This window comes from Streptomyces sp. Z423-1 (assembly GCF_013009255.1).
GTDB classification, from domain to species: Bacteria; Actinomycetota; Actinomycetes; order Streptomycetales; family Streptomycetaceae; genus Streptomyces; species Streptomyces gossypiisoli.
This window is the reverse complement of the sequence record NZ_CP053109.1, coordinates 7,093,127-7,432,500: the sequence shown is the minus strand read 5'-3', so window position 1 is coordinate 7,432,500 and position 339,374 is coordinate 7,093,127. Positions and strand designations below refer to the sequence as shown.

The window sequence follows — 339,374 nt, the reverse complement described above, 5'->3', positions numbered from 1 at the left end:
TAATCGGGTTCTGCGGATTCGAATTCAGGCATGCGGGCACGCCCGAATCGACCCGCTGAGGGGTTGCTCGCTAGGTAGTGGGTTGGCCGCTCCGGCTGCTGACGATCGCAGTACCCGGTTCAGCGGCTCGGGCCACATTACGCACCTTCCGAGTGCGCGTCAACTTGGGCGGCGCCTCGGGACATGGGCCCGATAGGGGCTCACCGTCGGGTCGTTGGCGATCCAGAAGCGCCAGGGGTGGATGTCCCCGTCGCCTCCGTCGCCGGCCACTCCGGTGCGTGGGCCGTTGCGTACCTGGTCAGAGGTGACGGGGGTGCCGGTCAGTATGCGGAGCGGCGTCTCGCCGCAGGCGCAGGCGTCGGTGCCGTCCAGGGTCCGGTCCACGTCCAGGGCGGTGGCCAGACGGGCGGGACCTTTGGCCAGTTCCTTGTCATTGCGGGCCGAGAGCCGACGGGTGCGGGCCAGCTCGGCGCCCTCGATGATCTCGCCGGCGCGGAGCAGAACGGCGCTCGCCGTGCCGTCCGGGCCGCAGACCAGGTTCATGCAGTGCCACATGCCGTAGGTGAAGTAGACGTACACATGTCCGGGCGGGCCGAACATCACGTCGTTGCGGGGTGTGCGGCCGCGGTAGGCGTGGGAGCCGGGGTCGTTCGGGCCGTCGTAGGCCTCGACCTCTGTCAGGCGCAGCGCGATCGGACCGTCCGGGGTCGTGCGTACGAGGATGCGGCCGAGGAGGTCGGGGGCCACTTCGAGTACGGGCCGGGCGAAGAACTCTCGGGGCAGGGGCGTACGGTCGGGGGTCGCGATCATGCCGTCCGAGGGTAGTGCAGACGGGTGGGTGCGGTGGGGTGGTCAGTGGGCGTTCGTCTTGCCAGGGTGGGGTCCCGGAACCGGCCGCGGCCGGATCGCGTTTGTAGTGATCAGAGACGTAGTGAACGTAGTGATCGAGGGAGAGACATGGCGTTCAAGAAGCTGCTCGCGAGTCTGGGGGCCGGTGGGGCTTCGGTCGAGACGGTGCTGACCGAGGTCAATGTCGTTCCGGGCGGCGTGGTCCAGGGTGAGGTGCGGATCCAGGGCGGGTCCGTGAACCAGCGGATCGAGGCGCTGTCGGTCGGGCTGCAGGCCAAGGTCGAGGTCGAGGGCCAGGACACGGAGTACAAGCAGGACGTCGAGTTCACGAAGGTGCGTCTCGGCGGTGCCTTCGAGCTGCAGGCGAACGCCGTGCACGCGGTGCCGTTCGGGCTGGACATCCCGTGGGAGACGCCGATCACGATGATCGACGGTCAGGCGCTGCGCGGGATGGACATCGGTGTGACCACCGAGCTGGAGATCGCGCGTGCGGTGGACTCCGGTGACCTGGACCCGATCAACGTGCATCCGCTGCCGGCGCAGAAGGCGATCCTGGACGCGTTCATCCAGCTGGGCTTCCGCTTCAAGAACGCGGACATGGAGCGCGGTCACATCCGGGGTACGCGGCAGAAGCTGCCGTTCTACCAGGAGATCGAGTTCCTGCCGCCGCAGCAGTACCGGGGGCTGAACCAGGTCGAGTTGAGCTTCGTGGCCGACCAGCAGGCGATGGACGTGGTGCTGGAGATGGACAAGAAGCCGGGTCTGTTCAGCGAGGGCAGCGACACGTTCCGGTCGTTCCAGGTGGGGCTGCACGACTACCAGGGCACCGACTGGGTGGCGTATCTCAACCAGTGGCTGTCCGAAGTCGGCAGCAAGCGCAACTGGTTCTAGGCTCGGAACCCACTGAACCATCCGATCAGGAGGTATCGAGGTGACCGAGCTCAAGAGGCGGCCGCTCCCCCACGACTTCCATCCGCCGGTGCCGTCGTTCACGGTCACGAGTGAGGACGTGCGGGAGGGTGCGACCCTCAAGGACGCTCAGGTCCACGCGGCCGGCAACACCTCTCCGCAGCTGCGGTGGGAGGGGTTCCCGGCCGAGACCAAGAGTTTCGCGGTGACCTGCTACGACCCGGACGCCCCGACGGGGAGCGGGTTCTGGCACTGGGTGCTGTTCGACATCCCGGTCTCGGTGGCGGAGCTGCCGGCGGGTGCGGGCAGCGGGAAGTTCGAGGGCCTGCCGGAGGGCGCGGTGCACGCGCGCAACGACTACGGCACGAAGGACTTCGGCGGTGCCGCGCCGCCGCCGGGGGACGGGCCGCACCGGTATGTGTTCACGGTGTACGCCGTGGACCAGGAGAAGCTCGGTCCGGACTCGGACGCCAGTCCGGCCGTCGTGGGCTTCAATCTGCGGTTCCACACGCTGGCGCGCGCCCAGCTCATCGGTGAGTACGAGGTGCCTGCCGAAGCCTGACGTTCACCGAACGTTTGCCCGTCTCTGGTCTGGGAGTGATCGGAGGCGGGCATTTTTGTGGCCGGGGGGCTGCGAGGTCAGACCTCGTGGGAGCAGCGGATATTGCGTTGTCCATCTCGGCGTGCACGGCCAGAGTTGATCCCAGCCCGCCAAGGGGTGGGCCGGTGCACACGGGAGGTGGGCTGGTATGCGGGACACGCTGGTACTGAACGCGAGCTTCGAGCCGCTGTCGACGGTGACGTTGAACCGAGCCGTCGTTCTGGTGCTCCAGGACAAGGCCGTCGTCGAGCAGGCCCACCCCGAACTGCGTATGCGCGGAGCCGCGGTCGACATACCGGCGCCCCGGGTCATCAGGTTGTGCAGGTATGTGCGGGTGCCGTTCCGAAGACAAGCGCCGTGGTCGAGGCGGGGTGTGCTGGTGCGGGACCGGCACAGGTGCGCGTACTGCGGGCGTCGGGCGACGACCGTGGACCACGTGGTGCCGCGGTCCCAGGGGGGTCAGGACACCTGGCTGAACACGGTGGCCTCGTGCGCGGAGGACAACCACCGGAAGGCGAATCGGACGCCGGAGGAAGCGGGGATGCCGTTGCTGCGGGCGCCGTTTGAGCCGACGCCGGCCGATGCGATGCTCTTGGCTTTGGCGCAGGACGACTATGAGGCGTTGCCTGAGTGGTTGGCCTCCGCTGCGGCTTAGGGGTCCTTTCAGAAAGCCGGATGCTTGCGGGCGAGGGTCATGCAGTGTGCGAGCTGAAGGAAGGCGTCATGCATGTCGTCTCGGGTTTCCCAGCGGGTCCGTAAGCGGCGAGGGCCGTGGAGCCAGGCGATGGCGGACTCGGCAACCCATCGCGCACGGCCCAGGCCCGAGCCGTGTGGCTGTCCGCGCCGGGCGATCTTCGGGACGATGCCGCGCTCGCGTAGACGGCGGCGGTAGCTGTCGTGGTCGTAGCCACGGTCGGCATACAGCGCGCGGGGCTTGCGCCGGGGCCGGCCCCGCTTGCCCCGCACCGGCGGCACGCCGTCGACCAGCGGCAGGAGCTGCGTGATGTCGTTGCGGTGTCCGCCGGTGTGCGATACCCGCAGCGGGGTGCCGTGCGCGTCGGTCAGCACGTGGTGCTTCGAGCCCGGCCGTGCACGGTCAACCGGACTCGGGCCGACTTTTGGGCTGCTTCGCCCCCGCTTGGCCGGCACGTGCGAGGCGTCAACGGTGACGCGGGAGAAGTCCAGGCGGTCCGCCGCCCGCAGCCGGTCCAGCAGCACCCGCTGGAGTTTCTCCCACACTCCGGCCTCCTGCCATTCGGCCAGCCGACGCCAGCAGGTAGGACCCGAGCCGAACCCCAACTCCTGCGGCAAGTACTCCCATTGGATACCGGTGTACAGGACGAACAGCACGCCCTGGAGCGTCTTGCGGTCATCGATGCGCTTGCGCCCCGGGTACCGGAACCGCCGCTCATGCTTCGGCAGCAGCGGCTCGATCACCGCCCACAGTTCGTCGCTGACCTCCCACGGCTTCCGCCGCGTCATGGTCACCCCCACAAAGCACGGGATCACGTCCATGTCCACCGTGCCACAAGAAGATCTTTCTGCAAGGACCCCTTAGACCGTAGGGCTGGCTGTTGTCCTTTGGCTGCCGGTTCGTTGTGGCTGATCGCGCAGTTCCCCGCCCCCCTGAGAGGTGAGTGCGGGAACCTGCGTTTCTCCGTGCCCCTGGGGCGTGTTTCGAAAGTCCCGTCTGGCCCGCGGCGCCTGGCACGGCGCCTCGCTGCGTTGTCGGGGTCGCCCGCGTACGCCCAGTACGCGGGCGACCCTCCGCCTTGCGATGCACCGCACCAGACGCCGCGGACCCCGTCCTCCGGGCGGACGACGCTACTTTCGAAACACGCCCTAGTCGATCGACGGCCTCTCCCGGCGTTCCGTGCCCGAGCCGGTGCCGTTGCCCGTGGAGTCCGAACCGCCGGGCTTGGGGGCGAAGTTGCCCATCGCGCCGGAGAGGCCCTTGAGGGCGTCGCCGATTTCGCTGGGGACGATCCAGAGCTTGTTGGCGTCGCCTTCGGCGATCTTCGGCAGCATCTGGAGGTACTGGTAGCTGAGCAGCTTCTGGTCCGGGTCGCCGGCGTGGATGGCCTCGAAGACCGTACGGACGGCCTGGGCCTCGCCCTCGGCGCGCAGCGCGGCGGCCTTGGCCTCACCTTCGGCGCGCAGGATCTGGGACTGCTTCTCACCCTCGGCGCGCAGGATCTCGGACTGCCGCACACCTTCGGCCTGGAGGATCGCGGCGCGCTTGTCGCGGTCGGCGCGCATCTGCTTCTCCATGGAGTCCTGGATGGAGGTGGGCGGCTCGATCGCCTTGAGTTCGACGCGGTTGACGCGGATGCCCCACTTGCCGGTGGCCTCGTCGAGGACGCCGCGCAGGGCCGCGTTGATCTCCTCACGGGAGGTGAGGGTGCGCTCCAGGTCCATGCCGCCGATGATGTTGCGCAGGGTGGTGACCGTCAGTTGCTCAATGGCCTGGATGTAGCTGGCGACTTCGTAGGTGGCGGCCCGCGCGTCGGTGACCTGGTAGTAGATGACCGTGTCGATGTTGACGACCAGGTTGTCCTGGGTGATCACCGGCTGCGGCGGGAACGGGACGACCTGTTCGCGCAGGTCGATGCGGTTGCGGATGGTGTCGATGAATGGGACGACGATGTTGAGGCCCGCGTTCAGCGTGCGCGTGTAGCGGCCGAAGCGCTCCACGATGGCGGCGCTGGCCTGTGGGATGACTTGGATCGTCTTGATCAGGGCGATGAAGACCAACACCACCAGAATGATCAGGACGATGATGACCGGTTCCATCGTCGCTCCCCGTACCCTTCTCCGCCTCGGCGCTCTTGGAAGATCTTATGCTTGTCCAAGATCTTGCTGGTCGAGTCTGACAGACCGTCGCGCACCTCGTGGGGTGTTCGGTCACCTTGCGTCGTGCGAGGTCATATGACGATTGCCGTGGCTCCCTCGATGTCCACGACGTCCACTTCCTGGCCTGCCTCATAGCTGCGACCGGCGTCGAGGGCGCGGGCCGACCAGACCTCTCCGGCGAGCTTGATGCGGCCGCCCGAGCCGTCGACGCGTTCCAGTACGACGGCCTGTCTGCCCTTCAACGCGTCAACTCCGGTGGCGAGTTGGGGTTGTTGGGCGCGGTGCCGTTTGGCGATGGGGCGTACCACCGCGATGAGGGCGGTGGAGACGACGGCGAAGACCACGACCTGTAAGACGGCGTCTCCGCCGAAGAGGCCGGCGGTCGCCGAGGCCGCGACGGCGCCCACCGCGAGCATGCCGAGTTCGGGCATCGTGGTGATCACGAGCCCGATGCCGAGCCCGGTAGCCGCGACCAACCACCACACCCACGCGTCGATTTCCACACGGTCATGGTAAGACCGCGGAACGTGCGCGGACAGGGCGCGATCCGGTTTGGAACGGGCTTCTTACCCGTGTCCGCGTGGGGACTTCACCGGTTCAGGACAGCGGCAGGCCCTGGGCGGTCCAGCGGTCGCCGACCTGTTCGACGACGAGCGGGAGGCCGAAGCAGAGGGAGAGGTTGCGGGAGGTGAGTTCGAGCTCCAGCGGGCCGGCGGCGAGGACCTTGCCCTGGCGGATCATGAGGACGTGGGTGAAGCCGGGGGCGATCTCCTCGACGTGGTGGGTGACCATGAGCATCGAGGGGGCGATCGGGTCGCGGGCGAGACGGCCGAGACGGCGTACGAGGTCCTCACGGCCGCCGAGGTCGAGGCCTGCGGCGGGTTCGTCGAGCAGGAGCAGTTCGGGGTCGGTCATCAGGGCGCGGGCGATCAGGGTGCGCTTGCGCTCGCCCTCGGAGAGGGTGCCGAAGTTGCGGTCCAGGTAGTCGGACATGCCGAGGCGGTCGAGGAAGGCGCGGGCGCGCTGCTCGTCGATCTCGTCGTACTCCTCGTGCCAGGCTGCCGTCATGCCGTACGCGGCGGTCAGCACGGTCTGCAGGACCGTCTGGCGCTTGGGGAGCTTGTCGGCCATGGCGATGCCGGCCATGCCGATGCGGGGGCGCAGCTCGAAGACGTCGACCTTGCCGAGGGTCTCGCCGAGGATGGTGGCGGTGCCCTTGCTGGGGAAGAGGTAGCTGGACGCGACATTGAGGAGGGTGGTCTTGCCGGCGCCGTTGGGGCCGAGGATCACCCAGCGCTCGCCCTCCTTGACCGACCAGGAGACCTGGTCCACCAGAGCCCGGCCCTCGCGGACCACGGATACGTCCTGAAGCTCCAGAACATCGCTCATGAGCGCGTTGTCTCCCCTTGCAGTGTGGCCGGTCTCGGCTGTCGCGTACGCCTGTGGCTCGGGGGCCGCACCGGTGGGCGCAGCCCTCAACGAAATCTACGCCACCGGTCGGTCGGTCCATTCCCTCGGCCCGGTACTTAGGGTGGAGGCATGCTTTCGGAACCGCGCTCTGGACGCCTTGCCGCTTGGGGAAATGCCCTTCTTGCCGGACTTGTTTCGCCGGATGACGCCGTGCTCGCCATCGTGGGCGAGGATGCCGTGCACCGGGTGGAGGGGCTGCCGGGTGAGTCGGCGCCCGTCGGGCTCACGCTCGCGCTGGGGCGGCTGCGGGCGCTCGGGGTGACCGGGCTGCGGGTCGCGCTGCCGGCGCCGGGGCACCCGCTGGGGCTGAGCGGGCCGCCGGAGTTCAATGCGCGGGCGCTGGAGGCCGAGGAGGCGGTGATCTGCCACGGGGGTGCGCTGGGGCTGGTTCCCGAGGTGTACGAGGCCGGGCCCGATGGTGATGTGCATGTCGAGGTGGTGTGGCACTGCCTGCCGGTGCGGGAGGCGCCGCCTGCCGATGTGCCGTCGCTCGGGGAGGCGGAGCGGGAGCTGGCGGAGGCGCTCAGGGAGGCGACCGAGGTGCTGACGCGGCTGGATGTGGCCGGGTCGGGACCGGTGGCGGAGGCGGCGATCGATGCGTACCGGGCGCGAGCCGAGCGAGGGCAGGAGCTGCTGGCGCCGGGGTATCCGGGGCGGGCGGTGCGGGTGCTGGAGCTGGCGCAGCGGGTCGGGGTGCTGATCTCGGTGGCGTACGAGAACGGGCACGGGGGTGCGGTGAGCGCCTCGGAGATGGCTGCCCGGGCGGAGGTGCTGCGGCCGGTGGAGCGGACGGCTCGGCGGGCGCAGGTCGCGGCGTACAACTCCGTGGTGGAGGAGCGGGAGCGGGGGATGCGGTGATCGTCGGTTGCCTTGGTGACCGGCTCACATGAAACCGGGGAAGGGCTCCGCGAGTCGCCCATGACTCGCGGAGCCCTTCGGTGGCCGGTCGGCGTCAGGCGGTGGGGACGTGGGTCGGGAGCTTGCCCACGTGGTCCGGGCCGACGGCCGATACGGCGGAGATTCAGCGGTTGATGCCGAGGTTGCCGAAGGCCGGGTTCAGCACACCGACGACGTTCACGCTGTTGCCGACGGCGTTCACCGGAACGTGCACCGGGGCCTGGACGAGGTTGCCCGAGATGACACCCGGCGAGCCCACAGCCTTGCCGGTGGCGTGCGATCCGTCGGTGGCGGAGGCCATACCGGCACCGGCGGCCACCAGACCACCGGCCACCATCGTCACGGCCGCTGCCTTCTTCAGGTTCTTCACTTCGTAAGCCCTTCTGATGCGATTGCCACGGCCAGTCGCCGCAGCACGCACTGAAGAACGCCGGAGCCGCACGGAGGATGCGCCATCCGGGGGACATTCCCACGACGGTATGAATCTCAGCTCGGAACGGAACCCTCCGTATTGCCGTACGGAGTGCTTTTATGCCTGTTTCAGCCAGTCACGCCGTGGCGTACGGCCCACAGGGCGGCCTGCGTGCGGTCCGCCAGATCGAGTTTCATCAGGATGTTCGAGACATGGGTCTTGACGGTCTTCTCGGAGAGGACCAGCGCGCGGGCGATCTCGCGGTTGGAGCGGCCGTCCGCTATCAGGCCGAGCACCTCGCGCTCCCGCTCGGTGAGCGAACCTGGCCTGCCCTGGCCGGAGTTGGCCTCCTCCTGGGACAACAGGGCGCCCGCCACCTCGGGTTGGAGCAGGATGTGCCCGGCGTGCACCGAGCGGATGGCGCCGGCGAGCGCGTCGGGGTCGACGTCCTTGTAGACGTACCCGGCGGCGCCGGCGCGCAGGGCCGGGACCACCGTGCGCTGCTCGGTGAAGCTGGTCACGATGAGCACGCGCGCGGGGTTGCCCAGTTCGCGGAGTCGACGCAGCGCCTCGACGCCGTCCATGCCGGGCATCTTGACGTCCATCAGGACGATGTCGGGCTTCAGTTCCTCGGCGTGGGCGACGCCCTCGGCGCCGTCGGCGGCCTCGCCCACGACCTCGATGTCGTCCTGCACTTCGAGGAACGTGCGCAAGCCCCGGCGGACCACCTGGTGGTCGTCGACGAGCAGCACCCTGATTGCGTCAGCCACCGGGGACCTCCATCTCGATCGTGGTGCCCTTGCCGGGCGCCGACTCCACGGTGAGCGTGCCGCCCACGCCGCCCGCCCGGTCCCGCATGGAGACCAGGCCGAGGTGACGTCCGGCACGACGTATCGCGCGCGGGTCGAAGCCGCCGCCGTCGTCCGTGACGCGCAGGACGGCGCCGCTGCCGCGCCTGGCCAGGGTCACGTCGACCCGGTCGGCCCCGGAGTGCCGCAGGGCGTTGTGCAGGGCCTCCTGGGCGACGCGCAGCAGGGCCTCCTCCTGGGCGGCGGGCAGGGCGCGCACGCCGTGCGCGGTGAACGTCACGCGCGCGGTGTGGGCGCGGTCCAGGACCTGCGTCTGGGTGCGCAGGGTGGCGACGAGGCCGTCCTCGTCGAGGGCCGCAGGGCGCAACTCGACGACGGCGGCGCGCAGTTCATCGGCGGCCTCGGCGGCGAGCGCGGCCACCTGCTGCAGTTCGCCCTTGGCGCGCGCCGGGTCGCGGTCGATGAGGGCGGTGGCGGCCTGGGCGGTCAGGCGCAGGGAGAAGAGCTTCTGGCTGACCGCGTCGTGCAGCTCGTGGGCCAGGCGGGAGCGCTCCTCGGCGATGGTGAGCTCGCGGCTGCGTTCGTAGAGCCGGGCGTTGGTGAGGGCGATCGCGGCGTGCTGGGCGAGGATGGACAGCAGTTCCTCGTCGTCGGCGGTGAAGCCGCAGGTGCCCTCGGGCTTCGGACAGTTCTTGTTGGCCAGGAAGAGGGCGCCGATCACCTCGTCGCCGTCACGGATGGGCAGGCCCAGGAAGTCGGCCAGGTCGGGGTGGGCGGAGGGCCAGCCCTCGAAGCGGGGGTCCGCGCGGACGTCGGCCAGGCGCTGCGGCTTCGCGTCCCGGAGCATCGCGGCGAGGATGCCGTGCTGGCGGGGCAGCGGGCCGATGGCCTTCCACTGGGCGTCGCTGACCCCGTCGACCACGAACTGCGCGAAGCCGCCGTGGTCGTCCGGCACGCCCAGCGCGGCGTACTGCGCGTCGAGCAGCTCGCGGGCCGAGGCGACGATCGTCTTGAGGACGTCACGCACCTCCAGATGCCTGCTCATGGCCAGCAGCGCGGAGCTCACCGCGGCGAGGCCGGACCGGGGACCTTGACTCATGGCTTCCACGCTACCGGCGGGGTGTGACAGCGCGGATCGGACCGGTGACGGCAGCCGCCTAGGCCGCTGGGCCTAGTCCCGAGGTCGTGGACCTGCGGCTTAGGTCGAAGGGACCCGTCGCTTTGCGGCCCGCGTCCGAGGCGGGGCGAGGTCGGCGGTTCCTAGGTTGAGGGCAGCCGATCAAGCGGTGTCGAGGACGAGGGGAACGTGTCATGCCGGTAGCGATCATCACGGGGGCGTCGAAAGGGCTGGGGCGGGCGCTGGCCGAGGCCTTGGCCGCGCGCGGGTGGGACCTGGTGCTGGACGCCAGGGGCGAGCGGGCGCTGAAGGAGACGGCGGCGGCGCTCGCGGCGCACGGGACGCGGGTGGAGGCCCTCTCCGGGGATGTCACGGACGCCGGGCACCGGGCCGAGCTGGTGGCAGCGGCCTGGAAGCTGGGCGGTGTCGATCTGCTGGTGAGCAACGCCAGCGCGCTGGGCGCCGAACCCCTCGTACGGCTGGACCAGCTGCCCCTGGACGGGCTGCGGCGGGCGCTGGAGGTGAACGTGGTGGCCGCGCTGGGCCTGGTACAGGAGGCGCTGCCGCTGCTGCGGGCGTCCCAGCGGGCCGCGGTGATCGCGGTCAGCTCGGACGCGGCGGCCGAGGCGTACGAGACGTGGGGCGGCTATGGGGCGTCGAAGGCGGCCCTGGACCAGCTCGCGGCGGTGCTCGCGACGGAGGAGCCCGGGCTGCGGGTCTGGGCGGTCGACCCCGGGGACATGGCGACGGAGCTGTATGCGGCGGCCGTACCGGAGGACGACGATCCGCGGCCGGAGCCGGCGAGTGTGGTGTCGGCGTTCCTGCGGCTGCTGGACGAGCGGCCGGCGAGCGGCCGCTACGGGGCGCCGGCCCTGCTGGAGGGGACGCGATGACGTCGGCTGTCGGCGTCACGGAGCCCGTCCGGGAGTGGGGGAAGGTCCCTCAGGAGCTGTCCGCGCGCGTGCCGGCCGAGCAGCGCGGGCCGGGGCTGGACCGGGATGCCGTACGGCTGCTGGTGTCGCGTGGGACTGAGGTCTCGCACCACGCGTTCGCGGAGCTGCCGCGGCTGCTGCGGGCGGGTGATCTGCTGGTCGTGAACACCTCTCCGACGCTGGCGGCGGCGGTGGACGGGTGGATCGGGCACGCGCGCGTGGTGGTGCATTTCTCGACGCGCGGCGATGACGGACGGTGGGCCGTCGAGCTGCGGGATCCGGATGAGAAGGGCACCACGCGCGCGCGTGCGGGCGGTCCGGCGGGTACGGAGGTGCGGTTGCCCGGGGATGTGCGGCTGGTGCTGGAGGAGCCGCTGAGTGCGCGGGGCGAGCGTTTGTGGTGGGCCCGGGCGGCCGGGGAGGGGGTGCGCGAGCTGCTGGGTGCGTACGGGCGGCCCATTCGCTACTCCTACACGGAGCGGGATCAGCCGCTGTCCGTGTACCAGACGGTGTTCGCGCTGCCGCCGGCCGACGGGGCGGGCAGTGCGGAGATGCCGAGTGCGGCCCGGCCCTTCACGCATCGGATGGTGGCGGAGCTGGTGAGCAGGGGTGTGCAGTTCGCACCGATCACGCTGCACACCGGGGTGGCCTCGGCGGAGGCGCACGAGCCGCCGTACCCCGAGCGGTTCGCGGTGCCGGAGGCGTCGGCGCGGGTCATCAACGCGGTGCGGGCCGGGGACGGAAGGGTGATCGCGGTGGGTACGACGGCCGTACGCGCCGTGGAGTCCGCCGCGGGCCCCGACGGGGTGGTCCGGGCGGCCGAGGGGTGGACGGACCTCGTGGTCACTCCGGAGCGCGGGGTGCGGGTGGTGGACGGGCTGCTGACCGGGCTGCACGAGCCGGAGGCCTCGCATCTGCTGATGCTGGAGGCGGTGGCCGGCGCGGCGGCGATCGATCGGGGGTACGAGGAGGCGCTGCGGCACCGCTACCTGTGGCACGAGTTCGGGGACGTGCATCTCCTCCTTCCGGAGGAGAGCGGTCACACTGTGCATTGCGCCAGCAACTGCTGGTGAGACTGTTACGTCGCCGATGTGAGGCCGCGCATAGGGCGCAGATCACGTACGAAGGGCCATAGGAGACAAAGAGACCCGGAGCGAGCGGGAAAGACGTTCTGGTCTGTCCTGATTTGCCCCTACCTGATCCACTACCCGGGATCGTAGGTCACACCTTTGCCAGTGGTTTTTGCGGCCGCTAAGAATGGCTGCCGTCGCTCAGCGCCGCGGGTTGTCTGCCCGCGGCGTTCGTGCGGGAAGCACCTGTCCCCCGCCGGACGTGAGCGACCTCCGCGCTATTCGAAGAGGTCCATCAGCCATGCCCAAGAACAAGATCGCCCTCGCCGGTGCCGCCGCGCTCGGCGCCGCCGCCCTCGCGTTCTCCACGGTGCCCGCGGGCGGACAGACCACGACCGCCGAGGCCGCCGCCCCCGCGCAGGTCGCCTACAGCTCCGAGCCGATCAAGGACGTCAAGGCCGAGGTCACCGACCAGCTCGCCGGTGCCAGCCTGAAGATCGAGGCCATCGCGGCGCAGAAGAAGGCCGCCGCCGAAGCCGCCGCGAAGAAGAAGGCCGCCGCCGAGAAGAAGGCCGCCGCGCAGGCCGCCGCCGAGAAGATGGCGGAGCTGCGGCGCGAGGCGAAGGCCGCCGCGAACCGGTCCGTCGAGCGCATCGAGTTCCAGACGGTTGCGGCGAAGACGGTCGCCGCGAAGAAGTCCTACGGCAACAACCTCGACGGCTGGATCCGCGAGGCGCTGTCCATCATGAAGGCCCAGGGCATCCCGGGTACCTACAACGGCCTGCACCGCAACATCATGCGGGAGTCCTCGGGCAACCCGAACGCGATCAACAACTGGGACATCAACGCCCGGAACGGCATCCCGTCCAAGGGCCTGCTCCAGGTGATCCCGCCGACCTTCAAGGCGTACCACGTGCCGGGCACCTCCTGGAACATCTACGACCCGGTCGCCAACATCACCGCCGCCGCCAACTACGCGGCCGACCGGTACGGCTCGATCGACAACGTCTTCAGCGCGTACTGAGGTCGCGTACTCAAGGTGACGAACGGCGCGTGCTGAGGCGGGCGCGGACCTCTGTGCGCCGTACGCCGAAGGGCGGCACCCTCCTGACGGGGTGCCGCCCTTCGCGTCGTACGCATCGTGATTACTTCCGCATGACCTCGGGCTCGTGGCGGCGCAGGAAGCGGGCCACGAAGATGCCGCAGATCACGCCGAGCGCGAGCAGGGCGACCATGTCCATGGTCCACGCCCCGACCGTGTGCTCCCACAGGGGGTCGGTGTCGGCGCCCTCCTGGGGCGGGCTGATCTTGTTGAAGTCCAGCGTGGCGCCGGCCGCGGCGACCGCCCAGCGGGACGGCATCAGATACGAGAACTGGTTGACGCCGACCGTGCCGTTCAGGGCGAACAGGCAGCCCGTGAACACGACCTGGATGATCGCGAACATGACCAGCAGCGGCATGGTCTTCTCGGCCGTCTTCACCAGCGACGAGATGATCAGGCCGAACATCATCGAGGTGAAGCCGAGCGCCATGATCGGCAGGGACAGCTCGACCATCGTGGCGCTGCCCAGGATCAGGCCCTCCTCCGGCAGCTCCCGGCTGGAGAAGCCGATCACACCGACCAGCAGGCCCTGGAACACGGTGATCATGCCCAGCACGAACACCTTGGACATCAGGTACGCCGAGCGGGACAGGCCGGTCGCGCGCTCCCGCTCGTAGATGACCCGTTCCTTGATCAGCTCACGGACCGAGTTGGCGGCACCGGCGAAGCAGGCGCCGACCGCGAGGATCAGCAGGACGGTGGTGGCCGTGCCGTTGGGGATGATCCGGCCGGTCCGCGGGTTGGGATCGTTGGGCAGCAGGCCGTTGTCCGGCTCGATGAGCAGGCTCACCGCGCCGAGGACGGCCGGCAGGATCACCATCAGGGCGAGGAAGCCCTTGTCGGAGGCGATCACCGAGACGTAGCGGCGCACCAGCGTGACCCACTGGGACATCCAGCCCTGCGGCTTGGGCGGCTTCATCGCCTGCATGGCCGGCATCTGTACGGCCTGCGGGGCGACGGCGTCGATGTCCGCGGCGTACATCTGGTAGTGCTGCGAGCCCTTCCAGCGGCCCGCCCAGTCGTAGTCGCGGTAGTTCTCGAAGGCGGAGAAGACGTCGGCCCAGGTGTCGTAGCCGAAGAAGTTCAGCGCCTCCTCGGGCGGGCCGAAGTAGGCGACCGAGCCACCCGGGGCCATCACCAGGAGCTTGTCACACAGTGCCAGCTCGGCCACGGAGTGGGTGACCACGAGGACCGTACGGCCGTCGTCGGCGAGGCCGCGCAGCAGCTGCATGACGTCGCGGTCCATGCCCGGGTCGAGGCCGGAGGTCGGCTCGTCGAGGAAGATCAGCGACGGCTTGGTCAGCAGCTCCAGGGCGACGGACACCCGCTTGCGCTGGCCGCCGGACAGGGAGGTGACCTTCTTGTCCTTGTGGATGTCGAGCTTGAGCTCGCGCAGCACCTCGTCGATGCGGGCCTCGCGCTCGGCGGCCGTGGTGTCGGCGGGGAAGCGCAGCTTGGCCGCGTACTTGAGGGCCTTCTTGACGGTCAGCTCCTTGTGCAGGATGTCGTCCTGCGGGACCAGACCGATGCGCTGGCGCAGCTCGGCGAACTGCTTGTACAGGTTCCGGTTGTCGTACAGGACTTCGCCCTGGTTGGCGGGCCGGTACCCGGTGAGCGCCTTCAGCAGGGTCGACTTGCCGGAGCCGGACGGGCCGATGACCGCGATCAGCGACTTCTCCGGGACGCCGAAGGAGACGTCCTTGAGGATCTGCTTGCCGCCGTCGACCGTGACGGTCAGGTGGCGGGCGGAGAAGGACACCTCACCGGTGTCGACGAACTCCTCGAGGCGGTCGCCGACGATCCGGAACGTCGAGTGGCCGACGCCCACGATGTCGGTCGGGCCGAGCAGTTGGGAGCCGCCCTTGGCGATCGGCTGACCGTTGACGTACGTGCCGTTGTGCGAGCCGAGGTCCCGGATCTCCATACGGCCGTCGGGCGTGGCGTGGAACTCGGCGTGATGGCGCGAAACTTGCAGGTCGGAGACGACCAGGTCGTTCTCCAGGGCACGGCCGATACGCATCACGCGGCCGAGCGAGAACTGGTGGAACGTGGTCGGGCTGCGGTCGCCGTAGACCGGTGGTGCCCCCGCCGCACCGCCGGGCACCTTCTGCGCGTACTGCTCGGCCGGGCCCTGCTGCTGCGGGAACGGCTGGGCGGGCTGCTGCCGGCCCGCTTGAGGGGCCTGCTGCTGCGGCGCCTGCTGGGACCAGCCCGGATTCGCGCCCTGCGCGGCGAACGGCTGCTGCTGCGGCTGGCCCTGTGGCGCGACGGTGGCCGCGGCGCCCGACAGGCTCAGCAGCGGTCCGTCGGTCGCGTTGCCGAGGTGGACGGCCGAGCCGGGGCCGATCTCCAACTGATGGATCCGCTGGCCGTGCACGAACGTGCCATTGGTGCTGCCATGGTCCTCGATGACCCAACTACGGCCGTTGAAACTGACCGTGGCGTGCCGCCAGGAGACCCTGGCGTCGTCGAACACGATGTCGCCCTGCGGATCGCGTCCGAGTGTGTAAGCCCTGGACGGGTCGAGCGTCCAGGTTTGTCCATTGGTTTGCAGTACGAGTTCCGGCACTCCATGCCCCACTGAGTTGTCCCCCGAATTACCCCCGTCGCAGGGAGTCTAGGGATGTCGAACATCGGGGGGAACTATTTCAGGAGCGGCCCCTTGACCGAAAGTCGGGCCTTGTGAAGACCGCGTACGGGCGCAATCCCGTGCGCCGTTGACGGGGTTGAAACCGGCGCGGAGAGTGGTAATCCCACGCGAGGGGGACAAGCGCGGCGGCGACGCCGCGCCGCGGATCCGGGGGGTCTGCCGTGAGCGTCGAGAAGGCCGGGTACGGCACGAGGCTGCCGTGGGTCGACATCCTGCTGTCCGCGATCGCCTCCGTGAGCTGGGCGTTGATCGGGATGGCGGGTACGGCGGCGCTCGGACTGCGGCTGCTGGAGGCGGACTCGGCCGGTTCACTGGGGCCGATGACCGCGGCGGTGGTGGCCCTTGGGGCGGGTGGTTCGGTGACGCCGTCCGGCGATGTGTCCGCTTTCGGGCTGACCGGCGCGGAGGCCGGCACGGCCGTCGAGATCACGCCATTGGGCGTGAGCCTGGTCGGCGCCCTTCTCCTGTCCTGGTTCTTTCTACGATCCCTGCGTGCGGCGGGAGTTGTGGTCTCGGCGGCCGAACTCCTCGCGCGCGCGGGCGCGGTGGTCATGCTGTTCGTGGCGACGCTGGGCGGGCTGGCATGGGCCGGGCACGACGTCATCACCATCGACGGGGGCGCGCTCGGCCTCGACGACCTGCCCGGCGGTTCGGGCTCCGGGGGCATCGAGATACCCGGACTGGGTGACGTCGGGGACATCGGGGGGCTGCTGCCCGACCGGGTCGGCGACCTGATCGACGCGGAGGCGGCGGTGGGCTTCAGCGTCGACACGGCGCCCACGCTGCTCGGCGGGCTGGGCTGGGCCACCGGAGTGCTGCTGATCGCGCTGCTGGCTTCCCGCCGCACTCCCCTGCCGCGCGGCTGGGAGGCGGTGCACCGGGTCGTACGGCCGGCCGTGTCCGCGCTGGTCGCGGTGCTCCTGGTGGCGGTGGTGGCGGGGCTCGCGGCGGCGGCGTACGCGGCGATCGGCGACGACCGTCCCCGGCGGATCGCGGGGGCGGCGTTGCTGGGCGCGCCGAACGGGGTGTGGCTGGGCGTTCCCATCGGCCTGTTCGTGCCGTGGCACGGTCAGGCGTCGGGGGTGCTCACCCGATTCCTGCCGGATCCGCTGGACGACCTGCTGGTCGACTCGGACCAGCCGGTGACGCTCGGGCGGCTGGCGGAGCTGGACGGGCGGGTGTGGCTGCTGGTGGTGGCGGCGGTGCTCATGATGCTGCTGGCGGGGTTGTTGCAGGCGGTGCGCACTCCGGTGGGGGTGCGGGCGCCGGTGGGGGCTGGTGCCGGGGGCGTACGGGGTTCGGGTGCCCTCGGCTTTGCCGGGCGGTGTGCGCTGCGGCTGGGGGTTGTGACCGCGTTGGCGTTGCCGTTGCTCGGGTGGCTGGCGGAGGTGTCCGTGGATGCCTCGCTGTCCGTGCTGGGGTTCGACGCGTTCGGGGCGGGGATCGAGCTGCGCGGGCCCCTCGGGATGGCGCTGCTGCTGGGCGCGCTGTGGGGCACGGGAGCGGGGGCCGTCGGGGCGCTGCTGGCGTACGCGAGTGGAGCGGCGGGGCGGAGGGTGGCGCCGCTGGCACTCAGTGACGTGGCGGTGGGGGTGGGGGTGCCGGGGTATGCGGGGACCTCTGGGCCGTATGTGCCGAGTACGCCGTACCGGCCGCCGAACCCGGACACCAATCCGTACCTGCGGCTGCCGGACGGGGTGCGGGAGCCGGAGGATGCTCGGCCGCCTAGTGGGGCCGATGGGGTGGCTGGGGGCGGGGATGTACGGGGGCCGGGGAGCGGGGGCGTACGGCCACCTGGGCAGGCGCGTGAGTACGACGCGCTATGGGCACCGGGGCGGGCGCGCGGGCACGACGGGCCACGGGCACCGGGGCGGGCACCCGAGCACGACGCGCCACGGCCACCCGGACGGACACCCGAGCACGACATGCCACGACCGCCCGGACAAGCACCCGAGCACGACACGCCACGACCGCCCGGACAGGCACCCAAGCACGACGGGCCACGGCCGCCGGGGCGGGCGCCGAGGGGCGGTGTGTACGACGCTCCGACCGTCGCCCGGCCGTTCGAGCCGCCGCCTCCGCCAGGGCCGCGGGGGACGCCGGGGGCCCCGTCGTCCGGAAGGCGACCGTCGGATTCCTCCTCACCGCCGGACGGCCCGCCGCCTCCTGGGTCCCCGCCGGAGCCGCCACCTCCGGGCCCTCCACCGCCGGGGCGGCCGAAGCGTGGCCGGTGAGGCGGGTCGTGGGGGCGAAGCCGTGGTCGACCTGTCAGGCGTTCGCCACCGGAGCGACATCCAGGGTTATTGAGTGTTCCGTGTCCGCCAGGCGGACCTCGGGGGCGATCGGCACTCCGTGCCGGTTACCGTTGGAACACCATGAGCGCTTCGCAGACCTCTGACGCCCCGACTCTCCTTGTCAAGATCTTCGGCAGGGACAGGCCGGGCATCACGGCCGGACTCTTCGACACCCTCGCCGCCTACTCCGTCGACGTGGTCGACATCGAGCAGGTCGTGACGCGAGGCCGGATGGTGCTGTGCGCGCTCGTGACCGAGCCGCCCCAGGACCTGGAGGGCGAGCTGCGAGCGACCGTCCACAGCTGGGCGGAGTCGATGAAGATGCAGGCCGAGATCATCTCCGGGCACGGCGACAACCGGCCGCGCGGTCATGGCCGGTCCCTGGTGACGGTGCTCGGGCATCCGCTCACCGCCGAGGCGACGGCCGCGATCACCGGGCGGATCACCAAGGCCGGCGGCAACATCGACCGTATCTTCCGGCTCGCCAAGTACCCGGTGACGGCGGTCGAGTTCGCGGTGTCCGGCGTGGAGACCGAGCCGCTGCGCACCGCTCTGGTGACGGACGCTGCGGCACTCGGCGTGGACGTGGCGGTCGTGGCGGCGGGACTGCACCGGCGCGCTCAGCGTCTGGTCGTGATGGACGTGGACTCGACCCTCATCCAGGACGAGGTGATCGAGCTCTTCGCCGCCCATGCCGGGTGCGAGAAGGAGGTCGCCGAGGTGACGGCGGCAGCGATGCGCGGGGAGCTGGACTTCGAGCAGTCGCTGCACGCGCGCGTGGCGCTGCTGAAGGGGCTGGACGCGTCGGTGGTGGACAAGGTGCGCAGCGAGGTACGGCTGACGCCGGGTGCGCGCACGCTGATCCGCACGCTGAAACGACTCGGCTACCAAGTGGGCGTCGTCTCGGGCGGGTTCACCCAGGTCACCGACGACCTCAAGGAGCGGCTGGGTCTCGACTTCGCGCAGGCCAACACGCTGGAGATCGTCGACGGCAGGCTGACCGGCAGGGTCACCGGCGAGATCGTCGACCGGGCGGGCAAGGCGCGGCTGCTGCGCCGGTTCGCCGCGGAGGCGGGCGTACCGCTGTCGCAGACGGTGGCGATCGGCGACGGCGCCAATGATCTCGACATGCTGAACTCGGCTGGTCTCGGGGTCGCCTTCAACGCCAAGCCGGTGGTGCGCGAGGCGGCGCACACCGCGGTGAACGTGCCGTTCCTGGACACGGTCCTCTATCTGCTCGGGGTCACCCGCGAGGAGGTCGAGGCGGCGGACGCGCACCAGGACGACTGAGCCTTCCTGCGCTGTCCTCCCCACGCTCGGACCCGAAGGGCCCGGCACCCTGTGGTGTGCCGGGCCCCTGGTGTGCGCGGTGGGTCACTCGGACGGGGCCCAGTAGTCCAGCAGGGTGGCCACGCCCGGTTCCAGGGACTTCCATGAGCCGGTGAAGGACAGCACGGCGAACGCTGCGGCCGGGAAGCCGCGGCGGCTCATCCGCTCGCGGGCGTCGCCGTCGGCCGAGCCGGACAGCACCTCGGCGAGGCCCTGCACGCCGGGGTTGTGGCCGATCAAGAGGACGTTCTGCGCGTCGTCGGGAGTCTCGTTGAGCACGGCGATCAGCTCGCCGGGCGAGGCCTCGTAGATCCGCTCCTCATAGACGGTCTTCGGCCGCTGCGGGAACTCCTGGACGGCGAGCTTCCAGGTCTCTCGGGTCCGGGTCGCGGTGGAGCAGAGGGCCAGGTCGAAGGGGATGCCGGAGTCGGCCAGCTTGCGTCCGGCGACAGCGGCGTCCTTGCGGCCCCGCTCGGCGAGCGGCCGCTCATGGTCGTTCACCTGTGGCCAGTCGGCTTTCGCATGCCGGAAGAGGACAATCCTGCGGGGTTCAGCGACGCTCATGAGATCCAGCTTCGCATGAAACAGGCCATGGGGCGCAGGGAGTTGACGGGCGGCTTGGGGCGTGCTCAGCGCGATATCAGCTGATGGGCGCGCTCGACGAGGTGGGCGATCGCCGGCTCGCCGCTCGCCGCGTGGGCCTCGGAGGGGTTCAGAATCAGCGCCAGCAGGACGACGAAGGCGAGCGTCGGCAGGGCGAGGGCCCACCAGGGCAGGCGGCTGTCGACGCGGCCCGTGGTCGCCGGGCGGGGCCGGGTGTGCGTGCTGGCCGACATGCTGCCTCCGTGGGTCCGTCCTCGATGGTGGTGGCCCGCGTCCCGTGGCCACGTTTCGAAGCTACGGAATCAAGAGCCGCCAACCCATCCGGTGATCCACCCACTTGACCCTGACCCTCGCCCCCTAGGGGATGGGGGGGGCTAGCCCCACCAAGGCCCGCAAGGCAGCGGGGAAGCCGTCACGGCGCGGCGATGGACGCGATGATGGCGATGATCACGAAGATGGCGAGGAACGAGCCGAAGACGAGCAGCATCTTCTTCTGGCCGTTGCGGGGGTTCGGGTCGAGCACTGGCATACCGCAAGTCTCCCACCCCGCGCCCGCGCCGGATCCGCGGGGGTCAGGGAGCTGCCTCGTCCTCCACCGTGCGGTTGCGGCCCGCCAGCAGGCCCACCGCCATCTGGGGGACCATCAGCGCGGCCATCAGGGCGAGCGGCACGCCCCAGCCGCCGCTGTGCTGGTAGAGGACGCCCACCAGCAGCGGCCCGGGGATGGAGATCAGATACCCGGTGCTCTGCGCGAACGCCGACAGCTGGGCGACGCCCACGCCGGTGCGCGCACGCATCCCGACCATCGTGAGGGCCAGCGGGAAGGCGCAGTTGGAGACGCCGAGCAGCACGGCCCAGGCCCAGGCGCCCCCGGCCGGCGCGAAGTAGAGCCCGGCGTATCCGGCGAGTCCGCAGACGCCCAGCGCGAGCGCGATCGGGCCCTGCTGGAGCAGCCGGGTGGCCAGGCGCGGGATGACGAAGGCCAGCGGCACGCCCATCACCATGGTGACGGCGAGGAGCAGTCCTGCCGTGCCCGCGGGGACGCCCGCGTCGCGGAAGATCTGCGCCATCCAGCCCATCGTGATGTACGCGGCGGTGGCCTGGAGCCCGAAGAAGACGGCGAGCGCCCAGGCGGTACGGCTCCGGGTGATCCGCAGCGCGGGAGCCGAGGCGGCCTCCTCGCGCGCGTGCGGCTCACGTCCGGGCGTCTGTGCAGCGGAGGCCGGGCCCTCGTCCCGTACGCCCCCTCGGTCCCGTACGAACGTAAGCCACGGCAGCACGGCCGCGGCCGCCAGGGCCGCCCACACGGCGAGGCCCGACTGCCAACTGCCGCCCAACGCCTCCGTCATGGGCACGGTCACCGCGGCCGCGAGGGAGGTGCCGAGGGCGAGCGCCATCGAGTACAGGCCGGTCATGGAGCCGACCCGGTCCGGGAACCAGCGCTTGACGATGACCGGCATCAGCACGTTGCTGACCGCGATGCCCATCAGGGCGAGGGCGCTGGCGGCCAGGAACCCGGCCGTGCCGCCCGTGTACGGCCGTATGAGCAGGCCCGCGGTGATGGCCGCCATGCCGGCGCAGACCACCGCGCCCGACCCGAAGCGGCGGGCCAATCGCGGTGCCATGACGCCGAAGACGGCGAAGCAGAGCGGCGGCACGGAGGTGAGCAGTCCGGCCACGCTGCCGCTCATGCCGAGCCCGTCGCGGACCTCCTCCAGGAGCGCGCCGAGGCTGGTGATGGCGGGGCGGAGGTTCAGGGCTGACAGCACGATGCCGACGACGACCAGTCGCGTGGTCCACGCGCGCGGGGGCGACGTCCCGGCCGCCGTACGGCTCCCCGCGCGTGTGGGCGAGGCTTCCGTCGCGCTCCGCGGCTCGTCCGTGGCCGTACTGCGGATGTCGGGGTGGTGCTGCGTCCGGGTTTCCTCGCCTGCCATGCTGCCCATCATAGAATCATGGGATGATTGGTTGTCCATCCCGGTGCGGTCCGCGGCCGGCGTTCCCGTGCGAAGGTGAGCCATGCCTCTGAGCCATCCCCGCCGTTCGGCGCTGTCCGAGCAGGTCATCGCCGAGCTGCGCAACCAGATCGCGTCGGGGGAATGGCCGGTCGGTTCCCGCATCCCGACGGAGCCCGAGCTGGTCGAGCAGCTCGGGGTCGCCCGCAACACCGTCCGCGAGGCCGTCCGGGCGCTGGCGCACAACGGCCTGCTGGACATCCGCCAGGGCTCCGGCACGTACGTCGTGGCCACCAGTGAGCTGGCCGGCGTGATGCACCGCCGCTTCGCCGGCGCCGACCCCCGGCACATCGCCGAGCTGCGTTCCACGCTGGAGTCGGCCGCCGCGAAGCTGGCCGCCGAGCGGCGCACCGAGAAGGACCTCAAGCAGCTCGACGCGCTGCTGCTGCGGCGGGAGGAGGCCTGGGAATCGGGTGACGCGGAGGCGTTCGTCGCGGCGGACACCACCTTCCACCTGGCCGTCGTGGCCGCCTCCCACAACGACGTGATGACCGCGATGTACGCCGACCTGGGCGAGGTGCTGCGGGACTGGCTGCGCGAGGACGTCGGCGAGGAGCTGACCCCGGAGACGTACATGGACCACGGCCGGCTGCTGGACGCCATCCGCGCGGGGGACGCCGGGACGGCGGCGACGGAGGCGGCGAGCTATCCGTTCCAGTGCCGCCCGGGCCGGTTCAGCTCCCCCGGTTCTGGTGGCTGATCCACACCGAGCGGACTTCCTTCCAGCAGCGGCCCGTCAGGCGCACGGTCATCGCGGGCTCGGTGTCCACGGGCGCGCTGTCGGTGTCCAGGTCCCACCACCGGTCGCACTCGATGTGCAGGCGGACACGGTCGACGTCCACATAGGGGTTGTGGCAGTGGGCGACCACATGGGAGCCCTCGATCCGGGTGCGGCACGCCGCCCCGAACGGCGGCGGAGCCTTCGCATCCCCAGCCCCCGCGCGCGTGTGCGGCATCGCGTCGTACGGCGCGGACAGGACGAGGGCCACGGCGACGGTCACTGAGGCCAGGCAGCGGTACAGGCGCACAAGGGGGACCTCCTCGGCCGTGCTGGGGAGGGACGCGTGGGGAACGCGTACTCCAGGGTGCCCAGTCGCCCCCTGTCCCGCCCGGCCGGATAGGCCGAACGGGGGACACGCCAAGGCCCGCACCCAGCCGGATGCGGGCCCTTGATGAGCGGTGATCAGGCGATCAGCAGGTGATCGATCGATCAGGCGCCGATGGCGTGCAGACCGCCGTCCACGTGGATGATCTCGCCGGTGGTCTTCGGGAACCAGTCGCTCAGCAGGGCGACGATGCCGCGGCCGGCCGGCTCCGGGTCCTGCAGGTCCCACTCCAGCGGGGAACGGGTGTCCCAGACGGCGGCCAGGTCGCTGAAGCCCGGGATGGACTTGGCGGCCATCGAGCCGAGCGGGCCCGCCGAGATGAGGTTGCAGCGGATGTTCTGCTTGCCCAGGTCGCGCGCGATGTAGCGGCTGGTGGCCTCCAGGGCGGCCTTGGCCGGGCCCATCCAGTCGTACTGCGGCCAGGCGAACTGGGCGTCGAAGGTGAGGCCGACGACCGAGCCGCCGTTCTGCATCAGCGGCAGGCAGGCCATGGTGAGCGACTTCAGGGAGTACGCCGAGACGTGCATGGCCGTGGCGACCGACTCGAACGGCGTGTTGAGGAAGTTGCCGCCGAGCGCATCCTGCGGCGCGAAGCCGATGGAGTGGACGACGCCGTCCAGACCGCCGAGTTCCTCGCCGACGACGTCGGCCAGGCGCCCGAGGTGCTCGTCGTTGGTGACGTCGAGCTCGATGACCTTGGTGGGCTTGGGGAGCTTCTTGGCGATGCGCTCGGTCAGCGTGGGCCGCGGGAACGCGGTGAGGATGACCTCGGCGCCCTGCTCCTGGGCCAGCTTCGCGGCGTGGAAGGCGATGGAGGCCTCCGTCAGCACACCGGTGATCAGGATGCGCTTGCCCTCGAGAATTCCGCTCATGGTGATCAGTGACCCATTCCCAGTCCGCCGTCTACGGGGATGACGGCTCCAGTGATGTACGAGGCGTCGTCCGAGGCGAGGAACCGCACCGTCGCGGCGATCTCCTCGGGCCGCGCGTACCGGCCGAGCGGCACCTGCGACACGATGTTCGCGCGCTGCTCGTCGGTCAGCGCCTGCGTCATGTCGGTGTCGACGAAGCCCGGCGCGACGACGTTGAAGGTGATGTTGCGCGAGCCCAGCTCACGGGCGAGGGAGCGCGCGAAGCCGACCAGCGCGGCCTTGGAGGCGGCGTAGTTCGCCTGCCCCGCCGAGCCGAGCAGCCCGACCACTGACGAGATCAGGACGACCCGGCCCTTCTTGGCGCGCAGCATGCCGCGGTTGGCGCGCTTGACGACCCGGAAGGTGCCGGTGAGGTTGGTGTCGATGACCGAGGTGAAGTCGTCCTCGGACATCCGCATCAGGAGCTGGTCCTTGGTGATGCCGGCGTTGGCGATCAGGACCTCGACGGGGCCGTGCTCGGCCTCGATCTCCTTGTAGGCCTGCTCCACCTGTTCGGGGTCGGTGATGTCGCACTTGACGGCGAGGCAGCCCAATTCCGTCAGGGCGGCCGGCGGCTCACCCGAGCGGTAAGTGATCGCGACCTTTTCACCGGCGTCGGCGAAAGCGCGGGCGATGGCGAGGCCGATGCCCCGGTTGCCTCCGGTGACGAGAACCGAGCGGCTCAACGGATCACCCTTTCGATAGCGGTCTGGTACCCCGCCCGAGCACCCGTGGACAGCAGCGATGACAGGCGGCTTCACCGAAAACCTATCGGTCCGCCCGCGCCACGGGACATTCGGGCACCGACAGTGGCGCGGGGGCGCCGCTGTCGAATCCCTACAGAATGCGCGTACGGCGGACTGAAACATGTGGTCCGCTAGACCGCTCCCGCGACATGATCGGACCCGACAGGCGACGACAGCAGGGAGACATCGGTGCCTCATACCATCGACGAAGCCTTCAGGGCGCTTCCGCTACGCGCCCTCGCCGACGCCGCGCTCGCACGCGCGCGTGCGCTGGGGGCGGAGCATGCCGACTTCCGGCTGGAGCGGGTGCGCAGCGCGTCCTGGCGGCTCAGGGACGGCAAGCCGTCCGGGTCGTCGGACACCACCGACCTCGGGTACGCCGTGCGGGTCGTGCACGGCGGGACGTGGGGGTTCGCGTCCGGTGTGGACCTGACCATGGACGCCGCCGCGCGGGTGGCGAGCCAGGCCGTGGCGATGGCGAAACTGTCCGCGCAGGTGATCAAGGCGGCCGGGTCGGACGAGCGCGTGGAGCTGGCCGACGAGCCGGTGCATGCCGACAAGACGTGGATCTCGTCGTACGAGATCGATCCGTTCACCGTGCCCGACGAGGACAAGTCGGGGCTGCTGGCCGAGTGGAGCGAGCGGCTGCTCGCCGCCGACGGGGTCGACCATGTGGACGCCTCGCTGCTCACCGTGCACGAGAACAAGTTCTACGCCGACACGGCCGGGACCACGACGACGCAGCAGCGCGTACGGCTGCACCCGCAGCTGACCGCGGTGTCGGTCGACGAGTCGACCGGCGAGTTCGACTCCATGCGCACCATCGCACCGCCCGTCGGACGCGGCTGGGAGTACCTCACGGGCACCGGCTGGGACTGGGACGCCGAACTCGACCGGTTGCCCGACCTGCTCGCCGAGAAGATGCGCGCGCCGAGCGTGGAGCCGGGCCTGTACGACCTCGTCGTCGACCCGTCCAACCTGTGGCTGACCATCCACGAGTCCATCGGGCACGCCACCGAACTGGACCGCGCGCTCGGCTACGAGGCCGCCTACGCCGGCACCTCCTTCGCCACCTTCGACCAGCTCGGGAAGCTGCGCTACGGCTCGGAGCTGATGAACGTCACCGGTGACCGCACCGCCGAGCACGGCCTCGCGACCATCGGCTACGACGACGAGGGCGTCGAGGCGCAGTCCTGGGACCTCGTCAAGGACGGCACCCTGGTCGGCTATCAGCTCGACCGCAGGATCGCCCGGCTGACCGGGTTCGAGCGGTCCAACGGGTGCGCCTACGCCGACTCCCCCGCGCATGTGCCGGTGCAGCGGATGGCCAACGTGTCGTTGCGGCCGGATCCGGCCGGGATGTCGACGGAGGACCTCATCGGGGGTGTGGAGCGGGGCATCTACGTCGTCGGTGACCGGTCCTGGTCGATCGACATGCAGCGCTACAACTTCCAGTTCACCGGGCAGCGTTTCTTCCGGATCGAGAACGGGCGGCTCGCGGGGCAGCTGCGGGACGTCGCCTACCAGGCGACGACGACCGACTTCTGGGGTTCCATGGCCGCTGTCGGGGGGCCTCAGACGTACGTCCTGGGCGGCGCCTTCAACTGCGGCAAGGCCCAGCCGGGGCAGGTCGCGGCCGTGTCGCACGGCTGCCCTTCGGCCCTCTTCAGGGGCGTCAACATTCTGAACACCACCCAGGAGGCCGGTCGATGAGCGCCCCCAGCATCAAGCCGCACGAGATCGTCGAGCGTGCCCTGGAACTGTCCCGGGCCGACGGCTGTGTCGTGATCGCCGACGAGCACTCGACCGCCAACCTGCGCTGGGCGGGCAACGCGCTGACCACGAACGGCGTCACGCGCGGACGGACGCTCACCGTCGTCGCGACCGTCGACGGCAAGGAGGGCACGGCGTCGGGTGTGGTGTCGCGGTCCGCGGTGACCGTGGACGAGCTGGAACCCCTGGTGCGGGCCGCGGAGGCGGCCGCGCGGGGCGCCGGGCCCGCCGAGGACGCGCAGCCGCTGGTGACGGGCGTGCCGGAGTCGCCCGACTTCACGGACGCGCCCGCCGAGACCTCGTCCGCCGTGTTCGCCGACTTCGCGCCGGCGCTGGGTGAGGCGTTCGCACGCGCGCGTGCGGGCGGCCGCGAGCTGTACGGCTTCGCCAACCACGAGCTGACCTCCAGCTACCTCGGTACGTCGGCGGGGCTGCGGCTGCGGCACGACCAGCCGAACGGGACGCTGGAGCTGAACGCCAAGTCGCCCGACAGGACCCGCTCGGCGTGGGCCGGCCGGTCGACGCGGGACTTCAAGGACGTCGACCCGGCGGCGCTGGACGCCGAGCTGGCCGTACGCCTGGGCTGGGCCGAGCGGCGCGTGGAGCTGCCCGCCGGGCGGTACGAGACGCTGCTGCCGCCGACCGCGGTCGCGGACCTGCTGATCTACCAGATGTGGTCGGCGTCGGGCCGGGACGCGGCGGAGGGCCGGACGGTGTTCTCCAAGCCGGGCGGCGGCACGCGTGTGGGTGAGCGGCTCACCGAGCTGCCGCTGACCCTGCGCAGCGACCCCAACGAGCCGGGCCTCGAGGCCGCGCCCTTCGTGCTCGCGCACTCCTCCGGGGACGACTCGTCGGTGTTCGACAACGGTCTGCCGCTGACGCCGACGGAGTGGGTGGCCGAGGGTGAGCTGAAGCATCTGCTCACCAGTCGGCACAGCGCGGGGCTGACCGGGCTGCCGCTGGCGCCGGGGATCGACAATCTGGTCCTGGAGAACGGCGGCGAGGGCCGCTCCCTGGACGAGATGGTCGCCGGCACCGAACGCGGGCTGCTGCTGACCTGCCTGTGGTACATCCGCGAGGTCGACCCGGCGACTCTGCTGCTGACCGGCCTGACCCGGGACGGGGTGTATCTGGTGGAGAACGGGGAGGTCACCGGCGAGGTGAACAACTTCCGGTTCAACGAGTCGCCGGTCGGGCTGCTGGGCCGGGCCGCCGAGGCCGGGCGCACGGAGAAGACGCTGCCCCGGGAGTGGAGCGACTGGTTCACCAGGGCCGCGATGCCGCCGCTGCGGATCCCGGATTTCAATATGAGCTCTGTCAGTCGGGGCGTATAACCTCGTAGGCGGTGGTCACCCGGCTGCCCGAAGATCATCCAAGGAGACACGAGAACCGTGACGGACATCGTCGACGAGCTCAAGTGGCGGGGGCTGTTCGCCCTCTCCACCGACGAGGAAGCACTGCGCAAGGCGCTCGCGGACGGTCCCGTCACGTTCTATTGCGGCTTCGACCCGACCGCGCCGTCCCTGCATGTGGGGCACCTGGTGCAGGTGCTCACCGTGCGCCGGTTCCAGCAGGCCGGTCACCGGCCGCTGGCGCTGGTGGGCGGCGCGACGGGCCTGATCGGGGACCCGCGCCCCACGGCGGAGCGCACGCTGAACGACCCGGCGACGGTCGCAGGCTGGGTCGAGAAGCTGCGCCGCCAGATCGAGCCGTTTTTGTCCTTCGAGGGTGAGAACGCGGCCGTGATGGTCAACAACCTCGACTGGACGGAGAACCTCTCCGCGATCGAGTTCCTGCGGGACATCGGCAAGCACTTCCGTGTCAACAAGATGCTGACGAAGGACTCCGTCGCCCGGCGCCTGGAGTCCTCGGAGGGCATCAGCTACACCGAGTTCAGCTACCAGATCCTGCAGGGCATGGACTTCCTGCAGCTCTACCGGCGGTACGGCTGCACGCTCCAGCAGGGCGGCAGCGACCAGTGGGGCAACCTCACGGCCGGTCTGGACCTGATCCACAAGCTGGAGCCGCACGCCAACGTGCACGCGCTGGCGACGCCGCTGATGACCAAGGCGGACGGCACCAAGTTCGGCAAGACCGAGGGCGGCGCCGTCTGGCTGGACCCGGAGATGACGACGCCGTACGCGTTCTACCAGTTCTGGCTGAACGTGGACGACCGGGACATCTCGACGTACATGCGGATCCTGTCCTTCAAGTCCCGCGAGGAGCTGGAGGAGCTGGAGAGGCAGACGGAGGAGCGTCCGCAGGCGCGGGCGGCGCAGCGCGCGCTGGCCGAGGAGCTGACGACGCTGGTGCACGGCGCCGACCAGACGGCCGCCGTGATCGCCGCGTCGAAGGCCCTCTTCGGGCAGGGTGAGCTGGCCGAGCTGGACGAGCGGACGCTGGCGGCGGCCCTGTCCGAGGTGCCGCACATCCAGGTCGCCGAGCCGGCGCCGGTGGTGGACCTGTTCGCCGAGGTCGGCCTGGTGCCCAGCAAGTCGGCGGCGCGCCGCACGGTGAAGGAGGGCGGCGCCTACGTGAACAACGCGAAGGTCGGCTCCGAGGACGCCGTGCCGGCCAAGGAGGACCTGCTGCACGGGCGCTGGCTGGTGCTGCGCCGCGGCAAGAAGAACCTGGCGGCGGTCGAGGTCACGGGCGCCTGAGCGGACGTACCGAGGTGCGAGCGGGGCGGCTCTCCCGGCAGCGGAGGCCGCCCCGTTCGTCGTACGTCGTCTCAGGCGCGTCGCTTGCCGCCCTTGAGCTGCATGTACGCCATGTCGCCCAGGAAGACGAGGATGATCGCCGCAACGAGCTGGAAGATGTGACGGCTCCAGTCGATGCCGGGCGTCTCGTCGACACCGAAGCCCCGCGCGATGGCGTTGCCGGCGATGGCGCCGATCATGCCCAGAATGGTGGTCAGCCAGAGCGGGATGTGCTGTTTGCCCGGGATGACCGCCTTGGCGATCAGACCCAGCACGAATCCCACGATGATCGCCCACAACCAGCCCATGGCTGCCTCCTCGTACGGCTCGACGTGAGCATTACACCCAGTCTCGGCCCCTGGGCCGTCCGGCGCATGTCGGGTACGGCCGTACGCGCGATGCCCGACGGCGTTCGCCCAGGCCGGAGGGGACCCGGTCTCGTGGGCGGCGCAGCGGCGGCGTACCGTGGAGGGTGTCCGGCCCCGGTTCCGGCCGGGTGCAATGCGGAGCTGGTACGGGCCGGGGAGAGTCCGAGGCGGGCGGATGGTGGAGCGTGATGCGGAATAGGCATGGCGACGGCAACGGCCAGGTGTTCCGGATCACCGGAGCCCGGCAGAGCCTCCAGGAGGACATCCGCGGCCGGCAGCGGCGGTACGTCATCTCGATGTCGGTCCGTACGATCTCGGTGATCCTCGCGGCGACCCTGTGGAATGTCGAACGGCACGTCGCGATCGTGGCGCTGGTGCTGGGCGCGGTACTCCCCTATATCGCGGTGGTGATCGCCAACGCCGGGCGGGAGAACGCGCCGTCGCTGCCGTCGACGTTCGTCAGCGTGCCGCCTCCGCCGATGCTTGCGCCGCCGAGCGCGGACGACGGCGGTTTCACGGAATCCGTACCGGAGGAGAAGGTGGGCGATCCGGCCAAGGAGCGGTCCGAACAGCGGACGTAAGGCCTGCGGATCAAGCCTTCGTTCAGGACTATGGAAAAGCTCGGATCAATCATGTTGTTCAGGTGCCCGGCAACGGGTTACCCGTGACATACTTCGTAGGCGCTCCGCATCCCCCGTCGGAGCGACAGACCGACGCCGGGCAGCTCCCCCCGTGGCTGCTCGGCGTCGCCTTTTCTGTGCAGTGGTGAGACGAACCTGTGAGTGACGAGACCCCGATCTGCTCCGCGAAGGGCTGCCGCGCCGACGCCGTGTGGGTGCTGGCGTGGAACAACCCGAAGATTCACACGCCTGAGCGACGCAAGACGTGGCTCGCGTGCGAGGAGCATCGCGAGCATCTTGCGCAGTTTCTCGGGGTGCGGGGGTTCTTGAAGGACGTGGTGAAGTTCGACGACTGGCAGGAGCCCGAGGCGTCCTAGCCCGCCGACGAACTCCTAGGGCCTGTTGTTTCCAACAGGCCCTAGCCGCCGATCGCCGACATCGGCCTCTCCGGCTGCACAAAGCTCGGGTTGTCCAGGCCCGCGCCCGCCTTCTTGCCCCACATCGCCAGTCGCCAGATGCGGGCGATTTCCTCGTCGGGGGCGCCCGAGCGGAGGGCGGCGCGCAGGTCGGTCTCCTCGGTGGCGAACAGGCAGGTGCGTATCTGGCCGTCGGCCGTGAGGCGGGTGCGGTCGCAGGCCGCGCAGAACGGGCGGGTGACGGAGGCGATGACGCCGACGCGGTGCGGGCCGCCGTCGATCAGCCAGCGTTCGGCGGGGGCCGAGCCGCGCGCCTCGTCGCCCTCGGCGGTGAGGTCGAAGCGGGTGCGCAGGGAGGTCAGGATGTCCCCTGCGGTGATCATGCCGTCGCGCTTCCAGCCGTGCTGGGCGTCCAGGGGCATCTGCTCGATGAAGCGCAGTTCGTAGTCGTGCTCCACCGCCCAGGCCAGCAGGTCCGGGGCCTCGTCCTCGTTCAGGCCCGGCATCAGGACCGAGTTGACCTTCACCGGGGTCAGGCCCGCCTCGCGGGCGGCGTACAGGCCCTCGATGACGTCCTTGTGGCGGTCCCGGCGGGTGAGGGCCTTGAACACATCGGGGCGGAGGGTGTCCAGCGAGACGTTGACCCGGTCCAGGCCCGCCGCCTTCAAAGCGGCCGCGGTGCGCTTGAGGCCGATGCCGTTCGTCGTCAGGGACATCTGGGGGCGCGGCTCAAGGGCCGCGACGCGCTCGACGATGCCGACCAGGCCGGGGCGCAGCAGGGGCTCGCCGCCGGTGAAGCGGACCTCCTCGATACCCAGGGTGGTGACCGCTATGTCGATCAGCCGGACGATCTCGTCGTCCGTGAGCAGGTCGGGCTTGGCCAGCCACTGCAGGCCCTCCTCGGGCATGCAGTACGTGCAGCGCAGATTGCACCGGTCGGTCAGCGAGACCCTCAGGTCGGTGGCCACCCGGCCGTAGGTGTCGATGAGCACGTGGCCCCCTCCCTCGTGGCGGATCACTTGCAGCGGAGCACATCTCTCTCCGGAGCACATCTTTCTCCGACATCTGCGAGCCTACGTGACCCCACCGACAACGCCTAAGGCACGATCCCACGAGGTAAGACGCGGCCGCGTCGTAGGGACCCACAGGGAGTCCCACGACGCGGCCGCTTCGGGGGGCGTGCTCAGTGGGCGCCGGTGCCGGTCAGGGACCGGACCTCCAGCTCGGCGTACTTGCCGGTGTCGGGCTCTTCCTTGGACAGGACCGTGCCGAGCCAGCCCATGAAGAAGCCGAACGGGATGGAGATGATGCCCGGGTTCTTCAGCGGGAACCAGGCGAAGTCGACGTCGGGGAACATCGCCTTCGGGTCGCCGGAGACGACGGGCGAGAACAGCACCAGGCCGACGGCGACGATGAGGCCGCCGTAGATCGACCACAGCGCGCCCTGGGTGGTGAACTTCTTCCAGAACAGGCTGTAGAGGATCGTCGGCAGGTTGGCGGAGGCCGCGACCGCGAAGGCCAGGGCGACCAGGCCGGCGACGTTCAGGTCGCGGGCGAGGGCGCCGAGGAGGATGGAGACGGCGCCGATGCCGATGGTGGCGAGGCGGGCCGCCCGGACCTCCTCCTTCTCGGTGGCCTGGCCCTTCCTGATGACGTTCGCGTAGATGTCGTGGGCGAACGACGAGGACGAGGCCAGGGTCAGACCGGCGACCACGGCGAGGATCGTCGCGAAGGCCACCGCCGAGATGGTGGCGAGCAGGATCGCGCCCCAGGCCGAGTCGACGCCGCCCAGGTGCAGGGCGAGCAGTGGTGCGGCCGTGTTCCCGGACGGGTTGGACGCGATGATCTCTTCCTGGGAGATCAGCGCGGCGGCACCGAAGCCGAGGGCGATGGTCATCAGGTAGAAGCCGCCGATGATGCCGATCGCCCAGTTCACGGACTTCCGGGCGGCCTTGGCGTTGGGCACCGTGTAGAAGCGGATCAGGATGTGCGGCAGGCCGGCGGTGCCGAGCACCAGGGCGACGCCGAGGGAGATGAAGTCCAGTTTGGAGGTGCCGGTCGCGCCGTACTGGAGGCCGGGCTCCAGGAAGGCGGCGCCCTTGCCGCTGTTCTCGGCGGCCGAGCCGAGCAGGTCGGAGATGTTGAAGTTGAACTTCAGCAGCACCAGGAAGGTGATCAGGAGGGTGCCGCCGATGAGCAGCACGGCCTTGACCATCTGGACCCAGGTGGTGCCCTTCATGCCGCCGATGGAGACGTACATGATCATCAGGACGCCGACGAGGGCGACGATGAGGATCTTGCCCGCGTCGGAGGTGATGCCGAGCAGCAGCGAAACCAGGACGCCGGCGCCGGCCATCTGGGCCAGCAGGTAGAAGATCGACACGACGATCGTGGAGGTGCCGGCCGCCGTACGGACCGGGCGCTGGCGCATGCGGTAGGCGAGGACGTCACCCATCGTGTAGCGGCCGGAGTTCCTGAGCGGCTCGGCCACCAGGAGCAGGGCGACCAGCCAGGCGACCAGGAAGCCGATGGAGTACAGGAAGCCGTCGTACCCGAAGAGGGCGATGGCGCCCGCGATGCCGAGGAAGGACGCGGCGGACATGTAGTCGCCGGAGACGGCGAGGCCGTTCTGGAAGGCGCTGAAGGAACGGCCGCCCGCGTAGAAGTCGGCGGCGTCCTTGGTCTGGCGGCCCGCCCAGACGGTGATGAAGAGGGTCGCGACCACGAAGAGCGCGAACAGGGTGATGATCAGCGGCCGGTGCTCGCTGGCCTCGTTGGCCGCAAGGGTCATCGCGGGGCTCATGCGCCGCCCTCCATACGGGTCTTGATGGCCTCAGCCTTGGGGTCGAGCTTGGCGCCTGCGTGCCGCGCGTACCACCAGGCAATGAGGAACGTGGTGACGAACTGGGCGATACCGAAGACGAACGCGATGTTGATGTTGCCGAACAGCTTGGTGCCCATGAAGTCGCCCGCGTAGTTGGAGAGCAGGACGTACAGCAGGTACCAGACGATGAAGGCGACGGTCAGCGGAAAGGCGAAGGAGCGGTAGGAGCGGCGCAGTTCACCGAACTCCGTGCTCGTCTGCACCTCGACGAACTCCTCGGTCGAGGGGAGTCGATGTTCTGTTTTCGAGGGGGGCGGTGCGTCGGTGGCCACGGAGTCTCCTCGCGTTGCGGGTGCTGTGCTGTTGGTAAGTGATGTGGATCACGTGAACCGGGCGGCGATGCCAGTGGCCGGGTTCGTGATCCGACAGGGGGCTCGATCGTGCTCGGGCTCCCTGTTCAACGTCACGGCGCCACGCGAGGACCGGTTCAACCGCCGTGAGTTCTTTCAGAAGTCATCGCCGGAAAACTGTGAAGTCATCGCCGGAAGTGATTGCTGGCCAGCGAGGTCGAGGGATAGCTTCACCCTGCAACACCCGTCATGTACCTGCCCGAGCACCACCTGTGCCTCGGGCCGGTTTCGTTTCCGGATGATGTGGAGACCCCATGGCTCATCTGCGTTCCAGACGCCGGCTCGCTCTCGCCGTTCCCGTCGTGCTGTCGCTGACCGCCTCGCTCGGCTTCCTGCCGGCGGCCGCCTCGGCCGCCCCGCACGCGGATTCCGCCGCCCAGTCCGCGGACGCGCCCAAGCTGGCGTACGTCGTCAACACCAAGACGGACCGCCACACCATCGCGTCGGTGAAGAAGGCGATCGCCACGGCCGGCGGCACGGTCGTGACCACGTACGAGAAGATCGGCGTGATCGTCGTGCACTCGGCGAACCCGGACTTCGGCGCGCAGATACGCAAGGCCCGCGGCGTGCAGTCGGCGGGTGCCACGCGCACCGCTCCGCTGGTCGCCGCGGGGACGACGGACCAGGACGGGGCCGACTACCTGACGGCCGCGGAGGCCGCGAAGGTGGAGGCGGCCGCCACGGCCGGGAGCGAGCCCCTCGAAGCCGACCAGTGGGACCTGCGGGCGATCGGCGCCGACAAGGCCGCGCAGATCAACCCGGGCAGCCGCAAGGTCACCGTCGCCGTGATAGACACCGGCGTCGACGACACCCACCCCGACCTCGCCCCGAACTTCTCCGCGGGCCAGTCCGCCAACTGTGTCGGCGGCGTCGCGGACACCAGCGAGGGCGCCTGGCGGCCGTACACCGCGGACGACTACCACGGCACGCATGTCGCCGGTGAGATAGCCGCGGCCCGCAACGACATCGGCGTGGCCGGCGTGGCGCCGGGCGTGAAGGTCTCCAGCATCAAGGTGAGCGACCCGCACAACGGGCTCTTCTACCCGGAGAGCGTGGTGTGCGCGTTCGTGTTCGCGGCCGACCACGGCGTCGAGATCACGAACAACAGCTACTACGTCGACCCGTGGCTGTACAACTGCATGGACGACCCGGACCAGCGGGCGATCGTCGACGCGGTCAACCGGGCCCAGCTGTACGCCCAGAGGAAGGGCACCCTGCACCTGGCGTCGGCGGGCAACTCCAACCACGACCTGGACTCCGACGCCATCGTCGACGACAGCAGCCCCGACGACTCCACCCCGGTCGAGCGCACCATCGACCCGCACGAGTGCTACGACGTGCCGACGCAGCTCCCGGGGATCGTCACCGTCAGCGCCACGGGCGTGCAGAACCTCAAGTCGTACTACTCCTCGTACGGCAAGGGCGTCGTCGACGTGGCGGCGCCGGGCGGCGACCGGCTCTACCAGATCCCGGACACGCCGTCGAAGAACGGCCGCATCCTGTCGACCATGCCGAACAACCAGTACGCCTTCCTCCAGGGCACCTCGATGGCCTCGCCGCACGCCGCGGGCGTCGCCGCGCTGCTGAAGTCCGAGCACCCGTGGGCGAGCCCGGCGCAGCTCCAGTGGCTGCTCAAGGCGCAGGCGGACAAGACGGCCTGCCCCGAGTCGTACGACCAGAACGGTGACGGTACGCAGGACGCGGTGTGCGAGGGCGGCACACGCGTCAACGGCTTCTACGGACACGGCATCGTCAACGCGCTGCGCGCGGTCGAATAGTCGCTCAGGCGGCGGCGCGGCCGACCACCGGCCGCGCCGCCGTCCGCCCGGAAACTTCCCGCGCGGTCCACTCGTACCGCTCGGTACCGCTCGTACCGCGAACGAACTGGAGACACGCACACCATGACAGTGCCTCATCCCCGCTACCGTCGTGCCCTGGTGATCCCGGTCGGGATGGCCATGGCGACGGCTCTCGCGTTCCTGCCGAACGCCACGGCGTCCGCGGCGCAGCCCGCCGCCCAGGTGGCCACCGACGCCACCTCCCTCAGCTATGTCGTCAACGTGCGTCCCGGGAAAGGCTCCTCGGGGCATGTGAAGAAGGCGATCGCCGAGGCCGGCGGAACGATCGTCATGTCGTACGACCAGATCGGTGTGATCGTTGTGCACTCGGCGAACGTCGAGTTCGCCCGAACGATCAGGAAGGTACGCGGGGTGCAGTCGGCCGGCGCCACCCGGACGGCGCCGCTGCCCGCGCAGTCCACGACCGACGTGGGGACGCCGAAGGTGCTCACGGCCGAGGACCTGGAGGATGTGGAGGCCGTCGAGGGGCAGGATCCGCTCCAGCCCCTGCAGTGGGACCTGCCGGCCATCAAGGCGGACCGGGCGCATGAGAAGTCGCTCGGCAGCGATCGGGTGACCGTCGCCGTCATCGACACCGGCGTGGACGACACCCACCCGGACATCGCGCCGAACTTCGACCGCGAGGCGTCCGTCAACTGCGTCACGGGCAAGCCGGACACCACCGACGGTGCCTGGCGGCCCGGCGCGGCGGAGAGCCCGCACGGCACGCACGTGGCCGGGGAGATCGCGGCCGCCAAGAACGGCATCGGCATGACGGGCGTGGCGCCGGGCGTGAAGGTGTCCGGCATCAAGGTGTCGACCACCGCCGGCTACTTCTACACGGAGGCCGTCGTCTGCGGCTTCGTCTGGGCCGCCGAGCACGGCGTGGACGTCACGAACAACAGCTATTACACCGACCCCTGGTACTTCAACTGCAAGAACGACCCGGACCAGAAGGCGCTCGTGGAGGCCATCACCCGGGCCTCGAAGTACGCGGAGAAGAAGGGCGCGGTCAACGTCGCCGCGGCCGGCAACGAGAACTACGACCTCGCGGCCGACGAGATCACCGACCCGGTCTCCCCCAACGACTCCACCCCCACCGAACGGGTGATCGACCCGTCCGAGTGCTACGACATACCGACCCAGTTGCCGGGCATCGTGACGGTGGCCGCGACCGGCGCGAAGGGCCTGAAGTCCTCCTTCTCCAACCACGGTTTCGGCGTCATCGACATCGCCGCGCCCGGCGGCGACTCGACGGCGTACCAGAAGCCGGAGCCGCCCGCGACCAGCGGCCTGATCCTGGGCACGCTGCCCGGCGGCAAGTGGGGCTACATGGCCGGTACGTCGATGGCGTCGCCGCATGTCGCCGGGGTCGCCGCCCTGATCAAGTCGACGCATCCGTACGCCCCGCCCGCCCTGGTGAAGGCCCTGCTGTACGCCGAGGCGGACGGCACGCCGTGCACGGACCCGTACGACATCAACGGCGACGGCAAGGTCGACGCGGTGTGCGAGGGGCCGAAGAACTACAACGGCTTCTACGGCTGGGGCATGGCGGACGCGCTGGACGCCGTGACCAAGTAGGGCGTGACCAAGTAGGGCGTGACCAAGTAGGGCTGGGGCGCCGGGAGGTGTTTGCTACGGCCGGCCGGGCCGGACGGGGTCATCCGTTCGGCCCGGCCGCTGCTCGCCGCGACCACCGGGACCGGCATCCGGGGCACCCTGCGCCGTGTGCCGCACGCCGAGCGTGCCCCGGGTCAGCAGGAACTGCGCGGCGATGTACGTGAGCATGATCCAGAAGTCCGGCCCGGGCAGCTGTGGCCAGTCGGCGACGCCGGTGGCGATGAGGGTGTCGGAGAGCATGAAGAGCGCGCCGCCGAGCCCGGCGAGCAGGCCGAGCCGGGTGAGGGCGCCGTACGCCATGGCGGTGAGCAGCGCGCTGTAGGCGGCGACGGGGACGCGCAGGCCGGCGGGCAGGTCGGGCCAGAGCAGGGCGACGGTGCCGGTCAGGGCGGCGGCGTAGCCGAGGGCGATCAGGCCCGTACGCGCGCGTGGGGCGGTGTTGCGCCGGCCGTGTGCCCTGAAGAGGGCGAGGTAGCACACGTGCCCCACGGCGAAGGAGGCCATCCCGGCCAGGAAGGCGGGCTCGGCGTCCGACAGCAGCAGCGTGTCCCCGCCCCAGCCGAACAGCAGGGCGACGACGAGCAGTCGGGGCGCGCCGCGCAGGGCGGCCCAGGCGGCGAGGAGGGGCATCAGGAGCGGCTTGGCGACGGCGTGCCCGGGCTCGAAGCCGACGGCGAGCGAGGCGAGGTCGACGACGACGGCGAGGCCGAAGGCGGCGAGGAGTGTCCGGGGAGTCCTCACGCCGCCGCGCTCTCCCCGGCCGGTTCCGGCGACGGCGCGGTCGAGGGTGCCTGCGCGGGCTGCCAGCCCGGCCCGCGGAAGAGGCGTCCCGCGCGCTCACGCCAACCGCGGGCGGCTCTCAGGTTCTTGGCGATGGCGACGTACTCATGGGTGGCGACCTTCAGCGGGTTGTACGTGGTGATGTTCTTGGTCAGTCCGTACACCGGCCGTTCGGTCTCGGCGACGAAGGAGCCGAAGAGGCGGTCCCAGACGATGAGGATGCCGCCGAAGTTGCGGTCGAGATAGCCGCCTTGGGAGGCGTGGTGCACCCGGTGGTGGGACGGCGTGTTGAACACGAACTCGAACCAACGGGGCATCTTGTCGATCCGCTCGGTGTGGATCCAGAACTGGTAGACGAGGTTCGCGGACGAGCAGAACGCCAGAGCGGCCGGATGGACACCGAGAGCGATCAAAGGCACGTAGAACGGCCAAACGGTCAAGGACGTCCACGGCTGGCGCAGCGCGGTGGTCAGATTGAACTTCTCGCTCGAATGGTGGACCACGTGACAGGCCCACAGGATGCGGATGACGTGGTGACCGCGGTGCGACCAGTAGTAGAAGAAGTCCTGCGCCAGCAGCATCAGCGCAACGGTCCACCACAGTACGGGCACCCGCAGCGGCGTCAGCTCGTAGATGGCCGTGTAGATGGCGACGATCGGGATCTTCCACAGCAGGTCGAAGAAGAGGCTGCCGAGTCCCATGGTGACGCTCGTGGCGGCGTCCTTGGCCTCGTAACCGGCCGCGTCCTCGTCCGGGTGGAGGCGGACGCTGATCATCTCGATGACGGTGAGCAGCACGAAGGCCGGTATGGACCAGACCACGACATTGGGGAGGTTCGGCATGCGTGCACCGTAGAACTGGTGGTCGGCCACGGCTAGAGGTTGTTACCGACAAGTATTACCGGCGGTACGCGCTTGCTTGTTGGCGATCTCCACCAATGGCCGGAGCCTTCGGCCGGGCACCGACTCAGGCTCCCGCCGCCCCCAGCAGACTCCCCGCCGCATACGTAACCCCCATGGCCACCGCCCCACCGCCCACATTCCGCACCATGGCCCGCCCCGGCTTCGCCGCCCCCAGGCGCGCGCTGCTCCACCCCGTGCAGGCCAGCGCCACCAGCACCGACCCCACCGTCACAAGCAGCCGCCAGTCCGCGGGCGGCAGCACCATCGCCAGCAACGGCAGCAACGCGCCCGCCGTGAACGCGAGGAAGCTCGCCCACGCCGCGTGCCAGGGGTTCGTCAGCTCGTCGGGGTCGATGCCGAGTTCCACGCGCGCGTGCGCGCGCAGGGCGTCACGTTCCGTCAGCTGGACCGCCGCTTCACGGGCCACGTCCCGGGACAGTCCGCGTTCCTCCAGAAGGTCCGCCAGTTCCTCCAGCTCCGCATCCGGCTGATCCCTCAGTTCCCGTCGCTCCAGGGCCAGGGCGGCCATCTCGGAGTCGCGCTGGGTGGAGACCGAGACATACTCCCCGGCAGCCATCGACATGGAACCGGCGAGCAGGCCCGCGAGGCCGGCCGTGAGGAGGGCGGAGCGGTCGTCCGTCGCGCCGGCCACGCCGACGACGAGGCCGGCCGTGGAGACGATGCCGTCGTTGGCCCCGAGGACCGCCGCTCGCAGCCAGTTGAGGCGTTCGCCGAGCGCGCCCCCATGGGCCTCGCCGTGCGTGGGTTCCGTCACGGTCGGAGGATGCACCAAGGACAGTCGCGGGTGCGCGCCGACCCGCCCTGGCCCCGCAGACGTCCGCGTCTCGAACAGGCAGGCGGACCAAGAGACCTGACGGACAGCGGTGTCGGTCCCGGCCCGTATCCTCAATGACCATGCTCGAAGACCGCACGCCCGCAGCGTCCTTCCCGACAGCCTGGCCGACCGCGTATCCCCACGGATACGCGGTCGTTGACGTGGAGACCACAGGGCTGGCGCGGGACGACCGGATAATCTCCGCGGCGGTCTACCGGCTGGACGGGCGTGGTGAGGTCGAGGACCACTGGTACACGCTGGTGAATCCGGAGCGCGACCCGGGCCCGGTGTGGATCCACGGGCTGACGAGCGAGGCGCTCGAAGGGGCGCCGCTCTTCGAGGACATCGCCGAGGAGTTCGCGACCCGGCTGGAGGGCCGGGTGCTCGTCGCGCACAACGCGGTGTTCGACTGGCAGATGATCGCCCGCGAGTACGCGCGCGTGCGGCGCGAGGCGCCGGTGCGGCAGCGACTGTGCACCATCGCCCTGTCCAAGGCGCTTCAGCTGCCGCTGCCCAACCACAAGCTGGAGTCGCTGGCCGCGCACTTCGGCGTCGTACAGCGGCGGGCGCACCACGCGCTGGACGACGCGCGCGTGCTGGCGGAGGCGTTCCGGCCGAGCCTCAGGGCCGCGGCGGAGGGCGGAGTGCGGCTGCCGCTGCACGAGTGCCGGCCGCTGACCGAGTGGGTGGAGCGGCCCGCCGCCCGGATCGGGCAGCAGGCGGGCGGATACGGCGGCTATCGGCCGGGCAGTTGGCGTCCGTCCCGCAAGAGACCCGCCTGCCCGTATCCCAACCCGGGGCGGTACGAAGAGGGCAAACGCCTCAAGCAGGGCATGCGGGTCGCCTTCTCCGGGGACACCTCCGTCGAACGCGAGCTGCTGGAGGACCGCGCCATCGAGGCGGGGCTGCATGTCGCCACGAGCCTGTCCCGGCTGACCAGCCTGCTCGTCACCAACGACCCGGACGCGGGCACCTCGAAGGTCGTCAAAGCCCGGCAGTACGGCACGCCGGTGGTCGACGAGGCGGCGTTCGGGCAGCTCCTGAGGGATGTGGAACCGGCGTCGGAGGCATGACCGTACGGACGGGTGATTGGTGTGCGACTCGCCCGGCGCCCGCTCGCCCGTGCCTCGGGAACGGCTCACCCTGTGGCGCATGGCGACTTGTGAAGTTTGCGGCAATAACTACGGAATGACCTTCGAGGTGCACGCGCAGGGCGCGGTCCACGTCTTCGACTGCTTCGCCTGTGCGATCCACCGCATGGCACCCATCTGCGAGCACTGCCGGGTCCAGATCATCGGGCAGGGCGTCGAGGTCGAGGGCCACTGGTACTGCGGTGCACACTGCGCCCGTGCGGAGGGGAAGGTGGGCATCGTCGACCGGGTCTGAGCCCCGGGGGCCCGTCCCCGCGTCTGAGCCCCGGGGGCCCCGTCCCGCACCCCCACGCACCGCGCCCCACGGCCCGAGATGTACGGTCGTGGGGTGTACCGCTTCCTGTTGTCCCGGCAGTGGGTGATCCTCACCCTTGTCGTCCTCGCGCTCATCCCGACGATGATCGAGCTGGGCTTCTGGCAGCTGCACCGGCACGAGCGCAGGGTCGCGCTGAACAACGTGATCGCTGAATCGCTGGCCGCCGAGCCGGTCCCGGTCGAGTCGCTGACCTCGCCCGGAGCCGAGGTCGAGGACGCCGACCTGTACCGGCGCGTGACCGCGCAGGGGCGTTTCGACACCGCGCACGAGGTCGTCGTACGCCGCCGTACGAACGCGGACGACGCGGTCGGCTACCACGTGCTGACCCCCTTCGTCCTCGACGACGGCAAGGTTCTGCTGGTGAACCGTGGCTGGGTGCCCTCCGACGGGCTGAGCCAGACCGCGTTCCCGAAGATCCCGGCGCCGCCGCAGGGTGAGATCACCATCACCGGGCGGCTGATGCCCGACCAGACGACCGCCGAGAGCGGCATCAAGAACGTCCAGGGCCTGCCGGACCGCCAGATCATGCTGATCAACAGCGGGCAGGAGGCCGAGCGGCTCGGCAAGCAGGTCCTCGGCGGGTACATCGAGCTGACCGCGCCCGAGCCGCAGGGCGACACGCCCGAGCTGATTCCCGCCCCGGATCACGACAGCATCGGCAACCACATGGCGTACGCCATCCAATGGTGGCTGTTCGCCGCGGGCGTCCCCGTCGGCTGGGTGGTCCTGGCCCGCCGCGAGGCCCGGGACCGCGCACAGGCGGCGACCGAGCAACAGCGGGAGCAGACGGCACCGGCGCCGGCGTAGTACCCGTCACCTGTGCGGCACCGGCGCCCGCGCAGCCAGCGCCAGCCCCGCATGCCGCGCCACGTCAGTGCAGCCTCGCCGGCCCGCGCTGGTGCAGCCCGGCGCCACGCCTGCCGCGCCCGCGCCGGTGCAGCCCCGCGCCACGCATTCCGCACCCGCGCCGGGTGCAGCCCTCCCAGGCCCCACCCCGCCCATGCAGCCCGCCACCCAGGCCCCGCCCCCGCCCATGCAGCCCACGCCACTACGCCTCACCGGCGCTGTGCGCCCCGCCACCCATGCCGCACCGGCACCTGAAGCCCCGCGCCACCCACGCCGCACCCACCCCACAACCGCGCAGCCCCGCGCCACCCACGCCGCACCTGCACCCCACCCCCAACCCCCACACCCGCGCAGCCCCACTCCCCCACCCGATCCGCCCCGATTGCCCGACCGGCCCGCGGGAACCCGCACTCCGTGCACCCGCCCACCAGGATCTCCGCCGAGGACATCGCCAAGAGCCGTATCGAGGACTACGCCCTCATCGGCGACGAGCAGACCGCCGCCCTCGTCGGCAGGGACGGCTCCGTCGACTGGCTGTGCCTGCCCCGCTTCGACTCGGCCGCCTGCTTCGCCAAGCTGCTCGGCGACGAGGAGAACGGCCACTGGCGGATCGCCCCCAAGGACGCCGAGGACGCCGACGGCAGCCCGCACGCCTGCACGCGGCGTGCCTACCGTCCCGGCACGCTGGTCCTGGACACCGAGTGGGACACGCCCCAGGGCTCGGTCCGGGTCACCGACCTGATGCCGCAGCGCGACCGCGCACCCGACCTCGTACGCATCGTGGAGGGCCTCAGCGGCCGCGTGACCGTCCACAGCACTCTCCGCCTGCGCTTCGACTACGGCTCGATCGTGCCGTGGATGCGCAGGTCCGACGGCCACCGGGTGGCCGTCGCGGGCCCGGACTCGGTGTGGCTGCGCAGTGAGCCGCCCGTGGTCACCTGGGGCGAGAACTTCGGCACCCACTCGGAGTTCACGGTCGGCGAGGGCGAGAAGGTCGCGTTCGTGCTCACCTGGCACCCCTCCCACGAGCCGCGCCCGCCCCTCGTCGACCCGCACAAGGCGCTGCGCGGCAGCATCGCGGACTGGCAGGCCTGGTCGGCCCGGTGCCGCTACCACGGCCCGCACAGGGACACCGTGCTCCGCTCACTGATCACCCTGAAGGCCCTCACCTACGCCCCGACCGGCGGCATCGTCGCCGCCCCCACCACCTCCCTGCCGGAGGAGATCGGCGGCGTACGCAACTGGGACTACCGCTACTGCTGGCTGCGCGACTCCACCCTCACCCTGGGCGCGCTGCTGATGGCCGGCTACCACGAGGAGGCCGAGGCCTGGCGTGACTGGCTGGTGCGCGCGGTCGCGGGCGCCCCGGCGGACATGCAGATCATGTACGGGCTGGCCGGCGAGCGACGGCTGCCCGAGTACGTACTGCCGTGGCTGACCGGTTTCGCCGGTTCCACTCCGGTCCGGATCGGCAATGACGCCGTACGGCAGCTGCAGCTGGACGTGTACGGCCAGGTGATGGACTCGCTGTCGCTGGCGCGGACGTCGGGGATGGCCGTCAAGCCGCACATGTGGCAACTGCAGTGCGCCCTGATGGAGTTCCTGCGGTCGGCGTGGCGGCAGCCGGACGAGGGGCTGTGGGAGGTGCGCGGCGGCCGCCGTCAGTTCGTGCACTCCAAGGTGATGGTGTGGGTGGCCGCCGACCGCGCGGTGCGCACCATGGAGCGGCATCCGGAGCTGAAGGGCGATCTGCAGGGCTGGCGGGAGTTGCGCGAGGAGGTGCATCGCGAGGTGTGCGAGCGGGGCTATGACCCCGAGCGGAACACCTTCACGCAGTACTACGGCTCGCGCGAACTCGACGCGGCTCTGCTGCTCATCCCGCGCGTGGGCTTTCTCCCGCCCGACGACCCGCGCGTGCAGGGCACCATCGAGGCGGTCCGCGCCGGGCTCGGTCACCACGGCTACCTGCGCCGTTACAGCACCGATCAGGCGGTCGTCGACGGGCTGCCCGGCAGTGAGGGCACATTCCTGGTGTGCTCGTTCTGGCTGGCGTACGCGCTGCACATGGCGGGCCGCAGGGAGGAGGCCCGCGAGCTGTTCGAACGGCTGGTGCGGCTGACGAACGACGTGGGGCTGCTGGCCGAGGAGTACGACCCCGTGGCCGGCCGCCAGCTCGGCAACTTCCCGCAGGCGTTCAGCCATATCGGCCTGGTGAACACGGCCCTCGCCCTGTTCGGGGACGAGGGGGCAGGATAGGGCCCATGGATCTTGGGCTGAAGGACCGGGTGTACGTCGTCACGGGGGCCACGCGTGGACTGGGCAACGCCGCCGCGCGCGAGCTGGTGGCCGACGGTGCGAACGTCGTCGTCACGGGGCGGGACGAGAAGCGGGTCGCCGACGCGGCGGCGGAGCTGGGGCCGAACGCACACGGGGTGGCCGTGGACAACGCCGACCCGCAGGCGGCGGCGCGGCTGATCGGTGCGGCGCGGGAACGGTTCGGCGGGTTCGACGGGATTCTGGTGAGCGTGGGCGGTCCGCCGGCCGGGTTCGTCGCCGACAACACCGACGAGCAGTGGCAGGCCGCGTTCGAGTCGGTGTTCCTGGGGGCGGTACGGCTGGCTCGTGCGGCGGCCGCGGAGCTGGAGGCCGGGGGCGTCATCGGGTTCGTGCTGTCGGGGTCGGTGTACGAGCCGATTCCGGGGCTGACGATTTCGAACGGGCTGCGGCCGGGCCTGGCCGGGTTCGCCAAGTCGCTGTCGGACGAGCTGGGTCCGCGGGGCGTGCGGGTGGTGGGCCTGCTGCCGGGGCGGATCGACACCGACCGGGTGCGGGAGCTGGACGCGCTGTCGGCGGATCCGGAGGCCACCCGGGCGGCCAGTGAGTCGCGGATTCCGCTGCGGCGGTACGGGATGCCGGAGGAGTTCGGGCGTACGGCGGCCTTCCTGATGTCTCCGGCCGCGTCGTACCTGACCGGAGTCATGGTGCCGGTGGACGGTGGCGCCCGGCACGGCTTCTGAGCTCTGAGGGCGTCAACTGACCCTTTCCGCGCGGTGCCTGACGCCCTTGAGCCGTACCTCCGCCGGCAGCGACGCCAGCCCCGCCGAGGTGCGGGCGTGGGCGAGGGCCTGGTCCGCCAGGTGGTTCAGCGCCTCCCCCGGGTCCACGTGGGGTTCCAGCAGGATCCTGGCGCGGGCCGCGGGGGCGGTGCGACGGCCCGTGAGGTGGACGTGGGCGCGCGCGACGCCGTCCAGGGCGGTCGCCTCGGTGGCGAGTACGCCCTCCAGGGCGCGGCCCCGCAACAGGGCGCCCTCGCCGTCGCCGGTGTCGACCAGCACCTCGGCCAGCCGGCGTCGGCGCACCACCGCGACCAGCCACCACAGGGCGAGCAGGACGAGGACCGCGAGGGCGGCGAGGACGGCCGGCCACCACCAGCCGGCGTCCCGCCACCGGGTCCGCTCGGCATCGCTGAGCAGTACGTCGCTGCGGCTGTCGTGGATCCACCAGGACGGCGCCTCGACCCCGAGCCCGACGGCCAGCACCGCACCGCCCAGCACGACCAGCACGAGTCCTGCGACGCCGAGCAGTACCCGGTTGACGGTCCTGAGCACCGTGGTCACCCCTTCCGGCCGGGCCGCCGGACGTGCACCGACAGCGCCGGGCGGCGGGACAGGCCCAGTGCCCTGATCGCGTCGGCGAGCGCCTCGTCCAGGTCGGCGCGTACGTCGTCCAGTTCACGGAAGTGCGAGACCGCGCGCACGTCGGCCCGCCGGCGGCGCATCCGCACCCGTACCGACTGCACCCCGGACACCTCCATGGCCCGGTCGCGCAGGACCGTCGCGGCGGCGCCCCGCTGCAGTCCGGCGCGTACGTCGGGGTGCGTGCGCCGCATCGGCAGGACGTCGCGCAGGCCGGGTGTGGCGGCGAGCGCGATCAGCCAGAGGCCGAGGGCGGCGGCGACGCCCGCGCCGACCAGGACCCAGGTGTCGTCGAGGGGGCGTTCGGCGAGTTGCCGGGCCAGTTCGCGGCGCCAGAACATGGCCTGCTGGTCGGCGCGTACGGCTGCGATGTCGTAAAGGAAAGCGCCGGCCACGACCAGCAGCAGCGTGGCGACGACGGCCGCGGGGACGCGGCGGGCCGACCAGAAGCGGTGGGTCCTGCCGTCCTCGCCGTCGAGTGCGGGCCGCGGCTCGTAGGCGGCCGCCGACTCGGACTGGCCCAGCTCCGGTTCGGCCTTCTCGATCACCGGCAGTCTCTGTGTGGTGCCCTCGGAGCCCTGGGGCTCGCTCATCGGGTCCTCCCCTGTGCCGCGTGCGCCGCCAGGTGCAGCCGCTCCACCTGGACGGCGACCTCCGGAACCTCCATTCCCACCAACGCGCCTACCCGCTCCACGACATGGCGACGCACCTGGCCGCACCGGGAGCCGATGTCGCTGGGGTAGTCGAGTTCGAGATCGACGTGCACCCGGGCCACATCGTGGTGGACGACGACCGTGGCGTGCGGGCGGGCCGCGTCCTGCGGGAGCTTCCCGAGCGCCTCTCGGGCGGCCTGCGCGGCGATCTTGGCGACCACCCGGTCGGCGATCGTGGTCTGCCCGCGTTCGCCCGCCCGGGTCACGGCGTCCGCTCCGCGTGGTTCGTCGCCCCCGCTGCTCACGGACGTCACCGCCGCCGGTCGCGGGTGCGGAAGAAGTCGCCGGCTTCCAGATCCCCTTCCAGGAACCGGCCGACGACGAACCCGACGGCGCCCAGCGCCGCCACCAGCAGGAACGCGCCGAACCCGCCGAAATACCCGGCGAAGCCCAGCGCCATTCCGGCGATCATGCCGATCACGGCCCTGCTCATCGTGCGCTCCTCAGCTCGTAGCCGTGCGAGTCATGTCCGGGCCCATCAGGGATGCATTCGATGCCATTCTGGTCCATTACGGTCTTCGAGTGACGGTACGTCACTGAATCCGGGGCTCCGGTTCCTCTTCCTCCTCCTCCGGAAGCTTCACGTCGCTCACCGCGATGTTGACCTCGACGACCTCCAGGCCGGTCATCCGCTCCACGGCCGCGATCACGTTCTCGCGCACGGCCCGCGCGACGTCCGCGATCGACACCCCGTAGTCGACGACGATCTCCAGGTCGAGCGCGGTCTGCACCTCGCCGACCTCGGCCTTCACGCCGCGTGTCACGGACTTCGACCCACCGGGCACCCGGTCCCGTACGGCACCGAAGGTGCGGCTCAGTCCGCTGCCCATCGCGTGGACGCCCACGACGTCGCGGGCGGCGAGCCCGGCGATCTTCTCCACGACCCCGTCGGCGATGATGGTCCTGCCCCGGGTCCCCGGATCCCCGCCGCCCCGCCTGACGGGCTTGCGGGTCTGCACCGACGGCTCGGTCTCCCCTTCGGAGGTCTGCGTCCGGTTCCGGTCCATCTCGGTCATCGCCGTGCGTCCTTCCGTCGTCCTGCGACCACGGTAAGTGAGGCTGCACGAACCCGCGCCGGGAATGCGGCAGGCTGGAGCAATGACGGCGGACCGATGGACGCAGGCAGTACGACAGCAGCTGGGCCTCGGCAGACTGCTCCCGCTGGGCGGCCCGCGCGACGGCGCGTGGATCGCCGAAGGAGCGGCCGGGACGGTCCTGCGGCGCGCGGGGAACGCGGTGCCGGGCGTGCGCCTGGGCGCGCTCCGGATCACCCTTGCCGACCCGGACGCCGCCCACGCCCCCGCCGTACCGCCCCCACCGACCGCCCTGCCACCGGGCCCCCTTCGTCTGACCGCCGACTGCGCGGTCACGGCGGCCGAGCCGCTGCCGACGACCGCCGCCCGGCTGCGTACGGTCCTGGCGGCGACCGCGGCGGCACGGCTGGGGCTGACGGTGGCGGAGGTCGACCTACGGGTGACGGCCCTGCTGGACGAGGAGACGGAACCCGACGTCGTACGAGCACCCGAGCCGCCTCACGCACGGCCGCCCGCGGACGGCGACACGGCCACCGTGGCCGCCGCGGCCCTCGCGGTCCCGGGCGTGACGCACCTCACGGACATACTCGGCCGGGCGGTGCACATCGAGGAGAGCCCGGGCGAGGCCACGCTGCCGCGCCGGCATGTCCGGGTGGAACTCGCCGTCGGCGCGGACCACCGGACCCTGGAGGTGGCCCGGCATGTCCGCGCACAGGTGGGATCGGCGCTGAAAGATCACCCGTCAGTGGCCGTACTGATCACGACGGTGAGTTGAGGGCGTCACTCGCCCAGGCCTGCGAGATCCCGCAACCTCCGTGCCTGAGCCGCGCGCTCGGCGACGCGCTGTTCCTCGTACGTCCTCTGCCCCGCGCCGCGCAGCAACGCCTTGGTCTCGATCACCGCGTCGCGCGGTGCGGCAAGGAGCGCCGCCGCGAGGTCGCGGACCGCACTGTCGAGCTCGGCCGCCGGTACGGCGACATTCGCCAGCCCGGTGTTCACGGCCTCGTCCGCGTGAACGAAGCGTCCCGTGGCGCAGATTTCGAGCGCGCGGGCGTAGCCGACGAGCCCGACCAGCGGATGCGTGCCGGTCAGGTCCGGGACCAGGCCCAGGCTGGTCTCGCGCATGGCGAACTGCACGTCGTCGGCGACGACGCGCAGATCACAGGCGAGGGCGAGCTGGAAACCCGCGCCGATGGCATGCCCTTGGACGGCGGCGACAGAGACGATGTCGCTGCGCCGCCACCAGGTGAACGCCTCCTGGTACTCGGCGATGGTCGCGTCCAACTCCTCGTCGCCGCCACGCGCGAGGTCGATGAAGGACGGCTCGCCGTCGAAGCCCTCGGGAGTGAAGGCCTGCCGGTCGAGGCCCGCCGAGAAGGACTTGCCCTCGGCGCGCAGCACGACCACCCGGACGGTGCCGGGCAGCAGCCGACCGGCCTCGGTCAGCGCCCGCCACAGAGCGGGGCTCTGCGCGTTGCGCTTGGCCGGGTTGGTCAGCGTCACCGTGGCGATCGCGTCGTCGACGGTGAGCCGTACGCCGTCCTTGTCGAGTACCGGGTCGAGCGAAGCCATGGGGCGCCTCCGATGGGTGCGGTCATCGTGAGTGCCGAACCGAGGCACTCATAAGTGACTGCACAGTAACCACCCAGCCGATCACCGGACCGACCGGGTGGCCACCATCGAAGCCGAGGGGCGCGCCCGGGGGTCAGGCCGAAGCGGCCTTCTTACCCCGCGTCGCCCCGCCACGCCCACGGAGCGTGACGCCCGACTCGCTGAGCATGCGGTGCACGAAGCCATACGAGCGGCCGGTCTCCTCGGCCAATGCCCGGATGCTCGCACCGGCGTCGTACTTCTTCTTCAGGTCTGCCGCGAGCTTGTCGCGCGCGGCGCCGGTCACCCGGCTGCCCTTCTTCAGAGTCTCGGCCACCCGTGCCTCCTCATGGGAAGTGCGCTCTGGTCCCCTCATGATCACCCCTCTGGGGCTTCATGGCCACCCATTCGGCAAGGTCCGTGGATGAGGGTTTTGACGACAGGAGCGCATCCCCACAAGTGGAATCAGTGGTTCCGTCGAGTGGTATGCATACGGCCGAACGGGTTGATCCACGAAGGGGCAGGTCAGCGACCCCACACGACGAGCCCTTGTCGATAAAGGGATTCACCGGGAATTGGGTGTAGGACACACCCGGGTACGAGGAGATCTCACACAGATGATGGATCACGGCTAGGCCGAATGATCCATACGCAGTGGATCAACCATTCGATCAAGCCACACTGACCGATGGGACTGGGTTACGAGGGATCTGAGGTTTCAGAGGATCTGGGGATCTGAGGGTCGGGGATCTGGCGATGTGAGGGTCTGGGGAAGTGGGGATCAGGGATCAGGGGATCAGGCGAGGGCGACCAGATCCGCGTAGTCCGCGCCCCACAGGTCCTCGACGCCGTCCGGCAGCAGGATGATCCGCTCCGGCTGGAGTGCCTCGACCGCGCCCTCGTCGTGGGTGACCAGGACGACCGCGCCCTTGTAGGTGCGCAGCGCGCCGAGGATCTCCTCGCGGCTGGCCGGGTCGAGGTTGTTGGTCGGCTCGTCGAGGAGCAGCACGTTCGCCGACGACACGACCAGGGTGGCGAGGGCGAGGCGGGTCTTCTCACCGCCGGAGAGGACACCGGCCGGCTTGTCGACGTCGTCGCCGGAGAACAGGAACGAGCCGAGCACCTTGCGGACCTCGACCAGGTCCATGTCGGGCGCGGCGGAGCGCATGTTCTCCAGGACCGTGCGGTCCGGGTCGAGGGTCTCGTGCTCCTGCGCGTAGTAGCCCAGCTTCAGGCCGTGGCCGGGGGTGACCTGCCCGGTGTCGGGCTTCTCGACGCCTGCGAGGAGGCGCAGCAGCGTGGTCTTGCCGGCGCCGTTGAGGCCCAGGATCACCACGCGGGAACCCTTGTCGATCGCCAGGTCGACGTCGGTGAAGATCTCCAGCGAGCCGTACGACTTGGACAGCCCCTCGGCGGTCAGCGGGGTCTTGCCGCAGGGCGCGGGCTCGGGGAAGCGCAGCTTGGCGACCTTGTCGGACTGGCGGACATCTTCGAGGCCGGACAGCAGCTTCTCCGCGCGGCGGGCCATGTTCTGCGCGGCGACCGTCTTGGTGGCCTTGGCGCGCATCTTGTCGGCCTGCGCGTTCAGCGCGGCGGCCTTCTTCTCGGCGTTGGCGCGCTCGCGCTTGCGGCGCTTCTCGTCGGCCTCGCGCTGCTGCTGGTAGAGCTTCCAGCCCATGTTGTAGATGTCGATCTGGGCGCGGTTGGCGTCCAGGTAGAACACCTTGTTGACGACCGTCTCGACCAGGTCGACGTCGTGGGAGATCACGATGAAGCCGCCGCGGTAGGTCTTGAGGTAGTCCCGCAGCCAGATGATCGAGTCGGCGTCGAGGTGGTTCGTGGGCTCGTCGAGCAGCAGCGTGTCCGCGTCCGAGAACAGGATCCGGGCCAGCTCGATACGGCGGCGCTGACCGCCGGAGAGCGTGTGCAGGGGCTGGCCGAGCACCCGGTCGGGCAGGTTGAGCGCGGCGGCGATGGTGGCGGCCTCGGCCTCGGCGGAGTACCCGCCCTTGGTGAGGAACTCCGTCTCCTGGCGCTCGTACTGCTTCAGCGCCTTCTCGCGGGTGGCACCCTTGCCGGTCGCGATGCGCTGCTCGTTCTCGCGCATCTTGCGGATCAGTACGTCGAGGCCGCGCGCGGAGAGGACGCGGTCGCGGGCGAGTATGTCGAGGTCGCCGGTGCGGGGGTCCTGCGGGAGGTAGCCGACCTCGCCGGAGCGGGTGACGGCGCCCGCGGCGGGGATGCCCTCGCCGGCCAGGACCTTGGTGAGGGTGGTCTTGCCGGCGCCGTTGCGGCCGACCAGGCCGATGCGGTCGCCCTTGGCGACACGGAAGGTGGCGGACTCGATGAGGACGCGCGCACCGGCGCGCAGCTCGATACCGGAGGCGGAGATCACGGACAGACTCCAGGGCGGGTTGGTGGCGGGACAGGCGGCTGCGGACGTTCCCGCCGTCTAATGCGCGAGGAGAATGGCCATGGGGCCAGTCTAACGGGGTGGTGCAACCAGTTTTTGCGGGTTCGTGTGTTCGGGGGGTGGAGTGGGTGTTCGGGGCGGGGTGGGTGCGGCGGGGTTGGGGGCGGGGCTTTGGGGCGTGAGGGTGGGTGCGTGGGCGGGCGGGGGCAGCGGGGGCAGCGCGGGGGCGGGGCTTCGGGTTGTGGGGCGGGTGAGCGGGCGGGGGGTACGGGTCTTGCGGGCCGCAGGCACGAAAGCACGAGCGGGCGTGGACGAAGCTTCGGCCGCGAGGACGGGCGCACGGGCCGCGGCCACGGGTCTCACGGGCCGCGAGCACGAAAGCACGAGCGGGCGTGGACGAAGCTTCGGCCGCGAGGACGGGCGCACGGCCGCGGCTACGGGTCTTACGGGCCGCGGGCACGGGAGCACGGGTGGCGGGTGCGTGTCTTCTGGCGCGGGGACGGATGCGCGGGTGGCGGGTGCGTGTCTTCGGGCGCGGACGCGGTGTTCGGTTCAGCGAACCGGGATCTCGTTGCCGAGTGGGGTGCGGTGGGGGGTGATCCGGCCCAGGTCGTCGATGGGGACGAGTTGGGTGGTCCAGGCGGCGCGGCGGCAGGGCTGGGCGACGAGCAGGGCTCGGCCCCGGTGCAGCGCGCGTTCCGGCCGGAACACGCATCCCTTGCGGGCGGGCAGCACCCAGCGCAGGTCGCCGTCGGAGGTGCGGTACGCCGCGATGCGGCGCGGGGTGACGACGGCGAGGATGCCGCGGCCCAGGAGGCGCAGGACGCCGGTGCCGCCATGCGCCGGAAGCCAGTCGGCGACTGCGGGGAGGGCGCGGTGCCAGCGGACGGAGGTGCCGTCGGTGTCGGTGTCGGTGACGAGTCCGTCGTCCCAGAGCGTGATCGCCTCCCCGCGCGCGGGGAGCACGGTCAGGGGGCGGCGGCCCTCGCGGGTGTAGCGCCAGCGGACTCCTCCCGTGGCTCGGTCGTACGCCTCGACGGCCGCCCTCTGGATGCGCAGGTGCGGGGTGAGGTGCTGCACGCGCGCGTGCACGGTGAGGCGGTCTCCGTAAGGAGCCGGGCGGGCCTGGTGGGCGGCGGCGAGGAGAGCGGCCGTGAGGAGGAGGGCGGAAATGGCTGTGAGGAGGCGGCGGGGTGTGCGGGGCGCGGGCCCGGGGACGGCGGGCTTCCTGTCCGGGGAGAGGGGATCGGTCAGCATCACCTCGGCCGGCAGAACGACCACTGGGCTCCCCTCGACAACCGTTCGACAACCGTGCTCGCGGATAGGCGCAGAGCCTAGTCAGGGGTGCGGAGTGCCGTCGGGAGGTGGCGGTCCCGCGGTGGGTGCGTCGCCCGTCCTGCAGTGGGTGCGTCGCCCGTTCGGACGCTCGTCCGGCGCCGGGCGTCCGAGGCCCGGTGAGGATGGCGTCAGGGGGACAGTGCGGCCGAGGACGATACCTCCATGCAGTTCGACGACGACGCCCGGCTGGACACGTCCGAGGTGCGGGACGTACGCGGCAGCCGGATCCCCGGCGGAGGAGCGACCGTCGGCGGCGGCCTCGCCGGTCTGCCGGCGCTGCTCCTCGGGCTGGGGCTTCTGTGCAGGTCAGGTGGCGTTGTCAGTGGCGGGTGCCAGGATGAATGACGCGGGCGGATCCGGCAGACGGATCCGCTTGCGAATCCAGCAGTCCACCTGTGAATCCACCAGTGCACCTGTGAATCCACTCAATCCACCAGCCACATCCGACTGATTTTCCGGCCCTGACGCACAAAGGAGCGATCGGCATGGCAGGCACGAGCGGTCGCGGTCCGAGTATCTACCCGACGCTGATGTACGCGGACGCGAAGGCGGCGATCAAGCAGCTCACGGAGGCCCTGGGCTTCACGGAGCTGGCCGTGTACGAGGGCGAGGGCGGCATGGTGACGCACGCCGAGCTGGTGCAGGGCAACGGCGCGGTGATGATCGGCTCGAAGGGCCGCGGCGGGCTCTACGACACGGTGATGAAGGACGCGGGGCCGGTCGGGGTGTACGTCGTCGTCGACGACGTCGACGCACACCACCAGCGGGCCGTGGACCACGGCGTGGAGATCCTGATGCCCCCGACGGACCAGGACTACGGCTCGCGGGACTACATGGCCCGCGACGCCGAGGGCAATGTCTGGAGCTTCGGCACGTACGCGCCCCGGATAACCGACTGACCCGCGCCCCGCACCGGCGACCGACCGGCCTCAGCTGCCGCCGGTGTGCACCTGGAAGGCCGCGCGGCGCACGGCCTTGGCCAGCGCGGGGTCGGGGTGCGCCGCGGCCAACGCGACCAGGACCTGCACGGTGCGCGGGTGACCGACGGCACGCACCTCGTCGAGCAGGGCGGGCACGGTCGGCTGCACGGCGGACTCCAGATGCCGTACCAGGAGCGGTGCCTCGCCGTGGTCGGCGACGGCGGCGGCCGTGTCGACCCACAGCCAGGTGGCCTCCTCCCGGGTGAGCACCTCGTGGGCGTCCTCGGGATCGGCACCGTCGTGCTCCGCGAGCCACAGCAGGGCGTAGGGCCGCAGGGTCGACTCGTCGAGCACGGCGCGTACGTCGGGCTCGGCGGGGGCGCCGACGACGCGCAGCGCCTCGAAGGCCAGGCCGCGCAGCAGGGCGTCCTCGCCGCGGGCGGCGTCGAGGAGTTCGGTGACGGCGCTGCCGACGGGACGCGCCGCGAGCCAGGCGCGGTACTCGGCGCGGGCGGCATTGGGCCGTAGCTGGGCGCAGCCGCGCAGCATGTCCTCGGCGGCGGCCTCGATGTTCCCGGCGGGGCTCTGCGCGGCGACGCAGATCTGCTCCAGCTTGACCCAGACCGCCCAGCTGCCCAGCGGGGTGAGGGTGGCCTGTCCGGCGCCGTAGGTGAGGGCGCCGACCGAGGCGAGGGCGTGCAGGGCCCAGTCCAGGAGCGGGGCCAGTTCGGCGTCCTTGGGCCCGGCTTCGGCGGGCTCGGCGCCCTCGGGCCCGGCATCGGCGGACACGGCGTCGGCAGGGGACGCGGTGCCCGGGGCCGGGGGGCTCGCGGGTTCGCGCTGGGGGCCGTAGGGGATTTCGCAGCGTTCGGTGCGCAGTTCCCCGACGCGCTGTTGGAGGAGGTCGAGGAGTTGCTCGACGGGGACCGGGCCGGCCGAGAGCTGGAGGAAGGAGAGCACCTGAGGCATCGCCGAGACGACCTCGGCGACGGCGGCGGGCTCGTGGCCGGCGGGTTCCGGGTGGGCGAGCGACCAGGCGTCGAAGAGGGCGACCCAACCGCGCAGGACGGCGGTGTCGTCGCGGTCCCAGGCGCGCAGCCGCCAGCCGGGGCGGGCGCTGTCGCCGTGCACCTCGACGAGCCCGGCGAGGCGGGCGGTGTCCCACTCGGCGCGGACCTGAGCCGATGTCAGGCCCAGTTCGCGGCCCGCCCATTCGGCGGTTGCGTCGGCGAGGGTGGCCTTGCCGTCGGAGGTCGCGTTGCCCTTGCCCGGGCGCAGGGCGGCGTCGGCCCAGCGGGCGACGCGGGCCGCGCCGGCCAGCCTGGAGCGCGCCATTCCGGCCAGCTCCGCGGGGGCCGGTGTGCCCTCCGGGGGCCGGGGGGCGGGGCGACGCGAGCGCCGCTGGTTCATCGCTCGGGGGGCGGCGGCCAGGGGTCGCGGGCGGACGAGTCGGAGCCTGGAGTCGCGCGGGATACGGGACGTCACGGGTGCAGTCTTCCGGTTGACGGTCCGAAAACCCAAACGGAATGTCACGCGGGGCGACGGGAGTGGCCAATGGACGGGCTCTGTGAGGAGGTGCCGGCCGAAATCCGGACAGTGGTACGGCGTTAAACGGAACCGTGGGGCGGGGCTGGTGGGTGTGTGCGTGGGGAGGAGGGCGAGGGTGTCGCGAGGGCGGTGGCCCCAGGTTCGTCACCGGGGCGCGAGAGGGTGGCCGGGGCCCTGTCGCGGCGGCACGGCAAGACGGTGACCGGGACACCGCCGCAGCCGCACGGCAACACGGTGACCGGGACCCCGCCGCAGCCGCACGGCAACACGGTGACCGGGACACCGCCACAGCCGCACGGCAACACGGTGACCGGGACACCGCCGCAGCCGCACGGCAACACGGTGACCGGGACACCGCCGCAGCCGCACGGCAAGACAGCAGCCGGAACCCCGCCACAGAGCCGCACGACAAGACGGCAGCCGAGACCCCGCCGCGGCAGCACGGCAAGACAGTGGCCGGGTCCCCGTCGTGGTGGTACGGCGAGAGGGCCGTCGCAGCGTCCGGTCCCGCGGCGGCGGGCGGGCCTGGGTGTCCGTCGCGGCTCAGCCAGCCCTCACATCAGAGGCGTCAGGAAGCGGCGCAGGGCTTCCTCGTAGCCGGGCGGGTCGGCGTTCCACATGGCGTTGTGCGGGGCCTGCTGGACGGTGTGAAGGGCGACCAGGTCGGGGCGGTGGTCGGCGAGGCGGCGGGAGAAGGCCCAGGGGGCCACCGTGTCGTCGGGTCCGTGGAAGATCAGCGTCGGGACCGTCAGCCGCTCGGGATGGGCGGCCTCGTCGATGCGGTCGCCGTACAGGCCGGTGCGGCCCTGGGCGGCGCGGACGGCCAGCGGCAGCAGCGGGCCCGGGGTGCGCCGGGCGGCGGCGAGGGCGCGCAGGGTCGCCTCCCAGTTGAGGACCGGGGAGTCGAGGACGAGCCCGCGGATGCGGTCCCGTGCCGAGGAGTGCGCGGCGGCGCGCAGGGCCATGGTGGCGCCGGTGGACCAGCCGTAGAGGACGACGCGTTGGGCGCCGTGGCTCGTGGCGTGGCGGATCGCGGCGTCCAGGTCGCGCCACTCGGTCTCGCCGAGGTGGTTCAGCCCGTCGGCAGGGCGGGGGGCGCCGGGGTCGCCGCGGTAGGAGAGGTCGAGTACCGGGAAGCGCAGGCCGTGCAGGAATTCCATGAGGTTCATGGGGTGCTCCAGGGTGGTGCCCAGGCCGTGCACGGTGATGACCCAGGTGTTCCGGGCGCCGGGCACGAACCAGGCGGGCAGGGGCCCGAGTTCGCCGGGTATGTCGACGTCGGTGTGGTCCAGGCCGAGCGCGGTGCCGGGGTCGCCGATGTGCAGGCCCGGGGTGAGCCAGACCTTGTCGCCGGGCTCCAGGGTGCCGTGGGTGACGCGTTCCAGACGGCGTACCACGGAGTCGGCGGCGTGCGGGGCCGACTCCAGGACGGGGCCGACGACCGCGTGGGAGCCGTTGCCGGCGAGGCCGTAACTGCCGGGGCGCAGGGAGGCGAGGGCGCGGGTGAGGGTGACGCGGCCCGCGGCCGTGCCGTGCACGGTGAGCCGCGGCTCCGTGGGCAGGGGCCGACCGGGTGGCGCCTTCAGCGCGGCACCACTGGCGAACCGGCCGGCGGCCACGGCTGCGGCGCCGGCCACCGTCATGGCGGTGACGGCAGCGGCCGTCGCTTTGACAGTGCGCACGGATCCAGTGTCCTGTCCGACCCGCCCGGCGGCCAGCGGGAGGGCGGACGGGGTATCAATGCCTCACCCCCGCCGCCCGTACCCGGAAGCCGCTCCGCACCTACCCCCGCTGCCCATACCCCCGAAGCCGCTCCCCCGCCTCTCTCAACTGTTCCTCCGACAGCAGGGACGGCGACAGGCCCGGCACGGAGGACGCCGTCAGCCACAACTGGCACATCCACTCCAGTTGGGCCGTGCGGTCGTAGGCCTGGGTCAGGGTCGTGCCGTAGGTGATGGTGCCGTGGTTCTGGAGGAGGCAGCCGGAGCGGTCGGCCAGGGCGCGGAGCATGTTCTCGGCCAACTCGTCGGTGCCGTACGTCGCATAGGGGGCGACCCGGACGGGCCCGCCGAGCGCGCCGGCCATGTAGTGGATCACCGGGAGTTCCGGGACGAGCGTGGAGACGGCGGTGGCGTGCACGGCGTGGGTGTGGACGACGGCGCGGGCGTCGGTGGTGCGGTAGACGGCGAGGTGCATGGGCAGTTCGCTGGTCGGTACGAGTGTGCCGCGCACCTGCCGCCCGTCGAGGTCGACGCCGGTCATGTCGTCCGGCGTGAGCCGGTCGTAGGGGACGCCCGACGGGGTGACCAGGATCGTGTCCCCGACCCGGACGGAGACATTGCCGGACGTTCCGACGACCAGTCCGTCGGACACGGTCCGGCGGGCCGTGGCCACCAGGTCCTCCCATGCCCGGGCCTCCTCGCTGGGCGCACCGCTCCCCCGGGACTCCGGCGCATCCCGAGCGCCTGTGGAGACGCCCCGCGCATCCCGCTGATCCCGCTGATCCCACCGCTGTTCAGCCATGCCGCGATCCTGCCAGGCGGTCCCCCGGCACGTCCTGGCGCGTCCCGGCGCGGACGCACTGTAGGGGGGAGGCGGCACCTCCGGCAGGGCGCAGATCATCCTTCGTCCCCTTCTGCTCCCGCTTGGCCGGAGATCGATGAGCTTTCAACGATCTTCCACTACGCTCTCGGTGGATTTGCCATGCACGTCGCCATTCCGGGGGGAACATGGCTCGTGACCGCGAACCGTCCCGCCGTCGCGGCCGCACCCTCGCGGCCTCGGTGACGGCGCTCGCGATAGGAGGGACCGCGCTGGCCGAGGTTCCGGCCCGCGCGGCGAGCAAACCGAAGGGACACGATGTCTCCTCGCACCAGAAGAACGTCGACTGGCAGCGGGCGAGGGCGAAGGGCGCGCGGTTCGTCTACGTGAAGGCGACCGAGTCCACCACGTACCGCAACCCACCACCACCCACTGGTGGGACACCTGCACCGGCGGTAGCCGCGCCTTCGGGCGCGACCACGCCCTGTGGATCGCCCGGTACGACTCGGCGACGGCGGGCACACTGCCCGCGGGGTGGTCGTTGTGGACCTTCTGGCAGTACGACAACAGCGGCAGCCTGCCGGGTGACCAGAATCTCTTCAACGGGTCGATGACCCAGCTGTAGCGGTTCGCGAAGGGCGCCTAGCCGTGCGGGGCGGGGGCCCGGCGGTGGGGCACAGGGGCCGTCGATTCCGGGGGGTACGGCGGCCCTCGCCTAAGGACACTCGGAAGCCCCCCTCAGTTCACCTTTCGTTCACCTAGGTTACCTACGGTCGTCCAGCCAATGACCTCGAACGATTGCCTGGGTAAATGGAAGGCATCTCGCTGATCCTCGCGATTGTGGTGGTAACCGCACTCGCGTTCGATTTTACGAACGGTTTCCACGACACCGCGAACGCGATGGCCACCACCATCTCGACAGGTGCCCTCCGACCCAAGGTCGCGGTGGCCATGTCCGCCGTCCTCAACCTGGTCGGCGCCTTCCTGTCCGTGGAGGTCGCGAACACGATTTCCAAGGGCCTGGTGGACGAGAGCGGCATCCGTCCCGAGGTCATCTTCGCCGCCCTGGTCGGCGCGATCCTGTGGAACCTGCTGACCTGGCTGGTCGGCCTGCCGTCCTCCTCCTCGCACGCCCTGATGGGCGGCCTGATCGGCGCCACCGTCGCCTCGGCCGGTGTCGGCGCGGTGCACGGCGACGTGCTCGTCACCAAGGTGCTGATCCCGGCGATCGCGGCCCCGCTGGTCGCGGGCGTCGCGGCGATGCTCGGTGCCCGGCTGACGTACCGGCTGGGCAAGAAGGCCGAAGACACCCAGGCCGCCGCCAAGGGCTACCGCGCCGGCCAGATCGCCTCCGCGGGCCTGGTCTCCCTGGCCCACGGCACCAACGACGCGCAGAAGACCATGGGCATCATCACCCTCGCCCTGGTCGCCGGCGGCACCCTCGCCCCCGACTCCGACCCGCCCATGTGGGTCATCCTCTCCGCGGGCCTGGCCATCGCGCTCGGCACCTACCTCGGCGGCTGGCGCATCATCCGCACCATGGGCAAGGGCCTGACCGACCTGCAGCCGCAGCAGGGGTTCGCCGCGCAGACCAGCGCCGCGACCGTCATCCTGGCCTCCTCCCACCTCGGCTTCTCCCTCTCCACCACGCACTCGGTCTCCGGCGCGGTGATGGGCGCGGGCCTGGGCCGCAAGGGCGGCGTGGTCCGCTGGTCCACCGCCACCCGGATGTTCGTCGCCTGGGGTCTGACGCTCCCGGCCGCCGCGCTGGTCGGCGCGATCGCCGAGTGGGTGACCGGCTTCGGCTCCTGGGGCACCGCCGTCGTGGCCGTCTTCCTGGTCGGCTCCAGCGCCGCGATCTGGAAGATCTCCCGCCGCGAGGTCGTGAACCACACGAACGTCAACGACACGGACGAGGAACCGGCCGGCGTGGTGACGGCGGCGATGGCCGCGGTCACGCCGCCTCCGACCGGCGCGCCGGTGGACGACCTCGCCACCACGATCCCCGCACAGAAGACGGCCGCGGAGCCGACGCCCTCTCAGGCCACCGTCTGAGCACCCGGTTACTGAAGGAAAGCAGCAGCAGATGAAGATCGACTGGGCGGCCCTCGGCTCCGTCTTCGGCGTCAGCCTCGTGGTCACGGTGGCCCTGGTGGGCCTGTTCACCCTCGGCATCACCGGCCTGTCGCGGCGCGAACGCGCGGCGCGGCAGGGCGAGTCGGCGGCGCTGGCGGTGACCGGCGCGTACGCCGCGTTCGCGGCCTGCGTGGCGGCTGTGGGATACGGGATCTATCTGATCGTGGCCTGACGGCCGTCGGCGATCCGCGCCCTGCACGGTGCCCCCAACAGGGGGCACGGGCAGGGCGCTTCGGCGTGCGCCGACGAAGGAGTAGCGCACGTACGCGAGTACCAGTGCCGCATGTGTCGTGTGGGCCTCAGCACACTTGCCCCGCCGCAGGTCAACGGCAAGTTGACGGCTGTTCCGGCCCCGTGGTGGACTGCCGGAGCCATGTACGGCGGCAGGAGAGGAAGCCGGTGCGAATCCGGCGCGGTCCCGCCACTGTGACCGGGGAAGGAACTCCCCGGGAGCCAGGAACTCTCACCGCCGGTCTCGTCGAACCAGGGCGTGGACACCCTGAGTGAGGACATAACGCGATGCTCGGCTGCCCAGTGAGGTCCAGAACCAGGTCTCTGCCCGACCGCACGGCCGGCTGAGCCCCATGCGTGCCGATCGCGTTTTCGCGTACGGCGCCGCCGCCGGCCTCCTCGGCGACCTGATCCTCGGCGATCCGCGCCGTGGGCACCCGGTCGCCGCGTTCGGGCGGGCCGCCGCCGCCGTGGAACGGGTGTTGTGGCGCGACCACCGCGCGTGGGGTGCGGCGCACACCGCCGTGTGCGCCGGTGGCGCCGTCGCGCTCGGTGTCCTCGCCCGCAGGGTCGTACGGTCCTCCCCCGCCGCCTCCGTCGCCCTCACCGGACTCGCCACCTGGGCCGTCGTCGGGGGGACTTCGCTGGCCCGGGAGGCGCGGGCCGTCGGGCGTGCCCTGGAGGCGGGGGACGTCGAGGGGGCGCGGGCTCGGCTGCCGCATCTGTGCGGGCGGGATCCGCAGGCCCTGGACGCCGACGGGATCGCCCGGGCCGTGGTCGAGTCGGTGGCCGAGAACACCTCCGACGCGGTGGTGGGAGCGCTGGTGTGGGGGGCCGTCGGCGGGGTGCCCGGGCTGGTCGGCTTCCGGGCCGTCAACACGCTGGACGCCATGATCGGGCACAAGTCGCCCAGGTACCGGCGGTACGGGTGGGCCTCCGCCCGGCTCGACGACCTCGCCGGGTGGCCGGGGGCCCGGCTGACCGCCGTGCTGGCCGCCCTCGCCGGACCGGATCCGCGCGCGGCCGTACGGGCCTGGCGCGAGGACGCGGACAAGCATCCCAGCCCCAACGCCGGGCCCGTGGAGGCGTCGTTCGCGGGGGCGCTGGGGGTACGGCTGGGCGGGACCCTCTCGTACGGAGGGCGGATCGAGCACCGGCCTGTGCTCAACGGCCGAGGACGCGCGGTCGGGGTCGGCGACATCGAGCGGGCGGTACGGCTCTCCCGGCGCGTCGGCTGGCTCGCGCTCGGCGTGTGCGCGGGCGCGGGCGCGCGGATGCTGAAGAAGGGGCGTACGTCATGAGCGGGGGACTGCTGGTCGCCGGTACCACCTCCGACGCCGGTAAGAGCGTCGTCACCGCCGGGATCTGCCGCTGGCTGGTGCGGCAGGGCGTCAAGGTCGCGCCCTTCAAGGCGCAGAACATGTCGCTCAATTCGTTCGTCACCCGCGAGGGTGCCGAGATCGGACGGGCGCAGGCCATGCAGGCACAGGCGTGCCGCGTGGAGCCGACCGCGCTGATGAATCCCGTGCTGCTCAAGCCGGGTGGCGAGCAGAGCAGCCAGGTGGTGCTGCTGGGCAAGCCCGTCGGGGAGATGAGTGCGCGCGGGTATCACGGGGGGCGGCAGCAGCGGCTCCTCGGAACCGTGCTCGACTGTCTTGCCGAACTGCGGGGCACGTATGACGCGGTGATCTGTGAGGGGGCCGGCAGCCCGGCCGAGATCAATCTGCGCCGGACCGACATCGTGAACATGGGGATCGCCCGGGGCGCCCGGCTCCCCGTGCTCGTCGTCGGCGACATCGACCGCGGCGGGGTCTTCGCGTCCTTCTACGGGACCGTGGCGCTGCTGTCGCCCGAAGACCAGGAGTTCGTCGCCGGGTTCCTCGTCAACAAGTTCCGAGGGGATGTCTCCCTGCTGGAGCCGGGGCTGGACATGCTCCATTCGCTCACCGGGCGGCGGACATACGGGGTGCTGCCGTACCGGCACGGGCTCGGGATCGACGAGGAGGACGGGCTCCGGGTCTCCCTGCGCGGGACCGTGCGGGAGTCCGTCGTCGCGCCGCCCGTCGGCGAGGACGTGCTGCGCGTCGCCGTGTGTGCCGTACCGCTGATGTCCAACTTCACGGACGTGGACGCCCTCGCCGCCGAACCCGGTGTCGTGGTGCGGTTCGTGGACCGGCCGGAGGAGCTGGCCGACGCGGATCTCGTGGTGATACCGGGGACGCGCGGGACCGTACGGGCGCTGGAGTGGCTGCGCGAGCGGGGCCTCGCGGCGGCCATCGCCCGCAGGGCCGCCGAGCGCAGGCCCGTGCTCGGGATCTGCGGCGGCTTCCAGATCCTCGGCGAGCACATCGAGGACGACGTGGAGAGCCGGCGCGGGCAGGTCGACGGCCTCGGGGTCCTGCCCGTCCGGGTGCGGTTCGCCCGGGAGAAGACCCTCACCCGACCCGTCGGCGAGGCTCTCGGCGAGCCCGTCGAGGGGTACGAGATCCATCACGGCGTCGCCGACGTCACGGGCGGCGAAGCCTTCCTCGACGGCTGCCGGGTCGGGCAGACCTGGGGCACGCACTGGCACGGCTCGCTGGAGTCGGACGGTTTCCGGCGGGCCTTCCTGCGCGAGGTGGCGGCCGCCGCGGGCCGCCGCTTCGTGCCGGCGCCCGGCACCTCCTTCGCCGCGCTCCGCGAGGAGCAGCTCGACCGGCTCGGCGACCTGATCGAACAGCACGCGGACACGGACGCGCTGTGGCGGCTCATCGAGTCCGGCGCGCCGCAAGGACTGCCCTTCATTCCACCGGGAGCGCCCGCATGAGCACTGTGTTGTTGTTGTCGACCGCCGACACCGATCTGCTGGCGGCCCGTGCCTCCGGCGCCCCCTACCGGATCGGCAACCCGACCCGCGTCGACGTCGGCAGCGAGCTGCCCGCGCTGATCGAGGGCGCGGACCTCGCCGTCGTACGACTGCTGGGCGGCAAGCGGGCCTGGGAGGACGGGCTGGCGAGGCTCAAGTCCTCGGGGATTCCGACCGTGTTGCTCGGCGGCGAGGCCGTGCCGGACGCCGAGCTGATGGCGGAGTCGTCCGTGCCCGCCGGTGTCGTGGCGGAGGCGCTGCGCTATCTCGTCGAGGGCGGGCCCGCCAACCTCACCGAGCTGGCGCGGTTCCTGTCGGACACCGTGCTGCTGACGGGTGAGGGGTTCGTCGAGCCGCAGAAGATGCCGGAGTACGGGGTCCATGGCTCCCGTCCGCTCGAAGAGGGCCGTCCGACCGTCGGCGTGCTCTTCTACCGGGCCCATGAGCTCAGCGGCAACACCGCCTTCGTCGACACCCTGTGCGACGCCATCGAGGCACGGGGCGCCAACGCCCTGCCCGTGTACTGCGGTTCGCTGCGGGGCGCGGACGCCGGGCTGTACGACATCCTCGCGCGGGCCGACGCCCTGGTCGCCACCGTCCTCGCAGCGGGCGGCACGCACGCCTCGCAGGCCTCGGCGGGCGGAGATGAAGAGGCCTGGGACATCGGGCAGCTCGCCGAGCTCGACGTCCCGGTGCTGCAAGGCCTGTGCCTCACCTCCTCGCGGGCCGCCTGGGACGAGTCGGACGCCGCCCTCTCCCCCATGGACGCGGCGATGCAGGTCGCGATCCCGGAGTTCGACGGGCGGCTGATCACCGTGCCGTTCTCGTTCAAGGAGCAGGGACCGGACGACGTACCGGTGTACGTCGCCGACCCCGAGCGGGCGGCGCGGGTGGCCGGGATCGCCGTACGGCATGCGCAGCTGAAGCACAAGCCGAACGCGGACAAGAAGCTCGCGCTGGTCTTCACCGCGTACCCGACCAAGCACTCGCGCGTCGGCAACGCGGTCGGCCTCGACACGCCCGCGTCGGCGGTACGAGTCCTGGACGCACTCAAGCAGGCCGGGTACGGCCTGACCGGATACCCGGACAACGGCGACGAGTTGATCCACCGGCTCATCGCGGCGGGCGGGCACGATGTCGAATGGCTGACCGAGGAGCAGCTGGCCGCCGCCCCGGCGCGTGTGCCGCTCGCGGACTACCGGGCGTGGTTCGACACGCTCGACCCGGAGCTGCGCGAGGCGATGGTGGAGGCGTGGGGCGAGCCGCCGGGGTCGCTGTACGTCGACGGCGACGACATCGTCCTCGCCTCCCTCCAGTTCGGGAACGTCGTCGTCATGATCCAGCCGCCGCGCGGCTTCGGCGAGAACCCGATCGCGATCTACCACGACCCGGACATGCCGCCGTCCCACCACTACCTGGCGGCATACCGCTGGCTCGAAAGCTCCTTCGGCGCCGACGCCATCGTGCACATGGGCAAGCACGGCACGATGGAGTGGCTGCCGGGCAAGGGGCTGGGGCTGTCGGGCGGATGCGCCCCGGACGCGGTCCTCGGGGACCTGCCCCTGATCTACCCGTTCATCGTCAACGACCCCGGTGAGGGCACCCAGGCCAAGCGGCGCGGGCACGCCACCGTGGTCGACCACCTGGTCCCGCCGATGGCCAGGGCGGACACGTACGGCGATCTGGCCAAGCTGGAGCAGCTGCTCGACGAGTACGCGCTCGTGTCCGACCTGGACCCGGCGAAGGCCCCCGCGGTCCGCGCGCAGATCTGGACCCTCGTCAAGGCCGCCGAGCTGCACCACGACCTGCATGTGGACGAGCAGCCGGACGACGACGAGTTCGACGAGTTCGTGATGCACATCGACGGCTATCTGTGCGAGATCAAGGATGTGCAGATCCGGGACGGTCTGCACATCCTGGGCGGCGGGCCGGTGGGTGAGCCGCGCGTGAACCTCGTCCTCGCCGTGCTGCGGGCCTCGCAGGTGTGGGGCGGGCAGGCGAACGCGCTGCCGGGGCTGCGGGCCTCGCTGGCCGCGCACTTCGGGTTCGGCGAGAAGGAGTTGCTCGCCGAGCCGGGCGCGGCCGTGAAGGTGCCGGTCGAGCTGACGGAACTCGTCGAGGGTCCGTCGCGTACGGCCGCCGACGCGATCGATCTGCTGGAGCAGCTGTGCCGGCGGATCGCGGAGGGCATGGAGGCACGCGGCTGGGCGGCGTCCGAGAGCACTGCCCTCGTACGGGAGGTGCTCGGCACCGACCTGCCGGACGCCGTCGCCGTCCTCACCTTCGCCTGCACCGAGGTCGTCCCGCGCCTCGCCCGCACCAGCGACGAGATCGGCCACATCCTCAAGGCCCTGGACGGCGGTTACGTCCCGGCGGGCCCGTCGGGTTCGCCGACCCGTGGCCTGGTCAACGTCCTGCCGACCGGCCGGAACTTCTACTCCGTCGACCCCAAGGCGATTCCCTCCCGGCTGAGTTGGGAGGTCGGGCAGTCGCTGGCGGACTCGCTGGTGCAGCGGTACCTCGCCGACAACGGGGAGTACCCGAAGTCCGTGGGCCTCACGGTCTGGGGTACGTCGGCCATGCGCACCCAGGGCGACGACATCGCCGAGATCCTCGCGCTGCTGGGCTGCCGCCCGGTGTGGGACGACGCCTCGCGCCGGGTGACCGGCTTCGAGGTGATCCCCCTGGCCGAGCTGGGCCGACCGCGCGTCGACGTCACGGTCCGGATCTCGGGCTTCTTCCGGGACGCGTTCCCGCATGTCGTCGGGCTGATCGACGACGCGGTGCGGGCGGTGGCCGAGCTGGACGAACCGGCCGAGTCCAATTACGTACGGGCGCACGTCGAGGCCGACACCGCCGAGCACGGTGACCGGCGGCGGGCGACGGCTCGTATCTTCGGGTCGAAGCCCGGGGCCTACGGTGCCGGGTTGCTGCCGCTGATCGACGCCCGGAACTGGCGTTCCGACGCCGACCTCGCCGAGGTGTACGCCGTCTGGGGCGGCTACGCGTACGGGCGCGGGCTCGACGGGCGGGCGGCGCGCGGGGACATGGAGACGGCGTTCAAGCGGATCGCGGTGGCGGCGAAGAACGTGGACACGCGCGAGCACGACCTCGTCGACGCCGACGACTACTTCCAGTACCACGGCGGCATGGTCGCCATGGTCCGGCACCTCACGGGCGCCTCCCCCGAGGCGTACGTCGGTGACTCGGCCACCCCCGACCAGGTCAAGACCCGCACCCTCGGCGAGGAGACCCACCGGGTCTTCCGCGCCCGCGTGGTCAACCCGCGCTGGATGGCGGCCATGCGACGGCACGGCTACAAGGGCGCCTTCGAGATGGCGGCGACCGTCGACTACCTCTTCGGCTACGACGCCACCGCCGGGGTCGTCGACGACTGGATGTACGAGAAGCTCAGCGCCGAGTACGTCTTCGACCCGGAGAACCGGGACTTCATGAAGAAGTCCAACCCATGGGCGCTGCGCGGTATCACCGAGCGGCTGCTGGAGGCCGCCGACCGGGGGCTGTGGGCGGAGCCGGACGCGGAGACGCTTCAGCGGCTCCGCGCCACGTACCTGGAGCTGGAAGGCGACTTGGAGGGCGACGACAAGTGACCACCCCGTTTCCGTTCACGGCCGTCGTCGGCCAGGACGATCTGCGGCTCGCGCTGCTGCTGAACGCCGTGTCGCCGGCGGTCGGCGGTGTGCTGGTGCGTGGTGAGAAGGGCACCGCGAAGAGCACTGCCGTGCGGGCGCTTTCGGCGCTGCTGCCCGAGGTCGCCGTCGTCCCCGGATGCCGGTTCTCCTGCGACCCCGCCGCTCCCGACCCCGCGTGCCCCGACGGGCCGCACGAAGCGGGTGCGGGGGCCGAGCGGCCCGCCCGCATGGTCGAGCTGCCCGTCGGTGCCTCCGAGGACCGGCTCGTGGGTGCGCTCGACATCGAGCGGGCGCTCGCCGAGGGCGTGAAGGCCTTCGAGCCCGGGCTGCTGGCCGACGCGCACCGCGGAATCCTGTACGTGGACGAGGTCAACCTCCTCCACGACCACCTGGTCGACCTGCTGCTGGACGCGGCCGCGATGGGTGCCTCGTACGTCGAACGGGAGGGCGTCTCCGTACGGCATGCCGCCCGTTTCCTGCTCGTCGGGACCATGAACCCGGAGGAGGGCGAGCTGCGGCCGCAGCTGCTCGACCGGTTCGGGTTGACCGTCGAGGTCGCGGCCTCGCGGGAGCCCGACCAGCGGGTGGAGGTCGTGCGCAGGCGACTCGCGTACGACGACGATCCGGCCGGGTTCGCGGCCCGCTGGGCGGACGAGGAGGCCGCCGTACGGGCGCGGATCGTGGCGGCGCGGGAGCTGTTGCCGTCCGTGCGGCTGGGCGACGGGGCGCTGCGGCAGATCGCGGCGACCTGTGCGGCCTTCGAGGTGGACGGCATGCGCGCCGACATCGTGATGGCGCGGACCGCCACCGCGCTGGCCGCGTGGGCGGGGCGGACCGATGTGCTGGCGGAGGATGTACGGCAGGCCGCGCTGCTGGCGCTGCCGCACCGGCGCCGGCGCAACCCCTTCGACGCGCCGGGGCTCGACGAGGACAAGCTGGACGAGACGCTGGAGGAGTTCGGGGGTGACGAGGATCCGGATCCCGGCGGCCCGGACGGGCCCGGTGGTGGGGGTGGCGGTGAGCCGGCTCCCGGCGACGGGCCGCAGGGCGGGGACGCGGCTGCGCGGCCCGAGTCCGGTGAGGGCGATCAGCTGCCCGGTGGAGGCGGCGAGCAGTCCGCCGTAGGGGCTGCGGAGCCGTTTCGGACCAAGGCGCTGAGCGTGCCGGGGATCGGTGAGGGTGCCGCCGGGCGGCGTTCGCGGGCGCGGACCGAGCACGGGCGGACGACGGGCGCCCGGCGGCCGCGGGGCGCCCTGACCAAGTTGCATCTGGCGGCGACCGTGCAGGCCGCGGCGCCGCATCAGCGGGCGCGGGGGCGTTCCGGGCCGGGGCTGGTCGTCCGCAGGGACGATCTGCGGCAGGCGAATCGGGAAGGGCGCGAGGGGAATCTCGTGCTGTTCGTGGTCGACGCCTCCGGGTCCATGGCGGCTCGGCAGCGGATGAGTGCCGTGAAGGGGGCCGTGCTGTCGCTTCTGCTGGACGCGTATCAGCGGCGGGACAAGGTGGGGCTGGTGACCTTCCGGGGTGCCGGTGCCGACGTCGCGCTGCCGCCGACCTCGTCCGTGGACGCGGCGGCGGCTCGGCTTCAGTCGTTGCCGACGGGGGGTCGTACGCCGCTCGCGGCGGGTCTGCTGCGGGCGCACGACGTGCTGCGTGTGGAGCGGTTGCGGGATCCGGCGCGGCGGGCGCTGGTCGTGGTGGTGACCGACGGGCGGGCCACCGGTGGGCCGGAGCCGGTCGCGCTGGCCGGGCGGGCGGCTCGGTTGTTCGCCGCCGAGGGGGTCGCCTCGGTGGTCGTGGACTGTGAGTCGGGGCCCGTGCGGCTGGGGCTCGCGGGGCAGCTCGCGGGTGAGCTGGGCGGTACGGCGGTGACGTTGGACGAGTTGCGGGCCGACTCGATCGCCGGGCTGGTGAAGGACGTGCAGAGGAGGGCCGCGTAATGCCGCAGGGACAGCCGAGTGTCGTACCGGACGACGGACTGACCACCCGTCAGCGGCGGAACCGGCCGCTCGTCGTGGTGCACACCGGGATCGGCAAGGGCAAGTCGACGGCCGCCTTCGGGCTGGCGCTGCGGGCCTGGAACCAGGGGTGGCCCATCGGGGTGTTCCAGTTCGTCAAGTCGGCGAAGTGGAAGGTCGGCGAGGAGCGGGCGCTGCGGGTGCTCGGGGACTCCGGTGAGGGCGGGACCGTCGCCTGGCACAAGATGGGCGAGGGATGGTCCTGGGTGCAGCGGGACTCCCAGATGGACAACGAGGAGAAGGCCCGGGAGGGCTGGGAGCAGGTCAAGCGGGATCTGGCCGCCGAGACGTATCAGCTGTACGTGCTGGACGAGTTCGCCTATCCGATGCACTGGGGGTGGGTGGACGTCGACGAGGTCGTGTCCGTGCTGCGGGACCGGCCCGGGACACAGCACGTGGTGATCACGGGGCGGAACGCGCCCGAGAAGCTCGTCGACTTCGCCGATCTCGTCACCGACATGTCCAAGGTGAAGCATCCGATGGACGTCGGGCAGAAGGGGCAGAGGGGCATCGAGTGGTGACGTCCTCCGTCCCTCGGCTGGTCATCGCCGCGCCCTCTTCGGGGAGCGGCAAGACCACCGTTGCCACGGGGTTGATGGCCGCGTTCGCCGCGCGGGGGCTCGCCGTGTCCGCGCACAAGGTCGGGCCGGACTACATCGACCCCGGATATCACGCGCTCGCGACCGGGCGGGTGGGGCGGAACCTCGACGCGTACCTGTGCGGGCCGGAGCTGGTCGCGCCGCTGTTCGCGCACGGGGCGCGCGGGTGCGATGTCGCTGTCGTCGAGGGTGTGATGGGGCTGTACGACGGGGCCGCGGGGGAGGGTGAACTGGCGTCCACCGCCCATGTGGCGAAGCTGCTGCGGGCGCCGGTGGTGCTGGTCGTCGACGCGTCGTCGCAGTCGCGGTCGGTGGCGGCGCTGGTGCACGGGTTTGTGTCGTGGGATCCGGAGGTGTGGGTCGGGGGCGTGGTCCTGAACAAGGTCGCGTCGGATCGGCACGAGGAGCTGTTGCGGGGGGCGTTGGAGTCGGTCGGGGTGCCGGTGCTGGGGGTGCTGCGGCGGGTGGCTCAGGTGGAGACGCCGTCGCGGCATCTGGGGCTGGTGCCTGTTGCCGAGCGGGGGGCTGCCGCCGTGGAGGCGGTGGCGGCGATGGCTGCGCAGGTGGAGGCGGGGTGCGATCTGGAGGGGTTGCTCGGGCTGGCGCGTAGTGCCGGTGCGTTGTCGTGTGCTGCGTGGGATCCGGTTGATGCCTTGGTTTCCTCGCCCCCGCCGCCCCTACCCGTTCCCATCACCAGGGGCTCCGCCCCTTCGGCCCCGCCAGGGGGCTCCGCCCCCTGGACCCCCGGTCGGCCTGGACGGCCTGGTCCTCAAACTCCCCCAGAGGGGGGACCCCCAGACGGGCTGACAGTCGCCGTCGCCGGTGGGGTCGCGTTCACCTTCTCCTACGCCGAGCATGCCGAACTGCTTGCCGCTGCCGGGGCCGAGGTCGTCGTGTTCGATCCGCTGCGGGACGAAGAACTGCCCGAGGGCACGGGCGGATTGGTCATCGGGGGCGGGTTCCCCGAGGTGTATGCCGGGGAGTTGTCGGCCAACGAGCCGCTGCGCAAGGCCGTTGCCGCGCTCGCGGAGCGGGGTGCGCCCGTGGCGGCGGAGTGTGCCGGTCTGCTCTATCTGTGCCGGGAGCTGGACGGGCGGCCGATGTGCGGGGTGCTGGACGCGTCCGCGCGGATGTCGGAGCGGCTGACTCTCGGCTACCGGGACGCCGTCTCCGTGAGCGACAGTGTGCTCGCGGGGGCGGGGACGCGGATGCGGGGGCATGAATTTCATCGGACCGTCGTCGAGCCGGGGGCCGGGGCGGCACCCGCCTGGGGCATGCGGGCCCCGGTCCGGCGGGTCGAAGGTTTCGTACAGCAGGGCGTGCACGCGAGTTATCTGCACACGCACTGGGCGGCCGAGCCCGGTGTCGCCCGTCGGTTCGTGGAGAGGTGCCGGACGTCATGAGCAGCAGGCTGATCGGAGTGGGGGTCGGGCCGGGCGATCCGGAGCTGGTGACCGTGAAGGGCGTCAACGCCCTGCGCGCCGCCGATGTCGTGGTCGTACCCGTCATGGACACCGGGGAGATGGGGCGCGCCGAGGCGACCGTGCTGCACTACGTCCCCGAGGAGAAGGTCGTCCGGGTGGTGTTCGCGCTGAACGAGCGGACCGACCGGGCGCGGCGTGAGGCGGCGTGGGACGCGGCGGGTGAGCGCGTCGCCGGGCTGCTGCGGCAGCACGGCTCCGTCGCCTTCGCGACCATCGGGGACCCGAACGTGTACTCCACGTTCACCTACCTCGCCCAGACCATCACCGAGTTGGTCCCGGGCACCGTCGTCGGGACCGTGCCCGGCATCACCGCCATGCAGGACCTCGCCGCGCGGTCGGGTGCCGTGCTGACGGAGGGGACCGAGCCGCTCACGCTGGTGCCGGTGACCGCCGGGACCGCCGTGCTGAAGGACGCGCTGAACGGGCCCGGAACCGTCGTCGCCTACAAGTTCGGGCGGCAGGCCGGTGAGGTCGCCGAGGCGCTGCGCGAGAGCGGGCGGCTCGAAAAGGCCGTGTGGGGGTCGGCCCTTGGACTGCCGGAGGAGTCCATCCGGCCCGCCGGTGAACTCGACGGGGCGCCACTGCCGTACCTCTCCACGCTCATCGCCCCCGCGCGGCGCGACGGCGGGCGGGGCGGGAAGCTGTGACGCCCGGGAGACGGGCTGCAACGCCCGGGCGATCACTCGGCGATGCCCACCACCAGCCACATGAACGCCGCTCCCCCGACGGTGCACAGCAGTGTCGGGCCGGCGGGGTGTTTGTGGTGGGCCTCGGGGAGGATCTGGGCGGCGGCCAGGTAGAGCAGTGCTCCGCCGAACAGGCCGAGGTAGCCGCCGAGTACCGGCTCCGGGATGCTCAGCAGCAGGGTGCTCGCCGCGCCCACGACCGGGGCGACCGCGTCCGCGAACAGCATCGCGATCGCCCGGCGGCGGGCGTTGCCGTACAGGGTCGTGATCGTGAACGTGTTGAAGCCGTCCGCGAAGTCATGGGCGACGACGGCCAGCGCGACCGCCACGCCCATGCCCTCGCCGATCTGGAACGCGGCGCCGATCGCCACGCCGTCCATGGCGCTGTGCACGACCATCGCGCCGGCGGCGGTCAGGCCCACCTCGGGAGTGCGGTGGTGCTCGTCGCCCCCGTGCGCGGCCGGCAGGCGTTCCACCAGATGGGCGAGGAGGAAACCGGTCACGAACAGCAGCAGGGCCGCGGGTACGCCGAACACCTCCGTGCCCGCCGCGTCCAGCGCCTCCGGCAGCAGGTCCAGGCCGACCACGCCCAGCATCAGGCCGCCGGCCAGGCCCAGCACGAGGTGACGGCGGTCCGTCACGCGCTGTGCCGTCCAGCCACCCGCCAGCGTCATCAGGAACGCGCCCAGCGCGACGTAGACCGCCATGTGCCCTTGCTATCCGACCAGAGCGCGGTCGTGCACATCCGGCCGCACGCGCGTTGACTTCCGTAGGAGAGGATCCGAACCCATGGCCGAAGCCCCCACCGGCAAGGTGACCTTCGTCGGTGCCGGCCCCGGCGCCGCCGATCTGCTGACGTTCCGTGCCGCGCGCGCCATCGCCGAGGCCGACGTCGTGATCTGGGCGGCGAGCCTGGTCCAGGCGGAGGTCCTGCAGCACGCCCGCGAGGGCGCCGAGATCCTCGACTCGGCGACGATGTCGCTGGAGGACGTCGTCGCCGTGTACCGAAAGGCCCGCGCCGATGGGCTGAAGGTCGCCCGCATCCACTCCGGCGACCCGGCCCTGTGGGGCGGTACGCAGGAGCAGCTCGACCGGTGTGCCGAGATCGGCATCGCGACCGAGGTGGTGCCCGGCGTCTCCTCCTTCTCCGCCGTCGCCGCCCTCGCCCAGCGCGAGCTGACGATCCCCGAGGTGGCGCAGTCCGTCGTGCTCACCCGGCTCGGCGGCGGCAAGACGCCGATGCCGCCCGGTGAGGAGGTCCGCGAGTTCGCCCGGCACGGCACCACGATGGCCGTCTTCCTTTCGGCGGCCCGCAGTGGGCAGTTGGTGCGGGAGCTGCTGGAGGGCGGCTATCCGACGACCACGCCGGTCGTGGTCGCGTACCAGGCGACCTGGCCGGAGGAGCTGGTCGTGAAGTGCACGATCGGGACGCTGGAGGAGACGGTGAAGGAGCACAAGCTCTGGAAGCACACCCTCTTCCTGATCGGCCCGGCCCTCGACGCGCACGGCACCCGCTCGCACCTCTACCACCCCGGCCACTTCCACGGCTACCGCAAGGCCGACCCCCAGGCCCGCCGGGCCCTGCGGGAGCGGGGTGCGAGCACATGATCAGGGTCGTCGGTACGGGGACGGGGGCGCCGTTGCCGGACGACGTGGCCGCCGGTGCGGAACTCGTCGTCGGCGGGCGGCGCCATCTGGAGGCGGTACGGCTGCCGGAGGCGGCCGAGCGGATCGTGCTCGGGCCGCTGGCGCCCGCCCTCGACACCATCGCGGAGTACGTCGAGAAGGACCGGCCGGTCGTGGTGCTGGCGTCGGGGGATCCCGGGTTCTTCGGGATCGTGCGGGCGCTCGCCGAGCGGTTCGGGGCGGAGTGGCTGGACGTCCGGGCGGGTGTCCCGTCCGTGGCGGCCGCGTTCGCGCGCGTCGGGCTGCCCTGGGACGACGCGGTGGTGGTCAGCGCGCACGGGCGGGAGCTGCGGACGGCGGTGAACGTGTGCCGGGCGCGCCCGAAGGTCGCCGTGCTGACCGGGCCGGGGTCCGGTCCGGCGGAGCTGGGGGCGGCGCTGGCGGACAGTGAGCGCGTCCTCGTGGTCGCCTCCGCGCTGGGTGATCCGGCGCGGGAACGGGTGGAGCGGGTGACGCCCGCCGAGGCCGCGGCCCGGGACTGGGGGGCGGCGGTGAGTGTCGTGCTGTGCCTGGACGAGCGGCGGGCGCTCGGGGCCGTGCGGACCGTCGCGGGTCCTGCCGAGGGGCCCGCCGGGTGGGCGCTGGACGAGGGCGCGTTCACGCACCGGGACTCGATGATCACCAAGTTCGAGGTCCGCGCGCTGGCCCTGGCCCGGCTCGGACCGCGCCTCGGTGATCTGGTCTGGGACGTCGGGGCGGGGTCCGGGTCGGTGGCCGTCGAGTGTGCGCGGCTGGGCGCCGCGGTCGTCGCCGTGGAGAAGGCGGCGGACGGTGTGGAGCGGATCCGGGCCAATGCCGGGGCGCACGGCGTCGACGTGACGGTGGTGCACGGGGAGGCGCCGGGGGCGCTGGCCGGGCTCGACGATCCCGACGCGGTGTTCGTCGGGGGCGGGGGGCGTGAGCTGCCCGCCGTCGTCGCGGAGTGTGCGCGGCGGGCGCGGCGCACGGTGGTCGTCGCCCTGGCCGCGCTGGACCGGGTGCCGGGGGTGCGCGAGGCGCTCACCGACGCCGGGTTCGAGTGTGACGGGGTGCTGTTGCAGTCGTCGCGGCTCGCGCCGCTGCCGGGGGAAGTGACCCGGCTGGCGGCCACCAACCCTGTTTTTCTGCTGTGGGGCGTCCGGCCCCCGGCTCGTACCGAAGGAGACGCTCAGTGATCGGCCTCATCTCCGCCACGGCGGCGGGAGCGGCGGCGCGGGACCGGCTGGCGGCGGCGTGGCCGGAGCGGACGCGGGTGTACGAGGGTCCCGTGGGGGACGCCGTGCGGGCCGCGTTCGGGGAGTGCGAGCAGCTGGTGTGTTTCCTGGCCACGGGTGCCGTGGTGCGGCTGGTCGCCCCGCTACTGGGTGACAAGGCGTCCGATCCCGGGGTGGTGTGCGTCGACGAGGGCGGCCGGTTCGCGGTGTCCCTGGTGGGCGGACACGGCGGCGGCGCCAACCAACTCGCCCGGGAGGTGGGCGAGTTGCTGGGTGCCGAGCCGGTGGTGACCACGGCGACGGACTCCGTCGGCCTGGCGGGCCTGGACACGCTGGGCCTGCCCGTGGAGGGTGACGTGGCCGCCGTGTCCCGCGCCCTGCTGGACGGCGAACCGGTCGCCCTGCGCGCCGAGTCGGCGTGGCCGCTGCCCGCGCTGCCGGTCGCGGCGGACGGCTCGTACACCATCCACGTCACCGACCGTGCCGTGCAGCCCGCGGCGCGCGAGGTCGTCCTGCGCCCGCCGTCCCTCGTCGTCGGCGTCGGCGCGTCCAGGGGCGCCCCCGTCGACGAGGTGCTCGCGCTGATCGAGGGCGCCTTGCGCGAGGCGGGCCTGTCCCCTCGTAGCATCGCCGAACTCGCCACCGTCGACGCCAAGGCCGGGGAACCCGGGATCGTCGCCGCCGCCGAACACCTCGGCGTCCCGCTCATCACCCACTCCGCCGAACGGCTGGCGGCGGTGGCGGTCCCCAACCCCTCCGACGCCCCCCTCGCCGCCGTGGGCACCCCGTCCGTGGCGGAGGCGTCGGCGCTGATCAGCGGCGGTGAACTGCTCGTCCCCAAGCGGAAGTCGGCGATGGCGACCTGCGCGGTCGTACGGCGGCCCGCGCGCGGCCGGCTCGCGGTGGTCGGGCTCGGGCCCGGCGCCCGCGATCTGCTCACCCCGCGCGCCGAGGCGGAGCTGCGCCGGGCGTCGGTGCTCGTCGGGCTCGACCAGTACGTCGACCAGATCCGCGATCTGCTGCGCCCCGGCACCCGGATCCTGCAGTCCGGGCTGGGCGCCGAGGAGGAGCGGGCGCGGACGGCGGTCGCGGAGGCGCGCGAGGGGCACGCCGTCGCGCTGATCGGCAGCGGTGACGCGGGGGTGTACGCGATGGCCTCACCGGCGCTGGCGGAGGCGAGCGACGACATCGACGTCGTGGGCGTCCCCGGGGTCACCGCCGCGCTCGCGGCCGGTGCGATCCTCGGGGCGCCGCTCGGGCACGACCACGTGTCGATCAGCCTGTCGGACCTGCACACGCCGTGGGAGGTCATCGAACGGCGGGTGCGGGCGGCCGCCGAGGCGGACATCGTCGTGACGTTCTACAACCCGCGCAGCCGGGGCCGCGACTGGCAGCTGCCCAAGGCGCTGGCGATCCTCGCCGAACACCGCGCGCCGACGACGCCCGTCGGCGTCGTACGCAACGCCTCCCGGCCGGACGAGTCCAGCAGGCTGACGACCCTGGCCGCGCTCGATCCGGCGACGGTCGACATGATGACGGTCGTGACCGTGGGCAACACGGCCACCCGGGAGATCGCGGGGCGCATGGTGACGCCGCGCGGCTACCGCTGGCAGCAGGAGGAGGCCCGGTGAACCGTGTGGTCCACCCCATCGAGCAGGAGTCGTTCCGGCGGCTGCGCGCCCGACTGGACACCTCGCACTTCCCGCCGCTCACGCGGGCGGTGGTGGAGCGGGTGATCCACTCCGCCGCCGACCTCGACTACGCGACCGACCTCGTCATGGCCGAGGGCGAGTTGTCGTCGGCGCATGCCGCGCTGCACTCCGGCGCCCCCGTCGTCGTGGACGTCGAGATGGTCGCCGCCGGGATCACCCGGCGCGACACGGTCTGCCGGCTGAGGGACGCCAAGTCCGGGCCGGGGCTGACGCGTTCGGCGCACGCCATGCGGCTGGCGTACGAGGACGTCGGTCCCGGCGCGATCTGGGTGATCGGCTGTGCCCCGACCGCGCTGGAGGAACTGCTGACCCTGGACGCCGATCCCGCGTTGGTGATCGGGCTGCCCGTCGGTTTCGTCGGTGCGGCCGAGTCCAAGGCGGCCCTGCGGGAGAGCGGACTGCCCGCCGTGAGCAACGTGTCCGAGAAGGGCGGTTCGGCGGTCGCCGCGGCCGCGCTCAACGCCCTGCTGTACCACCCCACGTCGTACGAGGAGAAACCGTGACCACCCCGCCGCCCGCCCTGCTCATCGCCGGCCACGGCACCCGGGACGACGCCGGAGCCGAGGCGTTCCGCGACTTCGTACGGGAGCTGGGGCGCCGCCACCCCGACCTGCCCGTCGCGGGCGGCTTCATCGAGCTGTCCCCGCCGCCGCTGGGCGACGCCGTCACCGAGCTGGTGGAGCGGGGCGTGCGCCGCTTCGCCGCCGTGCCGCTGATGCTGGTGTCCGCCGGGCACGCCAAGGGCGACATCCCGGCCGCGCTGGCCCGCGAGAAGGAGCGGCACCCCGGGATCTCGTACACCTACGGCCGCCCGCTGGGCCCGCATCCGGCGCTGCTGTCCGTGCTGGAGCGGCGGCTGGACGAGGCGCTCGGCACCGAGGGGCGCAGGCCCGGGGACCGTGCCGATGTGACCGTGCTGCTGGTCGGACGCGGCTCCACCGACCCCGACGCCAACGCCGAGGTGCACAAGGCGGCCCGGCTGCTGTGGGAGGGGCGCGGGTACGCCGGGGTCGAGACGGCGTTCGTGTCGCTGGCGGCGCCGGACGTGCCGAGCGGGCTGGACCGGTGTGTGCGGCTGGGCGCGCGCCGGATCGTCGTCCTGCCCTACTTCCTCTTCACCGGCATCCTGCCGGACCGGGTGCGGCTGCAGACCGAGGGCTGGGCGGCCGCGCACCCCGAGGTGGAGGTGCGCTCGGCGGACGTCATCGGTCCGGAGCCGGAGCTGCTCGATCTGGTGATGGAGCGGTACGAGGAGGCCGTGCGGGGCGATCTGCGGATGAACTGCGACTCGTGCGTCTACCGCATCGCGCTGCCGGGCTTCGAGGACAAGGTGGGCGCGCCGCAGCAGCCGCACTACCACCCCGACGACGACGGCCACCACCACGGGCACGGACACGGGCACCACCATCACCACCACGGCACCCACTCCCATGCCCACTGACGGGCACGACCTGCGGCATCACGGCGACGCCGAGGTCCGCGACGACGGCGCGGCACTCGTCGACCTCGCCGTGAACGTCCGCGCGGACACTCCCCCGGCCTGGCTGCGGGAGGTGATCGCCGGCTCCCTGGGCGGGCTCGCCGCCTATCCGGACGGCCGGCACGCGCGGGCCGCGGTGGCGGCACGGCACGGGGTCGGCGTGCAGCGGGTGCTGCTGACGGCGGGCGCCGCCGAGGCGTTCGTGCTGCTGGCGCGGGCGCTGAAGGTACGGCAACCCGTCGTCGTCCACCCCCAGTTCACCGAGCCGGAGGCCGCGCTGCGGGACGCGGGGCACACCGTCGACCGGGTGCTGCTGCGCGCGGCGGACGGCTTCCGGCTGGATCCGGCGGCCGTACCGGAGGACGCCGACCTGGTGGTGATCGGCAACCCGACGAACCCGACGTCGGTACTGCACCCGGCGGCCACCATCGCCCGACTCGCCCGTCCCGGACGGACGTTGGTCGTGGACGAGGCGTTCATGGACGCCGTGCCGGGCGAGCGGGAGGCGCTGGCCGGGCGGACGGACATCCCCGGGCTGGTCGTGCTGCGCAGCCTGACGAAGACATGGGGTCTGGCCGGGCTGCGGATCGGGTACGTCCTCGCGTCCCCGGAGACCATCGCGGACCTGGAACGCGCTCAGCCGCTGTGGCCCGTCTCCACGCCCGCGCTGGCCGCCGCCGAGGCCTGCGTGGCGCCGAGGGCCCTGGCGGAGGCGGCGCACGCCGCCCACCGCGTCGCCGCCGACCGGGCCCATCTCGTCGCCGGGCTGTCGCGGATCGCCGGGCTGCGGGTCGTCGCCCCGGCCGAGGGCCCCTTCGTCCTCGTACGGCTGCCCGGAGCCGCCGCCGTCCGCCGGCGACTGCGCGATCTGGGGTTCGCGGTCCGGCGCGGGGACACCTTCCCGGGGCTGGACGAGGAGTGGCTGCGGCTGGCGGTGCGGGACCGGGCGACGGTCAACTCGTTCCTCCGGGCGGTTGAGACGGCGCTGACACCGGCGGACCGCTGATCCGCTCGCGGGTGCCGTCCGGGAAGCGGATCTCTACGGTGCCGTCGGCGCCGACGGTCGCCCTCGTGCCCGAGGTCACGGTCACGGGGTCCAGGTCCGGGTCGGCGCTCAGCACCACCAGCGTGACCAGCAGGCGGGCGCCCGCGTCCCGTTGGAGGCAGGGCGTCGCGGAGCGGTGACCGACGGCGTTGGTGCCGACGGCGTGAGCGACCGTGCCGTCGGCATCGCCCCAGCCGTGCAGGCCGACGACAGCGCTGGTCAGCCCGTCGGCACGGCGGGCCAGCGCCCAGCCGGGCCCCGTTTGACCGGTGGGCGGCACTGCGTCATCGGCGACCGCCCAACCGCCCTCCCGCACCGGCGAGTCGGCGGACGGGTCGAGCCTGTGCACCCGCACCTCGAACGGCCCGTGCACCACACTCACCGTCTCGATCCGCCGCCCCTCCCCCGCACGGTGCCAGGAGGCGGCGCGGCGACCCTCGACGCCGAGCGGGTGGATACGTCCGCGGGGGGACGGGGTGCCGTCCGGGGCGAGCACGGCGATGTGGTTGTCCGGACCCGGCCCCGGAGTCTCCGGCGCGGCAGCGCTGGCGTAGGCGAACTTGGCGTAGTGGGGGCTGTCCTCGTCGGTCGCGGGCGGCGGCGGGAGCCGGTCGCTGCCGTGGTTGACGAGCCGTACGATCCCGTCGGCGGCGGTGGCGTGCAACAGCCAGCCGGGGGCGGGCAACGGCAGACAGACGTCCGTGGTGTCCACGGGGGCGGGCTCTTCGGGCGCCGTCCACACCGGATGGTCGGCGGGCAGGAGCAGGCCGAGGAAGGCCTTGCTCGCCCAGTAGGGGGAGGCGGGGCCCGAGTAGCGCTGGGTCACCCCGAGGAAGGGCCGGTACCAGCCGAGGGTGAGCAGTCCGCGCTCGTCGGGGACGCCGCGCTCGGCGAAGTGCTTCAGGGCACCCGAGGCGAGGCGGCGGGTGCGGCCGGGCGGCAGCGGGGTGGCGTCGGCGAGGGCGCCCGCCCACAGGGGGGCAGTGGCCGCGAAACGGTAGGTGAGGGAGCGGCCCTGGTGGACGGGGGCGCCATCGGCGCCGAAGAAGTGCTGGTGGGCGGCGAGGAAGGCACGCAGTCGCGAGCGGTACTTGTCCACGCGCGTGGCATCTGCCCGTGGCCCGGCGATCCGCGCCCACAGGACCGGATACAGGTGCAGCGCCCAGGCGTTGTAGTAGTCGAACTTCCGGCCGTCCCCGTCGGTGTACCAGCCGTCGCCCCGGTACCAGTCGTGCAGGCGGCCGAGCCCGGCGTCGATCTCGGCGCGGCTGTGCGGGGCACCGACCGAGGCGAGGAACTCCTCGGCGATGACCTGGAACAGCCGCCAGTTGGAGTCGTTGGCACGAGCGCCGACGAATCCGCCGAGCCAGTCGGTGACCTGCTCGCGTACGCGGTCGTCGAGCCGGTCCCACAGCCAGGGACGGGACTCGTGCAGCGCGATGGCGACGGACGCGGCCTCGACCATCGACTGGGCACGGTCGGTGATGGGCGGCCAGCGCTCGTCACCGTGCGGATCGGTACCGGCGGCGAGCCCGACGGCGTACCGCTCGACGAGCTCCGGCCCGACACGCCCGTGCGCGCCCGCGATCCGGAAGGCGGCGAGCAGAAAGGACCGCGCATAGCCCTCCAGCCCATCGGACCAGGGCCCGGAGTGACTGGGCGGCCCGGGCAGCCGGTACTGGGCGAACTTGGGCGAGGCGTAGGGCAGCAACCCATCGAGCAACCGGTCGGCCATCGCTTCCCAGTGGGCGCGGGTCCACCCGGTGATGGGCGAAAGGTGGGGGTCGGGATCGGGCATGCGGGTCCTCCATCTATCGGGGCCAAGGAAGGCGCCCCTCCAGGGGCGCGGGGCTGTGTCGATATGCGGCTCCGCCGCGTGGGCGCGACCAGCCACAACTCACCCGCAGGCCCGCGACGGCGCACAGACACTACGGCGCACGACGATGTGTGTCCCCAGCAGATGATGACTCCCGGCCGCGCTGTCGGGATCGCGAAGAGCAATCCGCACGGCAGCCCGCCCCAGCTCCTCCGCCGGCGTCCGCACAGTAGTCAACGGCGGATTGAAGTCCTCAGCCAGCGGAATGTCGTTGTACCCGACCACGGAGATGTCATCCGGCACGGTCAGCCCCGCCTCCGCCACGGCCCGCAACACCCCCGCCGCCACCATGTCGTCCCCGGCGAACACCGCAGTGAACTCCCGCGTCTCCTCAAGCAGCGCGCTCATCGCCCGCAACCCCGCCGCCCGCCCCAGCCCACAGTCCACGACATACGCGGCCTCCGGCGGCAAGCCGTACTCGGCCAGCGCGGCCCGATACCCCGCCACACGCGCATCCAGCGCCGTATTGCCAGGCAGTCCCCCGAGAAAGGCGATCCTGCGATGACCGGCGGACAACAGATGGCCGGTGATCGCCCGCGCCCCCGCCTCGTTGTCGAACTCCACGACGAGCGCCGGGACATCGGGCCCCGGCGCCGGCCGCCCGCACAGCACCAGCCGCGCCCCCGAGGAGTCCAGCGCATGCGCGTAGTGCGCGACCCGCTCGCGATAGGCGTCGTCCTCCACCACCCCGCCGACCAGGATCACCAGCCGCGCCCCCTCCTCCCGCATCAGCTGCACGAACTCCATCTCGCGCTGCGCGTCCCCACCGGTCGCGCCGACCACGCACAGCCAGCCCCGGTCGGCTGCCTCGGCCTCCACTCCCTCGGCGACCTGGGCGTAGAAGGGGCTGGTGACTTGGCGGACCACGACCGCGGCCATCTTCCGGCCGCCACCCACCAGTGCCCGCGCATGCGCGTTGGCGACATAGTCGAGGTCACGCGCGGCACGCAGCACGCGGGCCCGGGTCGCGGCGGGCACCGGATGGTTGCCGCTGAGCGCACGCGACGCCGTGGCCATCGACACGCCCGCCCGCTCGGCGACCTCCCGGATCGTGACCCGTCCCTTGCCTGTCATGCCGTTCCCCATCCCCCATGTCTCCTGTTCCGCCGGCGGAGCGTCATGTGTTGGCCGCGAAGTCCTGCGCGAACTCCTCGGCCATTCTGTCGCCGCCCCGTTGCCGCCAGCGCTTCACCACCGCGTCCCATTCGGACAGCGCGAGGCGGCCCGCGACGATGCCGGTGACGGTGTCGTCGAGGAGGGCCTTGAGGGTGGTGCCCTGGGCGTTCTTCGTGCGGGACTGCAGGCCGAAGGAGGCGTTGCGGATGGCGCGCGGGACGACCTTCTCCTGCCAGGCGTGCAGGGCCCGTACGGCGTCGGGCATGCCCGGCACGAACAGCACCTGGGGGCCCTCGGCGAGGTACTTCAGCGGCAGGTTGGTGTTGTTCTCCACCTCGCCGAGCCTGGTCGGCCTCGGTGAGCCGTCGGCCGCGCGGGTGAAGTGGGTGCCTTCGACGCCGTAGTGGACGAGCTCCCACTCCTCGCTGCCGAACGGGGCGGCGAGGTAGTCGAGGATGCGCAACAGCAGCTCGATGCGCTCCTTCTTCGCCTTCTTCAGCACCGTGTAGCCGAAGGAGCGGCGGGCGGCGACGATACCGCCGGGCTCACCGCCGACGCCGTAGGGGAGGGCGGCGGCCGGGGTCATCCCGTCGGGGGCTTCCTGGTACTTGGGCAGGTACGCGCCGAAGCCGTCCTGCATCGAGCCGACGGTGCCGTTGTAGTAGAGCGTGGTCAGGTCGATCTGCGAGATGGACGTGGCGTCGGGGTGGTACGAGCCGTTCTTGCGCAGCTGCGCCTGGAAGGCGATCGCCGCCTTGTAGCGTTCGTCGGCGCAGCCGGGCAGGAACGTGCCGTCCTTGGTGACGTCCCACTCCTGGGGCGCGTTGTGGGCGGCGGAGTGCACGGCGTTGCCGAACAGGGATCCTTGGGCGGCGCCGAGCGCGTACGTCCGCCCGCTCGTCGCCCGCTTCGCCACGGCGGCGAAGTCGTCGGCGGTCCAGCCCTCCGTCATCCCCGCGTCGGTGAACAGGCCCTGGTTGATCCAGAGGGTCGAGCCGGGCAGCGGGCGTTCCAGTGGGATGCCGTGGATGCGGCCGCCGATGCGGCCCATGTCCTGCCAGGCGTGGGTGGGGATGTTCGCGAGGTTGGGGTAGGCCTCGATCGCGTCGCCGGACAGGAACGGCGTGAGGTCCTCGGCGCGCCGCTGCACGAACTCGGCCTCGCGGGGCAGCACGAACCCGGCGAAGAGATTGATGATGTCCGGCAGGGAGTCGGCGTCGCCCGCCATCACGGTGGCCATCTTCTTCTGGTAGTCGGCCTGGGAGACGATGGTGTACTCGATCTTCACGCCGAGGGCCTTCTCGACGGCGGCCCAGAAACGGTTGGCGGAGGCCGGTTTCGGGGGTGTGCCGAAGGAGACCGACATGACCTTGACGGTGGAGCCGTCGCCGGGGGTGCGGGCGACCGACTTGACCAGGTCGGAGGGGTAGGCGGTGTAACCGGCCTGGACGCCTGCGTCGGTGGGCGCGAGGTCCGGCTCGGGTCCCGTCGCGGGCTTGTACGTCGGCCAGGGGGCAAGCTTTTTGCCGGCGTTGGAGACATCGCTGTCGCCGGAGTTCGTGGAGCAGGCGGTCAGCAGGCCGGGGACGGAGAGGGCGGCACCGCCCACCGCCATGGAGCGCAGGAGGGTTCGTCGGGACATGCGGGGCATGGGTGAATCACCTCGTGTCGGCTTGGGTCAGCTCTTGATGGCGCCGGTGAGCACGCCCTTGGTGAAGTACTTCTGCAGGAAGGGATAGACGAGCAGGATCGGTACGGTGGCGATCACCAGCACCGCCATCTGCACGGTCTGCGGTGCGGTGATGGTGGCCTCGCCGGTGGTGGCGTCGGTGAGTCCGGATCCGGCCACCACATAGGTGCGCAGCACCTGTTGGAGGGGCCAGTGGTCGCTCTCCAGGTAGAGCGAGGCGTAGAACCAGGAGTTCCAGTACGCCACCGCGTAGAAGAGGCCTACGACGGCCAGCGCGGCCTTGGACAGCGGCAGGACCACCGACCACAGCACCCGCCAGTCCCCCGCTCCGTCGAGCCGTGCGGCCTCGTACAGCTCCTCGGGGATGCCCTGGAAGAAGCCGCGCAGGACGACGAGGTTGAACACGTTCACCAGGACGGGCAGCACCAGCGAGGCGTAATTGTCGAGCAGGCCCAGCTCCTTGACCAGCAGGAAGCTGGGGATCATGCCGGGCGGGAAGAGGAACGTGAACAGGATGAGCAGCAGGACGGGCCTGCCGCCGAGGACGCCGGGGCGGGACAGCGCGTAGGCGAGGGTGACGGTGCAGGCGAGGCTGAGCAGGGTGCCGACGAAGGTGACACCGGCGCTGACCCCGAGGGCGTGGGTGACGATGCCGCCGTCGAGGATGTCGCGGTAGGCGTCCAGGGACGGCTCGGTCGGCCAGAGCACCCAGCCGCCGTTCTCGACCACCTCGTCGGTGGAGGCCAGCGAGGTCGAGACGATCACCAGGAACGGCACGCACACCAGCAGCACGACGGTGGCGAGGGCCAGGACCTTGCCGGCCTGGGTGATCGGCCGGGGCTTCTCCATCCAGCCCGGCCGTGCGGATGCGGTCACTTGTAGACCCCCTGTTCGCCGAGGCGGTGGGCGACCTTGTTGGCGGCGTAGACGAGGAGGGCGCCGATGACGCCCTTGAACAGGCCCGCGGCGGCGGCGAATCCGTAGTCGCCGCCGACGATGCCCTGGTAGTAGACGAAGGTGTCGATGATCTCGGCGGCCTCGGGGCCGACCGCGTCGCGTTGCAGCAGCATCTGCTCGAAGCCGACGGAGAGGATGTCGCCGAGCCGCATGATGAGCAGCAGCACGATCACCGGGCGGATGGCGGGCAGCGTGACGTGCCAGAAGCGCCGCCAGGGGCCCGCGCCGTCGATGGCGGCCGCCTCGTACTGCTGCTCGTCGACCTGGGCCAGCGCGGCGAGGAAGATGATCGTGCCCCAGCCGGCGTCCTTCCAGATGACCTGGGCGACGACGAGCGGTTTGAAGGCGTCGGGGTTGCCGATGATGTCGACGGTGTGCAGTCCGGCGCCGCTCAGGGTGCTGTTGAGCAGCCCGGTGTCGCCGAGGACCTGCTGGAAGAGCGCCACCACGATCACCCATGAGATGAAGTGCGGCAGATACGCCACCGACTGCACGAAGCGGCGTACCGAACTCCAGGTGAGGGTGTGCAGCAGCAGGGCCAGGGCGAGCGGCACCGGGAAGTAGAAGACCAGCTGCAGGACGGCGATCCAGAGGGTGTTGAGGACGGACGCCCAGAACGCGCCGTCCTCGAACATGCGCTGGAAGTTGGCCCGTCCGACCCAGGGGCTGCCCCAGAGGCCGTCGAACGGGACGTACTCCTTGAACGCGATGACGTTGCCGACCAGTGCGCCGTAGTGGAACAGCAGGAAGTAGGCGAGGCCGGGGAGCATGAGCAGGAACAGCGTGCGACTGCAGCCGTGAAAACCTTTTCGCCGGACAACGGCCACGGTTCCCCCCTCACTGCCTCGGATACGGTGTGAGGGAAGCTAAAGCGCTTTCACGACGTCGTCAACGGTTCTGACACAGAAACGGAATTGGCCCAGGTCGACGCCGGGCGTCGACCTGGGCCAGCTCGTGAAAACGCTTCCTGTGACGTCCTATGACCTGGCCAATGACCTTGCGTCAGCTCCGGCTGCGGCGGCGGGTCAGGGTGACCGCTCCCCCACCGGCCACGAGCAGCGCGAGGGCCCCGCCCGCGATGTACGGCGTCATCGCGTTGCCGCCGGTTTCCGCAAGGTTGTCCTGTGCCGGGGCGCCCTGGGGCTTGACGTCGGAGACGGGGTCGGTGCCCGGGGCAGCGGGCTCACTCTCCGGCTCGGTGGGCGCCGGGGGCGTCTCGCAGGTCGCCTTCGCCAGGGTCACGCTGCCCTGCACCTCGGCGACGTTCAGGTTCAACGGGTTGACGGCGACGGTCAGTTCGAGGGCGGTGGCGGCCGCCGTGCGGGAGGTCGTCTCCCGCTTCGACAGGTCCAGGCGCACCTCGCCCACGCCCGGCACCGTCACGTTCGTCGTGCCACCGGCGGTGAGCGTCACCTTCTTGCCGAGCACCGTCACGGCGCCGGCCACGTTCGACTCGGCGACCGGCGCCTTCCCCGCGGCGCACGTCGCGGTCGAGGTGACGGTCTCGACCTCGATGAGCGACAGCAGCGGCAGACCGGGCACGTGCAACCGGGCGTTGGCCAGCCGTGTGCTGCCCTGCGCCTTCTCGTCCGTCACGGTCGCCTTCGCCTGCGCCACGTCCGCGCGCAGCACGCTGAACGGCTTTCCGCCGTCGACGCCGTCCAATTGCGCTGTGAGCGCGGTCTTTTCGGCACTCTGGGGCGCCTGCACCTCGTTGAGGGTGACCGCGAGCGGAACGTTGACGGTCTTGTTGAGCAGGGACACGTCCAGTCCGGTGCGCAGCACGAGCGCGCTCGCGCGCCCCTGGTCGCCGGTCGCGTACGCGGAGCCCGCACCGGCCAGGACCGCGGGACCGGCGGCGAGGAGGGTGGCGGCCACGACGGCGACCGGACGGCGTGCGGGCATACGGAAGTTATTGCTGTTCACGGTGGTGGGACTCCCCAGAAGAGTGACACTTGGGACCCGGAAAGAATTACGCACCAAGAGTGAACGGGCGGCGATCCCGCGTTACTTCACTCCATAGTGGGGTTTCTGTGAACGAGTTCGAATTTCCGGCACGTACGTTCCCCACGGTCGTCGGCCGACAGGCGACGCGGCACGAGCGCTCCTATGCTGAGGTGAAAGGGCCTTCGGCCCAGGTCGCGGGCCTCTCCTCGTGCTGCTGGGAGTCAGCCCATGACGCGCTCGTGCAGACGGCTGCGCAGGGGGGCCGTGATCACCGCGGCGGTGGCGACACTCGTGGTTCCGCTCGGCGGCGGAACCGCACTCGGGGCGCCTGATTCCGCCCCGGCCGTCGTCGGCCAGCCCTCGCCCTCCCCGTCGCCCTCGCCCTCGGACGACTTCCGAAGGCTCACCCCCGAGGTGAAACGGCAGGTCGACAGGGCCGTGGAGAGGGTGATGCACGAGGCGAACGTGCCCGGCGCGACCGTGGGGCTGTGGACCCCCGACAAGGGCAGCCATGTGCGGTCCTTCGGCGTCGCCGACAAGGAAACCGGCCGGCGGATGTCGCCGGACCTGTACATGCGGATCGGCAGCGAGACCAAGACGTTCACCGTGACGGCGCTGCTGAAGCTGGTCGACGAGGGCAGGATCAGCCTCGACGACATGATCGGCGAGTACGTCGCCGACGTGCCCAACGGCGACCGGATCACCCTGCGTCAGCTGGCCGGGATGCGCAGCGGTCTCTTCAACTACTCGGAGGACCAGGACTTCTTCAAGGCGCTGACGTCCGATCCCGAGCGGTCGTTCACCCCGCAGCAACTGCTCGACTACGCCTTCCGGCACCCGGTGCTGTTCCAGCCGGGCGAGGAGTTCTCCTACTGCAACACCAACCTGATCCTGCTCGGTCTGGTCGTCGAGCGGGTCAGCGGCCGGCCGCTGCAGGACTACATCCGGGAGAACATCCTCGAACCAGCCGGCATGGACCGCACGATCTTCCCGACCGACGCCGCGTTCCCGCGGCCGCACGCCCAGGGGTACACGAACCAGACCGCGGACGGGAAGGTCGCGAACAGCACCGACTGGAACCCCTCCTGGGGCTGGGCGGCCGGCGCGATGATCTCCACGCTGGAGGATCTGCGCACCTGGGCGCCCATCGTCGCCACCGGCGTCCTGCCCGACGGCGACACCCTGATCAGCCCCGTCACCCAGAAGCAGCGGCTCGACACGCCGCCCACCGCGATCCCGGGCGCCGGGTACGGGCTCGGCATCTTCGACGTCCAGGGCTGGCTCGGGCACAACGGCTCGCTGCCGGGTTACCAGTCCCTGACCATCTACCTCCCCTCGGCCCGGGCCACGATGGTCGTGCTGCTGAACACGGACATCGACCACGACGGCACCGAACCCAGCACACTCCTCGGCGAAGCGATCACCAAGATCGTCAGCCCGGAGCACGTGTTCAATCTGCCGGCACAGCCCACGGGCCGCTGAGTCATGACCGAGTACAGCTAGGGCCTGTCCGGCGTGCCGACGTCGCGGGGCCTGGCACGCCCATCTGCCGCGTTGTCGTCACTCCCCGACGCTCCGCGTCGACTCCCTCCTCAGCCTTGCAGCTGCACGCACCAGACCCCGCTCACCTGCACTGATCAGGTGCCGTTCCTTGCAGCCGGCCTGATCCGCCGGACAGGCCCTAGCCGACGACGCGCCCGTTCAGCACCACCCGCCGCGGGGCCGTCAGCACCCGTACGTCCGTCCGTGGGTCCGTCTCGAACACGATCAGGTCGGCCGGTGCCCCCTCCTCGAGCCCCGGACGGCCCAGCCACTCCCTGGCCGCCCACGTCCCGGCGGACAGTGCCTCCACCGCCGGGATCCCGGCCGTCACCAGTTCCACCACCTCGGCCCCCGCGAGCCCGTGCGCGAGCGAGCCGCCGGCGTCCGTGCCGACGTACACCGGGATCCCGGCGTCGTAGGCGGAGCGCACGGTGTCGTAGCGGCGCTCGTACAGTCGCCGCAGGTGGTCCGCCCAGCGCGGGAACTTGGACTCGCCGCCGGCGGCGAGCTGGGGGAAGGTCGCGATATTGACGAGGGTGGGGACGATCGCCACTCCTCGGTCCGCGAACAACGGGATCAGGTCCTCCGTCAGGCCCGTCGCGTGTTCGACGCAGTCGATGCCCGCCTCGACCAGGTCCTGCAGGGAGTCCTCGGCGAAGCAGTGGGCGGTCACACGGGCGCCCAGGCGGTGGGCCTCGGCGATGGCGGCCTCCACCGCGTCCCTGGGCCAGCAGGCCGACAGATCGCCGAGGTCGCGGTCGATCCAGTCGCCGACCAGCTTGACCCAGCCGTCGCCCCGGCTCGCCTCCTGGGCGACGTAGGCGACCAGGTCGTCCGGCTCGATCTCGTGGGCGTAGTTGCGGATGTAGCGGCGGGTTCGGGCGATGTGGCGGCCGGCGCGGATGATCTTCGGCAGGTCGTCGCGGTCGTCGATCCAGCGGGTGTCCGAGGGGGAGCCGGCGTCGCGGATGAGGAGGGTGCCGGCGTCGCGGTCGGTGAGGGCCTGCTTCTCGGCGACGTCCTGGGGGACCGCGCCATGCTGATCCAGGCCGACGTGGCAGTGGGCGTCGACCAGGCCGGGGAGGGTCCAGCCCTGCACCGTGCGCACGTCGCGGGCCGTGGTGGGACGGTCGTACGAGATGCGTCCGTCCACCACCCACAGCTCGTCGCGGATGTCTTCCGGGCCGACGAGGACGCGTCCCTTCACGTGCAGCACTTCGCTCATGTACCGCACCCTAACGCTGCCTAACCGGCGTTGTTCTCCTCCACGTTTGCCATGGCCGGGTCGAGGAGGCGGGACAGGAAGTGGCGCGTGCGCTCGTGCTGTGGGTTCGTGATCACCTGCTCGGGCGTGCCGTCCTCCACGATCACCCCGCCGTCCATGAAGACGACCCGGTCCGCCACCTCACGCGCGAACGTCATCTCATGGGTGACGACCATCATCGTCATGCCGTCCTGGGCGAGCATGCGCATGACGGCCAGGACGTCACCGACCAGCTCCGGGTCGAGGGCGGAGGTCGGCTCGTCGAAGAGCATGACCTCCGGGCCCATCGCCAGCGCCCGGGCGATGGCAACGCGCTGCTGCTGGCCGCCGGACAGGGACGAGGGGTACGCGCTCGCCTTCTCGGTGAGGCCCACGCGCTCCAGGTTCTCCGCGGCCACCTTCGCGGCCCGGGCCTTGTCCCGCCTGAGCACCCGGCGCTGCGGCAGCGTGAGGTTCTCGGTCACCGTGAGGTGCGGGAAGAGGTTGAACTGCTGGAAGACCATGCCGATGCGGCGGCGTACGGCGTCGATGTCGACGTCGGGGTCGGTGAGCTCGGTGCCGCCGACGACGACCTGGCCCTTGGTCGGCTCCTCCAGCAGGTTCACGCAGCGGAGCAGCGTCGACTTGCCGGAGCCGGAGGGGCCGATGACGCACACGACCTCGCCCTGGGCGATCTCCAGGTCGATGCCGCGCAGGACGTGGTTGTCGCCGAACGACTTGTGCAGGTCGCGGATCTCGATCTCGGGTCGGCTCATTTCACGGCCTCCTGGGCCTTCGCCTCCATACGGCGTACGACGAAACCGAGCGGGATCGTGACCAGCAGGTAGCACAGGCCGGCGACCAGGATCGGCGTGGAGTTGGCGGTCTGGCTGGCCAGGTCGCGGCCGAACTTGGACAGCTCCCGCTCCTGAAGGGTGACACCGAGGAACAGCACCAGCGAGGAGTCCTTGAAGAGCAGGACGAGTTCGTTGGTGAGCGGCGGGAGGATGATCCGGAAGGCCTGCGGGATGATGATCGAGACCATCGCGCGGGCCGGTGAGAAGCCCAGCGAACGGGCCGCCTCCATCTGGCCCTTGGGCACCGCCTGGATGCCCGCGCGGAACGTCTCCGCCATGTACGCCGCCGCCACCAGGCCGAGCGCCAGGGCGACCTTGCCGTAGGTACCGCCGGGGATCTCGGTGCCGGGGAAGGCGAGTGGGACGGCCACGCCGATGAAGATGAAGATCAACAGGGCGGGCAGGCCACGGAAGATCTCGATGTAGACGCCGGCGACCCAGCGGTAGGGGCCGACGGACGACAGCCGCATCAGCGCCAGGACCATGCCGAGCACCAGGCCGACGGCGAAGCCGGAGACCGTGTAGAGCACGGTGTTCTTCAGCGCCAGCGTGATGACCTCGGGGAACATCCGCTCGGCGATGGCGCCCTGGGCGAACTGGTTGGCCAGCCGGTCCCAGTCGGCGCCGACCGCGAGGGCGATCAGGGCGCCGACGAACACGACGTACTGCACACCCCGCGACACACTGCGCTTCTGGCGCCGCGTCAGCCCCTTCCTGCGGGGCTGGGCCTCGGCCTTGGTGACGTCGGTCATGAGGCGGCGGGCGACGGGGAGGCGGCGGACTCCTCGTAGGGGCCGATCCACTGCTCGTACAGCTTCTTGTACGTGCCGTCGGCCTTGGCGTCGGCGATCGCCTTGTTGATGGCGGCGAGCAGCTCGGTGTTGCCCTTCTTCACCGTGAAGCCGTACTGCTCACCGGTGTTGACCTGCTCGGCGACCTGGAAGGCGGCGGCGTTGGCCTTGTCCTTGAGCCAGCCCTGGACGACCGGGTAGTCGATGACGACGGCCTCGACCTGGCCGGTGCGCAGGCCGTTGAGGACGGCGTCGGAGGACTCGAAGGAGACCGGGTCGAGGCCCTGGCTCTTGGCGTAGTCCTCGCCGGTGGTCTGCGCCTGGGCGCCGACCTTCTTGCCCTTGAGGCCGGCGAAGGAGGTGATGCCGCTCTTCTTGTCGACCAGCACGCCCTGGGTGGCCTCGAAGTACGGGTCGGAGAAGTCGACGTTCTTCTTGCGCTCCTCGGTGATGGTCATGCCGGCGGCGGCCAGGTCGCACTGGCCGGCGTTGAGGGATCCGCCGGTCTTGAAGTTCTCGAAGGGCTGGTCGACGATCTGCTGCCGCACGCCGAGGTCCTGGGCGACCAGGTCGACGAGGGAGACGTCGAAGCCCTGCACCTTGCCGTCGATCTCCGACTGGAAGGGCGGGTACGGCAGGTGGGTGCAGGTGGTGAGCTGACCGGCCTCGACGAGTTCGACCCCGCCGGCGGCGGTCTTCGTACCACTGCCGCCGTCACCGTCCGAGGAGCAGCCGGCGACCAGCACCAGCCCGGCCGTCGCGGTGGTGGCGGCCAGTATGCGGGCCCGGCGCCCGAGGACCGTGTTCACGGGGAACCTCCTGTGAGGAAACTTTGAAGTTCTGATTATAAGGAAAGCTTTGGGTCACTCAAAACAAACCGATGGCGGAGAGGCTGTGCGGCCTAAGAAGTCGCAAGCGGCGGGGGGTTGTGGTCCGGCGGTTACGCTCGACTGCGTTCGATCCCGTGACCGAAGAGAGCACCGCCGTGACCCATCCCTTCCTGGACCTCCCCCCGCTGAGCGCCGCGCACTTCGCCGCCATCGAGGACCGGGTGGCCCGGCTGCTGGACACCCGGCAGGACGTCGTGATCATGCAGGGCGAGGCGCTGCTGCCGCTGGAGGGCGCGATCCGGGCCACCGCGGGTCCGGGGACGGTGGCGCTGAACGTGATCACGGGTCCGTACGGGCAGACCTTCGGCGACTGGCTGCGGGACTGCGGGGCGACGGTGCACGACCTCGCGGTGCCGTTCCACACGGCGGTCACGGCGGCGCAGATCCGTGCGGCCTTCGCCGAGCACCCGGAGATCGACTTTGTGTCGCTGGTGCACGCGGAGGCGGCGACCGGGAACACCAACCCGGTCGCGGAGATCGGTGCGGCGGTACGGGAGCAGGGTGCCCTCTTCTACCTGGACGCCGTCGCCTCCGTGGGCGCCGAGCCGGTGCTGCCGGACGCGTGGGGTGTGGACCTGTGCGTGATCGGGGCGCAGAAGGCGATGGGCGGGCCCGCCGGGGTGTCGGCGGTGTCGGTGAGCGAGCGGGCGTGGGCCCGGATGGCGGCGAACCCGCGGGCGCCGCGCCGCTCGTATCTGTCGCTGCTGGACTGGAAGGAACGCTGGGTCGACGCCGGCCGCAAGGCCCTGCTGCACGCGCCCGCCCAGCTGGAGATGCTGGCGCTGGACGCGTGCGTCGAGCGCATCGAGGCGGAGGGGCTTACGACGGTGATGTCCCGGCACGCGTCCGCCGCGGCGGCGACCCGTGCGGGGGCGCTCGCGCTGGGCGGGGGTCTGGAGCCGTACGTCCACGAAGCGACGGAGGCGGCACCAGTGGCCACGACCCTGCGGGCGCCGTCCGGCGTCGTGGCCTCCGAGCTGGTCGCCCGGGCCCTGGCCGCCGACCCCGCCCTCCCGCTGGCGGCGGGCGGTGGCGCCCTGGCCAAGGAGATGATCCGCGTCAACCACTACGGCCCGGACGCGACCCCGGACGCGGTCCAGGCAAGCCTGGCGGCACTCGGGGCGGCCCTGTCGGAGAAGGGATCGGCGGTAGACCTGGAGGCGGGCCGCCGGGCGGCGGAGGAGGCCTGGCGGTAGGGGCGCGCGGAGGGCGCTTGGCGGTACGGGCGCGCTGGAGGGGGCGTGGCGGTAGAGGCGCACCGGAGTGGACGTGGCAGTAGAGGCGCACCGGAGGGAGCGTGGCGGTAGAGGCGCACCGGAGTGGGCTGGCGATAGGGGCACGCTGAAAACGGCCTGGTGGTAAGGACGCGCTGGAAAGGCATGGCGCTAGAGGCGCACTGGAGAGGGCTGGTGGTAGGGGCGCGCTGGAGAAGGCCTGGCGGGAGAGGCGCACCGGAGAGGGCCGGGCGCTTGAGGCCCGCTGGAAAGGGCCGGGCGCTAGAGGCGCACCGGAGAGGGCCTGGCGGTAAAGGCCCGCTGGAGGGGGCCCGGCGGTAGGACCCCCGGCACCAGGAGCCGCCCGTCGAAAGCCGCGGCGTTCGACGGGCCGTCGACGTCGGCCTGCGTTGCTTGAATCCATGGCGTTGTCAGACCCTGCTGCCATGCTCGCCGCATGACGACCAACACTCCCTCCACGCCCCGCCCCTCCCCGACGGTCGCCCCGTCCCGCCCATGACCGCTGATGAGCGCGCCATGCTGGAGAGCTGGCTCGACTTTCACCGGGCCACGCTGGAGCTGAAGTGCCGCGGGCTGGACGACGCCCAGGTGCGGCTCACCTCGGCCGAGCCCTCGTCGCTCACCCTGCTCGGGCTCGTGCAGCACCTCGCGGAGGTCGAGCGGAACTGGTTCCAGCGCGTGCTCGCCGGTCTCGACGTACCGCCGGTGTACGAGGAGGAGAGCGGGTACGCCCTGCGTCCGGACCGCGGTCTGGACGAGGCACTCACCATCTGGCGCCGGGAGATCGCGCGCGGCCGGGAGATCTCCGCCGGGCGATCGCTGGAGGACACCGGGCGGCTGACCGACGGTCCGTTGACCGGCGTGGAGGTGAGCCTGCGCTGGGTGCTCATCCATCTCATCGAGGAGTACGCCCGGCACAACGGTCACGCCAACATCCTCCGCGAGCGTATCGACGGGGTGACCGGAGCCTGAATTCACGGCGATTAGCGAGCCTTCTCCGGTCATCATTCCGTAATATAATCCAGCGCAGCTTCCCGTATTCTTCTGCCCGCTTTTCCCAACCCTAAACACAAAAATTTCACGAGCACCGAACGGTCCAATTCGGTCAGATCTCGTAAGCGTTACACAGATGTGACGCGCTCCACATCGCGACCTTTATGCCCGATATGACAGGGGCAAACTCGGGCATTTCGCCGCCCCTCGCACGAACACCCGCGCCCGCGCGATAACACATGGGAGGGCCATACGTAACCCCCTCCGGCCATGCATTTTCAATTCTTGGTCGGTAAATTCAATTCGCATGACTGCCGCACAAGCAGACCTACTCATAGACCGCCCCGGGGTGGCCGACGGGGCCGCTTTCTGGCGGCTCGCCAAGGAATCCGGAACGCTCGACCTGAACTCCGCGTACAGCTATCTGCTGTGGTGCCGCGACTTCGCCGGTACGTCGGCCGTGGCGCGGACGGCCGGCGGCGAGGCCGTCGGGTTCGTCACCGGGTACCTGCGGCCGGACCGCCCGGAGACCCTGCTCGTCTGGCAGGTGGCCGTCGACTCCGCGCACCGCGGACACGGGCTCGCGGCACGCATGCTCGACGGACTGACCGCCCGGATAGCCGCCGAGCACCGGCTGACCTCCGTCGAGACCACGATCACGCCGGGCAACACCGCCTCCGAGCGGCTGTTCGCCTCGTACGCCGCGCGGCACGGCGCCCACGTCGAGTGCGAGGTGCTGTTCGGCACGGAACAGTTCCCGGACGGCCCGCACGACCCCGAAGTCCTCTACCGCATCGGCCCGCTGACCCGTCTGCCGAAGACGTCGGACTGACCCGTACGCACAGGCCTCGGCCCTCGCTACGACCCCCACATCGACCAGTCACACAGAGGAGCGAATCCCCGTGACCATCACCCAGCCCGACCTCAGCGTCTTCGAAACCCTGGAGTCCGAGGTGCGCAGCTACTGCCGCGGCTGGCCCACCGTCTTCGACCGTGCGCGCGGCAGCCGTATGTACGACGAGGACGGCCACGAGTACCTCGACTTCTTCGCCGGTGCCGGCTCGCTCAACTACGGGCACAACAACGCCGTCCTGAAACGGGCCCTGCTCGACTACCTGGAGCGGGACGGCGTCACCCACGGTCTCGACATGTCGACCACCGCCAAGCGCTCCTTCCTGCAGACCTTCCAGGACCTGGTGCTGCGGCCGCGCGACCTGCCGTACAAGGTCATGTTTCCGGGGCCAACGGGCACCAACGCCGTGGAGTCCGCGCTGAAGCTGGCGCGGAAGGCGAAGGGCCGCGAGGCGATCGTGTCGTTCACCAACGCCTTCCACGGCATGTCCCTGGGCTCCCTCGCCGTGACCGGCAACGCCTTCAAACGCGCCGGTGCCGGCGTCCCGCTCGTGCACGGCACGCCGATGCCCTTCGACCACTACCTCGACGGCAAGGTCCCGGACTTCCTGTGGTTCGAGCGGCTCCTGGAGGACCAGGGCTCCGGCCTCAACAAGCCCGCCGCCGTGATCGTCGAGACCGTGCAGGGCGAGGGCGGCATCAACGTGGCCCGCCCCGAGTGGCTGCGCGCGCTGGCCGAGCTGTGCGAGCGCCAGGACATGCTGCTGATCGTCGACGACATCCAGATGGGCTGCGGCCGCACCGGCGCCTTCTTCTCCTTCGAGGAGGCGGGCATCGTGCCCGACATCGTCACGGTGTCCAAGTCCATCAGCGGCTACGGGCTGCCCATGGCGCTGTGCCTGTTCAAGCCCGAGCTGGACCTGTGGGAGCCGGGCGAGCACAACGGCACCTTCCGCGGCAACAACCCCGCCTTCGTCACCGCCACCGCCGCCCTGGAGACGTACTGGGCCGACGGCTCGGCCATGGAGAAGCAGACCCGTGCGCGCGGCGAGCAGGTCGAGCAGGTGCTGATCTCCATCACCGAGGAGAACCTCGCCGACGTCAAGGAGTACCGGGGCCGCGGCCTGGTGTGGGGCCTGGAGTTCCACGACAAGGGCCGCGCCGAGCGCATCGCGCGCCGCGCGTTCGAACTCGGGCTGCTGATCGAGACGTCCGGCCCGGAGAGCGAGGTCGTCAAGCTGCTGCCCGCACTGACCATCACGCCCGACGAGCTCGACGAGGGCCTGCGCGTCCTCGCCCGCGCCGTACGCGAAACCGTCTGAGAAAAGGAGCTGTTCAACACCGTGATCGTCCGTTCGTTCCAGGACATCGAAGGCACCGACCGGCATGTGAAGGCCGCGTCCGGTACCTGGGAGAGCAAACGCATCGTCCTCGCCAAGGAGAAGGTCGGCTTCTCGCTGCACGAGACGATCCTGTACGCGGGAACGGAGACGTCGATGTGGTACGCCAACCACATCGAGGCCGTCGTCTGCGTGCAGGGCGAGGCCGAGCTGACCGACCACGAGACCGACCGGACGTACACGATCACGCCCGGGACGATGTACCTCCTCGACGGCCACGAGCGGCACACGCTGCGCGTCAAGGAGGACTTCCGCTGCATCTGCGTGTTCAACCCGCCGGTGACCGGACGGGAGGACCACGACGAGAACGGCGTCTACCCCCTGCTCACCGAACCCGAGGAGGTGTGACCGACCATGACCACCACCGTCACCGATCTGTACCCCAGCCGCGGCACCACCGAGGTGTCCACCCCCCGCAAGGACCCGGTCGTCTGGGGCACGCCCGGCACGCCGGGGCCGATCGACGTCGCCGATCTGCAGGCGTACGAGCGTGACGGCTTCCTCGCCATCGACGAACTCATCACCGAGGACGAGGTCGCCGTCTACCACCAGGAGCTGAACCGGCTGATCAACGACCCGGCGATCCGGGCCGACGAGCGGTCGATCGTCGAGCCGAAGTCCAAGGAGATCCGGTCCGTCTTCGAAGTGCACCGGATCAGCGAGGTGTTCGCCGCGCTGGTGCGGGACGAGCGGGTCGTCGGACGGGCGCGGCAGATCCTCGGCTCGGACGTGTACGTCCACCAGTCGCGGATCAACGTCAAGCCCGGTTTCGGGGCGAGCGGCTTCTACTGGCACTCGGACTTCGAGACCTGGCACGCCGAGGACGGACTGCCGAACATGCGCACGGTGTCCGTCTCGATCGCGCTGACCGAGAACTACGACACCAACGGCGGGCTCATGATCATGCCGGGGTCGCACAAGACGTTCCTCGGGTGCGCGGGGGCCACGCCGAAGGACAACTACAAGAAGTCGCTGCAGATGCAGGACGCGGGCACGCCGTCGGACGAGGCGCTGACCGCGATGGCCTCGCAGTACGGCATCAAGCTGTTCACCGGCAAGGCCGGTTCGGCCACGTGGTTCGATTGCAACTGCATGCACGGGTCGGGCGACAACATCACGCCGTTCCCGCGCAGCAACGTCTTCATCGTGTTCAACAGCGTGGAGAACGAGGCGGTCGAGCCGTTCGCGGCCCCGATCCGCCGACCGGAGTTCATCGGGGCGCGGGACTTCACGCCGGTGAGGTGAGACCACTTCCCGGCTGACCGGAACAACCGCCCGCAAGCAGTCGGACCCGCCGCCACCCGAAGGCATGCGGGTCCGACTGCTTACGGCTGTCACCGGCGTGCTACGGCTGTCCACGGGCAAGTGGGGCCGGGAGTAAGACAGAAGGACTACAACCGGGTGGCGCCCTCCGGCCACAGCACCGCACCGGTACACCGGTCCGGTGGACGTACGCGACCACGTCCGCAGTCCCGCCGTACCCCCACGCCGGTTTCCCGTCCCACACGGCGATCAGCTCATCCACCGAACACACCAGCGCCTCACTGCCCGCCATATGCGCATCAGAGGTCGACTCCGTCATCCCGGTTTCATGGACGTCGGCCGCGCGGGCGTACAGCTCGTCATAGACGGTGTGATGCCACTCCGGCAGGCTCGCCCGGTGTCCGGAAGCGGGCACGACGACTTCGAGTTGTCCCCCGTGCTTGAGGACGGCTTCGGCGAACCAGGAGTCAGGGCCGTCCGCGATGCACGAGACAGCCGTCAGGTCGGCGGCGTGGTATTCGCGTACTGCCTCGTCGAGCATCGTGCGCACCTGCCGCTCCACATCCGCGTTCAACTCGCGGTGCCCGGTGATCCCTACGCGCATGCCGTGGTCCCTCTCTTACAGGTAGACGCCGTGTAGGCGCTCGTCGAAGTCCCGCACCACCATGGGCGGGGCGGCGGTGGTGAGGGTACGGCGCACGGCGCGGGCGCGCTCCACGATTCGCCCGGACCGGTACGTCAGGCCGGCGTCGAGGGCGCGCGAGGCGAAGGCGAACGCCGCGTCCAGCCTGCCGACGGCGAGGTAACCGGCGGCGATGTCCAACACCAGCAGGGCGCGCTGCTTGGCATGGCCGGTGGCCAGGGCCTCTACGTCATCACTGATCACCCAGTCCGACAGACCGAGCCGTGCGCCGCACGTGACCCGGCAGGCGGCCACCTTTTCGGGGGTGAAGGAGAACACCCACGGCCACGGCGACGGCTCCTCGGACTCCTTCAACGCCTCGGCTGCGGACCGGCTCGCGGTGAGGGCTTTGTCGGCCGCACGCCGGTCCCCGGCCGCCGCGTGGCCGAGGGCTTCGACGCTGGACAGCCACGCATCCGCTACGGCCGGACGCAGGTCCCCGAGCGCGCGCCGTGCCCGACTGGCCTGGTTCAGTGCTTCCACGCCGTTACCGGCGTGCGCCTCGAACTGGGCGAGCGTGCCCCGCTGGTAGGCGGCCAGCAAGGGATTCCCGGCCGTCTTGGCGGCCTTGATTGCTGCGCCGTACCCAGGAACGGGCTGAGCCGTTGTCGCGCTTGTCCCAGGCGAGCCAGCCCGCGAAGGAAGCGGCTTCGCTGCCCACCGCTGCCAGCCGTGCCCGGTCGCTGTCCCCGCTTGCGGATCGGGTGATGCTCTGGATCAGCCGGATATGAGACTCGACGGTGTCATACAAGTCACGGGACGGGGTGGAGCCGTCGAGCCGTCTGTAGGCGCTGGTGGACAGGCGCAGGGCGGCGGCCTGCCCGCCGCCACTGTCGGCGGCATCAGCGGCAGGAGGAGGAGACAGGACCGAAGTCGCCGCGGCTGCGACGACCCCGCCTAGAAGAGTCCTGCGGTGCATGTCGTCTGACCCGTCTTTCACCTGCGCCTGCGGCGGCCGTCCGCGAGGCCCACCAGCGCCGGCGGTATGGCGAGGTGTGCGGCTGCCGCCTCCAGAATGTTCGTGCTGTAGTCGCCTTGGCCCTTTTCTCCAGGCGGGAGACGGCGGACTGTGACAAGCCCAGGGCCTGCCCCAATGCCGTTAGCGTCATCTGCTGTGCCTTGCGGGCCAGTTCGATGACGCGCCCGTAATCCCCGGCCCGGGACGCATCCCGGATCGGCCCTGTCGGCACGGGGCCCCGCAGCGCATCCCGGTCCTCGAAGAGGCGAAACTCCGTGATGGGGCTCCACTCGTTGAGCATGGCCTAACCCTTGCGCACGGCCAGCTTGATCCGCCTACGCGAAGGGAGGAAACCAGAGGCGCATGCCGAGCTGCCGAAAGACGTCTGCGTTATCCCGGACCGTCCACCAATTCCTGCGGGTGAATTGCAGAGAGATCGACTGGCCAGGGTGGCGCTTGCCCAGAGCCGAGCAGATCTCTGTCAGGTCGGGTGGGAAGGCCAGGACGCCCGTCACGGCGAAGGCTTCGTAGACGACGAGTGCGTACCAGTCGACGCCGGGGATGCTTCGCACAGTGTGCTCGTTCGGCCAGTCGGAGACAGGGTTGGCGAGGTACTTGACCTGTATGTACTCGCCATCGGTTGATATCAGGTCGTAGTGCGCCTGCACCCGGGACTGGGCAAGCCGGGCCCCCCAGAGGGCCGCGACCAGGTGCTCGGCGAACTCAGCCAGGGGATCCCGGTTCGACTGGCCGAGTCCCAAGGTCCCCAGCAGGGTCTGGCGCGCCAACCGGTAGGAGTCCAGGGCGCTCAGCAGCCCGGGTACGACGGCGCCGTTCGGAACGGGAGGAAGAACGCTGTCGGACACGCAGCCACGATTCCGTACCTTGGCCGCGGGGAGCAACACTCTTCCGTACCCCGGCGGGGCGCTCGCTCTCCGGCGGGACGGAACTCGAAGACCCCGCCTAGGCGGCACCCGTGAGGCGCGGCCCGCGCAGGCTCAGCGGAGCTTGGTGGGGTCGAGGACCTGGTCGGGCGGCGGCGGGGTGGTGTCGACGGGCTTGTCGTGGTCGGTGAAGGTGAGGTCCACGGGCTCGTTGCCGCCTGCGATCGTGCCCCTCAGGATGTAGGGCTTGCCCTCCTTGGCGATGTAGACGGTCGCGGTCTGGGTCGTGGTCCTTTCGGCGAGCACGGCGACCGGCCGGCCGCCCACGGTGGCATCGGCTTCGCGGGTGGAGTTTCCGTCAGATACAGGGCTCAGTGCCTCGATCAGGCCGTCGAAACCGTTGCATATGCGCCCAAGAGTCTCCGACATCATTCTGGGGGGCTTGATCCAGCGGCCCTTGAACAGCGCGACCATCTCCTCGGCCTGCTCGGCTGTCATCCCGCGGCTGAAGGTGGCCCGCCAGTAGTCCTCCTCAGCCTTGACGTGGACGAGTGAACCCTTCTTGATGATGTGCATGGTGCCCAGGGAGTTGCCCACCGTGCCGTTGCAGGAGCCGCGGACGTCCATGGCCAGGTCGACCTCTACTTGCCGGCCGTCGCTGTTGGCCTTGCCGGTGATGCGCATGCTCGTGGCGTTCTTGACGGCTTCCCGAGCCTGATTGTCGATCTGCTCGGGCGTCATGGTGTCGAAGGGGTGCTTCGTCTTGGTCGCCGACGCGGTGCTCCTCGCGCCGGCCTCGGCACTGTCCTGGCTGCAGCCGGTGATGATCACGGTGGTGGCGGCGCACAGCAACGCGGTGGCGGCGCGGTTGGCGATGTGGTGCTTCACGTGCGGGTTTCCCTCCCCTGTTGAGCCTCGCTGACTGTATGCGGTCAAGGCACGGCATGTGCAGGGGGGAGCGTTCGTGAAGTGAGCCCCCCATCACTGAGCCCGGGCTCCTTACGACGAGGGGCCCGGGCTTCGGTCATCCCGCGGGTCAGTCGGACAGCACGTCCAGGATCCGGTCCACGTCGGCGGGTGTGTTGTACAGGTGGAAGGACGCCCGCAGATTGCCCGCCCGGTTGGAGACCTGGACGTCCGCGCGGGCCAGTTCGGGTACCCGGTGCCCGAGTCCCGGCACGGAGACGATCGCGGAGCCGGGGGCGGAGACGGGCTCGTGGCCCAGCTCGCGCAGCTCCGCGCGGAAGCGGTCGGCGAGGGCGAGGTCATGGGCGCGTACGGCGTCCACGCCGAGTTCCTCGATCAGTTCGAGGGACGTGCGCAGCCCGGCGTAGCTGAACAGGGCGGGGGTGAGGTCGAAGCGCCGGGCGGAGTGGGCGAGTTCGGTGACCGGGCCGTAGCAGCTGTCCATCGGGACCTCCCCGGCGACCCAGCCCGCCAGCACCGGCGTCAGCCCGCCGAAGTCCTCCGGTACGACGAGGAAGGCCGCCCCGTGCGGGCCGAGCAGCCACTTGTAGCAGGTGGCGGTGGTGAAGTCGTACGCACTCGCGTCCATCGGCAGCCAGCCGGCGGCCTGGGAGAAGTCGATGTACGTACGGGCTCCGTGCTCCCGGGCCGCCTCGCGCAGCGCGGGCAGGTCGACGATGCGTCCGTCGGCGGACTGCGCGGCGCTCACCGCGACGAGCGCGGTGCCCGGGCGGACGGCCTCGGCGATCCGCTCCAGCGGCACGGCCCGCACCTTGAGGTCGCCGCGCACATGGAACGGGTTCAGGACGGAGGTGAAGTCGTCCTCGGCGGTGAGGACTTCGGCGCCCGCGGGCAGTGAGGCGGCGATCACGCCGGTGTGCGCGGCGACCGAGGCTCCCGCCGCCACTCTGCCGACCGGTACACCGGCCAGCCGGGCGAAGGCGGCGCGGGCGGCCTCCACGTCGTCGAACAGGGGGTCGAGGGATCGGCCCTCGGCCCGCAGCCGCACCGCGTCGTGCAGCGCGGTCACGGTGCGGGCCGGCAGCAGCCCGTTGCTCGCGGTGTTGAGGTATGTGTTCTTCGGGGCGAACTCGGCGCGGACGAGGCTCTCGAAGGTCTCCATGGCTCCACTGTGCGGCCCGACGAACCCCCAAGTCCATTGCGTATTTCTACGTGGATTCCCTAAGAGACGCTTATATACCCGGCCTGACCTGGGACTTCGCCCTTCACTGCCGCGGCGGCACCGCGCACCCGTCGGGCCCGCACGCCTCCGCGCCCCCGTCCTCGACCAGCGTCAGCGGCGACCGCTCACCCCAGGCCTGTGTCAGCGCCCGCTCGAACACCTCGGCGGGCTGCGCCCCCGACACCCCGTACTTCCGGTCGAGCACGAAGAACGGCACCCCGGTGGCCCCGAGCTGCGCGGCCTCCCGCTCATCGGCACGCACCTCGTCGGCGTACGCCTGCGGATCGGCGAGCACCTTGCGCACCTCGGCCTCGTCGAGGCCGGCGCCGACGGCGATCTCCACGAGCCGCTCGTCGTCGTTGAAGAGGGACCGCTCCTCGGCGAAGTTCGCCCGGTACAGCCGCTGGACCAGCTCGTCCTGGCGGCCGTGCTCCTTGGCGAGGTGGAGCAGCCGGTGCATGTCGAAGGTGCTGCCGTGGTCACGGCCCCGCGTCCGGTACTGCAGCCCCTCGGCGGCGGCCTGCGCGCCCAGGTTGTCCTCACCGGCCTGCGCCTGGGCCTCGCTCATGCCGTACTTCTTGGCGAGCATCGTCAGCACGGGCTGCACGTCGTCCTTGGCCCGTCCGGGGTCCAGCTCGAAGGACCGGTGCACCACCTCGACCTGGTCACGCTGCGGGAAGGCCGCGAGCGCCTTCTCGAAGCGGGCCTTGCCCACGTAGCACCAGGGGCAGGCGATGTCGCTCCAGATCTCGACGCGCAGGGTCACGGCTCTCTCCAGGTCGTACGGCCGCGGAGGCTCTCTCCGACGGACAGATGAAACGTTGATATGTGAACGTTCAAGAGCCCGCGTTCATTCCGCCCGCTCAGCTTCCGTCCCGCAGGTCCCGCGGCCAGACGGGCCGGAACTCGATGTGGTCGTACGTCACCACGCACCCCTCCCCCATCGGCGACTGCGTCATGAACCCGACCAGCGCCGTCCCCGTCTCCTTCTCCCCGCCCAGCGTGAACAGCCGGACGAAGGTCCACCGCTCACCGTCACGGGAGGCGTGAAAGGCGAAGGCGCGCCCGGTGCGGCTGACCCGCAGCCAGACGGAACTGCCGTCCACCGTGAAGGAGTTGGCGTCGTCGGAGTGCCCCCGGGTGACCACCGTGCAGACGGTGGGCACGTCCGGGGAGTACTCCAGACAGAGCTTGGCCCACTCCCGCTCCCCGACATGGACGTACAGCACCCCGGCGTCGAAGGCCGCGCCGAAGCCGACCGTCACGCGGGCGATCAGCTGGAAGTCCCCTTCGGGCGCCCCCAGCAACCGAGGCGCGTCGGAGACGGGCTCCAGCGCCTCCCCGGTGGGCGGCACGAACCGGTCCTGCCGGGGCCCGGCCCAACCGGTGAGCACGCCGTCCTCGTACGACCAATGCCCGTCGGGCCCGTAAGTACGGAGGGAAAAGGGTATTTCGGGAAGCTCAACGTCCATAGCCGGATTCTCTCAGCGGGAGGCGGGCAACATCAGGGGCGCGGGGAACTGCGCGACCAGCCACGTCGAACCCGCAGCCCGCAGACCACCGCACCCCCTACGTCGCTTCCCGCGGAGCGCTACCGCTCCAGATGCCCGTTGAACCGCCGAGGCAGCCCCAGCGGATTCTCGTCCCGAAGCTCCGGCGGCAACAACGCCTCCGGCGCCCCCTGATACACCACCGGCCGCAACCACCGCTCAATGGCCGTCCCACCCACCGACGTCGACGTCGACGTCGTCGCCGGGTACGGCCCCCCGTGATGCTGCGCGGGCGCCACCGCAACCCCCGTCGGCCAGCCGTTCACCAGCACACGCCCGGCCAGCGGCGTCAGCTCCGCCAGCAGCTCCGGCCCACGCCCCTCCCCCGCGGCCTCCGCCGCCGACAGATGCACCGTCGCCGTCAGGTTCCCCGGCAGCCGCGACAGCACCGCCGTCGCCTCACCCTCGTCCTCATAGCGGGCCACGACAGTGACCGGCCCGAAGCACTCCTCCAGCAGCAGGTCGTACGCCCCCTCCCGCGCCAGCTTCTCCGCCGGCACCGTCAGGAACCCCGGGCTCACCGTGTGCTCGCCGCCCGCACCGGGCGTGACAGGCGACTCCACACCGTCGAGCGCGGTCCGCTCGGCGACCCCGGCGACGAAGTTGTCCCGCATCCGGTGGTCGAGCAGCACCCCCGCCTCGGTGTCGCTGACCGCGTCCGTCAGCGACTTCACCAGCCGGTCCCCCGCCGCGCCGGACGGCGCCAGCACCAGCCCCGGCTTCACACAGAACTGCCCGACGCCCAGCGTCATCGACCCGGCAAGGCCCGACCCGATCTGCTCCGCCCGCTCGGCCGCGGCCGCCTCGGTGACCAGCACCGGGTTCAGGGAGCCCAGCTCGCCGTGGAAGGGGATCGGGACCGGACGGGCGGCCGCCGCGTCGAAGAGGGCACGCCCGCCGCGTACCGAACCGGTGAACCCGGCCGCCGCGACCAGCGGGTGCTTGATCAGCTCCACGCCCGCCTCGAAGCCGTGCACGAGGCCCACCACTCCCTCGGGGATGCCGTGCTCCCCGGCGGCCCGGCGCAGCACCTTTGCGACCAGCTCGGACAGAGCCGGGTGGTCGGGGTGGGCCTTGACGACGACCGGGCAGCCCGCGGCCAGCGCGCTGGCGGTGTCACCGCCGGCAACGGAGAAGGCGAAGGGGAAGTTGGAGGCGGAGTAGACGGCGACGACGCCCAGCGGGACCTTGTAGCGGCGCAGGTCGGGGATGGGCGGGGTGGCCGTGTCGTCGGGGTGGTTGATGACGACGTCGAGGAAGGCGCCCTCGTCGACGATGTCGGCGAAGGCCCGCAACTGGTAGCAGGTGCGCGCGAGCTCGCCGGTCAGCCGGACCGGGCCGAGCGCGGTCTCGGCGTCGGCGGTCTCGACGAGTCCGTCCCTGGCCGCCTCCAACTGGTCCGCGGCGGTGCGCAGGAAGGCCGCCCGGACCGCGCGGTCGGCGAGGGACCCCCGGGCGTCGTACGCGGCACGTACGGCGGTGTCCACCTCCTGGGCTGTGGCCTCCACCGCAACCTGCTCACGCTGCTTCCCGGTACGGGGGTCGACACTCCAGACTGGTGCTGCTGCCACCGCGGGTTCCTCCACATGTCTTGCCGCAGTACGTACGTCGTTCACCATGCCATCCACCAGCGCTGTTCGATATACTGAACGCTGTCTTCGATGGTGAATATGATGCGGAGACTATTTCCCGTCCAACGAAGGGGTCAAGGGCGATGTCGGCAGGCGAGACAGGCGGCGGGGCGCAGGTCAAGTCCGCGGTGCGGACCGTTGAATTGCTCGAGTACTTCGCGGGAAGTCCCGGTATGCACTCGCTGGCCGCCGTGCAGGAGGCGGTGGGCTACCCCAAGTCGAGCCTGTACATGCTGCTGCGCACCCTCGTCGAGCTCGGCTGGGTGGAGACGGACGCGACCGGCACGCGGTACGGCATCGGTGTACGGGCGCTGCTCGTCGGCACGTCGTACATCGACGGCGACGAGGTGGTCGCGGTGGCCCGGCCGACCCTGGACCGGCTCTCGGACGACACCACGGAGACCATCCACCTGGCCCGCCTGGACGGCACCAACGTCGTCTACCTCGCCACCCGCCAGTCGCAGCACTACCTGCGCCCGTTCACCCGGGTCGGCCGCCGTCTGCCCGCGCACTCCACCTCGCTGGGCAAGGCGCTGCTCAGCACCTACTCCGACGAGCAGGTGCGCAAGATGCTGCCGGAGACCCTGCCCGCGCTGACCGAGAACACCATCACCGACCGGGAGAAGCTCATCGAGGAGCTGCACCTGGTGCGGGAGCAGGGGTACGCCGTCGACCGCGAGGAGAACACCCTCGGCCTGCGCTGCTTCGGTGTGGCGATCCCCTACCGCACCCCGGCCCGGGACGCCATCAGCTGCTCGATCCCGGTGGCCCGGCTCACCCCCGCGCACGAGCAGATGGTGAAGGACGCCCTGTTCGACGCCCGCGACCGGCTGACGCTCGCCACGCGGAGGCTGTGAGCAGCGTGCTGCACCCCCGAAGCTTTCTGAGGAGCGGATGAGAAACCGGACGGAAGGGAACGTTCCGGCCGGTGCCGCTCGTCTGTAGAGCGGGATGAACAAGACGATCAGGCGCGCGTCCGTCTTCACACTGCTCCTGGTGCTGGTCCTGCTGGTCAGGGCCACCTGGGTGCAGTTCTACGAGGGCCAGGCGCTCGCGGACGACAAGAACAACCGGCGGAACGCGATCGAGCTGTACAGCGAGCCGCTCGGCAACATCATCGTGGCCGGCGACTCGGTGACCGGCTCGGCCAGGACCACGAGCGGCGACCTGAAGTACAAGCGGACGTACCGGGACGGCGCGCTGTACGCGGCGGTGACCGGCTACAGCTCGCAGGTGTACGGCGCCACCCAGCTGGAGGGCATCTACCAGGACCTGCTGGACGGCACCGACACCCGGCTGAAGACCGTGCTGGACACGGTCACCAACAAGCGCGCCGACCCCGGTGACGTGATCACGACGATCGACCCGGACGCCCAGCGGGCGGCGTACGAGGCGCTGGGCGACAAGAAGGGCGCCGCCGTCGCGATCGACCCGAAGACGGGCAGGATCCTGGCGGTCGTCTCGACTCCGTCGTACGACCCGTCGGAGATCACCGCGGGCAACTCGGAGGTGTGGACGCAGCTCACCAAGGACGAGGACAAGCCGATGACCAACCGGGCGCTGCGCCAGCCGCTGCCCCCGGGCTCCACGTTCAAGCTGGTGGTCGCGGCGGCCGCGCTGGAGGACGGGCTGTACTCGTCGGTGGACGAACGCACGGACAGCCCCGACCCGTACCCGCTCCCGCTGTCCTCGGACAAGCTCACCAACGAGAACCCGAACGCGCCCTGCGAGAACGCCTCGATCCGGGTGGCGCTCCAGTACTCCTGCAACAACGTCTTCGGCAAGATGGCCGTCGACCTCGGCCAGGACAAGGTCCGTGCGATGGCGGAGAAGTTCGGTTTCAACGACGACGAGCAGGACGTTCCGGTGCGCGCCTACGAGAGCGTGTACCCGAAGGACATGGACAAGGCGCAGACCGCCCTGTCCGGCATCGGCCAGTTCGACGTCACCGCGACCCCGCTCCAGATCGCCATGGTGTCCGCGGCCATAGCCAACGGCGGCAAGCTGGTTCAGCCGCACATGGTGTCGCAGATCACCGACCACAGCGGCGATGTGCTGGAGGACTACGACGCCAACGCCTCCACCAAGGAGATCGTCAGTTCCTCCACCGCCGAGCAGCTGCAGTCGGCGATGCAGACGGTCGTCGAGAAGGGCACGGGGTCGAACGCGCAGATCTCCGGCGCCACCGTCGGCGGCAAGACGGGTACGGCCCAGCACGGCGAGAACAACAGCAAGACGCCGTACGCCTGGTTCACCTCCTACGCCAAGTCCGACAGCTCGGACAAGGAGGTCGCCGTGGCGGTGGTGGTCGAGCAGTCGGACGCGGCGCGGTCGGAGGTCAGCGGCAATGGGTTGGCGGCGCCGGTGGCCAAGGCTGTGATGGAAGCGGCGTTGCAGTAACGCCCCAAGGGGCGCGGGGAACTGCGCGACCAGCCACAACGGACCCGCACTGGCCGCGCAGCGTCCCTCACTTGACGCCGAGGATCTGCTCGATCGGGTCGATCGCGAAGTACACCAGGAACAGCGCCGAGGTCCCCCACAGCAGCCAGTGGACCTCCTTGGCCTTGCCGAGCACCGTCTTGATGACGACGTAGGCGACGAAGCCCGCGCCGATGCCGTTGGTGATGGAGTACGTGAACGGCATCACGGCGATGGTGAGGAACGCCGGGATGGCGATCTCGTACCGGTCCCAGTCGATCTGCTTGACCTGGGTCATCATCAGGAACCCGACGGCGACCAGGGCCGGGGCGGCCGCCTGGAGCGGGACGATGGTGAGCAGCGGGGTGAAGAACAGGGCGAGGGCGAACAGGCCGCCGGTGACCAGGTTGGAGAAGCCGGTGCGCGAGCCCTCGCCGACGCCCGCCGCCGACTCGATGTAGGACGTGGCGGAGGACGCGGACGCGGCGCCGCCCGCGACGGCCGCCGCGCCGTCGATGAGCAGGACCCGGCCGAGGTTCGGGACCTTGCCGTCCTGGTCCAGCAGTCCGGCCTCCGTGCTGATGCCGACGACCGTGCCCATGGTGTCGAAGAAGTCGGACAGGACCAGCGTGAAGATCAGCAGCACGACGGTGATGACACCGACGCCGGGCTCGCCGAACGCGCCGAACAGGTTGAAGTCGCCGATCAGTCCGAAGTCGGGGGCGTCGACGACCTGGTCGGGCCAGGCGGGTGTGGTCAGGCCCCAGGCCTTGATGTCGGCGAGGGAGTTGATGACGATCGCGACGATCGTCATGGTCACGATGCTGATCAGGATGGCGCCCTTGACCTTGCGGGCGAGCAGCCCGACGGTCAGCAGCACGCCGAGGCAGAAGACGAGGATCGGCCAGCCCGTGAGCGTGCCGGAGCCGCCCAGCTGAACGGGCACGGTGGTGTTCGCGGCGTCCGGGATCCGGCTGACGAAACCGGCGTCGACGAAGCCGATGAAGGCGATGAACAGGCCGATGCCGACGCTGATCGCCTGCTTGAGGGGCCCCGGGATGGCGTGCATGACGGCCTCGCGCAGGCCGGTCACCACCAGGACGCAGATCAGCAGGCCTTCGAGGACGATCAGGCCCATCGCGTCGTCCCAGCTCATCAGCGGGGCGATCTGGAAGGCGACGACGGCGTTGAGGCCGAGTCCGGCGGCGAGCGCGAGCGGCAGATTGCCGCCGACGCCCATGATGACGGTCATCACCGCGGCCACCAGGGCGGTGGCGGTGGTGAGTTGGACGGGGTCGAGCTGGGCGCCGTACTTGTCCTCGGCGCTGCCCAGGATGATCGGGTTCAGGACAAGGATGTAGGCCATCGTGAAGAACGTGGCGAAGCCGCCGCGTATCTCCCGGGCAAAGGTGGAGCCCCGCGCGGATATCTTGAAGAACCGGTCGACGCCGTTGGCCGCCGGTGGCGGGGCACTTGGCCGGTCGGCCACCCTCTGCGTTTCGGACATGGCGGATGCTCCTTGGTGCCTGAATGATCTGTGTGCGGATGCTGGCTGGATTGTTCCCGCGTTGAACCGGTTTCAGGTTTTCTCCGTGTTACGGAATCGAGTTCGGCCTGCCATACGGCGTTCGAAGCCCCGTACGAGACGCAGGTAACGCTGATACAGTTCCGGATCTCACCCCGGCGTACGGCTGTTCGATGCCGGGTCGACGCTTCGAGGAGAGACAGCCCGTGGGCACAGTCGTCGACGACGCCGCCTCCGTGGAGTTCCATGCCTTCTTCGAGCGCCACCACGCCGAACTCGCCCGTCTCGCCCATCTGTTGACCGGCGAGGCGGACGCCGCCGACGATCTGGCGGCGGACGCGCTGCTCGCGATGTGGCACCGCTGGGACCGGGTACGCGCGGCCGAGCATCCGGTCGCGTACGCGCGCGGGGTGGTCGCCAACCTGGCCCGCACCAGGATCCGCAGCACGGTGCGCGAGCGGCGGCGGATCGCCCTGTTCTGGTCGCAGCGCGAGGAGAAGGTGGAGAACCCGGACGTGGCGGGTGCGGTGGACGTCCAGGCGGCGCTGCGCCGGCTGCCGTTCCGCAAGCGGGCGTGTGTGGTGCTGCGGCACGCCTTCGACCTCTCGGAGAAGGACACCGCGCTCGCCCTGGGCATCTCGGTGGGTACGGTGAAGAGCCAGACGTCGAAGGGAATGGCCGAGCTGCAACGATTGCTCGGTCCGCAGGCGGCTCGGCGGAGAGTGCACGCGGCCATGGCGACGCGCACCGGTGAGGCGGGAGGAAGGAACCGATGACGATGCAGCGGGACGTGCACGACGAGCTGCGCGCCCGGCTGCACGAGGCGGCCGAGGCGCACCAGCCCGACCGCGCGCGCATGCTGGCCCGGATCGAACGCGGGATGACCCAGGAGGCCCGCCGCGCCGGTGGCCACCGGGGGACACTGCCGCCGGTGTTCGGCTGGCTGCGGGTGACCGGCGCGACGGCCGCGGTCGCGGGTGTGCTGGCGGTCGGCGGCTACGCGGTCGCCTCCGCCGTGAAGGACGAACCCGCCGCCCCGCAGGGCAAGGTCGCGGCCACCGCGACGCCCACCCCGTCGCCGGACGCGACGAGCCGGCCGCCCGCTCTTCCGGTGGACCCGACGCCGAGGACCTCCCCGGAGTCCGGGGAGTCCCGGGAGGAGGAGACCGGTTCACCGTCCGCCCCCGCCCCGCCCATCACACAGCCGCCGGCCGCCGGTGTCGAGGACGGCCCGCTGTGGTCGGACGGCTCGGTGGACCCGCACAGCAACGACTTCTGGGCGCAGAGCAACGTCACCGTCAAGTCCCGCGAGCAACTGACGCGGCTCACCGTGCAGTTGCGGATCGCCCAGACCGGCGGGGTGTCCTCGACGGGCGCCTGGCGGTCGCTGCCGGAGCAGGACTTCGACCTGACGGTCGGCGAGCAGGACGGCTTCCTCGTCTACACCTGGGTGCTCAAGGAGGGCCGTACGGTCCCGGCGGGCGAGTGGGTGTTCGCGGGGCAGTACGACCACGAGCGCGGCGGCCGGGACGCGAGGGACGACCGCTACACGGCGACGGCGACGGCGGGCGACCGGGAGCTGTCCGTGGCGGGCGACTTCGCGGCTCAGGACGACGACTCGTCCGAGGGCGATTCGTGACGGCCGACGCCCGGCTCGGGAAGCCCGCGTCCCCGTGAAGAAGTTTCGAAGACGCGGCAACCCTTTCTCCACCGGTGGCGACCACAAGGGGCAACAGTCACCACCCAGTTGAGGAAGCGGTACATGACTGCACCAGCACAACAGCGCGTTCGGCACCGGCGCCGGGTCACCCGGCGGCGGGCCGTGATCGGCGGAGTGGCCGCGCTCGCCGTCACCGGCGCGGCCTTCGCGACCACGTCGCTGCTGTCCACCGCCGGCGCTGCGTCCGCCTGGCCGACCGCCAAGGGCACCAAGGCCGTGAGCAGCACGATCTCCGTCTCGGGCACGTACGACGGCGGGTACAAGCGTTTCCACGGGAGTGGCGCACTGGGCGGGTCCGGCCAGGACGAGGGCCAGGACCCGATCTTCAAGCTCAAGGACGGCGCGGTCCTGAAGAACGTGATCCTGGGTTCCCCGGCCGCCGACGGCATCCACTGCATGGGCAGTTGCACGCTGCAGAACGTGTGGTGGGAGGACGTCGGCGAGGACGCGGCCACCTTCAAGGGCAAGTCGGCGTCGGCCGTGTACACGGTGTACGGCGGCGGCGCGAAGAAGGCCGACGACAAGGTCTTCCAGTTCAACGGCGCGGGCAAGCTCGTCGTGACCAAGTTCCAGGTGTCGGGCTTCGGCAAGCTGGTGCGCACCTGCGGCAACTGCTCCACGCAGTACAAGAACCGCTCGGTGATCATCAACGACGTCGATGTCACCGCGCCGGGCACGTCGATCGTCGGGATCAACGCCAACTTCGGCGACACGGCCGCCCTGCGCAAGGTGCGGATCCACGGCGACAGCGGCAAGAAGATCAAGCCGTGCACGCGCTTCCAGGGCAACAACACCGGCGCCGAGCCCAAGGTACTCGGCACGGGCCCGGACGGCACACACTGCCGGTACACCGCCTCCGACCTCACCTACAAGTGAGCCTCAACGCCCCCGCCGGTGACGGCGGGGGCGTACGCGCCCCTGGGGGCGCGAGCGAAAAGCTTTCGAAATTTTCGCTCCCCGGCCATCCCATACGCAGCGATTGACCCACTGTCCCGCACCGGTGACACTCCGAGGGCACGTCATCCAACAGAATCCCCCAGACTCCCACAGGACGTCCCATGAGCCGCCGTCGTGCCGCCTTCCTGCTCCCGTTCCTGGCCCTCCTCCTCGCCCTGCTGCACGCCCCACCCGGTGCCGCCGACCCAGGAGACCCCCGCGTGAAAGACCCGAAGTACGCCGGTTATCTCTTCGCCTACTTCACCGGCGAGGGCACCGCCGACGGCGAGCAGATCCGTTACGCCCTCAGCCGCGGCAACGACCCGCTGCACTGGCGGGAGCTGAACGCCGGTAAGCCGGTGCTCACCTCCACCATCGGGGAGAAGGGCCTGCGCGACCCGTTCGTGATCCGCTCCCCCGAGGGCGACAAGTTCTACATGATCGCGACCGACCTGCGCATGTACCGCAACTCCAGCGGCAGCTGGGACCACGTCCAGCGGCACGGCAGCAAGTCCATCATGGTCTGGGAGTCGACCGACCTGGTCCACTGGACCGACCAGCGCCTGGTGAAGGTGTCCCCGGACAACGCGGGCAACACCTGGGCGCCGGAGGCCTACTGGGACGACTCGCTCGGTGCGTACGTCGTCTTCTGGGCGTCGAAGCTGTACGCCGCCGACGACCCGGACCACACCGGATCGACGTACAACAGGATGATGTACGCGACGACGAAGGACTTCCGCACCTTCAGCGAGCCGAAGGTCTGGAGCGACCCCGGTTACTCGGTGATCGACTCGACCGTCGTCGAGCACAAGGGCACGTACTACCGCTACACCAAGGACGAGCGGAACCCCAGCTCCTCCAGCCCCTGCTCGAAGTTCATCACGGGCGAGAAGTCGCGCACGCTCACCTCGACCGCCTACGACTTCGTCTCCGACTGCATAGGCAAGGGCGCGATGGACCGCGGCGAGGGACCGACGGTCTTCAAGTCCAACACCGAGGAGAAGTGGTACCTGTTCATCGACGAGTACGGCGGCCGCGGCTACCTCCCCTTCGAGACGACCGACCTCGACTCGGGCCGCTGGACACCGTCGACGAACTACCAGCTGCCCGCCAGCCCCCGGCACGGCACGGTCATCCCGGTGACGCAGCAGGAGTACGACCGGCTGCTCGCCGCGTACCCGGTGAGCCCGGCGTCGGTCGTGGACGCGACGGCGAAGGACCAGAAGGGGTACGCGATCGTCACCGAGTCGGCGTCGAAGGTCGTGCTGCCGATGCAGCCCGACGCGGATCTGCGGCGCCTCGCCCCGAAGCTGTGGGTCGGTGAGGGCGCCGAGGTCAGCCCCCGCTCCGGCACCCGGCGTGACTTCCGCAAGCCGCAGACGTACACGGTGACGGCCGCCGACGGCACGCAGCGCACCTGGACGGTCGAGGCGGTCCGCACCCGCAGCCCGCTGCTGCCCGGCCTGAACGCCGACCCCGACGTCAGGTACATGGACGGCCGTTACTGGATCTACCCGACCACGGACGGCTTCCCCGGCTGGAGCGGCACGCAGTTCAAGGCGTACTCGTCGAAGGACCTGGTCCACTGGAAGGACCACGGCGTCATCCTCGACCTGGGACCGGACGTCTCCTGGGCCGACCGTAACGCCTGGGCGCCCGCGATCGCGGAGCGAGACGGCACGTACTACTTCTACTTCTGCGCCGAACAGCAGATCGGCGTGGCGGTCGCCGATTCCCCCGCCGGCCCGTTCAAGGACGCCCTCGGCAAACCTCTCGTGCCCAAGGGCCAGTTGAGCGGCCAGATGATCGACCCGTCGGTGTTCACCGACGACGACGGCACGTCGTATCTCTACTGGGGCAACGGCCGCGGATACGTCGTGCCGCTGAACGACGACATGGTGTCCTACGACCCGGCCGAGGTACGGGACATCACCCCGGCGAACTTCCGTGAGGGCGCCTTCGTCGTGAAACGGCAGGGAACCTACTACTACATGTGGTCCGAGGACGACACCCGCAGCGAGAACTACCACGTGGCCTACGCGACGGGCCCGTCCCCGCTCGGCCCGTGGACCAAGCGCGGCACGATCCTGCAGAAGCGGCCCGAGTACGGCATCCTCGGCACCGGCCACCACTCCGTGGTGAACGCCCCCGGCACCGACGACTGGTACATCGTCTACCACCGCTTCGGCCTGAACGGCCCCGGTCGGCCGGGCGGCGACGGCACACACCGCGAGACCAGCGTCGACCGCATGGAGTTCGCGGCCGACGGGACGATCAAGCCGGTGGTGCCGACGCTGGAGTCGATCAGGCCCGTACGGCGGTAGCAGTCACCGGACGGCGTCGAGCCACGCGAAGACCTCGTCCTGCATCCGGTCGGTGAAGACGTGGCCCGGCTCGGGCCACGTCTTCAGCCGCATGGGCTCCTCTGCGGGGTCCCGGCCGACGTCGTTCGTGAGGCCGAGGCCGAGGCCGCCGGCGATCTCGTTCAGGCGGGCACCTGCCCGAAGCGGACGCGCGGGGCGCGGTGGGCTCGCCGGCCGCCCCGGCGCATCTCAGCACGCCTCCGGAGGCCGCCAGTCGCCGAGCCAGGTCGCACGGTTCGCGGACTCGGCCTGCTCGTCGGCGAGCTGGGGCCGGTTCTCGGGGACCGTGACGACGGCGCCGGGTCCGGTGTTGCGGTACTCGGCGAAGCGCTGGTCCTGCCAGGGGTGGGCGTCCCGCATGTTGGCATAGGGCGCGACCGCGTCGATGCCCGGGCCCAGCCAGGTGTCGCGCACCGTGAGCATCGGACGGGCGGTGGTGCTGGAGCTGGGCACCCACGGGCGGGCCAGCTTGTAGTAGCCGTCCGGGGCCTCGCTGCTGACGCGGCCGCGCGTCACGAGGTAGCCGTGCGGGTTGGCGGCCTCCGTGGAGGGGGCGAAGACGAAGCCGTACGGGGCGCCGGACAGGTCGGTGCGGTTCAGGGTGCGGAAGTGGCAGTGCTCGAAGACGGCCGTGGCCCGGCCGAAGACGAAGTCGACGTCGCCCTCGACATAGCAGTGCGAGAAGAACTGGCGGGCGAAGACGCTCGCCGCGTTGGAGTCGGAGTACAGGGTGTCCTGGTGGCCGAGGAAACGGCAGTGGTGGAAGGCCGAGCGGTCGCCCTGCACCTTGATGGCGACGGCCTGGGTGCCGCTGATCTCGGGGTGCTCCTCGCGCAGGAAGTCGTTGGCGAAGGTGATCCGGTGGGCGGTGAAGCCGTCGCCCCGGACGGTGGTGGTGGCCGAGCCGGTGGTGCCGTAGGTCCCCGAGCCGTCGGGCTTGGGCGTGCCGGCCGCGTTGTCGTAGACGATGACGACGTCACGGGGACCGTCGCCGGCGCCGAGCCAGGTCATCTCCGTGCGGGAGCGGTCGACGGAGACCGTCTCCCGGTAGGTGCCCGGCGCGATGACGAGGGTCCAGCCGCTGCCTCCGACGGCGGTCACGGCGGCCTGGACGGAGGTGAAGTCGCCCCGGCCGGACGGGTCGACGTACAGGGTTCGCGCGTTCAGGCGCGCGGACGGGGCGCCGTAGCGGCCGAACGGGCGGGGTGCCGCGGCGGCTCGCGCGGGGGCCTGCGCGAGGCCGAGTGCGGCGCCGGCACCGGCGGTCGCCAGCAGGAAACCCCTTCTGGACAGGGAAAGCGGGAGGCGGCGGGGTGAGGCCATGTGGGCGTTCCTTCGCAGTGCGAGTCGTTCTGGGGGTGTCGGGTTCTTCCTCGCCGTGGGGGGTGCGGGGCCGGGGCGGCGGGTGCGCCCCGGCCCGGGGGCGCTCAGGTCAGCACAGGCGGCCGGCGCCCGCGCGGTGGTCGACGAGCCACGGGATCGCTCGCGGCGAGTGGACCTGTGTGCGCAGGGTCGGCTTCCAGCCGGCGCCGGACTGCAGGGTCTCCTCGGGGATCTCCGCGTTGTGCACGGCGATCAGGTCGGTGAGCCTGCCGTTGACGTAGTTGTTCTCGGCGGTCAGCGGCGCCTCCTTCCACTTCTTCAGGATCTTGGCCGCGCTGACCCCCCGCGCCAGCGAGAAGGCGTTGTCCGTGGCGTGCAGCCGCGACTCGATGCCGATGCCGAAGACGTAGCCGAACGGCTGGTCCTTGGTCACCACGAAGTGGTTGTTGTACGAGTCGACCTGCCCGAACCGCACGCGCGGCGCGCGCTCGACGATGCCCTCGAAGCGGTTGTGGTGCAGGGTGACCTTGAGCTTGCCGGCATCGTCCGCGGCGGCGCTGTCGCTGTTGCCGATCAGCATGGTCTTGTCGTGGTCCTCGAAGGAGTTCCAGGACACGGTCACGTAGTTGGCGCCGCGCACGATGTCGAGCAGCCCGTCGTGCTGCTGGTAGACCTTGCCGAAGTACTTCGGCAGGGAGCTGTCGGGGTAGCGGCCGTCGGTGAGGGTGTTGTGGTCGACCCACACATGGGTGGAGCCGTAGACGACGACACCGTCGTACTCGGAGTTCCAGGCGCCGGTCCCGTTGTCGTCGGTCGGGTCCCACTGCGGGAAGCAGTCGATCGGGGCCTCGATGGTGAGGTTGCGCAGAATGACGTTGTCCACGCCCTTGATCTGCAGGCTGCCGCCGAGAATCCCGGCGTTCTCCCCGACTCCGACGATGGTGGTGTTGGAGGGGACGCTCACCTTGATGGCCTTGCCCTGGTTGTCCGCGGACGCGTCCCGCAGGTCCTCCTGCTCCCCGCTGACCGGGGTGTCGTGGCCCCAGACGGCGGGGTCGTAGTCGGCGAGGTACTGCTGGAAGTCGTAGCCCTCGGCCTCGAAGGCCTCGCAGCCCTGGGCCACGGCGTCGATCATCCCCTTGACCTTGATGATCTTCGGGGCGTCACCGCCGGCCTTCAGGGCCGCCTTGAACTCCTCCCAGGTGGTGACGGTGTGGACGTGCTCGGCGTCCGCGGCCGAGCCACCCGTCGTGCCCGTGCCCTGAGAGGCCCAGCCGTCCTTCGCGGCGAGTACCTCACGGCCGAGGTCCCGGCCGCCCGCCTGCGCGGTGGTACCGGTCAGGGACAGCACCAAAGCGGTGCATCCGACGAGCGCGGCGGCCCTCACTGTGGCATGCCCATGCCACCTCTGTGCGTTCATGATGCGGCTCTCCTTGTACAGGAATGGGGGTGGGTCAGGCGGTGGCCTCGGGCCAGGTGATCCAGGACTCCGGGATGTCGTCGTCCAGCCGGCGCACGTCTCGCGGCGCCAGCACCCGGGTGCGCAGCAGTTCCCGCACCACCAGCCGCGCCACGGCGATCGCGCCGGGCGGGTTGAAGTGCGTGTTGTCCTGCTCGGTCTCGGTCCAGTTGAAGTACTTCTTCGTCTCCTCGACGCCGAGCTCCTGCCACAACGCGATGGACAGGGCCTGGATGTCGAGCAGCGCCACGCCCTCCTCCGCGGCGAGCGCCCGCATCGCCGCGGGGTACTCGCCGTGGGACGGCCGGGCGTTGCCGTTCGCGTCGAACCTGCGGCGTTCCACGGACGTGGCCAGCACGGGGCGCGCGCCGCGTGCGCGGGCGCCGGCGATGTACAGCCGCAGGTGGTCCTGGTACGTCGTCCAGGGCTCGGTGTAGCGGGTGGGGTCATCGCGCTTGGCGTCGTTGTGGCCGAACTGGATCAGCAGGAAGTCGCCGGGGCGGATGGCCGCGAAAATGGCGTCGAGGCGGCCCTCGTCGACGAAGCTCTTCGAACTCCGGCCGTTCACGGCGTGGTTGGCGACCTTCAGGTCGTGGTGGAGGAAGAACGGCAGTGCCATGCCCCAGCCGGTCTCGGGGGCGGCGTCGGCGTACTTCTGGGCCGCGGTGGAGTCGCCGGCGATGTAGAGGGTGCGGGGGCGCGGGGGGCCGCCATAGGAGGGGGCGGTGGCGTGCGCGGGGGACGCGGCGGCGACGGGGATGGCGGCGATGAGCGCCGCGGCGGCGACCTGTCTGCGGGTGAGAGACACGAAGGTGACCTTTCGGAGCGGTGGTTCGGGTTCTTGCGTTCCGACCTCTTGCTTCGGGGTGTGGGGGGTTGGGGGCCGGCGGCGGGGCGCGATCGGTGTCCGCCGCCGGCCCGGTCCGGTGGGGGGTGGAGGAATCAGCGGGCCGGGGTCAGGCCTTCTGCTCGTTCCACTCCTTCTGGGCCTCGTTGAGCTGCTCGGCCATCGTGTCCAGGAAGTCCTTGGCGCTCATGTCGCCGAGCAGGACCTTCTGGAAGCCGGGCTCGTTGTCGGCCTTGGAGATGGTGTTCCAGTCCGGCAGGTAGTACGGCAGCTGGACGATGGTGGTGGAACCGTCGTTGAGGGCCTCGGCGGCGAGCTTGGTCGGCTCGGCCTTGGAGATCCAGGCGTCCTTGGCGGCTTCCGTGTTGGACGGGATGGCGCCGGCCGACTCGTTCCACTTGGAGTTGGACTCGTGCGAGGCGGCGAACTCGATGAACTTCCAGGCGGCCTCCTTGTTCTTGGAGGTCTTGAACAGGCCGAGACCGTCGACGGGGTTGGAGACCTGGACGCGCTTGCCGCCGGGACCGGTGGGCTGCGGGATGCCGCGGAACTTGTCGGTGCCGAGCGCCTTCACGTGGTCCTGATAGGAGCCCAGGTTGTGGTTGAGCATCCCGATCGTGCCGGAGTCCCACTGGGCGACCATCTTGGTGAAGTCGTTGTTCAGGTCGGCGGCCGGCGTGTACCTCTTGTACAGGCTGGCGTACTTCTCCAGCGCTTCGACGTTCTTCGCGTCGTTGACCGTGGTCTTCTCACCGCTCGCGTCCCAGAAGGACGTGATGCCGGACTGCCCGTACATCGCGTCCAGCGCCTGCGCGATGGAGCCCGCGCCGCCGCGGATGGTGTAGCCGAACTCGTTCTTCTTGACGTTGGTCAGCTTCTCGGCGGCCTCGTAGAACTTGTCCCACGTGGCGGGCGCGTCCAGGCCCGCCTTCTCGAACAGGTCGGTGCGGTAGTAGAGGGTGCCGTTGTTCGCTGAGGTCGGGATCGTGAACGTGTGCTCGTCGGAGCCGCCGGCCACCTTGACCGACTCGACCATGTCCTCGTTGAGCTTGCCGTTGAGGGAGGACTTGGCCAGACGGCCCTCCAGCGGCTCCAGCGCGTCCTGCGCCGCGATGCCCGCGAGCATGGCGGCGCCGACGCCGCCGACGTCGGGCAGGCCGCCGCCCTGGATGGCGGTGTCGTACTTCGACTGCACCTCGGTGGAGGGGATCCCGACGTACTCGACCTGGATGTCCGGGTTCGCCTTCTCGAAGTCGGTGATGATCTCCTTCCAGATGTCGGTGCGGACACCGCCGTTGTTGTCCCAGAAGACGATCTTCCCGGTGCCGCTGCCCTCGGCCCCCTCACCACCCCCGCCGCTGCCGTCGTCGCCGCAGGCGGTGGCGGTCAGGGCGAGCACGGCCCCCAGGGCGACGGCAGCCGACGTCCGGCGCCTTCCTGTGCTGGTGCTGCGATTGCTGATCTTCATTGGTCGGCTCTCTTCTTCTGGATCCAACGGAGAGGTGCGGGTGTGGGGGTCAGTGCCGGTCGTACGGCGCCCAGCCGTCCGACCCGTTCAGGTAGTGGGCGACGGTGTACGACCGTGCCTCGGCGTCACTCAGCTGCGGCCGGTCCTCCGTCACGGCCGCACCGGGCCCGTAGTTGCCGTACTCGGCGAACCGTGCGTCCTTCCAGGAGAAGCCGCTCATGTCGGTCCACGGCGAGGCCTTGATCGCGGCCGGCAGCTCCGTGTCCCGGATCAGCACCTGAGCGATCGCGTCCGGCTGGCCGCCCGGGTGCCAGGGCCGCCCCAGGTGGAACGATCCGGCGGGTGCGTCGCTCACGATCCTCGACCGGGTGATCAGGAACCCATAGGGGTTGTCCTTCCAGGTCGAGGCGGCGGTGATGTAGCCGTTGTTCGTCGTCGATCCCCGGCTCAGCGCCCGGATCACCGACTGCTCGATGACCGTGGTGGCCCGCCCGTAGACGAAGTCGACGTCGCCCTCGATGTACGAGTCGCGGATGTAGACCCGGCTGACGGTGGTCAGCCTGGGGCTGTCGGTCATCAGGGTGTCCTGGTTGCCCAGGAAGGCGGTGTCCTCGAAGACGATCCGGTCGCCGGTCGTCTTCACCGCCAGCGCCTGCTCGCCCCTCAGCTCGTGCGCCGCCTCGTCGAAGTCGTTGCTGAAGGTGAGGTGGCGCGCGGTGACGTCGTTCGCGGCGATCCGTACGGTCGCGCTCCCGGTGGAGCCGCCGTACTCGGCGGGTGTGTCGTAGACGATGACCGTGTCTGAGCGGTCCTGTCCAGTCCCCTGCAGCAGGATCTTCGGCTTGTCCGCGGGAACGACCACCTTCTCGCGGTACGTGCCGGGCGCGACCGCGATGGTCACGGGCACGTCGTTGCCGGCCGGCACGGCGTCCACGGCCGACTGCACGGTCGGGTACGCACCGGGGACGTGCAGCGTCACCGCGTCGCCGATCCGCCGCTGCGGGCCGGAGAACCGCTTGACCAGCGCGGGGACGGCCGCGGCCGGGTCGAGGCGGTAGTCGTAGAACGCCCGCGGATCGAAGGCGTCACCCCAGGCGTCGTGCCGCCCCGTGGTGTTCGTCAGGATCGAGCCGCGCTGTACCAGCTCGGCGGTGGCATCGGCCTGATAGGGGTGCTGGACACCGTCGTAGTAGCTGTTCTCGATGACCATCTCGGTCCGGCCGCGCGCCCAGCTGCCGTACGTCCACTGCGGATCGCCGTCGGCCACCTGGTTCGAGAAGTAGTTGTTGTACAGATGCGCGTAGGCGCAGTTGTCGGCGGACGGATTGCGCTGTTTCGTTCCCGTGAACCAGTTGTGGTCGATGGTGATCTGGGTGGTGACGTTGTCCGTCCAGCCGATGCCGAACGCCTTGTTGTGGTCGGCGAACTGGTTGTAGGAGACGGTGATGTACTCGCTGTCCTTGCGCACGTCGAGCAGCCCGTCGCCCATGTGCGTGAAGCGGTTGTGGTCGATCCAGACGTGGTGGACGGAGTCCATCTGGATGGCGTCGAAGTCGGTCGTCTTGCCGTCCCAGTCGCCCTCGACGTAGGAGTCCCGGATCGTCAGATTGCGGATGATGACGTTGTGGGTGCCGGGTTTGAGGTGCAGCTCGCCGTGCACGATCTCGCCGGTGTCGCCCACGCCGATGAGGGTCTTGTCGGACGCCACCACGATGTCCGAGCCGAAGGGTTCGACGGCGATCGAGCCCTTGACACGGATGACGTACGGTTCCTCGGCCGCCGCGTATCGGGCCAGCGAAGCCTGGTCGGTGACGGTGACGACCTTGCCGCCCGCGCCTCCGGTGGTGCCGCCGGCGAGGGAGGCGAACCCGTGCGGCCGGTCGGTGAAGCGGTCGGCGGTCGTGGTGGCCGGCGTGGTCGGCGCCGTCTTCTCGGTGGGGGCGGCGGCCTTCGCCTCCCCCACCGTCCCCAGGGCCAGGGCGGCGACCAGGCCGAGCACGGCGGCCATGGTTCTGCCAGATCCCGGCAAGCGCTTGCTACGGAGGTGCGTCATTGCGGCTCCCAACAGGCGGGGTGTGATGGGTTACAGGGGTCTGATCCGGAAGTGCGTAAAGGTCGCCGCGCCGGCGTGTCCCGGACCGGCGGGCGCGAGGGCGAACAGGCCGAGCAGGGCACCGACCCAGCGCCACGGGGTGGCGGCGAAGACCTGACCGGAGGGACGGAAGCCGTCCCCGACGTCGTAGGAGAAGCGGCAGCGCGCCCCGGCGCCGATCTCGATGCGCAGCCGGGCCCGCCCCTCGGGGGCGAGGCGCGGATGGTCGGCGTCCCGTTCCCTCCCCCGCTGCCCTGAAGGCGTGGGAGGTGCCCCCATCGCGACCGCCTCGGCGAACCGGTGCACCAGGTGCACGGTCCCGTCCGCGCCCCGCTGGAGCCCGATCCAGCCGAACGCGTCCCCGAGGACCGCGAGTCCGGCCCGCGCCCCCGGCTCCTCGCTGTCGAGGCACAGGTCGACCTCGACCGTGCAGGGGGTGCCGGGCAGCCTCTGCGTGAGCACGTTCGGCAGTGTGCGCAGGTCGTGCGCGTCGGCCGAGCGGACGCAGGTCAGTCGCAGCCCGTCCCCGGAGTGCTGGGTGGCCCAGCCGTCCTGGGGATTGGCCGTCCACTGCCACTGGCGGCCGTGGCGGCCGCCGGGGAAGTCGTCGTCGGTGGCGGGCGCGGCGGGCGGCTGCGGCGGCAGGTCGGGCCGCTGGTGCACGGCGACGGGGGCGCCGTCGTCGCCCAGCACCGGCCAGCCGTCCGGGCCCCAGCGCATCGGCTGGAGGTGGACGACCCGGCCGTAGGCGCCGCGCTGCTGGAAGTGCAGGAACCAGTCCTCGCCGGACGGGGTGCGCACCCAGCCGCCCTGGTGCGGCCCGTTGACGTCGGTGTCCTTCTGCTCAAGTACGACCTTCTCCTCGTACGGCCCGAAGAAGCCGCGCGAGCGGAAGGCGCCCTGCCAGCCGGTCTCCACTCCCCCGGCGGGGGCGAAGATCCAGAACCAGCCGTCGTGCCGGTAGAGCTTGGGGCCTTCGAGGGTGAACCAGCCGGGAATGCGGTCGCCGTCGACGATCACCTTGCCGTCGTCGAGGAGTGCGGTGCCGTCGGGGTGCATGCGGTGGCCGGTGAGGCGGTTCTTGATGCCGGAGCGGGACTTGGCCCAGGCGTGGACCAGGTAGGCCTCGCCGGTCTCGTCGTCCCACAGGGGGCAGGGGTCGATCAGGCCCTTGCCCTCCTTCAGGAGGTGGGGGCGGGTCCAGGGGCCCCGGATCGCGGGGGCGTTGATCTGGAAGACGCCCTGGTCGGGGTCGCCCCAGAAGATCCAGAAGCGGTCGTCGTGATACCTCAGCGAGGGTGCCCAGACGCCGCAGTCGTGGCGGGGCCCCGCGAACTCCTCCGCCGGTTCGAGGCGTTGCAGGGCGTGCCCGACCAGGGTCCAGTTGACCAGGTCGCGGGAGTGCAGCAGCGGCAGGCCGGGGGCGCGGCCGAAACTGGAGGCGGTCAGGTAGAAGTCGTCGCCGACGCGCACGACGTCCGGGTCGGACCAGTCGGCGTCGAGGATCGGGTTGCGGTACGTGGCATCGGTCTGCTCGGCGCTCACGGGCTCACCGCCTTCCGGACGAGGGTCGCGGCCTGCTCCCGGTCGAGGCGGCCGTCGGCGACGACGGTGACGATCCGGCGGACGGCGGTCTCGCCGGGCGCGACCGGCAGCCGCTCGTCGTACGCCAGGGACGAGCCGACGCCCGGGTACTCGGCGGTGCGCACGAACCACGGGTCGTGCCTGGTCCGCTCGGTGGCCCCGGCGAAGACGAGCGTCCAGCCGCCCCCGACCAGCGCGAGCCAGTCGGCGCGCCTGCCGTGCACCCCGGCCTCGCCCTCGGTGCCGGCCGTGAAGACGTCCGGGGCCTCGGCCTCCTTGCGCGCCCGCCAGAAGAACCCGCCGTACGCGGCGCCCGGGCGCCCGTTCGTCGCCGGGCTGCCGATCGACAGCCGGCCCTGCGTGACGTTGGTGAGGGAGAAGGTGAAGTCGAGCGCCCAGGCGGTGTCGGTGAGTTCGGTGGCCGCGACCGTGCGGCGCTCGCGCAACAACTCGGTGCCCGCCGCCACCCAGCGCAGCTCCTCGACGAAGCCGTCGGGGTCGCGCAGCTGGAAGGCGCTGTGCCGCTGGGAGCCGTGGTTGTCCAGTTCGGTCGGGCCCTGGTCGCGCACGAAGGTGCGTCCGCCCCAGAAGTTGTGCCCCTCGACGTCGGGGACGGCGACACCGACGCCGAGGTGGTGTGCGTGGTCGGCGGGGCCGAGTTCGGTGACCGCCGTGCCGGCCAGGGTGGTGACGGGGTGCAGATAGGGCCGCGGGGACAGGCGCGCGGGCAGCTCGGGCCGGGTGACGTACCGGCCGACCGGTCGGCCCGCGACGCGCAGGACAGCGGTGTCGTCGCTGGTCATCGGGTGCTCACCTCTTTCCGGCGTGCGGGCGGGAGCGCCCAGGGGGCACCTAGCTCGGAGTACAGGGAGAGGGTGTCGGCGGCGGCCGCGACGAGTCCGTCGATGCCGGGCACGACCCGGCGGTTCTCGCCGGGGATCCGGTGCCAGGCGGTCTCGGGCAGCGGGGCCGGGTCGGGGGCCTGCCGGATCGCCTCGACGACCCTCATGAAGGCGCCCGTCTCGTCCGGGGTGACGAGGAGGTCGGCGCCGGTGGTGAGGTGCGCGACGAGGTTCTCCAGCAGGTCGGTGCGGCCGTACTCGAACTCCTCCGGGCCGTGGTCGGCGCGCTGGAGCAGCACGCGGTCCTGCTTGTACCACAAGGTGATCCGGCCGCTGCTGCCGTGCACCAGGACGTACGGCTCGTCCGCGCGCTCGGCGCACAGGGTCACGGCGACGGTGACCGGGTGGCCCTGGGCGGTGGTGATCCGGACGCAGGAGGTGTCGTCGGACTCGATGGCGTTGGCGCGCAGCAGCTCGGTTTCGATGCCGGTGACGTCCTCGGCGCGGCTGCTCCCGCCGAGCGCGAGGCCGGTGGCGACGGCGTGCGCGAGGGGGTTGGTCAGTGCCCCGTCGACCACGTCGGCGCCGTTCAGCCGCCGCTTGCCCGCCCAGGGCGCCCGGCGGAAGTAGTCCTCGTCGCGCACCCAGGCCCCGGCCCCGCCGAGCCCGACCAGCTGGCCGATCACGCCCCGGTCGACCAGTTCGCGGATGGCGGGCAGGGCGTGCGAGCCCAGCGACTGGAACCCGATCTGGCAGGCGACACCGGCCTCGGCGACCCCGTCGGCCATGCGGCGGTACTCGGCGTAGGAGGGGGCGGGCGGCTTCTCCAGCAGGATGTGCACGCCCCGCTCGGCCGCCGTGAGCGCCAGGTCGGTGTGGGTCGGGATCGGCGTGCAGATGACGGCGATCCGGGCGCCGGTGGACTGCAGCAGGGCACCGAAGTCGGCGGACTGCTCGGGGAGCCGGCCGCCGAACTCCTCCTCGGTCAGCGGGGTCAGCTCGCAGATGCCGACCAGCCGGACCAGGCCCTTGCGCTGCAGGCGGCGGATGTTCTCGACGTGCCAGCGGCCGTGGCCGCGGGCACCGGCGAGGACGACGGGCAGGGGTGTGCTCATGGGATCCTCCCCGCTCCCGCGCCGCGGGCCACCGCTCGGTCGGCCGCCGCGGCGCTGTCGATCGCTGTGTGCAGGGTCGGCGTCCAGCCGACGTCGGCGGTCAGATCGCGCTCGCTGCCCGAGTTGTAGGCGTTGTGGATGGCGAGCAGGTCGACCGGATAGCCGTTGAAGAGGGTGCCGGTCTGGTGCAGGGCGCTGCCGTTCCAGCTCTTGACCAGGTCGGCGGCCTCGACGTGGCCGGGTGTGGTGAAGGCGTTGTTCTCGGCGTAGACGGCGGACTCGGTGCCGATGCCGAGGGAGTAGCGGTAGGGCGTGCCGTCGGGGACGACGTACCGGTTGTTGTAGACGTGCACCTGGCCGAAGCGGACGCGTGGGGCGCGCTGGACGACCGAGGTGAACTCGTTGTGGTGCAGGGTGACGCGGAGCCTGCCGCGGTCGCCGGTGGCCGAGTCGCTGTTGCCGATGAGCATCGCCTTGTCGTGGCCCGCGAACCGGCTCCAGGAGACGGTGATCAGGTCGGAGGCGTTGGTGATGTCCAGCAGGCCGTCGTGGCGCAGGTAGTTCCGGGCGAAGTAGGTGGGCTCCGCCGCGTCGGGGTGGCCCTTGTCGGACAGGGTGACGTGGTCGATCCACACATGCGTGGCGCCGCGCAGCCAGATGTTGTCGTAGGCCGTCTTCCAGTCGCCGAGGCCGCCGGTGTTGGGCTGCCACACGGGGAAGCAGTCGTAGGCGTCGCGCAGGTCGAGGTTGCGGATGATGACATTGTCCGCGCCCTTGAGCTGGAGGCTGGCGCCCTTGAGGACCGCCTTGTCGCCGAGCCCGACGAGGGTGGTGTTGGAGCCGACGGTCAGCTCGACGCGTTCGGCCTGCTTCGCCGCCGAGGCCCGGCGGGCCTCCTCCTGCGGGCCGCTGGGCCTGGCCGAGCCCCAGGTGCGGGGGTCGTAGGCGGCCAGGTACGTCTTCAGGCTGTAGCCGTCGGTGGCGTAGTCGGCGCAGTCGAGCGGGCGGCCCTGGTCGTCGGTGTTGGCGTCGATCGTGCCCACGACCTTGATGATCTTCGGGGTGTCGCTGCCGCCGTCCAGGGCGCGGACCAGTTCGGCGCGGTCGGTGACGGTGTACACGTGGTCGTCGTCGGCCGCGGACCCGCCGGTGGTACCGGTGCCGTGCGCGGCCCAGCCGTCGTGGGCGGGCAGGGTGTCGCGGCTGATGTCCCGGGCCTCGGCGTGCGCGGGCACGCACAGCAGCCCCAGCAGACCGGCCGCCATGGCGAGGTGACGTGCTCTCATCATCCCTTCACCGCCCCCGCGCTGAAGCCGGTGATCAGCCACTTCTGGATGAAGGCGAACACGATCACCACGGGCACGGCCGCGATGATGCCGCCGGCGGCGAGGGCGCCGAGGTCGACGCTGTCCGCGCCCATCAGGGTGTTGAGGCCGACCGGGATGGTCTGCTTCTGCTGGTTGTTGAGGAACATCAGGGCGAACAGGAAGTGGTTCCAGGAGTGCACGAAGGCGAAGGAACCGACGGCGATCAGTCCGGGCCGCAGTAGCGGCAGGACGACGATCCGGAAGGCCTTGAACCGGTTGCAGCCGTCGACCCAGGCGGCCTCTTCCAGGGAGTACGGCACGTTCTTGATGAAGTTGCTGATCAGGATCATCGACAGCGGCAGCTGGAAGACCGTCTCGGCGATGATGACGCTGCCCAGCGAGTTGATCATCTGCAATTCGGCGAAGATCTCGAACAGCGGGACCAGCAGCAGCGCGCCGGGCACGAACTGGGAGCACAGCAGCGCCAGCATGAAGAGCTGCTTGATCCGGAAGTTGAACCGGGCGAGGGCGTAGCCGCCTGCCAGCGCGACCAGGGTCGTCATCACCAGCGTGGCGATGCCGACGAGCACGCTGTTCTGGAAGTAGACGCCGAAGCTGCGCTCCGTCCACACCTTCTCGAAGTGGTCGAAGGTCATCGGCCACGGGACCAGCGAGGTGGAGCCGGCCGGGCGCAGCGAGAACAGCAGGATCCAGTAGAACGGGATCAGAGTGAAGACGAGGTAGATGCCGAGCGGCAGGTAGATCTGCCAGCGGGGCGCCTCGTCCCAGGCGCGGCGGGACGTACGCACCGGCCGCGGCGGTTCGGGAGCGGCGGGCGCGGGGGCGGGCGCGGCCTTGGCGGCCACCTTGGTGCTCACTTGTTCTCGCCTCCGAACTTGCTCAGCCGCAGATAGACGATCGAGCAGAAGAGCAGGATCACGAACGCGACCGTGGTCAGGGCCGACGCGTAGCCGAAGTTGTGGGACTCGACGCTGGTGCTGGCGACGTACAGCGGCAGCGTCGTGGTGACGCCCGCGGGTCCGCCGCCGGTCAGCGTGTAGAGCAGGTCGACGTTGTTGAACTCCCACACCGCGCGCAGCAGCGTGGACAGGATGATGGCGTCCTTCAGGTGCGGCAGGGTGATGTGCCAGAACTGCTTGATCCGGCTGGCCCCGTCGACCTCGGCGGCCTCGTAGAGGTCCTTCGAGACGGACTGGAGGTCGGCGAGGATGAGGATCGCGAAGAAGGGCACACCGCGCCACAGGTCGGCGACGATCGCGGCCCAGAACACCGTCCCGGTGTCCGACAGCCAGCTGGTGCCGTAGGAGCCGATGCCGACGTCGGCGAGGTAACGGGTGATGCCGGTCTGGGAGTTGTACAGCAGCACCCAGATCGCGGAGGTCAGCACGCCGGAGACGGCCCACGGGGAGAAGACCAGGGCGCGTCCCAGGCCCCGGCCGACGAAGGTCTGGTTGACGATGAGGGCCAGCGCGAGGCCGAACAGCAGTTGCAGACCCACCTCGACGAAGACCCACTTGGCGCTGAAGACGAGACTGTCCCAGAACAGCGGGTCGTCGGTGAAGATGCGGACGAAGTTGTCGAAGCCCGTGAATCCGTTCCGCCACGGCTTGGTGGGGTTGTACTCCTGCAGGCTGTAGTAGAAGACGCTGAGCACCGGGTAGGCGATGAACCCCAGCATCAGGACGGCCGCCGGGGCGATCAGCAGGTACGGCAGTCTGCGCGGCGTGGCGGAGGTACGGCGCCGCCTCGGTGGCGCGGGCGGTTTCGCCACGGCTGCGGCTTGGGCCATGACTGTTCTCCGTTCTCGGTTCTCGTGCGGCGTGCGGGAAGCGCTTTCTCCGGGTGCATGGTTGTGCGAGGTCGTGCTGCTGTGGGTCAGCCGGCGTACGGGTCCTGCACCGTGCCCGGGCGGGCCAGGAACTCGAAGTCGCAGCCGGTGTCGGCCTGGGTGATCTGTTCGTTGTAGAGCGCGCCGTAGCCGCGCTCGTACCGGGTGGGCGGCGGCGTCCACTCCGCCCTCCGGCGCACCAACTCCTCGTCGTCCACGTTGAGTTGGAGGGTTCGCGCCGCGACATCGAGGGTGATGGAGTCGCCGGTCCTGACCAGGGCCAGCGGTCCGCCGATGTACGACTCGGGCGCCACGTGCAGCACGCACGCGCCGTAACTCGTACCGCTCATCCGGGCGTCGGAGATCCGCACCATGTCCCGTACGCCCTGCTTCAGCAGGTGGTCGGGGATGGGGAGCATGCCGTACTCGGGCATGCCCGGACCGCCCTTGGGCCCGGCGTTGCGCAGCACCAGCACGCTGTCCGCCGTGATGTTCAGGGACGGGTCGTTGATGGTCCGCTGCATCTGCTTGTAGTCGTCGAAGACGACCGCGGGACCGGTGTGCTTGAGCAGGTGCGGTTCGGCGGCGATGTGCTTGATGACGGCGCCGTCCGGGCAGAGGTTGCCGCGCAGCACGGCGACCCCGCCCTCGCTCGCGACCGGGTTGTCGCGGGGCCGGATGACGTCGTCGTTGTGGACCTGGGCGCCTTCCAGTTGTTCGCGCAGGGTGTCGTACGAGACGGTCGGCCGGTCCAGGTGGAGCAGGTCCGGGATCCGGGAGAGGAACCCGGGCAGGCCGCCGGCGAAGTGGAAGTCCTCCATGAGGTACGTCTGTCCGCCGGGCCGTACGTTGGCGAGCACCGGCACGGTGCGGGCGATGCGGTCGAAGTCGTCGAGGGTGAGCCTGACGCCCGCCCGGCCCGCCATGGCGATGAGGTGGATGACGGCGTTGGTGGAGCCGCCGAGGCCCAGGACGGTGGTGACGGCGTCCTCGAAGGCGTCGCGGGTGAGGATGTCGTTCAGCGTGCGGTCCTGGTGGACGAGTTCGACGATCCGCAGGCCCGCCGCGGCGGCCATCCGGTCGTGCCCGGAGTCCACGGCGGGGATGCTGGACGCGCCCGGCACGGTCACGCCGAGCGCCTCCGCGGCGGCGGTGAGGGTGGATGCCGTACCCATCGTCATGCAGTGACCGGGCGAGCGGGCCAGCCCGCTCTCCAGCTCGGCCATCTCACAGTCGCCGATCAGGCCGGCCCGCTTGTCGTCCCAGTACTTCCACATGTCGGTGCCGGAACCCAGCACCTCGTTGCGCCAGTGGCCGGGCAGCATGGGCCCGGCGGGCACGAAGACCGTCGGCAGGTCCACCGAGGCGGCGCCCATGAGCAGCGCGGGTGTCGACTTGTCACAACCGCCCATCAGTACCGCCCCGTCGACCGGGTACGACCGCAGCAGCTCCTCGGTCTCCATGGCGAGGAGGTTGCGGTAGAGCATCGGGGTCGGCTTCTGGAAGGTCTCGCTGAGCGTGGAGACCGGGAACTCGAGCGGGAAGCCCCCGGCCTGCCACACCCCGCGCTTCACAGCCTGAGCGCGGTCTCGGAGATGCACATGGCAGGGATTGATGTCGGACCAGGTGTTGAGGATCGCGATGACGGGCTTGCCCAGGTGCTCCTCGGGCAGGTAGCCGAGCTGGCGGGTGCGGGCGCGGTGGCTGAAGGACCGCAGGCCGTCGGTGCCGTACCACTGGTGGCTTCTGAGCTCTTCGGGACGCTTCCTGTCGGTCATATCGACCACCCGGCGGCGATGGCGGCGACCTCGGCGCGCTCGCTCTCGGGCAGCGGCTTGCTCGGCGGGCGGACCTCGCGGCGGCACAGCCCGAGGGAGGCGAGGGCCTCCTTGACGACGGTGACGTTGTTGGCGGAACCGTTCGCGGCACGCAGTTCCTCGAAGCGGCGGATCTGTTCCCAGACCTTCATCGCGGCCGGGTAGTCGCCGGATCGAAGCGCCTCGATCATGTTCAGCGAAACGGACGGGGCGACGTTCACCAGGCCGGAGGTGAAGCCGGTGGCGCCCGCGGAGAAGTAGGAGGGGGCGTACGGCTCGGCGAGGCCGGCCACCCACACGAAGCGGTCCAGTCCCGCGTCCCGGGCGAAGGCGGCGAACCTCGCCGCGTCCGGGACGGCGTACTTGACGCCGATGACATTGGGGCAGGCGTCGGCGAGTTCGGCGAGGCGGGCGCCGTGCAGCTGGGCGTTGCGGATGTACGGGACGACGCCCAGCTCGGGGACGGCCTCGGCGATCGCGCGGTGGTAGTCGACCCAGCCGCTCTGCGAGACGTAGGGATGGACGGGCTGATGGACCATCACCATCTGGGCGCCCCGCTCCCGGGCGTACCGGGCGGTGGCGACGGCGGTGGGCACGTCGTGGCCGACGCCGACCAGGATCACCGCGCGGTCACCGGCCTCGTCGATGGTCAACTCGGTGACCAGTTGGCGCTCTTGGGGTGTCAGGGCGTAGAACTCGCCGGTGTTGCCGTTGGGGGTGAGGGTCCTGATCCCACCGTCGAGCAGACGACGCAGCAGGGCCCGGTGGGCGTCCGGGTCGACGGAGCCGTCCTCGGCGAACGGGGTCACCGGGATCGCCACCACGTCGGCCAGCGCCGCCCGCTGGGTCTCGAACGTCGTTGTCATTCCTGACCGTCCTCTCCCTGGGCCTCGGTCTCCGCTTGGGGGAAGGCCCGCTCGACGAACGACGCGATGTGCGCGTGGAGGGCGCGCGCGGCGCCGTCGGCGTCCCCGTCCAGGGCCAGGCGCAGGATCTCGCGGTGCTCAGTGGCCTCCCGCTCCCAGGACGGGTCGGCGGCCCAGGCGACGGCGGAGACGAGGGCCGCCTGGTCGCGGACCTCGTCGAGCATCCGGCCGAGCAGGGGGTTGCCGCAGGGCACGTACAGGGCGCGGTGGAACTCCCGGTTGGCCAGCGACCGTTCGGCGGTGTCGGTGGCATCGTCGGCCCGGGTCAGCGCGTCGCGCGCGGCGTCGAGGGAGGCTCCGCGCCGGACGGAGCGCCGCAGGGCCTCCGGCTCCAGCAGCAGCCGCACGTCGTAGACCTCGCGTGCCATGTCCGCGTCCACCATGCGGACGGTGACGCCCTTGTACTGGCTCATCACCACCAGCCCGGTCCCGGCGAGCGTCTTGAGCGCCTCCCGCACCGGGGTCTTCGACACCCCGAACTGCGCGGCGAGCTCGGTCTCCACCAGGGCCTGACCAGGCGTCAGCTGCCCGGTGAGGATGCGGCGTTTGATCTCCTCCAGCACGTACTGCGTGCGGGAGGGGATCGGCGTGGGCACAGAGGTCATGCGCGCCTCTCGGATCTCGCGTCTCGTATGGATCGCGTATCGGATCTCGCGTATCGCGTCTCATATATGACGTACGAAGTACGACGCGTTGAAGGTAGGAGCGCGTCTGTGTTTCGTCAATGCTTCTGACAAAAGAAGTGGAAGTTGCTGTGCCGCCGCGACGCCGCCGTCAGATCCGGTGGACGGCGCCCTCCCGGGCCGTGCCGGTGGGCCCGCCGAAGGCCGCGGCGGCGCGGGCGGTCGCCGCTTCGGGGGTGAGCGTGGGTCCGACGTGCGTGACGAGCAACTCCCGTACACCTGCCGCGCGGGCGGTCGCGCCGGCGTCCTCGGGGGTCAGATGAACCTGTTCGCCTTCGCGATGCTCGTCGATGTCCGCCTCGCACAGGAAGAGGTCTGCGTCCCGGGCGAGTTCACCGAGTCCGGCGCACGGGCCGCTGTCCCCGGAGTAGGCGAACACCCGACCGTCGTAGGTGACTCGCAGCCCGTAGGCCTCGACGTCGTGCGCGACGGCACGGGAGGTGAGGTGGAGCTCGCCGTACTGGGCGGTGTGCCCGTCGTGCAGCGGCCGGAAGTCGAAGACGCGCTCAGGAAGGCGGTGTCGGTGCGCCCGAAGAACCCGGCGAGACGCCGGGCGCAGTCGCGTGGGGCGTGGACGGGGATGGGCGCGGGCGGGGTGAGACCGCCGTACGCGAGGCCGTAGAAGGCGGACAGCAGGTCCGCGTTGTGGTCGGCATGGAGATGCGAGACCCAGATGGCGCTCAGCCGCGCGGGATCCGTGTGCTGCTGCAACGCGGCGAAGGTCCCGGGCCCGGCGTCCACCCACACCTCAGCACCGGCACCGCGCACCAGATACCCCGAGCAGGGCCGACGGGGCTGCGGGTGCGGGGAGGCGGTGCCGAGGACGGTGAGCGCGAAGGACATGCGAGGAGCGTACGCACACCACGGACACGCCGACCGCGGCCCCCGTCCGCCCGCTCACCGCGCATACGTCCACCCCGAACCCGGCCGCCCCACTGACCATCCACGCGTCGCCCCTGGCCCGGTCTGCGCGTCCCCGCCGGTCCCGTCCGCCCACGGTTCACCGCGCACTCACCCACCTCGGGCCCGTCCGCCCCGCGTCCACCCCGGACCCAGCCACCTCCCGCTCACCGCCCGCGAGTCACCCTGGTCCCGTCGGCTCGGCATCACCGTCCGCGCGTCCCCGCCAGTCCCGTCCGCCCCCGCTCCCCGCGCACTCACCCACCTCGGGTCCCGTCCCCTTGGCGGCGTCACCGTCCGCGCGTCCTCGCGCTGGGGGGCCGCCCGATCGGCCTCAACGTCCGCCTAGCGACCCGGGCCCCCCTCGCCCGGCCTCACCGCCCCCGCGCCCACACCCGGCGCCCGCCCGCTCGACCTCAACGTGCGCCCAGCAACCAGGGTCCGCCTCGCTCACGTCACCGCCCACGCGTCCACACCCGGGACCCCGCCCGTTCGACCGCACCATCCGCGCCACAACCCACGCACCCGCCCGCTCAAGCACACCATCCGCGCCACAACCCACGCACCCGCCCGCTCAAGCACACCACCCGCGCCACAACCCACGCACCCGCCCGCTCAAGCACACCACCCGCGCCACAACCCACGCCCCCGCCCGCTCAAGCACACCACCCGCGCCACAACCCACGCCCCCGCCCGCTCAAGCACACCACCCGCGCCACAACCCACGCACCCGCCCGCTCAAGCACACCACCCGCGCCACAACCCACGCACCCGCCCGCTCAAGCACACCACCCGCGCCACAACCCACGCACCCGCCCGCTCAAGCACACCACCCGCGCCACAACCCACGCCCGCTCAGCCTCATGCCCCGCGCCTCCACCCCGGATCCCGCCCGCTCAACCCCACCGCCCGGTCCAGCAGGGGCGCATCCTCCGGGACCGTGATGATCGGGCCGAAGAGGGTGTCGTCGCGGATGGGTTCGTCGGCCGCCGCGAGGAGGAAGTCGTAGGACGAGCGCAGTGCAGCCGGGTCGGGGTCGTACGGCTGGCCGGTCGCGCGGGCGAGGTCCCAGGCGTGGATCACCAGCTCGTTGATCGCGACCGCCCCCGCGACCGCCCCGGGCAGGTCCACGCCGCCCGCGCGGGTCATGCCGGTCCAGGCGGCGGGGTCGCGCCAGGTGTCGGCGAGTTCGTCGAGGACCTTGGGCAGCTCCTCGCGCCAGCCGGGGCCGATGTCCGGCACGGTCTCGTCCGGGCTGGTGTCGGTCGTCGGGCCGAGGGCCTTGCGGCCGGCGTCCCGGAAGGCGACGGTCAGCCCCACCAGGTGACCCAGCAGGTTGCGCACCGCCATCCGCGGGCAGGGCGTCGGGTCCGCGAGCTGCTCGTCGGTCACCCCGGCGGCGATGTGCGCGACGATCCGGGTCTGGGGGCCGAAGTCGAAGGGGGTCGGGTCGGTGGTCGTCATCGGTACTCCTCAGGTATGGCGTCTTGGGAGGTAGACCGACAGCGGCGCCGGAAGTCATCGGTCGTCCGTGCCGTTTTCTACGGCACCTGCCCGATCCGTTCCGCCATGCCTTAGACCCACGATCACCAGGCATGACCGGCATGGATGACAGCACCGCCCGCCCGACCGGCGGCCCAACCCCGCCCCAGCCCCGCCCCGCCCTCCCCCGCATCCTGCGCAACCGCACCGCCACCCTCTACCTCACCGGCACAGTGATCTCCGGCCTCGGCACCTCCGCCCTGTGGCTGGCCACCGGCGTCTGGGTCAAGGACCTCACCGGCTCCGACGGCCTCGCCGCGCTGACCCTGCTCGCCATGTGGGCGCCCACCCTCGCCGGTCCCCTCCTCGGCACCCTGGCCGACCGCGTCCGCCGCAAGCCCCTGCTGGTCGGCACGAACCTGCTGATGGCGGCGCTCCTGCCCACCCTCCTCACGGTGGACTCCCCGGGTGACGTGTGGCTGCTGTTCGCGGTCCTGTCCGTGTACGGCGCGGCGGGCGTCGTCCAGGACGCCGCCGAGTCGGCACTCGTCGCCACCGCGCTCGACCCCGACCTGCTCGGCGACTTCAACGGCCTGCGCATGACCGTCACCGAGGGCATGAAGCTGATCGCCCCGCTGGCCGGAGCGGGCGTCTACGCGGCGTACGGCGGGCCCAGCGTGGCCCTGCTGGACGCGGCCACCTTCGTGCTCGCCACGGGCCTGTACGCCGCTCTGCGCGTCCGGGAGCGCCCGCCCACCGGTGGCCGACGCGCACGCACGTCCGAGGGCGTCCGCCACCTCTGGACCCACCCGCGCCTGCGTCCCCTCGTCCTCACCGGCGGCACCACCATGCTCTTCGCCGGTGTCAACGGCGCCCTGCTGTACGCCGTCGTCGAGCGCCTGGGCCACGCCCCGGAGTACGCCGGTGTCCTCGCCGCCCTCCAGGGCCTCGGGTCGGTCGCGGTCGGCCTGGCCTCCGGCCCCGCCCTGCGCCGGCTGGGCGGGCGCCGGTTCGCGGCGGCCGGGGTCGCGCTCACCGGCGCCGCGGTGGCGCTGCGGGCGGTGCCGTACGACCCGGCGGCCTGGGCGGGCAGCGTGGCGATCGGCGCCGGGCTGCCCTGTGTGCTGATCGCCGCCCTGACCGCCGTACAGCACGGCACACCGGACGCCCTCCTGGGCCGTACCGCCGCCACGGCGAGCACCCTGATGTTCGCGCCGAACGTGCTGGGCCTTGCCGTGGGGGCCGCCCTGGTCGAACTGCTCCCCCACCAGCCGCTGCTCGTGCTGCTGGGCGCGGCCCTGCTCCTGACGCCGCTTCAGCTGCCGTTCAGCGCCGCCCGCACCGCCGCCAGGTCGCCGTCCGACGCCAACCCGGCGTGATACAGCCGCAGTTCCGTGGCACCGAGGGCACGCGCGCGTGCGGCGTCCGCGGCCAGGGTGCCGGGGCGGCCGCCCATCCCGGAGACCACGGTGAAGTTGGCGGCGAGCACGGCACCGTCCCGGCCCTGTTCGGCGAACGGCGTCAGCAGGCCCGCCCCTCCCGTGCACGGCACGACCACGCCGTCCGCGACGGACAGGATGTGCGCCGGGTCCACGCCCGCGTTGGCGCCGCAGTGGTACGACACCGGGTCCGCGTGCAGCAGGACCTGGAAGCCGTCGGGTGCGGCGGCGCGGACGGCCGCGACCGCCGCCTCCTGAAGGGTGCGTGCGGTCGCGTCGCGCCACGCGCGCGTGACGGTCGCCTTGGTCTCGCCGAGCAGCTTCTCGACGCCCGCCCAGCCCCCGTCCGAGGGCGCCCCCTGCCACACCGGTTCCAGTGCGATGCGCACGGCGTCCGCCAGTTCGTCGGGATCGAGGCCCTGTGCGGCGTAGCCCGCCCGGCAGTCGGGGCAGAAGCACAGCGACATCAGGTACTGCCCGGCATCCCCGAGGCCGACGCCCGCGGTCTTGTCGTGGGCGTGCAGATGGGCGAGGCCGTACCAGCCGAGGGACTCCAGCTCGGTGCCGCGCGCGCCGGGCCGTACGGCGGCCTCGGCGGCCAGTTCCACGAGGTACGCGCGCGTGGCGGGCTGTGCGATGCAGGGCGCCCAGGGGTAGCGGTCGCCGTAGGCGTTGACGACGGAGGTGTCCGGGTGCTCGGCGCCGAGGCGGGAGTTGTGCGCGAGGACCACCCAGGTGTGCACCTCCAGGCCGGCGTCCGCGAGGGCGGCCGCCGCCTCGCCGTACGCGTCGCCGGGCGCCCAGTCCCCGGCCGGGTACGGGCGCAGGGGGCGGCCGTCCCAGCGGGCGTCCGTGGGGTAGAGCACGGCGGCGTGTTCGGCGGTGACGATGCGGTGGCGGGGGTGGCGGGGGGTGAGGGCGCGCGTGGAGTGGTAGGCGGCGGCGAGCGTCACCTGTTCCACGCCGAGCGCGGCGATCCGTTCCGGTGCCTCCGGGTCCCCGTTGACGTCCCAGGGGTAGACGAACGCCGACGCCTTCACGCGTCCTCCTCCAGCAGCGCGTACCCACGCTCGATCACCTGAGCGAGCTGTTTGACATGATCCTCGCTCGGTTCGTGCAGCGGGGACCGTACTTCGCCGACATCGAGCCCGCGCAGCCGTACGCCCGCCTTGACGAGGGAGACGGCGTAGCCGCGGCCCTGGGCGCGCAGTTCGACGAACGGCCGGTAGAAGCCGTCGAGCAGGCGGCGGACGGTGCGGTCGTCGCCGGAGTTCAGGGCGGTGTGGAAGGCGAGGGCGATCTCGGGGGCGAAGCAGAACACGGCCGAGGAGTAGAGCGGGACGCCGATGGCGTGGTAGGCGAGCTGGGTCTGCTCGGCGGTCGGCAGTCCGTTGAAGTAGAGGAAGTCGCCGGGGACTTCGGTGCGTACGGCGCTCACGATCCGCTGCATGAGGTCCAGGTCGCCGAGGCCGTCCTTGAGGCCGATGATCCCGTCCGTGCGGGCGAGGTCGACGACGGTCTCGGGGGTGAAGACGGCGTTGTCGCGCTGGTAGACGACGACGGGCAGGGCGGTGGCCGACGCGAGCTGCCGGTAGTGCCGCAGCAGGCCCTCCTGCCCGGCGAGCACGAGGTACGGCGGCATGGCGAGCAGCCCGTCCGCCCCGGCCCGTTCGGCGAGCCGTGCGTACCGTACGGCGAGGGCGGTCCCGTATCCGGCGCCCGCGACCACCGGCACGCGCCCCGCCGCCTCCTCCACCGCCGCCCGGACGCAGGCCTCGAACTCCTCCGGTGTGAGCGCGTGGAACTCGCCGGTGCCGCAGCACGCGAAGACGGCGGCCGCCCCGGCGTCGACCCCGCGGCGGACGTGGGCCCGGTAGGCGTCGAGGTGCAGGGAGCCGTCGGGCCCGTAGGCGGTGACCGGGAAGAACAGCGGCCCGCTGGGGACGCTGAGGCGGGCGGCGAGCGGAGCTGGCGTCACGGGCTCTCCAAGGTCCATACTCATGTTCTGCGTCCACATTCCTGAACGCACTCACGCTAAGGTGAGCTCCCGGGAGGGGTCAACCCGGTCAACCCCCAGTACACCAGCGGATTTCCCTACCTCGGCGCGCCCCTTGACTGGCACGGTCTCGCTCCTTAGCGTGTCCACGAATGTGAATGCCGTGCATACATACGGCCGTTCACCCAAGGAGACCCCGCAAGGAGACCCGAGGATGCCCGCTCCCCGCACCGTTCTGCTCACCGGCGCCGCCGGCGGGCTCGGCACCCTGATGCGGGACCTGCTCCCGGCGCACGGGTACGCGCTGCGCCTGCTCGACCTGCGCCCCATCGAGGGCTCACCGGACGCGATCACCGCGGACCTCACCGACCGGGCGGCCCTGCGCGAGGCCGTGCGGGGCGTCGACGCGATCATCCACCTCGCGGGCATCTCCTTGGAAGCCCCCTTCGAGAAGATCCTCAAGGCGAACATCGAGGGCACGTACAACCTGTACGAGGCCGCCCGCGAGGAGGGCATCGGCCGCATCGTCTTCGCCTCCTCCAACCACGCGGTGGGCTACACCCCACGCCCCCAGGGCGACACCCCTCTCGACGAGAGCGCGCTGATCCCGGTCGACACCCCGCACCGCCCGGACACCTTCTACGGCCTGTCCAAGTCCTTCGGCGAGGACCTCGCGCAGTTCTACTGGGACAAGTACGGCATGGAGACCGTCTCCGTCCGCATCGGCTCCTGCTTCCCGGAGCCGACCAGCGTGCGCATGCTCTCGGTGTGGATGAGCCCCGCCGACGGCGCCCGCCTCTTCCACGCGGCCCTGACCGCCGAGAACGTCGGGCACACGGTCGTCTACGGCTCGTCCGCGAACACGCGCCTGTGGTGGGACCTGTCCACCGCGCGGGCGCTCGGCTACGCACCGCAGGACGACTCGGAGCCGTACGCCGAGAAGCTGATCGCCGAGCAGGGCGAGCTGGACCCGGCCAATCCGGCCCACGCCTGCCTGGGCGGCCACTTCGTGAACGACCCGCCGATCTGGCCGTACTGATTCGGCCAGGACGGCGCACAGCGAGCGCCTGGCGGGAGCGGGCGGGCACCGAACGGGCCCGCCCGCTCCCGCATTCGGGCATCCGCGCTGCCCGTTCTCACGCCGCCGCCCTCGGACGCGCAGGTCCGAGACGGGCAGGCGCCGCGGCAAACGGTCACAAACGGGCAGTATCGGATCGGCAACAGGCCTGTTCAGTCCCGCAGCACCGCTGTAGAACTTCCCCCACGGGCTCCCCCGAGCCCGAACGGGCAGTACCGGTTCGAACGCCTCCCGACGATCGAGCCATGCACACAGCACGGAAGCGGGTGTCGACAATGACGACGGCGAGGGCGGCGCAGACCGCCGAGGAGCGCCAGCGCGAGATCGTGCGGGTCGCGCGTGCCACCGGCTCGGTCGACGTCACCGCGCTGGCCACCGAGCTCGGCGTGGCGAAGGAGACCGTCCGGCGGGACCTGCGCGTGCTGGAGGACCACGGCCTGCTCCGCCGCACCCACGGCGGCGCCTACCCCGTGGAGAGCGCCGGCTTCGAGACGACACTCGCCTTCCGCGCCACCAGCCACGTGCCCGAGAAGCGCCGGATCGCGGCCGCGGCGGCCGAGCTGCTCGGGGACGCCGAGACGGTCTTCGTCGACGAGGGCTTCACCCCACAGCTCGTCGCCGAGGCCCTGCCCAGGGACCGGCCCCTCACCGTGGTCACCGCGTCCCTGCCGGTCGCGGGCTCGCTCGCCGAGGCCGAGAACATCTCGGTCCTGCTGCTCGGCGGCCGGGTCCGCTCGGGCACGCTGGCGACCGTCGACCACTGGACGACGAAGATGCTCGCCGGCTTCGTCATCGACCTGGCGTTCATCGGCGCCAACGGCATCTCCCGCGAACACGGCCTGACGACCCCCGACCCAGCGGTCAGCGAGGTCAAGTCGCAGGCGATCCGGTCCGCGCGACGCACGGTGTTCGCCGGCGTGCACACCAAGTTCGGAGCGGTCAGCTTCTGCCGGTTCGCCGAGGTCGGCGCCCTGGAGGCGATCGTGACGAGCACCCTGCTCCCCGCGGCCGAGGCCCACCGCTACTCACTGCTGGGCCCGCAGGTCGTCCGCGTCTGACCTCGGGTCCGCCGCCCCCACCTCCCCACGCACCGCCCCACGCACCGCATTCGAAGATCCCCCGTCCGACCGACCCACCTGCAGGGCACCTCCATCCCATAGCAGTCCTCTTTGCCCCCAAATGTTCAGGAGAGCCGCATGCGAACCCAGAGCCGAAGCACGCCACGCAGACTGCTTGCCGTGGCCGCCGTAGGAACGCTGATCAGTTCACTCGCCGCCTGCGCGGGCGCCGGCGGGTCCGGATCCTCCGACGGCGAGTCCCTCAACGTCCTGATGGTGAACAACCCGCAGATGGTGGAGCTGCAGAAGCTCACCGCCGACCACTTCACCAAGGACACCGGGATCGCGGTGAACTTCACCGTCCTGCCCGAGAACGACGTCCGGGACAAGATCAGCCAGGACTTCGCCAACCAGGCGGGCCAGTACGACGTCGCCACCCTCAGCAACTACGAGATCCCGATCTACGCCAAGAACGGCTGGCTCCACTCCCTGGACGAGTACGTCAAGAGCGACACCGCCTTCGACCAGGACGACATCCTCACGCCGATGACACAGGCCCTCACCGCGGAGGACGGCAAGCTCTACGGCGAGCCCTTCTACGGCGAGTCCTCCTTCCTGATGTACCGCAAGGACGTCTTCGAGAAGGCGGGCCTGACCATGCCCGACAAGCCCACCTGGCAGCAGGTCGCCGACCTCGCCGCCAAGGTGGACGGGGCCGAGGCAGGCATGAAGGGCATCTGTCTGCGCGGCCTGCCCGGCTGGGGCGAGGTCATGGCGCCCCTGACCACGGTCGTCAACACCTTCGGCGGCACCTGGTTCGACGAGGACTGGAACGCGCGGCTGGACTCCAAGGAGTTCAAGGACGCCACCCAGTTCTACGTCGACCTGGTCCGCGAGCACGGCGAGGCGGGCGCCGCGCAGTCCGGCTACGCCGAGTGCCTGAACAACATGACCCAGGGCAAGACGGCCATGTGGTACGACGCCACGGCCGGCGCCGGCTCCCTGGAGGCCTCCGGCTCCCCGGTCAAGGGCAAGATCGGCTACGTTCCGGCGCCGGTCGAGAAGACCGACAGCTCGGGCTGGCTCTACACCTGGGCGTGGGGCGTCCAGAAGGCGTCCAAGAACGCCGAGAACGCCTGGAAGTTCATCTCCTGGGCCTCCGGCAAGGACTACGAGAAGCTCGTCGGCGAAGAGGTCGGCTGGGCCAACGTGCCGGCCGGCAAGCGCGCGTCGACCTATGACGTCCCGGAGTACCGCGAGGAGGCGGCCGCCTTCGCGGACGTCACCCGGGACGCCATCGCGAACGCCAAGCCCGAGGACCCGGGCGTGCAGCCCCGGCCCGCGCCCGGCATCCAGTTCGTCGGCATCCCCGAGTTCACCGACCTGGGCACCAAGGTCTCCCAGGAGATCAGCGCCGCGATAGCCGGCCGGCAGTCCGTGGACAGCGCGCTGAGCAAGTCGCAGAAGCTCGCCGAGGCCGTCGGAAAGAAGTACCAGTCATCATGACCGTCACGACTCCCCCCACCCGGGTCGCCGCCGCCCCCGCGCGGCCGGCGGCCCGGCGGCCGAACCGTATGCGCGCGTGGGCCACCCGCGCCCCGCTGCTGCCCGCGCTGATCTTCATGATCGTCGTGACGCAGCTGCCCTTCGTGGCCACCCTGGTGATCTCGTTCTTCGACTGGAACGCCCTCTACCCGGACCAGCGCCACTTCGCCGGCTTCGCCAACTACGCGGAGGTGCTGAGCACGCCCGCACTGCGCAAGTCGGTGTGGACGACGGTCCTGCTGACGGTCACGGTCGTGCTCGTCAGCCTGGTCCTGGGCCTGGTGCTGGCACTGCTCCTCGACCGGAGGTTCCGTGGCCGGGCCGTCGTGCGCACGATGCTCATCGCCCCGTTCCTGCTGGTGCCGATCGCGGCCGCGCTGCTGTGGAAGCACGTGCTGTTCAACCCCGAGTACGGCCTGTTCAACGGCATCCTGCACTGGATCGGAGGGGACGGGGCGGTACAGCCGGACTGGATCTCCGAGATGCCGCTGATGGCGGTCGAGGCCTCGCTGATCTGGCAGTGGACGCCGTTCATGACGCTGATCCTGCTCGCCGGGCTGCAGAGCCGTGACCCGCAGCTGCTCGAGGCGGCCCGGGTGGACGGCGCCAACGACTGGCAGGTGTTCGTCCACATGACGCTGCCGCACATGCGCCGCTACATCGAACTGAGCGTGCTGCTCGGCTCGATCTACATCGTGCAGAACTTCGACGCGGTGTACACCATCACCTCCGGCGGCCTGGGCACCGCGAACCTGCCGTACACCATCTACCAGACCTTCTACCAGGCACACGAGAACGGCCTCGCCTCGGCGGCCGGGGTCATCGTCGTCATCGGCTCGCTCGTCCTCGCGACCTTCGCCCTGCGTGTCGTGTCGTCCCTGTTCCGTGCGGAGGTGTCCCGCTGATGACCGCCACGCTCACCACCGCCGCCCCGCGACCGTCCCGGGCCCGCGCCCGGCTTCAGGGCGCCGCCCTGGGGATCACGGCCTGGCTGGCCGGAATCCTCTTCGTACTCCCCATCCTCTGGATGGTCCTGACGTCCTTCCACTCCGAGGCGGACGCGGCGACCAACCCGCCCTCCGTCGCCGCCTCGCTCACCCTGGACAGCTACCGGCAGTTCTTCGGCGTGGGCGGCGGCGCCAGCCCCTGGCCCTCGCTGATCAACTCGGCGACGGCCTCGGTGGCCTCCACGCTGCTGACGCTCCTCCTCGCGCTGCCCGCCGCGTACGCCCTGTCCATCCGCCCGGTGAAGAAGTGGACGGATGTCCTGTTCTTCTTCCTCTCCACCAAGATGCTGCCGCTGGTCGCCGGCCTGCTGCCGATCTACCTCTTCGCGAAGAACGCCGGCCTGCTCGACAACATCTGGGCGCTGGTCGTCCTCTACACGGCCATGAACCTGCCGATCGCGGTGTGGATGATGCAGTCCTTCCTCTCCGAGGTGCCCGTCGCGATCATCGAGGCCGCGCAGATCGACGGCGCGCGACTGCCGACGATCCTGTGGCGCGTGGTCGCCCCCATCGCCCTGCCGGGCATCGCGGCGACATCCCTGATCTGCTTCATCTTCAGCTGGAACGAGCTGCTGTTCGCCAGGGTGCTCAGCGGCGTGGTCGCCGAGACCGCCCCCGTCTTCCTGACCGGCTTCATCACCAGCCAGGGCCTGTTCCTGGCCAAGGTGTGCGCCGCGTCGCTCGTCATCTCCCTGCCGGTGCTCGCCGCGGGGTTCGCCGCCCAGGACAAGCTGGTCCAGGGTCTGTCGTTGGGAGCCGTGAAATGAAGGCCGCCGTCATCGAGTCCGTGGGCAGGGCCGTCGTCGCCGAGGTACCGGACCCGACGCCGGGACCGCGCGACGTCGTGGTCGAGGTCGCGGCGTGCGGCCTGTGCGGCACGGACCTGCACATCCTGCAGGGCGAGTTCGCACCGAAGCTGCCGATCGTGCCCGGTCACGAGTTCGCGGGCGAGGTGGTGGCCGTGGGCACCCAGGTCACCGAGGTGTCGCCCGGCGACCACGTGGCCGTCGACCCGTCGCTGTACTGCTACGAGTGCCGCCACTGCCGTACCGGCCACAACAACCTCTGCGAACGCTGGGCCGCGATCGGCGTGACGACGGCGGGCGGCGCCGCCCAGTACGCGGTGGCGCCGGTGGCGAACTGCGTCAGGCTCCCCGAGCACATCCGCACCCAGGACGCGGCACTGGTCGAGCCGCTGTCCTGCGCGGTACGCGGTTACGACGTCCTGCAGTCCCGCCTGGGCGCCCACGTCCTGATCTACGGCTCGGGCACGATGGGCCTGATGATGCTGGAGCTGGCCAAGCGCACGGGCGCGGCGAGCGTGGACGTGGTGGACGTGAACCCCGCGCGGCTGGAAACGGCCCGCAAGCTGGGCGTGTCGGCGTCGGCGGCCAACGCCGACGAACTGGACCGCCCGCAGGGCTGGGACGTGGTGGTGGACGCGACCGGGAACGCGGCGGCGATCCAGGACGGCCTGGACCGGGTCGCGAAGGCGGGCACGTTCCTCCAGTTCGGTGTGGCGGACTACGCGACGCGCGTGACGATCGATCCGTACCGCATCTACAACCAGGAGATCACCATCACCGGCTCGATGGCGGTCCTGCACAGCTTCGAACGCGCGGCGGAGCTGTTCGCGGGCGGTGTCCTGGACCCCGAGATCTTCATCAGCGACCGCCTGCCCTTGACCAGCTATCCGCAGGCCCTGGAGCAGTTCGCGTCCGGTGTCGGCAGGAAGATCGTCGTGGTGCCATGAGGTTTTCCTCGCCCTAAGGGGGCTCTGCCCCCTGGACCCCGCTCCTCAAACGCCGGAGGGCCGAGACACCCAGCCCGTCCGGCGTTTGAGGACGAGGCCGTTCAGGCCGAAGGGAGTCTGGGGGCGCAGCCCCCAGCAGGGGTCGAAGGGGACGGAGTCCCCTGGGGATGGGACGGGTAGGGGCGGCGGGGGCGAAAACCATCGGCCCGCCCCGACCCGCCGGTGACCCGATCGGCCGCCCGGTAAGGGAACGGTAAAGCGGCCCCGGTCGTTCACGGGGCATGACAGCTATGACCCCCGGCTCGAACATCCCTCTTTCCACCGCCCGCGTGACGGTGGACGTCGCCGCCCCGGTGCGGCTCGACGTATCGGGCCTGCTGCTCACCGCCGACGGCAAGGTGCGCTCCGACGACGACTTCATCTTCTACAACCAGCCCTCCGGCCCGGGCGTGACCTACCGCTCGGGCGGCGGCACCGCCCCGGATGCCATCACGGTCGACACCACCGCCCTCCCCCCGGGCATCGAGAAGATCGTCGTCACCGCGAGCCCGGACGCCGCCGGCCAGACCTTCCAGGGCATCGAACCGACGGCCACGATCCGCAACGCGGACGACAACAGCGTCCTGGCCACGTTCACGCCCCCGCAGCTCGGCACGGAGACGGCACTGGTGGTCGTCGAGATCTACCTGCGCAACGGCGCCTGGAAGGCCCGCGCGGTCGGCCAGGGCTACGCCAACGGCCTGGCCGGCATCGCCACGGACTTCGGCGTGACGGTGGAGGAACCGGCCGCCCCGGCCGCCCCGGCCCAGCCGGTCACCCCGCCCCCGGCGCCGATGCAGCCCCCGGTGGCCCCGCCCGCCCCGACCATGAGCCCCCACCTCACCACGCCCGCGCCCGCCGCACCCCCGGCGGCCCCGCCGGTCCCCGCCGCCGCCCCCGGTGCCGGGAAGATCAACCTCGACAAGGGCCGGGTCAGCCTCCAGAAGAACCAGACCGTCTCCCTGGTCAAGGGCGGCCGCCCGCTGCTCTCCCAGGTCAAGATGGGCCTCGGCTGGGAGCCCGCGTACCGCGGCCGGGACATCGACCTGGACGCCTCGGTCATCGCGTACGGCCCGCAGCGCAACCACATCGACAGCTGCTACTTCGGCAAGCTCCAGATCGTGAACGGCGCGATCCGCCACTCCGGCGACAACCTCACCGGCGAGGGCGGCGGCGACGACGAGGTGATCACCGTCGACCTCGGCCGCATCCCGCAGGAGGTCACCGGCCTGGTCTTCACGGTCAACTCGTTCTCCGGCCAGAAGTTCACCGAGGTCGCCAAGGCCTACTGCCGCCTGATCGACGCGGGCAGCGGCGAGGAACTCGTCCGCTTCGACCTCACCAACGCCGAGCCGCAGACCGGCGTGATGATGGCCAAGCTGATCCGCCAGTACTCGGGCGAGTGGGAGATGACGGCCATGGGCGACTTCGTCAAGGCCCGCACGGTCCGCAACATGGTCAAGCCGGCGGCGCAGTCGCTGTAAGGAGACGCCGGTCGGAGCAGCGTCCGAGCGCCGTGCCAACCCGAGGTTCCGCGTCCTCAGGGTGGGCACGGCGCACTCTTGCGTTGCTCGCCCTGGCCCTGGCCGACGCGGAGAAGGCGGGCGCGACGAACGTCGAGTTCCTCAGGGGCGCCGTCGGGGCGGGACGCCGCTCACCGCACCGCCCGCAGTCCCTCCGTCAGCAGGGACAGATACCGCCGGATGTCCCTGCCCTCCCCGTCCGCCAGCTCCGACGCCGTCGCCACCCCGTGCGTCAGCCGGAGGATCTCGATCGGCTCGACGTCCGCCCGGAGGCTGCCGTCCGCCTGCGCCGCCCGCACGAGTCGCTCCGCCGCTCGCCTGAGGCTGGTCCCGCAGGCGGTGGCCACGGCCGAGTCGTCGTCGGTGACGGCCGAACCCAGCAGCGACTTCAGGCCACGGACCTGGATCATGCCCAGGCCCAGTTCATTGAGCCACTCCACCAGCGCCTCACCCGGCGGCAGCTCCCGCGCGATCACGTCGGCGCGCAGCGCGAGCGCCTCGATCCGATCGAGGTAGGCGGCCTCCAACAGCGCCCGGCGTGTGGGGAAGTGCCGGTAGAGCGTGCCGGACCCGACCCCCGCCCGCTTGGCGATGTCATCGAGCGACGCGCCCTCCCCATGCTCGGCGAAGGCCTCCACCGCCGCCTTCAGCAACCGCTCATAGTTGCGCCGAGCGTCCGCACGCATGGGCTTGACCTGCGCCATCCAGCAACTCCTCGCATACCGGAGACTCTCCCCGCATGCTACGTCGCACTACTCCTGTTCCATGTAGTGCGCCAACAGCCCCATGCAGGCGAACACCCCCAGCCCCACGGCGATGCCCCAGGCGAGTCTCCCGGTGATGCGCTCGGTGAGGGTCGACGACATCTTCTCGTGCCCGTTGGCCCGGCTGATGCTCTCGACCGTCCGCTGCACCTCCCGCCGGTCCGCCTCGCTCAGCTCGCCGAAGGACTCGAAGAAGCCGCAGTAGAGGACCTCACCCGTCTTGTCGTCGAGGATGAGCGCCGAGTCCGGGGCGTCCGCGTTCTGCTTGCACGCCTTGCCGGGCTGCGAGTAGTGCACCCGGTACGGCGAGTTGGGCTCCTTGACCGCCTGGTACACCACGAGGCTGACCACCCCGACGACGACGGCCGGCACACCGACGCAGAACGCGACGAAGGCGACCATGGCGACGCCCAGCCCGGCGTTTCCGGGCGGCAGTTCGGACCGGTCCGGCATGCCTGTCACCTCTCCCCCTCGGGTGCTGCCCACGGACGGTCTACCCGCCGCCCGTGGGCCTCATCCGGCGCGTGGCCCTCAACCGACCGCCACCCACGGCCAGTCGGCGTCCCGCGCTGCCTCCAGCAGCAGCACCATCCGGAACGCCGCGTCCGACAGCCCGCCGAACGTGTGCCTGTTGCCCTTCCCGGACGGCCCGTGGCCCGCCCGGTACCCGGCCAGGTTCCAGGTGTAGACCGGAATGTGCGCCGGGACCTGCTCGGTCGGGTCGCCGTGGCGGCTGGAGGCGTACTGCTCGTCGGTGACGATCAGCACCCGGTCGTGCTTGCGGTAGTGCCGGCGTACCGCCTCGGTGGTGTCGGTGCCGCCCAGGTCGCCGAACCGCTCCAGCACCTTGAGCACCGACTCCCCCTTGCGGAACGGCACCGGGTTGCTGCTCGTGCCGAACTCGACGAGATCCGCGTCCGCCGCCCGCAGCGCGAGCGCCGTGCCGAAGATCGCCGCCGCGTCGGCCCGGTTGAGCTCCGACCGGTCGGACAGCCGCGAGTAGAACATCGAACCCGAGCGGTCGACGAGCACCAGCGTCCGGCCGGGCAGCGCGGGCACGTTGGCCAGCGCGTGGCCGAGCGCCTGCTCCAGCGGGTACGACCAGCGCAGCGACGGTGCGTGCTGGTACGCGGCGAGGTACCGGAACGGGAACTGCTGCGAACGCGCCACCTCCGCCGGGTCGCTGATCTTCGCCGCGACCCGTGCGGCCACCTCGTCCGAGACACCGGCCTCGTCGAAATTCCTCAGGTTGCGAACGAGCGCCATCGAACCCATGGACGGAATCACGGCCTCCCAGGCCGCCTTGTCCATCGGCCCCTGCAGCCAGCCCGCCAGCGCCTCCCAGGTCATCCCGGCCGCCGCGAGCCGCTCTGCGCCGCCCTCGGACGTGACCACCGCGCGCCGCTCCTCGACCGGCAGCGCCATCAGCTCGCGGTGCGCGACCAGCGTACGGTTCGACGCGGGCGGTACGGCCGTGTCCGGGTTGTACCGGCGGTCCAGGGCGTACTGGAACAGCTCGCCCTGCCACGGCTTGGCCGGGTCCGGCGCCGCGTGCACCAGGTTGAGGATGTCGCCGAAGCGGTAGCCCTTGGACGCGGTGTCGTACTTCAGCAGCGACTTGCCGCTGTAGAGACGTCGTACGGCGTCGGCGATGCCGCGCTTGACGGGCTTGGGGACGGCACGGCCGTACACCGACGTCCAGTACGCGAGCAGCTCACCGGGCTCGTCGGGGCGCTGGAGCACGGAGTCGACGACCTGACGGTTCGACGGGCCCTCGGTCGCACCGGCCTCCAGTCGCGCCTTCACGTACTCGGCCGCGCCCACGATCGATGCCGTACGGAGGTTGCCCGCGCCGCGCAGCCAGCCGAGCAGGCCGGCGGTCCACTCGGGGTCCGTGACGGCGAGCTCGCGTACGAGCGTCGCGAACCGGTCGTCGCGGTCGGCACCGGTCTCGTAGAAGGTCTGCTGCGAGACGAAGTGGGAGACGGACAGCAGGAAAAGCTCGGAGCGCGCCTCGCGCTCACGGCCCCGGCCGCCCTGGAAGGTACGCAGGACACGCCCCGTCGACGTCACCCGCGAGGTCGGCTGCGCCTTGGCGGCCTTGGTGTTGAATCGCGCCATGGTGAATTCCCCCGAATTCTTTCCGTGTTTCGGAGGGATGCGCAGCGAAAGGAGGTGTGCCCGAGATCGAAATCGGCGACGGTGCTCATACCCTGGCGCGTCTGCCCATTCCGCCACATCGACCCTGAGTCGATGACGGGATTCGAACCCGCACGGTCTCCCACCAGGTCCCGGAAGTATCCGCTGCCTGCGCACCGGGCACCCACCACAAGCTGCGCCTCCCGAGATCAAACCGGCGGCGGCATGGATTCTTTTCAGAGAAGTAGCCGCCGCCTTCGCACCGGGAGGTGCGTGACGTTGTGATTTCACTGTAGGAGGCGCAGCGCGGGCCCGGCGAGTGAATTAATCAGCGCCGCTGGCGCTTCCAGGGGCCGGTGATGGCCAGCAGAATGCCGGGCTCCTGGATGTTCGCGTACAGCGTCCTCCCGTCGGGCGAGAAGGTGACGCCGGTGAACTCGCTGTACTCGGGCTCCTCTTCGGTGCCGATGTTCAGGTCGTTGCGGGCGATGGGGTAGGTACGGCCGCTGTCGGTGGCGCCGAACAGGTGCTGGATGCCGTCGCCGTCCTCGGCGATGACCAGGCCGCCGTACGGGGAGACGGTGATGTTGTCGGGGCCGTCGAAGGCGCCATCCGCCGACGGATCTGCCGGGTCGGGGTTGACGCCGAGCAGGACCTTCAGCGTCAGCGTGCGGCGCTTGGGGTCGTAGAACCAGACCTGGCCGTCGTGCTGGACGGGGCTCTCCTCACGGGCGTACGAGGAGACGATGTACGCGCCGCCGTCGCCCCACCACATGCCCTCCAGCTTGCGGGCACGGGTGATCTCGCCCTCGCCGAACTGCTCCCGCACGGAGACCGTCCTGGCGTCGCGGTCCGGGACGTCGACCCAGTCGACGCCGTAGACGGTGCCGACCTTGGTGGCGCGGGAGAGGTCGTCGACGAAGTGGCCGCCGGAGTTGAAGCACTTGGGCGCCTGCAGGACACCGGCGTCGTCGGCGAGGGTGCGGAGCTTGCCGTGGCCGTACTCGAAGCCCTTCGGCGGGGTCCAGCGGTAGAACAGGCCGTTGGGCTCGTCGGCGTCCTCGGTGAGGTAGGCGTGGCCGCGCTTGGGGTCGATGACGACGGCCTCGTGGTCGTACCGGCCGAAGAACTTCAGCGGCTTGGGGTCGCGGTTGGCGCGCCGGTCGCAGGGGTCGACCTCGAAGACGTAGCCGTGATCCTTGGTCATGCCGTTCTCGCCGGCCCGGTCGGAGTTCTCCTCGCAGGTCAGCCAGGTGCCCCAGGGGGTGGAGCCGCCGGCGCAGTTGTTGGCGGTGCCGGCGATGCCGACCCACTCGGCGACCCGGCCGTCGCGGCGCACCTCGACGACCGTGCAGCCGCCGGGGGCGGCGGGGTCGTAGACGAGACCGTCGATGAGCGGTACGGGGTACTCCTGTTCGTCGCGCGGGCCGTCCATCTCGTGGTTGTTGACCAGGAGGGTGGTGCCGCGCGGGCCGGGGAAGGTCGCGGTGCCGTCATGCTCGGCGGGAGTGAACTCGCCCGACTCCAGCCTGGTCCTGCCCGCGTAGGTGAGGATCTGGTACGAGAAGCCGGCGGGCAGCGCGAGGATACCGTCGGGGTCGGGGACGAGCGGGCCGTATCCGACGCCGCCGTGCTGGGCCGCGGACTCCTCGCCCGTGGTCTCCGTCTCGGTGGACGCGAGGGCGCCGGGGGCGCTGGCGAGCGCGCCGACGCTGCCCGCGAGTGCGACACCGGCGCCGGTGATCGCGGTGGTCCTGGCGAAGTCCCTGCGAGTGAGCGACATGCTGTCTCCTGTGACGGGGCGAGTGCCGTGGAGGGTGGCGGACCTCGGGTCGGCGCAACGCTGTCGCCCGCCCGTGAACCCCACTTGAACACCGAGCGACACCGCAGGGCTCGCTTCCATGAATCCGTACGCCCCGTCCAGCGGGCCGGAAACCGTCCGGGCAACCGCCCCCGCAACGTCAGAGACCCGTCAAGCCCCGTGCTGCGACCGCGCCTTGAACGCCGCCTTCCGGGCCTCCTTGGCGATCTTCTTGTCCGGGTGGATCCGCCCCATCGCCTCCAGGACGTCCGCGGTGGCCGGATGGTCCACCCGCCAGGCCGCCGCGAAGAACCCGCTGTGTTGTTCCGCGAGGCCCTCCACCAGGCCGCGCAGTTCCTCGGAGTTGCCCTCGGCGGCGAGTTGCGCGGCCAGGGTGTCCACGGTGAGCCAGAAGATCATCGCCTCGGACGGGGCGGGTACGTCCGTACAGCCGTGCTCCGTCAGCCAGACCCGGGCGAGACCGCCCAGCTCGGGGTCGTCGAGGACGTCCCGCAGGGCGGGTTCGGCGTCGGGGCCGACAAGGGAGAGGGCCTGCTGGCAGCGCAGCCTGCGCAGCGGGGCGCCGGAGTCGGCGCCCCGGGCGGCGGCGAGCAACTCCCGTGCGGCGACGAGCGGTTCGCGGCGGGCCAGCCACTGCTCGGTCTCGGCCTGCGCGGCCCGCGGCCCGAAGGCGGCCGTTCCGTCGAGCAGCGCGTCGGCGCCCTTGTCGGCCAGTTCGCCCACGGCGGGCGCGTCGAAACCGGCTTCCAGCAGCCGCGCCCGCAGCCCGTACAGGCCGAGCGGCGTGAGCCGGACCATGCCGTAGCGGGACACGTCGGTGTCGTCGACGGCGCCCGGCTCCTCCCCGGTGCCCTCGGCGCCCTCGGCGCTCCCGGAGTCCGCGGCGCCCCCGGTGTCCCCCGTGTCCGCCATCAGCGTCTCGTCGACCGGCTGGTAGTCCACCAGCCCCACCGGCTGCAGCACCCGGAACTGGTCGTCCAGCCGCATCATCGCGTCGGACACCTGCTCCAGGACGTCGTTGGTGGGCTCGGCCATGTCATTGGGCACGATCATCGACGCGGCCAGCGCGGGCAGCGGCACCGCCGCCCCGCCGGGGCCGTCCTCGCTGACGGTGAGCAGGTAGAGGTTGCCGAGCACGCCGTCGAGGAACGCGGACTCGGCCTCGAAGTCCCAGTCCAGCGCGGACGTGTCGACGCGGCCGCCCTCGTCCATCGCCTCGGCCGGCTCGTCGAGGTCGGGCACGCTCGCGTCGGCGAGCACCGTCTCCAGGGCGCCCAGCCAGACGCCGAGCACGTCGTGCGGGGAGCCGCCGGTGAGCTGCGCCAGCTCCTCGCCCGCCCTGACCGTGCCGGCCTCCTCGTCGACGACCTCGACCAGTCCGGTGTCCACGGCGACCCGCCAGGCATCTCTGGCCGGCGCCGCCGCGTCGTCCCCGCTCAGCCCGAGCACCTCGGCCGCGGCCGGCAGCTGCTCGTCGACCAGTGCGCCCCCGGCGTCCACGCGGGTCTCGGGCCCGGCCCAGCGGGCGAGCCGGGCGGCCCGGGACAGCAACGGCGTGGACAGCGCGTCGCGCGCCAGCTCAGCTTCGGAGGTCAGCCGCACCGGCGGCAGGGGGGAGCTGTCTGACATCGGGGAGATCTCCTAGGGCGCCTGGAAGGCCGTACGACCGTCTGGACGTCGTACGACCCCGGAAGTCGTCGTACGACTCGGCCACTCAGCCTAGACGGATTTCAACCCATGCCGCCCGGTTCATCTCCCCGTCGGGCGCCGTACATGGCCGAAACCTTGACAAGTGGCCTGAGTACACAGGAAATTGACGCGCGTAGAAGTTGGGGGGACAAGTGTTCACTCCGTCCACGGTTTCTACGCGCGTCGTCACTGTTTTCCGTTCCACCCTCGTCCCGGCGCTCACGTACGTCCCCGGAGGGATCCCGTTGCCGAGCAAGTCTTCCGCGCGCCTTGCCGCGCTCACCGTCGCCGCCGTCTGTTCCGCGGCGTCCACCGTCGTCGTCGCCTCGCCCGCGCACGCGGACGCGGTGCGCATCCATGACATCCAAGGCAGTACGCGGACATCGCCGTACGCCGGTCAGCAGGTCACGGACGTGGCCGGAATCGTCACCGGCGTGCGCACCTACGGTTCGTCGCGCGGTTTCTGGATCCAGGACCCGAGCGCGGACGCCGACCCGGCCACCAGTGAGGGCATCTTCGTCTTCACCGGCTCCACCCCGAAGGTCGCCGTCGGCGACTCGGTGACCGTGTCGGGAACGGTGTCCGAGTACGTCCCGGGCGGCACCTCCTCCGGCAACCAGGCGCTCACCGAGATCACCCGGCCGACGATCACCGTCGTGTCCAGCGGCAACCCCGTCCCGGCCGCCACGGTGATCGACGCGCGGTCCGTGCCGAACGCCTACGCCCCGGCGGGCGACCCGGCGGCGAAGGGTTCCATCAACGGCCTGCCGCTCCAGCCGGAGAAGTACGCCCTGGACTACTACGAGTCCCTGGAGGGCATGAACGTCCAGGTCGCCGACACCCGCGTGGTCGGCGCCACCGACCCGTACACCGAGCTGTGGGTCACGGTGAAACCGCGCGAGAACGCCAGCCGCCACGGCGGCGCGGTCTACGGCTCGTACACCTCGCAGAACACCGGCCGACTGCAGATCCAGTCCCTCGGCAAGGCCGCCGACTTCCCGGACGCGAACGTCGGCGACATGCTCACCGGCACCACGACCGGTCCGCTGGACTACACCCAGTTCGGTGGTTACACCCTGGTCGCACGCGAGCTCGGCACCCTGGAGCAGGGCGGTCTGGAGCGCGAGACCACCCGCAAGCAGCGGCGCGGCGAGCTGGCGGTGGCGACGTACAACGTCGAGAACCTCGACCCGGCCGACGCCACGTTCGACGCGCACGCCGCCGCGATCGTGCGCAACCTCCAGTCGCCCGACATCGTGTCCCTGGAGGAGATCCAGGACAACAACGGCTCGAAGAACGACGGCACGGTCGCCGCCGACCAGACGATGTCCAAGCTGATCGACGCGATCGTCGCCGCGGGCGGCCCGCGCTACGACTGGCGCTCCGTCGACCCGGTGGACGGCGAGGACGGCGGCCAGCCCGGCGGCAACATCCGCAACGTGTTCCTGTTCAACCCTCAGCGGGTGTCCTTCACCGACCGCCCGGGCGGCGACGCGACGACCGCCACCGGCGTGACCAAGGTCCGCGGCAAGGCGGCGCTCACCGTCTCCCCCGGCCGGATCGACCCGACGGACGCGGCCTGGGAGGACAGCCGCAAGCCGCTGGTCGGCGAGTTCGTCTTCCGGGGCAGGACGGTCTTCGTGATCGCGAACCACTTCGCGTCGAAGGGCGGCGACCAGTCGCTGCACGCCCAGTACCAGCCGCCGACCCGCACGTCGGAGTCCCAGCGCCACCTCCAGGCGACGGTGGTGAACGCGTTCGTGAAGCAGATCCTGGACACCCAGAAGAACGCGGACGTCGTCACGCTCGGCGACATCAACGACTTCGAGTTCTCCGACACGGTCAAGATCCTCGAAGGCGACAGCGAGCTGTGGTCGGCGATCAAGTCGCTGCCCAGGAGCGAGCGTTACTCGTACGTCTACCAGGGCAACAGCCAGACCCTGGACCAGATCCTGATCAGCCCGTCGATCCGGCGCGGCTGCGACTTCGAGTACGACAGCGTGCACATCAACGCCGAGTTCCACGACCAGATCAGCGACCACGACCCGCAGGTGCTGCGGTTCCGCCCGTAACCGTCCGTAACGCCCGTGGTCAGGGCCGGCTGAACACGCCGTTCAGCCAGCCCTGCCACGCCGCTTCGTCCGCCTCGGCGTCGGCGCCCGGTGCGAAGTCGTGCACGGACATGCCGACCCGGTGGCCCCAGTGGTTGCGTCCGAAGAAGCGGAGCATCGCGTCGTCGGTGCGCAGCCCGATGAAGTACGGGTTGCGGAAGTCGACCACGGCTTCGAGGAGTTGCCCCTCGGGCCCGCGTGCCTGGACCCGCGCGCCCTCGGCGGTGTCGTCCGCCAGCCCGAGCGCCCGCGCGACGGTGGCCAGGGCGTCGGGCGTGCCGGACGCCTCGGGTCCGTCGAAGGTGGCGAAGGCGACGACCGGCCGGCCGCCGAACGTCGTGAGGTACTCGCGCAGGGTGTGCAGGTAGAAGTCGGTGTGCTTGCTCGCGCCGTCGTACTGGTTGTCCCAGTCGTCGACGAAGATCCCGCTGTGCACGTACCGCACCCAGGCCCGCCGCCCGTCGTCGCGCGGCTCGACGGTGTAGTCGAGCTGGTTGAGGGTCTGCTCGGAGATGCCCTCGACGTCCGCGACGCGGTTGGTGTACCGGTGCGGCGGGTCCCAGGCGATGACCTCGGACCCGAAGGGTCCCTTGCCGCCCTTCCGCGGCTCGGGCGCCTCCATCGGCCACAGCCAGCCGCCGGTGCCGGTGGTGATGGCCTCCCACACCTGCTCGGGCGTGGCGTCGACCTCGAACTCTCGGGCGATCTCGAATTCCTTGGACATGGTTGGCTCCTGAGTGGCGGCGGTACCGGCGGTACTAGCTGTCGAGTTCCGGGGCAGAGGGCTGGGGTTTGACCGTGGGGTGGAGGGCCACGACGATCCGGTGGTCCCGGCCGCCCTCGGCGTCCGGGGCGTCGTACTTGTGGATCAGCGCGGTCACGCCCGCCGTCAGCTCCTCGACGAACGCCGCCCGGTCGGCGGCCGAGGCGAACCGCACCTCGCCGTCGAGCGCGTACGTCGCGAGCCGCTTGCGGGCCTTCGCCGCGCCCGAGATCAGCGTGCCGACGTCCCGCACGAGCCGCGCGCCGAGCGCGAGCAGCCAACGCGCGGAGAGCTGGTCCCGGAAGCGGTCCGGGTCGGGCTGTACGGCGGCCAGGGCGAGCGGTGAGATGACGTACGACGCGGCGGTCGCCCGCATCAGCCGCTCGGTGATGTTGCCCTTGCGGCGCTCCCCCGCGAGCTCGACCAGGCCGTGCCGCTCCAGCGCCTTGAGGTGGTAGTTCACCTTCTGACGGGGCAGCCCGATCTGGCCGGCCAGCATCGCGGCCGACGCGGGGCCGTCCGCGAGCCGGGCGAGCAGCCGGGCCCGGACGGGGTCCAGACAGACGGCTGCGGCCTCGGGGTCCTCGATCACGGTCACGTCCAGCATGCCTCCACCCTCTCACCGAAAACTTTTTTTGTCCAGGCGATTGGAGTTTTCGGTGAGGTGGCATGAAGAAGGCTGGCCGGTACGTCCACCGACCAGCCTTCGATCTCGACGGCGATCAAGCGCCGACCATCGCTCCGGTCACCTACCGCCCGCAGTGCCGCCGCCGCAGCACCGCCGCCGCGACGATCACCGCACCGGCCACCGCCCCGGCGACCAGCACCGGCCGGGGATGCCGTAGCCCGGCCTGGGCGACCGTACGCACCGGTCGCGGCATGCCACCGTGCTCCACGGCCTCACTCGCCCGGGCGGCCCTGCCCTGCACCGCGTGGCTCGCCTTCGCGGCCCTGCCCTGCACGGCGTGCGTCGCCTCGACGGCCCTGCCCTGCACCGCGTGCCCCGCCTGAGCCGCCTTGCCCTGAACGGCATGGCCGGCGTGGGCGGCGGAGCCGCGCAGCTGGACGGTCATGGCACCGGCCTTGTCCTTCAGGTCGGCGGCGCGCGCCCTGGCGCGGCCCTTGACGTCCGCCTTCGTCGCCAACTCCTCGATGGTGTCACCGAGTTGGCTGCGGGTCTGCGCGATCTGCCGGCGCAGCTCGTCGGGCCCCTTGGCGCCGGTTCCCCGCGTCGTCCTGTCTGTCATCGATGTGCCCTTTCCCTGATCTCCTCGACATCGGCCCTGACGCTGCCGAGGGTCTCCTCGGGCGTGGGGGGTGCCGCGCGGCGCAGCTGGGCACGGCCGGTCGCGGCCAGTAGTCCGGCGAGCGCGAAGAGCACGCCGGTGACGATCAGCGCCGCGGCCCAGACGGGCAGCGTCAGCGAGAGCGCGGCGGCGGCCGTGGCGGCCAGGGCGAGCAGCCCGGCGTAGGCGACGGCGCCCGCGGCGCCGAAGAGTCCGCCGCCGCGACCCGCGCGCCGGCCCTTCTCGGCCAGTTCCTCCTTGGCGAGGTGCACTTCCTGCCGTACGAGCTGGGAGAGTTGTTCGGTTGCCTGGCCGACGAGTTCGCCCACCGAGTGGTGCTCCTCGGCCACGGGCTTGGTGTCCGGGATACCGGTCACGGTGTTCCGCCTCCTCTCGGTTCGGAACACCGGGTACCCGCACCCGCCCCCGCTACCCGTGCTCCACGTCCCCGCGACCGCGCCGGCCGAGCCGCGCCAGCTGGGTCTGGAACCAGTCGAGGCGGGCCTGCAACAGGGCGGCTTCGGCGACGAGTTCGGGTACGCCGAGGCCGGCGGGCAGCGACGCGGGCGGCAGGCCGGTTCCGCCGGGGCCGGTCGGTGATCGTTCGGATGCCCCGGAAGCGGCCGCCGGGCCCGCCCCGAACGCCGCGCCCGCTGCCGCCCCCGCACCCGCCACGACCCGCAGGCCCTCCCCGGCCAGCCGGGCGAAGGAGGCGAGGGAGACGGACGTACGGCCGCGCAGGCAGCCCGCGCAGGACGGGGCCAGGGCGCGCCAGCCGGGCCTGCCCCAGCCCGCGTCGGCCAGCGCGGCCGCGGTCGTACCGCAGCCGCAGGGGCCGACGGTCGCCGTGCGGACCCTCTGGCGGGCGTAACGGAAACCGCGTTCGAAGCGGATGTAACGGCCGAGGACCAGCACGTCCAGGAGCACGGCCGTCCGGTTTTCGGCGGTGCACAGCAGCCCCTCGGCCACCGAGCGCTCGTGCACGCAGTGGAACCCGCAGTCGCAACGGCGGTACGGTACCGCGTGCCGCAGACCGTAGACGCAGGACGCGTCCGCCACGACTCCGTACGGCAGCGCGCCGCCGAGCGACACACCGGTGAACCCGGCCCGAGTGCCGTCCTGCGACAGCACCGGGTGGGCGATCTTGTAGCCGGTCGGCGGCTCCGTCGGACGTTCCTCCGGAAGCCGCAGCCTCATCGGGCGGCCGGCACCTCTTCGGGCGCGGGCTCCGCCAAGTCCTTGATCTCCACGGGGAGTTCGAGTTCCTCCTCGTGGGCGACCGGCTGCTCCTCCGCGACTCCGGTGACGAGTGCCTTGCCGAGCTTCATGACGCCTCCCAGGACCAGGTGGTGGTGGACCGTCCCGGCCATGGTGACCCATGAGGGGCGGGGTTGCCCATAGCGCCTTGCGCTCCGCGGCCGTCACCTCATCGCAGGAAGGCTTATGAATACCTCGTAGGAAATTTAAGTGGATCTACACAATGCCCCTGCCGACACTACTCCCATGACGAACACCCCCTCCCCCGTCCCCGCCCCGCCCTTCGGCCGCACCCTCTGCGCGATGATCACGCCCTTCACCGAGGCGGGTGCGCTCGACCTCGACGGCGCGCAGCGGCTCGCCGACCGGCTGGTGTCGCGGGGCTGCGACGGGCTGGTGCTCAACGGCACGACGGGCGAGTCACCGACCACGTCCGACGCCGAGAAGGCAGTGCTCGTCCGGGCGGTCCGGGAAGCGGTGGGGGATCGCGCGTCCGTCGTCACGGGCGTCGGCACCCCCGACACCCGCCACACGATCGAGCTCACGCTGCAGGCCGAGCAGGCGGGCGCGGACGGCGCCCTGGTCGTCACCCCGTACTACAGCCGGCCCCCGCAGGACGCGGTGGAAGCACATTTCCGCGAGGTGGCGGACGCGTCCGGCCTGCCGCTCATGCTGTACGACATCCCGGGCCGCACCGGCACCCGCATCGAACCGGAGACACTGATCCGGCTCGCCGAGCATCCCCGCGTCGTGGCGGTCAAGGACTGCTCGTACGACGTCCTCGGCACCCAGAAGGTCCTGTCCCGTACGGACCTGGCGTACTACGCGGGCTGCGACGAACACATTCTCGCCCTGTACGCGGTGGGCGCGGCGGGCTGCGTCAGCACGGTGGCGAACCTGATCCCCCGTCACGTCCGTTCGCTGTACGACGACTTCGACGCGGGCGACACGGCCGGCGCGGCCCGCCGCCAGTTGCAGGCCGTGCCCCTCATCGAGGCGATGATGTCGGCGGGCCTGCCCGGCACGGTCACCGCCAAGGCGCTGCTGTCCGCGCTGGACCTGCCGTCGGGCCCGGTCCGCCCACCCCTGCGCCCGGCGGGCCGCGAGGCGACGGACGGTCTGCTGGCGGCGTACGGGGAGCTGGCGACGTACGAGGAACGGACGGCGGACGGGCGACAGCCTGCATGACTGGGCGAACAGCCTGTATGACTCGCGACAGCCTGTATGACTGGGACAGCCTGTATGACGGGCGACAGAGCGCATGACGGCGACAGCCTTCTGCTGGACCCGCGATTGCGCGGTGTGACCACGAAGGCCCGGGGCCCCCGCCGCTCACCATGTCTCCATGATCTCCACGCGGTGGGGGCCCCGGGCCTCGGTGCTCGCGGCGGGGCGGATCAGCCCGCAGCGTTCTCCGTGGTGTGCTCGTCGCCGAGCAGCCGGAAGTGCTCCAGCACGTCCTCCATCGGGTCGTCGACCTGGCCGAGGTTGACCAGGCCGATCCGCGGGCCGTTGTGCGAGGCCTGGTTGGTCTCGTCGGCGTGCGCGACACCGGCCGGGAGCCAGCACATCGTCGCCAGGGTCACCACACCGGTCACCCGACGCGCCGCGATCCTCGCCCGCTCGTTCGTCATTGCTCAGTCCTCGTCTCACCGTTTCGGCATCTGATCGGACACTGGGTCCACCGGATTCATCTGCCGGGAGCCGTCCGAGGTAACGGACGGTAATCCTTTTAAGTGATCGTCGAGCGACGGCGGACGTCAGTTGTGGCTGTGCAGCACGTCGTTCAGCCCGCCCCAATCGGCGTTGTTCGGCCGGGCCTCGACCGTGCCGGTGACGGAGTTGCGGCGGAAGAGGATGTTGGAGGCGCCGGACAGCTCGCGGGCCTTGACGATCTGGCCGTCGGGCATGGTGACCCGGGTGCCGGCGGTGAGGTAGAGGCCCGCCTCGACCACGCAGTCGTCACCGAGCGCGATACCGATACCGGCCTCGGCGCCGACGAGGGAGCGCTCACCGATGGCGACCCGCTCCTTGCCGCCGCCGGACAGCATGCCCATGGTGGACGCACCGCCGCCGATGTCGGAGCCGTCGCCGACGACGACGCCCTGCGAGATACGGCCCTCCACCATCGAGGTGCCGAGGGTGCCCGCGTTGAAGTTGACGAAGCCCTCGTGCATGACGGTGGTGCCGGCGGCGAGGTGGGCGCCGAGGCGGACGCGGTCGGCGTCGGCGATCCGGACGCCGGCCGGGGCCACGTAGTCGGTCATGCGCGGGAACTTGTCGACACCGAAGACGCTGAGGTGCAGGCCGCGGGCACGGGCGGCGAGCCGTACGGTCTCCAGGGTGTCGACGGCGACCGGGCCGAGGGAGGTCCAGGCGACGTTGGCGAGCAGGCCGAAGATGCCGTCGAGGTTCGGCTCGTTCGGCTTGACCAGGCGGTGCGAGAGCAGGTGCAGGCGCAGGTATGCGTCGTGGGTGTCGAGCGGCTTGTCGTCGACGGAGGAGATGACCGTCCGGACCGCCACGACCTCCACGCCGCGTACCTCGTCCTTGCCGACGGCCGCGACGCCGTGCTCACCGAGCAGCTCGGCGGTGCGCGCCTCGTCGAGGCGCTCGGTACCGGCCGGTCCGGGCTCGGCGGCCAGCTCGGGGGCGGGGAACCAGGTGTCGAGAACAGTGCCGTCGGCGGCGATCGTGGCAAGGCCGGCGGCCACGGCGCCGGTGGTGCGAGGAGCAGTCGTGTCGGTCATGAGGGCAACCTAACCGGCGCGGGGCCACGGATGCGAACCAGCGAGGGGATGTCTCAGGTGGCGGGCGCGGTGGTGGGCCCGCCGCCAGTCCGGATCACCCTCCCCAGGACCTCCCGCGCCCACCCCTCCTCGTACGCCACCCCCGTCACCAGCACCTGCAGACAGATGCCGTCCATCAGCGCGAGCAACGCCCGAGTGGTCGCCGGGTCGGTGCGGCCGGCCAGGTGTTCGCTCACGTTCTCGGCCCACTCCGCGGCCACCGGCCGCAGCGCCGGGCGGCGCAGCGCGGCGAGGTACAGCTCGCACTCCAGCTCCACGCCCGCTCGGTCGCCCGCGAGCCACTCCCCCAGCAGGGCGGCGAGCTCGGCGGCCAGGTCGGTCCCCGGATCGGTCAGCGACTCGCGCCCGGCGACCAGCTCGGCGAAGCCCTCGTTCGCCTGCCGCAGCGCCGCGACCAGCAGGTCGTCCAGGGTCTTGAAGTGGTACGTCGTCGAACCGAGCGGCACATCGGCCTCCGCGGCGACGGACCGGTGGCTCAGCCCGGCGATCCCCTTGGCGCCGACCACGCGGATCGCCGCGTCGATGATGCGCTGCCGCCGCTCGGGGTCGTAGCGCCGGCCCATCAGTGCGCACCGCCCAGGTTGAGCACCACGACTCCCAGGACGATCAACGCGATCCCGGCGGCCTTGGCCACGGTCATCCCCTCGCCGAGGAACAGCATCCCGATCACCGCGATCGCCGCGGTGCCGACGCCGGACCAGATCGCGTACGCCGTGCCGACGGAAATCGTTTTCAGGGTCTGGGCCAGCAGCGCGAACGCGACCACGTACCCGAGGGCGGTGATCAGCGAGGGCCACAGCCGGGTGAAGCCGTGGCTGTATTTCATGGCGGTCGTGGCGGCGACCTCTGCGGCGATGGCTCCGGCGAGCAAGAGGAATCCCATGTGTACGAGGGTACACAACGATGTGTACAGCCGTACATAAAGGCTCACAGGCTGGTGACTCGAACCAATGCGGAAACGCTTTCCGAATCAGCCTGCTCAAGCGCCACACCGTCCACTAATGTTTCAGCGCTCACATACCGGCCAGTCGCGGCCGTGCCCTTCCCCGCGCGCCCCTGGAGGAATCGCGCATGCCCGAAAGCACCACCCCACCCCCGCAGCAGCCGTGGGAGAACAACTGGACCCCGGACACCTCCCGGGTCCCCGGAACCCGGCGCCTCTGGCTGGCGGGCGCCCTCGCCATGGCCACGGTCGTCGTCTGCGTGACCGCAGTGATCGTCATGGAGACGCACCCTGACGACATGTCACCCAAGAGCGCGCCACCCGCCCCCACGGACGGCGCGACCATACCCGGCCTGATCTCCTTCGCCAGCCCCTCCGCCACGGGCACGACCCCACCCCCCGGCAAGAGCGGCCTGTCGTCCGCCCAGCCCTCGCGGACCGCGTCCGGGCAGCCGAGCCCCACCCCCACCGCGAACACACCGCCCACGTCCCCCGCCCCCGGCGCCACGTCCTCCAACAACCCGAAGCCGCCCGCGAGTTCCGCGACCTGGCGCTTCGTCAACTCGGTCAACTACCCGGATCGCTACTGGCGCGTGAGCGACGGTCGGGTCACCCTCGACACGATCACCTCGTCCTCGGCCCGCCAGGACGCCACCCTCAAACTCGTCAAGGGCCTTGCCGACGCCTCCTGCTACTCCTTCGTCACGGCCGACGGCGACTACCTCCGCCACCGCGAGTTCGTCCTGCGGGCCGAGGGCCACGACGGCTCCGGGCTGTTCCGGCAGGACGCCACGTTCTGCCCCCGCTCCCTGGGCTACTCCGACGCGATCGCCCTGGAGTCCGTCAACTACCCCGGCCGCTTCCTGCGCCACTGGGACTTCCGGCTGCGCCTGGACCCGTTCCAGCACAACGGCCAGTACTACGCCGATACGGCCTTCCGCCTGGTGACCGACGTGACCGGGACGGGGAACGACCACGGGTACGACAGTGGCCCCCGGCGGTATACCGGGGGCCACTGAAAGGACGTACGAGAACCAACCTGCGAGCAGGCTCAGACGTTGAACCCGAGCGCCCGCAGCTGCTCCCGCCCATCGTCCGTGATCTTGTCCGGGCCCCACGGCGGCATCCAGACCCAGTTGATGCGCAGTTCGCTGACCAGGCCGTCCGTCGCGGACTTGGCCTGGTCCTCGATGACGTCGGTGAGCGGGCAGGCCGCGGACGTCAGGGTCATGTCGACGGTCGCCACATTGGAGTCGTCGATGTGAATGCCGTAGATCAGGCCGAGGTTGACGACGTCGATGCCCAGCTCGGGGTCGACGACGTCCATCAGGGCCTCGCGGAGCTCCTCCTCCGAGGCCGGTTTCATCTCCACGGTCTCGCTCATGCCGTCTTCCTTTCGGCGTCGGCGCCCAGCGCCTGGGCCGTCGCGTCCTTCCACGCCATCCAGCTCAGGAGGGCGCACTTCACCCGGGCCGGGTACTTGGAGACTCCGGCGAACGCGACCGCGTCCTCCAGGATGTCCTCCATCGCGTCGTCCGGTTCGATCTTCCCCTTGGACTGCATCAGCTCCAGGAAGGTCTCCTGGATCTTCCGCGCCTCGGCAAGCTCCTTGCCGACCAGCAGGTCGTTCAGTACGGACGCGCTCGCCTGGCTGATGGAGCAGCCCTGGCCCTCGTACGAGACGTCGCTGATCGTCGTACCGTCGTACTTCACTCGGAGAGTGATCTCGTCACCGCACGTCGGGTTCACGTGGTGCACCTCGGCGTCGCCATCCCGCAAGCCCCGCCCGTGCGGGTTCTTGTAGTGGTCCAGGATGACTTCCTGGTACATCGAATCCAGCTTCATGCGATCGCTCGTCCCGTCAGCCGAAGAAGTTCCGTACGTGCTCCAGGCCGTCGACCAGTGCGTCGATCTCGGCCGGCGTGGAGTACAGATAGAACGACGCTCGCGTGGTCGCAGGAATTCCGTACCTCAGGCAGACCGGGCGCGCGCAGTGGTGGCCCACGCGGACCGCGATGCCCTGCTCGTCGAGAACCTGGCCCACGTCGTGCGGGTGGATGTCACCGAGGGTGAAGGAGATCGCGGCTCCGCGGTCCTCGGCCGTGGTCGGGCCGATGATGCGCAGGTCGGGGACCTCCGCCAGCCGCTTGACCGCGTACTCGGTGAGCGCGTGCTCATGGGCGAGGATCTTGTCCATGCCGATCGAGTTGAGGTAGTCGATCGCCGCGCCCAGGCCGACCGCCTGCGCGATCGGCGGCGTACCCGCCTCGAACTTGTGCGGTGCCGGGGCGTACGTCGACGAGTGCATCGACACCGTCTCGATCATCTCGCCGCCGCCGAGGAACGGAGGCAGGTCCTCCAGCAGCTCCTGGCGGCCCCACAGCACGCCGATGCCCGTCGGGCCGCACATCTTGTGGCCGGTGAAGGCCACGAAGTCGGCCTGCAGAGCCTGCACGTCCAGCGGCATGTGCGGCGCGGCCTGCGAGGCGTCGACGCACACCAGCGCGCCCACCTCCTGCGCGCGGCGCACTATCGCCTCGACCGGGTTCATGGTGCCGAGGATGTTGGACACCAGCACAAAGGAGACGATCTTCGTCTTCTCCGTGATGATCTCGTCGATGTTGGACAGGTCGAGCCGGCCGTCGTCGGTGAGGCCGAACCACTTCAGCTTCGCGCCCGTGCGCTGCGCCAGCAGCTGCCACGGCACGATGTTGGAGTGGTGCTCCATCTCCGTGATGACGATCTCGGTGTCGGAGTCCACCCGGTAGGGCTCGTCGGCCCAGCCGAGCATGTTGGCCACGAGGTTCAGCGACTCCGAGGCGTTCTTGGTGAAGATCACCTCGTCGCGGCTGGGCGCGTTGATGAACTCCGCGACCTTGTCGCGCGCGCCCTCGTACAGCGCCGTGGCCTCCTCGGCGAGCACATGCACACCGCGGTGGACGTTGGCGTTGTAGCGCTCGTAGTACTCACTCAGGGCGTCCAGCACCTGACGCGGCTTCTGGGAGGTCGCCGCGTTGTCCAGGTACACAAGCTTCTTGCCGTCGTGGATCAGTCGGTCCAGGACGGGGAAGTCCTTGCGGATCGCCTCGGTGTCGAGGAGGCCCGGCAGCTGTGTCACGCGGATGCGCCACCCTTCGTGTATGCCTCGTAGCCCTCTTCCTCCAGCTTGTCGGCGAGCTCGGCGCCGCCGGACTCCGCGATGCGGCCGGCCGAGAAGACGTGGACGTAGTCGGGCTTGATGTAGCGCAGGATGCGCGTGTAGTGGGTGATCAGCAGGGTGCCGACCTCGCCCGTCTCACGGACGCGGTTCACACCCTCCGACACGACCCGCAGCGCGTCGACGTCCAGGCCGGAGTCGGTCTCGTCGAGGATCGCGATCTTCGGCTTGAGCAGCTCCAGCTGGAGGATCTCGTGGCGCTTCTTCTCGCCGCCGGAGAAGCCCTCGTTGACGTTGCGCTCGGCGAAGGCCGGGTCCATGTTGAGGCGCTCCATGGCCTCCTTGACCTCCTTCACCCAGGTGCGCAGCTTGGGGGCCTCGCCGCGGATCGCGGTGGCGGAGGTGCGGAGGAAGTTGGAGACCGAGACGCCGGGGACCTCGACCGGGTACTGCATCGCCAGGAACAGGCCGGCGCGGGCGCGCTCGTCGACGGACATCTCCAGGACGTCCTCGCCGTCGAGGGTGACGGTGCCCTCGGTGATCGTGTACTTCGGGTGACCCGCGAGGGAGTAGGCGAGGGTCGACTTGCCCGAGCCGTTGGGGCCCATGATGGCGTGCGTCTCGCCCTGCTTCACGGTGAGGTCGACGCCCTTGAGGATCTCCTTCGTGGCGTTGTCGGCCTCGACGGTGACGTGCAGGTCTCGGATTTCAAGCGTTGCCATGGGTGCCTCAGGACTCCTGGGTGAGGGAGACGAGAACGTCGTCCCCTTCGATCTTTACGGGGTATACGGGGACGGGGCGCGTCGCGGGGAGGCCGGACGGCTTGCCGGTGCGCAGGTCGAAGGACGAGCCGTGCAGCCAGCACTCGATCTGGCAGTCCTCCACCTCGCCCTCGGAGAGCGAGACGTTCGCGTGCGAGCAGATGTCGTAGATCGCGAACACCTCGCCCTCGGTGTGCACGATGGACACCGGCGTGCCGTCGAGTTCCACCCGCTTCGGGGTGTCCTCCTCCAGCTCGCTCAGCGCGCACGCGCGTACGAACGTGGTCATGCGACCGACGCCTCCAGCTCCTCTTCGATCTTGGCGATGAGCCGCTCCTCGATGTCCGGGACGCCGATCTGCTGGACCAGCCCGGCGAAGAAGCCGCGGACCACCAGTCGGCGGGCCTCGTGCTCCGGGATACCGCGGGCCATCAGGTAGAAGAGCTGCTCGTCGTCGAAACGGCCGGTGGCGGACGCGTGACCGGCGCCGACGATCTCGCCGGTCTCGATCTCCAGGTTCGGCACCGAGTCGACCCGCGCGCCGTCCGTCAGGACCAGGTTGCGGTTCATCTCGTACGTGTCCGTGCCCTCGGCCTTGGCCTCGATCAGCACGTCGCCGATCCACACCGCGTGCGCGCCGTCGCCCTGGAGCGCGCCCTTGTAGGCGACGTTCGACTTGCAGTGCGGGGTGTTGTGGGTGACCAGCAGGCGGTGCTCCTGGTGCTGGCCGGCGTCCGTGAAGTACAGGCCGTACAGCTCGGCCTCGCCGCCGGTGCCCGCGTAGGTCACGCGCGGGTGCAGCCGTACGAGATCGCCGCCGAAGGTGACGACGACCGACTTGAAGCCGGCGTCGCGGCCGACGAGGGCGTTGTGCTGGGCCACGTGCACGGCCTTGTCGTCCCAGTCCTGGACGGAGACGACGGTCAGCTTGGCGCCGTCGCCCAGGATGTAGTCGACGTTGGCGGCGAGCACGGCGTCACCGGTGTGGTCGATGACGACGACGGCCTCGGCGAAGGCTCCCAGCTCGATGACCTGGTGGGCGTAGGCGATGCCGCCCTGGCCGTGCACGGCGATGCGGATCGGCTCGGTGAGGACCGTCTCCTTGGGGACGGTGACGACCCCGGCCTTCTCGAACGCCGAGTACGCCTGGGCGGCGATGCGGTCCACCGGGGTGCCGGCCTTGCCGAGCCGCGCGTCGTCGCGGCCGACGGTCTCGACGGTGACGCCCTCGGGGGCCTCCACCTCGACCTTCACGCCCTCGCCGGTGGCGACGGCGGTGCCGTCGTGCAGGCCGCGCAGGCGCTCCAGCGGGGTGAACCGCCACTCCTCCTCACGGCCGTGCGGGACCGGGAAGTCCGCCACGTCGAAGGACGGGGGCGCGCTCATGCGCGAGACGACGGTCGACTCCGCGGCGACCGCGATCGAGCCGGCGGTGGTGGAGCCCACCGGGATGTTCTGAGCCTCAGCCATGGCTGTCGGTCTGCTCTCTTTCCTACGTTTTGCGATCTTCGGCCCGCCCCGGAGAGGCGGGCCGCCTGCTGCTGGACCGGAGGGCGGGTCTTAGCCGACCGCGCCTTCCATCTGCAGCTCGATCAGCCGGTTGAGCTCAAGGGCGTACTCCATGGGCAGCTCCTTGGCGATCGGCTCGACGAAGCCGCGCACGATCATCGCCATCGCCTCGTCCTCGCTCAGACCACGGCTCATCAGGTAGAAGAGCTGGTCCTCGGAGACCTTGGAGACGGTCGCCTCGTGGCCCATGGACACGTCGTCCTCACGGACGTCCACGTACGGGTACGTGTCGGACCGGGAGATGGTGTCGACGAGCAGAGCGTCACAGAGCACGTTGGACTTCGCACCCGGAGCGCCCTCGCCGATCTCGATCAGACCGCGGTAGGACGTACGGCCACCGCCACGCGCCACGGACTTCGACACGATGTTGGACGAGGTGTTCGGCGCCATGTGGACCATCTTGGCGCCCGCGTCCTGGTGCTGGCCCTCGCCCGCGAAGGCGATGGACAGGGTCTCGCCCTTGGCGTGCTCGCCCATCAGGTAGACGGCCGGGTACTTCATCGTCACCTTGGAGCCGATGTTGCCGTCGACCCACTCCATGGTCGCGCCCTCGTAGGCCACGGCGCGCTTGGTGACCAGGTTGTAGACGTTGTTCGACCAGTTCTGGATGGTCGTGTAACGGCAGCGGGCGTTCTTCTTGACGATGATCTCGACGACCGCGGAGTGCAGCGAGTCCGACTTGTAGATCGGCGCGGTGCAGCCCTCGACGTAGTGCACGTAGGCACCCTCGTCGACGATGATCAGGGTCCGCTCGAACTGGCCCATGTTCTCGGTGTTGATCCGGAAGTAGGCCTGGAGCGGGATCTCCACGTGCACGCCCGGCGGGACGTAGATGAAGGAGCCACCCGACCACACGGCGGTGTTCAGCGACGCGAACTTGTTGTCACCGGGCGGGATGACGGTCCCGAAGTACTCCTTGAAGAGCTCCGGGTGCTCCTTCAGCGCGGTGTCGGTGTCGAGGAAGATGACGCCCTGCTCCTCCAGGTCCTCGCGGATCTGGTGGTAGACGACCTCCGACTCGTACTGCGCGGCGACACCGGCCACGAGGCGCTGCTTCTCCGCCTCGGGGATGCCGAGCTTGTCGTAGGTGTTCTTGATGTCCTCGGGCAGGTCCTCCCAGGACTCCGCCTGCTTCTCCGTGGAGCGCACGAAGTACTTGATGTTGTCGAAGTCGATGCCCGACAGGTCCGAGCCCCAGTTCGGCATGGGCTTCTTCTCGAAGAGCTTCAGGCCCTTGAGGCGGAGCTTGGTCATCCACTCCGGCTCGCTCTTCTTCGAGGAGATGTCCCGGACGACGTCCTCGTCCAGGCCGCGACGTGCCGAAGCGCCGGCCTCGTCGGAGTCGGCCCAGCCGTATTCGTACTTGCCCAGGCCCTCGAGTTCGGGGTGGGCAGTCTCCGTGGGGAGAGTCATGCGGGGTTCCTCCCGGCCGTGCTTGCGGTGTTGTGGGTCTTGGAAGTCTTGGGGATGAACGTCGTGCAGACACCGTCGCCGTGCGCGATGGTGGCCAGCCGCTGGACATGCGTACCGAGCAGCTCGGCGAAGATCTCGGTCTCGGCCTCGCACAGCTGCGGGAACTGCTCGGCGACGTGGGCGACCGGGCAGTGGTGCTGGCACAGCTGCTCGCCGGTGGGCGCGCTGCGCGCCGTAGCAGCGTACCCGTCCACGCTCAGGGCCTTGGCCAGCGCTTCCGTCCGCTTCTCCGGTGCGGCCGCCTCGACCGCCTTCCGGTACGCGGCTGCCTGGGCGGCGATCCGGGCGCGGGCGAAGGCGGCGACCGCCTCGCTGCCGCCCTCACGCTCGGCGATCCAGCGCAGCGCGTCGGCGGCGAGCTTGTCGTACGACTGGTCGAAGGCGTCCCGGCCGCAGTCGGTGAGGGCGAACACCTTGGCGGGCCGGCCGCGCGTGCGCGCTCCGTACACCCGCTGCTCGCGTGCCTCGACGACATCGTCGGCGACCAGCGCGTCCAGGTGCCGGCGTACGGCCGCCTGGGTGAGTCCGAGCCGTCCGGCGAGTTCGGCGACGGTCGACGGGCCGTGGTCCAGGATGGACCGCGCGACCCGGTTGCGCGTGGAGCGCTCCCCGGTCGCGAGCTCCTCCTGAGGGGTCCCCGTGGGGGTCACCCGAGCCTCGCCGACGTTTTTCACAACGCCATTGTTGCGTAATTCCTCAGAGGCAGGCAAGCGGCGTCCTGCCCGCCGGACGGTGCCCTGCGTCACTTAGGTATACCTAAGCTGACCTGCGGAAACGATCTTTGATCGATCATCGTGCCTAGTCGGAGGGGTTCCAGGTCACCGGCCGGATCCGGCCCCCGCCCCCCGCGGGCGCGGGCCGCGAACCTAGACTCTGGACCCATGCGAAGTGAGCCCGTGGTCCAGGTGCAGGCCCTGGTGAAGCGGTACGGCGACAAGACCGCGGTGAACGGCCTGGACCTGCAGGCCCGGGCGGGCGTCACCGCCGTGCTCGGTCCCAACGGGGCCGGCAAGACGACCACGGTCGAGACCTGCGAGGGGTATCGGAGGCCGGACTCGGGCACGGTGCGCGTCCTGGGCCTCGACCCGGTGCGGCAGTCCCGCGAGCTGCGGCCGCGGGTCGGCGTGATGCTCCAGTCGGGCGGCGTCTACTCCGGCGCCCGCGCGGACGAGATGCTCCGCCATGTGGCCCGGCTGCACGCGCACCCGCTGGACGTGGACGCCCTGATCGAACGCCTCGGCCTCGGCAGCTGCGGCCGGACGACGTACCGCCGCCTCTCCGGGGGCCAGCAGCAGCGGCTGGCGCTGGCCATGGCCGTCGTCGGCCGCCCGGAGCTGGTGTTCCTGGACGAGCCGACGGCGGGTCTTGACCCGCAGGCCCGCCGGGCCACGTGGGACCTGGTACGGGACCTGCGCGCGGACGGCGTCTCCGTGATCCTCACGACCCACTACATGGACGAGGCCGAGCAGCTCGCCGACGACGTCGCGATCATCGACGCCGGCCGGGTCGTCGCCCAGGGCTCCCCCGAGGAGCTGTGCCGCGGCGGCGCCGAGAACACCCTGCGCTTCACCGGCCGCCCCGGCCTCGACATCGCCTCCCTGCTCAAGGCGCTCCCCGCGGACTGCGCGGCCGCCGAGCTGACGCCGGGCTCGTACCGGGTCGTCGGCAAGGTCGACCCCCAGCTGCTGGCGACGGTGACGTCGTGGTGCGCCCAGCACGGGGTGATGCCGGACCGGATCTCGGTGGAACGGCACACCCTGGAGGACGTTTTCCTGGAGCTGACCGGCAAGGAGCTGCGCTCGTGACCACGACGGCCGAAAAAGGCACGTACGCACCCAGGCCCGGCGCGGCTCCCCTCCCCCGCATGATCGCGGCGCAGGCGGCGCTGGAGACGAAGATGCTGCTGCGCAACGGCGAGCAGCTGCTGCTGACGGTGATCATCCCGACGCTGCTGCTGGTGCTCTTCAGCACCGTCGACATCGTCGACACCGGCGAGGGAAAGGCCGTCGACTTCCTCGCCCCCGGCATCCTCGCGCTCGCCGTGATGTCGACGGCGTTCACGGGCCAGGCCATCGCGACGGGCTTCGAACGCCGGTACGGCGTGCTGAAGCGGCTGGCGTCCTCCCCGCTCCCCCGCTGGGGCCTGATGACCGCGAAGACCGCGTCCGTGCTGGTCGTCGAGGTGCTCCAGGTGATCCTCGTGACGGTGATCGCCCTCGCGCTGGGCTGGTCGCCGCAGGGCAACCCGTTCGCCGTGCTGCTCCTGCTGATCCTGGGTACGGCCGCCTTCTCCGGCCTCGGTCTGCTGATGGCGGGCACGCTCAAGGCGGAGGCGACGCTGGCCGCCGCGAACCTCGTCTTCCTGCTGCTGCTCGTCGGCGGCGGGGTGATCGTCCCGCTGGACAAGTTCCCCGACGCGGCGCAGAGCGTGCTGGGCCTGCTGCCCATCTCGGCGCTGTCGGACGGGCTGCGGGACGTGCTCCAGCACGGGGGCGGGATGCCGTGGGGCGACCTGGGGATCCTGGCCGGGTGGTCGGTGGTGGGCCTGGCGGCGGCGGGCCGGTTCTTCCGCTGGGAGTAGCGCACGCCGACCGGGGCCGGGGACCCTCGTGAACGCGTGCACAAGCGGCCCCCCTACGATGGTGCGCGTGCCAAAGCTGACCCGCGCCGACGCCACAGCGGCGTTGCGCAACCCCCTCGCCTTCATCGCCGCCCGCTGGACCCCCACCACCAGGACGGTTCAGCGAGCGGCTCTCGCCGCCCTCGTCATGTCGGTGGTCATCGTGGTGACCGGCGGCGCGGTCCGGCTGACCGGTTCCGGCCTCGGCTGCCCGACGTGGCCGAAGTGCACGGACGACTCGCTCACCGCGACCCGCGAGATGGGCCTGCACGGCGTCATCGAGTTCGGCAACCGCATGCTGACGTACGTGCTGTGCGCGGCGGTCGGCTGGGCGATCATCGCGGCCCGCGCGCAGAAGCCGTGGCGGCGCAGCCTGACCCGGCTGGGCTGGGCACAGTTCTGGGTCGTCATGAGCAACGCCGTGCTCGGCGGCATCGTGGTGCTGGTGGGCCTCAACCCGTACACGGTCGCCGCGCACTTCCTCGCCACCACGGCGCTGATCACCGTCGCCGCGCTGATGTGGCAGCGCATCCGGGAGGGCGACGGGGAGGCGCGGCCGCTGGTCGGCAAGGCCGTGCGGCAGCTGGTGTGGTGCCTGATCGCCGCGAGCGTCCTGCTGATCATGGTCGGCACGGTGGTCACCGGGGCAGGCCCGCACGCGGGTGACTCCAGCGACGTACCGCGCATGCCGGTGGACTGGGAGACCGTCAGCAAGGTGCACGCGGTGCTGGCGTGGATCGTGGTGACGCTGACCTTCGCACTGTGGTTCGTCCTCAAGGCCGTCGACGCCCCGCGCGGCCCCCTGAACCGCACCCGCGACCTGTTCCTGATCCTGCTCGCCCAGGGCGTCATCGGCTACGTCCAGTACTTCACGGACCTCCCCGAACTCCTGGTCGCCCTGCACATGCTCGGCTCCTGCCTGGTGTGGATCGCGGTCGTGCGCGTGGCCCTGTCCCTGCGCGAACGCCCGACGGACACCCCGACCGACGCACCTGCGCCTCAGGAGTACGCCGCCACCAGCGCGTCGATGGCCGGCCCCAGGTAGCTCCGCGTCAGCTCGCCCCGCCGCGCGGTCCACTCCGGGGCGGGCGGCGCGGGATCGCCGTACCGCCGCCCGCGGATGTCCTCGACCACCTCCGCGGGCGCCCCGAGGCCCGGCAGCACCTCAAGCGCCTCCCGCTTGGAGATCAACCGCCCGTCCCGCAGCGTCACGGCCGCCCGGGCGAAGGTCGTCAGCCCTACGTCGACCCAGGCGTCCCGCGTCCACAGCGGCGACCGGCGTACGGCGGGCCGCCAGAAGTCCCGCTGGTCGCGTACGACGAAGCCGTTCAGCTCGTGGTCCGGGACGGGTGGGAGCACGTCCGCCGGCGGGACGCCGTACAGCACGCGGCCGAAGGCGTGCAGTTCCCGGCGGCTCACGGGGGTGACCGGGCGGCGCATCAACCGCCGGTGCGCCCAGGTGAGGTGCGGCCGCCGGGAGTCGGCCGACGCACCGGGCGTCAGATAGCTGCAGTGCAGCTTGGCCGCGAGGGGCTCGGCACGCAGGCGGCTGTGCAGCGTCGCGACCCGCCATGCGGTGACCGGCGTCACAGGTCCCGGCAGCAACGCGATCAGGTCGAGATCGCTACGGCCCTCCTGGTAATCGCCACCGGCGAGCGAACCGTGCGCCCAGACGGCGAGCGGCTCCAGCGGCCCGAGCTCGGCGAGGAACCGGTCGAGTAAGTCCTGGGTCGGCATCCGCCCATTCTGTGCGGCTCAGTCCAGCCCGTACACCCTGCGCGCGTTCCCCGCCGCGATCAGGCCCGCGACCCGTTGGGCGTCCGTCAGGGACCAGGCGCCCTCCGTCACCCAGGTGCCCAGCACGCGGGCGAGGGCCTCGCGGAACAGGCGGGCGCCCACGACGTGCAGCTCGGGCAGGCCCTGGGCGCCGCTGGAGAAGAGGATCTTGCCGAAGGGGGCCAGTTCCAGGATCTCGGCGAGGACGGTGGCGGCGCGGGCGCCGGTGCGGACCAGGGCGGCGCCGGAGTCGGCGTAGACGTGCGGGAAGACGCCGGCGAGGTGGGCGGCGTGGCGGTGGTACGGGTAGCCGTGCAGCAGGATCAGGTCGGTGCCCATGCCGGCCGTCGCGCGGACGAAGTCCGTGAGCAGCACGGGGTCCGTACGGTCGATGCGCAGGCCCGGTTCACCGAGCCCGGCGTGCAGCTGGAGGGGCAGGCCGGAGGCGACCGCGATCCACAGCAGATGCCGCAGCAGCACCGGGTCGCTCAGCTCGCCGCCGACCCGCCGACCGGCCAGCCAGCGGCCCGCCGCGCCCCGCACCTCACCCGCACCCGGCGGCTCGGGCGCGAGCGCGAGGCCGTGCCGGACGCCCGCGACCGAGGTGAAGGCGACGGCGTTCGCCGCGGCCCCGTGCACCGACTCGGCGAGGTTCGCCAGGAACGACTCGACGGTGCCGGAGGTGTCGGCGACCTGCTCGGCCAGCAGTTCCAGGCGGACGATCTCACGCGCATCGGCGGTCGCGGTCGAGGCCATCTCGGCGGGGCTGGTCAGGTCGCCGGGCAGTCCGGTGTCGATGAGGTACGTCGTGATGCCGCTGCCGCGCAGCAGCCGCCGGGCCGCCTCCAGTACGCCGAGTTCGCGACGCCGGGCGAGATAGCGGGCGGGCGGGCAGTGCGGTTCCAGGCCGAGCAGCGGGGGGCACCAGCGGCGTACCGCGAAGCCGGTCTGGGTGTCGAAGAGGGTGGTGCCGGGGGCGGGCGGGCCCTCGGTGCGGGCCAGCTGGGCCTCGAAGGTGCCGAGGCCCAGCTCCGTTCTCAGCACGCCGTGGCAGTACTGGTCCACGAGGGACGGCGTTTCGATCATCCGGACTCCCGGGACTGGACCACGTACTCCTACGAGTCCTAACGGGTGAACCGGGTGTCAGGTGTTGCGTTCTCCGCGCCCTCGGAAGAACGTCCGGGAAATACCCGCGAAAGGCTGGGAAAGCCCGGGGAGGGAGTGCCGCTCAGCCGCCGATCTGGATCCCGGCCATCCGCTTCCACTCGTACGGGCCGGTCTTCACCTTCGCCGCGAACTCGCCGTCGAACGCCTCGTGCGCCGTGAGGCCGGACTTCTCCACCGCCTTCTCGGCGGTCGCGTACGTCGGTGCCACCAGGTCGCCCCAGCCGCCGTCCTCACCGACCAGCACGATCCGGGCGCCGCGCTGCCCGAGATAGGCGACCTGGGCCTCCGCCCCTCCGTGGGCCTTGGCGAAGGCGTTGATCTGCTTGGCGAGCCGGGCCACCCGGCGCTCGTCCACCTGCTGCGTGTCTCCCATGGCCAGGATGCTACCGGCGAGTAGCCCATAGGGAAAGGGAGGGCCGCTAGCGCAGGAAGGGGTCCACCGCCACCGCCACGAACAGCAGCGACACATACGTGATCGACCAGTGGAACAGCCGCATCTCCTTCAGCTTCGCGCCCGTCACCTCGGCCTTCGCCCGGTTCTGCAACGCGTGCGCCTCCCACAGCCACCAGCCGCCGGCCACCAGCGCGACCAGGGTGTAGAACCAGCCGGTGTAGCCGAGCGGGGTCAGCAGCAGCGAGACGGCGACCATGACCCAGCTGTAGATCACGATCTGCTTGGCGACGACCTTGTTGGACGCGATGACCGGCAGCATCGGCACGCCGACGCGCGCGTAGTCGTCCTTCACCTTCATCGACAGCGGCCAGTAGTGCGGCGGCGTCCAGAAGAAGATGACCAGGAAGAGGATGAGCGGCGCCCAGGTCAGCGAGTTCGTCACCGCCGTCCAGCCGATCAGCACCGGCATGCAGCCCGCGATGCCGCCCCACACGATGTTCTGCGAGGTGCGGCGCTTGAGGATCATCGTGTAGACGACGACGTAGAAGAGGAGCGCGCCGAGGGCGAGCCAGGCCGACAGCCAGTTGACGGCGAGGCCGAAGAGGAGGGTGGAGGCGATCGCCAGGGCGATGCCGAAGGCGAGGCACTCGCGCGGACTGACCATGCCGGTGACCAGCGGACGCTGCGAGGTGCGGTCCATCAGCGCGTCGATGTCACGGTCGATGTACATGTTGAGGGCGTTGGCGCCGCCCGCGGAGAGGTACCCGGCGATGCAGGTGACGAGCACGAGACCGAGGTCCGGCACACCCTGCTCGGCGAGGAACATCACCGGCACGGTGGTGATCAGCAGCAGCTCGATGATCCGCGGCTTGGTCAGCGCCACGAACGCCCTCACACGAGCCCCGAACGGCCGGTGACTCGGGCTCTCGCTCGTCCCGATAAGCCCCGCAGGACGGGATTCAACGGCCGTCACGCACACCCCTGACAGAGACATCCCAGCAAGCCCGAACCGTGTGAAGTACCGGTAAAGGCTCGCGCGTACCACGCCACTGTAGACGTTGCCCATACCGCGACCTTCGCGGGGGTGGGGTCGTGTTGGACGGCGTGCTCCGAGGTGCGCGGAGGGCGTCGATTGAGCAGTCGGATGAGCGGCTGCGTATTCACCTGCCGAATACGGAACGACCCGGTCGGGAGGCGGATCCACGACACTCCCGGCAGTCTGGAATGACTCGAAAAAACGCACGTTCTTACGGGGGTAGGCTCGACAACGGCCGGTGGGCGCCCAGTGCACCGGCAGCCGGTGTACGCGCAGGACACCGGCCTTCGACATGTGGAGAGGAGCCCTGACCCAGGGTGAGCACCAAGCCGACCACCACAGACCTCGAGTGGACCGAGCTGGACCAGCGGGCCGTCGACACCGCCCGCGTCCTGGCCGCCGATGCCGTACAGAAGGTCGGCAACGGCCATCCCGGTACGGCGATGAGCCTGGCGCCGGCCGCCTACACCCTCTTCCAGAAGGTGATGCGGCACGACCCGGCGGACGCCGACTGGGTCGGGCGGGACCGTTTCGTCCTGTCCGCCGGTCACTCGTCCCTGACCCTCTACACCCAGCTGTACCTGGCCGGCTTCGGTCTGGAGCTGGACGATCTGAAGGCCTTCAGGACGTGGGGTTCGAAGACCCCGGGTCACCCCGAGTACGGCCACACCGTGGGCGTCGAGACCACCACCGGCCCGCTCGGCCAGGGGGTCGCCAACGCGGTCGGCATGGCGATGGCGGCCCGCTACGAGCGCGGTCTGTTCGACCCGGACGCGGCCCAGGGCGAGTCCCCGTTCGACCACTTCATCTACTGCATCGCCGGCGACGGCTGCCTCCAGGAGGGCATCTCCGCCGAGGCCTCCTCCCTCGCCGGCCACCAGAAGCTCGGCAACCTGATCCTGCTGTGGGACGACAACCACATCTCGATCGAGGGCGACACCGAGACCGCCGTCTCCGAGGACACGGTCAAGCGGTACGAGGCGTACGGCTGGCACGTGCAGCGGATCGCCCCCAAGCCGGACGGCGACCTGGACCCGCACGCGATCTACAACGCGATCGAGGCGGCCAAGAAGGTCACCGACCGGCCGTCCTTCATCGCGATGCGCTCGATCATCGCCTGGCCCGCCCCCAACGCCCAGAACACCGAGGCCGCGCACGGCTCGGCGCTCGGCGACGAGGAGGTCGCGGCCACCAAGCGGGTCCTCGGCTTCGACCCGGAGCAGAGCTTCGAGGTCGCGGACGAGGTCATCGGCCACACCCGGCAGGCGATCGAGCGGGGCCGGCAGGCGAGGGCCGAGTGGGAGAAGTCGTTCCAGGAGTGGCGCGACAACAACCCGGAGCGAGCCGCCGAGTTCGACCGGATCAGCAAGGGCGAGCTGCCCACCGGCTGGGAGGAGAAGATCCCGGTCTTCGAGGCGGGCAAGGGCGTCGCGACGCGTGCCGCGTCCGGCAAGGTGCTCCAGGCGCTCGGCGCGGTGATCCCGGAGCTGTGGGGCGGCTCGGCCGACCTGGCCGGCTCGAACAACACGACGATCGACAAGACGTCGTCGTTCCTCCCGGCGGACAACCCGCTGCCCGAGGCCAAGCCGTACGGCCGCACGATCCACTTCGGTATCCGTGAGCACTCCATGGCCGCGGAGATGAACGGCATCACGCTGCACGGCAACACCCGTGTCTACGGCGGCACCTTCCTGGTGTTCTCCGACTACATGCGCAACGCCGTACGCCTGTCGGCGCTGATGCACCTGCCGGTGACGTACGTGTGGACGCACGACTCCATCGGCCTCGGTGAGGACGGTCCGACGCACCAGCCGGTCGAGCACCTGGCGTCGCTGCGCGCGATCCCGGGTCTGAACGTGGTCCGCCCGGCGGACGCCAACGAGACCGCGATCGCCTGGCGCGAGATCCTCAAGCGGTACACCAAGGAGTTCGGCAAGGGCGCCCCGCACGGCCTCGCGCTGACCCGCCAGGGCGTGCCGACGTACGAGCCCAACGACGAGGCCGCGCGCGGCGGTTACGTGATGTTCGAGGCCGAAGGCGGCGAGCCGCAGGTCATCCTCATCGCGACCGGTTCCGAGGTGCACGTGGCCGTCGAGGCGCGCGAGCGGCTCCAGGCCGACGGAGTGCCGACCCGCGTGGTGTCGATGCCGTCCGTGGAGTGGTTCGAGGAGCAGGACCAGGGGTACCGGGACAGCGTGCTGCCGCCGTCCGTGAAGGCTCGTGTCGCGGTCGAGGCGGGGATCGGCCTGACCTGGCACAAGTACGTCGGGGACGCCGGTCGCATCGTTTCCCTGGAGCACTTCGGGGCTTCGGCCGACGGCAAGGTCCTCTTCCGCGAGTACGGCTTCACTGCCGAGAACGTGGCCGCGGCGGCGCGGGAATCGATCGCCGCCACCCAGCGCTGACGCTCATATACGACACGTAGGAGATGCATTTTCCATGACAGACGCACTGAAGCGCCTCTCCGATGAAGGCGTCGCGATCTGGCTGGACGACCTGTCGCGCAAGCGGATCACGTCCGGCAACCTCGCCGAGCTGATCGACCAGCAGCACGTCGTGGGCGTCACCACCAACCCGACGATCTTCCAGAAGGCGATCTCGTCCGGTGACGGGTACGAGCAGCAGCTCGCCGACCTCGCGGCCCGCAAGGTCACCGTCGAGGAGGCCGTCCGCATGATCACCACGGCGGACGTCCGGGACGCCGCCGACATCCTGCGCCCCGTCTTCGACGCCACCGGCGGCAAGGACGGCCGGGTGTCGATCGAGGTCGACCCGCGCCTCGCGCACAACACCCGCGCCACCGTCGCCGAGGCCCGGCAGCTGGCCTGGCTGGTGGACCGGCCGAACACCCTGATCAAGATCCCGGCCACCAAGGCGGGCCTGCCGGCGATCACCGAGACGATCGGCAACGGCATCAGCGTCAACGTCACGCTGATCTTCTCGCTGGAGCGCTACCGCGAGGTCATGGACGCCTACCTCTCCGGTCTGGAGAAGGCGAAGGCGAAGGGCCTCGACCTCTCCCTGATCCACTCGGTGGCGTCCTTCTTCGTGTCCCGCGTGGACACCGAGATCGACAAGCGGATCGACGCGCTCGGCACCGACGAGGCCAAGGCGCTGCGCGGCAAGGCCGCCGTCGCCAACGCGCGGCTCGCCTACCAGGCGTACGAGGAGGTCTTCGGCTCGGACCGCTGGAGCGCGCTGGACAAGGCGGGCGCCAACAAGCAGCGTCCGCTGTGGGCGTCGACCGGTGTGAAGGACAAGGCGTACAAGGACACCATGTACGTCGACGACCTGGTCGCCCCGAACACCGTCAACACCATGCCCGAGGCCACCCTGCTGGCCACCGAGGACCACGGCCGGATCACCGGCAACACCGTCGCCGGGACGTACGAGCAGGCCCGCGCCGACCTCGACGCGGTCGAGCAGCTCGGGATCAAGTACGACGACGTGGTCCAGCTTCTTGAGGACGAGGGCGTCGAGAAGTTCGAGGCGTCCTGGAACGACCTGCTGGCCTCGACCGAGGCCGAGCTGAAGCGACTCGCCCCTGCGGAGGGCTGAAACCTTGTCGAGCAGCAACCCGCTGCGTGACCCCGCAGACCGACGGCTCCCGCGTATCGCGGGGCCGTCGGGCCTGGTCATCTTTGGCGTCACGGGCGATTTGTCACGAAAGAAGCTGATGCCCGCGGTGTACGACCTCGCGAACCGGGGTCTGCTGCCGCCGGGCTTCTCGCTGGTCGGGTTCGCCCGCCGCGAGTGGGCCAACGAGGACTTCGCGCAGGAGGTCCACGACGCCGTCAAGGCACACGCCCGTACGCCGTTCCGCGAGGAGGTCTGGCAGCAGCTCATCCAGGGGATGCGCTTCGTGCAGGGCACCTTCGACGACGACGACGCCTTCGAGCGGCTGCGCGCCACCATCGACGAGCTGGACAAGGCGCAGGGCACGGGCGGCAACTTCGCCTTCTATCTGTCGGTGCCGCCGCGCTCCTTCCCGGTGGTCATCCAGCAGCTGAAGAAGCACGGGCTGGCCGACCAGACGAGCGGCTCGTGGCGCCGCGCGGTGATCGAGAAGCCGTTCGGGCACGACCTGAAGTCGGCCGAGGAGCTGAACAAGGTCGTCCACGAGGTCTTCGCCCCGGACCAGGTCTTCCGGATCGACCACTACCTGGGCAAGGAAACCGTCCAGAACATCCTGGCGCTGCGGTTCGCCAACACCATGTTCGAGCCGATCTGGAACCGGTCCTTCGTGGACCACGTGCAGATCACCATGGCCGAGGACATCGGCATCGGCGGCCGGGCGGGGTACTACGACGGGATCGGCGCCGCCCGTGACGTCATCCAGAACCACCTGCTGCAGCTGCTCGCGCTGACCGCGATGGAGGAGCCCGCCTCCTTCGACGCGGACGCGCTGGCCGCGGAGAAGACCAAGGTGCTGGGCGCCGTGCGGCTGCCCAGGGACCTGGGCCGCGACACCGTGCGCGGACAGTACGCGGCGGGCTGGCAGGGCGGCGCGAAGGTCATCGGCTACCTCGAAGAGGACGGCATCGACCGCGCGTCCAAGACCGACACCTACGCCGCGATCAAGCTGGAGATCGACAACCGGCGGTGGGCCGGCGTGCCGTTCTACCTGCGCACCGGCAAGCGCCTCGGGCGCCGCGTCACCGAGATCGCGGTGGTCTTCCAGCGCGCCCCGCACTCCCCCTTCGGCACGACGGCCACCGAGGAGCTGGGCCAGAACGCGATCGTCATCCGCGTCCAGCCCGACGAGGGCGTCACCGTCCGCTTCGGCTCCAAGGTGCCGGGCACCTCGATGGAGATCCGGGACGTCTCCATGGACTTCGCGTACGGCGAGTCCTTCACGGAGTCCAGCCCGGAGGCGTACGAGCGGCTGATCCTGGACGTCCTGCTGGGCGACTCCAACCTCTTCCCGCGCACCGAGGAGGTCGAGCTGTCCTGGCAGATCCTCGACCCGATCGAGGAGTACTGGGACAGCAACGGCAGGCCCGCTCAGTACCCGGCCGGAACGTGGGGGCCCGTCGAGGCGGACGAGATGCTCGAACGAGACGGACGGAGCTGGCGCCGGCCATGAAGATAGACCTCACCGACACGACGGCCAGCAAGGTCAACAAGGCGCTTGTGCAGGGCCGCCGCGCCATCGGCACACCCGCCGTCGGCATGGTCCTCACCCTGGTCGTCGTCACCGACGAGGAGAACGCCTACGACGCCCTGAAGGCCGCCGGCGACGCCTCGCGCGAGCACCCCTCGCGCATCCTCGTCGTCATCAGGCGCGTCTCGCGCACCCCCCGGGACCGCACGCAGTCCCGCCTCGACGCCGAGGTGCGGGTGGGGGCGGACGCGGGCATCGGCGAGACGGTGATCCTGCGGCTGTACGGCGATGTGGCCGACCACGCGCAGTCGGTGGTGCTGCCGCTGCTGCTGCCGGACGCCCCCGTGGTCGTCTGGTGGCCGGTCAACGCGCCTCTCGACCCGGCGAACGACCCGCTCGGCGCGCTGGCCCAGCGCCGGGTCACCGACACCTACGCCGCCGAGCAGCCGGTACGGGAGCTGTCCGCCCGCGCCGACACCTACACGCCCGGCGACACCGACCTGTCGTGGACCCGGATCACGCCCTGGCGCTCGATGCTGGCGGCGGCCCTCGACCAGGTCGTCTGCGAGGTGCGCGGCGTCGAGGTGGAGGGCGAGGAGTTCAACCCGAGCTGTGAGCTGCTGGCGATGTGGCTCGCGGACCGGCTGGACGTCCCCGTCCGGCGCTCGCTGTCCGCCGGGCCCGGTCTCACGGCGGTCCGCATGGACACCGACTGCGGCCCCATCGCCCTCGACCGCGCCGACGGCTCGCTGGCCACCCTGTCCATCCAGGGCCAGCCGGACCGTGCGGTGGCGCTGAAGCGGCGGGAGACGGCCGAGCTGATCGCGGAGGAGCTGCGGCGGCTGGATCCGGACGACACCTATGCGTCGGCGCTGCGGTACGGGGTGGACCGGCTGAACGCCTCGGCGTCGGCCGCCGTGGCGGAGCCGCCCGCCAAAGGAGAGGCCGAAGGAGAAGCTGAAGGAGAAGCCGAAGGAGACGGCGTCGGCGACGAGCCGGAAGCCGTCCCGGCTCCCGTCGAAACCGCTGCGAAAGCGCCCGCGAAGGACGCGGCGGCGCCGGCACCGGTGAAGAAGGCGGCGGCGAAGTGAGCACACCGCAACTGGTCGTCCACCGCGACAAGGACCTGATGGCGCAGGCCGCCGCGGCCCGGCTGATCACGAAGATCGTGGACGCCCAGGCCTCGCGCGGCACCGCGTCCGTCGTCCTGACCGGCGGCCGCAACGGCAACGGCCTGCTGGCCGCGCTGGCCGCCGCGCCCGCCCGGGACGCCATCGACTGGGCCCGCCTGGACCTGTGGTGGGGCGACGAGCGCTTCCTGCCCGAGGGCGACCCGGACCGCAATGTCACCCAGGCCCGCGAGGCGCTCCTCGACTCCGTCCCGCTGGACCCGAGGCGCGTGCACGCCATGCCCGCGTCGGACGGCCCGTACGGTTCGGACGTGGACGCGGCGGCGGCCGCCTACGCCGAGGAACTGGCCGGGGCGGCGGTCCCGGAGAACCACGCCCCGGTCCCGACGTTCGACGTCCTGATGCTGGGCGTCGGCCCGGACACCCATGTGGCGTCCCTGTTCCCGGAGCTGCCCGCGGTGCGGGAGACGGACCGCACGGTGGTCGGCGTCCATGGCGCCCCCAAGCCCCCGCCGACCCGCATCACCCTCACCCTCCCCGCGATCCGGGCGGCCCGTGAGGTGTGGCTGCTGGCAGCGGGCGAGGACAAGGCGAACGCCGCGGCCATGGCCCTTTCGGGCGCAGGGGAGATCCAGGCTCCGGCAGCGGGCGCGTACGGCAGGCAGCGCACCCTGTGGCTGCTGGACGCGGCGGCGGCCGCCCAGCTGCCGCGGTCGCTGTATCCGCCGGCTTCGCCCTGACGGCACGGCATGAGAACGCCGGGCCCTCTGCGCACGACGGGCCCGGCGTTCTCATGCTTCAGGGTGCCTCGGGGAACTCGTGGTCCCGCCAGTCGCCGGGGTTGTCGTGAATCTCCTTCAGGAGGTCGGCGAAGACGTCACCGTCGAAGAGCAGCCCGCTGGGGTGCACGGCGACAGGGGCCGACGGATCGCCCACCGGGCACCTACTTGACCGACCCCGCCATCACCCCCTGCACAAAGTGCCGCTGGAACGCGAAGAACACCGCCACCGGCACGATCAGCGAGACGAAGGCGCCGGGCGCCAGGACGTCGATGTTGCTGCCGAACTGGCGGATCTGCGACTGGAGTTCCACCGTCAGCGGCTGCGAGGAGCTGTCCGCGAACAGCAGGGCCACCAGCATGTCGTTCCAGACCCACAGGAACTGGAAGATGGCGAGGCTGGCGATGGCCGGGCGGCCCACCGGCAGGACGAGGCGGGTGAAGATGCGCCACTCGCTGCCGCCGTCCATCCGGGCGGCCTCCAGCATCTCCTTCGGCATCTCGGCGAAGTAGTTGCGCAGCAGGAACACCGCGAACGGCAGGCCGTAGGCGACGTGGAAGAGGACCACGCCCGGGATCGTGCCGAACAGGCCCAGCTGGCCGAAGAGTTTGGCCACCGGCAGCAGACCGATCTGGACCGGCACCACCAGCAGCGCGACCACCAGCAGGAACAGCGGCTCGCGGCCCGGGAAGTCCAGCCAGGCGAAGGCGTATCCGGCGAGGGCCGCGATGACGACGACCAGGACCGTCGTCGGCACCGAGATCAGGACCGTGTTCCAGAAGGCCTGCGTGATGCCCGCGTTCTCCAGCAGTGCCGAGTAGTTGTCGAAGGACAGCTGGCCGGGGCTGGTGAACACCGTCCACCAGCCGCCCTTCGCGGTGTCCTCGGCGGACCGCAGCGACGACAGGAACAGCCCGGCCAGCGGGGTGAGCCAGATCAGGCCCACCACCACGAGGACGGCCTGGACCAGGCTGTTGCCCAGGCTTCGTCGGACGGCGTTCATCGCTGGCTCCTTCGGAAACGGCGGACGTTGAAGACCATCGCGGGGATCACCAGAAGGAGGAGCAGAACGCCCAGCGCGCTGCCGAGGCCCTGATCGTTGCCGCCGCCGAAGGACACCAGCCACATCTGTGTCGCCAGCACGGTCGCGTCCTGCTGCACCGGGCCGGGCGCGATGATGTAGACGAGGTCGAAGACCTTCATCACGTTGATCACCAGCGTCACGAACACCACCGTCAGTACCGGCGCGAGCAGCGGCACCGTGATCTTCCGGAAGATCTGCCACTCGTTGGCGCCGTCCATCCGCGCCGCCTCCAGTGCGTCCCTCGGCAGCGTCGACAGCCCCGCGCCGATCAGCACCATCGCGAAGCCGGTCCAGATCCACAGGTACGCCCCGATGATCGCGGGCGTCACCAGCGTGGGCCCGAGCCAGGAGATGCCGTCGTAGGGCGGGGAGAAGTTCGCGGCGGGCAGCCGCAGCGTGTACGAGCCCGGCTCCAGGCCCGCGAAGCGGAAGGAGCCGTCGGACGCCGTGGTCGTCGTCCCGGCCGTCTTCCCGTCACGCACCGCCTCGACCGTCATCTCGGGCAGCCCGCTCTCCTGCCGGTCGACCCGGCCCTGCTGCCCTCCCCCACCGGGCGTGAAGTCCAGGTACACGACCCCGCGCAGCTCACCGGCACCGGCCTTCTGCTCGGCCGCCGGGTACGCGGGCCGCGCACCGGCGGGCAGGTCACCCGGCAGCACCCCCACCAGGCCGAGCGCCACCGTCTGCCCCGGCGACACGCCCGCCGTCGTCCGGTACGCCCCGTCCGCCTCCTTGCTCATGCCCTGCCCGTCACGCGCCCGCGCGGTCGGATACGTCGACGTGCCCTGGAAGGCGTCGTGGACGGAGACGACGGCGGCGTTCAGCACGCCCTTGTCCGGGTCCTCGTCGTAGGCGAGCCGGAAGATGATGCCGGCCGCGAGGAAGGACACCGCCATCGGCATGAACAGCAGCAGCTTGAACGCCGTCGCCCAGCGGACCTTCTCCACCAGCACGGCCAGGATCAGCCCCAGCCCGGTCAGCAGCGTCGGCGCCACGACGACCCAGATCGCGGTGTTGCGTACGGCCTTCAGCGTCGCCGGGTCGCGGAACATCTCGGTGTAGTTGTCGCCGCCCACGAACCGGGTGCCGGACGCGTCGAAGAAGCTGCGGCCGACGGAGAACAGCACGGGGTAGACGACGAGCGCGCCGAGCAGGAGCAGCGCGGGGAGGACGAAGAGCAGGGCGACGACCAGTCCCCGCCGCCGCGGGCGCCGGTCAATGCCGGAACCCGCGGCGGCCGGACGGCTCGCCTCTTTCACCAGCGTGGCTGCCATGTCAGCCCCGGTACGCCTTCGCCGCCGCGGCCTCCAGCTCGGCCGCCGTGCCCTTCGGGTCGGACGGGTCGCGCAGGAAGTCCTGAAGGATCTTCCACTCGCCGGCGCCCTTGGTGCCGCCGAAGGCCGCCGGTGCCTGGTCGGACATGTCGAAGCGGACCGAGTCGCCCGCGCCGACCAGCGACTTGGCGGTCGCGCGGGTCACGTCGTCGCCGTAGGAGGCGAGGTCGAGCTTCTTGTTCGGCGACAGGAAGCCGCCCGCCTCTGCCCACACCGCCGCGGCCTCGGGGGTGGCGAGGTACTCCAGGAGCTGCATCCCGGCCTCGGCGTTCTTGCCGTCCTTCAGGACGACGGCCGCGTCACCGCCGCTGACGACCGGCGCGGTGCCGCCGCCGACCGCGGGGAAGGGGAAGAAGTTCGCGTCCTCGCCGATGGTCCTGCCGAACTGGTCCTTGGCGACCCCGGCGACGAAGTCCCCCTCGTAGACCATGCCGGCCTCGGGCTTCGGCCCGAACACCTTCTCCACCGAGCCCGGGAAGTCGGTGTTGAGGGCCCCCTTCTGACCGCCCGCGATCAGCTGCTTGTCCTTGAACAGCTTGCCGAGCGTCGTCAGCGCGTCGACCACCGAAGCGTCCGTCCACTTCAGCTGGTGCGCGGCGAGGGCGTCGTACTTCTCGGGCCCGGCCTGGGAGAGGTAGATGTTCTCGAACCAGTCGGTGAGCGTCCAGCCGTCCTGGCCTGCGACCGAGAAGGCGGCGAGCCCGGAGTCCGAGATGGTCCGTCCGGCCTTCAGCATGTCCTCGTACGTCGTCGGCGGCTCGACCCCGGCCTGGGTGAGGGCGTCGGGGCTGTACCAGACGGTCGACTTGTGGGCGGCCTTGAAGTACAGGCCGTACAGCGTGCCGTCGACGCTGCCGTAGGTCTTCCAGACGCCCGCGTAGTTGGCGTCGACGGCGGACTGGGCGCTCTTGGACAGGGGCTGGAGCCAGCCCTCCTTGGCGAACTGCTGGAGCACGCCGACCTGCGGGACCATCACCACGTCGGGGGCGTTGCCGCCCTCGATCTTGCTGCCGACGACAGTGGAGACGTTGTCCCCGGTGGACACGAACTGGGTCTTCGCGCCGGTCTTCGCGCTGAAGGCGTCGAGCACCTTCTGGAAGTTCTCCTGCTCGCTGCCGGACCAGACACCGGCCACAGTGACCGTCTGGCCGCTGAGCGCCTTGTCCCCGCCGCCGGCCGTGACCGGGCTGCCGCCGCCGCAGGCGGTCGCGCCGAGTGCCAGGACGAGGGCGGTGCAGCCGGTGAGCAGGGTGGTACGTCGTCGCATCATCGTTGATGTCCCTTCAGGGGGTGGGAGTTGACGAGGGGTCGGTGATCCACCAGGCGGCGGTGGAGCCGGGCAGCACCCCGGCGTCCGGGCAGGGCCCGCTCGCCAGCAGGGGGATGCCGGGGACGGGGGCCGGTACGGGCGCGGTGCCGAAGTTGACGGCGCAGACCAGGTCGTCGCCGCGGGTGAAGGCCAGGACGTCCGGCGGGGTGTCCAGCCAGCGCAGCGTGCCCTCGCCCAACTGGGGCAGTGAGGCGCGCAGTTGGAGGCCGTCGCGGTACAGGTGCCAGAAGGAGCGGGTGTCGGCGAGGGCCCGGTCGGTGGCGTGCCCGGCGAACCACTCGGGCTGCGGCAGCCACGGCTTGACGCCCTCGACGCCGGAGGTGAACCCGAACGGCGAGGCCTGTCCCGACCAGGGCAGCGGCACCCGGCAGCCGTCGCGGATCCGGGCCCGGCTGCCGGTGCGGCGGAAGATCGGGTCGGTGAGCACGTCGTCGGGCAGGTCGACGACCTCGGGCAGCCCCAGCTCCTCGCCCTGGTAGATGTACGCGGCTCCGGGCAGCGCCAGCATCAGCAGCGCGGCGGCGCGGGCGCGGGCGGAGCCGAGACCGCTGCCCTCGGGGGCGGGTTCGCCGTAGCGGGTGACGGTGCGGACCTGGTCGTGGTTGTTGAGGACCCAGGTGACCGTGGAGCCGGTCCCGGCGATGTCCTGCATGGCCTCGGAGATGACCTTGCGGAAGGCGTCGGGGTCCCAGGGCGCGCCGAGCAGGTCGAAGAAGAAGGCCTGGTGGAGTTCGTCCGGGCGGACGTACAGGGCGTGCTCGCGGGCGGTCGGCACGGACACCTCGCCGACCAGCAGCCGCTCCCGGCCGTCGCGGGCGGCGTACTCGTCGCAGATGGCGCGCCACTGCCGCCACACGTCGTGCACCTCGGGCTGGTTCCAGGCGAGCGGGTTGACCGAGTCGCGGGTGCGGGCGTCGGCCTCCGGGTCCGGGGAGTCCGGCAGGTCGGGGTGCTTGAAGAGGCCGGCGGCCACGTCGATGCGGAAGCCGTCGACGCCGCGGTCGAGCCAGAAGCGGAGGATGCGGTCGAACTCGGCGCCGGTCTCGGGGTCGCGCCAGTTCCAGTCCGGCTGCTCGGGCGTGAACATGTGCAGGTACCACTGGCCGTCGGGGACCCGGGTCCAGGCCGGGCCGCCGAACATGGCGTGCCAGTTGTTGGGCGGCTCGGCGCCGTCCGGGCCGCGGCCGTCGGCGAAGTGGAAGCGGGCGCGGGCCGGGCTGCCGGGCGGCGAGGCCAGCGCCTCGCGGAACCAGCGGTGCTCGCTGGAGCAGTGGTTCGGCACGATGTCCAGCAGCACCTTGATGCCGAGCCGCCGGGCGGACCGCACCAGGAGGTCGAACTCGGCGAGATCGCCGAACAGCGGGTCGACGTCGCAGTAGTCGGCCACGTCGTACCCGTGGTCGTGCTGCGGCGACGGGTAGAAGGGGCTCAGCCAGATCCCGTCGACCCCGAGCTTCTTCAGATACGGCAGCCCGGCCCGGACCCCGGCGAGATCGCCGACGCCGTCCCCGGTGCTGTCGAGAAAGCTGCGGACGTACACCTGGTAGATCACGGCGTCGCGCCACCAGCGATACCTACTCTGCATGCATGCATGTTAGGTATCCATGACGTGAAGGTGTCAATGAAGTGACCATAGCTGCCAGCCCTGCTGGGGTACAAAATCCGGACTTATTGGGGCGCCAGGTGGCCAGATGAGATGCCCGCGTTACCTAACAAGTAACTAGTGGCTGGATATCGCGGCCAGCTCGCGCGCCAGCCGTCGCACCGCGCCCTCGGGCGTCTCGCGCCCGGTCATCGCGTCGTGCACGACCGCCTGCACCACCAGGCTCACCTGGTCGTACCGCGGGCTCTTGGGGCGCGGCGCCGCCGCGAGGACACTCGCGCGCAGCGTCGGCAGATAGGGGAAGTCCCGCACCAGCTCCGGGTCCTCGTACAGCGCCGCCCGTACGGGCGGCAGCGCGCCGCGCGTGAGCACCTGGCGCTGGACGGGCTCACTGGTGAGGTACGCGATCAGACGCGCGGCCGTGTCGGGGTGCCGCGCATGGCTGCTGACGGCCAGGTTGGAGCCGCCGAGCACACTCGTGCCCGGCCCGTCCGGTCCGGGCAGGGGCACGGCGCCGACCTTCCCGGCCAGCGGGGACCCCTCGGCCGAGGCGGCGGCGTAGGCGTAGGGCCAGTTGCGCAGGAACAGCAGACGGCCGTCGAGGAAGGCCTGCTTGGACTCCTCCTCCTTGTACGTCAGCGCCTGCTCGGGGATCCAGCCCTCACGGACGCCGCGGGCGAGGAAGCCGATGCCCTCACGGGCCGCGTTCGAGTTCACGGTGACGCGTTCGCCCTCGTCGCCGAGGATCGTGCCGCCCGCCGAGTACACGGCCTCGGCCGCGTTGACGGTGAGGCCCTCGTACGGCAGGAACTGCCCGGCGTAGCCGTCGAGGCCGTACTTCCGGGCGATGGTCCGCGCGGCCCGTTCCAGTTCGGCCCAGGTGCGCGGCGGCGGGACGCCCTCCTTGGCGAGGACGTCCTTGCGGTACAGCAGCAGCCCGGCGTTGGTGACGTACGGGACGGCGTACAGCCGCCGGTCGTACGTCGCGGTGTCGACGACCCGGGGCAGGAAGGTGCCGAGCGGGAAGCGGTCCCGGGGCAGCGGGCGGATCCAGCCGGCCGCCGCGAACTCGGAGGTCCAGGCGACGTCGATGTTGAGGACGTCGAAGCGGCCGCGGGCGTCGCGCAGGTCGGTGATCATCTGCGCGCGGGTCTCGTCGGCGGAGTCCGGCAGCTCGACGAGGGTGACCTGCTCGGCGGGGTGGGTGCGGTTCCAGTCCTGAAGCAGGGGGCCGAGATAGCCGGTGAGGTCTCCCGCGGTGGCCAGGGTGAGCGGGCCACGACCGCCCGCGGTGCGGTCGTCGGCACGGGCGCCGGAGGCGACGTAACCGGTCAGCACCACGACGAGAACGAGGAGGCCCCTACCGGCGGCGCGTATCCACCGCATAGGTTCCTCCCTGTACACCGGCACCGGGCCCCTTCGCCCGGAGTCAGACGCCATGTATACCTGTTAGGTATGGGCGATACTAGGGCGTGGAGCACAATACGCAGACGCGGGGAGGAGAGCACGAGTGCGCCTGCCCCTGCTGGCACTCCTCGCGCGCGGCCCGGCCCACGGCTACGAGCTCAAGCAGGACCTTGAGCAACTGCTGGGTGCCGCGTACCCTCAGCCGAACATCGGCCAGATCTACGTCACCCTCGGCCGCCTGGAGAAGTCGGGACTGATCGAGGGCGAGGAGGTCGAGCAGTCGAGCCGGCCCAACAAGAGGATCTACCACCTCACCGACGCCGGGCGTGAGGCGCTGCACGCCTGGTACGAGGAGACGGCGGACGAACCGCGGGTCCGGGACGAGTTCTTCATGAAGCTCGCGCTCGCCCCGCAGACCGGGCTGGCCGACCGGATCGCGCTGATCAACAAGCAGCGGCGGCAGTATCTGAACACCATGCGCAGCCTGTCGAAGCTGGCCGCCGCCGAGAACCGGGACAACCGCATCGCCCAGCTGCTGATCGAGGGCGCGATGCTGCATCTGCAGGCCGACCTCGACTGGTTGGAGCGCTGCCAGGAGGAACTGGAGGAGCCGGAGTGAGCGAGCACCACCCCACTCCTGCGCTGCGCGCCGAAGGCCTGGTCAAGACGCACCACGGCGAGGGTGCCCCGGCGCATGCCGTGCGCGGGGTCGACCTGTGTGTGGCGCGGGGCGAGTTCGTGGCCGTGACCGGCCCGTCCGGCGCGGGCAAGTCGACGCTGCTGCATCTGCTCGGCGGACTCCAGCGCCCCGACAGCGGCAGCATCTGGCTGGACGGCACGTGCACGGACTCCTACAGCGAGGCGCGCTGGGCGGTGGAGCGCCGGCGGCGCATCGGGATCGTCTTCCAGTTCTTCAACCTGGTCTCCAACCTGTCGGTCGCGGACAACGTCGAGCTGCCCGCCCTCCTCGCCGGGGTCCCGCCGAAGCGGGCGCGCGCCGAGCGGAAGGCGCTGCTGGCCGAGCTGGGGCTGGACGGCAAGGAGCGCAGCATGCCGGGCGAGCTGTCCGGCGGCGAGCAGCAGCGGGTGGCGCTGGCCCGCGCCCTGGTCAACCATCCGCCGCTGCTGCTGGCCGACGAGCCCGCGGGCAGCCTGGACAGCCGGGGCACCCGCGAGGTGATGCGGCTGCTGTCCCGCTTCCACCAGCGTGGCCAGACGATCCTGCTGGTCACCCATGACGCCCGGCTGGCGAGCGCCGCGGACCGGGTCATCAGCTTCTTCGACGGGCGCATCGCGGACGACGCGGAGCTGACCGGCACCCCGTCACGCCGGGTGGGGGCGTCCGGGGTGCTGGAGCTGAGGGACTGAGGCGGAGGCATGCGAGCGACCCTGCGCTGGGTGCACTCCGATCTGCGCGCACACCGCGGCGAGGCGCTGTTCATCGTGCTCGCGACCGCCGGTGTCGTCGCCTCGCTGCTGCTGGCGACGGCGCTCTTCGGCTACGCCACCAACCCCTGGCAGCGCGTGTTCACCCAGTCCCGGGACGCGCACGTATGGCTGCACACCACGCCCTCCGCCGACGCGGGCAGGCTCTCCGGCCTGGACGGCGTCGAGTCCGCCGCGGGCCCCTACCCCACCGAGTCCGCCACCGTCGCCGCCCGCGGCATCCGCGCCTCGGTCGAACTGCGCGGCACGACCGCCAAGCCCGCCACCGGGCGCCCGCTCCTCACCTCGGGCCGCTGGCTGGACGGCGCGCACCCCGACGGCGTGGTCCTGGAGAGCCGCCTGGCCCGCGCCCTGCTCGCCCAGCCCGGCGACGTCCTCGCCCTGCCCGGCACCGCACGCACGCTGACCGTCGCCGGGATCGCCGACAGCGCCGAGCCGCGCTACCGCCCCGGTGAGCGCCCGGGCCTCGTCTGGGCCCTCCCGTCCGCCGTACGTGCCCCGGACGGCGAGGTGACGGGGCTGCGCCTGACGGATCCGGACGAGACGGGCTACGCCGTCCAGCGCGCCGTCACCGTGCTGGGGGCCGGTGCGGTCAGCGAGGTCTCCACCTGGCAGCAGGCCCGGTCCGAGGCGCAGGGCGACATGCGGCTGCTCGGACAGGTGCTGGGCCTGTTCGGGCTGGGTGCCCTGCTCGCCGCGGGACTGGCCGTGCACGGGGCGATCGGCACCCGGATCCGGGGGCATCTGCGGGACATCTCGGTGCTGAAGGCGATCGGCTTCACGCCCGGGCAGGTCGTCCGCGTCTTCCTGCTCCAGCATGTCGCGTACGCCCTGCTCGGCGCGGTGGCCGCGGCCGCGCTCACGGAAGGCCTGGGCAGCCGGATCCCGGGCCGCCTCGGGGACGCGGTCGACGTGTGGCAGGGGCTGCCGGGGCGAACAGCCGCCCTGGTCGGGATACCGGTGGGGGCGGTGCTGTTCATCGCCGCGACCACCGGGCTCGCGGCCTGGCGGGCGGGACGGGTGCCGCCGGTGCCCGTGCCCCGGACCGCCGCCCCGGCGGCCGGACGGCTGTCGGGCCTGGCGCGCGGCGCGCTGGGACTGCGGCTGCCGCCGGCGCTGGTGCTGGGCTGGCACAAGGCGTTCGCCCGCCGGCCGCGCACCCCGGCGACCGTCGCCCGGCTGGCGCTGCCGCTGCTGCTGATCGTGGTGGCGATGAGCGCCTGGAGCACCATCGACCGCTTCCACACCAGGCCCGAGCAGGTCGGTATCGCCGCCGCGCTGACCGTCCGCCCGGGCGGCGAGGTCGGCGACCGCGAGGTCCGCGCCCTGCTGGAACGCGATCCGCGGATCGCCGCCGCCCACCCGGGCGTCGAGGTGGCGGCCCTGGTGCCGGGCCAGACGGGCACGATCGCCCTGCGCGGTCTCGGCACCCGCCAGGACCCCTACCCGTACGCCCTGGCCGAGGGCCGCCCGGCGCACGACCGGGACGAGGCGGTGGCCGGGCAGGGACTGCTCGACCTGCTCGACGTGCGCGTCGGCGACTGGGTGCGGATGACCGTGGGCGACCAGCCGCAGATCCTGCACATCGTGGGCCGCAGCATCGAGCCGGAGAACGCCGGCCGGGTCATCTCCACCTCGCTCGACACCCTCCGCGAGAACGACCCCGAGCTGCGCCCCACCCGCTACGAGCTGCGCCTGCGGCCCGGCGCCGACCCGCACGAGGTCGCGCGCGATCTGGCGACGGCGGCGGGCGGGCACCTGGACGTGCACGCCGTGCCCAATCCGGCGGACGGGCTGTCGTCGCTGCGCGGGGTGGTCCTCGGCCTGATCGCGGTGCTGGCCCTGATCGGGATCGTCGACCTGCTGACCGTGATCGGCGGCACGGTCCGTGAGGGCGAGCGGGATCTGCTGGCGCTCAAGGCCGTCGGCCTGTCCCCACGGCAGATCACCGGGGTGACGGTCACGGCCACCGTCTGCACCGCACTGACCGCGGTGCTGCTCGGCACGGCCGTGGGGCTGCCCCTCGCGCACTGGCTGATCGACGCCCAGGGCAGATCCAGCGGCATCGGCGCGGGGATAGCGCAGGGGCCGTCGCCCGGCCTGCTGCTGCTCTTCGGTACGGCCGCCGTCCTGGGCGCCGCCGCCCTCGCCGCCCTGCCCGCGGCCCGCGCGGCCCGTCGCCGGCTCGCCGACACGCTCAGTGCGGTGGCCTGAGCGCGGCCCCCGGCGACGCCGTCAGACGGTGACCGCGGTGACCCGCCGATAGCTGCTGCCGTCGCGCTCGCGCACGAGCAGACCGGTGTCCACGCAGTAGCGGCGCAGCGCGGAGGTGTCGTCGTGGACGGTGCGGAACGCCTCGTTGACCTCGCGCTCGGTGTAGCTGCGGTCGGCCGCGAAGAGGGTTCCCGTCAGGTGCTCCAGCAGTTCGCGGCGTACGACCGGACGGACCGGGATCGACGTCAGCCGCCCGTGGGCGAAGAACCCGGTCAGACGCCGGGGCACACCGGATGGCGCCGGCTCGGCGGGGCGGGCGCGGCGGAAGACCGCCGGGTCGGCCCGCAGGGAGCCGTCGGGCAGGCGCTCCACCAGGCCCACCGAGATCAGGCGCCCCAGGTGTTTGCGCCCGGCGGGAGAGTCCTCCTCGCGGGGCGGCAGGTCCTGCAGCACGATCCGGGCGTACAGCTGCAGCCGTTCCGGGTCGGCGAGCGCGGCCAGGAGCTGGTCCATGGTGTGTGTCCTTCCGGCGGGTGACGGGCCGGAGCAGTGTCACCCGCCGGAAGCCGGCCACGCATCCGCTTTTCGGCGGTTGGGGCTCAACGGCCGCGCAGCTCCCGGTACTTGGCGACCAGGGACGTGGTGGACGCGTCCAGGCCGGGCACCTCGGCGCCCTCGGTCAGCGCGGGCTCGACGCGCTTGGCGAGGACCTTGCCGAGCTCGACGCCCCACTGGTCGAAGGAGTCGATGTTCCACACCGCGCCCTGCACGAACACCTTGTGCTCGTAGAGGGCGACCAACTGGCCGAGCACGGACGGGGTCAGCTCGCGCGCGAGGATCGTCGTCGTCGGGTGGTTGCCCTTGAACGTCTTGTGCGCGACCAGTTCCTCCGGCACGCCCTCAGCGCGCACCTCCTCGGGCGTCTTGCCGAAGGCCAGTGCCTGGGTCTGGGCGAAGAAGTTGGCCATCAGCAGATCGTGCTGCGCCTTCAGCTCGTCGCTCAGCTCGGCGACCGGCTCGGCGAAGCCGATGAAGTCCGCCGGGATCAGCTTGGTGCCCTGGTGGATGAGCTGGTAGTAGGCGTGCTGCCCGTTGGTGCCGGGCGTGCCCCAGACGACCGGCCCGGTCTGCCACTCCACCGCACGGCCGTCGCGGCCGACGTACTTGCCGTTGGACTCCATGTCGAGCTGCTGCAGATACGCCGTGAACTTCGACAGGTAGTGCGAGTACGGCAGGACGGCGTGCGACTGGGCGTCGTGGAAGTTGCCGTACCAGATGCCGAGCAGGCCCAGCAGCAGCGGCACGTTGGACTCGGCGGGCGCGGTGCGGAAGTGCTCGTCGACGATGCGGAAGCCGTCGAGCATCTCCCGGAAACGGTCCGGGCCGATGGCGATCATCAGCGACAGGCCGATCGCGGAGTCGTACGAATACCGGCCGCCGACCCAGTCCCAGAACTCGAACATGTTGGCCGTGTCGATGCCGAACTCGGCGACTTTCTCGGCATTCGTCGACAAAGCGACGAAGTGCTTGGCGACGGCGGCCTCGTCACCGAGGGCGTCCAGCAGCCACGTGCGCGCGGAGGTGGCGTTGGTGACCGTCTCGATGGTGGTGAAGGTCTTGGACGCGATGATGAACAGCGTCTCGGCCGGGTCCAGGTCGCGGGTCGCCTCGTGCAGGTCGGCGCCGTCGACGTTGGAGACGAAACGGACGGTCAGCTCGCGGTCGGTGAAGGCGCGCAGCACCTCGTACGCCATCGCCGGGCCGAGGTCGGAGCCGCCGATGCCGACGTTGACGACATTGCGGATCCGCCGGCCGGTGTGCCCGGTCCACTCCCCCGAACGGACCCGCTCGGCGAAGTCGGCCATCTTGTCGAGCACGGCGTGCACGCCCGGCACGACGTTCTCGCCGTCGACCTCGATCACCGCGTCCCGGGGTGCGCGCAGCGCGGTGTGCAGGACGGCGCGGTTCTCGGTGGTGTTGATCCTCTCGCCGCGGAACATGGCGTCCCGCAGCCCGAAGACGTCGGTTGCGGCGGCCAGCTCGCGCAGCAGCCGCAGCGTCTCGTCGGTGACGAGGTGCTTGGAGTAGTCGATGAACAGGTCACCGACCTGGAGTGTGTAGCCGGAGCCGCGCCCGGGGTTCGCCGCGAACAGATCCCGCAGATGGGTGTCCGCGAACTCCTCATGGTGCTTGGCCAGAGCGGTCCACTCGGGTGTCTGATTCAGCCTGGTACGGCCGTCTGCGTTCATGGTCCCAACCTACAGCGACCTGAAGACCGACCAAGCAGGTCCGGCCGGGCACCGCGTGGTGCCCGGCCGGTTCCAACTGCTAGATCTCGCCCCGCAGTTTGGCGAGCGCCTCGGCGAGGATCGCCTCGCCGTCCGCGTCGCTGCGCCGCTCCCGTACATACGCCAGATGCGTCTTGTAGGGCTCGGTGCGCGGCGGGTCCGGCGGGTTGTCCCGGTCCTGTCCGGCGGGGAAGCCGCAGCGCGGGCAGTCCCAGGTGTCGGGAACCTGCGCGTCGCTGGCGAAGCTCGGCTGGGTCTCGTGCCCGTTGGAGCACCAGAAGGAGATGCGCAGACGCGGCGCGGACTCGCCGCGCTCGGCCTCGCCCATCGGCCCCGCCCCGACCCGGCTTCCTCGGATCGCGTTGCCACTTGCCACGGTCGTAACTCCCTGCGTGATGGTGCCGCGAAGCGAGTCGGCGTTCCGCTTCGCTGCGAGCGCCTCAGTCTACGTAAGGCCCAACGCGCGTCCAGTGATTGGAGTTACAGCCCCCACACATAGACGCAAGCCCCATGATAGGCCGCGCTCAGCTGCGCGTACCGAACATGGGGCGTTACGTGCGAAACGCGTGGGCGGCTCAGCTGTTGATCTTCATCAGGATGCCCAGCACGACAATGCACGCGAACCACAGCAGACCGACCACCACGGTGATCCGGTCCAGGTTGCGCTCGGCGACGGAGGAGCCGCCGACGGACGACTGCATGCCGCCACCGAACATGTCGGAGAGGCCGCCGCCCTTCCCCTTGTGCATCAGCACCAGCAGCATCAGCAGCAGGCTGAAGACGATCAGGGCGATGGAGAACCCCATAACCACGGCTGGACCAACTTCCTCGGATTCGGATGGACGACGGGGACACAGCGACCACCCGCTGTGTCCCCGCAAGGGTACGACGGATCGCCGCTACCGCATACTCACTGGTCGACTCACTGATCGCGGAAGCGCACGATCTTGACGAACTCGTCCGCGTCCAGCGAGGCCCCGCCGACCAGCGCGCCGTCGATGTCGGCCTGCGCCATGATCTCGGCGACGTTGCCGGACTTCACGGAGCCGCCGTACTGGATGCGGACCTTGCCGGCCACCTCCTGGGAGTACAGCTCGGCGATCTTGCCGCGGATGGCGGCGCAGACCTCCTGGGCGTCCTCGGCGCCGCAGACCTTGCCGGTGCCGATGGCCCACACGGGCTCGTAGGCGATCACGATCGTCTCGGCCTGCTCGGCCGGGATGCCCTTCAGACCGCCCTCGACCTGGGCGAGGGTGTGGGTGACGTGGTTGCCCGCGTCGCGGACCTCCAGCTCCTCACCGACGCACATGATCGGCGTGATGCCGTTCTTGAAGGCGGCCTTGACCTTGGCGTTCACCAGCTCGTCGGTCTCGCCGTGGTACTGGCGGCGCTCGGAGTGGCCGATCGCCACGTACGTGCACCTCAGCTTGGCCAGCATCGGGCCGGAGATCTCGCCGGTGTAGGCACCGCCGTCGTGCACCGAGATGTCCTGGGCGCCGTACTTGATCTTCAGCTTGTCGTGCTCGACCAGGGTCTGTACGGAGCGCAGGTCGGTGAAGGGCGGCAGGACGGCGACCTCGACGGCCTCGTAGTCCTTGTCGGCCAGGGCGAAGGCGAGTTTCTGGGTGTGGGCGATGGCCTCCAGGTGGTTGAGGTTCATCTTCCAGTTGCCCGCCATCAGCGGCGTACGGGTGGTCATCGAGGGTCAGTCCTCCAGTGCGGCGAGGCCGGGGAGCGTCTTGCCCTCGAGGTATTCGAGGGAGGCGCCGCCACCGGTCGAGATGTGGCCGAATGCCTGCTCGTCGAAGCCCAGGGTGCGCACGGCCGCGGCGGAGTCGCCGCCGCCGACCACGGTGAAGCCCGGGGAGTCGATGAGGGCCTGGGCGACCGCCTGGGTGCCCACGGCGTAGTCGGGGTGCTCGAAGACGCCCATGGGGCCGTTCCAGAAGACGGTGGCGGCGTCGGCGAGCTTCGAGGCGTACAGCTTGCGGGTCTGAGGACCGATGTCCAGGCCCTCCTGGTCGGCCGGGATGGCGTCCGCGGCGACGGTGGTGGGGTTCGCGGGGGCCTTGGTCTTCAGGTCCGGGAACTCGGGGGCGACCAGGACGTCCACCGGCAGGACGATCTCGACGCCGTTCTTCTCGGCGCGCTCCATGTACTCGGTGACGGCCGGGATCTGGTCCTCCTGGAGCAGGGAGATGCCGACCTCGTATCCCTTGGCCTTCAGGAACGTGTACGCCATGCCGCCGCCGATGAGCAGGCGGTCGGCCTTGCCGAGCAGCTGGTCGATGACGGCGAGCTTGTCGGACACCTTGGCGCCGCCGAGCGCGACGACGTACGGCCGCTTGACGTCCTCGGTGAGCTTCTTCAGGACGCCGACCTCGGTGGCGATGAGGTAGCCGGCGTAGTGCGGCAGCCTCTTCGGCAGGTCGAAGACCGAGGCGTGCCCCCGGTGCACCGCGCCGAAACCGTCGCCCACGTACACGTCGGCGAGGGCGGCGAGCTGGTCGGCGAAGGCGGCGCGCTCGGCGTCGTCCTTGCTGGTCTCACCGGCGTTGAAGCGCAGGTTCTCGACGACCGCGACCTGGCCGTCGGCGAGGCCGCCGACGGTGGCCCGCGCGGAGTCGCCGACCGTGTCGGTGGCGAACGCGACGTCGGCGCCGAGGAGTTCACCGAGCCGCGCGGCGGCCGGGGCGAGCGAGAAGGCGGGGTCCGGGGCACCCTTGGGGCGGCCCAGGTGCGAGGCGACGACCACGCGGGCGCCCGCCTCGGCCAGTGCCTTGACGGTGGGCAGTACGGCGCGGATACGGCCGTCGTCGGTGATGGTGGTGCCGTCCAGCGGCACGTTGAGGTCGGCGCGGACGAAGACCCGCCGGCCGGCCACGCCGTCGGCGAGAAGCTCGTCGATCGTCTTCATGAGGGGGCTCCTGGGAAGGGCGCTCTCGCTACGAGAGGGCTGGTCGATCTGTACGTGAGTCAGGGCTCGGGCGACGCGGCGTGCGCTGCCCGAGCCCTGCCTCACATCGAGGTGCCTGTGGGTGCTGCTCAGAGCTGGTTGCCGACGAAGACCGTGAGGTCGACGAGGCGGTTCGAATAGCCCCACTCGTTGTCGTACCAGCCGATGACCTTCACGTTCTTGCCCTCCTGGACCATGGTCAGGGAGGAGTCGAAGGTGCAGGACGCCGGGGCGTTGACGATGTCGGAGGAGACGATCGGGTCCTCCGTGTAGTCGAGGAGACCCTTCAGCTCGCCCTCGGCGGCCTTCTGGAAGGCGGCGTTGACCTCTTCCTTGGTGACCTCGCGGCCGAGCTCGACGACCAGGTCGGTGACCGAGCCGGTCGGGACCGGGACGCGCATGGCGATGCCGTCCAGCTTGCCCTTGAGCTGCGGCAGCACCAGGGAGGTGGCCTTGGCGGCACCGGTGGTGGTCGGGATGATGTTCTCGGCGGCGGCGCGGGCGCGGCGCAGGTCCTTGTGCGGGAAGTCCAGGATGCGCTGGTCGTTGGTGTACGCGTGGACCGTCGTCATCAGGCCCTTGACGATGCCGAAGTTCTCGTCGAGGACCTTCGCCATCGGCGCCACACAGTTGGTGGTGCAGGAGGCGTTGGAGATGACGTGGTGGTTCGCCGGGTCGTACTTGTCCTGGTTGACGCCCATCACGATGGTGATGTCCTCGTCCTTGGCCGGAGCCGAGATGAGGACCTTCTTGGCACCACCGGCGAGGTGCTTGGCGGCGTCTTCCTTCTTGGTGAAGATGCCGGTCGACTCGATGACGATGTCGACGCCCAGCTCGCCCCACGGGATGTCGGCGGGGTTGCGCTCGGACAGCACCTTGATGGTGTGGCCGTCGACGGTGATCGTGTCGGCGGTGTGCGTGACCTCCTGCTTGAGGCGGCCCAGGATGGTGTCGTACTTCAGCAGGTGAGCGGTGGTCGCGGTGTCACCCAGGTCGTTGACAGCCACGATCTCGATGTCTGCACCCTGCTCCAGCAGCGCGCGGAAGTAGTTACGACCGATGCGGCCAAAGCCGTTGATGCCTACGCGGATCGTCACGAACCGATCTCCTCGTTGGTACGCCGGCCGTTGATGCCGGCGAGCTGTATGGGATGTCCCCGACCGCCTACGACCCTACCTCCCCGAGGCCCCGGGAGTGACATCGAGATGGCCCATACACGGCAGTGCGGTCCGTACCCGCCAGTAGGGGTACGGACCGCCCGGGCCGTGCGACCCGATCACCCGATTTCACTACGGACAGTGGGCGGTCGTTGACCTGGTGTTCAGTCGTCGAGCGCGGTGAGCGCCTCGCCGATCAGGTCCCTGCGGTCGGCCGCCGCGGTGACGTGTTCCAGGCCGAAACCGAGCAGCACCGTGTCGTCGGTGGTGACCGCTCCATATGTCTTGAACAGTTCCCCGGACAGACCCCAGTCCTTGACCACCGCCGGGCTGCCCGCGGGCGGTCCGGCGGTGCTCCAGGCGCCGAGCGAGGTCTCGAAGCCGTCGGTCTGTCCCGCCGTGCCGCCGATGACGACGGCGGCGTTGTCGGCGAGGACGCCGTGGCCGCCGGAGCCGGGGTCGGTGACGTAGCTGAGGGAGACCTCGACCGTCTTCCCGGCGTACGCGGACAGGTCGAACTCGACCTGCTGCCAGCCGTCGGAGGCACCGGTGAAGCTGTTCCAGGAGCCGCTGGTCCCGGTGGGCGTGCAGCCGCCCTCGCCGAGGGTCAGATACCGCTTGAGCGCCGGGTGCGCCTGGATGAAGTAGCCGGCCTCGCACTCGGTGGGTACGGCGGTGCCGGTGGCGCCGTTCTTCTCCGGGAGCGTGGTCCAGTCGTCGGCCCCGGCCGTGTGCGCCTCCAGGACGGCGTGGTCGTAGCCCTCCTCCGTGTTCCACAGCAGCCGGGTGCGCAGGGTCGGGGCGTCGGCCGCGCTCACCGAGGTGAGGTCGATGGTGCGGGTCAGACGGTTCCAGGCGTAGTCGGAGTGCGTGACGGCCGCCATGGACGCGCCTTCGTACGGGCCGTACGGGTTGACGGTCCCCGGGTACTGGCCCGCGCCGGCGCTCTCGAACTGCGGGAACGTCTCCACGGGCAGGGTGTCGGAGGTGACGCCGAACGATCCGGCGGTGTCCAGCGGGTTGCCGGGCGCGTCGCCGAGGGTTCCCGTGACGCCCGCCAGCCTGCCGGTGCCGGTGAAGCCGGTGACGTCCGGCAGGGACGTACGGGTGTGGGCGCCCAGGTAGTACTGGCTGAAGTCGTTCGACAGGGTGCCCCCGCCGAGGTCGACCGAGCCGCCGGCCGTCTCGCCCGCCTCGATCAGCTTGCCGCCCTCGTTGAGGTAGGCGCGCAGTGCGAGCTGGGTGGCGACGCCCGGGCGGGCGGCGCCGGTGTAGTGGACGACCGTGTCGAAGTGCTTCAGCACCCCGAGCGCGTCCGGCGCGCCCTGGGTGGCGACGTCCCAGACGACGGCCCGTTCCCCGTTGGCCTTCAGCGCGTCGACGTACGTCTGCGCCTGGGTGGCGGGCGCGCCCTCCTCGGCGACGACGAGCACATCGGCGCGCGGCCGTTCGGCGACCGTGTAGGTGAAGTGCTCGCTCTCGGTGCGCTTTCCTGACTTCGTCCTGCCGGTGAACCAGACCTCGACCGTGTCTCCGGGGTCGCCGTCGTCGACCTTCGCCCGGTACTCGTCGAAGTAGAGGTTGTCCTCACCGCCGTACGTCTCGCCGCCCCGCCAGGGCCGAAGCCGCATGTCGTGCGTACGGCCGCCGTTGACGCGGTACTTGAGCTCCTTGTCGCGCACGGACTTGCGTACGACGACGGAGACCTCCTGGTCGGCGTCGCGCGCGTACGACGTGGTGAACGGCGCGGGCGTGAAGTCGGGGGCGTCGATGCCGACCGAGGACCTGGGCTGGTCGGGGCGGGCGGCGGACTCGGCGACGGAGAGCGCGAACGGGATGTTCTTCTCGAACTCCTGCTGGATGAGCTTCTCGTCGTCCGGGAAGGTGAAGATCGACGCGCAGTCGGCGGCCTCCCAGGCGTCGTCCGGGTCGGCGTTGGAGACGGTCTGACAGGTCGACATCTCGGGCGTGAACATGGCCGCGCCGTGCAGGTTGGCCGCGTGGCCGTCGGTCTCGCCGTTGGTGGTGTACAGCTCGGAGGAGAGCTGCGGGTGGTAGCCGGGGACGGCCGGGTTCTCGGGCGTGCCGGCGAGGGACTCGTAGAGGACGTCGTCCGGGGTGGGCGTGGCGACCTGCCAGCCGACGCCGTAGAGGATCAGCTCGGCGGCGGAGTGGTAGTTGATGCCGTACTCGAAGCCGATGCGCTGGAAGAAGGCGTCCAGCGCCTTGGTCTCCGGCTCGGAGTTCGGGCCCGGGCCGCGGTAGGTCTGGCTGGTGGGGTAAGGGGACGAACCCTCGTCGTCGTAGCCCCACTTGTAGGCGAAGTTGCGGTTGAGGTCGACGCCGTCGCCGATGGTGTAGTGGCCGTCGCCGTTGTTGTCGCGCATGTTCTTGCGCCACTGGCGGTCGCCGTCGGGGTGGTGCGTCCAGTCGTAGCCGTCGGGGTTGGCGGAGATGACGAACCACAGTTCGGTGGTGTCGACGATCTTCTTGATGCGCTTGTCGGTGGCGTAGTTGTCCAGGTAGTGGTGCATCAGCCGCCGGGTCATCTCCGGGGTGATCCACTCGCGTGCGTGCTGGTTGGACAGATAGAGGACGGAGGGCTTGGCGCCGTCCTTGGTCTTTCTGGCGTTCTTGGTGAGCTTGAGGGCGAGGATGTCCTGGCCCTGGAGGGACTTGCCGATGGAGACCACCTTGGTCAGGGACGGGTGCTCCTGACCGGTCCTGAGGATCTCCTCCTTGAGGTTGCCCTTGCCGCTGTACGGCCGGAAGACGCCCTCGCCCGCGGCGGTCACGCGTGCCTGTGCCTGCGCCGAGAGCCTGTGCTCCTTGAGGTCGATGCCCTGCTTCTGGAGCTTGGCGGCCTGTTTGTCGGTGAGGTAGACCTCGACGGTGGCGGTGCCCTTGTCGGGGATCTGTTCGCCGAGTTCGTGACTGTCCTGTCCGGTGGCCAGCAGCAGGGGTACCTGCTGCTGGGTGACGTCGGCGCGGAAGACCTTGACCTCTTCGGTGTCGGGGTCGGATGCCTTCTCGTCCGCCTGGGCCAAGGGTGCCAGGGTGAGGCCGCCCAGCAGGAGCGCGCCGGCGGCGAGGATCGATCTCGCTCTTCGTCTCATGAGCCCCCCTTGCGGTGGTTCGCCACGGTGGCGAGTGGATGCCAGGCTCATGACAGGGCATGGTCAAGTCAAGACCGCCTCATGACACGCGAACGCCGGTGTCGACCACCCAGGTGGGCGTCTTCACCGGCGTCTTGATGGGCCTTCAGGTCTCCCCTGGCCCCAGGTCACCCCGACCCTTCGGGTCGCCCCTGCCCGGGCAGGGTCACCCCGCGAGGTTGTCGGCCAGTTCCTCGGTGAGGTTGGCCTCCGTGCCCGGGATCCCCAGGTCGGACGCGCGCTTGTCGGCCATGGCGAGCAGGCGGCGGATACGTCCCGCGACGGCGTCCTTGGTCAGCGGCGGGTCGGCCAGCGCACCCAGCTCCTCCAGCGAGGCCTGCTTGTGTTCCATGCGCAGCCGACCGGCCGCGGCGAGGTGCTCGGGGACGTCGTCACCGAGGATCTCCAGGGCGCGTTGGACACGGGCACCGGCGGCGACGGCCGCGCGGGCGGAGCGGCGCAGGTTGGCGTCGTCGAAGTTGGCGAGCCGGTTGGCGGTGGCCCGGACCTCGCGGCGCATCCGCCGCTCCTCCCAGGCCAGCACCGACTCGTGGGCGCCGAGCCGGGTGAGCAGCGCGCCGATCGCGTCACCGTCCCGGACGACGACCCGGTCCACGCCCCGCACCTCGCGGGCCTTCGCGGCGATCGACAGGCGGCGGGCGGCGCCGACCAGGGCGAGCGCGGCCTCGGGGCCCGGGCAGGTCACCTCAAGGGAGGAGCTGCGACCGGGCTCGGTGAGCGAACCGTGCGCCAGAAACGCGCCGCGCCAGGCCGCCTCGGCGTCACAGGTGGCCCCTGAGACCACCTGCGGGGGCAGGCCCCGGATCGGGCGGCCCCGGCCGTCGACCAGGCCGGTCTGCCGGGCCAGCTGATCGCCACCGGCGACGACCCGGACGACGTACCGCGAACCGCGCCGCAAGCCACCCGGAGCCATCACGATCAGTTCCGAGCTGTGCCCGAAGATCTCCAGGATGTCCCGCTTGAGCCGCCGCGCCGCCATCGCGGTGTCCAGCTCCGCCTCGATCACGATGCGCCCGCTGACCAGGTGAAGGCCGCCGGCGAACCGCAGAATGGCGGAGACCTCCGCCTTCCTGCAGCAGGTCCGGGTGACGGGGAGCCGGGAGATCTCATCCTTCACCGCTGCCGTCATCGCCATGGGCCGATCCTTCCATGCATCCGAAAAATACGGTCGTACGCGGCGGCCAGCAGCTCCGGGTCGTGCCGCGGACTCCCGTCCGTCCGGGCCACCGGCGCCAGCTCGACCGCGGCCCCGAAACGCTTGGCGGCGTCGGTCAGCAAGTCGCGGTCGGGCACGGCGGCCTCGTCGGCCAGCACCACGTCCAGGGCGAGTTTAGGGGCGTGTCGTCCCAAAACCTCCAAATGACGCTGCGGGGAGAAGCCCTCGGTTTCTCCGGGCTGCGGGGCGAGGTTCAGCGAGAGTACCCGGCGGGCCTTCGTCTCGGTCAGGGCGTCCAGCAGCTTGGGCACGAGCAGGTGCGGGATGACCGAGGAGAACCAGGAGCCGGGGCCGAGCACCACCCAGTCCGCGTCCAGCACCGCCTCGACGGCCTCCGGCACGGCGGGCGGGTCGTTCGGCACCAGGTGCACGGACTGCACCTCGCCGGGGGTCAGGGCGACGTTCGCCTGTCCCCGGACGGTGTCGATGTCGTCGGGCCGCTCCCTGTCGTGCCCCCTGACCAGCGCCTGGAGCTCCAGCGGCACGGCGGACATGGGCAGCACCCGCCCGTGCGCGCCGAGCAGCTTGCCGACCAGGTCGAGGGCGAGGACATGGTCGCCGAGCTGCTCCCACAGGGCGACGATCAGCAGGTTGCCGACCGCGTGGTCGTGCAGTTCGCCCTTGGACTGGAAGCGGTGCTGGATGACGCGGGCCCAGGTCTGGCCCCAGTCGTCGTCGCCGCACAGCGCGGCCAGTGCCTTGCGCAGATCGCCGGGCGGCAGCACGCCCAGCTCGTCGCGGAGCCGGCCGCTGGAGCCGCCGTCGTCGGCCACGGTGACGACGGCGGTGAGGTCGCCGGTGATCCGGCGCAGCGCGGCGAGCGAGGCGGACAGTCCCATGCCGCCGCCGAGGGCGACCACCTTGGGCTGGGTGCCCCGGCGGCGCGCCCGGCCGCCCCGGGACTCGGCGAGCCGGCCGCCCCGCCCCTCGGGGGTGACCCTGCGCAGCCGGCTCAGCCGCAACGTACGTCCCGTCATTCCCGTCCCATGTCCCGGTGCACGACCACCGTCTCCACACCCTCGGCCGCCAGGCGCGCGGCGAGCTTCTCCGACATCGCGACCGAGCGGTGCTTGCCGCCGGTGCAGCCGACCGCGATGGTCACGTACCGCTTGCCCTCGCGCCGGTAACCGGCCGCGATGAGCTGGAGCAGCTCGGCGTACCGGTCGAGGAACTCCTTCGCGCCGGGCTGGTTGAAGACATAGCCCGACACCTCGTCGTTGAGGCCGGTGAAGGGGCGCAGCTCCGGGACCCAGTGCGGGTTGGGCAGGAAGCGGCAGTCGACGACGAGGTCGGCGTCGACCGGCAGGCCGTACTTGTAGCCGAAGGACATGACGGTGGCCCGCAGCTCCGGCTCCTCCTCGCCCGCGAACTGGGCGTCCATCTTGGCGCGCAGCTCGTGCACGTTGAGGCTGGAGGTGTCGATCACCAGGTCGGCGTCGCCGCGCAGCTCGCGCAGCAGCTCCCGCTCGGCCGCGATGCCGTCGACGATCCGGCCGTCGCCCTGGAGGGGGTGCGGGCGGCGCACCGACTCGAAGCGGCGCACCAGGGCCTCGTCCGAGGACTCCAGGAAGACGATCCGCCGGGTGACCCCGCGGGTGTCGAGGTCGGCGAGGGACTCGCGCAGGTTGTCGAAGAAGCGCCGGCCGCGTACGTCGACGACGACCGCGATCCGCGCCACGTTGCCCTGCGAGCGGGCACCGAGCTCCACCATGGTGGGGATCAGCGCGGGCGGAAGGTTGTCGACCACGAACCAGCCGAGGTCCTCCAGGCACTTCGCGGCCGTCGAGCGTCCGGCTCCGGACATGCCCGAGATGATCACCAGTTCGGGGATGGCCGCTTCGGGCACCCCGCCTGCTTCGCTGCCCGTACCCACCTGTGCTCCGTCGCCCTGAGGCGCGTCCTGCCGGGTGCCATCCTCGTCGGTCACCTTGTGAGTTTCCTCGGTTTCCTGATCTCGCTGGGCTGTGGACTGCTTGTCGTACTCGCTCATCTCTCCTGCCCCCGTCGCTCGTCCGGGGCGCCCGTGGGCACGGGCTCCCCTGGGGTACCCGCCGTCGTCTCGGGTGCCCCGTCCTCCACGTCATCCATGATTTCTCCAGTCGCCGTGTTCACGGCGGGTGCGGCCGGAGCCGTCCGGGCGAGCGCCACGGCGATCGTCTCGGCCGTCTTGCGACCTATGCCCGGCACCTCGCAGATCTGGTCGATGGTCGCGGCGCGCAGCTTCTTCACCGACCCGAAATGCTTGATCAGCGCCTGTTTGCGGGTCTCGCCGAGCCCCGGTACGTCGTCCAGGGGGCTGGAGCGGATGCGCTTGGCGCGCTTGCTGCGCTGGTAGCTGATCGCGAACCGGTGCGCCTCGTCGCGGACGCGTTGCAGCAGGTAGAGGCCCTCGCTGGTGCGGGGCAGGATGACCGGGTCGTCCTCGCCGGGCAGCCAGACCTCCTCCAGGCGCTTGGCGAGGCCGCACACGGCGATGTCGTCGATGCCCAGCTCGTCCAGGGCCCGCTGGGCGGCGGCGACCTGCGGCTGCCCGCCGTCGACGACGACCAGCTGCGGGGGGTAGGCGAAGCGCTTGGGGCGGCCGTCGTCCTCGGTGAGGGAGCTGATGAGGCCGTTCGTGTCCCCGTTGGCGCCGCCGTCCCCATTGGCGCCGCCGTCGACGGTGGCGCCGTCCGTGTGGCCGCTTGTGAGGCCCGGCTCACCGTCGGCCCACTCGCCCGTCTTCTCCTTCTCGGCGAGATAGCGCCGGAAGCGGCGGGTGATCACCTCGTGCATCGAGCGGACGTCGTCCTGCCCTCGGAAGCCCTTGATCTGGAACCGGCGGTACTCGCTCTTGCGCTGCAGCCCGTCCTCGAAGACGACCATGGAGGCCACCACGTCGTCGCCCTGGAGGTGCGAGATGTCGTAGCACTCGATCCGCAGCGGGGCGCTGTCCAGGTCCAGGGCGTCGGCGATCTCCTCCAGCGCGCGCGAGCGCGTGGTCAGGTCGGAGGCGCGCTTGGTCTTGTGCAGCGCGAGTGCCTGGAGGGCGTTGCGCTGCACGGTCTCCATCAGGGCCTTCTTGTCGCCGCGCTGCGGGATGCGCAGCGAGACGTTCGAACCCCGGCGCACGGTCAGCCACTCCTGTACCGGCTCCACCGGGTCGGGCAGCGCCGGGACGAGGACCTCCTTGGGGACCGCGTCGCCGGTCTCCTCCCCGTACAGCTGCTGCAGGGCGTGCTCCACCAGGGCGCCCGTGGTGATCTCCTCGACCTTGTCGGTGACCCAGCCGCGCTGGCCGCGCACGCGGCCGCCGCGGACGTGGAAGATCTGCACGGCCGCTTCCAGCTCGTCCTCGGCCACGGCGATCAGGTCGGCGTCGGTCGCGTCCGCGAGCACGACCGCGTTCTTCTCCATGGCCTTCTTCAGGGCCTCGATGTCGTCACGCAGCCGGGCCGCTCGCTCGTACTCCAGCTCCTCGGCCGCCTCCGCCATCTGCTTCTCCAGACGGCGCAGGTACGTGCCCGTGCGGCCGGTCATGAAGTCGCAGAACTCCTCCGCCAGCTCCCGGTGGTCCTCGTCGGAGATCCGGCCGACGCAGGGCGCGGAGCACTTGCCGATGTAGCCGAGCAGACAGGGGCGGCCGGTGCGGTGGGCGTTCTTGAAGACGCCGGTCGAGCAGGTGCGCACGGGGAAGACGCGCAGCAGCAGGTCGACCGTGTCCCGGATGGCCCACGCGTGCGCGTACGGCCCGAAGTAGCGCACGCCCTTCTTCTTGTGGCCGCGCATCACCTGCACGCGCGGGTACTGCTCGTTCATCGTCACCGCGAGGTACGGGTAGCTCTTGTCGTCGCGGTACTTGACGTTGAACCGGGGGTCGTACTCCTTGATCCAGGAGTACTCCAGCTGTAGTGCCTCGACCTCCGTGGACACCACCGTCCACTCCACGGACGCGGCCGTGGTGACCATGCTCCGGGTGCGCGGGTGCAGGCCGGCCAGATCCTGGAAGTAGTTGGCCAGACGCTGGCGCAGGCTCTTCGCCTTTCCGACGTAGATCACCCGGCGGTGCTCGTCACGGAACCGGTACACCCCTGGGGAGTCCGGGATGTCTCCCGGCCTGGGGCGGTAGCTGGAGGGATCGGCCATGTCTCACACCCTACTGGCGAGCAGTGACACTCCGGCGGGCCTGTGGACAACGCCCACCGCACCGCCGGGAGATCCGGTGGTCGATCAGTCGTGGGGCACCGGTCGAACCTCGGCCACGAGCGCACCACGGTTGGGCTTCAGGTGTTGTCGAGGCATGGTCAACACGCTTCAATGCGGAGGAACTCGGGACCGTGAACGGCGTCGTAGGGATGTGCAGATGGCCCGACGCCGCCCGGGTGACCCGGACGACCTGCGCGAACGGACTGAGCGACCGTTGTGCTCCAGCACAGAAAGGCCCCTGCATGCCGCACGCCACACCGCACGCGGACGTCGTCCCCGCGGAACCGGACACGGAGCTGGACACACAGCTGGACACACAGCTGGACTCCGAACTGGACACGGCCCTGCGCGGCGGCCCCTTCCACGTCGCGCTGCGCGCCGCGATAGCCGCTCGCGGACTGCCGTTGCAGCGGGTGCAGCACCATCTGACGCGGTACGGCGTGAAAGTGGGCGTCACGAGCCTGAGTTACTGGCAGCAGGGCGCCCGCCGCCCCCAGCGCCCCGAGTCGCTGCGCGCCGTCCGGGCCCTGGAGGAGATCCTCCAGCTCCCGGAGGAGTCACTGATCCGGCTGCTCGCCGAGACAGCCGCCGACCGCGCGTCCGCGCGCCGCCCCGAGGGCCGCTCCTACCGGTCCCTCGTCGAGGCCTCGGGCGTCCTGGAACGGCTCCTCGCCGAGCTGGGCGCACCGCTCGACGGCGGGCTGCACATGCTCGGGCACCACGAGCGGGTGCGGATCGGGGCGCGCCGCGAACTGCTGGGGTGCGAGTCGCACCACGTCGTGCGCGCGCACCGGGACGGCGTCGACCGCTTCGTGGCCGTCCACCACGGCGACCCCGGGTGCGCGCCGGACCGCATGACCGTGCACGCCCTGGAGAACTGCCGCACCGGACGCGTCCGTTGGCACCACGAGACCGGCGTCCTGGTCGCGGAGCTGCTCTTCGACACCCGGCTGCGGGGCGGCGACACCTTCCTCTTCCGCTACGGCGTCGAGGACGGCACGGGGGGCGTGTCACGTGAGTACGTCCGCGGCTTCGGGCCGGCCGGCGGCCAGTACGCCCTTCAGGTGCGGTTCGACGAGAACGCCCTGCCGGTGCGCTGTCACCGGTTCACCCAGCAGTCGGCGGCGGCTCCGCGCAGCGGGCACCAGGATCTGCCGCTGACCGGACGGCATCACTCGGTGCACCTGGTGGAGCCGCGGGTGCGGGCAGGGATCGTGGGGATCGGGTGGGAGTGGGGCGGTGCCGGGTGAGGGGTGGGTGGTCGAGTGACGGGTGGCCGGGTGGCCCGGTGAGGGGCGGGTGGTGGCTGGCCGGGTGACGTAAACGTTTGCGCAAGCGTTTACGTGAGCCGCTGAATGGGATACGGTCCCCGCCAGGAAAGGGGACAGCATGGCGACGATGGCGGACGTGGCGCGCAGCGCCGGGGTCTCTGTGGCGACCGTCTCGCACGTGCTGAACGGCACCCGGCCGGTCCTCCCGCAGACCCGCCAGGCCGTCCTGGACGCCATCGACCACCTCGGCTACACCCCGAACACCCTGGCCCGCTCCCTGGTGACCGCCCGCACCCGCTCGATCGGCCTCGCGGTGTCGGCCATCAGCAACCCGTACTTCACCGAGATCCTCCAGGGCGTCGAGGCGACCGCCCTGGAGCAGGGCTACAGCCTCCTCATCGCCGACCCGCACGACGACCCGGAGCACGAGCGCAAGGTCGTCCAGCTGCTGCACGAGCGGCGCGTGGACGGCCTGATCGTCGCCCCGTCCTCGTACCCCCGCGAACTGCTCTCCTACCTGCACCGGCACAAGGTGCCGACCGTGCTCCTGGACCGCGTGGTCGACGATCCGGCGAGCGGCACGCCGCGCTTCGACCAGATCTGCGCGGAGAGCACGGAGCCGGTGGCGAGCCTGGTCACGCACCTCACCGAGCTGGGCCACCGCCGTATCGGGTTGGTCGCGGGCCGCCGTGGGTTGAGTACGACCGCCGAGCGGATCACCGGATACCGGCACGGTCTTGCCGCCGCCGGGCTCCCCCACGACGAGCGGCTCGTCGTGCACGGCGACTCCGAGTCGGCCGGCGGCGCGGAGGCCACCGCCGCTCTCCTCTCGCTCGCCGCGCCGCCCACGGCCCTGGTCACCGCCAACAACGCCATGACCATCGGCGCCCTGCGCGCGCTGCGTGAGCGGGGTCTGTCCGTGCCCGGCGACATCGCGCTGTGCTGCTTCGACGACTTCGCCTGGGCGGATCTGTTCTCACCGCGGCTCACCGCGATCGCCCAGCCCAGCAAGGACCTCGGCGCCCAGGCCGTGCGGGTCCTCCTGGAACGCCTCGCCGCTCCGGACCGGCCCGCCCGGACCGTGCGGCTGCCCTGCACCTTCGTCCACCGCACGTCCTGCGGCTGCCCCGAGAAAGGACCCGACTCGTGATCGTCGTCGCCGGTGAGGCCCTGATCGACCTGGTACCGCAGGGCCCGGGCGCCCTCGCCGGACTGCGGCCCGCCCTCGGCGGCGGTCCCTACAACACGGCCGTGGCTCTCGGCCGGCTCGGTTCCCCCACGGCCTTCTGCTCCCGTACCTCCTCCGACGCCTTCGGTGAAGCCCTGCTCGACGGGCTGCGCAAGGCCGGCGTGGACGTGTCGGCCGTGCAGCGCGGCCCGGAGCCGACCACGCTGGCGGTCGCGACGATCGACGGGAACGGCTCGGCGGCCTACTCCTTCTACGTCGACGGCTCCGCCGACCGGCTGTTCACGGCCCCGGACCGCCTCCCCGCCGGCACCCGCGCGGTGTCCTTCGGCACCTGTTCGCTGGTTCTGGAGCCGGGGGCGAGCGCCTACGAGAACCTGATGCGCACCGCGGCCGCGCAGGGCGCGTTCACCGCGCTCGACCCCAACATCAGGGCCGGGCTGATCCCCGACGCGGACGCCTACCGGGCCCGGTTCCTGGGCTGGCTGCCCTCGGTGACGCTGCTGAAGCTCTCCGAGGACGACGCGGGGTGGCTGGGCGGTACGCCGAGCGAGTGGCTGGCGGCGGGGCCCTCGGCGGTGGTGATCACCCGGGGTGGCGATGGGCTGACCGTCTTCACCCGGGACGGTGGGGAACACTCCGTGCCGGGTGAACGGGTCGAGGTGGTGGACACGATCGGCGCCGGTGACACGGTCAACGCGGCGCTGCTGCACGGCCTGTCCGCCTGGAACGCCCTGTCCTCCGAGGCCCTGGCCACGCTCGACGCCGACGCCTGGACCCGCCTGCTGCGGTTCGCGGCCCGCGCGGCGGCGATCACCTGCTCGCGGGCGGGGGCGGAGCCGCCGTATGCGTCGGAGCTGGGTGAGCTGTAGAGGTCGGTCGGCACCACTGGGTCATGGGCGGTGCCCTACGGGAGTTCCCGCAGGGCACCGCCCATTGACGTAGCTCTCGGCAAGCGGCCCTCAGGCCTGCCGAGGCCCTCAGGCCTTCCGAGCCCGCGTCGCCTTCTTGGCGGGCGTGACCTTCTTGGTCACCGCGGCCGCCTTCTTCGTCGACGTGTTGTTGACCGCCTTAGCCGTCGCCGTCTTCCTCGCCGGCGTCCTGGCCGCCACCGTCTTCTTGGCGGCAGTGTTGCGCGGGGCCGGCACCGCGGCGGCGTCGCTGATCCGGTCGGCGCCGAGGATCTCCCTCAGGAACTTGCCGGTGTGGCTGGTGGACACCGCGGCGACCTCCTCCGGCGTGCCCTCCGCCACCACGAGGCCACCGCCCGCGCCGCCCTCGGGGCCCATGTCGACGACCCAGTCGGCGGTCTTGATCACGTCGAGGTTGTGCTCGATGACGATGACCGTGTTGCCCTTGTCGACCAGGCCGGACAGGACCCTCAGCAGCTTGCTGATGTCCTCGAAGTGCAGGCCGGTGGTCGGCTCGTCGAGGACGTAGACGGTGCGTCCGGTGGAGCGCTTCTGGAGCTCGCTGGCGAGCTTCACGCGCTGGGCCTCACCACCGGAGAGGGTGGTCGCCGACTGGCCGAGGCGGACGTAGCCGAGACCGACGTCGTTCAGCGTCTTGAGGTGGCGGTTGATCGCCGGGACGGCCTCGAAGAAGTCCATGGCTTCCTCGATCGGCATGTTCAGGACCTCGGAGATGGACTTGCCCTTGTAGTGGACCTCCAGGGTCTCCCGGTTGTAGCGGGCGCCGTGGCACACCTCGCACGGGACGTAGACGTCCGGGAGGAAGTTCATCTCGATCTTGATCGTGCCGTCGCCCGCGCAGTTCTCGCAGCGGCCGCCCTTGACGTTGAAGGAGAAACGACCCGGCATGTAGCCGCGGACCTTCGCCTCGGTGGTCTCGGCGAACAGCTTGCGGATGTGGTCGAAGACGCCGGTGTACGTCGCCGGGTTCGACCGCGGGGTGCGGCCGATGGGCGACTGGTCGACGTGCACGACCTTGTCGACGAGGTCGTCGCCGTCCACGCGTGTGTGCCGCCCGGGCACGTTCCGCGCGCCGTTCAGCTCGCGGGCCAGGTGCGTGTACAGGATGTCGTTGACCAGCGTCGACTTGCCGGAGCCGGACACGCCCGTGACCGCGGTGAACACACCCAGCGGGAAGGACACATCGATGTCCTGGAGGTTGTTCTCCCGGGCGCCGTGCACCGTGAGCCGGCGGGACGGGTCGCGCGGCCGCCGGATGTCCGGCACCGGGATGGACTTCTTCCCGGCGAGGTACTGGCCCGTCTGCGACTCCTCGTTGGCGAGCAGCTCCTTCAACGAGCCGCTGTGCACGACCTTGCCGCCGTGCTCGCCCGCGCCGGGGCCGATGTCGACGACCCAGTCGGCGACCTTGATGGTGTCCTCGTCGTGCTCGACGACGATGAGCGTGTTGCCCATGTCGCGCAGCCGGACCAGGGTCTCGATCAGGCGGTGGTTGTCCCGCTGGTGCAGGCCGATGGACGGCTCGTCGAGGACGTACAGCACGCCGACGAGGCCGGAGCCGATCTGCGTGGCCAGGCGGATGCGCTGGGCCTCGCCGCCGGACAGGGTGCCGGCCGCGCGGTTCAGCGAGAGGTAGTCCAGGCCGACGTCGACCAGGAACCGCAGGCGTTCGTTGACCTCCTTCAGCACGCGCTCGGCGATCTTCTTGTCGCGCGCGCTGAGCTTCAGCTCGCCCAGGAACTCCGCGCAGTCGCTGATCGACATGGCGGAGACCTCGGCGATCGACTTCTCCATGATCGTGACCGCGAGGACGATCGGCTTCAGGCGCGTGCCCTCGCAGGTGGGACAGGGCACCTCGCGCATATAGCCCTCGAAGCGCTCGCGGCTGGCGTCGCTCTCGGCCTCGCTGTGCCGGCGCTTGACGAAGGGGACGGCGCCTTCGAAGGGCGTGGTGTACACCCGCTCGCGGCCGTACCGGTTGCGGTAGCGGACCTCGATCTGTGTCTTGTGGCCGTACAGCAGGGCCTTCCTCGCGCGCTGCGGCAGGCCCGCGAAGGGGATGTCGGTCCGGAATCCCAACGCGTCCGCGAGGGCGCCGATCAGGCGGCCGAAGTAGTCCTTGGTGTGCCCGTGCGACCAGGGGTGGATCGCGCCCTCGTCGAGGGACTTGTCCTCGTCCGGGACGATCAGCTCGGGGTCGACCTCCATGCGCGTACCGATGCCGGTGCACTCGGGGCAGGCGCCGAAGGGCGAGTTGAAGGAGAAGGAGCGCGGCTCCAGCTCCTCGAAGGACAGGTCGTCGTACGGGCAGTACAGGTGCTCCGAGTACATGCGCTCGCGCTCGGGGTCGTCCTCGGGGAGGTCGACGAAGTCGAGCACGACCATGCCGCCGGACAGGCCGAGGGCGGTCTCCACGGAGTCCGTGAGCCGGCGCTTGGCGGAGTCCTTGACCGTGAGGCGGTCGACGACCACCTCGATGGTGTGCTTCTCCTGCTTCTTCAGGGTGGGCGGGTTGGAGAGCTGGACCGTCTCGCCGTCCACCCGCGCACGGCTGTACCCCTTGGTCTGGAGATCGGCGAAGAGGTCGACGAACTCCCCCTTGCGCTCGCGCACCAGCGGCGACAGCACCTGGAAGCGGCTCCCCTCCGGCAGCTCCAGGACCTTGTCGACGATGGCCTGCGGCGACTGGCGCGAGATCGGGCGGCCGCACTCGGGGCAGTGCGGCTTGCCGATGCGCGCGAAGAGCAGACGCAGGTAGTCGTAGACCTCGGTGATGGTGCCGACCGTCGAGCGCGGGTTGCGCGAGGTCGACTTCTGGTCGATGGAGACCGCCGGGGACAGGCCTTCGATGAAGTCGACGTCCGGCTTGTCCATCTGGCCCAGGAACTGGCGGGCGTACGAGGAGAGCGACTCCACGTAGCGCCGCTGGCCCTCGGCGAAGATGGTGTCGAAGGCCAGGGAGGACTTGCCCGACCCCGACAGGCCCGTGAAGACGATGAGCGAGTCGCGTGGCAGGTCGAGCGAGACGTTCTTCAGGTTGTGCTCGCGCGCGCCACGGACGATGAGACGGTCGGCCACGCCGGTCCGCACCTTTCTTGAGAGAAGTGACAGGGGCGGGGCCCCCGTGCGTTCTCAGACTAGGGGGAGCCACTGACAACGCCGGTCGGATTCCCGGGTTGCATAACAATCCCCGGCCCTCCAGCATGCCCGACGCCACCGTCGACCATATAGCACGCGCATTCGATTAACGGCCGGGGTTCACCACCTTCACCCGAAGGTGTGGCGGGGCTAGGGTCGGCATCATGACTGATCACGCGCGTGACCTGGCGTCTGTACGGGACGCGACGGAACGGCTGCTCACCGCAGTGGCCAAGATGGACAACGCGGCCGTGACGGAACCGTCACGGCTCCCCGGCTGGAGTCGCGGTCATGTACTCGCCCATCTGGCCCGCAACGCGGACGCCCTCGTGAACGTCCTCGAAGGCCGTCCCATGTACGTCTCCGGCGAGGCCCGGGACGCCGACATCGAGCGGGACGCCCCGCGCCCCCTCGACGACCAGCTCGCCGACGTCCGGGAGAGCGCGGCCGGCTTCCAGGAGGCGGCGGCCGTGCCCGCCGACTGGTCGCGCACGGTGGAGCTGCGCAACGGCGTGACCGACTCCGCGTCCCGGGTGCCGTTCCGCCGCTGGGTCGAGGTCGAGCTGCATCACGTGGACCTCGGCATCGGCTACGAGCTGGAGGACCTGCCGGCGGAGTTCACGGAGCGGGAGATCGACTTCCTCGCCGACCGGTTCACCGGCCACCCCGACGTACCGCACACCCGTCTGACGGACGGCACGCGCGCGTGGAGCACGGGCCGGGCGGGCGAGGCCGAGATCACCGTCACGGGCTCCCCGGCCGACCTGCTGGGCTGGCTCGCCGGGCGCCGGGACGGCTCCGGGCTGACCGTCGAGGGCGGACCGCTGCCGTCGCTGCCCCCGCTGTAGCGGCGCCGCTGCCCTGCTCGCCGTACGCCTTCCGCCCTAGACTGACCGGTATGACGTACAGCGGACAGGTGACGGTCGGCGGCCCGGCGGACGTGCACGAGCTCAAGGACCTGATGATCACCAAGATCGCGGTGGGCCCGATGGACAACAACACCTATCTGCTGCGCTGCCGGGCCACCGACGAGCAGTTGCTGATCGACGCGGCCAACGACGCGGACGCGCTGCTCGGCATGATCGGTGACGACGGCATCGCGTCCGTCGTCACCACGCACCAGCACGGCGACCACTGGCAGGCGCTCGCCCAGGTCGTCGCGGCCACGGGCGCCCGCACCTACGCGGGCCGCGACGACGCCCCCGGCATCCCGGTGCCGACCGATGTCCTGGTCGACGACGGGGACACCATCCGGGTGGGGCGCGTGGAGCTCACCGCGCGCCATCTGGTCGGGCACACGCCGGGTTCGATCGCCCTGGTCTACGACGACCCGCACGGGCATCCGCACGTGTTCACGGGCGACTGCCTCTTCCCGGGCGGGGTGGGCAACACCCGTAAGGACCCGAAGGCGTTCGCCAGTCTGATCCACGACGTCGAGACGAAGATCTTCGACGTGCTCCCGGACGAGACGTGGGTCTACCCGGGGCACGGCAACGACACCACGCTCGGCGCGGAGCGGCCGCATCTGCCGGAGTGGCACGCGCGCGGGTGGTGAACCCCTAAGGTCCAGGGGCGCGAGTTGGGCATCACGCGCCCCGTGTGAATGCTCTGCACACGCCGGTGCCTTGCGCGCGCTCCCCACACGCGTGGTTGCGCGGTCAACTGGAAGCAGCCCCGCGCGGGACGACAGCACCCGCGCGGTATGGGCCGCCGGTCCCTCGATCCCCGCCCTCGGCCGGCGGCCCAGGCAACCCGTCCGCTCGGGGCAACTCCCTTACGGGGCTAGGCCCGGAGCAGCGCCGCGACCCGCTCCACCCCGAACACGTACCCCTGCACGCCGCATCCCGCGATGACCCCGTCGGCGCGCAGCGAGACGTACGAGTGGTGCCGGAACGACTCCCGCTGGTGGATGTTGGAGATGTGGACCTCCAACACGGGCATGCCGTCACAGGTGTTGAGCGCATCCAGGATGGCGACGGACGTGTGCGAGTAGGCGCCGGGGTTGATGACGATCCCGCAGTGGTTGAGCCGCGCTTCGTGGATCCAGTCCACCAACTCGCCCTCGTGGTTGGACTGCCGGAAGTCGATCGTGCCGCCGTGCGCGGCCGCCGCCTTCGCGCACAGGGCCTCGACGTCGGCCAGGGTCTCGGAGCCGTAGATCTCGGGCTGACGCTGGCCGAGCAGGTTCAGGTTGGGGCCGTTGAGGATCATGATCGGGGCGTTGGCCAGGGTGCGGGGCACGGTTCCTCCGGTCCAGGGGTCGGGCGGTCCGTCGATGACCGCTGCTCAGACCCCGGTTTATCACGATGCATGGACCACGCGATCTCCATAGTCTCCGTTCATGACCACCATCTCGTACCCTCCCAAGCCCTCCCCCGGCGACCGCATCGCCGTCATCTCGCCCGGCGCGGGCCTGCCCGGGCTTTTCCCGCGCCCCTTCGAGCTGGGCCTGGAGCGGCTGCGCAAGGACTACGAGCTCGAACCGGTCGAGTACCCGGCGACCCGCCAGATGGGCTCCACGCCGCAGGAGCGGGCCGACGACATCCACGCCGCGTTCGCCGACCCGGACATCAAAGCGGTCATCGCCTCGATCGGCGGTGACGACCAGATCACCGTACTGCCGCTGCTGGACAGGGAGTTGATCCGCGCGAACCCGAAGCCGTTCTTCGGGATGAGCGACAACACGAACCTGCTGATGTTCCTGCGCAACACCGGAATCGTCGGCTATCACGGCGCGACCGTGATGACCGCGCTGGGCCGCCCGGTCGCCATGGACTCGCTCACGGCGGAGTCGCTGCGTGCTGCCCTGTTCACGTCGGGTGAGTACGAGTTGAAGCCCGCCGACCGCTGGAACGACGTCAACCGCGACTGGGCGGACCCGGCGACCTTCGACGCCGAACCGGAGACGCGGCCCGGCAACGGCTGGGCCTGGGTGAACCCCGACCGAGTGGCGGAGGGCCGCAGTTGGGGCGGCTGTCTGGAGATCCTCGGCTGGCTGCTGATGGCCGACCGGGAGATCCCACGTGACCTCTCGGAGTTCGACGGCGGGGTGCTGCTGCTGGAGACCTCGGAGGAGATGCCGAGCGGCAGGGAGGTCTTCCGTACCCTGCGGAACATGGGCGAGCGCGGGCTTCTCCAGCGCTTCTCGGCGCTCCTGATGGGCCGTGCGAAGACGTGGTCCTTCGTACGCCCCAACAGCCCGGAAGATGCCGCCCGTTACGCCGCAGAGCAGCGTGAGGCCGTCCTGCGCGCCATGCGGGCATACGCCCCCGACACCACGATCGTCTTCGACGTGGACTTCGGGCACACCGATCCACAGCTCGTGATCCCGTACGGCGGCCTGGTGCGCGTCGACGGGCCCGCCCGGCGCATCACAGTCACGTACTGACGGGGACGATCACTCCCGCGCGCCCCCGTAACTCGCGGTCACTGTGGGTAGTTGACGCGGCATGCACGACGTACGCACAGTAAAGACGCCCTCCATGCTGCGGCTCGCGGCCGCCTCGCTCGCCGGGACGGCCATCGAGTTCTACGACTTCTTCGTCTACGGGACCGCGGCGGCGCTGGTCCTGGGGCCGCTGTTCTTTCCCACGTTCTCGCCGCTGGCGGGGACGCTGGCCGCCTTCGCCACGTTCGGCGTGGGCTTCGTGGCGCGGCCGCTGGGCTCCGTCCTGTTCGGGCACATCGGGGACCGGCACGGGCGGCGACCGGTCCTCGTCGGCTCGCTGCTGCTCACCGGTGCGTCGACGGTCGCGGTCGGCTGTGTACCGTCGTACGACACGATGGGTGTGGCCGCCCCCGTGCTGCTGCTCGTCCTGCGCTTTCTGCAAGGGCTCGGGCTCGGCGGCGAGTGGGGCGGGGCCGTACTGCTCACCGCGGAGCACGCGCCGGCCGACCGGCGTGGACTGTGGTCGAGCTTCCCGCAGGTGGGACCCCCGGTGGGCTTCGTACTCGCCAACGGCGCGATGCTGACGCTGTCGGCGACGCTGACCGACGCCCAGTTCGCCGCATGGGGCTGGCGGGTGCCGTTCTGGGCCGCCGGGGTGCTGGCCCTGGTGGGGCTGTGGCTGCGGTCGTCGCTCACCGAGAGCCCCAGCTTCCTCGCAATCGACGACTACGCGCGCGTGCCGCTGGCCGAGGTCGTGCGCGACCACTGGCGGCTGGTCCTGCTGACCGCCGGAGCGCTCGCCGTCGGGTACGCGATCTTCTACGCCGTGACCACCTGGTCGCTCGCCTACGCCACGGAACGGCTCGGGGTGAGCCGTACCGTCATGCTGACCTGCGTCATGGCCGCGGTGGTGATGAAGGGGGCGCTGACGCCGCTGGCGGCGGTGCTCGGCGACCGCTACGGGCGGCGGCCACTGTGTCTGATCGGGTGTGCCGCGGCCGCGCTGTGGATGTTCCCGATGGTCGCGCTGCTCGCGACCGGCGCCCCGCTGCTGATCTTCCTCGGCTTCCTGGTCGCGCTGGTCTCGTTCGTCACGATGTTCGGGGTGATCGCCGCGTATCTGCCGGAGCTGTACGAGCCCCGGGTGCGCTGCACGGGCGCCGCGGTCGGCTACAACCTCGGCGGCGTTGTCGGGGGCGCGCTCACCCCGATCGCGGCGACGGCGCTGGCCGAACAGGGCGGCCGGGTGCCATGGAGTGTGGGCGCCTATCTGACCGGTATCGCGCTGCTCAGCCTGGGGTGCTTCGCGTTGCTTCCGGAGACGCGGCCCGTGCGGGTGCGCGCGGCGGAGGCGAAGGCTGAGGCGGCTGCGGGCTGACGTACGGCTCGCGCCCTGGTTCGCGACCCGGTGAGTGACCACTTCGGCGTGGTGCACGGCGGCGAGGACCGCGCCCGCGACGACGACCGTCATCGGTACGACGACCGCACGTGGCACATCCCGGCCCCAGATGAAGATCAGCGCAGCACGGAAGCGGTGCTCGGCACTTCACCGAGCACCGCTCCGGCGACGGTTGTCGCTCTGTCCGGGGTGGTCAGACGTCGACGCTGTCCTTCGAAGCATCTTCGCTGCGCTCCTGCGCCGCCTCGGCCGCCGCCTGCTTCCGGGAGGCCATCAGGCTGGTGATCGTGGTGACGACCAGGACCGTGCAGATCACGCCGAGCGAGAACGGGATGCTGATCTCCGGGACGTGGACCCCGGACTCGTGCAGCGCGTGCAGCACCAGCTTGACGCCGATGAAGCCGAGGATGATCGACAGGCCGTACGACAGGTGGACCAGCTTCTTCAGCAGTCCGCCGATGAGGAAGTACAGCTGCCTGAGGCCCATCAGCGCGAAGGCGTTGGCGGTGAAGACGATGTACGGGTCCTGTGTGAGGCCGAAGATCGCCGGGATGGAGTCGAGCGCGAACAGCACGTCCGTGGTGCCGATGGCCAGCATCACGACCAGCATCGGGGTCATGACCCGCTTGCCGTTCTGCTGGATCCACAGCTTGGTGCCGTGGTAGCTGTCCGCGACCCCGAAGCGGCGCTCGGCGGCCTTGAGGAGCTTGTTCTCCTCGTACTCCTCGTCCTCCGCGTCGGCCCTGGCCTCCTGGATCAGCTTCCAGGCGGTCCAGATCAGGAAGGCGCCGAAGAGGTAGAACACCCACGAGAAGCTCGCGATGATCGCGGCACCCGCGGCGATGAAGACCGCGCGCAGCACCAGGGCTATGAGGACGCCGATGAGCAGCACCCGCTGCTGGTACTGCGAGGGCACGGCGAACTTCGCCATGATCAGGACGAAGACGAAGAGGTTGTCGACACTCAGCGACTTCTCGGTGATGAAGCCGGCGAAGAACTCACCGGCGGGCTGGCCGCCGCCGAAGACGAGCAGGCCGAGGCCGAAGAGACAGGCCAGGACGATCCAGACGACGGTCCAGGTCCCGGCTTCCTTGATCGATACGTCGTGGGGCTTGCGTCCGATGAAGAAGTCGACCGCGATGAGCGCGGCGAGTCCCACGATGGTCAGGACCCAAAGGGTCACGGAAACTTCCACTGCGCCTCCGGCAGTACGTAACGGCAAACAGTCAGTCAGCGTCGTCGCTGCCGGAGGTCTCTTCCACCCATAAGTGGGCCGACGCCCCGGGATCTGGCCTGATCCGTATTGACGGGTACGCCGCAGTAGTCAGGGAGTACTCCCCTCCGCACGAAGAACAGTACCCCAATCACAAAGGAAAGGTAAAGCACTTGGCAAAGAAAGGCCCAAATCCCCTGATCAGCCTGGCTTTACCGATGCTTGGTACGTGCTGCGGCGACCTGGTCGAGCACCCGCTGGAGCACCTGACTGCCGGGCGGCACCAGCGACGGCTCGTACGTCCAGGCGTGCCCCACCCACGGGTCGGCGAGATGGTCGTCGGGCACCGGAGTCAGTCGCAGCAGCGAACGCCACAGCGGGTCGAGCAGCGGCCCGTACGCGGCGGCGTCCTCACGGTCCGCGACCATCATGAGGTGGACGCCGACGGCCGGGCCCTCGTCGGCCAGGTAGCGCAGCTGCGTGACGGCCCGGTCGTCGAAACCGTGCGGGAAGTCATTGACCACCAGCAGGTTCTGGGACGTGTCGAAGCCCGGCGGGAGGGCGTCGGCCGCGCCGCCGCGCACCGCCATCTGCACCAGGTCGACCCGCTGGGTGAGCTTGCCCAGGACATCCGCCACCCCCGCGGCACCGACCGCGGGCGGGGCCGCGAGCACCCCGCTCTGCACCAGCGGTACCAGCGTCTGCGCTCCCGAACCGGCCGGGTCGATGACGTACACGGTGAACTCGCCCGTCGGATGGACGGCGAGCAGCCGCGCCACATGGGCCACCGCCGCCTCCATCGCCACGCGCCGCAGGTCGTGCGCGTCGTGGAACGAACCGTCGACGGACCCGGCACGACCGCTGTCGATCCACAGGCCCCGCTCCAGCGGCAGCCGGACCAGCATCGGTATCCGCACCTCGGCGCACTCCGGCAGATGCAGGTCGCCCAGGCGCAGGGCCATGGGCATCTCCATCGGCACGCGGTAGCCGTGCCAGACGGGGTTGTCCCAGCGGGCGTACGCCGGTGGCAGGGCCGGTTCGACGACGTCGGCCTCGGCGGCGAGCTGGGCGACGTCCCGGTCGAGGGCCTGCCGGGCGTCGTCGACGAGCCGGCCGTGCCGGGCGCGGGCCTCCTCACGCGCCGCGTCGGCCTGCCCGCCGATCCGGCTGCGCGGGTCGGACAGGACCTGCTCCAGCTCCTTGTCCATGCGCGACTCGGCGAAGTCGACGGCGCTGCGGTACGCGGCGGTGGTGCGGGCCAGGTCCTCGAACATGCCCCACACCTGGTTGTAGAGCCGCTCGTCCATGGACCAGCCGGTCGCGTCGCCCGCGACGGGCTGAGCGGGCAGACCGGGCACCGTAGGGGGCGCGGTCGGTGGAGGCGGGGGCGGTGCGGAGTTCCGGCGGCGGGGGTGGTTGTAGTCGATCGGGCCGCCCGCGGTGGGCGCGGACGGCTGGGTGAGGGCGGAGGGGTCGCTGGAGGCGGAGGGGGCGGCTGGCGTGGAGCCTGCGGGGTAGTCCGTACGTGCTCCCGTCGTGCCCTGCGGCGTCTGGGTGCCGTAGGGCGAGCCGCCGTGGTCCGCGCCCAGGGTGGGTGCGGCCGCCTGGCGGGTGCGGTCGCCGTCCGCCGTACGGGGCGGGGGCGCCGCCACCGAGCGGGCCATGCCCTGGGTGATGGCGTCGTGGATGGCACCGGCGAGTTGGTGGGCCTGGGGCAGGCCCTGGTCGGTGAAGAGCTCGGCGAGGCCGCCGGCGTAGCCCTGGCCGACGGCGCGCACCTTCCAGGCGCCCTGGCGGCGGTAGAGCTCCAGGGCGACGACGGCCGTCTCGGTTTCCAGGCCGGTGATGGTGTAGCTGGCAACCTCGGTACCGTCGAGTCCGGTGACCGCGACGAAGGGGGCGGCCACGGCGCCGAAGCGGGCCGGTCCCCCGGCGCCGGCGGGCAGGGCGAGCAGCACATGGACGCGGTGCACGGCGTCCGGCATGGCGTCCAGGTCCACCGCGAGGCGGTGGGCGGCGGCCGCCTGGCGGGGCACCTCCAGTCCGGGCAGGGTGGGTGCGCCCGGGTGGGCCACCCGCTCCGTGTCCGTGACCTTGCCCTGCTCGTCGCCGATCGTGGCCACGGCCACGATCGGCTTGCCGGCCGAGACCCTGATCTCCAGACGGGCCTGGGAGAGCGGGTGGTTCTGCCCCCGCACCAGCTCGGCCGTCATCGCCTCAATCCCCCTGTGTGGCTGTTGTTGTGTGCCGCTCGCCAGGTACGCCGTCTCAGAGGAGCGGCAGGACCGACGGCATCAGGTCCTGGAAGGTGCGGCCGTTGGCCGGGGTGCCGAGGGCCGTCATGGACCAGCCCGCGCCCGCGCGGTGCACCTTCGCCATGATCTGGGCCGTGTAGGCGCCGCCGCCGGCGAGCGTGTAGCGGGCGAGTTCCTGGCCGTTGGTCTCGTCGACGAGGCGGCAGAAAGCGTTCTGAACCTCTTGGAACGTCTGGCCCGTGAAGGAGTTCACGGTGAAGACGATCTGGTCGATGTGGACCGGGAGGCGCTGCAGATCGACGAGGATCGCCTCGTCGTCGCCGCCCTGGCCGACACCGCCGACGAGGTTGTCGCCGGTGTGGCGCACCGAGCCGTCGTCGCTCACCAGGTGGCGGAAGAAGACGACGTCGACCGGCTGCTTGTCCGCGAACAGGACGGCGGAGGCGTCAAGGTCGATCTCCCGGGTGCGCGAGCCGAACAGGCCGCGCCGCGGGGCCGCCTGCCAGCCGAGACCCATACGCACCGCGGTCAGGCTGCCTCCGTCGTTCTTCTGCAGACTGATGGCCTGACCCTTGGTCATGTTGACGGTCACGCGCTGATTCCCCTCTCGAGCATTCCCCTGTTGCCGCGAAGTCGCGGATGACCAGCACCCTACGCAGGGGCACTGACAGTGACGCACTCCCGTCCGTACTTTGTGTCGGTCTTGCAACACAGCGCGTTCCCGGCGACGTCACAGCGGTCCCGTCGGCCCATCAGGCCAGGCCGGCCTCCCTCATCTGGCGCAGTTCCTTCTTCATCTCGGACACCTCGTCGCGCAGCCGTGCCGCGATCTCGAACTGCAGGTCCGCGGCGGCGGCGCGCATGCGCTCCGTCAACTCCTCGATCTGCTCGGCGAGTTCCGCGGCCGGGCGGTCGGTCGGCACGGTCTCCTTGGCCTTGCCCTTGGCGCGCTTGGTGGGCTTGACGTCCTTGACGGCGTGATCCTTCAGGGAGGGCACGGGGGCCCTTGTCCCGCGGCCGTCCTTGCGGGACTGGCGGTAGCCCGTGCCGAGCAGCTGCTCGGTGTCGACGTCCTCGCGCGCGATCTGGGCGACGATGTCGTTGATCTTCTTGCGCAGTGGCTGGGGGTCGACGCCGTTCGCCTTGTTGTACGCGATCTGCTTCTCCCGGCGGCGGTTGGTCTCCTCGATGGCCTTCTCCATCGCCGGGGTGATCTTGTCGGCGTACATGTGGACCTGGCCGGAGACGTTGCGCGCCGCGCGGCCGATGGTCTGGATCAGCGAGGTACCGGAGCGCAGGAAGCCCTCCTTGTCGGCGTCGAGGATCGCCACCAGGGAGACCTCGGGCAGGTCGAGGCCCTCCCTGAGGAGGTTGATGCCGACCAGGACGTCGAATTCGCCGGAACGCAGTTCACGCAGCAGTTCGACGCGGCGCAGCGTGTCGACGTCGCTGTGCAGATAGCGGACCTGGATGCCGAGCTCCAGGAAGTAGTCGGTGAGGTCCTCGGCCATCTTCTTGGTGAGCGTGGTGACCAGGACGCGCTCGTCCTTCTCCACGCGGGTGCGGATCTCGTGCACCAGGTCGTCGATCTGGCCCTCGGTGGGCTTGACCACGACTTCCGGGTCGACCAGGCCGGTGGGGCGGATGATCTGCTCGACGACGCCGTCGGAGCGGGACATCTCGTACTGGCCCGGGGTGGCCGACAGGTAGACGGTCTGGCCGATGCGCTCCTGGAACTCCTCCCACTTCAGCGGGCGGTTGTCGAGGGCCGAGGGCAGCCGGAACCCGTGCTCCACGAGGGTGCGTTTACGGGAGGCGTCGCCCTCGTACATGGCGCCGATCTGCGGCACGGTGACGTGCGACTCGTCGATGACGAGGAGGAAGTCCTCGGGGAAGTAGTCCAGCAGCGTGTTCGGCGGGGAGCCGGGGAGGCGGCCGTCGAAGTGCATCGAGTAGTTCTCCACGCCGGAGCAGGTGCCGATCTGGCGGAGCATCTCGATGTCGTACGTCGTCCGCATCCGCAGTCGCTGGGCCTCCAGGAGCTTGCCCTGCTTCTCCAGCTCGGCGAGCCGCTCCCCCAGCTCCTTCTCGATGTCGTTGATGGCCCGCTCCATGCGCTCGGGGCCCGCGACGTAGTGGGAGGCCGGGAAGACGTACAGCTGCTGGTCGTCGCTGACGATCTCGCCCGTGAGCGGATGCAGGGTGCACAGCGCCTCGATCTCGTCGCCGAACATCTCGATGCGGACGGCCAGCTCCTCGTAGACCGGGAAGATCTCGATGGTGTCGCCGCGGACCCGGAAGGTGCCTCGGGTGAAGGCCATGTCGTTGCGCGTGTACTGGATGTCGACGAAGCGGCGCAGCAGCTGGTCGCGGTCGATCTCGTCGCCGACGCGGAGCGGGACCATGCGGTCGACGTACTCCTGCGGCGTACCGAGGCCGTAGATGCAGGACACCGAGGCGACCACGACGACGTCACGGCGGGTGAGCAGCGAGTTGGTCGCCGAGTGGCGCAGGCGCTCGACCTCCTCGTTGATCGAGGAGTCCTTCTCGATGTAGGTGTCCGACTGCGGGACGTAGGCCTCGGGCTGGTAGTAGTCGTAGTACGAGACGAAGTACTCGACCGCGTTGTTCGGCAGCAGCTCGCGGAACTCGTTCGCCAGCTGGGCGGCCAGCGTCTTGTTCGGCGCCATCACCAGGGTGGGGCGCTGGAGCTTCTCGATCATCCACGCGGTGGTGGCGGACTTGCCGGTGCCGGTCGCGCCGAGGAGCACGACGTCTTTCTCGCCGGCTTCGATGCGCCGGGCGAGGTCGGCGATGGCCGTCGGCTGGTCGCCGCTCGGCTGGTAGGGGCTGACGACCTCGAAGGGCGCCACCGTGCGTTCGATGTTGGAAACGGGCCGCATGGAATCCACCGTACGACCCCCCACTGACAACAGGCTTCGATCAGCGGTTTTGCGGTGTGCGGGAGCCGCTGCGGGCCGGGTACCGGCGGGTGCGGAGCGTGAGCCGGCGGGTGTGGTGCGGCAGCGAGGCGTGGGCGGGAACGCCGGGCTTGGGTTCGGGGCGGGGCAGGGCGGGCCTGCCCATGACCATCAGCGGGTCGAACAGGACGACGACGGCCGCGAGGAGCAGCAAGGCGAGCGGGCCGATCAGCATCGGGGCGAGCAGCGCGGCGGGCGAGTCGCCCGTGGCGGGGTCGGCGGTGCCGTGCAGGTGGACGCGGAGGGCGGCCATGCCCGTGTAGTGCATGCCGCTGACCGCGAGCCCCATGACGAGGCTGGCGCCCACGCTCCACAGGAACCCTCTGACCTGTCCGGCCGCCCACAGGGCGGCGGTGGCGGCGACCATGGCTATGAGGACGGAGGCGGCGACGGTGAGCGTGTTATACTCCAGCTTTCCGTTCAGCCGCATGCCGGCCATGCCCAGGTAGTGCATGGACGCGATGCCGAGGCCGGTGACGGTGCCGCCGGTGAACAGGGCTGTGCCGGACGCGCCCCGATAGCCGACGATGAAGATCCCGATGCCCACCATCAGGATGGCGACGCCCAGGCTGGCGTACGTCATCGGCTTGTCGTAGTGGATCGCGGCCTCCCGGACCGTGAATCCCATCATCGCGATGAAGTGCATGGTCCAGATGCCGGAGCCGATCGCCATGGAGCCCAGGGCGAGCCAGCCCGGGCGCCAGGAGCCGGCCACGAGCAGGGACCTGGTGGTGCAGCGCAGGCCGAGGGCACCGCCGAGGCAGGCCATGACATAGGCCGCCAGCGGTGTGACGAGGCCGTAGCTGAATCCATCGACCGTGCCCTGCATGCGCGGCTGCCCTTCCGCCCCGTTCCGTCCCGGAATTCCGTGAAATGCTCCCCCTCCCAGAACCGCCCGAGCGGTCAGGGTTGAGGCAGAGAGTATGACTCGCACCGGAATGGTCGAACGACTTTCCGGCAAAGAAACACGCCTCTGCCCCAGTTGTGCGGCACCGGTGAGCGGCCTCGGGCAGCTCTAGGCAAACTGTGTCCGTCCTGTATCCCTCCGGCGTTGGCCCTCCGCACGCGCTGGGGGGCAGTGACGTTCCGGCGCCGGTTCGGGCGGGCGTTGTCAGTGGCGGGTCGTACGGTGGGCGCATGGACAGCCATGGGCAGTACGAGCAGCAGGTCGTGTGGGCCGTCGTCGCCAGTGACATCGGTCCGCTGCTGCTGGCCGCGACCGGCGAGGGCCTGGTCAACGTCGTGTTCCACGCCACGGACCCGGTGCGCGACAAGGCGCTGGCCCGGCTGGCGTCCCGGCTGGGCGCCGACCCGGTCGAGGCACCCGGCTCCCCGCTGCTGGCTGAGGCGATACGTCAGGTCCGGGCCTATTTCGCGGGTCGGCGCCGCGACTTCGAGCTGCCGCTGGACTGGTCGCTGATCTCGGGCTTCAACCGCCAGGTGCTGCGCGAGCTGGCGTCCGGCGTGCCGTACGGCACGGTCGTCGGGTACGGCGATCTGGCCGACCGGGTCGGTCAGCCGGGCGCGGCCCAGGCGGTGGGCACGGCGATGGGCGCCAACCCGCTGCCCGTGGTCGTGCCCTGCCACCGGGTCGTGGAGAGCGACGGCGGCATCGGCGGCTTCGGCGGCGGTCTGGAGGCCAAGCGGAAGCTGCTGGCGTTGGAGGGCGTGCTGCCCGAGCCGCTGTTCTGAGACCGAGCGGCCCGGGCATACGGCTCAGGCGTAGTGGCGTGCCTCGAAGAAGTTGCCGTCCGGGTCACGGAAGTAGAAGTTGCGCCGGGCGTTGCCGCGGGCGCCGAAGGAGTCGTGGCCGATGTCCGTCAGGGGGACCGAGCGTTCCTGAAGGCGGTCGCGCAGGGCGTTGAAGTCGTCCTCGGACAGTGCGAGGCAGACGTGGTTCACGGGGTGCCCGGAGCTGTCCGGCGCACCGGGGAGCATCGTCATCCGCTCCGCCGCGGTGAGCGGCATCAGGTCGATGATGGTGTCGTCGTTGACGCGCACCGAGGGGAAGGGCACCTGGCCCGCGGCGAACTCGGTGAGCCTGACCGGCTCCAGGCCGACCGCCTTCTCGTAGAAGTCGGCGGCGGCGACCGGGTCACGCACCCAGAGGACGACGTGGTCAAGACGTGTCGTGTTGTCCGTCATGCCCCCAGGCTGGTGTCGTCCCGCAGCGGCCGCAAGGGTTTGACGGGGCACGCCGCCCGCCAGAGATGAGGGAAGACCAACAGAAGGAGGCAGGCGCGTGACGCTGGTGGTGTCCGAAGAGGTGAGGGAGGCGGTCGACGCACGCCGGCCCGTGGTGGCCCTGGAGTCCACGATCATCGCGCACGGGCTGCCGCGTCCACGCAATCTGCGGGTGGCGCTGGAGCTGGAGGAGGCGGTACGGCAGGAGGGCGCCGTACCGGCCACGATCGCCGTGCTGGACGGACAGCCGCGGGTCGGCCTGGACAAGGAGCAGCTGGAGCGGATCGCGAACGAGGACGGCATCCGCAAGCTCGGCCACCGTGATCTGCCGCTGGCCGTGGCCGCCGGGGCCAGCGGGGCGACCACGGTGTCCGCGACCGCGCTGCTGGCGGCACTGGCGGGCCTACGGGTGTTCGCGACGGGCGGGCTCGGCGGGGTGCACCGGCAGTGGACGGTGACGCAGGACGAGTCGGCCGACCTGAGTCTGCTGGCGCGCACGCGGATCACGGTGGTGTGCGCGGGCGTGAAGTCGATCCTGGACGTGCCGGCGACGCTGCAGCGGCTGGAGACGCTGGGCGTGGCGGTGGCCGGGTACGGCACGGACCGCTTCCCCGGCTTCTACCTCTCGGACTCCGGGCACCCCGTGGACTGGACCCTGGACAGCCCGCAGCAGGTGGCCGACGTCATGCGGGCCCAGGACGCCCTCGGCGGGCCCGAGTCGGCACTTGTTGTGGCCAACCCGGTGCCGGAGGCGGAGCAGCTGGATCCCGAGCTGCACGCACGCGTGCTGGCCGACGCGCTGCACGCGTGCGAGGCGGAGGGCATCACCGGCCAGGCCGTCACGCCGTTCCTGCTCGACTATCTGGTACGGCACACCGAGGGTGCCTCGCTGAGCGTCAACCTGGCGGCGGTGCGCGGCAACGTACGGCTGGCGGCGCGGATCGCGGCGGCCTGGGCCAGGGCGTGAGCGGGTCGGGGCACGGCTCGCCGAGCGGCGCTTGCTGGTCGCCGGGGATGTGGTGACGGACGTCGTCGCCCGGCACCGGGGACCACTGGCAGGGGGCACGGACACGGCCGCCGAGATCCGGACGCTGCCCGGTGGCGCGGGCGCCAATGTGGCCTGCTGGGCGTCCCATTGGGGATGCGCTGACGTGCGGCTGCTCGGGCGGGTGGGCTCGGAGTCGGTGGCGTGGCACGAGCGGGCGCTGGCCGCGGCGGGGGTGCGTGCCCATCTGGTGGTCGACCCGCAGGCGCCGACCGGGACGGTGATCTGCCTGGTGGACTCGGGCGCCGCGGCTGAGCGGACGTTCCTCACCGACAGTGGTGCCTCGTTGCGGCTCGATCCCGGTGACTGGTCGGACGTGCTGCTCGACGGCGTGGGGTGGCTGCATCTGTCCGGCTACCTGCTCTTCTCCGAACCGGGCCGGGCGCTGGTGGCCACGGCCTTGACGTCGGCACACGCGCGTGGGGTGCCGGTGAGCCTGGATCCGGCGTCGGCCGGGTTCCTCGCGGAGCTGGGAGTGGACCGCTTCCTGACGTCCGTCGACGGCGTGGCGGTCCTGCTGCCCAGCCGGGACGAGGCCTGCCTGCTCACCGGGTTGCCGGACGCGGCCGACGCGGCGGCGAAGCTGAGCCGCCATGTCCCGCTCGTCGTGACCAAGCAGGGCGCGGACGGTGCGCTGGTGGCCCGTTCCGGCACCGTACGCGCCCGCGTCCCCGCCGTACCGGCGACGCCCCGGGACACGACGGGCGCCGGTGACGCGTTCACCGGCGCGTTCCTCGCCGCCCTGCTGGCGGGCGCCGGGCCGGAGGCCGCGGCCGCGGAGGGATGCGTGGCGGGGGCACGAGCGGTCGAACAGGTGGGCGGCAGGCCTCCCGTGGGCCCGGCGTCCGGTGGACGCGGGACCACCATCGGCTGAGCCACGCAACTCCGCACGGCCAGGCACTGCTCGCCCTGCGGCGCCGAACACAGTCAGAACCCTCCGGCTGGGACCGGAACCGCCGTGCACCCGAGGAGCATCGACGACGAGGGGACCAACTCCCGTTTGTCCACAGCCGGAAACCAAGCGGAACGCGGGGTTTCCACAGGCTTACCCGCTGCTCATGCGGTCCTGGCACACTGGCGCGACAGGCGCAGGATTGCGGCGCGAGAGGATCCATACAAGGAGATCCAGATGTCCATGGCAGGGAATCTGCGGAGGGTCACGGGCCTCGGCAGGGTCGGTGGCCTCCGCAAGGTGGCTCGGCTGGCCCGGCGAGGCCGACGGGTCGACCTGAGCCACCCCGCGCGGTCCCCGCTGGGCTCGTCGGTGGTCAACTGCGTGGCCTACGAGGAGGGAGGCCGGCTTCCCCTCGGCGGTGACCTCGTCGACACCGTCGAGCGGGTACGCAAGAGCGGTGCGGGTTTTGTCTGGCTGGGTCTGCACGAGCCGACGGACCAGGAGTTCGCCGGGATCGCCGAGCTCTTCGACCTGCATCCGCTGGCGGTCGAGGACGCGATCGAGGCGCACCAGCGCCCGAAGGTGGAGCGGTACGGCGAGACGCTGTTCGCGGTGTTCAAGACGGTCTGCTACGTCGAGCACGAGGAACTCACGGCGACCAGCGAGGTGGTGGACACCGGCGAACTCATGGTGTTCGTCGGCCATGACTTCGTCATCACGGTGCGGCACGGCCGGCACGGCTCGCTGGGCCCGTTGCGCGAGGAGCTGGAGGCCAACCCCGACCAGCTCGCCAAGGGCCCGTCCGCGGTGCTGCACGCGGTCGCGGACCACGTCGTCGACGACTACCTCAGCGTCATCGACGCGGTGCACGCCGATATCGAGCAGGTCGAGACGGACGTCTTCGCGGAGAACGGCGCACGCGCCGATCCGGGCCGCATCTACCAGCTCAAGCGGGAACTTCTGGAGCTGAAGCGGGCCGTGGTCCCGCTGAACCGGCCCCTGCTGGATCTCGCCGACCGGCCGATGCGGGTGGTGGAGCCGGAGATACAGGCCTACTTCCGCGACGTGTCCGACCACCTGATGCGCGCGGCGGAACAGCTCGCCGGTTTCGACGAGCTGCTCAACTCGATCCTGCAGGCCCACCTCGCCCAGGTCACGGTCGCGCAGAACGAGGACATGCGGAAGATCACGGCATGGGCCGCGATCGTCGCCGTACCCACGATGGTCTGCGGGATGTACGGCATGAACTTCGACCACATGCCCGAGCTGCAATGGAAATACGGCTACGGCATGGTCATCGGCGTCATATCCGTGGCCTGCTTCGCCCTGTACCGCGGCTTCCGGCGCAACGGCTGGCTGTGACCGCCCGGGTGTGGGTAAGGCGGGCCGGCGGTCAGCGGCTCGCGCTCTTGGCGTAGACCCGTTCCGCCCAGGCGCCGACCTGGTCCTCCGTCAGATGCTGGGCGAGATCGGCCTCGCTGATCATGCCGACCAGGCGCTTGTTCTCGATGACGGGCAGCCTGCGGATCTGGTGGTCCTCCATCTCCTGGAGCACCTCGCTGACATCGGCGTTCGCGTCGATCCAGCGCGGTGTGCCCTTGGCCATCTCGCCCGCGGTGACCTTGGACGGGTCGTGGCCCATGGCCACACAGCCGACCACGATGTCGCGGTCGGTGAGGATGCCGCAGAGCCGTTCGTTCTGGTCGCTGATGGGCAGGGCCCCGACGTTGAGCTCACGCATCAGCTGGGCGGCGCGGTCGAGGGTCTGGTGCGCGGGGATCCACTGGGCGCCCCGGTGCATGATCTCTCCGGCAGTGGTCATGGAGTACCTCCCGGTGCCGGACGGCCGGCGCGGCGCGGGACGCACCGCTGGTACCGGCGCCCTTCATTCTCGTCGGGTTGCCCGGCGCACGCACCCGGGGCGGCGGTCAGGCGGAGAAACCGGTGATCTTCCGCAGGGCCACACGGATGATCACGCGGACCTCGTCGTCCTTCTCCGCGGGCGGGTCGATGCCGAGGTACTTGTGCGAGAGCTCGTACGGGAGCGCGGCGGAGGTTGCGCACGCACCTTCTGGCGGCCGTCGGTGGACGTGGTTGAAGCCGTCATGCCGACCGGCGCTCCGGTCAGCCGCTCCACGCCGGGCGGCGCGGGTCGTCGGCGCGGACGAGGACGTCGGCGGTGCCGGCGGGGTCGGTCTCGTCCTCGTAGCGCTCGAAGGCGGGGAGGGTCCAGTGCTCGGCCTGCGGGGTGCGGCGGCGCAGGGCGCCCGGGGAGAGGAGGAGATGAACACTCAGGTCGAAGGGAAACCAGTGACGCAGAAGGAGAGGGCCGTGCAGCAACAGCAGGCCACCGGGCGGCAGTTGGACGTACGGGCTGCGGGTGGCGCGGTCGGTGACCGGGTCCAGAAGGTCGGGCAGCACGCGCCCGTCGCCGCCGGGTTCGAGGGGGCCGAACACCTCGCGCCACAGGGCGCCGGTGTCGAACCAGCCGTCGTAGTAGGCGTCCACGTCCTGGTGCCCGTGCTCCAGACGGACGGAGGCCGGGCGCAGGAAGCCTTCCGTGCCGACGACCAGCGAGGGGCGGCCGCGTATGCGCAGGGCCTCGTGGACACGTGCGGCGAGGTCTCCCGGGGCGGCCGCCGGGGCGCCGTCGAAGGCGATGCGTGGCCAGGGGCTGCCGTCGGCCGGCTTCAGGTCGAGCAGGCGTTCGGCGAGGCGGTCGACGAGCCGGTCCCAGGTGATCGCTTCGAGTCGCACATGACCATGATTACGGATGCGGGGGTGGTGGAGGACATGCCCAAGGGACGGGGGCGTGGAGGGCGTGGGGCCGTGGGAATGAAGCGGATATGGCAGTGCCTGTGACTCCCTCGTCCTCCGGCGGGGGCGAGATCAGATCCCTCACCGGCTCCCGTACCGTTCCTGTCGTCATCCAGTCACTGAAGAAGAAGCGCTGTGCCAAGTGCCGGCGTGGGCCGCTGTCCCTGCTGGTCATGGAGGACGGGGTGCCGCGGTGCCTCGACTGTGCCGACCTCGGACATCTGGTGTTCCTGCCGCGCGGCGACACCGCGCTGACGCGCAGGGCGCGGGAGGAGAGTTCGCTGTCGGTGATCGTCGTGCGGTTCAATCGGCGCAAGAGCCGGTACGAGCGGCAGGGCGTCCTCGTGGAGGAAGCGGGGCTCGCCCGGGCCGAGGAGCGGTGCCTGGCGGACGCGGAGGCCCGGCGGCGGCGCCGGGCGCGGGACGCACAGCGCAGGGCGGTGGAGGACGCGCGGTTCGCGGAGGCGTTCGCGGCGGAGATCCTGCGGCTGTTGCCCGGGTGCCCACCGGAGCGGGCGCGGGCGATCGCGGCGCACGCGTCCCTGCGGGGCAGTGGGCGTGTGGGGCGGACGGCGGGCGGGCGGGCGTTGACGGAGGGTGCGGTGACGTCGGCGGTGTTGGCGGCGGTGCGGCATGTGGACACTCCGTATGACCAGCTGCTGATGAGTGGGGTGCCCAGATACGAGGCGCGGCGGAGGATCGCGGCGGCCGTCGAGTCGGTGCTGCGGGAGTGGCGGGAGGAGCGGCTCGACTCCGTCGGGTGACGTGGGCCGAGTGCGGGTCGGGTGCGGGTTGCCTGCCGGGGCGGGGCCCGGCCTGGACGCCCGCGTATGGAGCTGCGGCGTTGAGACATGGTCCGGGTCGGTGGGCCGGGATTCACTGGTGGGGAGTGGGGATGACCGGAGTGCTGGGCGGGGGCCCGGGCGGAGGTGGGAGGAGTGGGTGACGTGATCGACGGACCGTACTTCGTGCTGACGGTCGCGGGGCTGGTCGGGGCCGGGCTGGTGGCCGGGGTGTTCTGTGCCTTCTCGACGTTCGTGATGCAGGCGCTCGCCGCGCTGCCGCCCGCGCAGGGCGTCGCCGCGATGAAGGCGATCAATGTGACGGCGTTGCGGCCCGGCTTCATGATCGTGTTCCTGGGGTCGACGCTGCTGTGCGCGGTGATAGCCGTGGTGACGTTCGTGCTGTGGCCGGACGAGGGGGCCGTGGAGCTGCTGGTCGGCAGCGCGCTGTATCTGTTCGGGTGCTTCGGGGTGACCGTGCTCGCGAACGTGCCGCGCAACAACGCGCTGGTCACAGTGGACGCGGGCACCGCGGAGGCGGCCGCGTACTGGCCGACGTACGTGCGCGAGTGGACGGCGTGGAACCACGTCCGGGCGGTCGCCGCGGCCGGCGCGGTGGTGGCGTACGCGCTGGCCCTGGCGTGAGCCGCCGGGCGGGGCTCTGCGCAGGTGGCCGACGGGACGTATCGTGGCCGAAAGGGTGCCGCCGATGACGCACGGCCCGTCGTACCCCTATGCAAGGAAAACCGGCCATGGCCGATCCCAAGGGTTTCATGACCACCCCCCGCCAGGACTGGCCCCGCCGGCCGGTCGAGGAGCGGGTGCGGGACTGGAACGAGGTCTACGTCCCGGGGGCACTGCTCCCCATCATCAACCAGCAGGCGGACCGCTGCATGGACTGCGGCATACCGTTCTGCCACGACGCCTGTCCGCTGGGCAATCTGATCCCGGAGTGGAACGACCTGGTCTCCCGGGACGACTGGCGGGCAGCGAGCGACCGGTTGCACGCCACGAACAACTTCCCCGAGTTCACGGGGCGGCTGTGTCCGGCGCCGTGCGAGGCGGGATGCGTGCTCGCCATCAACCAGCCGGCGGTCACCATCAAGAACGTCGAGTGCGCGATCGCCGACCGGGCCTGGGAGGAAGGCTTCGCGCCGCCGAGTCCGCCGGAGCGGCTGAGCGGGCGGACGGTCGCGGTGATCGGTTCGGGGCCCACGGGGCTGGCGGCGGCGCAGCAGCTGACGCGGGCGGGGCACACCGTCGCCGTGTACGAGAAGGACGACCGGCTCGGCGGGCTGATGCGGTACGGGATCCCCGAGTTCAAGATGGAGAAGCACCATCTGGAACGGCGGCTGGAGCAGATGCGGGCCGAGGGGACCAAATTCCGTACGTCGACGGCGGTCGGGCGGGACATCGGGGCGGCGGAGCTGCGGTCGCGGTACGACGCCGTGGTGATCGCGACCGGGGCGACGGCGTGGCGTGAACTTCCCGTACCGGGGCGCGAGTTGGCCGGTGTGCATCAGGCGATGGAGTATCTGCCGCTGGCCAATCGGGTCTGTGAGGGCGATCTGGAGGTCTCGCCGCTGTCGGCGGCCGGGAAGCATGTCGTGATCGTCGGGGGTGGTGACACGGGGGCGGACTGTCTGGGGACGGCGGTACGGGAAGGTGCGGCGTCGGTGACGCAGCTGGACATCTACGCGCAGCCGGGGGCAGAGCGGGACGAGGATGCGGAGCCCTGGCCGACGTACCCGAAGATCTACCGGCTCTCGGCGGCGCACGAGGAGGCGCGGGATCTGCGGACCGCGCCGGCGGCGGATGCGGACGCGCGGTTGTTCGCGGCGTCGACGCTCCGCTTCACCGGGGACGCGGAGGGGCATGTGCGGTGGCTGCACCTAGTCGAGGTGGATGCGCAGCGGCGGCCGGTGTCCGGCACCGAACGCACACTGCCCGCCGACCTCGTACTGCTCGCGCTCGGCTTCTCCGGGCCCGACCGGGAGGACGGGCTCATCGACCAGCTGGGTCTGGAACTGGAGCCGCGCGGCACGATCACACGGGACGCCGGGTTCGCGACGAACGTCCCCGGCGTGTTCGCCGCGGGGGACGCGGCGCGAGGGCAGTCGCTCATCGTGTGGGCGATCGCGGAGGGGCGGGCGGTGGCGGCGGCCGTCGACCGCCATCTGACGGGGAGTTCGGAGCTACCGGCGCCTATTGGGCCGTATGACCGGCCGATGGTGGTGTGAGGGGCGACCGGCGGTTCGGGGGGCTGACGGGCTACGGGGCAGGCGGGTTCAGTCCCCACCCCGCGCCACGGCAACCGGCGTTCAGCCCCGTCTCCCCCACCCCCGACCGAGTCAGCTGCGACGCTTGTCCGTCCCCGCCACCTTCGCCGTCGACAGCGCCACCCGGTTCCACGTGTTGATCGTGCAGATCAGGGCGATGACCTGGGCCAGCTCCTGGTCCCCGAAGTGGGCCGCGGCCTCGGTGTAGACGTCGTCGGGGACGCCCGCGTCGGCCACCAGGGTGACGGCCTCGGTGAGGGCCAGGGCGGCCCGCTCCTTCGGGGTGAAGAAGTGGCGGGCCTCGCGCCACACGGCGACCATGTGCAGGCGGTCCTCGCTCTCACCGGCCTTGCGGGCGTCGTTGGTGTGCATGTGCAGGCAGTACGCGCAGTGGTTGAGGTGCGAGGCGCGGATCTGGATGAGTTCGACGAGGGCGGGGTCGAGGCCCTCACGAGCCGCCACGTCGAAGCCGATGAGGGCGCGGAAGGACTTCGGGGCGGACTTGGCGAAGTCGATCCGGGTCCGCTCGGCCTCGGCGGCGGCGATGGCGGCATCGGGGGCGGCGGGCGGCGCGTCCGTCGTGTTCATCGCGTTCATCCTGTTCATCGCGTTCGTCGTGTTCATTGCGTTCATCGAGTTCATCGAGTTCGTCGCGTTCGTCGCGTTCGTCGTCATGTCCCTCAACCTACGGCCCGCAAAGACCCGCTGTAGGGTGCACTTCCATGGCAGAAGCGTGGGTCAATTCCGCCCAGCGCATCGGCGCCGACCTGCACCTGGAGCTGGCCGGCCCGGGCGGCCGCCGCGCCGCCCTCATCCGGGCGCTGCGGGACGCCGTACGCAGCGGCCGGCTCGCCCCCGGCACCCGCCTGCCCCCGTACCGCTCGCTCGCCGCCGACCTCGGTGTCGCCCGCAATACGGTCGCCGACGCCTACGCGGAACTCGTCGCCGAGGGCTGGCTGACCGCCCGTCAGGGCTCGGGCACCCGCGTCGCCGACCGCGCCGAGCCCCTCAAGGGCAGCACCCGGGTCGCGAAGAAGACGCCCGCACGCGCGCGTGGCCCACGACACGACCTCCGGCAGGGCACCCCGGACACCTCCGCTTTCCCGCGCGCGGACTGGCTCGCCTCCTACCGGCGGGCGCTCCAGCAGGCGCCCAACGAGGTGTTCGGCCCGGGCGACCCGGCGGGCCGCCGGGAATTGCGCGAGGCGCTCACCGAGTACCTGGCACGCGCGCGTGGCGTCCGCACCGAGCCCGGCCGGATCGTGATCTGCTCCGGCTTCGCGCACGCCCTGCGGCTGCTGTTCGGACAAGGCGGGAGCGGCGTCCTGCGCGGCCCGCTGGCGGTGGAGGCGTACGGGCTCGGCTTCCACCGCGAGTTGCTGACAACGGCCGGCGTACGGACGGTCCCGCTCCCCCTGGACGAGGACGGCGCCCGCGTCGACCTGCTCACGCGCGAACGGGCCGTCCTGCTCACGCCGGCCCACCAGTTCCCGACCGGCGGCCCACTGCACGCCACCCGCCGCGCCGCCGTCATCGACTGGGCACGCGCGCGTGGGAGCGTGATCCTGGAGGACGACTACGACGGGGAGTTCCGCTACGACCGCAAACCCGTCGGCGCCGTCCAGGGTCTCGACCCGGAGCGGGTGATCCACATCGGCTCGGTCAGCAAGAGCCTGTCACCGGCACTGCGGCTGGGGTGGATGGCCCTGCCGGAGCGGTACGTCGACGGCGTCCTCGCGGCGAAGGGCGAGCGCGAGGGGTGGGCGAGCGTCCTGGACCAGCTCAGCCTCGCCGACTTCATCGCCAAGGGGTCGTACGACCGTCATGTGCGGCGGATGCGGCAGCGGTACCGCAGCCGCCGGGACCGTCTCGTCGCCACGCTCGCCGAGCACGCCCCGCACATCGAGGTGACCGGCGTCGCGGCCGGCCTGCACGCGGTGCTGCGGTTGCCGCCCGGCACCGAGCGCTCCACGGTCAAGGCCGCCGCCTGGCAGGGCGTCGCCCTCGACGGCCTCGCCGCGTTCCGGCATCCGCGGACGGACATGACCGCACGGGACGGCCTGGTCGTCGGCTACGCGACCCCCTCGGAACACGCGTACGGGGCGGCACTGGACGCGCTGTGCGACGTACTGCCGCCCCCATGACCGCCTCGGGCGTAAGCGCTTATGCACCCCCGCCCACCGGCTGCCCCCGCGAGGGACATAAACGCTTACGCATCCCGCCCACCGGGCCGCCCCCGCGAGGGACATAAACGCTTACGCATCCCGCCCACCGGGCCTGCCCCCGCGAGGGACGCAAACGCTTACGCACCCCGCCCACCGGCCGCCCCCCGTGAAGGACGTAAACGCTTACGCTCCACCCCACGGCGCCGCCCCGCCGCTACGCCTTCCGCCCCACCGCCCCGTACCCCGGAATCACCCCGTCGTCCTGCCCCGGCACCGGCTCCCCCAGCTCCGGATGCCACTCGGGCACCACCACGACCCCCGGCTCGACCAGTTCGAGCCCGTCGAAGAACCGGGCGAACCCGTCCCGCGACCGCAAGGCCAGCGTGACGCCCGCCGCCTTGAGCTTCTCGGTGGCCCGCGCCGACTCCTCCGGCGTGAAGTCGGCGGTGGCGTGGGTCATCATCAGGTAGCTGCCGGACGGGAGTTCGGCCAGCAGCTCGGCGACCAGCTCGTGCGCGCCGTCCTCGTCGGCGACGAAGTGCAGCAGTGCGACCAGGGAGAGGGCCACGGGCCGGTTGAAGTCCAGGGCCTTCCTGGCCCCCTCGATGATGGTGGCCGGTTCCCGCACATCGGCCTGGAGGTACTCGGTCACGCCCTCGGGCGTGCCGCGCAGCAGAGCCTCCGCGTGGGCCAGCACGATCGGGTCGTTGTCGCAGTAGACCACACGCGCGTCCGGCGCGACCGCCTGCGCGACCTGGTGGAGGTTGGGCTCGGTGGGGATGCCCGTGCCGATGTCCAGGAACTGCCGTACGCCGTTTCCGGCCAGCCAGCGCGTGGCCCGGTGCATGAAAGCGCGGTTGACCCGCGCCATCACCGGCACGCGCGGGTCCAGGGCCAGCATCTGCCGGCCCATCTCCTCGTCGACGGGGTAGTTGTCCTTGCCGCCGAGATACCAGTCGTACATCCGTGCGGGATGGGGCTTGCTGGTGTCGATGCCGGTCATGAGGCGCTCCGTAAGCGTCGGATGCGATAAGTGATCAAGTCGGTTCCAAGATAAGGAAGTTGAGCCATAAAGAAAGAGCACGAAGAGTACGTCAACGAGCCAAAATCGGTCAGGACAACAGGAAGTCCGCTTCCCCCGCCTTCGCGCCCTCGATGAACGCGGTCATCTCGTCGGAGGTGTAGATCAGCGCCGGTCCGTCCGGGTCGGTGGACTGCCGGACGGCGATACGGCCGTCGGCGAGCTTCATCGCCTCCAGGCAGTTGCCCCCGTTGCCGCCGCTCCACGGCTTGTGCCAGCCCTCGCTGCCCAGTTCCCGGGCGGGCATGCCGTTGTAGATCCGCTCGGCGCGGATCCGCGGCTTGGGCTGGGACGTGATGCGATCCATTCACAGCTCCTTGCGGAGATCCTCGAGGATCTCCTTCGTGCGATGTGCCGTAGCGGCCTGCGCCGCCATGCGGTCCATGACCTCGAGATGGGTCGCCACCTCTGCGCGCGCGTCCAGGTAGACGGCGCCGGTCAGGTACTCGCTGTAGACCATGTCCGGAAGTTCGGGCACGGCGAATCGGAACAGCACGAAGGGCCCGTACGTGCCGGGGTGCGGCCCCGTGGCGAACGGGACGACCTGCAACGTCACGTGGGGCAGCTTCGTGGCGTCGAGCAGTCTTTCGATCTGGGCACGCATCACCTCCGGGCCGCCGACCGGTCGGCGCAGCACGGTCTCGTCCATCACGGCCCACACCCTGGGTGCGTCCTGACGGGTGAGCAGTTCCTGGCGTTGCATACGCAGTGCGACGTATCGCTCGATGTCCTCGGGCCGGGTCTGGCCGACGGCGCCCGATTTCAGGACACCGCGCGCGTAGTCCTCGGTCTGCAGGAGTCCGGGCACGAAGTGGGGTTCGTAGCTGCGGATGAGGGAGGCGGCGCCCTCCAGGCTGACGTGCATCGAGAACCAGCCGGGCAGGATGTCGTGGAACCGCTGCCACCAGCCGGGTTTGTTGGCCTCCTCGGCCAGTTGGACGAAGGCGTCGGCCTCGTCGTCGGGGACGCCGTAGGCCTTCAGGAGCAGTTGGAGGTACGGGATCTTGAGGGCGACCTCGGCCGTCTCCATACGGCGGATGGTGGCGGGGGCGACACGCAGCACACGGGCGGCTTCCTCGCGCTTGAGACCGGCGCGTTCACGCAGGTCGAGCAGGCGCCGACCGAGGACGACCTGGCCGACCGTCGGTGCCGACCGCGGCTCGCTCACGCTCCACCTCCACTCACCCAGTCACCGAACGCTGACAGCCCAGCGGCGCCATTCGAAGATCTATTCGAAGGTCGGTGCCGACCTCCGGGATCTCAACTGGCGCCGCGTCACATGCTGTTGCGAGCAGTGTGCCACGACCCTTCACCGCGTCACACAGCACTCTGCAATTTTCAGAGTGACACTTGCCAAGTTGTTCGCGGCGGGGCGATAGTGGCAAGCGTGATTCCGTCCGTGCCCTTAGGAACAGACGCCGCCGCAGGCCGTTCCGGCCTCGGTGCAGCAGCGGCAGCCGGCCCCTCGGGGTCCGCTGCCGAGCGCCGGTTCCGGTTCGAACTGGCCGCACACCCGGGTTCTCCCGCGCAGGCCAGACGTCTGACGCGGACCCGGCTGACCGGCTGGGCGGTGTGCGAGGACACCTGCGACACGGCCGAACTGGTGGTGTCGGAGCTGGTCACCAACGCGATCCTGCACACCGCGAGCGATGCCGTCGTCTGCGAGCTGCACGACGGCGACGACGTGGTGCGCATAGCCGTGCGCGACCAGGGGTGCGCCGCGGGTGGTCCCCACCCGTCCTCGGACAGGCCCGAGGAGGAGCAGGGGAGGGGACTGCTCCTCGTCGACGCGCTGGCGCACGCCTGGGGCGCTCAGGAGCACGGCCCCGGGCTGCTGGTCTGGGCGGAGCTCCCGCGCCAGGCCGACGCGCCCCGGGGGGACCTCGGCTGGGGCGCCCGTCCCAAGCCGGGTCCGTCCGGCGGCTCGGGCGAGGACGACGAGGCGCACGCGCGCGTGTGCCGGCCGGCGCACGGTGGGATGGGGACCGAATGGGTGTGACGGCTGCCTACGGCGGCGGACAGGTCCTCGCCCTGGACACGCTCGTCCGCCTGAGCCGCGGGCTGCGCACACCGGACGTACCGCGGCTGCGGCTGTCCGTGCCCGACGGCATGACGGCTCCGCTGGGCTGCGACGCGGTGCAGGTACCCGCCCGCTACGGCCCGCTCGTCCTGCCCCGCCTCCCGCGCGTGGGGTGCGTGTACGCCGACGACGCGCACTGGTGGTGGCTGGTCCCGTCCGACTCGGACTACGCCCTGGAGTGGCCCGCCCCCGCGCGCTACGCCACCGGCGCGATCGCCCCCGAGACCCCCCGCCTCATCCACCGGCCCGACGGCACCCTCCCCTACACCCCACCGATCCCGCTCTACCTGGCCCTGTGCCGCCTCATGGGGACGGCACCGAGCTGGTCACGGGCGGTCACGGCGTAGGGCTTCGCGGGGGCGCACCCGCGCACCCAACCCGCACGATGCGCCCCGACAGGGGGCGCACCGACCTGCGGCATCCACCCCCACAGGGGCACACCCACCCGGCGCAACCCCACCCCCACACGCCCCCACCCCACGGCCCACACCCCCGCGCACCCCGGCGTGCGCCCCCACCCCCACCCTGCGCCCTGCCCAGTCGCCGACCGTGCCGCGATAGTGGCCGTTCGTGCGGGTTCGGGGGAGGCAGACGGTGGGGACGAAGGGCGGCGCGGACGAGCCGGAGGTGTCCGAGTCGGAGCGGCTGCTCTTCGGCGGCCCGCTGCGCTACGACATGGGCTGGAACCAGCACGCGGACGCCTTCCTGGAGCTCACCTTCCGGGCCATGATCACGCGGATGCCCGCCCTGCTCGCCGCCAGCCTGCGGCTGGCCCGGCAGGCCGACCGCAGTGCCGCCCGGATGGTGCTGGCGGCCGAGGCGGGCCAAGGTGTGGCGCAGGCGGTGAGCCTGTTCGCGGTGAACAGCGTGCTGAGCCGGCTGATGGGCGCCGGCCCGATCGAGGACCGGCTGCGCGACGCCGCCCCCGCGCTGGTCGCCATCGCCGTCGTCCTGCTGCTCGGCGCGCTGCTGCGGGCGGCGTCGACGTACGCCACCGGACGGCTGGAGCCGAAGGTGGAGCGCGTCGCGACCGAGCTGTACCTGGAGCGGGCCGCGGCCGTGGAGCTCGCGGCGATCGAGGACCACGCGTTCCACAAGCTGCTGGACACCGCGCAGTACGGCGCATCCTCGGCCCGCCGGATGATCATCTACGGCACGCGCGTGGTGAACGCCATGATCTCGCTGGTCGCGGCGGCCGGCGTGCTCACCGTGCTGCATCCGCTGCTGCTCCCGCTGCTGGTGACGATGACGCTGCCCAGTGCGTGGAGCGCGCTGACGATCGCCCGGCGCCGCTACGCGTCGTTCCACACCTGGGTGCAGCACGCGCGCGCGGGACACCTGATCAGCGGCCTGCTGACGGAACCGGCGGCGGCGCCCGAGATCCGCGTGCACGGCGTGGGCCCGTTCCTCCTGCGGCACTTTCGCGCGATGTCGGAGGCGGCGGAGGCGGAACAGGCCCGGCTGGCGCGGCTCGCGGCCCGGACCGGCCTGATCGCGGCGGCCTGGACGGGCCTCGCGACGGTGTCGACGTACGTCACGCTGGGCGGTCTGCTGCTCTCGGGGGCGATGTCGCTGGCGGTCGCGGGCACGGCCGTGATCGCCATCCGGACCGGCTCCGCGAGCCTGGAGACGCTCGTCCTGGAGATCAACCAGCTGCACGAGGAAGCCCTCTTCGTGGGCGATCTGGAGCGCCTGTACGTGGAGGCCGCCGCACGTGCGATTCCGGTCGGCGGCGCGGCCCTGCCCGAGAATCCGCGCGAGGTCCGCTTCGAGAACGTCACCTTCAGCTACCCGGGTGACGCCACCCGCCCCGCGCTCGACGACGTCTCCCTGACGCTGCCCCTCGGCCGGATCGTCGCACTGGTCGGCGAGAACGGCTCCGGCAAGAGCACCCTGGTCAAGCTGCTCGCCGGGCTGTACAAGCCGGACCGGGGCCGGATCCTGTGGGACGGCGTCGACGCGGCGACCGCGGACCGGCATCTGCTGGCCGAGCGGATCGCGATGGTGGCGCAGGACTTCAAGCGATGGCCGTTCACGGCGCGGGTGAACGTCGCCGTGGGCCGTCCCTCGGTGCCGGTGGCCGAGGAGCGGCTGGCGACGGCGATCGTCGAGGCGGGCGCCGAGGACGTGGTCGCGGATCTGCCGCGTGGTCTGGACACGCTGCTGGCCCGCAACTTCAGCGGCGGGCACGAGCTGTCCGGCGGGCAGTGGCAGCGGCTCGGCATCGCCCGGGCGGCGTACCGGCGGGGCAGCATCCTGATCGTGGACGAGCCGACGGCCGCCCTGGACGCCCGGGCCGAGCTGGAGGTGTTCGACAAGATCCGCGCGCTGGCCGGGACCGGCCAGACGGTCGTGCTCATCACCCATCGGCTGGCGTCCGTACGCCATGCGGACCTGGTGCACGTCCTGGACGAGGGAAAGCTCGTGGAATCGGGAACTCCGGAGGAACTGCTCGCCAAGGGCGGCGTCTACGCCGAGCTGTACGGGTTGCAGGCGCAGCAGTTCGCGGTGCGGGCGCCCGCGCCTGAGGCGGGCTGACCCTGCCGGCTCACTCCGTGCCGTCGCCACCCCGGACGATCACCAGGAACGTGTCCGTCGCGAGGTCCATCACGACCTCGGCGGGCAGGCCCTCCGACCGGCGCGCCTGCGCGAACTCCTCCGCAGGCCACGACCCTCGCGGCCCGCCTGCGGGAAAGCGTTCGAGCACCATTCGCCCGTTCACCATCCTGCACCTCCAGAAAAGCGTCGTACTTGTAGGAGTTAACGCCTTCCGAAGGGAAATCGCCTCGCCAAGTGACGCGACTGAGACGTAGTTGACACTCGTTCACCGTCAAACGTGAGGAGCCTCTCACCGCCTCCACGTTGACCGTTACCCTCCGCTTCACTCCCCGTACTCGTCGTGATAACGGATCCGCTCACTGCCCGCGGGCGCGCCGAAGGCCGACGCGCGCCCCTCGGGTTCCTCCCACTCCTCCTGCCGGCCCAGCGCGGTGAGGTCCAGGAAGCTGGTGGTCGAGCCGAGCCCGTCCAGCCCGCGCTCGTACGTCGAGTAGGTGTGGAACACCCGGTCCCGGTCCCGCAGGAAACAGCTCACGCCCGGCCGCTCGACGAACTGCCCCTCGTGCTCCAGGGTCGCCTCGAAGTCGCGGTTGAAGTCGTCGCCGGACGACGAGTACCAGGGCAGCGTCCAGCCCATCCGCGCCTTGAACGGCAGGATCCTCGTGTACGGCGCCCTGGAGACGGCCGCGAACGTCGTCCCGCGCGCGTGCAGATGCGCCAGATGCCCGACCTGGTCGAGGAACGCCGAGCAGCTGCGGCAACCGGTCTCCCACTCGGGCGCGAACATGAAGTGGTAGACGATGAGCTGGTGCCGCCCCTCGAAGAGGTCGAGCAGGGTGGCCTTTCCGTCGCCGCCCTCGAACACGTACTCCGTGTCGACCTCCACCATCGGCAGCCGCCGCCGCTCGGCATTGAGCGCGTCCCGCGCGCGCGTGGCGGCCTTCTCCTTGAGAAGCAGTTCCTGACGCGCCCTGCGCCACTCCTCACGCGAGGCGATCTCCGGAAGCGACATGGCCCCTCCTGTGCAACGGTCCCGTTGCGGGTGGTGACCGATGGACGGGACGGATCTCATCGCGGTTCCACGAAGATTTTTTGGCGGGGTTCCCAGGGGCAGGTCAACGAGGTCGCCGCCTCACGTGTCGTACTCCTGGATACGTCGACCATGGCTCCGGTCCAGCAGTGCGGGCATCCGCTCGCCCAACTCCCGTACGACCGCCCCCACGTCCAGCGTCAGCAGCTCACGGTCGCGCATCAGGACGCGCCCGTCGACGATGGTCGTGCGGACGTCGGACGAGCGGGCGCTCTGCACCAGGGTCGCGGCGAGGTCGTGCACGGGCTGGGTGTGCGGGCCGGTGAGGTCGACAAGGACGATGTCGGCGCGCCGGCCCGGGGCGAGGGAGCCGATGGCGTCGCCCAGGCCGACCGCGCGGGCGCTCTGCAGTGTGGCGTGATGCAGGGCCTGACGCGCGGTCAGCCAGCGCGGATCGCCCTCGGTGGACTTCTGGATCAGGGCGGTGAGCGCCATCGACTCCCACACGTCGAGGGAGTTGTTGGAGGCGGCGCCGTCGGTGGCGAGCCCGACGGGGACGCCGATCGCGCGCAGGGCGCGGACGGGTGTGGTGGTGGGCCAGCCGAACTTCAGATAGCCGCGGGGTGCGGTGGCGACGGCGACACGACCGCCCGCGCGCTCCAGCAGGGGCAGGTCGCGGTCGATGATGCCGGTGCCGTGCGCGATGAGGAGGTCGGTGTCGAGCAGTCCCGTACGGTCCAGGATCTCGATGGGGGTGACGCCGTGGCGGGCGAGGCTGGTGTCGGTCTGGTCGCGGTTCTCGGCGGCGTGGATGTGCACGGGGAGGCCGTGGGCGCGGGCGAGGTCGGCGGTGGCGGCGAGGTCGGCGTCGTCGACGGTGTAGGGGGCGTGCGGGGCGAGGGCGGTGGTGATACGGCCGCCGGCGCGCCCCCGGTGTCGTAGCGCGAAGTCGAGACTGCGCTGCCGCCCTTGAGCCCCCTGCGAGGAGAAGTAGGCCTCGCCCAGATGGGCCCGCATCCCGCACTCCTCGACGACGGCGGCGACCGCGTCCATCGTGAAGTAGTGGTCGGCGAAGCAGGTGACGCCGCCCCGGATCATCTCGGCGCAGGCGAGCCGCGCGCCCAACTCCACGTCCTTCTCGGTGAGGTTGGACTCGACGGGCCAGACGACGTCGTTGAACCACGCCTCGGTGGGCAGATCCTCGGCGAGGCCGCGCAGAGCGACCATGGGGGCGTGGGTGTGGCAGTTGACGAGCCCCGGGAGGGCGACCTGGCCGACGGCGTCGATGCGCTCGACGGCGGGCAGGTGCCGTACGGCATCGGCGGTGGTGACGGACTCGACGACTCCGCTTCGTACGACGACCGCGGCGTTCTCCTCGAACCCGAGCCGCTCTTGATCGTCGTGCACGAGGACGGCGCATCCGGTGATGACGAGGTCGGCGGGAGCTTCTGCGGGAGAAGGCGTCATCACGCCAACGTACGACGCGGTCGCCGGGTCGCGTGAAGTGAACGGCGCATCCTGTCGCGGGTCTGTCCAGGAACCGCACGCACGGGCACGCTGGCTTCACCACACACCGCCGTCCGGCCTCTGAAAGGAGCCCGGCATGCTGCTCGGCACCTGGAACCTGGAGAACCTGTACCGGCCCGGCGGGCCGTTCGGCCCCAAGGACAAGGCCGCCTACGAGACCAAGCTCGCCGCCCTCGCCGACGTGATCGCGGAACTCGACCCGGCCCTGCTCGGCGTGCAGGAGGTCGGGGACCCGGACGCGCTGGCCGACCTGGCCGGGATGCTGCCCGGCAGCTGGCACATCGCGCTGTCCGAGCACGCCGACAGCCGGGGCATCCGGGTCGGCTTCCTCAGTCGTACGCCGCTGGTGGTGCTGTCCGACACGACGGCGTTCCCGGCGCAGCTGCGGCCGGTGCAGGCGGACGACTCGGGGCCGGGCGTGGCGGAGGCGGGCCGGGGGCTGCTGGCGGTGCGGGCCGGTGAGCTGTCGGTGGCGGTCGCCCATCTCAAGTCGAAGCTGCTGACGTACCCGGAGGGCCGTTTCCACCCCCGCGACGAGGGCGAACGCGCCCGGTACGGCGCCTACGCCCTCTACCGGCGGGCCGCCGAGGCGACGACGCTGCGCGCGCTGGCGGACAAGCTGCTGGCGGGCGACGGGCGGGCGCGGGACGTGGTGGTGCTGGGCGATCTGAACGACGAGGCCCAGGCGGCGACCACCCAGATCCTGCTCGGCCCGCCGGGTTCGGAGATCGGCACGGCCGGCTTCCGGGCGGACGACAAGGGCGACGCGGCCCGGCTGTGGAATGTGGCGGCGCTGATACCCGCCGAGCAGAGGTTCTCGCGGGTGCACTCCGGGCGGCGTGAGCTGATCGACCACGTTCTGTGCAGCCACCGGCTGGTCAAGCGGGTGACGGCGGCGGGGACGGGGCTTCCGGGGGCCGGTGCGCCTCAGCTGCCGTCGGTGGGGGCGGATCCGGCGGAGCGGCGGGGCGCGGCGGGGTCGGATCATGCGCCGGTGTGGGTGCGGGTCGGGAGCTGAAGGGGCCTCGTTGCAGGGGGCGTCGGGGCTGAGCGGTGGAGGTCGGGAAGGTCGCGCCTCAATCGTCGCGCCTCAATCGTCGCGCCTCAACAAGAGAAGCCCTGCATAAAGGAAGCCCTCAATAAAATGAAGGGGCGTCAGACGGCGACGGGCAGCTCCGGCTCGCGCAGGCCGAGGCGGCGGCGGCCGGACTCCAGTTCGTCGAGAAGCTCGGCGAGCCGCTCGGTGTGGCGCGGCGTGAGCCGGCCGGTGTCGTCGAGGTGGACGGCGCAGGCGGTGGTCGTGTCGACGAGCCGTTCCAGGGTGCCGGCGACCTCGTCGGCGCCCTCGGTGTGCCGGGCGAGCGCGGGCAGTTCGGCGGCGGCGAGGGCGATGGCGCCGCGGGCCTCGGCGAGCGTGCGGTAGGCCTCGCGGCGGAGGGTCCAGCGGGCGGCGCGGTCGTCGGACTCGCTCAGCACATGGGCGAGATAGGCCTGGGCCGCACTCCCGGCCGCGGCGAGCCGCGCCCGCACGCCCCCGCCGCGCTGCCCCGGCATCGGCAGATGCCCGACGACGAGCACGATCGCGCAGGCCAGCAGGGTCTCCCCGATCCGGCTCACGGAGGCCTGCGGTTCGCCGCCGACCATCACCAGGGCGAGGACGAGCACGGTCACGACGGCGGTCTGGGCGGCGAAGTGCCGCGTGGCGACGGGGATGAGGGCACCGCTGACGGCGACGAGCGCGACGAGCCCCTCGGGCCGGGGCAGCAGGGCCGCGAACCCGGCGAAGACGAGGGCACCCAGCACGGTCCCGGCGGCACGGCACAGGACACGGGAGACGAGCGGCCCGAGGTCGGGCTTGACGAGGAAGACGACGGTGGCGGGGAGCCAGTACCAGTGCTCGTGGGGCCCGTACCACTGGGCGTGACGCAGGGCCTGGGCGATGGCGGCACCGGCGCCGAAGCACAGGGCGACGCGCAGCCCGTACTCCCGGCCGCCGACGCCGACGACGGCCCGCAGCAGGGCCCCGGCCGTACGCCGCCGGGTGTGCAGGTCGCCGCCCTTGCCCTGGTCGAAGACCTCGGCGGCGTGCAGCAGGGCGTCGTCGAGGGCGCGCAGGGCAGGCATCGACCGGGTCGGCGCGGGGAGCGGCCCGGTGTGCGTGTTCCCACGGACGGCGGCGGCCAGCCGCCGGGGCCCCGCGGAGGCCCGCCCGCTTGGGCTCACCCCCGCCCAGGCGAGGGCGGTGGCCGCTTCGGCGAGGGGCAGCGCGGCGGCGTACTGCGCGTGCAACCGCCGCTCGACGGCGGAGGAGGCGTACCGCCGCAGCCGGGGCCCGGTGAGGGCGTCCTGGGCGTGGTCGAGGGCGGCGGTGAGGGCGGCACGCCGGTTGGTGGCGTGCTGCGTACCGACAGCGTCGAGCAGGTCGCCGATGGCGTCGTACACGTCGGCGACGGCTTCCCGTTCCCCGTCGAACCGGTAGTCCCCCGCGAGGGCGCCGGGCGTGGGAAGGAGCAACCGCAGCGCGAGCAGCCACCCGGCCCCCGCGACAAAGGCGAGCGCCCGCAGCCACCCCGGCTCGGGCAACGGCATCCCGGCGCCGACCGCGCACGCGACGAGGACCTGCGTACCGGCCGCGGAGGCGACGGGCCCGACGGCACTGATGCTCCCGGCGACGAGCCCGAGCCCGGTGAGGAGCAGCGTCTGCGCGACGACACCCGTGTGCTGCCCGGCGTACGTCCCGACGAGCAGCCCCACCGCACCCGCGAGCGCGGGCACCCCGAGCCGCCGGACGGCCGCCCGCCGGCTGCCGGGCCGGTCGTTGATCCCGGCGAGCATGGCGGCGACGGCGGCGACGACACCGACGGAGGGGTGCCCCACGACCACGGCGACAAGAAGCAGCGGCCCCGCGGCCAGCGCCCCTCGCCCGACCGCACTCCACGGCACGGGGCCACGCTGGGCACGGAGGACGTGGGCGAGCCAGGGCGGAAGGGCGCGGTCGAGGCGGCGGTACACGGGGCTCCTGTCGGGCGAGGCGGGGGTGAGTGCCTTCGGGCGACGGTGGCCGGGCTGCGAGGTGTGCTGCCTACCGTAGATCGCGTTCTTGGAGGGAGTGGAACGCTCGTATTACCGCGATGTGACGATGCTTGGACGGGCCGCGTTCTTTATGAACGGAATCGCTTTGGTGGACTCTCCTGCGGCCGTCAGCCGTGCGCGCAGGGCGTGCGCGACACCGGCAGCCCCGGCCGTCACCCCGGCTGACATGGTCAGCATCGCGGCGAGAACGGCAAGCGCGCTAATCCCCGGCCGGCACCGGGAGCTTTCCCGACCAGATCTCACGCATGAGTGCCCGGCGCTCGGCGGCCGCGGGCCATCGCTGGAAGCCGTGTGAGGGAACGCGGTGGACGCAGTCGATGCCGTAGCGGTGGAGGAGTTCCACGTCGGCATGTTCCGGCGGCTCGGGGAAGAGGGCGGTGAGGCGCTGGGCGGGGGAAGGCTGTGGGGAGCGTAGTCGAGGAGCTGTGCCAGAGCCTGTCGTACGTGGCGGTGTTCGGCAGTGCTCTTCGCCTCGATCACCTCCGCCTCCCCTGCGGCATCGAGGTACATGTCACTCATGCCGGACGGGCAGAAGAACCGCCCGGCCGTCACACCGCGAGCCGCGAGGAACTGGCGGTACTCACGGACGAGTCGGGCCTCCCGACGGTCGACGACGACCAGGCGCCGGCTCCGCCGATAACCGGTGCGGCTGGTGCGCAGTTCCTCCAGGGCGGCGATGCGTACGGGATCAGCGTCCTGGACAGTGGGCGGTTGGGATACTGGGGGCTGCTCCACACTCGGCGTGATCAGGAAGTCCTCGAGAACCGACCGCGCCTTGTCACCTCGAAGGACCATCTGGCCGGGGAACTTATGGTTGGGCTTGTACCCGATGGCCGCGTTCAGTTCTTCGTACGGAATGTCGGCGGGGACCACGTCCAGAAGGCTGTACACGGTGCGCCAGCTCGCACCGCCGTCCTGGGGCGGCCAGAGCAGATCCGCGAGTTCGCGGTTGTGGAAGATCGCTCCGACCTCGCCGATCGCGCGGACTTGGTTCTGCCCCGTGAACAGGACGACATCGCCGGTGCCGACGTCTGCGAACTTGCTGTCGTGTGCGGAGGTCGCACCCTAGAACCTGGCATGGCCCTCCGGGTGAAGGGACCGGAGCTTCGCCCGTTGTTCGGCAGTGAGCAGACTGTCGTGGCTTGGCGCAGTGAAGTCCACTTGCCGGTCCACGGTGTCCGCCCAGTGGCGCCGCGTCTCGGAACTGCCGTACGACGGGGATATGAGCACCCGCACCATGCGTCCTTCCTCGCCTAGCGATCAGTCGCCCGGGATGGCGTCCCGCTTCGTGGTGTAGCCGATCAACGTTGGGGCGTACGCCCCGGGGCGTGTGTCGATAGGGATTCCGCTCCCTGCCCGGCAGGCGGGCCACCATGCAACTCTCCCTGGTAAACGGCCAGTTCAACCAGGAGGTGCATGATGGCCCTGTCCCAGCATGACTTACTTCGGCTGCTGGAGTCACTGCGTTCGGCGGACGGACTCGAACTCGTCCGTTTCGTGGCCGAGCGGATGCTGCAGGAGCTGATCGAGGCCGAGGCGACGTCGAGGATCGGTGCGGAGTGGAACGAGCACACCGAGACACGCACCGCGCTGCGCAACGGGCACCGCGACAAGACGCTGACTACGCAGGCCGGTGACCTGGACCTGGCCATACCCAAGCTGCGCTCGGGCAGCTTCTTCCCGAGCCTGCTGGAGCGTCGCCGCCGCATCGACCAGGCTCTGTTCGCCGTCATCATGGAGGCGTACGTGCACGGAGTGTCCACCCGTTCGGTCGACGACCTGGTCAAGGCGCTGGGTGCGGACAGCGGGATCTCCAAGAGCGAGGTCTCACGGATCTGCGCGGACCTGGACACCCAGCTGACCGCGTTCCGCGGCCGGCCCCTGGACCACACCCGCTTCCCCTACGTCTACCTCGATGCGACCTACTGCAAGGCACGGGTCGCGCACCAGATCGTCTCGCGGGCCGTGGTGATCGCCACCGGCATCACCGAGGACGGCGGCCGCGAGGTGCTGGGGTGATGGTCGGCGACAGCGAGACCGAGGTGTTCTGGACCCAGTTCCTGCGTCACCTGCGCGAACGCGGTCTGGGCGGTGTCCGACTCGTACTGGGCGATCACCACTCGGGCCTGGTCAAGGCGATCCGCAAGGTCATGATCGGCGCGGCCTACCAGCGCTGCCGGGTTCATTTCCTGCGCAATGTCTTCGGCGTGATCCCCAAGGACGCCGCGGAAATGGTCGCCGCGACGATCCGCACCATCTTCGCCCAGCCCGACCAGGACGCCGTCCGCAACCAGCTCGACACGGTCGCCGACATGCTGGGCGCACAGTTTCCCCAGGTCAAGCAGATGCTCCTGGACGCCAAGGACGACCTCACCGCCTTCGCGGCCTTCCCGGAACGGCACTGGAAGAAGATTCAGTCCACGAACCCGCTGGAGCGGATCAACCGCGAGATCAAACGCCGCGTCGATGTCGTCCAGGTCTTCCCCAACGACGACGCTCTCCTCCGACTGGTCACCGCCGTGCTCTTCGAGATGCACGACGAGTGGATCGCCTTCCCCCGCCGCTACCTACCCGAAGGCAGCATGGACCAGATCTACCCCACCGAAGCCGGCGAAAGCGCCCCCGCACTCCCCAACACCACCAACACGACCGACGATTGATCGCCTACACCACGTCAAGGGACACGACCTCGCCCGGCCTTCAGTCGTCCCATCCGGAACAGCTTCCTCGAAGATCGCCTCGGCTTGCCCGATCGCTTCGGTCAGAGTGTCCCGATCACTTCCTGCGGACAGTGACGCGATCACACCGTCCACGGTCCGCAGTCCAGCCCGCTCCAACAACCGCTTCTCATTGGTCACCCACTCCCCCCGCGCCGCCAGCACCGCATGCCCGGTCTGTACGGCCGCCGTGGCGATGGCGCCGGTGGTCTCCGTGAGGTGGCCGGCCGGTGCGTGGTTGGACTGTGCGTACGCGAGCGTGGCGCGGGCGGTGCCGTACCAGCGGTGGCTCGCCGTGCGACGTAGCTCCTCCGGGTACGACGCCGGCCGCGGCAGCTCACCGCGCAGCACCTCGTTGATCGCCAGCTCCGCGACCACCAGGTAGCTGGGAATCCCCGCGAGATGGAACAGCAGCGGCTCCACCCGGAACCGACCCTGCTCCGCCTCCGCCAACTCCCGCTCGACCACGTCGAGATCACGGTAGTGGACGTCGACGCGCCGCCCGTCGATCGTCAGCCACGCGCCCCCGTTGAACACGCCCCCGCCCCAGCCGCCGACCTCCGACACCTCGCCCTCCCAGCCGAGGGCGCGGAGGTCGGCCGGGTCGAAGGGGCCGCGGTAGTAGACGGCCAGGTCCCAGTCGCTGTCGGGTCTGTGGGTGCCCTGGGCGCGGGAGCCGCCGAGGGCCACGGCCCGGACGGTGGGGAGGGCGGCCAGGCGGTCGGCGGTGGTGTTGAGGAACGTGGTGTCGTCGGGGGTGGGCATGCGCGCAGCGTACGGAGTCGAGTGGTGGGGCTTCACCGCAATTACGCCCGGGACAGCGGCGAAGCTTCACGCAATTACGCCCAGCTGCTGGCAGCGGCGAAGTCTCACCCCGTCCCCGAACCTCGGCACGCGAAGCCCTGGCACGCGAAGCCTCCGCACGCGAAGCCTTAGCGCGCGAAGGCCTCACCCCGTCGCCGCCACCCCGAAGTCCGCCCCGGAGATACCGCCCAACCCCTCCACGATCCGTAGCAACGGCCCGCAGAGCGGCCAGTTCGGCGCGCATCTCCTCCGCCTCCGGCCACGCCGCCTCGTGGTCGGGCGGGGCCATGTCCGCCGGGCAGCGGGCTTCGTAGGCGGCCAGGCGGGGGTGCCAGGTGGTGGTGAAGGGGCGGATGGTGTCGTTGATCAGGGTGTACGCCAGGTTCTGGACCGTCGGAGCGCCGGACTCGGCGCCACGCTCCAAGCCGATGCTGTACGTGTGCAGGGTCGCCCGTGTGAAGTCGATCAGGGATTTCAGCGACGTCAGCGCCTCACGCAGGCTGCCCGTGCCCGGTGCCAGTTCCTGCACCCCGATACGCGTGACCAGCTCGACCTGGATGTCGAAGGCGGCCATCCGCTCCGACTCGCTGGGCGCTGTCATGGGTGCCTCCCTCCGGCTGCCGGGGAAGGCCAGCGTAACCGGGGCCGCCGGGTCGCGGCGGGCGCACAGCGTACGCAGAGCCGCGTGCCGCAGGGCCTCGGTACGGGCGGGGGCCGGGTCGTGGTGGTGCCAGGCGTGCTGGGTCACAGCATGCAGCGACCAGCCGTCGTCCGCGGCGGGGGTGAGCAGGCTGCGGGCGCGCAGCTCGCGGACACCGTTCGCCGCTCGGCGACGGGCGACGATCCGGGGCACGCGGTCGGCGGCGGCCAGGACGTGTGCCGCGTCGTCGGCGGTGAGCGGCAGGGGGTGGAGGGCGGTCGCGCAGCGCAGGACGTCGGCGGCGTCCGCGGTGTCCACGTCCCGTACCACGGTGCTCGTCACGTCCTCGTCGGCGAGTGTGTCGAGCAGCGATCTGCCCCGGGTGTGCAGGCGGTCGTAGAGCGTGCCAGGGTGGTGACCGGCGCGGACCGCCCGGCCCAGCAGCCCGAGTGCGAGGGGGTGACCGTCGACCGCGCCGGCGAGCGCCTCGTCGCCGCCGACGAGCACGCGCGCGTGGGGAGCGTCGAGCGGTCCCAGGTCGATCGGCGTGCCCAGGGCGTCGTAGGCGCGGCTGCGCAGGGTGAAGAGGGTGTGGCCGAGGGGATGGGGTGCCGCCATCGCCGCGATCTCGCGGGCGGCGAGCCGGTGGGCGGGGGCCGCGTCCACGATCCAGAGGAACGGTTCGCCGATGGCGTCGAAGTATCCGTGGAGGTCGCGGTGCCCAGGGCGCGTACCGATGCGTCGTACGACTCCCCGTTCACCCAGCACACGCCACCGGGGTACGCGGCCTCGAAGCGAAGGGCGTACTCCTGTGCCAGCAGGGTCTTGCCGATGCCCGCCATGCCCCGGATCTGCACGGCATGCGCCGACGCGCGGCCGGTGACGAGCGGCGCGGCGTGGGCGTGCAGGGCGGAGTGCACCTGCCAGAGCTCGGAGAGCCGTCCCAGGAACTCGGGGCCGACTGCGGGCTGCCGAGCAGCCAGCGTCGTACGCGGTGTTCCTTGAGGGTCATGGGACCGTCGAGGCGCGCCACATGCGCGCGTACGTCCGGCACGAGGGCGGTGAGGTCGTCCGCCGAGGCATGCCGTGCGTCGCGCAGTTCGACGGGGTGGATGTGGTGCGTCGTCGGCTCCGGATTGACCACCATGACGCGTCGCCGCGGGTTGCCCTCCCCAAGTCCCGCCAGGTAGGCGGTGGTCAGCTCCCACTGGCAGGCCTCGCGCTCGGGGTAGCCGGTGGAGTAGAACGCCAGCAGTGCCTTGGAACGCGACAGTTCGCGGCGGATGGTGTCGCTGATGCCGGCGAAGGACTCGACTCCGGTCTCGTCCGTGAACACCTCCAGGCCGCCGTCGCGCAGCGCCCGCACGAGCGGACGGACTCGCTCCGCATCACCGCGGCTGTAGCTGAGGAAGACGTCCCACACGACGACTTACCCTACTGTGGGTACCGGGGAGGGCGATCATGGCACACAGGCAGCGCAGGCGGCGTCGACCGGCGGGTCCGTCACAGATCACGGCCAAGCTGACGATTCCGTTCGTCGGTGAGATCTCCGGTACGGGTAGCCTGCCGACGCGGAGCGCAGCGCGGCCTGGGAGCTGTACCTGGAGCTGATCACGCGCGTGTCGGTCGAGGAACTCGACGGGGACGAGGGCCTGCTGCGCGAGGCGCTGTCCTCGCTGTACACCTTCTTCAACACCACCCGCGAGATCCTCCGCCGCTACGGCCCGGAGGTGGCCCCTCCCCTCGCGCCGGGCCATGTGAGCTTCGGCGTCCTCGCGGTGACCGTCCTCAACCGGGTGCTGCGCCCCCTGCTGACGTCCTGGCACCCTCGCCTCGCCGCGTACGAGTCCCAACGCCCGCCCAGCCGGGACCCGGTGGCCCATGAACGCCAGTGGGAACACGCGGCCGACCTCCGCGCCGAGATCGCCGCGGTCCGCCGGACCCTGGCGTCGCTCGCCGAACGTTGCAGGCCGTGGCCGGAGTGGGCGACCTGATCGACCTTCCGGCCCCGCGCCCGCCGCGCCTGCCGGGGTCACCCGGGGATGGTGGACAGGGCGGATTGAGCACCCCCCCCCAGGTCAGAGGGGTTCTGACAGTCCACGGGACTGAAGACCGGAGGCGCCTCGCCTGCGCGGCGTGAACTCCGCGTGGAACCGCACCACCGGCGATATTCGGGTGCGATCGGCGCACCGGGGCCCGCATGATCGGTGAACGACAACCAGGCAACCAGGCAACCAGGCAACCAGGCAGGCATCATGCCCAAGCGCGTCACCGTCCCCCACCCGAGCCGTGTCGCGCTACGCCGTGCCGCGGCGACCGACGCCGACGCCGCGGCCCACGTCTGGCTGCGGTCCTTCGCCGCCGCGCTGCCGACCGTCGTTCGGCCGCGCTCCGACGACGAGGTGCGGACGTACTTCCGGGAGGTGGTGGTGCCGCTCGGGGACACATGGGTGGCCGAGGCCTCGGAGGGCCTGGTCGGCGTCATGGTGCTCGACGGTGACCAGCTCTCCCAGCTCTACCTCGATCCGGACTGGCGCGGCCGGGGCATCGGTGACCGGTTCGTGGACCTCGCCAAGCAGCGCCGACCACACGGCCTGACCCTGTGGACCTTCCAGGTCAACACCCCCGCCCACCGCTTCTACGAACGTCACGGCTTCGTCGCCGTCGAGTACACCGACGGCAGCGGCAACGAGGAGCGGGAGCCGGACGTCCGGTACGTGTGGCGGCCCGCGACGCCGCTCGGACCAACGGCTCACTCGCCAGGCGGCGTCAACGGCCTTCCCCACACCCGCCGCTTGGCCAACGGCCGCGCATAACTCCCCACCCGGCTCGTCGTCAGCCCCAACCCCACCAGCGACTCCGCCAGCTTCACCGCCGACGCCACCCCGTCGACCACCGGCACCCCCAGCTTCTCCCCCACCACCCGCTGCAGCCCCGTCATCCCCGCACAGCCCAGCACCAGTACCTCCGCCCCCGCCGCCCGCGCCCGCTCGGCGGCGGCCAGGAACGCCGTCTCCGTACGTTCACCGTCCGCCAGCTCCAGCACGCCCAGCCCCGTGCCGACGACGGCGACACAGTTCCGCCCCACCCCCGCCAGCTCCAGGCTGTCCTCGATCTGCCCGCACGACCGTTCGAGCGTCGTGACCACGCCGTACCGCCGCCCGATCAGGCACGCCATATGCGCGGCCGCCTCGGTGATGTCGACGACCGGCACGTCCACCAGTTCCCGCACGCCCTCCCGCCCGTGCTCCCCGAAACCGGCCATGACGACCGCGTCGTACGGCGGTCCGTCGTACGTGCGCAGCGCGTCCAGCACGGCCGCCGCCGACAGAAAGCTGTCCAGCCAGCCCTCCGCCGACTCGGGCCCCCATGCGGGGGTCAGCCCGGTCACGGTGGTGCCCGGGCCTGCGGCGGCCCGGGCACCTCGTACGATCTCCTCGGTCATCTCCTGCGTGGTGTTGCAGTTGGTGACGACGATGCGCACTCCGCTCAGCCCTCCACCTCGGCACGCTCGCGCCGGCAGAGCAGCACGTACAGCCCGGCCGCCAGCGCCGTACCGATGAACCAGGAGTACGGCGCCACGTCACCGAACGTCTTCACCAGCGCCAGCACCGCCGCGACCCCGGCCGCCGGAAGGAAGGCCCACAGCGCCTTTGGGTTGAAGCCCTTGCGGTAGTAGTACGGCGATCCCGGCTCGGCGTTGAAGAGCTGGTCGACGTCGACCCGGCCGCGCTTGACCCAGTAGTAGTCGACCATGATCACGCCGAACAGCGGGCCCAGGAAGGCGCCGAGGCCGCCCAGGAAGTAGTTGACCACCGTCGGGTTCGAGAAGAGGTTCCACGGCGTCACCACCAGCGCCGCCACCGTGCTGATCATGCCGCCGACCTTGAAGGTGATCTTCTGAGGCCAGACGTTGGCGAGGTCGTACGCCGGTGAGACGAAGTTGGCGACGATGTTGACGCCCATCGTGGCGATGGCGAACGTCAGCGCTGCCAGCACCAGGACCCAGGTGTTGCCCACCTTGGCCACCAGCTCCGCCGGGTCGGTGATGGCCTCGCCGAAGACCTCCAGCGAGCCGGCGGTGACGATGACCGACACGACCACGAAGGCGGTGGAGTTGATCGGCAGGCCCCAGAAGTTGCCGCGCCTGACAGTGCGGTAGTCCGGAGCGAAGCGCGAGAAGTCGCAGAAGTTGAGCATCAGCGTGCCGTACGTGGCGAGGATCAGCCCGATGGCGCCGAACCACTGCCGCCACTGCTCGCCCACGGAGACCGGGTGCGGGGTGGACGTGAGCGAGATGGTCCAGTCGGCCTTGGCGAGGATCCACACGGCCAGCGCGATCATGACCAGCCAGATGGCCGGACCGCAGAAGTCCTGGAACTTGCGGACCGACTCCATGCCCTGACTGATGATCAGCGCCTGGATGAGCCACAACGACACGAACGACACCCAACCCAGAGCGTCCAGCCCCAGGAACGAGCTCCGCGTCCAGGACTCCAGCCCGGGCCAGGCGGCGAGCAGCATCACGTTCACCGCGACGGAGGCCAGGTAGGTCTGGATGCCGTACCACATGATGGCGATGACGGCCCTGATCAGCGCCGGGATGTTGGCGCCCCAGACACCGAAGCTGATGCGGCTGACGACGGGGAAGGGGACGCCGTGGCGCTGTCCGATGCCGCCCATCCAGTTCATGCCGATGTAGATGAGCACGAAGCCGACGAGCAGGGACGTGAAGACCTGCCACACGTTCATGCCGAGCACGAGCAGGCCCGCCGCGAACGTGTAGTTGCCGAGGTTGTGGACGTCGGACATCCACAGGGCGAAGAGGTCGAAGACCTTCCAGTTGCGCTTGCCGGCCGGGGCGAGGTCTTCGTTGGTGAGGCGGGGGTCGGGGACGAACGGTGGCGTGCCGGTGGCTTCGGCACGGTCGGCGAGGGACACGGGGCCTCCACGGACGAGGGGACGGAGGGGCCATGCGTACGGGCACGGAGCTGAGGCTTGGCTCGACGCGACGGTTCGTTCGGCAGTTTGGTATACCAAACTGCGGACATAGTCCCGCCGTCAACAGTTCCGGCGGATATCGCTGCTGTTAACGCTCCGTAAAAGACACCCGGAGTCGGCGAAGATGGCCCCATGACGAAGATCGAACCCCTCGGAGCGGTGCGCGAACGTGTCCTGGCCGGGCTGCGGCAGGACATCATCGCGGGCCGCCTGCGCCCCGGGGACCGGCTGGTCGAACGCGAGCTGGCCGAACGCTTCGAGGTCTCCCGCGTCCCGGTCCGGGAGGCCATCCGGGCGCTGGTCGCCGAGGGCTTCGTCCTGTTCGAGACCCCGCGCCGCGCCGTCGTACGCCGGCTGACCCCGGTCGATGTCCGGGAACTCTTCGAATTGCGCGAGGCGTTGGAGGTGTACGCGGCGGGCCTCGCCGCGTCCCGCGCGACACCCCAGGCGCTGACGGAGCTGCGCGAGCTGCTGCGGAACGCCGCCGACGCCACCGAGGCCGGGGACGCCGAGACGATCACCGACATCAACACCCGGTTCCACGACCGCATCCTGGCGATGGCGGGCAACAGCCTGCTCATCTCGGTCATGGAACCGGTCGACGGCCGCCTGCGCTGGCTCACCCGGCAGAACGAGGAGTGGCCCCAACTCCTCACCGAGCACCGCGAGCTGTACGAGGCGATCGCCTCCGGCGACCCGGACCGGGCGCGCACCCACGCACTGAGCCACGTACGGGCCAACTACCGCTCGACGGTACGGCACCTGTTCGGGGAGGAACACGACTAGGACCTGCGCGTGCCGGCCCCCGCGACGCCGACGTGATCCAGACGGCCGGGGGCCTAGGTGTATTGCCCTGTGAGGTTGGGGACGCGGCTGGAGGGTGGCTGGCCTTTCAGCGCGGGTGTCCGCGGTGGTGATTGTAGGTGTGCAGCCACTCGTCGAACGCCTGGCGTCGTTCGGCCTCGGACCGGTAGGGGCGGGCGTAGGCCCACTCGTCCAGCAGGGTGCGGTTGAAGCGTTCGACCTTGCCGTTCGTCTGTGGCCGGTAGGGCCGGGTTCGTTTGTGGGTGATCCCGGCCGCTGCCAGCAGGTCGCGCCAGTTGCGGGAGCGGTAGCAGGAGCCGTTGTCGGTCAGTACCCGTTCCACGGTGATGCCGGCCTGGATGAAGAAGGCGTGGGCGCGGGTCCAGAAGGCGGTGGCGGTCTCCTTCTTCTCGTCGGCGTGGATCTCGCTGTAGGCCAGGCGGGAGTGGTCGTCGACGGCGGTGTGCAGGTAGCTGTAGCCGGCGTTCGTGCGGTTCTTGCGGCCTGCGGCCCGGCCGAGGACTCTGTGGCCGCCGCCGTCGGGGATGTTGCCGAGCTTCTTGATGTCGACATGGACCAGTTCGCCGGGCCGGTCGCGTTCGTAGCGGCGTATGACACGGCCGGTGGCCCGGTCCAGGTGGGCAAGGCGGGCCAGGCCGTAGCGGGCCAGGACGCGGTGCACCGTCGAGGGCACCAGGTGCAGCAGGTGCGCGATGCGGGCCGGTCCCCACCGGCGCAGGATGCGGACCTTGATGATCCGGCGCTCGGTGCGGGTCGGGGTGCGGCGCGGGCTGGTGCGCGGACGACTGGAGCGGTCGGCCATGCCGGCCTCGCCGAGCCGACGGTAACGGTCGACCCACCGCTGGGCCGTGGTCGGCGAGACCTGGAAGCGTTCTGCGGCCCGTCGCAGGCTCCAGTTGTCGTCTACGACGCAGCGGGCCAGGCGCAGGCGGCCGGTCTCGGTCAGGGGTGCATTACGGTGGGGCACGAGGGCCTTTCTGTTGCTGGTGCAGATGTCGCAATCCACACCAGGCCAGAAGGCCCTCACCCATTTCAAGATCACACGGCAGTGATCGCTGTCACCAACCTCCGTGGGCAGAACACCTAGGGCGTGTTTCGAAAGTAGCGTCGTCCGCCCGGAGGGCGGGGCCCGCGGCGTCTGGTGCTGGGGGTACCTCCCACGCCGTTCAGACAGTGGGGGAGCATCGCAAGGCGGAGGGTCGCCCGCGTACTGGGCGTACGCGGGCGATCCCGACAACGCAGCGAGGCGCCGTGCCAGGCGTCGCGGGCCAGACGGGACTTTCGAAACACGCCCTAGCGGGCCGCGTACCGGTCCGTCGCCGCCACCAGCACCTCCGTCATTCCCGGCGCACCCGCGTTGTGCCCGACCTCGTCGACCAGCACCAATTCGCTGCCGGGCCAGGCGTGGTGCAGCCGCCAGACGATGCCGAGAAGGTTGCCGAAGTCGAGAGCGCCCTGGACGAGGGTGCCGGGGATGCCCTTCAGCAGATGCGCGTCGCGGAGCACTACCCCCTCGTCGTTGCCCTCGCCCAGGAAGTGGTCGTTGCCCCAGTAGTGCGTGACCGTCCGGGCGAAGCCCATGCGGAACACCGGGTCCTCGTAGCGCGGCACGGAACGCGGCGGCGCGGGAATGACCGCCGTCTCCCAGTCCGTCCAGGCGCGCGCCGCCCGCTCCCGCACCGCCGCGTCCGGGGACTGCAGCAGCCGGTTGTAGGCGGCGGCGAGGTTGCCGTCGCGATCGTCGTCCGGCAGTTCGCCGACAAACCGTTCGAAAGCCTCCGGGAAGATCTTGCCAAGGCCCCTGGTCATCAGGGCCACTTCGGCGTTCGACCCCGTCGCGACACCGGTCAGCACCAGCTCGGACACCACGCCGGGATGCGTCTGGGCATACCGCAACCCCAGCACCGACCCCCACGACACCCCCCACACCAGCCACCGCTCGATCCCGAGATGCCGCCGCAGCAGCTCCAGATCGGCGATGGCATGGGCCGTCGTATTGACGCTCATGTCGGTGTCGTACGCACTCGCGCTCGGCGTCGAACGCCCACACCCGCGCTGGTCCAGCAGCACGATCCGGTACGCCGCCGGGTCGAAGTAGCGCCGGAAGTTCGGAGAGCACCCTGAGCCGGGCCCTCCGTGCAACATCACCGCGGGCTTGCCTTGCGGGTTCCCGCAGGTCTCCCAGTAGACACGGTTGCCGTCACCGACGTCGAGCATGCCCTGGTCGTACGGTTCGATCTCCGCGTAGAGGCCCATCGGGGCACCGTAGCGTCGCTACGACGGCCCCGTCCCGTCAATTTCGCACGGCCAGCCCCGCCGTACGCGCCGCCCTGCGCAGGACGTCCCGCAGCATCTCCGGGGTGAGGCGGCCGGTGAAGGTGTTGCGCTGGCTGACGTGGAAGCAGCCGAACAGGTCGAGGGCGGTGAGTTGGTCGGGGGCGGCGGGTGCGGCCGGTACGGCGGGTGCCGCCGGTACAGCGGGTGCCGCCGGTACGGCGGGTGCGGCGAGGGCCGCAGGCCCGTCCGGGTCGGCGGATGGGGCGGGTGCGGCGGGTGCGGCAAGCCTCACCTGTGCGCCGTGCGCGAAGGCGGGCCTCGGTCTCGGCACCGTCCAGCCCGCCGCCGCGAACGCCGGCAGCGCCGCCTGCCAGCCGAAGGCGCCGAGCACGACCACCGCCCGCAGCGTCGGCCGCAGCAGGCCCAGTTCCTGGACGAGCCAGGGGCGGCAGGTGTCGCGTTCCTCGGGGGTGGGCTTGTTGGCGGGTGGCGCACAGTGCACGGGCGCGGTGACACGGACGCCGTACAGCTCCAGGCCGTCACCGGCCGACACGGACGTGGGCTGGGACGCGAGCCCCACGTCGTACAGCGCCTCGTACAGTACGTCTCCGGACCGGTCGCCGGTGAACATCCGTCCGGTGCGGTTCCCGCCGTGCGCCGCCGGGGCGAGGCCGACGATCAGCAGCCGGGCGTCCGGCGGGCCGAAGCCCGGCACCGGCCGCCCCCAGTACGTCCAGTCGGCGAAGGCGGCGCGCTTGGTATGGGCCGCCTCCTCACGCCAGGCGACCAGCCGAGGGCACGCCCGGCAGCCCGCGATCCGCTGATCGAGGCCGCGGAGACCGGCGGGGGCGCTGCTGTCCATGCATCCACCTTGACATCCTCTGCCCCCGTGGGCGGGGCAGAATCCCATCCGTTTCGCAGTGCGGCCCGGTGGGTGGTTGACGCTTCTAAGACCGGGTAACCCCGAGGTCTCCACGTCCTGACACCGCATGTCCTGCGGCGTGTTCGATGTTCCGGGCCGCATTGGTATCCGCGTTCTCAACGAATCCGCAGCCGTCTGCCTTGCAGACGAATCGGGACTGCGATTCACGGCTGCCGGGGGCGATGAACCCGCAGGCCGAGCAGCGCCAGGAGGTGTTCGGGGCGGGGACCTTGACCAGGACTCCGCCCCGGTCGGCCAGCTTGTATTCGAGGAAGGTGACGGTTCGTCCCCATGCCTCGCCGCTGATCGACCGGTTCAGCCCGGCTCTCTGCCGGACGTTCGTGCCGGGGGCTTCCACGGTGCCCTTGGCGGACTTGACCATGTTCGTGATGGCCAGGTCTTCCACCCCGATGACGCCGAAGGTCCCGGCAAGCTCAGTGGTGGTCTTGTGCTGCCAGTCAAGGGCGCGGCGCGTGGCTCTTGCGCGGAGCTGCTTGATCTGGTCGTACGTGTGCTTGAGGCGGCTGCTGTTGCGCTCACCCGGCTTGCGGTGGGCGCGCCTGCGTTCCCGCTGCTGTTCCAGCCGCTTGAGCCGCTTGGCCTCACCAGGGGTGAGCCACGGCTCGTGTTCGCGGAAGGTGCCGTCTGAGAGCGCGAGGGGCTTGGCGATGCCCCGGTCGATGCCGGTGATCGGCCCCTCGTGCGGCTTGGGCTCGTCCACCTCGGTCTGGACGCGGAAGACGATGTGCCAGCCGTTCGCTTCCTTCACCAGCCGCGCCCCGGTGACCTTGTTGTGCTTGTCCGCGCGTTTGCCGTACGGCAGGGCTTTGGTCCACCGGAACTTCACCAAACCGACCATGGGTACCCAGCACTGGCCCCAGTGCCGGGACAGGCGGGCGATCCGAAGGTCACGGCCCTGGGGGATGTCGATGGCGCGGCGTACGGTGCGTTTCTTGAAGGCCGGCGCTTCGGCGCGGCCTTCCCAGCAGTTCACCCACGCCCGGTGACACGTCTTGAGGACCTGCTGGGCTGCCTGCGCGGGGACGGCCCCCAGCCAGGGAATGTCCTTGCGGGCCTGGCGTATCGCCTGGTCCATACGGCCGAGGGAACGCTGACACTTCGGCGTCATCTGCCACAGCTCGTGCAGCAGATTCCACATGGCGCGGGCGCCGTGGCCCTGGCCATCGACCTGGGCGAGCTGATCGGGGGTGAGGTAAAGCCGGGCCTTGTGGCCACGCTGACGCTTCAACTTCCCTCCCCAGTCACCTCGTTGGCCGATTCGCTGAACATACTGGCATTGGTGCATGTCACCGCGATAGGAAGCAGCAGTTGACGCGCTGCGAAGAGATCATGCGCGACGTGTGCACGGACTTCGAAGCCGAGTTGAAGCAGTTCAACGGCGAACGCGATCACGTACGTCTCCTGATGCACTACCCGCCGAAAGTCGCTCTCTCGAAGCTGGTCAACAGCCTCAAGGGCGTCTCCTCACGGCGGCTCCGCTTCGAGTACACGGGCGAGGTGAACCGGGCGATCATGCATGGGCGGTTCTCGTCCCGCTCGTACTTCTCAGGGAGCTGTCGGCGGGGCACTGACCGTCGTACGCCAGTACATCGAGAACCGACGGCGCCCCGTCTGACCCGGCTGAGGTGGACAGCGCAGACCCGTGCCTCAAGACGAGGTCAGAGCAATCTTGGGATGGCCTACCCCCCCGGGGGGGGAGCCCCCCCCGTGAACGCGGGAGCACTGGCCAAGATCATTGGTAGGTCCGTGGCGTACGCCTGTAGTGGTGTCGGCTCAGGGCGGGGCAGCGTCCGGTGGAAAAGCCGTCCAACGCACCCTGCCCGGGGGACTAAGGTCGATGGCATGGCTTCCGATCGCATGGACAAGGCAGGCAGCGGCGGGACCAGCCGGAACGCCCCGGACCCGGCCGTGGCCCCGGCCGACGGACGTGCCCCCGAGACGCCCCCGGCCCGGGAGACCGACGGCCGAGAGGCACCCGGCGCCCCGCAGCCCGACGATCCGGGCGCCGACGCCCTGTCCGCCACCGCCTCGCAGACCGACGCCCCGCCGACCGTGCACCCAGGCGCCGTCGACCCGAAGGTCGCCGCAGCGATCGCCGCCGCCGAGGCGGCCGGTCCGGCGAGCGGCGAGACCGTCCGCATCGACAGCTGGATCTGGTCCGTACGGCTGGTCAAGACCCGCTCCCAGGGCGCCGCGGCCTGCCGGGGCGGCCATGTGCGGCTGAACGGCGAGCGGGTCAAGCCCGCCCATGCGGTGCGCGTCGGCGACGAGGTACGGCTCCGGCATGAGGGCCGGGAGCGGATCGTCGTCGTCAAGCGGCTGATCCGTAAGCGGGTCGGCGCCCCGGTGGCCGTCCAGTGCTACATCGACAACAGCCCGCCGCCCCCGCCCCGCGAGGCCGTCGCCCCCGCAGGCATCCGCGACCGCGGCGCAGGCCGCCCGACCAAGCGAGACCGCCGCGAACTGGAACGCCTGCGCGGCCTGGGCGGACCGGGCGGCTTGAGCGGTCCGGGCGGGCTCGGAGATCCCGGAGTTCCCGGCGGACGGGGCGGTCCGGGTGGGCTCGGGGGCCCGGGTGGCGGCTCTGGCCGACCGGGTGGCCGAGGTGGCCGCCCCGGAGGACGCTGACCTCCGAACATCGGCGGAGCAGCGTGGAGGGCGGCCTGGGTGCTGCGAGGGTGGCCGATGGTTCTCGCCGCCCCACTCCGACGGCGACCAATGCATCCCGCCGACCCACTGCGAGGGCCCCCAGGGAGCGCCTCGCCGACCAGGAAGACGCCCGCCCGTGCGGCCCCTCGCCCCCCCACGACGATGACAGCCGACGGGCACGTCGCCCCACCGGTCGCCACCGCCGCTGTACGGTCCGCCGCGGTCGGTGCCCCGCCGGTCACGACCGCCGCCGCAGCACCCTCAGCACCTCAGCGCTCTGCCCCGCCCCCGTACCGTCCGCCGCGGTCGGTGCCCCGCCGGTCACGACCGCCGCCGCAGCACCCTCAACAGCTCCGCGTTCTGCCCCCGCCGTGCCCAGGCGATCAGGGCCAGCGGCACCAGCAGGATCACCGGTGTCGCCGCGTTCTGCCCGCCGAAGACTGTCAGCTGCACGATGAAGGCACCCACCATCAGCGCGCCCAGTGACATCGCCGCGACGGACTGGAGGAGCGGCACCAGCAGGGCGACCGCGCCTGCCAGTTCGAGGATGCCGACGGTGTACATCCCCGCGTTGCCCCAGCCCATGTCGGCGAAGATCTCGGTGGCCGAGGAGTGTGCGATCAATTTGGGCAGCGCGCTCGCGATCGCGTAGAAGAGCGCGAGGACCACCTGGAGGGCGCGCAGGGCGATTCGGGCCCGGCGGCCCCGGGCGGTCGGGGACTCGGCCACGACGGCGGACGACGAGGCGGGCGCGACGGACACGTTGGACGCGACGGAGGCTACGGAAGCGGTGGTCTCGGACATGGGGGTCTCCTGTGTGAAGCGGTCCGTGATGCTGTCACAGAGGTAGACCCGCCCCCGGTCCCGAACTCATCGCCGTGCGACGGGAATTCTCGACCACCCACAGGTCCGGCAACCAGCGCCGCTCCTCCCCGTGCTCAGGCCGTCGGCCCCGGCCCGGCCACTACAGCCCGCACCCATATCCGATCCTCCGTCAGATACTCGTCCACTCTCAGCCCCACCTCCCCCAGCGCCGCCTCGAACTCCTCCTTCGTCAACAGCCTGGCCCGGAACGTCTGTGTCCAGGTCGCGTCCGGGAACTCGTACTCCGCGTGTACCGAGTTCGTGCCGTCCCCGACCGGCTCCGACGACACGATCCGCAGCGTGAAGCCGCTGGGATCGACCCGTTCGCGCGGCACATTCGTGTGGTAGTCCTCGCCCTCCCGCTGAATCAGCACACAGCCGCCGTCCGCGAGATGCCGCACGCACGTCCGCAGCAGGCCCCGCCGCACCTCCTCGTCCGCGGTGTGCACGAGGAACGACGCCAGTAGCACCGCGTCGAACCTCTCCCCGAGGTCGAGCTTCTCGATCGGGCTGCATATCGTGCGTGCCCCGCGGACGCGTTCCAGCATCTCGGGGGACTCGTCCACCGCCGTGACCGTGCAGCGCCGCTCCAGCAGCGGGTGCGTCATACGGCCGACCCCGCTGCCCAGCTCCAGAATGTGCGCCCCGGCGGGCACCGCGCCCGCGATGATGTCCGGCTCGTCCCCCACCGGCAACCGTGAGTACAGCTCGACCGCGCAGCCGTCCGGCGTGATCGCTCCCGGCCCCGTCCCCTGATGTCCCGCTCGCATTTTCAGCCCCATGCCCGCCCAACGGCCCGTCCCCGCACGGCCGTTCCCACCCACCCCCAGTTCACCCGTTCGAGTGACCTGATTCCCGCGCCGCCCTGTCAGCAGGCCGCTGTCGTTCCGGGAGGTCACCAGGCGGGCCCGAGCCCCATCGCTGGAGAACACCCGCGCCGAAGAGTACTTTTCAAGCAAGGAGTGATGATCCCAATGCGTACGGGCAGTGAGCCGATGACCGCGCGAAGTGCGCTGCGGATGCGCTTCTGGCTGAGTGTGTGGGGGCTGGCCTGGGCGATCTTCGGAACCATCGCCTTCACACTGGCCGGCCGCCCCGGCTGGGCGATCGCCTGCGGCGTGCTCTGGCTGGTGATCACCATCGATCTGATCGTCGTCGTCCGGCACATCCGCCAGGGCCCGCACTTCCAACCGGGCCGGGACATCCCGCCGTACCGGCCCGTGGACGACCACGCACCGTACCGGCCCCCGGACGACCGCGCACGGTAGCCGTCTCCCGCCCCGGACGACCGCGCTCCGTAGCCCGTTTCCCGGCCCGCCCGGACGACCGCGCACCATAGCCCGTCCCCCGGCCCGCCCGGACGACCGCGTTCCCTAGCCGTCTCCCGGCCCGCCCCGGATCCCCCGCCCCCGGTCCCCCGTCCTTCGGCTCACCCGTCGAAACGTGCCGCCTTCAGATACTCCGGGTTCGGATCCAGCGCGGCCGCCAGCCGGAAGTGTCGCTTGGCCTGTTCCGGCCGCCCCTGCCGCTCATAGGTGCGCGCGAGCGCGAAATGCGCGAACGCGTTGTCCGGCTCGCGCTCCAGTACGATCGTGAACTCCAGCTCCGCGGGCCGCAGTTGCGCGGCGGCGAAGAACGCACGCGCGCGCAGCAGCCGGGCCGCGGTGTTCTCGGGGTGCGCGGCGATGACTGGGTCGAGCAGCTTCACCGCGCCCCGCGGATCGCGCGCGGCGAGCAACTGCTCGGCGGCGCGGTAGTCGATGACATGCGTCTCCGGCGAACGTCCGGTCGAACCGCTGGTCTCGGGCACGGCAAAGTCCTTCCCTTACTGGCCGGATTCAACGCCCGCTCCCCAGGCCCGTATTCCCGAGCGACTCATGGCCATTCCGGCTTCCCGAGCGGCTCATGGCCGTTACAGCTTCCCGAGCGACTCGTGGCCGTTACAGCTTCCCGAGCGACCCATGGCCGTTGCAGCCAGGACAGCTACGTCGCCGCTACTCCCCGGGCGACTCCCGAGACGACCCCTGGGACCCGTGCGCCCGGCGCACCAGTTCCGCCCACACGTCCTTCACGCGCCGCTGCAGCTCCGGCAGCGGTACGTCGTTGTCGATCACGATGTCCGCGATCTGCAGGCGCTTCTCGCGCGTCGCCTGAGCCGCCATACGCGCGCGTGCGTCCTCCTCGGTCATGCCCCGCAGCCGTACGAGCCGGTCCAGCTGGGTCTCAGGGCTGGCGTCGACGACGATCACGAGGTCGTAGAGCGGCGCCAGGCCGTTCTCGGCGAGGAGCGGGACGTCGTGGACAACGACGGCGTCCTGGGCAGCCCCGGCCTCCAGCTCGCGGGAGCGGGCCCCCACCAATGGGTGCACGATCGAGTTCAGGACGGCCAGCTTCTCCGGGTCGGCGAAGACGATCGAGCCGAGTCTGGGCCGGTCCAGGCCGCCGTCCGGCGCGAGCACCTCCTCGCCGAAGGCCTCGACGACCGCGGCGAGACCGGGAGTACCGGACGCTACGACCTCCCGCGCGATGCGGTCCGCGTCGATCAGCACGGCCCCGCACTCCACGAGCAGCCGCGACACCTCGCTCTTGCCGGCGCCGATCCCACCGGTCAGGCCAACCTTCAGCATGAGCGGAAGCTTAGGCCCTGCCGGTGACAACGCATCCCACCGGGACGTACGACCACCGGCCGCCCTGGCCTGCCCCTCAGGTGTCGCCTTCAGTTGTCCCCTTCACGCTCCGCCAGGAACCGCTCGAACTCCCGCCCGATCTCGTCCGCCGACGGAATCTCCACCGGCTCGGCGAGCATGTTGCCCCGGGTCTCGGCGCCCGCGACGGCGTCGTACTGGTGTTCCAGGCCCTGGACGAGGGCGGTGAGTTCCTCGTCGCCCTCCTGGATCTGCCGCTCGATCTCCGTCTGGGTGCGGTACGCCTCCGTGCGCAGGGAGTGCGCGATGCCGGGCAGGACCAGCCCCGTGGCGGCCGTGATGGCCTCCAGGACGGTCAGCGCCGCGTCCGGGTACGGGGAGCGGGCGATGTAGTGCGGGACGTGCGCGGCGACGCCCAGGACGTCGTGCCCGGCCTCCATGAGGCGGTACTCGACGAGCGACTCGGCGCTGCCGGGCACCTGAGCCTCGTCGAAGGGGCTGCGGTAGCCCGGCACGAGGTCGGTGCGGTTGCCGTGCGGGGTGAGGCCCACCGGGCGGGTGTGCGGGACGCCCATGGGGATGCCGTGGAAGTTCACGGCGAGGCGGACGCCGAGGCGCTCCACGATCTGTCCCACGGCGGCCGCGAAGCGCTCCCACTCCACGTCCGGCTCCGGGCCGGACAGCAGCAGGAAGGGCGCTCCGGTGGCGTCCTGGACGAGCCGCACGGTCAGCGTGGGCTCCTCGTAGGCGGTCCAGCGGTCGCGTTTGAAGGTCAGCAGCGGACGGCGGGCTCGGTAGTCCACGAGCCGGTCGTGGTCGAAGCGGGCGACGACCTGGTGGGGCAGCGAGTCGAGGAGCCGGTCGACGATCTGGTCGCCGGTCTCGCCCGCGTCGATGTATCCGTCGAAGTGGTAGAGCATGACAAGTCCCGCCGACTCCTGGGCCAGCGCCATGTCGACGACGGCCAGGCCCTTCGGCTCCCACGTGTACAAACCCTGCGGATCAAGCACTGTGACCGCTCCTCCTCGTGTCCGTACGCCACAACGCCCTTGCGGGCGTGGGCATTCCCGGAGGAGGGACCCATGATCTTGAGGACGGGAATGGACAACGCCCCCAAGGGGCGCGGGGCTGTATCGATATGCGGCTGCGGGCTGTATCGATATGCGGCTCCGCCGCGTGGGCGCGACAAGCCCCACCGGCCCGCGGCCGCAGCACAACCCAGCGCCTGGGCAACGCTGAGGGGCCGTACCTCGAAAGGTACGGCCCCTCAGTCAACGGCTAAGCCTCAGCGGCCGGCGTTCAGCTCTGCCCACCCGCCAGCTTCTCCCGCAGCGCGGCCAGCGCCTCGTCCGAGGCCAGAGCGCCGGACTGGTCGCCGCCCTCGGAGGAGTACGAACCGCCGGTCGCGGCCGGAGCCGCAGCCTCGCCACCCTCGGCCGCGGCAGCGGCGTCGGCCTCGCGGGACTTGATGACCTGCTGCTGGTGCTGCTCGAAGCGGGACTGCGCCTCGGCGTACTGGCGCTCCCACTCCTCGCGCTGCTTCTCGTAGCCCGGCAGCCAGTCGTTGGTCTCCGGGTCGAAGCCCTCGGGGTAGATGTAGTTGCCCTGGTCGTCGTACGACGCGGCCATGCCGTACAGGGTCGGGTCGAACTCGACCGAGGCCGGGTCGGCACCGAAGGACTCGTTGGCCTGCTTCAGCGAGAGGCTGATGCGACGGCGCTCGAGGTCGATGTCGATGACCTTGACGAAGATCTCGTCGTTGACCTGGACGACCTGCTCCGGGATCTCCACGTGGCGCTCGGCCAGCTCGGAGATGTGGACCAGACCCTCGATGCCCTCGTCCACGCGGACGAACGCACCGAACGGAACCAGCTTCGTGACCTTGCCGGGCACGACCTGGCCGATCTGGTGGGTGCGGGCGAACTGCTGCCACGGGTCTTCCTGGGTCGCCTTCAGCGACAGGGAGACACGCTCGCGGTCCATGTCGACGTCGAGGACCTCGACGGTGACCTCCTGGCCGACCTCGACGACCTCGGACGGGTGGTCGATGTGCTTCCAGGACAGCTCGGAGACGTGGACCAGACCGTCGACGCCACCCAGGTCCACGAAGGCACCGAAGTTGACGATCGAGGAGACCACACCGGAGCGGACCTGACCCTTCTGGAGGGTGGTGAGGAACGTCTGGCGGACCTCGGACTGGGTCTGCTCCAGCCAGGCACGGCGGGACAGGACCACGTTGTTGCGGTTCTTGTCCAGCTCGATGATCTTGGCCTCGAGCTCCTTGCCGACGTACGGCTGGAGGTCGCGGACGCGGCGCATCTCGACCAGGGAGGCCGGGAGGAAGCCACGGAGGCCGATGTCGAGGATGAGGCCACCCTTGACGACCTCGATGACGGTACCGGTGACGATGCCGTCCTCTTCCTTGATCTTCTCGATGGTGCCCCAGGCACGCTCGTACTGGGCGCGCTTCTTCGAGAGGATCAGGCGGCCTTCCTTGTCCTCCTTCTGGAGGACCAGGGCCTCGATCTCGTCGCCGACGGCGACGACCTCGTTCGGGTCGACGTCGTGCTTGATCGAGAGCTCGCGGCTCGGGATGACACCTTCGGTCTTGTAACCGATGTCGAGCAGGACCTCGTCCCGGTCGACCTTCACGATGACGCCGTCGACGATGTCGCCGTCGTTGAAGTACTTGATCGTCTCGTCGATCGCTGCGAGGAAGGCTTCCTCGTTACCGATGTCGTTGACCGCTACCTGCGGGGTGGTGGCGGTGGTCTCGGTGCTGCTCGTCATGTGGGAAAGGGCTCCGGTACGGACATTGAAGTCGTAGGTACTGCTTACGCCGGGAGCCCGTTTCGCTCTGCAGAAGCCGGACAGCCAAGGAAGCGCCCCACCAGATACTGGTGATGGCGCCTCGACAACCGAGGGGACATACAACAGATGCGAGCGCAGCCTGCTACGTCTGAGGTGCGCAGGCCCGCAGCGCAACTTGTAGCATACGGGGGCAGCCGGACAGGGTCAATGCGCGAAGCCGCACACCCGGGGCGGATCGCCCCATACCCGGCACAAAACCTGTCTCCTGAGGCCACGCAGGCCCTGGCGCGCCCCTCCAGTGACACCGCCGGGACGGGTTGGACGGAAGAGTACGACGAGGGAGCCGATCATCCAAGAGCCTGAAGCGTCCGAGCCCGAAGCCACCCGGCGTGCCGCGGATGTCACCGAGAGCGCCCGGGCCAACCGGGGCTGGTGGGACCGCAACGCGGACGAATACCAGATCGAGCACGGCACGTTCCTCGGCGACGACCGTTTCGTGTGGGGCCCCGAGGGCCTGGACGAGGTGGAGGCGGAGCTGCTCGGCCCGCCGGAGGACCTGAAGGGCAAGGACGTGCTGGAGATCGGCGCCGGCGCGGCCCAGTGCGCGCGCTGGCTGGCCGCGCAGGGCGCCCGCCCGGTCGCCCTGGACCTCTCCCATCGCCAGCTCCAGCACGCGCTGCGCATCGGCGGAACGTTCCCTCTGGTGTGCGCCGACGCGGCCGCCCTGCCCTTCGCGGACGCCTCCTTCGACCTGGCCTGCTCGGCGTACGGGGCGCTGCCCTTCGTGGCTGATCCGCGGCTGGTGCTCCGGGAGGTGCGGCGGGTACTGCGGCCCGGGGGCCGCTTCGTCTTCTCCGTCACCCACCCCATCCGCTGGGCGTTCCCGGACGAGCCGGGCCCGGAGGGACTGTCCGTCTCCGGGTCCTACTTCGACCGCACGCCGTACGTGGAGCAGGACGAGGACGGCCGTGCGGTGTACGTCGAGCACCACAGGACGCTCGGCGACCGGGTGCGGGACATCGTGGCGTCCGGCTTCCGGCTCGTGGACCTCGTGGAGCCGGAGTGGCCGGCCTGGAACACCTCCGAGTGGGGTGGCTGGTCGCCGCTGCGCGGCGGTCTGATCCCGGGCACGGCGATCTTCGTGTGCGTACGAGACTGAGCGCGTGATCCGTTACGACGCCCTGGACGCGCTGCCCGTACGCACCGCACTGCCCGCCCTGCGCGAGGCCCTGGACGGGCACGGCACGGCCGTCCTCGTCGCTCTCCCGGGGACGGGTAAGACGACGCTGGTGCCGCTCGCGCTGGCGGGGCTGCTCGGCGAGGGACCGGCCCGCCGGGTCGTCGTGGCCGAGCCGCGGCGGATCGCCGCGCGGGCGGCGGCGCGGCGGATGGCATGGCTGCTGGGCGAGCAGGTCGGCGAGAGCGTCGGCTACACCGTGCGCGGGGAACGGGTCGTCGGGCGGCACGCGCGCGTGGAGGTCGTCACGACCGGTGTGCTGCTGCAGCGGCTCCAGCGGGACCAGGAGCTGAACGGCGTCGACGTGGTGGTGCTCGACGAGTGCCACGAGCGGCATCTGGACGCGGACACGGTGGCGGCGTTCCTGTGGGACGTACGGGAGGCGCTGCGGCCGGAGCTGCGGCTGGTGGCCGCGTCGGCGACGACCGACGCGGAGGGCTGGGCGCGGCTGCTCGGCGGGGCTCCCGTGGTCGCGGCGGAGGGTGTCGCTCACCCGGTCGAAGTGGTGTGGGCGCCGCCGGCGCGTCGGGTACGGCCGCCGCACGGCATGCGGGTCGATCCGGCACTGCTCGCCCATGTGGCGTCGGTGGTGCGGCGGGCGTTGGCCGAGCGGGCGGGGGACGTGCTGTGTTTCCTGCCGGGGGTCGGGGAGATCGCGAGAGTCGCCGGGCAGCTGGGGGATGTGGGCGGCGTCGATGTGCTGCAGGTGCACGGGCGGGCACCGGCGGACGTGCAGGACGCGGTGCTGTCGCCGGGGGCGCGGCGCCGGGTGGTGCTGGCGACGTCGGTGGCCGAGTCGTCGCTGACGGTTCCGGGGGTGCGGGTCGTCGTCGACTCGGGGCTGGCGCGGGAGCCGCGGGTGGATCACGCGCGCGGGCTGAGCGCGCTGACGACGGTACGGGCCTCGCAGGCGGCCGGGCGGCAGCGGGCGGGGCGGGCCGGGCGTGAGGCGCCCGGGGTGGTGTACCGCTGCTGGGCGGAGGCCGAGGACGCGCGTCTGCCGCGGTTCCCGGCGCCGGAGATCCAGGTGGCCGATCTGACGGCGTTCGCGCTGCAGGCGGCCTGCTGGGGGGATCCGGAGGCGTCCGGGCTGGCCTTGCTGGATCCGCCGCCGAGCGGGGCGATGGCGGCGGCGCGGGCCGCGCTCGCTGGAGTGGGCGCGGTGGACTCCGCCGGCCGGGCCACGCCTCGGGGTGTGCGGCTGGCTCGGCTGGGGTTGCACCCTCGGCTGGGGCGGGCGCTGCTGGACACCTCCGGCGCGGGCGCCGAGGTGGTGGCTCTGCTGTCCGATGAGCCGCCGCGGGAGTACGGGGACGACCTGGGGGCCGCTTTGCGGGCTGCTCGACGTGGGGGTGACGCCTACGCCACACGGTGGCGAGCGGAGGTGCGGCGGCTGCGGGCCGCCGTCGGGGAGTTTTCCCCACCACCCACCCATGAAATCGGCGAGGACCGCTTGGTCGGTCTTGTTGCCGCGCTCGCCTTCCCCGAGCGCGTTGCCAAGGCCGACGGCGGTTCCTACCTCATGGCCTCCGGGACCCGGGCAGAGGTCGGTGAGGGCACCGGGCTGCGTGGCGCCCAGTGGATCGCCGTCGCGGTTGCCGATCGCCCCGTCGGCAAGGGGCACGCGCGTGTGCGGCTGGCCGCTGAGGTCGACGAGGACATGGCCCGGTCGGCGGCCGCGTCGCTGTACTGCGAGAGCCAGGAGGTGCACTGGGCCGACGGTGACGTGGTCGCACGGCGGGTCGAGCGGCTCGGGGCCGTGGAGTTGGCGGTACGGCCGCTGTCCGACGCCGCCTCCGGCCTCGTACGCGATGCGCTGCTGGAGGGGCTGCGGCGGGAAGGGTTCGGGCTGTTGCGGTGGTCGCGGGAGGCCGACGTACTGCGGCAGCGGCTTGCCTTTCTGCGGCTGCGTCTCGGGGAGCCGTGGCCGGAGGTGTCCGACGAGGCGTTGCACGCGCGCGTGGAGGAGTGGCTGGAGCCGGAGCTGAGCCGGGCGCGGCGGCGGAGTGATCTGGCGCGGATCGATGCCGGGGAGGCGCTGACCCGGTTGCTTCCCTGGGCCTCCGGGGAGGCGGCGCGGCTTGATGAGCTCGCCCCGGAGCGGATCACCGTACCGAGTGGGTCCAGAATCCGGATCGACTACACGGATCCCGGACGGCCCGTCCTCGCCGTGAAGTTGCAGGAGATGTTCGGACTGCAGGAGTCGCCGACCCTCGCAGGAGTCCCCGTGCTCGTGCATCTGCTCTCCCCCGCAGGCCGCCCCGCCGGCGTCACCGCCGACCTCGCCTCCTTCTGGCGGGACGGCTACAAGGGCGTACGGGCGGAGTTGCGCGGCCGCTATCCCAGGCATCCGTGGCCCGAGGACCCTGCCACCGCCGAGCCCACCCGGCACACCAACGCGCGGCTCAGGCGCTGACCGGTGCCGGTTGCGTGGCCTGCTCGGGGGCCGGGTCGCCGGGGCGGCGGCCACGGGCCTCCAGGTACAGGGCGAGGGCGAGGAGGAGTACGCCCAGGGTCAGAAAGCCCCAGGGCAGGTACGAGGTCATCAGCAGGACCAGGGTGCGGTTGGACTTGACCAGGTCGACCGTGTGGTCGATGTAGTCCTCGCGCATCTTCACATGGCCGGCGAACGCCGTGACCTTGTCGCGCCCGCCGAGCAGGGTGCCGCCGCGGAGTTCCTCCTTGTGGATCTCCTCACCGTAGACGGGGGCACCGGTGAGCGGTTCCACCCAGAACTTGCGGATCGTGGTGTACCAGCGCGTCGTGCCGGTCTGGGCGACGGACTCGGGGGTGATGCCCTCGACGGGCATGGCCTTGGGGAACGGCACCTTCGTCCAGGGGATGGTCTGTTCGAAGTAGTAGACCTCGACGCCACGGAAGGTCTGTGTGCCTTTGTAGTGGATGGGCGCGGTGATGCGCGCCTGTGCGTCGAAGTATTCGTAGTTTCGTTTTTCGGTCAGGAACGGCCATTTGAACTCGATGCCCTCACGCCGCACAGGGTCGCCGTCGACCATCTCGCCGGTGGCGTGGACGGGTTCCTGGGTGTGCGCGTCGAAGATGTACCGCTCGGGGATCTTGGAGACCATCTTGCCGTCGGGGCCCTGCACATAGGACAGGCCGTCCCAGACGACGACGTCCCGTCCCGCCGTCCGCTCGATCCGTTCGGAGGCCTCCACGTTGCCCTTGAGGGTCTGCACGATGGTCACCTTGGGGACCTTGCGGGCCTGCATGGTGCCGTAGTCGAGCAGGGTGGCGTCCTTCGCCTCCAGGACCATGTCCTGGTACTGGTTCGGCGGGATCTTGGCGAGGCGCGGGAAGGCGTACCAGCGCAGCAGTGGGGACAGCGCCGCGAAGAACACGGCGAGGGCGAGCAGTATGAGGCTGGTCCTGCGGCGCATCTCGGTCTCCCTCCGCCCGGGTTACGGGTGTGCCGGCACCGTCGTCAACAACGGTTTCGGGGACGTCTCGCCGGTCGGTGCGCCCATGGCCGTGATCGTGAGGACCAGGGCGAGGGCGACGGCGAGACCGGTCACGGCGGCGATCAGGGCGCGCATGCCTGCCTCCGGGCCAGCTGGAACTGATACCTCGTCAGGTCCGGCACCGTAGCAACGGGCGGGCGAGATGAGAACACGTCGCACACGACAGCGGCGGCTCCCCCCTTCCGGAGGGCGCCGCCGCTGTCGTGCCAGGAGGCCGAAGGGCCGTCCGAGGAGTTACGTGCTGGGGTCGGCCGACGGGGTCGCGCTCTCGGACGCGCTGGGCGACGGTGCCGGCTCGGCGGCCTCCGTCACCTCCAGCGGGACGTCGAGCGTCGCGCCGCCCTCGGTGGTGAGGCGGAGCATGTACGTGCCGACGGTGTCGTCCGCGTACAGCTTCGGCAGCTTCAGCAGGCCGTTCGCGTCCGTCTCCAGGTCCGTCAGGGTGCGTACCGGATCGCCGTTCGCGTCCTCGAAGTACGGGCCCTTGTCGTTCTCGGTCGGGTCGAGCACCGACTTGATCAGCGTGGCGGTGACCGCCACCCGGTCCGCCACGGCGCCCTGGTACGTCGCCTTCACCTCGACCCTTTCGGCGAACTCGCCGCCCGCCGTACACGTCAGCTCGGTGTCGCCGGTGCGGGCCAGGGCGTCGGCGGCGCGGGCGGTGACGGTCGCGACGTAGTCGACGCCGGGGATGGAACGGCCCACGACGGTGGCCCGCACGGCGAACGAGCCGGTCTTCTCGCCCGCCTGCAGCGCCGGCGCGACGGCCACGCCCGCGGCGCCGGTGACGACCGTGGCGACCTTCTCGCCGCCGGTGAAGGTGGCGTCGGTGGGGCCCACGATCGTGAAGCGGACCCGCACCTTCGCGACGCCCTTGCCGTCCTTGCTCTCGGCGCGGGTGCTGACCCGCTCGGCGAACGCGTCGCCGGCCATCGCGGTGAGCTGCGCGGTGCCCCCGTCCTCCAGGTGGTGCACCGTGTCGGTGGGGGTCGGCGGGGTGATGGGCGGGGTGATGGGCGGGGTGATGGGCGGCGTGGGCTTCGGGGTGGTGGTGCCGCCGCCCGACGGCGGGGTCGGGTTCGGGCTGGGCGAGCCGGTCTCCGGCTTCTGTGGCGGCTTCTGCGACGGCTTCTGCGTCGACGGGCTCGACCCGGCGGAGTTGTCGCTGCGGTTCCCGGGCAGCGCGCCGGAGCCGTCGGGGATCTCGTGCGTGCCCTTGCGGTAGTACTCCAGCCAGGACAGGACGGTGTTGAGGTATTCCGTCGAGTTGTTGTAACTGAGGATCGCGCTGCGCAGATCGCCATCGACGGACAGGTCCCAGCCGAAGCGGCACAGGTAGTGGCCGGCGGCGAGGGCGGCGTCGTAGATGTTGTTCGGGTTCTCCACGCCGTCGCCGTTGCCGTCGCGGCCCGCCCAGGCCCAGGTGGACGGGATGAACTGCATGGGGCCCACGGCCCGGTCGTACGTGCTGTCGCCGTCGTACGCGCCGTTGTCGGTGTCGCTGATGTGCGCGAAGCCGTTGCCGTTCAGCGCCGGGCCGAGGATCGGGGTGATCGTGTCGCCGTTGGCGTTGACGTTGCCGCCGCGCGCCTGGCCCGACTCGACCTTGCCGATGGCGGCAAGGAGTTCCCAGGGCAGATTGCAGCCGGGCTTGGCCTGGCGCAGTTCGGCCGCCGCCTTCTGATAGGCGTCGAGGACGGTCGCGGGTATGCCCGCGGCGGTGTCGCCCGTGACGGTCGGGTCGGCGGTGGGGTCGACGGTGGGCACGGGGCTGGGGCTGTCCAGCGGCGGCAGGTCGGTGTAGTACGGCGAGTTACCGGTCGCGCTGTCCGCGGGGGGCGTGTCGGACGAGGGCTGCGTGCCGGTGGTGGTCTGTCTGCCGGCGTCGTCGGTCTCGGCCCCTGGGGCCTGGGAGGCGACCAGTGCCGCCGCCACGGCCGCGGCCACGGCGGTGTTCGTCGCGCCCTTGCGCAGCCTCCTGCCGAAATGCGCCGCCATGAAGAGAACCCCTCCCGTGGGCGTCCGAGTCGCCCGCATATGCCCTGTTGCTACTGCTCTGTTGAAGCTGTTTGTTGCTATTGCTCTGCTGATACTGCCCTGCCGGCGGTTGCACGCACTCCCCAGTCCGTCAACCCAGGTGACCCTACGACAACTTCGTTCGCCGCGCACCGTCGCTCATACTGGACGTCAACATCCGTCTTGGGGAGCACCGTTGCCGTTCACCCTCAGTCACGCGGCCGCCGTGCTGCCCGTCATCCGTCCCGACGGAAGGGGCCGCGGCCCGTTGGTTCCGTCCGTGCTCGTCGCGGGTTCGTTCGCGCCCGACATGACCTATTACGTGGCGAGTGTGCTCTCCGGTGCGATGGAATTCGGTGACGTGACGCACTCCTTCGCGGGTGTGTTCACCATCGACGTGCTCATCGCCTGGGCGCTCGTGGGGGTGTGGCTGCTGGTGCGCGAACCCCTGGTGGCGCTGCTGCCGCGCGGGCGGCAGCAGCGGGTGGCCCCGCTGCTGCGCTGCGGGGCGGCACGCGCGCGGGTACAGCCCTCCCTGGTGGCGTGGTGGTACGTGTCCGCCGCGATCGGCGCGCTCACACACGTCGTCTGGGACGCGTTCACGCATCTCGACCGGTGGGGGATGCGGCTGTTTCCGGTGCTGGGCCGGGAGATCGCGGGCTCGCCGCTGTACTGGTACCTGCAGTACGGGGGTTCCGCGGTGGCCGCGGTCGTCATCGCCGTGTTCGTGGTTGTCGGGCTACGACGGGTGCCGGCAACCGAGCCGGTGGGGGTGCCCTTGCTGTCGGTACGGGACCGGTGGCTGGCCTTGGTCCTGATCGGCGGCTGTGCGGCGGTCGCGGCGGCGCATCGGGCGGCGCGGTGGTGGGCGTACTGGGGGTCCTCGGCGAAGCCCTGGGAGCTGATCCCGACGCTGTGTTTCGGCGCCGGGGCGGGGCTGGTCGTGGCGGTGCTGGCGTACGCCGTGGTCGTGCGGGTGCGGCGACCGGCTCTCGTGCCTAGCGATTCCGAAGGGGCCGGCAGGGAGCGGGACCGGAGTCGTCAGGGGGCTTGATCGCTCCGGGGACGGTGCCCGTCGGACGGTACGGGTGGGGCAGCAGGGTGAGGCAGAGGGTCAGGTAGTCGCGGGCCAGGTCGGCCCACAGGCGCCATGCGGCGGTGTCACGGGGGCGTAGGGAGGCGGGTTTCCGGCTCTCCCAGTGGGCGGCGACGCGGCGGCGGAGGTCCACCGCGGCGTGGCACAGACTCGTCGCCGGGCCGGTGGGAATGCGGGCGGTGCTTGCGCCGACAGCGTGGGCCGGAGGCGGGGCCTGAGCCGGGGCCGTTCGGCGGCTGAGCATGCGTATACCCATGGCGGCATCTTGACGGGCGCGGGCGGCGGGGGGCTTTTTCGCGGGGGCCACGCGAGTGAAGGGCCCTCCGGGGTTCGGCGGGGGGTGGCTGGCCGGGGGGTGAGCGGGGCGGCCGCCGTTGCGGCGGAGAAACAGCGGAGAAGAGAGAGGCAGCGGCTTCCAAGGACCGCAGTGGCGGGCAACAGGAGCCCTCGGCATCCCTGCCGAGGGCTCCCTGCGTCGCCCGGAGCGGACAGCGGCTGTCCGCCGGAGGCTAGGGCGTGTTTCGAAAGTAGCGTCGTCCGCCCGGAGGGCGGGGTCCGCGGCGTCTGGTGCTGGGGGTACCTCCCACGCCGTTCAGACAGTGGGGGAGCATCGCAAGGCGGAGGGTCGCCCGCGTACTGGGCGTACGCGGGCGATCCCGACAACGCAGCGAGGCGCCGTGCCAGGCGTCGCGGGCCAGACGGGACTTTCGAAACACGCCCTAGTGTGCGGCCGACTCCCAGTCGGGGCCGACGCCCACCGAGACATCCAGAGGCGCCCTGAGGTGGACCGCGTCCGCCATTTCGCGGCGGACCAGTTCCTCCGCCGCCGCACGCTCGCCGGGAGCGATCTCCAGGACGACTTCGTCGTGGACCTGGAGGAGCAGGCGGGACTTCAGATCGGCCTCGCGCAGCGCCCGGTCCACCTTCAGCATGGCGATCTTGACGATGTCGGCCGCCGTGCCCTGGATGGGCGCGTTGAGGGCCATCCGCTCGGCCGCCTCGCGACGCTGGCGGTTGTCGCTGTTGAGGTCGGGGAGATAGCGCCGACGCCCGAAGAGCGTCGCCGTGTAGCCCGTCGCCCGCGCCTCGTCGACCGCCCGGCGCAGATAGTCCCGGACCCCGCCGAACCGCTCGAAGTACGCGTCCATCAGGGCGCGGGCCTCGGCCGCCTCGATGTTCAGCTGCTGGGAGAGGCCGAAGGCCGACAGCCCGTACGCCAGGCCGTACGACATCGCCTTGATCTTGCGGCGCATCTCCGCGTCCACCGCCGTCGGCTCGACCGCGAACACCTGCGAGGCCGCCGTGGTGTGCAGGTCCTCGCCGGACGTGAACGCCTCGATCAGGCCGGCGTCCTCGGACAGGTGGGCCATCACGCGCAGCTCGATCTGGCTGTAGTCGGCCGTCATCAGCGACTCGTAGCCCTCACCGACGACGAAGCCGCGGCGGATCGCCCGGCCCTCGTCCGTGCGGACGGGGATGTTCTGCAGGTTCGGGTCCGTCGACGACAGGCGGCCGGTCGCGGCGACCGTCTGGTTGAACGTGGTGTGGATCCGGCCGTCCGTCGCGATCGTCTTGATCAGGCCCTCGACCGTGACGCGCAGCTTCGCCTGCTCACGGTGGCGGAGCATGATCACCGGCAGTTCGTTGTCGGTCTGGGTCGCCAGCCAGGCCAGGGCGTCGGCGTCCGTGGTGTAGCCGGTCTTGGTCTTCTTCGTCTTGGGCAGGGCCAGCTCGCCGAAGAGGACCTCCTGGAGCTGCTTGGGCGAGCCCAGGTTGAACTCGTGCCCGGCCGCCGCGTGTGCCTCCTTCACGGCCTGCTGCACCGCACCGGCGAACATCTGTTCCATGTCCTCCAGGTGGGCGCGGTCGGCCGCGATGCCGTTGCGCTCCATCCGGGCCAGCAGGGCCGACGTCGGCAGCTCCATGTCCCGCAGCAGGTCCGCCGCGCCGACCTCCTCCAGCCGGCCCTCGAAGGTCTGGCCCAGGTCGAGGATCGCGCGGGCCTTGATCATCAGCGCCTCGGCCTCGGCGCCGTCGTCCGCGCCGAAGGCCAGCTGGCCGTCGGCAGCGGCGGCGGGGGCCAGCTCGCGGTGCAGATACTCAAGGGACAGCGCGTCCAGGTCGAAGGAACGGCGGCCCGGCTTGACCAGGTAGGCGGCGAGCGCGGTGTCCATGGTGACGCCCTCGATGGTCCAGCCGTGCTCGGCGAAGACCCGCATCGCGCCCTTGGCGTTGTGGAAGACCTTGGCCCGGCCGGCGTCGGCCAGCCAGGCCGCGAACGCCTTCTCGTCGGCCTCGTCCAGCTCGGCCGGGTCGAACCAGGCGGCCGCTCCCTCGGGCGCGGCGAGCGCGATCTCCGCGACCGAGCCCGTGCCCAGCGCCCAGGTGTCGACGGTGGCCACACCCAGCGGGCCCGAGCCGTGCTCGGCGAGCCACGGGGCCAGCTCCCCCGTGTCCAGCACCGAGCCGTCCAGCTCCACGCCGTCCGTCACGACCGGGGTCGTCTCGGCCTCCTCGGCGCCCGGGTCGACGCCGAAGAGCCGCTCGCGCAGTGAGGGGTTCCTGATCTCCAGGGTGTCCAGCACCATCGCGACGGCCTTGCGGTCGTACGGCACGCGCGCGAGGTCGGCGACCGTACTGGACAGCTCGACCTGCCGCTCCAGCTCGGTGAGCCGGCGGTTCAGCTTCACCGCCTCCAGGTGGTCGCGCAGGTTCTGCCCGGCCTTGCCCTTGACCTCGTCGACGCGCTCGACCAGCTCCGCGAACGAACCGAACTGGTTGATCCACTTGGCGGCCGTCTTCTCGCCGACGCCGGGAATGCCCGGCAGGTTGTCCGACGGGTCGCCGCGCAGCGCCGCGAAGTCGGGGTACTGCGCGGGCGTCAACCCGTACTTCTCGAAGACCTTCTCCGGGGTGAACCGGGTCAGCTCCGAGACGCCCTTCGTCGGGTAGAGCACCGTCGTGTGCTCGGAGACGAGCTGGAAGGAATCGCGGTCGCCGGTGACGATCAGCACCTCGAAGCCCTCGGCCTCGGCCTGCGTGGTGAGCGTGGCGATGACGTCGTCCGCCTCGTACCCCTCGATCGCGAAGCGCGGGGCGTGCATCGCGTCGAGCAGCTCGCCGATCAGCTCGACCTGGCCCTTGAACTCGTCCGGGGCCTTGGAGCGGTTCGCCTTGTACTCCGCGAACTCCTCCGAGCGCCAGGTTTTGCGGGAGACGTCGAAGGCCACCGCGAAGTGCGTGGGCGCCTCGTCGCGCAGCGTGTTGGCCAGCATCGACGCGAAGCCGTAGATCGCGTTCGTCGGCTGGCCCGTCACGGTCGTGAAGTTCTCCGCGGGCAGCGCGAAGAACGCGCGGTAGGCCAGTGAGTGCCCGTCCATGAGCATCAGGCGCGGGCGGCTGCCGCCGGGGTTGCTGTCGGTCTGCTTCGATGCTGTCTCTGCCACGCCCCCGATCCTGCCACGCCCCACTGACAGTCGGCCCCGGCCGCCCGCTGCGCACCCGGAGCGACGGGGGGCGCGGGGCGGGGGCGGGGGGCCACGGCCATCGGGCAGCGCCCGGCTCGCCCTCGGGCTCCGGCGGGTGCAACCGCCCCGGTTCCAGCCCCGGGCTCCGGCGGGTGCAACCGCCCGGTTCCGGCCCCGGGCTCCGCCAGGCACAACCCGCCCGCCCCCCTCGGGCCTCGCCAAGGCACAACCGCCCGACCCCCCCTCGGGCCCCGCCGGGTGCAACCGCCCGTGTTCCACCCCCGGGCTCCGGCAGGGATATCCGCCGGGCTCCACCCGGCCTCCGTCAGGCACAACCGCCCGGGCGCCACCCCGACCTCCGTCAGGCACAACCGCCCGGGCCCCACCCCGACCTCCATCAGGCACAACCACCAAACCCCACCCCGCCCTCCATCAGGCACAACCGCCCGGGCCCCACCCCGACCTCCATCAGGCACGTCGCCTGGCTCCCCCACCCTCCGTTCGTCCACGTCGCCTGGCTCCCCCACCCTCCGTTCGTCCACGTCGCCTCGCTCCCCACCCTCCGTCGTACACGTCGCCTCGCTCCCCACCCTCCGTCGTACACGTCGCCTCGCTCCCCACCCTCCGTCGTACACGTCGCCTCGCTCCCCACCCTCCGTCGTACACGTCGCCTGGCTCCCCCACCCTCCGTCGTACACACCCCCCCGACCCCACCCCCGCATCGCAACCGTTGCCGCGCCCAGTGGTCGCGCAAGGCTTGCCGGTGCCCTCCGTCCAGCCCGGCCACCCCCGTTGTCACTGCCGCGTGCGAGGATCGGAGACATAGCTCACACATGCAGGCGAAGGAGAGCGCGCGATGGCAACGAAGCCGCCCAAGGCCGACCCGGTTCAGGACGCGCCGCAGGTCGCCGAGCCGCAACACGCGGCGGCCGGGCTGCCCGCCATCGGGCACACCCTGCGCATCGCCCAGCAGCAGATGGGCATCAAGCGCACCGCGCTGACCCTCCTCAGCGTGAACCAGAAGGACGGCTTCGACTGCCCCGGTTGCGCCTGGCCGGAGCCGGACCACCGGCACAGGGCGGAGTTCTGTGAGAACGGCGCGAAGGCGGTCGCCGAGGAGGCCACCCTGCGCCGGGTCACCCCGGAGTTCTTCGCCGCGCACCCGGTGGCGGACCTCGCCCGCCGCAGCGGCTACTGGCTCGGCCAGCAGGGCCGGCTCACGCACCCCATGTATCTCCCCGAAGGGGCAGACCACTACGAGCCGGTCACCTGGGAGCACGCCTTCGGCATCATCGCCGAGGAGATCACCGCCCTCGACTCCCCGGACGAGGCCGTCTTCTACACCTCGGGACGGACGAGCAACGAAGCCGCGTTCCTCTACCAGCTCTTCGCGCGCGAGCTGGGGACGAACAACCTGCCCGACTGCTCGAACATGTGCCACGAGTCGTCCGGCTCGGCGCTCTCGGAGACCATCGGCATCGGCAAGGGCAGCGTCCTGCTGGAGGACCTCTACAAGGCCGACCTGATCATCGTGGCCGGCCAGAACCCCGGCACCAACCACCCGCGCATGCTGTCCGCACTGGAGAAGGCCAAGGCGAACGGCGCGCGGATCATCAGCGTCAATCCGCTGCCCGAGGCCGGCCTGGAGCGGTTCAAGAACCCGCAGACACCCAAGGGCCTGGCCACCGGGTCCTCGCTCACGGACCTGTTCCTGCAGATCCGCATCGGCGGCGACCAGGCCCTGTTCCGGCTCCTCAACAAGCTGATCGTGGAGACCGACGGCGCCGTCGACGAGGAGTTCGTACGCGACCACACGCACGGCTACGAGGAGTTCGCCGCGGCCGCCCGCGCCGCCGACTGGGACGAGACGCTCACCGCGACAGGCCTCGAACGACGCCAGATCGAAGAAGCCATGGGCATGATCCTCGCCTCCCAGCGCACCATCGTCTGCTGGGCCATGGGCCTCACCCAGCACAAGCACGCGGTGCCCACGATCCGCGAGGTGGTCAACTTCCTCCTGCTGCGCGGCAACATCGGCCGCCCCGGCGCGGGCGTGTGCCCGGTGCGCGGCCACTCGAACGTGCAGGGCGACCGCACCATGGGCATCTTCGAGCGCCCGGCGCCCGCCTTCCTGGACGCCCTGGAGCGCGAGTTCGGCTTCGCTCCCCCGCGCGAGCACGGCTACGACGTCGTACGCGCCATCCGCGCCCTGCGCGACGGCGAGGCGAAGGTCTTCTTCGCCATGGGCGGCAACTTCGTCTCCGCCTCCCCCGACACCGAGGTCACCGAGGCGGCGATGCGGCGGGCCCGCCTCACGGTGCATGTGTCGACGAAGCTCAACCGCAGCCACGTCGTGACGGGCGCGCGGGCGCTGATCCTGCCCACCCTCGGCCGCACCGAGCGCGATGTGCAGGGCAGTGGCGAGCAGTTCGTGACCGTCGAGGACTCCATGGGCATGGTGCACGCCTCCCGCGGCCGCCTGGAGCCCGCGAGCGCGCACCTGCTGTCCGAGCCGGCGATCGTCTGCCGTCTGGCACGCCGCGTGCTCGGCGAGGACAGCCGGGTGCCGTGGGAGGAGTTCGAGAAGGACTACGCCACGATCCGTGACCGCATCGCGCGCGTGATCCCCGGTTTCGAGGACTTCAACGCGCGCGTGACCCGCCCCGGCGGCTTCGCCCTCCCGCACGCCCCGCGCGACGAGCGCCGCTTCCCGACGGCCACCGGCAAGGCCAACTTCACCGCCGCGCCCGTCGAGTACCCGCAGCTGCCCGAGGGCCGGCTGCTGCTGCAGACGCTGCGCTCGCACGACCAGTACAACACCACGATCTACGGCCTCGACGACCGCTACCGGGGCATCAGGAACGGCCGCCGGATCGTCCTGGTGAACCCCGAGGACGCCAGCGAGCTGAAGGTCGCCGACGGGCAGTACGTCGATCTGGTCAGCGAGTGGACGGACGGCGTGGAGCGGCGGGCGCCCGGCTTCCGGGTCGTGCACTACCCGACCGCACGGGGCTGCGCCGCCGCCTACTACCCCGAGACCAACGTCCTGGTCCCGCTGGACGCCACCGCCGACGTCAGCAATACCCCGGCCAGCAAGTCCGTCGTCGTCCGTCTGGAACAATCGGCGACCGACTGAGCGTTTGCTCAGCCAGATGCGTCCGAAAGATGCGTCCGACGACGAAGACGACGAAACGGAGCCGGTCCCCATGGGCGAGCAGCAGCAGGTGAAGTTCCCGCAAGAGGTCATCGACGAGTACGCGGCGCTCGGCGTCGACCTGCCCGCCCTGTTCTCCGCCGGACATCTGGGCACGCGCATGGGCGTGCAGATCGTGGAGGCCTCGGCGGACCGCGTCGTCGGCACGATGCCGGTCGAGGGCAACACCCAGCCGTACGGTCTGCTGCACGGCGGCGCGTCCGCCGTGCTCGCCGAGACCCTCGGCTCGGTCGGCTCCATGCTGCACGGCGGCAGCTCCAAGATCGCCGTGGGCGTCGACCTGAACTGCACCCACCACCGGGGTGCGCGCTCCGGCCTGGTGACCGGCGTGGCCACGCCCGTGCACCGAGGGCGCTCCACGGCGACGTACGAGATCGTGATCAGCGACGAGGCCGGTCGCCGCGTGTGCACCGCCCGCCTGACCTGCCTGCTGCGGGACGTGAACCCGGGCGACGCGGACCACATACGCACGGCGGGCTGATCCGGCCCAACTCCCTTGCCATTGCCGAGAAACACCCCGCGCCGTAGCGTCGGCACATGGCAACGGGCGGACCCACCCGATCGGCAGCCCTCGGGCTGGCCCTGCTGACCGGCGCCCTCCTCACCGGATGCGCCGGCTCAGCCACCGGAGAAGCCTCGGGAGAGGCCTCCAGACCGGCCTCCGGACCGGCCTCCGCGTCGCCCTCCCCGCGCACCACCCCGCCCGCCGAGGTGTGCGCCCGGATCATCGCGTACTGGTCCCGGGAGGTCCTCGACGGCGACAGCTACGGCGACTACCAGTCGATGGGCCTGTCCAACGGCCAGTACGAGATCCTCCGGGCCGTCGTCGACGCCGCCCGCGCCGAACGCAGGCGTCAAGGCCGGGCGGCGGCAGAGCAGTTGATCAACCGTCAGGCCCGCGAGCGCTGCACGGAGCGCTACCGCGACGGCGGGCCCACCGGAGGGCCGTGGACGTGAGCGGCGTCGGTCCCATCGAGCCGGGCGAGGGCACACACCCATGGGAGCCCCGCCCACCCTGCCCGCCGCCCGGCCTCCGCGCGGGCGCGCCGCACAGTTCCGTGCCCGCCACCGCCGAGCCGTCCTCGCGACCACCTCCGCCACCGCCCTCGCCGCCGTCGGCGCCTACCTCTACGTCACCCGCCCGGAGACACTTCCCCCACCGGCTCCGCCGCCGCCCTCCCAGACGGTCCGCGTCACCTACCTCGGCCTCCTCGACCCCCTCGGCGCCGGGGCCACGCCCACCGGCTTCCGCTTCACGGTGGCGGTGACCGCGCGCTCCGGCCCACCGGTCACGGTGACCCGGATCAGTCAGCCGTACGAAGGTCTGTCCCTGACGGCGATTCCCCGCCCGCCGTTCCGCACCCGGACCGAAATCCCCCACAAGATCGAGATCATCATGAAGGTCACCGATTGCGGAAAAGTGCCGCAGAACGCCGGACTCCCTTTCCTGGATGTAACGCTGCGTAATACGCGCGCAATAGAAGCACACAGTTTCATCCTGGGTGAGCGCTATGCCCAGGACCTCTCACAGGCCCTCCAAGTAGCCTGCAGCAACGAGTTCTTGCCATCACCAAAACCCGATAACACTCCTGATAAGGGGCGAGGAGTCCTGCGCGTCTCATAATGCGGACTGCGCGAATCGGCCGGAATTCCGCGCTTCCACCCGCTCAGTACCGCTCTGCATTACGTCGTGTCATAACAAGAGCGTCACAGCCTTCGTCAGACTCTCCTCCACGTTCCCTGCACACGCTTAGAGTCACGGCCAGTCACCGCGCCGTCGTCTTCGACGTCAATGGGCGTCTCATCGGCCCCAGCGCTCGACTCGGCGTCTTCCATCGGGAAGAGCCGCGCCAGGGAAAGGACTGATCGTGCGTCAACGTTCGTTCATCGCCATAACCGCCGCGCTGGCGGCGGGAGCGCTCACTCTCACCGCCTGCGGTTCGCGCGACGGGGACGGTGGCTCGGACTCCAGTGGCGGTGGCACCACCGTCGTCATCGGCGTCGACGCCCCGCTGACCGGCGACCTGTCCGCGCTGGGACTGGGCATCAAGAACTCGGTGGACCTGGCCGTCAAAACGGCCAACAAGGAGAAGTTCGTCGAGGGCGTCACCTTCAAGATCGAAGCCCTCGACGACCAGGCCCAGCCGTCCTCCGGCCAGCAGAACGCCACCAAGTTCGTCGCCAACAAGGACGTGCTCGGCGTGGTCGGCCCGCTGAACTCCTCCGTCGCCGAGTCCATGCAGAAGGTCTTCGACGACGCGAAGCTTGTCGAGGTCTCGCCGGCCAACACCAACCCGGCCCTGACCCAGGGCCCGGACTGGCAGACCAAGAAGGAGCGGCCGTACAAGTCGTACTTCCGCACCGCGACCACGGACGCCATCCAGGGCCCGTTCGCCGCGCAGTACGTCTACAACGACGCCAAGAAGAAGAAGGTCTTCGTCATCGACGACAAGAAGACCTACGGCGCGGGCCTCGCCGCCACCTTCTCCGCGGAGTTCAAAAAGCTCGGCGGCCAGATCGTCGGCACCGAGCACATCGACCCCGAGACCAAGGACTTCTCCGCGGTCGCCACCAAGGTCAAGAGCTCCGGCGCCGACGTCGTCTACTACGGCGGCGAGTACCCGCAGGCCGGCCCGCTCAGCAAGCAGATCAAGGCCGCCGGCGCCAAGATCCCGCTGGTCGGCGGTGACGGCATCTTCAGCGCCGAGTTCGTCAAGCTGGCCGGCTCCAGCAGCACCGGCGACCTCGCCACCTCCGTCGGCGCCCCGATCGAGGACCTGCCCTCCGCGAAGGAATTCGTCGCCAACTACAAGGCCGAGGGCTACAAGGAGGACTACGAGGCGTACGGCGGCTACTCCTACGACTCGGCCTGGGCGATCATCGAGGCCGTCAAGAAGGTCGTCGACGACAACAACGGCAAACTGCCCGAGGACGCCCGTGCCAAGGTCACCGAGGCCATGCAGGGTGTCTCCTTCGACGGTGTGACCGGCAAGGTCTCCTTCGACGAGTTCGGTGACGCGACCAACAAGCAGCTCACCGTCTACTCCGTCGAGAACGGTGCCTGGAAGTCCGCCAAGTCCGGCACCTACGAGGGCTGACCCCCACCCGCACCACTCCCTTGAGAGCCGCGCGGGGCGCTGCACCACTGGCGCCCCGCGCGGACTCGCATCAGCCCCCTGTCGTCGAATCATCCGAACGTCTCGGAGGACATGCGGTGAACGAACTGCCGCAGCAGCTGGTCAACGGCCTGCTACTAGGATCCATGTACGGGCTGGTCGCCATTGGCTACACGATGGTCTATGGCATCGTCCAGCTCATCAACTTCGCCCACGGCGAGATCTTCATGATGGGCGGCTTCGGCGCCCTCACCGTCTGGTTGTACGTGCTGCCCGACGGCACGGCGATGTGGGTCGCCCTCCCACTGATGCTCATCGGAGGCATACTCGTCGCCGTCCTGGTCGCCGTGGGCGCGGAATGGCTCGCTTACCGCCCCCTGCGCGGGGGTCCACGCCTCGCGCCGCTGATCACCGCGATCGGTCTCTCCCTCGCCCTCCAGCAGGCAGTCTGGGTCTGGTACCCCGACGCCCGCTCCGCGATCACCTTCCCGCAGATCGAGGGCGGACCCTTCGAGATCGGCAGTGTCACCATCCAGACCGGCGACATCTTCCTGCTGCTCGCCGCACCGATCAGCATGGCGATCCTCGCCTACTTCGTGATGAAGACCCGCACCGGCCGCGGCATGCAGGCCACCGCGCAGGACCCGGACACCGCCAAGCTGATGGGCATCAACACCAACCGCATCATCGTGGTCGCGTTCGCCCTCGGCGCCACCTTCGCCGCCGTCGGAGCCGTCGCCTACGGCCTCAAGTACGGCGAAGTCCAGTTCCGCATGGGCTTCATCCTCGGCCTCAAGGCCTTCACCGCCGCCGTCCTCGGCGGTATCGGCAACATCTACGGCGCCATGCTCGGCGGCCTGGTCCTCGGCGTCGCCGAAGCCCTCTCCACCGCCTACATCTCCGACATCCCCGGCATGGACCAGTTCGGCAGCCAGTCCTGGGCCAACGTCTGGGCGTTCGTACTCCTCATCCTCGTCCTCCTGTTCAGGCCCCAGGGTCTGCTCGGCGAGCGCGTCGCGGACAGGGCGTGATCCACCGATGACCACACAGACCACCGCACCGGAAACCCCCCGCAAGGTCGACACGGGCAAGCACGCCGGTCTCATCGGGATCCCCCCGCAGCTCGCCCGCGCCCTCGCCACCGGCGGCGGCGCCCTCACGGTCGTCTCGACGTTCCTCGCCTGGACCTGGACCTCCGAATTCCCCGGCGACCTCACCGTCTACGGCTACCCCGGCGGACTGCAGGTCCTCGTCCTCATCGGCGGCGCCCTCACCGCACTGTTCGGCCTCGCCTCGTACGGCGTCAAAGGCCTGCGCTGGCTCACCCCCGCAGGCGCCGACAGCGCCCTGAAACTGTCCGCGCTCGGCGCCTTCGCCACCGCCTGGTACACGGTCCTCGCGATCAGCTTCCAGCTCGGCGGCCTTATCAACCTCGAACCGGGCGGCTGGGTCGTAACGATCGCCACCCTCGCCGCCGTACTCGGCGCCCTCGCCCTGCCCTTCGACTGGCCGGCATCCGAACCAGGCGACCCCGAGGACACCGTCCTGGAACAGATCGGCCAGCAGCTGCGCCACCTCGGCGCCGTCCTGAAGGCCACCTTCGCCTCCGGCACGGCCACCCCCGCACGCAAGCTGCCCGCGTACGCCGAGATCCTCCTCATCGTCGCCGCACTCGCCCTCGGCCTGACCGTCTTCACCTACGGCATCGGCACCGAGTACGACGAGCTCTTCGTCGGCTTCCTCATCACCGCCGGCTTCGGCTTCGCCGCCGCCGCCAAGGCCGGTCTCGTGGGCCGCGTCTCGGCGCTCACCGCCAAGCACCGCAACGTGACGATGATCGGCGCGTTCGTCGCGGCCGCCGCCTTCCCCTTCACCCAGTCCGACGACCAGTACGCGACGATCGGCGTCTACATCCTGATCTTCGCCACCGTCGCCCTCGGACTGAACATCGTCGTCGGCCTCGCCGGCCTCCTCGACCTCGGTTACGTCGCCTTCCTCGGCGTCGGCGCCTACACCGCGGCCATGGTCTCCGGCTCGCCCTCCTCCCCGTTCGACATCCAACTGCCGTTCTGGGCCTCGGCACTGCTCGGCGCCGCCGTCGCCATGGTCTTCGGCGTCATCATCGGCGCCCCCACCCTGCGACTGCGCGGCGACTACCTCGCCATCGTGACCCTCGGCTTCGGTGAGATCTTCCGGATCACCGTCCTCAACATGGACGGCACCTCCGGCCCCGACATCACCAACGGCTCCAACGGCATCTCGTCGATCCCCAACCTCAACATCCTGGGCTTCGACTTCGGCGCCGAACACACCATCGCCGGCTTCACCATCGCGCGGTTCGCCAACTACTTCCTGCTGATGCTGCTCATCACGCTGGTCGTCGTGGTCGTCTTCCGCCGCAGCAGCGACTCCCGCATCGGCCGCGCCTGGGTCGCCATCCGCGAGGACGAGACCGCCGCACTCGCCATGGGCATCAACGGCTTCCGGGTCAAGCTCATCGCCTTCGCACTGGGCGCCGCCCTCGCGGGCCTCGCCGGTACGGTCCAGGCGCACGTCACCTACACCGTGACGCCCGAGCAGTACCAGTTCGCCCACGTGGTCCCGCCCAACTCGGCGTTCCTGCTGGCCGCGGTCGTCCTCGGCGGCATGGGCACCATCAGCGGGCCCCTCGTCGGCGCCGCACTGCTCTACCTCATCCCCGCCAAGCTCCAGTTCCTCGGCGACTTCCAGCTCTTCGCCTTCGGTCTCGCACTGGTCCTGCTGATGCGCTTCCGCCCCGAGGGCCTCATCCCCAACCGGCGCCGCCAGCTCGAATTCCACGAAGACACGGAAGCACCCACAGTCCTCAGCAAGGCAGGGGCCTGACCCATGACAACCGACACCATCACCACCGGTGAGGCCGTCCTCGACGCCCGCGGCGTCACCATGCGCTTCGGCGGCCTGACCGCCGTACGCAATGTCGACCTCCAGGTCAACAGCGGCGAGATCGTCGGCCTCATCGGCCCCAACGGCGCCGGCAAGACCACCTTCTTCAACTGCCTGACGGGCCTCTACATCCCCACCGAGGGCGAAGTCCGCTACAAGGGAACCGTCCTGCCGCCGAAGTCCTTCAAGGTCACGGCGGCAGGCATCGCCCGCACCTTCCAGAACATCCGTCTGTTCGCCAACATGACGGTCCTGGAAAACGTGCTCGTCGGCCGCCACACCCGCACCAAGGAAGGCCTCTGGTCCGCGCTGCTGCGCGGCCCCGGCTTCCACAAGGCGGAGGCCGCCTCCCGCGAACGCGCCATGGAACTGCTGGAGTTCGTCGGCCTCGCACCCAAGGCGGAACACCTCGCCCGCAACCTGCCCTACGGCGAACAGCGCAAGCTCGAAATCGCGCGCGCCCTGGCCAGCGAACCGGGCCTGCTGCTCCTCGACGAGCCCACCGCCGGCATGAACCCGCAGGAGACCCGCACCACCGAGGAACTGGTCTTCGCCATCCGCGACAAGGGCATCGCCGTCCTCGTCATCGAGCACGACATGCGGTTCATCTTCAACCTCTGCGACCGCGTCGCCGTCCTCGTCCAGGGCGAGAAGCTCGTCGAGGGCGACAGCGCCACCGTGCAGGGCGACGAACGCGTCATCGCCGCCTACCTCGGCGAGCCGTTCGAAGGCGCACCAGGCACCGCCGAGGTCGCGGAGGTCGAGGCCGCCGAGGCACACGCCGACACCACGTCCGGCAAGGAGAACGACCGATGACCGCACTGCTCGAAGTCGAGGACCTCCGGGTCGCGTACGGCAAGATCGAGGCCGTCAAGGGCATCTCGTTCAAGGTCGACGCCGGCGAGGTCGTCACCCTCATCGGCACCAACGGCGCCGGCAAGACCACCACCCTGCGCACCCTGTCCGGACTGCTGAAGCCGGTGGGCGGCCAGATCAAGTTCAACGGCAAGTCGCTGAAGAAGATCCCCGCCCACCAGATCGTCTCCCTCGGACTCGCCCACTCCCCCGAGGGGCGGCACATCTTCCCGCGCATGACGATCGAGGACAACCTGCGCCTCGGCGCGTTCCTCCGCAACGACAAGCCCGGCATCGAGAAGGACATCCAGCGCGCCTACGACCTCTTCCCCATCCTCGGGGAGCGGCGCAAGCAGGCCGCGGGCACCCTCTCGGGCGGTGAGCAGCAGATGCTGGCGATGGGCCGCGCCCTGATGTCCCAGCCCAAGCTGCTCATGCTGGACGAGCCGTCGATGGGCCTCTCGCCGATCATGATGCAGAAGATCATGGCGACCATCGCCGAACTGAAGGCGCAGGGCACAACGATTCTGCTCGTCGAGCAGAACGCCCAGGCGGCCCTGTCCCTGGCCGACCACGGCCACGTCATGGAGGTCGGCAACATCGTCCTGTCCGGCACGGGCCAGGACCTGCTCCACGACGAGTCGGTACGGAAGGCGTACCTGGGCGAGGACTAGCAGCCCCTTCGGCACGTACGACGAGGCCCGCGCCCCCGGTTGCTCACCGGGGGACGCGGGCCTCGTACGTGCCGCTACCGGGCACTCATCCCTTGTCGGAGGCCTTGGCCGCCTTCTTCTCGGCGGCGTCCTGGATGACCGCCTCGGCGACCTGCTGCATGGACAGACGCCGGTCCATGGACGTCTTCTGGATCCACCGGAACGCGGCCGGCTCCGTCAGCCCGTACTCCGTCTGCAGGATCGACTTCGCCCGGTCGACGAGCTTGCGTGTCTCCAGCCGCTGCGAGAGGTCGGCGACCTCCTTCTCCAACTCCTTCAGCTGCGTGTACCGGGACACCGCCATCTCGATCGCCGGTACGACGTCACTCTTGCTGAACGGCTTCACCAGGTACGCCATCGCACCGGCGTCCCGGGCACGCTCGACAAGGTCGCGCTGCGAGAAAGCGGTGAGCATCAGCACCGGCGCAATGGACTCCTCGGTGATCTTCTCCGCGGCGGAGATGCCGTCGAGCTTCGGCATCTTCACATCGAGGATCACCAGATCGGGCCGGTGCTCCCGGGCCAGCTCCACGGCCTGCTCACCGTCACCGGCCTCGCCGACGACCGTGTAGCCCTCTTCCTCCAGCATCTCTTTGAGGTCGAGCCGGATCAGGGCCTCGTCCTCGGCGATGACGACACGGGTCGTCAGCGGAGGCACGTGCGACTTGTCGTCATCGGGCACGTCAACGGGCTGGGGCGACTCGGGGGCGGTCACGGGGGCTCCTTGGTCCAAGGCAGGGCAGATACTGCTCCCAAGAGCCTACCCAGCTGCGGTATGGTGGACGGGCAGCGGGTCGACGAAAACCTTCGATTCGCAGGGCTCCGGTAGTCCAATCGGCAGAGACGATACCCTCAAAAGGTATTCAGTGTGGGTTCGAGTCCCACCCGGGGCACTTTTCCTTCGATTCCAAGGTCAGATCATCAGAAGCGGATGTCCACGTTCTCGTGAACATCCGCTTTTTGCTGCACGCCCTTACGATCACTCCCGCACAGTGGCCGCATGTACGACACGGGAACACGCAAGCGGGCACTCGCGCTAGTGGCACAGGGCCGCAGTCTCAACTCGGTAAGTCGTGAGACGGGCATCTCACGCGCGGCGATCCGCTCTTGGCAGGTCCGCTTGGAGCCGCTGCCTCGCATGCTGCCACCGGACCCGGGACCACCCGCCGATGAATGCGCGTACGCCTACCTACTGGGCCTCTACCTCGGCGACGGTTGCATCAGCGCCCACCCCAGAAGCGGTCACTACCTCCGTATCGTGTGCGCGAACGCATGGCCCGGACTCATCCAGGAGTGCCGCGAGGCTATTTCGAAGGTACGGCCTGGTGTCGGCGTGTACGCCCTTCCCAAGCAGGGCTGCGTCACAGTGACCAGCTACCACCGGTACTGGCCTGCACTCTTCCCCCAGCATGGCCCCGGCAAGAAGCATGAGCGCCACATCGCCCTCGAACCCTGGCAACAGGGAATTGTCGACGCCCACCCCTGGGCACTCATCCGCGGCCTCATTCACTCCGATGGCTGCCGGATAACCAATTGGACGACTCGCATGGTCAGGGGTGAGCGCAAGCGCTACGAGTACCCGCGGTACTTCTTCACCAACGTGTCCGCCGACATCCGCCGCCTCTACACCGACACCCTCGACAAGCTGGGCGTCGAGTGGACCTACTGCACCCGCAACGGCACCCCGTTCAACATCTCCGTCGCCCGCAAAGCCTCCGTAGCCCTCATGGACACCCACGTAGGCCCCAAGCACTGACAGCCAGACCCCGCCTACGACGTCTCCCCGATGTGGTGCACCCGCACCATGTTCGTCGTCCCCGGCATCCCAGGCGGCGAGCCCGCCGTGATGACCACCGTGTCGCCCGGCTCGCAGCGGCCGTACTGCGTGAGCAGCTCGTCGACCTGGGCCACCATCGCGTCCGTCGAGTTCACGTGCGGGCCGAGGAAGGTCTCGACGCCCCACGTCAGGCTCAGCTGGGAGCGCGTCGCGGGCTCGGGAGTGAAGGCGAGGAGAGGGATCGGGGAGCGGTAGCGGGACAGGCGGCGGGCCGTGTCGCCGGACTGGGTGAACGCCACCAGGAACTTCGCGCCGAGGAAGTCGCCCATCTCCGCCGCCGCGCGGGCCACCGCGCCGCCCTGCGTGCGGGGCTTGTTGCGTTCGGTCAGGGGCGAGAGGCCCTTTGCGAGCAGGTCCTCCTCCGCCGCCTCGACGATCTTCGCCATCGTCCGGACCGTCTCGACGGCGTACTTCCCGACGCTCGTCTCGCCGGACAGCATCACCGCGTCCGTGCCGTCGATGACGGCGTTGGCGACGTCGCTCGCCTCGGCGCGCGTGGGCCGGGAATTCTCGATCATGGAGTCCAGCATCTGCGTCGCGACGATCACCGGCTTGGCGTTCCGCTTGGCCAGCTTGATCGCGCGCTTCTGGACGATCGGGACCTGTTCGAGCGGCATTTCCACGCCCAGATCGCCGCGCGCCACCATGATGCCGTCGAAGGCCGCCACGATGTCGTCGATGGCGTCGACGGCCTGCGGCTTCTCCACCTTGGCGATCACCGGGAGGCGGCGCCCCTCCTCGTCCATGATGCGGTGGACGTCCTCGATGTCCCGGCCGCTGCGGACGAAGGAGAGGGCGATGACGTCGAAGCCGGTGCGCAGGGCCCAACGCAGGTCGGCCTCGTCCTTCTCGGAGAGCGCGGGGACGGAGACCGCGACGCCGGGGAGGTTCAGCCCCTTGTTGTCGGAGATCATGCCGCCTTCGACGACCGTGGTGTGGACGCGGGGTCCGTCGACCTCGGTGACCTCCAGGCACACTTTGCCGTCGTCGACGAGGATGCGCTCGCCGGGGGCGACATCGCCGGCGAGGCCTTTGTACGTCGTCCCGCACGACTGCCGGTCGCCTTTGGCGCCCTCTTCGACGGTGATGGTGAAGGTGTCGCCGCGTTCAAGGAGTACAGGTCCTTCGGTGAAGCGGCCGAGCCGGATCTTCGGGCCCTGAAGGTCGGCGAGGAGCCCGACGCTGCGGCCCGTCTCGTCGGAGGCCTTGCGTACGCGCTGGTAGCGCTCCTCGTGCTCGGCGTATCCGCCGTGGCTGAGGTTGAATCGGGCGACGTCCATTCCGGCGTCGACCAGGGCTTTGATCTGGTCGTACGAGTCGGTGGCGGGGCCCAGAGTACAGACGATCTTTGCTCGGCGCATGATGCGAGCCTAGGCCTTACCGGCGGGTAGATATTTGGTCGGGCGTGACTACTCAACAACCTTTGGGTGAAGGGGTATTGACAAGTGTTGAATTGTGCGGAGGAGTGCTCTGATGAGCATTCGCGCAGACTCGCACATTAACGGCCTGCATTCGCACGGGCCGATTTTCGAATTACCGCCGCCCCCCCCACGCCCGTCAAAGCCGCGGCGGCACCATCGTGAAACGGGCGTTGACCTGGGCGTGGACGTGTTGCCGCTGGGGTTCGAGATCGAGGGGTGCCGCGGCCGCGTCCTCCGCGGCGGCCGAGTAGGCCACGGAGCGCATACGTCCCCCGGGTGCCGATGGATAGGGCTGTGGGCTCTCGGCGCCGATGTCGGCGAGTTCCACCAGGGCCGAGAGGGCCGTACCGAGCGCCTCGGCGTATTCGCGGGCGCGTTCCACCGCTTCGCGAACGGCCTGCTGGCGGGCCGTGCGGTGGGCGGGCGAGTCGGGGCGCAGCGCCCACCAGGGGCCGTCGACGCGGGTGAGGTCGAGGTCGGCGAGGTGGGAGGTGAGTTCGCCGAGGGCGGTGAAGTCGGTGAGTTCGGCGGTGATGTGGACGATGCCGTGGTAGGTGCGGATGCGTTCGCCGCGGCCGTGCTTGGTGAGTTCCGGGGTGATGGAGAAGGCGCCGGTCTCCAGTCGTTCGACGGCGTCGCCGTAGGACTTGACGAGGTCGAGGGCGGTGGCGTTGCGGCGGGTGAGGTCGTCGAGGGCGGAACGCCGGTCGCGGCCGCGGGCGGTGACGGTGATGCCGATGCGGGCGATCTCGGGGTCGACTTCGAGGTGGGCCTCGCCGCGGACGGCGATGCGGGGGGCGTCGGGGGTGCCGTAAGGGACGGCGGGCGGCTGGGGTCCTTCGTGGGGCGAGGTGGGTGAGGTCATACGTCCCACTGTGTCACCGCTCGGTGGGACGTGGAGCTGGTCGGTCATCAGATCGCAACGTGCTGGACCTGTTGGGGACGGTCATGTCCGGGTCAGAATCTACGCGCGTTGTCACTTGTTCGATGTTTGACTGGGAGAGCTCCACATGCCGTTCAACCGCCGGAAGTTCCTGAAGAAGTCCGCCGTGACCGGGGCGGGGGTGGCGATCGCCGGCACGGCGGCGGCACCGGCGGAGGCAGCGCAGACGCAGGCACAGGCGCAGGCACAGGCACAGGCGCGCAAGAAGCGTCCCAAGCGGTACTCGTTCACCGTCATGGGCACCACCGACCTGCACGGCCACATCTTCAACTGGGACTACTTCAAGGACGCGGAGTACTCCGATGCCAAGGGCAACGTCCAGGGTCTGGCCCGGATCTCGACGCTGGTCAACCAGGTGCGCGAGGAGAAGGGCCGCCGCAACACGCTGCTGCTGGACGCGGGCGACACCATCCAGGGCACCCCGCTGACGTACTACTACGCGAAGGTCGACCCGATCACCGCCAAGGGCGGCCCGGTGCATCCGATGGCGCAGGCGATGAACGCCATCGGATACGACGCGGTGGCGCTCGGCAACCACGAGTTCAACTACGGCATCGAGACGCTGCGCCGGTTCGAGGAGCAGTGCCGGTTCCCGCTGCTCGGCGCCAACGCCGTCGACGCGAAGACGCTGCGGCCCGCCTTCCCGCCGTACTTCATGAAGACGTTCCGGGTGCCGGGCGCCCCGCCGGTGAAGGTCGCCGTGCTCGGGCTGACGAACCCGGGGATCGCGATCTGGGACAAGGCGTATGTGCAGGGCAAGCTGGTGTTCCCGGGTCTGGAGGAGCAGGCGGCGAAGTGGGTGCCGAAGCTGAGGTCGATGGGCGCGGACGTGGTGGTGGTCTCCGCGCACAGCGGCTCCTCGGGCACGTCGTCGTACGGTGACCAGCTGCCGTATGTGGAGAACGCCGCCGCCAACGTGGCCCGGCAGGTGCCGGGCATCGACGCGATCCTGGTCGGTCACGCGCATGTGGAGATCGAGGAGCTGCTGGTCACGAACGAGCAGACCGGCAGGACGGTCGTGCTGTCCGAACCCCTGTGCTATGCCGAACGGCTGACGTTGTTCGACTTCGAACTGGTCTTCGCCAAGGGCAGGTGGCAGGTCGAGTCGGTCCGGGCGTCGCTGCGGAACTCGAACACGGTGGAGGACGACCCGCGGATCACCAGGCTGCTGTCGGACGAGCACGCGAAGGTGGTGGAGTACGTCAACCAGGTCGTCGGCACGGCGAAGGAGACCCTGACGACGGTCGAGGCCCGCTATCAGGACGCCCCGATCATCGACCTGATCACCAGGGTGCAGGAGGACGTGGTCAGGGCGGCCCTGGCGGGTACCGAGTACGCGTCGCTGCCGGTGCTCGCACAGGCGTCGCCGTTCTCGCGGACGAGCGAGATCCCGGCCGGCGAGGTGACGATCCGGGACCTGTCGAGCCTGTATGTGTACGACAACACGCTGGTCGCCAAGCTGATGACGGGCGCGCAGCTGCGGGCGTACCTGGAGTATTCGGCGGAGTACTTCGTGCAGACGGCGGCCGGCGCGCCGGTCGATGTGAGCACGCTGACCAACGCGGGCGGCCGTCCGGACTACAACTACGACTATGTGTCGGGGCTGACGTACGAGATCGACATCGCTCAGCCGGCCGGTTCGCGGATCAGGAACCTGGCCTTCGACGGTGCCGCGTTGGACGACGCCCAGCAGTTCGTGCTGGCGGTGAACAACTATCGCGCCAACGGCGGTGGCGCGTTCCCGCATGTGGCGGCGGCGCGGGAGCTGTGGTCGGAGTCGACGGAGATCCGCACCCGGATCGCGGAGTGGGTGACCGCGAAGGGTGTGCTGGACCCGAAGGAGTTCGCGTCGGTGGACTGGAAGCTCACGCGGGACGGCACGCCGGTGTTCTAGGGACTTTCGCAACAGGCCCTAGCCCTTCGCCGGCGTCAGGTCCCGTCCCGCAGGGGGGGTGAGCTGCCCCGGGTGCCGGGCGGGCGGGACCTGGGTCCGCTGCTGTTCCAGGCCGAAGGTGGTGAACGCGGTGCGGTGCGGCAGCGGGTACGGTTCCTTGCCGGTCAAGGCGTTGAGGATGGTGGCGCTGCGCCAGGCGGCGAGGCCGAGGTCGGGGGTGCCGACGCCGTGGGTGTGGAGTGCGGTGTTCTGCACGAAGACCGCTCCGGTGACCGAGGGGTCGAGGACGAGGCGGTGTTCCTCGTCGACGCGCGGGCGGTCGCGGCTGTCGCGGCGCAGATAGGGTTCGAGGCCGGCGAGGAGGCGGGTGAGGGGGCGTTCGCGGTAGCCGGTGGCGAGGACGACGGCGTCGGTGGTGAGCCGGGAGCGGGTGCCCTGCTGGAGGTGTTCCAGATGGAGTTCGACCTTCGTGGTGGCGATCCGGCCGGCGGTGCGGACGGTGACGCCGGGGGTGAGAACGGCGTCGGGCCAGCCGCCGCCCAGGTTGCGCCGGTAGAGCTCGTCGTGGATGGCGGCCATGGTGCCGGCGTCGATGCCCTTGTGGAGTTGCCACTGGGCGGCGACGAGCTGCTCGCGGACCGGCTCGGACAGGGCGTGGAAGTAGCGCGTGTAGTCGGGGGTGAAGTGCTCCAGGCCGAGCTTGGAGTACTCCATGGGCGCGAAGGCCTCGCTGCGGCCGATCCAGTGCAGCCGCTCCCGGCCGGCCGGGCGGTGCCGCAGCAGGTCGAGGAAGACCTCGGCGCCGGACTGCCCCGAGCCGACGACGGTGATGTGCTCGGCGGCGAGCAGGGTGGCGCGGTGGTCGAGGTAGTCGGCGGCGTGGATCACGGGCACGCCGGGTGCGTCGACGAGGGGCCTGAGCGGGTCGGGGACGTAGGGCTCGGTGCCGATGCCGAGGACGATGTTCTTCGTGTACGTACGGCCGAGGGACTCGGCCTCCGTGCCGGTGTCGAGCTGGGTGAAGTCGACCTCGAAGACATCGCGTTCGGCATTCCAGCGGACGGCGTCGACGCGGTGGCGGAAGTGCAGTCCGGGGAGGTTCTCGGTCACCCAGCGGCAGTAGGCGTCGTACTCGGTGCGCTGGATGTGGAAGCGCTCGGCGAAGTAGAAGGGGAAGAGCCGTTCGCGGGTTTTGAGGTAGTTGAGGAAGGACCAGGGGCTGGCGGGGTCGGCGAGGGTCACCAGGTCGGCGAGGAAGGGCACCTGGACGGTGGTGCCGTCGATGAGCAGGCCGGGGTGCCAGTCGAAGGTGGGGCGCTGTTCGTAGAAGACGGCGTCGAGTTCGGCGAGCGGGTGGGCGAGTGCGGCGAGGGAGAGGTTGAACGGGCCGATGCCGATGCCGACCAGGTCGCGGTGGTCCTGGGGTTCGTGGAGGGCCGGGTGCGGGGCGGCGGTCGGGTTCGCGTGGGGAGTGGTCGGCGCGTTCGCGTCGGGGGTGGCCGGTGGCGTGGTCGGCGGGTTCGTCGGGCGGGTCATCGGGGGGTGTGTCCTTCCACCAGTTTCAGGAGGGCGGCCAGGTGGTCTGGCCTGGTGTGGGGGTTGAGGAGGGTGGCCTTGAGCCAGAGCCGGCCGTTCAGGCGGGCGCGGCCGAGGACCGCGCGACCGTCGCCGAGGAGTCTTCGGCGTACGGCGGCCACGGCCTCGTCCGTGGCATCGGCGGGGCGGAACAGGACCGTGCTGATGGTGGGCCGGTCGTACAGCTCGAAGTCCGGGTGCGCGGCGATCAGCCGGGCCAGCTCATCGGCGCGCTCGCGCACCTGGTCGACGAGCGCTCCGAGCCCGCTCCGGCCAAGGGTTCTCAGCGTGACGGCGATCTTGAGGATGTCCGGGCGGCGGGTCGTGCGCAAGGAACGGCCCAGCAGGTCGGGGAAGCCGGCCTCGGTGTCGTCGTCGGCGTTGAGGTAGTCGGCACGCTGGTGCAGGGCGGTCAGGTCGCGGGCGTTCCGGACGGTGAGCAGACCGGCGGCGATCGGCTGCCAGCCGAGTTTGTGCAGGTCGAGTGTGACGGTGTCGGCGGCGTCGAGCCCGGTGAGCCGGTTCCGGTGCCGCTCGCTGAACAGCAGCCCGCCGCCGTAGGCGGCGTCGACGTGCAGTCGCGCCCCGTGCGCGCGGCACAGGGCGGCGATCTCGGGCAGCGGGTCGATCAGTCCGGCGTCGGTGGTGCCCGCGGTGGCGGCGACGAGCAGGGGGCCGGGCAGGCCGGTGAGGGCCTCGTCGAGGGCGGCCGGGTCGAGGGTGCCGGCCGGGGCGGGGACGGTGACGGGTTCGGGCAGGCCGAGCAGCCAGGCGGCGCGGGTGAGCGAGTGGTGGGCATTGGCCGCGGTGACCAGGTGGACGCTGCCGCCGTGGGCCTCGCGGGCGAGCAGCAGGGCGAGTTGGTTGGACTCGGTGCCGCCGGTGGTGACGAGGCAGTCGGCCGCGCCGGCCGCCTCGGCGAGCGCCCGCGTGACCAGGGCTTCCAGTGCGGAGGCGGCCGGGGCTTGGTCCCAGGAGTCGAGGGAGGGGTTGAGGGCGGTGGCGGCGAGGTCGGCGGCGGTGGCGAGGGCGAGGGGCGGGCCGTGCAGATGGCCGGCGCACAGCGGGTCGGCCGGGTCGGCGGCGCCCTCGGCGAACGCGTGCACGAGGGCGCGCAGGGCGTCCGGGTCGCCCTCGTCCGGCAGTACGTCGCCCAGCGCGTCCCGCATCCGCGCGGTCACCGCCTCCGGGCCACCCGCCGGGAGCGGACCGCCGCGTGCCCGGCGGCCGGCGTCCAGCGCGTCGAGCACGGTGTCGAGCAACGGCCGCAGGGCGCCCGGGCCGTCGGGGCCTGAGGCGAGGGGCGGCGTGGGCATGTACCCAGCTTGTACGCGGCGGGGGCTACGCGCCCGAAACGTGCGGGTAGAACGACCCGAAGGGGGTAATGAGCGGGGCGTTTGCCGGTTCGTCGGTGTTGGTGTTGGTGCGGGCGTCGCTGGGGGCCGGCGCCCCCAGGCCCCCGCTTCGGCCCTGCACGGGACTTGTCCTCGAACGCCGGACGGGTTGAGGGATGCGGTCCGGCGTTTGAGAGACTAAGCGCCCCGTACCCGCAACGCCCTCGCCAGATCGTCGAGTTGGTCGGTCAGCTTCCGCCGCAGCGCCGGCGTCGGCTCCGTGTCGCTCAGGCACTCCTCGCCCAGGCGCAGGTTCTCGGTGTCGACGGCGTGGGCGGGGAAGGCCCATCTGCCGGCGGCCTCGGCCATGGCGGGGCCGCGGCGGGCGGCCAGGGCGACGGCGTCCTCGTAGTAGCGCGGCACGTACTCCCGGACCAGCTCGGCCTGTTCGGGCTGCCAGAAGCCCTGGGCGGTGGCCGTGAACAGGTAGTTGGACAGCTCGTCGTGCGCGAACATCGCTTCCCAGGCCGTCTGCTTGGCCCGCGGGTCGGGCAGGGCGGCACGGCAGCGGGCGGCGCCCTCCTGGCCGGTGGCGCTGGGGTCGCGGTCGAGTTCGGCGGCGATGGCGGTGTCGTCCGTGGCGCCGAGGACGGCGAGGCGGCCGAGGATGCGCCAGCGCAGCTCGGGGTCGAGCTCGGGTCCGCCGGGGACGATGCCGTCGGCGAGCCAGGCGGCGATGGTGTCGGGGTGGGCGGCGACGTCGATGAAGTGGCGTACGGCGAGCAGGCGCAGGCCGGGGTTGTCGCCGTCCTCGGTGCGGCGCAACAGGTCGCGGCAGAGGGCGGAGAGGGTGCTCAGGGCGGCGGGGCGCTCCTCGGGGGTGAGGTAGCGGTCGGTGATCTGGCGGGTGGCGAAGCCGAGGACGCCCTGGACGAGGGCGAGGTCGCTCTCGTGCGGGAGGTGGGCGCGGGCGGTTTCCAGGTAGGCGGTGGGCGGGAGTTCGGCGTCGCGGACGGCGTCCCTGAGGGCGTTCCACACGACCGCGCGGGTGAGGGGGTCGGGCAGGCCGGACAGTTCCTCGCGCACGGTCTGGAAGGACCGGGGGTCGAAGCGGACCTTGGCGTAGGTGAGGTCGCCGTCGTTGAGGAGGAGCAGGGCGGGGCGCTTGCCGATGGGGTGGCCGTCGGGGTGCGGGACGTCGAGGTCGAGGCGTGCGCGCAGGGTGAGGCGGCCCTCGTCGCCGAGGTCCTGGTCGTAGAGGCCGACGGCGATGCGGTGGGGGCGGCTGCCGGTGTGGTCGACGGTGAGGGTGCAGGTGCCGTTGTCGCCGGTGGTGACACGGGGGGTGAGGGTGTCGACGCCGGTGGTGCGCAGCCAGGCGTCGGCCCAGGCGTGCACGTCGCGTTCGGTGGTGGCGGCGAGGGAGTCGATGAAGTCGGCGAGGGTGGCGTTGCCGAACCGGTGCCGGGTGAAGTGGGTGTTGATGCCGGCGAGGAAGTCCTTCTCGCCGAGCCAGGTGACGAGCTGGCGCAGCGCGGAGGCGCCCTTGGCGTAGGAGATGCCGTCGAAGTTGAGCAGGGCGGAGGCGGTGTCGGGGACGGCGTCGGGGGCGACGGGGTGGGTGGAGGGGCGCTGGTCGGCGTCGTAGCCCCAGCCCTTGCGGGCAACGCCGAACTCGGTCCAGGTGCCGGTGAAGCGGGTGGCTTCGCTGAGGGTCTGGTAGCCCATGTACTCGGCGAAGGACTCGTTCAGCCAGATGTCGTCCCACCACTGGAGGGTGACGAGGTCGCCGAACCACATGTGGGCCATCTCGTGGGCGATGACCATCGCGCGGGTCTGCCGCTCGGTGTCGGTGACGGCGGAGCGGTAGACGAACTCGTCGCGGAAGGTGACCAGTCCGGGGTTCTCCATGGCGCCGGCGTTGAACTCGGGGACGAACGCCTGGTCGTAGGAGTCGAAGGGGTACGGCTCCTCGAACTTCGCGTGGTAGCGGTCGAAGCAGGCGCGCGTGACGTCGAGGATCTCGTCGGCGTCCGCGTCCAGGTAGGGGGCGAGCGAGCGGCGGCAGTGGATGCCGAAGGGCAGGCCGCGGTGTTCGGTGCGCACCGAGTGCCAGGGGCCGGCGGCGACGGCGACGAGGTAGGTGGAGATCAGCGGCGTCGGCGCGGCCTTCCATACGCCGTCGGTGTGCTCGGTGATGCCGTTGGCGAGGACGGTCCAGCCCTCGGGCGCCTTGACCGACAGCTCGAAGACGGCCTTGAGGTCGGGTTGGTCGAAGGCGGCGAAGACGCGCTGGACGTCGTCCAGGAACAGCTGGGTGTAGACGTAGCTCTCGCCGTCGGTGGGGTCGGTGAAGCGGTGCATGCCCTCGCCGGTGCGGGAGTAGCGCATGGCGGCGTCGACGCGCAGCTCGTGGTCGCCCGCGGTGAGGTTCTTCAGGGGCAGGCGGTTGCCGTCCAGGGTCTCGGGGTCGAGGGGCTGTCCGTCCAGGGTGACGGAGCGCAGCTCGGCGGGCTTCAGCTCGACGAACGTGTCCGCGTCGGTGCGCGCGGTGAACCCGATCACCGTACGGGAGTCGAAGGTCTCGTCACCGGTGGTCAGATCCAGGTCGATCCTGTAGTGGCGGACGTCGATGAGCTGGGCACGGGTCTGCGCTTCGTCGCGCGTGAGTACGGACATGGATCACATGCTGCCTGATGCCACCGACAGCGGGACAGGGGCGGGCGGTTTCGCGGGGTTACGTGCGGTCCTGCGCCGGCGTCGACACGCGCCGGTCGCGCTGCCCGGGCAGGCGTGCGCCCGGCTCGTCCGGCTGCGCATCGGACTCGATCAGGGCGCGCAGTTCGCGGACCTCGCGCTTCAGGGCCTGGTGGCGCCGGTGGGCGTCGTACAGGTAGCGGATCTTGGTGCGCAGCGCCCAGGGGTCGACGGGTTTCATGAGGAGGTCGGCGACGCCCAGTTCGAAGGCGGCGGAGGTCAGTTCGTGGTCCGGGCCGTAGCCGGTGAGCAGGACGACGGGGATGTGCTGGGTCTGTTCCAGGCGGCGCAGGTAGCGGACCACGTCCAGGCCGCTGACGCCGGGCATGCGCACATCGAGCAGCAGCAGGCCGACCTGGCCGCGCAGTACCTGTTTCAGGGCTTCGTCGCCGCTGGTGGCGCGGCCCAGCTCGCAGCCGAGCGGGGCCAGGGCGCTCTCCAGTGCGTACAGCGTGTCCTCGTGGTCGTCGACGATGAGGATCTTGGCGTCCCACCCCATGCCCGCACTCCCTCCGGCGTGGACACCAGAGTAGGCGAGGCGCTGACGGTCAGTGGTCGCCGGTTGACGATCAGTACGCGGTGCGGCCTGCCCCGCCCGGGCCGCGCGGGGCCGCAGTTCGCCGAGGTCAGTCGGTGGTGGGCGGGGTGCCGTTCACGGTGTCCTCGGCGATGCGCTCGTGGTGTCTGATCACTTCGCCGATGATGAAATTGAGCAACTTTTCAGCAAATCCCGGGTCGAGCTTGGCACTCTCGGCGAGGGCGCGCAGCCGGTCGATCTGCCGTGCCTCGCGGGCCGGGTCGGCGGGCGGCAGCCGGTGCAGGGCTTTGAGTCGGCCGACCTGCTGGGTGCATTTGAAGCGCTCGGCGAGCATATGGACGACGGCCGCGTCGATGTTGTCGATGCTGTCGCGCAGCCGGGAGAGTTCCGCGCGGACGGCCGGGTCGACGTCGCCGGTGGTGGTGTTGCTGGTGGTCATGGGCGCCCACCCTACGCGGCCGGTGGCTGTTGCCGGATGTCCTCAGGATCCGATGACCTTGTGCAGGTACACGTCCTCGTGCCCGCCGGGAACGCCCGGCAGGCGCCCCGCCTCGCGGAAGCCGAGTTTCCGGTAGAAGTCCGGGGCCTGGAAGGTGTACGAGGAGACGATCATGTCCGTGCAGCCGCGCCGTACGGCCTCCTCCTCGGCGGCCCGCATGAGCTTGCTGCCCCATCCGGCGTGCCGCTGGTCCGCCCGGACCCACAGCATCTCCACGCCGCACTGGCCGCCCCAGACCCACCCGGTCAGTCCGCCGAGCAGTTCGCCGTCGGCGGCGGTGACCCGGACGCTGAACTCGTCGGGTTCCCCGGCGCCGGTCGCCGCCGCGTTGAACGCGGTCAGCTCGTCGTCGAGGCGCTGCTCCAGGTCGTCGTCCTGGCCGCCGACCTGGAGGGTGCCGGGGGGCGCGGAGTGGTGTCCGGTGGTCACGTCCAGGAGTCTGCCAGGGGGCGGAAGGGCCGACGACCGGAATTCCGGCCGCCCACGGGTACCCGGGCGGGATTCCGACCGCCCACAAGTAGCCCGACAGGATTTACCGGCCGCCCACAGGTAGCCCGACAGGACTCCGACCGCCCACGGTAGCCCAGCAGGATTCCGGCCGCCCACGGTAGCCCAGCAGGATTCCGGCCGCCCACGGGAACCCGACAGGACTCCGACCGCCCACGGGTAGCCCAGCAGTGAATTCCGGCTGCCCACGGTAGCCCGGCACACGGCCCCCGCCCCCGCCCTACAGGGCGTTGGCCGCCCGGGCTATGTCCTTCGCGAAGTGGCTGACCTCGGTGTACACGCCGGGGACGCCGGTGCGGGCGCAGCCGTCGCCCCAGCTGACTATGCCGACCTGGATCCACTTACCGGCGTCGTCCTTGCGGAACATGGGGCCACCGGAGTCACCCTGGCAGGTGTCGATGCCGCGCTCTGGTAGCCGGCGCACAGTTCCTCCTTGGCCACCAGCCGGTTGCCGTAGTGCCACGTGCACGCGCGGTCGGTGACGAAGGGCACCGTGGCCTTCTGCAGCTTGGTGGTGCCGGTGCCCGCGCCCTCCCGGGTGTCGCCCCAGCCGGCGATGGTGAAGGTGCCGCGGTTGTAGCGGTTGGTGGTGGCGATCTTCAGCGTGGGCTTGTCGATGGGCCGGGCCAGCTTGATCAGCGCCCAGTCCTTGCCCTGCCGTCGTAGCCCGGCGCCACCTTGACCTTGGTCGACTTGACCTTGATCGCGGCGGGGGAGTTGAGGTCGGCGACACCCGCGGTGACGGTGATGCGGGTGTTGTTGCCGGAGCCCTTCATGCAGTGGGCGGCGGTCAGGACGACGTCCTTCTTGTAGAGCGCACCGCCACAGCCCATCGAGAGGTGGACCATGAACGGGAACTCGTTCTGCGCGGCAGGCTTACCGCCGATCACGCGCGTGGGTCGTCTCGATGCGGGTCAACGCACTTCCTTTCGTGGGGGTTTGGGGCGGCTGGCCAGTATGAAGATCGGACAGCATCCATGACAAGGACCGATCTCACGCCCCCACGGCGCAACCCGCCGAGCGAAATTCCGCTCTCCCCCTCGTACAGTGGAATCGGGTTCAAGGCGTCTTGGGGGTAAGGGCGTGGCGAACGACGGACCGGTCGAGCACGGCTACCCACACCTGGAGACGGTGCGGGCCGCCATCACCGCGCTGTACAAGCGGCTGTCGTACGACACCATCCAGACGTTCTCGACCAGCGTGCCCCCGGCCGACGTGGCGTTCTGCGACACCGACGACCTCTACCTGGGCGCCCAGCGCGTGGCCCGCGAGCTGGTCCGGCACTACCGGCTGCCGGACGCCCGCGTGATCGTCAGCTTCCGCGAGATGCACCACGCGGCGAACGTCGAACTCACCGCAGGACCCGAGTACTTCGTGGAGCTGAACGACCGCTTCCGCACCCACCGCCGGGACATCGGCGCGGCGCTCGCGCACGAGATCATGCACGTCTGTCTGCACCGCCTGGACCTGTGGTTCCCCGGCACGCGCGACAACGAGATCCTCACGGACACGGCGACGACGTATCTGGGCGCCGGCTGGCTGCTGCTCGACGCCTACCGGGAGGACGCGGCCTCCAGTCAGAAGCTCGGATATCTGACCCCCGAGGAGTTCGGGTACGTCCTCGCCAAGCGTGCCCTGGTGTTCGGCGAGGACCCGTCGATCTGGTTCACCAGCCCGCAGGCGTACACGGCGTATGTGAAGGGCATGACCCTGGCCCGCCGCGACGAGCAGCAGCCCCCGCTCACCGCGGCCGGCTGGGCGGGCCGCCGCCGCTACGCCCGCGACCGCCGCCACGCCCAGAGCCAGCACGTCCTGGTCAGCGCACCGGGTACGCCGTACGCGTTCACCCCCGACGCCCGCGGCCCGCTGCGGGTGTCGTTCCCCTGCCCCACGTGTCACCAGCGGATCCGGGTACCGGTACGGGGGCGGATGCGGGCGCGGTGTGCGCTGTGCCGGACGGTGCTGGAGTGCGATACGTAGGCTTGCCGCCGGGTGGCCCGGAGGGTGCGGGTGCTCACCCACGCCCCTGACGGTGGCGCCGCCGGGATAGACGTGACGTGACGCTCACACCTGACTGCCGTACACCGGTCCGGGCGCCTCCGACCCGGCCAGCAACCCTCGTACCACCTCGTCCAGTTCCGCCACGCCCCACCGCGCCCCCTTGTCCACGGTGGGCCCCGGCCGCCACCCCTCCATCACGGTGATACGGCCGCCCTCCGCCTCGAACACCCGGCCGGTGACCCGCGCACTCGCGGCGGACCCGAGCCAGACGACCAGCGGGGAGACGTTCTCCGGGGCCATGGCGTCGAATCCGCTGCCCGGCGCCGCCATGGCCTCGGCGAACGTCCGCTCCGTCATCCGGGTACGCGCCGCCGGGGCGACGGCGTTGACCTGGACGCCGTACCGCCGGAGTTCGGCCGCCGCGACCAAGGTGAGCCCTACGATCCCGGCCTTGGCGGCGCTGTAGTTGCCCTGACCGACCGAACCCAGCAGTCCGGCGCCGCTACTGGTGTTGACGATGCGGGCCTGCGGCGTACGGCCCGCCTTGGCCTCGGCGCGCCAGTGCGCGGCGGCGTGCTTCAGCGGCAGGAAGTGGCCCTTGAGGTGGACACGCAGGACGGCGTCCCAGTCGTCCTCGTCGAGGTTGACGAGCATCCGGTCGCGCAGGAACCCGGCGTTGTTGACGAGCGTGTCCAGGCGACCGTACGTCTCCAGGGCGGTCCGGATCAGGGAGGCGGCGCCCTCGGTGGTGGCGATGTCGCCGGCGTGGGCGACGGCCTCGCCGCCCGCCGCGCGGATCTCGTCGGCCACGCGGGCGGCCGGGCTGTCGGCGCCGGGCAGCCCGTCGAGGCCGACCCCGAGGTCGTTGACGACGACCCGTGCCCCCTCGGCGGCGAAGGCGAGCGCGTGCGCCCGCCCGAGCCCCCTGCCGCCCCCGGTGACGACGACGACCCGGCCCTCACAGCTACGGCTCATCTCATCCCTCCTTGTGAGCGGTCGCGGCGTCCAGGAACGCGGGACGCTCGCCACCGCCGTGCACGTGCAGACTGGCTCCGCTGATGTACGAGGCGGCGTCGGACGCGAGGAACACGGCGGCCGCCCCGACGTCGGCCGGTGTGGCGAGCCGCCCGAGCGGGACCGTGCGGGAGACGGCCGCGACGCCGTCCTCGCCGCCGTAGTGCAGGTGGGACAGCTCGGTGTGGACCATGCCGACGACGAGGGTGTTCACACGGACATGGGGCGCCCACTCCACCGCCATCGAGCGGGCGAGGCTCTCCAGCCCGGCCTTCGCGGCGCCGTACGCGGCCGACCCGGGTGACGGGCGGCCGCCGCTGACACTGCCGATCATCACCACGCACCCCCGCGCCCGCCGCAACGGCTCGTACGCGGCGAGCGACGCGGTCAGCGGAGCCACGAGGTTGAGCTCGACGACACGGGCATGCCGCTCGGCGTCGGCCTCGGTCAGCAGCCGGTACGGCGTGCCTCCGGCGTTGTTGACGAGGACGTCCAGCCGGGGCAGCGCGGCGAAGAAGTCCCGTACGGCAGCGGGCTCCCGCAGGTCGAGGGGTTCGAACCGGCTGCCCTCGACGGGGACTTCGGGTGGCCGCCGCGCACAGGTCACCACCTCGGCACCGGCCTCGGCGAACGCCCGTGCGATCCCGGCGCCGACCCCTCGGGTGCCGCCGGTGACGACGACGGTCCGGCCGTCGAGCCGTGCGAACGGCGAGTTATCCACAAGGGCGGCTTTGTCCACAGGGGCTCCCACGCTGAATCGGCGACTGCTAGCTTCGAAGCCTCGAACACCTAACAAATGTTTGGTGGAAAGGTAGCTGATGCGGCCATGGGTGTCTCCACCTCGTCCCCGGAAAAGGGGATTTCCGTCGTCACGGTCGACTTCCCGCCGGTGAACGCACTGCCGGTGCACGGCTGGTACGCCCTGGCGGACGCCGTGCGCGCGGCCGGGCGGGACCCGGAAGTGCGCTGTGTCGTGCTGACCGCCGAGGGGCGCGGCTTCAACGCGGGGGTGGACATCAAGGAGATACAGGGTCAGGGCCAGAGCGCCCTGCTGGGCGCCAACTCGGGGTGTGCGGAGGCCTTCTCGGCGGTGTACGAGTGCGAGGTGCCGGTCCTGGCGGCGGTGCAGGGCTTCTGCCTGGGCGGCGGCATCGGGCTCGTCGGCAACGCGGACGCGATCGTGGCGAGCGAGGACGCCACCTTCGGCCTGCCGGAGCTGGACCGGGGGGCGCTCGGCGCGGCCACGCACCTGTCCCGCCTGGTCCCGCAGCACCTCATGCGCACGCTGTACTACACCTCCCGCACGGCGAGCGCGGCCGAGCTGCACGCGCACGGCTCGGTGTGGCGAGTGGTGCCGCGCTCGGAACTGCGCGGGGCGGCCCTGGAGTTGGCCCGGGAGATCGCCGCCAAGGACGGCCGGCTGCTGCGTCTGGCGAAGGCGGCGATCAACGGCATCGATCCCGTCGACGTGCGCCGCAGCTACCGCTTCGAGCAGGGGTTCACGTTCGAGGCCGCGATGAGCGGGGTGGCGGACCGGGTCCGGAGCACCTTCGGAAAGGACGTGCCGGAGTGACCGACAAGACGATGAGCGCCGACGAGGCCGTGGCCCGGCTGGAGAGCGGTATGACCCTCGGCATCGGCGGCTGGGGCTCGCGCCGGAAACCGATGGCCCTGATCAGAGCACTGCTCCGGACCGGGATCACCGATCTCACCGTGGTCTCGTACGGCGGCCCGGACGTCGGCATGCTCGCCGCCGCCGGCCGGATCCGGAAGCTGGTCGCCGCCTTCGCCACCCTCGACTCCATCCCGCTCGAACCGCACTACCGCGCGGCCCGGGAGCGCGGGGCGTTCGAGCTGATGGAGATCGACGAGGCGATGTTCCTGTGGGGACTGCACGCGGCCGCGAACCGGCTGCCCTTCCTGCCGGTACGAGCCGGGATCGGCTCGGACGTCATGCGGGTCAACCCCGGCCTGCGCACGGTGACATCGCCGTACGCCGACGGGGAGACGTTCGTGGCCATGCCCGCCCTGCGCATGGACGCGGCCCTGGTCCACGTCAACCGCGCGGACCGGCGGGGCAACGGGCAGTATCTGGGCCCCGACCCGTACTTCGACGACCTGTTCTGCGCGGCGGCCGAGACGGCGTACGTCTCGTGCGAGCGGATCGTGGACACGGCCGAGCTGACGAAGGAGGCGGCACCGCAGACGCTGCTCATCCCGCGGCACACGGTGACCGGTGTCGTCGAGGCCCCGAACGGCGCCCACTTCACGTCCTGCGCACCCGACTACACACGGGACGAGGCATTGCAGCGGCACTACGCGACCACACCCTGGCCGGAGTTCGCCGAACGGTTCCTCACCGGGGACGAGCACGCGTACCGGTCCGCCGTCCGCGCCTGGCACGAGGGGTGCGGGGAGCGCCGAGAGGAAGAGGAGCGGCCATGACCCGACAGCGCAGAGACGACCAGGAGCAGCCACGGCCATGACCCCGGTAGCCCCCAGAAGACCAGGAGCGCCCATGAGCGACACGACGACGCCCCCGCCCGCCCGCGCCGAGTACTGCGTGATCGCCTGCGCCGAGGCCTGGCGCGGTGCCGGGGAGATACTCGCGAGCCCCATGGGCCTGATCCCCTCCCTCGGCGCCCGCCTCGCCCGGCACACCTTCGCCCCCGACCTGCTGCTGACCGACGGCGAGGCGACGCTGGTGGACGCCGACGGCAACCCTGAGGGCTGGCTGCCGTACCGTCGGCACCTCACCCTCGTCACCGGCGGCAAACGGCACGTGATGATGGGCGCGAGCCAGATCGACCGTCACGGCAACCAGAACATCTCCTGCATCGGCGACTGGGCCAAGCCGTCCCGGCAGCTGCTCGGCGTGCGCGGGGCGCCGGTCAACACGTTGAACAACCCGACGAGTTACTGGATCCCCCGGCACTCCCGGCGGGTGTTCGTCGAGCGCGTCGACATGGTGTGCGGGGTCGGCCACGACCGTGCCGCCCGCCATCCGGAGACGGCCCGCTTCCATCACCTGGCCCGGGTCGTCTCGGACCTCGGCGTCTTCGACTTCGCGACGCCGGACCACTCCCTGCGGGTCGCCTCCCTGCACCCCGGGGTGACCGTCGAGCAGGTCAGGGAAGCGACCGGCTTCGAGCTGGTGATCCCGGCCGAGGTACCGGAGACCCGTGCCCCGACCTCCGAGGAGCTGCGCCTGATCCGCGAGGTGATCGACCCGGCGAACACCCGGGAACGGGAGGTGCGGACCTGATGGAGACGGCGCTCACCAGGCTGGTCGGCGTACGGCACCCGATCGTGCAGACCGGGATGGGCTGGGTGGCGGGCCCCCGCCTGGTCTCGGCGACGGCGAACGCGGGGGCGCTGGGCATCCTGGCGTCGGCCACGATGACGCTCGACCAGTTGCGCGCGGCGATACGGGAGGTCGGGGCGCGGACGACGGCACCGTTCGGGGTCAATCTGCGCGCGGACGCGCAGGACGCGGGCGACCGGGTACAGATCATGATCGAGGAGAGGGTGCGGGTCGCGTCCTTCGCGCTCGCGCCGTCCCGTGAACTGATCGCCGCGCTCAAGGAGTCGGGCGTCGTCGTCATCCCGTCCGTCGGCGCGCGGCGGCATGCCGAGAAGGTCGCGGCGTGGGGCGCGGACGCGGTGATCGTGCAGGGCGGTGAGGGCGGCGGGCACACCGGGGAGGTGGCGACGACGGTGCTGTTGCCGCAGGTGGTGGACGCCGTGGACATCCCGGTCGTGGCGGCGGGCGGCTTCTTCGACGGGCGGGGCCTGGTCGCGGCGCTGGCGTACGGGGCGGCGGGCGTGGCCATGGGGACGCGGTTCCTGCTGACGTCGGACTCGACGGTGCCGGACGCGGTGAGGGCGAGGTATCTGGCGGCGACGGTCGGGGACGTGACGGTCACGACGGCAATCGACGGCCTGCCCCACCGCATGCTGCGCACCGAACTGGTCGACGCGATGGAGCGATCCGGCCGGGCCGGGCGACTCCTCCGGGCCGTCCACCGAGCCGCCGCCTTCCGACGGATCTCCGGCCTCACCTGGCGCCGGATGCTCCAGGACGGTCTCGCCCTGAAGCACGGCAAGGACCTGACCTGGAGCCAGGTCCTGCTGGCCGCGAACACGCCGATGCTGCTGAAGGCGTCCATGGTGGACGGCCGGACGGACCTCGGCGTCATGGCGTCCGGTCAGGTCGCCGGGGTCATCGACGACCTGCCGTCGTGCGCGGAGCTGGTGGAGCGGATCGTGGGGGAGGCGGAAGCGGTGCTGAAGTCGCTCGAGCTGCTCAGACGCACTCCGTAACGACGTGCCCGCACCCCCTCAGACCCGCTCGATGATCGTCACGTTGGCCTGCCCTCCGCCCTCGCACATCGTCTGCAGCCCGAATCGTCCGCCCGTGCGCTCCAGTTCGTGCAGCAGCGTCGTCATCAGCTTCGCGCCGGTCGCGCCGAGCGGGTGGCCCAGGGCGATCGCGCCGCCGTTGACGTTGACCTTGTCGGGGTCGGCGCCGGTCTCCTTCAGCCAGGCCAGGACGACCGGTGCGAAGGCCTCGTTGATCTCGACGAGGTCGATGTCGTCGAGAGTGAGGCCGGTCTTCTTCAGGGCGTGGGCGGTGGCCGGGATCGGAGCGGTCAGCATGCGGATCGGGTCCTCGCCGCGCACGGAGAGGTGATGGACCCGGGCCCGTGGCGTCAGCCCGTGCTCGCGTACCGCCCGCTCCGAGGCCAGCAGCAGCGCCGCCGCGCCGTCGGAGACCTGGGACGAGCAGGCGGCCGTGACCGTGCCGCCGTCGATGACCGGCTTCAGCGCGGCCATCTTCTCCAGCGAGGTGTCCCGCCGCGGCCCCTCGTCGACGGTCGCGTCCCCGTACGGCACGGTCTCCCGCGCGAAGCGCCTTTCGTCGATCGCCCGCACCGCCCGCTGGTGCGAGCGCAGCGCGAACTCCTCCTGCTCCGGCCGGCCGATCCCCCACTTCGCGGCGATCATCTCGGCGCCGGCGAACTGGTTGACCGGCCGGTCCCCGTACCGCGCCCGCCAGCCCTCGCTGCCCGCGAACGGCCCCTGCGTGAAGCCCAGCGGCTCGGCGGCCTGCCGGGTGGCGTAGGCGATGGGGATCTGCGACATGTTCTGCACGCCGCCGGCGACCACCAGGTCCTGCGTCCCGGACAGCACGGCCTGCGCCGCGAAGTGCACGGCCTGCTGCGAGGACCCGCACTGCCGGTCGACGGTCACGCCCGGCACCTCCTCGGGCAGCCCGGCCGCCAGCCAGCAGGTCCGCGCGATGTCCCCGGCCTGTGGCCCCACCGCGTCCAGGCACCCGAAGACGACGTCCTCGACGGCCGCCGGGTCCACCCCGGCCCGTGAGACCAGCTCCTTCAGCACATGCGCGCCCAGGTCGGCCGGGTGGACCGCGCTGAGTCCTCCCCCGCGTCGCCCGACGGGCGTACGGACCGCTTCGACGATGTAGGCCTCGGCCATGACGACTCCCCAGCGAGTTAGGCGCGTACGGCGATCCCGTCCAGCACCATCGACAGGTACTGCCGGGCGATCTCCTCCGGACTGTGCTGTCCGCCCGGCCGGTACCAGGACGCGGCGACCCACACGGTGTCCCGCACGAACCGGTAGGTGAGCCGGACGTCGAGGTCGTCCCGGAAGACCCGGTCGGCGACCCCGCGTTCCAGCGTGGACAGCCACGCTTTTTCGAACTTGCGCTGCGACTCGGCGAGGAACGTGAACCGTTCCTGCGCCGCCAGCTGTCTGGACTCCTTCTGGTAGATCGCGACGGCGGCGCGGTGCCGGTCGATCTCCCGGAACGACTCGGTGACCAGCGCCTCCAACCTCTCCCGCGGCCCGAGCCCGGCGTCCAGGACGGCGTCGTAGCCGTCCCAGAGCTCGTCGAGGAAGGTGCGCAGGATCTCCTCCAGCATCGACTCCTTGGAGTCGAAGTGGTAGTAGAGGCTGCCCGCGAGCATGCCCGCGTGGTCGGCGATGGTCCGGACGGTCGTGGCGTTGTACCCCTGCTCGGCGAAAACCTCGGCGGCGGTGCGCAGGAGTTCGCGGCGGCGCGCCGGCGCGGAGGCGGTCACCTGGGGGTTCTTCTTGGTCGGCACGGCACCCATTGTGGGCCTACGGATGTTGGCTGCTGACGGAGACGACCTCTCCGGTCAGATACGACGAGTACCCGGACGCCAGGAACACGATCACGTTGGCCACCTCCCAGGGCTCCGCGTACCGCCCGAAGGCCTCGCGCGCGGTGAGGTCCGAGAGCAGTTCGGGGGTGGTCACCTTCACCAGGTGCGGATGCATGGCGAGGCTCGGCGCGACCGCGTTGACCCGCACCCCGTACTCCGCGGCCTCCACCGCCGCGCACCTGGTCAGCGCCATCACCCCGGCCTTCGCGGCGGCGTAGTGGGCCTGCCCGGCCTGGGCCCGCCAGCCGACGACGGAGGCGTTGTTGACGATCACCCCGCCCTCCCCCGCCTCCTTCATCAACCGCAGAGCCGCCCGCGTACACCGAAAGGTCCCGTTCAGCGTCACGTCGACCACCCGGAACCACTGCTCGTCGGCCATGTCGGCCAGCGCGCAGGTCCCGCCCAGTCCCGCGTTGTTGACGACGATGTCCAGCCGCCCGTGCTCCCGCACGGCCGCCGCGAACAGCTCCCGCACCTGGGCCTCGTCCGTGACGTCACAGGGCACGGCGGCCACCGCCCCGGCGAACTCCCGCCCCAGCTCGGCCTCGTACTCCTTCAGCCGCCGCACATGCGCGTCGCTGATCAGCACGCGCGCGCCCTCCTGAAGGAACCGGCGCGCGGTCGCCCCGCCGATCCCCGCACCCGCCGCTGCCGTGATGACGGCGGTACGGCCCTTCAGCAGCCCGTGCCCGGGCACGTACGCCGGACTCTCGACGCCTGTCATAGGGCCACGCTAACCTACCAAACACTTGTTAGGGAAGCTCCGCAGCGGACAACGCGCAACGGACAACGGGAAAGCACACGGGAGGACGGCCGCCGATGGATCTCGCCTTCACACCGGAGGAGCACGCCTTCCGCGCCGAGGCCCGGGCCTGGCTCCGCGCGCACGTGCCGTCCAGCCCCCTGCCCTCCCTGGAGACCGAGGAGGGGTTCGCCGCCCACCGCGCGTGGGAGGCCGAACTGGCCGCGGACCGCTGGTCGGTGGTCGACTGGCCGGCGGCGTACGGCGGCCGGGACTGCGGGCTCGTGCGGTGGCTGATCTTCGAGGAGGAGTACTACGCGGCCGCCGCCCCGGCCCGCGTCAGCCAGAACGGCATCCACCTCCTCGCCCCCACCCTCTTCGCCCACGGCACCGAGGAGCAGCGGGCCCGCGTCCTGCCGCCCATGGCCTCGGGCCACACCATCTGGGCGCAGGCCTGGTCGGAGCCGGAGGCGGGCTCCGACCTCGCGTCCCTGACGTCGAGAGCCGTCCGCACCGACGGCGGCTGGCTGCTGTCCGGCCAGAAGACCTGGTCCTCCCGCGCGCCCTTCGCCGACCGCGCCTTCGGCCCGTTCCGCAGCGAGCAGCACACCGCGAAGCCCCATCAGGGCCTCACGTACCTGATGTTCGACCTGCGCGCCCCCGGCGTGAGCGTCCGCCCAATCGCCCGCCTGGACGGCAAACCGGCCTTCGCCGAGCTGTTCCTGGACGACGTCTTCGTCCCCGACGAGGACGTCATCGGCGAACCCGGCCAGGGCTGGCGTGTCGCCATGTCGACAGCGGCCAACGAACGCGGCCTCACGCTCCGCTCCCCCGGCCGCTTCCTGGCCGCCGCCGACCGCCTGCACCAGCTGTGGCGGACCCAGGGCAGCCCGCACGCCACCCGCGCCCGAGTCGCCGACGCCCTCATCGGCGCGCGCGCCTACCAGCTCTTCACCTACGCCGCCGCCTCCCGATTCCTCGACGGCGAGCCGCTCGGCGCGGAGTCGAGCCTGAACAAGGTGTTCTGGTCGGAGTACGACATCGCGCTGCACGAGACCGCCCTGGATCTCCTCGGCCCGGAGGGCGAGTTGGCGGACACGGCGTGGTCCGAGCCGTACGTCTTCGCCCTGGCCGGTCCGATCTACGCCGGAACCAACGAGATCCAGCGCGACCTCATCGCCGAGCGCCTGCTGGGCCTGCCGAAGGGACGCCGCTGATGCGCTTCCTCCTCGACCCCGAACACCGCGCCTTCGCCGCCTCCCTGGACGCCCTGCTCACCGCCGCCGACACGCCGTCGGTCATACGGGACTGGAGCCGCGGCGACCACTCCGGCGGACGCGCGCTGTGGTCCCGTGTCGCCGAGGCGGGCGTGTTCGCGCTGGCCGTACCGGAGGAGTACGACGGGCTGGGCGCCCGGCCCGTGGAACTGGCCGTCGCCTTCGTCGAGCTGGGGCGGCACGCGGTCCCGGGTCCACTGGTGGAGACGGTCGCGGCGGCCGCCCTGCTCACGGAACCGGCCCTCGCCAAACGCTTCCTGCCGTCCCTCGCGGCGGGCGGGACCATGGCCACGCTGGCGCCGCCGGAGTCGTACGCCCTCGACGGCGACGCGGCGACCACCCACCTCTCCCTCGACCCCGACGGCCTGCGCCTCTCCCCCGGCCCGGCGACCCCTGCCCGCCCCTCCCTGGACCCGGCCCGCCGCCTCACCCCCCTTCTCCCCGGCGGCGAACTCCTCTCCCCCACCCCGCCCACCGAACAGGCCCTCGCCTGGGCGCGCCTGGCCACCGCCGCCCAGGCCCTCGGCGTCGGAGAAGCCCTGCTCGACCGGACCGTCGCGTACGTCCGTCAGCGCACCCAGTTCGGCGTCCCCATAGGCTCGTTCCAGGCCGTCAAGCACCGGCTGTCGGACGCGAAGACAGCCCTGGAGTTCACCCGCCCGCTCGTGTTCGGAGCGGCGCTCACCATGAGCCCGGCAGACGTAGCCGCCGCCAAGGTCACGGCGTGCGAGGCGGCGTACGCCACCGCACGTACCGCCCTGCAACTGCACGGCGCGATCGGCTACACGGCGGAGTACGACCTGTCCCTCTGGCTGACCAAGGCCCGCGCCCTGCACGGCGCCTGGGGCAGCCCGGACGAGTGCCGGGACGTCGTCCTCAGTGCCCGCGCGTGATCTCCCGGTACTCCTCCGGCGTCGGCTTCGGAATGTGGCTGTCGGGCCCGAACATGGCCCGGGCCAGCCTCTCGCGCACCCGCTGCGAGATGGTGACCGGCCGCTGGACACCGCCTGCGTCGACGCGCGGTCCGATCTCGTACGGCACCTGCTGCTCGTGCTGGGTCAGGGTGAACCGCTGGGCCTGGGTGAGGGGTTCGTGGACCTCGATGTACTCGCCGTGCGGCAGCCGTTTGATGGTGCCGGTCTCCCGGCCGTGCAGCACCTTCTCGCGGTCGCGGCGTTGCAGGCCCAGGCAGATCCGCTGGGTGACGACGAACGCCAGCACCGGCGCGACGAAGAACGCGATCCGTACGAACCAGGTGATGGCGTTGATCGACAGATGCAGATGGGTGGCGACGATGTCGTTGCCCCCGCCGATCAGGCAGACCGCGTAGAGAGTGAGCCAGGCGACGCCGAGGCCGGTGCGGACGGGGGCGTTGCGCGGCCGGTCCAGGATGTGGTGCTCGCGTTTGTCGCCGGTGATCCAGGCCTCGATGAAGGGATAGACGCCGATGGCGGCCAGGATCAGCGGGAAGAGCGCGAAGGGGATGAAGACGCCGAGGACGAGGGTGTGACCCCAGAGGTCGATCTCCCATCCCGGCATCACCCGGATCAGGCCCTCGGAGAAGCCCAGGTACCAGTCGGGCTGGGCGCCGGTGGTGACGAGGTCGGCGCGGTACGGGCCGAAGGCCCACACGGGGTTGATCTGCGCGATCCCGCCCATCATCACGAGCACACCGAAGACCAGGAAGAAGAAGCCACCGGCCTTGGCCATGTAGACCGGCAGGAAGGGCATGCCGACGACCGACTTCTGGTCGCGGCCGGGGCCGGGGTACTGGGTGTGCTTGTGGTAGAAGACCAGGATCAGATGGGCCACCACCAGGCCCAGCATGATCCCGGGCAGCAGCAGGACATGGATGGGGTACAGCCGCGAGATGATGTCGTGGCCCGGGAACTCCCCGCCGAACAGGAAGAACGCCAGATACGTGCCGACGATCGGGATGGACAGGATGGCGCCCTGGGCGAAGCGCAGACCGGTGCCGGAGAGCAGGTCGTCGGGGAGGGAGTAGCCGGTGAGGCCGGTGATGATGCCGAGGAACAGCAGGGTCCAGCCGAACACCCAGTTGATCTCGCGCGGCTTGCGGTAGGCACCGGTGAAGAACACCCGCATCATGTGCACGAGCATCCCGGCGACGAACACCAGCGCCGCCCAGTGGTGGATCTGCCGGATCAGCAGTCCGCCGCGCACATCGAAGCTGATCTCCAGCGTGGACTCGAAGGCCCGTGTCATCACGATGCCGTTGAGCGGGGTGTACGACCCGTCGTAGACCACCTCGGCGCTGCTCGGCTCGAAGAACAGCGTGAGGTAGACGCCGGTGAGGATGAGGACGAGGAAGCTGTAGAGGCAGACCTCGCCCAGCATGAAGGACCAGTGGTCCGGGAAGACCTTGCGCATGTTGGCCTTGGCGAGCGAGTAGAGCCCGAGCCGCCCGTCGGCCCAGTCGGCCGCCTTCTCGCCCCGGCCCGGGGAACTCCCCCTGGCCGTATCCGAGTTCACCGATCGTGCGCCGTTCATATGCCGTCGCCCTCCCCGTCGGACCGGATCGTCCTCAGGGTGACACGGCGAAGGGCTCAAGCCATAGGTGTCCGCACGATCTCAGCCGGGCCGTACGATCCCCCGCTCCCGGGCGGCCGCCAGCCACTGGGGGAACTCGCCCACGAGACGGTCGTACAACTCGGTGTCGGACACCTGCCGCGGATCCGTACCGGCGTGGAAGAACCCGGCGTTGTCGACCGGTCGCCGGTCCGGCACGGGCAACTCGTCGAGCCTGCGCAGAAAGTCGAACTGCCGGCTGCCCGGCTCGCCGAAGCCGATGAACTGCCAGAACAGCGGCAGCTTCGCCGCCTTGCACAGATACCGTTCGGCGGCGAGCTTGTTGATGGGCCCGCCGTCGGTCTGGAAGACGACGAGGGCGGGTTCCCGGGAGCCGCTGTCGAGGTAGTGGTCGATGACGGCGTCCATGGCCAGGTGGTAGCTGGTCTTGCCCATGTGCCCCAGGCCCGCCACGATCCGCTCGATGCGCCCCTGGTGGTCGGCGAGCGCGATGTCGGTGACGGCGTCGATGTCCGTGGAGAAGAACACGACCGGCACCCTGCCGTCGTCGTCGAGATGCGCCGACAGCCCCAGCACCCGGTCGGCCAGCGCCTGCACACTGCCGTCCTTGTAGTACGGCTTCATCGACCCCGAGTAGTCGACGACGAGGTACACGGCGGCCCGCTGCCCCTCCAGCCCGTGCTTGGTGAGCGAGACCCCGGCACGCTTGTACAGATCCACAAGCGCGGGCGCGCTCTGCTGCACCTTGGTGAGACTGATGGCTGCCACGGGGCAGAGATTACGGCACCCCCGCCCCACCGTGATCTCCGTCCACCGGCGTTCGCTATTTTGTTTCGCCGCCGACCCCACCGGCTCACCGTCCGCCCACCCTTCGAGGAGCCGGCCGTGGAACCCGAGTCCACCGTCACCACCTGCTACCGCCACCCCAAGGTGGAGTCCCACGTCCGCTGCACCCGCTGCGACCGCTACATCTGCCCGGACTGCATGCGCGAGGCGGCCGTGGGCCACCAGTGCGTCGAGTGCGTGAAGGAGGGCGCGAGGTCGGTCAGGCAGGCCCGCACGGTCGTCGGCGGCCGGGTCTCGGCGGTGCCGGTCGTGACGTACGCCCTGATCGCGCTCAATGTCCTGGCCTACGTCGGTGAGCTGATACGCCCGGAGATCGTGGACCGCTTCGGGATGCTCGGCGCCGGGCTGGTCGGCCCGGACGGCCTGCACTACATGTGGCAGGACGTGTACCCGGCGGACTTCACGCCGGAGGGGCTGGTGGCCGGGGAGTGGTACCGCCTGCTGACCGGCGCGTTCCTGCATCTGCCGCCGACCGAGGGGACGTTCGGCATCCTGCACATCGTGATGAACATGGCGGCGCTGTGGAACCTCGGCAGGACGGTGGAGCATCAGCTGGGCCGGGTCCGCTACGTCGCCCTGTACCTGCTGTCGGCGCTCGGCGGCTCGGTGCTGGTCCTGCTGCTCGCCCCCGACGCCCTCACGGTCGGCGCCTCCGGGGCGATCTTCGGCCTCGGTGCCGCGTACTACGTCATGGCCCGCCGCCTCGGCGCCGACATGAACGCCGTCAACCGCTTCATGGCGGGGCTGCTGCTGTGGCTGGTGATCTCGGCGGGTCTCACGTCCTGGCAGGGCCACCTGGGCGGGCTGCTGGCGGGTGGGGTGGTGACGGCCGCGCTCGCGTACGCGCCGCGCAACCGGCGCACGCTGGTGCAGGCGGGGGCGTGCGTGGCACTGCTCGCGCTGCTGGTGGTCCTGACGGTCGGCAAGGTCACGGCACTGGCCTGAGAACACCTGAGAACAAGCGGCGGCGCCTGCCCAGTCGGTCCGGTCGGGGACTGGTCGGGCAGGCGCCACCTGGTGTTCCGTACGCCTTTGTACGGGACGCTTGTGAGTGGGATCAGACCACCAGCGGATCAGACCATCAGCGCGCGGTCCGTCGGCCGGATCGGCGCCGGGAGGTCGCTCGCGCCCGTGAGGAAGCGGTCGACACCACGTGCCGCCGAGCGGCCCTCCGCGATCGCCCACACGATCAGCGACTGGCCACGGCCCGCGTCACCCGCCACGAACACACCCGGCACATTGGTCTGGAAGTCGGCGTCGCGGGCGATGTTGCCGCGCTCGTCGAGGTCCAGGCCGAACTGGTCGACCAGGCCGTTCTCGCGGTCGGTGCCGGTGAAGCCCATGGCGAGGGTGACCAGCTGGGCAGGGATCTTGCGCTCCGTGCCCGGCTTCGGGGTCAGCTTGCCGTCGATGAACTCGACCTCGGTGAGGTGCAGCCACTGGACGTTGCCGTCCTCGTCGCCCTCGAAGTGGGTGGTGGAGACGGAGTAGACCCGCTCACCGCCCTCCTCGTGCGCGGACGTGACCTTGTAGAGCATCGGGAAGGTCGGCCACGGCTGGCGCACCGCGTCCCGCTCGTCGTTCGGGCGGGGCATGATCTCCAGCTGCGTGACGGAGGCCGCGCCCTGGCGGTGGGCGGTGCCCACGCAGTCGGCGCCCGTGTCGCCGCCGCCGATGACGACGACGTGCTTGCCCTCGGCGGAGATCGGGGGCACCACGTAGTCGCCCTCCTGGACCTTGTTGGCCAGCGGCAGGTACTCCATGGCCTGGTAGATGCCCTTGAGCTCGCGGCCGGGGACCGGGAGGTCACGGGCGGTCGTCGCACCGGCGGCGATGACGATCGCGTCGTACCGCTTCTTCAGGTCGGTCGCCTTCAGGTCGCGGCCGATCTCGATGCCGGTGCGGAAGCGGGTGCCCTCCGCGCGCATCTGCTCGATACGGCGGTTGATGTGCCGCTTCTCCATCTTGAACTCCGGGATGCCGTACCGGAGGAGGCCTCCGACGCGGTCCGCGCGCTCGTAGACGGCGACCGTGTGACCGGCCCGGGTCAGCTGCTGGGCGGCGGCGAGACCGGCGGGACCTGACCCAATGACCGCCACCGTCTTGCCCGACAGGCGCTCCGGGATCTGCGGGGCGACGTCCCCGGTCTCCCACGCCTTGTCGATGATCGAGACCTCGACGTTCTTGATGGTGACCGCCGGCTGGTTGATGCCGAGCACGCACGCCGACTCGCACGGAGCGGGGCACAGGCGGCCCGTGAACTCCGGGAAGTTGTTCGTGGCGTGCAGCCGCTCGGACGCGGCGCCCCAGTCCTCGCGGTAAGCGTAGTCGTTCCACTCGGGGATCAGGTTCCCCAGCGGGCAGCCGTTGTGGCAGAACGGGATGCCGCAGTCCATGCACCGGCTGGCCTGCTTGCTGATGATCGGCAGCAGGGAGCCGGGGACGTAGACCTCGTTCCAGTCCTTGACGCGCTCCTCGACCGGGCGGGACGCGGCGACCTCACGGCCGTGGTTCAGAAAGCCCTTCGGGTCAGCCATTGATCGCCGCCTCCATCATCTTCTCGGTGATCTCGGACTCGGAGAGACCGGCTCGCTCGGCGGCGTCCTTGGCGGCGAGCACTGCCTTGTACGTGCTGGGGATGATCTTGCTGAAGCGGTCGACCGCCGTGTCCCACTCGGCCAGGAGCTTCTCGGCGACCGTGGAGCCGGTCTCCTCCTGGTGGCGGCGCACCACGTCGTGCAGCCACTGCTTGTCGGTGTCGTCGAGCGCCTCGACCGAGCCGAGGTTGCCGACGTTGACGTTGTCGCGGTCGAGGTCGATGACGTACGCGACACCACCGGACATACCGGCCGCGAAGTTGCGGCCCGTCTCGCCGAGCACCACCGCGTGACCGCCGGTCATGTACTCGCAGCCGTGGTCGCCCACGCCCTCGGAGACGACCAGCGCGCCGGAGTTGCGGACGCAGAAGCGCTCGCCGACCTTGCCGCGCAGGAACATCTCACCGCCGGTCGCGCCGTACGCGAGGGTGTTGCCCGCGATGACGCTGTACTCGGCGAGGTGGTCCGCGTTCCGGTCCGGGCGGACGATCACACGGCCACCCGACAGGCCCTTGCCGACATAGTCGTTGGCGTCGCCCTCCAGGCGCAGCGTGATGCCGCGCGGCACGAAGGCGCCGAAGGACTGGCCGGCGGAGCCGGTGAAGGTGATGTCGATGGTGTCGTCGGGCAGGCCCGCGCCACCGAACTTCTTCGTCACCTCGTGGCCGAGCATGGTGCCGACCGTGCGGTTGATGTTGCGGATGGCGACCTGGGCGCGCACCGGCTGGGCGTCCTCCACGGAGGAGGCGTTCAGCGCGTCGGCGGCGAGCTTGATCAGCTCGTTGTCGAGCGCCTTCTCCAGGCCGTGGTCCTGCGCGACGACCTGGTGGCGCACCGCGCCGTCGGGCAGCTCGGGCACGTGGAACAGCGGCTCCAGGTCCAGGCCCTGCGCCTTCCAGTGGTCGACGGCCCGCGTGACGTCGAGGGCCTCGGCGTGACCGACGGCCTCCTCGATGGAGCGGAAGCCCAGCTCGGCGAGCAGCTCGCGCACTTCCTCGGCGATGAACTGGAAGAAGTTCACGACGAACTCGGCCTTGCCGGTGAACCGGTCACGCAGCGTCGGGTTCTGGGTGGCGATGCCGACCGGGCAGGTGTCCAGGTGGCAGACGCGCATCATGACGCAGCCGGAGACGACGAGCGGCGCGGTCGCGAAACCGAACTCCTCGGCACCGAGCAGCGCGGCGATGACGACGTCACGGCCGGTCTTGAGCTGACCGTCGGTCTGGACCACGATCCGGTCGCGCAGGCCGTTGAGCAGAAGCGTCTGCTGGGTCTCGGCCAGGCCGAGCTCCCAGGGACCACCGGCGTGCTTCAGCGAGGTCAGCGGGGACGCACCCGTACCCCCGTCGTGGCCGGAGATCAGCACCACGTCCGCGTGCGCCTTGGACACCCCCGCGGCGACGGTGCCGACGCCGACCTCCGAGACCAGCTTCACGTGAATCCGCGCCTGCGGGTTCGCGTTCTTCAGGTCGTGGATCAGCTGGGCCAGGTCCTCGATGGAGTAGATGTCGTGGTGCGGCGGCGGGGAGATGAGCCCCACGCCCGGCGTCGAGTGCCGGGTCTTCGCCACCCACGGGTACACCTTGTGGCCGGGCAGCTGACCGCCCTCGCCGGGCTTGGCGCCCTGGGCCATCTTGATCTGGATGTCGTCGGAGTTGACCAGGTACTCGCTGGTCACACCGAAGCGGCCGGAGGCGACCTGCTTGATGGACGACCGGCGCGCCGGGTCGTACAGGCGCTCCGGGTCCTCGCCGCCCTCACCGGTGTTGGACTTGCCGCCCAGCTGGTTCATGGCGATGGCGAGGGTTTCGTGCGCCTCCTTGGAGATGGAGCCGTACGACATGGCGCCGGTGGAGAACCGCTTGACGATCTCGCTGACCGGCTCGACCTCCTCGATCGGGATCGACGGACGGTCGGACTTGAAGCCGAAGAGCCCACGCAGCGTCATCAGGCGCTCGGACTGCTCGTTCACGCGGTCGGTGTACTTCTTGAAGACGTCGTAGCGGCCGGTGCGCGTGGAGTGCTGGAGGCGGAAGATCGTCTCCGGGTCGAACAGGTGCGGCTCGCCCTCGCGGCGCCACTGGTACTCGCCGCCGATCTCCAGCGCGCGGTGCGCCGGGGCGATCCCGGAGGCGGGGTACGCCTTGGCGTGCCGGGCGGCGACCTCCTTGGCGACGACGTCGATGCCGACACCGCCGATCTTGCTGGTGGTGCCGTTGAAGTACTTCTCCACGAAGGCCTCGTCGAGACCGACGGCCTCGAAGACCTGGGCGCCGCGGTAGGAGGCGACGGTGGAGATGCCCATCTTGGACATGACCTTCAGCACGCCCTTGCCGAGCGCGTAGATCAGGTTGCGGATGGCCTGCTCGGGCTCGATGCCGTTGATGAAGGTGCCGGCCCGCAGCAGGTCCTCGACGGACTCCATCGCCAGGTACGGGTTGACGGCTGCGGCGCCGTAGCCGATGAGCAGGGCGACGTGGTGGACCTCGCGGACGTCACCGGCCTCGACCAGCAGGCCCACGTGGGTGCGCTGCTTGGTGCGGATGAGGTGGTGGTGGACGGCCGCGGTGAGCAGCAGCGACGGGATCGGCGCGTGCTCGGCGTCCGAGTGCCGGTCGGAGAGCACGATCAGGCGGGCGCCGTTGTCGATGGCGGCGTCGGCCTCGGCGCAGATCTCCTCGATGCGCGCGGCGAGGGCCTCACCGCCCCCGCTCACCCGGTACAGGCCGGACAGCGTGGCGGCCTTCATGCCGGGCATGTCGCCGTCGGCGTTGATGTGGATGAGCTTGGCCAGCTCGTCGTTGTCGATCACCGGGAAGGGCAGCACGACGCTGCGGCAGGACGCGGCCGTCGGCTCCAGCAGGTTGCCCTGCGGGCCGAGCGAGCTGCGCAGCGAGGTGACCAGTTCCTCGCGGATCGCGTCCAGCGGCGGGTTGGTGACCTGCGCGAACAGCTGGGTGAAGTAGTCGAAGAGCAGACGCGGGCGCTCGGAGAGGGCCGCGATCGGCGAGTCGGTGCCCATGGAACCGATGGGCTCGGCGCCGGACTTGGCCATCGGCGCCAGGATGACCCGCAGCTCCTCCTCGGTGTAGCCGAAGGTCTGCTGGCGGCGGGTGACCGAGGCGTGGGTGTGCACGATGTGCTCGCGCTCGGGCAGGTCGCTCAGCTCGATCTCGCCGGCCTCAAGCCACTCGGCGTAGGGGTGCTCGGCGGCGAGGGTCGCCTTGATCTCGTCGTCCTCGATGATGCGGTGCTCGGCGGTGTCGACGAGGAACATGCGGCCGGGCTGCAGGCGGCCCTTGCGGACGACCTTCGAGGGGTCGATGTCGAGGACGCCGACCTCGGAGCCGAGGACGACGAGGCCGTCGTCTGTGACCCAGTAGCGGCCGGGGCGCAGACCGTTGCGGTCGAGAACGGCGCCGACCTGGGTGCCGTCGGTGAAGGTGACGCAGGCGGGGCCGTCCCAGGGCTCCATCATCGTGGAGTGGTACTGGTAGAAGGCGCGCCGGGCCGGGTCCATGGAGTCGTGGTTCTCCCACGCCTCCGGGATCATCATCAGCACCGAGTGCGGCAGCGAACGGCCGCCCAGGTGCAGCAGTTCGAGCACCTCGTCGAAGGACGCCGAGTCGGAGGCGGCGGGGGTGCAGATCGGGAAGACCCGCTCCAGCTTCTCCGGGGTGCCGAACAGCTCGGAGTACAGCTGGGACTCGCGGGCGCGCATCCAGTTGCGGTTGCCCATGACGGTGTTGATCTCACCGTTGTGCGCGACGAAGCGGTACGGGTGCGCCAGCGGCCACGACGGGAAGGTGTTCGTGGAGAACCGGGAGTGCACGAGCGCGATCGCGGAGGCGAACCGGCGGTCGGACAGGTCCGGGAAGAAGGGCTCCAGCTGGCCCGTGGTCAGCATGCCCTTGTAGACAATCGTCCGCGCGGACAGCGACGGGAAGTAGACGTCGGCCTCACGCTCGGCGCGCTTGCGCAGCACGAAGGCCTTGCGGTCGAGCGCGATGCCCTCCGCAACGCCGTCGGTGACGAAGAGCTGCCGGAAGGCGGGCATCGTCGAACGGGCGGTGGCGCCGAGCAGTTCGGGGGCGACGGGGACCTCGCGCCAGCCGAGGACGGTCAGGCCCTCGTCGGCCGCGATCGTCTCAATGCGTGAGACGGCCTCGTCGGTGCCGTCCTCCGGCAGGAAGGCGATACCGACGGCGTAGCCACCGGCCTGTGGCAGATCGAATCCGGCCACCTCACGGAAGAAGGCGTCCGGCACCTGGGCGAGGATGCCCGCGCCGTCACCGGAGTCCGGCTCGGAGCCGGTGGCCCCACGGTGCTCCAGGTTGCGCAGAACCGTGAGCGCCTGCTCGACCAGCGCATGGCTCGCCTCACCGGTGAGGGTGGCCACAAAGCCGACGCCACAGGCGTCGTGCTCGTTGCGGGGGTCGTACATACCCTGCGCAGCAGGGCGAGCATCCATGAACGACCAGTTCTGGCCATTCGTGGAGTGCTGGGACGGCTGGCGCGGCGTACGCATCGGCTCTCCCGTCGTCATGTGGCATGTGCAAGTGCCGAGGGACGACGCTGGCCCTCTGCGTGAGATCGAAATTTCGTGCAGGTTACATGATGGAGCGGTTCTCGGGAACCGGATATACCGTTCCAACATGCGGACGCCGCGGGGTCGCGGCATGGGTACCGCGCACGGGCGGCGAAGGTATGTGGGGACCGCGTCGGACAGATCGATGTCCGACGGTCCGGAAGATCGGGCGGGCAGCGTCGCCCACCCGGAGGTGCGCCGCAGGCCTCATTGCCCGCAGCGCTTACGGCTCATGCCCAGTGGTTAAGCGCTCGAAACCAACGAGTAACGGCTGTAACGACTGGTTATGCGGCCCAACGCATAAGCCCGAGCCTCCTTATCCTACGGCCGTTCCGAACAAACTGCCCAGGGCGTACGTCACACCGGCCGCCGCGCCACCCAGCGCGAGCTGCCTGAGCCCGCTGAACCACCAGGTCCGCGCGGTCACCTTGGCCACCACGGCACCGCATCCGAACAGCCCGAGCAGCGCGAGCAGCACCGCCGGCCACAGCACGGTCGCCCCGAGCAGGTACGGCAGTACGGGGAGCAGGGCGCCCAGCGCGAAGGAACCGAAGCTCGACACCGCGGCGACCAGCGGCGACGGCAGATCCCCGGGGTCGATGCCGAGCTCTTCGCGGGCGTGTATCTCCAGCGCCTGCTCGGGATCCTCGGACAACTGCCGGGCCACCTCACGGGCCAGCCCCGGCTCGACGCCACGCGACTCGTAGAGCCGGGCGAGCTCGGCCTCCTCGTCCTTGGGGTGCTTGCGCAGCTCTCGCCGCTCGACGTCCAGCTCGGCCTCGACCAGCTCACGCTGCGAGGCCACCGACGTGTACTCACCGGCGGCCATGGAGAAGGCGCCGGCGGCGAGGCCCGCGAGCCCGGTCAGGACGATGGTCTGCTGACCGACCGAACCGCCCGCGACACCGGTCATCAGGGCGAGGTTGGAGACCAGGCCGTCCATCGCGCCGAAGACGGCGGGGCGCAGCCAGCCGCCGTTCACGTCCCGGTGCGTGTGGTTGTCGCGGTGCGCCTCGTGCAGCGCCGCCTCGGTCTCGATGATGGCCATACCGGTCCCCCAGAAGCTTGTTTGGACGGGATCTACTTTTCGACAACGGCCAGACTACGCCCGGCATGCCACCCCCGCCAGCAAGGAAAGGCTGGGCTAACCTGCGGTTTTACCGTTCTTCGCTCATCAGAATGCGAAAGCGCTCAAATGTCGACCGGGTGACGCTGAGGCCTGTGAGGCTGCGCGGCACACCGCACCGGGGGACAGTTCCGCAAAGGGTTCCGCGCCTTGAGAGGTGCCTTCAAGCGAAAGGCCCGGAGGCGCTTCTGCGAGAGCCCTGAGAGGAGAGGCCGCGATGCCATCGATCGCCTGCGTTCCCTCGGTCCCGGCCCCCGGGAACGCCGCCGAACTCCGCGCCCGGGCCCGCGGCGCCCTGCTCGGCCTCGCCGTCGGCGACGCCCTGGGCGCCCCCGCCGAGAACCTGAAGCCCTCCGAGATCCGCGCCCGCTGGGGCCGTATCACCGGTTACGTCACCGACCGCCCGGCGGGCACGGACGACACCGAGTACGCGATCTTCTCAGGTCTGCTGCTCGCCCGGCACGGCTCCGCGCTCACGCCCGCGCACGCGGAGGCCGCCTGGCACGCCTGGATCGCGGACCGCGCCGAGGGCCAGTTCCGGGGCGCGGGCTTCAGCGAGCGCGGCACCCTGGAGAACCTCCGCCGCGGCCTCGCCGCCCCCGTCTCCGCCCAGCACCGCCACGCGTGGAGCGACGGCCTCGCGATGCGCGCCGCGCCCTTCGGGGTGTTCGCCGCGGGCCGCCCCGCCGAGGCGGCCCGCCTGGTCGCGATCGACGGTTCGGTCAGCCACGACGGCGAGGGCATCTACGGCGGCCAGGCGGTCGCGGCCGGAGTCGCGGCGGCGATGGCGGGCGCCCCGCCCATCACCGTGGTCGCCTCCGCCCTCGCCGTCGTACCGGACGACTCCTGGACCGCCCGCTCTTTGCGCCGCGCCGTCGCCGTCGCCCACCGCGGCGAGCGCGCCGTCCGCTCCGCCGTGGTCATCGGCGGCTACCCGTGGACCGACCTCGCCCCCGAGGCCGTCGCCCTGGCCTTCGGCGCGTACGCGGCCGCCGACGGCGACTTCAAGGAGGCGGTGCTCACGGCCGTCAACATGGGCCGCGACGCCGACACCACCGCCGCCGTCGCCGGCGCCCTGGCGGGCGCGACGCAGGGCGAGTCCGCGATCCCGGAGGAGTGGGCGGCGCCGATCGGCCCGGCCCGGGGCAGTTGCCTGCCGTCGATGGCCGGTCACCACGTACTGGACGTGGCGGACCTGCTGACGCCGGAGGTGGAGGAAGGCGCGGGAATCGTAGGAGACCGGTCGCTTGTACGGGACCGGTCGCTGAGCAACGGCTGGCCGCCCCCCGATCCCACCGCCTTCGTCCTCGCCCCCGACCAGGACGAGGTACGGCCGTGACCCGCCGCGTCGAGGGCCTCCTGCTGGGCCTCGCCGCGGGCGACGCCGCCGGGTGGCCCGCCGCCCGCCACCGGGCCGCCCGCATGCCCGAGTGGACCCGCCGCCTCACCCGCGAACTGGACACCTTCGCCGAGCACAACGCGACGACCACCCTCCCCGTCCCCATCGCCCTGAACCAGCCCCCCGAGCCGCTCCGCCTCGGCCCCTCCGACGACGCCGAGTGGGCGGTGTTCGCCGCGGAGGCGGTGCTGCGGGCCGGTGACGACACCACCCTCGGTGACCTCAGCCGGGAACGCCGGGTACGCGCCGCCATCGACCTGACCTGGACCGCCGTCGCCAGCGAAGTGGCGGCCGCGGCCGAACGCGCCCCCGAGATCGAGTCCGCCGTGCTCCCGCTGCGCGCCCGCATCTCCGTCCGGGCGGGCCTCGGCAACCTCGCCGCCGGCCTGCGCCCGCCCGCCACCGGCCACGACAACCCGCACTACTTCGACGACGCGGCCTGCGTACGGGCCTGCGCCCTGGCCGTCGCCCACCCCGGCGACCCCGCGCTCGCCGCGTCGCTCGCCGAGTTCGACGCCCGCTACACCCAGGACGGCGACGGCGTGCACGGCGCCCGCGCGATGGCCGCCGCCGTGTCCCTCGCCCTGTCCGGCGCGAACCCGTACGCCTGTGTGACGGCCGCGCTCGCCGAACTGCCCGAGGAGACGGAGATCGGCCGCAACGCCCGCCACGCCCTGAGCCTCGCGGCGGACGCCGTCAGCGCCTTCGCGCTGATCCCCCTCCTGGAACACCAGATCGTGGACCACGTCTACAGCTACGGCATCGCCGCCGCCGAGACGGTCCCGGTCGCCCTCGCCCTCACCGTCGCCTCGCACGGCCGGATCGCGGAGGCGGTGCCCGCGGCGGCCTGCATCTCCCGCGTCGCGGACTCGGCCCCGGCCCTCGCGGGCGCCCTCACCGGCGCGCTCGGCGGCGGCGCAGCGATCCCGGCGTCCTGGCGCGACACCTGCCGCCACCTGTCCGGCTGCGTACTCCCCCGCCTCACCGGCACCGACCTCGTGGAACTCGCCGAACTCCTGGAAGCCGCGCAACCGGCCCCGCCAGGGGGATGATTCGGCTCATGACCCCCAAAGGAGAAGAAGGCCGACCAGACTCTCTCAGCGAGCGGATCTCCCTCAACGACCGGATCACCGGCGCCCTCGTCGGCGCGGCCGTCGGCGATGCCCTCGGCGGCCCCGTCGAGGGCTACTCCCCCGACCGGATCGTCGAACGTCACGGCGGCCGCGTCCACGGCATCGTCGGCCCCTGGAACGGCGCCGCCTGGCGCACCGCCCGCCCCATCGCGCCGTACCACAAGGGCGACGGCCACGTCACCGACGACACGTTGCTGACGCACGCGCTGGTGCGGGTCTACGCCCGGGTCCGCGACCACCTCGACGCCTACGCCGTCGCCGACCACCTGGTCCCGGACCTGATGACGACCCCGCGCTGGATCCCGGAGCTGGAGTCCGAGGCCCTCCCCCTGCACCGCATCTTCCTGGCGGAGAAGTGGCTGGTGGCCCGGCTCCACTACGGCCATGTCGACCCCCGGGAGGCCGGCGTCGGCAACATCGTCAACTGCGGTGCCGCGATGTACATGGCCCCGGTCGGCCTGGTCAACGCGGCCAACCCGGCGGGCGCGTACGCCGAGGCGCTGGACATCGCGGGCGCACACCAGTCGTCGTACGGGCGGGAGGCGGCGGGCGTCTTCGCGGCGGCCGTGGCGGCGGCGTGCAGCCCCGGGGCGACACCGGAGTCGGTGGTGACGGCAAGCCTGGAGCTGGCGAAGGACGGCACGCGGGCGGCGATCGAGGCGGTGTGCGAAGTGGCCTCCGGACACCGGGACTTCGAGTCGGCTCTGGCTCCGCTGCGCGCGGCGGTGGCGCCGTACGACACGGTGGGTCCCGACTACCGCGCCCCCTCCCTCGGCGCCCGCCGCCCGTCCCGGCTGCACTCGATCGAGGAACTCCCCATCGCGCTGGGCATGTTGCTGGTCGCGGGCGGCGACTACCGGCAGGCGGTTCTGGGTTCGGTGAACTACGGCCGCGACTGCGACTCGATCGCCACCATGGCGGGCGCGCTGGCCGGGGCGCTGGGCTCGCCGGTCCCCGAGGAGTGGTCGAAGACGGTGGCGGAGGCCAGCCGTCTCGACCTGTGGGAACCGGCGCGGACGCTCGGCGAAGTCACCGCCGAGATCTTCCAACGGGACGTACGCCGGCGCCGTACCCACGAGCAGTTGTTCACCGCGTTGGGAGGCACCGCATGCTCCGCCTGACCTGGGTCCAGCCCGAGGACCTGATCGGCCACGAACTCCGCCAGGCACACCAGGACGGCCGGCGGCCGACGGCCGTCGAGAAACGCTGGCAGGCGGCGGGCGGCCCCGAGGCCCCGACCCGCGCGGGCGCCTCCCCGCAACCGGCCTCCCGCTATCTGCGCCAGCTGGCGGAGGACCTGCTGGACGAACTGGCCGACCTGCCGAGCGGGCTGGCGGACAGGGAGCCGACGGGCCTGGGGCGGATCAAGGCCCTGTGCCCCGACTGGCCGTCGCCCGACCGCGCCCCCACCCCGCCGACCGACCTGGAGTCACGCCTGCACGCCGCGTGGCTGGGACGAGCCGTCGGCTGCCTGCTGGGCAAGCCGGTCGAGAAGCTCCCCCTCACCGGCATCCGCCAACTCGCCCGCGCCGCCGGGAACTGGCCGCTGAGCACCTACTTCACGGCCCGAGGAGTACCCCGGCCCCTCCTCGACGCCCACCCGTGGAACCGCCGCTCGGCCGGCACCTCGCTCGCCGAGCACATCGACGGCATGCCCGAGGACGACGACCTCAACTACCCCCTCCTCAACCTCCTGCTGCTCCAACGCCACACCAGAGAGTTCACCACCACGGACGTGGCCACCCTCTGGCTCGACGAACTCCCCGCAGGCCGCGCCTTCACGGCGGAACGCGTCGCCTACCGCAACCTCCTCACCGGCATCGAGCCCCCGCACACCGCCCGCCACCGCAACCCCTTCCGCGAATGGATCGGCGCCCTCATCCGCGCCGACCTGCACGGCTGGACCAACCCCGGCGACCCCGCCGCGGCGGCCGAACAGGCCCACCGGGACGCCACCCTCACCCACACCGCCAACGGCGTCTACGCCGCGATGTTCACCGCCGCCGCCATCGCCACCGCGGCCACCGGCACCGCCGACATCCACACCAGCCTGCGCACCGGCCTCACCGTCGTGCCCCCGCACTCCCGCCTGGCCGAGGCCGTCCGCCACGCCGTCGAACTGGCCGGGTCCCACGAGGACTTCGACACGGTCGTGGACGAACTCCACGCCCACCACGCCGCCTACCACTGGGTCCACGCCATCCCCAACACCGCCCTGATCGCCGCCGCCCTCACCCACGCCAACGGCGACTTCACGGGCGCCATCTGCCGCGCGGTCTCCGGCGGCTGGGACACCGACTCGAACGGCGCGACGGCCGGGAGCATCGCCGCCCTCCTCGCGGGCACCCCCGCCGCACTGCCCGACCGCTGGACGACTCCCCTCAAGAACCGCCTCGCCACCTCCATCGCGGACTTCGACGGCACCGGCTTCGACACGCTGGCCCACCTGACGCACCTGGAGGCGACCCACCCGTGACGACCACTCACACCCCGCCCCTCACCGGCCTTCGCGTCCTCGACATGGCCACCCTCTTCGCCGGTCCCCTCGCCGCCACCCTCCTCGGCGACTTCGGCGCGGAGGTCATCAAGATCGAGCACCCCACGAAACCGGACCCCTCCCGAGGCCACGGCCCCGCCAAGGACGGCGTCGGTCTGTGGTGGAAACACCTCGGCCGCAACAAACGGACCATCACCCTCGACCTCTCCAAGCCCGGCGGCCAGGCCACCCTCCGCCGCCTCGTCGCCGACGCGGACGTGGTCATCGAGAACTTCCGCCCCGGCACCCTGGAGAAGTGGGACCTCGGCTGGCCGGAACTCTCCGCCGTCAACCCCCGCCTGGTCCTCACCCGCGTCACCGCCTTCGGCCAGTTCGGCCCCTACGCCCGCCGCCCCGGCTTCGGCACCCTCGCCGAGGCGATGAGCGGCTTCGCCGCGATCACCGGCGAACCCGACGCGCCCCCGACCCTCCCGCCCTTCGGCCTCGCCGACTCCATCGCCGGCCTGGCCACGGCGTACGCCGTGATGACCGCGCTCGCCGCCCGCGAGAGCACCGGTGAGGGCCAGGTCGTCGACATGGCGATCATCGAACCGATCCTCACGGTCCTCGGCCCGCACCCCCTCTGGTACGACCAGCTCGGCCACGTCCAGCCCCGCACCGGCAACCGCTCCCAGAACAACGCCCCGCGCAACACCTACCGCACGGCCGACGGCAGCTGGGTCGCGGTCTCGACCTCGGCCCAGTCCGTCGCCGAACGCGTGATGCGCCTGGTCGGCCGCCCCGACCTGATCGACGAGCCCTGGTTCGCCACCGGCGTCGACCGCGCCCGCCACGCGGACGTCCTCGACGAGGCGGTCGGCGGCTGGATCGCCGAACGCACCCGCGACGAGGTCCTGGCGGCGTTCGAGAAGGCGGAGGCGGCGGTGGCCCCGATCCAGGACGTACGGGGCGTGATGGCCGACCCTCAGTACGCGGCCCTGGACACCATCACCACCGTCGACGACCCCGACCTGGGCCCGCTGCGCATGCAGAACGTCCTCTTCCGCCTGTCCGCCACCCCCGGCTCCATCCGCTGGGCGGGCCGCCCGCACGGCGCGGACACCGACGAGGTGCTCACCGAACTGGGCCTGACCCCCGCCGAACTGGCCGCCCTCCGCGCGGAGGGCGCCCTGTGACCCCTCTGACCTGGCTGTACGCCCCTGGAGACCGCCCCGATGTGGTGCGCAAGGCCCTCACTGCGGGCGCCGACGTCGTCGTGATCGACCTGGAGGACGCGGTCGCCCCCGACCGCAAGGACTACGCCCGGGCCGCCACGGCGGAACTCCTGTCCGAGCCGCATCACCCCACCCCGGTCCACGTCCGCGTGAACGCCCTGACCACCCCGTGGGCCGACAGGGACCTGACGACGCTGGCCGCCCTCCCCGGCGTATCGGGACTCCGCCTGCCGAAGGCGACGTGCCCCCGCGACATCACGGACACCGCGGAACGAACAGGCACCGACGACAGACGGCCACCCCTGTACGCGCTGCTGGAATCGGCCCTCGCCATCGAGAACGCCTACGCCATCGCCTCCGCCCACCCCGCCCTGCACGGCATCTCCCTGGGCGAGGCGGATCTACGAGCCGACCTCGGCGTACGCTCCGACAGCGGCCTCGACTGGCCCCGCTCCCGCATCGTCAACGCGGCCCGGGCGGCGGCCCTCGCCCCGCCACCCCAGTCGGTCCACCCGGACGTCCGCGACCTGGACGGCCTGGCGGCGACCTGCGCCCACGGCCGGGCCCTGGGCTTCCTGGGCCGGGCCGCCATCCACCCCCGCCAACTCCCGATCATCGAACGTGCCTACCTCCCCACCCAGGACGAGATCGAGAAGGCCGAGACCATCCTGAAGGCGGCGGCCACCAACAGCTCGGCGCAGGCCCTCCCGGACGGCACGTTCATCGACGCGGCGGTGGTCACCGAAGCGACCCGGACCCTGGCCTTGGCCCGCCGCGACTGACCTTCCCCCGACACACAACGAGGGCGCCCGGAGAAGCTCCGAGCGCCCTCGCCGACGTATGTCCGGCCGTCAGGTCTTCTTCGTCGCCGACCCGGCCTCGTCCTCGGCCACGTCGGACGTCGCGTCCTCGGTCTCGCCCTCGGCCTCGCCGGTGCCGTCGGCTCCGGCCTCACCGTCGGAGACACCCGGCTCCACCACGTCCTCCCGGCCCGGTCGCGTCCTGGCGGACAGCACGATGTAGACCACGGCCAGCAGCAGGACGAGCAGTGCGGTCCAGTTGTTCAGCCGCAGGCCCAGGATGTGGTGGGCGTCGTCGACACGCATGTACTCGATCCAGAACCGGCCCGCACAGTACGAGGCGACGTACAGCGCGAACGCCCGGCCGTGGCCGAGGTTGAACCGCCGGTCGGCCCAGATCACCAGCACCGCGACGCCGATGCACCACAGGGACTCGTACAGGAACGTCGGGTGGTAGTACCCCGGGACCCGCCCGTCCGCCGTGGACGTGATGTGCAGCGCCCACGGCAGGTCGGTCTCCCGCCCGTACAGCTCCTGGTTGAACCAGTTGCCCCAGCGCCCGATCGCCTGCGCGAAGGCGATACCGGGCGCGATGGCGTCGGCGTACGCGGGCAGCGGGATGCCCCGGCGGCGGCAGCCGATCCACGCGCCGACCGCACCGAGCGCGATCGCGCCCCAGATGCCGAGGCCGCCCTCCCAGATCTTGAAGGCGTCCACCCAGTCACGGCCCTCGCTGAAGTACAGCTGGTAGTCCGTGATCACGTGGTAGAGCCGACCGCCGACCAGGCCGAACGGCACCGCCCAGACCGCGATGTCGGCCACGGTGCCGGACCGGCCGCCGCGGGCGATCCAGCGCTTGTTGCCGTACCACACGGCCACGAAGACACCGAGGATGATGCAGAACGCGTAGCCGCGCAGCGGGATGGGGCCGAGGTACAGCACTCCGCGCGACGGGCTGGGGATGTAGGCAAGTTCCATGGCAAGGTCGACGCTACCCTGCCGGGCCGACCCGGTGGCAGGCAGCCCGGCTACGGCTCCATAACGGGACGGGTCCGCGCCTCACCCCCGCGCGGCCTCCTGCACCTGCTGCTTCAGCTTCGCGGGCGTCATCGTCTGGTCCTGGTAGATGTTCTTGCCGTTGAGCAGCACGGTCGGCGTGGCGGTGAAGCCGCCCTTGTTGAAGGCCTCGGCGGACTTGTCGACCCAGCTCTTGTGCGTGCCGTCCTCGACGCACTCGCGGAACGCGGGCGTGTTCAGGCCCTCGACCTTCCCGGCCAGGTCGATCAGCTTGGTGTTGTCCGCGAAGGCGTCGTCCGTCTCCGGCGGCTGGTTGTCGTAGAGCACGTCGTGGTACGGCGTGAACCTGCCCGCGTCCTGCGCGCAGGCGGCGGCGTTGGCCGCGTTGCGGGAGCCGCTGCCGCCCATGTTGCCGTCGATGATCGTCGCCAGCCGGTACTCCACTCTCAGCTGGCCCGCGTCCGCCAGCTCGTGGATCGTCGAACGGTAGGTCTGCTCGAAGGACTTGCAGGCCGGGCAGCGGAAGTCCTCCCAGACCGTGAGCGTCGACTTGGCGGTGTCCGGGCCGACCGGGATGGCGAGGTTGTCCTCGCCGTTCGCCCCCGACGGCGCCACGACCGGGCCCGCGCTGTCGTCGCCGTCCTTGCCGGCGTTCGCTGCGATCACGCCGATCACCGCGGCCAGGCCCAGGACGGCCACGACCGCCGTGCCCACGATCAGCGCCCGCCTGCGCTTCTCCGCGGCCTTCTGCTTCTCACGCTCGACCGCCAGCCGCTCCCGGGCGGTGCGCTTTCCATCACGGTTCTTCTCGCTCACACCCCGCAGAACGAACCGGGGAGGCGCACCGCGCCTCCCCGGTCCAAGGTCCACCCGTACGAGGGACCCGTATGACTTGCAGGTTTGCTACGACGGCCTACTTGGGCCTGCCGCTTACTTACGCCTGTCCGCTTACTTACGCCTGTCCGCGCACGCCCTTCGCCAGCTCACCCGCGAGCGCGCGGACCGCCTCGACACCGGCCGTCTGATCCGGCGCGTCCAGCATCCGCTTGACGAAGGCCGAGCCGACGATCACTCCGTCGGCGAAGCCGGCCACCTCGGCGGCCTGCACCGCGTTGGAGACGCCCAGCCCGACGCAGACCGGCAGGTCGGTGCCGGTGGCCCGGGTCCGCCGCACCAGGTCCTGGGCCTGCGCGCCGACCGTCTCGCGGGTGCCCGTGACGCCCATCAGCGAGGCGGCGTACACAAAGCCGCTGCCCGCCGCGGTGATCTGTGCGAGCCGCTCGTCCTTGCTGCTCGGCGCGACCACGAAGACCGTCGCCAGGCCGTGCTTCTCGGCGTGCTCCCGCCACAGCGCCGCCTCCTGCACGGGCAGGTCGGGCAGGATGCATCCGGCGCCGCCCGCCTCGGCCAGCTCGGCGGTGAAGCGCTCGACGCCGTAGCGGTCGATGGGGTTCCAGTAGGTCATGACGAGGACCGGCTTGCCGGTGGCCTCGTATGCCTTCCGGACCGTGCGCATGACGTCCGCGATCTTCACACCGCCGCGCAGGGCGATGTCGTCGGCGGTCTGGATGACCGGGCCGTCGAGGACGGGATCGCTGTGCGGCAGCCCCACCTCGACGATGTCGGCGCCGCCGTCGAGGACGGCCTTGATCGCCTCGATGCCGCCGTCCACGGTCGGGAACCCGGCCGGGAGGTAGGCGATCAGGACGGAACGCCCCTCGGACTTCGCCGCGGCGAGGGTGTCGCTCAGCAGCTGAATGTTCCCGCTCACTTGGCGTCCCCCTCGATCTCGGCGGTGTCGGTGTCCGCGTCGGCGGCGACCTCGGCGTCGGTGTCGTACAGGCCGAAGTAGCGGGCGGCGGTGTCCATGTCCTTGTCGCCGCGGCCGGACAGGTTGACCACGATCAGCCCGTCCTTGCCCAGCTCCCGGCCGACCTCCAGGGCACCGGCCAGCGCGTGGGCGCTCTCGATGGCCGGGATGATCCCCTCGGTCCGCGACAGCAGCCGCAGCGCCTGCATCGCGGCGTCGTCGGTGATCGCGCGGTACTCACCGCGGCCGGTGTCCTTGAGGTAGGAGTGCTCGGGGCCGATGCCGGGGTAGTCGAGTCCCGCCGAGATCGAGTACGGCTCGGTGATCTGGCCTTCCTCGTCCTGGAGGACGTAGGACCGCGAACCGTGCAGGATGCCGGGCTCGCCCGCGGTCAGGGTGGCCGCGTGCTCACCGGTCTCCACGCCGTGCCCGGCGGGCTCGCAGCCGATGAGGCGGACGTCCGGGTCCGGGA

Annotated in this window: 303 protein-coding genes, 1 tRNA gene, 8 pseudogenes and 1 riboswitch (1 of these 313 cut by a window edge); of the genes and pseudogenes, 131 read left to right on the top strand and 181 right to left on the bottom strand. The window is 71.0% G+C overall.

Features of this window, described 5'->3' with window-relative positions:
- Window positions 1–159: 159 nt before the first annotated feature.
- Window positions 160–810, bottom strand: coding sequence for a DNA-3-methyladenine glycosylase (locus tag HJD23_RS33485; protein WP_171110456.1), 651 nt, complete (start codon window positions 808–810; stop codon window positions 160–162).
- Window positions 811–957: 147 nt separating this feature from the next.
- On the opposite strand from HJD23_RS33485, the gene HJD23_RS33480 reads away from it, so the two are divergent.
- From HJD23_RS33480 to HJD23_RS33470, 3 genes are all read left to right on the top strand, one after another.
- Entirely contained in the window at window positions 958–1,740 is a 783-nt protein-coding gene (locus HJD23_RS33480) for a sporulation protein (protein ID WP_171110457.1), read from the top strand.
- Window positions 1,741–1,780: 40 nt separating this feature from the next.
- A complete protein-coding gene (locus tag HJD23_RS33475) occupies window positions 1,781–2,320 on the top strand; it encodes a YbhB/YbcL family Raf kinase inhibitor-like protein (RefSeq protein WP_171110458.1) in 540 nt (179 codons plus the stop codon).
- A 187-nt stretch (window positions 2,321–2,507) separates the two neighbouring features.
- On the top strand, window positions 2,508–3,014 hold the full coding sequence (locus HJD23_RS33470; protein ID WP_171110459.1) for an HNH endonuclease: 507 nt from the start codon (window positions 2,508–2,510) through the stop codon (window positions 3,012–3,014).
- Between the two features lie 8 nt (window positions 3,015–3,022).
- Here HJD23_RS33470 and HJD23_RS33465 read toward each other — a convergent pair whose 3' ends face one another.
- The 4 genes from HJD23_RS33465 to HJD23_RS33450 all read right to left on the bottom strand — a co-directional run bounded on the left by HJD23_RS33465 (window position 3,023) and on the right by HJD23_RS33450 (window position 6,601).
- On the bottom strand, window positions 3,023–3,841 hold the full coding sequence (locus tag HJD23_RS33465) for an IS5 family transposase (protein ID WP_171133996.1): 819 nt from the start codon (window positions 3,839–3,841) through the stop codon (window positions 3,023–3,025).
- A gap of 360 nt (window positions 3,842–4,201) precedes the next feature.
- A complete protein-coding gene (locus tag HJD23_RS33460; RefSeq protein WP_171110105.1) occupies window positions 4,202–5,152 on the bottom strand; it encodes an SPFH domain-containing protein in 951 nt (316 codons plus the stop codon).
- Window positions 5,153–5,283: 131 nt separating this feature from the next.
- Window positions 5,284–5,715 (bottom strand): NfeD family protein, encoded by a 432-nt coding sequence (locus HJD23_RS33455; RefSeq protein WP_171110106.1) that lies wholly within the window; start codon window positions 5,713–5,715, stop codon window positions 5,284–5,286.
- Between the two features lie 94 nt (window positions 5,716–5,809).
- Window positions 5,810–6,601: an ABC transporter ATP-binding protein gene (locus tag HJD23_RS33450; RefSeq protein ID WP_171110107.1), complete on the bottom strand. Its 792-nt coding sequence runs from the start codon at window positions 6,599–6,601 to the stop codon at window positions 5,810–5,812.
- Between the two features lie 150 nt (window positions 6,602–6,751).
- Between HJD23_RS33450 and HJD23_RS33445 the strand changes: the two genes are divergently transcribed.
- Window positions 6,752–7,540: a hypothetical protein gene (locus HJD23_RS33445; RefSeq protein ID WP_171110108.1), complete on the top strand. Its 789-nt coding sequence runs from the start codon at window positions 6,752–6,754 to the stop codon at window positions 7,538–7,540.
- Between the two features lie 163 nt (window positions 7,541–7,703).
- Here HJD23_RS33445 and chpE read toward each other — a convergent pair whose 3' ends face one another.
- The 3 genes from chpE to HJD23_RS33430 form a co-directional block, all read right to left on the bottom strand.
- Complete coding sequence (gene chpE, locus HJD23_RS33440) at window positions 7,704–7,949, bottom strand: chaplin ChpE (protein ID WP_141309151.1); 246 nt, start codon at window positions 7,947–7,949, stop codon at window positions 7,704–7,706.
- A gap of 170 nt (window positions 7,950–8,119) precedes the next feature.
- Window positions 8,120–8,761, bottom strand: a complete 642-nt coding sequence (locus HJD23_RS33435; RefSeq protein ID WP_171110109.1) for a response regulator transcription factor — start codon at window positions 8,759–8,761, stop codon at window positions 8,120–8,122.
- A complete protein-coding gene (locus HJD23_RS33430) occupies window positions 8,754–9,899 on the bottom strand; it encodes a GAF domain-containing sensor histidine kinase (protein WP_171110110.1) in 1,146 nt (381 codons plus the stop codon). Before HJD23_RS33430 ends, HJD23_RS33435 begins: the two co-directional genes overlap by 8 nt.
- Before the next feature lie 212 nt (window positions 9,900–10,111).
- Here HJD23_RS33430 and HJD23_RS33425 point away from each other — a divergent pair, with 212 nt between their 5' ends.
- The 3 genes from HJD23_RS33425 to HJD23_RS33415 all read left to right on the top strand — a co-directional run bounded on the left by HJD23_RS33425 (window position 10,112) and on the right by HJD23_RS33415 (window position 12,943).
- Complete coding sequence (locus HJD23_RS33425; protein ID WP_171110111.1) at window positions 10,112–10,810, top strand: SDR family oxidoreductase; 699 nt, start codon at window positions 10,112–10,114, stop codon at window positions 10,808–10,810.
- On the top strand, window positions 10,807–11,922 hold the full coding sequence (locus tag HJD23_RS33420; protein WP_171110112.1) for an S-adenosylmethionine:tRNA ribosyltransferase-isomerase: 1,116 nt from the start codon (window positions 10,807–10,809) through the stop codon (window positions 11,920–11,922). The genes HJD23_RS33425 and HJD23_RS33420 overlap by 4 nt, the downstream gene beginning before the upstream one ends.
- Window positions 11,923–12,220: 298 nt before the next feature.
- Window positions 12,221–12,943 carry a transglycosylase SLT domain-containing protein gene (locus HJD23_RS33415; protein ID WP_171110113.1) on the top strand — a complete coding sequence of 241 codons (723 nt, stop codon included), beginning with the start codon at window positions 12,221–12,223 and terminating at the stop codon, window positions 12,941–12,943.
- Between the two features lie 121 nt (window positions 12,944–13,064).
- Here HJD23_RS33415 and HJD23_RS33410 read toward each other — a convergent pair whose 3' ends face one another.
- Window positions 13,065–15,590 (bottom strand): FHA domain-containing protein, encoded by a 2,526-nt coding sequence (locus tag HJD23_RS33410; RefSeq protein ID WP_171111690.1) that lies wholly within the window; start codon window positions 15,588–15,590, stop codon window positions 13,065–13,067.
- A 335-nt stretch (window positions 15,591–15,925) separates the two neighbouring features.
- Between HJD23_RS33410 and HJD23_RS33405 the strand changes: the two genes are divergently transcribed.
- Together HJD23_RS33405 and serB are read left to right on the top strand one after the other, a co-directional pair.
- Entirely contained in the window at window positions 15,926–17,905 is a 1,980-nt protein-coding gene (locus HJD23_RS33405; protein WP_240981007.1) for a streptophobe family protein, read from the top strand.
- Window positions 17,906–18,046: 141 nt separating this feature from the next.
- Window positions 18,047–19,255, top strand: a complete 1,209-nt coding sequence (serB, locus tag HJD23_RS33400) for a phosphoserine phosphatase SerB (protein WP_171110114.1) — start codon at window positions 18,047–18,049, stop codon at window positions 19,253–19,255.
- An 84-nt stretch (window positions 19,256–19,339) separates the two neighbouring features.
- Here serB and HJD23_RS33395 read toward each other — a convergent pair whose 3' ends face one another.
- From HJD23_RS33395 to HJD23_RS33385, 4 genes are all read right to left on the bottom strand, one after another.
- Window positions 19,340–19,858 carry a histidine phosphatase family protein gene (locus HJD23_RS33395; RefSeq protein ID WP_171110115.1) on the bottom strand — a complete coding sequence of 173 codons (519 nt, stop codon included), beginning with the start codon at window positions 19,856–19,858 and terminating at the stop codon, window positions 19,340–19,342.
- Window positions 19,859–19,923: 65 nt separating this feature from the next.
- The gene (locus HJD23_RS33390; RefSeq protein ID WP_141309131.1) at window positions 19,924–20,130 is read right to left on the bottom strand and encodes a hypothetical protein; all 207 of its coding nucleotides are present in this window, start codon (window positions 20,128–20,130) and stop codon (window positions 19,924–19,926) included.
- Between the two features lie 179 nt (window positions 20,131–20,309).
- Window positions 20,310–20,426, bottom strand: a complete 117-nt coding sequence (locus HJD23_RS44780; protein WP_141309129.1) for an SGM_5486 family transporter-associated protein — start codon at window positions 20,424–20,426, stop codon at window positions 20,310–20,312.
- A gap of 43 nt (window positions 20,427–20,469) precedes the next feature.
- Complete coding sequence (locus HJD23_RS33385; RefSeq protein ID WP_171110116.1) at window positions 20,470–21,846, bottom strand: CynX/NimT family MFS transporter; 1,377 nt, start codon at window positions 21,844–21,846, stop codon at window positions 20,470–20,472.
- A gap of 70 nt (window positions 21,847–21,916) precedes the next feature.
- On the opposite strand from HJD23_RS33385, the gene HJD23_RS33380 reads away from it, so the two are divergent.
- Entirely contained in the window at window positions 21,917–22,612 is a 696-nt protein-coding gene (locus tag HJD23_RS33380) for a FadR/GntR family transcriptional regulator (RefSeq protein WP_171110117.1), read from the top strand.
- On the opposite strand, the gene HJD23_RS33375 is transcribed toward HJD23_RS33380, so the two are convergent.
- The 3 genes from HJD23_RS33375 to fabG all read right to left on the bottom strand — a co-directional run bounded on the left by HJD23_RS33375 (window position 22,587) and on the right by fabG (window position 24,615).
- Complete coding sequence (locus HJD23_RS33375; protein ID WP_171110118.1) at window positions 22,587–22,940, bottom strand: hypothetical protein; 354 nt, start codon at window positions 22,938–22,940, stop codon at window positions 22,587–22,589. The two genes, HJD23_RS33380 and HJD23_RS33375, sit on opposite strands and share 26 nt — an antisense overlap.
- 182 nt (window positions 22,941–23,122) lie before the next feature.
- On the bottom strand, window positions 23,123–23,890 hold the full coding sequence (gene fabI / locus HJD23_RS33370; RefSeq protein ID WP_171110119.1) for an enoyl-ACP reductase FabI: 768 nt from the start codon (window positions 23,888–23,890) through the stop codon (window positions 23,123–23,125).
- A 5-nt stretch (window positions 23,891–23,895) separates the two neighbouring features.
- Window positions 23,896–24,615, bottom strand: coding sequence for a 3-oxoacyl-[acyl-carrier-protein] reductase (gene fabG, locus HJD23_RS33365; RefSeq protein ID WP_171110120.1), 720 nt, complete (start codon window positions 24,613–24,615; stop codon window positions 23,896–23,898).
- Between the two features lie 249 nt (window positions 24,616–24,864).
- Here fabG and HJD23_RS33360 point away from each other — a divergent pair, with 249 nt between their 5' ends.
- Genes HJD23_RS33360 through tyrS form a run of 3 tightly spaced genes read left to right on the top strand, consistent with a single transcriptional unit; the run spans window position 24,865 to window position 29,108 of the window.
- The gene (locus tag HJD23_RS33360; protein ID WP_171110121.1) at window positions 24,865–26,388 is read left to right on the top strand and encodes a TldD/PmbA family protein; all 1,524 of its coding nucleotides are present in this window, start codon (window positions 24,865–24,867) and stop codon (window positions 26,386–26,388) included.
- Window positions 26,385–27,782, top strand: a complete 1,398-nt coding sequence (locus tag HJD23_RS33355) for a metallopeptidase TldD-related protein (protein ID WP_171110122.1) — start codon at window positions 26,385–26,387, stop codon at window positions 27,780–27,782. Before HJD23_RS33360 ends, HJD23_RS33355 begins: the two co-directional genes overlap by 4 nt.
- A 57-nt stretch (window positions 27,783–27,839) precedes the next feature.
- On the top strand, window positions 27,840–29,108 hold the full coding sequence (gene tyrS / locus HJD23_RS33350) for a tyrosine--tRNA ligase (protein WP_171110123.1): 1,269 nt from the start codon (window positions 27,840–27,842) through the stop codon (window positions 29,106–29,108).
- A gap of 71 nt (window positions 29,109–29,179) precedes the next feature.
- Here tyrS and HJD23_RS33345 read toward each other — a convergent pair whose 3' ends face one another.
- Entirely contained in the window at window positions 29,180–29,455 is a 276-nt protein-coding gene (locus tag HJD23_RS33345; RefSeq protein ID WP_171110124.1) for a GlsB/YeaQ/YmgE family stress response membrane protein, read from the bottom strand.
- A gap of 248 nt (window positions 29,456–29,703) precedes the next feature.
- Here HJD23_RS33345 and HJD23_RS33340 point away from each other — a divergent pair, with 248 nt between their 5' ends.
- Both HJD23_RS33340 and HJD23_RS33335 read left to right on the top strand, forming a co-directional pair.
- Window positions 29,704–30,096 carry a DUF3099 domain-containing protein gene (locus HJD23_RS33340; RefSeq protein WP_171110125.1) on the top strand — a complete coding sequence of 131 codons (393 nt, stop codon included), beginning with the start codon at window positions 29,704–29,706 and terminating at the stop codon, window positions 30,094–30,096.
- A gap of 197 nt (window positions 30,097–30,293) precedes the next feature.
- Entirely contained in the window at window positions 30,294–30,512 is a 219-nt protein-coding gene (locus HJD23_RS33335; RefSeq protein ID WP_171110126.1) for a hypothetical protein, read from the top strand.
- A 41-nt stretch (window positions 30,513–30,553) separates the two neighbouring features.
- Here the strand turns inward: HJD23_RS33335 and moaA are convergent, their stop codons facing one another.
- From moaA to HJD23_RS33320, 3 genes are all read right to left on the bottom strand, one after another.
- On the bottom strand, window positions 30,554–31,543 hold the full coding sequence (gene moaA / locus HJD23_RS33330; RefSeq protein ID WP_206352706.1) for a GTP 3',8-cyclase MoaA: 990 nt from the start codon (window positions 31,541–31,543) through the stop codon (window positions 30,554–30,556).
- 191 nt (window positions 31,544–31,734) lie between these two features.
- Window positions 31,735–33,354, bottom strand: a complete 1,620-nt coding sequence (locus HJD23_RS33325; protein WP_171110128.1) for a cation acetate symporter — start codon at window positions 33,352–33,354, stop codon at window positions 31,735–31,737.
- Window positions 33,351–33,707, bottom strand: a complete 357-nt coding sequence (locus HJD23_RS33320) for a DUF485 domain-containing protein (protein WP_171110129.1) — start codon at window positions 33,705–33,707, stop codon at window positions 33,351–33,353. The genes HJD23_RS33325 and HJD23_RS33320 overlap by 4 nt, the downstream gene beginning before the upstream one ends.
- A 332-nt stretch (window positions 33,708–34,039) precedes the next feature.
- Here HJD23_RS33320 and HJD23_RS33315 point away from each other — a divergent pair, with 332 nt between their 5' ends.
- Both HJD23_RS33315 and HJD23_RS33310 read left to right on the top strand, forming a co-directional pair.
- Window positions 34,040–35,563 (top strand): S8 family serine peptidase, encoded by a 1,524-nt coding sequence (locus HJD23_RS33315; RefSeq protein ID WP_171110130.1) that lies wholly within the window; start codon window positions 34,040–34,042, stop codon window positions 35,561–35,563.
- Window positions 35,564–35,686: 123 nt separating this feature from the next.
- Window positions 35,687–37,204: a S8 family serine peptidase gene (locus tag HJD23_RS33310; RefSeq protein ID WP_171110131.1), complete on the top strand. Its 1,518-nt coding sequence runs from the start codon at window positions 35,687–35,689 to the stop codon at window positions 37,202–37,204.
- Window positions 37,205–37,258: 54 nt separating this feature from the next.
- On the opposite strand, the gene HJD23_RS33305 is transcribed toward HJD23_RS33310, so the two are convergent.
- From HJD23_RS33305 to HJD23_RS33295, 3 genes are all read right to left on the bottom strand, one after another.
- Entirely contained in the window at window positions 37,259–37,984 is a 726-nt protein-coding gene (locus HJD23_RS33305; RefSeq protein ID WP_171110132.1) for a lysoplasmalogenase, read from the bottom strand.
- Window positions 37,981–38,865 carry a sterol desaturase family protein gene (locus HJD23_RS33300; protein ID WP_171110133.1) on the bottom strand — a complete coding sequence of 295 codons (885 nt, stop codon included), beginning with the start codon at window positions 38,863–38,865 and terminating at the stop codon, window positions 37,981–37,983. Before HJD23_RS33300 ends, HJD23_RS33305 begins: the two co-directional genes overlap by 4 nt.
- A 124-nt stretch (window positions 38,866–38,989) precedes the next feature.
- Window positions 38,990–39,700 (bottom strand): VIT family protein, encoded by a 711-nt coding sequence (locus HJD23_RS33295; protein ID WP_171110134.1) that lies wholly within the window; start codon window positions 39,698–39,700, stop codon window positions 38,990–38,992.
- Between the two features lie 140 nt (window positions 39,701–39,840).
- Between HJD23_RS33295 and HJD23_RS33290 the strand changes: the two genes are divergently transcribed.
- From HJD23_RS33290 to HJD23_RS33270, 5 genes are all read left to right on the top strand, one after another.
- Complete coding sequence (locus tag HJD23_RS33290; RefSeq protein WP_171110135.1) at window positions 39,841–40,833, top strand: DEDDh family exonuclease; 993 nt, start codon at window positions 39,841–39,843, stop codon at window positions 40,831–40,833.
- A 79-nt stretch (window positions 40,834–40,912) separates the two neighbouring features.
- Entirely contained in the window at window positions 40,913–41,146 is a 234-nt protein-coding gene (locus HJD23_RS33285) for a hypothetical protein (RefSeq protein ID WP_171110136.1), read from the top strand.
- 93 nt (window positions 41,147–41,239) lie between these two features.
- On the top strand, window positions 41,240–42,034 hold the full coding sequence (locus tag HJD23_RS33280) for an SURF1 family protein (RefSeq protein WP_171110137.1): 795 nt from the start codon (window positions 41,240–41,242) through the stop codon (window positions 42,032–42,034).
- A 453-nt stretch (window positions 42,035–42,487) separates the two neighbouring features.
- The gene (locus tag HJD23_RS33275) at window positions 42,488–44,329 is read left to right on the top strand and encodes a glycoside hydrolase family 15 protein (protein ID WP_240980872.1); all 1,842 of its coding nucleotides are present in this window, start codon (window positions 42,488–42,490) and stop codon (window positions 44,327–44,329) included.
- A 5-nt stretch (window positions 44,330–44,334) separates the two neighbouring features.
- Complete coding sequence (locus HJD23_RS33270) at window positions 44,335–45,090, top strand: SDR family oxidoreductase (protein WP_171110138.1); 756 nt, start codon at window positions 44,335–44,337, stop codon at window positions 45,088–45,090.
- A 12-nt stretch (window positions 45,091–45,102) separates the two neighbouring features.
- Here the strand turns inward: HJD23_RS33270 and amaP are convergent, their stop codons facing one another.
- The 5 genes from amaP to HJD23_RS33245 form a co-directional block, all read right to left on the bottom strand.
- The gene (gene amaP, locus HJD23_RS33265; RefSeq protein WP_171110139.1) at window positions 45,103–45,681 is read right to left on the bottom strand and encodes an alkaline shock response membrane anchor protein AmaP; all 579 of its coding nucleotides are present in this window, start codon (window positions 45,679–45,681) and stop codon (window positions 45,103–45,105) included.
- Between the two features lie 5 nt (window positions 45,682–45,686).
- Complete coding sequence (locus HJD23_RS33260; protein ID WP_171110140.1) at window positions 45,687–46,361, bottom strand: DUF6286 domain-containing protein; 675 nt, start codon at window positions 46,359–46,361, stop codon at window positions 45,687–45,689.
- On the bottom strand, window positions 46,358–46,735 hold the full coding sequence (locus HJD23_RS33255) for a hypothetical protein (RefSeq protein WP_171110141.1): 378 nt from the start codon (window positions 46,733–46,735) through the stop codon (window positions 46,358–46,360). Before HJD23_RS33255 ends, HJD23_RS33260 begins: the two co-directional genes overlap by 4 nt.
- On the bottom strand, window positions 46,732–46,914 hold the full coding sequence (locus HJD23_RS33250) for a hypothetical protein (RefSeq protein WP_171110142.1): 183 nt from the start codon (window positions 46,912–46,914) through the stop codon (window positions 46,732–46,734). Before HJD23_RS33250 ends, HJD23_RS33255 begins: the two co-directional genes overlap by 4 nt.
- A gap of 100 nt (window positions 46,915–47,014) precedes the next feature.
- Window positions 47,015–47,497 carry an Asp23/Gls24 family envelope stress response protein gene (locus HJD23_RS33245; RefSeq protein WP_171110143.1) on the bottom strand — a complete coding sequence of 161 codons (483 nt, stop codon included), beginning with the start codon at window positions 47,495–47,497 and terminating at the stop codon, window positions 47,015–47,017.
- 82 nt (window positions 47,498–47,579) lie between these two features.
- Between HJD23_RS33245 and HJD23_RS33240 the strand changes: the two genes are divergently transcribed.
- Window positions 47,580–48,290 (top strand): nucleopolyhedrovirus P10 family protein, encoded by a 711-nt coding sequence (locus HJD23_RS33240; protein WP_171110144.1) that lies wholly within the window; start codon window positions 47,580–47,582, stop codon window positions 48,288–48,290.
- Between the two features lie 5 nt (window positions 48,291–48,295).
- Here the strand turns inward: HJD23_RS33240 and HJD23_RS33235 are convergent, their stop codons facing one another.
- From HJD23_RS33235 to HJD23_RS33220, 4 genes are all read right to left on the bottom strand, one after another.
- Window positions 48,296–49,087 carry an enoyl-CoA hydratase/isomerase family protein gene (locus HJD23_RS33235; protein ID WP_171110145.1) on the bottom strand — a complete coding sequence of 264 codons (792 nt, stop codon included), beginning with the start codon at window positions 49,085–49,087 and terminating at the stop codon, window positions 48,296–48,298.
- 133 nt (window positions 49,088–49,220) lie between these two features.
- Complete coding sequence (locus tag HJD23_RS33230; protein WP_018567695.1) at window positions 49,221–49,442, bottom strand: helix-turn-helix domain-containing protein; 222 nt, start codon at window positions 49,440–49,442, stop codon at window positions 49,221–49,223.
- A 459-nt stretch (window positions 49,443–49,901) separates the two neighbouring features.
- On the bottom strand, window positions 49,902–51,500 hold the full coding sequence (gene abc-f / locus HJD23_RS33225) for a ribosomal protection-like ABC-F family protein (RefSeq protein ID WP_171110146.1): 1,599 nt from the start codon (window positions 51,498–51,500) through the stop codon (window positions 49,902–49,904).
- A gap of 570 nt (window positions 51,501–52,070) precedes the next feature.
- Entirely contained in the window at window positions 52,071–52,799 is a 729-nt protein-coding gene (locus HJD23_RS33220) for a PQQ-like beta-propeller repeat protein (RefSeq protein ID WP_240980871.1), read from the bottom strand.
- 219 nt (window positions 52,800–53,018) lie between these two features.
- Here HJD23_RS33220 and HJD23_RS33215 point away from each other — a divergent pair, with 219 nt between their 5' ends.
- Window positions 53,019–53,201: a hypothetical protein gene (locus HJD23_RS33215; protein WP_171107096.1), complete on the top strand. Its 183-nt coding sequence runs from the start codon at window positions 53,019–53,021 to the stop codon at window positions 53,199–53,201.
- A 140-nt stretch (window positions 53,202–53,341) separates the two neighbouring features.
- The gene (locus HJD23_RS33210) at window positions 53,342–53,755 is read left to right on the top strand and encodes a VOC family protein (protein ID WP_171110147.1); all 414 of its coding nucleotides are present in this window, start codon (window positions 53,342–53,344) and stop codon (window positions 53,753–53,755) included.
- 30 nt (window positions 53,756–53,785) lie between these two features.
- On the opposite strand, the gene HJD23_RS33205 is transcribed toward HJD23_RS33210, so the two are convergent.
- The 3 genes from HJD23_RS33205 to HJD23_RS33195 all read right to left on the bottom strand — a co-directional run bounded on the left by HJD23_RS33205 (window position 53,786) and on the right by HJD23_RS33195 (window position 57,847).
- Window positions 53,786–55,186 carry a hypothetical protein gene (locus HJD23_RS33205; protein WP_206326180.1) on the bottom strand — a complete coding sequence of 467 codons (1,401 nt, stop codon included), beginning with the start codon at window positions 55,184–55,186 and terminating at the stop codon, window positions 53,786–53,788.
- Between the two features lie 692 nt (window positions 55,187–55,878).
- Entirely contained in the window at window positions 55,879–57,006 is a 1,128-nt protein-coding gene (locus HJD23_RS33200) for an alpha/beta fold hydrolase (protein ID WP_171110149.1), read from the bottom strand.
- A 100-nt stretch (window positions 57,007–57,106) separates the two neighbouring features.
- Window positions 57,107–57,847 (bottom strand): class II aldolase/adducin family protein, encoded by a 741-nt coding sequence (locus tag HJD23_RS33195; protein WP_171110150.1) that lies wholly within the window; start codon window positions 57,845–57,847, stop codon window positions 57,107–57,109.
- Between the two features lie 206 nt (window positions 57,848–58,053).
- Between HJD23_RS33195 and HJD23_RS33190 the strand changes: the two are divergent.
- From HJD23_RS33190 to cobI, 10 genes and pseudogenes are all read left to right on the top strand, one after another.
- Window positions 58,054–58,490, top strand: a pseudogene (locus HJD23_RS33190) (GH25 family lysozyme).
- 185 nt (window positions 58,491–58,675) lie between these two features.
- Entirely contained in the window at window positions 58,676–59,920 is a 1,245-nt protein-coding gene (locus tag HJD23_RS33185) for an inorganic phosphate transporter (protein WP_171110151.1), read from the top strand.
- Window positions 59,921–59,951: 31 nt separating this feature from the next.
- Window positions 59,952–60,173 carry a hypothetical protein gene (locus tag HJD23_RS33180; protein WP_171110152.1) on the top strand — a complete coding sequence of 74 codons (222 nt, stop codon included), beginning with the start codon at window positions 59,952–59,954 and terminating at the stop codon, window positions 60,171–60,173.
- 168 nt (window positions 60,174–60,341) lie between these two features.
- Window positions 60,342–60,485: riboswitch (cobalamin riboswitch) on the top strand.
- Window positions 60,486–60,585: 100 nt separating this feature from the next.
- Window positions 60,586–61,533, top strand: coding sequence for a cobalamin biosynthesis protein (locus HJD23_RS33175; protein ID WP_171110153.1), 948 nt, complete (start codon window positions 60,586–60,588; stop codon window positions 61,531–61,533).
- The gene (locus tag HJD23_RS33170) at window positions 61,530–63,038 is read left to right on the top strand and encodes a cobyric acid synthase (RefSeq protein ID WP_171110154.1); all 1,509 of its coding nucleotides are present in this window, start codon (window positions 61,530–61,532) and stop codon (window positions 63,036–63,038) included. The genes HJD23_RS33175 and HJD23_RS33170 overlap by 4 nt, the downstream gene beginning before the upstream one ends.
- Window positions 63,035–66,688 (top strand): cobaltochelatase subunit CobN, encoded by a 3,654-nt coding sequence (gene cobN, locus HJD23_RS33165; protein ID WP_171110155.1) that lies wholly within the window; start codon window positions 63,035–63,037, stop codon window positions 66,686–66,688. The genes HJD23_RS33170 and cobN overlap by 4 nt, the downstream gene beginning before the upstream one ends.
- Entirely contained in the window at window positions 66,685–68,670 is a 1,986-nt protein-coding gene (locus HJD23_RS33160; protein ID WP_171110156.1) for a putative cobaltochelatase, read from the top strand. The genes cobN and HJD23_RS33160 overlap by 4 nt, the downstream gene beginning before the upstream one ends.
- On the top strand, window positions 68,670–69,269 hold the full coding sequence (gene cobO, locus HJD23_RS33155; RefSeq protein ID WP_171110157.1) for a cob(I)yrinic acid a,c-diamide adenosyltransferase: 600 nt from the start codon (window positions 68,670–68,672) through the stop codon (window positions 69,267–69,269). Before HJD23_RS33160 ends, cobO begins: the two co-directional genes overlap by 1 nt.
- Entirely contained in the window at window positions 69,263–70,750 is a 1,488-nt protein-coding gene (locus HJD23_RS33150) for a cobyrinate a,c-diamide synthase (RefSeq protein ID WP_171110158.1), read from the top strand. The genes cobO and HJD23_RS33150 overlap by 7 nt, the downstream gene beginning before the upstream one ends.
- Window positions 70,747–71,478 carry a precorrin-2 C(20)-methyltransferase gene (gene cobI, locus HJD23_RS33145; protein WP_171110159.1) on the top strand — a complete coding sequence of 244 codons (732 nt, stop codon included), beginning with the start codon at window positions 70,747–70,749 and terminating at the stop codon, window positions 71,476–71,478. Before HJD23_RS33150 ends, cobI begins: the two co-directional genes overlap by 4 nt.
- A 32-nt stretch (window positions 71,479–71,510) precedes the next feature.
- Here the strand turns inward: cobI and HJD23_RS33140 are convergent, their stop codons facing one another.
- Window positions 71,511–72,224, bottom strand: coding sequence for a ZIP family metal transporter (locus HJD23_RS33140; protein ID WP_171110160.1), 714 nt, complete (start codon window positions 72,222–72,224; stop codon window positions 71,511–71,513).
- An 82-nt stretch (window positions 72,225–72,306) separates the two neighbouring features.
- Between HJD23_RS33140 and cobM the strand changes: the two genes are divergently transcribed.
- The 6 genes from cobM to cobC are packed head-to-tail and all read left to right on the top strand — an operon-like array spanning window position 72,307 to window position 78,594.
- Window positions 72,307–73,125 carry a precorrin-4 C(11)-methyltransferase gene (cobM, locus tag HJD23_RS33135; protein WP_171110161.1) on the top strand — a complete coding sequence of 273 codons (819 nt, stop codon included), beginning with the start codon at window positions 72,307–72,309 and terminating at the stop codon, window positions 73,123–73,125.
- Window positions 73,122–74,357 (top strand): precorrin-6y C5,15-methyltransferase (decarboxylating) subunit CbiE, encoded by a 1,236-nt coding sequence (cbiE, locus tag HJD23_RS33130; protein ID WP_171110162.1) that lies wholly within the window; start codon window positions 73,122–73,124, stop codon window positions 74,355–74,357. Before cobM ends, cbiE begins: the two co-directional genes overlap by 4 nt.
- Window positions 74,354–76,027, top strand: coding sequence for a precorrin-3B C(17)-methyltransferase (cobJ, locus tag HJD23_RS33125; RefSeq protein WP_171110163.1), 1,674 nt, complete (start codon window positions 74,354–74,356; stop codon window positions 76,025–76,027). The genes cbiE and cobJ overlap by 4 nt, the downstream gene beginning before the upstream one ends.
- A complete protein-coding gene (locus HJD23_RS33120; protein WP_171110164.1) occupies window positions 76,024–76,611 on the top strand; it encodes a precorrin-8X methylmutase in 588 nt (195 codons plus the stop codon). Before cobJ ends, HJD23_RS33120 begins: the two co-directional genes overlap by 4 nt.
- Window positions 76,608–77,549: a sirohydrochlorin chelatase gene (locus tag HJD23_RS33115; RefSeq protein ID WP_171110165.1), complete on the top strand. Its 942-nt coding sequence runs from the start codon at window positions 76,608–76,610 to the stop codon at window positions 77,547–77,549. The genes HJD23_RS33120 and HJD23_RS33115 overlap by 4 nt, the downstream gene beginning before the upstream one ends.
- Window positions 77,539–78,594 (top strand): Rv2231c family pyridoxal phosphate-dependent protein CobC, encoded by a 1,056-nt coding sequence (gene cobC / locus HJD23_RS33110; protein WP_197973210.1) that lies wholly within the window; start codon window positions 77,539–77,541, stop codon window positions 78,592–78,594. The genes HJD23_RS33115 and cobC overlap by 11 nt, the downstream gene beginning before the upstream one ends.
- Here the strand turns inward: cobC and HJD23_RS33105 are convergent.
- The 6 genes from HJD23_RS33105 to HJD23_RS33080 all read right to left on the bottom strand — a co-directional run bounded on the left by HJD23_RS33105 (window position 78,542) and on the right by HJD23_RS33080 (window position 86,198).
- The gene (locus tag HJD23_RS33105) at window positions 78,542–80,431 is read right to left on the bottom strand and encodes a DUF2264 domain-containing protein (RefSeq protein WP_171110166.1); all 1,890 of its coding nucleotides are present in this window, start codon (window positions 80,429–80,431) and stop codon (window positions 78,542–78,544) included. The two genes, cobC and HJD23_RS33105, sit on opposite strands and share 53 nt — an antisense overlap.
- 99 nt (window positions 80,432–80,530) lie before the next feature.
- Window positions 80,531–81,583, bottom strand: a complete 1,053-nt coding sequence (locus HJD23_RS33100; RefSeq protein ID WP_171110167.1) for a LacI family DNA-binding transcriptional regulator — start codon at window positions 81,581–81,583, stop codon at window positions 80,531–80,533.
- A gap of 43 nt (window positions 81,584–81,626) precedes the next feature.
- Window positions 81,627–83,276 (bottom strand): extracellular solute-binding protein, encoded by a 1,650-nt coding sequence (locus HJD23_RS33095; RefSeq protein WP_171110168.1) that lies wholly within the window; start codon window positions 83,274–83,276, stop codon window positions 81,627–81,629.
- Between the two features lie 27 nt (window positions 83,277–83,303).
- A complete protein-coding gene (locus HJD23_RS33090) occupies window positions 83,304–84,191 on the bottom strand; it encodes a carbohydrate ABC transporter permease (RefSeq protein ID WP_171110169.1) in 888 nt (295 codons plus the stop codon).
- Window positions 84,188–85,042, bottom strand: coding sequence for an ABC transporter permease subunit (locus HJD23_RS33085; RefSeq protein ID WP_171110170.1), 855 nt, complete (start codon window positions 85,040–85,042; stop codon window positions 84,188–84,190). Before HJD23_RS33085 ends, HJD23_RS33090 begins: the two co-directional genes overlap by 4 nt.
- 232 nt (window positions 85,043–85,274) lie before the next feature.
- Entirely contained in the window at window positions 85,275–86,198 is a 924-nt protein-coding gene (locus tag HJD23_RS33080) for an SCO1860 family LAETG-anchored protein (RefSeq protein WP_171110171.1), read from the bottom strand.
- Window positions 86,199–86,447: 249 nt separating this feature from the next.
- Here HJD23_RS33080 and HJD23_RS33075 point away from each other — a divergent pair, with 249 nt between their 5' ends.
- A complete protein-coding gene (locus HJD23_RS33075; protein WP_171110172.1) occupies window positions 86,448–87,701 on the top strand; it encodes a serine hydrolase domain-containing protein in 1,254 nt (417 codons plus the stop codon).
- Window positions 87,702–87,900: 199 nt separating this feature from the next.
- Here HJD23_RS33075 and HJD23_RS33070 read toward each other — a convergent pair whose 3' ends face one another.
- The 4 genes from HJD23_RS33070 to HJD23_RS33055 are packed head-to-tail and all read right to left on the bottom strand — an operon-like array spanning window position 87,901 to window position 91,461.
- Entirely contained in the window at window positions 87,901–88,986 is a 1,086-nt protein-coding gene (locus HJD23_RS33070; RefSeq protein ID WP_171113628.1) for an amidohydrolase family protein, read from the bottom strand.
- Window positions 88,987–89,006: 20 nt separating this feature from the next.
- Window positions 89,007–89,780, bottom strand: coding sequence for an amino acid ABC transporter ATP-binding protein (locus HJD23_RS33065; protein ID WP_171113627.1), 774 nt, complete (start codon window positions 89,778–89,780; stop codon window positions 89,007–89,009).
- A complete protein-coding gene (locus tag HJD23_RS33060; RefSeq protein ID WP_171113626.1) occupies window positions 89,777–90,613 on the bottom strand; it encodes an amino acid ABC transporter permease in 837 nt (278 codons plus the stop codon). Before HJD23_RS33060 ends, HJD23_RS33065 begins: the two co-directional genes overlap by 4 nt.
- Complete coding sequence (locus tag HJD23_RS33055) at window positions 90,610–91,461, bottom strand: transporter substrate-binding domain-containing protein (protein ID WP_171113625.1); 852 nt, start codon at window positions 91,459–91,461, stop codon at window positions 90,610–90,612. Before HJD23_RS33055 ends, HJD23_RS33060 begins: the two co-directional genes overlap by 4 nt.
- Window positions 91,462–91,637: 176 nt before the next feature.
- Here HJD23_RS33055 and HJD23_RS33050 point away from each other — a divergent pair, with 176 nt between their 5' ends.
- From HJD23_RS33050 to thpD, 6 genes are all read left to right on the top strand, one after another.
- Complete coding sequence (locus HJD23_RS33050) at window positions 91,638–92,738, top strand: aminotransferase class V-fold PLP-dependent enzyme (protein WP_171118682.1); 1,101 nt, start codon at window positions 91,638–91,640, stop codon at window positions 92,736–92,738.
- A 534-nt stretch (window positions 92,739–93,272) separates the two neighbouring features.
- Window positions 93,273–93,749 carry a DinB family protein gene (locus HJD23_RS33045; RefSeq protein ID WP_171113624.1) on the top strand — a complete coding sequence of 159 codons (477 nt, stop codon included), beginning with the start codon at window positions 93,273–93,275 and terminating at the stop codon, window positions 93,747–93,749.
- 328 nt (window positions 93,750–94,077) lie between these two features.
- Complete coding sequence (ectA, locus tag HJD23_RS33040) at window positions 94,078–94,602, top strand: diaminobutyrate acetyltransferase (RefSeq protein WP_171113623.1); 525 nt, start codon at window positions 94,078–94,080, stop codon at window positions 94,600–94,602.
- Between the two features lie 70 nt (window positions 94,603–94,672).
- On the top strand, window positions 94,673–95,944 hold the full coding sequence (ectB, locus tag HJD23_RS33035; protein ID WP_171113622.1) for a diaminobutyrate--2-oxoglutarate transaminase: 1,272 nt from the start codon (window positions 94,673–94,675) through the stop codon (window positions 95,942–95,944).
- Between the two features lie 21 nt (window positions 95,945–95,965).
- Window positions 95,966–96,370, top strand: a complete 405-nt coding sequence (locus tag HJD23_RS33030) for an ectoine synthase (RefSeq protein WP_171113621.1) — start codon at window positions 95,966–95,968, stop codon at window positions 96,368–96,370.
- A 6-nt stretch (window positions 96,371–96,376) separates the two neighbouring features.
- The gene (gene thpD, locus HJD23_RS33025; protein WP_171113620.1) at window positions 96,377–97,267 is read left to right on the top strand and encodes an ectoine hydroxylase; all 891 of its coding nucleotides are present in this window, start codon (window positions 96,377–96,379) and stop codon (window positions 97,265–97,267) included.
- Between the two features lie 146 nt (window positions 97,268–97,413).
- Here thpD and HJD23_RS33020 read toward each other — a convergent pair.
- From HJD23_RS33020 to HJD23_RS32985, 9 genes and pseudogenes are all read right to left on the bottom strand, one after another.
- Window positions 97,414–97,889: pseudogene (locus HJD23_RS33020) on the bottom strand (hypothetical protein).
- Window positions 97,890–97,904: 15 nt separating this feature from the next.
- Window positions 97,905–98,510 carry a DNA-binding protein gene (locus HJD23_RS44305; protein ID WP_232108063.1) on the bottom strand — a complete coding sequence of 202 codons (606 nt, stop codon included), beginning with the start codon at window positions 98,508–98,510 and terminating at the stop codon, window positions 97,905–97,907.
- 299 nt (window positions 98,511–98,809) lie between these two features.
- Window positions 98,810–99,076: a hypothetical protein gene (locus HJD23_RS44300; RefSeq protein ID WP_232108065.1), complete on the bottom strand. Its 267-nt coding sequence runs from the start codon at window positions 99,074–99,076 to the stop codon at window positions 98,810–98,812.
- A gap of 184 nt (window positions 99,077–99,260) precedes the next feature.
- Window positions 99,261–99,791: a hypothetical protein gene (locus HJD23_RS33010; RefSeq protein ID WP_171113619.1), complete on the bottom strand. Its 531-nt coding sequence runs from the start codon at window positions 99,789–99,791 to the stop codon at window positions 99,261–99,263.
- A gap of 132 nt (window positions 99,792–99,923) precedes the next feature.
- Window positions 99,924–100,697 carry a hypothetical protein gene (locus HJD23_RS33005; protein ID WP_171113618.1) on the bottom strand — a complete coding sequence of 258 codons (774 nt, stop codon included), beginning with the start codon at window positions 100,695–100,697 and terminating at the stop codon, window positions 99,924–99,926.
- Window positions 100,698–100,845: 148 nt separating this feature from the next.
- A complete protein-coding gene (locus HJD23_RS33000) occupies window positions 100,846–101,898 on the bottom strand; it encodes an aminotransferase class V-fold PLP-dependent enzyme (RefSeq protein ID WP_171113617.1) in 1,053 nt (350 codons plus the stop codon).
- A 103-nt stretch (window positions 101,899–102,001) separates the two neighbouring features.
- The gene (locus HJD23_RS32995; RefSeq protein ID WP_171118680.1) at window positions 102,002–102,718 is read right to left on the bottom strand and encodes a DsbA family oxidoreductase; all 717 of its coding nucleotides are present in this window, start codon (window positions 102,716–102,718) and stop codon (window positions 102,002–102,004) included.
- Window positions 102,719–102,821: 103 nt separating this feature from the next.
- Window positions 102,822–103,430 (bottom strand): DUF1349 domain-containing protein, encoded by a 609-nt coding sequence (locus HJD23_RS32990; protein WP_171113616.1) that lies wholly within the window; start codon window positions 103,428–103,430, stop codon window positions 102,822–102,824.
- 119 nt (window positions 103,431–103,549) lie between these two features.
- On the bottom strand, window positions 103,550–105,079 hold the full coding sequence (locus HJD23_RS32985; RefSeq protein WP_171113615.1) for an aldehyde dehydrogenase (NADP(+)): 1,530 nt from the start codon (window positions 105,077–105,079) through the stop codon (window positions 103,550–103,552).
- A gap of 143 nt (window positions 105,080–105,222) precedes the next feature.
- Between HJD23_RS32985 and HJD23_RS32980 the strand changes: the two genes are divergently transcribed.
- On the top strand, window positions 105,223–105,996 hold the full coding sequence (locus tag HJD23_RS32980; protein ID WP_171113614.1) for an IclR family transcriptional regulator: 774 nt from the start codon (window positions 105,223–105,225) through the stop codon (window positions 105,994–105,996).
- 94 nt (window positions 105,997–106,090) lie between these two features.
- Window positions 106,091–107,539, top strand: coding sequence for a penicillin-binding protein 2 (locus HJD23_RS32975; protein ID WP_171113613.1), 1,449 nt, complete (start codon window positions 106,091–106,093; stop codon window positions 107,537–107,539).
- A gap of 67 nt (window positions 107,540–107,606) precedes the next feature.
- On the opposite strand, the gene HJD23_RS32970 is transcribed toward HJD23_RS32975, so the two are convergent.
- Window positions 107,607–109,064: an NCS2 family permease gene (locus HJD23_RS32970; protein WP_171113612.1), complete on the bottom strand. Its 1,458-nt coding sequence runs from the start codon at window positions 109,062–109,064 to the stop codon at window positions 107,607–107,609.
- A 224-nt stretch (window positions 109,065–109,288) separates the two neighbouring features.
- On the opposite strand from HJD23_RS32970, the gene HJD23_RS32965 reads away from it, so the two are divergent.
- The 4 genes from HJD23_RS32965 to HJD23_RS32950 all read left to right on the top strand — a co-directional run bounded on the left by HJD23_RS32965 (window position 109,289) and on the right by HJD23_RS32950 (window position 114,062).
- The gene (locus HJD23_RS32965; RefSeq protein WP_171113611.1) at window positions 109,289–109,858 is read left to right on the top strand and encodes a SigE family RNA polymerase sigma factor; all 570 of its coding nucleotides are present in this window, start codon (window positions 109,289–109,291) and stop codon (window positions 109,856–109,858) included.
- Complete coding sequence (locus HJD23_RS32960; protein ID WP_171113610.1) at window positions 109,855–110,721, top strand: hypothetical protein; 867 nt, start codon at window positions 109,855–109,857, stop codon at window positions 110,719–110,721. The genes HJD23_RS32965 and HJD23_RS32960 overlap by 4 nt, the downstream gene beginning before the upstream one ends.
- Window positions 110,722–110,844: 123 nt before the next feature.
- A complete protein-coding gene (locus tag HJD23_RS32955) occupies window positions 110,845–111,678 on the top strand; it encodes a pectate lyase (protein WP_171113609.1) in 834 nt (277 codons plus the stop codon).
- 182 nt (window positions 111,679–111,860) lie between these two features.
- On the top strand, window positions 111,861–114,062 hold the full coding sequence (locus HJD23_RS32950; protein ID WP_171113608.1) for a family 43 glycosylhydrolase: 2,202 nt from the start codon (window positions 111,861–111,863) through the stop codon (window positions 114,060–114,062).
- Between the two features lie 228 nt (window positions 114,063–114,290).
- Here HJD23_RS32950 and HJD23_RS32945 read toward each other — a convergent pair whose 3' ends face one another.
- The 16 genes and pseudogenes from HJD23_RS32945 to HJD23_RS32870 form a co-directional block, all read right to left on the bottom strand.
- The gene (locus tag HJD23_RS32945) at window positions 114,291–115,424 is read right to left on the bottom strand and encodes a pectinesterase family protein (protein ID WP_171134098.1); all 1,134 of its coding nucleotides are present in this window, start codon (window positions 115,422–115,424) and stop codon (window positions 114,291–114,293) included.
- A gap of 109 nt (window positions 115,425–115,533) precedes the next feature.
- Entirely contained in the window at window positions 115,534–116,844 is a 1,311-nt protein-coding gene (locus tag HJD23_RS32940; protein WP_171134097.1) for a pectate lyase, read from the bottom strand.
- 34 nt (window positions 116,845–116,878) lie between these two features.
- Window positions 116,879–117,691 (bottom strand): rhamnogalacturonan acetylesterase, encoded by an 813-nt coding sequence (locus HJD23_RS32935; protein WP_171116286.1) that lies wholly within the window; start codon window positions 117,689–117,691, stop codon window positions 116,879–116,881.
- Window positions 117,692–117,839: 148 nt separating this feature from the next.
- Window positions 117,840–119,198, bottom strand: coding sequence for a sugar ABC transporter substrate-binding protein (locus HJD23_RS32930; protein WP_171116284.1), 1,359 nt, complete (start codon window positions 119,196–119,198; stop codon window positions 117,840–117,842).
- A 49-nt stretch (window positions 119,199–119,247) separates the two neighbouring features.
- On the bottom strand, window positions 119,248–121,206 hold the full coding sequence (locus tag HJD23_RS32925) for a pectinesterase family protein (protein ID WP_240980870.1): 1,959 nt from the start codon (window positions 121,204–121,206) through the stop codon (window positions 119,248–119,250).
- Between the two features lie 75 nt (window positions 121,207–121,281).
- Window positions 121,282–122,835, bottom strand: coding sequence for a glycoside hydrolase 43 family protein (locus HJD23_RS32920; protein ID WP_171110811.1), 1,554 nt, complete (start codon window positions 122,833–122,835; stop codon window positions 121,282–121,284).
- The gene (locus HJD23_RS32915; protein WP_171110813.1) at window positions 122,832–123,677 is read right to left on the bottom strand and encodes a PmoA family protein; all 846 of its coding nucleotides are present in this window, start codon (window positions 123,675–123,677) and stop codon (window positions 122,832–122,834) included. The genes HJD23_RS32920 and HJD23_RS32915 overlap by 4 nt, the downstream gene beginning before the upstream one ends.
- Entirely contained in the window at window positions 123,674–124,831 is a 1,158-nt protein-coding gene (locus tag HJD23_RS32910; protein WP_171134095.1) for a Gfo/Idh/MocA family oxidoreductase, read from the bottom strand. The genes HJD23_RS32915 and HJD23_RS32910 overlap by 4 nt, the downstream gene beginning before the upstream one ends.
- Window positions 124,828–126,120, bottom strand: coding sequence for a pectate lyase (locus tag HJD23_RS32905; RefSeq protein ID WP_240980869.1), 1,293 nt, complete (start codon window positions 126,118–126,120; stop codon window positions 124,828–124,830). The genes HJD23_RS32910 and HJD23_RS32905 overlap by 4 nt, the downstream gene beginning before the upstream one ends.
- A complete protein-coding gene (locus HJD23_RS32900; protein WP_141308890.1) occupies window positions 126,117–127,016 on the bottom strand; it encodes a carbohydrate ABC transporter permease in 900 nt (299 codons plus the stop codon). The genes HJD23_RS32905 and HJD23_RS32900 overlap by 4 nt, the downstream gene beginning before the upstream one ends.
- Window positions 127,013–127,948 (bottom strand): sugar ABC transporter permease, encoded by a 936-nt coding sequence (locus tag HJD23_RS32895; protein WP_171108892.1) that lies wholly within the window; start codon window positions 127,946–127,948, stop codon window positions 127,013–127,015. The genes HJD23_RS32900 and HJD23_RS32895 overlap by 4 nt, the downstream gene beginning before the upstream one ends.
- Before the next feature lie 86 nt (window positions 127,949–128,034).
- On the bottom strand, window positions 128,035–129,765 hold the full coding sequence (gene araD / locus HJD23_RS32890) for an L-arabinonate dehydratase (RefSeq protein ID WP_171108894.1): 1,731 nt from the start codon (window positions 129,763–129,765) through the stop codon (window positions 128,035–128,037).
- Window positions 129,762–130,670, bottom strand: coding sequence for a dihydrodipicolinate synthase family protein (locus HJD23_RS32885; protein WP_171108896.1), 909 nt, complete (start codon window positions 130,668–130,670; stop codon window positions 129,762–129,764). The genes araD and HJD23_RS32885 overlap by 4 nt, the downstream gene beginning before the upstream one ends.
- Complete coding sequence (locus HJD23_RS32880; RefSeq protein ID WP_171108899.1) at window positions 130,667–131,335, bottom strand: GntR family transcriptional regulator; 669 nt, start codon at window positions 131,333–131,335, stop codon at window positions 130,667–130,669. The genes HJD23_RS32885 and HJD23_RS32880 overlap by 4 nt, the downstream gene beginning before the upstream one ends.
- 169 nt (window positions 131,336–131,504) lie before the next feature.
- Window positions 131,505–132,256: pseudogene (locus HJD23_RS32875) on the bottom strand (MBL fold metallo-hydrolase).
- A 918-nt stretch (window positions 132,257–133,174) separates the two neighbouring features.
- A complete protein-coding gene (locus tag HJD23_RS32870; protein WP_171108901.1) occupies window positions 133,175–133,777 on the bottom strand; it encodes a TIGR03086 family metal-binding protein in 603 nt (200 codons plus the stop codon).
- A gap of 140 nt (window positions 133,778–133,917) precedes the next feature.
- Between HJD23_RS32870 and HJD23_RS32865 the strand changes: the two genes are divergently transcribed.
- Window positions 133,918–135,174, top strand: coding sequence for an MFS transporter (locus tag HJD23_RS32865; RefSeq protein ID WP_171111459.1), 1,257 nt, complete (start codon window positions 133,918–133,920; stop codon window positions 135,172–135,174).
- Here the strand turns inward: HJD23_RS32865 and HJD23_RS32860 are convergent.
- Together HJD23_RS32860 and HJD23_RS32855 are read right to left on the bottom strand one after the other, a co-directional pair.
- Window positions 135,111–136,274, bottom strand: coding sequence for a hypothetical protein (locus tag HJD23_RS32860; RefSeq protein WP_171108903.1), 1,164 nt, complete (start codon window positions 136,272–136,274; stop codon window positions 135,111–135,113). The two genes, HJD23_RS32865 and HJD23_RS32860, sit on opposite strands and share 64 nt — an antisense overlap.
- Window positions 136,271–137,212, bottom strand: a complete 942-nt coding sequence (locus tag HJD23_RS32855) for a 5-dehydro-4-deoxyglucarate dehydratase (RefSeq protein WP_171108905.1) — start codon at window positions 137,210–137,212, stop codon at window positions 136,271–136,273. The genes HJD23_RS32860 and HJD23_RS32855 overlap by 4 nt, the downstream gene beginning before the upstream one ends.
- 232 nt (window positions 137,213–137,444) lie before the next feature.
- On the opposite strand from HJD23_RS32855, the gene HJD23_RS32850 reads away from it, so the two are divergent.
- The 7 genes from HJD23_RS32850 to HJD23_RS32820 all read left to right on the top strand — a co-directional run bounded on the left by HJD23_RS32850 (window position 137,445) and on the right by HJD23_RS32820 (window position 145,194).
- Window positions 137,445–138,269 carry an NAD(P)-dependent oxidoreductase gene (locus HJD23_RS32850; RefSeq protein ID WP_171108907.1) on the top strand — a complete coding sequence of 275 codons (825 nt, stop codon included), beginning with the start codon at window positions 137,445–137,447 and terminating at the stop codon, window positions 138,267–138,269.
- A 284-nt stretch (window positions 138,270–138,553) separates the two neighbouring features.
- Window positions 138,554–139,366: a DeoR/GlpR family DNA-binding transcription regulator gene (locus HJD23_RS32845; protein WP_232108215.1), complete on the top strand. Its 813-nt coding sequence runs from the start codon at window positions 138,554–138,556 to the stop codon at window positions 139,364–139,366.
- Window positions 139,367–139,504: 138 nt separating this feature from the next.
- Window positions 139,505–140,872, top strand: a complete 1,368-nt coding sequence (locus HJD23_RS32840; protein WP_171108909.1) for a sugar ABC transporter substrate-binding protein — start codon at window positions 139,505–139,507, stop codon at window positions 140,870–140,872.
- The gene (locus HJD23_RS32835) at window positions 140,869–141,816 is read left to right on the top strand and encodes a sugar ABC transporter permease (protein ID WP_171108911.1); all 948 of its coding nucleotides are present in this window, start codon (window positions 140,869–140,871) and stop codon (window positions 141,814–141,816) included. Before HJD23_RS32840 ends, HJD23_RS32835 begins: the two co-directional genes overlap by 4 nt.
- Window positions 141,816–142,685, top strand: a complete 870-nt coding sequence (locus HJD23_RS32830) for a carbohydrate ABC transporter permease (protein ID WP_171108913.1) — start codon at window positions 141,816–141,818, stop codon at window positions 142,683–142,685. The genes HJD23_RS32835 and HJD23_RS32830 overlap by 1 nt, the downstream gene beginning before the upstream one ends.
- A complete protein-coding gene (locus tag HJD23_RS32825) occupies window positions 142,682–143,671 on the top strand; it encodes a zinc-dependent alcohol dehydrogenase family protein (protein ID WP_171108915.1) in 990 nt (329 codons plus the stop codon). Before HJD23_RS32830 ends, HJD23_RS32825 begins: the two co-directional genes overlap by 4 nt.
- Window positions 143,672–143,961: 290 nt before the next feature.
- On the top strand, window positions 143,962–145,194 hold the full coding sequence (locus tag HJD23_RS32820) for a TerD family protein (protein WP_171111463.1): 1,233 nt from the start codon (window positions 143,962–143,964) through the stop codon (window positions 145,192–145,194).
- Window positions 145,195–145,364: 170 nt separating this feature from the next.
- On the opposite strand, the gene HJD23_RS32815 is transcribed toward HJD23_RS32820, so the two are convergent.
- The 5 genes from HJD23_RS32815 to HJD23_RS32795 form a co-directional block, all read right to left on the bottom strand.
- Window positions 145,365–145,937, bottom strand: a complete 573-nt coding sequence (locus HJD23_RS32815) for a TetR/AcrR family transcriptional regulator (RefSeq protein ID WP_171108917.1) — start codon at window positions 145,935–145,937, stop codon at window positions 145,365–145,367.
- A gap of 48 nt (window positions 145,938–145,985) precedes the next feature.
- A complete protein-coding gene (locus tag HJD23_RS32810) occupies window positions 145,986–146,450 on the bottom strand; it encodes a hypothetical protein (protein ID WP_171108920.1) in 465 nt (154 codons plus the stop codon).
- 78 nt (window positions 146,451–146,528) lie between these two features.
- On the bottom strand, window positions 146,529–148,118 hold the full coding sequence (locus HJD23_RS32805; RefSeq protein ID WP_171108921.1) for a TROVE domain-containing protein: 1,590 nt from the start codon (window positions 148,116–148,118) through the stop codon (window positions 146,529–146,531).
- A gap of 346 nt (window positions 148,119–148,464) precedes the next feature.
- Window positions 148,465–149,919, bottom strand: coding sequence for an alkaline phosphatase PhoX (locus tag HJD23_RS32800; RefSeq protein WP_171108923.1), 1,455 nt, complete (start codon window positions 149,917–149,919; stop codon window positions 148,465–148,467).
- A 189-nt stretch (window positions 149,920–150,108) separates the two neighbouring features.
- On the bottom strand, window positions 150,109–151,587 hold the full coding sequence (locus HJD23_RS32795; RefSeq protein ID WP_171108925.1) for a hypothetical protein: 1,479 nt from the start codon (window positions 151,585–151,587) through the stop codon (window positions 150,109–150,111).
- 305 nt (window positions 151,588–151,892) lie between these two features.
- On the opposite strand from HJD23_RS32795, the gene HJD23_RS32790 reads away from it, so the two are divergent.
- Window positions 151,893–153,719, top strand: coding sequence for an endonuclease/exonuclease/phosphatase family protein (locus tag HJD23_RS32790; protein ID WP_171108926.1), 1,827 nt, complete (start codon window positions 151,893–151,895; stop codon window positions 153,717–153,719).
- A 19-nt stretch (window positions 153,720–153,738) separates the two neighbouring features.
- Here HJD23_RS32790 and HJD23_RS32785 read toward each other — a convergent pair whose 3' ends face one another.
- From HJD23_RS32785 to HJD23_RS32760, 6 genes are all read right to left on the bottom strand, one after another.
- Window positions 153,739–154,482, bottom strand: a complete 744-nt coding sequence (locus HJD23_RS32785) for an SRPBCC domain-containing protein (RefSeq protein ID WP_171108928.1) — start codon at window positions 154,480–154,482, stop codon at window positions 153,739–153,741.
- A gap of 34 nt (window positions 154,483–154,516) precedes the next feature.
- Window positions 154,517–155,128 carry a helix-turn-helix domain-containing protein gene (locus HJD23_RS32780; RefSeq protein WP_171108930.1) on the bottom strand — a complete coding sequence of 204 codons (612 nt, stop codon included), beginning with the start codon at window positions 155,126–155,128 and terminating at the stop codon, window positions 154,517–154,519.
- A gap of 142 nt (window positions 155,129–155,270) precedes the next feature.
- Window positions 155,271–155,768 carry a DUF3618 domain-containing protein gene (locus tag HJD23_RS32775; protein ID WP_171108932.1) on the bottom strand — a complete coding sequence of 166 codons (498 nt, stop codon included), beginning with the start codon at window positions 155,766–155,768 and terminating at the stop codon, window positions 155,271–155,273.
- Complete coding sequence (locus tag HJD23_RS32770; protein WP_171108934.1) at window positions 155,765–156,184, bottom strand: phage holin family protein; 420 nt, start codon at window positions 156,182–156,184, stop codon at window positions 155,765–155,767. The genes HJD23_RS32775 and HJD23_RS32770 overlap by 4 nt, the downstream gene beginning before the upstream one ends.
- A gap of 52 nt (window positions 156,185–156,236) precedes the next feature.
- Window positions 156,237–157,004, bottom strand: coding sequence for a hypothetical protein (locus tag HJD23_RS32765; RefSeq protein WP_171108936.1), 768 nt, complete (start codon window positions 157,002–157,004; stop codon window positions 156,237–156,239).
- Window positions 157,001–157,177 (bottom strand): hypothetical protein, encoded by a 177-nt coding sequence (locus tag HJD23_RS32760; RefSeq protein ID WP_171107085.1) that lies wholly within the window; start codon window positions 157,175–157,177, stop codon window positions 157,001–157,003. The genes HJD23_RS32765 and HJD23_RS32760 overlap by 4 nt, the downstream gene beginning before the upstream one ends.
- A gap of 133 nt (window positions 157,178–157,310) precedes the next feature.
- On the opposite strand from HJD23_RS32760, the gene dapA reads away from it, so the two are divergent.
- Window positions 157,311–158,252, top strand: a complete 942-nt coding sequence (gene dapA / locus HJD23_RS32755) for a 4-hydroxy-tetrahydrodipicolinate synthase (protein ID WP_171108937.1) — start codon at window positions 157,311–157,313, stop codon at window positions 158,250–158,252.
- Window positions 158,253–158,461: 209 nt separating this feature from the next.
- On the opposite strand, the gene HJD23_RS32750 is transcribed toward dapA, so the two are convergent.
- The 4 genes from HJD23_RS32750 to HJD23_RS32735 form a co-directional block, all read right to left on the bottom strand.
- Window positions 158,462–158,698: a hypothetical protein gene (locus HJD23_RS32750; RefSeq protein WP_171108939.1), complete on the bottom strand. Its 237-nt coding sequence runs from the start codon at window positions 158,696–158,698 to the stop codon at window positions 158,462–158,464.
- A 126-nt stretch (window positions 158,699–158,824) separates the two neighbouring features.
- A complete protein-coding gene (gene dapD, locus HJD23_RS32745; RefSeq protein ID WP_171108941.1) occupies window positions 158,825–159,814 on the bottom strand; it encodes a 2,3,4,5-tetrahydropyridine-2,6-dicarboxylate N-succinyltransferase in 990 nt (329 codons plus the stop codon).
- Window positions 159,815–159,867: 53 nt separating this feature from the next.
- Window positions 159,868–160,437 (bottom strand): TetR family transcriptional regulator, encoded by a 570-nt coding sequence (locus tag HJD23_RS32740; RefSeq protein ID WP_171108943.1) that lies wholly within the window; start codon window positions 160,435–160,437, stop codon window positions 159,868–159,870.
- A complete protein-coding gene (locus HJD23_RS32735; protein ID WP_171108944.1) occupies window positions 160,437–160,757 on the bottom strand; it encodes a multidrug efflux SMR transporter in 321 nt (106 codons plus the stop codon). Before HJD23_RS32735 ends, HJD23_RS32740 begins: the two co-directional genes overlap by 1 nt.
- Before the next feature lie 188 nt (window positions 160,758–160,945).
- Here HJD23_RS32735 and HJD23_RS32730 point away from each other — a divergent pair, with 188 nt between their 5' ends.
- A complete protein-coding gene (locus HJD23_RS32730; RefSeq protein WP_171108946.1) occupies window positions 160,946–161,836 on the top strand; it encodes an AbfB domain-containing protein in 891 nt (296 codons plus the stop codon).
- A gap of 32 nt (window positions 161,837–161,868) precedes the next feature.
- Here HJD23_RS32730 and HJD23_RS32725 read toward each other — a convergent pair whose 3' ends face one another.
- The 8 genes from HJD23_RS32725 to HJD23_RS32690 all read right to left on the bottom strand — a co-directional run bounded on the left by HJD23_RS32725 (window position 161,869) and on the right by HJD23_RS32690 (window position 168,451).
- Window positions 161,869–162,201, bottom strand: coding sequence for a metal-sulfur cluster assembly factor (locus HJD23_RS32725; RefSeq protein ID WP_073942328.1), 333 nt, complete (start codon window positions 162,199–162,201; stop codon window positions 161,869–161,871).
- Window positions 162,198–162,662 carry a Fe-S cluster assembly sulfur transfer protein SufU gene (gene sufU, locus HJD23_RS32720; protein WP_171108948.1) on the bottom strand — a complete coding sequence of 155 codons (465 nt, stop codon included), beginning with the start codon at window positions 162,660–162,662 and terminating at the stop codon, window positions 162,198–162,200. Before sufU ends, HJD23_RS32725 begins: the two co-directional genes overlap by 4 nt.
- A gap of 16 nt (window positions 162,663–162,678) precedes the next feature.
- Complete coding sequence (locus HJD23_RS32715) at window positions 162,679–163,935, bottom strand: cysteine desulfurase (protein ID WP_171108950.1); 1,257 nt, start codon at window positions 163,933–163,935, stop codon at window positions 162,679–162,681.
- A complete protein-coding gene (sufC, locus tag HJD23_RS32710) occupies window positions 163,932–164,696 on the bottom strand; it encodes a Fe-S cluster assembly ATPase SufC (protein WP_171108952.1) in 765 nt (254 codons plus the stop codon). Before sufC ends, HJD23_RS32715 begins: the two co-directional genes overlap by 4 nt.
- Window positions 164,697–164,703: 7 nt before the next feature.
- A complete protein-coding gene (locus HJD23_RS32705; protein ID WP_171108954.1) occupies window positions 164,704–165,024 on the bottom strand; it encodes a non-heme iron oxygenase ferredoxin subunit in 321 nt (106 codons plus the stop codon).
- Window positions 165,021–166,205 (bottom strand): Fe-S cluster assembly protein SufD, encoded by a 1,185-nt coding sequence (gene sufD, locus HJD23_RS32700; RefSeq protein WP_171108956.1) that lies wholly within the window; start codon window positions 166,203–166,205, stop codon window positions 165,021–165,023. Before sufD ends, HJD23_RS32705 begins: the two co-directional genes overlap by 4 nt.
- 90 nt (window positions 166,206–166,295) lie before the next feature.
- Window positions 166,296–167,717 (bottom strand): Fe-S cluster assembly protein SufB, encoded by a 1,422-nt coding sequence (sufB, locus tag HJD23_RS32695; RefSeq protein ID WP_171108958.1) that lies wholly within the window; start codon window positions 167,715–167,717, stop codon window positions 166,296–166,298.
- A complete protein-coding gene (locus tag HJD23_RS32690) occupies window positions 167,714–168,451 on the bottom strand; it encodes an ArsR family transcriptional regulator (RefSeq protein ID WP_171108960.1) in 738 nt (245 codons plus the stop codon). Before HJD23_RS32690 ends, sufB begins: the two co-directional genes overlap by 4 nt.
- A gap of 207 nt (window positions 168,452–168,658) precedes the next feature.
- On the opposite strand from HJD23_RS32690, the gene HJD23_RS32685 reads away from it, so the two are divergent.
- The 3 genes from HJD23_RS32685 to HJD23_RS32675 are packed head-to-tail and all read left to right on the top strand — an operon-like array spanning window position 168,659 to window position 171,442.
- Window positions 168,659–169,582, top strand: coding sequence for an ABC transporter ATP-binding protein (locus tag HJD23_RS32685; protein ID WP_171108962.1), 924 nt, complete (start codon window positions 168,659–168,661; stop codon window positions 169,580–169,582).
- Between the two features lie 59 nt (window positions 169,583–169,641).
- Window positions 169,642–170,358: an ABC transporter permease gene (locus tag HJD23_RS32680; protein ID WP_197973586.1), complete on the top strand. Its 717-nt coding sequence runs from the start codon at window positions 169,642–169,644 to the stop codon at window positions 170,356–170,358.
- Between the two features lie 58 nt (window positions 170,359–170,416).
- A complete protein-coding gene (locus tag HJD23_RS32675; RefSeq protein WP_171108966.1) occupies window positions 170,417–171,442 on the top strand; it encodes a COX15/CtaA family protein in 1,026 nt (341 codons plus the stop codon).
- On the opposite strand, the gene HJD23_RS32670 is transcribed toward HJD23_RS32675, so the two are convergent.
- The 4 genes from HJD23_RS32670 to HJD23_RS32655 all read right to left on the bottom strand — a co-directional run bounded on the left by HJD23_RS32670 (window position 171,397) and on the right by HJD23_RS32655 (window position 174,713).
- Entirely contained in the window at window positions 171,397–172,134 is a 738-nt protein-coding gene (locus HJD23_RS32670) for a nucleotidyltransferase domain-containing protein (protein ID WP_171108968.1), read from the bottom strand. The genes HJD23_RS32675 and HJD23_RS32670 overlap by 46 nt on opposite strands.
- A gap of 18 nt (window positions 172,135–172,152) precedes the next feature.
- Complete coding sequence (locus tag HJD23_RS32665) at window positions 172,153–173,259, bottom strand: amidohydrolase family protein (RefSeq protein ID WP_171108970.1); 1,107 nt, start codon at window positions 173,257–173,259, stop codon at window positions 172,153–172,155.
- A 142-nt stretch (window positions 173,260–173,401) separates the two neighbouring features.
- A complete protein-coding gene (locus HJD23_RS32660) occupies window positions 173,402–173,713 on the bottom strand; it encodes a hypothetical protein (RefSeq protein ID WP_171108972.1) in 312 nt (103 codons plus the stop codon).
- Window positions 173,714–173,759: 46 nt separating this feature from the next.
- On the bottom strand, window positions 173,760–174,713 hold the full coding sequence (locus tag HJD23_RS32655) for a heme o synthase (RefSeq protein WP_171111465.1): 954 nt from the start codon (window positions 174,711–174,713) through the stop codon (window positions 173,760–173,762).
- 374 nt (window positions 174,714–175,087) lie between these two features.
- Between HJD23_RS32655 and tkt the strand changes: the two genes are divergently transcribed.
- The 5 genes from tkt to pgl are packed head-to-tail and all read left to right on the top strand — an operon-like array spanning window position 175,088 to window position 181,744.
- Entirely contained in the window at window positions 175,088–177,175 is a 2,088-nt protein-coding gene (gene tkt, locus HJD23_RS32650) for a transketolase (protein ID WP_171108975.1), read from the top strand.
- A 34-nt stretch (window positions 177,176–177,209) separates the two neighbouring features.
- A complete protein-coding gene (gene tal, locus HJD23_RS32645) occupies window positions 177,210–178,328 on the top strand; it encodes a transaldolase (protein ID WP_171108976.1) in 1,119 nt (372 codons plus the stop codon).
- Window positions 178,329–178,332: 4 nt separating this feature from the next.
- Window positions 178,333–179,856 (top strand): glucose-6-phosphate dehydrogenase, encoded by a 1,524-nt coding sequence (zwf, locus tag HJD23_RS32640; RefSeq protein WP_171108978.1) that lies wholly within the window; start codon window positions 178,333–178,335, stop codon window positions 179,854–179,856.
- Window positions 179,853–180,965 (top strand): glucose-6-phosphate dehydrogenase assembly protein OpcA, encoded by a 1,113-nt coding sequence (opcA, locus tag HJD23_RS32635; protein WP_171108981.1) that lies wholly within the window; start codon window positions 179,853–179,855, stop codon window positions 180,963–180,965. Before zwf ends, opcA begins: the two co-directional genes overlap by 4 nt.
- Window positions 180,962–181,744, top strand: coding sequence for a 6-phosphogluconolactonase (gene pgl / locus HJD23_RS32630; RefSeq protein WP_171108983.1), 783 nt, complete (start codon window positions 180,962–180,964; stop codon window positions 181,742–181,744). The genes opcA and pgl overlap by 4 nt, the downstream gene beginning before the upstream one ends.
- A gap of 58 nt (window positions 181,745–181,802) precedes the next feature.
- On the opposite strand, the gene HJD23_RS32625 is transcribed toward pgl, so the two are convergent.
- From HJD23_RS32625 to HJD23_RS32600, 6 genes are all read right to left on the bottom strand, one after another.
- Entirely contained in the window at window positions 181,803–181,940 is a 138-nt protein-coding gene (locus tag HJD23_RS32625) for a hypothetical protein (protein ID WP_171108984.1), read from the bottom strand.
- A gap of 7 nt (window positions 181,941–181,947) precedes the next feature.
- Complete coding sequence (locus HJD23_RS32620; RefSeq protein WP_171108986.1) at window positions 181,948–182,787, bottom strand: carbohydrate ABC transporter permease; 840 nt, start codon at window positions 182,785–182,787, stop codon at window positions 181,948–181,950.
- Entirely contained in the window at window positions 182,784–184,142 is a 1,359-nt protein-coding gene (locus tag HJD23_RS32615; RefSeq protein WP_171108988.1) for a sugar ABC transporter permease, read from the bottom strand. The genes HJD23_RS32620 and HJD23_RS32615 overlap by 4 nt, the downstream gene beginning before the upstream one ends.
- Window position 184,143: 1 nt before the next feature.
- Window positions 184,144–185,472, bottom strand: a complete 1,329-nt coding sequence (locus tag HJD23_RS32610; protein ID WP_171108990.1) for an ABC transporter substrate-binding protein — start codon at window positions 185,470–185,472, stop codon at window positions 184,144–184,146.
- A 13-nt stretch (window positions 185,473–185,485) separates the two neighbouring features.
- Window positions 185,486–187,117 carry a glycoside hydrolase family 13 protein gene (locus tag HJD23_RS32605; protein WP_171108991.1) on the bottom strand — a complete coding sequence of 544 codons (1,632 nt, stop codon included), beginning with the start codon at window positions 187,115–187,117 and terminating at the stop codon, window positions 185,486–185,488.
- Window positions 187,118–187,252: 135 nt separating this feature from the next.
- Window positions 187,253–188,521: an ABC transporter substrate-binding protein gene (locus tag HJD23_RS32600; protein ID WP_171108993.1), complete on the bottom strand. Its 1,269-nt coding sequence runs from the start codon at window positions 188,519–188,521 to the stop codon at window positions 187,253–187,255.
- Between the two features lie 124 nt (window positions 188,522–188,645).
- Here HJD23_RS32600 and HJD23_RS32595 point away from each other — a divergent pair, with 124 nt between their 5' ends.
- The 3 genes from HJD23_RS32595 to HJD23_RS32585 are packed head-to-tail and all read left to right on the top strand — an operon-like array spanning window position 188,646 to window position 192,202.
- The gene (locus HJD23_RS32595; protein ID WP_171108995.1) at window positions 188,646–189,161 is read left to right on the top strand and encodes a PadR family transcriptional regulator; all 516 of its coding nucleotides are present in this window, start codon (window positions 188,646–188,648) and stop codon (window positions 189,159–189,161) included.
- Window positions 189,158–189,910, top strand: coding sequence for an ABC transporter ATP-binding protein (locus HJD23_RS32590; protein ID WP_171108996.1), 753 nt, complete (start codon window positions 189,158–189,160; stop codon window positions 189,908–189,910). Before HJD23_RS32595 ends, HJD23_RS32590 begins: the two co-directional genes overlap by 4 nt.
- A 9-nt stretch (window positions 189,911–189,919) precedes the next feature.
- Window positions 189,920–192,202 carry an FtsX-like permease family protein gene (locus HJD23_RS32585; protein WP_171108998.1) on the top strand — a complete coding sequence of 761 codons (2,283 nt, stop codon included), beginning with the start codon at window positions 189,920–189,922 and terminating at the stop codon, window positions 192,200–192,202.
- 21 nt (window positions 192,203–192,223) lie between these two features.
- On the opposite strand, the gene HJD23_RS44295 is transcribed toward HJD23_RS32585, so the two are convergent.
- The 12 genes from HJD23_RS44295 to uvrC all read right to left on the bottom strand — a co-directional run bounded on the left by HJD23_RS44295 (window position 192,224) and on the right by uvrC (window position 207,120).
- Window positions 192,224–192,478, bottom strand: a complete 255-nt coding sequence (locus HJD23_RS44295; protein WP_232108222.1) for a DUF2087 domain-containing protein — start codon at window positions 192,476–192,478, stop codon at window positions 192,224–192,226.
- Window positions 192,479–192,801: 323 nt separating this feature from the next.
- Window positions 192,802–194,451, bottom strand: a complete 1,650-nt coding sequence (gene pgi, locus HJD23_RS32575) for a glucose-6-phosphate isomerase (protein ID WP_171109003.1) — start codon at window positions 194,449–194,451, stop codon at window positions 192,802–192,804.
- Window positions 194,452–194,530: 79 nt separating this feature from the next.
- Window positions 194,531–194,866, bottom strand: coding sequence for an RNA polymerase-binding protein RbpA (locus HJD23_RS32570; RefSeq protein WP_003957010.1), 336 nt, complete (start codon window positions 194,864–194,866; stop codon window positions 194,531–194,533).
- A gap of 199 nt (window positions 194,867–195,065) precedes the next feature.
- Complete coding sequence (gene secG / locus HJD23_RS32565; RefSeq protein WP_171109005.1) at window positions 195,066–195,296, bottom strand: preprotein translocase subunit SecG; 231 nt, start codon at window positions 195,294–195,296, stop codon at window positions 195,066–195,068.
- Window positions 195,297–195,412: 116 nt separating this feature from the next.
- Window positions 195,413–196,189: a triose-phosphate isomerase gene (tpiA, locus tag HJD23_RS32560; RefSeq protein ID WP_171109006.1), complete on the bottom strand. Its 777-nt coding sequence runs from the start codon at window positions 196,187–196,189 to the stop codon at window positions 195,413–195,415.
- Between the two features lie 6 nt (window positions 196,190–196,195).
- A complete protein-coding gene (locus HJD23_RS32555) occupies window positions 196,196–197,407 on the bottom strand; it encodes a phosphoglycerate kinase (RefSeq protein WP_171109008.1) in 1,212 nt (403 codons plus the stop codon).
- 128 nt (window positions 197,408–197,535) lie between these two features.
- Window positions 197,536–198,543 (bottom strand): type I glyceraldehyde-3-phosphate dehydrogenase, encoded by a 1,008-nt coding sequence (gene gap, locus HJD23_RS32550; RefSeq protein ID WP_171109010.1) that lies wholly within the window; start codon window positions 198,541–198,543, stop codon window positions 197,536–197,538.
- A gap of 224 nt (window positions 198,544–198,767) precedes the next feature.
- A complete protein-coding gene (locus HJD23_RS32545) occupies window positions 198,768–201,719 on the bottom strand; it encodes a M14 family metallopeptidase (RefSeq protein ID WP_171109012.1) in 2,952 nt (983 codons plus the stop codon).
- Between the two features lie 205 nt (window positions 201,720–201,924).
- Window positions 201,925–202,914: a DNA-binding protein WhiA gene (gene whiA / locus HJD23_RS32540; protein ID WP_141308751.1), complete on the bottom strand. Its 990-nt coding sequence runs from the start codon at window positions 202,912–202,914 to the stop codon at window positions 201,925–201,927.
- The gene (gene yvcK, locus HJD23_RS32535) at window positions 202,905–203,972 is read right to left on the bottom strand and encodes a uridine diphosphate-N-acetylglucosamine-binding protein YvcK (RefSeq protein WP_171109014.1); all 1,068 of its coding nucleotides are present in this window, start codon (window positions 203,970–203,972) and stop codon (window positions 202,905–202,907) included. The genes whiA and yvcK overlap by 10 nt, the downstream gene beginning before the upstream one ends.
- A complete protein-coding gene (rapZ, locus tag HJD23_RS32530) occupies window positions 203,969–204,985 on the bottom strand; it encodes an RNase adapter RapZ (RefSeq protein WP_171109016.1) in 1,017 nt (338 codons plus the stop codon). Before rapZ ends, yvcK begins: the two co-directional genes overlap by 4 nt.
- Entirely contained in the window at window positions 204,982–207,120 is a 2,139-nt protein-coding gene (gene uvrC / locus HJD23_RS32525; RefSeq protein WP_171109018.1) for an excinuclease ABC subunit UvrC, read from the bottom strand. Before uvrC ends, rapZ begins: the two co-directional genes overlap by 4 nt.
- 302 nt (window positions 207,121–207,422) lie before the next feature.
- On the opposite strand from uvrC, the gene HJD23_RS32520 reads away from it, so the two are divergent.
- The 3 genes from HJD23_RS32520 (at window position 207,423) to HJD23_RS32510 (ending at window position 210,509) form a co-directional block, all read left to right on the top strand.
- The gene (locus tag HJD23_RS32520; protein ID WP_232108214.1) at window positions 207,423–208,430 is read left to right on the top strand and encodes a hypothetical protein; all 1,008 of its coding nucleotides are present in this window, start codon (window positions 207,423–207,425) and stop codon (window positions 208,428–208,430) included.
- 139 nt (window positions 208,431–208,569) lie between these two features.
- Window positions 208,570–209,601 carry a LacI family DNA-binding transcriptional regulator gene (locus HJD23_RS32515; RefSeq protein ID WP_171109019.1) on the top strand — a complete coding sequence of 344 codons (1,032 nt, stop codon included), beginning with the start codon at window positions 208,570–208,572 and terminating at the stop codon, window positions 209,599–209,601.
- A complete protein-coding gene (locus HJD23_RS32510) occupies window positions 209,598–210,509 on the top strand; it encodes a carbohydrate kinase (protein ID WP_171109021.1) in 912 nt (303 codons plus the stop codon). The genes HJD23_RS32515 and HJD23_RS32510 overlap by 4 nt, the downstream gene beginning before the upstream one ends.
- Before the next feature lie 108 nt (window positions 210,510–210,617).
- Here HJD23_RS32510 and uvrA read toward each other — a convergent pair whose 3' ends face one another.
- Window positions 210,618–213,647 carry an excinuclease ABC subunit UvrA gene (gene uvrA / locus HJD23_RS32505; protein ID WP_171109023.1) on the bottom strand — a complete coding sequence of 1,010 codons (3,030 nt, stop codon included), beginning with the start codon at window positions 213,645–213,647 and terminating at the stop codon, window positions 210,618–210,620.
- Window positions 213,648–213,871: 224 nt separating this feature from the next.
- On the opposite strand from uvrA, the gene HJD23_RS32500 reads away from it, so the two are divergent.
- On the top strand, window positions 213,872–214,555 hold the full coding sequence (locus tag HJD23_RS32500) for a maleylpyruvate isomerase family mycothiol-dependent enzyme (protein WP_171109025.1): 684 nt from the start codon (window positions 213,872–213,874) through the stop codon (window positions 214,553–214,555).
- A gap of 50 nt (window positions 214,556–214,605) precedes the next feature.
- A complete protein-coding gene (locus HJD23_RS32495; RefSeq protein ID WP_141308735.1) occupies window positions 214,606–215,262 on the top strand; it encodes an MBL fold metallo-hydrolase in 657 nt (218 codons plus the stop codon).
- A 227-nt stretch (window positions 215,263–215,489) separates the two neighbouring features.
- Here the strand turns inward: HJD23_RS32495 and aroQ are convergent, their stop codons facing one another.
- Window positions 215,490–215,948: a type II 3-dehydroquinate dehydratase gene (aroQ, locus tag HJD23_RS32490; protein WP_171109027.1), complete on the bottom strand. Its 459-nt coding sequence runs from the start codon at window positions 215,946–215,948 to the stop codon at window positions 215,490–215,492.
- A gap of 100 nt (window positions 215,949–216,048) precedes the next feature.
- Here aroQ and HJD23_RS32485 point away from each other — a divergent pair, with 100 nt between their 5' ends.
- Together HJD23_RS32485 and HJD23_RS32480 are read left to right on the top strand one after the other, a co-directional pair.
- Window positions 216,049–217,095, top strand: coding sequence for a S66 peptidase family protein (locus tag HJD23_RS32485; protein ID WP_171109029.1), 1,047 nt, complete (start codon window positions 216,049–216,051; stop codon window positions 217,093–217,095).
- A gap of 61 nt (window positions 217,096–217,156) precedes the next feature.
- Window positions 217,157–218,473 carry an MFS transporter gene (locus tag HJD23_RS32480; RefSeq protein WP_171109031.1) on the top strand — a complete coding sequence of 439 codons (1,317 nt, stop codon included), beginning with the start codon at window positions 217,157–217,159 and terminating at the stop codon, window positions 218,471–218,473.
- Between the two features lie 214 nt (window positions 218,474–218,687).
- Here the strand turns inward: HJD23_RS32480 and HJD23_RS32475 are convergent, their stop codons facing one another.
- The 5 genes from HJD23_RS32475 to HJD23_RS32455 all read right to left on the bottom strand — a co-directional run bounded on the left by HJD23_RS32475 (window position 218,688) and on the right by HJD23_RS32455 (window position 225,772).
- The gene (locus HJD23_RS32475; protein ID WP_171109033.1) at window positions 218,688–219,689 is read right to left on the bottom strand and encodes a TerC family protein; all 1,002 of its coding nucleotides are present in this window, start codon (window positions 219,687–219,689) and stop codon (window positions 218,688–218,690) included.
- Window positions 219,690–219,919: 230 nt separating this feature from the next.
- The gene (locus HJD23_RS32470; RefSeq protein ID WP_171109035.1) at window positions 219,920–221,920 is read right to left on the bottom strand and encodes a TerD family protein; all 2,001 of its coding nucleotides are present in this window, start codon (window positions 221,918–221,920) and stop codon (window positions 219,920–219,922) included.
- Between the two features lie 55 nt (window positions 221,921–221,975).
- Entirely contained in the window at window positions 221,976–222,554 is a 579-nt protein-coding gene (locus tag HJD23_RS32465) for a TerD family protein (RefSeq protein ID WP_171109037.1), read from the bottom strand.
- 160 nt (window positions 222,555–222,714) lie between these two features.
- Window positions 222,715–224,865, bottom strand: coding sequence for an excinuclease ABC subunit UvrB (uvrB, locus tag HJD23_RS32460; protein ID WP_171109039.1), 2,151 nt, complete (start codon window positions 224,863–224,865; stop codon window positions 222,715–222,717).
- A gap of 40 nt (window positions 224,866–224,905) precedes the next feature.
- Complete coding sequence (locus HJD23_RS32455; protein WP_171109041.1) at window positions 224,906–225,772, bottom strand: MHYT domain-containing protein; 867 nt, start codon at window positions 225,770–225,772, stop codon at window positions 224,906–224,908.
- Window positions 225,773–226,080: 308 nt separating this feature from the next.
- On the opposite strand from HJD23_RS32455, the gene HJD23_RS32450 reads away from it, so the two are divergent.
- Window positions 226,081–226,635, top strand: a complete 555-nt coding sequence (locus HJD23_RS32450) for a methylated-DNA--[protein]-cysteine S-methyltransferase (protein ID WP_171109043.1) — start codon at window positions 226,081–226,083, stop codon at window positions 226,633–226,635.
- Window positions 226,636–226,659: 24 nt separating this feature from the next.
- On the opposite strand, the gene HJD23_RS32445 is transcribed toward HJD23_RS32450, so the two are convergent.
- Entirely contained in the window at window positions 226,660–227,088 is a 429-nt protein-coding gene (locus HJD23_RS32445; protein WP_171109045.1) for a VOC family protein, read from the bottom strand.
- A 97-nt stretch (window positions 227,089–227,185) separates the two neighbouring features.
- Between HJD23_RS32445 and HJD23_RS32440 the strand changes: the two genes are divergently transcribed.
- The 3 genes from HJD23_RS32440 to HJD23_RS32430 all read left to right on the top strand — a co-directional run bounded on the left by HJD23_RS32440 (window position 227,186) and on the right by HJD23_RS32430 (window position 230,429).
- Window positions 227,186–228,094 carry a pseudouridine-5'-phosphate glycosidase gene (locus HJD23_RS32440; RefSeq protein ID WP_171109047.1) on the top strand — a complete coding sequence of 303 codons (909 nt, stop codon included), beginning with the start codon at window positions 227,186–227,188 and terminating at the stop codon, window positions 228,092–228,094.
- A 31-nt stretch (window positions 228,095–228,125) separates the two neighbouring features.
- Window positions 228,126–229,046, top strand: a complete 921-nt coding sequence (locus HJD23_RS32435) for a PfkB family carbohydrate kinase (protein ID WP_171109048.1) — start codon at window positions 228,126–228,128, stop codon at window positions 229,044–229,046.
- Window positions 229,047–229,301: 255 nt separating this feature from the next.
- Window positions 229,302–230,429 (top strand): magnesium and cobalt transport protein CorA, encoded by a 1,128-nt coding sequence (locus HJD23_RS32430; RefSeq protein WP_171109050.1) that lies wholly within the window; start codon window positions 229,302–229,304, stop codon window positions 230,427–230,429.
- Window positions 230,430–230,460: 31 nt separating this feature from the next.
- Here the strand turns inward: HJD23_RS32430 and HJD23_RS32425 are convergent, their stop codons facing one another.
- Together HJD23_RS32425 and HJD23_RS32420 are read right to left on the bottom strand one after the other, a co-directional pair.
- On the bottom strand, window positions 230,461–230,889 hold the full coding sequence (locus tag HJD23_RS32425; RefSeq protein WP_171109052.1) for a CBS domain-containing protein: 429 nt from the start codon (window positions 230,887–230,889) through the stop codon (window positions 230,461–230,463).
- 302 nt (window positions 230,890–231,191) lie between these two features.
- Window positions 231,192–231,824 (bottom strand): uridine kinase, encoded by a 633-nt coding sequence (locus tag HJD23_RS32420; RefSeq protein ID WP_171109053.1) that lies wholly within the window; start codon window positions 231,822–231,824, stop codon window positions 231,192–231,194.
- A gap of 89 nt (window positions 231,825–231,913) precedes the next feature.
- On the opposite strand from HJD23_RS32420, the gene HJD23_RS32415 reads away from it, so the two are divergent.
- From HJD23_RS32415 to HJD23_RS32405, 3 genes are all read left to right on the top strand, one after another.
- Window positions 231,914–232,648, top strand: a complete 735-nt coding sequence (locus HJD23_RS32415) for a DUF2293 domain-containing protein (RefSeq protein ID WP_171109055.1) — start codon at window positions 231,914–231,916, stop codon at window positions 232,646–232,648.
- Between the two features lie 183 nt (window positions 232,649–232,831).
- Window positions 232,832–233,311: an anthrone oxygenase family protein gene (locus HJD23_RS32410; RefSeq protein ID WP_171109057.1), complete on the top strand. Its 480-nt coding sequence runs from the start codon at window positions 232,832–232,834 to the stop codon at window positions 233,309–233,311.
- 107 nt (window positions 233,312–233,418) lie between these two features.
- The gene (locus HJD23_RS32405) at window positions 233,419–234,906 is read left to right on the top strand and encodes a glutamate synthase subunit beta (protein ID WP_171109059.1); all 1,488 of its coding nucleotides are present in this window, start codon (window positions 233,419–233,421) and stop codon (window positions 234,904–234,906) included.
- Window positions 234,907–235,017: 111 nt separating this feature from the next.
- On the opposite strand, the gene HJD23_RS32400 is transcribed toward HJD23_RS32405, so the two are convergent.
- Window positions 235,018–235,551 (bottom strand): carboxymuconolactone decarboxylase family protein, encoded by a 534-nt coding sequence (locus HJD23_RS32400; protein ID WP_240981006.1) that lies wholly within the window; start codon window positions 235,549–235,551, stop codon window positions 235,018–235,020.
- 116 nt (window positions 235,552–235,667) lie between these two features.
- On the opposite strand from HJD23_RS32400, the gene HJD23_RS32395 reads away from it, so the two are divergent.
- Window positions 235,668–237,089 carry a PLP-dependent aminotransferase family protein gene (locus HJD23_RS32395; RefSeq protein WP_171109061.1) on the top strand — a complete coding sequence of 474 codons (1,422 nt, stop codon included), beginning with the start codon at window positions 235,668–235,670 and terminating at the stop codon, window positions 237,087–237,089.
- 235 nt (window positions 237,090–237,324) lie between these two features.
- Here HJD23_RS32395 and HJD23_RS32390 read toward each other — a convergent pair whose 3' ends face one another.
- The 3 genes from HJD23_RS32390 to HJD23_RS32380 form a co-directional block, all read right to left on the bottom strand.
- Complete coding sequence (locus HJD23_RS32390) at window positions 237,325–238,113, bottom strand: SAM-dependent methyltransferase (protein ID WP_171109063.1); 789 nt, start codon at window positions 238,111–238,113, stop codon at window positions 237,325–237,327.
- A gap of 109 nt (window positions 238,114–238,222) precedes the next feature.
- Entirely contained in the window at window positions 238,223–238,498 is a 276-nt protein-coding gene (locus tag HJD23_RS32385) for a DUF397 domain-containing protein (protein WP_141308693.1), read from the bottom strand.
- Entirely contained in the window at window positions 238,499–239,359 is an 861-nt protein-coding gene (locus tag HJD23_RS32380; RefSeq protein ID WP_171109065.1) for a helix-turn-helix transcriptional regulator, read from the bottom strand. It lies immediately after the preceding gene.
- 210 nt (window positions 239,360–239,569) lie between these two features.
- Between HJD23_RS32380 and HJD23_RS32375 the strand changes: the two genes are divergently transcribed.
- The 3 genes from HJD23_RS32375 (at window position 239,570) to HJD23_RS32365 (ending at window position 242,809) form a co-directional block, all read left to right on the top strand.
- Complete coding sequence (locus tag HJD23_RS32375) at window positions 239,570–240,190, top strand: ATP-binding protein (protein WP_240980868.1); 621 nt, start codon at window positions 239,570–239,572, stop codon at window positions 240,188–240,190.
- Complete coding sequence (locus tag HJD23_RS32370; protein ID WP_171109069.1) at window positions 240,181–240,618, top strand: hypothetical protein; 438 nt, start codon at window positions 240,181–240,183, stop codon at window positions 240,616–240,618. The genes HJD23_RS32375 and HJD23_RS32370 overlap by 10 nt, the downstream gene beginning before the upstream one ends.
- 247 nt (window positions 240,619–240,865) lie before the next feature.
- A complete protein-coding gene (locus HJD23_RS32365; protein WP_171109071.1) occupies window positions 240,866–242,809 on the top strand; it encodes an ABC transporter ATP-binding protein in 1,944 nt (647 codons plus the stop codon).
- A 10-nt stretch (window positions 242,810–242,819) separates the two neighbouring features.
- Here HJD23_RS32365 and HJD23_RS32360 read toward each other — a convergent pair whose 3' ends face one another.
- The 3 genes from HJD23_RS32360 to HJD23_RS32350 form a co-directional block, all read right to left on the bottom strand.
- Window positions 242,820–242,996, bottom strand: coding sequence for a hypothetical protein (locus tag HJD23_RS32360; protein WP_171109073.1), 177 nt, complete (start codon window positions 242,994–242,996; stop codon window positions 242,820–242,822).
- A gap of 156 nt (window positions 242,997–243,152) precedes the next feature.
- Window positions 243,153–243,842: a DUF899 domain-containing protein gene (locus tag HJD23_RS32355; protein WP_171109075.1), complete on the bottom strand. Its 690-nt coding sequence runs from the start codon at window positions 243,840–243,842 to the stop codon at window positions 243,153–243,155.
- A 120-nt stretch (window positions 243,843–243,962) separates the two neighbouring features.
- Window positions 243,963–245,327: an amidohydrolase gene (locus tag HJD23_RS32350; RefSeq protein WP_171109076.1), complete on the bottom strand. Its 1,365-nt coding sequence runs from the start codon at window positions 245,325–245,327 to the stop codon at window positions 243,963–243,965.
- Between the two features lie 136 nt (window positions 245,328–245,463).
- Between HJD23_RS32350 and HJD23_RS32345 the strand changes: the two genes are divergently transcribed.
- Entirely contained in the window at window positions 245,464–246,405 is a 942-nt protein-coding gene (locus HJD23_RS32345) for an endonuclease/exonuclease/phosphatase family protein (RefSeq protein WP_171109079.1), read from the top strand.
- Between the two features lie 137 nt (window positions 246,406–246,542).
- Here the strand turns inward: HJD23_RS32345 and HJD23_RS32340 are convergent, their stop codons facing one another.
- Both HJD23_RS32340 and HJD23_RS32335 read right to left on the bottom strand, forming a co-directional pair.
- Window positions 246,543–248,399, bottom strand: a complete 1,857-nt coding sequence (locus tag HJD23_RS32340; RefSeq protein WP_171109080.1) for an FUSC family protein — start codon at window positions 248,397–248,399, stop codon at window positions 246,543–246,545.
- A 111-nt stretch (window positions 248,400–248,510) separates the two neighbouring features.
- Window positions 248,511–249,371, bottom strand: a complete 861-nt coding sequence (locus HJD23_RS32335; RefSeq protein WP_171109083.1) for a hypothetical protein — start codon at window positions 249,369–249,371, stop codon at window positions 248,511–248,513.
- 528 nt (window positions 249,372–249,899) lie between these two features.
- Between HJD23_RS32335 and HJD23_RS32330 the strand changes: the two are divergent.
- Window positions 249,900–251,140 (top strand): annotated as a pseudogene (locus HJD23_RS32330) (IS256 family transposase).
- A 123-nt stretch (window positions 251,141–251,263) separates the two neighbouring features.
- On the opposite strand, the pseudogene HJD23_RS32325 reads toward HJD23_RS32330, so the two are convergent.
- Both HJD23_RS32325 and HJD23_RS44285 read right to left on the bottom strand, forming a co-directional pair.
- Window positions 251,264–251,962 (bottom strand): annotated as a pseudogene (locus tag HJD23_RS32325) (nucleotidyltransferase domain-containing protein); the annotation flags it as partial.
- Between the two features lie 1,436 nt (window positions 251,963–253,398).
- The gene (locus HJD23_RS44285; RefSeq protein ID WP_240980867.1) at window positions 253,399–254,064 is read right to left on the bottom strand and encodes a toll/interleukin-1 receptor domain-containing protein; all 666 of its coding nucleotides are present in this window, start codon (window positions 254,062–254,064) and stop codon (window positions 253,399–253,401) included.
- A 196-nt stretch (window positions 254,065–254,260) separates the two neighbouring features.
- Here HJD23_RS44285 and HJD23_RS44280 point away from each other — a divergent pair, with 196 nt between their 5' ends.
- Window positions 254,261–254,635, top strand: coding sequence for a hypothetical protein (locus tag HJD23_RS44280; RefSeq protein ID WP_232108212.1), 375 nt, complete (start codon window positions 254,261–254,263; stop codon window positions 254,633–254,635).
- Window positions 254,636–254,896: 261 nt separating this feature from the next.
- Window positions 254,897–255,457: a GNAT family N-acetyltransferase gene (locus HJD23_RS32310; protein WP_171110549.1), complete on the top strand. Its 561-nt coding sequence runs from the start codon at window positions 254,897–254,899 to the stop codon at window positions 255,455–255,457.
- Here the strand turns inward: HJD23_RS32310 and HJD23_RS32305 are convergent.
- Window positions 255,394–256,125 (bottom strand): aspartate/glutamate racemase family protein, encoded by a 732-nt coding sequence (locus HJD23_RS32305; protein WP_171110548.1) that lies wholly within the window; start codon window positions 256,123–256,125, stop codon window positions 255,394–255,396. The two genes, HJD23_RS32310 and HJD23_RS32305, sit on opposite strands and share 64 nt — an antisense overlap.
- Before the next feature lie 5 nt (window positions 256,126–256,130).
- Complete coding sequence (locus tag HJD23_RS32300; RefSeq protein WP_171110547.1) at window positions 256,131–257,582, bottom strand: NCS1 family nucleobase:cation symporter-1; 1,452 nt, start codon at window positions 257,580–257,582, stop codon at window positions 256,131–256,133.
- 192 nt (window positions 257,583–257,774) lie between these two features.
- On the opposite strand from HJD23_RS32300, the gene HJD23_RS32295 reads away from it, so the two are divergent.
- Window positions 257,775–258,428 carry a GntR family transcriptional regulator gene (locus HJD23_RS32295; RefSeq protein ID WP_171110546.1) on the top strand — a complete coding sequence of 218 codons (654 nt, stop codon included), beginning with the start codon at window positions 257,775–257,777 and terminating at the stop codon, window positions 258,426–258,428.
- A 53-nt stretch (window positions 258,429–258,481) separates the two neighbouring features.
- Here the strand turns inward: HJD23_RS32295 and HJD23_RS32290 are convergent.
- The 5 genes and pseudogenes from HJD23_RS32290 to HJD23_RS43115 all read right to left on the bottom strand — a co-directional run bounded on the left by HJD23_RS32290 (window position 258,482) and on the right by HJD23_RS43115 (window position 263,079).
- Window positions 258,482–259,434 (bottom strand): annotated as a pseudogene (locus tag HJD23_RS32290) (IS481 family transposase).
- 326 nt (window positions 259,435–259,760) lie between these two features.
- Window positions 259,761–260,723, bottom strand: coding sequence for a prolyl aminopeptidase (pip, locus tag HJD23_RS32285; protein WP_171118367.1), 963 nt, complete (start codon window positions 260,721–260,723; stop codon window positions 259,761–259,763).
- 37 nt (window positions 260,724–260,760) lie between these two features.
- Window positions 260,761–261,606 (bottom strand): uracil-DNA glycosylase, encoded by an 846-nt coding sequence (locus HJD23_RS32280; protein ID WP_171118365.1) that lies wholly within the window; start codon window positions 261,604–261,606, stop codon window positions 260,761–260,763.
- A gap of 85 nt (window positions 261,607–261,691) precedes the next feature.
- Complete coding sequence (locus tag HJD23_RS32275) at window positions 261,692–262,915, bottom strand: RNA-guided endonuclease TnpB family protein (RefSeq protein ID WP_171110487.1); 1,224 nt, start codon at window positions 262,913–262,915, stop codon at window positions 261,692–261,694.
- Entirely contained in the window at window positions 262,912–263,079 is a 168-nt protein-coding gene (locus tag HJD23_RS43115) for a hypothetical protein (protein ID WP_206326244.1), read from the bottom strand. The genes HJD23_RS32275 and HJD23_RS43115 overlap by 4 nt, the downstream gene beginning before the upstream one ends.
- Here HJD23_RS43115 and tnpA point away from each other — a divergent pair.
- Together tnpA and HJD23_RS44270 are read left to right on the top strand one after the other, a co-directional pair.
- Window positions 262,996–263,302 (top strand): annotated as a pseudogene (gene tnpA / locus HJD23_RS44275) (IS200/IS605 family transposase); the annotation flags it as partial. The gene HJD23_RS43115 and the pseudogene tnpA sit on opposite strands and share 84 nt — an antisense overlap.
- Before the next feature lie 437 nt (window positions 263,303–263,739).
- Window positions 263,740–264,315 (top strand): RNA-binding S4 domain-containing protein, encoded by a 576-nt coding sequence (locus tag HJD23_RS44270; RefSeq protein ID WP_171119115.1) that lies wholly within the window; start codon window positions 263,740–263,742, stop codon window positions 264,313–264,315.
- Window positions 264,316–264,657: 342 nt separating this feature from the next.
- Here HJD23_RS44270 and HJD23_RS32260 read toward each other — a convergent pair whose 3' ends face one another.
- Together HJD23_RS32260 and HJD23_RS32255 are read right to left on the bottom strand one after the other, a co-directional pair.
- Window positions 264,658–265,140, bottom strand: a complete 483-nt coding sequence (locus tag HJD23_RS32260) for a DoxX family protein (RefSeq protein WP_171117355.1) — start codon at window positions 265,138–265,140, stop codon at window positions 264,658–264,660.
- A gap of 134 nt (window positions 265,141–265,274) precedes the next feature.
- Window positions 265,275–265,982 carry a class I SAM-dependent methyltransferase gene (locus HJD23_RS32255; RefSeq protein ID WP_171117356.1) on the bottom strand — a complete coding sequence of 236 codons (708 nt, stop codon included), beginning with the start codon at window positions 265,980–265,982 and terminating at the stop codon, window positions 265,275–265,277.
- 183 nt (window positions 265,983–266,165) lie between these two features.
- Between HJD23_RS32255 and HJD23_RS32250 the strand changes: the two genes are divergently transcribed.
- On the top strand, window positions 266,166–266,468 hold the full coding sequence (locus tag HJD23_RS32250; protein WP_171117358.1) for a DUF6343 family protein: 303 nt from the start codon (window positions 266,166–266,168) through the stop codon (window positions 266,466–266,468).
- Window positions 266,469–266,629: 161 nt separating this feature from the next.
- Here the strand turns inward: HJD23_RS32250 and HJD23_RS32245 are convergent, their stop codons facing one another.
- The 4 genes from HJD23_RS32245 to rpsA form a co-directional block, all read right to left on the bottom strand.
- Window positions 266,630–267,010 carry a tetratricopeptide repeat protein gene (locus HJD23_RS32245; protein WP_141308648.1) on the bottom strand — a complete coding sequence of 127 codons (381 nt, stop codon included), beginning with the start codon at window positions 267,008–267,010 and terminating at the stop codon, window positions 266,630–266,632.
- A 184-nt stretch (window positions 267,011–267,194) separates the two neighbouring features.
- The gene (gene coaE / locus HJD23_RS32240) at window positions 267,195–267,827 is read right to left on the bottom strand and encodes a dephospho-CoA kinase (RefSeq protein WP_171117360.1); all 633 of its coding nucleotides are present in this window, start codon (window positions 267,825–267,827) and stop codon (window positions 267,195–267,197) included.
- 89 nt (window positions 267,828–267,916) lie between these two features.
- Window positions 267,917–268,855 carry a PAC2 family protein gene (locus HJD23_RS32235; RefSeq protein WP_171117362.1) on the bottom strand — a complete coding sequence of 313 codons (939 nt, stop codon included), beginning with the start codon at window positions 268,853–268,855 and terminating at the stop codon, window positions 267,917–267,919.
- 289 nt (window positions 268,856–269,144) lie between these two features.
- On the bottom strand, window positions 269,145–270,635 hold the full coding sequence (gene rpsA, locus HJD23_RS32230) for a 30S ribosomal protein S1 (protein WP_141308642.1): 1,491 nt from the start codon (window positions 270,633–270,635) through the stop codon (window positions 269,145–269,147).
- 319 nt (window positions 270,636–270,954) lie between these two features.
- Between rpsA and HJD23_RS32225 the strand changes: the two genes are divergently transcribed.
- The gene (locus HJD23_RS32225; protein ID WP_171117364.1) at window positions 270,955–271,815 is read left to right on the top strand and encodes a class I SAM-dependent methyltransferase; all 861 of its coding nucleotides are present in this window, start codon (window positions 270,955–270,957) and stop codon (window positions 271,813–271,815) included.
- Between the two features lie 4 nt (window positions 271,816–271,819).
- Window positions 271,820–274,309: an ATP-dependent helicase HrpB gene (hrpB, locus tag HJD23_RS32220; RefSeq protein ID WP_171117366.1), complete on the top strand. Its 2,490-nt coding sequence runs from the start codon at window positions 271,820–271,822 to the stop codon at window positions 274,307–274,309.
- On the opposite strand, the gene HJD23_RS32215 is transcribed toward hrpB, so the two are convergent.
- The 3 genes from HJD23_RS32215 to HJD23_RS32205 all read right to left on the bottom strand — a co-directional run bounded on the left by HJD23_RS32215 (window position 274,299) and on the right by HJD23_RS32205 (window position 277,370).
- Window positions 274,299–275,291: a DUF3068 domain-containing protein gene (locus tag HJD23_RS32215; protein ID WP_171117368.1), complete on the bottom strand. Its 993-nt coding sequence runs from the start codon at window positions 275,289–275,291 to the stop codon at window positions 274,299–274,301. The two genes, hrpB and HJD23_RS32215, sit on opposite strands and share 11 nt — an antisense overlap.
- A 21-nt stretch (window positions 275,292–275,312) precedes the next feature.
- Window positions 275,313–275,447 carry an SPW_0924 family protein gene (locus tag HJD23_RS32210; RefSeq protein WP_141308636.1) on the bottom strand — a complete coding sequence of 45 codons (135 nt, stop codon included), beginning with the start codon at window positions 275,445–275,447 and terminating at the stop codon, window positions 275,313–275,315.
- Window positions 275,448–275,606: 159 nt separating this feature from the next.
- Window positions 275,607–277,370 (bottom strand): lytic transglycosylase domain-containing protein, encoded by a 1,764-nt coding sequence (locus tag HJD23_RS32205; protein WP_171117370.1) that lies wholly within the window; start codon window positions 277,368–277,370, stop codon window positions 275,607–275,609.
- 214 nt (window positions 277,371–277,584) lie between these two features.
- Here HJD23_RS32205 and HJD23_RS32200 point away from each other — a divergent pair, with 214 nt between their 5' ends.
- Complete coding sequence (locus HJD23_RS32200; RefSeq protein ID WP_171117372.1) at window positions 277,585–278,442, top strand: DUF4184 family protein; 858 nt, start codon at window positions 277,585–277,587, stop codon at window positions 278,440–278,442.
- A 761-nt stretch (window positions 278,443–279,203) separates the two neighbouring features.
- Here HJD23_RS32200 and polA read toward each other — a convergent pair.
- On the bottom strand, window positions 279,204–281,930 hold the full coding sequence (gene polA, locus HJD23_RS32195; RefSeq protein WP_171115148.1) for a DNA polymerase I: 2,727 nt from the start codon (window positions 281,928–281,930) through the stop codon (window positions 279,204–279,206).
- A gap of 877 nt (window positions 281,931–282,807) precedes the next feature.
- Between polA and HJD23_RS32190 the strand changes: the two genes are divergently transcribed.
- From HJD23_RS32190 to HJD23_RS32150, 9 genes are all read left to right on the top strand, one after another.
- Window positions 282,808–285,087 (top strand): FdhF/YdeP family oxidoreductase, encoded by a 2,280-nt coding sequence (locus tag HJD23_RS32190; RefSeq protein WP_171115149.1) that lies wholly within the window; start codon window positions 282,808–282,810, stop codon window positions 285,085–285,087.
- 70 nt (window positions 285,088–285,157) lie between these two features.
- Window positions 285,158–285,646: a hotdog fold thioesterase gene (locus HJD23_RS32185; protein WP_171118903.1), complete on the top strand. Its 489-nt coding sequence runs from the start codon at window positions 285,158–285,160 to the stop codon at window positions 285,644–285,646.
- A 56-nt stretch (window positions 285,647–285,702) separates the two neighbouring features.
- Complete coding sequence (locus tag HJD23_RS32180; RefSeq protein WP_171115152.1) at window positions 285,703–286,122, top strand: hypothetical protein; 420 nt, start codon at window positions 285,703–285,705, stop codon at window positions 286,120–286,122.
- Between the two features lie 40 nt (window positions 286,123–286,162).
- The gene (locus HJD23_RS32175; protein ID WP_240980866.1) at window positions 286,163–286,789 is read left to right on the top strand and encodes a Tat pathway signal sequence domain protein; all 627 of its coding nucleotides are present in this window, start codon (window positions 286,163–286,165) and stop codon (window positions 286,787–286,789) included.
- A 244-nt stretch (window positions 286,790–287,033) separates the two neighbouring features.
- A complete protein-coding gene (locus HJD23_RS32170) occupies window positions 287,034–288,263 on the top strand; it encodes a branched-chain amino acid ABC transporter substrate-binding protein (RefSeq protein WP_171115154.1) in 1,230 nt (409 codons plus the stop codon).
- A gap of 116 nt (window positions 288,264–288,379) precedes the next feature.
- Window positions 288,380–289,312, top strand: a complete 933-nt coding sequence (locus HJD23_RS32165) for a branched-chain amino acid ABC transporter permease (RefSeq protein ID WP_171115156.1) — start codon at window positions 288,380–288,382, stop codon at window positions 289,310–289,312.
- Between the two features lie 7 nt (window positions 289,313–289,319).
- Window positions 289,320–291,146, top strand: coding sequence for a branched-chain amino acid ABC transporter permease (locus HJD23_RS32160; RefSeq protein ID WP_171115158.1), 1,827 nt, complete (start codon window positions 289,320–289,322; stop codon window positions 291,144–291,146).
- Between the two features lie 3 nt (window positions 291,147–291,149).
- The gene (locus HJD23_RS32155) at window positions 291,150–292,022 is read left to right on the top strand and encodes an ABC transporter ATP-binding protein (RefSeq protein ID WP_171115160.1); all 873 of its coding nucleotides are present in this window, start codon (window positions 291,150–291,152) and stop codon (window positions 292,020–292,022) included.
- The gene (locus HJD23_RS32150) at window positions 292,019–292,735 is read left to right on the top strand and encodes an ABC transporter ATP-binding protein (protein ID WP_171115162.1); all 717 of its coding nucleotides are present in this window, start codon (window positions 292,019–292,021) and stop codon (window positions 292,733–292,735) included. Before HJD23_RS32155 ends, HJD23_RS32150 begins: the two co-directional genes overlap by 4 nt.
- 85 nt (window positions 292,736–292,820) lie before the next feature.
- Here HJD23_RS32150 and HJD23_RS32145 read toward each other — a convergent pair whose 3' ends face one another.
- Window positions 292,821–293,489 carry a response regulator gene (locus HJD23_RS32145; RefSeq protein ID WP_141308614.1) on the bottom strand — a complete coding sequence of 223 codons (669 nt, stop codon included), beginning with the start codon at window positions 293,487–293,489 and terminating at the stop codon, window positions 292,821–292,823.
- 104 nt (window positions 293,490–293,593) lie between these two features.
- Between HJD23_RS32145 and HJD23_RS32140 the strand changes: the two genes are divergently transcribed.
- Window positions 293,594–293,667, top strand: a tRNA-Leu gene (locus HJD23_RS32140).
- Window positions 293,668–293,774: 107 nt separating this feature from the next.
- On the top strand, window positions 293,775–294,530 hold the full coding sequence (locus tag HJD23_RS32135; protein WP_171115164.1) for a helix-turn-helix domain-containing protein: 756 nt from the start codon (window positions 293,775–293,777) through the stop codon (window positions 294,528–294,530).
- Between the two features lie 14 nt (window positions 294,531–294,544).
- On the opposite strand, the gene pyk is transcribed toward HJD23_RS32135, so the two are convergent.
- Window positions 294,545–295,972, bottom strand: coding sequence for a pyruvate kinase (gene pyk, locus HJD23_RS32130; RefSeq protein ID WP_171115166.1), 1,428 nt, complete (start codon window positions 295,970–295,972; stop codon window positions 294,545–294,547).
- Window positions 295,973–296,168: 196 nt separating this feature from the next.
- The gene (locus HJD23_RS32125; RefSeq protein ID WP_171115169.1) at window positions 296,169–296,897 is read right to left on the bottom strand and encodes an SIMPL domain-containing protein; all 729 of its coding nucleotides are present in this window, start codon (window positions 296,895–296,897) and stop codon (window positions 296,169–296,171) included.
- Between the two features lie 145 nt (window positions 296,898–297,042).
- Here HJD23_RS32125 and HJD23_RS32120 point away from each other — a divergent pair, with 145 nt between their 5' ends.
- Window positions 297,043–298,869, top strand: coding sequence for a 5'-nucleotidase C-terminal domain-containing protein (locus tag HJD23_RS32120; protein ID WP_171115171.1), 1,827 nt, complete (start codon window positions 297,043–297,045; stop codon window positions 298,867–298,869).
- A gap of 18 nt (window positions 298,870–298,887) precedes the next feature.
- Here HJD23_RS32120 and HJD23_RS32115 read toward each other — a convergent pair whose 3' ends face one another.
- The 7 genes and pseudogenes from HJD23_RS32115 to HJD23_RS32085 form a co-directional block, all read right to left on the bottom strand.
- Window positions 298,888–300,405, bottom strand: coding sequence for a SidA/IucD/PvdA family monooxygenase (locus tag HJD23_RS32115; RefSeq protein ID WP_171115173.1), 1,518 nt, complete (start codon window positions 300,403–300,405; stop codon window positions 298,888–298,890).
- A complete protein-coding gene (locus tag HJD23_RS32110; RefSeq protein ID WP_171115174.1) occupies window positions 300,402–301,760 on the bottom strand; it encodes an aminotransferase class V-fold PLP-dependent enzyme in 1,359 nt (452 codons plus the stop codon). The genes HJD23_RS32115 and HJD23_RS32110 overlap by 4 nt, the downstream gene beginning before the upstream one ends.
- Window positions 301,761–301,976: 216 nt before the next feature.
- Window positions 301,977–304,457 carry an aminopeptidase N gene (gene pepN, locus HJD23_RS32105; RefSeq protein ID WP_171115176.1) on the bottom strand — a complete coding sequence of 827 codons (2,481 nt, stop codon included), beginning with the start codon at window positions 304,455–304,457 and terminating at the stop codon, window positions 301,977–301,979.
- A 58-nt stretch (window positions 304,458–304,515) separates the two neighbouring features.
- Window positions 304,516–305,034, bottom strand: coding sequence for a response regulator (locus tag HJD23_RS32100; protein WP_171115178.1), 519 nt, complete (start codon window positions 305,032–305,034; stop codon window positions 304,516–304,518).
- Window positions 305,035–305,161: 127 nt separating this feature from the next.
- Complete coding sequence (locus HJD23_RS32095; protein ID WP_171115181.1) at window positions 305,162–305,512, bottom strand: chorismate mutase; 351 nt, start codon at window positions 305,510–305,512, stop codon at window positions 305,162–305,164.
- Between the two features lie 42 nt (window positions 305,513–305,554).
- A complete protein-coding gene (locus HJD23_RS32090) occupies window positions 305,555–306,001 on the bottom strand; it encodes a GNAT family N-acetyltransferase (RefSeq protein WP_171115183.1) in 447 nt (148 codons plus the stop codon).
- A 298-nt stretch (window positions 306,002–306,299) separates the two neighbouring features.
- Window positions 306,300–306,969, bottom strand: a pseudogene (locus HJD23_RS32085) (serine protease).
- A gap of 193 nt (window positions 306,970–307,162) precedes the next feature.
- Between HJD23_RS32085 and HJD23_RS32080 the strand changes: the two are divergent.
- Window positions 307,163–308,059, top strand: coding sequence for a hypothetical protein (locus tag HJD23_RS32080; RefSeq protein ID WP_171115185.1), 897 nt, complete (start codon window positions 307,163–307,165; stop codon window positions 308,057–308,059).
- An 84-nt stretch (window positions 308,060–308,143) separates the two neighbouring features.
- Here the strand turns inward: HJD23_RS32080 and HJD23_RS32075 are convergent, their stop codons facing one another.
- Window positions 308,144–309,055, bottom strand: a complete 912-nt coding sequence (locus HJD23_RS32075; protein ID WP_171115186.1) for an SDR family oxidoreductase — start codon at window positions 309,053–309,055, stop codon at window positions 308,144–308,146.
- Between the two features lies 1 nt (window position 309,056).
- Window positions 309,057–309,833 (bottom strand): SDR family oxidoreductase, encoded by a 777-nt coding sequence (locus HJD23_RS32070; protein WP_240980865.1) that lies wholly within the window; start codon window positions 309,831–309,833, stop codon window positions 309,057–309,059.
- An 87-nt stretch (window positions 309,834–309,920) separates the two neighbouring features.
- On the opposite strand from HJD23_RS32070, the gene HJD23_RS32065 reads away from it, so the two are divergent.
- From HJD23_RS32065 to HJD23_RS32050, 4 genes are all read left to right on the top strand, one after another.
- Window positions 309,921–310,667, top strand: a complete 747-nt coding sequence (locus tag HJD23_RS32065; RefSeq protein WP_171115189.1) for an enoyl-CoA hydratase family protein — start codon at window positions 309,921–309,923, stop codon at window positions 310,665–310,667.
- Entirely contained in the window at window positions 310,664–311,539 is an 876-nt protein-coding gene (locus HJD23_RS32060) for a CoA transferase subunit A (protein WP_171115191.1), read from the top strand. Before HJD23_RS32065 ends, HJD23_RS32060 begins: the two co-directional genes overlap by 4 nt.
- A 73-nt stretch (window positions 311,540–311,612) precedes the next feature.
- Window positions 311,613–312,359: a CoA-transferase gene (locus tag HJD23_RS32055; protein ID WP_171115193.1), complete on the top strand. Its 747-nt coding sequence runs from the start codon at window positions 311,613–311,615 to the stop codon at window positions 312,357–312,359.
- Window positions 312,359–313,417 carry a nitronate monooxygenase gene (locus HJD23_RS32050; RefSeq protein ID WP_171115195.1) on the top strand — a complete coding sequence of 353 codons (1,059 nt, stop codon included), beginning with the start codon at window positions 312,359–312,361 and terminating at the stop codon, window positions 313,415–313,417. Before HJD23_RS32055 ends, HJD23_RS32050 begins: the two co-directional genes overlap by 1 nt.
- An 18-nt stretch (window positions 313,418–313,435) precedes the next feature.
- Here HJD23_RS32050 and HJD23_RS32045 read toward each other — a convergent pair whose 3' ends face one another.
- The 3 genes from HJD23_RS32045 to HJD23_RS32035 are packed head-to-tail and all read right to left on the bottom strand — an operon-like array spanning window position 313,436 to window position 316,030.
- A complete protein-coding gene (locus HJD23_RS32045) occupies window positions 313,436–314,593 on the bottom strand; it encodes an acetyl-CoA C-acetyltransferase (protein ID WP_171115197.1) in 1,158 nt (385 codons plus the stop codon).
- Between the two features lie 17 nt (window positions 314,594–314,610).
- The gene (locus tag HJD23_RS32040; RefSeq protein ID WP_277347783.1) at window positions 314,611–315,225 is read right to left on the bottom strand and encodes a TetR/AcrR family transcriptional regulator; all 615 of its coding nucleotides are present in this window, start codon (window positions 315,223–315,225) and stop codon (window positions 314,611–314,613) included.
- Window positions 315,226–315,241: 16 nt separating this feature from the next.
- A complete protein-coding gene (locus tag HJD23_RS32035) occupies window positions 315,242–316,030 on the bottom strand; it encodes an SDR family oxidoreductase (protein WP_171115200.1) in 789 nt (262 codons plus the stop codon).
- A 95-nt stretch (window positions 316,031–316,125) separates the two neighbouring features.
- Here HJD23_RS32035 and HJD23_RS32030 point away from each other — a divergent pair, with 95 nt between their 5' ends.
- Both HJD23_RS32030 and HJD23_RS32025 read left to right on the top strand, forming a co-directional pair.
- Complete coding sequence (locus HJD23_RS32030) at window positions 316,126–317,265, top strand: acyl-CoA dehydrogenase family protein (RefSeq protein WP_171115202.1); 1,140 nt, start codon at window positions 316,126–316,128, stop codon at window positions 317,263–317,265.
- Window positions 317,265–318,218 (top strand): acyl-CoA dehydrogenase family protein, encoded by a 954-nt coding sequence (locus tag HJD23_RS32025; protein WP_171115204.1) that lies wholly within the window; start codon window positions 317,265–317,267, stop codon window positions 318,216–318,218. The genes HJD23_RS32030 and HJD23_RS32025 overlap by 1 nt, the downstream gene beginning before the upstream one ends.
- Here the strand turns inward: HJD23_RS32025 and HJD23_RS32020 are convergent.
- Window positions 318,202–319,836 carry a cytochrome bc complex cytochrome b subunit gene (locus HJD23_RS32020; protein WP_171115207.1) on the bottom strand — a complete coding sequence of 545 codons (1,635 nt, stop codon included), beginning with the start codon at window positions 319,834–319,836 and terminating at the stop codon, window positions 318,202–318,204. The genes HJD23_RS32025 and HJD23_RS32020 overlap by 17 nt on opposite strands.
- An 81-nt stretch (window positions 319,837–319,917) precedes the next feature.
- Window positions 319,918–320,643 carry a VWA domain-containing protein gene (locus HJD23_RS32015; RefSeq protein ID WP_171115208.1) on the bottom strand — a complete coding sequence of 242 codons (726 nt, stop codon included), beginning with the start codon at window positions 320,641–320,643 and terminating at the stop codon, window positions 319,918–319,920.
- Window positions 320,644–320,760: 117 nt separating this feature from the next.
- Between HJD23_RS32015 and HJD23_RS32010 the strand changes: the two genes are divergently transcribed.
- Window positions 320,761–321,666 (top strand): rhomboid family intramembrane serine protease, encoded by a 906-nt coding sequence (locus tag HJD23_RS32010; protein WP_171115211.1) that lies wholly within the window; start codon window positions 320,761–320,763, stop codon window positions 321,664–321,666.
- A 128-nt stretch (window positions 321,667–321,794) separates the two neighbouring features.
- Here the strand turns inward: HJD23_RS32010 and HJD23_RS32005 are convergent, their stop codons facing one another.
- From HJD23_RS32005 to HJD23_RS31995, 3 genes are all read right to left on the bottom strand, one after another.
- The gene (locus HJD23_RS32005; protein ID WP_171115213.1) at window positions 321,795–323,258 is read right to left on the bottom strand and encodes a glutamate synthase subunit beta; all 1,464 of its coding nucleotides are present in this window, start codon (window positions 323,256–323,258) and stop codon (window positions 321,795–321,797) included.
- Window positions 323,251–327,846 (bottom strand): glutamate synthase large subunit, encoded by a 4,596-nt coding sequence (gltB, locus tag HJD23_RS32000; RefSeq protein ID WP_171118907.1) that lies wholly within the window; start codon window positions 327,844–327,846, stop codon window positions 323,251–323,253. The genes HJD23_RS32005 and gltB overlap by 8 nt, the downstream gene beginning before the upstream one ends.
- A gap of 376 nt (window positions 327,847–328,222) precedes the next feature.
- The gene (locus HJD23_RS31995; protein WP_171115215.1) at window positions 328,223–328,954 is read right to left on the bottom strand and encodes a VIT1/CCC1 transporter family protein; all 732 of its coding nucleotides are present in this window, start codon (window positions 328,952–328,954) and stop codon (window positions 328,223–328,225) included.
- Between the two features lie 295 nt (window positions 328,955–329,249).
- On the opposite strand from HJD23_RS31995, the gene HJD23_RS31990 reads away from it, so the two are divergent.
- The 6 genes from HJD23_RS31990 to HJD23_RS31965 are packed head-to-tail and all read left to right on the top strand — an operon-like array spanning window position 329,250 to window position 336,057.
- Complete coding sequence (locus HJD23_RS31990) at window positions 329,250–330,371, top strand: ADP-ribosylglycohydrolase family protein (RefSeq protein ID WP_171115217.1); 1,122 nt, start codon at window positions 329,250–329,252, stop codon at window positions 330,369–330,371.
- Complete coding sequence (locus HJD23_RS31985) at window positions 330,368–331,483, top strand: ADP-ribosylglycohydrolase family protein (protein WP_171115219.1); 1,116 nt, start codon at window positions 330,368–330,370, stop codon at window positions 331,481–331,483. Before HJD23_RS31990 ends, HJD23_RS31985 begins: the two co-directional genes overlap by 4 nt.
- Before the next feature lie 8 nt (window positions 331,484–331,491).
- On the top strand, window positions 331,492–332,685 hold the full coding sequence (locus HJD23_RS31980; RefSeq protein ID WP_171115222.1) for an ADP-ribosylglycohydrolase family protein: 1,194 nt from the start codon (window positions 331,492–331,494) through the stop codon (window positions 332,683–332,685).
- Window positions 332,673–334,040 (top strand): ADP-ribosylglycohydrolase family protein, encoded by a 1,368-nt coding sequence (locus HJD23_RS31975; RefSeq protein WP_171115224.1) that lies wholly within the window; start codon window positions 332,673–332,675, stop codon window positions 334,038–334,040. Before HJD23_RS31980 ends, HJD23_RS31975 begins: the two co-directional genes overlap by 13 nt.
- 44 nt (window positions 334,041–334,084) lie before the next feature.
- Window positions 334,085–335,236, top strand: coding sequence for a CoA transferase (locus tag HJD23_RS31970; RefSeq protein ID WP_171118909.1), 1,152 nt, complete (start codon window positions 334,085–334,087; stop codon window positions 335,234–335,236).
- Window positions 335,233–336,057 carry a CoA ester lyase gene (locus HJD23_RS31965; RefSeq protein WP_171115226.1) on the top strand — a complete coding sequence of 275 codons (825 nt, stop codon included), beginning with the start codon at window positions 335,233–335,235 and terminating at the stop codon, window positions 336,055–336,057. Before HJD23_RS31970 ends, HJD23_RS31965 begins: the two co-directional genes overlap by 4 nt.
- A gap of 69 nt (window positions 336,058–336,126) precedes the next feature.
- Here HJD23_RS31965 and lgt read toward each other — a convergent pair whose 3' ends face one another.
- The 4 genes from lgt to trpB all read right to left on the bottom strand — a co-directional run.
- Window positions 336,127–337,053, bottom strand: coding sequence for a prolipoprotein diacylglyceryl transferase (lgt, locus tag HJD23_RS31960; RefSeq protein WP_171115228.1), 927 nt, complete (start codon window positions 337,051–337,053; stop codon window positions 336,127–336,129).
- A gap of 81 nt (window positions 337,054–337,134) precedes the next feature.
- The gene (locus HJD23_RS31955) at window positions 337,135–337,908 is read right to left on the bottom strand and encodes a thioredoxin domain-containing protein (RefSeq protein ID WP_171115230.1); all 774 of its coding nucleotides are present in this window, start codon (window positions 337,906–337,908) and stop codon (window positions 337,135–337,137) included.
- Between the two features lie 136 nt (window positions 337,909–338,044).
- Window positions 338,045–338,863 (bottom strand): tryptophan synthase subunit alpha, encoded by an 819-nt coding sequence (gene trpA, locus HJD23_RS31950; RefSeq protein ID WP_171115232.1) that lies wholly within the window; start codon window positions 338,861–338,863, stop codon window positions 338,045–338,047.
- Window positions 338,860–339,374 carry the final stretch of a tryptophan synthase subunit beta gene (trpB, locus tag HJD23_RS31945; protein WP_171115234.1) on the bottom strand. Its footprint extends 772 nt past the window's final position, so only the last 515 of its 1,287 coding nucleotides appear in the window; its start codon lies off the right edge, out of view; it ends in the stop codon at window positions 338,860–338,862. The genes trpA and trpB overlap by 4 nt, the downstream gene beginning before the upstream one ends.

Excerpts from the sequence above, each read along its gene's own strand:
- HJD23_RS32845 (WP_232108215.1), top strand. The coding sequence starts at position 138,554 with ATGCACACAGCACGGAAGCGGGTGTCGACAATGACGACGGCGAGGGCG.
- HJD23_RS32820 (WP_171111463.1), top strand. The coding sequence starts at position 143,962 with ATGACCCCCGGCTCGAACATCCCTCTTTCCACCGCCCGCGTGACGGTG.
- HJD23_RS32150 (WP_171115162.1), top strand. The coding sequence starts at position 292,019 with ATGACCGCACTGCTCGAAGTCGAGGACCTCCGGGTCGCGTACGGCAAG.
- cobM (WP_171110161.1), top strand. The coding sequence starts at position 72,307 with ATGGCCGAAGCCCCCACCGGCAAGGTGACCTTCGTCGGTGCCGGCCCC.
- HJD23_RS32705 (WP_171108954.1), bottom strand. The coding sequence starts at position 165,024 with ATGACCACGTTCGTACGCGCGTGCGCGCTGAGCGAGCTGGAGGAGGAC.
- HJD23_RS32095 (WP_171115181.1), bottom strand. The coding sequence starts at position 305,512 with ATGACCACCAGCAACACCACCACCGGCGACGTCGACCCGGCCGTCCGC.
- HJD23_RS32065 (WP_171115189.1), top strand. The coding sequence starts at position 309,921 with ATGGGTGTCTCCACCTCGTCCCCGGAAAAGGGGATTTCCGTCGTCACG.
- HJD23_RS32835 (WP_171108911.1), top strand. The coding sequence starts at position 140,869 with ATGACCGTCACGACTCCCCCCACCCGGGTCGCCGCCGCCCCCGCGCGG.
- HJD23_RS32255 (WP_171117356.1), bottom strand. The coding sequence starts at position 265,982 with ATGGGGCTGAAAATGCGAGCGGGACATCAGGGGACGGGGCCGGGAGCG.
- HJD23_RS33045 (WP_171113624.1), top strand. The coding sequence starts at position 93,273 with ATGACCGCTGATGAGCGCGCCATGCTGGAGAGCTGGCTCGACTTTCAC.
- HJD23_RS32870 (WP_171108901.1), bottom strand. The coding sequence starts at position 133,777 with ATGACGACCACCGACCCGACCCCCTTCGACTTCGGCCCCCAGACCCGG.
- HJD23_RS31995 (WP_171115215.1), bottom strand. The coding sequence starts at position 328,954 with ATGGCCATCATCGAGACCGAGGCGGCGCTGCACGAGGCGCACCGCGAC.
- HJD23_RS33470 (WP_171110459.1), top strand. The coding sequence starts at position 2,508 with ATGCGGGACACGCTGGTACTGAACGCGAGCTTCGAGCCGCTGTCGACG.
- HJD23_RS33180 (WP_171110152.1), top strand. The coding sequence starts at position 59,952 with ATGAAGATCGACTGGGCGGCCCTCGGCTCCGTCTTCGGCGTCAGCCTC.
- HJD23_RS32205 (WP_171117370.1), bottom strand. The coding sequence starts at position 277,370 with ATGGCGGCGCATTTCGGCAGGAGGCTGCGCAAGGGCGCGACGAACACC.
- HJD23_RS32880 (WP_171108899.1), bottom strand. The coding sequence starts at position 131,335 with ATGACCTCTGTGCCCACGCCGATCCCCTCCCGCACGCAGTACGTGCTG.
- HJD23_RS33065 (WP_171113627.1), bottom strand. The coding sequence starts at position 89,780 with ATGAGCCGACCCGAGATCGAGATCCGCGACCTGCACAAGTCGTTCGGC.
- HJD23_RS32260 (WP_171117355.1), bottom strand. The coding sequence starts at position 265,140 with ATGTCCGAGACCACCGCTTCCGTAGCCTCCGTCGCGTCCAACGTGTCC.
- HJD23_RS32370 (WP_171109069.1), top strand. The coding sequence starts at position 240,181 with ATGGGTGTGACGGCTGCCTACGGCGGCGGACAGGTCCTCGCCCTGGAC.
- HJD23_RS33420 (WP_171110112.1), top strand. The coding sequence starts at position 10,807 with ATGACGTCGGCTGTCGGCGTCACGGAGCCCGTCCGGGAGTGGGGGAAG.
- HJD23_RS33395 (WP_171110115.1), bottom strand. The coding sequence starts at position 19,858 with ATGAGCGTCGCTGAACCCCGCAGGATTGTCCTCTTCCGGCATGCGAAA.
- dapD (WP_171108941.1), bottom strand. The coding sequence starts at position 159,814 with ATGACCGACACGACTGCTCCTCGCACCACCGGCGCCGTGGCCGCCGGC.
- HJD23_RS32955 (WP_171113609.1), top strand. The coding sequence starts at position 110,845 with ATGACTGCACCAGCACAACAGCGCGTTCGGCACCGGCGCCGGGTCACC.
- cobC (WP_197973210.1), top strand. The coding sequence starts at position 77,539 with ATGCCCACTGACGGGCACGACCTGCGGCATCACGGCGACGCCGAGGTC.
- HJD23_RS33390 (WP_141309131.1), bottom strand. The coding sequence starts at position 20,130 with ATGTCGGCCAGCACGCACACCCGGCCCCGCCCGGCGACCACGGGCCGC.
- HJD23_RS33345 (WP_171110124.1), bottom strand. The coding sequence starts at position 29,455 with ATGGGCTGGTTGTGGGCGATCATCGTGGGATTCGTGCTGGGTCTGATC.
- sufC (WP_171108952.1), bottom strand. The coding sequence starts at position 164,696 with ATGGCAACGCTTGAAATCCGAGACCTGCACGTCACCGTCGAGGCCGAC.
- HJD23_RS33215 (WP_171107096.1), top strand. The coding sequence starts at position 53,019 with ATGCAGTTCGACGACGACGCCCGGCTGGACACGTCCGAGGTGCGGGAC.
- pyk (WP_171115166.1), bottom strand. The coding sequence starts at position 295,972 with ATGCGCCGAGCAAAGATCGTCTGTACTCTGGGCCCCGCCACCGACTCG.
- pip (WP_171118367.1), bottom strand. The coding sequence starts at position 260,723 with ATGGGCCTCTACGCGGAGATCGAACCGTACGACCAGGGCATGCTCGAC.
- HJD23_RS32930 (WP_171116284.1), bottom strand. The coding sequence starts at position 119,198 with ATGAAGATCAGCAATCGCAGCACCAGCACAGGAAGGCGCCGGACGTCG.
- thpD (WP_171113620.1), top strand. The coding sequence starts at position 96,377 with ATGACCACCACCGTCACCGATCTGTACCCCAGCCGCGGCACCACCGAG.
- HJD23_RS32210 (WP_141308636.1), bottom strand. The coding sequence starts at position 275,447 with ATGCGCGCCCTGATCGCCGCCGTGACCGGTCTCGCCGTCGCCCTCGCC.
- gltB (WP_171118907.1), bottom strand. The coding sequence starts at position 327,846 with ATGCGTACGCCGCGCCAGCCGTCCCAGCACTCCACGAATGGCCAGAAC.
- tpiA (WP_171109006.1), bottom strand. The coding sequence starts at position 196,189 with ATGACCACCCGTACGCCGCTGATGGCGGGCAACTGGAAGATGAACCTC.
- HJD23_RS32795 (WP_171108925.1), bottom strand. The coding sequence starts at position 151,587 with ATGTCAGACAGCTCCCCCCTGCCGCCGGTGCGGCTGACCTCCGAAGCT.
- HJD23_RS32925 (WP_240980870.1), bottom strand. The coding sequence starts at position 121,206 with ATGGCCGCCGTGCTCGGCCTGGTCGCCGCCCTGGCCCTGGGGACGGTG.
- HJD23_RS33315 (WP_171110130.1), top strand. The coding sequence starts at position 34,040 with ATGGCTCATCTGCGTTCCAGACGCCGGCTCGCTCTCGCCGTTCCCGTC.
- HJD23_RS33175 (WP_171110153.1), top strand. The coding sequence starts at position 60,586 with ATGCGTGCCGATCGCGTTTTCGCGTACGGCGCCGCCGCCGGCCTCCTC.
- pepN (WP_171115176.1), bottom strand. The coding sequence starts at position 304,457 with ATGTCCGTACTCACGCGCGACGAAGCGCAGACCCGTGCCCAGCTCATC.
- HJD23_RS33210 (WP_171110147.1), top strand. The coding sequence starts at position 53,342 with ATGGCAGGCACGAGCGGTCGCGGTCCGAGTATCTACCCGACGCTGATG.
- HJD23_RS32865 (WP_171111459.1), top strand. The coding sequence starts at position 133,918 with ATGGATGACAGCACCGCCCGCCCGACCGGCGGCCCAACCCCGCCCCAG.
- HJD23_RS32185 (WP_171118903.1), top strand. The coding sequence starts at position 285,158 with ATGGGCGAGCAGCAGCAGGTGAAGTTCCCGCAAGAGGTCATCGACGAG.
- HJD23_RS33095 (WP_171110168.1), bottom strand. The coding sequence starts at position 83,276 with ATGCCCCGCATGTCCCGACGAACCCTCCTGCGCTCCATGGCGGTGGGC.
- HJD23_RS33140 (WP_171110160.1), bottom strand. The coding sequence starts at position 72,224 with ATGGCGGTCTACGTCGCGCTGGGCGCGTTCCTGATGACGCTGGCGGGT.
- HJD23_RS32045 (WP_171115197.1), bottom strand. The coding sequence starts at position 314,593 with ATGGCCGAGGCCTACATCGTCGAAGCGGTCCGTACGCCCGTCGGGCGA.
- coaE (WP_171117360.1), bottom strand. The coding sequence starts at position 267,827 with ATGCTGAAGGTTGGCCTGACCGGTGGGATCGGCGCCGGCAAGAGCGAG.
- HJD23_RS32800 (WP_171108923.1), bottom strand. The coding sequence starts at position 149,919 with ATGTCGCTCACTCGCAGGGACTTCGCCAGGACCACCGCGATCACCGGC.
- HJD23_RS32760 (WP_171107085.1), bottom strand. The coding sequence starts at position 157,177 with ATGGCCGGGACGGTCCACCACCACCTGGTCCTGGGAGGCGTCATGAAG.
- HJD23_RS32395 (WP_171109061.1), top strand. The coding sequence starts at position 235,668 with ATGGCAGAAGCGTGGGTCAATTCCGCCCAGCGCATCGGCGCCGACCTG.
- HJD23_RS33250 (WP_171110142.1), bottom strand. The coding sequence starts at position 46,914 with ATGAGCAGGGCCGTGATCGGCATGATCGCCGGAATGGCGCTGGGCTTC.
- pgi (WP_171109003.1), bottom strand. The coding sequence starts at position 194,451 with ATGAACGCAGACGGCCGTACCAGGCTGAATCAGACACCCGAGTGGACC.
- HJD23_RS33425 (WP_171110111.1), top strand. The coding sequence starts at position 10,112 with ATGCCGGTAGCGATCATCACGGGGGCGTCGAAAGGGCTGGGGCGGGCG.
- HJD23_RS32120 (WP_171115171.1), top strand. The coding sequence starts at position 297,043 with ATGCCGTTCAACCGCCGGAAGTTCCTGAAGAAGTCCGCCGTGACCGGG.
- HJD23_RS33260 (WP_171110140.1), bottom strand. The coding sequence starts at position 46,361 with ATGAGCGAGCCCCAGGGCTCCGAGGGCACCACACAGAGACTGCCGGTG.
- HJD23_RS44780 (WP_141309129.1), bottom strand. The coding sequence starts at position 20,426 with ATGCCAGTGCTCGACCCGAACCCCCGCAACGGCCAGAAGAAGATGCTG.
- HJD23_RS33290 (WP_171110135.1), top strand. The coding sequence starts at position 39,841 with ATGCTCGAAGACCGCACGCCCGCAGCGTCCTTCCCGACAGCCTGGCCG.
- HJD23_RS32915 (WP_171110813.1), bottom strand. The coding sequence starts at position 123,677 with ATGACCAGCGACGACACCGCTGTCCTGCGCGTCGCGGGCCGACCGGTC.
- HJD23_RS32970 (WP_171113612.1), bottom strand. The coding sequence starts at position 109,064 with ATGTCCGAAACGCAGAGGGTGGCCGACCGGCCAAGTGCCCCGCCACCG.
- HJD23_RS33235 (WP_171110145.1), bottom strand. The coding sequence starts at position 49,087 with ATGGCTTCGCTCGACCCGGTACTCGACAAGGACGGCGTACGGCTCACC.
- HJD23_RS32180 (WP_171115152.1), top strand. The coding sequence starts at position 285,703 with ATGGCAACGGGCGGACCCACCCGATCGGCAGCCCTCGGGCTGGCCCTG.
- HJD23_RS33340 (WP_171110125.1), top strand. The coding sequence starts at position 29,704 with ATGCGGAATAGGCATGGCGACGGCAACGGCCAGGTGTTCCGGATCACC.
- HJD23_RS32885 (WP_171108896.1), bottom strand. The coding sequence starts at position 130,670 with ATGACAACGACGTTCGAGACCCAGCGGGCGGCGCTGGCCGACGTGGTG.
- HJD23_RS32160 (WP_171115158.1), top strand. The coding sequence starts at position 289,320 with ATGACCACACAGACCACCGCACCGGAAACCCCCCGCAAGGTCGACACG.
- HJD23_RS32295 (WP_171110546.1), top strand. The coding sequence starts at position 257,775 with ATGACGAAGATCGAACCCCTCGGAGCGGTGCGCGAACGTGTCCTGGCC.
- ectA (WP_171113623.1), top strand. The coding sequence starts at position 94,078 with ATGACTGCCGCACAAGCAGACCTACTCATAGACCGCCCCGGGGTGGCC.
- HJD23_RS33480 (WP_171110457.1), top strand. The coding sequence starts at position 958 with ATGGCGTTCAAGAAGCTGCTCGCGAGTCTGGGGGCCGGTGGGGCTTCG.
- HJD23_RS32680 (WP_197973586.1), top strand. The coding sequence starts at position 169,642 with ATGATCGCGGCGCAGGCGGCGCTGGAGACGAAGATGCTGCTGCGCAAC.
- rpsA (WP_141308642.1), bottom strand. The coding sequence starts at position 270,635 with ATGACGAGCAGCACCGAGACCACCGCCACCACCCCGCAGGTAGCGGTC.
- sufB (WP_171108958.1), bottom strand. The coding sequence starts at position 167,717 with ATGACTCTCCCCACGGAGACTGCCCACCCCGAACTCGAGGGCCTGGGC.
- HJD23_RS32050 (WP_171115195.1), top strand. The coding sequence starts at position 312,359 with ATGGAGACGGCGCTCACCAGGCTGGTCGGCGTACGGCACCCGATCGTG.
- HJD23_RS32780 (WP_171108930.1), bottom strand. The coding sequence starts at position 155,128 with ATGCTGGACGTGACCGTGATCGAGGACCCCGAGGCCGCAGCCGTCTGT.
- yvcK (WP_171109014.1), bottom strand. The coding sequence starts at position 203,972 with ATGACGGGACGTACGTTGCGGCTGAGCCGGCTGCGCAGGGTCACCCCC.
- HJD23_RS32405 (WP_171109059.1), top strand. The coding sequence starts at position 233,419 with ATGGCCGATCCCAAGGGTTTCATGACCACCCCCCGCCAGGACTGGCCC.
- HJD23_RS33310 (WP_171110131.1), top strand. The coding sequence starts at position 35,687 with ATGACAGTGCCTCATCCCCGCTACCGTCGTGCCCTGGTGATCCCGGTC.
- HJD23_RS32545 (WP_171109012.1), bottom strand. The coding sequence starts at position 201,719 with ATGAGACGAAGAGCGAGATCGATCCTCGCCGCCGGCGCGCTCCTGCTG.
- HJD23_RS31975 (WP_171115224.1), top strand. The coding sequence starts at position 332,673 with ATGCTCCGCCTGACCTGGGTCCAGCCCGAGGACCTGATCGGCCACGAA.
- HJD23_RS32450 (WP_171109043.1), top strand. The coding sequence starts at position 226,081 with ATGGACAGCCATGGGCAGTACGAGCAGCAGGTCGTGTGGGCCGTCGTC.
- dapA (WP_171108937.1), top strand. The coding sequence starts at position 157,311 with ATGACGAACACCCCCTCCCCCGTCCCCGCCCCGCCCTTCGGCCGCACC.
- HJD23_RS32400 (WP_240981006.1), bottom strand. The coding sequence starts at position 235,551 with ATGAACAGGATGAACGCGATGAACACGACGGACGCGCCGCCCGCCGCC.
- uvrB (WP_171109039.1), bottom strand. The coding sequence starts at position 224,865 with ATGCGGCCCGTTTCCAACATCGAACGCACGGTGGCGCCCTTCGAGGTC.
- HJD23_RS33445 (WP_171110108.1), top strand. The coding sequence starts at position 6,752 with ATGCTTTCGGAACCGCGCTCTGGACGCCTTGCCGCTTGGGGAAATGCC.
- HJD23_RS32735 (WP_171108944.1), bottom strand. The coding sequence starts at position 160,757 with ATGGGATTCCTCTTGCTCGCCGGAGCCATCGCCGCAGAGGTCGCCGCC.
- HJD23_RS33085 (WP_171110170.1), bottom strand. The coding sequence starts at position 85,042 with ATGCTCCCCGGCCTCGCCTACTTCCTGCTGTTCCACTACGGCGCACTG.
- HJD23_RS32135 (WP_171115164.1), top strand. The coding sequence starts at position 293,775 with ATGTACGACACGGGAACACGCAAGCGGGCACTCGCGCTAGTGGCACAG.
- uvrC (WP_171109018.1), bottom strand. The coding sequence starts at position 207,120 with ATGGCCGATCCCTCCAGCTACCGCCCCAGGCCGGGAGACATCCCGGAC.
- HJD23_RS33380 (WP_171110117.1), top strand. The coding sequence starts at position 21,917 with ATGCCTCTGAGCCATCCCCGCCGTTCGGCGCTGTCCGAGCAGGTCATC.
- cobO (WP_171110157.1), top strand. The coding sequence starts at position 68,670 with ATGCCGCAGGGACAGCCGAGTGTCGTACCGGACGACGGACTGACCACC.
- cobI (WP_171110159.1), top strand. The coding sequence starts at position 70,747 with ATGAGCAGCAGGCTGATCGGAGTGGGGGTCGGGCCGGGCGATCCGGAG.
- HJD23_RS33075 (WP_171110172.1), top strand. The coding sequence starts at position 86,448 with ATGACGCGCTCGTGCAGACGGCTGCGCAGGGGGGCCGTGATCACCGCG.
- HJD23_RS32815 (WP_171108917.1), bottom strand. The coding sequence starts at position 145,937 with ATGGCGCAGGTCAAGCCCATGCGTGCGGACGCTCGGCGCAACTATGAG.
- HJD23_RS32520 (WP_232108214.1), top strand. The coding sequence starts at position 207,423 with ATGCCGCACGCCACACCGCACGCGGACGTCGTCCCCGCGGAACCGGAC.
- HJD23_RS32905 (WP_240980869.1), bottom strand. The coding sequence starts at position 126,120 with ATGATGAGAGCACGTCACCTCGCCATGGCGGCCGGTCTGCTGGGGCTG.
- HJD23_RS31980 (WP_171115222.1), top strand. The coding sequence starts at position 331,492 with ATGACCCCCAAAGGAGAAGAAGGCCGACCAGACTCTCTCAGCGAGCGG.
- HJD23_RS32740 (WP_171108943.1), bottom strand. The coding sequence starts at position 160,437 with ATGGGCCGGCGCTACGACCCCGAGCGGCGGCAGCGCATCATCGACGCG.
- HJD23_RS33000 (WP_171113617.1), bottom strand. The coding sequence starts at position 101,898 with ATGGAGACCTTCGAGAGCCTCGTCCGCGCCGAGTTCGCCCCGAAGAAC.
- HJD23_RS32825 (WP_171108915.1), top strand. The coding sequence starts at position 142,682 with ATGAAGGCCGCCGTCATCGAGTCCGTGGGCAGGGCCGTCGTCGCCGAG.
- HJD23_RS32945 (WP_171134098.1), bottom strand. The coding sequence starts at position 115,424 with ATGGCCTCACCCCGCCGCCTCCCGCTTTCCCTGTCCAGAAGGGGTTTC.
- HJD23_RS32810 (WP_171108920.1), bottom strand. The coding sequence starts at position 146,450 with ATGCCGGACCGGTCCGAACTGCCGCCCGGAAACGCCGGGCTGGGCGTC.
- HJD23_RS33270 (WP_171110138.1), top strand. The coding sequence starts at position 44,335 with ATGGATCTTGGGCTGAAGGACCGGGTGTACGTCGTCACGGGGGCCACG.
- HJD23_RS32725 (WP_073942328.1), bottom strand. The coding sequence starts at position 162,201 with ATGAGCGAGACCGTGGAGATGAAACCGGCCTCGGAGGAGGAGCTCCGC.
- HJD23_RS32215 (WP_171117368.1), bottom strand. The coding sequence starts at position 275,291 with ATGCGCCGCAGGACCAGCCTCATACTGCTCGCCCTCGCCGTGTTCTTC.
- HJD23_RS32005 (WP_171115213.1), bottom strand. The coding sequence starts at position 323,258 with ATGGCTGACCCGAAGGGCTTTCTGAACCACGGCCGTGAGGTCGCCGCG.
- HJD23_RS32455 (WP_171109041.1), bottom strand. The coding sequence starts at position 225,772 with ATGCAGGGCACGGTCGATGGATTCAGCTACGGCCTCGTCACACCGCTG.
- HJD23_RS32765 (WP_171108936.1), bottom strand. The coding sequence starts at position 157,004 with ATGAGGCTGCGGCTTCCGGAGGAACGTCCGACGGAGCCGCCGACCGGC.
- HJD23_RS32115 (WP_171115173.1), bottom strand. The coding sequence starts at position 300,405 with ATGACCCGCCCGACGAACCCGCCGACCACGCCACCGGCCACCCCCGAC.
- HJD23_RS32610 (WP_171108990.1), bottom strand. The coding sequence starts at position 185,472 with ATGATGCGACGACGTACCACCCTGCTCACCGGCTGCACCGCCCTCGTC.
- HJD23_RS32075 (WP_171115186.1), bottom strand. The coding sequence starts at position 309,055 with ATGAGCCGTAGCTGTGAGGGCCGGGTCGTCGTCGTCACCGGGGGCGGC.
- HJD23_RS32310 (WP_171110549.1), top strand. The coding sequence starts at position 254,897 with ATGCCCAAGCGCGTCACCGTCCCCCACCCGAGCCGTGTCGCGCTACGC.
- HJD23_RS31970 (WP_171118909.1), top strand. The coding sequence starts at position 334,085 with ATGGCCACCCTCTTCGCCGGTCCCCTCGCCGCCACCCTCCTCGGCGAC.
- HJD23_RS32055 (WP_171115193.1), top strand. The coding sequence starts at position 311,613 with ATGAGCGACACGACGACGCCCCCGCCCGCCCGCGCCGAGTACTGCGTG.
- HJD23_RS33285 (WP_171110136.1), top strand. The coding sequence starts at position 40,913 with ATGGCGACTTGTGAAGTTTGCGGCAATAACTACGGAATGACCTTCGAG.
- sufD (WP_171108956.1), bottom strand. The coding sequence starts at position 166,205 with ATGGCTGAGGCTCAGAACATCCCGGTGGGCTCCACCACCGCCGGCTCG.
- HJD23_RS33415 (WP_171110113.1), top strand. The coding sequence starts at position 12,221 with ATGCCCAAGAACAAGATCGCCCTCGCCGGTGCCGCCGCGCTCGGCGCC.
- HJD23_RS32665 (WP_171108970.1), bottom strand. The coding sequence starts at position 173,259 with ATGATCGAAACGCCGTCCCTCGTGGACCAGTACTGCCACGGCGTGCTG.
- HJD23_RS32480 (WP_171109031.1), top strand. The coding sequence starts at position 217,157 with ATGCACGACGTACGCACAGTAAAGACGCCCTCCATGCTGCGGCTCGCG.
- HJD23_RS32495 (WP_141308735.1), top strand. The coding sequence starts at position 214,606 with ATGACGTACAGCGGACAGGTGACGGTCGGCGGCCCGGCGGACGTGCAC.
- HJD23_RS33385 (WP_171110116.1), bottom strand. The coding sequence starts at position 21,846 with ATGATGGGCAGCATGGCAGGCGAGGAAACCCGGACGCAGCACCACCCC.
- HJD23_RS32895 (WP_171108892.1), bottom strand. The coding sequence starts at position 127,948 with ATGGCCCAAGCCGCAGCCGTGGCGAAACCGCCCGCGCCACCGAGGCGG.
- HJD23_RS32500 (WP_171109025.1), top strand. The coding sequence starts at position 213,872 with ATGACTGATCACGCGCGTGACCTGGCGTCTGTACGGGACGCGACGGAA.
- HJD23_RS32950 (WP_171113608.1), top strand. The coding sequence starts at position 111,861 with ATGAGCCGCCGTCGTGCCGCCTTCCTGCTCCCGTTCCTGGCCCTCCTC.
- HJD23_RS33300 (WP_171110133.1), bottom strand. The coding sequence starts at position 38,865 with ATGCCGAACCTCCCCAATGTCGTGGTCTGGTCCATACCGGCCTTCGTG.
- HJD23_RS32730 (WP_171108946.1), top strand. The coding sequence starts at position 160,946 with ATGCCCGAAAGCACCACCCCACCCCCGCAGCAGCCGTGGGAGAACAAC.
- HJD23_RS33485 (WP_171110456.1), bottom strand. The coding sequence starts at position 810 with ATGATCGCGACCCCCGACCGTACGCCCCTGCCCCGAGAGTTCTTCGCC.
- HJD23_RS33070 (WP_171113628.1), bottom strand. The coding sequence starts at position 88,986 with ATGAGCGAAGTGCTGCACGTGAAGGGACGCGTCCTCGTCGGCCCGGAA.
- HJD23_RS33465 (WP_171133996.1), bottom strand. The coding sequence starts at position 3,841 with ATGACGCGGCGGAAGCCGTGGGAGGTCAGCGACGAACTGTGGGCGGTG.
- HJD23_RS32840 (WP_171108909.1), top strand. The coding sequence starts at position 139,505 with ATGCGAACCCAGAGCCGAAGCACGCCACGCAGACTGCTTGCCGTGGCC.
- HJD23_RS32030 (WP_171115202.1), top strand. The coding sequence starts at position 316,126 with ATGGATCTCGCCTTCACACCGGAGGAGCACGCCTTCCGCGCCGAGGCC.
- HJD23_RS33170 (WP_171110154.1), top strand. The coding sequence starts at position 61,530 with ATGAGCGGGGGACTGCTGGTCGCCGGTACCACCTCCGACGCCGGTAAG.
- HJD23_RS32775 (WP_171108932.1), bottom strand. The coding sequence starts at position 155,768 with ATGACAGACAGGACGACGCGGGGAACCGGCGCCAAGGGGCCCGACGAG.
- HJD23_RS33195 (WP_171110150.1), bottom strand. The coding sequence starts at position 57,847 with ATGGCTGAACAGCGGTGGGATCAGCGGGATCAGCGGGATGCGCGGGGC.
- HJD23_RS32685 (WP_171108962.1), top strand. The coding sequence starts at position 168,659 with ATGCGAAGTGAGCCCGTGGTCCAGGTGCAGGCCCTGGTGAAGCGGTAC.
- HJD23_RS32515 (WP_171109019.1), top strand. The coding sequence starts at position 208,570 with ATGGCGACGATGGCGGACGTGGCGCGCAGCGCCGGGGTCTCTGTGGCG.
- serB (WP_171110114.1), top strand. The coding sequence starts at position 18,047 with ATGAGCGCTTCGCAGACCTCTGACGCCCCGACTCTCCTTGTCAAGATC.
- HJD23_RS32100 (WP_171115178.1), bottom strand. The coding sequence starts at position 305,034 with ATGGGGTGGGACGCCAAGATCCTCATCGTCGACGACCACGAGGACACG.
- HJD23_RS32425 (WP_171109052.1), bottom strand. The coding sequence starts at position 230,889 with ATGACCACTGCCGGAGAGATCATGCACCGGGGCGCCCAGTGGATCCCC.
- HJD23_RS32850 (WP_171108907.1), top strand. The coding sequence starts at position 137,445 with ATGCCCGCTCCCCGCACCGTTCTGCTCACCGGCGCCGCCGGCGGGCTC.
- HJD23_RS32750 (WP_171108939.1), bottom strand. The coding sequence starts at position 158,698 with ATGACGAACGAGCGGGCGAGGATCGCGGCGCGTCGGGTGACCGGTGTG.
- HJD23_RS32960 (WP_171113610.1), top strand. The coding sequence starts at position 109,855 with ATGACGATGCAGCGGGACGTGCACGACGAGCTGCGCGCCCGGCTGCAC.
- HJD23_RS32605 (WP_171108991.1), bottom strand. The coding sequence starts at position 187,117 with ATGCAGAGTAGGTATCGCTGGTGGCGCGACGCCGTGATCTACCAGGTG.
- HJD23_RS32190 (WP_171115149.1), top strand. The coding sequence starts at position 282,808 with ATGGCAACGAAGCCGCCCAAGGCCGACCCGGTTCAGGACGCGCCGCAG.
- HJD23_RS32990 (WP_171113616.1), bottom strand. The coding sequence starts at position 103,430 with ATGGACGTTGAGCTTCCCGAAATACCCTTTTCCCTCCGTACTTACGGG.
- HJD23_RS33460 (WP_171110105.1), bottom strand. The coding sequence starts at position 5,152 with ATGGAACCGGTCATCATCGTCCTGATCATTCTGGTGGTGTTGGTCTTC.
- HJD23_RS32250 (WP_171117358.1), top strand. The coding sequence starts at position 266,166 with ATGATCCCAATGCGTACGGGCAGTGAGCCGATGACCGCGCGAAGTGCG.
- HJD23_RS32445 (WP_171109045.1), bottom strand. The coding sequence starts at position 227,088 with ATGACGGACAACACGACACGTCTTGACCACGTCGTCCTCTGGGTGCGT.
- HJD23_RS33405 (WP_240981007.1), top strand. The coding sequence starts at position 15,926 with ATGGCGGGTACGGCGGCGCTCGGACTGCGGCTGCTGGAGGCGGACTCG.
- cbiE (WP_171110162.1), top strand. The coding sequence starts at position 73,122 with ATGATCAGGGTCGTCGGTACGGGGACGGGGGCGCCGTTGCCGGACGAC.
- HJD23_RS32670 (WP_171108968.1), bottom strand. The coding sequence starts at position 172,134 with ATGCCGACCCAGGACTTACTCGACCGGTTCCTCGCCGAGCTCGGGCCG.
- HJD23_RS32660 (WP_171108972.1), bottom strand. The coding sequence starts at position 173,713 with ATGGGAGACACGCAGCAGGTGGACGAGCGCCGGGTGGCCCGGCTCGCC.
- HJD23_RS32125 (WP_171115169.1), bottom strand. The coding sequence starts at position 296,897 with ATGACCTCACCCACCTCGCCCCACGAAGGACCCCAGCCGCCCGCCGTC.
- HJD23_RS33450 (WP_171110107.1), bottom strand. The coding sequence starts at position 6,601 with ATGAGCGATGTTCTGGAGCTTCAGGACGTATCCGTGGTCCGCGAGGGC.
- HJD23_RS32830 (WP_171108913.1), top strand. The coding sequence starts at position 141,816 with ATGACCGCCACGCTCACCACCGCCGCCCCGCGACCGTCCCGGGCCCGC.
- HJD23_RS33245 (WP_171110143.1), bottom strand. The coding sequence starts at position 47,497 with ATGACCGAGATGGACCGGAACCGGACGCAGACCTCCGAAGGGGAGACC.
- HJD23_RS33105 (WP_171110166.1), bottom strand. The coding sequence starts at position 80,431 with ATGCCCGATCCCGACCCCCACCTTTCGCCCATCACCGGGTGGACCCGC.
- HJD23_RS32350 (WP_171109076.1), bottom strand. The coding sequence starts at position 245,327 with ATGACGCCTTCTCCCGCAGAAGCTCCCGCCGACCTCGTCATCACCGGA.
- HJD23_RS32345 (WP_171109079.1), top strand. The coding sequence starts at position 245,464 with ATGCTGCTCGGCACCTGGAACCTGGAGAACCTGTACCGGCCCGGCGGG.
- HJD23_RS32470 (WP_171109035.1), bottom strand. The coding sequence starts at position 221,920 with ATGACGGCCGAGCTGGTGCGGGGGCAGAACCACCCGCTCTCCCAGGCC.
- HJD23_RS44300 (WP_232108065.1), bottom strand. The coding sequence starts at position 99,076 with ATGACGCTAACGGCATTGGGGCAGGCCCTGGGCTTGTCACAGTCCGCC.
- HJD23_RS32555 (WP_171109008.1), bottom strand. The coding sequence starts at position 197,407 with ATGAAGACGATCGACGAGCTTCTCGCCGACGGCGTGGCCGGCCGGCGG.
- lgt (WP_171115228.1), bottom strand. The coding sequence starts at position 337,053 with ATGGAACTTGCCTACATCCCCAGCCCGTCGCGCGGAGTGCTGTACCTC.
- HJD23_RS32280 (WP_171118365.1), bottom strand. The coding sequence starts at position 261,606 with ATGGACAGCAGCGCCCCCGCCGGTCTCCGCGGCCTCGATCAGCGGATC.
- HJD23_RS33060 (WP_171113626.1), bottom strand. The coding sequence starts at position 90,613 with ATGACCGACGTCACCAAGGCCGAGGCCCAGCCCCGCAGGAAGGGGCTG.
- HJD23_RS33100 (WP_171110167.1), bottom strand. The coding sequence starts at position 81,583 with ATGACAGGCAAGGGACGGGTCACGATCCGGGAGGTCGCCGAGCGGGCG.
- HJD23_RS33355 (WP_171110122.1), top strand. The coding sequence starts at position 26,385 with ATGAGCGCCCCCAGCATCAAGCCGCACGAGATCGTCGAGCGTGCCCTG.
- HJD23_RS32430 (WP_171109050.1), top strand. The coding sequence starts at position 229,302 with ATGTCCATGGCAGGGAATCTGCGGAGGGTCACGGGCCTCGGCAGGGTC.
- HJD23_RS32020 (WP_171115207.1), bottom strand. The coding sequence starts at position 319,836 with ATGAACGGCGCACGATCGGTGAACTCGGATACGGCCAGGGGGAGTTCC.
- HJD23_RS32025 (WP_171115204.1), top strand. The coding sequence starts at position 317,265 with ATGCGCTTCCTCCTCGACCCCGAACACCGCGCCTTCGCCGCCTCCCTG.
- HJD23_RS33185 (WP_171110151.1), top strand. The coding sequence starts at position 58,676 with ATGGAAGGCATCTCGCTGATCCTCGCGATTGTGGTGGTAACCGCACTC.
- HJD23_RS32785 (WP_171108928.1), bottom strand. The coding sequence starts at position 154,482 with ATGTCCAAGGAATTCGAGATCGCCCGAGAGTTCGAGGTCGACGCCACG.
- HJD23_RS32385 (WP_141308693.1), bottom strand. The coding sequence starts at position 238,498 with ATGGATCGCATCACGTCCCAGCCCAAGCCGCGGATCCGCGCCGAGCGG.
- HJD23_RS32175 (WP_240980866.1), top strand. The coding sequence starts at position 286,163 with ATGGGAGCCCCGCCCACCCTGCCCGCCGCCCGGCCTCCGCGCGGGCGC.
- HJD23_RS32110 (WP_171115174.1), bottom strand. The coding sequence starts at position 301,760 with ATGCCCACGCCGCCCCTCGCCTCAGGCCCCGACGGCCCGGGCGCCCTG.
- HJD23_RS32155 (WP_171115160.1), top strand. The coding sequence starts at position 291,150 with ATGACAACCGACACCATCACCACCGGTGAGGCCGTCCTCGACGCCCGC.
- HJD23_RS32390 (WP_171109063.1), bottom strand. The coding sequence starts at position 238,113 with ATGACCGGCATCGACACCAGCAAGCCCCATCCCGCACGGATGTACGAC.
- HJD23_RS32415 (WP_171109055.1), top strand. The coding sequence starts at position 231,914 with ATGGCAGTGCCTGTGACTCCCTCGTCCTCCGGCGGGGGCGAGATCAGA.
- HJD23_RS32805 (WP_171108921.1), bottom strand. The coding sequence starts at position 148,118 with ATGGCGCGATTCAACACCAAGGCCGCCAAGGCGCAGCCGACCTCGCGG.
- HJD23_RS32355 (WP_171109075.1), bottom strand. The coding sequence starts at position 243,842 with ATGTCGCTTCCGGAGATCGCCTCGCGTGAGGAGTGGCGCAGGGCGCGT.
- HJD23_RS32980 (WP_171113614.1), top strand. The coding sequence starts at position 105,223 with ATGTCGGCAGGCGAGACAGGCGGCGGGGCGCAGGTCAAGTCCGCGGTG.
- rapZ (WP_171109016.1), bottom strand. The coding sequence starts at position 204,985 with ATGAGCGAGTACGACAAGCAGTCCACAGCCCAGCGAGATCAGGAAACC.
- HJD23_RS32485 (WP_171109029.1), top strand. The coding sequence starts at position 216,049 with ATGACCACCATCTCGTACCCTCCCAAGCCCTCCCCCGGCGACCGCATC.
- HJD23_RS33325 (WP_171110128.1), bottom strand. The coding sequence starts at position 33,354 with ATGAGCCCCGCGATGACCCTTGCGGCCAACGAGGCCAGCGAGCACCGG.
- HJD23_RS32585 (WP_171108998.1), top strand. The coding sequence starts at position 189,920 with ATGCGAGCGACCCTGCGCTGGGTGCACTCCGATCTGCGCGCACACCGC.
- HJD23_RS32975 (WP_171113613.1), top strand. The coding sequence starts at position 106,091 with ATGAACAAGACGATCAGGCGCGCGTCCGTCTTCACACTGCTCCTGGTG.
- HJD23_RS32940 (WP_171134097.1), bottom strand. The coding sequence starts at position 116,844 with ATGAACGCACAGAGGTGGCATGGGCATGCCACAGTGAGGGCCGCCGCG.
- HJD23_RS32675 (WP_171108966.1), top strand. The coding sequence starts at position 170,417 with ATGGTGCGCGTGCCAAAGCTGACCCGCGCCGACGCCACAGCGGCGTTG.
- HJD23_RS33430 (WP_171110110.1), bottom strand. The coding sequence starts at position 9,899 with ATGAGTCAAGGTCCCCGGTCCGGCCTCGCCGCGGTGAGCTCCGCGCTG.
- HJD23_RS33205 (WP_206326180.1), bottom strand. The coding sequence starts at position 55,186 with ATGAACCAGCGGCGCTCGCGTCGCCCCGCCCCCCGGCCCCCGGAGGGC.
- sufU (WP_171108948.1), bottom strand. The coding sequence starts at position 162,662 with ATGAAGCTGGATTCGATGTACCAGGAAGTCATCCTGGACCACTACAAG.
- tal (WP_171108976.1), top strand. The coding sequence starts at position 177,210 with ATGACAGACGCACTGAAGCGCCTCTCCGATGAAGGCGTCGCGATCTGG.
- cobN (WP_171110155.1), top strand. The coding sequence starts at position 63,035 with ATGAGCACTGTGTTGTTGTTGTCGACCGCCGACACCGATCTGCTGGCG.
- opcA (WP_171108981.1), top strand. The coding sequence starts at position 179,853 with ATGAAGATAGACCTCACCGACACGACGGCCAGCAAGGTCAACAAGGCG.
- HJD23_RS31990 (WP_171115217.1), top strand. The coding sequence starts at position 329,250 with ATGCCATCGATCGCCTGCGTTCCCTCGGTCCCGGCCCCCGGGAACGCC.
- araD (WP_171108894.1), bottom strand. The coding sequence starts at position 129,765 with ATGACCGACAGGAAGCGTCCCGAAGAGCTCAGAAGCCACCAGTGGTAC.
- HJD23_RS32360 (WP_171109073.1), bottom strand. The coding sequence starts at position 242,996 with ATGGTGAACGGGCGAATGGTGCTCGAACGCTTTCCCGCAGGCGGGCCG.
- HJD23_RS32620 (WP_171108986.1), bottom strand. The coding sequence starts at position 182,787 with ATGAACGCCGTCCGACGAAGCCTGGGCAACAGCCTGGTCCAGGCCGTC.
- HJD23_RS32910 (WP_171134095.1), bottom strand. The coding sequence starts at position 124,831 with ATGAGCACACCCCTGCCCGTCGTCCTCGCCGGTGCCCGCGGCCACGGC.
- HJD23_RS32035 (WP_171115200.1), bottom strand. The coding sequence starts at position 316,030 with ATGACAGGCGTCGAGAGTCCGGCGTACGTGCCCGGGCACGGGCTGCTG.
- HJD23_RS32600 (WP_171108993.1), bottom strand. The coding sequence starts at position 188,521 with ATGCGGTGGATACGCGCCGCCGGTAGGGGCCTCCTCGTTCTCGTCGTG.
- HJD23_RS33240 (WP_171110144.1), top strand. The coding sequence starts at position 47,580 with ATGACGGCGGACCGATGGACGCAGGCAGTACGACAGCAGCTGGGCCTC.
- HJD23_RS32615 (WP_171108988.1), bottom strand. The coding sequence starts at position 184,142 with ATGGCAGCCACGCTGGTGAAAGAGGCGAGCCGTCCGGCCGCCGCGGGT.
- whiA (WP_141308751.1), bottom strand. The coding sequence starts at position 202,914 with ATGGCGATGACGGCAGCGGTGAAGGATGAGATCTCCCGGCTCCCCGTC.
- secG (WP_171109005.1), bottom strand. The coding sequence starts at position 195,296 with ATGGGGTTCTCCATCGCCCTGATCGTCTTCAGCCTGCTGCTGATGCTG.
- fabI (WP_171110119.1), bottom strand. The coding sequence starts at position 23,890 with ATGAGCGGAATTCTCGAGGGCAAGCGCATCCTGATCACCGGTGTGCTG.